Source organism: Novosphingobium terrae (genome assembly GCF_017163935.1).
GTDB lineage: Bacteria > Pseudomonadota > Alphaproteobacteria > Sphingomonadales > Sphingomonadaceae > Novosphingobium > Novosphingobium terrae.
Window position 1 is genome coordinate 1,152,810 of sequence record NZ_JABVZR010000002.1, and the last position, 461,373, is coordinate 1,614,182.

At 62.1% G+C, this 461,373-nt stretch carries 357 protein-coding genes and 3 pseudogenes (1 of these 360 cut by a window edge); 192 read left to right on the forward strand and 168 right to left on the reverse strand.

Translation table 11 applies throughout. The features are described 5' to 3' along the window. The first annotated feature begins 104 nt into the window (after window positions 1–104). From HGK27_RS23335 to HGK27_RS23355, 5 genes are all read left to right on the forward strand, one after another. Window positions 105–1,517: an MFS transporter gene (locus HGK27_RS23335; RefSeq protein ID WP_206245275.1), complete on the forward strand. Its 1,413-nt coding sequence runs from the start codon at window positions 105–107 to the stop codon at window positions 1,515–1,517. Between the two features lie 38 nt (window positions 1,518–1,555). After that, window positions 1,556–2,320 carry a nuclear transport factor 2 family protein gene (locus HGK27_RS23340; protein ID WP_206245276.1) on the forward strand — a complete coding sequence of 255 codons (765 nt, stop codon included), beginning with the start codon at window positions 1,556–1,558 and terminating at the stop codon, window positions 2,318–2,320. Window positions 2,321–2,388: 68 nt separating this feature from the next. Further along, complete coding sequence (locus tag HGK27_RS23345) at window positions 2,389–3,819, forward strand: NAD-dependent succinate-semialdehyde dehydrogenase (RefSeq protein ID WP_206245277.1); 1,431 nt, start codon at window positions 2,389–2,391, stop codon at window positions 3,817–3,819. Window positions 3,820–3,824: 5 nt separating this feature from the next. Further along, entirely contained in the window at window positions 3,825–4,895 is a 1,071-nt protein-coding gene (locus HGK27_RS23350; protein WP_206245278.1) for an amidohydrolase family protein, read from the forward strand. Then, window positions 4,892–6,505 (forward strand): MFS transporter, encoded by a 1,614-nt coding sequence (locus tag HGK27_RS23355; protein WP_241127789.1) that lies wholly within the window; start codon window positions 4,892–4,894, stop codon window positions 6,503–6,505. The genes HGK27_RS23350 and HGK27_RS23355 overlap by 4 nt, the downstream gene beginning before the upstream one ends. Here the strand turns inward: HGK27_RS23355 and HGK27_RS23360 are convergent. Then, window positions 6,502–7,971 carry a carotenoid oxygenase family protein gene (locus tag HGK27_RS23360; protein ID WP_206245279.1) on the reverse strand — a complete coding sequence of 490 codons (1,470 nt, stop codon included), beginning with the start codon at window positions 7,969–7,971 and terminating at the stop codon, window positions 6,502–6,504. The two genes, HGK27_RS23355 and HGK27_RS23360, sit on opposite strands and share 4 nt — an antisense overlap. 106 nt (window positions 7,972–8,077) lie before the next feature. Here HGK27_RS23360 and HGK27_RS23365 point away from each other — a divergent pair, with 106 nt between their 5' ends. After that, entirely contained in the window at window positions 8,078–8,545 is a 468-nt protein-coding gene (locus tag HGK27_RS23365; RefSeq protein ID WP_206245280.1) for a MarR family winged helix-turn-helix transcriptional regulator, read from the forward strand. A 16-nt stretch (window positions 8,546–8,561) separates the two neighbouring features. Here the strand turns inward: HGK27_RS23365 and HGK27_RS23370 are convergent, their stop codons facing one another. From HGK27_RS23370 to HGK27_RS23390, 5 genes are all read right to left on the reverse strand, one after another. Beyond that, window positions 8,562–10,253, reverse strand: a complete 1,692-nt coding sequence (locus tag HGK27_RS23370; protein ID WP_206245281.1) for an acyl-CoA dehydrogenase — start codon at window positions 10,251–10,253, stop codon at window positions 8,562–8,564. A gap of 24 nt (window positions 10,254–10,277) precedes the next feature. Next, the gene (locus HGK27_RS23375) at window positions 10,278–10,997 is read right to left on the reverse strand and encodes a nuclear transport factor 2 family protein (RefSeq protein ID WP_206245282.1); all 720 of its coding nucleotides are present in this window, start codon (window positions 10,995–10,997) and stop codon (window positions 10,278–10,280) included. Window positions 10,998–11,060: 63 nt separating this feature from the next. After that, a complete protein-coding gene (locus HGK27_RS23380) occupies window positions 11,061–12,497 on the reverse strand; it encodes an aldehyde dehydrogenase family protein (protein WP_206245283.1) in 1,437 nt (478 codons plus the stop codon). Window positions 12,498–12,533: 36 nt separating this feature from the next. Next, a complete protein-coding gene (locus tag HGK27_RS23385; protein WP_241127791.1) occupies window positions 12,534–13,355 on the reverse strand; it encodes a glutathione S-transferase family protein in 822 nt (273 codons plus the stop codon). A gap of 25 nt (window positions 13,356–13,380) precedes the next feature. Next, window positions 13,381–14,133 carry a glutathione S-transferase family protein gene (locus HGK27_RS23390; protein WP_206245284.1) on the reverse strand — a complete coding sequence of 251 codons (753 nt, stop codon included), beginning with the start codon at window positions 14,131–14,133 and terminating at the stop codon, window positions 13,381–13,383. A 263-nt stretch (window positions 14,134–14,396) separates the two neighbouring features. On the opposite strand from HGK27_RS23390, the gene HGK27_RS23395 reads away from it, so the two are divergent. The 4 genes from HGK27_RS23395 to HGK27_RS23410 are packed head-to-tail and all read left to right on the forward strand — an operon-like array spanning window position 14,397 to window position 17,877. Continuing rightward, the gene (locus HGK27_RS23395; protein ID WP_206245285.1) at window positions 14,397–15,065 is read left to right on the forward strand and encodes a glutathione S-transferase family protein; all 669 of its coding nucleotides are present in this window, start codon (window positions 14,397–14,399) and stop codon (window positions 15,063–15,065) included. Between the two features lie 3 nt (window positions 15,066–15,068). After that, on the forward strand, window positions 15,069–15,491 hold the full coding sequence (locus HGK27_RS23400) for an acyl-CoA thioesterase (protein WP_206245286.1): 423 nt from the start codon (window positions 15,069–15,071) through the stop codon (window positions 15,489–15,491). Between the two features lie 50 nt (window positions 15,492–15,541). Next, window positions 15,542–16,411 carry a CmcJ/NvfI family oxidoreductase gene (locus HGK27_RS23405; protein WP_206245287.1) on the forward strand — a complete coding sequence of 290 codons (870 nt, stop codon included), beginning with the start codon at window positions 15,542–15,544 and terminating at the stop codon, window positions 16,409–16,411. Further along, on the forward strand, window positions 16,408–17,877 hold the full coding sequence (locus HGK27_RS23410; protein WP_206245288.1) for an MFS transporter: 1,470 nt from the start codon (window positions 16,408–16,410) through the stop codon (window positions 17,875–17,877). Before HGK27_RS23405 ends, HGK27_RS23410 begins: the two co-directional genes overlap by 4 nt. Here the strand turns inward: HGK27_RS23410 and HGK27_RS23415 are convergent. Beyond that, complete coding sequence (locus HGK27_RS23415) at window positions 17,837–18,691, reverse strand: helix-turn-helix transcriptional regulator (protein ID WP_206245289.1); 855 nt, start codon at window positions 18,689–18,691, stop codon at window positions 17,837–17,839. The genes HGK27_RS23410 and HGK27_RS23415 overlap by 41 nt on opposite strands. Window positions 18,692–18,818: 127 nt before the next feature. Here HGK27_RS23415 and HGK27_RS23420 point away from each other — a divergent pair, with 127 nt between their 5' ends. Genes HGK27_RS23420 through HGK27_RS23430 form a run of 3 tightly spaced genes read left to right on the forward strand, consistent with a single transcriptional unit; the run spans window position 18,819 to window position 21,097 of the window. Further along, window positions 18,819–19,712: a BKACE family enzyme gene (locus HGK27_RS23420; RefSeq protein WP_241127793.1), complete on the forward strand. Its 894-nt coding sequence runs from the start codon at window positions 18,819–18,821 to the stop codon at window positions 19,710–19,712. A gap of 57 nt (window positions 19,713–19,769) precedes the next feature. Beyond that, entirely contained in the window at window positions 19,770–20,663 is an 894-nt protein-coding gene (locus HGK27_RS23425) for an SDR family NAD(P)-dependent oxidoreductase (protein ID WP_206245291.1), read from the forward strand. Beyond that, entirely contained in the window at window positions 20,660–21,097 is a 438-nt protein-coding gene (locus tag HGK27_RS23430; RefSeq protein ID WP_241127795.1) for a VOC family protein, read from the forward strand. Before HGK27_RS23425 ends, HGK27_RS23430 begins: the two co-directional genes overlap by 4 nt. A 30-nt stretch (window positions 21,098–21,127) precedes the next feature. Here HGK27_RS23430 and HGK27_RS23435 read toward each other — a convergent pair whose 3' ends face one another. The 6 genes from HGK27_RS23435 to HGK27_RS23460 form a co-directional block, all read right to left on the reverse strand. After that, window positions 21,128–21,877, reverse strand: coding sequence for an SDR family NAD(P)-dependent oxidoreductase (locus HGK27_RS23435; RefSeq protein WP_206245292.1), 750 nt, complete (start codon window positions 21,875–21,877; stop codon window positions 21,128–21,130). Further along, the gene (locus HGK27_RS23440; RefSeq protein WP_274617194.1) at window positions 21,874–22,749 is read right to left on the reverse strand and encodes an amidohydrolase family protein; all 876 of its coding nucleotides are present in this window, start codon (window positions 22,747–22,749) and stop codon (window positions 21,874–21,876) included. Before HGK27_RS23440 ends, HGK27_RS23435 begins: the two co-directional genes overlap by 4 nt. Next, window positions 22,746–24,911: a PQQ-dependent dehydrogenase, methanol/ethanol family gene (locus tag HGK27_RS23445; RefSeq protein WP_407674701.1), complete on the reverse strand. Its 2,166-nt coding sequence runs from the start codon at window positions 24,909–24,911 to the stop codon at window positions 22,746–22,748. The genes HGK27_RS23440 and HGK27_RS23445 overlap by 4 nt, the downstream gene beginning before the upstream one ends. Before the next feature lie 67 nt (window positions 24,912–24,978). Further along, window positions 24,979–25,761 (reverse strand): glutathione S-transferase family protein, encoded by a 783-nt coding sequence (locus HGK27_RS23450; RefSeq protein WP_206245293.1) that lies wholly within the window; start codon window positions 25,759–25,761, stop codon window positions 24,979–24,981. Further along, window positions 25,761–26,528, reverse strand: a complete 768-nt coding sequence (locus HGK27_RS23455; RefSeq protein ID WP_206245294.1) for a glutathione S-transferase family protein — start codon at window positions 26,526–26,528, stop codon at window positions 25,761–25,763. The genes HGK27_RS23450 and HGK27_RS23455 overlap by 1 nt, the downstream gene beginning before the upstream one ends. A gap of 76 nt (window positions 26,529–26,604) precedes the next feature. Continuing rightward, window positions 26,605–29,022 (reverse strand): TonB-dependent receptor, encoded by a 2,418-nt coding sequence (locus HGK27_RS23460; RefSeq protein WP_206245295.1) that lies wholly within the window; start codon window positions 29,020–29,022, stop codon window positions 26,605–26,607. Window positions 29,023–29,260: 238 nt separating this feature from the next. Between HGK27_RS23460 and HGK27_RS23465 the strand changes: the two genes are divergently transcribed. From HGK27_RS23465 to HGK27_RS23480, 4 genes are all read left to right on the forward strand, one after another. Then, entirely contained in the window at window positions 29,261–30,052 is a 792-nt protein-coding gene (locus HGK27_RS23465; protein ID WP_206245296.1) for a CmcJ/NvfI family oxidoreductase, read from the forward strand. A gap of 183 nt (window positions 30,053–30,235) precedes the next feature. Continuing rightward, window positions 30,236–31,777: an FAD-binding oxidoreductase gene (locus tag HGK27_RS23470; protein ID WP_206245297.1), complete on the forward strand. Its 1,542-nt coding sequence runs from the start codon at window positions 30,236–30,238 to the stop codon at window positions 31,775–31,777. After that, the gene (locus HGK27_RS23475) at window positions 31,774–32,157 is read left to right on the forward strand and encodes a c-type cytochrome (protein ID WP_206245298.1); all 384 of its coding nucleotides are present in this window, start codon (window positions 31,774–31,776) and stop codon (window positions 32,155–32,157) included. The genes HGK27_RS23470 and HGK27_RS23475 overlap by 4 nt, the downstream gene beginning before the upstream one ends. After that, window positions 32,154–32,672: a hypothetical protein gene (locus tag HGK27_RS23480; RefSeq protein ID WP_206245299.1), complete on the forward strand. Its 519-nt coding sequence runs from the start codon at window positions 32,154–32,156 to the stop codon at window positions 32,670–32,672. The genes HGK27_RS23475 and HGK27_RS23480 overlap by 4 nt, the downstream gene beginning before the upstream one ends. 35 nt (window positions 32,673–32,707) lie before the next feature. Here the strand turns inward: HGK27_RS23480 and HGK27_RS23485 are convergent, their stop codons facing one another. After that, the gene (locus HGK27_RS23485) at window positions 32,708–33,208 is read right to left on the reverse strand and encodes a nuclear transport factor 2 family protein (RefSeq protein ID WP_206245300.1); all 501 of its coding nucleotides are present in this window, start codon (window positions 33,206–33,208) and stop codon (window positions 32,708–32,710) included. Window positions 33,209–33,303: 95 nt separating this feature from the next. On the opposite strand from HGK27_RS23485, the gene HGK27_RS23490 reads away from it, so the two are divergent. The 7 genes from HGK27_RS23490 (at window position 33,304) to HGK27_RS23520 (ending at window position 44,085) form a co-directional block, all read left to right on the forward strand. After that, window positions 33,304–34,218, forward strand: coding sequence for an NAD(P)H-binding protein (locus tag HGK27_RS23490; RefSeq protein ID WP_206245301.1), 915 nt, complete (start codon window positions 33,304–33,306; stop codon window positions 34,216–34,218). Further along, entirely contained in the window at window positions 34,215–36,404 is a 2,190-nt protein-coding gene (locus HGK27_RS23495) for a PQQ-dependent dehydrogenase, methanol/ethanol family (protein WP_206245302.1), read from the forward strand. The genes HGK27_RS23490 and HGK27_RS23495 overlap by 4 nt, the downstream gene beginning before the upstream one ends. 11 nt (window positions 36,405–36,415) lie before the next feature. Then, window positions 36,416–38,017: a GMC family oxidoreductase gene (locus HGK27_RS23500; RefSeq protein WP_206245303.1), complete on the forward strand. Its 1,602-nt coding sequence runs from the start codon at window positions 36,416–36,418 to the stop codon at window positions 38,015–38,017. A 27-nt stretch (window positions 38,018–38,044) separates the two neighbouring features. Further along, window positions 38,045–39,499: a carotenoid oxygenase family protein gene (locus HGK27_RS23505; RefSeq protein ID WP_206245304.1), complete on the forward strand. Its 1,455-nt coding sequence runs from the start codon at window positions 38,045–38,047 to the stop codon at window positions 39,497–39,499. Window positions 39,500–39,759: 260 nt separating this feature from the next. Next, window positions 39,760–42,090 (forward strand): TonB-dependent receptor, encoded by a 2,331-nt coding sequence (locus HGK27_RS23510; RefSeq protein WP_241127797.1) that lies wholly within the window; start codon window positions 39,760–39,762, stop codon window positions 42,088–42,090. A 20-nt stretch (window positions 42,091–42,110) separates the two neighbouring features. Further along, window positions 42,111–42,536, forward strand: coding sequence for a hypothetical protein (locus tag HGK27_RS23515; protein ID WP_206245306.1), 426 nt, complete (start codon window positions 42,111–42,113; stop codon window positions 42,534–42,536). A 79-nt stretch (window positions 42,537–42,615) separates the two neighbouring features. After that, the gene (locus HGK27_RS23520; RefSeq protein ID WP_206245307.1) at window positions 42,616–44,085 is read left to right on the forward strand and encodes an aldehyde dehydrogenase; all 1,470 of its coding nucleotides are present in this window, start codon (window positions 42,616–42,618) and stop codon (window positions 44,083–44,085) included. Window positions 44,086–44,122: 37 nt separating this feature from the next. On the opposite strand, the gene HGK27_RS23525 is transcribed toward HGK27_RS23520, so the two are convergent. Genes HGK27_RS23525 through HGK27_RS23535 form a run of 3 tightly spaced genes read right to left on the reverse strand, consistent with a single transcriptional unit; the run spans window position 44,123 to window position 45,831 of the window. Then, on the reverse strand, window positions 44,123–44,629 hold the full coding sequence (locus HGK27_RS23525; RefSeq protein ID WP_206245308.1) for a DUF3237 domain-containing protein: 507 nt from the start codon (window positions 44,627–44,629) through the stop codon (window positions 44,123–44,125). A 13-nt stretch (window positions 44,630–44,642) separates the two neighbouring features. Further along, on the reverse strand, window positions 44,643–45,392 hold the full coding sequence (locus HGK27_RS23530) for an SDR family NAD(P)-dependent oxidoreductase (protein ID WP_206245309.1): 750 nt from the start codon (window positions 45,390–45,392) through the stop codon (window positions 44,643–44,645). A gap of 13 nt (window positions 45,393–45,405) precedes the next feature. Then, on the reverse strand, window positions 45,406–45,831 hold the full coding sequence (locus tag HGK27_RS23535; protein ID WP_206245310.1) for a nuclear transport factor 2 family protein: 426 nt from the start codon (window positions 45,829–45,831) through the stop codon (window positions 45,406–45,408). A 310-nt stretch (window positions 45,832–46,141) separates the two neighbouring features. On the opposite strand from HGK27_RS23535, the gene HGK27_RS23540 reads away from it, so the two are divergent. Both HGK27_RS23540 and HGK27_RS23545 read left to right on the forward strand, forming a co-directional pair. Beyond that, window positions 46,142–46,627, forward strand: coding sequence for a MarR family winged helix-turn-helix transcriptional regulator (locus HGK27_RS23540; protein ID WP_241127799.1), 486 nt, complete (start codon window positions 46,142–46,144; stop codon window positions 46,625–46,627). Window positions 46,628–46,732: 105 nt separating this feature from the next. Then, window positions 46,733–47,953 carry a multidrug effflux MFS transporter gene (locus HGK27_RS23545; protein WP_206245312.1) on the forward strand — a complete coding sequence of 407 codons (1,221 nt, stop codon included), beginning with the start codon at window positions 46,733–46,735 and terminating at the stop codon, window positions 47,951–47,953. Window positions 47,954–48,105: 152 nt separating this feature from the next. Here HGK27_RS23545 and HGK27_RS23550 read toward each other — a convergent pair whose 3' ends face one another. Beyond that, on the reverse strand, window positions 48,106–48,555 hold the full coding sequence (locus HGK27_RS23550; protein WP_206245313.1) for a MarR family winged helix-turn-helix transcriptional regulator: 450 nt from the start codon (window positions 48,553–48,555) through the stop codon (window positions 48,106–48,108). A 134-nt stretch (window positions 48,556–48,689) separates the two neighbouring features. Here HGK27_RS23550 and HGK27_RS23555 point away from each other — a divergent pair, with 134 nt between their 5' ends. The 3 genes from HGK27_RS23555 to HGK27_RS23565 all read left to right on the forward strand — a co-directional run bounded on the left by HGK27_RS23555 (window position 48,690) and on the right by HGK27_RS23565 (window position 52,429). After that, window positions 48,690–50,105, forward strand: coding sequence for an aldehyde dehydrogenase family protein (locus tag HGK27_RS23555; RefSeq protein WP_206245314.1), 1,416 nt, complete (start codon window positions 48,690–48,692; stop codon window positions 50,103–50,105). 24 nt (window positions 50,106–50,129) lie between these two features. Then, on the forward strand, window positions 50,130–51,320 hold the full coding sequence (gene fdhA / locus HGK27_RS23560; protein WP_206245315.1) for a formaldehyde dehydrogenase, glutathione-independent: 1,191 nt from the start codon (window positions 50,130–50,132) through the stop codon (window positions 51,318–51,320). Between the two features lie 254 nt (window positions 51,321–51,574). Continuing rightward, window positions 51,575–52,429, forward strand: coding sequence for a MarR family transcriptional regulator (locus HGK27_RS23565; protein ID WP_206245316.1), 855 nt, complete (start codon window positions 51,575–51,577; stop codon window positions 52,427–52,429). A gap of 238 nt (window positions 52,430–52,667) precedes the next feature. Here HGK27_RS23565 and HGK27_RS23570 read toward each other — a convergent pair whose 3' ends face one another. Both HGK27_RS23570 and HGK27_RS23575 read right to left on the reverse strand, forming a co-directional pair. Then, window positions 52,668–53,675: a ParB/RepB/Spo0J family partition protein gene (locus HGK27_RS23570; RefSeq protein ID WP_206245317.1), complete on the reverse strand. Its 1,008-nt coding sequence runs from the start codon at window positions 53,673–53,675 to the stop codon at window positions 52,668–52,670. 46 nt (window positions 53,676–53,721) lie between these two features. Beyond that, window positions 53,722–54,924, reverse strand: a complete 1,203-nt coding sequence (locus HGK27_RS23575) for an AAA family ATPase (RefSeq protein WP_206245318.1) — start codon at window positions 54,922–54,924, stop codon at window positions 53,722–53,724. 375 nt (window positions 54,925–55,299) lie between these two features. Here HGK27_RS23575 and HGK27_RS23580 point away from each other — a divergent pair, with 375 nt between their 5' ends. Next, a complete protein-coding gene (locus HGK27_RS23580) occupies window positions 55,300–55,611 on the forward strand; it encodes a hypothetical protein (protein ID WP_206245319.1) in 312 nt (103 codons plus the stop codon). 421 nt (window positions 55,612–56,032) lie between these two features. Here HGK27_RS23580 and HGK27_RS23585 read toward each other — a convergent pair whose 3' ends face one another. The 4 genes from HGK27_RS23585 to HGK27_RS23600 all read right to left on the reverse strand — a co-directional run bounded on the left by HGK27_RS23585 (window position 56,033) and on the right by HGK27_RS23600 (window position 61,205). Further along, window positions 56,033–57,271, reverse strand: coding sequence for a replication initiator protein A (locus HGK27_RS23585; RefSeq protein WP_206245320.1), 1,239 nt, complete (start codon window positions 57,269–57,271; stop codon window positions 56,033–56,035). Between the two features lie 1,016 nt (window positions 57,272–58,287). Next, the gene (locus HGK27_RS23590) at window positions 58,288–59,370 is read right to left on the reverse strand and encodes a ParB/RepB/Spo0J family partition protein (protein WP_206245321.1); all 1,083 of its coding nucleotides are present in this window, start codon (window positions 59,368–59,370) and stop codon (window positions 58,288–58,290) included. 89 nt (window positions 59,371–59,459) lie between these two features. Next, entirely contained in the window at window positions 59,460–60,689 is a 1,230-nt protein-coding gene (locus tag HGK27_RS23595; RefSeq protein WP_206245518.1) for an AAA family ATPase, read from the reverse strand. A 183-nt stretch (window positions 60,690–60,872) separates the two neighbouring features. Beyond that, window positions 60,873–61,205: a hypothetical protein gene (locus HGK27_RS23600; RefSeq protein ID WP_241127802.1), complete on the reverse strand. Its 333-nt coding sequence runs from the start codon at window positions 61,203–61,205 to the stop codon at window positions 60,873–60,875. A gap of 106 nt (window positions 61,206–61,311) precedes the next feature. Between HGK27_RS23600 and HGK27_RS23605 the strand changes: the two genes are divergently transcribed. Next, entirely contained in the window at window positions 61,312–61,725 is a 414-nt protein-coding gene (locus HGK27_RS23605; RefSeq protein WP_206245323.1) for a lysozyme inhibitor LprI family protein, read from the forward strand. Between the two features lie 5 nt (window positions 61,726–61,730). On the opposite strand, the gene HGK27_RS23610 is transcribed toward HGK27_RS23605, so the two are convergent. Both HGK27_RS23610 and HGK27_RS23615 read right to left on the reverse strand, forming a co-directional pair. Next, window positions 61,731–63,035, reverse strand: a complete 1,305-nt coding sequence (locus tag HGK27_RS23610; protein WP_206245324.1) for a PQQ-dependent sugar dehydrogenase — start codon at window positions 63,033–63,035, stop codon at window positions 61,731–61,733. Continuing rightward, window positions 63,032–63,469, reverse strand: a complete 438-nt coding sequence (locus HGK27_RS23615) for a DUF2231 domain-containing protein (protein ID WP_241127804.1) — start codon at window positions 63,467–63,469, stop codon at window positions 63,032–63,034. Before HGK27_RS23615 ends, HGK27_RS23610 begins: the two co-directional genes overlap by 4 nt. 355 nt (window positions 63,470–63,824) lie before the next feature. On the opposite strand from HGK27_RS23615, the gene HGK27_RS23620 reads away from it, so the two are divergent. The 3 genes from HGK27_RS23620 to HGK27_RS23630 are packed head-to-tail and all read left to right on the forward strand — an operon-like array spanning window position 63,825 to window position 68,010. Beyond that, window positions 63,825–64,937: an HlyD family secretion protein gene (locus tag HGK27_RS23620; RefSeq protein WP_241127805.1), complete on the forward strand. Its 1,113-nt coding sequence runs from the start codon at window positions 63,825–63,827 to the stop codon at window positions 64,935–64,937. After that, window positions 64,937–66,517 (forward strand): DHA2 family efflux MFS transporter permease subunit, encoded by a 1,581-nt coding sequence (locus HGK27_RS23625; RefSeq protein WP_206245327.1) that lies wholly within the window; start codon window positions 64,937–64,939, stop codon window positions 66,515–66,517. The genes HGK27_RS23620 and HGK27_RS23625 overlap by 1 nt, the downstream gene beginning before the upstream one ends. Continuing rightward, on the forward strand, window positions 66,514–68,010 hold the full coding sequence (locus tag HGK27_RS23630; protein ID WP_206245328.1) for an efflux transporter outer membrane subunit: 1,497 nt from the start codon (window positions 66,514–66,516) through the stop codon (window positions 68,008–68,010). Before HGK27_RS23625 ends, HGK27_RS23630 begins: the two co-directional genes overlap by 4 nt. Before the next feature lie 26 nt (window positions 68,011–68,036). On the opposite strand, the gene HGK27_RS23635 is transcribed toward HGK27_RS23630, so the two are convergent. The 4 genes from HGK27_RS23635 to HGK27_RS23650 are packed head-to-tail and all read right to left on the reverse strand — an operon-like array spanning window position 68,037 to window position 71,140. Then, complete coding sequence (locus tag HGK27_RS23635; RefSeq protein WP_206245329.1) at window positions 68,037–68,402, reverse strand: Rieske (2Fe-2S) protein; 366 nt, start codon at window positions 68,400–68,402, stop codon at window positions 68,037–68,039. Then, window positions 68,399–69,040: a maleylacetoacetate isomerase gene (gene maiA / locus HGK27_RS23640; protein WP_206245330.1), complete on the reverse strand. Its 642-nt coding sequence runs from the start codon at window positions 69,038–69,040 to the stop codon at window positions 68,399–68,401. Before maiA ends, HGK27_RS23635 begins: the two co-directional genes overlap by 4 nt. 34 nt (window positions 69,041–69,074) lie before the next feature. After that, entirely contained in the window at window positions 69,075–69,779 is a 705-nt protein-coding gene (gene hutC, locus HGK27_RS23645; protein WP_206245331.1) for a histidine utilization repressor, read from the reverse strand. Beyond that, the gene (locus tag HGK27_RS23650; protein ID WP_206245332.1) at window positions 69,776–71,140 is read right to left on the reverse strand and encodes a formimidoylglutamate deiminase; all 1,365 of its coding nucleotides are present in this window, start codon (window positions 71,138–71,140) and stop codon (window positions 69,776–69,778) included. The genes hutC and HGK27_RS23650 overlap by 4 nt, the downstream gene beginning before the upstream one ends. An 88-nt stretch (window positions 71,141–71,228) precedes the next feature. Between HGK27_RS23650 and hutI the strand changes: the two genes are divergently transcribed. Genes hutI through HGK27_RS23675 form a run of 5 tightly spaced genes read left to right on the forward strand, consistent with a single transcriptional unit; the run spans window position 71,229 to window position 77,077 of the window. Then, on the forward strand, window positions 71,229–72,458 hold the full coding sequence (gene hutI, locus HGK27_RS23655; protein ID WP_206245333.1) for an imidazolonepropionase: 1,230 nt from the start codon (window positions 71,229–71,231) through the stop codon (window positions 72,456–72,458). Next, complete coding sequence (gene hutH, locus HGK27_RS23660; protein ID WP_206245334.1) at window positions 72,455–74,014, forward strand: histidine ammonia-lyase; 1,560 nt, start codon at window positions 72,455–72,457, stop codon at window positions 74,012–74,014. The genes hutI and hutH overlap by 4 nt, the downstream gene beginning before the upstream one ends. Beyond that, complete coding sequence (gene hutG / locus HGK27_RS23665) at window positions 74,011–74,820, forward strand: N-formylglutamate deformylase (RefSeq protein ID WP_206245335.1); 810 nt, start codon at window positions 74,011–74,013, stop codon at window positions 74,818–74,820. Before hutH ends, hutG begins: the two co-directional genes overlap by 4 nt. Continuing rightward, complete coding sequence (gene hutU / locus HGK27_RS23670) at window positions 74,817–76,484, forward strand: urocanate hydratase (protein WP_206245336.1); 1,668 nt, start codon at window positions 74,817–74,819, stop codon at window positions 76,482–76,484. The genes hutG and hutU overlap by 4 nt, the downstream gene beginning before the upstream one ends. Beyond that, the gene (locus tag HGK27_RS23675; RefSeq protein ID WP_206245337.1) at window positions 76,481–77,077 is read left to right on the forward strand and encodes a HutD/Ves family protein; all 597 of its coding nucleotides are present in this window, start codon (window positions 76,481–76,483) and stop codon (window positions 77,075–77,077) included. The genes hutU and HGK27_RS23675 overlap by 4 nt, the downstream gene beginning before the upstream one ends. 10 nt (window positions 77,078–77,087) lie before the next feature. On the opposite strand, the gene HGK27_RS23680 is transcribed toward HGK27_RS23675, so the two are convergent. The 6 genes from HGK27_RS23680 to phhA are packed head-to-tail and all read right to left on the reverse strand — an operon-like array spanning window position 77,088 to window position 82,669. Next, a complete protein-coding gene (locus HGK27_RS23680) occupies window positions 77,088–77,375 on the reverse strand; it encodes a 4a-hydroxytetrahydrobiopterin dehydratase (protein ID WP_206245338.1) in 288 nt (95 codons plus the stop codon). 5 nt (window positions 77,376–77,380) lie between these two features. After that, complete coding sequence (locus HGK27_RS23685) at window positions 77,381–78,052, reverse strand: SDR family NAD(P)-dependent oxidoreductase (protein WP_206245339.1); 672 nt, start codon at window positions 78,050–78,052, stop codon at window positions 77,381–77,383. A 16-nt stretch (window positions 78,053–78,068) separates the two neighbouring features. Next, window positions 78,069–79,367: a fumarylacetoacetase gene (fahA, locus tag HGK27_RS23690; RefSeq protein ID WP_206245340.1), complete on the reverse strand. Its 1,299-nt coding sequence runs from the start codon at window positions 79,365–79,367 to the stop codon at window positions 78,069–78,071. Next, window positions 79,367–80,638 carry a homogentisate 1,2-dioxygenase gene (gene hmgA / locus HGK27_RS23695; protein WP_206245519.1) on the reverse strand — a complete coding sequence of 424 codons (1,272 nt, stop codon included), beginning with the start codon at window positions 80,636–80,638 and terminating at the stop codon, window positions 79,367–79,369. The genes fahA and hmgA overlap by 1 nt, the downstream gene beginning before the upstream one ends. Window positions 80,639–80,698: 60 nt before the next feature. Continuing rightward, the gene (gene hppD / locus HGK27_RS23700) at window positions 80,699–81,745 is read right to left on the reverse strand and encodes a 4-hydroxyphenylpyruvate dioxygenase (RefSeq protein WP_206245341.1); all 1,047 of its coding nucleotides are present in this window, start codon (window positions 81,743–81,745) and stop codon (window positions 80,699–80,701) included. A gap of 51 nt (window positions 81,746–81,796) precedes the next feature. Beyond that, entirely contained in the window at window positions 81,797–82,669 is an 873-nt protein-coding gene (gene phhA, locus HGK27_RS23705; RefSeq protein WP_206245342.1) for a phenylalanine 4-monooxygenase, read from the reverse strand. A gap of 94 nt (window positions 82,670–82,763) precedes the next feature. Between phhA and HGK27_RS23710 the strand changes: the two genes are divergently transcribed. Then, window positions 82,764–83,237 (forward strand): Lrp/AsnC family transcriptional regulator, encoded by a 474-nt coding sequence (locus HGK27_RS23710; protein ID WP_206245343.1) that lies wholly within the window; start codon window positions 82,764–82,766, stop codon window positions 83,235–83,237. A gap of 70 nt (window positions 83,238–83,307) precedes the next feature. Continuing rightward, window positions 83,308–83,775: a DUF2867 domain-containing protein gene (locus tag HGK27_RS23715; protein ID WP_241127807.1), complete on the forward strand. Its 468-nt coding sequence runs from the start codon at window positions 83,308–83,310 to the stop codon at window positions 83,773–83,775. Here the strand turns inward: HGK27_RS23715 and HGK27_RS23720 are convergent. From HGK27_RS23720 to HGK27_RS23735, 4 genes are all read right to left on the reverse strand, one after another. Then, the gene (locus HGK27_RS23720) at window positions 83,772–84,170 is read right to left on the reverse strand and encodes a carboxymuconolactone decarboxylase family protein (protein WP_206245344.1); all 399 of its coding nucleotides are present in this window, start codon (window positions 84,168–84,170) and stop codon (window positions 83,772–83,774) included. The genes HGK27_RS23715 and HGK27_RS23720 overlap by 4 nt on opposite strands. Window positions 84,171–84,278: 108 nt before the next feature. Then, on the reverse strand, window positions 84,279–85,154 hold the full coding sequence (locus HGK27_RS23725) for a LysR family transcriptional regulator (protein ID WP_206245345.1): 876 nt from the start codon (window positions 85,152–85,154) through the stop codon (window positions 84,279–84,281). Between the two features lie 21 nt (window positions 85,155–85,175). Then, a complete protein-coding gene (locus HGK27_RS23730) occupies window positions 85,176–85,994 on the reverse strand; it encodes a protein phosphatase 2C domain-containing protein (protein WP_206245346.1) in 819 nt (272 codons plus the stop codon). 137 nt (window positions 85,995–86,131) lie between these two features. Next, on the reverse strand, window positions 86,132–86,974 hold the full coding sequence (locus HGK27_RS23735) for an oxidoreductase (protein ID WP_206245347.1): 843 nt from the start codon (window positions 86,972–86,974) through the stop codon (window positions 86,132–86,134). 49 nt (window positions 86,975–87,023) lie between these two features. On the opposite strand from HGK27_RS23735, the gene HGK27_RS23740 reads away from it, so the two are divergent. From HGK27_RS23740 to HGK27_RS23750, 3 genes are all read left to right on the forward strand, one after another. Beyond that, on the forward strand, window positions 87,024–87,659 hold the full coding sequence (locus tag HGK27_RS23740; RefSeq protein ID WP_206245348.1) for a TetR/AcrR family transcriptional regulator: 636 nt from the start codon (window positions 87,024–87,026) through the stop codon (window positions 87,657–87,659). Beyond that, a complete protein-coding gene (locus HGK27_RS23745; RefSeq protein ID WP_206245349.1) occupies window positions 87,656–88,657 on the forward strand; it encodes a homoserine dehydrogenase in 1,002 nt (333 codons plus the stop codon). Before HGK27_RS23740 ends, HGK27_RS23745 begins: the two co-directional genes overlap by 4 nt. A gap of 85 nt (window positions 88,658–88,742) precedes the next feature. Continuing rightward, window positions 88,743–88,991: a hypothetical protein gene (locus HGK27_RS23750; protein WP_206245350.1), complete on the forward strand. Its 249-nt coding sequence runs from the start codon at window positions 88,743–88,745 to the stop codon at window positions 88,989–88,991. An 11-nt stretch (window positions 88,992–89,002) separates the two neighbouring features. Here HGK27_RS23750 and HGK27_RS23755 read toward each other — a convergent pair whose 3' ends face one another. The 4 genes from HGK27_RS23755 to HGK27_RS23770 form a co-directional block, all read right to left on the reverse strand. Further along, on the reverse strand, window positions 89,003–90,334 hold the full coding sequence (locus HGK27_RS23755; protein WP_206245351.1) for a DUF3422 domain-containing protein: 1,332 nt from the start codon (window positions 90,332–90,334) through the stop codon (window positions 89,003–89,005). 113 nt (window positions 90,335–90,447) lie between these two features. Beyond that, window positions 90,448–91,293 (reverse strand): sigma-70 family RNA polymerase sigma factor, encoded by an 846-nt coding sequence (locus HGK27_RS23760; protein ID WP_206245352.1) that lies wholly within the window; start codon window positions 91,291–91,293, stop codon window positions 90,448–90,450. A 10-nt stretch (window positions 91,294–91,303) separates the two neighbouring features. Continuing rightward, a complete protein-coding gene (locus HGK27_RS23765) occupies window positions 91,304–91,756 on the reverse strand; it encodes a carboxymuconolactone decarboxylase family protein (protein ID WP_206245353.1) in 453 nt (150 codons plus the stop codon). Between the two features lie 78 nt (window positions 91,757–91,834). After that, window positions 91,835–93,958: a M3 family metallopeptidase gene (locus HGK27_RS23770; RefSeq protein ID WP_206245354.1), complete on the reverse strand. Its 2,124-nt coding sequence runs from the start codon at window positions 93,956–93,958 to the stop codon at window positions 91,835–91,837. A 241-nt stretch (window positions 93,959–94,199) separates the two neighbouring features. On the opposite strand from HGK27_RS23770, the gene HGK27_RS23775 reads away from it, so the two are divergent. Together HGK27_RS23775 and HGK27_RS23780 are read left to right on the forward strand one after the other, a co-directional pair. Next, entirely contained in the window at window positions 94,200–94,757 is a 558-nt protein-coding gene (locus HGK27_RS23775) for a DsbA family protein (protein ID WP_206245355.1), read from the forward strand. Between the two features lie 67 nt (window positions 94,758–94,824). After that, on the forward strand, window positions 94,825–96,168 hold the full coding sequence (locus tag HGK27_RS23780; protein WP_206245521.1) for an MFS transporter: 1,344 nt from the start codon (window positions 94,825–94,827) through the stop codon (window positions 96,166–96,168). Window positions 96,169–96,239: 71 nt separating this feature from the next. Here the strand turns inward: HGK27_RS23780 and HGK27_RS23785 are convergent, their stop codons facing one another. Beyond that, window positions 96,240–97,415, reverse strand: a complete 1,176-nt coding sequence (locus tag HGK27_RS23785) for an AAA family ATPase (protein ID WP_206245356.1) — start codon at window positions 97,413–97,415, stop codon at window positions 96,240–96,242. 148 nt (window positions 97,416–97,563) lie between these two features. Here HGK27_RS23785 and HGK27_RS23790 point away from each other — a divergent pair, with 148 nt between their 5' ends. Then, window positions 97,564–98,460 (forward strand): hypothetical protein, encoded by an 897-nt coding sequence (locus HGK27_RS23790; protein ID WP_206245357.1) that lies wholly within the window; start codon window positions 97,564–97,566, stop codon window positions 98,458–98,460. 16 nt (window positions 98,461–98,476) lie between these two features. On the opposite strand, the gene madM is transcribed toward HGK27_RS23790, so the two are convergent. From madM to HGK27_RS23805, 3 genes and pseudogenes are all read right to left on the reverse strand, one after another. Further along, on the reverse strand, window positions 98,477–99,238 hold the full coding sequence (gene madM / locus HGK27_RS23795; protein ID WP_241127811.1) for a malonate transporter subunit MadM: 762 nt from the start codon (window positions 99,236–99,238) through the stop codon (window positions 98,477–98,479). Beyond that, window positions 99,237–99,590, reverse strand: a pseudogene (gene madL / locus HGK27_RS23800) (malonate transporter subunit MadL); the annotation flags it as partial. The pseudogene madL and the gene madM, both read right to left, overlap by 2 nt. Window positions 99,591–99,635: 45 nt before the next feature. Continuing rightward, window positions 99,636–100,322, reverse strand: a complete 687-nt coding sequence (locus HGK27_RS23805) for a GntR family transcriptional regulator (protein WP_206245360.1) — start codon at window positions 100,320–100,322, stop codon at window positions 99,636–99,638. 129 nt (window positions 100,323–100,451) lie between these two features. Between HGK27_RS23805 and HGK27_RS23810 the strand changes: the two genes are divergently transcribed. Together HGK27_RS23810 and HGK27_RS23815 are read left to right on the forward strand one after the other, a co-directional pair. Beyond that, window positions 100,452–101,978: a malonate--CoA ligase gene (locus HGK27_RS23810; RefSeq protein WP_206245361.1), complete on the forward strand. Its 1,527-nt coding sequence runs from the start codon at window positions 100,452–100,454 to the stop codon at window positions 101,976–101,978. After that, window positions 101,978–103,501, forward strand: coding sequence for a carboxylesterase/lipase family protein (locus HGK27_RS23815; RefSeq protein ID WP_206245362.1), 1,524 nt, complete (start codon window positions 101,978–101,980; stop codon window positions 103,499–103,501). The genes HGK27_RS23810 and HGK27_RS23815 overlap by 1 nt, the downstream gene beginning before the upstream one ends. A gap of 9 nt (window positions 103,502–103,510) precedes the next feature. Here the strand turns inward: HGK27_RS23815 and HGK27_RS23820 are convergent, their stop codons facing one another. The 6 genes from HGK27_RS23820 to HGK27_RS23845 all read right to left on the reverse strand — a co-directional run bounded on the left by HGK27_RS23820 (window position 103,511) and on the right by HGK27_RS23845 (window position 114,433). After that, entirely contained in the window at window positions 103,511–104,812 is a 1,302-nt protein-coding gene (locus HGK27_RS23820) for a malonyl-CoA decarboxylase domain-containing protein (RefSeq protein WP_241127813.1), read from the reverse strand. Between the two features lie 219 nt (window positions 104,813–105,031). Further along, entirely contained in the window at window positions 105,032–106,999 is a 1,968-nt protein-coding gene (locus HGK27_RS23825) for a glycoside hydrolase family 3 protein (protein ID WP_241127815.1), read from the reverse strand. Between the two features lie 84 nt (window positions 107,000–107,083). Then, window positions 107,084–108,124, reverse strand: coding sequence for a nucleoside hydrolase (locus HGK27_RS23830; protein WP_241127817.1), 1,041 nt, complete (start codon window positions 108,122–108,124; stop codon window positions 107,084–107,086). Window positions 108,125–108,206: 82 nt separating this feature from the next. After that, the gene (locus HGK27_RS23835; protein WP_206245363.1) at window positions 108,207–109,691 is read right to left on the reverse strand and encodes a glycoside hydrolase family 30 protein; all 1,485 of its coding nucleotides are present in this window, start codon (window positions 109,689–109,691) and stop codon (window positions 108,207–108,209) included. Between the two features lie 60 nt (window positions 109,692–109,751). Further along, the gene (locus HGK27_RS23840) at window positions 109,752–111,992 is read right to left on the reverse strand and encodes a beta-glucosidase family protein (protein ID WP_241127819.1); all 2,241 of its coding nucleotides are present in this window, start codon (window positions 111,990–111,992) and stop codon (window positions 109,752–109,754) included. A gap of 101 nt (window positions 111,993–112,093) precedes the next feature. Next, window positions 112,094–114,433: a TonB-dependent receptor gene (locus HGK27_RS23845; RefSeq protein ID WP_206245364.1), complete on the reverse strand. Its 2,340-nt coding sequence runs from the start codon at window positions 114,431–114,433 to the stop codon at window positions 112,094–112,096. Between the two features lie 179 nt (window positions 114,434–114,612). Between HGK27_RS23845 and HGK27_RS23850 the strand changes: the two genes are divergently transcribed. Next, a complete protein-coding gene (locus HGK27_RS23850; RefSeq protein WP_206245365.1) occupies window positions 114,613–115,659 on the forward strand; it encodes a LacI family DNA-binding transcriptional regulator in 1,047 nt (348 codons plus the stop codon). Between the two features lie 66 nt (window positions 115,660–115,725). Here HGK27_RS23850 and HGK27_RS23855 read toward each other — a convergent pair whose 3' ends face one another. The 5 genes from HGK27_RS23855 to HGK27_RS23875 form a co-directional block, all read right to left on the reverse strand. Then, entirely contained in the window at window positions 115,726–116,301 is a 576-nt protein-coding gene (locus HGK27_RS23855; protein WP_206245366.1) for a DUF3237 domain-containing protein, read from the reverse strand. 50 nt (window positions 116,302–116,351) lie between these two features. Then, a complete protein-coding gene (locus tag HGK27_RS23860; protein WP_206245367.1) occupies window positions 116,352–118,208 on the reverse strand; it encodes a CocE/NonD family hydrolase in 1,857 nt (618 codons plus the stop codon). Beyond that, the gene (locus HGK27_RS23865) at window positions 118,205–119,485 is read right to left on the reverse strand and encodes a serine hydrolase domain-containing protein (protein WP_206245368.1); all 1,281 of its coding nucleotides are present in this window, start codon (window positions 119,483–119,485) and stop codon (window positions 118,205–118,207) included. The genes HGK27_RS23860 and HGK27_RS23865 overlap by 4 nt, the downstream gene beginning before the upstream one ends. A 24-nt stretch (window positions 119,486–119,509) precedes the next feature. Beyond that, window positions 119,510–121,801, reverse strand: coding sequence for a TonB-dependent receptor (locus tag HGK27_RS23870; RefSeq protein ID WP_206245369.1), 2,292 nt, complete (start codon window positions 121,799–121,801; stop codon window positions 119,510–119,512). 149 nt (window positions 121,802–121,950) lie between these two features. After that, window positions 121,951–123,081 carry a helix-turn-helix transcriptional regulator gene (locus HGK27_RS23875; RefSeq protein WP_206245370.1) on the reverse strand — a complete coding sequence of 377 codons (1,131 nt, stop codon included), beginning with the start codon at window positions 123,079–123,081 and terminating at the stop codon, window positions 121,951–121,953. Window positions 123,082–123,205: 124 nt separating this feature from the next. Here HGK27_RS23875 and HGK27_RS23880 point away from each other — a divergent pair, with 124 nt between their 5' ends. Further along, on the forward strand, window positions 123,206–126,214 hold the full coding sequence (locus tag HGK27_RS23880) for a glycosyl hydrolase 115 family protein (protein WP_206245371.1): 3,009 nt from the start codon (window positions 123,206–123,208) through the stop codon (window positions 126,212–126,214). A 333-nt stretch (window positions 126,215–126,547) separates the two neighbouring features. Here the strand turns inward: HGK27_RS23880 and HGK27_RS23885 are convergent, their stop codons facing one another. Then, window positions 126,548–127,369, reverse strand: coding sequence for an alpha/beta hydrolase (locus tag HGK27_RS23885; RefSeq protein WP_206245372.1), 822 nt, complete (start codon window positions 127,367–127,369; stop codon window positions 126,548–126,550). A 124-nt stretch (window positions 127,370–127,493) separates the two neighbouring features. Here HGK27_RS23885 and HGK27_RS23890 point away from each other — a divergent pair, with 124 nt between their 5' ends. From HGK27_RS23890 to HGK27_RS23905, 4 genes are read left to right on the forward strand one after another with little or no spacing between them, the layout of a single operon-like run. Beyond that, on the forward strand, window positions 127,494–128,015 hold the full coding sequence (locus tag HGK27_RS23890) for an RNA polymerase sigma factor (RefSeq protein WP_206245373.1): 522 nt from the start codon (window positions 127,494–127,496) through the stop codon (window positions 128,013–128,015). Then, a complete protein-coding gene (locus tag HGK27_RS23895; RefSeq protein ID WP_206245374.1) occupies window positions 128,012–129,067 on the forward strand; it encodes a FecR family protein in 1,056 nt (351 codons plus the stop codon). The genes HGK27_RS23890 and HGK27_RS23895 overlap by 4 nt, the downstream gene beginning before the upstream one ends. Before the next feature lie 60 nt (window positions 129,068–129,127). Continuing rightward, window positions 129,128–132,244, forward strand: a complete 3,117-nt coding sequence (locus HGK27_RS23900) for a TonB-dependent receptor (protein ID WP_206245375.1) — start codon at window positions 129,128–129,130, stop codon at window positions 132,242–132,244. A 14-nt stretch (window positions 132,245–132,258) separates the two neighbouring features. Beyond that, on the forward strand, window positions 132,259–133,842 hold the full coding sequence (locus tag HGK27_RS23905; RefSeq protein ID WP_206245376.1) for a sulfatase family protein: 1,584 nt from the start codon (window positions 132,259–132,261) through the stop codon (window positions 133,840–133,842). Between the two features lie 48 nt (window positions 133,843–133,890). On the opposite strand, the gene HGK27_RS23910 is transcribed toward HGK27_RS23905, so the two are convergent. The 3 genes from HGK27_RS23910 to HGK27_RS23920 form a co-directional block, all read right to left on the reverse strand. Beyond that, entirely contained in the window at window positions 133,891–134,319 is a 429-nt protein-coding gene (locus HGK27_RS23910) for an NUDIX hydrolase (protein WP_206245377.1), read from the reverse strand. A gap of 8 nt (window positions 134,320–134,327) precedes the next feature. Continuing rightward, window positions 134,328–134,747: a hypothetical protein gene (locus HGK27_RS23915; RefSeq protein WP_206245378.1), complete on the reverse strand. Its 420-nt coding sequence runs from the start codon at window positions 134,745–134,747 to the stop codon at window positions 134,328–134,330. A gap of 382 nt (window positions 134,748–135,129) precedes the next feature. Further along, window positions 135,130–135,882: an IclR family transcriptional regulator gene (locus HGK27_RS23920; protein ID WP_206245379.1), complete on the reverse strand. Its 753-nt coding sequence runs from the start codon at window positions 135,880–135,882 to the stop codon at window positions 135,130–135,132. Window positions 135,883–136,191: 309 nt separating this feature from the next. On the opposite strand from HGK27_RS23920, the gene HGK27_RS23925 reads away from it, so the two are divergent. From HGK27_RS23925 to HGK27_RS23935, 3 genes are all read left to right on the forward strand, one after another. Continuing rightward, window positions 136,192–138,921: a TonB-dependent receptor gene (locus tag HGK27_RS23925; protein WP_206245380.1), complete on the forward strand. Its 2,730-nt coding sequence runs from the start codon at window positions 136,192–136,194 to the stop codon at window positions 138,919–138,921. Window positions 138,922–139,015: 94 nt separating this feature from the next. Continuing rightward, the gene (locus HGK27_RS23930) at window positions 139,016–139,372 is read left to right on the forward strand and encodes an L-rhamnose mutarotase (RefSeq protein WP_206245381.1); all 357 of its coding nucleotides are present in this window, start codon (window positions 139,016–139,018) and stop codon (window positions 139,370–139,372) included. Window positions 139,373–139,382: 10 nt separating this feature from the next. Next, window positions 139,383–140,390 carry an alpha/beta hydrolase gene (locus HGK27_RS23935; RefSeq protein WP_206245382.1) on the forward strand — a complete coding sequence of 336 codons (1,008 nt, stop codon included), beginning with the start codon at window positions 139,383–139,385 and terminating at the stop codon, window positions 140,388–140,390. 60 nt (window positions 140,391–140,450) lie between these two features. On the opposite strand, the gene HGK27_RS23940 is transcribed toward HGK27_RS23935, so the two are convergent. Continuing rightward, the gene (locus tag HGK27_RS23940) at window positions 140,451–141,548 is read right to left on the reverse strand and encodes an aromatic ring-hydroxylating oxygenase subunit alpha (RefSeq protein WP_206245526.1); all 1,098 of its coding nucleotides are present in this window, start codon (window positions 141,546–141,548) and stop codon (window positions 140,451–140,453) included. Window positions 141,549–141,741: 193 nt separating this feature from the next. On the opposite strand from HGK27_RS23940, the gene HGK27_RS23945 reads away from it, so the two are divergent. From HGK27_RS23945 to HGK27_RS23965, 5 genes are all read left to right on the forward strand, one after another. After that, window positions 141,742–142,701: a LysR family transcriptional regulator gene (locus HGK27_RS23945; protein ID WP_241127849.1), complete on the forward strand. Its 960-nt coding sequence runs from the start codon at window positions 141,742–141,744 to the stop codon at window positions 142,699–142,701. Window positions 142,702–142,961: 260 nt separating this feature from the next. Continuing rightward, window positions 142,962–144,296, forward strand: coding sequence for an MFS transporter (locus tag HGK27_RS23950; protein ID WP_206245527.1), 1,335 nt, complete (start codon window positions 142,962–142,964; stop codon window positions 144,294–144,296). After that, window positions 144,293–146,344, forward strand: a complete 2,052-nt coding sequence (locus tag HGK27_RS23955; RefSeq protein WP_206245384.1) for an alpha-galactosidase — start codon at window positions 144,293–144,295, stop codon at window positions 146,342–146,344. Before HGK27_RS23950 ends, HGK27_RS23955 begins: the two co-directional genes overlap by 4 nt. 119 nt (window positions 146,345–146,463) lie before the next feature. Next, a complete protein-coding gene (locus HGK27_RS23960) occupies window positions 146,464–147,648 on the forward strand; it encodes a glycoside hydrolase family 68 protein (protein ID WP_206245385.1) in 1,185 nt (394 codons plus the stop codon). Next, the gene (locus HGK27_RS23965) at window positions 147,648–148,520 is read left to right on the forward strand and encodes an ROK family protein (RefSeq protein WP_206245386.1); all 873 of its coding nucleotides are present in this window, start codon (window positions 147,648–147,650) and stop codon (window positions 148,518–148,520) included. Before HGK27_RS23960 ends, HGK27_RS23965 begins: the two co-directional genes overlap by 1 nt. Window positions 148,521–148,827: 307 nt before the next feature. Here the strand turns inward: HGK27_RS23965 and HGK27_RS23970 are convergent, their stop codons facing one another. The 3 genes from HGK27_RS23970 to HGK27_RS23980 form a co-directional block, all read right to left on the reverse strand. Then, entirely contained in the window at window positions 148,828–149,832 is a 1,005-nt protein-coding gene (locus tag HGK27_RS23970) for a LacI family DNA-binding transcriptional regulator (RefSeq protein ID WP_206245387.1), read from the reverse strand. An 81-nt stretch (window positions 149,833–149,913) separates the two neighbouring features. Next, a complete protein-coding gene (locus HGK27_RS23975) occupies window positions 149,914–151,422 on the reverse strand; it encodes a tryptophan halogenase family protein (RefSeq protein WP_206245388.1) in 1,509 nt (502 codons plus the stop codon). A 166-nt stretch (window positions 151,423–151,588) separates the two neighbouring features. Then, a complete protein-coding gene (locus HGK27_RS23980) occupies window positions 151,589–154,051 on the reverse strand; it encodes a TonB-dependent receptor domain-containing protein (protein ID WP_206245389.1) in 2,463 nt (820 codons plus the stop codon). A 454-nt stretch (window positions 154,052–154,505) separates the two neighbouring features. Between HGK27_RS23980 and HGK27_RS23985 the strand changes: the two genes are divergently transcribed. From HGK27_RS23985 to HGK27_RS24000, 4 genes are all read left to right on the forward strand, one after another. Beyond that, window positions 154,506–155,579, forward strand: a complete 1,074-nt coding sequence (locus HGK27_RS23985) for a bifunctional transcriptional activator/DNA repair enzyme AdaA (RefSeq protein WP_206245390.1) — start codon at window positions 154,506–154,508, stop codon at window positions 155,577–155,579. Then, window positions 155,576–156,328: an isocitrate lyase/PEP mutase family protein gene (locus tag HGK27_RS23990; RefSeq protein WP_206245391.1), complete on the forward strand. Its 753-nt coding sequence runs from the start codon at window positions 155,576–155,578 to the stop codon at window positions 156,326–156,328. The genes HGK27_RS23985 and HGK27_RS23990 overlap by 4 nt, the downstream gene beginning before the upstream one ends. Before the next feature lie 136 nt (window positions 156,329–156,464). After that, a complete protein-coding gene (locus HGK27_RS23995) occupies window positions 156,465–157,976 on the forward strand; it encodes a DUF1800 domain-containing protein (RefSeq protein ID WP_206245392.1) in 1,512 nt (503 codons plus the stop codon). An 11-nt stretch (window positions 157,977–157,987) separates the two neighbouring features. Beyond that, window positions 157,988–159,199, forward strand: coding sequence for a DUF1501 domain-containing protein (locus tag HGK27_RS24000; RefSeq protein ID WP_206245393.1), 1,212 nt, complete (start codon window positions 157,988–157,990; stop codon window positions 159,197–159,199). A 93-nt stretch (window positions 159,200–159,292) separates the two neighbouring features. On the opposite strand, the gene HGK27_RS24005 is transcribed toward HGK27_RS24000, so the two are convergent. Next, window positions 159,293–160,558 carry a YXWGXW repeat-containing protein gene (locus HGK27_RS24005; protein WP_206245394.1) on the reverse strand — a complete coding sequence of 422 codons (1,266 nt, stop codon included), beginning with the start codon at window positions 160,556–160,558 and terminating at the stop codon, window positions 159,293–159,295. A 265-nt stretch (window positions 160,559–160,823) separates the two neighbouring features. Here HGK27_RS24005 and HGK27_RS24010 point away from each other — a divergent pair, with 265 nt between their 5' ends. Both HGK27_RS24010 and HGK27_RS24015 read left to right on the forward strand, forming a co-directional pair. Further along, window positions 160,824–161,462, forward strand: coding sequence for a MarC family protein (locus HGK27_RS24010; RefSeq protein WP_206245395.1), 639 nt, complete (start codon window positions 160,824–160,826; stop codon window positions 161,460–161,462). Window positions 161,463–161,474: 12 nt separating this feature from the next. Next, window positions 161,475–162,467: a L,D-transpeptidase family protein gene (locus HGK27_RS24015; protein WP_241127821.1), complete on the forward strand. Its 993-nt coding sequence runs from the start codon at window positions 161,475–161,477 to the stop codon at window positions 162,465–162,467. A 295-nt stretch (window positions 162,468–162,762) separates the two neighbouring features. Here the strand turns inward: HGK27_RS24015 and HGK27_RS24020 are convergent, their stop codons facing one another. Together HGK27_RS24020 and HGK27_RS24025 are read right to left on the reverse strand one after the other, a co-directional pair. After that, the gene (locus tag HGK27_RS24020; protein ID WP_206245397.1) at window positions 162,763–164,082 is read right to left on the reverse strand and encodes an Nramp family divalent metal transporter; all 1,320 of its coding nucleotides are present in this window, start codon (window positions 164,080–164,082) and stop codon (window positions 162,763–162,765) included. Between the two features lie 177 nt (window positions 164,083–164,259). Beyond that, a complete protein-coding gene (locus HGK27_RS24025) occupies window positions 164,260–164,784 on the reverse strand; it encodes a gluconokinase (protein WP_206245528.1) in 525 nt (174 codons plus the stop codon). 296 nt (window positions 164,785–165,080) lie between these two features. On the opposite strand from HGK27_RS24025, the gene HGK27_RS24030 reads away from it, so the two are divergent. After that, window positions 165,081–168,083, forward strand: a complete 3,003-nt coding sequence (locus HGK27_RS24030) for a glycosyl hydrolase family 28-related protein (RefSeq protein ID WP_206245398.1) — start codon at window positions 165,081–165,083, stop codon at window positions 168,081–168,083. A 49-nt stretch (window positions 168,084–168,132) separates the two neighbouring features. Continuing rightward, window positions 168,133–171,114, forward strand: a complete 2,982-nt coding sequence (locus HGK27_RS24035) for a TonB-dependent receptor plug domain-containing protein (RefSeq protein WP_241127822.1) — start codon at window positions 168,133–168,135, stop codon at window positions 171,112–171,114. A gap of 118 nt (window positions 171,115–171,232) precedes the next feature. On the opposite strand, the gene HGK27_RS24040 is transcribed toward HGK27_RS24035, so the two are convergent. The 3 genes from HGK27_RS24040 to HGK27_RS24050 form a co-directional block, all read right to left on the reverse strand. Beyond that, entirely contained in the window at window positions 171,233–174,208 is a 2,976-nt protein-coding gene (locus HGK27_RS24040) for a glycosyl hydrolase family 28-related protein (protein ID WP_206245530.1), read from the reverse strand. A 167-nt stretch (window positions 174,209–174,375) separates the two neighbouring features. Next, window positions 174,376–175,053 carry a FadR/GntR family transcriptional regulator gene (locus HGK27_RS24045; RefSeq protein ID WP_206245399.1) on the reverse strand — a complete coding sequence of 226 codons (678 nt, stop codon included), beginning with the start codon at window positions 175,051–175,053 and terminating at the stop codon, window positions 174,376–174,378. Window positions 175,054–175,067: 14 nt separating this feature from the next. Beyond that, complete coding sequence (locus tag HGK27_RS24050) at window positions 175,068–176,411, reverse strand: GntT/GntP/DsdX family permease (RefSeq protein WP_206245400.1); 1,344 nt, start codon at window positions 176,409–176,411, stop codon at window positions 175,068–175,070. A gap of 321 nt (window positions 176,412–176,732) precedes the next feature. Here HGK27_RS24050 and HGK27_RS24055 point away from each other — a divergent pair, with 321 nt between their 5' ends. The 8 genes from HGK27_RS24055 to HGK27_RS24090 all read left to right on the forward strand — a co-directional run bounded on the left by HGK27_RS24055 (window position 176,733) and on the right by HGK27_RS24090 (window position 187,280). Then, a complete protein-coding gene (locus tag HGK27_RS24055; RefSeq protein WP_206245531.1) occupies window positions 176,733–176,978 on the forward strand; it encodes a helix-turn-helix domain-containing protein in 246 nt (81 codons plus the stop codon). A gap of 295 nt (window positions 176,979–177,273) precedes the next feature. Beyond that, on the forward strand, window positions 177,274–177,615 hold the full coding sequence (locus HGK27_RS24060) for an ArsR/SmtB family transcription factor (protein ID WP_206245401.1): 342 nt from the start codon (window positions 177,274–177,276) through the stop codon (window positions 177,613–177,615). Window position 177,616: 1 nt separating this feature from the next. Beyond that, window positions 177,617–178,129, forward strand: a complete 513-nt coding sequence (locus HGK27_RS24065; RefSeq protein ID WP_206245402.1) for an SRPBCC domain-containing protein — start codon at window positions 177,617–177,619, stop codon at window positions 178,127–178,129. Window positions 178,130–178,326: 197 nt separating this feature from the next. Beyond that, window positions 178,327–179,955, forward strand: coding sequence for an alpha-L-fucosidase (locus tag HGK27_RS24070; RefSeq protein ID WP_206245403.1), 1,629 nt, complete (start codon window positions 178,327–178,329; stop codon window positions 179,953–179,955). Window positions 179,956–180,205: 250 nt separating this feature from the next. Next, window positions 180,206–182,509: a glycoside hydrolase family 31 protein gene (locus HGK27_RS24075; protein WP_206245532.1), complete on the forward strand. Its 2,304-nt coding sequence runs from the start codon at window positions 180,206–180,208 to the stop codon at window positions 182,507–182,509. A 31-nt stretch (window positions 182,510–182,540) separates the two neighbouring features. Continuing rightward, the gene (locus HGK27_RS24080; RefSeq protein ID WP_206245404.1) at window positions 182,541–184,004 is read left to right on the forward strand and encodes a GH1 family beta-glucosidase; all 1,464 of its coding nucleotides are present in this window, start codon (window positions 182,541–182,543) and stop codon (window positions 184,002–184,004) included. Window positions 184,005–184,066: 62 nt separating this feature from the next. Then, on the forward strand, window positions 184,067–185,635 hold the full coding sequence (locus HGK27_RS24085) for a GH39 family glycosyl hydrolase (protein WP_407674702.1): 1,569 nt from the start codon (window positions 184,067–184,069) through the stop codon (window positions 185,633–185,635). A gap of 10 nt (window positions 185,636–185,645) precedes the next feature. Next, entirely contained in the window at window positions 185,646–187,280 is a 1,635-nt protein-coding gene (locus HGK27_RS24090; protein WP_206245405.1) for a family 43 glycosylhydrolase, read from the forward strand. A gap of 51 nt (window positions 187,281–187,331) precedes the next feature. On the opposite strand, the gene HGK27_RS24095 is transcribed toward HGK27_RS24090, so the two are convergent. Continuing rightward, entirely contained in the window at window positions 187,332–188,099 is a 768-nt protein-coding gene (locus HGK27_RS24095; RefSeq protein ID WP_206245406.1) for a ThuA domain-containing protein, read from the reverse strand. A 33-nt stretch (window positions 188,100–188,132) separates the two neighbouring features. After that, entirely contained in the window at window positions 188,133–189,128 is a 996-nt protein-coding gene (locus tag HGK27_RS24100; protein WP_206245407.1) for an alpha/beta hydrolase, read from the reverse strand. Between the two features lie 258 nt (window positions 189,129–189,386). On the opposite strand from HGK27_RS24100, the gene HGK27_RS24105 reads away from it, so the two are divergent. After that, window positions 189,387–191,018 (forward strand): DUF5597 domain-containing protein, encoded by a 1,632-nt coding sequence (locus tag HGK27_RS24105; RefSeq protein ID WP_206245408.1) that lies wholly within the window; start codon window positions 189,387–189,389, stop codon window positions 191,016–191,018. Between the two features lie 389 nt (window positions 191,019–191,407). Here the strand turns inward: HGK27_RS24105 and HGK27_RS24110 are convergent, their stop codons facing one another. Continuing rightward, window positions 191,408–191,830 carry a hypothetical protein gene (locus tag HGK27_RS24110; protein ID WP_206245409.1) on the reverse strand — a complete coding sequence of 141 codons (423 nt, stop codon included), beginning with the start codon at window positions 191,828–191,830 and terminating at the stop codon, window positions 191,408–191,410. A gap of 1,889 nt (window positions 191,831–193,719) precedes the next feature. On the opposite strand from HGK27_RS24110, the gene HGK27_RS24115 reads away from it, so the two are divergent. From HGK27_RS24115 to HGK27_RS24125, 4 genes are all read left to right on the forward strand, one after another. Then, complete coding sequence (locus HGK27_RS24115; RefSeq protein WP_241127824.1) at window positions 193,720–194,874, forward strand: site-specific integrase; 1,155 nt, start codon at window positions 193,720–193,722, stop codon at window positions 194,872–194,874. Window positions 194,875–194,891: 17 nt separating this feature from the next. Continuing rightward, window positions 194,892–195,023 carry a hypothetical protein gene (locus HGK27_RS31320; protein WP_274617195.1) on the forward strand — a complete coding sequence of 44 codons (132 nt, stop codon included), beginning with the start codon at window positions 194,892–194,894 and terminating at the stop codon, window positions 195,021–195,023. Between the two features lie 134 nt (window positions 195,024–195,157). Further along, a complete protein-coding gene (locus tag HGK27_RS24120; protein ID WP_206245411.1) occupies window positions 195,158–195,838 on the forward strand; it encodes a hypothetical protein in 681 nt (226 codons plus the stop codon). Between the two features lie 297 nt (window positions 195,839–196,135). Next, on the forward strand, window positions 196,136–197,584 hold the full coding sequence (locus HGK27_RS24125) for a competence protein CoiA family protein (RefSeq protein ID WP_206245412.1): 1,449 nt from the start codon (window positions 196,136–196,138) through the stop codon (window positions 197,582–197,584). A gap of 361 nt (window positions 197,585–197,945) precedes the next feature. Here HGK27_RS24125 and HGK27_RS24130 read toward each other — a convergent pair whose 3' ends face one another. The 4 genes from HGK27_RS24130 to HGK27_RS24145 form a co-directional block, all read right to left on the reverse strand. Next, window positions 197,946–198,257 (reverse strand): hypothetical protein, encoded by a 312-nt coding sequence (locus HGK27_RS24130; protein ID WP_206245413.1) that lies wholly within the window; start codon window positions 198,255–198,257, stop codon window positions 197,946–197,948. Between the two features lie 406 nt (window positions 198,258–198,663). After that, window positions 198,664–199,560, reverse strand: coding sequence for a nucleotidyl transferase AbiEii/AbiGii toxin family protein (locus HGK27_RS24135; RefSeq protein WP_206245414.1), 897 nt, complete (start codon window positions 199,558–199,560; stop codon window positions 198,664–198,666). Beyond that, window positions 199,553–200,431 carry a hypothetical protein gene (locus HGK27_RS24140; protein WP_206245415.1) on the reverse strand — a complete coding sequence of 293 codons (879 nt, stop codon included), beginning with the start codon at window positions 200,429–200,431 and terminating at the stop codon, window positions 199,553–199,555. The genes HGK27_RS24135 and HGK27_RS24140 overlap by 8 nt, the downstream gene beginning before the upstream one ends. A 576-nt stretch (window positions 200,432–201,007) precedes the next feature. Then, on the reverse strand, window positions 201,008–201,490 hold the full coding sequence (locus tag HGK27_RS24145) for a hypothetical protein (protein WP_206245416.1): 483 nt from the start codon (window positions 201,488–201,490) through the stop codon (window positions 201,008–201,010). A 191-nt stretch (window positions 201,491–201,681) separates the two neighbouring features. On the opposite strand from HGK27_RS24145, the gene HGK27_RS24150 reads away from it, so the two are divergent. Continuing rightward, complete coding sequence (locus HGK27_RS24150; RefSeq protein WP_206245417.1) at window positions 201,682–202,482, forward strand: hypothetical protein; 801 nt, start codon at window positions 201,682–201,684, stop codon at window positions 202,480–202,482. A 105-nt stretch (window positions 202,483–202,587) separates the two neighbouring features. Here the strand turns inward: HGK27_RS24150 and HGK27_RS24155 are convergent, their stop codons facing one another. The 4 genes from HGK27_RS24155 to HGK27_RS24170 form a co-directional block, all read right to left on the reverse strand. Continuing rightward, window positions 202,588–206,295 carry an AAA family ATPase gene (locus tag HGK27_RS24155; protein WP_206245418.1) on the reverse strand — a complete coding sequence of 1,236 codons (3,708 nt, stop codon included), beginning with the start codon at window positions 206,293–206,295 and terminating at the stop codon, window positions 202,588–202,590. Beyond that, the gene (locus tag HGK27_RS24160) at window positions 206,295–207,521 is read right to left on the reverse strand and encodes an exonuclease SbcCD subunit D C-terminal domain-containing protein (RefSeq protein WP_206243389.1); all 1,227 of its coding nucleotides are present in this window, start codon (window positions 207,519–207,521) and stop codon (window positions 206,295–206,297) included. Before HGK27_RS24160 ends, HGK27_RS24155 begins: the two co-directional genes overlap by 1 nt. 484 nt (window positions 207,522–208,005) lie before the next feature. Next, window positions 208,006–210,627 carry an AAA family ATPase gene (locus HGK27_RS24165; protein ID WP_206243391.1) on the reverse strand — a complete coding sequence of 874 codons (2,622 nt, stop codon included), beginning with the start codon at window positions 210,625–210,627 and terminating at the stop codon, window positions 208,006–208,008. 668 nt (window positions 210,628–211,295) lie between these two features. Continuing rightward, window positions 211,296–212,333, reverse strand: a complete 1,038-nt coding sequence (locus HGK27_RS24170; RefSeq protein ID WP_206239818.1) for an IS110 family RNA-guided transposase — start codon at window positions 212,331–212,333, stop codon at window positions 211,296–211,298. Between the two features lie 691 nt (window positions 212,334–213,024). Between HGK27_RS24170 and HGK27_RS24175 the strand changes: the two genes are divergently transcribed. From HGK27_RS24175 to HGK27_RS24220, 10 genes and pseudogenes are all read left to right on the forward strand, one after another. Continuing rightward, window positions 213,025–214,131 (forward strand): helix-turn-helix transcriptional regulator, encoded by a 1,107-nt coding sequence (locus tag HGK27_RS24175; protein WP_206243392.1) that lies wholly within the window; start codon window positions 213,025–213,027, stop codon window positions 214,129–214,131. Window positions 214,132–214,323: 192 nt separating this feature from the next. After that, the gene (locus HGK27_RS24180; RefSeq protein ID WP_206243393.1) at window positions 214,324–215,361 is read left to right on the forward strand and encodes a hypothetical protein; all 1,038 of its coding nucleotides are present in this window, start codon (window positions 214,324–214,326) and stop codon (window positions 215,359–215,361) included. A gap of 89 nt (window positions 215,362–215,450) precedes the next feature. Beyond that, entirely contained in the window at window positions 215,451–216,458 is a 1,008-nt protein-coding gene (locus HGK27_RS24185) for a patatin-like phospholipase family protein (RefSeq protein ID WP_206243394.1), read from the forward strand. Window positions 216,459–216,611: 153 nt separating this feature from the next. Next, the gene (locus HGK27_RS24190) at window positions 216,612–217,244 is read left to right on the forward strand and encodes a hypothetical protein (protein WP_206243395.1); all 633 of its coding nucleotides are present in this window, start codon (window positions 216,612–216,614) and stop codon (window positions 217,242–217,244) included. A 52-nt stretch (window positions 217,245–217,296) separates the two neighbouring features. Further along, a complete protein-coding gene (locus HGK27_RS24195) occupies window positions 217,297–217,890 on the forward strand; it encodes a hypothetical protein (protein ID WP_206243396.1) in 594 nt (197 codons plus the stop codon). 764 nt (window positions 217,891–218,654) lie between these two features. Continuing rightward, window positions 218,655–220,181, forward strand: coding sequence for a peptidoglycan-binding domain-containing protein (locus HGK27_RS24200; protein ID WP_206243397.1), 1,527 nt, complete (start codon window positions 218,655–218,657; stop codon window positions 220,179–220,181). Next, window positions 220,178–220,804, forward strand: coding sequence for a hypothetical protein (locus HGK27_RS24205; protein ID WP_206243398.1), 627 nt, complete (start codon window positions 220,178–220,180; stop codon window positions 220,802–220,804). The genes HGK27_RS24200 and HGK27_RS24205 overlap by 4 nt, the downstream gene beginning before the upstream one ends. Next, the gene (locus HGK27_RS24210) at window positions 220,786–221,202 is read left to right on the forward strand and encodes a hypothetical protein (RefSeq protein WP_206243399.1); all 417 of its coding nucleotides are present in this window, start codon (window positions 220,786–220,788) and stop codon (window positions 221,200–221,202) included. The genes HGK27_RS24205 and HGK27_RS24210 overlap by 19 nt, the downstream gene beginning before the upstream one ends. A 63-nt stretch (window positions 221,203–221,265) precedes the next feature. Further along, window positions 221,266–221,647 (forward strand): annotated as a pseudogene (locus HGK27_RS24215) (transposase); the annotation flags it as partial. Between the two features lie 351 nt (window positions 221,648–221,998). Further along, window positions 221,999–222,499, forward strand: a complete 501-nt coding sequence (locus HGK27_RS24220; protein ID WP_206243400.1) for a hypothetical protein — start codon at window positions 221,999–222,001, stop codon at window positions 222,497–222,499. Window positions 222,500–222,584: 85 nt separating this feature from the next. Here the strand turns inward: HGK27_RS24220 and HGK27_RS24225 are convergent, their stop codons facing one another. Together HGK27_RS24225 and HGK27_RS24230 are read right to left on the reverse strand one after the other, a co-directional pair. After that, window positions 222,585–224,237: a hypothetical protein gene (locus HGK27_RS24225; RefSeq protein ID WP_206243401.1), complete on the reverse strand. Its 1,653-nt coding sequence runs from the start codon at window positions 224,235–224,237 to the stop codon at window positions 222,585–222,587. Further along, window positions 224,237–225,403, reverse strand: a complete 1,167-nt coding sequence (locus HGK27_RS24230; RefSeq protein ID WP_206243402.1) for a hypothetical protein — start codon at window positions 225,401–225,403, stop codon at window positions 224,237–224,239. Before HGK27_RS24230 ends, HGK27_RS24225 begins: the two co-directional genes overlap by 1 nt. 411 nt (window positions 225,404–225,814) lie before the next feature. Between HGK27_RS24230 and HGK27_RS24235 the strand changes: the two genes are divergently transcribed. After that, window positions 225,815–226,339: a hypothetical protein gene (locus HGK27_RS24235; protein WP_206243403.1), complete on the forward strand. Its 525-nt coding sequence runs from the start codon at window positions 225,815–225,817 to the stop codon at window positions 226,337–226,339. Window positions 226,340–226,658: 319 nt separating this feature from the next. Here the strand turns inward: HGK27_RS24235 and HGK27_RS24240 are convergent, their stop codons facing one another. From HGK27_RS24240 to HGK27_RS24265, 6 genes and pseudogenes are all read right to left on the reverse strand, one after another. Beyond that, window positions 226,659–227,048 (reverse strand): SRPBCC family protein, encoded by a 390-nt coding sequence (locus HGK27_RS24240; RefSeq protein ID WP_206243404.1) that lies wholly within the window; start codon window positions 227,046–227,048, stop codon window positions 226,659–226,661. Window positions 227,049–227,206: 158 nt separating this feature from the next. Beyond that, on the reverse strand, window positions 227,207–228,292 hold the full coding sequence (locus HGK27_RS24245) for a YncE family protein (RefSeq protein WP_206243405.1): 1,086 nt from the start codon (window positions 228,290–228,292) through the stop codon (window positions 227,207–227,209). 156 nt (window positions 228,293–228,448) lie between these two features. Continuing rightward, window positions 228,449–229,534 carry a YncE family protein gene (locus HGK27_RS24250; RefSeq protein WP_241127435.1) on the reverse strand — a complete coding sequence of 362 codons (1,086 nt, stop codon included), beginning with the start codon at window positions 229,532–229,534 and terminating at the stop codon, window positions 228,449–228,451. A 96-nt stretch (window positions 229,535–229,630) separates the two neighbouring features. Further along, window positions 229,631–229,810, reverse strand: a pseudogene (locus HGK27_RS31175) (IS6 family transposase); the annotation flags it as partial. Window positions 229,811–229,926: 116 nt separating this feature from the next. Further along, window positions 229,927–232,554, reverse strand: a complete 2,628-nt coding sequence (locus tag HGK27_RS24260) for a TonB-dependent receptor domain-containing protein (RefSeq protein WP_206243406.1) — start codon at window positions 232,552–232,554, stop codon at window positions 229,927–229,929. A gap of 87 nt (window positions 232,555–232,641) precedes the next feature. Further along, window positions 232,642–232,875 carry a hypothetical protein gene (locus tag HGK27_RS24265; RefSeq protein ID WP_206243407.1) on the reverse strand — a complete coding sequence of 78 codons (234 nt, stop codon included), beginning with the start codon at window positions 232,873–232,875 and terminating at the stop codon, window positions 232,642–232,644. 178 nt (window positions 232,876–233,053) lie between these two features. On the opposite strand from HGK27_RS24265, the gene HGK27_RS24270 reads away from it, so the two are divergent. The 4 genes from HGK27_RS24270 (at window position 233,054) to HGK27_RS24285 (ending at window position 238,494) form a co-directional block, all read left to right on the forward strand. Beyond that, window positions 233,054–234,211, forward strand: a complete 1,158-nt coding sequence (locus HGK27_RS24270; protein WP_206243408.1) for an MFS transporter — start codon at window positions 233,054–233,056, stop codon at window positions 234,209–234,211. A 60-nt stretch (window positions 234,212–234,271) separates the two neighbouring features. Continuing rightward, complete coding sequence (locus HGK27_RS24275) at window positions 234,272–235,300, forward strand: LacI family DNA-binding transcriptional regulator (RefSeq protein WP_206243409.1); 1,029 nt, start codon at window positions 234,272–234,274, stop codon at window positions 235,298–235,300. Window positions 235,301–235,495: 195 nt separating this feature from the next. Beyond that, a complete protein-coding gene (locus HGK27_RS24280) occupies window positions 235,496–237,181 on the forward strand; it encodes a phospholipase C (RefSeq protein WP_206243410.1) in 1,686 nt (561 codons plus the stop codon). Continuing rightward, window positions 237,178–238,494 carry a cytochrome-c peroxidase gene (locus tag HGK27_RS24285; RefSeq protein ID WP_206243411.1) on the forward strand — a complete coding sequence of 439 codons (1,317 nt, stop codon included), beginning with the start codon at window positions 237,178–237,180 and terminating at the stop codon, window positions 238,492–238,494. Before HGK27_RS24280 ends, HGK27_RS24285 begins: the two co-directional genes overlap by 4 nt. Window positions 238,495–239,000: 506 nt before the next feature. On the opposite strand, the gene HGK27_RS24290 is transcribed toward HGK27_RS24285, so the two are convergent. From HGK27_RS24290 to HGK27_RS24305, 4 genes are all read right to left on the reverse strand, one after another. Beyond that, on the reverse strand, window positions 239,001–241,463 hold the full coding sequence (locus HGK27_RS24290) for a TonB-dependent receptor (RefSeq protein WP_206243412.1): 2,463 nt from the start codon (window positions 241,461–241,463) through the stop codon (window positions 239,001–239,003). A 146-nt stretch (window positions 241,464–241,609) separates the two neighbouring features. After that, a complete protein-coding gene (locus tag HGK27_RS24295) occupies window positions 241,610–242,587 on the reverse strand; it encodes a FecR family protein (protein WP_206243413.1) in 978 nt (325 codons plus the stop codon). A gap of 125 nt (window positions 242,588–242,712) precedes the next feature. Continuing rightward, window positions 242,713–243,234, reverse strand: a complete 522-nt coding sequence (locus HGK27_RS24300; protein WP_206243414.1) for an RNA polymerase sigma factor — start codon at window positions 243,232–243,234, stop codon at window positions 242,713–242,715. Window positions 243,235–243,258: 24 nt separating this feature from the next. Further along, window positions 243,259–245,355, reverse strand: a complete 2,097-nt coding sequence (locus tag HGK27_RS24305) for a TonB-dependent receptor (protein WP_206243415.1) — start codon at window positions 245,353–245,355, stop codon at window positions 243,259–243,261. 565 nt (window positions 245,356–245,920) lie between these two features. Here HGK27_RS24305 and HGK27_RS24310 point away from each other — a divergent pair. Beyond that, window positions 245,921–246,601 (forward strand): response regulator transcription factor, encoded by a 681-nt coding sequence (locus HGK27_RS24310; protein ID WP_206243416.1) that lies wholly within the window; start codon window positions 245,921–245,923, stop codon window positions 246,599–246,601. Between the two features lie 59 nt (window positions 246,602–246,660). Here the strand turns inward: HGK27_RS24310 and HGK27_RS24315 are convergent, their stop codons facing one another. The 3 genes from HGK27_RS24315 to HGK27_RS24325 all read right to left on the reverse strand — a co-directional run bounded on the left by HGK27_RS24315 (window position 246,661) and on the right by HGK27_RS24325 (window position 253,316). Next, the gene (locus tag HGK27_RS24315) at window positions 246,661–249,255 is read right to left on the reverse strand and encodes a TonB-dependent receptor (protein ID WP_206243417.1); all 2,595 of its coding nucleotides are present in this window, start codon (window positions 249,253–249,255) and stop codon (window positions 246,661–246,663) included. A 398-nt stretch (window positions 249,256–249,653) separates the two neighbouring features. Beyond that, entirely contained in the window at window positions 249,654–250,652 is a 999-nt protein-coding gene (locus HGK27_RS24320) for a YncE family protein (protein ID WP_206243418.1), read from the reverse strand. A gap of 15 nt (window positions 250,653–250,667) precedes the next feature. Beyond that, window positions 250,668–253,316, reverse strand: coding sequence for a TonB-dependent receptor (locus HGK27_RS24325; protein WP_206243419.1), 2,649 nt, complete (start codon window positions 253,314–253,316; stop codon window positions 250,668–250,670). Window positions 253,317–253,553: 237 nt separating this feature from the next. On the opposite strand from HGK27_RS24325, the gene HGK27_RS24330 reads away from it, so the two are divergent. The 4 genes from HGK27_RS24330 (at window position 253,554) to HGK27_RS24345 (ending at window position 257,612) form a co-directional block, all read left to right on the forward strand. Then, window positions 253,554–254,222, forward strand: coding sequence for a response regulator transcription factor (locus HGK27_RS24330; protein ID WP_206243420.1), 669 nt, complete (start codon window positions 253,554–253,556; stop codon window positions 254,220–254,222). Between the two features lie 23 nt (window positions 254,223–254,245). Continuing rightward, entirely contained in the window at window positions 254,246–255,580 is a 1,335-nt protein-coding gene (locus HGK27_RS24335) for an ATP-binding protein (protein ID WP_206243421.1), read from the forward strand. Between the two features lie 210 nt (window positions 255,581–255,790). Further along, window positions 255,791–256,468, forward strand: coding sequence for a response regulator transcription factor (locus HGK27_RS24340; RefSeq protein WP_206243422.1), 678 nt, complete (start codon window positions 255,791–255,793; stop codon window positions 256,466–256,468). A 109-nt stretch (window positions 256,469–256,577) separates the two neighbouring features. Beyond that, window positions 256,578–257,612, forward strand: a complete 1,035-nt coding sequence (locus tag HGK27_RS24345) for a sulfite exporter TauE/SafE family protein (protein ID WP_206243423.1) — start codon at window positions 256,578–256,580, stop codon at window positions 257,610–257,612. Between the two features lie 461 nt (window positions 257,613–258,073). Here the strand turns inward: HGK27_RS24345 and HGK27_RS24350 are convergent, their stop codons facing one another. Continuing rightward, complete coding sequence (locus HGK27_RS24350; RefSeq protein ID WP_206243424.1) at window positions 258,074–259,432, reverse strand: sensor histidine kinase; 1,359 nt, start codon at window positions 259,430–259,432, stop codon at window positions 258,074–258,076. Continuing rightward, the gene (locus HGK27_RS24355; protein WP_206243425.1) at window positions 259,419–260,096 is read right to left on the reverse strand and encodes a response regulator transcription factor; all 678 of its coding nucleotides are present in this window, start codon (window positions 260,094–260,096) and stop codon (window positions 259,419–259,421) included. The genes HGK27_RS24350 and HGK27_RS24355 overlap by 14 nt, the downstream gene beginning before the upstream one ends. A 247-nt stretch (window positions 260,097–260,343) precedes the next feature. Here HGK27_RS24355 and HGK27_RS24360 point away from each other — a divergent pair, with 247 nt between their 5' ends. The 4 genes from HGK27_RS24360 (at window position 260,344) to HGK27_RS24375 (ending at window position 266,250) form a co-directional block, all read left to right on the forward strand. Further along, window positions 260,344–261,681, forward strand: a complete 1,338-nt coding sequence (locus HGK27_RS24360; RefSeq protein WP_206243426.1) for a TolC family protein — start codon at window positions 260,344–260,346, stop codon at window positions 261,679–261,681. Continuing rightward, window positions 261,678–262,703: an efflux RND transporter periplasmic adaptor subunit gene (locus HGK27_RS24365; RefSeq protein ID WP_206243427.1), complete on the forward strand. Its 1,026-nt coding sequence runs from the start codon at window positions 261,678–261,680 to the stop codon at window positions 262,701–262,703. Before HGK27_RS24360 ends, HGK27_RS24365 begins: the two co-directional genes overlap by 4 nt. A 4-nt stretch (window positions 262,704–262,707) precedes the next feature. Further along, window positions 262,708–265,752: an efflux RND transporter permease subunit gene (locus HGK27_RS24370; protein WP_206243428.1), complete on the forward strand. Its 3,045-nt coding sequence runs from the start codon at window positions 262,708–262,710 to the stop codon at window positions 265,750–265,752. Between the two features lie 180 nt (window positions 265,753–265,932). Then, window positions 265,933–266,250 carry an ATP-binding protein gene (locus HGK27_RS24375; protein ID WP_206243429.1) on the forward strand — a complete coding sequence of 106 codons (318 nt, stop codon included), beginning with the start codon at window positions 265,933–265,935 and terminating at the stop codon, window positions 266,248–266,250. Here HGK27_RS24375 and HGK27_RS24380 read toward each other — a convergent pair. The 6 genes from HGK27_RS24380 to HGK27_RS24405 form a co-directional block, all read right to left on the reverse strand. Next, the gene (locus HGK27_RS24380; RefSeq protein WP_206243430.1) at window positions 266,247–267,122 is read right to left on the reverse strand and encodes a protein-L-isoaspartate O-methyltransferase family protein; all 876 of its coding nucleotides are present in this window, start codon (window positions 267,120–267,122) and stop codon (window positions 266,247–266,249) included. The genes HGK27_RS24375 and HGK27_RS24380 overlap by 4 nt on opposite strands. A 37-nt stretch (window positions 267,123–267,159) precedes the next feature. Then, the gene (locus tag HGK27_RS24385) at window positions 267,160–267,651 is read right to left on the reverse strand and encodes a hypothetical protein (RefSeq protein WP_206243431.1); all 492 of its coding nucleotides are present in this window, start codon (window positions 267,649–267,651) and stop codon (window positions 267,160–267,162) included. Window positions 267,652–267,742: 91 nt separating this feature from the next. Continuing rightward, on the reverse strand, window positions 267,743–268,762 hold the full coding sequence (locus tag HGK27_RS24390; RefSeq protein WP_206243432.1) for a YncE family protein: 1,020 nt from the start codon (window positions 268,760–268,762) through the stop codon (window positions 267,743–267,745). A 17-nt stretch (window positions 268,763–268,779) separates the two neighbouring features. Next, window positions 268,780–271,281, reverse strand: coding sequence for a TonB-dependent receptor (locus HGK27_RS24395; protein WP_241127437.1), 2,502 nt, complete (start codon window positions 271,279–271,281; stop codon window positions 268,780–268,782). A gap of 924 nt (window positions 271,282–272,205) precedes the next feature. After that, complete coding sequence (locus tag HGK27_RS24400) at window positions 272,206–272,544, reverse strand: hypothetical protein (protein WP_206243433.1); 339 nt, start codon at window positions 272,542–272,544, stop codon at window positions 272,206–272,208. Window positions 272,545–272,581: 37 nt separating this feature from the next. After that, complete coding sequence (locus tag HGK27_RS24405) at window positions 272,582–274,768, reverse strand: outer membrane beta-barrel family protein (RefSeq protein ID WP_206243434.1); 2,187 nt, start codon at window positions 274,766–274,768, stop codon at window positions 272,582–272,584. A gap of 151 nt (window positions 274,769–274,919) precedes the next feature. On the opposite strand from HGK27_RS24405, the gene HGK27_RS24410 reads away from it, so the two are divergent. After that, window positions 274,920–275,633, forward strand: coding sequence for a response regulator (locus HGK27_RS24410; protein WP_206243435.1), 714 nt, complete (start codon window positions 274,920–274,922; stop codon window positions 275,631–275,633). Between the two features lie 11 nt (window positions 275,634–275,644). Further along, on the forward strand, window positions 275,645–277,018 hold the full coding sequence (locus HGK27_RS24415) for an ATP-binding protein (RefSeq protein ID WP_206243436.1): 1,374 nt from the start codon (window positions 275,645–275,647) through the stop codon (window positions 277,016–277,018). 29 nt (window positions 277,019–277,047) lie between these two features. Here the strand turns inward: HGK27_RS24415 and HGK27_RS24420 are convergent, their stop codons facing one another. The 4 genes from HGK27_RS24420 to HGK27_RS24435 all read right to left on the reverse strand — a co-directional run bounded on the left by HGK27_RS24420 (window position 277,048) and on the right by HGK27_RS24435 (window position 281,411). Next, the gene (locus HGK27_RS24420) at window positions 277,048–277,347 is read right to left on the reverse strand and encodes a PepSY domain-containing protein (protein WP_206243437.1); all 300 of its coding nucleotides are present in this window, start codon (window positions 277,345–277,347) and stop codon (window positions 277,048–277,050) included. 133 nt (window positions 277,348–277,480) lie between these two features. Next, on the reverse strand, window positions 277,481–278,758 hold the full coding sequence (efeB, locus tag HGK27_RS24425; RefSeq protein WP_206243438.1) for an iron uptake transporter deferrochelatase/peroxidase subunit: 1,278 nt from the start codon (window positions 278,756–278,758) through the stop codon (window positions 277,481–277,483). Then, window positions 278,758–279,888, reverse strand: coding sequence for an NHL repeat-containing protein (locus HGK27_RS24430; protein ID WP_206243439.1), 1,131 nt, complete (start codon window positions 279,886–279,888; stop codon window positions 278,758–278,760). Before HGK27_RS24430 ends, efeB begins: the two co-directional genes overlap by 1 nt. An 11-nt stretch (window positions 279,889–279,899) precedes the next feature. Further along, entirely contained in the window at window positions 279,900–281,411 is a 1,512-nt protein-coding gene (locus HGK27_RS24435; RefSeq protein ID WP_241127439.1) for a carbohydrate porin, read from the reverse strand. A gap of 306 nt (window positions 281,412–281,717) precedes the next feature. Here HGK27_RS24435 and HGK27_RS24440 point away from each other — a divergent pair, with 306 nt between their 5' ends. The 3 genes from HGK27_RS24440 (at window position 281,718) to HGK27_RS24450 (ending at window position 285,792) form a co-directional block, all read left to right on the forward strand. Next, window positions 281,718–282,263, forward strand: coding sequence for a sigma-70 family RNA polymerase sigma factor (locus tag HGK27_RS24440; protein WP_241127441.1), 546 nt, complete (start codon window positions 281,718–281,720; stop codon window positions 282,261–282,263). Beyond that, window positions 282,264–283,217 carry a FecR family protein gene (locus HGK27_RS24445; RefSeq protein WP_206243440.1) on the forward strand — a complete coding sequence of 318 codons (954 nt, stop codon included), beginning with the start codon at window positions 282,264–282,266 and terminating at the stop codon, window positions 283,215–283,217. Between the two features lie 181 nt (window positions 283,218–283,398). Next, a complete protein-coding gene (locus tag HGK27_RS24450; protein WP_206243441.1) occupies window positions 283,399–285,792 on the forward strand; it encodes a TonB-dependent siderophore receptor in 2,394 nt (797 codons plus the stop codon). Window positions 285,793–286,102: 310 nt separating this feature from the next. Here HGK27_RS24450 and HGK27_RS24455 read toward each other — a convergent pair whose 3' ends face one another. Next, the gene (locus tag HGK27_RS24455; RefSeq protein WP_206243442.1) at window positions 286,103–287,308 is read right to left on the reverse strand and encodes an MFS transporter; all 1,206 of its coding nucleotides are present in this window, start codon (window positions 287,306–287,308) and stop codon (window positions 286,103–286,105) included. 135 nt (window positions 287,309–287,443) lie between these two features. Here HGK27_RS24455 and HGK27_RS24460 point away from each other — a divergent pair, with 135 nt between their 5' ends. The 6 genes from HGK27_RS24460 to HGK27_RS24485 all read left to right on the forward strand — a co-directional run bounded on the left by HGK27_RS24460 (window position 287,444) and on the right by HGK27_RS24485 (window position 293,593). Continuing rightward, window positions 287,444–288,100 carry a TetR family transcriptional regulator gene (locus HGK27_RS24460; protein WP_206243443.1) on the forward strand — a complete coding sequence of 219 codons (657 nt, stop codon included), beginning with the start codon at window positions 287,444–287,446 and terminating at the stop codon, window positions 288,098–288,100. A gap of 67 nt (window positions 288,101–288,167) precedes the next feature. Next, window positions 288,168–289,319 carry a Gfo/Idh/MocA family protein gene (locus tag HGK27_RS24465; RefSeq protein ID WP_206243444.1) on the forward strand — a complete coding sequence of 384 codons (1,152 nt, stop codon included), beginning with the start codon at window positions 288,168–288,170 and terminating at the stop codon, window positions 289,317–289,319. 3 nt (window positions 289,320–289,322) lie between these two features. Then, entirely contained in the window at window positions 289,323–290,501 is a 1,179-nt protein-coding gene (locus tag HGK27_RS24470; RefSeq protein ID WP_206243445.1) for a dihydrodipicolinate synthase family protein, read from the forward strand. After that, window positions 290,498–291,322: a sugar phosphate isomerase/epimerase family protein gene (locus HGK27_RS24475; RefSeq protein WP_206243446.1), complete on the forward strand. Its 825-nt coding sequence runs from the start codon at window positions 290,498–290,500 to the stop codon at window positions 291,320–291,322. The genes HGK27_RS24470 and HGK27_RS24475 overlap by 4 nt, the downstream gene beginning before the upstream one ends. Window positions 291,323–291,345: 23 nt before the next feature. Beyond that, window positions 291,346–292,611 (forward strand): glycerate kinase type-2 family protein, encoded by a 1,266-nt coding sequence (locus HGK27_RS24480; protein WP_206243447.1) that lies wholly within the window; start codon window positions 291,346–291,348, stop codon window positions 292,609–292,611. A 43-nt stretch (window positions 292,612–292,654) separates the two neighbouring features. Continuing rightward, window positions 292,655–293,593 carry a SphA family protein gene (locus HGK27_RS24485; protein WP_206243448.1) on the forward strand — a complete coding sequence of 313 codons (939 nt, stop codon included), beginning with the start codon at window positions 292,655–292,657 and terminating at the stop codon, window positions 293,591–293,593. A gap of 335 nt (window positions 293,594–293,928) precedes the next feature. On the opposite strand, the gene HGK27_RS24490 is transcribed toward HGK27_RS24485, so the two are convergent. From HGK27_RS24490 to HGK27_RS24500, 3 genes are all read right to left on the reverse strand, one after another. Next, a complete protein-coding gene (locus HGK27_RS24490) occupies window positions 293,929–294,120 on the reverse strand; it encodes a carboxylesterase family protein (RefSeq protein WP_206243449.1) in 192 nt (63 codons plus the stop codon). Window positions 294,121–294,150: 30 nt separating this feature from the next. After that, window positions 294,151–294,474 carry a hypothetical protein gene (locus HGK27_RS24495; protein WP_206243450.1) on the reverse strand — a complete coding sequence of 108 codons (324 nt, stop codon included), beginning with the start codon at window positions 294,472–294,474 and terminating at the stop codon, window positions 294,151–294,153. 146 nt (window positions 294,475–294,620) lie between these two features. Continuing rightward, window positions 294,621–295,247: an RNA polymerase sigma factor gene (locus HGK27_RS24500; RefSeq protein ID WP_206243451.1), complete on the reverse strand. Its 627-nt coding sequence runs from the start codon at window positions 295,245–295,247 to the stop codon at window positions 294,621–294,623. Window positions 295,248–295,896: 649 nt separating this feature from the next. Between HGK27_RS24500 and HGK27_RS24505 the strand changes: the two genes are divergently transcribed. The 4 genes from HGK27_RS24505 to HGK27_RS24520 all read left to right on the forward strand — a co-directional run bounded on the left by HGK27_RS24505 (window position 295,897) and on the right by HGK27_RS24520 (window position 301,331). Beyond that, window positions 295,897–296,538 carry an RNA polymerase sigma factor gene (locus HGK27_RS24505; RefSeq protein ID WP_206243452.1) on the forward strand — a complete coding sequence of 214 codons (642 nt, stop codon included), beginning with the start codon at window positions 295,897–295,899 and terminating at the stop codon, window positions 296,536–296,538. Continuing rightward, window positions 296,447–297,505, forward strand: a complete 1,059-nt coding sequence (locus tag HGK27_RS24510) for a FecR family protein (protein ID WP_206243453.1) — start codon at window positions 296,447–296,449, stop codon at window positions 297,503–297,505. The genes HGK27_RS24505 and HGK27_RS24510 overlap by 92 nt, the downstream gene beginning before the upstream one ends. A gap of 120 nt (window positions 297,506–297,625) precedes the next feature. Next, complete coding sequence (locus tag HGK27_RS24515; RefSeq protein ID WP_206243454.1) at window positions 297,626–300,811, forward strand: TonB-dependent receptor; 3,186 nt, start codon at window positions 297,626–297,628, stop codon at window positions 300,809–300,811. A gap of 43 nt (window positions 300,812–300,854) precedes the next feature. Continuing rightward, window positions 300,855–301,331: a nuclear transport factor 2 family protein gene (locus tag HGK27_RS24520; RefSeq protein WP_206243455.1), complete on the forward strand. Its 477-nt coding sequence runs from the start codon at window positions 300,855–300,857 to the stop codon at window positions 301,329–301,331. Window positions 301,332–301,348: 17 nt separating this feature from the next. Here HGK27_RS24520 and HGK27_RS24525 read toward each other — a convergent pair whose 3' ends face one another. From HGK27_RS24525 to HGK27_RS24560, 8 genes are all read right to left on the reverse strand, one after another. Further along, window positions 301,349–302,665 (reverse strand): hypothetical protein, encoded by a 1,317-nt coding sequence (locus tag HGK27_RS24525; protein WP_206243456.1) that lies wholly within the window; start codon window positions 302,663–302,665, stop codon window positions 301,349–301,351. A 16-nt stretch (window positions 302,666–302,681) separates the two neighbouring features. Beyond that, window positions 302,682–303,992: an MFS transporter gene (locus HGK27_RS24530; protein WP_206243457.1), complete on the reverse strand. Its 1,311-nt coding sequence runs from the start codon at window positions 303,990–303,992 to the stop codon at window positions 302,682–302,684. Window positions 303,993–304,044: 52 nt separating this feature from the next. Then, on the reverse strand, window positions 304,045–304,887 hold the full coding sequence (locus HGK27_RS24535; RefSeq protein WP_206243458.1) for a class III extradiol dioxygenase family protein: 843 nt from the start codon (window positions 304,885–304,887) through the stop codon (window positions 304,045–304,047). Between the two features lie 3 nt (window positions 304,888–304,890). Continuing rightward, window positions 304,891–305,157, reverse strand: a complete 267-nt coding sequence (locus tag HGK27_RS24540; RefSeq protein ID WP_206243459.1) for a hypothetical protein — start codon at window positions 305,155–305,157, stop codon at window positions 304,891–304,893. Between the two features lie 4 nt (window positions 305,158–305,161). Beyond that, window positions 305,162–306,475, reverse strand: a complete 1,314-nt coding sequence (locus HGK27_RS24545; RefSeq protein WP_206243460.1) for a hypothetical protein — start codon at window positions 306,473–306,475, stop codon at window positions 305,162–305,164. Then, window positions 306,475–309,354 (reverse strand): TonB-dependent receptor domain-containing protein, encoded by a 2,880-nt coding sequence (locus HGK27_RS24550; RefSeq protein ID WP_206243461.1) that lies wholly within the window; start codon window positions 309,352–309,354, stop codon window positions 306,475–306,477. The genes HGK27_RS24545 and HGK27_RS24550 overlap by 1 nt, the downstream gene beginning before the upstream one ends. Before the next feature lie 677 nt (window positions 309,355–310,031). Continuing rightward, window positions 310,032–310,331 carry a hypothetical protein gene (locus tag HGK27_RS24555; RefSeq protein WP_206243462.1) on the reverse strand — a complete coding sequence of 100 codons (300 nt, stop codon included), beginning with the start codon at window positions 310,329–310,331 and terminating at the stop codon, window positions 310,032–310,034. 638 nt (window positions 310,332–310,969) lie between these two features. Next, complete coding sequence (locus HGK27_RS24560; protein WP_206243463.1) at window positions 310,970–311,284, reverse strand: hypothetical protein; 315 nt, start codon at window positions 311,282–311,284, stop codon at window positions 310,970–310,972. A 560-nt stretch (window positions 311,285–311,844) separates the two neighbouring features. Here HGK27_RS24560 and HGK27_RS24565 point away from each other — a divergent pair. Together HGK27_RS24565 and HGK27_RS24570 are read left to right on the forward strand one after the other, a co-directional pair. Next, window positions 311,845–312,435, forward strand: a complete 591-nt coding sequence (locus tag HGK27_RS24565) for a hypothetical protein (protein WP_206243464.1) — start codon at window positions 311,845–311,847, stop codon at window positions 312,433–312,435. Window positions 312,436–312,643: 208 nt separating this feature from the next. After that, window positions 312,644–312,874 (forward strand): hypothetical protein, encoded by a 231-nt coding sequence (locus tag HGK27_RS24570; RefSeq protein WP_206243465.1) that lies wholly within the window; start codon window positions 312,644–312,646, stop codon window positions 312,872–312,874. A gap of 151 nt (window positions 312,875–313,025) precedes the next feature. On the opposite strand, the gene HGK27_RS24575 is transcribed toward HGK27_RS24570, so the two are convergent. From HGK27_RS24575 to HGK27_RS24595, 5 genes are all read right to left on the reverse strand, one after another. Next, a complete protein-coding gene (locus HGK27_RS24575; RefSeq protein WP_206243466.1) occupies window positions 313,026–313,631 on the reverse strand; it encodes a hypothetical protein in 606 nt (201 codons plus the stop codon). Window positions 313,632–313,781: 150 nt separating this feature from the next. Continuing rightward, window positions 313,782–314,237 (reverse strand): ExbD/TolR family protein, encoded by a 456-nt coding sequence (locus HGK27_RS24580; RefSeq protein WP_206243467.1) that lies wholly within the window; start codon window positions 314,235–314,237, stop codon window positions 313,782–313,784. A 248-nt stretch (window positions 314,238–314,485) separates the two neighbouring features. Then, window positions 314,486–316,831: a TonB-dependent siderophore receptor gene (locus HGK27_RS24585; protein ID WP_206243468.1), complete on the reverse strand. Its 2,346-nt coding sequence runs from the start codon at window positions 316,829–316,831 to the stop codon at window positions 314,486–314,488. Between the two features lie 77 nt (window positions 316,832–316,908). After that, the gene (locus tag HGK27_RS24590; protein WP_206243469.1) at window positions 316,909–317,880 is read right to left on the reverse strand and encodes a FecR family protein; all 972 of its coding nucleotides are present in this window, start codon (window positions 317,878–317,880) and stop codon (window positions 316,909–316,911) included. A gap of 1 nt (window position 317,881) precedes the next feature. Further along, complete coding sequence (locus HGK27_RS24595; RefSeq protein ID WP_206243470.1) at window positions 317,882–318,403, reverse strand: sigma-70 family RNA polymerase sigma factor; 522 nt, start codon at window positions 318,401–318,403, stop codon at window positions 317,882–317,884. 293 nt (window positions 318,404–318,696) lie between these two features. Here HGK27_RS24595 and HGK27_RS24600 point away from each other — a divergent pair, with 293 nt between their 5' ends. Further along, on the forward strand, window positions 318,697–318,972 hold the full coding sequence (locus HGK27_RS24600) for a hypothetical protein (RefSeq protein ID WP_206243471.1): 276 nt from the start codon (window positions 318,697–318,699) through the stop codon (window positions 318,970–318,972). Window positions 318,973–319,238: 266 nt separating this feature from the next. After that, a complete protein-coding gene (locus tag HGK27_RS24605) occupies window positions 319,239–320,561 on the forward strand; it encodes an NAD(P)/FAD-dependent oxidoreductase (protein WP_241127851.1) in 1,323 nt (440 codons plus the stop codon). 230 nt (window positions 320,562–320,791) lie between these two features. Here HGK27_RS24605 and HGK27_RS24610 read toward each other — a convergent pair whose 3' ends face one another. From HGK27_RS24610 to HGK27_RS24645, 8 genes are all read right to left on the reverse strand, one after another. Further along, window positions 320,792–323,212 (reverse strand): TonB-dependent receptor, encoded by a 2,421-nt coding sequence (locus HGK27_RS24610; protein WP_206243473.1) that lies wholly within the window; start codon window positions 323,210–323,212, stop codon window positions 320,792–320,794. Between the two features lie 143 nt (window positions 323,213–323,355). Continuing rightward, window positions 323,356–324,324: a FecR family protein gene (locus HGK27_RS24615; protein ID WP_206243474.1), complete on the reverse strand. Its 969-nt coding sequence runs from the start codon at window positions 324,322–324,324 to the stop codon at window positions 323,356–323,358. A gap of 96 nt (window positions 324,325–324,420) precedes the next feature. Next, window positions 324,421–324,930, reverse strand: coding sequence for a sigma-70 family RNA polymerase sigma factor (locus HGK27_RS24620; protein ID WP_206243475.1), 510 nt, complete (start codon window positions 324,928–324,930; stop codon window positions 324,421–324,423). A 196-nt stretch (window positions 324,931–325,126) separates the two neighbouring features. After that, window positions 325,127–325,414 carry a FecR/PupR family sigma factor regulator gene (locus HGK27_RS24625; RefSeq protein WP_206243476.1) on the reverse strand — a complete coding sequence of 96 codons (288 nt, stop codon included), beginning with the start codon at window positions 325,412–325,414 and terminating at the stop codon, window positions 325,127–325,129. Continuing rightward, window positions 325,411–326,901, reverse strand: a complete 1,491-nt coding sequence (locus HGK27_RS24630; protein ID WP_206243477.1) for an alpha/beta hydrolase-fold protein — start codon at window positions 326,899–326,901, stop codon at window positions 325,411–325,413. The genes HGK27_RS24625 and HGK27_RS24630 overlap by 4 nt, the downstream gene beginning before the upstream one ends. A gap of 151 nt (window positions 326,902–327,052) precedes the next feature. Continuing rightward, window positions 327,053–327,682 (reverse strand): hypothetical protein, encoded by a 630-nt coding sequence (locus tag HGK27_RS24635; protein ID WP_206243478.1) that lies wholly within the window; start codon window positions 327,680–327,682, stop codon window positions 327,053–327,055. Window positions 327,683–327,740: 58 nt separating this feature from the next. Next, on the reverse strand, window positions 327,741–329,090 hold the full coding sequence (locus tag HGK27_RS24640; RefSeq protein WP_206243479.1) for a sensor histidine kinase: 1,350 nt from the start codon (window positions 329,088–329,090) through the stop codon (window positions 327,741–327,743). 38 nt (window positions 329,091–329,128) lie between these two features. Beyond that, a complete protein-coding gene (locus HGK27_RS24645; RefSeq protein WP_206243480.1) occupies window positions 329,129–329,845 on the reverse strand; it encodes a response regulator in 717 nt (238 codons plus the stop codon). Window positions 329,846–330,398: 553 nt separating this feature from the next. Here HGK27_RS24645 and HGK27_RS24650 point away from each other — a divergent pair. The 4 genes from HGK27_RS24650 to HGK27_RS24665 all read left to right on the forward strand — a co-directional run bounded on the left by HGK27_RS24650 (window position 330,399) and on the right by HGK27_RS24665 (window position 337,040). Then, window positions 330,399–332,816 carry a TonB-dependent receptor gene (locus HGK27_RS24650; RefSeq protein ID WP_241127443.1) on the forward strand — a complete coding sequence of 806 codons (2,418 nt, stop codon included), beginning with the start codon at window positions 330,399–330,401 and terminating at the stop codon, window positions 332,814–332,816. 92 nt (window positions 332,817–332,908) lie between these two features. Further along, window positions 332,909–333,604 carry a tetratricopeptide repeat protein gene (locus tag HGK27_RS24655; RefSeq protein WP_407674709.1) on the forward strand — a complete coding sequence of 232 codons (696 nt, stop codon included), beginning with the start codon at window positions 332,909–332,911 and terminating at the stop codon, window positions 333,602–333,604. After that, window positions 333,601–334,272, forward strand: a complete 672-nt coding sequence (locus HGK27_RS24660) for a PepSY-associated TM helix domain-containing protein (protein WP_206243481.1) — start codon at window positions 333,601–333,603, stop codon at window positions 334,270–334,272. Before HGK27_RS24655 ends, HGK27_RS24660 begins: the two co-directional genes overlap by 4 nt. Window positions 334,273–334,979: 707 nt before the next feature. Beyond that, the gene (locus HGK27_RS24665) at window positions 334,980–337,040 is read left to right on the forward strand and encodes a TonB-dependent receptor (protein ID WP_206243482.1); all 2,061 of its coding nucleotides are present in this window, start codon (window positions 334,980–334,982) and stop codon (window positions 337,038–337,040) included. A 211-nt stretch (window positions 337,041–337,251) separates the two neighbouring features. On the opposite strand, the gene HGK27_RS24670 is transcribed toward HGK27_RS24665, so the two are convergent. From HGK27_RS24670 to HGK27_RS24695, 6 genes are all read right to left on the reverse strand, one after another. Further along, window positions 337,252–339,060 carry a bifunctional sugar phosphate isomerase/epimerase/4-hydroxyphenylpyruvate dioxygenase family protein gene (locus tag HGK27_RS24670; RefSeq protein WP_322099051.1) on the reverse strand — a complete coding sequence of 603 codons (1,809 nt, stop codon included), beginning with the start codon at window positions 339,058–339,060 and terminating at the stop codon, window positions 337,252–337,254. Window positions 339,061–339,237: 177 nt separating this feature from the next. Further along, window positions 339,238–340,062, reverse strand: a complete 825-nt coding sequence (aroE, locus tag HGK27_RS24675) for a shikimate dehydrogenase (protein WP_206243484.1) — start codon at window positions 340,060–340,062, stop codon at window positions 339,238–339,240. Further along, window positions 340,059–341,273, reverse strand: a complete 1,215-nt coding sequence (locus tag HGK27_RS24680) for a CaiB/BaiF CoA transferase family protein (protein WP_206243485.1) — start codon at window positions 341,271–341,273, stop codon at window positions 340,059–340,061. The genes aroE and HGK27_RS24680 overlap by 4 nt, the downstream gene beginning before the upstream one ends. Further along, window positions 341,270–341,737 carry a MaoC family dehydratase gene (locus HGK27_RS24685; protein WP_206243486.1) on the reverse strand — a complete coding sequence of 156 codons (468 nt, stop codon included), beginning with the start codon at window positions 341,735–341,737 and terminating at the stop codon, window positions 341,270–341,272. The genes HGK27_RS24680 and HGK27_RS24685 overlap by 4 nt, the downstream gene beginning before the upstream one ends. Window position 341,738: 1 nt before the next feature. Continuing rightward, complete coding sequence (locus HGK27_RS24690) at window positions 341,739–342,137, reverse strand: VOC family protein (RefSeq protein WP_206243487.1); 399 nt, start codon at window positions 342,135–342,137, stop codon at window positions 341,739–341,741. Next, window positions 342,134–343,105 carry a ketopantoate reductase family protein gene (locus tag HGK27_RS24695; protein WP_206243488.1) on the reverse strand — a complete coding sequence of 324 codons (972 nt, stop codon included), beginning with the start codon at window positions 343,103–343,105 and terminating at the stop codon, window positions 342,134–342,136. The genes HGK27_RS24690 and HGK27_RS24695 overlap by 4 nt, the downstream gene beginning before the upstream one ends. A gap of 70 nt (window positions 343,106–343,175) precedes the next feature. Here HGK27_RS24695 and HGK27_RS24700 point away from each other — a divergent pair, with 70 nt between their 5' ends. The 5 genes from HGK27_RS24700 (at window position 343,176) to HGK27_RS24720 (ending at window position 350,755) form a co-directional block, all read left to right on the forward strand. Then, the gene (locus HGK27_RS24700; RefSeq protein ID WP_206243489.1) at window positions 343,176–344,093 is read left to right on the forward strand and encodes a LysR family transcriptional regulator; all 918 of its coding nucleotides are present in this window, start codon (window positions 343,176–343,178) and stop codon (window positions 344,091–344,093) included. A 515-nt stretch (window positions 344,094–344,608) separates the two neighbouring features. Then, window positions 344,609–346,021 (forward strand): MFS transporter, encoded by a 1,413-nt coding sequence (locus HGK27_RS24705; RefSeq protein ID WP_241127448.1) that lies wholly within the window; start codon window positions 344,609–344,611, stop codon window positions 346,019–346,021. A 32-nt stretch (window positions 346,022–346,053) separates the two neighbouring features. Further along, window positions 346,054–346,503 (forward strand): type II 3-dehydroquinate dehydratase, encoded by a 450-nt coding sequence (aroQ, locus tag HGK27_RS24710; RefSeq protein WP_206243490.1) that lies wholly within the window; start codon window positions 346,054–346,056, stop codon window positions 346,501–346,503. A gap of 71 nt (window positions 346,504–346,574) precedes the next feature. After that, a complete protein-coding gene (locus HGK27_RS24715; RefSeq protein ID WP_407674710.1) occupies window positions 346,575–347,561 on the forward strand; it encodes a Gfo/Idh/MocA family protein in 987 nt (328 codons plus the stop codon). 191 nt (window positions 347,562–347,752) lie between these two features. Further along, the gene (locus tag HGK27_RS24720; protein ID WP_206243491.1) at window positions 347,753–350,755 is read left to right on the forward strand and encodes a TonB-dependent receptor plug domain-containing protein; all 3,003 of its coding nucleotides are present in this window, start codon (window positions 347,753–347,755) and stop codon (window positions 350,753–350,755) included. A 95-nt stretch (window positions 350,756–350,850) separates the two neighbouring features. Here HGK27_RS24720 and HGK27_RS24725 read toward each other — a convergent pair whose 3' ends face one another. From HGK27_RS24725 to HGK27_RS24740, 4 genes are all read right to left on the reverse strand, one after another. Beyond that, entirely contained in the window at window positions 350,851–351,492 is a 642-nt protein-coding gene (locus HGK27_RS24725; RefSeq protein WP_206243492.1) for a TetR/AcrR family transcriptional regulator, read from the reverse strand. 541 nt (window positions 351,493–352,033) lie between these two features. Next, the gene (locus HGK27_RS24730; protein WP_241127452.1) at window positions 352,034–352,666 is read right to left on the reverse strand and encodes a GntR family transcriptional regulator; all 633 of its coding nucleotides are present in this window, start codon (window positions 352,664–352,666) and stop codon (window positions 352,034–352,036) included. A gap of 178 nt (window positions 352,667–352,844) precedes the next feature. Continuing rightward, window positions 352,845–353,540 (reverse strand): TetR family transcriptional regulator, encoded by a 696-nt coding sequence (locus HGK27_RS24735; RefSeq protein ID WP_407674648.1) that lies wholly within the window; start codon window positions 353,538–353,540, stop codon window positions 352,845–352,847. Window positions 353,541–353,685: 145 nt separating this feature from the next. Then, on the reverse strand, window positions 353,686–356,169 hold the full coding sequence (locus tag HGK27_RS24740; protein ID WP_206243494.1) for a TonB-dependent receptor: 2,484 nt from the start codon (window positions 356,167–356,169) through the stop codon (window positions 353,686–353,688). A 384-nt stretch (window positions 356,170–356,553) separates the two neighbouring features. Between HGK27_RS24740 and HGK27_RS24745 the strand changes: the two genes are divergently transcribed. Beyond that, window positions 356,554–357,882, forward strand: a complete 1,329-nt coding sequence (locus tag HGK27_RS24745) for a methyl-accepting chemotaxis protein (protein ID WP_206243495.1) — start codon at window positions 356,554–356,556, stop codon at window positions 357,880–357,882. A gap of 156 nt (window positions 357,883–358,038) precedes the next feature. Here the strand turns inward: HGK27_RS24745 and HGK27_RS24750 are convergent, their stop codons facing one another. Together HGK27_RS24750 and HGK27_RS24755 are read right to left on the reverse strand one after the other, a co-directional pair. Next, window positions 358,039–359,034: a Gfo/Idh/MocA family protein gene (locus HGK27_RS24750; protein ID WP_206243496.1), complete on the reverse strand. Its 996-nt coding sequence runs from the start codon at window positions 359,032–359,034 to the stop codon at window positions 358,039–358,041. A gap of 14 nt (window positions 359,035–359,048) precedes the next feature. Continuing rightward, on the reverse strand, window positions 359,049–359,858 hold the full coding sequence (locus tag HGK27_RS24755) for a sugar phosphate isomerase/epimerase family protein (RefSeq protein WP_206243497.1): 810 nt from the start codon (window positions 359,856–359,858) through the stop codon (window positions 359,049–359,051). 390 nt (window positions 359,859–360,248) lie between these two features. On the opposite strand from HGK27_RS24755, the gene HGK27_RS24760 reads away from it, so the two are divergent. Next, the gene (locus HGK27_RS24760) at window positions 360,249–360,473 is read left to right on the forward strand and encodes a hypothetical protein (protein ID WP_206243498.1); all 225 of its coding nucleotides are present in this window, start codon (window positions 360,249–360,251) and stop codon (window positions 360,471–360,473) included. 197 nt (window positions 360,474–360,670) lie between these two features. On the opposite strand, the gene HGK27_RS24765 is transcribed toward HGK27_RS24760, so the two are convergent. Genes HGK27_RS24765 through HGK27_RS24775 form a run of 3 tightly spaced genes read right to left on the reverse strand, consistent with a single transcriptional unit; the run spans window position 360,671 to window position 364,378 of the window. Beyond that, entirely contained in the window at window positions 360,671–362,125 is a 1,455-nt protein-coding gene (locus tag HGK27_RS24765) for a cytochrome c (protein ID WP_206243499.1), read from the reverse strand. Further along, complete coding sequence (locus HGK27_RS24770) at window positions 362,125–363,717, reverse strand: GMC family oxidoreductase (protein WP_206243500.1); 1,593 nt, start codon at window positions 363,715–363,717, stop codon at window positions 362,125–362,127. Before HGK27_RS24770 ends, HGK27_RS24765 begins: the two co-directional genes overlap by 1 nt. A 16-nt stretch (window positions 363,718–363,733) precedes the next feature. Continuing rightward, on the reverse strand, window positions 363,734–364,378 hold the full coding sequence (locus HGK27_RS24775) for a sugar dehydrogenase complex small subunit (RefSeq protein WP_206243501.1): 645 nt from the start codon (window positions 364,376–364,378) through the stop codon (window positions 363,734–363,736). Window positions 364,379–364,991: 613 nt separating this feature from the next. Between HGK27_RS24775 and HGK27_RS24780 the strand changes: the two genes are divergently transcribed. Both HGK27_RS24780 and HGK27_RS24785 read left to right on the forward strand, forming a co-directional pair. Next, a complete protein-coding gene (locus tag HGK27_RS24780) occupies window positions 364,992–366,341 on the forward strand; it encodes an MFS transporter (RefSeq protein WP_206243502.1) in 1,350 nt (449 codons plus the stop codon). A gap of 29 nt (window positions 366,342–366,370) precedes the next feature. Then, complete coding sequence (locus HGK27_RS24785; protein WP_206243503.1) at window positions 366,371–367,783, forward strand: carbohydrate porin; 1,413 nt, start codon at window positions 366,371–366,373, stop codon at window positions 367,781–367,783. Between the two features lie 334 nt (window positions 367,784–368,117). On the opposite strand, the gene HGK27_RS24790 is transcribed toward HGK27_RS24785, so the two are convergent. The 3 genes from HGK27_RS24790 to HGK27_RS24800 form a co-directional block, all read right to left on the reverse strand. Continuing rightward, a complete protein-coding gene (locus tag HGK27_RS24790; RefSeq protein WP_206243504.1) occupies window positions 368,118–368,330 on the reverse strand; it encodes a hypothetical protein in 213 nt (70 codons plus the stop codon). A 395-nt stretch (window positions 368,331–368,725) separates the two neighbouring features. Further along, the gene (locus tag HGK27_RS24795) at window positions 368,726–370,249 is read right to left on the reverse strand and encodes a S10 family serine carboxypeptidase-like protein (protein WP_206243505.1); all 1,524 of its coding nucleotides are present in this window, start codon (window positions 370,247–370,249) and stop codon (window positions 368,726–368,728) included. Between the two features lie 24 nt (window positions 370,250–370,273). After that, on the reverse strand, window positions 370,274–371,878 hold the full coding sequence (locus HGK27_RS24800; RefSeq protein WP_206243506.1) for a S10 family serine carboxypeptidase-like protein: 1,605 nt from the start codon (window positions 371,876–371,878) through the stop codon (window positions 370,274–370,276). A gap of 414 nt (window positions 371,879–372,292) precedes the next feature. Here HGK27_RS24800 and HGK27_RS24805 point away from each other — a divergent pair, with 414 nt between their 5' ends. Together HGK27_RS24805 and HGK27_RS24810 are read left to right on the forward strand one after the other, a co-directional pair. Further along, window positions 372,293–373,201 carry an ornithine cyclodeaminase family protein gene (locus tag HGK27_RS24805; protein ID WP_322099052.1) on the forward strand — a complete coding sequence of 303 codons (909 nt, stop codon included), beginning with the start codon at window positions 372,293–372,295 and terminating at the stop codon, window positions 373,199–373,201. Window positions 373,202–373,387: 186 nt separating this feature from the next. Further along, window positions 373,388–374,944 carry a M61 metallopeptidase family protein gene (locus HGK27_RS24810; protein WP_206243508.1) on the forward strand — a complete coding sequence of 519 codons (1,557 nt, stop codon included), beginning with the start codon at window positions 373,388–373,390 and terminating at the stop codon, window positions 374,942–374,944. A gap of 47 nt (window positions 374,945–374,991) precedes the next feature. Here the strand turns inward: HGK27_RS24810 and HGK27_RS24815 are convergent, their stop codons facing one another. Then, window positions 374,992–376,185: an aminotransferase class V-fold PLP-dependent enzyme gene (locus HGK27_RS24815; RefSeq protein WP_241127454.1), complete on the reverse strand. Its 1,194-nt coding sequence runs from the start codon at window positions 376,183–376,185 to the stop codon at window positions 374,992–374,994. Here HGK27_RS24815 and HGK27_RS31180 point away from each other — a divergent pair. From HGK27_RS31180 to HGK27_RS24845, 7 genes are all read left to right on the forward strand, one after another. Next, window positions 376,091–376,297, forward strand: coding sequence for a hypothetical protein (locus HGK27_RS31180; RefSeq protein ID WP_241127895.1), 207 nt, complete (start codon window positions 376,091–376,093; stop codon window positions 376,295–376,297). The two genes, HGK27_RS24815 and HGK27_RS31180, sit on opposite strands and share 95 nt — an antisense overlap. A gap of 126 nt (window positions 376,298–376,423) precedes the next feature. Further along, window positions 376,424–377,878, forward strand: a complete 1,455-nt coding sequence (locus tag HGK27_RS24820; protein WP_206243510.1) for a S10 family serine carboxypeptidase-like protein — start codon at window positions 376,424–376,426, stop codon at window positions 377,876–377,878. Between the two features lie 78 nt (window positions 377,879–377,956). After that, the gene (locus HGK27_RS24825; protein ID WP_206243511.1) at window positions 377,957–378,439 is read left to right on the forward strand and encodes an Lrp/AsnC family transcriptional regulator; all 483 of its coding nucleotides are present in this window, start codon (window positions 377,957–377,959) and stop codon (window positions 378,437–378,439) included. 241 nt (window positions 378,440–378,680) lie between these two features. After that, window positions 378,681–380,765 carry an amidohydrolase family protein gene (locus HGK27_RS24830; protein ID WP_206243512.1) on the forward strand — a complete coding sequence of 695 codons (2,085 nt, stop codon included), beginning with the start codon at window positions 378,681–378,683 and terminating at the stop codon, window positions 380,763–380,765. A 42-nt stretch (window positions 380,766–380,807) separates the two neighbouring features. Further along, window positions 380,808–382,130, forward strand: a complete 1,323-nt coding sequence (locus HGK27_RS24835; protein WP_206243513.1) for an APC family permease — start codon at window positions 380,808–380,810, stop codon at window positions 382,128–382,130. Between the two features lie 239 nt (window positions 382,131–382,369). Then, window positions 382,370–384,583 (forward strand): TonB-dependent receptor, encoded by a 2,214-nt coding sequence (locus tag HGK27_RS24840; protein WP_206243514.1) that lies wholly within the window; start codon window positions 382,370–382,372, stop codon window positions 384,581–384,583. A 261-nt stretch (window positions 384,584–384,844) separates the two neighbouring features. Continuing rightward, window positions 384,845–385,951, forward strand: a complete 1,107-nt coding sequence (locus HGK27_RS24845) for a pyridoxal phosphate-dependent aminotransferase (RefSeq protein ID WP_241127456.1) — start codon at window positions 384,845–384,847, stop codon at window positions 385,949–385,951. A 351-nt stretch (window positions 385,952–386,302) separates the two neighbouring features. Here HGK27_RS24845 and HGK27_RS24850 read toward each other — a convergent pair whose 3' ends face one another. The 8 genes from HGK27_RS24850 to HGK27_RS24885 all read right to left on the reverse strand — a co-directional run bounded on the left by HGK27_RS24850 (window position 386,303) and on the right by HGK27_RS24885 (window position 397,533). After that, the gene (locus tag HGK27_RS24850; protein WP_206243515.1) at window positions 386,303–388,528 is read right to left on the reverse strand and encodes a carboxylesterase family protein; all 2,226 of its coding nucleotides are present in this window, start codon (window positions 388,526–388,528) and stop codon (window positions 386,303–386,305) included. A gap of 75 nt (window positions 388,529–388,603) precedes the next feature. Next, complete coding sequence (locus HGK27_RS24855) at window positions 388,604–389,821, reverse strand: PepSY-associated TM helix domain-containing protein (protein ID WP_206243516.1); 1,218 nt, start codon at window positions 389,819–389,821, stop codon at window positions 388,604–388,606. Between the two features lie 57 nt (window positions 389,822–389,878). Then, complete coding sequence (locus tag HGK27_RS24860) at window positions 389,879–393,055, reverse strand: TonB-dependent receptor (RefSeq protein WP_206243517.1); 3,177 nt, start codon at window positions 393,053–393,055, stop codon at window positions 389,879–389,881. A gap of 86 nt (window positions 393,056–393,141) precedes the next feature. After that, the gene (locus HGK27_RS24865; protein ID WP_206243518.1) at window positions 393,142–394,146 is read right to left on the reverse strand and encodes a FecR family protein; all 1,005 of its coding nucleotides are present in this window, start codon (window positions 394,144–394,146) and stop codon (window positions 393,142–393,144) included. Beyond that, complete coding sequence (locus tag HGK27_RS24870; protein ID WP_241127458.1) at window positions 394,115–394,807, reverse strand: RNA polymerase sigma factor; 693 nt, start codon at window positions 394,805–394,807, stop codon at window positions 394,115–394,117. Before HGK27_RS24870 ends, HGK27_RS24865 begins: the two co-directional genes overlap by 32 nt. Window positions 394,808–395,200: 393 nt before the next feature. Further along, window positions 395,201–396,328, reverse strand: a complete 1,128-nt coding sequence (locus HGK27_RS24875) for an FAD-dependent monooxygenase (protein ID WP_206243519.1) — start codon at window positions 396,326–396,328, stop codon at window positions 395,201–395,203. Between the two features lie 27 nt (window positions 396,329–396,355). Then, window positions 396,356–396,796 carry an ester cyclase gene (locus HGK27_RS24880; RefSeq protein WP_206243520.1) on the reverse strand — a complete coding sequence of 147 codons (441 nt, stop codon included), beginning with the start codon at window positions 396,794–396,796 and terminating at the stop codon, window positions 396,356–396,358. Further along, complete coding sequence (locus tag HGK27_RS24885; protein ID WP_206243521.1) at window positions 396,796–397,533, reverse strand: EthD domain-containing protein; 738 nt, start codon at window positions 397,531–397,533, stop codon at window positions 396,796–396,798. The genes HGK27_RS24880 and HGK27_RS24885 overlap by 1 nt, the downstream gene beginning before the upstream one ends. Window positions 397,534–397,700: 167 nt before the next feature. Between HGK27_RS24885 and HGK27_RS24890 the strand changes: the two genes are divergently transcribed. From HGK27_RS24890 to HGK27_RS24925, 8 genes are all read left to right on the forward strand, one after another. Then, complete coding sequence (locus tag HGK27_RS24890) at window positions 397,701–398,861, forward strand: serine hydrolase domain-containing protein (RefSeq protein WP_206243522.1); 1,161 nt, start codon at window positions 397,701–397,703, stop codon at window positions 398,859–398,861. A gap of 81 nt (window positions 398,862–398,942) precedes the next feature. Next, complete coding sequence (locus HGK27_RS24895) at window positions 398,943–401,105, forward strand: TonB-dependent receptor (protein WP_206243523.1); 2,163 nt, start codon at window positions 398,943–398,945, stop codon at window positions 401,103–401,105. A gap of 40 nt (window positions 401,106–401,145) precedes the next feature. Continuing rightward, on the forward strand, window positions 401,146–402,240 hold the full coding sequence (locus HGK27_RS24900) for an MBL fold metallo-hydrolase (RefSeq protein ID WP_241127460.1): 1,095 nt from the start codon (window positions 401,146–401,148) through the stop codon (window positions 402,238–402,240). Beyond that, window positions 402,237–403,289 carry an aromatic ring-hydroxylating dioxygenase subunit alpha gene (locus tag HGK27_RS24905; RefSeq protein WP_206243524.1) on the forward strand — a complete coding sequence of 351 codons (1,053 nt, stop codon included), beginning with the start codon at window positions 402,237–402,239 and terminating at the stop codon, window positions 403,287–403,289. The genes HGK27_RS24900 and HGK27_RS24905 overlap by 4 nt, the downstream gene beginning before the upstream one ends. A gap of 458 nt (window positions 403,290–403,747) precedes the next feature. After that, window positions 403,748–404,581: an enoyl-CoA hydratase/isomerase family protein gene (locus tag HGK27_RS24910; RefSeq protein WP_206243525.1), complete on the forward strand. Its 834-nt coding sequence runs from the start codon at window positions 403,748–403,750 to the stop codon at window positions 404,579–404,581. Window positions 404,582–404,896: 315 nt separating this feature from the next. Continuing rightward, on the forward strand, window positions 404,897–406,063 hold the full coding sequence (locus HGK27_RS24915) for a thiolase domain-containing protein (RefSeq protein WP_206243526.1): 1,167 nt from the start codon (window positions 404,897–404,899) through the stop codon (window positions 406,061–406,063). 10 nt (window positions 406,064–406,073) lie between these two features. Continuing rightward, complete coding sequence (locus HGK27_RS24920) at window positions 406,074–406,781, forward strand: CoA transferase subunit A (protein ID WP_206243527.1); 708 nt, start codon at window positions 406,074–406,076, stop codon at window positions 406,779–406,781. Between the two features lie 2 nt (window positions 406,782–406,783). Further along, window positions 406,784–407,422 carry a 3-oxoacid CoA-transferase subunit B gene (locus HGK27_RS24925; protein ID WP_206243528.1) on the forward strand — a complete coding sequence of 213 codons (639 nt, stop codon included), beginning with the start codon at window positions 406,784–406,786 and terminating at the stop codon, window positions 407,420–407,422. Window positions 407,423–408,018: 596 nt separating this feature from the next. Here HGK27_RS24925 and HGK27_RS24930 read toward each other — a convergent pair. The 4 genes from HGK27_RS24930 to HGK27_RS24945 are packed head-to-tail and all read right to left on the reverse strand — an operon-like array spanning window position 408,019 to window position 411,391. Continuing rightward, window positions 408,019–408,828, reverse strand: a complete 810-nt coding sequence (locus tag HGK27_RS24930) for an SDR family NAD(P)-dependent oxidoreductase (protein WP_206243529.1) — start codon at window positions 408,826–408,828, stop codon at window positions 408,019–408,021. A 42-nt stretch (window positions 408,829–408,870) separates the two neighbouring features. Beyond that, window positions 408,871–410,013, reverse strand: a complete 1,143-nt coding sequence (gene lldD, locus HGK27_RS24935; protein WP_206243530.1) for an FMN-dependent L-lactate dehydrogenase LldD — start codon at window positions 410,011–410,013, stop codon at window positions 408,871–408,873. Beyond that, complete coding sequence (locus HGK27_RS24940; protein WP_206243531.1) at window positions 410,010–411,050, reverse strand: fumarylacetoacetate hydrolase family protein; 1,041 nt, start codon at window positions 411,048–411,050, stop codon at window positions 410,010–410,012. Before HGK27_RS24940 ends, lldD begins: the two co-directional genes overlap by 4 nt. After that, window positions 411,050–411,391: a putative quinol monooxygenase gene (locus HGK27_RS24945; RefSeq protein ID WP_206243532.1), complete on the reverse strand. Its 342-nt coding sequence runs from the start codon at window positions 411,389–411,391 to the stop codon at window positions 411,050–411,052. The genes HGK27_RS24940 and HGK27_RS24945 overlap by 1 nt, the downstream gene beginning before the upstream one ends. 84 nt (window positions 411,392–411,475) lie before the next feature. Here HGK27_RS24945 and HGK27_RS24950 point away from each other — a divergent pair, with 84 nt between their 5' ends. The 23 genes from HGK27_RS24950 to HGK27_RS25060 all read left to right on the forward strand — a co-directional run bounded on the left by HGK27_RS24950 (window position 411,476) and on the right by HGK27_RS25060 (window position 441,284). Beyond that, window positions 411,476–412,753: an MFS transporter gene (locus tag HGK27_RS24950; RefSeq protein WP_206243533.1), complete on the forward strand. Its 1,278-nt coding sequence runs from the start codon at window positions 411,476–411,478 to the stop codon at window positions 412,751–412,753. A gap of 13 nt (window positions 412,754–412,766) precedes the next feature. Next, window positions 412,767–413,984, forward strand: a complete 1,218-nt coding sequence (locus HGK27_RS24955; protein WP_206243534.1) for an MFS transporter — start codon at window positions 412,767–412,769, stop codon at window positions 413,982–413,984. A gap of 75 nt (window positions 413,985–414,059) precedes the next feature. Further along, on the forward strand, window positions 414,060–414,827 hold the full coding sequence (locus tag HGK27_RS24960) for a glutathione S-transferase family protein (RefSeq protein WP_206243535.1): 768 nt from the start codon (window positions 414,060–414,062) through the stop codon (window positions 414,825–414,827). Window positions 414,828–414,911: 84 nt separating this feature from the next. Next, window positions 414,912–415,718 carry a FadR/GntR family transcriptional regulator gene (locus HGK27_RS24965; RefSeq protein WP_206243536.1) on the forward strand — a complete coding sequence of 269 codons (807 nt, stop codon included), beginning with the start codon at window positions 414,912–414,914 and terminating at the stop codon, window positions 415,716–415,718. 71 nt (window positions 415,719–415,789) lie between these two features. Further along, window positions 415,790–416,470, forward strand: coding sequence for a TetR/AcrR family transcriptional regulator (locus tag HGK27_RS24970; RefSeq protein WP_206243537.1), 681 nt, complete (start codon window positions 415,790–415,792; stop codon window positions 416,468–416,470). A 579-nt stretch (window positions 416,471–417,049) separates the two neighbouring features. Further along, complete coding sequence (locus tag HGK27_RS24975; protein WP_206243538.1) at window positions 417,050–418,423, forward strand: hypothetical protein; 1,374 nt, start codon at window positions 417,050–417,052, stop codon at window positions 418,421–418,423. Window positions 418,424–418,515: 92 nt separating this feature from the next. Further along, complete coding sequence (locus tag HGK27_RS24980; protein ID WP_206243539.1) at window positions 418,516–419,181, forward strand: response regulator transcription factor; 666 nt, start codon at window positions 418,516–418,518, stop codon at window positions 419,179–419,181. Continuing rightward, window positions 419,178–420,497 (forward strand): sensor histidine kinase, encoded by a 1,320-nt coding sequence (locus tag HGK27_RS24985; protein WP_206243540.1) that lies wholly within the window; start codon window positions 419,178–419,180, stop codon window positions 420,495–420,497. Before HGK27_RS24980 ends, HGK27_RS24985 begins: the two co-directional genes overlap by 4 nt. Window positions 420,498–420,803: 306 nt before the next feature. After that, window positions 420,804–423,050 carry a TonB-dependent receptor gene (locus HGK27_RS24990; protein WP_206243541.1) on the forward strand — a complete coding sequence of 749 codons (2,247 nt, stop codon included), beginning with the start codon at window positions 420,804–420,806 and terminating at the stop codon, window positions 423,048–423,050. Between the two features lie 71 nt (window positions 423,051–423,121). Next, complete coding sequence (locus HGK27_RS24995) at window positions 423,122–423,583, forward strand: nuclear transport factor 2 family protein (RefSeq protein WP_206243542.1); 462 nt, start codon at window positions 423,122–423,124, stop codon at window positions 423,581–423,583. 36 nt (window positions 423,584–423,619) lie between these two features. Further along, a complete protein-coding gene (locus HGK27_RS25000) occupies window positions 423,620–424,069 on the forward strand; it encodes a DoxX family protein (protein ID WP_206243543.1) in 450 nt (149 codons plus the stop codon). A gap of 7 nt (window positions 424,070–424,076) precedes the next feature. After that, window positions 424,077–425,273, forward strand: a complete 1,197-nt coding sequence (locus tag HGK27_RS25005; protein WP_206243544.1) for a PepSY-associated TM helix domain-containing protein — start codon at window positions 424,077–424,079, stop codon at window positions 425,271–425,273. 422 nt (window positions 425,274–425,695) lie between these two features. Next, window positions 425,696–426,847 (forward strand): alpha/beta hydrolase-fold protein, encoded by a 1,152-nt coding sequence (locus HGK27_RS25010; protein ID WP_407674658.1) that lies wholly within the window; start codon window positions 425,696–425,698, stop codon window positions 426,845–426,847. A 487-nt stretch (window positions 426,848–427,334) separates the two neighbouring features. After that, complete coding sequence (locus tag HGK27_RS25015; protein WP_206243545.1) at window positions 427,335–427,598, forward strand: hypothetical protein; 264 nt, start codon at window positions 427,335–427,337, stop codon at window positions 427,596–427,598. Further along, the gene (locus HGK27_RS25020; RefSeq protein ID WP_206243546.1) at window positions 427,582–430,341 is read left to right on the forward strand and encodes a TonB-dependent receptor domain-containing protein; all 2,760 of its coding nucleotides are present in this window, start codon (window positions 427,582–427,584) and stop codon (window positions 430,339–430,341) included. The genes HGK27_RS25015 and HGK27_RS25020 overlap by 17 nt, the downstream gene beginning before the upstream one ends. A 72-nt stretch (window positions 430,342–430,413) precedes the next feature. Then, window positions 430,414–431,607 carry a PepSY-associated TM helix domain-containing protein gene (locus tag HGK27_RS25025; RefSeq protein WP_206243547.1) on the forward strand — a complete coding sequence of 398 codons (1,194 nt, stop codon included), beginning with the start codon at window positions 430,414–430,416 and terminating at the stop codon, window positions 431,605–431,607. 48 nt (window positions 431,608–431,655) lie between these two features. Next, complete coding sequence (locus tag HGK27_RS25030; RefSeq protein WP_206243548.1) at window positions 431,656–432,462, forward strand: 3-keto-disaccharide hydrolase; 807 nt, start codon at window positions 431,656–431,658, stop codon at window positions 432,460–432,462. 78 nt (window positions 432,463–432,540) lie between these two features. After that, window positions 432,541–433,206 (forward strand): response regulator, encoded by a 666-nt coding sequence (locus HGK27_RS25035; protein WP_206243549.1) that lies wholly within the window; start codon window positions 432,541–432,543, stop codon window positions 433,204–433,206. A 38-nt stretch (window positions 433,207–433,244) separates the two neighbouring features. After that, on the forward strand, window positions 433,245–434,531 hold the full coding sequence (locus tag HGK27_RS25040; protein WP_206243550.1) for a sensor histidine kinase: 1,287 nt from the start codon (window positions 433,245–433,247) through the stop codon (window positions 434,529–434,531). A gap of 50 nt (window positions 434,532–434,581) precedes the next feature. Beyond that, on the forward strand, window positions 434,582–435,958 hold the full coding sequence (locus HGK27_RS25045; RefSeq protein WP_206243551.1) for a PepSY-associated TM helix domain-containing protein: 1,377 nt from the start codon (window positions 434,582–434,584) through the stop codon (window positions 435,956–435,958). Window positions 435,959–436,237: 279 nt separating this feature from the next. Beyond that, on the forward strand, window positions 436,238–439,072 hold the full coding sequence (locus HGK27_RS25050) for a TonB-dependent receptor domain-containing protein (protein ID WP_206243552.1): 2,835 nt from the start codon (window positions 436,238–436,240) through the stop codon (window positions 439,070–439,072). Between the two features lie 342 nt (window positions 439,073–439,414). Further along, a protein-coding gene (locus HGK27_RS25055) for an IS5 family transposase (protein ID WP_206243553.1) occupies window positions 439,415–440,172 on the forward strand; the annotation gives its coding sequence in 2 pieces (ribosomal slippage) (window positions 439,415–439,748 and window positions 439,748–440,172; 759 coding nt in all). Window positions 440,173–440,258: 86 nt separating this feature from the next. Further along, complete coding sequence (locus HGK27_RS25060) at window positions 440,259–441,284, forward strand: IS110 family RNA-guided transposase (protein ID WP_206243554.1); 1,026 nt, start codon at window positions 440,259–440,261, stop codon at window positions 441,282–441,284. 479 nt (window positions 441,285–441,763) lie between these two features. Here the strand turns inward: HGK27_RS25060 and HGK27_RS25065 are convergent, their stop codons facing one another. After that, window positions 441,764–442,744: an IS110 family RNA-guided transposase gene (locus tag HGK27_RS25065; protein ID WP_241127853.1), complete on the reverse strand. Its 981-nt coding sequence runs from the start codon at window positions 442,742–442,744 to the stop codon at window positions 441,764–441,766. Here HGK27_RS25065 and HGK27_RS31185 point away from each other — a divergent pair. From HGK27_RS31185 to HGK27_RS25115, 11 genes are all read left to right on the forward strand, one after another. Beyond that, entirely contained in the window at window positions 442,671–443,105 is a 435-nt protein-coding gene (locus HGK27_RS31185) for a hypothetical protein (RefSeq protein WP_241127896.1), read from the forward strand. The two genes, HGK27_RS25065 and HGK27_RS31185, sit on opposite strands and share 74 nt — an antisense overlap. A 398-nt stretch (window positions 443,106–443,503) precedes the next feature. Next, entirely contained in the window at window positions 443,504–446,347 is a 2,844-nt protein-coding gene (locus HGK27_RS25070; RefSeq protein WP_206243556.1) for a TonB-dependent receptor domain-containing protein, read from the forward strand. Window positions 446,348–446,564: 217 nt separating this feature from the next. Next, window positions 446,565–448,196, forward strand: a complete 1,632-nt coding sequence (locus HGK27_RS25075; RefSeq protein ID WP_206243557.1) for a GH39 family glycosyl hydrolase — start codon at window positions 446,565–446,567, stop codon at window positions 448,194–448,196. 591 nt (window positions 448,197–448,787) lie between these two features. Continuing rightward, the gene (locus HGK27_RS25080; protein WP_206243558.1) at window positions 448,788–449,552 is read left to right on the forward strand and encodes a FadR/GntR family transcriptional regulator; all 765 of its coding nucleotides are present in this window, start codon (window positions 448,788–448,790) and stop codon (window positions 449,550–449,552) included. Beyond that, window positions 449,552–450,421 (forward strand): SDR family oxidoreductase, encoded by an 870-nt coding sequence (locus tag HGK27_RS25085; protein WP_206243559.1) that lies wholly within the window; start codon window positions 449,552–449,554, stop codon window positions 450,419–450,421. The genes HGK27_RS25080 and HGK27_RS25085 overlap by 1 nt, the downstream gene beginning before the upstream one ends. A gap of 785 nt (window positions 450,422–451,206) precedes the next feature. Continuing rightward, window positions 451,207–452,679 carry a neutral/alkaline non-lysosomal ceramidase N-terminal domain-containing protein gene (locus HGK27_RS25090; RefSeq protein WP_206243560.1) on the forward strand — a complete coding sequence of 491 codons (1,473 nt, stop codon included), beginning with the start codon at window positions 451,207–451,209 and terminating at the stop codon, window positions 452,677–452,679. 644 nt (window positions 452,680–453,323) lie between these two features. Continuing rightward, window positions 453,324–454,856 (forward strand): GH39 family glycosyl hydrolase, encoded by a 1,533-nt coding sequence (locus tag HGK27_RS25095; protein WP_206243561.1) that lies wholly within the window; start codon window positions 453,324–453,326, stop codon window positions 454,854–454,856. Window positions 454,857–455,787: 931 nt separating this feature from the next. Beyond that, window positions 455,788–456,237, forward strand: coding sequence for an RNA polymerase sigma factor (locus HGK27_RS25100; protein ID WP_241127855.1), 450 nt, complete (start codon window positions 455,788–455,790; stop codon window positions 456,235–456,237). Next, on the forward strand, window positions 456,227–457,270 hold the full coding sequence (locus tag HGK27_RS25105) for a FecR family protein (RefSeq protein ID WP_206243563.1): 1,044 nt from the start codon (window positions 456,227–456,229) through the stop codon (window positions 457,268–457,270). The genes HGK27_RS25100 and HGK27_RS25105 overlap by 11 nt, the downstream gene beginning before the upstream one ends. 136 nt (window positions 457,271–457,406) lie before the next feature. Beyond that, the gene (locus HGK27_RS25110; protein ID WP_206243564.1) at window positions 457,407–459,923 is read left to right on the forward strand and encodes a TonB-dependent receptor; all 2,517 of its coding nucleotides are present in this window, start codon (window positions 457,407–457,409) and stop codon (window positions 459,921–459,923) included. A 23-nt stretch (window positions 459,924–459,946) separates the two neighbouring features. Continuing rightward, window positions 459,947–461,373 carry the 5' portion of an Atxe2 family lasso peptide isopeptidase gene (locus HGK27_RS25115; protein WP_206243565.1) on the forward strand. The gene runs 721 nt beyond the window's last position, so the window shows 1,427 of its 2,148 coding nt (coding positions 1–1,427); its start codon is at window positions 459,947–459,949; the stop codon falls past the right edge of the window.

Genomic DNA, 461,373 nt, shown 5'->3' on the forward strand with positions numbered 1-461,373 from the left:
TCTCTTCCCTTTTGTTCACCATCGAGAGATTGTATGCAAGGCTAACAATAACAAATGTGCCTATGCCGAAAACCGGCAGGGCCCGGAAAGGGATGGGACAGGATATGGCAGTCGCCGCAGCCAGCATCATGCCAGTGGAGGAAGAGGGGCGGATCGCCCCCGCAGAGGGCGCGGAAGAGCGCAACTGGCCGAGTTCAGCCTCGGCCTACTGGGCCCTGACGGTCATTGTGCTGGCCACTTTCCTGACCTTTTTCGATCAGGTGGTGTTCGGCATGCTGGCCGAACGGATCAAGATCGACTTCGGCCTGACCGATTCGCAACTGGGCTTTCTGGCCGGCCCGGCCAGCATCATCTGCTATCTCTTCGTCGGCATCCCGCTGGCCCGGCTCGCGGACATCTGGCCGCGCAAATATGTGCTGGCAGGCGGCGTATCGGCGATCGGGCTGGTGACCATTCTGGGCGGCATCGCGCAGACCTTCACACAATTCGTGGGCAGCCGCGTGTTTCTGGCGGCGGGCGGCTCGGCCCATGCCCCTTCCTCCTATTCGCTGATCGCGGACATGTTTCCGCCCCGGAAGATCACGCGCGCCTTTGCCATACTGCAATTCGGCTTCATCGGTGGCTCCACACTGGGGCCCTTCGCCGGGGGGCAGATGATCGCCATGACCAGCCATTGGGCGCCCACCCTGCTGGGCCCCCTGCGCATTCTGGGCTGGCAATGGATTCTGGTGTGGACCGGCCTGCCCGCCTTTCTGCTGGCCCTGCTGTTCCTGACCGTGCGCGAGCCGCAGCGCCTGCCGCGCCAAACCGGCGCCGAGATACCGCATCATGGCTCGCTGCTGCGCCGCGCCCTCACCTTCACCGGGCTCGATGCCGCCAAGGCGATCCGCGCCAACCGGCGGGTCTATTATCCGCTGTTCATCGGCCTGGCGCTCAGCGCGCTGGAAAGCTTCGGCCTTGCCTTCTGGCGCGTGCCGTTCCTGATCCGCACCTATGGCTGGACCGAGGCGCAGATCGGCACGGTCACCTCGCTGACCGTGCTGGTGTCCTCGCTGCTGGGGCTGCTGGTGGGCGGAACCTTCGTCGAATGGCTGGCCAAGCGGCACAAGGATGCCAATGTGCGCGCCGCCTTCATCTGCTTTGCGGTGGTGACGGTGTGCTCGATCCTCTCGCCGCTGATGCCCACGGCGATCGGCTCGATCCTGGTGATGGGCTTTGGCGCGATGTTCGGCATTGCCGGCGCCGTTCCGCAAAACGCGGCGATCCAGCGCGTGGCGCCCCATGCGATGCGCGGGCAGGTCACGGCGATCTACCTGTTCATGTTCACCTTTTTCGGCGCGATGGGCAGCTTCGTCATCGGGGTGGTGGCGCAATATCTGGTGGTGGACCCGGCCAAATTGTGGATCGCGCTGGAGATCACCGCCGTCACCCTGCTGCCGCTGGCCACGCTGTGCATGTACCGCGCCATCCGCCCCTATCGCGAGGAAATCGAGCGGCTCGAAGCGCTCGACCTCTGACCACCCCAAAAAAACCAACAACCAAGGAGAGACCTGACATGGCTGACACCGACCGGATCACCGCGCTTGAAACCCAAGTCGCAGACCTCACCCGCCGCCTGACCGTGCGCGAGGATGAGCTGGATGTGCGCAAGCTCCAGCACCTCTACGGCTATCTGATCGACAAATGCATGTACAATGAGGTGATCGACCTGTTCACCGATGATGGCGAGGTTCGCTTCTTCGGCGGCGTGTGGAACGGCAAGGAAGGCGTGCGCCGCCTCTATGTCGAACGCTTCCAGAAGCGCTTCACCCATGGCAACAACGGCCCGATCGACGGCTTCCTGCTGGATCACCCCCAGTTGCAGGACATCGTCACCATCGCGCCCGATGGCGTCACCGCCCATGCCCGCGCCCGCTCGATGATGCAGGCCGGGCGCCACAAGGACTATCTCGACACCTCCAACCCGATGACCGCCAACATCCGCCAGTGGTGGGAAGGCGGCATCTATGAGAACACCTACAAGAAGGTGGACGGTGTCTGGCGCATCCATGTGCTGAATTATTTCCCGCACTGGCACGCCGATTTCGACAAGGGCTGGGCCTATACGGATGCGCAATATGTGCCCTTCCCCAAGGTGCTCTACCCCGAGGACCCCAGCGGCCCCGATGCGCTGATCGAGGACCACTGGCTCTGGCCGACGCACAAGCTGCTGCCCTTCCATCTGCCCCATCCGGTGACCGGCAAGGAGATGGTGGCGGAACGCTGGCAGGGCGACATCGATCGCGAAACCGCACAGCAGACCGCCGTTCCCGCCGAGTAACGGCCCTTGCGGCCTGCCAGCCCCTTTGCCGGGCGGGCAGGCCGTCCTTCCCTTGTGTCAGGTGAGGCATGATCCACTATCCCGATCTGTACATGATGATTGATGGCGAGCGCGTCTCGGGCGGCGCAAGGCGCAGCCATGCCGTTCTGAACCCCGCCAATGGCGAAACACTGGGCCAGCTGCCGCTGGCCGATGCGCAGGATCTCGACCGCGCGCTGGCCGCCGCCGCCAGGGGCTTTGCGCTATGGCGCAATTCCACGCCGCAGCAACGCGCCGAGGTGCTTCAGGGCGCCGCCCGCCTGATGCGCGAACGCAGCGAGGAGATCGCCCGGATCGCCGTGCTGGAACAGGGCAAGACGCTGGCCGAGGCGCGCATGGAGGTCGGCATGAATGTCGGCCTTTTCGAGTTCTACGCGGGCGAATGTTACCGCCTCTATGGCCGGGTGCTGGTCCGCCCCGCCGGCATGCGCTCGACGGTGCAGCATGAGCCGGTCGGCCCGGTCGCCGCCTTTGCGCCCTGGAACTTCCCCATCGGCAATCCCGGGCGCAAGCTGGGCGCGCCTATTGCGGCGGGTTGCTCGGTGATCCTGAAAGCGGCGGAGGAAACGCCCGCCTCGGCGCTGGCGGTGCTGCAATGTCTGCTCGATGCGGGCCTGCCGCCCGGCGTGGCGCAGGCGGTGTTCGGCGTGCCCGATGAGGTGAGCCGCCATCTGCTTGCCAGCCCGGTCATCCGCAAACTGTCTTTCACAGGCTCGACCACGGTGGGGCGCCATCTGCTCGGGCTGGCCGCACAGGATTTCAAGCGCACCACGATGGAGCTGGGCGGCCATGGCCCGGTGCTGGTCTTTGCCGACGCCGATCTCGACCGCACGCTCGATACGGTGGTGGCGCATAAATACCGCAATGCGGGGCAGGTCTGCGTCTCGCCCACGCGCTTCATCGTGGAAGACAGCCTGTTCGAGGCCTTTCGCGATGGCTTTGCCGCGCGGGCATCTGCCTTGCGGGTGGGCGATGGCCTTGCCCCGGATACGCAGGTCGGCCCCCTGGCCAATCCACGCCGGGTCGAGGCGATCGATGCCCTGATCCACGAAGCCATCGCCGATGGCGCGCGACTGGACACCGGCGGCCAGCGCATCGGCAATCGTGGTTTCTTCTACGCCCCGACGGTCCTCTCCGATGTTCCGCTCAGCGCGCGGGTGATGAATGAGGAACCCTTCGGCCCCCTCGCCCTGATCAACCGCTTTGCCGATGAGGCCGCGATGATCGCGGAGGCCAATCGCCTGCCCTATGGTCTGGCCGCCTATGGCTGGACCCGCGACGCGGCGCGCCAGAAGCGGCTCGCCGCCCAGCTCGAAACCGGCATGCTGGGGCTCAACACCACGATGATCGGCGGGGCGGATGCGCCCTTTGGCGGGGTCAAATGGTCCGGCCACGGCCATGAGGACGGGCCAGAGGGGATCATGGCCTGCCTTGTCACCAAAACTGTCCACGAAGGCTGAAACAGATGACACAGCACGACACAGACCACGCCCTGAAAACGGGCGGAGAGCAAGGCTATCTGCGCATCGCCACCGAGGAGGCCTTTGCCACGCGCGAGCAGATCGACGTCTATCTGCGCATGGTGCGCGACGGCACGGCGGATCGGGGCATGACCTCGCTCTGGGGCTTTTACGCGCAAAGCCCCAGTGAGCGCGCCATGCAGATCATCGAACGCCTGCTCGATCTGGGCGAGCGGCGCATCGCCGATATGGATGCGACAGGCATAGACAAGGCGATTCTGGCGCTGACCTCGCCGGGGGTGCAGCCGTTCAGCGACACGCATGAGGCCCAGCGCATCGCGCGCTCCGCGAACGACTTGCTGGCCGAGCGCTGCGCGGCCCATCCCGACCGCTTTATCGGCATGACCGCCGTGGCGCCGCAGGACCCGCAATGGTCCGCCGAGGAAATCCGCCGGGGCGCGCATGATCTCGGCTTCAAGGGGGTGCAGATCAACAGCCACACACAGGGCCGCTATCTGGACGAACCCTTCTTCGATCCGATCTTCCGCGCCCTCTCCGATACCGGCCAGCCGCTCTACATCCATCCCGGCACGCCGCCCGATGCGATGATCGGCCCGCTGCTCGATGCCGGGCTGGATGGCGCGATCTATGGCTTTGGCGTGGAAACCGGCATGCATCTGCTGCGCCTCATCACCATCGGCATCTTCGACCGCTATCCCGACCTGCAGATCATGGTCGGCCATATGGGCGAGGCGCTGCCCTACTGGCTCTACCGGCTGGATTACATGCATCAGGCGGGCATCCGCAGCGCGCGCTATGAGCGGATGAAGCCGCTCAAAAAGACCATCGCCGACTATTTCCGCAGCAATGTGCTGGTGACCTGCAGCGGCATGGCATGGGAACCGGCGATCCGCTTTGCCCAGCAGGTGATGGGCGAGGACCGGGTGATGTATGCCATGGACTATCCCTATCAGTATGAGGCCCATGAGGTCCGCGCGCTGGACGCCATGGAGCTGACGCCCGAGGTGAAGCGCCAGTTCTTCCAGACCAACGCCGAACGCTGGTTCAAACTGTGAAGGCGAATGTCACGCCGCCGCCCGGCCCCGCCCGCCATATCGCGCGCGGGGGCTGGTATGCGCTGGTGCTGGTGGCGCTGACCAATGCGATGAGCCTGCTCGACCGGCAGATTCTGGCCATTCTGGCCCCGGCCATCAAGCATGATCTGGGCGTGGGCGATGCCGAAATGGGGCTGCTCTTCGGCACGGTCTTCGCGCTGTTCTATGCGCTCTTCTCGCTGCCGGTGGGGCGACTGGCCGATGGCTGGCTGCGCGGACGGCTGCTGGCCGTCAGCATCCTGTTCTGGTCGGCCTCGACGGCGCTGGCGGGCATGACCTCCAGCTTTGCCATGCTGGCCGCCTCGCGCCTTTGCGTGGGCATCGGCGAGGCCGCAACCCAGCCGGCGGGCACCTCCCTCATCTATGACTATTGGCCGCGCCACCGCCGGGGTTTTGTGATGGCGGTGATGGCCTCGGCCATCGCGGTAGGGCTGGGCGGATCGCTGGTGCTGGGTGGGCTGGCCGCGCAGATGTGGGCCAACGCCTTTGCGCCGGGCACGGCGCCTTTCGGCCTGAGGGGATGGCAATTCGCCTTCCTGGTTGCCGCCGCGCCGGGGTTTGTCCTCTCGCTGTTCCTGTGGCGTCTGCGTGAGCCCGAGCGGGGCGCGATGGACGGCATCGCCACGCCGCCCGATCCCCGCCCCTTCCGCGCCAGCCTTGCCCTGCTGGGCACGGTGACGCCCGGCCTGCACTGGCTGGCCATGCTCCGCCGCCGCGCGAGCATGCGCAGTCTGGGCATCAATCTTGCCGCGCTGATCGTGATCGCCGGAGGCATGGCGATGCTGGCCCGCTTCGGCATGGCGCAATCGCCACGGCCACCGCTGGGCTTCGGCATGGTGGCGGTCGATCCGCATGTGCTGCAATGGCTGGTGATCGGGCTGGGCCTGTTCGTTCTGGTCAATCTGCTGCAGGGGGTGCGCTCCAGTGATCCTCAGGCCTTTCGCGTGATCGCTGGCTCGCCCACGCTGATCATGGCGATGGCGGTGGGCACGCTGCAATCGGCGATCAACTATGGGATGATGGCCTTCAACCCCAGCTTTCTGATGCGCAGCTATCACCTCTCCATGGCCGACACCGCGCTGCAGTTCGGCTTGCTCTCCGCCGCGACGGGGATTGCCGGGCCGCTGGTGTGGGGTGTGCTGTCAGACCGGCTGCATCTGCGCTTTCCCGCAGGCGGGCGGGCCATGGTGGCGCTGGTCTCGATGGGGCTGTCGCCGCTGCTCTCCTTCTGGGTCTATACCGCGCCTGTGCCCGGCGCTTTCTACCTGCGCTTCGTGGTCTACAGCCTGCTGCTGACCGGCTGGATGCCGCCGCTTTACGCCATCCTCTACGATCAGGTGCTGCCGCGCATGCGCGGGCTGACCGCCAGCCTCTATCTGCTGGTGATGACCATTCTGGGCATGGGCGTGGGGCCCTATGCCATCGGCCTGATCTCGGATGCGACCGGGGATCTGCGCGCGGCGATGCTGGGCATCAATGTCGTGGCCATTCCCATCGTCATCCTGCTGCTGCTGATCGCGCGGCGGTCGGCGCGCGATGAGGCTGCCCTCACCGCGCGCGCCAGGCTTTAGGCCGCCAGCCCGATCGTCCCTGCATCGGCCCAATTGCCATGCAGGCCAAAGCGCAGGCGGATCGGCACATGGATCGTGGCGACGGGCCCCTTTTCGATGTCGAGCGCCTCGAAGATCAGCAGGTCGCTGCGATGCTCCTCCAGCCGGTTGCAGACCTGCACGATCCAGCCATCGCCCTCGGGCGCATCGGGTGAGCGGGGCACGAAGCACGGCTCCTGAAGGCTGGAGACGGGGCCGCACCACCAATGCTGTTCGCGCCCCGTCTCAAGGTCTTTGAGGAACAGGCAGTTCATCAGCAGCCCGCCCGCGCTGCCGCCCTTCAGCTCGACCGGGCGGCGCATGTCCATCTCCAGCATCCAGCCATAGCGCGTCTTGAGCCCGGTGAAGCGGTCATCGATGCGCGGGAATTCCGCTGCCGTATCGGTCAGGCGGGTGATCGCCTCGAAGCTGTCGCCATTGGCCTCCATATCGACGGTCCAGTCGGTCAGATAGCTCATCGCCTCACGGCCGTTGAACGGGGCGCCATGCACATCGGGGAAGAAGGGGAACATGTTGTTCTTCGCCTCGGCGGTGAGGAAATGGATCTTCGATCCCTCCTGCCAGGCGTTGAGCACATGGCTGGCAAAGCAATTGTCACGCCGGAACCAGCGGATGTCATCGCCGGTAACGCCTTCGCGGCGCGGCAAGACGCCCAGATAGACCGGCATGGTGGTGTCGAAGCCAAAGTGGGGCAGGCCCTCCTCCAGCCGCTCCCAGCTGCCGATCGAGGGCACGATATGGATCACCAGATAGTCCGGCGTGATTGCGAAGTCATGCATCATGCAGTAATAGGGCGCCTTGAACCACACTTCGCGCAACAGCTGGCCCTGCGCGCCGACCTCGTAATAGGCTACATCGTCACTGCACAGGCCCGAGGCGGCATAGCCGATCCCCACCATATTGCCCGTGGCGGGATCAAGTTTGGGATGAGCGGTGAAGGTCTGGCCGCGCATCGCGCCGCCAAAGGTTTCGAAGCCCAGCGTTTCCATGGTGGCCGGATCGACCAGCAGGGCCGGGCTGTCTTCCTTCATCGCCCACAGCTTGCCCGCATGGATCCAGACATTGGTGTTGGCCGTGGAGCGATAGCGCCCCGCCACCGAGGGATCATCGGTCAGCGGATTGCGATAGGCGCCGAACAGCGCCTTGCCCGCCTGCGCTTCCAGCTTCCATTTGTCGGTCTGGGCCCAGCGCTGGCGCAGATCGCACTGGCCATCATGGATATGGAAGCGGGTGATCATCCCATCGCCATTGAAGGCAATGTCATCGCCCAGACGCGGCGGGAACTGCGGATCGGGCTGAACCCGGAAAAACGCCCCGTTGAGTTCGGGCGGAATCGTGCCCTGATGGGCAAGGTCGGCGATGTCGGCCTCGATGCGGGACGGGGTGTTGAAGCCGGTAAAACTGGGCGTTTCCGGGAAATGGGACATGGGCCTCTCCAGTGGCTTGATTGTCGTTGCAATATTGTATGCCTTACAAACTATTATTTTCCAAGCATGGCTTGACGATTCCCGCAAACGCTCGCAACAGAGCCATATGAAAGACTCTGAAACATTCGCAGGACTGACAGCCAGCCGCACGCTGGAGCATGTTCTGGACCTTCACCTGCGGCTGGCGCAGAGCACCACGCAAAAGCGTTTTGCCGAAATCTTCAGCGATCTTGGCATCACGCAGACGCAGCTGACGGCGATGCTGCTGATCGCCGAATCGCCCGGCACATCGCAGGCCGATATTGGCCGCACGCTGCAGATGGACCGCGCGACGGTGATGGGCGTCATCAACCGTCTGGAAGGGCGCGGGCTGATCGTGCGCGGCCAGTCAGCGGAGGATCGCCGCCGCCAGACGCTGGAGATCACCGATGACGGGCTGGCCATGCTGGCCGCCGCGCATGAACGCAGCGGCGAGCTGGGCCAATGGCTGCGCGAACGCTTTTCCGAGGCCGAATTCCACATGCTGGCCGCCTTGCTCAAGCGCATCCACGAGGTGGATATCGGCGGCTTCTGAGGCAGCTTCCGGCGCATCAGTCGAGGCAGGCTGCAAAGCCGTCCAGACGCGCGGCACCCAGCGTGGCGAGCCCGGCCAGCGCCTGCGCCCGGACCGGCAATTCGGTCAGATAGAAGCGCGCCGCCGCCTGCATGCGCAGCCCCACCGGATCACCGCCCGCGCGCTGCACAATCCGCAAGGCCATCCAGCCCTGCGCCACAGATCCGCACAGATCGAGAAAGGCCCCCGCGCCCGCTTCGGCATCGCGCGCGGCGCCCTGCATCGCCGCCAGCGCCTCTGCCGTCTGCTCCAGCAGAGCGACGGCTTGGGCCAGAGCCTGTGACCGGGCATCCCCGCCGATCTCGGCCCGAACCACAGCGATAAAACCCGCCAGACCCTCGCCCTTCTCGCGCCAGAGCCGTCGGTGCAGCATATCGATGGCCTGAATGCCGCTGGTGCCTTCGAACACCGCAAAGACGCGGGCATCACGCAGCCGCTGCTCCACCGGCCATTCGCGGGTGTAACCCGCCCCGCCCAACACCTGCAGCGCCTCGCTCGACACATCGAAGGCCAGCCGCGCGGCACCATCCTTGACGATGGGAAGCAGAAACTGGGCCAGCGCCAGCCAGCCGCCCTGTCCCTCGCCTGACCGGCCGCCAAGCTCCAGCACCGTCGCGCAGGTCAGCGCCAGAGCGCGCATGGTCTCGATCCGGCCCGCCATGCCCAGCAGCATGCGCTGCACATCGGCATGGGCAGCAATCGCCACGGGCGGCGCATCGGGCGCTCCGCCCTGTCGCCGCTCCTGCGCATAGCGCAGCGCTGTCGCATAGGCCCCGGCGGCCACGCCGATGCCCTGCGGACCGCAGGACAACCGCATCTGCAGCATCATCGGGAACAGCGTCTGGAGCCCCCGGCCTTCCTGACCGATCAGATGCCCGCGCGCCTCCTCGAAACCCAGCACGCAGGTCGGCGAGCCATGCAGGCCCAGCTTCTCCTCGATCCGGCGCAGCACCACGCCATGGCGCTGGCCCTGCCCGTCACCGTCGGGCACCAGAAACAGGCTGAGCCCGCGCAAGCCGCTCTCCTCGCCCGAACGCGCCAGCATGAGATGGCCGATGCGCCCGGTGAGGTCATGGTCGCCATAGGAGATCCAGCATTTCTCGCCGCTGATGCGCCATGCGCCATCATCGCCCCGGCGCGCGCGGGTGCGAATGCGGCCCACATCCGATCCGGCATCGGGCTCGGAAATGCAGATCGTCGCGCCCCATGCGCCCGAGAGCAGCTGCGGCACCCATGCCTCGGCCAGATCCGGGGCCGCGCTGGTCCTCAGCACATCCGCCGCCGTGCGGCCCGGCGTTGCCAGCATGGCAAAGGCCGGGGAGGCACGGTTGAACAGCTCCTCACAGGCGCCTTGCAGCACCAGCGGCAGCCCCATGCCCCCCACGGCTTCGGGCAGCGGCAGGCCCAGCCAGCCGTCTTGCGTGAACTGCGCCCATGCCGCGCGGTGCCCGGGTGCGGTCCTCACCCGCCCGTCACAGACCCGCGCGCCCTCTCGGTCGAGCACCGGGTCCAGCGGCGCGATCAGCGCTTCGGCGACACGCCCGGCCTGCTCGACCACCTGCGCCCAGACATCGCGATCGACACCGGCCCCCTCTCGCGACAAATCGTCCAGAAACGGGGTGATCTCCAGATGCCGGACAAGAGCATCGGCATGCGCCTGATAATCCAATGACTCCTCCCCTTCAGCGCGGCCCTATTCGGCAGCGTCCGCCGCTTCCCGCGCCGCCAGCACCGCGCCGAAACGCGGATGGGCAAAATGCATTGGCACATCATGGCGCCAGGGCCAGACCGGGCGATGCACGCTGGGCGGCAACAGGCGATCCGGCCCCACGGGGTCTTCGGGCCAAGTGCGGGTGGCGGGCTGCAGATGAGAGGTGGTGTGCGCCCAGCCCTCCTCATAATTGCCCTGCCACTGCATCATGTAATCCAGCCGTTTGATCTTCCACACGCCATCTTCGCGCACATAATCGTTCTCATAGATGCCGGCCTCCATGAACTGCTGGGGCATGGCTTCCTCGCGCGTCTGCTGAAAATCATCGTGCCAGCCGCCCAGCAGCATGCCGCGAAAGCGCCCCTTGGCGCTCTGGCGGTCGGGGGCGACGGTGATGATGTCCTGCATCTGGAAGTGGTCGAGCAGCAAGCCGTGAACCGGCCCCGGGCGTCCACCCGTAAAGCGTTGCTGAATCCAGTCGCCATAGAGGCGCTTGACCCCCGCATGGCCGACATATTCGCCCGAGAGGAACACCACCACGCCATCCTCGGCGAAGAGCTGCGCCACCTCATCGGGCAGGTTGAAATCGATGTAATAGCCATAGGCCCAGTGCAGGCGGCGGATGGCGTTCACATCCTCCAGCGTGCCGACCCGATCTTCAAGGGCGCCAAGGCGCTGCGACAGAGCTGCTTCATCGGGCATCGCGATCTCTCCTTGCCTGATGGTTCCGCCCGGCATGGCTCAGGCCATGCCGGGCAGCCCCCCTTATGCCTCGACCGGCTGATACTGGCCGATGACCGACTTGATTTCGAGGAACTCCTCGATGCCGAACTTGCCGAATTCACGGCCATTGCCCGATTGCTTGTAACCGCCAAAGGGCATGTCAAAGGCCAGCCCGCCCGCATTCACGAAGACCGCCCCGGCGCGCAATTTGCCCACCAGCCTGCCCGCTTTGACCGGATCGCCCGCGATATAGGCGCCCAGACCATAGGGCGTGTCATTGGCGATGCGCAGCGCATCGGCCTCATCCTCATAGGGCATGATCACCAGCACCGGCCCGAAGATTTCCTCCTGAGCGATGGTCATCTCCGGCGTCACATCGGCAAAGACGGTGGGGCGCACATAATAGCCCTGCTCCAGCCCCTCCGGCCTGCCGAGGCCCCCGGTTACCAGCGTGGCGCCTTCCTCGATGCCCTTTGCGATCAGGCCCTGGATCTTGTCATACTGCGCCTTGTTGACCACCGGGCCGATATGCGGCCCCTCGGTCAGCGGATCGCCGACGGGCTTGGCGGCGAACATCGCGCCCACCTTCTGCGCCGCCTCATCATGCTGCGAGCGATGGACCAGCATGCGCGTGGGCGCCACGCAGCTCTGCCCCGAATTGAGCAGCACACCGCCCACCCCGCCCGGCAAAGCCACATCGAGCGGCGTGCCTTCAAGGATGATGTTGGGCGATTTGCCGCCCAGCTCCTGCGACACGCGCTTCACGGTATCGGCGGCATTCTTGGCGACCATGATGCCCGCCCGCGTCGATCCGGTGAAGCTGATCATGTCGATGCCGGGATGCCGCGCCAGAGCGGTGCCGACATCGGCGCCATCGCCCTGCACCAGATTGAACACGCCCGCGGGCACGCCTGCCGCTTCCATCACCTCGGCAAAGATCGCGGCAGAGCCGGGCGCTTCCTCGCTGGGTTTCAGGATCATGGTGCAACCGGCGGCAAGGCACGGTCCCACCTTGGCGACGATCTGGTTCATCGGCCAGTTCCACGGCGTGATCAGCGCGACGACGCCGATGGGCTCGCGCACCACGGTGTTGGCGCCGATCTTCTCGGCAAACTCGAACTGCGCCAGCGAGGCCAGCGCCTGCCCCAGATGCGCCACGCCCGATCCGGCCTGCGCCGTGGACGCCGTGGAGATGGGGCAGCCCATTTCGGTGGCGATGGCCTCGGCAATGTCGGGGATGCGGGCCTTATAGGCCTCGATCACACGCTCGATCAGCGCCATGCGCTCCTGCTTGCTGGTCTGCGAGAAGGTCTCGAAGGCGCGGCGCGCGGCCTCCACGGCCAGATCGACATCAGCGGCGGTGCCCAGCACGATCTCGCTGGCGACGCCCTCGGTGGCCGGGTTGATCACCGCATGGCGCCGGCCGCCCTTGCTGTCGATCCATTGGCCATCGATGTAGTTCTGCGGATAGCTTTTCATGATCCTGGCTCCTGTTGGAGATGATGGTCGTCGTTCTCAGGCCGTGATCAGGCCCAGTTGCGCATCGCTGGCGGGGGTGCCCCATTTGTCGCGCGGAGGCATGGGGCGGGTGGTCCAGGCCGGGTCCAGCGTGAAGCTCGACACCTGCCGCCCTTCGGGCAGGCGTCCGTTGCCGCCGCCCTGCGTGTAATCGTAATAGAGGGTCATCAGTTCGCGGTGGCCATGGTGGCGCTGCGCCACCGGATGCGTCACGCAGGCCTCGCGCCAGCGCAGCACCCGGGTGAGATGCTGAGGCACCACGTAATCCTCGTAATACTCAAGGAACCACAGGCGCTTGAACATCGGCGCGAAGGCCACCTCGGCCCAGCCGAAGCGGTCGAAGAGATAAGCGCCATCAGGCGCATAATGCCTCAGGAAATCATCGAGGCGGGCATATTGCGCATCGATCTCCGCCCGGTGCTCCTCGCGTTTGGCCGCATCGCGGTTGAGGATCATGCGATAGCCCGCCCCGGTGAACTGCCCGTCCGTGGCGCAGAGCATCGCCTCCACCGCATGTTCGAAAGGATCTCTCCGCGCCACGGGCACCTCGGGAAAGCGATCCTCGACATAGCGCAGGATCACCATGCTTTCCTTCAGCGTCTCACCGTTTTCCAGCTCCAGCGCGGGCAGCGCGGTGGTGCCGCGCGTCCTGGCCAGCAGCCAGTCGGGCCGGGGCTTCGAGATGTCAATCTCATGATCGGCCATCAGCCCCGACAGGCCCTTGAGATCGAGCAGCAGCTCCACCCTTTCGGAAAAGGGGCAGCCCGGTATGTGATACATCCGCAGCGCGCCGCCCTGCGGTTCATCGTTCCATGCCATCGCCGACACTCCGCTCTCAGCCCGTTTACGCCGTGGCCTTCTGGCCGCGATCGGCAAATTCGCTCTTGGACTGCGCGAACATCGCCTGACAGGCCGGGCGGGCGTTGATCCGCTCGATCCACGCCACCAGATGCGGTGTCGCCTCGCGGTTCACGATCTCGGCAAAGCCGTTCTGCATGCCATTGGCGATGGCGAAGTTGCAGACATCGGCCAGCGTAAAGCTCTCCCCCGCCAGCCAGAGGCTCTGCGACAGGCGTGTTTCGAGGCGGTCGACCGACACGCGGATCTTGCGCATCTCTTCTTCCAGCACATCCTTGGGGAAACCGGCGCGGGCGCTGCGCCATTTGGTGCGCTGCTCGGGGATGGGGATGCGGGCAACCTTGGCCTCGAACTCCTCATCGGACAGCGCGCGCGCCATCGGGCCGATCATGCGCTCCCAGCCGATGGTCGAGACGCACCAGCAGAAATATTCATCGACCCATTTGGTCCAGACGCGCATCTCGGCGATCTCGACCGGATCGCTGGGGCGCAGCCGGGGCGCATCGGGGAAGGCATCCTCCAGATATTCGCAGATCACGGTCGATTCGGTGATGACATGGCCGTCATGATCAAGCGCCGGGACCTGCCCGCGCGGATTGATCTTCTTGAACCATTCCTCATGATGCTCGAAGCGCGTGGGGTCGACGAAGCGGGGCGTGAACTCCAGCCCCTTTTCATAAAGCGCAAGCAGCGGCTTGAGCGAATTGGCCCCCGGGCCAAAGCTGTAGAGCGTCAACATCTTTCGGCTATCCCTCTTGCGTTTGTCCTTGCGGATCTGGCGTCCTTGCGGATCTGGAGCGCAGACTGCGTCGGAAAAATCGCGCGGGAAAGCCCAGCATCAATACTATTACTTTCGCCAACTGGTTAAGCCGGATGGGGCCGGCCCAATTCTGCCTGTCACTCCCAATACTACTGTTTCCGCTCGTCTGGCTGGAATGGCCGCGCTCTGCTCAGCTCCCGCCACAAGCGCGTCGAATCGCGTGACCAACCCGGGAGGCAGGCTTGCTCGAATTGCTGACATCCGAAACGCCCAATGGCTGGAAAACCACCATCCTGCTGGAGGAGCTGGGCGTGCCTTACACGGTCCGGCCGATCTCGCTTACCAACCGTGAGCAGAAGGAGGCGTGGTATCTGCGCCTCAACCCCAACGGGCGCATCCCGACGCTGATCGACCATGATGCAGGTGATTTCGCGGTGTTCGAATCCGGCGCGATCCTGATTTATCTGGCCGAGAAATTCGGCCGCTTCCTGCCTGCGGATGCTGCGGGGCGCAGCCGCGTCATCCAGTGGTTGATGTGGCAGATGTCCGGCCTGGGGCCGATGATGGGGCAGGCCACGGTGTTCAACCGCTATTTCGAGGAAAAGCTGCCCGCCGTCATCGATCGCTACACACGCGAAAGCCGCCGCCTGTTCGAGGTGATGGATGCGCAGCTCGCCCATGGCGACTATCTGGCAGGTGACTATTCCATCGCCGACATCGCCTGCTTTCCCTGGGTGCGCGGGCATGACTGGGCCTGCATCGACATGAGCGGCCTGCCCCATCTCCAGCGCTGGTTCGAAACGGTCGGTGCCCGGCCCGCCGTGCAGCGCGGGTTGCTGATCCCTCAGCCGCCCACTGCCGAAGAGATGGCCGAAAAGACGACCCGTCAGGGCAAGAACATTCTGGCCTGAGCGATGGCAGCCTTCCTCACCCGCACCCATCGCATCGAATGGGGCCAGTGCGATCCGGCGGGGATCGTCTTTGCGCCCCGCTTCATCGACATGTTCGCCGAAAGCAGCATCCTGCTCTTCGAAGCCGCCGGCCTGCCGCGCAAGCGCGACATGCTGGCGCAGCTGGGAGTGGCGGGCTTCCCGCTGGTGGATCTGCAGGTGCGCTTCGGCTTTCCGGCCAGCTATGGCGATGTCGTCACCATCGAGGCCGACGCGCCCGTCTTCGGCAACAGCAGCTTCACCATTGCCCATCGCATCACCTTGGGTGACCGCATCTGCGTCGAGGGCACGGAAAAGCGCGTCTGGACCGTGGCCGCGCCTGACCGGCCGGGCGGCCTGCAGGCCATGCGCGTCCCCGAGGCCGTGCGCGCCCGGTTTATCCGCTGAACACAACCGCACCGGAGCAAAACCGGGCGGCGCATCATGGGAGAGAGAGCATGACCGACACTGCCACACGCAGCCGCCCCGGCGCGCAGATCGACACCACCATCGATTACCTTGTGCCCACATCGCGCATCAACCGGCGCTTCTGGGCGCCGGGCAAGGAGTTCAACACCGGCATCTATCAGCCCTATCCGGTGACGATCCGCAACGCCCGTCTGGCAGAGCGCCCCTTCACCCTCGATGAGCATGGCTTCTGCATCGCGCAGCACGCCAGCGCCGTGCAGGATTTCGCCGATCCCGCGCAGATTGCCGCCTATCCGCAGGAGGTGGCCGAGGTCGCCAGAATGCTGACTGGCTGCGACTATGTCTTCTGCATGAGCGGGCAGTTGCGCTCTCCGGTGATCGCGGGCGAAGGCTATCAGCCACCCGCCGCCGAGGCCCATGTCGATTTCAATTCGCGCACCGCCCGCAAGGTCGCCGCCGCGCTTTATGACAAGGGCCGCCCCGAAGGGCCGGGCTATGACCGCTTCATCGCTTTCAGCTTGTGGCGCACCTTCTCGCCCCCGCCTCAGGACTGGCCGCTGGCCCTGTGCGAGGGGCCTTCGGTGGGCGAAGAGGACAGTGTCGCCAATGTGAAGATCGATGTCGATGAGATCCCCACGGGCGACGCGCTTTACGCGCCCATCGAGGGCGAGGAAGACATGGTCGCCGCCACCATCTTCAAGCACAGCCCCGCCCATCGCTGGTGGTATTTCCCCGACATGACGCGCGATGAGGTCATCTTCATCAAATTCCATGACAGCGATCACGCCCGCGCCTGGCGCGCGCCGCACACCGCCTTCCACGACACCTCCCGCCCCGACGCCCATATCCGCGAGAGCTACGAATTCCGCGCCATCGCCTATTTCGAAAAACCGCGATGAGCGAAGGCGCTCCGCCGGTCTGGCTGACGGGCGCATCCGGGGAAGAGGTTCAGGACAGTGCAGAGACCACCGATCCGCGCAAAGTGGCGCTGATCGTGGCTTTTGTGATGTTCCTCTCGATCCTGGAGGCGACGGTGATCGCCACCGCCCTGCCCCCCATGGCGCATGATTTCGGCGTGCTGCCCAGCGCGCTGGGCACCGGCATCACCGTCTATCTGCTGGTCTCCACCACCTTTCTGCCCCTTAGCAGCTGGGCCGCCCAGCGGTTGGGTCCGCGAAGGGTGCTGGCCGGATCGCTGCTGGGCTTTGGACTGGCCTCGCTGCTGTGCTCCTTCAGCACCAGCCTTGGCATGTTCATCGCCACCAGAGCGCTGCAGGCCCTGTGCTCCAGCCTGATGACGCCGGTGGGCAATCTGGTGCTGCTGCGCGTCACGCCCCGCCACCGGCTGGTCGAGATGCTGGCGATCAGCACGACTCCGGCGCTGATCGCCCCGGTCATCGGGCCACCTCTGGGCGGTTTCCTGACTCAGGCCTTTGGCTGGCAATCGATCTTCTTCATCAACCTGCCGCTGGCCATTCTTGGTTCCGCGCTGGTGCTGCGCCTGATCCCGTCGATCCCGCCCCGACCGGCGCCGTTCGATCCCGCAGGCTTTGTGCTGATCGCCGCCGCCATCACCCTGCTGATCTATGGGCTGGACCGGCTCGGCGCGCATCCGCAGCAGGCCCTCACGCCCGGCGTGGCGATTGCTTGCGGCGCGGGTCTCAGCCTGTGGGCCTATCGCTATCTTGCGGCGCGGCCCGCCGGTTTTCTGCCGCTGGCCGCCTTGCGCCATCGCACCTTCCGCTCGATCGCCTTCGGGGCGGGCATGGCCATGCGCATCCCCTTTATGGGGCAGGCGCTGGTCTTGCCGCTGTTCTTCCAGCTGGCCTTTGGCCTCTCGCCCGGCAGCACCGGACTGCTGCTGCTCGCCAACAATCTGGGCGATCTCGCGCTCAAGCCCTTTGTGGCCAGAGTGATCCGCGCAGCAGGCTTTCGCATGGCGCTGACGTTGGGCTCGGCCATGATGATGGGATCGCTGGCAGCGCTGGCCGGGCTGGGCACGAATCTGCCGTTCTGGGCCATGGCGCTGGCCATGATGCTGGTGGGCATGGCCCGCTCCGTGCCGTTCACCGGCATGGTCTCGCTGGCCTTTGCCGATGTGGCGCAGGACGAACTGCCCGGCGCCATCGTGCTCAACAGCATCGGCAATGCCCTGTCCTCGGCCATCGGCATCTCGCTGGGGGCGCTGTGCCTGAACCTGCCCTCCCTTGCCGGGCCCGCCGATGGCGCGGGGCCCTACCGCCTCGCGCTGCTGGTGCTGGCGATGATCGGCCTGTGCGCCGTGCCGCTGTTTGCGCGCCTGCCTGCCACGGCCGGCGCACGCATCACGGGGCTGCGGGTTCGAGGGGAGGCTGGCTCAGCCTGATCCGGCTGCGCAGGCGGTCCAGCAGCATGGCATCCCGCTCCTCATTGGGGGCGAAGATGATCAGCCGCTGGCTGGGCACCTCTTCCACCGCATAGGAGGTGTGGCGGAACCAGATTTCGCCGATTTCCGGGAAGAAGCTGGAGTTGATCCCCTCGAAATGCGAGCGGATGTCGCTGCGCGCCCAGCTTTCGCGGAACAGGGCGCAGCGCTCGGTCAGCTCCTCGATGATGGCGTCGAAGATCTTGGGCTGGGCGGTCTGGCTGTAATCCCATTTGAAGCGCGCGGTCAGGCGCTGGCCCATCTCGCGGTAGAATTCGGGATCGCTCTGATAGCGCTCGTTGAGCATCAGGATCTTGAAGAGATTGCGCTCGCTGCGCTCCATCTGGCCGTAATCGCGGAAGGCGGTGGAAACCAGGCTGTTCCAGCCCACCACCGTCCAGTCCTCCACGATCACCAGCGCGGGAACCGTCAGACTGTCCAGCAGATGCCGCGTGCCGGGGCGAATCTCCTCATCGGGGCGCGAGACCAGCGGCGGCGGGCGATGCTGGGCCAGAGCGAAAAGATACTCCCGCTCCGTGTCGGACAAGCGCAGGGTGCGCCCCAGCCGCTCGATCATCGGCGCGGAGAGCTGGATTTCGCGCCCCTGCTCGAACCATGTGTACCAGGTGACGCTCATCCCGGCGAGCGCGGCCACCTCCTCGCGGCGCAAGCCCTTGGCGCGGCGGCGCTCGCCATTGGGCAGGCCCAGCGCCACGGGCGCCAGCCGTCCCCGGGCCGCTTTGAGAAAGCGCGAGAGTTCTTCGCGGTGTGACATCGTTTCTCCACTCCCCCTCTCACGCCCTGAACCAGTTACCTGACGTGATAGGATAGACGCTGGCCTGTTCCGACCTTCGCGAATTTGCAAGTTTGCCCAAATTGCCAAAACGAGCAAGGCGAGGAGAGTGAAATTGGCGCAGAAAGTTTACATCACTTGCGCGGTGACGGGCAGTTCACCCATGCCCAACCATCCCAACTTCCCGTTCCGCCCCGATCACGTCGCGCAGGAAGCGCTGGCGGCCGCTCAGGCCGGGGCCTCGATCATCCACCTCCATGTGCGTGACCGTGAAACCGGCAAGCCCTCGCAGGCGCTGGCGGATTATCAGGAGGTCGTCGGGCTGATTCGCGAAAAGAACCGCGATGTCATCCTCAACGTCACCACCGGCCCCGGCTGCACCTGGATGCAGAGCGATGAAGATCCCGCCGTCTGCGCCGAAGGCACGCTGATGTTCACCGCCGAGCGGCGCCTTGAACATATCCTCGATCTCAAGCCCGACATGTGCACGCTCGACATCTGCACCATGCAGCTGTGGGGCGGCGTGGCGATCAACCTCGATCCGATGATCACCCGCATGGGCCACATGATCCAGGAGGCGGGCGTGCTGCCCGAAATCGAGTGCTTCGAGGCGGGCGATTTCGTCTTTGCCGATGATCTGATGGCCAAGGGCGCCATTCCCGGGAACGCGCCCTTTTCCTTCGTGCTGGGCACCAAATACGGCCTGCCCGCCACACCCGAGGCGATGATCTATTCGGCCAATCAGATCCCGCGCGGCGCGGCCTTCACCGGCTTTGGCGTCAGCCGCCATTCCTATCCCATGGCGGCGCAATCGGTGCTGCTGGGCGGGCATGTGCGCGTCGGCTTCGAGGACACGATCTTCCTGCGCAAGGGCCGCATGGCGCCCGACAATGCCGCCCATGTCAACTGGGCCGTGGAGCTGATCGAACGCATGGGCGCCGAAGTCTCCAGCGCGGGGGAAACGCGCGACCTGCTGGGGCTGGAGAACCACGCCTACGCATAAAAATCTGCGCATGACCTACGGATACACGTGAAAACACGCGATCGAGGGAGAGAGACAATGACAGAGGTAGCAGGACGCACCGCCTTTATCACCGGTGGCGGATCAGGCGTGGCGCTGGGGCAGGCGAAGGTCTTTGCCCGCGCCGGCTGCAAGGTGGCCATCGCCGACATCAGGCAGGACCATCTCGACGAGGCCATGGCCCATTTCGCGGGCACGGGCGCGCAGGTGATGCCCATCCACCTCGACATCACCGACCGCGATGCTTACGCCCGCGCCGCCGATGCGGTGGAAGCGCAGCTGGGCCCGGTCGATCTGCTGTTCAACACGGCGGGCGTCTCGCATTTCGGCGCCATTCAGGACGCCACCTTTGATGATTGGGACTGGCAGATCGATGTCAATCTGCGCGGTGTCATCAACGGCATCCGCACCTTCCTGCCGCGCATGATCCAGCGCGGCAAGGGCGGCCATATCATCAACACCGCCTCCATGTCGGCCTTTGTCGCGCTGAAAGGCACGGGCATCTATTGCACCACCAAGATGGCCGTGCGCGGCCTGACCGAAACGCTGGCGCAGGATCTGCAGGGCACCGGCATCGGCGTGTCCCTGCTCTGCCCCGGCGCGGTCAACACCAACATCCATGAGGCGCTGCTGACCCGCCCCGCCCATCTGGCAGACACCGGCTATTATCAGGCCGGGCCAGAGATGTTCGGCCATCTCAAAAAGGTGATCGAGGTGGGCATGGAGCCCGAAACGTTGGCCGAACATGTGCTGAAAGGCGTGCGCGACAACCAGCTCTACATCCTGCCCTATGCCGAATTCCGGGGCACGCTGGAGGAGATCCACGCCCGCGTCATGGCCTCTGTGGCCCATCCGCAGGACGATCCCGACTATGACCGCCGCGTCGCCCATGGCGTGCCGGGCGGCGAAACCCGCAAGGAGGCCGTGGCATGAACAGCATCTGCATGGATTACGACACGCGGGTTCGCGCCCGCGTCGTCGCCCTCGACCATTATGATGTGGTGGTGGCCGATCTGGACCGCAGCGAGGCTTTCTACCGCGATGTGCTGTCGCTTGAGAGCTATGCGCCGCCGCCGCCCCTCTGCCGGGACACCACGCGCTGGGTCTATGACGATGCCGAGCGGCCCATCCTCCACCTCAACACAAGCGATACGCCGCATGTGGTCACCCGCCGCCTGCGCCCGGGGCCGACCGGGGCGCTGCATCACATCGCCCTGCGCTGCGAGGGCTTCGACGACATCCGCGAAAGGATCGAGAAACGCGGCTTGCCCTATGAAACCACGCTGATCCACTCGATCGGCCTGAGGCAGATCTTCGTGCATGATCCGGATGGCGTGCTGCTGGAGCTGAACTTCTTCGACGATTGAACGGGCGGCACGGCACCCGCCGAACCGCGCCTAAACCGTCAGCGTGCCCAGCAGGCCGCCATCCACCGCGATGCTCTGTCCGGTGACATGCGAGGCCGCGTCCGACAGCAGAAAGGCGGCCACGGCAGCCAGCTCCTGCGCGCTGCCGGTGCGGCCTTGCGGCACCTTGGCGGCCAGCTGCTGCAAGGCGTCGTGGGGCAGGCCCGACAGCATCTCGGTCTCGATAAAGCCGGGCACCACGCAGTTGCAGCGCACGCCAAAGGGCGCCGCTTCCAGCGCGATGGCGCGCGCCAGCCCCAGCACGGCATGTTTGGAGGCCACATAGGCGACATTGTTGGCCATGCCCCGCTCGCTGGCGAGGCTGCCGGTCACCAGGATCGCCCCGCGCCGCCGCGCCTTCATCACGGGCAGCACCCGCGCCACGGCATGGAAAGGCGCGAGCAGATTCACCGCCAGCACCCGTGCGAAAGCATCGGGCGGATAGGCCTCGGCAGGGGCGAAGGTGCCCCCGGTCCCGGCGTTGAGGAACAGGCCGTCGATGGGACCGGCCTGCGCGACAGCAGCGTCAAGCGCCGCGCCAAGCGCATCCTCATCGGCCACATCCACCGCCTGCCACTGCGCAGGCGCGCCCAGCCGCGCGGCCAGAGCCTCCAGCCGGTCCGCGCGGCGCGCCAGCAGCGTGACCCTCGCGCCCAAGGCGGCGACATGTTCGGCGGTGGCCTCGCCAATGCCGCTCGATGCGCCGGTGATCACGATATGATGGCCGGTGAACTCCATCATGACGCCAGCCCCAGCACGCGCGCGGCATTGTCCTTCATGATGCGGGGCAGCACGGTTTCCTTGAAGCCGATGGTGCGGGCCGCCTCGATCCAGGCATCGGGGCGGATCAGGGGGAAATCGGAGCCGAACATCATCTTGTGCGCCAGCTGGCCATTGGCATAGCGCACGATCTGCGGCGGGAAATAGCGCGGGCTCCAGCCCGAGAGGTCGATGAAGACATTCTCCTTGTGGAGCGCCATCGACAGGCTTTCATCCACCCATGGCCAGCCGGGATGGGCAAGGATGACCTTCATCTCGGGAAAATCCACCGCCACATCGTCGATCAGCATCGGCTGCCCATATTTGAGCCGCATGCCCCCGCCCCCGCGCATCCCCGTGCCCATCCCCGAATGGCCGGTGTGAAAGATCGCGGGCAGGCCATGCTCGGCAATGACCTCATAGATGGGATAGCCCACACGGTCGGCGGGGTGGCAGTCCTGCGCGATATGGTGGAATTTGAAGCCGCGCACCCCGTGGTTTTCCACCAGATCGCGGGCCTCACGCGCACCCAGCCGGCCCTTGCGCGGATCGATCGAGGCGAAGGGCAGGCAGATGTCGGCATGGGCGGCGGCGAAATCGGCCACCTCGTAATTGGAGATGCGCCGGGCGCCCATCCCGCTCTCGGCATCGACGGTGAAGAGGCAGAAGGCGATGTTCTGCGCGCGGTAGATCTCCGCGATCTCCGGCATTTTGGGCCGGGCGCGCGGCGCCTTGAAATAGGCCGAGGCAGCATCGAAAAACTGGCCCATCACCGGGTCCTCCGGATCATGGCACGACACTTCGGCATGCACATGCATGTCGATGGCCGTCAGGGCGGCAAGATCGATCGTCACCTGCCGCCCGCCTTGTCCGATGTCTTCTCCGGCGCCTTCTCCAGAGCCTTGTCCTCATTGGCGCGATGGATGATGTATTGGCGCACCGCCTCGATCTCCTGCGCCGACATCACGTCAGCCCAGCCGACCATGCCATTGCTTTTCAGAGCACCGTCATGGACCACCGTCTGGAAGGCGGCCTTGTCCCCGATCAGGGCCGAGCGGCGCAGATCGGGCAGCAACCCGCCGCCCACCGCCGCATCGCCATGGCAGGTGCCGCAATAGCGCCCATAGCGATAGGCCCCCGCGCTCAGCTGCTGCGGCGTGCCGGTGAAGGCGGGCGGATCGAGCGGCAGCTGCGCCAGCTGCGGCGCGGGCGGCAGTTTGGCGGTGCCGCCCAGCTTGAAGACCAGCAGGCGGCTGATGTTGCGCACCGGCCCGCCCGATTGCGAGATCACGCCGCCGGGCGCCAGCGCCCAGATACCGCCCCAGCCCGCCACCACGGCGAGATATTGCGTGCCGCCCACCTTATAGGTGATCGGCGGGGCGACGACACCGGTCTGCACCGGATAGGACCAGAGTTTCTGGCCCGTATCCGTGGCATAGGCCGCCATCTCGCTGCGCATGTTGCCCTGAAACACCAGCCCGCCATCGGAGGCCAGCAAACCGCCATTGTTGGCGCTGGGGAAGGTGACCCGCCAGCGCTCTTTCTGCGCAACGGGGTCCCAGGCGATCAGCGCGCCCTTGGTGGCCTGCGCCGCCGCCGCGCGCACCTTGGCATCGGCGGGCATGGAGCCTGCCGACATGTCGACACCGGTGTTGAAGCCCTTGGCCTCATGCTTCCAGTTCTTGTCCGGGAAATAGGGGAAAGCGGCGAGCTGGGCCGGGATGAAGACCAGCTTCTCCTTGGGGTCCCACGCCATCGGGTGCCATGAATGCGCGCCCCCCGCGCCGGGCGACCCGATGAAGGGCTTGCCGGTCTTGTAATAGCGGGCTTCCGGGTTTTCGTTCGGGCGGCCGGTCTTCGGGTCCAGCCCGGTGGCCCAATTGGCGGGCACGAAATTCTTGCCCGAAATGAACTCGCCGGTCTTGCGGTCGATCACGTAGAAAAAGCCATTCTTGGGCGCCTGCATCAACACCTTGCGCACCTTGCCGTTGATGGTCAGGTCGGCCAGAATGATGTGCTGGGTGGCGGTGAAATCCCAGGTTTCGCCCGGCGTCGTCTGGAAATGCCAGACATATTCGCCGGTCCTGGGCCGGATCGCCACGATCGAGGACAGATACAGATTGTCACCCTTGCCTTCCGAGCGGATGCCCTGATTCCACGGGCTGCCATTGCCGACGCCGATGTAGAGCAGGTCCAGCTCCGGATCATAGGCCATGGAATCCCAGACGGTGCCGCCCCCGCCCTGCTTCCACCATTGCCCGGCCCAGGTCTTTTCCGCATCCTTCAGGTATTTGGCCGAATTGTTGCCCGGCTGATCGGGCACGGTGTAAAAGCGCCAGTCCTGCTTGCCGGTCTGCGCATCATAGGCGGTGATATAGCCGCGCACGCCCATCTCCGCGCCGCCATTGCCGATGATCACCTTGCCATCGATCACGCGCGGCGCGCCGGTGATGGTATAGGGTTTGGACTGGTCGACCGTCACCACGCTCCACGCCACCTTGCCGGTCTTGCGGTCAAGCGCAATCAGCCGACCATCGAAAGTGCCGAGGAACACCTTGTCCCCCCAGGCACCCAGCCCGCGGTTGACCACATCGCAGCAGCCCTTCACCCCGCTGTCACCGGGAACATGCGGGTCAAAACTCCACTGCTCCTTGCCCGTCACGGCATCATAGGCGCGCACCTTGGACCAGGCGGTGGTGATGTAGATCGTGCTGTCGATCACCAGCGGCGTGGATTCCTGACCTCTGGCCGTGTCGAGGTCGGAATACCACGCCAGCCCCAGATCCTTGACGTTCTGGCGGTTGATGTCGGTCAGCGGGGAATGGCGCTGTTCGTCATAGGTGCGGCCGTTCGACAGCCAGTCGCTGTCCGTGCCCTGAGCAATCAGCTGGCCGGTCACACCCTGCGCCGCCCCGGCCCCGGGCTTCTCCGCAGATCCGCCACCGCACCCTGCCAGCATCAGGCAGCCGCCCGCCATCAACGCCAGCCAGACATTCGAACGCCTCGCGATCATCATTCTCTTCCCGAACATCGGCCTCGCAGCGGGCCGGTTGCTGTCTGGTGTAGGGCCTAAAAAAGCCGTGTCATCCCCAGCGGTTGATTTCCGGCCCCGGTGCCCAGACGCCGCGCGGATCGCCCTGATGCTGCGCCAGAGCCTCCGAAACGCTGGGCCGCGCACGGACCCGGGCCAGCCAGGCCGCCGTCAGCGGCTTGCCCGCGAAGGCTTCGGGCAGGATCGGCTCCATCCCGGCCAGCCAGGCATAGGTTTCGAAATCGGCGATCGTCAGCGCGCCCATCAGCCAGTCGCGGCCATCGGCCAGCTTGGTCTCGCAGCGCTCGACCGCCTGGGCGACCTTGACGCGGCTGTCCTCGACCTGTGCGGCATCGACCGCGCCATCGCGCAGCACCTGCCAGCGGGCGCGCAGATCGGCGCTGGCGATGCGGTCCGTCATCGCGTCAAACGCCCCATCATCCATTGCTGCCAACACCGGGCGCGAAGTGTCCAGATTGCCGAGCAGCGCCGCCGCCGGCGACAGGCGCTCGGTGATCTGACGGCACCACATCATCATTTCCCAGTGCTGGTAAGGGTCACTGGGCTGAAGCGAGGAAACATCCGACAGCTCATCGAGGAACTGGGCGAGGAAGACCGATTCCGTCATCGCCTCGCCGTCCACCACCAGCACGGGGCCCTCGCCCTCGATCCCCATGTCGCGCGCCAGCGGCTCGCTCACGCCGGGCAGGCCATGGCGCTCACCCGCGAGCAGGTCGATCGGGCGGCGCTCCGCGGCGATCCCCGTTTCGCCCAGAGCCGCCAACACCGCCAGCGACGGCCCATTGGGCGCGCCGTGATACAACACCATCGCCATCAGATCCGCTCCTGCTCAAGAATGGAGACACGTTTCACCATATCGGTGCGGCCCAGCGCCCAGCAGGCCTTGACCGCCGGACGGGCATAGATCGCCCGCAACCAGCGCAGCAGGTTCGGGGTCTTCTGATCGTTGGACAGATGCGGCTGCGACAGCGGAATGGCATAGGCCAGATTGAACCCGTTGATATCGGCCAGGCTGTAGTCATCGCTGCCCAGCCATTCGCGCTTGCCCAGCTCCGCCTCCAGCAGTTCGATGCCCAGCGCCACACGGCGCTGGCTTTCGGCCATTTCCGCCTCGGAGAAGGTGCCATGGATCGCCTTGCGCCATGATACGCGCCGTTCGGGCAGGGGAATGCGCTCGATGGCGGCTTCCAGCTCCGCCGGATCGCGCTGGCGCACCATCGGGCCGACAAAGACGCTCCAGCCGATCATGGAGAAGCTGGGGGCCAGCCACTGGTCCATGAATTTCATCCACCAGCGCACCCGCCAGCGATCACGGGCATCCTCGGGCATCAGGGCCGGGCCGCTGAATTCCTCATTCACATATTCCATGATCGCCGTGCTTTCGACCAGCACCCGGCTGCCATGAGTCATCGCCGGGATGGTGCCCTGCGGGTTGATCGCCAGATACTCCGGGCGATGCTGGTCGAAGCGGAGCATGTCGATGTAATGGCTGTCGAAGGCGACGCCCTTTTCCATCAGCGCCAGCATCGGTTTTCCCGAATTGGCGTTGGGCTCCCAGTGGTAAAGTGTCACATCAGCCATCCGGCCTGTCTCCCTTCGAATGGTCGGTTCCGCCTGTCGGCCCCGGTCGTTGGACCGGCACCGACAGCATGACGGATCAGAAGTGCTTCTGGATGCTCAAAGCCACCTCGCGCGGGCGGCCCACGGTGCTGTATCCCGTCCCTGCGGAGGCATAGACAGCGGTGAAGCGCAGCGGCAGCAGATAGTATTTGTTGAAAAGATTCTGCACCTCGAAGGAAATCGCCAGATCCTGCTTCTGGTTCTTCCAGGTCAGGCGGGCATTTCCCAGCGCATAGGGCGGGTTGTAGTCGACCGGCGATGTGGCGGTCAGGCGCCCGATGTTCTGCTTGTCGACATAGGACATATCGAAGCGCGGTGTGATCGAGCCATTGGACCCCAGATCGGCGCGATACTGGATGCCGAAGCTGCCTCGCCAGTTGGGCGTGGTGATCGGGTCGCCGATCTGGATGCTGCCGCCCACCACATTGCTGATGCGATCCCAGGCACCGCTGATCCAGCTGAGCGAACCATCGATGTCGAGGCCACGCACCGGGGTGGCGCTCAGCTCTGCTTCAAGCCCGTACATATGGCCGTCGCCGGCATTCTGCACCGCCGCGCAGGTGTTGGTGTCCGTGCCGACCGGCACCTGATCCAGGACCGAGCAATCCGCGATGGGAAGCTGGATGTTCTTGTAATCATTGTAGAAGCTTGACAGGTTCAGGCGCATCTTGCGGTCGAACAGATTGGTCTTCAGACCCACCTCATAAGCGGTCAGCGTTTCGGGGCCGAAGGCGCCGTTGATCGCCTGCAGGGCGGTGAAGGGGCGGGCCACCACGCCGCCGCCCTTGAAGCCGGTGCTGACCGTGGCATAGGCCATGACCGCCGGGCTGAAGCGGTAATCCGCAGACACGCGCCAGTCCACACGCTGGCCGTTGTAGACCGCCTCCACGCCATTGAGCTTGCCCACGCCAAAGGCATCGTTGAGCACGCCGCCGGTCAGGTTCTGGCGCACAAAGGTGTAATCCTTGTGCTCGCTGGTGTAGCGCAGGCCGCCCGTCAGCGTCAGCGCCGGAGCCGGGTGGAGGATGACCGTGCCGAAGCCCGCCTTGCTGTTGGCATTGACCGGATCATTGCCCTGGAACTGCAGATCGCAGACGCCAAAGCCGCCGCAATAGGCATAGTCGATGTAGCGAATATCCTGCCGCGTGAAGTACAGCGTCTTCTGCGTGCTGAAGAAGCCGCCCACCGTCCATTCCGCAAAGCTGCCGATCTTGCCCGACAGGCGCGTTTCCTGGCTGAAGAAGCGGAAATGGATGTCATTGTAGCCCGCGCCGACAATATTCGGGTCCGGCGTGAAGTCATCATCGGTGCCGAAGGTCTGGTGATACTTGCGATAGGCGGTGATCGACTGGAACGACAGCGACGGGCTGAGGGTGTAGTTCAGATTGCTCGACACGCCCCAGCCGGTGAACAGCGTCTTGTTGGGCATATAGTAGGGCTGCGCGACCTGGCCGCCAGCCGGCACGTAGAAGTTCGCATAGGTGCAATAGCGCCCGCAGATGAAGTTGATGCCATTGGTCTTGGCCGTGTTGTCGATGGTCAGGACGTTGGCGGCATTGGTCTGATGTTCGCGCGTGCTGTCACCGATGACCACCCAGTCGAGCTTGTCATTGGGTTGATAGCGGATCGAACCGCGCACGCCGGTGTAGTTTTTCTCGCCCAGCTTGTCAGTGACGCAGTTGGAGGGCGTCGAGGGATTGGCGGTGATGCCCAGGCTGTTGCCGGGATGGGCACAGCCATAATCGACCTGGTTGATGTAACCGTCCTGCTGCTTGTGAACCGCGGCGATGCGGACATAGAGATTGTCGGTCAGCGCAAAATTCGCGCTGCCGCGCAGATCGATGCGGTTGCGCGAGCCATAGGCGACCTCAAGCGAGCCGCTGTCCTGCGGCTGCGGCTTGACCGAGAACAGCTTGATCGCGCCGCCGATCGAGTTGCGCCCCGTCAGCGTGCCTTGCGGGCCGCGCAGCACCTCCACGCGGTCGAGATCGAGCAGATCCATGATCGAGCCGGTCAGGCTGGCGTAATAGACATCATCCACATACATGCCCACGCCCGGTTCATAGGCCGGGTTGAAGTCATACTGGCCGATGCCGCGGATGTAGACGGCCATCGAGGAGCCGAAGGCGCCGCCCATCTGGGTCAGCTGCACATTGGGCGCCTGCGCGGCGATCTGCGAGATATCGGTCTGATTGCGCGAGGTCAGCAGCTTGGAATCGATCGCGGTGATCGCCAGCGGCGTGTCCTGCAGCTTCTGGTTGCGGAACTGCGCCGTCACGATGATGTCGCGATCCGTTGGCCCCTGTTCGGCCTTGGCATCCTGCGGCGCTTCCCCCTGAGCGGACGGGGCCGGCGCGGCCTGATCCTGTGCCATGGCCGGCGTGGCCAGCACGATGGCAAGGCATGAAGCGGAAAAAAGCGCGCCACGCAGGCGTGCGGTTTTGGTGATGCGCATCTCGGCCCTCTCCTGAACCTGCGCCGGCACATTGTTCTGCCTGACGCTTCCCGATCGCCGTGACCAGCGATGATTTTGTTTGTATGGCATACAATATTGCGATGACAAGAGCGTTGTAACATCTGATAGCGAATTTCGTGAAAGCCTGGGGGAAACGCCTTGCCTGGCGCTCATGCCCGTTCCGGTTTTCCTGCCACCAAAAGGCCATCATCATTCTGATAAAATAAAGGAAAATAGCATGGACGTCGAAATCGCCTATGTGGCGCGCACCGGACAGCCGATGGCCTATCGCGCGAATGATTCGTCGCGCGATACGATCGCTCTCGCCGCCCGGACGATGCCGATCACCGATATGCGCGGGGTACAAACCAGTCTGGATTCGCAAGGCTTCGAGCTGACACCCCACACCAGCGCGATCAGAGATTTCGGCATGATTTCAGATGTTCAGGATCAGCATCGCGCGGAGATCACCGCCCTGATCACCGGGCTGACTCAGGCCGATCTGGTGGTGGTGACCGGGCAAGGCGTTCGCCGATTCGCGGAACGCTCGCAACTGTCGGGCCAGCTCGACAATTCGCGCCCGGCCCGCTTTGCCCATGTCGATGTGTCGAGTCGCACCGCGCTGGACTTCAGCCACCGGTCGGCACCGGCAGACCGGCCCTCCCCGCGTCGAAGCGCGCATTATAATGTATGGCGTGCAACGTCCGGCATGCCTCAGGATGTCCCCCTCGCCCTGTGCGATGCAAGGTCCGTCTCCCCCGACGACCTGCTGCCCGCCCAGGCGATTTTCGACCGCGACGGCGTCGATCTGTGGTCCTTCGAGGGGTTGGTGCTGGCCCATTCACCGCGCCATCGCTGGCACTGGTTCAGCGATATGACGCCAGACGAAGTCATCGTGTTCAAGACCCATGACAGCGACCCCGAACGCGCCTGCTGCGTGCCGCATGTCGCCTTTGACAACCCGCTGGCCCCGCCCGGAACGCCGCCGCGCGCCTCGATCGAAATGCGCGCCATCGCCTACTGGTTCTGAAACGGCAGCGGGCGCCATGGTGCAGCATTGACAAGCGCCCCATCAGCTGAAATCATAACGATCGTTATTAATTATAGACCTCACAGCGAGGCGGCGGAGCGAGATGGACTTGGAAGGCAGAAACAGCGTCGCCCTTTCCGATGCAGCGCCCATGGGGCGCCGTGGCAGGGAAAGGCAACAGCCATGACCCCATCGCGCCCGCAACCGGCCGTGCAGGCCAGGCGCCAGTTCGAGGCCGCCCTCGGCGCGGCCAATGTCTTCTTCGACGACACGGATATCGCGGCCTATCAGGACAAATTCGCCATCGATGACGAGGCGCATCACCCCGCCGGCGCCGTCGCCCCCGCCACGGTGGAGGAGATTCAGGCGGTGGTGCGCATTGCGCGCGAACATGGCATCGCGCTCTGGCCGATCAGCCGGGGCAAGAATCTGGGCTATGGCGGCAGCGCGCCGCTGCTGGCCGGTTCGGTCGTGCTGGACCTCTCACGCATGAAGAAGATCGACTATGACGAGGCCAATGGCACCGTCCTGCTCGAACCCGGCGTGGGCTTTTATGACCTCTACGATTTCCTGCAACAGCGCGGCCTGAAACACTGGCTTTCCACCCCGGGCAATTCCTGGGGCTCGGTGGTCGGCAATGCGCTGGATCGCGGCGTCGGCTATACGCCCTATGGCGAAAACACCAGCAAGATCTGCGGGATGGAGGTGGTGCTGGCCGATGGCACGCTGGTGCGCACCGGCATGGGGGCGCTTTCCGGATCGCCCACATGGCAGCTCTATCGCTATGGCTTTGGCCCGTGCTGGGATCAGCTTTTCGTGCAGTCCAACTTCGGCATCGTCACCAAGATGGGCCTGTGGCTGATGCCCGAGCCGGAATCGCTGATGGGCATGGATGTGGAGTTCGACCATCCCGACGATCTGGGCCCGCTGATCGATGCCATTGCCCCCCTGCGCCGCGAGGGGCTGCTCCAGCAATCGCCGACCATCGGCAACTGGCTGCGCGCCGCCGCCGTGCTGACGACGCGCGACCAATGGACAAAGGAGCCCGGCGCTTTGAGCGACAGCGTGATCAAGGCGATCCGCGACAAATACAAGGTTGGCTGGTGGGGCGTGAGCCTGCGGCTCTATGGGCGCGAAAGCGTCAACAAGGCAGCCTATGCCGTGCTGGAAGAGGCCATGAACCGCCTCAAGCCGATGAGCCTGCGCCCCACCGTCTGGAAGCGCGGCGAGCCGCTGGAATATTCGGGCTGGACGGGCACGCCCATCACCTTCCCGATGCAGAACGCCAACTGGCACGGCGGGCGCGGCGGGCATATCGGCTTCTCGCCGGTGCTGCCCCAATCCGGCAGCGCGGCGATGGCGCAGTTCAAGCGCACTTATGAACGCTATCGCGAATATGGCATGGATTATCAGGCCAGCTTCGCCTTTGGCGAGCGCCATCTCATCAACGTCAACGCCGTTCTGCTGAACAAGGACGATCCCGCGATGATGAAAAAGGTCGATCCCTTCCTTCACGCTCTGGTGGCCGATGCCAAAGCCCATGGCTATGGCGAGTATCGCACCCATCTCGACTATATGGATCTGGTCGCCTCGACCTATGATTTCAACGATCATGCGCTGCGCAAACTCAATGAGCGGGTGAAGACCGCGCTCGACCCGACAGGCGTGATCGCGCCGGGCAAGAGCGGCATCTGGCCCGCCTCCGCGCGGCGGGGTGCAGCATGAGGCGCGGCAGAATCGCGCTGGTCGGCGCGCTGGCGCTGATGGCGATCTGCGGCGGCGCGCGCAGCGAGCCGCCCCATGGCCCGCCACCCGCTCCACCCCCGGTGACGCAGGCCTCGCGCCCGCATGCCGGACCCGGCGAAAGGCTTTTCGTGGAGAAATGCGCGATGTGCCATGGCCCCAACGGCATGGGCACAGGCCTGCTGGCGCGGCGCACGGAGCAGCCCCTGCTGGAAAAGCGCCAGGATCTGACGGCGGATTTCGTGACACAGGCCGCAAGGGCGGGCATCGGCAACATGCCCGCCATACCGCGCGGCGAAGTCAGCGATGCGCAGATGGCGGCGATCGCCGCCTATCTGGCCAAACCCGCGGGGCAGCCATGACGGCGCTCACCCGCCGCCGCCTGATGGCTGTCGCTGCCGGTTCGGCGCCGCTGATCGCGCTGGGCAACCCTGCCAAAGCCTTGGCGGCAAAGGGCAATGTCCTGCTGGTGCATGATGACACGCTGCCCGCCGCCCGGCGCTTTGCCATGCGGGCCCGGCTGCTGGGCCTGCCCTCGCAGGCGCTGGAGGGGGATCGCGTGCCTCTTTTCCGCCGCTGGCTGGCGCCGCGCCCGGCGCTGGTCTTCGGCATGACCCGCCACGCCGACCGCCTGCTGCTGGCCGAAATCGCGCGCGAGATGGGCTATGAGGATCTGGCCGCGATCCAGCATCGCAAGGGACGGGATACGCTGATGCAAGGCAACCGCGCCCTTGCCTCGCTGAGCGAGACGGCCGGCCCATGCTGGCCCGAGGCTTTCGCGCAATGGGCAACCGGAGCCGGCAGCAAAACCGTGCCCCCTGCCCTCCACGCTCAGGCCGAACCGGGTTTCAGCTGGGTGCTGCGGAACAAGGCATGACGGGCCGGGCGCAACAACGCCCGGCACCACCTCATTCAGCGCCTGATGATCAAGGATTCCGGGCGCTTGCGCGGCACCCATTCGCCCTTGCCGGGAAAGTTCTTCAACACCTCGCCATCCCACAGCCGCACCGTGCGCCGCTGGAACCGCCAGCGCCCATCGCCACCCTTGACGGCGTGATCGTCATACCAGCCGGTGAAGCGCAACACATAGGGCGGCTCGCCCTCGCATTCGGTGACGAAGGCAAAGGCGCGCATCTTGACCGAGCCATCCTTCTGCGGGCGATACTGGATCTGGGTGACATGGTGCTGGCGGCCGGGAAAGCCGGGGGCATTGCGATAATGCTCGGCGATGCCCCGGATGCCCTCATGGCCCTCCCAGATGTCGGGGTCCTCGAAGACCTCCTCCACCATGCGGGCATCGGGCGTGAAGCACGCCACCAGCCCTTCGACATCGCCGGTATCAAGGGCCCAGCTGTAATCGGCGATAAGGTCCTGCAGCGCGAGACGGTCTTCGATGGACAGCGGCAAGGTCATACTCTCCTGTTTGCTTCTCTTGACCTGATCATAACATTCGTTACTGTTATCGACAAGCCATCCGACAAGAATCGAACGGCAAGAAGAGAGGGATTGTGGGCAAGATCATCGTCACCGGCGCATCGGGCGCCTTTGGAAGTGCCGCGGCACACTTGCTGCTTCAACGCTGCGCGCCGCAGGATCTGATTTTCCTGACCCGCATGCCAGAGAAGCTCAAGCACCTCTCTCAGGCGGGCGCCGATGTCCGCGCCGCAGACTTCGACGATCCCGCCTCGCTGCGCATGGCCATGGCGGGCGGCGAAAGGATGCTGCTGATCAGCACCGCGCGCGTGGGCACCCGCGTCGGCCAACATCGCCATGCGGTGGAGGCGGCAGTGGCGGCGGGCCTGCGCCATATCGTCTACACCTCGCTGATCGCCGCCGATGCGCCCGACAACCCCGCCATCGTTAAACATGACCATCGCGCCACCGAACAGATCATCGAAGCCTCCGGTCTGCAATGGACTCATTTGCGTGACAGCCAATATGCCGAGGCCATCGCGCTGGCCATGGTGATCCCCGCGCTGGCCAGCGGCCACAAGCCCGACAATTGCGCCAACGGCAAGGTGGCCTTCGTCAGCCGTGACGATTGCGTGGCCTCGGCGGTGGCGGTGCTCACGCAGGAAGGGCACGGCGGCAAGGCCTATACGCTCACCGGCCCGGATCTGATCTCGGTGCCCGAAGCGCTGGCCATGGCCAGCGCCATCGCGGGCAAGCCGATCAGGGTCGAACAGGTCGATGACGACGCCATGTTCGCCTATTTCGATTCCCTGGGCGTTCCCCGCCACGCCTCGGACATCGTGCCGGACGGGCCGATCCCCTGGTCCAGCGACGATATGGTCACCTTCGGCACCGCAATCCGCGAGGGCTTCTTCGCCTGCCGCACCGATCACGTCGAGCGCCTGACCGGCGTGCCGCCCCGCGCCCTGCGCGATGTCATGACCCAATATGCCGGAGCCTGGCCGCAATGAGCCGCAAAACCCACGCCAGCGCGCTGCTCCTCGCCCTGCTTGCCGGCTGCACCAGCCACAAACCAGCAGAAGGCACCGGCGACAACTGGCCCTCCCCCAAGGGCAACGCCGATGCGACGCATTTCTCCGCCCTGACCGACATCGACAAGACCAATGTCGCGCGCCTCGGCGTGGCCTGGACCTATGATCTGGGCACGGCCCGGGTGCAGGAAGCCACGCCTGTGGTGATCGACGGGGTGATGTACACCAGCGGCAATCTGGGGCGCGTCTATGCGCTGGATGCGGCCAGCGGCAAACCGCTGTGGACCTTCGAGCCGCCGGTGGACATGCAGGCCAACCGCTCGGCCTGCTGCGATCAGGCCAACCGGGGCGTCGCCGTCGCCGGGGGCAAGGTGCTGGTGGGCACGCTCGATGGCTGGCTCTATGCGCTGGACGCCAGGACCGGCAAGGTGGCGTGGAAGGTCGATACGATCACCGATCACTCGCGCGGCTACACCATCACCGGCGCGCCCGAAGTGGCGGGCGATCTGGCCATCATCGGCAATGCCGGGGCCGAATATGACACGCGCGGCTATGTCACCGCCTATGATCTGGCGAGCGGACGGCAGGTCTGGCGCTTCTTCACCATTCCGCATGATCCCAAACTCGGCCCGCAGGAAACCCCCGAGCTGGAACAGGCCGCCAGGACCTGGGCGCCCGACAGCCGCTGGGACATCGGCGGCGGCGGCACGGCGTGGGACGCCATCAACTATGATCCGCGTTTCGACACGGTCATCATCGGCGTGGGCAATGGCGGCCCCTACAACATCATGCGTCGCTCACCGGGCGGCGGGGACAATCTGTACCTGTCCTCGCTGGTCGCGGTGGACCGCAAGACGGGCCGCGTCAAATGGCACTATCAGGAAACGCCGGGCGACGCCTGGGACTTCACCGCGACCCAGCCCATGCTCTTCACCGATCTGGAGGTGAACGGCCAGCGGCGCCCGGTGCTGATCCACGCGCCCAAGAACGGCTTCCTTTTCGTGATCGACCGGGAAACCGGCAAGCCGCTGGCCATCAACGCCCTGGTCCGCACCAGCTGGGCCAGGGGCTATGATGCCAAAACCGGGCGCGCGCAGAAGACGCCCGCAGGCTCGGCCTATTGGGAGGGGCCCAAGATCGTCTTCCCCGCCTCGCCCGGCGCGCGCAACTGGTATCCGGCGGCTTACGATCCGGATCGCAAGCTCTACACCGCCTCGGTGCTGGACATGGGCAATCTGATGTTCGCCACCCCGCCGCTCGACAAGGGCGACGGGCGGCGGCCCAAGGCGCTCAATGTGAATACGACGATGCTGTTCACCTCTGATTTGAACGCCGCTTTGCCCACGCTGCCCAAGCCGATGCAGGATCTGGTGAAAGCGCTGCCTGAGTGGAAGTGGGTGCAGAAACAGCCCTACTCTTCGCAAATTCGCGCCATGGACCCGCTGACCGGCAAGGCACGCTGGGCCGTCGACATGCAGGGCTGGCAGGATCGGCCCGGCGTGCTGGCCACGAAAACGGGGCTGATCTTCCACGGCACGCTGGGCGGCCAGTTCGTGGCGCGCGATGCCGACACCGGCAAGGTGCTCAAGTCCATCGACACCGGCAGCTCGATGCTGGCCGCGCCCATGACCTATCGCGTCAAGGGTGTGCAATATCTGGCCGTGGCGACGGGCTTTGGCGGCGGTGGCTGGGGCTATGTGCCGCGCTATTCGGCGGCTTACACCTATGGCAATGCCAACCGCCTGCTGGTCTTCAAGCTGGATGGCGCCCCGGCGAAAAAGCCCGATCCGCTGCCCCCGCTGGAGGTCGCCCCGGCGCCGCCCGCGCAGGCCGCCGGCGTCACCCCCGCCACATTGGCGCGCGGGCAGGCGGTGTTCTTCGCCAATTGCTCGATCTGCCATTCCAACCAGCCACGCGCGCCTCTGCCGGATTTGCGGCGCATGGCGCCCGGAACGCATGAAATGTTCGACAAGATCGTGCTGGAAGGCCTGTTTCTGCCTGCGGGCATGCCGCGCTGGAACGATGTGATCTCCGCGCAGGATGCCCATGCGGTCCACGCCTATCTGATCGACCAGCAGGCCAGGGTGCGCGCACGAGAACTCAAGCTGAAGGCGGCGGGCCAGCCGCTGGATGCGCCCAGCCTTGCCATCCTGTCGAACTATTGAGGAGACGCGGGATGGAGAACACAGACATCATCGTCGTGGGCGGCGGCTCGGCAGGGGCGGCCATGGCCGCCAGGCTGGCCGAAGGCGGGCTGACCGTCACGCTGCTGGAAGCGGGATGCAGCGACCGCATGCTGAAATCGCGCGTGCCCGCGCTGACCAGTTCCATCGTGCAGAACCCGCAGTTCGACTGGCGCTACACCGTCGAGCCTGATCCCTCGCTGGGCGGGCGGGCCGATGTCTGGCCGGCGGGCAAGCTGCTGGGCGGCGGCAGTTCGCTCAATGGCATGATGTTCATCCGTGGCCATCGCACGGATTATGACCAATGGGCCGAGCTTGGCGCAACAGGCTGGGATTACGCCAGCGTGCTGCCCTATTTCCGCCGCATGGAGGACAATGAGCGCGGCGCAGATGCATGGCGTGGCACCGGCGGCCCCATCGCCGTCAGCGAGAACCGCGCGCGCTACCCCATCACCGACAGCTGGATCGAGGCCGCGCAGCAGGCGGGCATCCTCCGCTCGCCCGACCTCAACGGCAAGGATGCCGAAGGGGTGGATTATGTGCAGGTCTCGCAGCGCGGCGGCCAGCGCTGCTCGACATCGCGCGGCTATCTGGAAGGCCGCGACTATGATGGCAGGCTGCGCGTGGAGCTGGAATGCCAGGTGCTGCGCGTGCTGGTCGAGGAGGGACGCGCCACCGGCGTCGTGCTGCAACAGGGCGGGCAGGAGCGGGTGCTGCGCGCGCGCCGGGGCGTGGTCCTCAGCGCGGGATCGATGAACACGCCGCGCCTGCTGATGCTCTCGGGCATCGGCCCGGCCGGGCATCTGCGCGCCATGGGCCTTCCGGTGGTGGCCGATCTGCCCGGCGTGGGCAGCAATCTTCAGGACCATGTCGGCACGCATCTGGTCAACACCGTCTCTTCGGCCACGCTCAACACCGATGCGCAGGGGCTGCGCGGCGCCTGGCAGGTGCTGCGCTATGCGCTGAGCCGACAGGGCGCGCTGACCACCGCGATCGGCCATGCGCAGGCCTTCGTCAAAAGCCGCCGGGGCCTGATCGCGCCCAATCTGCAGATTTCCTTCGCCGCCTTCGCCTTTGATTTCGACGAGATGGGGCGGCTGATGCTGCGCAAGGATTCCGCCGTCTCGACACTGATCGGGCTGATGCGCCCCAGCCATCGCGGCAGGATCACGCTGCGCTCGCCCGATCCGCTGGCCCCGCCGGTGATCGAGCACCGCCTGCTGGGCAGCGATGACGACATCGAGCAGATCGTGGAGGGCATCGCCATCGCCCGGCGCATCATGGCCGCAGCCGCCCTTGCCGGCACCGTCACCGGGGAGGTGCGCCCCGGCACCATGCTGGAGAGCCCCGAGGATCTGCGCGCCTATGTGAGGATGGCCTCCATCCCGCTGTACCATCCGGTCGGCACCGCCCGGATGGGGCGCGTGGACGATCCGCTGGCCGTGGTCGATCCCGATCTGGCCGTGCGCGGGCCCTCCGGCCTGTGGGTGGCAGACGCCTCGATCTTCCCCACACTGCCGGCGGGCAACACCAATGCCACCGCCATCATGGTCGGCGACAAGGGGGCCGATCACATCCTGCGCAGCCTCCGATAATCATGCTCCGGTCAAAGGATCGATCCCATGACACGCTTTCCCGACACCATCCATTTCACAGGCCTCAACACCCCCGTGGGCATCGAATGGTCCGCCCGCAATCTGGAGGTGATCGGCGAGATTCCTCCCGAGATCGACGGCGCCTTCTTCCGCGCCGTGCCCGATCCGGCCCATGCGCCGATGTTCGAGGATGACATCGCTCTTTCGGGCGACGGCATGATCGGCAAATTCACCATACAGGCGGGCAAGGTGGATTACGCCATCCGCTATGTCGAAACCGCGCGCTATCTGGCCGAACGCACGGCCCGGCGCGCCCTGTTCGGCCAGTATCGCAATCCCTTCACCGATGATGCCAGCGTTGCCGGGCAGGATCGCACCGTCGCCAACACCACGCCGGTCTGGCATGCGGGCCGCCTGTTCATGACCAAGGAGGACGGACTCGCCTATGAGATCGATCCCGACACGCTGGATACGCGGGGTCGCTGGGACTTTTACGGCGCGCTGAAATCGGAAACCTTCACCGCCCATCCCAGGATCGATCCCGAAACCGGCGAGATGTTCTTCTTCGGCTATGAGGCAGGCGGGCTGTGTTCGACCGATGTGGCCTATGCCATCGCCGATCGCGAGGGCAATCTGGTTTCCGAACAATGGTTCCAGCAGCCCTATTGCTCGACCATCCATGATTTCACGATCACCCAGCATTACGCCATCTTCCCGATCTTCCCCACCACCGCCGATCTCGACCGGCTCAAGGCCGGGGGCCCGCATTGGGCGCATCAGCAGGATCTGGAAAGCTGGGTGGGGATCATGCCGCGTTACGGCAAGGTCGAGGAGATGCGCTGGTTCAAGGGCCCCCGGGGCGTCTCCGCCTTCCATTTCATGAACGCCTTTGAAGAAGGCGAGCTGGTCCATCTCGACATCTGCCTGAGCGACACCAATGCTTTCGGCTTCATGCGCGAGGCAGGCGGCATCCAGCGCGCCCAGCACGAGATTCAGGGCGGGCTGACCCGCTGGACCTTCGACATGAGCCAGCCGGGCGAGGCGTTCGAATCCCGCGTCATCGGCCCTCCGGGCGATATGCCGCGCCTACGCGATGCCGATCAGGGGCGGATGTATCGCGCGGGCTGGTATCTCACGATCAATCCGCAGGGCGGCCCTCCGCTGCCCGGCGGTCCGGTGGGCGTGGCCTTCAACATGCTGATGCGGATCGAACCCGGCAATGGCCGGATCGATGCCCTGCCGCTGGGCCCCAGCATGGCGATCAACGAGCCCGTGCATGTCCCCGCCGCCGATGGGGAAGGTTGGCTGCTGGCAGTGGTCGATCAGCGCAGCGGCGAGGACAGCTTTGCCTCGGAACTCTGGGTGATCGATGCGGGTGACATCGCGCGGGGCGCCGTGGCCCGCGTGCCCATGCCGCTGCCGATGCGCGCACAGGTTCACGGCACCTGGGTTTCGGCGGCGGAGCTGGCCAAAGCCGGTTGACTCTATCGTAACGAACGTTACTATTTGACGTGACAGACAGCGCGGGGACAGGCTGTTCCAGCTCGCCGCGCGCCGGGTCTGTTCGCGCATGGCGCCCGCCGCCGGGCGGGCGCGACACAACAAGGCTGAACCGGGGACACGGGCCGCATGGATCGCGCTGCGGCCACAACAACAGTCCCGGCGGCACAGGGGGAGGACACAGGATGGCCAAGGTCCGTTCAAACAGACATCGCAAAGCATGTGCCGCAGGGTTGAGCGCCATGGCGGCGCTGGCTGCAACGCTGGCGCAGGCGCAATCCGCGCCGCCCGAGAGCGCGCCAACCGCGCCATCGGCGCCTGACATCATCGTCACCGCGCAATTCCGCGCCCAGCGGCTGCAGGACACGCCGATCGCGATCACCGCCACCACCGGCGCCCAGCTCGCCAGCAAGAATGTCCTGAGCGTGACCGACCTCACCGCCATCGCGCCCAACGTCAACCTCTCCGCCGCGACGGGCCTCAACGGCAGCGCCGTTCAGGCCTATATCCGCGGCATCGGCCAGAGCGATTCCAGCTTCGCGCTGGAGCCCGGCGTGGGCATCTACATCGACGATGTCTATTACGGCACCACCTTCGGGGCCATTCTGGACCTCAACGATCTCGACCGCGTGGAGGTGCTGCGCGGCCCGCAGGGCACGCTGTCCGGCAAGAATTCGATCGGCGGATCGGTCAAGCTGTTCAGCCGCAAGCCCGATGGCAATGGCGGCGGTTTTCTGGAAGCCACCACAGGTCGTTTCAGCCGTCTGGATTTTCGCGGCAGCGCCGATTTCACTCTGGCAGACGGGCTTTACGCGCGCGTTTCGGGCGTTTCGAAGCACACCGATGGCTATTTCACCCTCTATGACTATGGCTGCCTGTTCCCCCAATCCGGCATCGCCGCCACGACGTCGGGCGGCAATTGCAAGACCGGGACCGAAGGCGGAATCGATGTGAAAGGCGCCCGTCTGGCGCTGCGCTATGCCCCCGCCGGCTCCGCCATCGAGGTCAATCTGGTGGGCGACTATGCGCTCAACACCTCCGAGCAGGTGGCGACCAAGCTGCTCTATGCCAACAACCCGGGCGTGCGCAGCTATGTCGCGGGCAATCCGGCGGGCGGCGTGCCTTTCGACAGCCGCTTCCTGACCGCGCCGAACGCCTATTCCAGCTATGCCAACTATGCGGCGGGCGGCAATTACACCACCGCCTTTGGCACCAACTATCAGGTCGTGCCGGGCAGCTTCAACACCAGCCCGCAGAGCACCGCCCGCAGCTGGGGCCTCTCCGGCACGCTGGACTGGCAGCTTTCCGGCCATCTCAGCCTCAAATCGATCACCGCCTATCGCAAGGCCACCGGCAGCACCGGCATCGATCTGGACGGGTCGCCGCTCTCGATCCTGGTGCAGGCCTTCGATTACGGGCATCGCCAGTTCACGCAGGAACTGCGCCTGTCAGGCAAGGTCGGCACGCTGGTCGATTACACGGTGGGCGGCTATTACTACAACGCCAATGACAGCATTGCCGGCCATGTGCTGATCCCCAGCGTGCTGTTCAACTTTCTGGAGCGGGACCCGGTCACCAACCGCAGCGTCTCGGCCTTTGCCCATACCGAATTTCACCTGAGCCCCGAGCTCAATGTGATTGCCGGGCTGCGCTACACCAATGATAAAAAGACCTATGAATTCCATCGCAGCAATGTCGATGGCAGCCAGCCGAGCGGGGCCTTTCTCACCGAGAATTTCCTGCTGGTGGGGCTGGACGGGAAGGTGGGCTCCTTTCAGGGCGATCGCCTCGATTATCGTTTGGGCGTGAACTATCGCTTCAGCCCGGCGCTGATGGCCTATGCGCAGGTGGCGACGGGCTACAAGGGCGGTGGCATCAACCCGCGCCCCTACACGCCGGACCAGATCGTCTCCTTCAAGCCCGAGACGCTCACCACCTATGAGGCGGGCTTCAAATCCGATCTGCTGGACCGCCATCTGCGCTTCAACGGCACAGTTTTCTACAATGATTACAAAGATATTCAGATCAACCGCTATGTCTGCCCGGAAAGCGCCAGCTCCACCTGTTCGGAGCCGGCCAATGCCGGGGACGCGCATGTCTGGGGCATGGAGGCCGAAGTTTTCGCCAAGCCGACCAACCGCCTCACCATCGACGGCTCGCTGGGTTATCTGCATTTCGAATACACACGCGTCGATGCCAGCACGCTGGTGCTCAAGGATTTCAAGGCGCCCTTCAACCCCTCATGGCAGGCCAGCGCGGGCATCCAGTATGCCCTGCCGCTCGGTAAGGCGTTGGGCACGCTGACACCGCGCCTCGACTGGAACTACCAGTCCTCCTTCTATTTCAACTCGACCAACAACGCCTACAATCTGGTGGATGCGCGCAGCCTGTTCAACCTGCGGGTCAGCTATGATTCCGCCGACAAGGTCTGGCAGCTGAGCGCGGGCGTGACCAATCTGTTCGACCGATTCTACTACACCGGAAAGAGCGAAAACGTCGCCAATTACGGCGTGAACTCCGGCTCTGTGGGGCGCCCGCGCGAGTGGTTCGTTTCCCTGCGCCGCACCTTCTGATCCGCCGGGGAGAACGCTCCATGCGCGCCTTCTATCACCTGAGCCGCCTGATTTTCGGGCTGTGGTATCTGTTCTCGGGCGTGGAGTTCTTCACGCCCTTCAACCTGCAACCGCTGGGCCACACGCCGCTGGGGCAGGAGTTCACGCTGGCCCTGATCCACAGCGGGATCTTCGCATGGATCAAGGTGCTGGAGATCATCATCGCCCTGCTGGTTCTGGCCGACCGGCTGATGCCGCTGGTGGCAGCGGCAGCCGTGCCGCTGACGGCGGTGATCGCCTACTGGAATTTTGCGCTGGAATGGGGCGTCATCGAGGTGATTTTCGGCGCTTTGACGGTGATCTTCAACGCCGCGCTGCTCTGGCCCTATCGCGCCTTTTACCTGCCGGTCCTGACCGCGTGGAAAGGCCATCGCGACTTCAGCCTGAGCCTGTCAGAGCTTCGTTGAATTTCTAACGAATGTTATCATAATACGCTGCAAACCGCGATGCCAGAGCCATGGCACGCAAGGCAAGAGGATCACACGAATGACACCCCAAGGCGTGCAGATACGGCATCCCGACAAGCTCTACATCGGCGGGGCATGGGTCGAACCGGCCAGCGACCGGAGGATCGAGATCACCTCGCCCAACAGCGAGGAGGTCGTCGCCACCGTGGCTGAAGCCGTGGCCGTCGATATGGACCGCGCGGTGGCCGCCGCACGCGCCGCCTTTGACCAAGGCCCATGGCCCCGGCTTTCCGGCGCCGAGCGCGGGCGGCTTCTGATGCGCTGGGCGCTGGAGCTGGAAAAGCGCGAGCCCGAATTGTGCCGCGCCTGGACCGCGCAGGTCGGCGGTCTGGCCAGCTTTGCGCCGATCATGCATGGCGGCGCGACGGCGACGCTCAAATTCATCGCCGCGCTGGGCGACAGCTTCGAATTCGTGACGCGGCGGCCCAGTTCGCAGGTCGATACCGCGCTGGTGGCCTATGAGCCGGTGGGCGTCGCTGTCGCCATCGCGCCCTGGAACGCGCCCTATGGCATCCTGTCCAGCAAGGTGGCCTATGCGCTGTTCGCCGGATGCACCGTGATCATGAAGCCCTCGCCCGAAACGCCGCTGGAGGCCTATATCATGGCCGAGGCCGCCGAAGCGGCGGGTCTTCCGGCGGGCGTGATCAATCTGGTCTGCGGTGACCGCGAGGCCTCTGACCATCTGGTCAGCAACCCGGATGTGGACAAGGTCAGCTTCACCGGCTCGACCATCGCGGGCAAGCGGATCGGCGAGGTCTGCGCCGGGCGCGTCGCACGCTGCACGCTGGAGCTGGGCGGAAAATCCGCCGCCATCATCCGCGACGACTTCCCCACCGAGGCCGCCGCGGCGATCCTTGGCAACACGATCACCATCATGAGCGGGCAGGTCTGCGCCATGCTCAGCCGCGCCATCGTGCCCCGCCACCGCCATGACGAGCTGGCCGAGGCCATCGCCCGCGCGATGCAGGGCGTGAAGATCGGCCACAGCGATGCGCCTGACACGCAGCTGGGCCCGCTGGCCATGAAGCGCCAGCTGGAGCGGGTCGAAAGCTATGTCAAGATCGGGCGGCAAAGCGCCGATCTCGTCACCGGCGGCCAGCGCGCGCCGGGCCTCAACAAGGGCTATTTCTTCGAGCCGACGCTGTTCGCCAATGTCGACAATGCCAGCCGCATCGCTCAGGAGGAAATCTTCGGCCCCGTGCTGTGCCTGATCCCCGCCGAGGATGAAGACCATGCCATCCATCTGGCCAATGAAAGCCAGTTCGGCCTCAACGGATCGGTCTTCACCCATGATGTCGATGCCGCCTATCGCATCGGGCGCAAGGTGCGTGCCGGCGGCTTTGGCCAGAACGGCATGCGGCTGGAATTCGGCCTGCCTTTCGGCGGTTTCAAGCAATCGGGGATCGGCCGCGAAGGCGGGATCGAAGGGCTGCATTCCTTCCTGGAAACCAAGACCATGCTGCTCGACGGCATGCCCTCTCAACTGTAGGCGCGGTGTGGGGGCTCCGGGCCCCCACACCCTCCCCTTACGTCAAAGCATAATAGCGCAGCACATTGCCATCGGCGCGGCGCTCGCCCACACCGATGAAGACATGTTTGGTCAGCCAGTCATGCTTGCCGACCGCGCATTCGAAAGAGGGATTGCCGCGCAGATAATACTCCTGCTGCTCGACCGGCGCGCCGCCCTGAAAGGCCCAGTCACGCAGGCGCTGCATGGTATCGGGCTTGCGCCCCCACAAAAAGCCCCGGTTGTTGAGCAGGATCAGCGTGCCATCCTCCTCCTCCAGCATGTAGCGCGCATCGAACACCGCAACATCGTCGGGCCTGAAATAGGCGTAATCCCCGCCCGAGCCCGGCACCGCCTTGCCCCTGATGCGCGGCCCTTCAAACGTGCCGCCATCGACATAGACGGCGCTGCGGTTGCCGCCCATCGGCGTGTTGACGATGGTCTGCACGCGGGGAAAGGTCAGGCGCACCTCCATCGCGAAATCGAGCCGCGGGTTGTCGAGGGTGGAGAACAGGGTTTCGCTCATGGCGGGGTCTTCCTCATCCGATGTCCAGAGTGCCGCCATCCACCATCAGATTGGCGGCGGTGATAAAACTCGCTTCCGCAGAGGCCAGGAACAGCACGGCGGCGGCCACCTCCTCGGGGCGGCCCATGCGCTGCATCGGCACGGCGGCAATCATCTGTTCGCGCAGCGCCGCCACATCGGCCTCGCTCATGCCGGGGTTGCGGTGAAGCAGCGGCGTTTCAACCGGGCCGGGGCTGACCATATTGACCCTTATGCCCCGCGACACATACTCGCCCGCGAACTGCCGCATCGCCAGCGCCAGCCCCGCCTTGGCCGCGCCATAGGCCAGATTGCCCGGGATGAAGGCATGGCCGCCGATCGAGCCTGTCACCACGATGGCCCCGCCCTTCCCCATCAACCGCCCCGCCTTCTGCATCGCGAAAACGCAGCCGCGCAGGTTGATGGCATGCACCGCATCCCAATAGTCTGGCTCAAGCTGATCGACGGGCGCGAAGCCGCCCACCCCCGCATTGACCACCAGCACATCGATGCCGCCCTCGCTGGCGGCAACATCGGCATAGAACGCCTCCATGGCGGCAAGATCGGCGATGTCCACGCTATGGCCTTGCGCGCCGGCGATTCCCGCTGCCGCCGCTTCGACGGTGACAGGATCCCGGCCCGTCAGGCGCACACGGGCCCCCTCGCGCGCCAGCGCCTGGGCGCAGGCCAGACCGATGCCGCTGTTGCCGCCAAGAACCACCGCCCGGCTGCCCGAAAAGCGCATGCCCCGCTCCATGTCAGAAAGGCCCGATGGGGTTGGGGCTGCTTTCCGGCAGATCCTGCACCACGTCCCAATGTTCCACGATCATGCCCTCATGCAGGCGGAAGATGTCCACCACCGCCCAGCCCCTGTCCCGGGGCCAGCGCCGGACGTGGTAATGGACGATCACATGGTCGCCATCGGCAAAGATCCGCTTCACATCATGCACGGCCTCGGGCGTCTCGGCGCGGATGTGGCGCAGCAGCGCCTTGAGCGGTTCCCGGCCCTGCCCGACGCCCTGATTGTGCTGGATATAGTCGGGGGCGATGAAGCGATCCACCGCATCAGCATCGAGCGGGCCCAGCACCTGCTCGAACAGGCCTGTGACATGCGCCAGATTGCGCTGCTCCAGCGGCGTGTGGCGCGCGGCTTGAGCCGGATTGTCCTGCGCAGGATGGTGCATCGCCATCATCTCTCCCCTCGCGCGCCGCTCTATGCGGTCCTTCGAGGCATATCGTAACGATCGTTATTGACTTGCGCAAGGGAGTGACGCAGGGTGAGCGCGAAGAGACGGAAACAGATGACACGGGGGATGACCAGCTGCCGATGCCCATCATCGCGAGACGCATGGCAAGACCGGCCATCACATCCTCCCCGCTCATAACATCCGTGATGATCTTGAGGCACCCGCCCCCTTGCGCTAGGGAGGACTGCCGGGGACAACAAGATGATCGAACACCATGGACCACGAAGCTGACACCTCGGAGATTCCCGTGAGCGCCCGTTCGGAAACGCTCCACCGGCTGCTCAAGCTGTCGAACCGGCTGATGGCGCCCTTCTCGGTCCATCTGGAGCATCGCTACAAGATCAGCCTGAACGAGTTTCGCCTGCTGATGCTGATCGGCCGCTTTCCGCAATCGGCCAGTCACGAGCTGGCCGAGATGACCGGCGTGAACGCCATGAGCATCTCTCGCGCGGTCTCCGCGCTGGAGCGCAACGGGCGCCTCAAGGTCGAGCGTGACAAGGACAACCGGCGGCGCAAGCAGCTGACCCTGACCGAGGAAGGCAAGCGCCTCTACCGGATCATGCGCCCGCAGACCGAACTTGTCGCCGATTACCTGCTTTCCGACCTGCATGAGCATGAGATCGCCATGTTCGATCATATCCTCAAGACGCTGATCGACACGCTGGAAGCGACCGATGAGCAGGGCCGCTCGCGCTTCCTTGAACACACCAAGCCGGACGAAGACGAAAGCTGACCGGCACCAGCGCAAAGGCGCTTGCATCGAGGTCCCACTATTAATAACATTCGTTATGATGATTCTGGATCGAAGCCCGGTCGCCCCGCTCCATGGCGCAAGCGCATGAGCGCCTCCTCCACCCCCACTCCAACCGCCGAGCAAGCCCCAAGGCTGGGCTTCGGCATCGCGCTCGGCTTCCTGTCGGCGCTGGGGCCCTGCGCCATCGATCTCTATCTTCCGGCCATGCCCGAGATGGCCGGCGCGCTCTCTGCCAGCGATGCCGGGGTGCAGCGCACGCTCTCCGCCTTCTTCCTTGGCCTTGCCGCGGCGCAGATCCCGATCGGCTCGCTGGCCGACAGATTCGGGCGGCGACGGCCCTTGCTGGGCGGGCTGTGCCTGTTCATCGCCGCCTCGCTGGCCTGCGCCTTTGCCGCCACGCTGGAGCAGCTGGTGCTGCTGCGCTTTCTGCAAGGCATGGGGGCTTGTGCCGGCACCTCCAGCGCGCGGGCGATCATCCGCGATCTGCATCGCGGGCATCACGCCGCGCGCCTGATGGCCTTCACCTTTCTGATCATCGGCATCTCGCCGATGCTGGCCCCCTTGCTGGGGAGCAGCCTGCTGCGCCTCGTGTCATGGCACGGGCTTTTCGTGCTGCTGGCGGCGGCGGGCGGGATTGCGGCGCTCTGCGTCACCCTGTTCCTGCCCGAAACCCTGCCGCCCGAGCGGCGCGCCGCCAACTGGCACGCCCTGCCTCAGGCCTATGGCCGCCTGCTGCGGACGCCGCGCTTTCTGGGCTGGTCCATCGTAGCGGGCCTTGGCACGACGATCCCCTTCGCTTTCGTGACGGCGGCGCCCTTCATCTATGCCGGGCTCTACCGGCTCCAGCCCATGTGGTTCAGCCTGCTGCTGGCGCTGAATGCGGCGATGTCGATCATCGCCACGCAAGCCGCGCCCCGCTTGCTTCAGCGCTTCGGCGCGACCCGCCTGGCCGGTACAGCGGCGAGCCTGGCCCTGGCCGCCACGGCGCTGGTTGCCCTGGCCGGACATGGCACGGTGCCGCTGGTGCTGTTTCAGATCTTTTCCGGCCTGCTGTTCGTGATCGCGGGGCTGATTCTGACCCCGGCGGCCACCAGCGCGCTGGATTCGGTGGGCACCGGCATCGGCGCGGCGGCCGGACTGCTCGGAACGATCCAGCTGGCGGTGACGGCGCTGGCCAGCGCGGCGGTTTCGCTCTGGCCGCCCACGTCGCTGATGCCGCTGACCTCGGTCCTGGGGGGCGCCTTTGTGGCCATGGTGGCGATCGTCGCATGTCTGAGCCGACTGGCCCCGGAACAGCCCGGCTAAGGCTGGGCCGCCCTTGACCATAACGACTGTTATTTTATGCTATGAAGCAGAGCAACAGCTTGAACGATCAGCATCGCGGCCTCCATTATGGTCAGCTGCGGGGCGGAATTTTGTATTCGGCACATATGATTTTTCGCGAGAACCGATAGGGCTCACCCCGCCCTTTTCTTGCGGCGCAAACGCAGCAGCAGAGAGAGCAGCATCGCGCGTTCGGCCTCACTGAGGGCACCGAAGAACCGGCGCTCATGCCGCGCCAGCACGGCATCCACCTCCTCGGCCAAAGCCGCGCCTGCCTCGGTCAGCTCCAGCGCATGGGCGCGCGGATCGCTGCTGGGCGCGCGATGAACCACCCCGCGCGTCTGCAAAATATCCACGATTTTCATGGCGCTTGAGCGGTTGACATGCAGCGCCTCACCCAGCGCTGTCTGGGTACAACCGGGATTGGCGCGCACCAGCAGCAGCGCCGAGGCGCGGGCGGGGGTGATGTCCAGATGATCCAGCGCCAGACGCGCCGATTCGTAGGCCTCCGATTGCAGCATCAGGATCTGGAACCCGATCTGCCCGGAAAGCTCCTTGCCCTCATCCATATTTTGGCTTTTCATCTGCTGGCTGAACTCTTGTTATTTTTGTATCCCAAGCGTACAAATCTGCGCATGGCGATGCAAGGCCTGCCTCGACTCCGCCGACAAGAGCGAAACGCCCCCGGATGTGTCGAGGCCAATCAAGGAGAGGATTCGTGAAAAACGACTTCAAACTGCTGGTCGATGGTGAGTTGATCGACGGCGTGAACAGCTTCGACGTCATCAACCCGGCCACAGAAGAAGCCTTCGCCCGGGCCCCCCGCGCCGATGCGGCGATTCTGAACCGGGCTGTCGCCGCGGCCAAAGCCGCGCTGCCCGCATGGTCGGCCCTGTCGGTCGAGGAACGCGCGACCTATCTCAGCCGTCTGGCCGATGCGATGGAAGCGCGGATCGAGGATTTCGCCCGCCTGCTCACCGCCGAGCAGGGCAAGCCGCTTGATCAGGCCAGCTATGAAATCGGCGGCAGCATCTACACTTTGCGCGCCTTTGCCGCGATGCGCCTGCCCGAACAGACCTTGCGGGACGACAAGGGCAATCTCGTGATCGAACACCGCACGCCGCTGGGCGTCTGCGCCGCGATCACGCCCTGGAACTTCCCGATCATCCTGCTGGCCAACAAGCTGGGCCCCTGCCTGGTGATGGGCAACACCATGGTGGCCAAGCCCGCCCCCACCACGCCGCTTACCACGCTGCTGCTGGGCGAAGTGGCGGCCAGCATCCTGCCCCCCGGCGTGTTCAACGTGGTCTGCGACCAGAATGAACTCGGCCCGCTGATCACCGGCCATCCGGACATCGCCAAGGTCGCCTTCACCGGCTCGACGGCCACCGGCAAGAAGGTCATGGCCTCGGCAGCCGGCAGCGTGAAACGCGTGACGCTGGAGCTGGGCGGCAATGATGCCGCCATTGTCCTCGATGATGTGCCCGCGCGGATTGCGGCGCAAAAGGTCTATGCCGGGGCCATGGCCAATGCCGGGCAGATCTGCGTTGCCATCAAGCGCGCCTATGTCCCCAGCGCCATCTATGCCGAGTTCTGCGAGGAAATCGCCACGCTGGCCGGGCAAGCCGTGCTGGACGATGGCGCCAAGCAAGGCGCCACCATCGGCCCGGTGCAGAACCGCGCGCAATATGACAAGGTGCGCAGCCTGATCGAGGATGCCAAATCCCGCGGCACCGTGATCGCGGGTGGCGATCTGCCTGATCGCAAAGGCTTCTTCATCCCGCCCACGGTGATCGCCGATCTGGATGAAGATGCCCCGCTGGTGCGTGAGGAGCAGTTTGGCCCGGTGCTGCCGGTGCTCAGATATGACGATATCGACGATGTGATCGCCCGCGCCAATGACTCGCCCTATGGTCTGGGCGGCACCGTCTGGGGCGCGGATCAGTCACGCGCGATGGAGGTTGCACGGCGCATCGATGCCGGAACGGTGTGGGTCAACCAGCATCTGGCGATCGATCCCAACATTCCGTTTCGCGGTTCCAAACAGTCGGGTCTGGGCACGGAGCACGGGCTGGCCGGGCTGATGGAATACACGCAGGCGCACATCATCAATGCGGTGCCGCTCGAAGCCTGAAAAACCAGAAGAGAGGATGATAAGATGAGTGACAACAAAGGTGTCGTCTATCTTGGGCCCGGCAAGGTCGAAGTCCAGTCCATCGCGGATCCGAAGCTTCATGCGCCTGACGGTCGCAAGATCGAACATGGGGTGATCCTGAAGGTCATCACCACCAACATTTGCGGATCGGACCAGCATATGGTGCGCGGACGCACCACAGCCCCCGCCGGCCTTGTGCTCGGCCATGAGATCACCGGCGAAGTGATCGAAAAGGGCAGCGATGTCGAAATGCTGGAGATCGGCGACATCGTCTCGGTGCCCTTCAACGTGGCCTGCGGACGGTGCCGCACCTGCAAATCGCAGGACACCGGCGTGTGCCTTACCGTCAATCCCTCCCGCGCGGGCGGGGCTTACGGTTATGTCGATATGGGGGGCTGGATCGGCGGTCAGGCGCGCTACGTCATGGTACCCTATGCCGATTTCAACCTGCTGAAGATCGCCAACCGCGATCTGGCGATGGAGCGCATCCGCGACATCACCATGCTCTCCGACATTCTGCCCACCGGCTTCCATGGCGCCATGATGGCCGGGGTCGGGGTCGGCTCGATCGTCTATGTGGCGGGCGCCGGGCCCGTCGGTCTGGCGGCGGCGGCCTCGGCGCGCATTCTGGGCGCGGCTGTGGTGATGGTCGGTGATTTCAACAAGGAACGCCTGCAGCATGCCGCCAAGGTCGGCTTCGAGGCTGTCGACCTGTCGCAGAGCGACCGTCTCGGCGATCTGATCGCCCAGATCACCGGCAGCAATGAGGTGGATGCGGCCATCGACGCCGTGGGCTTTGAGGCGCGCGGCCACACCGGCGGCGAGCAACCGGCCATCGTGCTCAACCAGATGATGGAGATCACGCGGGCCGCCGGGTCGATCGGCATTCCGGGCCTCTATGTCACCGAAGATCCCGGCGCGGTGGACAGTGCCGCCAAACAGGGCAGCCTGTCGCTGCGTTTCGGCCTTGGCTGGGCGAAGGCGCAGTCGTTCCACACGGGGCAGACGCCGGTTCTCAAATACAACCGCCAGTTGCTGATGGCGATCCTGCATGGGCGGCTGCCGATTGCCGATATCGTCAACGCCAAGGTCATTTCGCTGGAGGAGGCGCCTCAGGGTTACGAGACCTTCGATCATGGCGCGGCTCAGAAATTCGTGCTCGATCCGCATGGGTTGGTGTCGCGCGCGGCTTGATGTAACAGGGCGGAGGGCGGTCTTGCGGGCTGCCCTCCGTTTCGCCGTTTGAGGCGCAGATATGGGCCTTGCAGGGTGCCTTCGTCACACGCACCTTAAGCCGCATTTAGATTGACACTCATGGCATAATTACCTGATATTATGGCATGGAACTCCGATTCTCTCACGAGCTTGTGGAGGGTTTTGGCAGCGCCTGCGAAGGTTTGGCGCGCGCCCGTGAGCGATTCGCTCTTTTCCCTGAACCCTCCCTCCTGATGGCCCATATTCGCGCCCGTGAAATGGAAGCGCTGGCCTGGCTTGAAGGCGAAAGTTTCATCCCAGATCAGCTGGCCATCAATTATGGTTCGTCCCCCCGGGCCTGGCGGCACTGGCCCTTTGCCTTTGTTCAGGCCTTTGATCGCCCCGATAGCTGGCATGCCATGCCGACAGCAGCCACGGTCCGGACATGGCTGGAAGCGGATCACCCCGAGGAGGAGGCGTGGTCCCCTCCCCCCGCGCCGGACATCGCTGACAGCCGCCTCGATGGCTGGGCGCGCGGTGTGGCGCGGCTTTCGGCCCTGCCCCGGCTGATCGCCAGCGCGGATATCGCGGCCAGCTTCGCCCGCTCCAGCCCGCTGGCCCATGGCAACATCGTGATCGGCGCGATGCTAGGCGACGGCTTTGCAAATTGCGGCGATCGGCTCTCCGCCGGTGGGCTCGCCGCTATGGGCCTTTACCAGAATCATACCCCATGGCGTTCGCTGCTGACGGGCGCGACGCAGGACGATCTCGACGAACTCTCGCTACGCGCGCGGGACGAACGGTGCCGCCTCGCCTGGCTGAGCGGGATTGCCGCCGGCGCCATGGCGGTGGTCGGGCTCGATCAGCGGCTGCGGCTGTGGCTTGCGAAACTTGAGGCTACATGCGCGAGCCGTCGCAAATCATCGCATCTTCGTCCCCTTGCCCTGCTTGCCGGAGCCGGCCCTGCCCTCACCGTGGCGCGCGCCGCCGAGGCCTTGGGCCTGTCCCGGCAGGCGACCACGCGGCTTGTCGCTGAAGCCTGCGCGGCGAACCTCCTGCGCGACGTCACTCACGGCAATGCGTTCCGGCGTTATGTGATCACCGCCTGAGCCAGCAGAGGCGTGGTGGCAGGTCGTCAGGCGCAAAAACCGCGAAAATTTCCTTCCCGGAAACAGCCCTTACAGCGCGAAAAGGGGTACATCGCGATACAAAGTACATCCGGGCCAGAAAATCGCTGTACGGGGCTCTGAGGGCAAATTTCGTGACCAGAGTCGGCGTTGGCCATCGCAGAGGCGCTTTTAGCGGCTTACGCGCCCCAAACCCGAGGGCAGATCGCAGCCGCGCTGATCAAGACCAGTGCTGATCCAGAATCTGCCTGATCGCGGCCTCTGCTTCTTCCCGTGTCGCCCCACCCTTGTGAAGCAAGGTCAGGCGAAGGCCTTTGCGGTCCGCGCCCTCGATACGCAGGATCGGCTTGCCGGACTCGCCGGTCACCGTTTCCGCGCCGGACGTCTTGCGTGGGGCCACCTTCCTCGGCGGCGTGGCCGCTGCCGTCAGCGCGCGGATGATCTCCAGCACGGGCATCGGCTGCCCCGCCACCAACTGCGCTTGCGCCAGCGAGGCTGCTTCCTGAAAGATCAGCGCCCGCGTGTCCTCGGCTTTCAGAAACGGCTTGAGCGCGATCACATTGCGAATGGTCAGCGCCTGCGGCTCGCGAAAGGCCACCATCACTTCGGCGGGCAGACGGGCCAGATCGAGGTAGCGCGTCAGCCAGCTTTCGCTGACCTTGATACGCTCGGCCATGGTCTTCTGGCGGCCATCGTAATAGGCATGCAGCGCGCGCAGATAATCACGGGCGCGTTCGAAATCGCTGAGGTCATCGCGCGCGCGGTTTTCGATATCGGCGATGCGGAAGGCTTCCTCATCGCCCATCTCGCGCACATCGACGAGGAATTTGAAATCAGGATAGTTGTGCGCCCGCAGCCAGCTGACCGACCAGTGGCGACGCGCACCGCAGATCACCTCGAAGTCGAATTGGGGATCGCCCGAAACGCGGCGCACGATAGCGGGGATTTCCTGACGGCCCTGCGCCTTGATGCTCTCGATCAGATCCTCGCAGCGCTGATGGTCGAGCAGCGCATAATCGCGGTTGTGCCCTTCCCACATGCGGCAGCGCGCCGGATCGACCAGCTCATGCGTGCGCGTCACCACCGCGCCCGAAGCCAGCTCGGCAATGCGGTTGCTGCGCCCGGTCAGCACATTAGACGCCATGCCGCTGCGACGGGGTGCGGCATCAGCATTCAGGTCGATGCCTGCGGTCAGATCGGCGGCAAATCCACTGTTCTTCCGGCTCATCTCAAGCCCCTGTTTTTGCAAATTGCACGCGTGCAATTGTCAGCCATCACGCCAGCGCTTCCTGACGCAACCGGGCGCGATGGCTCGGCCACATCGAGCGGATGTCCACCTCGATCTCCTGGTTCACGCCTTCGAGATAGGCGAGGCACCGGTTGCGCACCGCAGAGCTGGTGGCCGGGCCGTCCAGCTCATAGACGGTCATCAGCCGTGCGGTGGCATTGTCGATCTCGGCGGAATCTTTCAGCGGCGTGCGCACCATGGCATGGCCAAAGAGCGTGCGCATCAGATTGAGCAGCTCCTTCTGCATCGACTTGGTCTCATCCACCTTCGATCCCACGAAGCGCAGGAATTGCAGCTCAGGCGCCATATCGAGTTCCGCCAATTGCTCGATGGTTTCATCCAGCATGGCGAGGAAGGCCGCCGTGGAGGAGAAGTCCATCACCGTGGGCGGCACCGGCACGATCAGCGCATTGGCCGCGCGCAGCACTGAAAGCGAGATGGCGCCCAGCGCGGGCGGCGGGTCCATCACGATCACATCGAAGCGATCCGCGATGCTGTCGATCCCCTGCTTGATGCGGTTGAGCAGCCCCCCTCCCCCACGCGCCATGCGCGCAGCCAGCTCATATTCGGACTGGAACAGGCGCAGGTTCGCCGGGATCAGTTCGAGGCCATCGAAATGCGTCTTGCGCAAAGCATAGCCGAGCGAGGAGCGCTCCTCCTCACGCAGGAAGGGGTAGAGCGTATCCTCTTCGCTGAGATCGAGATCCGGGACATAGCCGAAGAGCGTGGTGGCCGAGGCCTGGCTGTCGCAATCGATCAGGGCAACGCGATAGCCCTTGATCGCCAGATATTGCGCCAGATGGACCGAGAGGGTGGACTTGCCCACCCCGCCCTTGAAGTTCTGCACCGCGACCACGCAGCACGGGTCTTCCGGGCTGCGATGGGGTTTGGTGCCAAAGACGGCACGCATGGCGTTGATCTGGGCCAGCGTGTAACGCTCACGCCGGTTGTTCGCGCCGCGCACGGGTTCGGGCAGGCGGCCATCCTTCTCGGCATCGCGAATCGCGGCCGGGGTGCGCCCCACCAGTTCGGCGGCCTTGCCGATGGTGAAGGTGGGCTCACGGCGGTCGCCAGCACGGGCGCTGCGGGCCGAATCGCGCAGCCTTTCCAGCACGGATGAGGTGCGCGCCGCCAGCGTGGCGACCGAAACCAGATCCTGCGTACCTTCTATGCCTAACTCTGCGGACACGATTCTGCCTTTTAAAATTCAGACTATCCTGCGCTGTCTTGCGCTTTTTTGTCAAGATTTGGTCAAATTTCGAAAGGTGAACGTTGGGTGATGCGTGAAAGGCTTGCTGGTGCCAGATGCGGGGGTGAGCAGCAGCGTGTATCTGCGGTGGCGTTGCTCTTTCATAGCTATGCCGAAATTTGGCTGCGAGTGATCTCAGCAGAATGCCCACAGACATGCTCAACGAGGCAGATGCCTATGTTAGAGCCGCCCGTGATCGCCTGCTGGGCCGTCGTGGGATGATTGGCGATCCTTTGAGCTGCCTGACCCCCGGGGCTTTGTGCTTCGTCTCCGGGATATGTTGCTCGGGAACGCTGGTCCGGATCTCGCGCCTGATTGGCCGGGCCCATCGGCGTTAAAAGTCAGCTTGTCGATTTCGGATGCCTGAGCGTCGGCCTCTTCGGTCTGGCTGTGGAAGCAGGCTATCCAGCTGGCGCTGAACCGGCCTTGCGCCTCCATCTCGCCTTTCAACCTGCAATCGAGGCTTACAGTCAAGCTATGGCGTTGGCGCTGCTCTATAACTGTCCGGTGGTTGTCAAAGCAGGATGCCGGCCTGAAGGCGCGATCTGGCCTGATCCGCTTCGCTTTGTGCCTGAAACAGGGGTTTGCGGCATCGGCCCCTTATCCCCTTCATCCATTCCCAAATGAAACCATCAGCGGGGTTAGATGGGTTAAATCTGAAGTTAAAGAAGTTAAGCGCCCCGGCAATGCCCGTGACTCGCGGATTCCTGCGTGAGTCGCTGCAAACCCGGTTCCTGATGTGTCGAAAGAGTGTTCCTGAAGGATCGAAGCCCTGTTCCCGAAAGATCGAACGCCCGTTCCCAAAGGATCGAAGGTCACGTTTTGCCCGTTCCCGGAGTGTCGAAGCACCCGATTGAAGGGCGATGAAACGGCGCGAGTTGAATCAGTTTGCATCGCATCGTCACGAACAAGCTTCAAACTTTCGGAGAGCGGGTGGAGAAGGCTGAACGGGGCCTAACAAATTTCCGGGCCGGTGCGGGATTTTTCACAAGGCCCCCAATCCGGCCCGACACTTCGGGAACGCCCTCCCCGCCAGAGGGCGCTCCGCTCAGCGCAGCTGATGCTTGTGCTTCTCGTGATACTGCTTCACCCAACCGATGAAGGCCTTCTGCCAGTTGACGGGCGACCGCGTTGCATCGGCGGCGATGTAGCTCTCGAACTCGGCGTGCAGCGTATAGAGGTCCCAGCCCGGGCAGGTCCGGCGCAGGTAATCCATGGTCTCATCGGTCATGAAGCCGCGCGTGGCTGCATCCGAGAGGCCCGCGACCGCCTGACGCACCAGCGCCTTGGCATCGATCAGCGGCTCGGCAGGCTCTTCCTTCTTGCGGCGCGGCGCCTTGGCCTCGGACGCGACGGCGGCGGGCTGCTCTGCCCCGCCCTGCTCCACGATCTGTTCGATGACCTGTTGGCTGGAACCCGGATCGATATCCTTCATCCGGTCCGCGCCATCCTTGCCATCGACACGGCGCATGCGCAGCATCGGCTCACCCTCGCGGCTCGTTTCGACCGACAGCGCATAGCCGGGCAGATCGTTCTTCTCGGCCAGCTTGAGCATCTCGAACTTGAAGCGGCGATACTGCCCCTCCGCGCCAGACTTCTCGTAAAGCACCGGCATGGAGATGGCGAAGCCCGCATCCCCTGCCCCGCCCGCATGCTTGCGCGCCACCTTGTAGAGCCAGCGCTCACGCCCGCCGGTGATGGCGAAATAGGCGCGGTCGATCGACAGCACCCCGCCCTTCATCATCACCCCTTCCCAGAACCAGTTCGACAGCTCGATGGTCATGCCGCGCGAACGCTCGGTCCTTTCATCGACCAGCTGCGTCCAGCCATCCAGCCAGCTGAAGGTCGCCTCGCGGCGGTTCTCGGCGCGGATGTTGGTCTTGATGGTGGTGGCCACAAGCCTGTCCAGCGCCTGGCCCAGCAGCTCATAGGCGCGGCCCGTGGTGGGGCGGCCGATGGCACGCAGCAGGTCATAGGGCATGATGTTGAGCTTGCGCGGCACATCATTGGCGCCGCGCCGCGCCATATCGGCCAGCACGCTGGCGCAATAGATCAGAATGTCCGCGTCCCAGATCGTGGCCATGCCATAGTCGGCATTGGCCGAGACATGGACCCACAGCTTGCCATCGGGGCTGGTGTAATCGATCGGGTTGGAGCGCTTCGACTTGGCCAGGCTGAAGAAGGGGCGCTCCATCATCTCGCGCTGGTCGCGCAGCGCCAGGTCGGCGATATAGGGCAGGAACAGGTCGAACTGGTCTGTCGTCGGCGGTTTGCTGGCGCGAGTCACGGGCGGTCCTTGGCGAAGTCTGAGCGGGTTGAGCGCTTTGCCTTTGGTTTGTTTCCCCGGGGAAACCAGCCGTAGGTCCGTTCAACGTGGTTGGGCAAGCCGCAGGCGAGTTCAACGCAGTTAAACATGGGGCAGTCGCGCTCAGCCCGCTCAAGCGTGCCTCGGGCGCGGGGCTTTATGCCTGTCACGCCTTTGGCTGAATTCTATGCCGCCAGATCAGCCGAATGCGAATCTGGCAGCCTTCAAACGCCGCCAGCGAATCCGGCGACGTCAACCATGATGCCGCGAAAACCGTTTTGGAGAAACCCGCTGGGCCGATGTTTCCCCGGGGAAACGAGCAGGAAGGCAGATCAGCGCAGTTAAATGAGCCGCAGGCGAGTTCAGCGCAGTAAAGGAGCCACCTGTCAGATCTGCTCAGTTGAGCTTGGACATGGCGATTCAGCGCGGTCAGCTTTCTTCGACTGTCTCACAAGGGCTGGGAGGATGGATGAAGGGGGAAGGAAGGAAGAGAAGATGCGAGGGTCATAACCCTCGCGCTCCCTTGAATGTCTGCCTTGTGCCTCGGGTTCGGCCGCAGAGCTGATGTCGCAGCGTTGAAGCCGAGAAAACTGCCTGCGGCGCCTTGGGTATTGCTGGTGAGGAGAGGGGGCGTGCAGCGGCCTTTACGGGTGCGGGCGGAATATGTTTCCCCGGGGAAACACACCGGACGTGGAGCACGCACAGGGCACGCAAGCGAAGCCAAATCTTCCCGCAGCGATATGGAATAAAGGGGAGGGTGCTCTGGCGAATAGCACGAGGGACAAGGTGCAGCGTTCAAGCGCAGAGCCATCCAAACCAACGGATAAATCTGGCGAGAATCTGCAAGCATGGCGTGGTGCCCATTCTGCCATGCCTTTGCGAAAATACGCTTTGGGCAAAACAAAGGACGGTGTTTCCCCGGGGAAACACCGTCCTGATGACCTTCAGCATTGTTTAGACCGCAAGCCCCAAAACAGAGCTTGGGGGCAGTTCCGCCGTTAAGGCCGCACGCCCTTGCCCTGCTCTTCCAGCGCGACCAGCGCCTCACGAAAAGCATCGACCAGCTCTTCGATGCGCGCGCCCGATCCGGCATGCACGCGCACTGTCGCGCCCTGCCGATTGGCCGAGACCACCGACAGGCCCGTCCGCCCATGATCCGAGATCCAGCTGAACATCGATGCTGCCGGCGCCTCATCCGCACGTGGCGCCGCCAGCAGCCGCGCCAGCACCTCAGCGGCGGGCAGGGCAGGGGAGCCCGTCTTCGCCCGGCTTGCCTGCTCGGTCGCCAGGGCTTTGGCGGCGCGAAGGATCGCCGGAGCGGCCAGCTTATCATCCATTGCCTGCGCCAGCGGATAGGCCGGCTTCAACTGCACCTCGGCGGGCGAGGCGAAGGCCGCCACCACCGCATCGGGCAGGCTCGCCACCTTGAGCATCTTCGAGAGCCAGCCCTTGGAGAGCTTCAGCCGCTCAGCCATGCGGCTCTGGTGATTGCCGTAATGCGATTTGAGCGCGGCGGCATAATTGCGCGCCCGCTCCAGATCGGAGACATCCTTGCGCGCCCGGTTCTCCAGATCGGCAAGGCGGAAGGCCGCTTCGTCATCAAGCTGCGCCACCTGCGCAACGAACATCATCTCCGGATAGGAGTGCGCCCGCAGCCAGCTGATCGACCAATGGCGCCGCGTGCCCGCGATCACCTCATAATCGTAATCCGGATCGCCCTCGATGCGCCGCACCACGGCGGGCACCTTCTGGCCGCCCTCGGCGACGATGGAATCGATCAGCTCCTGGCACGAGGCTTCGGAGAGATGCTCATAGGATCGCGCATTGCCAGCCCACACCCGCACCTTGGCCGGATCGAGCAGCAATTGCGTGACCTGCCGCACCTCGCCGCTGGCCACCCGGGCCAGAGCGCTTTCCCGCCCCAGCAGCGTGGTGCCGCGCGCGCGCTGCATGCGCGGATCGGGGGCAGGGGCGGGCGCCGGAGCTTGCGGCGCGACAGCTGCCGACACTTCGGGAACGCTCTCTTCCTCGACATCGTCGGCCAAAAGGGCGGCAAGATAATCGGATTGTTTGCGCGCCATATCAGCTCCGATTCACAAAAGAGGTTGAGAACATATCGAAAACGCCTGCCTGTAGGCAAGCAGGTCCGAAATCGTCGGGCCCCGAAGCGTCAGACCGCGGCATGAAGCACATCCTCCTCACGCGCGGGGGCCACGCGGCCCCAGCCCTGACGGATCAGCTGCTCGATCTGGGCCAGCGACTCATCGAGGTTCGCCTTGCAGCGCTTGTGGGTCTTGGCGGTGCCGATCGGCTTCTCCAGCTCATAGACGGTCATCATGCGCAAAGCCGCGTGGCTGATCTCGGCGCTTTCCAGAATGGGCACCGGCAGCAGAGCGGGCCCAAAAGCCTGCTCCATGATCGAGCGGACCATCGCATGGCTGGGATCATTGCCGTCAAACTTGGAACAGAGCAGGCGGACGAACTGGTAATCCACGGTGATCCCGGCAGACACCAGCTGGCCGATCACCTGATCCATCATCGAGAGGAACTGCACTGTCGAGCAGAAGTCCGGCGTGGTCGCCGCCAGCGGCACCAGCAGCGCATTGGCCGCCTGCATCACCGCCAGCGAGATCGTGCCCAGCGCCGGCGGCGGATCAAGCAGCACCACATCATAGTTGCGCGCCAGATCCAGCAGACCCTGCTTCAGCTTGCGGAAACGCGCGGCCAGCACCGATTGCCCATCGGAACCGGCGGCGGCGAGCTCATACTCCACATCGAAGAGTTCCAGATTCGACGGGATCAGATCGACATTGGGCCAGGACGTCGGCTTCACCGCATAAAGCAGATCGGTCTGGGTCGGATCGATCGAGAGATAGGGGTACAGCGTCTCTTCCCGCGTGATGTTGAAATGCGGGTTGAAGCCGAACAGCGTGGTGGTTGTGGCCTGGCTGTCGCAATCGACGACCAGCACGCGATAGCCCTGCACCGCGAAATAATGCGCCAGATGGGTGGTGACGGTGGACTTGCCCACGCCGCCCTTGAAGTTCTGCACCGCGATCATCGCGGGCACGTCCAGCGGTGCGCGCGCGGGCGAGGCGCCCAGCACATCGCGCATCTTGAGCATATCTTCCACCGAATAGCCGATTCGGCGGCCATTCTCACCCGCCGGGGCAGGGGGCAGGCGGCCATCGTCTTCGGCCATGCGGATGCGGTTGGTGGAGCAACCCAGCAGCTGCGCCGCCTCGGCAATGCCGAAACGGACGTTGAGCGCCTTGCGACTATCGGGCAGAAAAGCCTTGCGGCGCAGGCGTTCGATCATCTTTTCACCGGCGGCAGCCAGATCGCCGATCTGATCGACAACGGGATGCAGCGCAGAAGGGTAAGCCGCTCCCGGCTTCATCGCAGAGGACTCATCGATCATTGAATGCACTTCCCGAAGCTGTTTAGGGATTGAACGTTTACAGCCGTCATTTCGCAGAAATGAATTCAATTGGCAATGATCGATTGTAGAGCAACGGATGTGTTGTCTGACGACAAGTCAGGGCCGCCGTGCTTTTCGCTCTTCAGCGGTTCCTATGCTTGGTCATGCGGCGCGCGATCTCCGCATAAGCACGCCGCCGAAGATCGAAAGCGCCGCCCCCAGCCCGATCAGCAGCATCGAGAGGGCATAGCTGCCGACCTCGCTGTTGTTGGCCGCACTGATCGACCGCGCCGCGTCCTGGGCATCGGTGGCGGTGACGGTGGTGGCGAAGGCTTTCTCGCCGCATTGCGCGATCATGGCCGTATCCGCGCCGCGTGCTTTCATGACAGTCTGGCATTGCTGAGTCAGCGCGGGTTCCGCCGCAGGAGCGCCCGCGCTAAGCTGCATCCAGACCCCGGCGGCCAGACTCAGCAGGCCCGCCACAAGCATGATCATGGGTGTTTTCATGGGGATGGTCGAACCTTCTCAGGAGCAAAAGGGAGCAGGCGGCGTTGTGTTCTCAAATTCGCGCCAAACCGGGGAGGGATGTGTGGCGAAACGCATGAGTCGGCATTTGGTGGCCGTGGCAGTTCTGACCCTGCTGGCCCGCCCGGCTCAGGCGGCAGACAGGACCGCCGCTGCCTTGCAGCATTGCCTCGCCCTGGCCGAGCATGCCTCGACCGGCGGCCAGACCGCCTGCGAAGCCACCGCGCAGCATGATTACGATGGGCGGATCAAGGCCGCCTACACGCTGCTGATGCGGACGCTGCCCACAGAGGCGCGGGTCAGGCTGCAGCAGGCCCAGCGCAGCTGGCTGGCGTTTCGTACCGCCGAAGCAGCCTCGCGCGATGCCCTTTATGCCACGCGGCGCGGCACGCTCTATGTGCCGATGCAGGCTTCCTCGGCCACGCAGGTGATCCGCGACCGGGCCCTGCAGCTGGAAGCCGGTGCCCGCGTTCTAGCCATCGAGCCCTGAATGCGTCAGGGCGCGGCGGCGCTCACCCGCCAGACAGTGTTGCCGACATCATCGGCCACCAGCAGCGCCCCGCGTCCATCCATCGCCACGCCGACCGGGCGACCATGCACCGTGCCGTCCCCGGCGAGGAAGCCGGTCAGCACATCCACCGGCTTGCCGCTGGGGCGCCCGTTGGCGAAGGGGATGAAAACCACGCGGTAGCCGTTGAAGGGATCGCGGTCCCAACTGCCATGCTCGCCCACGAAGGCGCCATTGCGCAATGGCTGGGGCAGAGCGCCGCCATTGTTGGCAAACACCATCCCCAGGGGCGCGACATGCGAGCCCAGCGCATAATCGGGCACGATGGCGCGGGCCACCAGATCGGGGCGCCGGGGCCGCACGCGCGGGTCCACATGGTTGCCGTAATAGCTGTAGGGCCAGCCATAGAAGCCGCCCGGCCGCACCGAGGTGAGATAGTCAGGCACCAGATCGGGGCCAAGTTCGTCACGTTCATTCACCACGGTCCAGAGGGCGTGGCTTTGCGGTTCGAAATTCAACCCGTTGGGATTGCGCAGGCCCTGCGCGAACAGCCGCCACATGCCGGTGGCGCGGTCCACCTCCCAGATGGCGGCGCGGTCCATTTCCGCGCCGATACCGTTCTCGGTGATGTTGCTGTTCGATCCGACGCCGACATAGAGTTTGCTGCCATCCGGGCTGGCGACAAGGCTCTTGGTCCAGTGGTGATCGATCGGGCCGCCGGGCAGATCGACCAGTCTTTGCCCCGGCGCGGTGATCCGCGTGTCGCCCGTTACGTAAGGATAGCGGACGATCGCATCGGTGTTGGCGACATAGAGGTCATTGCCCACCAGCGCCACGCCGAAGGGCGAGTTCAGATTGTCCAGAAAGACGCTGCGCACTTCGGGCTTGCCGTCACCATCGGCGTCGCGCAGCAGGGTGATGCGGTTGGCGCTTTTCGCCTTGGCCCCCGCCGAGCCCTGCACCCAGCCCATGATGATTTCCTTGGGCCGGAAGACGGGGGCTGGTGGACCGTTGCTTTCCACCACCAGCACATCGCCATTGGGCAGCGTGTAGATCGAGCGCGGATGCTCGAAGCCGCTGGCCAGAGCGGCCACGCGCAAGCCTGCGCCGGGCGTGGGCATGGTGTTGCCCCATGGCGTGACCTTGCCCACCTTCATCGGCGGCATCAGATATTGCTGCTGATCCGGCAATTGCGGGTTGGGGCCGGTCTGCGCGCCGGGATCGACAGGCTTCTGCCCGCAGGCCGCCAGCGCCAGCAGCGGGGCAAGGAACAGGGGCGAGAGGCGGTTCATCGCGCCACCTCCCCGTCCAGCTCAACCCAGTGGGCGAGCATCGTCTGGCGCGTGCCGAGCCAGCTTGTCACCAGCACCAGCACGGCCACCACGGCGGAGAGAAAAATGCCCAGCGGCATCACCGATGTATAGGCATCGCGGCTGTGCACAAAGGCGTTGAGCAGCGCCAGCAGCATCACCAGCCCATTGCCCAACCCATGCAGCCACCCCGCACGCGGGCGCCGCACCCGCCGGTTGGCGATAAAGTCGATCAGCCCGGCGATCCCCGCCAGCACGCCCATCACCAGCCCGGCCACGATCAGCCATGCCGAAAAATTGGCCCATTGCATCTGCGTGCTGGCCACATAGGCCCAGTCGGTCAGAAAGGCGCCGGTGAAGCAGGCGATGGGATAGGCCGAAAGGATCACATGCAGCGGGTAGATGGCAGGCAACACGCCCCGGGCCCGGGGAGAGGCATATGGTCGGCTTGGCGGACTATTGCTGGCAGCGCTGGCCATGCTCGCTCTCCTGTCGGGCGTTGGCGGGGGCCGTGAACGGCATCATGGGGTTTACTATCGTTTGCCGGGGCCGATGTTCCGGCGGCGGGGTGCAAGGAACAATTCCGCCCGCATTCCTTTCCTGCTCCTGAGGTTCGGCTCTTGTCGAACCGAACCTCAGGCCTTCTTTCGTGATTGTTCGAGCCGCCGGATGAATCCCGCCCGGCCTGATGTCACGCTGGACCTGCGCAGCTTCGCGGAAAGGATAACGCCTTGACCCGACGATCCCTTTCCCATGCAGCAGCACCATAGCATGGCGGACGACAAGGAGCCGGAGCAGGACGCTCCCGATACGGCTGACAAGCAGGCCCCCAGGGATGAGGACCAGCACGAGACTCCGCTGCTCAAGCGCCCGATGTTCTGGATCGTGGGCGGCGGCGTGGCGACGGTGGTGCTGATCGGCGGCTTTCTGTGGTGGCTCGATGCGCGCCATTACGAGGACACGGACGATGCCTTTGTCGACGCGCATATCGTGCGTCTGGCGGCGCAAACCACGGGGCGGCTGACCGCCGTTTATGCCGCGGACAACCGCCATGTTCACAAGGGCGACCTGCTGGCCACCATCGAGCCGGAAACGCCCGCCGCCACCTTTCAGGAGGCGAAATCCAACGTCGCTCAGGCCGATGCCGCCATCGCGCAGGCGCAAGCGAAAGTGCTGTCCGCCATCGCCGCGCAGCGGCAAGCGCGGGCCGATGCTCTGGGCCCCGCTGCCAATGCGGCCAAGGCTCAGGCCGACTATCATCGCTATCTCGATCTGCAGGCGCGCGACCATATGGCCGTGGCGCCCACGCAGATCGATGCCGCCCGCGCCCAGGCCGAGGCCAGCGCGGCGCAAGCCCTTGCCGCGCGCCGCCAGATCGACAGCGCCGCCGCCAATGTGCTGGCCGCCCGCAAGGAGGTGCAGTCGGCCCAGGCCAACCGGCAGGCCGCGCAGGCCCGGCAAAATCAGGCCAATGTGACGGTCTCCTACACCACGATCCGCGCGCCCATCGACGGGCAGGTGGTGAACCGCTCGGTCAATGTCGGCAGCTATGTGGCGCCGGGCCAGCAATTGCTGGCCATCGTGCCCGACGATCTGTGGGTCACCGCCAATTTCAAGGAAACCCAGCTCGATCATATGCGGCCCGGCCAGCCCGTGCGCATCCGCATCGATGCCTATCCCGGCGTGGATTTCCCCGGCCATGTCGATTCGATCCAGCGCGGCGCGGGGCAGGCCTTTGCCGTGCTGCCGCCGCAGAATGCCACAGGCAATTATGTGAAGGTGGTGCAGCGCGTGCCGGTGCGTATCCTGTTCAACAACCGGCCCGATCCGGCCTATGTCATCGGCCCGGGCATGTCGGTCGTGCCGCGCGTGACCGTGCGCTGATGCCGGCCTCCACCGCCACGCAATGGACCGATGAGCGCTCCGCCGCGGGCAAGCGCAATCCATGGCTGATCGTGGGCATCATCTCCATGGCGACCTTCATGGAGGTGCTGGATACCTCGATCGCCAATGTCTCGCTCACCCATATTGCGGGCAGCCTTTCGGCCAGCACCGATGAATCGACATGGGTGCTCACCAGCTATCTGGTGGCCAATGCGGTGGTGATCCCGCTCTCGGGCTGGCTGTCGGATGTGATCGGGCGCAAGCGCTATTACATGATCTCGGTGGGGCTTTTCGGCATTTCCTCACTGTGCTGCGGTTTCGCGCCCAATCTGGCGATGCTGATCGCGGCGCGGATCTTTCAGGGCATGGGCGGGGGAGGGCTGGCCCCTTCCGAACAATCCATTCTGGCCGATACCTTCCCGCCCGAAAAACGCGGACAGGCCTTTGCCGCCTATGGCATCGTGGTGGTGGTGGGGCCGGTGCTGGGGCCCACGCTGGGCGGCTGGATCACCGACAATTTCAGCTGGCACTGGATCTTCCTGATTAACGTGCCGGTCTCGATCCTCTCGCTGTTCCTCGTGCATTTTATCGTCAGCGAGCCCGAGGTGCTGGAAAAGGAACGGCGCGAGCGCTGGAAGGGCGGCCTTAGCGTCGATTACGTTGGCTTCATTCTGGTGGTGCTGGGCCTCGGCTGCCTTGAGATCACACTGGATCGCGGCGAAACCGACAACTGGTTTGCCAGCACCTTCATCTGCAGCACCGCGATCATCAGCGGCACCTCATTGGTGGGTTTGATCTTCTGGGAGCTGAACCACAAGGAGCCGATCCTCGACCTGCGTCTGCTGGGCAACCGCAACTTCGCCGTCACCACCACCTTTATGCTGACCACCGGCGCGGTGCTGTTCGGCACCACCGCCATCCTGCCGCAGATGCTGCAGCAGGTCTTTGGCTATGACGCCAGCACGGCGGGCATGGCGATGACCACCGGAGGCCTCGCCACGCTGGTCGCCATGGTGATCGTGGGAAGGCTGGCGGGCAAGGTCGATACGCGGCTGCTGTTGATCCCGGCGCTCGCCAGCCAGGCGGCGGCGCTGTGGTATATGACCGGCTGGAACACGCAGATCAGCTTTCACGATGCCTCGATGGGGCGGCTGATCTCGGCGGCGGGGCTGCCTTTCCTGTTTATCCCGATCCAGACGGCGGCCTATGTGGGTCTGAAGCCGGAAAGCACCAATGATGCCTCCTCGATCCTCAATGTGGCGCGCAATCTGGGGGGCAGCTTCGGCATTGCGATCACCCAGGCCGCGCTGATCGAGCGCGGGCAGTTCCATCAGTCGCGCATCGTCGAGACATTGAGCCCGCTGAACCCCAATTATACCGAGGCGCTGTCGCAGGCCGGCCCCGCGCTGGGGCTGAGCGATCCGGATGGCGGCATGGCGGTGATCTACCGGCAGGTGCAGCAGCAGGCCGAGATGCTCTCCTACATCGATGTCTTTCATGGCTTTATGATCTTCGTGCTGCTGGTGCTGCCGCTGGGGCTGCTGATCCGGCAGGGCAAAAGCGCGGGAGGCCACGCATGAAGATGCGGCTCTCCCTGTTTGCATTGCTGGCGCTGGCGGGCTGCACCGTCGGCCCGAATTACAGCGAGCCCAAACCGCCAACGCCCGCTGTCTTTGCGGAGGCTGATGGCCCGCAGACCACGCCCGATCTGCAAGGCTGGTGGCAGGCCTATCATGATCCCGAACTCGAACGGCTGATCGCCATGGGGCTGGCCGACAATCCGGACCTCAAATCCGCCGCCGCCCGCATTCGCGAGGCAAGGGCGCAGGTGAAGGTGGCGCGTTCGGCCTATTTCCCGCAGGTCAACGCCAGCGCGGGCAGCAATTATGAGCGCTTCAGCAAGAACGCCGGATTGTCCTCACTGGCCAGCCTGCTGGGCGGGGGGAGTGGCGGCTCCAGCAGCGGCGGCGGTTCCTCCGGCACGCCCGGCGGCATCGCTTTGCCCGGCGATTCCATCACCGTCTATTCGGCCGGCTTTGACGCCAGTTGGGAACTGGACCTCTTCGGCGGCACGCGCCGCAGCGTGGAGGGCGCCCGCGCCCGCGCCGAAGCCGCCGTGTGGAACGCGCGCGATGCGCAACTTTCGCTGATCGCCGAAATCGTCGACAGCTATCTGCAACTGCGCACCCTGCAGGCCCGCGAGCAGGTCGCGCGCGAGGAGGTGGAGCGGCAGGAAAAACGCCTCGCCATCCTCGACCATACCGCGCAATCGGGCCTGACGCCTCAGGGCGACTTTATCCGCCAGCGCGCGCAACTGGCGCAGGCGCAGGCCGCCGTCGCCCCCATCGTCGCGGAGGGCAAGGCGCAGATGCATGGGCTCGGTACGCTGGTGGGCCGCACGCCCGATATGCTGATCGCCGAGCTTGCCACTGTGCCGCCGCCGCTGCCCGCGCCGCCTGTCGTTCCTGCCGGGCTGCCCTCCGATCTGCTGCGCCGCCGCCCCGATGTGCGGATGGCCGAAAGGCAGTTGGCGGCCGCCACAGCCGATGTCGGCGTCGCCGTGGCCGATCTCTATCCGCGCTTCACGCTGACGGGGGCATCGCAACTGATCTCCACTGCGCTGGGCAACCTCTTCACCGGAGACAGTCTGCAGCTGACGGGCGCGGCGCAGGCCATGTTCCCCATCCTCGACTGGGGCAAGCGCAAGGGGCAGGTCGCCCAGCGCAAGGCTCAGGCGGATGAGGCCTATTACACCTATCAGAAGACCGTGCTCACCGCCCTGCGCGATGTGGAAGACGCGCTGATCCGCATCCGCAGCGAGCAGGACCGCAACCGCGCCCTGCAAGGCGGCCTTGCCGATGCCAGTCGCGCGACTCAGGTGGTGGAGGCGCGCTATGCCTCGGGGCTGGTCGATTATGGCGCGGTGCTCGATGCACGGGCCTCGGACATCACCGCCCATGACGCCCTGATCCAGAGCGATGGCGCCCTGCGCCGCGACACGCTGGCCCTGACCAAGGCGCTGGGCGGCGGCTGGGAAGGCCTGCCTTTGCCTGAGGCCGCGCCGCGTCTGTAAACGCAGTCAGGCGTTCCGGTCCGCCATCACGCAGCCGTGACCAGCATGCCGTCCTGCACGGCAACAGGCCATGCGCTCAGGGACTGGCCGGCGCAGGGCCCGCCCATGCACAGCCCATCCGTGATCCGGAACAAGGCGCCATGCCACTGGCAGGCGATCATCGTGCCATCGGGCGTCAGATAATCGTCCAGCACCTGAGTCAGCGGCAGCCCGGCATGCGGGCAGCGGTCGACATAGCCGAAGGCCTCGCCGCCCTGCCGCACGATAAAGCCGTGAAACCGGCCCGCCCTCAGCTGGATCACCACATTGCGGGCTTTCCCGTCCTCAATGGTGTCAAGCGCACCGAGGCTGATCCCCGCCGGTGTCGCGAAAAGACGTGTTTCCTCGCTCACGGGCGCACCGCATCGGGCTGATTGTCGGGATGGGCATCGGCAAAGGGCTGGAGCGCGCGCGCCGCTTCGGCGGCAGCCACAAGCCGGGGCCAGGCGCTGCAATCGACCCCGAACCGCTCGGCGGAATAGAGTTGGGGCACCAGATAGCAATCGGCCAGCGTGGGGCGATCGCCATAGGCGAAGCCTTTGCCATGCTGCGCGATCATCGCCTCCACGGCGGTGAAACCCTCGCCGATCCAGCGGGCGATCCAGCGCTGCTCCTGATCGGGTGTGGCCGTGAAATCGGTGCGCAACGCCTCCAGCACGCGCAGATTGTTGAGCGGATGGATATCGCAGCCGATCGCCGCGGCCATGGCGCGCACATGGGCGCGGCCTTCCGGATCGGCGGGCAGCAGCGGGGGCTGGGGATGGCACTCCTCAAGCCATTCGAGGATGGCCGGGCTCTGGGTCAGCACGGCGTCCTCCAGCCTGAGGGCGGGCACCAGCCTTTGGGGATTGAGCTGCTCGAAAGCGGCATGCCTCTGTTCGCCCGCGCGCAGATTCACCGGCAGCTGGGTGTACGCCACCCCCTTGATGTTGAGCGCGATCCTGGTGCGATAGGATGTGCCCGAACGCCAATAGCCATAAAGAGTCAGCATCGATTGTCCTCACGCAGGATGGGTTGGCGGTGCGTCAGTTGCCCTTGGGGCCGAAGCGCGCGACCAGATCATAGGCCGCGCCGATAAACAACTGGCGGACATGGGTGATATGCTCCTCGCCGCGCCAGGTGCGCCGCTCCAGCGCCAGACAGGCGGTGCCTGCTTCCACGCCCAGATGCTCGGCCTCATGCGGTGTGGCGCCGATGGCGGAGATCCGGTTTTCCGCCTCGGTCCAGGGCACATGATGCAGCAGCCAGCTGCCCGGAGGCTCCACCGTGAAATCGGCATCGGCCATATCCGGCGCGGCGGCCAGCGCCACAAGGCGGCGCTCCAGCGCCAGCGGCGTGCCATCGGCCAGATGCAGCCCTTCCAGCGTCAGCACCCTGCCGCTGCCCGCCAGAGCCCGTTCCTCCATGCTGGCAGGCGCCTTGATCTTGCGGGAGAGCAGGCGATAGGCATAGCTCTGGCCCTTGCCGATGATTTCGGCGGCCAGATCGGGAATGTCGAGCACCATCGCATGCACTTTGGGCCGGGCGACGAAGGACCCGGCACGCTTGCGGCGCTCGATCAGCCCGGCGGTGGCCAGAGCGCTCAGCGCCTTGTTCACCGTCATGCGCGAACAGCCGTGGATGTCCATCAGCTCATGCTCGAAAGGCAGGCGGTCACCCGGGCTCAGCGTGCCCGAGATGATCTCGGCCTCGATCCCGGCCCGGATGCGTTCATGCAGCGCGATGTTCATGCCAGCAGCTTGGCCAGCGTGCTGCGGTAGCTTGCGGTGATGGTGTCCCGCTGCACATGGCGGCCATCGGCCACCACCATGCGGCCCCGGCGCCAGACGCAATCGACCGCCTCGCGCCCGGCGGAAAAGATCAGCCCGTCAAGCAGCGCATCGCCCGATCGCGCGGTAAGCGAGGGATGGTCGCCCTTCAGGCTCACGATGTCGGCGCTGAGCCCGACCGCCAGACCGGCCTCCACCCCAAGCGCCTGCCCGCCGCCCCGCAGCGAGGCGTTATAGAGCGCGGCCCCCGTCGAGGCGCCGGCCTCACGGGCCAGCAGATTGCGGCCCTGTCGGCTCAGGCGCTGGCCATATTCCAGCAGGCGCAGCTCCTCGGTCGCATCGATCCTGACGTTGGAATCCGAACCGATCCCATAGTGGCCCCCGGCGGCAAGATAGTCTTCCATCGGGAACAGGCCATCGCCCAGATTGGCTTCGGTGATCGGGCAAAGGCCTGCAATGGCGCCGGTTTGCGCCATGTGGTGCGTCTCGTTCAGAGTCATATGCGTAGCGTGGACCAGACACCAGCGCCGATCAACCGGCATATGGTCAAGCAGCCATGCGACGGGGCGCTGGCCGCTCCAGCTCAGGCAATCCTCCACCTCGCGCTGCTGTTCGGCGATATGGATATGGATCGGCGCTTCGCCCGCCAGCGGCAGCAGATGGCCCAGCTCCTTGGGCGTGACGGCGCGCAGCGAATGCGGGGCGATGCCCACCACCGCATCGCCCAGCGGCGCCACCGCACCGCGTGCCGCCTCATGCAGCACGGCATATTGATCGGGCGAGCAAAGGAAGCGGCGCTGCCCCTCGCCGGGGGCCTGCCCGCCGAAACCGGCATGGGCATAGAACACCGGCAACAAGGTCAGCCCCAGACCGGTGTCCTGAGCGGCGGCGGCCAGCCTTGCGCTCATTTCGGCCGGGTCGGCATAGGCACGGCCATCGGGGGCATGGTGCAGATAATGGAACTCGCCGACGCGGGTAAAACCGGCCTCCAGCATCTCCATATAGGCCAGGGCGGCGATGGCCTGCATCTCATCGGGGCCCATTCTGGCGAGGAAGCGGTACATCACCTCGCGCCAGGTCCAGAAGCTGTCACCGCTGGGGCCGCGCGTTTCGGCCAGACCGGCCATGCCGCGCTGAAAAGCATGGGAATGCAGATTGGGCAGGCCGGGCAGGGCGATGCTGTGGCGCTGCGCTGCCGCCGTGGGGCTGGCACCGCGTTCCAGCCGCGCGATCAGGCCATCCGCGATGTCGATCCGCACATCGCTGGCCCAGCCATCGGGCAGCAGCGCAAGGTCGAAATGGAGGGAGGCGCTGTGCGGCATCGCGTTTTCCTTCTGGACAGTGAAGATATGTCTATACATAATGGCGCGGCAAGGCAACAGCAGTCCAGACCCGCGAAAGGCCCGTTTCATGCAGTGCGATACGCTCTGGACCGATGTCCGACTCGCGACGATGGCAGCCCCCTCGCATGGTAAGGACAAGGACAAGGGCGAGGGCGTGGCCGTGATCGAACGCGGCATGCTGGCGGCGCGCGATGGCATGATCCTTTTTGCGGGGCCGCAGGATGATGCCCCGGCCTTTGCGCCAGGCCGCCAGATCAAGGGCGAGGGGCGGCTGATCACCCCCGGCCTGATCGATTGCCACACCCATCTGGTCCATGGCGGCAGCCGGGCGGGCGAATGGCAGGCGCGTCTGGCCGGTGCCAGCTATGAGGAGATCGCCCGCGCCGGCGGCGGCATCGTCTCCACCATGAATGCCACGCGGCAGGCCAGCGAGGATGAGCTGGTCGCCTCGGCCCTGACCCGCCTCGATGCCCTGATCGCCGAGGGCGTGACGAGCATCGAGATCAAATCGGGCTACGGCCTTTCGCTGGAGGCGGAACGGCGGATGCTGCGCGCCGCGCGGCAACTGGCGCGGCAGCGCAGGATCACGGTTCGCACCACCTTTCTGGGCGCCCATGCCCTGCCACCCGAATTCTCCGGCCATGCCGATGGCTATATCGATCTGGTCGCCGATGTGATGATCCCCGCACTGGCCGAGGAAGGGCTGATCGATGCGGTGGATGCCTTTTGCGAGGGCATCGGCTTCACCCTTGCCCAGACCGAGCGCGTCTTCACCGCCGCCAAGCGCCATGGCCTGCCCGTAAAACTCCATGCCGAGCAGCTTTCCAACCTGCATGGCGCGCAGATGGCTGCCGGTTATGGCGCGCTGTCCGCCGATCATCTCGAACATCTCGATGCGGCGGGCGTCGCGGCCATGGCGGCCAGCGGCACCGTCGCCACGCTGCTGCCCGGCGCTTTCTATTTTACGCGCGAAACCGTGCTGCCGCCTGTCGATCTGCTGCGCGCCGCCGGTGTGCCCATCGCGCTGGCGACGGACTGCAATCCCGGCACCTCGCCGCTCACCTCGCTGCTGCTGACCATGAACATGGGCGCCACGCTGTTTCGCCTGACCGTGGAGGAATGCCTCGCGGGTGTCACCATCAACGCGGCGCGCGCGCTGGGGCTGGCCGGAGAGACCGGCTCGCTGGAGCCCGGCAAGCGCTGCGACCTTGCCATCTGGGATGTCGAACATCCCGCCGAACTTGTCTATCGCATGGGGTTCAACCCGCTCCATGCCCGTATCTGGAGTGGATCATGAACGAGATCGTCCTCACCCCCGGCGATGTGCCGCTGGCGGACTGGCGTGCCATCTATCGCGGCGCGCCCGCGCGGCTCGATCCGGCCAGCGCCCCGGCGATTGCGGCCAGCGCGGCGGCCATTGCGCGCATTCTGGCCAAGGGCGTGCCCGTCTATGGCATCAACACCGGCTTCGGCAAGCTGGCCAGCGTGAAGATCGCCGATGACGAGCTGGCCACGCTTCAGCGCAACATCGTGCTCAGCCATGCGGCGGGCACGGGCGCGCCCAGCCCGGTGCCGGTGGTGCGGCTGATGATGGCGCTGAAACTGGCCAGTCTGGGGCAGGGCGCCAGCGGCGTTCGGCCCGAGACGGTGGCGCTGCTCGATGCCATGCTGGCGCGCGGGTTGACGCCCGTGGTGCCTTCGCAGGGTTCGGTGGGGGCCAGCGGCGATCTGGCGCCGCTCTCGCATATGACCGCGACGATGATCGGCGTGGGCGAGATCGAGATTGAAGGCGTGGTGCTGCCCGCCGTGGAGGCTCTGGCCAAGGCCGGTCTGGCGCCTGTCGAGCTGGGGCCCAAGGAAGGTCTGGCGCTGCTCAACGGCACGCAATTCTCCACCGCCAATGCGCTGGCCGGGCTCTTCGAGGCCGAGGTGCTGTTCCAGTCGGCGCTGGTCACCGGCGCGCTCTCGACCGAGGCGGCCAAGGGCACCGATGCGCCCTTCGATCCGCGCATCCATCGGCTGCGCCGCCATCCCGGGCAGGTCGCGGTGGGTGAGGCGCTGCGCAGCCTGATGGCGGGCTCGGCCATCCGCGCCTCGCATCGCGAGGATGATCCGCGCGTGCAGGACCCCTATTGCCTGCGTTGCCAGCCTCAGGTGATGGGCGCCGCGCTCGATGTGCTGCGTCAGGCGGCCACCACGCTGACCACCGAGGCCAATGGCGTCTCCGACAACCCGCTGATCTTCCCCGAGACCGACGAGGCGCTCTCCGGCGGCAATTTCCATGCCGAGCCGGTGGCCTTCGCCGCAGATATGATCGCCATGGCCATCTGCGAGATCGGCTCCATCGCCGAGCGCCGCGTGGCGATGCTGGTCGATCCGGCGCTGTCGGGCCTGCCCGCTTTCCTCACGCCGCGCCCCGGTCTCAACTCGGGCTTCATGATCCCGCAGGTCACCGCCGCCGCGCTGGTGAGCGAGAACAAGCAGCGCGCCTATCCGGCCAGCGTCGATTCCATCCCCACCAGCGCCAATCAGGAGGACCATGTCTCCATGGCCGCTCATGGCGCGCGCCGCCTGATGGAGATGGCCGCCAATGCCACCGCCGTGCTGGGCATCGAGCTGCTGGCCGCCTGTCAGGGGGTGGACTTTCACGCCCCGCTGACCTCCAGCACCGCGCTGGAGGCCGTGCGCGCCGCCACCCGCCATGAGATCCCCGCGCTGGAGGATGACCGCCATTTCTATCCCGATATGGAAGCGGCCAATCGCCTGATCCGCTCGGGCGCGATTGTGGCGGCGGCGGCGCTGCCTCTGCCGGGCATCTCAACGCCGGACCTTTCAATGGACGCAGGTGCATGACCGACTGGCTGGAGATCCATCGCGGGGAGGCGCCGCTGGTGGTGGCCTTCCCGCACACCGGCACGCAGATTCCGCCCGAACTGGAGGCGCGCTTTGCCTCGCCATGGCTGGCGCGCAAGGATGCGGATTGGTGGATCGACCAGCTTTACGCCTTCGCGCGTGATCTGGGTGCCACCACGGTGCGCACCCGCCTGTCGCGCAGCGTGATCGACTGCAACCGCGATCCTTCGGGTGCCTCGCTCTATCCGGGCCAGGCGACCACGGGCCTGTGCCCCACCGAAAGCTTCGATGGCGAGCCGCTCTATCGCGGCGAAGGCCCGGATCAGGCCGAGATCGAACAGCGGCGGATCGCCTGGTTCGATCCCTATCACGCCGCCATCACTGCCGAACTGGCCCGGCTGCGCGCAATCCACCCGCATGTCGTACTCTATGACGCGCATTCGATCCGCAGCCATATCCCCCGCTTGTTCGAGGGCGAGCTGCCGCAGTTCAACATCGGCACCAATGGCGGCGCGACCTGTGATCCCGCGCTGGCGCAAGCCGTGCAGAGTGCCTGCGCCGCCAGCGGGCTCACCCATGTGCTGGATGGCCGCTTCCGGGGCGGCTGGACCACGCGCCACTATGGAGAGCCCCAAAACGGCATCCACGCCATCCAGATGGAGCTGGCGGTCCGTGGCTATATGGCCGAGCCCGCAGACCCCACCCCCGACAGCTGGCCGACAGAACTGGACGCCCAGCCCGCCATTCTTCCCATCCTGCGGCAGGTGATCACCGCCTGCCTCGCCTTCGCGAAAGGGCATGTATGAACCGTCTCGACAACAGCCGCATCATCAAGGCCCCCACCGGCACCGAGCTGTCCGCCAAAAGCTGGCTGACCGAGGCGCCCTTGCGCATGCTGATGAACAACCTCCACCCCGATGTCGCCGAGAACCCTGAGGAGCTGGTGGTCTATGGCGGCATCGGCCGCGCCGCGCGCAATTGGGAGAGCTTCGACCGTATCGTCGAAACGCTGCGCGTTCTGGAGGATGACCAGACCCTGCTGGTGCAGTCGGGCAAGCCGGTGGGTGTGTTCCGCACCCATAAGGATGCGCCGCGCGTGCTGATCGCCAACTCCAATCTGGTGCCCAAATGGGCCAATTGGGAGCATTTCAACGAGCTCGATAAGAAGGGTCTGGCGATGTACGGCCAGATGACGGCGGGCTCGTGGATCTACATCGGCACGCAAGGCATCGTGCAGGGCACCTATGAGACCTTCGTGGAAATGGGCCGCCAGCATTATGACGGCGATCTCTCGGGCAAGTGGCTGCTGACGGCGGGGCTTGGCGGCATGGGCGGGGCTCAGCCGCTGGCCGCCGTGATGGCGGGGGCGAGCTGCCTTGCCATTGAGTGCCAGCGCAGCCGGATCGAAATGCGCCTGCGCACCGGCTATCTCGACCGCATGGCCGAAACGCTCGACGAGGCCATGGCGATCATCGAGGAAGCCAGAGCCAGCAAGCAGCCGGTCTCGGTCGGTCTGCTGGGCAATGCGGCGGAGGTTCTGCCCCAGATGCTGGAACGCGGCATCCTGCCCGATCTGCTGACCGACCAGACCAGCGCGCACGATCCCATTAACGGCTATCTGCCCGCAGGCTGGACCGTCGCCGAATGGCTCGACAAGCGCGAGCGCGATCCTGCCGCCGTGGCCAAGGCCGCCAAGGCCAGCATGGCCACCCATGTGCGCGCCATGCTGGAATTCCAGAAGCGCGGCGTGCCCACCACCGACTATGGCAACAACATCCGTCAGGTCGCCTTCGATGAGGGTGTGGAGGATGCCTTCGCCTTCCCCGGCTTTGTGCCCGCCTATATCCGCCCGCTGTTCTGCCGGGGCATCGGGCCCTTCCGCTGGGCCGCGCTTTCGGGCGATCCCGAGGACATCTACAAGACCGACCAGAAGGTGAAGGAGCTGCTGCCCGACAACAAGCATCTCCACCGCTGGCTGGATATGGCGCGCGAGAAGATCCATTTTCAGGGCCTGCCTGCGCGCATCTGCTGGGTCGGTCTGGGTGACCGGCACCGGCTGGGTCTGGCCTTCAACGAAATGGTGGCCAGCGGCGAGCTGAAAGCCCCGGTGGTGATCGGGCGCGACCATCTCGACAGCGGCTCGGTCGCCAGCCCCAACCGTGAGACCGAGGCGATGCGCGATGGCTCCGATGCCGTCAGCGACTGGCCGCTGCTCAATGCCTTGCTCAACACGGCCTCGGGCGCGACATGGGTCTCGCTGCATCATGGCGGCGGCGTGGGCATGGGCTATTCGCAGCATTCGGGCATGGTGATCGTGGCCGATGGCACGCCGGAGGCCGCCGCAAGGCTGGAGCGCGTGCTGTGGAATGACCCGGCCACCGGCGTGATGCGCCATGCCGATGCGGGCTATGACATCGCGCTGGATTGCGCGCGTGAGAAAGGGCTCAACCTGCCCGGCATTCTGGGATGAGCGGTTTCACCCTCCTGAGGGCGGCGGATCGTTGCCCTCAGCCCTGGAAGAATGGCGGGGGGATCACCAGCGACGTGCTGGTCCATCCCCCCGGCGCCGACATGGAAAGCTTCGACTGGCGGATCAGCCTTGCCGAAGTCGGGCAGCAGGGGCCTTTCTCGGCCTTTCCCGGTGTCGATCGCATTCTGACGGTGATCGAGGGCACGCTTGAGCTGGAGATCGATGGCGCGCGCTGCCGGATCGATCATGGTTCGCCGCCACATCCCTTTTCGGGCGATGCATCCGCCTATGGCTGGCCGGGGGATGGTCTGGTGCGCGATGTGAATGTCATGGTGCGCCGCGCAGCCGGCCGGGCGGCGGTGGCGCGTGAGGCCGTTGCGGCGCGCGCTGTGCTGGATGTGGCGCCGCAGACGGTGCTGGTGGTGATGGCCCTTGATGCCTTGTCGGCCAGCGTGGCCGGGGAGGATCTTGCCCTTCAGCCGCTCGATGCGCTGTTGATGCCCGAGCCCGGCACCTTGCATCTGCAGGCACCGGGCACCGCGCGCTTTTTATCGGTGCGGTTGATGGCTGCGGAAACCGGCAAGGCGAGCTGAAGCCCGCCGATCAGATCAGCCGATCGATCACCCCGGCCAGTTCCACATCGCGGGTGGAGACGCCATCGGCATCATGGGTGGTCAGCCAGATATCGAGCTTGTTGTAGACATTGGCCCATTCGGGATGATGGTCGCGCTTTTCGGCTTCGACGCCGATCCGCACCATCAGCCCGAGAGCCTGCCCGAAATCACGCAGCACGATGCGGCGGTGGATGGCCTTGCGGGGCTCATCATAGGTCCAGTCGGGCAGGCTTGCGAGGGCCTGTTGCAGGGCTTCCTGAGTCAGCGGTGCGATCATCGGGCTCAATCCTTGCTGGCGTTGGTCACGGGGATGCCGGCGCCGTTGATCGCGCGCGATTGCGGTCCGGCCAGAAACTGCACCACCGCGGCGATGGCGTCCGGGCTGGTCCAGTCGGCGGGATCGGCATCGGGCATGTCGCGGCGGTTCTGCGGCGTATCGATGATGCGGGGCAGGACGATATTGGCCCGGATGCCGCGCGGGCGCATCTCTTCGGCCGTGGCCTCGATTAGCCGGGCGACGGCGGATTTCGCCGCCGCATAGGCCGCCATGCCCGCACCGGCGGGCTGGGCCGAGGCCGCGCCGATGGCAACAATCGCCGCGCCATCCTTGAGCAGCGGCAGGCTGGCCCGCACCGGAACGACGGTGGTCAGCACATTGGCCGCGAACATTTTCTGCCACAGTTCGGGCGAGCTTTCGGCCAGTTCGGCCCAGGCGAAGGCGCCCGCCACCAGCACCAGCGCATCGATATCGCCCAGCCATGCCTTGGCCGAAGCCAGCGCGGGCTCAACCTCGGAGGGGTTGGAGAGATCGGCGCAGCGGAGCCAGTGCAGGCCGTCTCGTTCGGCGGGGGCCTCATGGCGGTCGATGGCGGCCACGCGGTGTCCGGCCTGAAGGAAGCTGTCGAGGATGGCCCGGCCCAGATGGCCGCTCGCGCCGGTGATGATCACATGCATGGGGTCGGCTTTCAGGTCAGGCGATAGCGGGCAGGATGGTGGCGCGGTTTTGCCCGAAGCCGATCGAGGCGAAGCCGTCGCGATGGGCATGGGCGGTAAGGATGATTTCGTCGCCATCCTCGACAAAGCTGCGCTTTTCGCCATTGGGTAAAGTGATGGGTTCGGCGCCGCCCTGAGTCAGCTCCAGCAGGCTGCCGAAGGCGTCGCGCGTGGCGCCGGAAATGGTGCCGGAGCCCAGCAGATCGCCCGTCCGCAGATCGCAGCCGTTGGAGCTGTGATGCGCCACCAGCTGGGCCACCGTCCAATACATATCGCTGGCGTTGCTGGCGCTCAGCGCCGCGGCGGGGGTGCCCTCCTCGCGCATGGTGCGGGTCCTGATCGCCACCTCCAGCGCGAGGGAGAACTGGCCCGCGCTCTGGTCCTTGTCGTCCCAAAGATAGGGCAAGGGGGCCGGATCGCCCTCGGGGCGCGGCGGCTGGGCGATGCGGAAGGGGGCCAGAGCCTCGGCGGTGACCACCCAGGGCGAGATGGTGGAGTGGAAGTTCTTGGCGAGGAAAGGCCCGAGCGGCTGATACTCCCAGGCCTGAAAATCGCGCGCCGACCAGTCGTTGAGCAGGCAGAAGCCCGCGATATGCGCGGCGGCCTCACCGATGGGGATCGGCTGGCCCAGCGCATTGCCCTGCCCGATCCACACGCCCAGCTCCAGCTCGTAATCGAGGCGGGCGGTGGGGCCGAAGATCGGCCCCGGCGCGTCGGGCAGCTTGCGCTGGCCCCGGGGGCGCAGAACATCCACATCCGAGGGGCGGATCGAGGAGGCGCGCCCGTGATAGCCGATCGGCACATGCTTGTAATTGGGCAGCAGCGGATTGTCGGGCCGGAACAGCTTGCCCACATTGGTGGCGTGGTGGATGCCGACATAGAAATCGGTGTAATCGCCGATGGTGAAGGGCAGATGGAGCGTGCAATCCGCCATCGGGCACAGCGCCGGCTCGATCCGGGCGCGATGCGCGGGATCGGACAGCAAACGCGACAGCGCCTGACGCAGGGCGCGCCGCACCGCCTCATCCAGCGCGAAAAGCGCGTTGAGATCGCCGGCCTGCAGGGCATCATGGGTCTGCGGGGGCAGCAGATCGGCAATGGCCGCCAGGTCCAGCACATGGTCCCCGATGGCGACAGCCGGGCGCGGCTGCTGGCCAGCGCGCGCGGCGATGCCGAAAGGCAGGTTCTGGATCGGAAACTCGCTGTGGCCGTTTGCGCTTTCGACCCAGCTCTGGCGTTGCGGATCGTGGGTTTCGTCGATGGAGAAGATGCTCATCAGGGAAGTTTCGCCTTTTCAAAGCCCGACCAGGCTTCGTCATAATCACTCTGGAGGAGATCGCTGTCCATGGCCCAGCGCGTGGGCCGGATCACATGGCGGCTCTCGAACATGAAGGCCATGGTGTTCTCGAGCCTGTGCGGCTTGAGATCGGCGGAGACCGCCTTCTCATAGCTCGCCTTGTCGGGCCCGTGGCCGTTCATGCAATTGTGCAGCGAGGCGCCGCCCGGGGCGAAACCGCCCTCCTTGGCGTCATAGGCGCCTTCGATCAGCCCCATGAACTCGCTCATCACATTGCGGTGGAACCAGGGCGGGCGGAAGGTGTCCTCGGCCACCATCCAGCGCGGCGGGAAGATCACGACATCGATGTTGGCGGTGCCCGGCGTGTCGGAGGGGCTGGTCAGCACGGTGAAGATCGAGGGATCGGGATGGTCGAAGCTGACCGTATTGATGGTGTTGAAGCGGCGCAGATCATAGCGGCAGGGCGCCAGATTGCCGTGCCAGGCCACTACATCGAAGGGGGAGTGGTCGAGCGTGGTGGCCCAGAGCGCGCCCTGAAATTTCTGGATCACCTCATGCGGCTCATCGCGATCCTCGAACCATGCCGTGGGTGTTTCGAAATCGCGCGGATTGGCAAGGCCATTGGCGCCGATGGGCCCCAGATCCGGCAGGCGGAACAGGGCGCCGTAATTCTCGCAGACGTAACCGTGCGAGGGGCCGTCCAGCTCGACGCGGAACCGCACGCCGCGCGGGATCAGCGCCATCTGCAGCGGGGCCACCACCATCACGCCCAGTTCGGTGACGATGCGCAACGCGCCCTGCCGAGGCAGGATCAGCATCTCGCCATCCGCCGAGAAGAAGGCGCGCCGCTCCATCGAGCGGTTGGCCGCATAGAGATGGATGCCGCAGCCCGCGCCCGCCGCCACATCGCCATTGCCGCCATAGGTGGTGAGGCCGTCGACAAAGTCGGTCGGCCGGGCGGGAGGCGGCATCGGGTCCCAGCGCAGGCGGTTGGGGCTGACCCGCCCCTCGCCAAAGGGGCCGGAGCGCAGCAGCGGCGCCCCTTCATAGGGCACGAAGGGCCTGTGCTGGGCCGCCGGGCGCAGGCGATAGAGCCATGACCGGCGGTTCTCGGCGCGGGGCGCGGTGAAGGCCGTGCCCGAAAGCTGCTCGGCATAGAGGCCGTAGGGCACCTTTTGCGGCGAGTTGCGGCCCACCGGCAGCGCGCCGGCCACCGCTTCACTGGCGACGTGATTGCCGAAGCCTGTCATATAAAGCGGGCCGTTGTCCGGCTCTTGCTGGGCCATGATCTGCTCTCTCCCATGCCCTCCTTACAGATCGACCGTGATAACACCGCGCCGGATCTGATCCAGCTCGATCGACTCATACAGGGCCTGGAAATTGCCGTTGCCGAAGCCTTCATTGCCCTTGCGCTGGATGATCTCGAAGAAGATCGGGCCGAACATGTTCTCGGTGAAGATCTGCAGCAGAATGCCTTCCTCACCCACATCGCCGTCGATCAGGATGCGGTTCTTCTTCAGCCGTTCCAGATCCTCGCCATGGCCGGGCACGCGCTTGTCGACCAGCTCGTAATAGGTCTCGATCGTGTCCTGCAGGCGCACACCGCGCGCGCGCAGCTTCTCGACGGTCTCGTAGATGTCCGGCGTGGTGAGGGCCAGATGCTGGATGCCTTCGCCATTGTAATCGCGGATGAATTCCTCGATCTGGCTCTTGTCGTCCTGGCTTTCGTTCAGCGGGATGCGGATGGCCTTATCGGGCGCGATCATCGCCTGGCTGAACAGGCCGGTGGCCTTGCCCTTGATGTCGAAATACTTCTGCTCCTCAAAGCCGAAGAGCTTGGCGTAGAACTGCGACCACACCCGCATCTGCCCGCGCCGCACATTATGCGTCAGGTGATCGAGCAGATCGAGGCCGACATTGTTCGCCTCGGCCTGCTCCTGCCAGCCCGGCACCACCTGCCAGTCGGCGAAGGGATCGGCATCGACCAGATAGAGCAGCGAGCCGCCAATGCCTTCCAGCGCCTTGGCGCCGGGCAGGGCCGAACCCGAGGTGTCGGCATCGGTCGCGCCGCGCTCCAGCGCCAGCTTGTGGGCCAGAGCGGCATCGGCCACGCGGAAGCCCATACCATTGGCCGAGGGGCCGTGCAGCTTGCGGAAATCCGCAGCCTGACCTTCGGGCAAGGCGTTCAGGATAAAGGCGATGCGGCCCTGGCGGAACAGCTGAAGCGCGCCATCCTGCGTATGAGCCGCCAGTGTGAAGCCCAGCTGTTGCAGCTGCGCGCCCATGGTGGCCGGTTCGGGCGAAGTGAATTCGCAGAAGGCGAAGCCATCGAGGCCAAGGGGATTTTGATCGTTCATCACAGAAGTCCGTTGCCTGGTGGGTTTTTGGGTGGGTTTTTGAAGATGGGTTCAGATCGGGTGGCGCGCGGCTCTGGCGCGGGCGTAATCCTGCGTGCCGCGATGATCGATGCGGTCGCTTTCCAGCACGGTGGCGACATCGAGGTCATCCGTGCCTTCCAGCTCGCGGTAGAGCGGGGCGAAATCACTCTCGATGGTCTGGCGCAGCAGATCCTCGAAACTGTCGATCACGAAATAGGTCTGCTGGAAATCGTCGATGCGATAGCGCGTGCGCATCAGCCGCTTGAGGTCGAAGCCGATGCGGTTGGGCGAGGGATCGTCCAGCGCGAAGATCGACTCGCTGAAGGAGGAGACGATGCCCGCGCCGTAGATCTGCAGACCCTCAGGCGCGCGCAGCAGACCGAATTCCACCGTATACCAGTAGAGGCGGGCCAGCCTGTCGATCGCGCCCAGCTCCACCGCGCGCTGGCCGCCCCTTCCATAGGCCTCCATGTAATCGGCAAAGACCGGATTGGCGAGCAGCGGGACATGGCCGAAGACATCGTGAAAGATGTCGGGCTCTTCCAGATAGTCGATCTGCTCGGGCGTGCGGATAAAGCGCCCGGCCACAAAGCGGCGATGGGCCAGATGGTCGAAAAACAGCGCGTCCGGCACCAGACCGGGCACGGCCACCACCTGCCAGCCCGTGGCATCCATCAGCCGGGCGTTCAGCTCGGCAAAGTCCGGAATGCCCGGTTTGGACAGGCGCAGCACATCGAGCCCGTCGAGAAAGGCGGGCGCCACGCGGCCGGGCAGCAGGCGCGCCTGCCGTTCGAACAGCTGATCCCACATCGCATGTTCACCGTCGCTGTAACGCGCCCAGTCCTGAGGAATGGTCCAATCGTCCGCAGCTTCCGGCGGCTTTGCAAGGGTGCTGTCTGCCATGGCGAAACTATCTCACAGATCAGGCTTGAATGGGTTTCAAAAACCCGTCACTTTCCGGGAATTCTGAAACGGAATTCAAATTTTATGGTGATCTGTGAAACAGCAATCGCGCCTTGATCCGATCGATCTGCGAATCATCGATGCCCTGCAACAGGATGCTTCGCTCAGCCATGCCGAATTGGGGGACCGGGTGGGTGCCTCGGCGGCCTCCTGCTGGCGCCGGATCAAGGCGCTGGAGGCAGAGGGCATCCTCACCGCCACCGTCAGGCTGGTCGATCCCGAGAAGATCGGGCGCGGGGTCAATGTCTTCTGCAACATCCGCGTGCGCCATCACGCGCAGGAGGTGCGCAAGCCCTTCGAGGATTTCCTGCGCGAGCGCCCGGAGGTGATCGAGTGCTTTTCCATGTCGGGCGAGTGGGATTATCTGCTGCGGATCGTGGTTGCCGACGTGGCCGATTACGAGAAGTTCCTGATGCGCACCCTGCTGGAGCATCCGGCAGTGGGGGCGGCGGCCTCTCATTTCGCGCTGTCGACGACGAAATACACCACGGCCCTTCCGATCGGCTGAGGCTTCGCGAATTCGATACGCACATCCATGACATGCCGGTATGATGCCGGTGAAGCATGCAGGGCAGCCCATGAACGCCAGTGATCTGATCGCCTCTCGTGAACGTCTGGCCTATTATGACAGCCAGTCGATCGAATTGCCCCGCGCCCTTACGCCGCTGGAGGCGTGGAATCTGATGATGGCGCAGCCTCAGCCCATTCTGAGATGGGCCTTTCGGGTGCGTGATGCGATTTCCGCGCGCTTTGGCGTGAAGCGGATCGGCGGGTTCAGCGGCCGCCGCCGGGATGGGGTGCAGGTGGGGGATCGCCTCGATTTCTTTCTGGTCGAAGGGGTGAGCCCCGATGCCCTGCTGCTGACCGAGCGCGACCGCCATCTCGATGTCATGACGGCCATCCGCACCGAGGGGGCGCGGCTGACCATCACCTCCTCGGTCGTGGTGCATAATGCTTTCGGGCGGGCCTATATGCTGCCGGTCGGCCCGGCGCATCGGGTGATCGTGCGCGGCATGCTGGCCCGCCTGCGCAAGAGCCTGCGCTAGTCCTGCCCGATGCCGAAGACCTCGGCGGCCACGCCCAGCGCATTGTTGGCCGAGGCCCCGCCCGCATAGAACTGCGTCTGCACGATCACCTCGACGATCTGGTCCTGCGTGGCGCCTGCCACCAGCGCCGCCTCGATATGGGCTTTGAGCTGCGGCAGAAGCCCGCGCGCCACGCAGCAGGCGATGATCACGAATTCGCGCGTCGCCAGATCCAGCCCCGGGCGGTCGAGCACGCCTGCGAAGGACCATTCCATCGTCATGGTCAGGAAATCGGGGCAGAGATCGTCGCGTGAGCGGGCCAGATCGGCGCCGCTATGGCCGCCATGGAGCTGCTCGAACAGGGTGAGGCCCCGGGCATAGGCCGGCGTTTCGCGCGATAGAACCTTGATTGTCATGGCTGTCTCCTTGCTGTGTTGCCCCGGAGACTGGCCGATGGCATTCAGCAGAAACAGCCCGATAGGGTGCGATCACTCCGCACTCCGGTTCCGCAATCGCGCCGGGTGCTAGGCCGGCCCGGCAAAATGATCGAGCGCGAAGGCGATAAAGGCGCGCAGCTTGGCCGGGGCGGCGCGATCGCGGGGATAGACCAGAAACAGCTCCCGCCCTCGGGCTTCACAGGCGGTTAGCACCTGCTGCAACTGGCCCTTGGCCAGCGCCTCACCCACCAGAGCATAGGGCTGCAGGATGATCCCCGCGCCTGCGATGGCGGCCTCGCGCAGTGCCAGCCCGCTGTCGATCCGCAGGCTGTAGTGGATCGGCACGAGGATGTCCCGCTCGCCGTCCAGAAAGCGCCAGTCATGCCGCAGGCCCCAGCGCGTATGGCCAAGGCAATCATGCGCGGACAAATCCTCGGGCCGCTGAGGCACACCGTGCCGCGCCAGATAATCCGGCGCCGCGCAGACGATCATGCGGTAAAAGGGCATCAGCGGCCTTGCCACCAGCCCGCTGTCGGCCAGCGGACCGATGCGGAAGGCGACATCCACATTGTCACCGCCGGGATCGACCGGCGCATCGGTGAGCGCCAGTTCGATCTCCACGCCGGGATGCGCCTTGCGAAACGCCGCCATGGCCGGGGCCAGCCTGGTCACGCCAAAGGAGGTCGGCGCGGACACACGCAGCAGGCCCGAAGCCGCGCCGCGCAGGCCGATGGCATCATCCTGTGCCGCATCGACCTGCCGCAGGATCTCGCGGCAGCGTTCGAGAAACAGCTCGCCCGCCTCGGTCAGCTTCTGGCGGCGGGTGGTGCGTTCCAGCAGCCGCAGCTGCAGGCGGTCCTCCAGCGCGCGGAGATGCTTGCCCACCATGCTGGGCGACAGGCCGCGCCGTTCCGCCGCTGCCGCCAGACTGCCGGTGGCGACCACATCGACAAAGACAGCCATGCTTTCAAGGCGATCCACGCCCTAGCCGACCCTCAACCAGATCGCGGAGGCATCGTCGCTCGGTTTGAAACGCGGAAAGCGTGAGGAGCCGGCATCATGACGCTCGATGGCGCGCAATTCCTCGATCAGCCCGGCCAGACCGCGCGAGGGCAAGGCGGCGAACAAAGTGTCCGGATCATAGAGTTCATAGGTGTCCAGCAGGGCCGAAAAGCCATCGGACATCAGCAGCAGCTCATCGCCCTTGCGCACCGGTACGCTGTGGAAGCGGGTCGAGGCGCGCGAGGCCTCCGCATCCACCCCCAGCACGCGCCGCTGCGGTCTGCCGCGCTGCGCGCGCTGATCGGCCAGCACAGTGGGCGAGCGCAGGCCGCCCGTGGCAGCGCCCACACCGAGCGCCAGAGCCGCCGCCTGCTCACGCTGGCGATTCGGTGCGGGTGTCACAAAGGACACCTCGGCGCCGCTGCGCAGCAGGACGGAGCAATCCGCAGCATGAGCGCAGCCAAGCCTCTCGCCTTCAAGCGCCACCGCCGCGAAGGCCGCGCTGGGGATCTCCCATGCGCCGAAAGGTTCGCGCTGTTTCTCGTGCCGATAGGCCTGCGCCACGGCATCGAACACGCTGCCGCACAGATCGTCCAGAGGGCCCGAGGCTTGCGCGAAGGCGCGATCCGCTGCCGCTGCCAGCCAGGCCGCGCCGCCTCGGCCACCCAGCAGGCCGGGGTCGCCCAGATCGGTGGCCCCGTCGATCACCCAGGCGTGGCGGTCCGCGCAGCCGAGTCGATCATCATTCGCCACCTCGGCTTTGCCTGCCACGCTGGCCATCTGGATGAGGTCTAGATGCAAGGTGCCATCCCATCGTCACTGCCGTTCGATGCGGGCTTGGTAACAGAGTGATGGCATCCTTTCATCACTTTAGAGCATCGTGCGAAAAAGTGGGCACCGGTTTTTCGCGAGGACGATGCGGCAACAGACACCGCGTTCTAGCCGGGAAAAGAGGTGGAGCGTGAGAGGTCTTCCCATGTGGCGATCTCGCGCTTCATGCCCGCCAGCTTCTGGTCGACCAGCGCCAGCGCATCCTCGCCAAGGAACAGCCGCGAGGGCGGATTTTCAGCCTCGATCAGCGCCAGCAGGGCCTGAGCGGCCCGCGCCGGATCGCCGGGCTGGTTGCCGCTCTTGGCCTGACGCGCGGCGCGGATCGGGTCCATCACCTTGTCATAGTCACCGATGCTGCGCGGCGTGCGGTCCATCGAGCGCCCCGCCCAATCGGTGCGGAACTGGCCCGGCGCCAGCGCCGTGACGCGGATGCCCAGACCCGCAACCTCCTTGCCGAGCGATTCCGAAATGCCTTCCAGCGCGAATTTGCTGCCGCAGTAAAAGCTGATCCCCGGCATGGTGATAAAGCCGCCCATCGAGGTGACATTGACGATATGGCCGCGCCGCCGTGCCCGCATGCCCGGCAGCACCGCCTTGATCATTGCCACCGGCCCATAGACATTGGCCGCGAACTGACGCTGCAGATCCTCCATCGAGGATTCCTCCAGCACGCCCTCATGGCCATAGCCCGCATTGTTCACCAGCACATCGATGGGGCCGCTCTGCGCTTCGGCGGCAGCGACGGCTTCGGGGATGGCCGCGAAATCGGTGACATCGAGCAGCAGCGGCATGGCGCGATCCGGGGCCAGAGCGGCAAAAGCCTGCGCATCCTCCTGCTTGCGCACGGTGCCGATCACGCGATGCCCGGCTTGCAGGGCACCTTGCGCAAAGGCGCGACCCAGACCGGAACTGACGCCGGTGATCAGAAAAATCCTGGAAAGGGCAGTCATGTCTCACTCCATGCTGGTGTATAAACTATATCATGATATAGATAAGCTCATGGCATCCGACAAGACCCCCACCACTGCCATCCGTGGCGAACCTCTGCGCCAACGCGTTCTCGACGCCGCTGAAAACCTGCTGCGGCAAGGCAAAGCGGAATTCTCGATGCGCGAACTGGCCGCCGAGGCCGGGGTGAGTTTTGCCACGCCGTTCAACCAGTTCGGCAGCAAGGCGGCGATCATGCAGGCGCTTTCAACGCGGCGGATCGACCGGATGGAGGCGCTTTACAGCGCTGCGTCCCCGGCCCCCGATGCGCTGAGCCGTGTGCTGCTGGCCACGGCCACCGCCTCGGCGGTGATGCTGGAAGAGCCTTTGGTGAACCGCGTGGTGATGGGCTGGTTGGGGGCTGGCAGCCAGACGCCGGGGCAGGTTCTGGCGCGTTCGACGGCGCTCTGGGCTCTGGCCTTGGGGGCAGGGGAGGGGTTGCGCCCCGGCCTGCGCGAACAGGCTCTGGCCTGCCTGCCGGGGCAACTGGCCTTTGCCTTTCGCGGCGTGCTCTCCTTCTGGACCGCCGGGGAACTGGCCGATGAAGCGCTGGCAACCAGCGCCGGAGAGGTGGCCCAAAGCCTGCTGCTTGGCTTTATCGAACATGAGGATAGAACTGGCCCCTCAGCTTCGGGACCACGATCATGACACAACACTACCGTATCGCTCTGGCAGGATTGGGCGGCGTGGGGCGGGCGACAGCCTCGCTGCTGCTCGCCCGGCGCGAGCATTACCGGCAGCATTATGGCGTGGAGGTGCGGCTGGTTGCGGCCTGTGGATCGCGCGCGGGGGTGATGGATGCCGAGGGGCTGGAGCTGGACCGGCTCGATCATCTGGAGGAGGGCCTGACCGGCCCGGATTTTATCGCCGCCAGCCAGGCCGACGCGCTGATCGAGGCGGGCCCCAGCGATTTTCGCACCGGCGGCCCCGGCCTGCCCTATCTGCGCGCGGCGCTGACGGCGAGGCGCGATGCCATCGTCATCTCCAAAGGCGCGCTGGTCCATGACGGGCGGGCGCTGCGCGATCTGGCCCAAGCATCGGGATCGCTGCTCAAGCTGAGCGGCGCCACTGCCGCAGCCTTGCCCACCATCGATCTGCTGCATTACAATCTGCTCGGCTGCCGGGTGTTGGGCATCGAGGGCATTCTCAATGCCACCACCAATTTTCTGCTCGATGCGATGATCCATCGCGGCATCAGCTTTGCCGAGGCGCTGCAGGAGGCTCAGGCCGCCGGTTTTGCCGAAAGCGATCCGCGCAACGATGTCGAGGGTTGGGACACCGCCTGCAAGCTGCTGATCCTCGCCAATTTCGGGCTGGGTGCCGATCTCGGCATCGCGGATATGGCGGTGTCGGGCATCGATCATCTGGGCGAGGATCAGTTGCGGGGCTGGCGCGACCAGGGTCTGGTGCCCAAGCTTGTCGGGCGGCTGTGGCGCGAGGGGGAGGCCTTCAAAGCCAGTGTCGGCGTTCAGGCCTATCCGGCCAGCGATCCTTTCGCTCTGGTGGCGGGGAAGAACAAGGCGGTGCGGATCACCACCGATCTGATGGGCGAGATCACGGCGATGGGCGGCGGATCGGAACCCAGGGCGACAGCGGCAGCCGCGCTGAAGGATCTGGAGCATATTCTGGCGATCCGGAGCCGGTAGCTTTCTCTCACCGGGAAAAGCTTCTACAGGGCCCCTTTATGCAACCCATGAGACAGCGCCCGGATATGGGCGCCAAGAGGACACAATGACCGCATCCCTGCAGGATCAGCAAGATCACTTCGCCCATTGCATTCAGGTGTTTGGCGGGATCGCGGCCTCGTCGCGGCGGCTGGGCATCGATGAGCGGGCGCTGCGCCGCTTTATCAATGGTGAGCGTCCCCTCAGCGCCACCCTGCTGGAAGACACCGCCAAGGCCCTGCGCACCGTGATTGCCGAGGCGACTTCGGCGGAAGCCCGGCTCAGCGCTGTTCTGGCTGACCTGCCGGAGGCGTAAACCGGGGCGCCTTAATGGTCGGCCCCGGGATCGCGCTTGGTCTTTTTCAGATGGTGGACGCTGCGCCACACCACAAAGATCACCACCGGGATCAGCAGTGCATCGGTCAGCCCCGGCAGATGCAGGCCCAGATGGCTCAGCGCCTCCTCCATATGATGGAGCAGGTTGAGCGCGTAATAGCTGATCGCGAAGACCGAGAGGCCCTCCACCGTATGCTGCAGCCGCAATTGCAGCCCGGTGCGCCGGTCCATCGAGGCCAGCAGATCGCGGTTGCGCCGCGCCAGCGCCGTATCGACGCGGGTGCGCAGCAGATCGCTGGCCCATGCCGCCTGTCGCGAGAGATCGTCGATGCGGCGGCTGAAGGCCTCGCAGCTGCGCATGGCGGGCAGCAGGCGCCTTTCGGTGAAATCGTCGAAGGAGCGATAGCCCTCCACCGGTGACACGGCCAGACGGCGCATGCGGTCGATACAGATTTCGGAATAGGCGCGTGTGGCGCTCATGCGATAGCGCGTCGAGGCGGCGATCTGGGCGAGCGAGGCGCTGAGCGCCGTCAGCTGATCCAGGATCTGGCCGTCGTCGGTATCGGCCTGCGCCACCTGCACGGTGATGGCGGTCAGTTCCTTCTCCAGCGCGGTGATGACCGGCGTGGCGGCCTGCGCTTCCGGCAGGCCCAGCAGCGCCATCTTGCGGTAATTGCCCAGTTCCAGCACGCGCTGCAGCAATTGCGAGGCATCGATGCCGCTCATCCCGCGATCATGGATCAGCAGGCGGCCGAAGCCGTCCGGGTGCAGGCGGAAATCGCTCCACAGGCGCGCCTTGCCATGCGCCGCATCCGAGATGATCAGATCGTCCGAGGCGAAATTTTCGCGGATCACCGCGGCGGAGGGTTCCTGCGCGATCAGGCTGATATGGCTGGAGCGGATGATGCGCCCCGGCAAGGCATTGGCCCAATCCGCCACCCCGGCAAAGGGGGCCAGATCGAAGAGTTCGCCCTCATGCCCCGGGGCGATGAAGGTGTAGGTCATGAATTCCGCATGGCGTTCCCAAGCGAAACTCAAGGTGCCCAGAGGGCGGGTCAGAAAGCGGATATCCTCGGCCAGCGGCGGGCCATCTGCCGCAAAACGCTGGCCCAGTTGCGCCAGACTGGCCTGCACGTCCTGCGGGCCGGTCAGCATCACCAGCTGCAGGATGCGCGCCGGGGCCACCATATGCGGCATCTTGCGCACATGCATCTCGGTGGAGAGCGAGGCACGCAGGGGATGGTCCCGCTCGGGATGCAGGAAGGAGAAAGCCGGGCCTTCGGGCAGCAGCGGGACGGTTGCCGGAGTGGACCCTTCAGACATGATCGGTGGGCTCGCCTTGCATGGACAGAGTGAAGAAAACTGGGCGTTTCGCGCCGATAGCACAGTCTTCACCAGAGCCGGAAGGTTACAAAATGTCCAAGGCGGCGGGCGCGCTATTCGAGATGTTTCAGCTTGTCCGGATTGCGCGTGACATAGATGGCGCGAATCTGCCCTTCCTCGATCTTGAGGGCGGTGGTCTGCAGCAATCCGTCGGGCTCGCGGGTGATAAAGCCGGGCAGGCCGTTGACCAGACCGTAGCGGATCAGGCGCGAGGGAACAGGCCGCAGCCGCGCCAGAGCGGTCTGGGCGCGCAGGAACTCCCGCGCTCCTTCCAGCACCCGCGAGACCGAGGGCCGCTTGCCGCCGCCATCGGAATAGAAGCGCACATCCTCGGCCAGCAGCGCGCCCAGATGGGTGAGATCGCCCTGACTGGAGGCCTCGAAAAAGGCCGAGGCGATGGCCATGCCGCGCTGGCGGTCGAGCGGGAAGCGCGGGCGCTCGGCCCGCACATGCTCGCGGGCGCGGGTGGCCAGCTTGCGGCAGGCGGCAGCATCGCGGTCCAGCACCTGCGCGATGTCGTCAAAGCTTTCGCCGAACAGGTCGTGAAGCAGGAAGGCCGCGCGTTCGAGCGGTGACAGCCGCTCCAGCGCCAGCAGCAGGGGCAGGGTGACATCCTCATCCACCCAATCATCCTCCACCACCGGTTCGGGCAGCCATGGGCCGGTGTAGCTTTCGCGCAAAACCCGCGCCGATTTCAGATGATCGAGGCAGAGTCGCGTCACGATCCGGCGCAGAAAGGCGCCGGGCACCTCCACCTGCGCATGGTCCACCCCGCGCCAGCGCAGAAAAGCATCCTGCACGATATCCTCGGCATCGGCCATCGAGCCCAGCATGCGATAGGCGACGCGCAGCAGGGCAGGCCGCTGCGCGTCGAAGATCTGGGTCGCCCCCCCGTTCATGACTGACTCGTCATTGCCAGCCCATTTCCGGCGCATAGACATTGAACCCCACCGCCAGACGGTTCCAGCCGTTGATCACATTGATCGCCAGCGTCAGCTCCACCTGCTCTGCGGGGGTGAACTGCGCGGCCAGCGCGGCATAGGCGGCATCGGGCGCGCGCTTGGTGGCGATATCGGTCATATGGTCGGTCCAGTCGAGCGCGGCGCGTTCGCGTTCGCTGTAACAGGGGGCTTCGTGCCAGGCGGCCAGCAGATGCAGGCGCTGCTCGGTCTCACCGGCGCGTCGGGCCTCGGCGGTGTGCATGTTGAGGCAATTGGCGCAGCCGTTGATCTGGGATGAGCGGATCTTCACCAGTTCCAGCAGCGAGGGCTCCAGCCCGCAGGCGGCCAGTTTCTGCGACAGTGCATACCAGGCTTTGAACACCTCGGGCGAGGCTTTGTAGATATCGGCACGGGGGGTCATGAAAACATCCTTTCGTGTTGCAGATGCCGTCATGACGAGATGCCCCGTGCCGAATGTGACATGGTCCTCGAAAAAATTTCAGGGCCTGGCGGGCAGGCCGTGTTCTTCCAGCATCGGGCCGACCTCGGGGTCCTTGCCGTAGAAGGCCTTGAACATGGCGCCGTAATCCTGCGTGTAGCCCCGGCTCAGGATCATGTCGCGGAAGCGCTGGCCGTTGGCGCGGGTCATGCCGCCATGGTCGCGGAACCAGTGATAGGCGTCATGCTCCAGCATCTGGGTCCAGAGATAGGCGTAATAGCCCGCCGAATAGCCATTGGCCCAGATATGCAGGAAATAGCTGGAGCGATAGCGCGGCGGCACATCGGCAATATCCAGCCCGGTGCCGGCCAGCGCCTTCTGCTCAAAGGCATCGACATCCTGCGTGCCGGCGGAGGCGGGCAGGCTGTGCCAGTCCATATCCAGCATGGCGGCGGCAATCACCTCACCCAGCGCATAGCCCTGATTGAACTGGCTGGCCTTGCGGATCTTCTCGACCAGGGGCTTCGGGATGGGGGCGCCGCTGCGATAGTCCTTGGCGTAATGGGCCAGCACCTCGGGATCGAAGGCCCAGTGCTCGTTGAACTGCGAGGGGAACTCCACCCAGTCACGCGCGGTGTTGGTGCCCGAGACGGTGGGATAGGTCTGATCGGCAAACAGCCCGTGCAGCGCATGGCCGAATTCATGGAACATCGTCACCACATCGTCGGAGGTGATGAGGGCAGGCTGCCCGGCGGCGGGCTTGGTGAAATTGCCGACATTGTAGATCACCGGCTTGGTCTTGAGCAGCTTCGACTGGCCGACGAAGTTGGACATCCAGGCGCCGCCATTCTTGTTGTCGCGCTTGAAATAGTCGAAATACATCAGGCCCAGCTCGCTGCCGTCCTTGTCATGGACGGTGTAGACCATCACGTCGGGCTGATAGACGGGCAGATCGGTGCGGCGGGTGAAGGTCAGGCCATAGAGCCGGTTGGCGGCATAGAAGACGCCATCTTCCAGCACGCGGTTCAGCTCGAAATAGGGCTTCACCTGATCCTGATCGAGATCGTATTTCGCCTTGCGGATCTGGGCGGCGTAATGGTCCCAGTCCCATGGTTTCAGCTGAAATTTGTCGCCATCCTTGTCGATCTGGGCCTGAATTTCGGCGGCTTCGCGCTTTTGTTCCGGCGCGGTGGCGGTGGCCAGCTGCTGCATAAAGGCCGAGGCGGCCTGAGGCGTCTTGGCCATCTGATCGTACAGCACATAGGCGGCCCAGTTGGGATAGCCCAGCAGCTGTGCCTTTTGTGCGCGCAGGGTTGCCAGCTGCTGGATCACCGGGCGGGTGTCATTGGCGTCACCCTTTTCGGCGCGGGTCCAGCCATTGGTGAACAGAGCCTCGCGGGTGGCGCGGTCGGTCAGATTTTCCAGCGCGGGCTGCTGGGTGGTGTTCTGCAAGGGCAGCAGCCATTGGCCATCCAGCCCGCGCGCCTTGGCGTCCTGCGCCGCCGCGGCGATGGCGCCATCGTCCATCCCGGCCAGTTTGGCCTTATCGGTCACAGCCAGCGCCCCGGCCTTCGCGGCGGCGAGCAGCTTCTGCTGATAGCTGGTTTCCAGACCCGCCAGTTGCGTGTTGAGCGCTTTCAGCTTCCCCTGATCCTCGGCGCCAAGCTGGGCACCGGCATGCACGAAGCTGCGGTAATAGATGGTGAGAACCTGCGTCTGCTCGGGCGTCAGCTTCAGGCTGGCGCGGCGCTCCCACAGGGTCTTGATGCGGGCGAAGAGCTTGGGATCGAGGTTGATGGCATCCTGATGCTCCGCCAGTTTCGGCGAGACATCGGCCTGCACCTTGTCCAGCACATCATTGGTGTTGGCCTGCACCACGCCGAAAAACGCCAGATTGACCCGGTCCAGCATCCGGCCGGAGGCTTCCAGCGCGCCGATCGTGTTGTCGAAGGTCGGCGCTGCGGGGTTGTCGGCGATCTTGCGGACCTCGGCCAGATGCTGGGCCATGGCGGTCTCGAACGCGGGGGCATAGTCGCTGTCGTGGATCAGGTTGAAGGGCGGGGCCTGAAAGGGCAGCGTGCTGGGCGCGTCAAAGGGATTGGCGGCGGCCAGTGCGGGAACCGCGAAACTGGCCAGAGCCGCTCCGGCCAGTAGTGCTGCGGTACGGAAAGAAAGATGTGCCATGGGGGAAGGCCTTCTGTCTGGGATGCAGGGCCCGAACCGGATCGGCGAGCCCCGATGATGGCGACAGTTGAGCAAAAGCCGCCGGCGAACACAAGGCGCCCCGCCGCCGACGCGGGGGAGAAGCGGAACATTCTTCGCTTTTTGCGAAAGGTGATTGTCCGCCAAAGGAGATTGTCTGGCGCGGCGAGATGGTTATGCCTGTTTCCGGAATGGCATGCCCTGCCCCAAGGAGATGTGAACCATGGCCGATCCCGCCCGCCACGCCGATCCGCTGCTGTGGGGGCAGGGCCCGCGCCTGTTCGAGATGTTCCTTGAACCCACCTGCCCCTATTCGGTGCGCGCTTTCGGCAAGATCGAGGCGCTGCTGGAAACCGCCGGGCCGGAGCGCGTCACTTTGCGCATCTGGCTGCATTCCCAGCCATGGCATATGTTTTCCGGCGTGATTGTCCGCAGCATTCTGGCAGCCTCGATGCTGCCGGGCGGGCGCGGGAATGCGTGGCAAGTGCTGGCCGAAGTGGGCGCGCGCCGCGAGGAATTCGAGTTCGAAAAGCACTGCCGCGGCCCCAATATGGACGCCACCCCGCGCGAGATCATCGCCCGGATCGAAGGCTGCACCGGGCTCCGGCTGGCCGAGGCCTTCGAATGCCCCGAGCTGGAGGCCGAGATCAAGCGCCACACCCGCTATGCCCGCCAGAACGGCATCCATGTCTCGCCCACCTTCATGATCGACGGGCTGATCCAGCCCGATCTGGGCAGCGGCGATCCGGTCGAGGACTGGGCGCGCAGGCTGGTCGGGTAAGGAGGCTGTCTTGAAGGATCAGGTCAACCGCAAGGCGCTGGCGCTGCTCGTGGCGGGCACGTTTTTCATGGAAAACCTCGATGCCACGGTGATCACCCCGGCGGTGCCCGCTATGGCGAAAAGCTTCGGCACCGCGCCGGTCGATCTTTCGACCGGGGTTTCGGCCTATATGCTGGCGCTGGGGGTGTTTATCCCGGTCAGCGGCTGGGCGGCAGAGCGTTTTGGCGCGCGGCGGATCTTCTCGCTGGCCATCCTGATCTTCACCCTGACCTCGGTGCTGTGCGGCGCGGCGCAGAACCTGCCCGAATTCGTCGCGGCGCGGATTGTGCAGGGGCTGGGCGGGGCGATGATGGTTCCCGTTGGGCGCCTTGTGGTGCTGAAGGAAACGCCCAAGGAGGGGCTGGTCAGGGCCATCGCCGTGCTGACCTGGCCCGCGCTGGTGGCGCCGGTGCTGGGGCCGCCTTTCGGCGGGCTGATCGTCGACCATGGCGACTGGCGCTGGATTTTCTGGCTCAACCTGCCGCTGGGCGTGATGGCGCTGCTGGGCGCGCTGCGGCTGGTGCCCGCGCATCAGCCCTCGCAGCGCAGCTTCGACTGGCCGGGCTTCCTGCTGATGGGCGGCGCGCTGTTCTTCCTGATGCTGGTGACGGAAATCCTTGCCCGCCCCCATCCCGCGCTGCTGGCTGCAGCGGGTGCTCTGGCGGCGGGGCTGGCGCTGCTGGTGCCGGGCGTGCGGCACCTCAAACGCACAGAACACCCGATGCTGAGCCTTGCCGCCATGGACAAGCCGAGCTTTGCCGTGGTGGTCTGGGGCGGATCGCTGTTCCGCATGGGCGTCAGCGCGGTGCCCTTTCTGCTGCCGGTGATGTTCCAGATCGGCTTTGGCTACACCTCGTTCCAGTCGGGCAGCCTGCTGATGGCGGTCTTTGCGGGCAATCTGATGATGAAGCCTTTCACCACCGCCGTGATGAAGCGCTTCGGTATGCGGCGCGTGCTGATCGTCAATGGCGCGCTCAATGCCTCGTCCATCGCCGCCTGCGCGCTCTTCGCCCTGAGCATGCCGCTGTGGCTGACCTGCGCGATCCTGTTTGTCGGCGGCATGACGCGATCGATGCAGTTCACCGCGCTCAACACCATCGCCTTTGCCGATATTCCGGGTGCGGGCATGGCGGATGCCAACACGCTGTTCTCCACCGCCTTTCAGCTGGCGATGGGCATGGGCGTGTCGCTGGGCGCGGTGGCCTGGCAGATCGGCAATGTCTGGGCCCAAAGCTGGCAGGGTGGCGCAGACGCCGCCACGCCCTTCCGCATCGCCTTCCTGCTGGTGGCGGCGGTCTCGGCCATCGGCCTGCTCGACAGTTTCAAACTGGCGCGGGATGCGGGCAGCAGCGTGCTACGCGCCCGGGCCTAGAGCATGCTCTATGTTTTTGTTGTCGCATCGTTTTAAGCGAAAAACCGGTTCCTGCTTTTTCGCACGATGCTCTAGGCCTCCGGCATCACCCGCCGCATAAAGGCATCGAACAGCGGCACGGTGAAGGCCGTGTCGCCATGGGCCGGGCTGTAGAGCATGCCCTTGGTGATCAGGCTGTTGCGCGTGGGCGCCACGCTGGAGACCTTCACCCCCAGCGCCTCGGCTATATCGCCCGAGCGGTGCGGCCCCGCGCCAAGGCTGGCCATGGCCCGCAGATAGCGCTTTTCCGCAGGCGTCAGCCGGTCGAAGCGGACGCGGAAGAAGCTGGCATCCAGCTCGGCCAGAGCGCTGCGGGTGGCCAGCTCGACATGGTCAACCGTGATCGGCGAGGCTTCGGCAGTGTCCCAGCTGTGCTTGCCCCATTCCTGAAGGAAATAGGGGTAGCCCCGGGTCTGTTCGAACACCGCATCCAGCGCTGCCGGTTCGATGGCTTCGTCCTCGCGCTCGATGGGGATGCGGATGGCGGTTCTGGCCGCCTCGGCATCCAGCGGATCGACCTGAATGAATTCGAACAATCGCTCGGCATAGGATTTGGCGCGGCCCATCTGCCCCAGCAATTGCGGCAGGCCCGCCGCCAGCATGGTGACGGGAAGCTGCTTCTGATTGGCCCGGTGCAGCGCGCTGATCAGCGCGGCCAGCTGCTCCTCGGGCACATATTGCAGCTCGTCGATCACCAGCACGATGGCGCTGCCGCGTTCACGCGCCGCCTCGCCGATGGCCACCATCAGATCGGCCAGATCGCTGTCCAGATCGCCGCTGTCGGCCAGCCCCGGCTCGGGCTTGAAATCCAGCGCCACCTCCAGATCGGTGTATTTGACCTTGAGCTTGGCGAAGCCCGCCAGCGCGCGCAGCGCCCGGCTGACCCCGGCGCTGGCCTGCTTCAGCCGGTCCAGCCGCAGCAGCGCGGCGCGCAGCGAAGGCACCAGAATGCCGGGCAGCGAGCGGTTCTCCGGCGCCTCGATGGCCACGATGGTAAAGCCGTCGCCCTCCGCCGCATCGCGCATGCGCGAGAGCAGCACGGTCTTGCCCACGCCGCGCAGACCGTAGAGAATGCTGGGCCGCGCCGCCTTGCCCGCGCGTATGCGATCCAGCGCGACGGCATTGCGTTCCAGCAGATCCTCACGGCCCGCGAGTTCGGGCGGCGGTGTCCCTGCACCGGGAGCGAAGGGGTTGCGACGGGCATCCATAGCAAGTTTATGCCAGTTTATCGAATTTCTGTAAACCGCACTAAACTTGCTTGAAAGGCAGGTGGCCGCAGCTTGCCATCCATTCCAAATATGGCGATAAGTGCTTGATCCATATCGCCAGGCGACAGACTTGCCCCGAGAGATGCCGATGATTCCCAAGCGCCTTGCCCCCGCTGCCCTGCTGCTTCTGGCCCTTTCCTGTGGCAGCGCGGCGGCACAGCCTGTGCCCTCGGCCTGCACCACGCTGGCGCAGGGCTTCCTCAAGGGGGCGATCACCGATCCGGGGCAGGTGCATGCCACGGATCAGGGCTGCCAGTTCAGCAACATTCAGGTCAAGCTGAGCCGCTATCAAAGCTGGACGGTGGACCAGCTGACCATCTCCGGCCTTGAAAACTGGGACCGCAAGGCCTCGCCGCTGCCGCCGCATCTGCTGGTGAGCGCCAGGGGCGTCCGCTTCGCACCGACGGTGGATGACTCCCATATGCGCTATCAGATGCGCCTTACGCAGCGCCCCTTCGATGCGCGGCTCGATGCCGGTTTCGATGCGGCCAGCCAGCAGTTGAGCATCCATGAACTGGCCATCGAAAGCCCGTGGATCGGCCATATCGGGCTGGGCATCGATGCTGTCTACCGTGTCGAGCAGGACAAGCATGCGGGCCATGAGCTGCCCGATCTGCCCGCCTTGCAGCTCTCCCACACAAGGCTGGTGCTGGACAACAAGACCCTGTTCGAGGGCATGCTGATGCCGGCGATCATCGCCTTCGTGCCTGCGGATCAGGACCCTGCCGTGGCCTTCCCGCGCTGGCAGAAGAAGACCGAGGCGCAATTGCGCGAGCTGCCCAACAGCCTGCTCGATCATGACAGCCGTGAGGCGCTGATCCGTTTTATCCGCGATTTTCCGCATCCCACCGGCCATTTCGCGGTGGATGTAAGCTTTGTTCACCCGATCAGCCCGGGGGCGATCAAGGCGGGGAAGGATCATGTGTCCTTCCTCAAGGATACGAAGATCAGCGTGGTCTATCAGCCTGTGCCCGCACAGCCATAGCGGCCGCTTTGACCGATCAGGCCAGAGCCCGCACCGCCAGAAACAGCACGGAGGGGCAGACCAGACAGCCGATCCCGGTGTGGAAGGTTGCCGTCAGCGCGCCATAGGGCACCAGCCGCTCATCGGTGGCGGCCAGGCCCCCGCTCACCCCGCTGACCGTGCCCATCAAGCCGCCGAAGACCATGGCGCTGCGCGGATTGTCCAGCCCGATCAGCCGGGCGACAAAGGGCGTGGCGATCATCACCAGCACCGCCTTGAAAACCCCCGTGGCGATCGACAGCGCGATCACCGGAGAGGACGCGCCCAGCGCCGCCCCCGTCACCGGGCCCACGATATAGGTCACCGTTCCGGCGCCCAGTGTGGTCAGCGAGACGGCATCGCGATAGCCAAAGCCCCAGGCGATCCCCACGCCCAGCACGAAAGGCACCAGCGTGCCCAGCGCCAGCGCCATCACGCCGAGCCATCCGGCCTTGCGCGCCTCTGCCACATCGACCTCGAAAGCGGTGGCGACGATGGCGAAATCGCGCAGCATCGCCCCGCCCAGCAGCGCCAGACCGCCAAACCCGGACACATCGGCCAGCCCCTTCTTGCCGCCGGTCAGTTCCCCGCCCAGCCATGCCAGCGCCAGCGCGCCCAGAATGGCGATGGCGCTGGCATGGATGCGCCCGCGCGTCAGCCCGCGCGAGATCAGCAGGGACACGCCCATGATCGCGCCCACCGCCACAAAGGCCAGGATCAGCGCCTGATCGCTGGCCAGCCGGTTCCAGATCTCAAGCACGGCGCGCCAGCCTCCCCAACAGGCCGACCAGCGCAAAGCAGAGCGCCACCGCGCTGACCCCGGCCAGCACCACCATCGGCCCGCCGCTGAGCGCCGCGCGCACATTCTGCTGCGCCGCCATGGCCACCACGATGGGGATGTAGAGGAACGCCCAGAACTCCACGCCCAGCCGCACCTTCGGCTTCAGCAATCCCCGCCGCGCCAGCGCCTGTCGTGCCGCCAGCAACAGCAGCATCGCCAGACCCACTCCGCCGACATTGGCCTTCACATGCAGCAGCATGCCCAGCGCTTCTCCCAGCGCCACACCCAGCACCGTGCACAGCGCCAGCAGCGCTGTTCCGAATATCGGCATCGCTCATCCTCTCTTCTGGCCCCGCCTGTGGTCGGTGGCCGCGTTTTATGCGTTGGCGTCGCGCTCCTCGCGCATGGTGGCCACCAGCCGCTCCATCGCGCTGGAGGCGTTGAACATATGGGCGCGCATCTGCTTGGCGGCTTCCTCGCCATCGCCGCGCATGATCGCATCGAGCAGGGCGCCATGCTCCGCGCGGGAGCGTTCCGGGCGGCCATCCTCGCGCAATTGGGTGCGGCGGAAGGCGGCCATGCGGTCACGCAGTTCGGTGGCCTGCTGGGCGATGAAGCTGTTGTGCGTGCCCTCGTAAATGGCGCGGTGAAAGCGCCAGTTGAGCTGGTCATAGGCGTCGATATCGCCCGCCGCCACCATCGCCTCGGACTCCTCATGCAGGCGGCGCAACTGGCTGCGCTCGATGGGGTTCATGCGATAGGTGGCGAGGCGCACGCACATCGCCTCCATCTCGGCGGACATCTCGAACATGTCGACGATGCGCTCGGGCGTCATGGCGGCGACGATGGCGCCGCGCCGGGGCCGCATCTCGATCAGCCCGGCCGAGGCCAGCTGCCGGAACGCCTCACGCACCGGCGTGCGCGAGGCGCCGAAACGGTCACCGATCTGCTGTTCGTCCAGCGAGAGGCCGGGGGCGAGCAGGCCGGTGGTGATCTCGTCGGCCAGCGCGACACGGATGCGTTCGGAGAGGAGCAGGGTGCTGGGCGCACCGGCTTCGGTCATGGGCAAGGCTCTCGCATGCAGTATTTTTCTCTGGACAGCTTCTTGCATACACCGGAAACAGGATCAACCGCGCAGTGACGGGCGAGTGAGTCCATGCCTGCCGCGTGAACAGCATGGAGAGGAAGCCCGATGCGGCAGGATATGTTTTCCCGGTTTCAGGCCCGCGCGGGTGAGGCTCCCGACGCGCCGTTCCTGATCCTGCCCGATGGCGCCGTGCTGACCTATGCCGCCGCGCTGGCGCGCAGCGGGCAGATCGCGGGGCTGTTCCGCGCCAAGGGCGTGCAGCCGGGCGACCGCATTGCGGTGCAGGTGGAGAAGAGCGCCACCGCATTGCTGACCTATCTGGCGGCCTTGCGCATCGGGGCGGTCTATCTGCCGCTCAACACCGGCTATACGTCCGGCGAATTGCGCTTTTTCCTGAGCGATGCCGAGCCTGCCCTGCTGATCCACCGCCCCGAGGATGACGCCGCCATGGCCGCCCTCTGCGCCGAAATCGGCGTGCCCGCGCGGCTGATGCTGGATGCCGGAGGCGGCGGAGACCTCTCCGATCTGGCCGATCAGCAGGCCGCCGATACGCCGGTCCATCGCGTGCAGGATGATGATCTGGCCGCCATCCTGTATACATCGGGCACCACAGGGCGCTCGAAGGGGGCGATGCTCAGTCAGGGCAATCTGGCCTCCAATGCGGAGACCTTGCGGGCATACTGGCATTATGCGCCAGAGGACCGCCTGCTGCATGCCCTGCCGATCTTTCACACGCACGGTCTGTTTGTGGCCACCAATGTCACCATCGCAGCGGGGGCGGCAATCATCCTGCTGCCCAAATTCGACGTAAAGGAGCTGGTGCGGCTGATGCCCCAAGCCACTGTGCTGATGGGCGTGCCCACCTTCTATTCGCGCCTGCTGGGCGAGCCCGGCTTCACCCGCGATCTGGCGAGCCATATGCGCCTGTTCGTCTCGGGCTCCGCGCCGCTTTCGGCAGAGGTTCACAAGGAATTTTCCGCGCTCACCGGCCATGCCATCCTTGAACGCTATGGCATGACCGAAACCAATATGAACACCTCCAACCCGTATGACGATGACCGCGTGCCGGGCAGCGTGGGCTTTCCCCTGCCGGGCGTGGAGCTGCGCATCACCGATCCGGAAACGGGAAAGGTGCTGCCTCAGGGCGAGGTCGGCGGGATCGAGGTGCGCGGGCCCAACGTCTTCAAGGGCTATTGGCGCCTGCCCGAAAAGACGGCGGAGGAACTGCGTGCCGACGGTTTCTTCATCACCGGCGATCTGGGCGTGGTGGATGCGCGCGGCTATGTCTCCATCGTGGGGCGGGCCAAGGATCTCATCATCTGCGGCGGCTTCAACGTCTATCCCGCCGAGGTCGAGGCGCTGATCGACGCCATCCCCGGCGTTGCCGAAAGCGCGGTGATCGGCATCCCCCATCCCGATATGGGCGAGGGCGTGGTGGCCGTGGTCCAGTCGCGCAGCCCCGATCTGGATGAGGCGCAGGTGATCGCGGCTTTGTCTGGCGAATTGGCGCGGTTCAAGCAGCCGCGCCGGGTGGTCTTCGTGCCTGAATTGCCGCGCAACACCATGGGCAAGATCCAGAAGAAGCAGCTGCGCGAAACTTATGGCGACCTCTTCGCGAAAGCCGGGGCCTGATGATCGACCGCCGGGGCACGCTGGCGCTGCTGGGCGCGGCGCCGCTTTTCTCCGCTGCGCCCACACTGGCCACGCCCGCCCGTGCCGATCCGCAGGCGCTGACCATCGCCACCACCCTTGGCCGGGTGCAAGGGGCAGCGCAGGGCGATATTCGCCTTTTCACCGGCATCCCTTTTGGCCGCGCCGCGCGCTTTGCCGCGCCCCGGCCTGCCCCGCGCTGGCAGGGCGTGCTGGCCGCCACCGAACCCGCCCATGTCGCGCCCCAGTCGGCCAATCCATCGATGACGGGCACGATGTCGGAAGACTGCCTGCAACTCAACATCTGGGCGCCATCGACGCCGGGCCCGCATCCCGTGCTGGTCTATATCCATGGCGGCGGCAATGAAGGCGGCTGGAGCGGCGAGGCGCCCACCGCAGGCGACCGCTTTGCCCGCGATGGCGTGGTCTGCGTCACGGTGAATTATCGGCTGGGCGCGCTGGGCTTTCTGGAAACGGGCGCCTTGCTGGGCCCGGCCTATCGCGGCAGCGGCAACAATGGCCTGCGCGATCAGCTGCTCGCCCTGCGCTGGGTGCAGGCCAACATCGCGGCTTTCGGCGGCGATCCGCGCCGTGTGACCATCGCGGGGGAGTCGGCAGGGGGCAAGAATGTCGGCTCGCTGATGGGTCTTCCGGCGGCCGACGGGCTCTATGCGCAGGCCGCGATGTTCAGCGGCGGCGGAGAGACCGTCCACACCATGGCGGAGGCCGAGGCTTTTGCCCGGGTCTATGCCGAAAAGCTGGGTGGCCAGAACCGCCTGCTGACCGCTTCCATGGCGGAGATTCTGGCGGCTCAGCATCAGGCCCGCACAAGCTGGCCGCGCAATTTTCCCTTTCGCCCGGTGGTCGATGGCGCGCTGATGCCGATGGTGCCGCTGGAGCGGATGCGCTCGGGCAAAGCACCGGGCGTGCCGTTGCTCATCGGCAGCAATGCCGATGAGGGGCGGATGTTCCTGCCCGCCGACCGCGCCGATCAGCCGCTGTCGCCTCAGGCCATCTCCAACGCCGCGATGGCGCAGATCGCCGATCTGGACCGAGGCTATGCTCAGGCCTTTCCCGATCTGTCAGCCGCGCAGCGGCACTGGCGCCTGCTGACCGCCGAGGAATATGGCATGCCCTGCCTGCGCATCGCTCTGGCCCATGCGGGGCGCGGGGCCAGCGTGTTCCGTTATCGCCTGACCTATCCGGCGCCCGGCGGTCCTTTCAAAGGATACACGCCCCATGTGCTGGATGTGCCCTTCACCTTCGACCATGTGACGGTGCCCGCCTTCGCCCGGTTTTTCGGCACAAGCGCGGCGGATCAGCCCATGGCCGACCGCATGCATGCCGCCATGGTCTCCTTCGTGGCGCAAGGGCGCCCGGTGGCGGCGGGCCTGCCGGATTGGGGGCGCTTCGATACGGCGGGGCGGGCGACCATGGTGCTCGATCACCAGAGCGCGCTGGTCGCCGATCCCGACCGGGCCGAAAGGCTGCTCTGGGGCCTTTAGGCCTGCTCCTCAAGCGGGGGCTGGCTCGCGCAGCAGCTTGTGAAGCGCCGGATTGGCGATCACCGTACCCTCGCGTGAGAAAGCCTCGTGATTGGCCTCCAGCGTGGCGAGGTCATAGAGGTAATTGACCATCAGCCCGCCCGATTGCGCCATGCCCTTGGCCGATGTGTCGCCCATCCAGCACAGGCGCTCCACCCGCGCGCCATTGCCCAGATGGAAGCGTGCCACGGGATCGAGCGGGCGGCCCTTGCGATCCCTGGCCTGAAGAAAATAGCGCGCAGCCAGCGCCATGCGCTCTTTGGCTTGCGGGTGATCGGCGGGCAGGTCTTTGGGCAGGTCCCCGTCTTCGTGTTCGGCGGCCAGCCAGCGGCGAAAGCCCGGCACCGGGGAGAGGGTGACAAAGCTGTTCAAGCCGGGAAACTCGCGTGAGAGATCCTCCACCACCTGCTTGATCAGGAACTGGCCGAAGGAAATCCCGGCCAGCCCCGCCTGACAGTTCGAGATCGAATAGAACACCGCGACCCGCGCCTGATCGGCGGGCAGTTCATCGCGATCGGGCGCCAGCAGCGTCTGGATCGAGCCGGGGATCTGCGCGCAGAGCGCCACCTCGACAAAGATCAGCGGCTCATCGGGCATGGCCGGGTGGACGAAGGCATAGCAGCGCCGGTCCTGAGGCAGCAGGCGGTCGCGCAATTCGGCCCATGTGCCGATGGAATGCACCGCCTCGTAACGGATGATGCGCTCAAGGAAATCGGCGGGGCTGGCCCAGTCGATGCGGCGCAGTACCAGAAAGCCCCGGTTGAACCATGAGCGCAGCAGATGCACCAGATCGGCCTCCAGCGGGGCCAGATCGGGGTGATCGGGCAACAGGTCCAGCAGATCGGCGCGCAGCCGCACCAGATCGGCGGTGGCCGAGGGCGCCTGATTGAGGCGGCGCAGCACCTCCTGACGCGGCGGCTCGGCGGCTTTGGTCACGCCGGCCAGCGTGAGCGGGCCGGGTCTGGCCTGATAGATGCTCCATGCCGCGGCGATCTCTGCGGGCGCGGGGGCAAAATCATGGGCCAGCCCGGTGAAGAAGGCGTGTTTCTCGTCGGGCGCCAGCGTGGCATAATCGGCCAGAATACGCCTGGCGATGCCCACGCCGGAGGACTGGCTGCGCTCCCCCAGCAGATCGCGCGCCATGGCCAGCAGCCCGGCGGCGCTGGCCTCTGCCGATGTGGAGGCCGGGCGCGCCCGCCATGGCGGGCGGATCGTGCGGGCACGTTCGAACACGGTGTCGAGCAGGGCACTCATGCGTTGGGCACGCAACATCGAGACTCTCCTGAAAGGCGATTCGATGAATGCAGGATACATTAAATTTCCACGCTGCGTATGCATGAAAGGGATATGGGCGCTATTCCGCACGCTTTGAGAGACGAGGCGCTGGCCTGCCGTCAGGATGCGGCCGGTTGCCCCGCTTGCCACGCAAAAAGGGCGGAATGGAGATCCATTCCGCCCATGGCCCTTTACTATCAGGCGTGATGGCGACGGCTATTTCAGAACGATGCCAAAGCCGCGCTTGAAGAGCGGTTGCGCGCTGTCATCGGGCACGGCGGGGTCCTGTGCTTCCACCGCTTTCATGGAGGAGGGCAGTTCGAAGGGCAGATGGCCCCGGGCCGTGGCCTTGCCCAGCACCACATCGATCACGGCGGCATCGTCAGCGCCGAAATTGGCGAGGATGGCCCCGGTCTTGTCCTGCACATTGGTCAGGATTGCAGGCCGGTCGAGGAAGATCGACAGCACGGCGGGCACATGGGCGGCCCTGGCCTTTTTCAACGCTTCATAGGCGGCATCGCCGTCGCGGAAGTCCAGACGGCCCTCCTTCTGGCGGCTGCCGAAGAAGCTGTCGGGATGGAGCATTTCCGAGGGCGTTTCGGCGCGGATCAGCGCGAAATCGGCGCCTTCGGGCGTGTCCGTCACGGTCAGACCGGCGGCCTGCGCCACCTTGGGATCGACGCCGACCAGCCAGACCTTTTTGCCCTTTGCGGGCAGCAGACCATGGTTGGTCAGCAGCACCTGCGCCTCACGCTGGGTCTGCGCGCCCAGCGCATGGTTGGCGGGGGTGGCGATCAGCGCTTCGGCCCTGGCGGGATCGACATAGGGGTCGTCGAAAAGCCCCTGTTCGAATTTGGCGATCAGCACGCGGCGCACCGATTCATCGATGCGGCTGGTGGTGATCAGCCCGGCGTGGATCGCGCTCAGCAGCGGCCCGGTATCTTCCGTGCCGCCGAACTGGTCGATGCCCGCGGCAATGCCCAGCGCATAGCGCTGCTGCACCGTCAGATCATTGACGCCCCAGTCGGTGGAGATGTCCTGCGGGCGCTGCGGGGCCTGCGCGGTGGGGGCGCTGCAGCGCGTGTCGCAATCCAGCGTGATCGCCCAGTCGGAAAGGATGATCCCCTTATAGCCCAGCTTGCCGCGCAGCAGATCATGCAGCAGCACCTTGCTGTAGCCTGCCCCCACCGGCTCCACCGGCTTGCCATCGATCACCGGGCCGGAGATGATCGGATAGGTGGGCATGATCCCCGCCGATCCGGCGTCCAGCGCGCCCTTGAAGGCGGCGATATGCATCTGCAATTGCGCGGTGGTCAGTTTCGCCACGCGACCATAATAATTGTGGCTGTCAAAGCCGTTGGGCAGGGCGCCATAGCCCACCCAATGCTTCACCACCGTCATCACACCATCGCGCGTCAGCCCATGATCGCCGCCCTGAAAGCCCGAGACATAGGCGCCGCCCATCACGCTGGCCAAAGCCGGATCGGCGCCGAAGGTGCCGGTGATCCGGCTCCAGCGCGGCTCGCTGGCCAGATCGACCTGCGGGCTCAGCGCTTCCTGAATGCCCACGGCGCGATATTCGGCGCTGGCGATGCGCGCGAACGTCCGCACCCGCGCCACATCGCCCAGCGCGCCGAAACCGATCAGCTCGGGCCAGATCGAGACGCCGCGCGCTGACTCTGCCGCGCCCAGCACATGGTCGAAATGGTTGCGCGGATCGGCGCTGATCGTCACGGGAATGCCGAGGCGCCCCTGCTCGGCCATGGCCTGCACGGCATTGGATTGCTCGGCCATTACGGCAGGCTTCACCGACAGGCGGGTGATGTAGCTGGAGATATGCTTGTCCCGCAGCATCGGGCCGACAGCGTCGAGATCATAGCCATCGCCCTGGCCCAGCGCGCCGCCCTTGCCGGGCAGGGTGCCATGCATCATCTGCCCGGCCTTTTCCTCGATGGTCATGCGGGCGAGCAGATCGTCGGCGCGGGCCTCGGGCGAGAGGCGCCAGTCCTCATAGGGGGTGAGCTTGCCGTCGCCGTCCAGATCGCGGAACTGCAACCCGTCAACGGTGAGGATCGCCTTCGAACGCGCCTCGACAGGCACCTGCGTGGCGGCCTGCGCAGAGAGCGGCATGGCCACCGCCGCGCCAGCCATCAGGGTGCGCCGCCAGAAGGTGTGATGTGTCATCGGATCTCTCCCTTGAGTGGTGGCCTGCCGGTGCGCCGGGGCCGATTGTCGTCGCGAGGTTCTGATGCCCCGTTCTGCGTGAAACTATGCTGCTGCCTTGCTGCGGGCGAGTTTGGCGAACATGTCGGCAAAGGTCAGGCGGGTGTCGATGCTGCGATAGACGCGCATGGGCCGCCCGCCCGAACCCGGCACATAAGCGCCCTTGTCATCGATCGAGGGTGTGGGCTTCACCACATAATCGCTGGAGGAGCTGTCCGCCTCGAAGGAGGATTGCAGCGCCGTCAGCGTCACCAGCGGGCTGTCGCCCAGAATATAGGTCTCCCCGATGTTGAGCCCCGCCCCGCCTGCCAGCGTGCCGATCCGGTCCACCTGCGCCAGCAGAAAGGCGCCCAGCCTGCCTGCGGGGGCCAGCCCCTGTTCCAGCTCGGCATGGGAGATCAGCACGCGGCGATAGGTGTCACGCGGCACCTGCCAGATCTCGATGTCGCTTTCGTTGAAGATGTAGCGGGCGGCGGTGATATCGATGGTGGTGTTGTATTCGGGATCGGTGCGTGCGGGCACGCCGGGGTTCAGCTCGGGATGCTCCATGCCGCCGATCCACGCCAGCTTCAGCAGCTTGCCGATGCGCGGATCGAGACGATGCGCGGCGGCCAGCTCGGTCAGGCTGGCCCCGGCGGCGTAGAACAGGGGGCGATGGCTGTCGGCCTTCAATGCTTCGGCGACGATGCGCTGGCTGGCCGGGCTGGTCCAGCCAGCACGATCCGGCCCCAGCGCTTTTTCGCGCCCGGCGACGATCGGCGGCACATGGTCAAGCCGCATCAGACCGGCCAGCTCCTGCGCGCGTTCTGCCGCATGCTGCGCCTGTTGGGCGGAGCCATCGAAAGGCTCCTTCTCATGCAGATGCGAGCCGACGATCAGGGCAATCTCCACCGAGGGCGAGGCGAGGTGATGCGCCAGCTGGAACAGCCCGTCAGGATCGCCGCCCAGATCATTGTCGATGATGATGCGCTGGCGCGGCGTGATGGCGGCCAGCGCGGCCTGTTGCCAGGGGGCAAGGGCGGCCCCGCAGGTCAGGCCCAAACCGCCGAGGACCCGGCGCCGGGCCCAGTTTTGCATGAGAGGCATGGCTTTCCCTCCTGTGTCGCTGGACTGTCGTGGTCGCATCGCGCGAAAGGCCGGGTTCCGGTTTTCGCGCGATGCTCTGGGCTCAAGAGAGCAGATTTGCCGGGATATACAAGGTGTTGAAGCTATCGGGGGGCAGATTGGGGGTGATCTGGCGGTTGCCGATCATCATCCCCACGCTCAGCGGCTCGGCCATTTCATTGTTCAGCACCAGCACCAGACTGCCATCGGGATTGCGGAAGGCCATCTGGTTTTCGTAACCGACAAAGCTGCTGGTGGGCAGATAGCGGGCGCCGGGCTTCACAAAGGCCGAGAGATGGCGCAGCAGCCAGTAATCGGGGGTGAGCGTGTAGTTCTGCCCATCGGGCGCCACCGCCACCAGCGCATTCTGCGGCCAGCCCCAGCCCGAGGAACCGCCCGCCGTCAGCGCCAGATTCCAATAGTCCCAGGTCCTTGCCCCGGCGGCGAAATAGCGCTTCAGCGTGGTCCAGCCATAGCGGGCATAGTGCCAGTCATTGGTGCCCACGCCGCATTCCTGCTCGCTGCCCCAGATCGGCAGGGAGGGCCAGCGGCGCCTGATGTCTTCCAGCGCGCCCTTGCCGGCCCATTGCACGCCCACGCCCTTGATCCAGCGGGCGGCCTCGGGTGAGGCCATGGCGGGGGCGAGCAGATCGGCATTGCCGCGCTCCAGCGTGCCGAAGAACAGCTCCACCCCGTGGCGGCCCATTTCGGTGCCGAGATAGGGGATGAAGCGGGCCAGCCCCTCGCCCGTCCAGCAGCAGCTGGGGAAGGGCTGGGCGGAGTTGAATTCGTTTTGCGGCATGACCATGCCGATCTTCACGCCCTCTTGCGCATAGGCGGCGACATAGCGGCCGAAATAGCGGGCATAGGCCTCGAAATAGCGCGGTTCCTGGATGAAGCTGTCCGTGCCTTCATGGCCCAGCTGGTCGGGGCGGATGCCATTGTCGGGCTGGCCGGGCCAGGCGGGGCCCTGCGCGTAATGGCCGCCCTTCTTCATCCATGTCGGCGGTGACCATGGCGAGGCCCAGAGCCGCAGATCGGGCCGGATCGCCTGCGCCGCCTTGATAAAGGGCAGCAGCGCCTGCCGGTCCTGAGCGATGGAGAAGCGTGCCATGGCGAAATCGCCTGGCGTTTCGTCATAGGAATACCATGCTCGCGCGAGATCATTGGCGCCGATGGGCGTGCGGCACAGGTTGAGCGCCGCGCCATCCTCGGCAAACAGCGCGGAGAGTGCCTGAGCGCGCAGCGCCGGGCTCAGCCGCCCCAGCGCATCCCAGCCCCGCTCGCTGAAGGCGCCGCCGAAGCCCTCGATCGGCTGGGCGGGGGTATCAAGGTGAATCTCGACATGGCGGGCAAAAGCATTGGCGGCGGGCGCGTCCAGCGATGGTGCGGCCAGCGCTTCCCATGCTCTGGCCCTTGTGGTGGCGTGCCAGCTTATGCCGCCGTCCGCACCCGCAGTGCGGGGGGAGGCCGCCTGAGCCATCACCCGGCCCGAAGAGGCCATGGCCAGACCCGTGCCTGCCAGCTTCAACATGTCACGCCTGTCCATAAAGCTCCTCTTGCAAAAAGACGGGCGCCCGAACGAAACGGGCGCCCGCAGGGTGGACTGTCAATCCTTCCAGCTTTTCCCGGTCAGTCTGGTGCTGACGGCAGGCCCCAGATGCTGGGCATCCGTGCCCAGCGCGAAGCTGTAGTCGCCGCCGGCAATGCGCCAGCCCGAGGGCGTCCAGTCGGCCAGCAGACGGGGATCGATGCTGAGATCCACGCTCTGGCTGGCGCCGGGGGCCAGATTGACCCGGGCAAAGCCCACCAGACGCTGCTTGGCCGCGCCATTGCGCGACACGAGATAGAGCTGGGCCACATCGGCGCCTTCGCGCGTGCCGGTGTTGTGCAGGGTGAAGCTGGCCTTGAGCCCGTCCACCTTCAGCCCATCCTCGGCAAAGCTGGTGTAGCTCAGGCCATAACCGAAGGGAAACAGCGGCTTGGCGCCGGTGCGGGCATACCAGCGATAGCCGACATCGGAGCCTTCCACATCGTAATTGGCCGAGAGTTTCGCATTGGGCGTGGGCGGGTTGCCCATGAAATCGGGCTCCAGATCGGCATAGCCGTCCAGCACCGGGCGCGGCAACTGGCTGACGCTGGCCGGGAAGGTGATCGGCAGGCGGCCCGAAGGGTTGGTCTGGCCCATCAGCACGCTGGCGATGGCCTCGCCGCCGCGCGCGCCCGGATACCAGGCCTCAAGCACGGCGGGCACATTGCCCAGCCATGGCATTGCCACCGGATTGCCGGTTTCCAGCACCACGATGGTGTGCGGATTGGCCGCCGCCACCGCCGCGATCAGCGCATCCTGCCCGTCCGGCAGGGTGAGGTCGGCCTGATCCAGCCCTTCGCTCGCCCATTTGGTGGCGAAGACGATGGCCACATCGGCCTTCTTGGCCTGATTGACCGCATCGGCCAGATTGTCGCCACCCCGGAAGGTGACGGTGGCCTGAGGCGCCAGCTTGCGGATCGCCGCCAGCGGAGCCGAGCCATTGTAGGCCTGCGAGAAGAAGGCGGCAAAGGGGCTGTCCACACCCACCGAGACCTTGGCCAGCGGCCCGCCTTCGCCAGCCACCTGACTCGATCCGCCGCCCGAAAGCATGCCCAGATTGGCCAGCCCGCCGATCACCGCGATGCGCTGGGCATGGGCGGCCAGCGGCAGGATGGCGCCTTCATTCTTCAGCAGCACGATGCCTTGCTTTGCGGCGTCTTCGGCCACGGCGGCATCGGCGGCCATATCGATCTTGCCGCCGGGGCTGACCGGATGCTTGTCGAGTCCGGCGGCATAGATGGCCGTGATCACGCGGGTGTTCATATCGTCCAGACGGGCGGACCATACCTTGTCGGCCTTGGCCTTTTCGGCCAGTTCGGCGCCAAAGAACACCTTGGGGTCAAGCTGCACGCCCGATTGCTGGTCGAGCCCGTGGATCGCCGTATCGAGCGAGGGCACCGCGCCCCAGTCCGACATGACAAAGCCCTTCCAGCCCCAATCCTTCTTGAGCACCGTGTTGAGCAGCCAGTCATTGTCACAGGCATGGGCGCCGTTCACAATGTTGTAGGCGCACATCACGCTGAGCGGTTGGCCCTTTTCGATGCCGATCTGGAAGGCCAGCAGGTCGCTTTCGCGCGCGGCGGCCTCGCCGATGCGGATGTCGACGAATTTGCGGCCCGTCTCCTGACCGTTCAGGGCGAAATGCTTGATGGTGGAGATGATATGGTTGCTCTGCACGCCGCGAATGGCCGCGCCCACCAGCGTGCCCGCCAGCAGCGGGTCCTCGGCCAGATATTCGAAGGTGCGCCCGTTGCGCGGGTCGCGCGTTAAGTTGACGCCGCCGGAGAGCAGCACGTTGAAGCCCTTGGCGCGGGCCTCTCCGCCGATCATGCGGCCCCCGGCATAGAGCACATCCGGGTTCCAGCTGGCGGCCTGAGCCAGGCCGCTGGGCAGGGCTGTGGCGCCATCATGACGCAGCCCGCCGATCCAGGCGACGCCCAGCGAGGCATCGGATTCGGTCAGAGCGGGCAGGCCCAGACGCGGCAGACCCGCCACATAGCCTGCGCCCGGCACTGCCTCGGGCGGCGGGGGCGGACTGTCGGGCGAGAGTTGCATGGCCATGATGCCATGGGTCATCACAGTGCGTTCGGCGGGCTGCATGCTGCGCACGCTGGCCACGGCGCGGGCATGGGCCGCGGCGATGTCCGAAGGGGTGATCGTGGTGTCCTGAGCCTGTGCCGTGCCGCTGGTGGCCAGAGCCAGCATGGCGATCCCTGCCGACATGGCAGCCTTGCTTTTAACGCCCCTGTTCTTGCGCATGGGAGTCTCCCTCTCCTTGAGGATGTTGTGCGGGCTGGAAAGCCATCATGCAAGCGGTGCGAAGAAGCGTTGTCCTCTTCGCACCGTTGCCACGTGTCAGATCAGAATTTGAAACCGGCGCGCGCCCCGAAGGTGCGGGGATCGCCAAAAGCGGTGACATTGCCAAAGGTGCTGACACCATTGACGGTGATGAAATTCTCCAGATTCTTGGCAAAGCCCTGAATGTACCAGCGGTCTCCCGGCGCGTGATAGGTGACGCTCACATCCGTGGTGGTGTGCGAAGGCGTCACGAATTGCAGGGGATAGGCGTAGAAGCCGGTGACATAGTATTTCGAGGACATCTGCGTGCCGACGGTGGCCTCCACGCGGCCCTCATTGCGCATGGGGATGGTCAGCGCATAGGCGGCGCGCACCACGGTGGAGGGCGAACGGTCGAGCCGGTTGCCCGCCCAATTGTCATCGCAGGCGCCAGAGGTGGTCTGATGCGGGCAATATTGGGTGTAATGCGCATCCAGCAGGTCCAGCCCGAAGGTCAGGCGGTTGTAGCGGTTGGGCGAAAGAATGCCCTCCAGCTCCAGACCCTTGATGCTGGCCTTGCCCGCATTGGTGGTGACCGTGGAGGGCGCGCCCGCCACGCTCACAATGCCGCTGAGCTGCAGATTCTTGTAATCATAGTAGAAGACATCGGCGTTGATGCGCAGCACATTGCCGACCTTGCCCTTATAGCCGATTTCATAGGCGGTGAGCGTTTCGGGCTTGTAATAGATCGCCTGAGGCTGGCTGGAGGAATAGACGCAGGCCTCTCCCTGCGACGTCACCTGCGATTGCCCGGCGCCGCCCGTGGAGCAGCCATCGCCGAAACCGCCCGCCTTGTAGCCGGTGGCCACGCTGGCATAGGCCAGACCGCCGGGCACATCGGCATCGATCCCCGCGCGCCAGGTGAGCTTCTGCGACTTGATCGACGCATCGTTCACATAGCCGCTCGACTGGCTGATCGGCTGATTGACCGAAGAGAGAATGACGGTGTGGCCATAGCGATACTTGTAGTCATCGGTATAGCGCAGACCGGCGGTGATGCGGACGGCGGGAATGGGCTTGAAGACGGCTTGCGTGAAGCCCGCAACGGTGCGGTTGATCACCGGGCTCTGCGGGAAACCATAGACGTAACCCGGGGCGCCCGGCGTGGGGTTCAGAAGACCGAAGAGATAGAGCGCGATGTCTTCTCGCTCGCGGAAGTAATAGAGGCCAGCCTGCACCTTGAGCGGGCCATCACCATTGGTGGAGACGCGCAGTTCGTTGGAAACCTGATGATAGGTGCCGTTGAAGCTGGTGGGCAGATCATAGGGAAGTCCCAGATCGCTGGTGCCCGTTTCAGCGCGCGCGAAGTGACGATAGGAGGCGATGTCGGTGAGGGTGACAAGGCCAAGGTTCCAATTGGCTTCGCCCTCGAACGAATAGGCTTCGTTGCTTTCGCCCACCTTGGTGGTGCCATTGCCCAGCACGCCCGGCTCCGTGGGGACGGGGTTGGTGCGGGTGAGGGCGGCAGCGGTCGAGGGGTTGGTCCACAAGGCCGTGGCCTGGCCCGTGGCGGGATTGCCCGAAATGGTGTAGAAGTTGGACTGGCGCAGGCTGGTCAAACCGGCCTGCGTGCCGGTCAGCTTGGCGTATTCGCTGCGCAGCAACAGGTTGAAACTGTCCGATGGTTCGATCAGCAGCTGCACGCGGCTGGCGAAATTGCTGCGCTGCGGGCCGATCTTGGTGGTGTCGCCAGGTGCCAGCTTGAGATAATTGTCATGGCGGTCGTAATCGAGCGCGACTCGGGCCGCCATGATGCTGCTGATCGGCACATTGACCGCCAGATCGCCGCTATAGGCATTGTAATTGCCCGCCGAAGCATTGCCGATGACTTCATATTTGCCCAGCTTGGGCTTGTTGCTGATGACATTGACCACGCCCGCCGTGGTGTTCTTGCCATAAAGCGTGCCCTGTGGGCCGCGCAGCACTTCCACGCGCTCCACATCGTAGAAGCTGACGTCAGCCTCCTGCGTGCGGGCGATGTAGACGCCATCGGTCATGAAAGCGGCGGATGGATCGCCCTTTTCGGTCTGATCGGTGCTGGTGACGCCGCGAATGGTGATCTGAAGGCCATCGGTATGGTCGATCGAGATGCTTGGCGCCAGATCCTTGAGCCCGCTCGGGCCGACGACACCGGCGGAGCGCAGCGTGTCCCCGGTGACCGCCGTCAGCGCGACGGGGGTCTTGGACAGCAGCGATTTATCACGTGTGGCGGTGACGACGATATCGGCATTGCCCGGTGTGTCGGGGGCTGCTGCGGATGGCGATGTGGCGGTGGTTGGTGTGGCCGTGGTCTGCGCCATGGCGTGATGTGACGAGAACGCAAGAATCGCGCCGGCACCTGCCAGCAAGGCATGCTTGTTCATTTTTCCCTCTCCCAGCTTTTGGTTTGTAATCTTATTTTTCGGTTCGTTATAATTTTGTTGCAAGCTGCTCGCAGTTGTTAGCGCTGTCAAGACTGCGCTGTCATTTTTCCGCTGGCCGAATTCGTATGAACATGCCACTGTTGCAAAAATGATATAGTTCGATGGGAACGAGGATTCTAATGCCCCAGAACGCCGCGCCACCAATGTCTGCGACCATGGGGGACGTTGCCCAGAAAGCGGGAGTTTCGCTCAAGAGCGTATCGCGCGTCATCAACAATGAGCCGCATGTTTCGGCCAAGCTGCGCGCGCGCGTGCAGGCGGCCATCGACGCGCTGGACTATGTGCCCGATACGGCGGCGCGATCGCTGGCAGGTGGCCGCAATTTCATCATCAGCGTGATGTTCGACAATCCCAGCCCGAATTATATCATCAAGGTCCTGTCGGGAACCTATCGTGCCTGCGTCGAGCATCAATATCATTTGCGCATCGATCAGTTCGACGGCGCGACCGGAACGGTCTGCATTCTGGCACAATTGGAGCAGGTCTTGCGCCACAGCCGCGTCGACGGCTTCGTGCTGACCCCGCCGCTATGCGATGACCGGCGAATACTCGACAGGCTGGATGCGCAGGGGCTGCGCTATGTGCGCGTGGCGCCCACGGTGGACCCGGGCCGCTCCGCCGCGGTGCAGATTGACGATGCCGCTGCTGCCGCCACTGTCGCCGACATGTTCTGGCGCCATGGGCATCGGCATATCGGGCTGATCAACGGTCCGGAATTGCATGGTGCGGCGGGGCGGCGGCGACAGGGTTTTCTGGAGCGATTGCATACGCTTGCCCCCGATCTGGAGGTCAGCGAGGCGGAAGGCGCTTTCACCTTCGAAGGCGGCATGTCCGCGGGGGGAGACCTGCTCGACCGCGTTCCGGGGCTGACCGCCATCTTCGCCGCCAATGATGATTCCGCAGCGGGCGCCATGACGGCATGCCGGCAGCGCGGGCTTGATGTGCCGGGGCAGATTTCCGTCTGCGGCTTTGACGACAGTCCGGTGGCCAGTTCCGTCTGGCCTTATCTGACCACCGTCTATCAGCCGATTGAAGAAATGGCATATACGGCGGTCAATCTGCTGCTTGCGCGTGGTGATGCCGATGCACTGGCGCAATCAACGCTGGATTATCGTCTTATCGAACGCCAGTCAGTGGCTTTGGCAAGTCATGATGAGCAGGCATAAAAACCGATAATCTTCGGGCTATGCAAGGTGAAATAATACAATGGCAATCTCCACCTTGCACCGAGCCTATATCAGGCGGAACACCTGAATCAGGCGGCCATTGGCTTTCGGCCCCAGATCGGGCGCTTTGATCTCCGGCGGGACGGGATAGGTCAAGGTGGCGATGAAGGCGGATTCACGCAGCCATGCGTATTTTTTGCCGGATACGTTGAAGGTCGGCAGAAGTCGGTATTTGCTTTCGCTGTAACCAAGGCCCTTGTTGTGGATGATGATTTCATAACCATCATCCGTCTTGAGCCGATACAGCGCATCGACAATAACCACACCATCGGGGCGCACCACGGGAAAGTCTCCACCACCGGGGATGACTGTGCCTTGAAGGCCGCGTCCCCGGAAGGTGCCGCCGATGATGGGCCAGACTTCATGGCGATCGCCGTCGGCGGCGGTCTGGTCTTCCCTGGGGCCCATCAATTCGGGCTCGGTGCAGAAGGGCAGGATGTCCATCACCCATTCCAATCCCACGGCATCGTAGATTTTGGGCGCGCCGCCAGCAGGCAGGGCGGGCACGGTTGGTTCATGGTCCAGCGGAGGCGCGGCGCTCAAGCGGCTGGATGTGGCCAGCGGCACGGCGGCACCGATCAAACCCAGAGCGGTTCGGCGGGAGAGGGTCATGTCTGGTGTCTCCTTGCGCATTATTGTGCCTGCCGCAGCGGGTCCGGGCGGCAGGGCTGGTGGAGAATGGTGCCGCAAACCGGCCATGCGGCGGGCACCGCAACGCCGGGCACCGTGCCGATCATCAGGCGGGAGGGATGCTGCGCATCATGCAGCACCGCGACCCGGCCCGGCACCGATTGGGGGGCGAAAAGAAAGCCGCCATACTGGCTGGGCGTGTCGATCCACAGCCTCAGGCGCGATCCCTTGCGGAAGGCATGGGCGAATTTCTGCACCTCGATCCGGGCCAGAGCGGGGGCGCCCGGCACCATCGCCGCCATGCTCTCCGGGCGGTCCAGCGGCCATGGGCGCAGCGGCGTGGATTTTGCCGGGTCCTGCGCGCGGTCCGACAGGCGCAGCCAGCCACGCTGGAGAAACATCTCCTGCCCATCGGGGCGCAACTCGGTCAGCGTCACTTGCAGATCGGCATCGGCGGTGGTGGTGGTCACCCAGAGATCGGCGCTGGCCGGGCCATAGGCCACCACATCATGGTCGAAAGCGGCGCTGGTGTAGGCCAGCGTGCCGCGCTGCCAGTCCGGCTTCAGCGGCTCCCAACTGTCCCTGCCGAATTCGTGATTCACGGCGGGTCCGCGCAGAGGATAGTCGAAACCATCGGGCTGGCCCTCGCCATGGTCCGTCACCAGCCTGCCATCGGCGGAAAGGTTGAAGGCCAGCGGCGTCACCGGCATCGGGAAGGTCGGATGGGAAAGAGTAAGCCCCGGCGTGAAGGTTTCAAAGGCACCCTCGCCGGGGCCTTTCAGCGCGCCTTCGATCCAGACCTGCACATGGGGCGTGGCCTCGAAACCATTGGCCTTGCCCTTCACGAAATGGTCGAAAAAGCGGATCAACTGCGTGCGAAACCGCGTTGAGGCATAGAGATCATGCGCGCCATTGGTTTGCAGAGACCACAGGCGCGAGGGATCGAGCGTCTCCTGAAAATAGCCCATGCGGGAGATCACCGCCTCATCCTGAAACACCTCCATCGAGAAGACCGGCACCGTGATCCGATTCGTGCGCGCGGCCAGATTGCGGATCTCGATATAAGCATCGCGCAGCGGATGGCGGATCAGCACCGAGGGCAGGCGGTTGCTTTCGGCGGTTTGTTCGTTGCGGGCGATTTGCGCCAGACAGCGCTGGTCACCCTCGGCCTGAGCGCTGGCCTTGGCCGAATTCCAGCGCGCATGGAGGTAATTCCACCAGCCATCGACAAAGCCCGGTGCGGGCACGCCGCCCGGATACCAGCTGTCCAGCCGTGCATCGCCCAGCGGCATGCCCGGCGCGATGGCCTTGAGATGCGGCGGCTGCTCGGCGGCGGTGGCCAGCTGCGACATGCCCGCCCATGACCAGTTGGCCATGCCCACCGCGCCATTCGACCATGGCTGGGCGGCGATCCATTCCACCGCATCGCGCCCATCCTCGCCATAGGAGCGGGCGAGGAATTCGAACTGCCCTTCCGAGCAGCCCGTGCCCCGCGCATTGATGCCCACCACCGCATAGCCCTCAGCCACCAGGGCGCGGTCGAGATTGACCGACATGGCGGTGTTGTCATCCAGATAGGCCGCGCCGCCGATCGCCCCCGGATCATAGCCCGAATAGTTGACGATCACCGGAAACGGCCCCTTGCCCCTGGGCAGCAGCACGCTGTAGCGCAGCTGCGTGCCATCGCGCGTGGGCAGATAGCCGGTCAGGCGGCGGGCGAAGAACACCGGCTGATGCTTGACCGGCGGGTTCATTTCATCGGGCGGGGTGGTGGCCTGATGGACCGGCACCGGGGCCTGAGCCTGCGCTGCCGTGGCGATGGCCAGCGCGGCCAAAGCCACGGATCGGAGGATGATCACTGGTCTTTCCATGCGGTCAGGGTGCGGAAATAGGCCAGCGTGTCTTCCAGCGCGGCATCGCTTTTGGGCGAGCCTTCCTCGGGGAAGAAGCTGAGCTTGACGATCACCGTGCGCGTCGCGGGATGGACATAGATAAACTGCCCCTGCAGCCCCAGCGCGGTGAAGGCGCCGGTGTCGTCCAGCTTCCAGATCTGATAGCCATAGCCGGACCGGGCGAAGGGATTGGTCACGCTGGCGGGCGGCGGCGGGGTTCCGGGATCGGCATTGGGCGTCATGGTGGTGGCCTGCTTCATCCAGTCAGCCGGCACGATCTGCCGCCCGTTGAAGCGCCCCTGATCCAGCATCATCTGCCCGAAGCGGGCAAAATCACGCAGGGTAGCATTATAGGCCATGCCGTTGAGTTCACGGCCCACGCCCGGCCCGCCATCGGCCAGCCAGAAGCCATGCGATTCCGTGCCCAAAGGCTGCCAGAGATCGTGGGCGGTGAAATCGGCCAGCGGGCGCTTGGTGGCGCGTTCCAGCACCCAGCCCAGCACCGAGGTGTCCAGCGTGGAATAGTTGAAATGGCTGCCCGGCGCGACTTTGCGCTTCATGCGCGGGGCCATATCGGCAAAGCGCTCCTTGTTGGCGACGATGGCGTTGAGGAAGATTTGCGCGGCAATGCTGGGCGTCGCGCCGAAATCATAGCGCTCCTCATAATCGGTGCCGGAGCGCATCTGCAGCAGCTGGCGGATGGTCACGCCATCATAGCCCGACCCTTTCAGCTCCGGCACATAGAGCGTCGCCGGATCGTCCACCGAATGGATCGCGCCTTGCGCCACGGCGATGCCCACCAGCATCGAGGTGAAGGTTTTCGCCATCGAGAAGGAGATGAAATGGGTCCGCTCATCGGTGTTGTTGCGATAGCTTTCATGCAGGATCTTGCCATCGCGCATCACCAGAAAGGCGGAGGTGTAGGTCAGATCCTCCCAGGCATCCTCGCTCATGGTCTGGCCGCGAATGGTGGCCTTGGGCAGGGCGGTATCGGCATGGGCCAGCGGGGCAATCGGGCCGGAGCGGGGCACCACGCGGGTCTGGAACAGCTGGTCCATGTTGTGGAAGGTCAGCATGTTCTCGGGCGCTTCGAGCATATGCATGCGCGCTGCGGCCAGCGCGGGGGGCACGGTGCCATCGGGCAGCACATGGCTGGGCGCGGTCTGGGCCTGGAGCGGCGCGATGGGCGACAGCGCCAGGGCAAGAGCCAGCACGCGCGTGAGGGGGAAGCGGGAAAAAGACATGGATCATCCTTGTTGGGAAGAGGTTTATTTGCGCAGCAGCATGGTCAGGCCGAAGGTGCGCGGACGCGATGTGATCGATTGATAGGAGCCCACCCCCACCACCCCGATCGAGCGGGACAGCACCGCGTGATCATTGGTGAGATTGTCGATAAAGGCCGAGACATCGACCGCCCCATGCCGCCAACCCAGACGCAGGCTGGCGAAATGGAAGGCCGCGGTGCGTAGCGCGCCCGGATCGTAGGAGTTGGTGGCCGGATCGGTGGTGGCGGTTTCCGGGCCGGGGCTCTTGTACTGGTAATCGCCGCGCAGATAGAGCGAACCGATGGCGATCGGCCTTTCGTAACTGCCGCCGATGCTGGCGGTCCAGGGATGGGTTTCGAGATGGTCGGCGGTGGTGGCCAGCGCGCCGCCCGCCACATTCTGCGTGAAATGCGCCGAGGTGTAGCTGAGCGTACCGTCCAGCGAGAGCCCCCTGGCGACCCGCACCGTTGCCTGCAGATCGAAGCCGGTGCTGCGCGCCTGCCCCAGATTGGCGGTGAAATGCGCCCCGCAATGCTGGAGATAGACATCCTGCTGAATGTCGCTCCAGTCGACGCGGAAGGCGCTGGCGGCAAAGGTGACGGCGCGCCCGACCCGGCCCTTCGCCCCGGCCTCATAGCTCCACAGGCTGTCCGACTTGTAGGTGCCCGGCACGGAGGTGAAGCCGTAACCCGCCAGATCGGCGCCGCAGACCGCTTGCGGCACCGGCGCATTGGTGCCGCCGATGCGATAGCCCTTGGCCGCGCTGACATAGAGCATCACGGCGGGGCTGGCCTGCCAGTCGAGGCCGAATTTGGGGGTCACCGGGCTTTCGCTGACCGATTGCGTGGGCTGCAGCTGATAGCCCGAGACCGGCCCCTGAAACAGCGAATTGCCGCTGAATTTGGTATGGGCGACACGCAAGCCGGCGCTGGCTTTCAGCTTGGGCGTGATGGCAAAGGTGCCGTCGGCGAAACCGGCGATCTGCTCATCGGCGCCGCGCCCCGCGCCTGCCAGCGAGGAGGTGCCATTCACCAGAGGCGTGCCCAGCACCAGTTCGGGCGGGATGCCGCCGAAGATATCGGCGAAATAGGGGTCCTGAACATCCTCGGAAAAATGCTGGACCGATTTGGCATAGAACACGCCCAGCACCCATGACAGGCGGGCATCTTTCTGAGTCGATTGCGCGCGCAATTCCTGAGTGAAGGTGCGCTGGTCATTGGCCATATGCGCCAGCGCATTGTAGCGCGCCGAAACCCATGGCGTGCCATCGAACACGGCGGGCCAGATGGTGGAATAATCGATCTGCGCGCTTTGATCGCGGATGTAATAGGAGGTGTTGTTGATGATCTGCACCCCGCCCAGATCGCCGGTGATGTTGAGCGCGGGCAGCAGGAAGCGGTCCCGGTCGGGCGAGGCATTGGGCTGGCCGCTCAGGAACTGGCCCTGCGACGGGTTGGAGAGGCTTTCCCAATAGGTGCTGCTGTCGTGGAGGATGCGGCGCTGATAGAACAGCGAGGGCGTGATGGTCAGCGCGTCGCTCGCCGCCCATTTCAGCGCGAAACGCCCGACCAGCGTGTCGCCCGAATTGACGTTATGCAGCACCGGTTGCCCGCTCAGCAGCGGATTGGTGTTCTGGCGGTCCACCCATCCGCCGTCATGGCGATACCACAGCGTGGCGGCCAGCCCGAGCTTGTCGCGCACCAGTGGCCCGGTCACCGAGGCGCCGATTTCGCCGGAGATGGCGCCGCCCTGCGTTGCGGAGGTTTCGCCGCGGGCATAGATATGGATGTCGTTCAGGCTGGGCTGGGTGGTGATGAAGCGCACCGTGCCGCCCTCCGACCCCGCGCCGAACAGCGTGCCCTGCGGCCCGCGCAGCACCTCGACACGGGCCAGATCGAAGACGGCGGGAAAGGCATTGGTGGAGGAATAGCCGACGACGCGGCTCTGGATCGGCGTGTCATCGATGTAGACGCCGGTGGTGGCCGCGCCCACCGTCGAGCTGACGCCGCGAATGGCGATGTTGGTCTGGTTGCCAAAGCCGTTGGGATCGAACTGGATGCCCGGCGTCTGGCGCACCAGACCGGAAATGTCCTTGATCCCGCGATTGTCCAGCGCCGCCTGCCCCAAAGCGGTGACCGAGAGCGGCACCTTGCTCAGCGCCTCGGCGCGGCGGGTGGCGGTGACGATGATCTCGCCCTGGCTGGGCGTGTCAGCCTGTCTGGCCTCCTGCGCCATGGCGGCGGTTGACAAGGCCAGCGCTGAAATCGCCGACAGATGGATGATGGCTTGCTTCATGGTTCCCTCCCGCATGCCGCCGTTGGGGCGGTCGTTCCGTCGGGAGGTCCGGGCGAGGGGCTTGCGCCTTTCGCGTCGATCCCGACGTGATGGCGCAAGCAATGCAGGAAGCGGGGGAGGGGCGCGTCCCCCGAATGGTATATGCTATATCACAAAACAATCTGCCCATCGGCCACCGAGCGGCAGATGCGCCGCACCAGCTCCGATTGGCGCCCGGTGCCGGTCTTGGCCAGCACGCGTTTGAGGTGCAGGCGGGCCGTGCCCTCGGCGATCCCGCGCGCCACCGCAAAATCGCTGACGCTGCCCCCGGCGGCCAGGCTGGCGGCCAGCGCGGCCTCGGTCATGGTCAGGCCGAAAAGCATGGCCAGGTCGGCCGGGGCATAGCGCACCGCCAGGTCTGGCCTTGTCATCACCAGCAGCACCAGATCGCGCGTCAGGGCAGGATGCTCCGGCAGGGTCTGCGCCGGGCGGGCGCGGATATGCAGCGCGGGGCGGTCGATCCCGCCCATGGCCATGACGGTGCGATCGTAGCGGCCCTGAACCAGCGCCAGCAATCGCTCATGATCGGTGCGGCAGGGGGCGGAGAGATGGTCATCACGCAGGTGAAGCATGTCTGGCGCGGCGAACATCGCCCTGGCATCGGCATTGCTCCAATGGACGCGCAGTTGGCGGTCGCAGGCGACCATCGCGGTCATCATCGCATCATTGGCCTGTTGCACCAGCCCGGCCTGCATCTCCAGCGTGGTCAGGCGCGTTTGCAGCCGCAGGGCCTGACGGATATGCGGCGCCAGCAGGGTCAGCAGGCTTTCATCATGCGCGCCCATATCGCGCCGGTCGTCTGCCACGCGGTGGAAGATCAGCGTGAAGGTGTGGCCGTCATCGAGCCGCTGGCTCAGCCAGAAGGCGGGCCCCAGACCGCAGCGCGCCAGCCCGTCGGAGAGCATGCGGCGATCCTGCGCGGAATAATCGCGGCATCGTTGATCGCTGTCGATGTCCAGCGCCGGTGGCGGGGAGAGCGGGCGGCGAAAACGGGGATTGGCCGGGCTGTTGGCCCATGAATCGTGCAGCATGCCATTGCGCTCGGAATGGCTGTCGCGTCTGGTCCAGAGCGGCAGCAGCAGATCCTGCGATGGGACCAGCAGCTGCGCTGCCACGCTTTCCACGCCCATATGCTGGCGCAGCAGGTCCATCAGGCCGATCCAGCGCCCCGGATCATCAATTGCCCCGTAAAGCGCCCCGATCACCTGATCGTTGAGTGTGGCCATCGTGTTGCCCCCCATGATCGTCTCCCCGGGCGGCAGGATAGCGCCTCGCGACTGAACGGCAAGTTGCAGCGGATGCGGGATTGCATGATGGTAGCGCTAACTGTAGCGTGGTGATCATAACAACAAAGGGAGAGCCATCATGATTCTCATGATGAACACGCATGCCGTGCGCCACACCAATGCGTTCAAGACGGCCTCCCTGCCTCTGTTCCTCACACGCCTTCTTGTCCTTCTGGGTTGCGCTCTGATGCTGCCCGCAGCCGCCACAGCTGCGCAACCTGCCACGCTGGCGCTTTATGACGGGCGCGCTGTCGCCACGGTGGTCTATGACGGGGACGCAGGCACGCCCCTGCGCAAGGCGGCGGACCTGCTGGCGGGCGATCTGGCACGGCTGAGCGGGCAATCGCCTGCCGTGGTCTCGCAGATGGGGCAGGCGCGGGGGACGGGGGTGATCGTCGGGCTGGCCTCCTCGCCGGGGATCGCGGCGTTGCTGCGGGCCAACCACCTCTCCACCGCCGCCATCGACGGCAAATGGGAGGTCTATGGCCGGGCGATGATCCCCGCGCCGTGGGACCCGCATGCCAGAGCGATCCTGATCTTCGGTTCGGACCAGCGCGGCGCCATCTGGGGCGTGGTGGATCTGACGCGGGAGATGGGCGTCTCGGCCTGGGAATGGTGGGCCGATGTGACGACGCGCCGTGTCAGCCGCATCGCCGTTTCGGCTGCCCTTGCCTATTCGAGGGAGCCCAGCGTCAAATACCGCGGCTTCTTCATCAATGCCGACAATCTGAAACTATGGGCCGCCAAGACCTATGAGCCCTCCGCAGGCGGCATCGGCCCGGCAACCTACACAAGAGTGTTTGAGCTGATGTGGCGGCTCAAGGCCAATATGCTGTGGCCCGCGATGAATGGCGGCGATCCACCCTTCAACGCCCGTCCCGAGAACTACAGGCTCGCTCAGGATTACGCGATCGTGCGGGGCACCTCGCATGTCGAGATGCTGCTGCGCAACAATGCGCTGGAATGGGACCCCAAGCTGATGGGGCCCTACAATTGGGTGAAAAACCGGGACCGGCTGATCGCATACTGGCGCGGCGCGGTGCAGACATGGGGCGCTTACGACAATCTCTACACCATCGGCATGCGCGGCGCCGATGATTTCCCCATGGAGGGCGCCGATTCCGCCGAGAAGATGGGCGATATCCTGCATGATGTCGTCACGCAGCAGCGCAAGATCCTGAGCGAGACGCTGGGCAAGCCCGCCGACCGGATTCCGCAGGTCTTCACCCCCTATAAGGAGGTCGGCGCGGCCTATAACACGGGCCGCATCCAGCTGCCCGATGATGTGACCATCGTCTGGCCGGACGACAATTACGGCTATATGGCCCAGCTCGACACTGCGCGCGAAAGGCAGCGCCCGGGCGGGTCAGGGGTCTATTACCATACCACCTTCTGGGGCGCGCCGGGCAATTACCTGTTCCTCGGCTCCACCGACCCCAATCTGATGTGGGAGGAGATGCGGCGCTCCTATCATTTCGGCGCGCGCAAGGTCTGGATGCTGAATGTCGGCAACATCAAGCCGGTGGAATATCTCACGGATTTCTTTCTGGCGATGGCCTTCGATATGGATGCCTTCGCCAAGCCGGGGTCGGCGCGTGACTATATGCGCGCCTGGGCGATAAAGACCTTCGGCCCGGCACAGGGCGAGCAAACCGCCGAGGTCATGTGGCGCTATTACAAGCTGGCCTTTGACCGGAACCCGGAATTCATGGGCTTCAACACCACCTTCCCGGAAACGCCGGTGCAGCAGACGCGCTTCAACCTCAGCGATTTCGGCGATGAGAATGCCCGCCGTGCCGGGGCGTATCAGGCGATCATGGCGCAGTCGAAAAGCCTGATGGCGGCCCTGCCTGCCGACCGCAAAGCGGCGTTTTTCGAGCTGGTCGATTACACCGTCAACACAGGCGGCAGCATGAACCTGCAACAGCTCGCGCTCGACAAGTCGATCGCCTATGGGCTGCAGCGCAGGGCCAGCGCCAATGCCTATGGGCAGGAAGCGCAGCGCGCGCATCAGGCGATTGTCGAGAATGTCCGCCGTTACAATCAGGACAATGCGGGCGGCAAATGGAACGGCATCGCCACGGATTATCCGCAATCCCTGCCCAATTACCTGCCGCCCGCGATTCCCCAATGGACCAGCCCGGGCGGCGAAGCACGCTGCGGCGTGCAGGTGGAGGGCGGAGGCTTCTTCGACGATGTGGGCTGGTGGTTTGCCACCATGCCCGGCTTCCATCGCGAATTGGGCGACCGCAGCGCTTTTCTCGACATCTTCACCGAACAGCCGGGCGATGCCGACTGGAGCGCCACCCCCATGGCGCCATGGATCAGGCTGGACCGCAGCGCGGGCCATTTCTCCTCCGCCACCAGCGAGCAGCGCCTGCATGTCTCGATCGACTGGGCCAGGGCGCCGCAGGGTGAGGCCGAAGGGCTGATCCATGTCACCTGCAGCGCGGGCCGCAAGCCGATCGATGTGCATGTGCGCCTCGCGCCCCGGCAGGCCGATCCGGCGGCCTCCTTCATCGACAGTCAGGGTGTGGTCGCGATCCACGCCGCCCATGCCGACCGCCAGAGCGGCGCATGGACAAGGCTGGAAGGCGTTGGCCATGCAGAGGCGGATATGCAGGCCGATCTCGATATGGTGCCGGTCGATGTGCATGATGCTGCGGCCATGGCGACGGCACCCCGCCTGCTCTACCGCTTTGCCACGCAGCGGCCTGATCGGGATTACAGCTTCCCCAACATCGTCATCGATGAGCTGGCCAGTCTGCGCGCCGTGGCGCTGCCCTTGCCGCCCGCCAATGTGGGGGGCAGGCAGCGTATCGCCGTGGCGATCGATGGGGGAGAGCCCCGGGTGCTTGACTTCACCGCACCCTATTACGGCGCGGTCTGGCGCCAGAATGTGCTGGACAATGCCGCCAGCGCCCAGCTTGCCGATCTGCCGCTCAAGCCGGGCAGTCATACGCTGGAGGTCTATGCGCTGGACCCGGGGGTGACGCTGGACCGGTTCGAGATCAGCTTCGCGGGCGCCGCCCAGGCCTATGCCCCAATCCCCGAGACAAGGGTGGTGAGCGCATCAGCGCCGCATTGATCGTGCTGGTCAGCCGGTGATCACAGAATGCCGGACCACCACAGCCCGAGCAGCAGGATCGCCAGGGCGGGAACGCCCATGCAGATGGCGGCGGCATCGGAGCAGGTGCAGGCCACCGGATGTTTTGCATCAATCGTTCGCGACGCATATCTGCGACTGTGAACTCTGTTCATAGGCCTCTCCCAAGGTCCTGTTGCGCTGCTTTTTGCGGCTGCGTGCAATGTAGCACGTTTGATACAAACGTACCCAACACATAATTGTTGCATGTTTTTGTGCGTTTATGAGCGCAGCATAACCGGATGGGTCGTGCGGCTTCGCCAGAGGCAGGCGGTGCTACGCCAGAAAGCCCACCTGCCGCAGCCAGGCCTCGCACAGGACCGGCCAGACCGACACCGGCAGATCCTTCGTATCGAGCGCAAAGCCATGCGGCGCATCGGCAAAGATATGCAACTCGGCCAAACCGCCCGCCGCGATCCAGGCCTTCTGCAGCCGATGGGCATTCTCCACCGGCACGACCGGATCATTGCCCGCATAGACGATAAAACCGGGCGGCGGCGCGGGCAGCAGCTGCGCGTCGGGCTGGAGCCGGTCATACATCGCCTGTTTCTCGGCTGGCGGCAGCGGCGGTTTGTTCGCCACGATGGTGCGGCCCCTGGCATTGGTCGAGATCGGCGCATAGCCGATCACCGCCACATCCGGGCGCGCGGCATGGGATCGGGGCGTCCACTCCTGCGGATAGGCGGCCAACAGACAGGCCGCCAGATGGCCGCCCGAGGACAGGCCGACCACCCCCACGCCCGCGAAACCCGGATCGCTGGCGCGGATCAGGCGCATGGCCTCGATCGCATCATCAAGCGGCGCGGCGACGCCATGGGCGGCGTTGGGGAAACGGTGCAGCAGCACGAAAGCGTGATAGCCCAGCGCGGTCAGCCATTGCGCGACCTGCACGCCTTCCCGCCCCGCCATCAGCGCGACATAGCCGCCCCCGCCCAGCACCAGCATGGCGCGTCCATTGGGTCTGGCCGGGTGGAAGCCCAGCAGAACCGGCTGCTCGACCGCCGTGACCACCGCCGTCTTGGGCGCTCCGTCGGGGTTCTCGAAGGTGACGGCAGGCGTCTCGCTCCAGAGGGGCCAGATGACATCAGATCCCAGCATGCGTTCCCTCCGCCTCATGTGTCGGGAGAAGGGTAGAGCAACCTGTCGGCGGGACAGCAAGCCATCGCAGCTGATTGTGTCCGATCTGCTGTGGATTTGGCCTGCTCATGCGTATGCTGGTGATATGCATGAGAATGCCTCCCCCTATCCCGCCGCCTGGCTGATGGATCTCGACCGGCAATACCGCCCCTCGCTGCTGGCCTTTTTCCGCCGCCGCACCGGCAATCCTGCCGAGGCCGAGGATATGGTGCAGGAGGTTTTCGCCCGCATCTATGCCACCGCCGGGCTGGAGCGCGAGACGGCGGGGGCCTATATCTTTCGCGCGGCGGCCAATCTGCTGCATGACCGGGCCCGGCGTGAGGGCGTGCGCGCCGCCTGGCGCGAGGAGGCGATCACCCAAGGTGAAGGCGCGGTGGAGAGCCGCGATCCCGAAAGGGTGTTGGCCGGGCAGCAGGCGCTTGGCGCCATCCAGCGGGCGCTCGGCAGCCTGCCGGAGCGGACGCGGGTGATCTTCATCCTCTATCGGCTGGAAGGCATGGCCCGCAAGGATATCGCCGAGAGCTTCGGCCTCTCGGTCAGCGCGGTGGAGAAGCATATCGCCAAGGCCATGAAGCTGCTGATGGCCCTGAGGGAGGATTGGCAATGACGCCCGTCGCCCCCGATCCGGAAGAGATCGCCATCGGCTGGGCCCTGCGCCATGTCGAGGGTGAGATGGATTTTGAGGCGATCGAGGCCTTCGCCGACTGGCTGCAGCAAAGCCCTGCGCATGGTGAGGCCTTTGACCGTGCCATGGCCAGCTGGGCGATGCTGGAAGGCCCGCGTTTCGAGCCGGAAATCCTCTCCCTGCGCAGCGAGGCGCTCGATGCACTGCATGCGGTGCAGAGCAAGCGCTGGCGCGCGCGCTGGCGGCTGCCTGCGGTGAAGCATATGGCTTTGGCGGCGGCGGGGCTTGCGCTGGTGGTCGGCGCGGGGCTCTATTTTTGGCTCAAGCCTGATCATTATGAAACCGGCACCGGCGAAAGACGCGTGGTGGCGCTCTCCGATGGCTCGCTGCTGGCGATGGATGCGCAGAGCAGTGTCACCGTCGATTACCGCGCCGACGGGCGGCATCTGGTGCTGGAGAAGGGAAGGGCCACCTTCACCGTCGCCAAGGACCCGCTGCATCCTTTTTCCGTCGCCAGCCATGGCAGTCTGGTGGTGGCCACGGGCACGCAATTCGGCATGGAATGGCTGGGCGGGCAGACCCGTGTGGTGCTGTACGAGGGCCATGTCGCCATCCTGCGCCATCAGGGCGACCGTCTGGTGCCCGGCCTGCTGGAGGGTCGCCAGCATGGCATCGCCGCCGACACCATGCTGACCCCCGGCCGTGAGGCGGTGGTGCCCGAAGGCCCGGCACCGGTCAGCGTGCATGATCTGGCCGATCCGCGCAGCGAAAGGGCGTGGGAGCAGGGCCAGATCGATGTCTCCGATGAGCCGCTGGGCGTGGTGGCGGCGCGCATGAACCGCTATCTGCCCGGGCCGCATCTGCTGGTGGCGCAGGAGGCCGCTCCGATCCGCATCAGCGGCCTGTTCAACGCCGGAGACCTTGAGGCTTTCGTCAGCGGCGTGACGCATGTGGCCCCGGTGGTGGCCGAAAGGCAGGCGGATGGAAGTTTCTGTTTGCGAACCCCAAGCAACTCTACTGCGCCCTGCCGCTGAGGCTTTGATCGGGTGACGCGTATTCCCTAGCAGTTCGGTAGACTTCAGGGGAAGATGGACGTGACGACAGGGATGAAGCCGGGGATCAGGGCTGGGTTGAGGCTGGCAGGCTGCATGGCGGTGCTGGCCGCGGCGCATGTCTATGCGGTGGCTCCGGCGATGGCGCAGGCTGCCAGTGCGAGTTATGATTTCGATCTTCCGGCGCAGGGATTGGGTCAGGCTCTGCGCAGCTACGGGCGGATCACCCGCCAGCAGATGGTGTTCGATGCCGGGCAGGTGGGGAAGGTGGAAAGCCAGGCGCTGAAAGGCCGCTTCACCGCCGAAGCGGCCCTGTCCCGGCTGTTGCAGGGCAGCCATCTCGGTGCCCGGCGCGGCGCCAATGGCATCATCATCATCGGCCCGCAGCAGGCCGAAGCAACGCCAACCCCGACAACGGGAGTGGGTGACGATATCGTGGTGACCGGCACCCGCATCAAGGGCGCGGCGGGCGGGCCCAGCCCGGTGCGGCGTGTCTCCAGTCAGGAGCTGGCCGATCTTTCGCCGGAAAGCCTGCCGGCCGGGCTGGCCAAAATTCCCGTCTTCTCACCGATCAAGAGCAGCGACAGCGCCTCTGACGGCGGTTATCAGCCTACCGGCAATTACCTCGATCTGTGGGGCCTCGGGCCGATCCGCACGCTGGTGCTGGAAGACGGCCACCGCGTGCCGCCGACCTATTATGACGGCACGACCGACATCAACACCCTGCCGCAATTGCTGGTCAAGCGCGTGGAGGTCGTTACCGGGGGCGCCTCGGCGGTCTATGGTTCGGATGCTGTTTCGGGCGTGGTGAACTTCATCCTCGACAAGGACTTCAACGGCATCAAGGGGCAGGTGCAGGACGGCATCTCGACCTATGGCGACGGGCGCTCGATCCGGGGCAGCATCGCCAACGGCTTCAGGATCGGGGATCGCGCCCACTTCGAATGGAGCGCGGAATATTTCCATCGCGATGGCATTTCGGCCATGCCGCGTCCGTTTGGCAATTCCGCCGTCTCCATTGTGGGCAGCGGCACGGCGGCCAGCCCTCTGGCGCAGGTGGCGGGCACGAGGCTGAACACCTCGACCTTCGGCGGGCTGGTAACCAATGGGCCTTTCGCCGGGCAGCAGTTCCTGCCTGACGGCACGCTGGCGGCGTTCGACAAGGGCACACCAACCAACACCTCGGGTGTGTCGGTGGGGGGCGATGGCTCCTATCGCCGCGATACCAACCTGCTGCCCTCGCTCACCACGGCGCAGTTCTTCGGGCGCTTCGACTATGACGTGAGTGACCGCACCAAATTCTATGTGCAGGCGAGCTATGCCAACACCGCCACCTCCTCGCATGAGCAGAATCTGATCAGCACGGCCAGCTCCACGCCGATCACCATCTACAGCGGCAATGCCTATCTGCTGCCGCAATATCAGGCGCAGCTGACGGCCACCAACACCGGGAGCTTCAACCTTGCCCGCTACAATGAGGATTTCGGCAACATCCTTGGCCTGCATGACCGCACCACCGCCTTTTCGGTGCGCGCGGGGCTGACGGGCACGGTGTTCAAAAATTTTGACTGGGAACTCTACTATACCTATGGGGTTGGGCGCACCTCTCAGCTGACCACCGGCAATGTGAACACAGAACGGCTCTATGCCGCGCTGGATGCGGTGAAGGATGCCTCGGGCAACATTGTTTGCCGCTCCAGCATCGTCTCGCCGGGGGCTTTTCCGGGCTGCGTGCCGCTCAATGTGCTGGGCAATGGCAATGCCTCCGCAGCGGCGATCAACTATATCACCGGCAACACATATTGGGCCGCCACCAACACCATGCATGATCTTGGCGGCAGCCTGAGCGGCACGCTGGCGCAGGGTTGGGCCGGGCCGATCAAGCTGGCGGCAGGGGGCGAATACCGCCACCAGATCCTGCGCGAGGTCTCGACCGTCACCGACAACACATTCGATCCCACCGGCCTGCGTGTGGGGGCCAATGGCAGCACCGTGGCGGTGGGGACGCAGCTGTGGACCAAGAATATCTCGGCGCCCGCCTATGGCACGCAATCGGTTTATGAGGGCAATCTGGAGCTGAGCGTGCCTCTGCTGCGCGATCTGCCGCTGGTGCGTTCGCTGACAGCCAGCGCGGCAGGGCGCTACACCCATTACAGCACCAGCGGTTCTGCCGAGACATGGCGTCTGGGGCTGGAGTGGAGCCCCGCGCCGGGGCTCAACATTCATGCCACGCGCTCGCGTGATATTCGCGCGCCCACGCTTTATGAACTCTATCAGGGGCAGACGGCGACGATCTCGGGCTACACCGATTATCTGACCGGGGCGAATGGCCAGATTCTCAACATCAGCCAGGGCAATGCCGATCTGAAGCCCGAAGTGGCGCGCAATCTGACCATCGGCGGCAGCTACAGCCCTCCGGCGATCCGGGGGCTTTCGCTCTCCTTCGACTATTACGACATCAAGATCAGCAATGCGATCAGCTCGCTGTCAGGCCTGACGACATCGGTGGAGAAGATCTGCATCGCCTCGGGTGGGTCTTCGCCGCTCTGTTCGCTGGTGGCGCGCCCGTTGGGTGCTACGAACACCAGCGCTGCCAATGCGCCGACCGCCAATTACAAGGAGAATGAGAACATCGCTCAGGTCTTCTCGCGCGGCTTTGTGGTGGGTTTCGATTACGGCTTCGATCTGGAGCACCTGTCCTCGGGCCTTGGCGGGCGGGCCGGCCTCAATGTGCAATGGACGCATGAGCCGGTCCTGAAAACCCAGAGCCTGCCCGGCGCTGTCATCACCAACACGGCGGGCACGGCGCTGGCGCCGGTGGATCGCATCACAGCCGTGCTGCGCTATGGCGTGAACAGGACCAATGCCGCGCTGACTTTGCGCTATTTCTCGCCCTTCCATTACAGCGCCGATCCTACGCTGATCGTGGCCGATGCGCCCTCGAAAGCCTATGTGCAGACCGATCTGAACCTCTCGCAGGGGCTGTCCATCGGCAACTATCCGGTGACGGCCTTCTTCAACATCAACAACCTCTTCAATGTGACGGGCGGCTATTACGAGGCCAGCTCCTCCAACCCCGGCCTGATCTATCCGGCGGCGCCCTTTGCCGACCAGATCGGGCGCTATTTCTCCATCGGCCTGCGTTTCGGCCATTTCTGAAAGGAGCATGCCTGATGAGAAGCATGATCAAGCGCGGATTGTCTGCTCTGGCGCTGATGGGTGTGGCGCTGCCGGGGGCAGGGTATGCCGCCGCGCCGCCGCCCGCGCTGGAGGTGGCCCAGAGCGCGCCGCCCAACATCATCCTGATCCTTTCGGACGACAACAGCGCGCCGCATGATGGCTGCCACGCCGATGCCGATATGAAGCGCAACAGCATCACCCCGAATTTCGAAGCCTTTGCCGCGCAGAGCATGTGTTTCGATCGCGCCTATGACACCAGCCCGCAATGCGCCCCATCACGCGGGGCGATCTTTGCCGGTCGCAATCCGGTCGATATCGGCATCACCCGCTTTGGCGAGCCGGCTGGCCTCGATGTGCGCTATTTCTCCGATATTCTGCGCAATGGCGGCTATTGGGTCGGTCTGGAGGGGCGCATTCACCATCTGGGCGGGCGTGAAGGCGATCCACCGCATGTGAAGAAAGCCCTGCTCGACAGCGGCATCACCCGCCTGTCGGACCGGTTCGATTATGTGAACACCTTTGGCACCAAGGGCAATCCGCCCGAGCAGATCGTCGAGCGGCTGAACAGGACTTTCGACCATATTCCGCAAGGCAAGCCCTTCTTCCTCTATTTCGGCTTCAACCAGACGCATCGGCCTTTCATCACCGATCACCGCGACATCGATTCCGGCAAGCTGGCGATCCCGAAAGACTGGCCCGATCTGCCCGAAGTGCGTGAGGATTACGCCAACCTCCTCTCCGACCTGCGCAATATGGACCGCCAGTTCGGCGCGATCATGGCGATGTTGAAAACGCGCGGCCTGGACCGGAACACCATCATCGTCTTTATGGGCGACAATGGCGAGTCCATGTATCGCGGCAAGGGCACGCTCTATGAGCGTGGCAACCATGTGCCGCTGATCATCCGCTGGCCGGGCGTGGTAAAGCCGGGATCGCGCAGCGACGCGCTGGTCAGCAACATCGATCTGGCCGAGACCTTCGTGGAGGCCGCTCATCTCAAGCCCGACGCCCGCATGGAGGGCATCAGCCTGGTGCCGATCCTGCGTGGCGCCAATCTGCCCGGCCATGATTATGTCTTTACCGAAAGAGGGGTGCATCCCGGCTCGCTGACCGTGTCGGAAGGCGTGGATTACCAGCGCGCGATCACCGGGCGGCGTTACAAGCTGATCTACAATGCGCAGCCCGGCCAGCCCTATTCGCCCGTCGATCAGGGCGGGCGTTTTCTCGATCCCGCGCAGGACACCAGCGAGATCGGCAAGCATGAGGTGCTGCCCGCCATCGCCCGCAAGGATGAGGAACGCGCGTTGGGCCCATGGAAAGCCATTGTGCAGGCGCATCAGGCCGGGAAGCTGCCCGCGCTGTATGAAAGGCTCTATTTCCAGCGCCCAAGGCCGATTTTCGAACTCTATGACCTCCAGAACGATCCTTATGAGCTGACCAATCTGGCCGGAAAGCCCGATTACAAAGCCGTGGAGATCGAGCTGCGCGAGAGGCTCGATACATGGATGGTGCTGAGCCATGACTATCTGCCGATGGCCACCGACGCCTTCCGCGAAACGCCCGATCCGGCACGTTGAGACAAGCGAGGCGCGGCATGGTCTGCGCCTCCACCGGGCGGATGGGGCTCAGGCCAGCGGCATCATATGGGCGGCAAAGATTTCCAGCGCCTGTTTTTCGTAAGCTTTCCGGATGGTACGCATGGCCTGCCGCAGGCTGACCCATCGGCGTTTGCGTTGAAACATCTCCGGCCAGGTGATGGCCAGCCTGTCCACTTGCAGCGTGAAGATCTGCATCGGAGCATGGCTGCCGCGTGGATCACGCGCGGCAGCATGCAGGGTCTGATGGATGGAGCCGCAAGCTCCGGCCTCCTCATAGACCTCTTCCTGAGCCGAGATGGCGGCACTCTTGCCCGGTTTCACATGGCCCTTGGGCAGAATCCAGTGTCCCTTCCCGCGTGAGGTGACGAGCAGGACCTCAACCCGGCCATCCTGAGTCATCCGATAGGGGATCGCCGCGCATTGCGCCCTTTGCCTGTCCCTCACACCATCCATCATGCACGCAATCATGTGATGTCCTTGGCCCTGTTGAGCAAGGCTGCCTGACGGGCCCGCATCACTAGAAAGGTCGCCATCGAGGCCCGCGCGCCTGCAAACGCCATGGCATGAACCGCATCGGCCATGATGCGGCGATGCTCAGCTTCGGGATCGAGCGGTTTGGCAGGGGATGAGGCAAAGCGTTCACGCCGCCTTGCAGCCTGCTGGCCATCATGCTTCCAGCCATCGCGCAGGCGGCATCCGCCGATCAGCAACAGCAGGCCCAGACTCCCCAGAAAGAAGGTCAGCATGCCCAGAGCGCCCTCCAGCACCGTCGCCGGGCCGGAGGCATGTGCTCGCCAGACATCGCGATGGATCAGGGTGCTGGCACAGGCCCCGGCCATAAAGGCAGCGCCCACCAGCCGGTGCTTAAGATCGCGGCGGTTCATGGCACTGTCCTTTCAGCGGAGCCGGCCTGCTTTCATCCCTTGCGGTGCGCGCGAGCGATGATGGGCATGGCGCCGATAATAGGCACTCAGCAGAGCGGCCCAGAGGGCGATGGTCAGGACCAGCCCCAGCATCACGCGGCTCCCTTGGGCCGGGGGCAGGTGGCGGGGATCACGCAGGATATCCGGGAAATTGTCACGGGGGCACGTCCATCTGCCGGGGCGCCATGGCCGGCGCCGGGGACGACCTATCTAGGTGAGAGTGCCATAGAGTCTCCAGCCGACAAAAGGCGCTGAAGCGTTGAATCTCCATAGCATGCCTGCCCGCCGGGGAGGTTGCTCCCCGGCAAGTCCAGCGCTGCAGGATGCGGAAAGTCTGCCCGCCTCAAACGGGGTCTGAAACCGCCTGCGAAATTGCATGGACGCAGCGGATCAGCGCGGCGGTGGTCTCCTCCATGCTGACTGTCGCGCCCGGCCCGTCGACGAAGGGAATGGTCAGCGCCGCCAGCGCCTTGCCATTGCGCAGGATCGGCGCGGACACATCGGTGATGGCGGTCAGCATCGGGCTGGGCATGGTGATGGTGCCCTGCGCGCGCACCGCGTCGAGCCGGGCGAGCAGCTCCTTGCGGCTGAAGGGCAGATGGGCCGTCTCGGTGGCGCGCATGCTGTCCTCGCGCATCGTGTCGGACTGGAAGGCCATCAGCATATGGCCCGATGCCGAATGGATCAGCGGCCGCCGATAGCCCATCCGCACGGCAAAGCCCAGCAGGCCGGGCGCCTCGACATTGGCCACCACCACCATCTCGGCGCCCGAGGCCATGGCCAGATGGCAGCTCTGGCGGGTGAAATTGGCCAGCTCATGCATGGCGGGCACGGCCTGGCTCAGCAGATCGCGGATCGGCGGCTGCGCCATGCCCAGCGCGAAGAGCCGGTTGGTCACCCGATAGCCCTCGCCTGAGCGGCAGATATAGCCATGGTCTTCCAGCACCTGAATCATGCGGAAGATCTCGCTGATCGAGCGGCCCAGCGCTGCCGAAATCTCCGAAGTGGCCATGGGGACAGCAGAAGGCGCCAGCAGTTCCAGGATTTCCAGCCCCTTTTCCAGGGCCGGGGCGCGATATTTCTTCTCTTCCGACATGTCCGCCTTTCTGCGCCTCCCGCGTGGGGTCTGCACCTCCCGTGTGGGGGCCGCGTGGGGTTTCGCCTGTCTGGGTAGGGGGCTTTGGCGGGGGATTCAAGGAATCAGGAAAATTGTATCTGAACATCACTTTTAAATTTGATAATTGTCTTACTAATGATAAGGGGTCGCCAAGCCCGAGGTAAGAATGGGGTGGGTTCAGGGTAAAGGGGGGCGGAGCCGATGCGGCCATGCCTTCCGTCTGTGCTGCAACCTCTGCCTTGGGGCGAGGCGCCTGTCTGGGCGTCGATCGGGTGAAGGAAGGCAACCATGATTTCGTATCGCTATGTGCTGGGCTGCTCGCTTGGCGTTCTGGCCGCCGGTATCGCGCCGGCTCTGGCGCAGCAGGCCGCTGCACCTGCGGGAGAAGGACAGGCTCAGACCGCGTCGGCCTCTTCTGGCAGCGCGGCTGACATCGTTGTCACAGGTGTGCGCTCCAGTCTCCGTTCGGCGGAAACCATCAAACGCATGGCGCCGCAGATCATCGATTCGATCGTGGCGGAAGACATCGGCAAGCTGCCCGATCACAACATCGCCGAAGCGCTTCAGCGCATTCCCGGCATTCAGGTGCAGCGCAATTACGGCGAAGGCAGCACGGTGGCGATCCGCGGCCTGACTCAGGCCCGCACCGAGCTGAATGGCCGCGATATCTTCACCGCGGGCACCTCCACCGGCGTGGCGGGCACGCTCAGCCTTGAGGATGTGCCCTCCGAGCTGCTGGCCGGGGTTGACGTCTACAAGAACCCCTCGGCGGATCTGATCGAGAACCAGCTGAGCGGCACCATCAATCTGCGCACGCGCAAGCCCTTCGATTTCAAGGGCTTCAAATTCGCTGCCACGGCGACCGGCTCCTATTACGACCTCACCAGAACTGCGGAGCCTTCGGGTTCCGTGATGATCAGCGACCGCTGGGACACCGGCATTGGCGAGATCGGCATTCTGGCCAGCGTCTCCTATCAGCGCACGGCCTTCCGTCAGGACACGATCTCGACCGAGCCTTTCTACACGCTCGATCCGACCAGCGCCACCGATGCCGCCACGCTGGCCGCGCTGGGCCGCACCGGCCAGACCACCACGCTGCCCCATGGTGCGGGCATCGGCGAGGTCTATGGCGACCGCAAGCGCTTCGGCACGGACATCTCGATTCAGTGGCGCCCCAGCCCCACGCTGGAGCTGACCGGCGAGCTGTTCCGCAACGACTACAAGTTCCGTTTCGACGATTACAGCTTCTTTGCCTACACCAGCGGCGCCTCGATCACGCCGCTGCCGGGCGCGCCCTTCAGCTTCGCCTCGAACGGCGATTTCGTGAGCGGCGCATTCCAGAATGTGCCGATCGGCGCCAACACCAGCCTTGATACGCGCCATTCGCGCACCACGGATTACTCGCTGAACGCGAAGTGGTCGGTGACCCCGAGGCTGACGGTGATTGGCGACTTCCAATATGTTTCGGCCCGGACCGACGATCTGCGCTCGATCGTGGGGCTGAACGGCACGGCCACCACGCTGACCCAGAATCTCTCGGGCAATCTGCCTTCGATCCAGATCCAGTCGGCAGCCGGGCTGACCAATGCCGCGACCTACAGCAACGGCTATTATCTCGACGATCTGAACTATGCGACTGCTTCTGAAAAAGCGGCGCGCATCGATGCGGAATACAAGTTTGACGATGGATTCCTGAAGTCGATCAAGGGCGGTTTCCGCTTCTCCGACCAGAACAATTACGGCAATGACACCGGCTATCGCTATTTCGGCCTGACGGGGAACCCCACCGATCTCGGTACGGTCGACCTCAGCAACTTCTTCCGTGGCCAGGCCAATCTTTTCGGCAATGCGCAGTTCTTCTCGCGCTCGACGATCCTTGATTACAACGCCACGCGGAACGAGCTGGGCATCACCTCGGCGCCCAGCTACAGCCCCTATGGTGCGAACGGCCAGAGCCAGAAGACCTATGCGGGCTACATCACTGCCTTCTTCAACTTCGACAAGCTGCCGCTGCCCGTGGACGGCAACATCGGCCTGCGCGTGGTGAACACGCGGGAATCGGTGTTTGGCGCCTATCAGCAGACCAATCTGACCACCGCTTCGGATGGCACGCAGGCCACGGGTGACACCAGCTACAGCATGATCTCCTATGGCAACAGCTACACTTCGGTGCTGCCAAGCCTCAATCTGCGCGCGCATCTCAATGATAAGGTGCAGCTGCGTTTCGCGGCCTCGCAGAACATCTTCCGTCCGACCTTCGATCAGCTCAATCCCAGCCTGTCGATCACCGAGCCGGGCACGGCCCAGATCAATCAGGAGCATGATACCACCGGCGGCAATCCTTATCTCAAGCCGATGAAGTCCACCAATCTGGACCTCTCGCTTGAATGGTATTTCTCGCATACCGGTTCGCTGTCGGTCGCGGGCTTCTACAAGCACATCAAGGACTATGTGCAGACCGGCATCAGCGAGCGCAATGTGACCTTCGCCGATGGCGTGAATGCCACCTACAATGTCACCTCCTACAGCAATGTCGGCAACGCCAATGTGGAAGGTATGGAGGTTGCCTATCAGCAGTTCTTCGACTTCCTGCCGGGCCTGTTGAGCGGCCTTGGCATGCAGGCGAATTTCACGCTGGTGTCTTCGCAGGCGCCCGGGCCGGCGGTCAGCGGTCCGGCGATCCAGGTGCCGCTGGAGCTGCTCTCCAAGTATAATTACAATCTTGTCGGCATTTACGAGAAGGGCAAGATTTCCGCCCGCGTCGCCTATAACTGGCGCAGCAAGTATCTGGTGACCACTGCAGGCAATGGCACCGGCAATCTGCCGATCTTCGACAAGCCTTATGGCCAGCTTGATGCGTCCATTACCTACAATGTGACGCCGCATGTCTCGCTGACCGTCAATGCGGTGAATCTGTCGGACTCGCTGCGCCAGACCTATGCGGGCATCACCACGCGCCCGCGTGACTCGATCCTGGCCGACCGTCAGATCAGCGGCATCCTCAAGGTCGCCTTCTGATCGGTGATGCTTCCCCCGCGCACTCAGGCTCAAGACTTGGGTCGCGGGGGAAAGCGGGCCATAAGGTCTCGCAGGATGATGGAGATGAGCACCGATGGCTGACACGCAGCGTCATATCCTGCTGCTCGATCTGGTGGATGACCCCGAAGCCATCGCGCGTTATGAGGCGTGGCATGCCGCAGATGCCCTGCCACCCGCCATCGCGCGCAGCATCCGGGCGGCGGATATCACCGCCATGGAAATCTACCGCAGCGGCACAAGGCTGGTGATGCTGATGGAAACCGGGCCGGGCTTCGATCCCCTGGCCAAGGCGCAGGCCGATGCCGCCGATCCCGATGTGCAGGCATGGGAAGCCCTGATGGGCACCATGCAGCGCCCCATCCCCTCGGCGGCGGCGGGCGAGAAATGGACCGAGGCGCAGCGGATCTTCGCGCTGGCCGAGCAGCCGTGAAAGGATGACCATGACGACCAGTCGACGTGACGTGCTGACCCTTGCGGCGGGCGCGCTGGCAGCACCCGCTCTGGCGAGCCCGGCGCTGGCGGCCTCCGCTTCGGCTCATGATGGGCCCCATGATGCTGGAGCCCCGGAGGAGCTGAGGCTCTGGCCCGGCACGCCGCCGGGCGGCCCGGCCCCCGCCCCGCTGGTCGAGAAAGCGGCGGATCAGTCGAAAGACCCGGCGCATCCCGATCGCTTCATCACGGGCATCACTCAGCCCCGGCTGATCGTCTACCGTCCGCAACGCCCCAATGGCAGCGCGGTGCTGCTGATGCCGGGTGGCGGCTATCAATTCCTGTCCTATGACAATGAGGGTGTGAGCCAGGCCCGCTGGCTCAACGCGCGGGGCATCACCGCTTTCATCCTGCTCTACCGCCTGCCGGGCGAGGGCTGGGCGAAGCGCGAGGATGTGCCGTTGCAGGATGCCCAGCGCGCCATGCGGCTGATCCGCGCTCAGGCAGAGCATTTCGGCATTCAGCCCAATCGCGTTGCGATCATCGGCTTTTCGGCGGGCGGACATCTGGCCGGATCGCTGGCGACGCGCCACGCCGAGCAGGTCTATGCGCCGGTGGACGAGGCCGACCGTCAATCCGCGCGGCCCGATCTGGCCGGGCTGGTCTACCCGGTGATCAGCCTGTCGGCGCCTTTCACCCATGCCGGTTCACGCGATGCGCTGCTGGGTCCTGATTCCGCGGAGGCGCTGCGCCGTCAATATTCCGTCGACCAGCGGGTGGACGCCCGGACACCGCCCTGTTTCTTCGTGCATGCCGGGGATGACGGGCTGGTGCCGCCGGCCAACAGCATTAGCTGCTACAGCGCGCTTCAGGCGCTGCAACGCCCGGCGGAGCTGCATATTTTCTCGGCAGGCGGCCATGGTTTCGGCGTGCGGCTTCCGGCCAGCATGACCGCTTCGGCCTGGCCTCAGCTCTTCACCGGTTTCGCGGTCAGTCAGGGCATCGTGCCTGCAGCATAAGCCTTCAGGCGGCGCGGCGTGGAAGCGCGGCGCCGCCTGAGCTTGGGGCCCTGCGTGGCGCTATTCGGCAGGCACCGCCGCGCCCTGCTCCTCGGCTATGGCGCGGTTGATCACCAGCCGCGAGCGCGCCCCCCCGGCATCGATGTTCAGCTTGAGCAGCTGGCGCTCGGGATAATCCAGCAGATTCTGCTGCTGGCGCTCCAGCATATCGAGGTCCTCGCCGAAGATCTTGCCCTGACCTTCACGGATCGTGTCGGTCAGCGCGGCATCCTCCACCGCGAACTGGCGCGCCATGCCCCAGAAATAGTGATGCGAGGTCTCGGTTTCCGGGGTGATGAAATCGACCACGATGCTCGACGCCTTCTGCGAGCGGTCCGCCTCGTAACCGCCCTTGCCTTCCAGCGCCACGCCCACCTCGATCATCACATGGCTGGGCAGGTTGAAGCGGCAGATCTGCCAGCGGTCCACCGTGGCATCCTCGGGCAGGCCGGCGCCTTTCAGCGCCATGCGCCAGAAGGGCGGGGCCTTGATCCCGTCCATCATGCGGCTGGTGATGACCTCCTGCCCCTCGACGCGGGTCTTGACCGGCGCCTCGTCGATCTCCTTCTGCCCGATGCTGGAGGCATGGACATAGGTTTCATGGGTGAGGTCCATCAGATTGTCGACCATCAGCCGATAGTCGCATTGGATATGATAACGGCCGCCGCCATAGGCCCATTCGTCGCTGTCGGCCCATTCGAGGTGATGGAGCTTCTCGGGCGAGGCCTGCTCGGGATCGCCCGGCCACACCCAGATGAAGCCATAGCGTTCGATGACCGGAAACTGGCGCACCGCGGGGAAATTCTGCACGCGCTGGCCGGGCATGTTGTCGGCCTTGCCCCGGCAACCCACCGCAAGGCCGTGGTAGCCGCAGACCAGCGTATCGCCGCGCAGAAAACCAAGCGACAGCGGCGCGCCCCGGTGAGGGCAGAAATCCTCAAGCGCCACAACCCCGCCCGACTCGGGACGGAAGAAGACCATGCGATGCCCGCAGATCTTCCGCCCGAGCGGCTTGTCGGCCACCTCGTCGGGCGTTGCTGCCACATACCAGGCGTTGCGCGGCCAGGGGGCGGGGGCTGGCGAAGCCTCGGTTTTCGCGCCGGTGGGTTGGGCGCCAATGGTCTGGGCGCCAATGTTCTGGACGGTGGTGGTCACGTCTCATCTCCCGATCAGGCCGTTGTGGCCCTGATTGCCTCGTGCTGGCTGCGGACCCTTCAGGTCTGGGCATGGTCCCGCAGCTCTGCCGTGGCCGCAGAATAACAGCGGCAAGCATTATAATCATCGCGCTATCTTTTTATGATCTGTATAAGTGATGGAAATGATGCTCGACCTCAATCTGCTGCGCGTGCTGGACGCCATCTTTGCCGAGGGTTCCGTCTCCGGCGCCGCGCGGGTGCTTGGGCTGAGCCAGCCCGGGGTCAGCCTCGCGCTGCGTCGCCTGCGCGAGCATTTCGGGGATGAGCTGTTTTTCCGGCAAGGCGGCGCCATGGTGCCCACCGCGCTGGCCGAGCAATTGCGTGCCCCCGTTCAGCAGATGATGGGCACGCTGCGCAAGGATATCGTGTCTGCCGGGCACTTCGATCCCGCGCTGTCCGAGCGCTGTTTCGTGATCAACATGTCCGATCTGGGCGGCCTGTCCTTCATGCCGGATCTGGTGGCCTCTTGTGCGGCATTGGCGCCGGGCGTTTCGCTGCAATCGGTCGATCTGGGGCCAGATGAGCTGCTGCGGGCGCTGACGGCGGGCACCATCGACCTTGCGATCGGCCATCTGATCGACATCGATACCACCAGCCTGTTCGAGCAGACGCTGTTCGATCACGAATTTGTCTGCCTCGTGCGCGATGGCCACCCCACCATCGGCGATGGCCTGACGCTGGATCAATATCTCGCCGCCGATCACATCGTGGTGCGGCAACCGGGGCGCAGTCAGGAGCGTTTCGAACACCGCATTCAGGAGCTGGGCTATCAGCGCCGCATCCGCTTGCAATCGCCCCATTTCATGAGCGTGCCGCTGCTGGTGGCCCAGTCCGACATGATCGCCGTGGTGCCGCGCTCGGTGGGGACGATCTATGCCAAGGTGCTGAAGCTGAAGATCCTGCCGCTGCCGTTCCATGTCGCTCCTGTGGAGCTCAAGCAGTTCTGGCACCGGCGGGGGCACGCCGATCCTGCGGTGATCTGGCTGCGCAAGCAGGTGGCGGACCTGTTTCGCGGCAGAAATCCCACGGAAAGCCGCCTCTCACCTTTCTGGTCGCACTTTCTCGGATCGGATTAGGGCAGAAGGGGGATCGTAGCCGCCACCTCCTCGACAGTCATGGTTATGCAATCGATTGTTGCATTCTCGCCTTGAGCCGATTACAGAGGCTCTTCACGGCGACGGAAAACGCAGGCACGCATTGTAACGCAAGTGCCCGGGCTGACGCGGGGAGAGAGAAAACCATGGGCCAAACCATTTCTGCCGGCGATCTGTCTGTCATTCTGCACGCCACCGCAGCACCCACCAAGCCGCGCCTGTCCCTACTGCGCATCATCGAGATGAATCTGGGTTTCCTTGGCCTGCAGTTCAGCTTCGGCCTGCAGCAGGGCAATATGGTGCCGATCTACTCCTGGCTCGGCGCGGATGAATCGACCCTGCCCGTGCTGCAACTGGCCGGGCCGATGACCGGCCTGCTGATCCAGCCGCTGATCGGCGCCCTGTCAGACCGCACCTCGACACGGCTCGGGCGGCGTACACCCTATTTCCTGATCGGTGCGGTGATGTGCTCGCTCGGCCTGTTTGCCATGCCGCATTCGACCAGCATCCTGATGGCGGCCAGCCTGCTGTGGCTGCTGGATGCGGGCAACAACATCACCATGGAGCCCTATCGCGCCTATGTTTCGGACCGTCTGAACGGCGACCAGCATGCCATCGGCTTCCTCAGCCAGAGCGCCTTTACCGGGCTGGCGCAATGCCTCGCCTTTCTCACGCCCTCCATTCTGGTCTATTGGCTGGGCTTCGACCGCAATGCGGTGGATGCGCATAACATTCCCACCATCACCCATGTCAGCTTCATCATCGGCGCGGTGCTGTCGATCAGCACCATCCTGTGGTCGGTGCTGCGCGTGCCCGAACTGCCGATCACCCAGGAGGAGCAGGCGCGCATCGCCGCCGCCCCCCGCTCCGCCGCTGCGACGCTGGCGGAAATCCGGGATGCGATCCTCACCATGCCGCGCGCCATGCGCCAGATGGCCTGGATGAGCCTGTTCCAGTGGTATGCTTTCGCGATTTACTGGGCCTATGGCGCGCTCTCCATCGGGCGCACCGCCTTTGCCACCTCTGACAAGACCAGCGGCGCCTTCCGAGACGCCGTGCTCACCACCCAGCAGCTGGGCGCCTTCTACAATCTGATCGGCTTTGTCGCGGCCTTTGCCATGGTGCCGGTGGCCCGCAGGCTGGGGGCGGCAAGGGTGCATATGGGCTGCCTTGCACTGTGCGGGCTCAGCCTTATGTGCCTGCCTCAGGTTGGCCCGGCACAGGGGGCGGCGCCAGCCCTGTTCCATGCGCTGGCCATGCCGGAACTGGGGCAGCATCTGGCGCTGATGATCCCCGCTTTCGGGCTGGGGCTGGGCTGGGCCAGCATCATGGGCAACCCCTATGTCATTCTGGCCGGATCGATCCCGCCCGAGCGCACCGGCGTCTATATGGGCATTTTCAACATGATGATCGTGCTGCCGATGATCCTTAATGCCTTGAGCTTCGGCTGGATCTACCACCATCTGCTGGGTGGAGACCCGCGCCTTGCCATTGATGCTGCCGGTGTGCTGCTGCTCTGCGCGGCGGTGACCATGCTGCGCGTCAAAAGCCCGCGCGAGGGGATCATCCCGGCATGAGCAGCACCTGGGCCATTCTGCATTCGCCTGCCTGCACCGCCATCTGGGAAGTCCGTGTCCATGAGGCTCCGCTCTGGCGCTATTGGGGCCCGCGCCTGCCCGATGGCGTGGTGCCGCCTGCCCCGCTGCGTCATGAGCGGCCCGAGCCCAGCTTCTCGCTGCATCACGATGTGCCGCTCAGCCTGTTTCCGGGCGTGGGCATGGGGTGGTTTGGCGCGCCCGCTCTGGCCGCGCATCGCGCCGGGCTGGACTGGACCCATGCCGCGACCCGCTGCAGCATCGAGACTCTGGCGCAGGACACGCTGCGCTTCGAGCTGATCGATGCCGTGGCCGATCTGGCCATTGCCATCACGGCGCGGCTCGATCCGGAAAGCGATGTGCTGACCCTCTCCACCACGCTGACCAACACGGGCAAGGCGGTGCTGGATGTCAGCTGGCTGGCCTCCGCCTGCCTGCCTTTGCCGCCCGAGGCACACAGCGTGCTCTCCTACACCGGGCGGCACAACAGCGAATTCGTGGGTGTGGAAGACACACTCTCCCGCTCCGGCTGGCGGCGGGAGAACCGGCGGGGGCTCACCAGCCATGACAGCTTTCCCGGAGCGCTCGTCCAATGCGCCGATGGCACCGCCTATGGCGCGCAGCTGGCGTGGAGTGGCAATCACATCCAGTCGATCGACTGGCTCGACGATGGCCGCCGCCAATGGCTGCTGGGCGAGGGGCTCGCTCCCGGGGAACTGCGCCTGAACCCGGGCGACAGCATCACCACGCCCGAGGTTCTGGCCACCGTTTCGGCGCAGGGGATGGATGGCGTCAGTCAGGCTTTCCATCGCGCGATCCGCACCCGCATCCTCTGGCCGGGCGGCGCCATGAGCCCGCGTAAGGTGCATCTCAACACCTGGGAAGGCTTCTATTTCGACCATGATCTCGATGCCCTGAAAGAGCTGGCCGATGCCGCCGCCGATCTGGGGATCGAGCGCTTCGTGCTGGACGATGGCTGGTTCGCGGGGCGCGATGACGACACCTCCAGCCTGGGTGACTGGTGGCCCGATCCGGTGAAATATCCGCAGGGGCTGGCGCCTCTGGCCCATCACGTCACAGGGCTGGGCATGGAGTTCGGGCTCTGGGTCGAGCCGGAAATGGTCAATCCGGACAGCGGCCTCTATCGCGCGCATCCCGAATGGGCGTTGCATGTCGATGGCCGCCCCCTGCTCACGGCGCGCAACCAGCTGGTGCTGGATATGAGCCTGCCTCAGGTGCGGACCTATCTCTTCGGCGCCATCGCCCTGCTGCTGCGCGAACTGCCCATCGCCTATCTGAAATGGGATCATAACCGCGATCTGACTCACGCGGGCAACCGTGCCTCCTATCGCGCGCAGGTGCTGGGCACCTATGAGCTGATGGCCTGGCTGCGCGCCGCCTTTCCGGCGGTGGAGATCGAAAGCTGCGCGGGCGGTGGCGGGCGGATCGACGCCGGGATCGTCGCGCAGAGCCATCGTTTCTGGACCAGCGACTGCATCGATGCCGTCAGCCGGGTGAGCATCCAGCGCGGCTTTCTGCGCTTTATGCCGCCCGAGTTGATGGGCAGCCATGTCGGTGCCTGCCCCGCCCATTCCACCGGGCGGATGCAGGCGATGGACTTTCGCAGCGGCGTGGCCTTGCCCGGTCATTTCGGCGTCGAACTGGATGTGCGCCAGCTGGATCAGGCCGATCGCGAGGAGCTGGCCGAAGCCATTGCGCGCTACAAGAGGCTGCGTGGGCAGTTCCATCAGGGCCATGTGTGGCAGGGCGAGGCCGGTGACCATGTGCTGTGGCAGGCCCATGGCGGGTGGCACGATCTGCTGCTGCATGTCACCCGCACCGCGCCGACCAGCTGGCGCCATGCGCCGCATCTGCGCCTGCCGATGCTCGACCCCGCACAGACCTATCGCGTGGAGCCCGAACAGGGCGAGGCGCGGGAGATTGCCGGAAGCTGGCTGATCCGCAGCGGCCTGCCTCTGCCGCCGATGAAAGGCGAGGCCGTGCTGATCTATCGCCTGACCGCAGTCTGAAAAGCCGGGGCGGCTTGTAAAAATCTTCCAATGCAATCAATGATTGCAAACGATTGTTGCAATCTCTTTTCTTCACGTTTAGCGTCATGACCACAAGACTATTTCCGGGAGCAGATTTCGTGACACAGACGGTCCAGAGCGCGCAGACTTCACCATGGCGTGCCGACCATGTCGCGGCGATCGATGCGCTGCCGCAGGCGCAAAAAGCCCGCCTGACCATCCCCGCCATCGATCCGGCCAGCCTGCCTGCGGCTCTGCCCGGCATCGATCTGTGGGATCTGTGGCCGCTGCAGAATGCGGATGGTTCCACCGCCCTGTTCGATGGCTGGTCGGTGTGGTTTGTGCTTTCCGCGCCCGCCTTGCCCGATCCGGAAGAGCGCCATCACATCGCCCGCATCCGCCTGATGACGCATCGTGACGGCACATGGCAGGATTGCGGCCATGCCCTGCCTGACGGCCTGAACCCCGGCAGCCGCGAATGGGCGGGCAGCGCGCTGTGGCATCCCGAAAGCGGGCAGGTCACGCTGTTCTACACCGTGGCGGGCTGGCCGGGGGAAGCCCGGCCCAGCTTTGCCCAGCGCCTGTTCCAGACCACCGGCGCGCTGTCCTGCGACAATGGCCATGCCGCCATCGCCGACTGGTCCACCCCGCGCGAAAGCTTCGCCTCGGACGACCACCATTACATGCTGGTCGATCAGCGTGAGGGCAAGCCCGGCTTCATCAAGGGTTTTCGCGATCCCGCCCATGTCCGCGACCCGCGTGACGGCGCGACCTACATCCTGTTCACCGGCTCGCTCAAGCAATCGGATGAGGCCTTCAACGCCTGCATCGGCATCGCCCGCGCCGGGAACGAGGCGCTGACGCAATGGACCATCCTGCCCCCGCTGGTCAGCGCCGACGGGCTGAACAATGAGCAGGAACGCCCGCTGCTGCTCCCGCGCGACGGGCGCTATTACCTGTTCTGGTCGACCCAGCGCAAAGTCTTCGCGCCTGACGGCCCCAGCGGCCCCAACGGCATCTATGGCATGGTGGCCGACGACATTCTGGGCCCCTATCAGCCGCTCAACGGCACAGGGCTGGTCGCGGCCAACCCCGAAAGCACGCCCTATCAGGCCTACAGCTGGTGGATCGATGAGGCGCTGACGGCCTCCGGTTTCGCCGATCTGCCCGGCGTTGCCCCCGGCGGGCAGGTGGACGATGCCGCATGGCGCCGCGCCCATTTTGCCGGGCGACCCGCACCGCTGTTCCGCATCGCGCTGGATGGCACCAGCGCGTGGGTCGAGCAAGCGGTCGAGCAGGCCTGATGGCGCAGTTTGGCCTGATCGAGGCGGGCGGCACGAAATTCGTGCTGGGCATCGCCGATGAAACGCGCGCCATCTCGGCGCGCCATCAGGTGCCCACCACCACCCCTCAGGAAACGCTTGAGGCTTGCCTCGCCTGGTTCCGCGCGCAGGGTCTGCATGAGCCTCAGGCTATCGGCATCGCCAGCTTCGGCCCGCTCGATCTGAATCGCGCTTCGCCCACATGGGGCCATATCACCCGCACGCCCAAGCCGCACTGGTCCGGCGCCGATCTGGTGACACCCTTCGCGCAGGCCTTCAACTGCCCGGTGGCCATCGATACCGATGTGAATGGCGCGGCCCTTTCCGAACACCGCTGGGGCGCGGGCATCGAGCATGACTCGCTGCTCTATCTAACCATCGGCACCGGGGTCGGCGGCGGTTTCGTCGGCGCGGGCGGTGCCTTGCTGCACGGCCTGTCCCATCCGGAAATGGGCCATATCCGTATGAAGCGTCATCCGCAGGACAGCACTTACGCCGGCTACTGCAGCTTCCACGGCGATTGCTTCGAAGGGCTGGTGGCCGGGCCGGCGATCAAGGACCGCTGGGGCGCCTCCCTCTCCGAGCTGCCTGCCGACCACCCGGCCTCCACGATCATCGCCTGGTACATCGGGCAGGCGATCTGCAGTTTTCAGGCGATCATGGACCCGGCGCGCATCGTGCTGGGCGGCGGGGTGATGCATGCGCCCGGCATCCTCGACAAGATCCGCGCCGCGGCCAGCGAACTGGGCGCGGGCTATTTCGTCGGCAATCCGCAGGAGGTGGTGGTGCGGCCTGCTCTGGGGGACAATGCCGGGTTGTTGGGGGCTTTGGCGTTGGTTTTGAAGAAGGTCTAGGAAGGAAAGGGAAATGCGAGGGTGGCGTCCTTGTTGGTCGCATTTCTCAAGAGAAATGCTCCGGGCCCTCGCGCTCCCGGGTTTTGTCGGCGTGGCGCCTCGGGTTCGGCCATAGAGCAACGTCGCCGCGCCGCAGGCTTTGAATTCCATGACTAGCGCCTTGCTATAGGATGACTGCCTGCGGCGCCTTAGGCTGAGCAGGTGAAGAGGCGGGGCACACTCGTTTCGCAACCACTGCCCCTGCGTCGGGAGACGTCATGGGAGCGCGAGGGGGTAACCCCCTCGCTTTATCTTCCTTGCTCCCCCTTCAACCAGACATTCTGACGATCAACCTTGGCTTCATCACCACGCTCTGGGTTTCCTCGCCCGCGATCCGGCGCAGCAGCATATCGACCAGATGGCTCGCCCCCTGGGTCAGGTCCTGGCTGACCGTGGTGAGGCGCGGTACGGTCTGCTCGCTCATGGCCAGACCGTCATAGCCGATCACCCGCACGTCTTCCGGCACGGACAGGCCTTGCTCGGCCAGCACGCGCAGGGCGCTCATGGCGATCACGTCCGAGGCGGCCACGATGCCTTGAGGACGCTGCCCGGCGTGGCCCAGAAAGCGGGCGATGTCGGGATGGGCAGCCTCGGCGACCAGATGGGCGGGCAGCACGGTCAGCTCGTCCTGCAGGCCGGCGCGGGCCATGGCATCGCGGCAACCGTCGAGGCGCTGGGCGATTTCCTGCGCTCTGGGATCGCCGAAGAAGGCGATGCGCCTGCAGCCCTGAGCGATCAGATGGCTGGCCGCCAGATCGCCGCCGAGCCGGTTGTCCGATCCCACCGAGCAATGCAGCTGGCCCCGGCTGTAACCGCCCCAGACCACCAGCGGGCGGTATTGCGCGGCGACCGCATCGATGGTGGCGGACTGGTCCGACTGGCCGATGACGATCACCCCGTCGACCCGGCCCGAGGAGGTCATCCGCTCCAGCCAGAGATCGTCGGTGGGGATGACGCGGCTGAGGAGCAGGTCATAGCCGCGCTCGGTCAGGGCATCGGCCAGCAGGCCCAGCATGGTGATGAAGAAGGGGTCGGACATCGGCTGCCCGGCCTCATGCCCCAGCGGGATCAGCACGCCGATGGCGCCGCTGCGCTGGGTGCGCAGGTTGCGGGCGAGGGCATTGGGGCGGAAACTATGCTCGTCGGCCAGGGCCTGGATGCGCTTGCGGGTCTTCAGGCTGATCAGCTCCGACCCGGCCAGCGCGCGGGAGACCGTGCCTGTCGACACGCCGGCCAGCTCGGCCAGTTCCTTTATGTTGCGGATCTTGGCCATGATGCGCCGCGATGCAATGGATTGCCCCTGCCGTTGATGGTGGTTGTTTTCGGCGCGATGGGGAGAATTGCAAGGTAATTCTCAGGCGCGGCAATGGCGCTCGATCACCTGGCTGTGCGTGGGGGCGCGGGCGGCTTCCTGCGCCATGGCGGCGCGCAGCCGGGCCAGCCAGCTCCGCGCATCGACACTGCGGTGATCGAGCAGCGGATCAAGGCCGACAGGATCGTTGAACTGGCCGATATGCACCGAGAGCCAGCTGGGCGGGGCGAAGAGGTCCATCTCGCGGGCAATCAGGCGGCCATGGCGGCGGAAATGGTCGATCTTCATGGAGAGTGTGTCGGGGATGTCCATCGCCGCGCAGTAACGCCACAGTTCGGTGTCCTCGCGCCCAGCTCTCTTGGTGTTCAGCTTGTAATGCAGGATGATGAAGTCGCGGATGCGCTCCATTTCGGTGGTGGCGATGCGGTTGAATTCGTCGCGCGTGGCGGGGTCGAAATTGCGGTCCGGGAAGAGGGCGATCAGCTTGGCGATGTTGGCCTGAATGAGGTGGATCGAGGTCGATTCCAGAGGCTCCAGAAAGCCCGAGGACAGGCCGACCGCCACGACATTGCGGTTCCAGTGCAGTTTTCGCCGCCCGGTGGTGAAGCGCAAGGCGCGCGGATCGCCCAGCGCCTTGCCGTCCAGCCTTTGGGTCAGCAGATCGGCGGCGCGCGTTTCATCGAGATGCTGGCTGCAGAAGACATAGCCATTGCCGGTGCGATGCTGCAGCGGAATGCGCCATTGCCACCCGGCCTCCTGCGCGGTGGAGCGCGTGTAGGGCGTGGGTTCTCCCACATTCTCGCAGGGCATGGCCACGGCGCGATCGCAGGGCAGCCAATGCGTCCAGTCCTCATAGCCGGTGCCGAGCGCCTGCTCGATCAGCAGCCCGCGAAAGCCCGAGCAATCGATGAAGAGGTCGGCCTCGAAACTGCGGCCATCCTCCATCCCCACGGCGGCGACGAAGCCATCCTCGCCGCGCAGGCGGGCGCCAGCGATCTTGCCTTCGATGCGGTGCACGCCCTTGGCTTCGGCGTAATTGCGCAGGAAGCGCGCATAGAGCCCGGCATCGAAATGATAGGCATAGTCGAAGGTGGAGAGCACCGAGCGCGGATCGGGCGAGGGATGGGTGAACTTGTTTTCGCGCGCCAGCGCCCATGCCATGGCATGGTCATCGAGCGAGGCGGTTTCGCCCTCGGCACGCGCCTTCAGCCAATGCTGATGCAGCGGTACCATATCGAAATCGCGCCCATGCGGGCCGAAGGGGTGGAAATAGCGATGCCCCTGCCGCCCCCAGTTCACGAATTCGATGCCCAGCTTGAAGGTGCCCTGCGTGGCCTTCATGAAGTCCCGCTCGTCCACGCCCAGCGTCTGGTTGAACAGGCGGATGGGGGGGATGGTCGCCTCGCCCACGCCGACGGTGCCGATCTCCTCGGACTCGATCAGCGTGATGGTGCAATCGCGTTGCAGGGCGTGGGAGAGCATCGCCGCGCTCATCCAGCCTGCGGTGCCGCCGCCCACGATCAGCACCGAACGGATTGAACTGTCCTGCATCGCTTTCCCCCTCTCACACCTGTGGCATCAGTGCGTGGTCGCATCGCTTTTGCGAAAAACCGGTTCCCACGTTTTCGCGCGCTGCTCCAGTACGAAAAAGGCGGGCCGGAAGTTGCCCCTCCGTGCCCGCCCAAATTCCTGCGCTGCGACCCGCAGGGCCGATCGATCAGAAGCGGTATTTGATCGAGGCGGTCATCGTGCGGCCCAGCATCGCCGAATTGTCGAAGATGGCCTGATTGGCCGCCAGACCCGGCACCGGCCCGGTCACGGCAAGGCTGCCGTTGTTGGCGCGGAAGCCGAGCGTGTTGAGCAGATTGTTGACGTTGAAGCCGATCTCCAGCCGCTCGACCGGGCGCACCTTCACGAAGGCATTGACGAAGGTGGAGCCGGGGGCCTGCGTTACCATATCGCCCAGATAGAAGCTGGACTGGCCGCTGACGCTGGCGCCGATGGCGGCAAAACCCGCATCATAGGTGGGCGAGACCAGCCATGTCCATTTGGGCATGGCAAAGGCGGTCTTGTGCGAGACGACATCCTTGGCATCGGTATAGACGACATAGCCGTTCATGCTGAACTTGCCCCAGCCCATCGTGCCCGACAGTTCGACGCCGCTGGCGTGATAGACGGTGTCGATAAAGGGATTCTGGCCACGGCTGGGCGCGGTGAAATCGTAGTTCGATTCCTTGACCTGCGCGCGATAGAGCGTCGCCTCGCCATGCACGCGCACCTCGCCCAGATGGCCGGTGTGCTTCACGCCCAGTTCCTGCTGGGTGACGGTGTTGACCGAAAGGTGGTCGCCGCCCGCCGTCAGCTTGCCGTCGCTGGTGAAGTTGTTGTCATTGTAGAGCAGGCGGTCGGCGTTGAAGCGCCCGCCGCTGCTGACGCGGACAAAGACATTGGTGGTGTTGGTCAGCTTGTAAAGCGCGCCCACCGACCAGCTGGCATAGGACTTGGTGTAGTTCAGGCGCTCGGACGGGGTGGAGGCGGTGTTGTAGGTCGGCACGCTGGCGCTGCCCAGCGCGTCGCTGATGGTGATGTTGGCGCCCGCCACCGGAGCATAGGCATAGCCGCCCGCATGGACGATATCGACGCGCACCGAACCATCGACATTCAGGCGACCGATGTCCGATTCCAGCTCGAAGTAGGGGGCGTCATCGGTGTAGTTGACGTTGTAGCTGCGCCCGCCGCAGCAGCCGCCCCACTGGTTGTTGAAGCCGGTCAACCCGCTGGCCGACAGCTGCGTGCCGGTCGAGGAGAAGAGATCGAGCGGCACCGGATTGCCCGTGCTGTTGAGCGACTGGGTGACGTTGTTGATCCGCCAGTCCTGAGCGATGGTCTGACGCATATGGAACCAGCCGGCGCGGGCGTTGACCTTGGCCATACCGCCCATATCGAACTTGCTGGCCAGCGTCAGATCATTGGCCAGGCTGCCCATGTCGCTCATGGTGACATAGGCCTGCGCGCTGTTGGACACGAAGGGGCTGGTGTAGATCTGGCCCTTGAGCGGCCCATCGGCATAGCGCAGCGTGCCGGTGCCGGCGATGGCGGAGGTCGAGGCTTCACCCGTCCACTGGTTGCTGAAGGTGCCGCTCATGTCGGTCCAGCGCAGCTTGTCGGTGACGGTGATGTTATGCGCGAATTCATAGTGGAACTCGCCGCCCACCGAGGTGACGACCGGATGGATGCCCTGCATCTGCACCTGCTGCAGCGTGCCATTGGCGGCCAGCACGCGGAAGGTCTGGTTGTAGAGGCCGGTGGAGGCATATTGGCGCGGATCGATGCCGGGGATCATCGAGAAACCGGTGACCTTGTTGCCCGACATGGTGGCCAGCGCGGGCATGGAGGTGAAGGTCGGCTCCTGATCGTCCATCCGCTTGAAGTTCAGGCGGATGTAGCCCTTGCCATCGGCGAAGTCCTTGGTGATGTTGGCCTTGATCTGATAGCCTTTTTCGGCGGTGTAGGGCAGATGCGTCGGGCCGCTGCCGTCGACGGCATAGCCGCCGATGTGGAAGCGCACGCTGTCCGAGAGATGGCCGCCGTAATCGAAATCGACGCGGGTTTCGCGGTAGTTGATCGCCTTGGAGAGGCCCACCGAGCCGCCATCCTGCGTGCCGGTCTTGCTGACATAGTTGATCACCGCACCGGGCGCCTGGCTGGCAAAGGTGGAGGCGCTGCCGCCGCGCACGGCTTCGACGCGGTCGACATTGTTGTCGAAGCGGATCCAGTAGTCATTGTTGCCGAAGGAAATATCGCCGAACAGCGTGACCGGCAGGCCATCCTCCTGCAGGGCGACATATTCCGAACCGCCGGTGCTGACGGGAATGCCGCGCACGCCGATGTTCGAATTGCCGCCCGGGCCCGCGGTGTCCTGAATGTTGAGGCCGGGAATGCTGCGCAGGGCTTCGGCCTGCGAGCGGGGCGTGAAGTTGAGAATGGCGTCCTGGCTGACCTGCGTGACCGAGATCGAGCTGTTCTGTGCCGTCTTGCCCGCCGAAGAGGCGGTGACGACGATGTCTTTCACATCGGTATCGCCGGAAGGCTTCGCATCCTGCGCAAAGGCGGGTGCGGAGAGCAGCGACAGGCTGATGGCGGCAAAAGATGCGCAGGGCGCGAGCAGAGACTGCTTCATAATATCCTCCCCCGATAGATCGGACCGCTCCTTCATGTTCTGGAGTCGGCTTGGCATCCTCTCTACTCCAAAAACAATCGATTGCAATCTCCTTTTGCAATCAATTGCAATTTGGCTTGGATGTGGAGTGGATTCTGAATTTTATGACTGTAAATCATATGTTTGATTTCATTCTTTGGAGAGGTTTTCGTCCATCTCACGCGAGTTGGCGTCGGCCATCAAGCCTGTCGCAGCCAGATCCCTGCGTGGTGATGAATTTTTGCAACAGCGCAGAATGACCAAGGCCAGTGCCAAAGCAGAGCCAGAAGAAACGGGGATTTCGGGGTGATATGAAGGCTGCGATGCCGTTTCTCTTCAGATCACCCCCGACGGATGGCTCACGCGGAACGCCCTGAGAAAAATACACGCCCGAAAATCGGCGGCGCCAGCGATCAGACGCATGTAAAGACGCGCCATGCTGTTTGACCTTCCCGACCGGGACACCCTTTACGCCGCCCTCCTTGCCCGCGACGACCGTTATGACGGGCAGGCCTTCGTCTGCGTCTCCTCGACCGGCGTCTTTTGCCGCCTGACCTGCCCGGCCCGCAAACCGAAGCTGGAAAACTGCACCTTCTTCCCCTCCATCGGCGAATGCATCGATGCGGGCTTCAGGGCCTGCAGGCGCTGCCATCCGCTGCAGGCTGCCGCGCAGGCCGATCCGGCGATCGGCGCATTGCTGCAGGCCCTGGATGAGCGCCCCGACCTGCGCTGGACCGAGCAGCATGTCGCACGGCTGGGCTATGATCTTTCCACCGTGCGGCGCAGCTTCAAACGCCATTTCGGCATGACCTTCCTTGAGATGGCCCGCCAGAGGCGCATGCGCGAAGGCTTCGAGGCGCTGGCTTCGGGCGGCAAGGTGATCACGGCGCAGCATGAGGCCAGCTTCGACTCCCCCAGCGCCTTCCGCGCCGCTTTTGCGCGGCTGCTGGGCTGCGCTCCGGCGGATCTGCAAGCGGGCAGCCTGCTGAGGGCAACCTGGATACCCACGCCTCTGGGCGATATGATCGCGGTGGGCAGCCACAGCCATCTGCACCTGCTGGAATTCCTCGACCGCAAGGCGCTGCCCGCCGAATTGAAGCGCCTCCAGACCGCGTCGAAAGAAGGGATCGGCATCGGCGGATCGCTGCCCTGCGAACAGGCGGCGCATGAACTGGCCGACTATTTCGCGGCCCGCAGCGGCACCTTCACCACCCCGCTGGCCCCGGGCGGCAGTGCCTTCACCCGTCAGGTCTGGGATGAGCTGCGCGCCATTCCGGCAGGCGAAACCCGCAGCTATGGCGAGATCGCGCGCCAGATCGGTCGCCCATCGGCAACCCGCGCCGTGGCCCGCGCCAATGGCGCCAATCCGATTGCCCTGATGATCCCCTGCCACCGCGTGATCGGCGCGGATGGTTCGCTGACCGGCTACGGCGGCGGCCTGTGGCGCAAGCAGCGGCTGATCGAAATCGAACGACAGCTCAAAACCACTCCTCAGGAGAAGGCCCCATGACCACCCAAGCCGACAAGGCCCGCCAGTTTCGCCAGCTTCATGGTCCGGGCGATCCGCTGGTGCTGTGCAATGTGTGGGACGCGGGCAGTGCGGCGGCAGTCGAGCGCGCAGGCGCCAAAGCGATTGCGACGAGCAGCTGGGCGGTCGCGGCGGCGCAGGGGTATGAGGATGGCGAGAATATGCCTTTCGATGCCATGCTCGCCGTTCTCGAAAGGATCGTGAAGGGCACGCAGCTTCCGGTCACGGCGGATTTCGAAGGCGGTTATGCTGCCGACATCCCCCGGATCGCGGAGCATGCGCGTAAGCTGCTGGGCCTCGGCGTGATCGGGTTCAACTTTGAGGATCAGGTCATGAAGGGCCCCGGCCTTCTGCCCATGGCCGAACAGGTCGCGCGGCTTCGCGCTCTGCGCCGGACCTGTGACGATCTGGGCATTCCGGCCTTTATCAACGCCCGCACGGATGTGTTCCTCAAGGCTTCGTCCGCCGCCGAGTCGTCCGCTTTGCTTGCCGAGACACTGGCGCGCGGCGCCGCCTATCGCGATGCCGGGGCGGACGGCTTGTTCGTGCCCGGCCTCACCGATCCCGCGCCAATCCGCAGCCTCTGTGAGGCAATGCCGCTGCCGGTGAACATCATGATCACCGACAGGCACGCATCGCTCGCCCCCTTCGCGCAGCTTGGGGTGGCACGGATCAGCTTCGGACCGGCGCCCTACATCGGCCTGATGGCGGAGTTGGAACGCAGCGCCTGAGCCCACCCGCCAGATGAACAAATTTCGCGCCGCAGGGGCCGAGTTATGCTTCGGTTAAGGCGTGGAGGCGCAGATGCATGCCCCATGGCCTCGGGCGGACCAGTGTGGACGCCCGTGGTTTGGGGATAGGACATCGATGCTCAAGCCTTCGCATAAACGGCTGGTTTGTGGGTGCTTTGCTTTGCTGGCAAGCGGTTCGGCGCATGCCGCCGCGCCTGCGCCCACGGCCTTTCTCGATCGCGTCACCTGGGGTGTGAACGAGGCGGTCGTTCGCGACGTCACAGCCAGGGGGCAGCGCGATTGGCTGGAGCAGCAGCTGCGGGCCCCCGCCGCGCCCCTGCCGCCTGACGCACAGGCCCAGTCCGACGCCATGCGGATCAGCCGCGAGCCGATGACCCAGCTGGTGGTCGAGATGGATGCGCAAAACCGCGCCGCCAACGCCTTGACCGATCCCGACCAGCGCAAGACCGCGCGCGATGCCTACAACAAGGATATGGCCGAGCTGCTGCGCGAGGCGCAATCCCGCTCGCTGCTGCGTGATCTCTATGCGCCCGGGCAATTGCGCGAGCAGATGACATGGTTCTGGTTCAACCATTTCAACGTGCAGGCGGGCAAGCGCGATATCCGCACCATGGTCGGCGATTATGAGGATCAGGCGCTCCGCCCGCGCGCATTGGGCCGCTTCCGTGATCTGCTGGAGGCGACATTGCGCCATCCCGCTATGCTGCGTTATCTCGACAATGACCAGAATGCCGTCGGCCATATCAACGAGAATTATGCGCGTGAAATCATGGAGCTGCACTCCATGGGCGTCGGCTCGGGCTACAGCCAGAAGGATGTGCAGGAGCTGGCGCGCATCCTGACCGGGGTGGGTGTCGATCTGAAACCCGATGCGCCCAGGCTGAAGCCGCAATGGCAGCCGCTTTACGTGCGTTCCGGGCTCTTCGAGTTCAACCCGGCCCGGCATGATTTCGGCGACAAGCAGTTTCTGGGCCACACCATCAAGGGCAGCGGTTTCAAAGAGGTGGAGGAGGCGCTGGATCTGATCGCCGCCTCGCCCGCCACGGCGCATCACATCGCCCTGCAACTGGCCACCTATTTCACCGGCGACAACCCGCCCCAAGCGCTGGTGGACCGTATGGCCGCCACCTTCCACCGCAGCGATGGTGACATTGCGGCCGTGCTGCGCGTGCTGCTGCGCTCGCCCGAATTCGAGGCCTCGCTGGGCAAACAGTTCAAGGACCCGGTGCATTATGCCGTCTCGGCGGTGCGGCTGGCCTATGGCAACCGGGTGGTGCTGAACACCGATCCGCTCAATTACTGGCTGCAACGCATGGGCGAGGGGCTCTATGCCCATGAAACGCCCGATGGTTTCGCCATGGACGCTGCCGCCTGGACCGGCCCGGGCCAGATGGAGACCCGTTTCGAGATCGCGCGCTCTATCGGCAGCGGCTCGGCGGGGCTGTTCAAGCCGCGCGGCGGCGCTCTGCCCGAGCAGCCGGCCTTTCCGCAGATCCAGAACGCCCTGTTCTACCAATCGCTGATGCAGCGCCTGAGCCCCAACACCGCTACGGTGCTGACGCAGGCCCGCTCGCCTCAGGAATGGAATGTGCTGTATCTGTCGTCACCCGAATTCATGCATCGCTGAGGAGATGTGTCATGCATCGTCGTGATCTGCTGAAAGCTGCCGGGGCGCTGGCGCCTCTTGTTTTTGCCGGGCGGGCCTTTGCCGCGCCCGCGGCGGGATCGAGCCGCCTGTTGCTGGTGTTTCTGCGCGGGGCCTATGATGCGGCCAACATCGTCGCCCCGGTGGGCAGCGATTTCTACCATCAGGCGCGCCCCAGCCTTGCGCTGGCCAAGCCCAATCCGGCGGATCCGCATGCCGCTTTGCCTCTGGACGGTGACTGGGGTCTGCATCCGGCATTGAAGGACAGCATCTATCCGCTGTGGCAGGCCAAACAGGTCGCCTTTGTGCCTTTCGCGGGCACGGATGACATGAGCCGCAGCCATTTCGAAACGCAGGACACGATCGAACTGGGCCAGCCCATCGGCGGCTCGCGCAATTTCCGCTCGGGCTTTATGGCGCGGCTGGCCGATGCCTTGGGGCAGGATCGCCCCATCGCCTTTTCCGACCGCGTGCCGCTGTGCTTTCAGGGCAGCGACCATCTGCCGGTGCCCAACATCGCGCTGGCCGGTAACCTCAGCGGCGGCATCGATCCGCATCAGGCCCAGCTGATTCAGGCGATGTATCAGGACGGCAAGATCGACAAGAACCTCTCGCAAGCGGTGGCGCAGGGCTTTGCGGTGCGCAGCACCGTGGCCAAATCGCTGGCCGACGAGATGGTGCAGGCCAATCGCGGCGCCGTGCTGCCCAAGGGCTTCGAACTTTCCGCCCGCCGCATCGGCCATCTGATGCGCGATCAGTACAATCTGGCCTTTGTCGATGTCGGCGGCTGGGACACGCATGTCAACCAGGGCGGTGCGCAAGGCTATCTGGCCGACCGCATCGGCGAGCTGGGCCGGGGTCTGGCCGGTTTCGTGCAGGAAATCGGGCCCGAGGCATGGCGCAGCACGACGGTGGTGGTGGTCTCCGAATTTGGCCGCACCTTCCGTGAGAACGGCGACAAGGGCACCGACCACGGCCATGGCAGCGTCTATTGGGTGATGGGCGGCAGCGTGCGGGGCGGGCGTATGGTCGGCCCGCAGGTGCGCGTTGCGGCAGAGACGCTCAACCAGAACCGGGATCTGCCGGTGCTGACCGATTATCGCGGGCTGGTCGGCGGTCTGGTGCAGCGGCAATTCGCTCTGGGCGGGGACCGGCTGAACATGGTTTTCCCGACGGCCAAGCCGGTGGGGCTCGATTTGATCTAGCGGATTGCGGCGCCGGGGCCGCAGCAGGCAGCCTCGGTATCGCCCCGATCCTGTCCTCCCGACCGGTCCTGGGCCGGTCGGGAGGCGTCAGCTTTAGCGATGCTCCTCATGATGTGGCGGAGCAGGGGGATGCCCTCCCTGCGGACGCGGCGCCGCCGGGCGAGGCGGCTGCGGCATGGGATGCGGCATCGGGTGAGGCGGCATGGCATGGGGCATCTGCGGTGGCCTTGGCGGCGTCGGCGCATGGGCAGGCTGCGGCACGGGGCGCGGCGTGGCCGGCATGCTGTCCGGCCTCTCCATCCGCACGGGCGCTGCGTGAGGCTGATAGGGCATCTGTGAGCCCTGATCATAGCGCACCGCGCCCTGCGGCATGGGCTTCTGCGGAACCTCGCGATACTCAGGCACAGCAGCATTGGGGCGTGGCGTGGCGCCATACTGGGGATTGCGCGGCGCGCGCGGCCCGGCTGTCGGCGCAAAGCCCGCTGGCGGATGGCTCATGCCGGGCGAGGGTGGCGCACTCATCGCCGATGGGCGCACCGGGTTACCGGGCGTTGCGGGATGCGGCATCATGCCCGGCGCTCCGGGGCGAGGTCCCCCGGCTTGCGCGGGCGGCTGGGCAGGGTGATAGGGCTGGGCCTGACGGGGGCGAACGATCCCCGGCCCGCCAAACTGGCCCGGCCTCGCCGCGGCGGCGACCGGCGGGCTGCCGTGGTTGCTCGTGGCGAAGAACTGCCGGTTGCTGCGTGCGGCCTGCACATGCTGCTGCTGGATCATCGTCGGGGCGATATGCTGCTCGCGCATGGCCGCCTGCTCGACCATCGATGGCCGCGCCTGTATCCCGCCCGGCCCGCCATTGTAGCTGACATTGGTGATCCGGTTCACAATGACCGTTTTGTTGTAGACATTGGTCACATGAACATTGGTGATGTTGGTGACCGAGCGGTTGTAGAACACATGGCCGCCGTTCCAATAGGCCCCCTGATAGCCCGAACCCGTATAGCCGAAGCCATAGGCCACGCCGCCATAGAAGCCGACATGCGGGCCCCAATAGCCGGGATGGTACAGATAGGCACCATCCTGCCAGCCCCACCAGGAGGGCGTCCACAGCAGGCCGGGTCTTGGTGCCAGAACCCATGTGCCGGGAATCCAGTAATAGTCCTGAACATAGTCGTCCCAGGCCCATGTGCCCGGAATCCAGATATAATCAGGCCCCGGAATGGGCGGCTGGTCATAGACGGGCAGCGCCGGGGGCATAAGGTTGACGCTGATGTTGAAAGAAACCTGCGCCATAGCGGGCGATGCCATGCCCGCCGAGCCACAGGCAAGGCCGAGCGCGGCCAGTGCCAAGATCCGTTTCATCTCGATCCTCCATCCCATGCCCTTGCGAGCGGGTCAGGTGGCCCCTATCCCTATGGCGCCATAGCCGCACAGGGCGCCTTTGCGGCTGAATGGGGACTGAAATGAAATAAGGCCAAACAGACAGCTTCGGATCGGCCGCAGCCCACTATCGTGCAAGAACAGGCACCAAGAACAAGCAGGGCGATGGGGCGTTTGACGATGGCGTGGCAGGGGCCTTGTGTCGCAAGGCTTTCGGCCCGAAGCATTCAGGAGTATCGCGAGGATTATGGATCAGGCAGAACTTGCAAAGGCCTTCGGCGCGTTTTTCGCAGTCATGAACCCCTTTATCAACCTGCCGATCTTTCTGGCGCTCACCGCCAGCCGCACCCCTGCCGAGCAGCGGGCGCTGGCGCTCAAGGTCACGGTTTTCGCGGCGGTGATGAGTGTGGTCATCATGCTGTCGGGCAGCGCGATCATCGCCTTTTTCGGGATCACCGTCGATCAGTTCCGCATCGCTGGCGGTGCGGTGCTGGCGCATATCGCCTGGTCGATGCTGGATGGCACCGGCATGTCCTCGCACCATGGCAGCGATCAGGAGCGGGGGCATATGGGTGATCTTTCCGCCATGGCCTTCTATCCGCTGACCTTTCCCATGGTGGTGGGGCCGGGCACGATCACCACGCTGATCCTCTATGCCGCCCATGCCCAGACCACGCGCGACATGCTGGAGGTCTGGGCGATCGTCGGCAGCATTCTGCTGCTGCTCTTTGTGGTGCTGTTCTTTTCCGCGCAGATCGGCAGGCTGATGAGCGAGACGATGCGGGTGATCACCACCCGTTTGATGGGGCTCATTTTGCTGGCGATTTCGGTGGGTATGATCGTGGCGGGGGTGAGCGCGGTGTTTCCGCGACTGGTCGCCGGTTGAGGGAGAATGCGAATGAAGGGCAGGCTGGCATTATGCGCGCTGATGGCGGTGGTCTGGGGCGGCCCGGCGATGGCGCAGGGGGAAAAGGTCAGTTCCGTGCCGGAGCTGGCGCGCGCCGCCGATCAGCTGAAACCGGGGCAATGGGTCTGGGCCTCGCGGATTGCGCCCTCCGGGCCGATCCTGATCTATGTCGATCTCTCGCGCCAGCGCGCCACCGTCTATCGCAACGGGGTGCGGATCGGGATCAGCACCATCTCCTCCGGCAAGGAGGGGCATGAGACGCCGACCGGCGTGTTCACCATCCTGCAAAAGGACGCCAAGCACCGCTCCAGCACCTACAACAATGCCGCCATGCCCTATCAGGAGCGGCTGACCTGGGACGGGGTGGCGCTGCATGCCGGGGGCCTGCCGGGCTATCCCGAGAGCCATGGCTGCGTCCATCTGCCCTATGGCTTCTCTCAGGAGCTTTTCGCGATCACCAGGCTCGGCGTGACGGTGGTGGTGCAGGGCGATGCCATCAACCATGAGCGCACCAGCGATTCTAGCCTGCTGGCGCCGATGGATCTGGCGGGCAAGCCGCTGCCGCAGCAGATGCTGGATGCCGGTGATTTCGTCTGGCAGCCCCAACTGGCGCCGAGCGGGCCTTTGACGATCATCGTCTCCAAGCTGGACCAGCGGGTGGTGGTGCTGCGCAACGGCATCGAGATCGGGCGCAGCGTAGCGCAGATCAACGATGATGATCCCGGCTCGCATGTGGTGACGCTGACGATGGTCGGCGGCAAGCCGCGCTGGATCTATGTGGGCCTGCCGGGCCATGATGAGGATGCCGGGCGCGCGCTGGATGAGGCGACGATCAACCGGCTGAAACTGCCGCGCCCCTTCTATGAGGCGGTGAAGGCGGAATTGCACACCGGCTCGACGATCCTGATCACCCAATCGAGCGTGGGAGATGATGGTCGCGGCCGCCAGCTGACGATCCTGGATAGCGTGAACCCGACCCCATAGGCGGGGCTATGCGCCGTGAGAAAAATGGCCGGGCGGTTGGGATGGGGGGACACCGCCCGGCCAGGTTTGGACCACATGCATAATGCTCTGGGGTCTGTCGGCCCGGGGGGGAGGGCCGACGCTATCGACGGGGTATCGATGAGCCCTGTGTGCCACCGGGCGCCTGAGTCGACAATTATATGAAAGTATGGGGTGGGTCTTATGGACCCGATGATGGTCTTACAAAGCATCCAAAGCATCGCGCGAAAAGCGATGCGACAACGGACATATGCATCGCGCAGAAACGATGCGCTACCTACAGCGCCCATTCCATCACAAACCACAGATTGGCCATGGCGATCAGGGCAAACAGTGCCCATGCCGCAGCCTTCACCGCCCAGCCATTGGCAAAGACCCCCATGATCGCGCGATCGCTGGTGAAGCGGATCAGCGGATAGATCGCGAAGGGCAGCTGCAGCGACAGCACCACCTGCGTCAGCACCAGCAGGCGGCCCACAGCATGCTCGCCCAGCCACAGCAGGCCGATCAGCGCCGGAATGATCGCCAGCACACGCGTGATCACCCGGCGCTGCCAGCAGGGAATGGTCAGCTTGAGAAAGCCTTCCAGCACCACCTGCCCGGCCACCGTCCCGGTGAAAGTGGCGCTCTGGCCCGAGGCGAAGAGGGCGATGCCGAACAGCAGGGCAGCCCCGCTCGCGCCGGTGATCGGCTCCAGCAGATGGTAGGCATCCTCGATCTCGGCCACCTGCGCAAAGCCATGGGCATGGAAGGAGGCCGCCGCCAGGATCAGGATCGCGCCATTGACCAGCGTGGCCAGCAGCAAAGCGATCACAATGTCCAGCGTCGCAAAGCGCAGCCCCTCGCGCATGGAGGCTGCATCGGATCGCGACTGGCGGGTCTGCACCACCGAGCTGTGCAGATAGAGGTTATGCGGCATCACCGTCGCGCCCAGAATGCCGATGGCCAGATAAAGCGCATGCGGCTGATGCAGCACCGAGAGGCGGGGCACCGCGCCATGCAGGATGGCGGCGGCGCTGGGCTGAACCATCACCAGCTCCACGGCAAAGCAGGCGGCGATGGTGGTGATCAACCCCAGCACAATGGCTTCCAGCTGCCGGAAGCCGTGTCCCTTCAGCCCCAGCACGATCAGCATATCCAGCGCCGTGAGCAGCACGCCGACCCACAGCGGCACGCCCAGCAGCAGGTTGAAGGCCAGAGCCGAGCCCAGCACCTCGGCAATATCGGTAGCGATGATCGCCAGCTCCGCCATCAGCCACAGGGCGAGGCAGACGGGCCGATTGTAATGCTCGCGCGCCATCTGGGCCAGATCGCGCCGCCCCACGATGCCAAGGCGCATGGACAGCCATTGCAGCAGCATCGCCCCCAAACCGCACAGCAGCACCACGAAAAGCAGCCCGTAACCGAGGCGAGAGCCTGCCTCGATGTCGGTCGCCCAATTGCCCGGGTCCATATAGCCGACGGCCACCAGCAGGCCCGGTCCGGCAGAGACCAGCGCCTTGCGCCACCAGGGCAGGCCGCCGGGCACAGGCACGGTGCCTTGCGTCTCGGTGGGGCAGAAAGGCGCGGTGGCGGTACGGGGCAGGCTGAAGGACATGAAGGAAACCGGGCGAAGTCCTGTGCTGTGGCGTGGAGCCGGGGAGGGGCGGCAACCTCACCACGGGATAGCCTCAGGCGCAATGCTTCAATCGGTTTCGCAGCAACATAGCAGCCCAAGCAACAGGCTTCGGGTGCGGATCGTGTACAAAGCGATCCGATGACCGGAGGCCAGTGCTTATGGCAAAAGCCGTCCCGGGCCCGATGTGTCGGCCTTTTGACAAGACGTCAGCCATGCCATCACCTGACGGCTCAGATCGTCGGGCGCGGTATTGGCGTCGAGGATGAGCGCCTTTTCATCCGCCTCGGGCACTTCCAGCGTGGCCAATTGGCTGCTGAGCAGGCTTGGCGGCATATAATGGCCGGGGCGGTTTTCCAGCCGTCGCGTCAGCTCGGCCGCCGTGGTGTTCAGCAGAATGAAGACCATCGGCTGGTGCGAACTGGCCGCCAGCCTTTCGCGATAGGCGCGCCGCAAGGCCGAACAGGCCGCCACAACCAGCCCCTGCCGATCAACCTCCTCATGCATGGCCGCCCCCAGATGGTCCAGCCAGGGCCAGCGATCGGCATCCGTCAAAGGGGTGCCATGGCGCATCTTCTCCACATTCTGCGCGGAGTGAAAACTGTCGCCTTCCAGAAAGGCGCAGCCCAGCTGCCGGGCCAGCAAGGCGCCGAGCGTCGATTTGCCGCTGCCGCTCACCCCCATCACGGAGATGGCCAGCGGCGGCACAAGGCCTGTCTCAAGATTGCCCCGCACCTGTTGTCTTCCCTTCAACTCAAGCCTGCGATCGCTGCGGCCCCTTCGCCGGGGCGCAACATGCCATGATGCGATCAGATTCCATGGTTTTACCGCTCCCTTGCAGCGGCCAACTACTGGGACCTTGGTCCCTGCTGTTGTGCCCGGCAGACTCCCCTAACATCGCCTCTCTCAACGAGCGGACCTTGATGGTATCGCTCACATAAAAAGGGCTGGGCATGCACAGGGGCTGGTTGGCACTCACGATGATCTGTGTTTGTGGCGCGCAGCCTGCCTGGGCCGCCGCGGCGCCTTCGGCATGGAGCAGCGCTCCGCAGGACCCCCGCGCCGTCACCGTGAAAGGCGCGGGCGACGGCAAGGCCGACGACACCGCCGCCATCCAGCAGGCCATTGCCGCATCGCGCGGGGCAACGGGCGAGGGGATCGTGTTCCTGCCCTCGGGCCGTTATCGCCTGACGCGCTCGATCCTGGTGCCGCAGGGTGTGCGCATCTTCGGCGTGGGCGCCACCCGCCCGGTGCTGGTGCTGGGCGACAACACGCCCGGTTTCCAGCAGGGCGTGGGCACGATGGTCGTCTTCACGGGCGGCGACCAGTATGATGTCGGCAAGGTCCCCGAGCCGGTGCCCAGCGCGGTGCCCTTCAGCGACAAGGTGCGCGACGCCAATTCCGCGACCTTCTATTCGGCGATGAGCAACATCGACATCGAGATCGGCGCGGGCAATCCGGCGGCGGCGGGCGTGCGCTTCCGCGTGGCGCAGCATGCGTTTCTTTCGCATATGGATTTCCACATCGGCTCGGGTTTTGCGGGCATCTATCAGGCCGGGAATGAGTGCGAGGATCTGCGCTTTTTCGGCGGGCGCTATGGCATCGTTTCGGAAAAGACCTCGCCCGCCTGGCAGTTCACCTTGCTCGATTCCAGCTTCAGCGGCCAGCGTGACGCCGCCATTCGCGAGCATGAGGCGGGGCTGACTCTGGTCAATGTCTCCATGCGCGACGTGCCGGTGGGGATCGACATTGATCAGGGCTATGGCGACTGGCTGTGGGGCAAGGATGTCCGGTTCGAGAATGTCTCGAAAGCGGGGGTGGTGATCTCCAACGAAGACAATGCCTACACCCAGATCGGCTTCGAGAATGCCTTGGCCAGCGGCACGCCGACCTTCGCCCGCTTCCGTGACAGCGGCAAGGCGGTTGCGGGCGCTGGTCCGGCCTATCGGGTAAAGGAGTTCACTTACGGCCTGACTCTGGCCGGGCAGGGCGCCATGGGCACCTATCAGACGCGGATGGATCAGGCGCGCATCGCGGCCCTGCCGCCGCGCCGGGCTCCGGCCATCCGTGCGCTGCCCGCAACGAAGGAATGGGTCGATGTCCGCAGGCTGGGCGTGAAGGGCGACGGCAAGAGCGACGACACCGCCGCTCTGCAGCGCGCCATTGACGGCCATCGCGTGCTTTATTTTCCGGTCGGCTTCTACATGATTAGCAACACGCTGCATCTGAAGCCCGATACGGTGCTGATCGGCCTGCATCCCAGCCTGACCCAGATCGCCTTGCCTGACAATGCACCCAACTATGCCGGGCTTGGCGGGCCGCTGCCGATGGTTGAGGCGCCCAAGGGCGGCGATAACATGCTCTTCGGCCTTGGTATTTTTGGCGGCAGGGTCAATCCGCGTGTGACGCCGGTGCTGTGGAAGGCCGGAGCCAGTTCCCAGATCGACGATGTGAAAATTCAGGGCGGTGGCGGCACCTTCATCGCCGATGGCAAGCCGCTGGACTTTTACAGCCGCCCGGGCGGCGATCCGGTGGCGAGCAATCATTGGGACGCGCAATATCCCGGCCTGTGGGTCACCGATGGTGGCGGCGGCACCTTCGCCGCGATCTGGGCGCCCAACACGCAGGCGCAGAACGGGCTCTATGTCTCGAACACGAAGACGCCCGGCCATGTCTATGAATTTTCCAACGAACATCATGTGCGCAATGAAATCGTGCTGGACGGCGTGGAAAACTGGGAGTTTCTGGCCCCGCAGACCGAGCAGGAAGTGGGCGAGGGCGGCGATGCCGTCTCGCTGGAAATCCGCAATTCGCGGCAGATCCTCGTCGCCAATTACCACGCCTATCGTGTGACGCGCAATTTCAAGCCCGCGCCCATGGCGGTGAAGCTCTACAATTCGGCAGACATCCGCTTCCGCAATGTGCATGTGAACGCCGAAAGCGGCTATGCCACCTGCGACAGCAATGGCTGCGGCACCTATCTGCGCGCCAGCAAATTCCCCTTCGAAAACAGCATCGTCGATACGACTCACAAGATCGAAACGCGCGAAAGGGAATTCGCGGTGCTCGATGTGCCCGCCGATCCGGCGCGGCCCTTATCCTCCAGCTTCCCAACCGGCGCGAAGGTGGAGAAGCTGGAAGACGGCTTCTGGTCGATTTCGGGCGCGGCGGTGGCTGCTGATGGCACGCTTTATTTCGTCGATCACCGTTTTCAGCGGATTTACAGCTGGGCCGAAAAAGCCGGACTGGGCGTGGTGCGGGACAATCCCGTCGACCCGGTTAATCTGGCAGTCGCCCGGAATGGCGATCTGATGGTGCTCTCCTCGCTGGGAGCCGAGGCGGGGGTCTACAGCTTCCGTCCCGGTACGCAGGATGGCGCGATCAAACTGATCGCATCGACGCCCGCCGCCGCTCATCCCGATGCGCAAACGCTGCTGCCGGTCAACCTCTGGAACAATGGCGAGTTCAAGGATCAATATGATCCCGCCAACGACCATTTCACCACGCTGGCCGAAATGTTCAAACGCGACATGGCCGCGCCCAAGGCGCGGGAGTATGTCTCGCCCGATGGCAGCCTGGTGCTGCCCGCCTTCCGCGTCTTCCAGCAAGGCTCGCCCGATCATCTGGGCTGGCGTTTTTCCGATACGCTCGATGCCCATGGCCTTGTCACGGCACGGGCCGGAGAACGGGTGTTCCTGACCAATGAGTCCGAGGACAAGACCTATTCCGGTCTGGTGGGTTCAGGCGGCAGCGTCACCGATCTCAAGCCCTTTGCCAATCGCGGCGGGGAAAGCGTGGCGGTGGATGCTCAGGGCCGGGTCTATGTTGCCAATGGGCAAGTCTTCGTCTTCGACCGTGACGGCAAGGATCTGGGCCGCATCGATGTGCCCGAACGCCCGCTGCAGATCCTGTTTGGCGGTGAAGGCAACCACACGCTTTTTATCCTGACACATCACGCGCTTTACGCCGTGAAGGGCCAATAAACTGACGCTCAAAATCAAACGGGCAAAACCATAAGTGGGGGAATACAACATGACGATCCGGAGATATCACACAACCCATGGCCTGCGGTGTCGCGCCATGCTGGCGACGGGCGGGGCGCTGATCGCGCTGATGCTGGCCACTCCGGCGCTGGCACAGAACACCGATGCGCCGCCGGTTCAGGCGCCGGACACGCCCGCGCCCGCTGCCGCCCCATCCTCGCCAGCCGATATCATCGTGACGGGTTCGCGCATCACCAGCAGCGGCTTCAGCGCGCCCACGCCCACGCAGGTGCTCAGTTCGGCAGCCATCGCCAAGAATGCGCAGCCCAACGTCTTCACCACCATCGCGCAATTGCCCTCCTTGCAGGGCAGCACCGGCGCCACCGTGGGCACCAACAGCACGTCGAGCGGCACGCAGGGCCTCAGCTCCTTTAGCCTGCGCGGCCTGGGTACCATCCGCACGCTGACGCTGATTGACGGCCAGCGCGTGGTGGGCGCCAATGTGACGGGCGTGCCCGATGTCAGCCTGTTCCCGCAATTGCTGATCGAGCGCGTCGATGTGGTGACGGGCGGCGCTTCGGCCTCCTATGGCTCGGACGCGGTGGGCGGCGTGGTGAACTTCATCACCAAGACCCATTTCGAAGGCTTCAAGGCCAATGTGCAGGGCGGTCTCACCACCTATGGCGACGATGGCAATTACACCTTCCAGGCCGCGGCGGGCAAAAGCTTCCTCGATGGGCGCCTGCATGTGGTGGTCAGCGGCGAATACAGCCATGAGGACGGCATCCCTGCCGCAGGCTTTGGCGATTCAGGCCCCGACGGGCGCAACTGGTATCGCTCCGACACGCTGATCAACCGGGGCGTCACCAATGACGGCTCGCCGCAATATCTCTATCGCCAGCATGTTCAGGCCTATCAATACACCAAATATGGTCTGATCTCGGCGGGGCCGCTGCAGGGCATCGCCTTTGACAAGAATGGCAATCCCTTCAACTTCAACTATGGCTCGGGCGGGGTTCCGGCGAAGAATGCGGCGGGCAATGTCTCGGGCTGCTACAGCGGCTTCTGCGTGGGTGGCGATCTGTCGGGCAATGTCGGCATTGGCACCAGCCTGCAGTCGGAGATCACGCGCTGGGACGGCTATGGCCGGATCGGTTTCGACGTGGATTCGAACAATGAGATCTATGGCACGTTGAACGTTTCACGCGTCGCCTCCAACAACACGCCCAACCCGGGCGCGGCCAAGACCGGCCTGACGATGCAATGCTCCAACCCCTTCGTGCCCGCCTCGGTGCAGACGATGTGTGCGAATGCCGGCATCACCAGCTTCAGCTACGGGTTGAGCAATGCGGTGCTGCCGGACTTCATCAACGTCAATCCGGTGCGCCGCCAGATCCGCGGTGTGGTCGGTGCCAAGGGCAAGCTGGATGTGCTGGGGACCAACTGGTCCTATGACGGCTATTACGAGCATGGCGAGAACATCACCGACATCCACGTCAGCAACATGACGCTGACCAACCGCTACAATGCCGCGATCCAGGCGGTGCGTCAGCCCGATGGCACGATCACCTGTGCCAGCGCGGTGGCGGTGGCCGCCGGATGCCAGCCGCTCAACATCTTTGGCGGGGCGACGCCCAGTGCGGCCACGCTGGCCTATATCACGCCAGCCAATGGGCCCTATCAACACACGCGCCAGACCCAGGATGTGGTCAGCCTTGCCATCAATGGCCAGCCCTTCTCGCTGCCGGCGGGCCCGGTGTCGATCGCTTTCGGTGGTGAATACCGGCACGAATATTACAAGGTCAACGGCGACCCCTATGGCAATGGCGTTACCGCAGACGATCCCAATACCTCGGCCTATCCTGCCGATCCGCTGCTGAATACGGCGGGCAACAATTGGTATGCGGGCAATTATCACAATGGCACCGGAAAATATGACGTTTACGAGGGCTTCCTCGAAGTCAACGCGCCGCTGTTCGACAGTGCCAAGCTGGGCAAGGCCAACCTGAATCTGGCCGGGCGCGGCACGCATTACAGCACTTCGGGTACGGTCTACACCTGGAAGATCGGCGGCACCTGGCAAACGCCGATCGACGGCATCCGCCTGCGTGCCGTGACATCGCGCGATGTGCGCGCACCCAACCTCAGCGAACTCTATGCCGCGCCGATCACTGTGACGGTGCCCGGCGTCACCAATCCGGCCAACAATCAGGCGGTGACGATCCAGCAGAACACCATCGGCAACACGGCGCTGAAGCCGGAAATCGCGCGCAACACTGAAGCGGGCATCGTGCTGTCGCGCCCGCATTGGGCGCCGGGGCTCAACCTGTCGTTCGATTACTATCGTATCAAGATGACCGGGGTGATCTCCTCCCTGACCGCGCAGCAGGAGATCAACTATTGCTCGGCGGGGGTGACGCAATTGTGCAGCGCCTTCAACCTCAACGCCGCCACGCCTTATGCCAATGTGCAGTCCTTCAATCTGGCCTCGATCTTCACGGACGGCTTCGACATCGAGGCGAGCTATCGCTTCAATCTCGATAGTGTGAAGGTGCCGGGCAGCCTGACCTTGCGCGCGCTGGGCACCAATGTGCGCAATTTCATCACGGATACCGGCCTGCCGGGCACGATCCCGACGCAAGGCGCCGGGGTGAATGCGGGCGCCACGCCGCATTGGAAGGTGCTGGCCACGGAAAGCTGGGACACGGACAAGTTCAGCCTGACCCTGACCCAGCGCTGGTTCAGCGCGGGTGTGTTCAACAATGAATACATCGTCTGCCAGACCAATTGCCCGGTTTCCACGGTCAATCATCCGACGGTCGATTACAACCGCATGCCCGGTGCGCTCTACATCGATATTGGCGGCACCTACAATATCACCAAGAAGCTGACGGCCTATGTGAAGGTGGACAATCTGTTCAACCATGATCCCGCCGGATCGCCGCAGACGAACACCGGCGTCGACGTCAATCCGCAGCTCTATGATGTGATCGGGCGCATGTATCGCTTTGGCGTGCGTTATAATTTCTGACGTCAAAAGGTGATCGCTTCCTTGCGGGGAAGCGGTTACTGTCAGGCGCGTTTGACAAGAAAAGGGCGTTTCCACCGTGAAGTGGAAACGCCCTTTTTGGTGCCTGAAAACTGCTGTGTCAGATTTTCGTCGAATAGAGCGAATGCTGGGTCAGGATGTAAAGCGTGCGGTGATCGGCCCCACCCAGCAGAAGTTGCAGCGGGCGCTCCGGCACATCGATACGGCTTTGCTCCTTGCCATCATGATCATAGACGAAGACTTGCCCATTGGCGACATAGACCCGGCCCTGAGCATCCACTGCCACACTTTCTCCGCCGCGATTGGCAAAGGGCTTGAGATCGGTCACGCTGCCGCCCGCGCCCACCAGACCGGAATAGGTCTTGTCCTCGGATTCATTGCTCAGGAACACGCGTTTTCCGGCCCGCGCGGTGACGAAGCCGTAAGCATCCATCGTATCGCCAAAGCGCCAGCCGCGATGATCGGACGGCCCCTGCTGGAACATGCGGAAGGCGGGCAACACCAGGCTGCCATCGGGCGAGACATACTCCTGCGCCTTGGGCGCGGCCATATCGCGCGCGAACATGTCGGCCAAAGTGGTGAAATGGTCGGTGGCCGGATCGTACTGATCCTTGAACTCGCCGTTGTTCCAGAGGTTGACCGGCAGGGCGGTCACCGCGCCGTCATGCGGCGCGGTGGGCGTGGGCGGGATCACCGTCAACTCCGTGTCAGGCGTCCCCGGCTTGAAGGCATAGACCGTGCCATTGCGCCCATAGGAGGACAGCACGATCAGATTGCCCGCCCGGTCGATGGTCAGATTCACCGGGTCGAGCGGGTCATCGCGCTCGACAGTCAGGCCCTCGGCCTCGCTCCAGCCATGAATGCGGTGGCTGTGGTGATCGACGAAATAGAGCTTGCCCCGCGCATCCACCACCCCGCCCGCCGCCGCGTAGAAATCGCCAGCCAGCCTGGTCACGCTGGTGGAGGTTGCGGGCGCAGCGGGATTGGCGGGCACATCCAGCACGGCAAATTCGCGCTCGCGCATCTCCAGCCGATGCGTCACGTCGACAATCGCATTCTCGAAGGGGAACTTGCTGGCGCGCAGCCTTGTGGCGCAGCCGTTCTCATCGCAGGTGCCCAGCCCGCTCTCGGCATTCACATGCACATTGCGGAAGCGGATGTTGCCTGAATTTTGCAGACGCACCGCCGTCAGCGCGGGCCTGACCGTGCGTGTCACGCGATAGGCGTGCAGATTGGCGATCAGAATATCATGGGCGTTGCGAATGTCGAAGGATACGGCCTCCTGACTTTCGCCGCTTTCTTCCTCGGTCTGGGGGGCAAGGAACTCCCAATTGGCGACATTGTTCAGCGCGAATTCGGTCTGAACGTGATGCTCGCTCGACATTTCATAGACATGGCCGGGCGTCTGCGTGTCCGAGACATACATGCCCGCGCGGGCATAGGTGTCCGGCGTCCAGAGGTCGCTGAAGGTGCCGCCGCCGCCATCGGTGACCCACAGGCTGGGATATTGTCCGCCCCAGCGTTTGCGCGGGTCCGGGTCGGCGCTATGCGTGGCGTCATAGGGATCGAAGCGTGAGCCATCCGCTAGCCGCGTGCCATGGCCGCCCTGGAATTTCACATCCTCGACCAGCGATCCGGCACCCGCCTTCCACAGCAGGGCAGTGGCGCGCATGTTGATCCCGCCGGTGAACAGGCCAAGGCCGGTGATCACGGCCTCGCCGCCCTTGGCGCTCTCGATCAACGCGCGGGGCGTGCCAATGCCCTGAAAACCTGCCGTGCCATCGGGCAGCACGATCTGGGTGAGGTCGGGATGCAGGCCGATCAGCACCGTATCGGGCTTGAGATGCAGCGTGTCCGTCACGGCATAGCGCCCGGTTGGCAGATAGAGCACGCGATGCGTATCAATGGCGCGTTGCAGAGCGGCGGTGTCGTCGCTGGTGCCATCGCCTTTCACGCCCAGCGAGCGGACATCGACCCACTCTTTCGCTGCGGGCAAAGCGCGGATGGCTGGAGCCCGGCGCGGCGGCAGGGCAGCAATGCGCGCCTGATCCATCCGCGTCTGATAGGTGCCCATCGTGCCCAGCCCGGCCAGAGTCAGGCCGTAGGTGAACTCTTTCACCCGATAGGCCGGGCCAGCGCCTGCCACGGCCTTGCCACTGTCGCGGAAGCGCGCGAAGGTCGGCGTGCCGCTGGCCAAGGCATTGTCGAAGCCGATCTGGGTGTAGGCGTTGTCCTCGTTGGAGATCAGTACGCCCGCCTTCGAGACATTCTCGAAGCGCACATCCTTGCCCCACAGCCAGTCGCCATAGCCCTTGTCGATGTCGATCCCGATGGGCACGTCGCGCATCGCCACATTGACCAGCGTCAGGCTGGCCTCATGCTCGCGGATGGCGGCATCGCGTTGGCCGCTGAAGCTGGAGTCCAGCAAGGTGAACTGCCATGCGGGCGAGGGCTTCTCGGTCAGAATGCCATAGCGCCCGCCGAAGAAGCGCAAATCCTGACAGCTGTTGGCCACCTGATAGAGCCCTGCCAGTCCCGAGCCCACATGGAAGTCCATATGCCGCAGATAGGCATGCTGCGCCGCGTGAAAGCGCACGCCCACCGCGGCCGGATTGCCCGCACCGATGGCGATATCGATGCCCTCCATCGCCGAATAGAAGGTGCCGGGGTTGGCATCGGCGATGGCAGGGTTGAACGGCACGGCATCGGGCGGCGGGAAGGGCACCTTGCCTGCCGGGCCTTGTGGTGCCTTGGGCTCGCGCCCGGCGAAGATGACCATGGTGGCGACGCCCTTCTGGAAGCCGGGCGTGTTGTCGGCCAGCACCAGTTCGGGGCGCCGCTCACCGGTGCCGAACAGGCGCAGGCCCGGCCAGACAAACAGCGAGCGGGTGATGCGATAGCGCCCCGCTGGCAGGAAGACGATGCCTTCGCCTTTCTGAGCAGCGGTATCGAGCGCCTGCTGGATCGCGGCGGTGTCATCCGCCTTGCCGTCGCCCACGCCCCGCACGGTGATCGTGGCAGGGTCGGCGGGCGCCACGGCCAGCATCGGCCTGTCTGCCGCTGCCGTCGCGGCCATGGCGGTCAAGGGGCATGCCAGCAGGCCGAGGCCCGATCCCAGCAGCAGGGCATGTCTGAACCTCACGCATCATCTCCTATGGCTATGCGCCGTTGATAGGCGAGGTCTGAGGGCAGAACATGCGGGACCAAGGTCCCGGATTTTCGTCCCGGATTTTCGGCCCGATTTCAGGGCATCAGCCGCTTGCGCCCCTGCGACAGATGCCAGCGCATCGCCAGCGCGGCGCCATCGCCATCCTGCACCTTGATCGCCTCGACGATCATCTCATGCTCGCTGAGCATGGCGCCGATCGCATCCGTCGCGCGGGAGCGGGAGATGTCGACGCCCGCGCGCATGATGCGGTCCACCTCCTCATGCATATGATCGAAGCAGGAGAGGAACACCGGATTGGCTGTGGCCAGCACGATGGAGCGATGCAGCAGCATGTCCTCGATATGGGCCGGGCCGGTGGAGATCAGCGCCGCGCGCAGATTGTCCATGGCGCGCTGGATGGCGCTCATCTGCTCGACCGAGCGGCGCATCGCGGCCAGCCGCGCCGCTTCCGCCTCCAGCACGAAGCGCACCTCGTAACTGCCCATGGTGGCCGACAGGTCCATCATCTGCATATGCGAACCCAGCCGCATCGAGGGCCGCCGCTTGACGAAGGAGCCCGCGCCGCGCCGCGCCTCGGTGATGCCGTCAGAGGCCAGTCTTACCAGCGCTTCGCGCACCATGGTGCGCGAAATGCCGAACATCTCGGCCAGCCGCGCCTCTGAGGGCAAGCGGTTGCCGATCTCCAGATCCTCGGCATTGATGATTTCGATGATGCCTGCATAGGCCCGATCGGCCAATCGACCTTCCTGCATTGTTCCCTCCCGGATCACAGCAGATAGCTGCCTGCCAGAACGAAAGCCAGTGCGACAACCGAGACGACCGTTTCCATGGCGGACCAGCTGCGAAATGTATCGGGTGTGCTGGTGCCCAGATAGCTGCGCACCAGCCAGAAGCCCGGATCGTTGACATGGGAAAAGAAGATCGACCCGGCGCCGATCGCCAGCACCGTCCATTCCGGCGAGGCGCCCGTGGCGGTGACCACGGCAGGCATGATGCCGGCGGCGGTGATGGTGGCCACGGTGGCCGAACCGGTTGCGAGGCGGATGCAGACGGCGGTCATCCAGGCCATCGGAATGGCGGGGATGCCGCCTTGCGAGGCCAGATGGGCGAGGAAATCGGCAAGCCCGGCCGTCACCAGCACCTGCTTCAGCGCGCCGCCCGCGCCAATCGCCAGAATGATGGCGCCGGCCGGTTTCATCGCTTCGGTCCAGATGGCGCCCTGCACGGGCGCCTCGCACATGCGCCGCCCGAACAGCAGCGGCATGGCCGCCAGATTGGCCAGCACCAGCGCGAAGACGGGGTTGCTGACCAGCCCTGTCCAGCCCAGATGCGTTGCCATGGCGGGGGGCACCAGCGCCTTGACCTGACCCAGCGCGATCAGCACCACCGGCAGCAGCACGGCGATCAGCGAGGCGCTGAGGCCCGGCGCCTGCACCAGAGGTTCGGCCTTGCCGATCACCGGGGCTGTGGGGCGCACATGCCGTGCGATGATGCTGGCCAGCAGCGGCCCCGCGACAATCGCCGTGGGCAGGCCGACCAGCAGGCCGTAGAACATCGTCAGCCCGAGATTGGCATGCAGCGCGGTAACGGCCAGCAAGGGGCCGGGGTGAGGGGGCACCAGCGCATGCAGCGTCGAGAGGCCGGCCAGCGCGGGCAGCATCAGGCGCATGCGCATGTCGGACGCGTCCTTGCCGCCGCGCAGCCCGTCAGCGGCGGCGGCCACGATCGGCAGCAGCAGCACCAGCCCGGTTTCGAAGAACAGCGGCAGACCAAGCAGCAGGGCCACGGCCATGCTCATCCATGGCGCGGCGCGCGGTCCGCTCAGCCGCAGACCGGCCTGCGCCACGGCCTCTGCGCCGTTGGAGAGTTGCAGCATGGCGCCCAGCGACAGGCCCAGCGCCACGACCAGCCCTGTGCCGCCCAGCACATCGCCCGCGCCCTTCTCCACCGCATGGGCCAGATCGCCCGGCGCCAGCCCCGTCAGCAGGCCGATCAGAAAGGCGCCGCACAGCAGCGCCAGAAAGGGATGAAAGCGCGCCTTGACGATCAGCGTGATGGCCGCGGCAATGCCCAGCACCGCCGACAGGATCAGTCGCATATCCTCACTCATCGCCGGGTCTCCCGCGATGGAGGTCGGCCCTGCCCGGGCGCCGATGATGGCTGGCTGGCGATCACAGTTCTGTCCTCTTCCCGGTGCGCTTTTGCGTCACCCCTGGTTTTATCGTCTCAAAAACCTGTATAACAGATGATAGGGCTAACAAAACAAAAAACAACCGTTGACGCCGGAACTGCGTCGGAATATTCAAGATCTGTCCAACTGCCTTATGCACTCTTGCCCGATGATTCATGGCCGGGCGGGGCCTGCATGGCGTGAAAAGAAGGGCTTGCCGGAAAACCGGGCGAGCGGACATGATAACAGGAGGGTAGAGTGATGCAGCAAGTGAGCGGTGAGGGCACAAGTGGCGGCTCCGCGTCTCCTGTCCGGTTGACGCCCACGCAGATGAAGGTGATGCAGGGGGTGCGGTCCGGGCTGCTGAACAAGCAGATCGCTTTCGATCTGGGAATCGCCGAAAAGACCGTGAAGGCGCATATGACCTTGCTGATGCGCAAGCTGAATGTGCGTAATCGCACGCAGGTTGCGCTGGCTGCCCAGAGCTTTTTGAAGACTGTGGCCTGACTTTCCGGCAGGTTTTTCAGATTTTGACAATCGTCATGAACGGTCTGTTCGATGGCGATGTGGTGGTGCGTCGCGTTTGAACAGCGCAGCCGTTCGATATGAAGATCCATCACCCCGGATGACCTGAATTCATTGGCTGATGGCGGATGAATGTCTTCGCTTACAGGATATCTTTCTTGCGGAAGGAGGCGGCGCTCAACGTTTCTGGACCATCCCTTGTCCCATAGGTCCGTGGTCTGCCGGTCTTGAAAGCCTCCCTTGCGAATCTCTGGTGAGTGGCGCTATACTGAACTTGATGGTTCAGTATAGCGCCACTCACCTCGATGCCTCCTTTGCCGCCCTTTCGGACGCGACAAGGCGTGGCATTCTCGAACGACTCGGGCAGGCAGACGCCTCGATTTCCACCCTTGCCGAGGGGTTTCAGATGACCCTCACCGGCATGAAAAAGCACGTCAGCGTGCTGGAGCAGGCGGGTCTTGTCATGACCGAGAAGGTCGGGCGGGTGCGTATGTGCAAGCTGGGCCGCTACACGCTGGAGGCCGAGGCGGCGTGGATGCAGCAGCAGCGGGCGCTGTGGGAGGCCCGTTTCTCGGCACTGGACAGGCTGGTCGAAGACTTACAGCGCAAGGAGGCATAGAATGGCACTGAATGAGAGCAACACCACCGGCGTGACGGTGGAGCGGGTGTCTGACTGCGAGCTGGTCGTGACGCGCAAGGTCAAGGGGCCATCGCGGCTGGTCTTCAAGGCCTGGGCCGATCCGGCGCTGTTCCCGAAATGGTGGGCCCCGGCGTCCTTTTGCGTGACCATCATCTCCTATGAGGCCGATGTCCGCACCGGCGGCACCTATCGCCTGGTGATGGGGCATGCCTCATCGGATCAACCCATGGCGTTCTTTGGCCGCTATATTGAGGTCGTTCCCGGCGCCCGTATCGTGTGGACCAATGATGAAGGGGATGAAGAGGGCGCTGTCACCACCGTCACCTTTGAAGATCAGGATGGTGAGACGCTGGTTGTCGTGCGTGATCTCTATCCCTCGAAAGAAGCGCTCGATGAGGCGATTGCTTCGGGCAGCACCGGCGGTTGGGGAGAGCAACTCGAACAGTTGGAAAAGCTTGTGCAGGACTCGGGATCAGGCGTGGCAGAGTCGTAAATTCACGCCGCCAATATTGGCAGCGGACTATCATGGTGCAGGCGGAGGTTGGCGCTCGATCTCCGCCTGTCGCGCAGGTTTGGCAAGGATAAATCGTAGCGCTAACATTCACTAGTGAAATCTTCTATCATAGGTGATACGAGGCCCCGGCCCGGGCACGCCATTGCAGGCAGGCCGGTAAAGGAGAGGATGCAGCCATGTTCGACCGCCGCGGATTGATGGGCTCGGCCGCTGCCGCCGCGACCGCGCTGGTGGCCTCGCATGCCGGGGCTGCCGGTGCCATGCGCAAGGTGCAGCCCAGCTGGGCCTCTCTGGCCGCCTCATGGCGCATGCCGGACTGGTTCCGCGATGCCAAATTCGGCATCTGGGCGCATTGGGGCGCTCAGGCCGTGCCCGAATTCGGCGACTGGTACGGGCGCCTGATGTATGTGCAGGGCGATCCTTTCTACGAACATCACCTCAAGCATTACGGCCATCCCACGCGCGCCGGCTTTATGGAGATCGAGAATCTCTGGAAGGCGCAGGCCTGGGAGCCCGAGACGCTGATCGATCTCTACAAGAAGGCGGGCGCGCGCTATTTCATGGCGCTGGCCTGCCATCACGACAATCTCGACACCTTCGACAGCGCGCATCACGCGTGGAACACGCTGCGTGTCGGCCCCCGCCGCGATATTGTCGGCGGCTGGGAGAAGGCCGCGCGCGGTGCGGGTTTGCGGTTTGGCGTCTCCAACCACGCCTCGCACAGCTGGCACTGGTGGCAGACCGCCTATGGCTATGATGCCGAGGGCCCCATGCAGGGCCAGCGCTATGACGCCTGGCATCTGCGCAAGGAGCATGGTGCGGGCACATGGTGGGAAGGCCTCGACCCGCAGGAGCTGTACAACGGCCCATGGTATGCCGCGCCCGATGGCCTCACCTCGATCAAGGCGATGAATGACTGGCACACCGCGCATGATGGCGTGTGGAGCGAAGCTGTGCCGCCAGGGTCGCGCGGGGCGGCCTATGCCGCGAAATGGCTGGCGCGGCAGCAGGATCTGGTGGCCAAATACCGGCCCGATCTCGTCTATTTTGACGATTACAACCTGCCGCTGGGGCAGGCGGGAATCGCCGCTGCCGCCGACTATTACAACCGCGCTATCAGCTGGCATGGCTCGCCCGATGTGGTGCTGACCGGCAAGCAGCTCACGCCGTTCCAGCGGCAGGGCATTACTGAGGATGTGGAGCGCGGCTTTGCCGATGCCATCCGCCCCCAGCCTTGGCAGACCGACACCTGCATCGGCAGCTGGTTCTACGACCGCCCGCTGGCCGAGCGCAAAGGTTATAAAAGCGCCAAGCAGGTGCTGCAGCGTCTGTGCGATGTGGTGGCCAAGAACGGCTGTCTGCTGCTCTCCGTGCCGCTGCGGGCCAATGGCACGCATGACGAGCAGGAGATGGGCATTCTCGCCGATCTCGGGCGCTGGTTCGCGGTCAATGGCGCGGGCATTTATGGCACGCGGCCATGGCGTGTGTTCGGCGAGGGCCCCAATGTGCCGCCCAAGGGCATGCAGAGCGAGGCGGAGATGAAGCCCTACACCGCTCAGGATATCCGCATCACGGCGAGCGGCGGCGGGCTGAACCTCTTCCTGCTGGACTGGCCCGAGGGTGAGGCACGCATCGCCTGCCTCGGTCGCCGTGCGAGCGGCGGTGTGATCGAGCATGTGACGCTGAACGGCGGCGGCCCGCTGCGCTTTGTGCAGGACGAGGATGGACTGCGCCTGACCCTGCCTGCGGGCGGGAACGGCCTGCCGGTGCCGGGCCTGCGGATCGAGGGGCGTGGGCTGGTCTGAGGGTGCGAAGACCCGGGACTTTAGCCCTTCTTGCCTCGACAGAGATATTTGATAGCGATACCAATAGACCGACTAATAGCTCTTGCTGATCGAAACCCGAGTTTCGGCGCGACTATCACTACATTGCAGAGGATGCTTCTTGGTGGATCACTCATTCGACGCCGTTGTGCCTGCTTCTTGGGCGCCAGCCCGTCCGGCAAAATTCGGTGGCCTGGCGCGCAAGGGCCTTCTTGCTCTGGGCCTGTCATGGATGGCGCTGAGCGCGACCAACGCTCTGGCCGAGCCGATGGCGCTGCTCGACCGCAACGGCAGCCGCGTCGCGGTGGAGCCCTATGCGCCCAACATCGTGCGCGTGACCATCGCGCTCGATCCCGCGCTGGCCAGCGCTGCGCCCGGTGAGGGCCCCAATGCCAAACCTGACGCTGCCGGTTGGACGCATCATGCGGATGCCTCGGGCGATGTCTTTGCTTCCTCCGGGCTGACGCTGACGGTCGATGCCAAGCCCTATCCCCCCGCGCCCACCATGATGGAGCGCTATTTCGCGCCCTCGCTGCCGCCGGTCAGCCTCTCGATCAAGGGCGCGGATGGCGGCCTGCTGGCGCGCATGAGCGGCTGGGAGATGGCCCCCGTCACCGTCAATGGCGAGAAGACCTTCAAGGTCGGCGCCAGCTTCGATGCCGCCCCGGGCGAGCATTACTACGGTCTGGGCCAGAATCAGGAGGGCATCTTCGACCTCAAGGGCCGCCAGATCGATTGCGCCCATAATTACGACGCCCCCGCGGGCGAGACCGTCTGCGTGCCCTTCATGATTACGAACAAGGGCGACGGCAAGGTCTGGGGCATCGTGTGGGACAATCCGGCGCGCACGCTGGTGACGCCGGGCCTGCATGGAGCCACGCATTTCCAGTCGCAGGTGGGTGAGCGGGTTTCGTTTTTCGTCATCACCGGCAACAGCAGCGACGATCTCTACGCCGGCTATGCGAAGCTCACCGGCACCACGCCGCTGCCGCCCAAGGCCGCCTTCGGCCTGATCCAGAGCAAGGCGCGCTACGAGACGCAGAAGGAGCTGCTCGACATTGCGCAGGGCTATCGCCAGCGCAAGCTGCCGCTCGATGTGATGGTGCTCGACTGGTTTTACTGGTCGCGCATGGGCCAGCTGGATATCGACCGCACCTATTTCCCCGATCCCAAGGGCATGAACGATCAGCTCAAAGCGATGGGCATGCGCTCGATCATCAGCGTCTGGCCGCGTTTCGAGCGGGAATCGCGCTATTTCGATATGCTTTCGGCCAAGGGCTGGCTGCTCAAGGACAAGGACGGCCATGCGGTGGACGGCCTGCCCGTCCGCGCCGACCGCGCCGGGGCGCTGATCGACAGCACCAACCCGGAGGCCCGCAACTGGTTCTGGGGCGAGCTGCGCGACAACATCGCCAGCCAGGGCTTCGACTGGTTCTGGCTGGACGAGACCGAGCCCGATCTGGTGCCCGATGGCTCCTTCTATTCCATCGGCTCGGGCGACCGCTATCACAACCTCTTCCCGCTACTGCATACCGAGGGCGTGGCCAAGGGTTCGGCGCATGACCGGCCCGATTTCCGTAATCTGATCCTGTCGCGCGCGGCCTATCTCGGCTCGCAGCGCACCGGCGGGCTGTTCTGGTCGTCCGACGTTCATTCGACGTGGGAGGCGCTCAAGCGTCAGGTGCCTGCCGGTCTGAACTTCACCGCCTCGGGTCTGGCCTATTGGGGCAGCGATATCGGTGGCTGGCAGTGGCCCAGCGGCCCCAAGGCCGAGCATCCGCTGCTGGTCGACCCGGCGGGCGCGACGGCGATGGCGGCGGATTACACCGACTATCCCGAGCTGTTCGTGCGCTGGTTCGAATACAGCGTTTTTTCGCCCACGCTGCGCATCCACGGCCAGCGCCCCGGCACGGCCCTGTGGCAATATGGCAAGGCCGCCGAGCCGATCCTCGCTGACAATCTGCGCTTGCGCTATGCGCTGATCCCTTATCTCTATGCGCAGGGCCGCCAGACCTATGAAAGCGGCGCGCCCTTCATGCGCGCGCTCTTCATGGATTTCCCCAAGGACCCCAAGGCGGCCACCGTGGGCGACCAATATATGCTGGGCAAGGCCTTCCTGGTGGCGCCCGTCACCGAGCAGGGGCAGACGAAGAAGTCGGTCTATCTGCCCGCCGGTACGGCCTGGTACGATTACTGGACCAACCGCCGCTATGAAGGCGGCCAGACCATCGAGGCCGACGCGCCGATCGAGCATATTCCGGTCTTCGTGCGCGCCGGTTCCATCGTGCCCATCGGCGTGCAGGTGGACAGCACCGCCAGCAAGCAGGCGCTGGACAGCATCCGCGTCTACCCCGGCGCCAATGCGACGTTCACGCTCTATGACGACGATGGCACCACCAATGGCTATCGCGCCGGCAAGGACGGCCGCAAGGCCGAGCTGGTGTGGGACGATGCAACGGCCAAGCTGACCAGCCGCCAGCCCTTGCCCAGCGGGCAGGCGCTTGCAGACCTCATCAAGATCATGGGCGGCCAGTAAGCCGCGCCGCCACTTTACAGAGGACTTCTCAATGACTGGAATCAATCGCCGCCAGCTCGGTATGGGGCTTGGCGCGGCGGCGCTGGGCTCGGCGCTCGGTGGGCGCCTTGATGCGGCGCAGGTCGGCGCGCAGGCGGGCGGGGCTGCGGCGCCGCAGGCCGGGCTGGCCTTTCCGGAAGGCTTCCTCTGGGGCTGCGCCACGGCGGCCTATCAGATCGAGGGCGCCGTCAGGGAAGACGGGCGTGGGCAGACCAATTGGGATGTGTTCTCGCACACGCCGGGCAAGACCAGCGACGGCGGCACCGGCGATGTCGCGTGCGACAGCTATCACCGTTATGCCGAGGATATTGCGCTGCTGAAAGCTCTGGGCGTCAAGGCCTATCGCTTCTCGATCGCCTGGTCGCGCATCTTCCCCGATGGGCGCGGCAAGCCCAACCAGAAGGGGCTCGATTACTACAACCGCCTGATCGACGGCCTGCTGGCCGCAGGCATCGAGCCGCATGTCACCCTGTTTCACTGGGATCTGCCGACGGGGCTAGCCGGTGGCTGGCAGTCGCGTGACACGTCTTACGCCTTCGCCGATTACGCGGGCTATATGGCGGGCAAGATCACTGACCGCGTCAAGCATCTGATGACGGTCAACGAGCTGCGCTGCTTCACCGACCTGTCCTATATGACCGGCGGCAAGGCGCCCGGCCTCAAGCTGCCCATGGGCGAGGTCAATCAGGTGCGCCACCATGGCGTTCTGGCGCATGGCCTTGGCGTGCAGGCGATCCGTGCCTCGGCCAAGCCGGGCACGCAGGTCGGTCTCGCCGACAATGCGACGATCTTCGTCCCCGTCATCGAGACGCAGGAGCATATCGCTGCCACCATGAAGGCCATGCGCGAGGAGAACGCCATGTTCCTCACCGCGATCATGGAGGGGCGCTATCTCGACAGCTATCTCGCCGCGCAGGGCAAGGATGCGCCGAAGGTAAAGGACGGCGACATGAAGGCGATCGGCAGCGCGCTCGATTTCGTCTCGCTTAATGTCTACACGCCCAACTATGTGCGCGCGGCGGACAATGCTGCGGGTTACGAGATCCTGCCGCATCTGCCCCAGTCGCCACGCATGGCCTCGCCCTGGCTCTATGTCGGGCCCGAGGCGCTCTATTGGAGCGTGCGCACCGTCAACGATCTGTGGAAGCCCAAGGCGCTCTACATTTCGGAGAACGGCTGTTCGGCGGATGATCCGGTGGCGGCGGACGGCAAGGTCTATGATGCCGACCGCATCATGTATCTGCGCAACTACCTCACCCATTTGCAGCGCGCCGCGCGTGAGAATTATCCTATCAAGGGCTATTTCCTCTGGAGCCTGATGGACAATTTCGAGTGGGAGGATGGCTACACCAAGCTTTTCGGCATCCACCATGTCGATTTCAAGACCGGCAAGCGCACGCCCAAGCTGAGCGCGGACTGGTATCGCGAGCTGGTGCGCACCAACCGGTTGGTGTGACCGCTGCCCTGCCCCGGGGCAGGGTGTCACCCGAGGATAGCAAGCAGGACGGGGATGGGGATATGAGCAGGATTGCGCTTCTGGCCGCTTTGGCGGTCACCGTCTCGGCACGGATGGCTCAGGCGCAGGCGCCGCTGCCTGCGCGCGATATCCGCATCGATGCCGAAGCGCCCGGTGCGCCTGTCGATCGCTTCTTCGATCTTTCGGTCGGTTCCGACTATCCCGGCACGCTGATCCGGGAAGACAGTCAGGCGCAGTTGAAGCAGGCGGTCGATGAACTCGGCTTCCGCTACATCCGCTTCCACGACATTTTCCACGATGTGCTGGGCACGGTGCGCAAGGTTGACGGCCATATCGCCTATGACTGGACCGGCATCGACAAGCTCTATGACGGCCTGCTCGCCAAGGGCATCCGCCCCTTCGTGGAACTGGGCTGGACCCCGGCGGCGCTGCGCACCTCCGACCAGCAGCTGTTCTACTGGAAGGGCAACACCTCGCATCCCGATCCGGCGATGTGGCGCGATCTGGTCGCCGCTTTCGTCAACCATATGCGCCAGCGTTACGGCGAGGCCGAGGTGCGAAGCTGGTATTTCGAGCTTTGGAACGAGCCCAACCTCGACGGTTTCTGGGAAAAGGCCGATCAGGCGGCCTATTTCAGCCTCTATGCCGATACCGTCCGCACCATCAAGGCGATCGACCCGCAGCTGCGCATCGGCGGCCCGGCCACGGCTGGCGCAGCATGGGTGCCGCAGTTCCTGAGCTATGCCGCCGAGCACAAGCTGCCCGTCGATTTTGTGGCGACGCATACCTACGGCGTGAGCGGCGGTTTTCTGGACGAAGACGGCAAGCAGGACACCAAGCTCTCGCCTTCGCCCGACGCCATCCTGGGCGATGTACGCAAGGTGAGGGGGGAGATCGCCACCTCGGCCTATCCGAACATCCCGCTGTTCTTCACCGAATGGAGCACCAGCTACACGCCCCGCGATTTCGTTCACGACAGCTATATCAGCGCGCCCTACATCCTCAGCAAGCTGAAGGGCACGCAGGGTCTGGCGCAGGGCATGAGCTACTGGACCTACACAGACCTGTTCGAGGAACCCGGCCCGCCGCCGACGCCCTTCCATGGCGGCTTCGGCCTGATGAACCGTGAAGGCATCCGCAAACCGGCGTGGTTCGCTTACAAATATCTGCATGCAGTACGCGGGCAGGCGCTGCCCACCGGTGACGATCAGGCGATAGTGGCCCGGGATGGCGGCAAGGTCTCCGCGCTGCTCTGGGATTTCCAGCAGCCCGACCAGAAGGTCAGCAACAAGCCCTTCTACACGCGACAGGTTCCCGCGACGCCAAGCCGTCCGGTGGTGCTGACCCTCTCGCGTCTCAAGGCAGGCAGCTATCGCTTGCAGATCCATCGGACGGGCTATCGCGTAAACGATCCGCTCTCGGCCTACATCGATATGGGCATGCCCAAAGCGCTCAGCCCGCAGCAACTGGCACAGTTGCAGCAGCAGACCGCCGACCGCCCCGAGCAGGACAAGCTGCTGCGCATCGGCCCCGATGGCCATGCCACGATGACCGTGACGATGCGCAGCAATGACATCGCCCTGGTGACGCTCGAACCTGCCACCAAGTGAGACACCAGCCATGACCATCAACCGCCGCACACTGTTTCAGGGCGCCCTTGCCGGAGCCGCGGTGCCTGCTCTGGCCCGCGTTGCCGGCACTGGAGCGCCTGCTGCAGCCGCCGCTCCGACGGAAGCGCCGCAATGGGGCATGGGCGCCGATGGCCAGCGCAAGGCCGATCTGGGCAATGGCTTCTACCGCAATCCGATCGTCTCGGGCGATCATCCCGATCCCACGATCCTGAAGGATGGCGACGTCTATTACATGACGTTCTCCTCCTTCGATTCCTATCCGGCGCTGGTGATCTGGCGCTCCACCGATCTGGTCAACTGGGCGCCGGTCGGCCCGGCGCTGCATCGCAATCTCGGCACGATCTGGGCGGTTGATCTGGTCAAGCATGACGGGCGCTATTTCATCTACATCCCCGCCGATCCCAAGGGCGAGGGTTGGTCGATCTTCGTGATCTGGGCCGATGATATCGCCGGGCCGTGGAGCGAGCCGGTGGATCTCAAGATCAGCGGCTGCATCGATCCGGGCCATGTCGTGGGGGAGGATGGCAAGCGCTATCTCTTCACCAATGGCATCCGCATGATCCGCCTGACCGATGACGGGCTGGCCACGGATGGCCCGCTGGTGAAGGCCTATAACCCCTGGCGCTATCCCGATGACTGGGTGGTGGAGAATTTCGCGCCCGAAGGCCCCAAGCTGCTGCGGCGGGGCGGTTGGTTCTATCTGGTCACGGCCATCGGCGGCACCGCGGGGCCGGTGACGGGGCATATGGTGATCGCGGCGCGCTCCCGGTCGATCCACGGGCCCTGGGAGCATTGCCCGCATAATCCGCTGGTGCGCACCGTCAGCACGGCTGAGCCATGGTGGTCGCGCGGCCATGCCACGCTGGTCGAGGGGCCTGCCGGGGACTGGTGGATGGTCTATCACGGCTATGAGAACGGCATGCGCACGCTGGGCCGCCAGACGCTGCTGGAGCCGATCGAATGGACCGGCGACGGCTGGTTTCGCGCCAAGGGTGGCGATCTTTCGCAGCCCTTGCGCAAGCCGCGGGGCGGCAAGCCCAGCGCCTCGGCGCCGGGCCTCTCGGATGATTTCGCCAGGGACCGCATGGGCGTGCAATGGAGCTTCCATGCGCCCAAACACGGCGAGGGGCAGCGGGCGACCTATGGCCTCGGCGGGCTGACGATTGCGGCGAGTGGCACTTCTCCGGCGGATTCCTCGCCGCTGACCTGCCTTGTGGGCGATCGTGGCTATGAGGCCGAGGTGTCGATCGATCTGACAGGCAAGGCCGAGGCGGGCTTGCTTTTGTTCTACAATTACAAGGCCTTTGTGGGCGTGGGTTTCACGCCGGAAAAGCTGAAAATCTACGAATATTCCGAGGAACTGCCTTGGGCGGCGGTGCCGCATCAGGCGCGCAGCCTGCGTCTGCGGGTCACCAATGACGAGAATGTGGTGACCTGGCACTATTCCCATGACGAAGGGCAAAGCTGGCAGCGCCACGGCACCCGCATGGAGGTCTCGGGCATCCATCACAATGTTTTCGGTGGTTTCCTCAGCCTTCGTCTGGGGCTGTATGTCGCGGGCGAGGGGGAGGCAAAGCTGCGCGATTTCCGGTATCGGGCGCTCGGCACGGCGCGGAACGTTTGAAGGCTGCTGATCGGGGCGCACTGTCTTCAAAAGCCAGTGCGCCTCCGGCGGTTATTTCTTCTGCCCCAACCCTGTTGCGGCCCAATAGATTCCGCCCATCAGGTGAGAAAGATACTGCGGATCGCGGTACATTTCCACATTATGCCCCAGCGTTGTCACGAAGACGCGGCCCTTTTCCCAGTTGTGATACCAGGCAATCGGATGGTCACGCCCCATCGGACGGGCAACCTGCCCCGGCCAGATGCGGGTGGGATCATAGCTGCTTTCATCAATACCCAGCACCGTATGGATCGGGACGGCATAGGGATTGGCGGTGACATAGAATTCATCGCTCCAGATCCAGCGGGCAGGCAGGGCGAAACTGGCGGGAAAACTGCTGTCTTCCACCGTCACCACGCCGGTTTGCAGCATGGGATGCGTCACAAAGCTGCGGCCCACCATCTTTTCATACCATGGCCAGTCACGCTTGGGCATGATCAGCGCGCGATGCACCACAATGACATTGCCGCCGCCGCGCATATAGTCTTCGAACGCGGCGCGCTGCTTGTCATTAAGCTCCTCGCCGGGCGTGTTCAGAAACATCACGGCGGCATATTGTTTGAGATCACCCTCGAAAGCGGACGGTTGATTGGTCCAGACCATGCTGAACTCATGCAGCTTGGCCAGATGCTCCAGACTGTCCCGCGCGACGGGGATATATTCATAGTGGTATTTGTTCGGGATCGCCACCACCAGAATGCGATATTGCGATTCGGCCCGGGCGTGGGCAGGCGATATCGCGACGAAGATTGCCGTGAGCATGAGGATGATACGAGTCATAGGCACCTCAATGAATAAGTCTTCGCAAACCCGTCAGCCCCGATAGATGCTCTGACGGCGGCCATAGCTGTAGAACAGATCCGGCCAGGCGGAGGCGGGCACATCCTTGGGTAAGCGCACCCCGAAACCGTGGCCGCCCTTGTCGAAACCATGGAATTCAGCCGGGCGCGCCCTGGCCAGCAGCGCGCCATACATCGCCACGCTGTTGGCGATGGGGACAAGGCCGTCGTCGCTCGCGGCTGTCAGGAAGACGGGCGGCGTGGCCTCGGTCACACGGTTCTCCACCGAGGCCGTCTTGCTTTCGGCGATGCCCGAGCCGGGGCCAAGCAGCGCATCGCGCGATCCGGCATGAACGAAAGGCTGCGCCAGCGTCACCACCGGATAGATCATGCCGACCAGATCGGGCCGGGCCGAGAGGCGGTCCGCCGCATCGACGGGCTCATAGGTGGTTTCGGCAAAGCGCGTGGCGATGCTACCGGCCAGATGGCCGCCTGCCGAGAAGCCCAGCACTGAAACCCGCGCCGGATCGATGCCGAAGTCCGTCGCCCGCGCACGGATCAGGCGCATGGCGCGCTGCGCATCCTGCAAGGGCACCGTCTGCCGGTTGGCCCAGCCTTCGCCGGGGAGGCGGTAGCAGAGGATGAAGCAGGTGACGCCGCGCTGGGTCAGCCAGCGGGCCTGTTCCTCGCCCTCATTGTCGATGGCCAGGAAGCCATAACCGCCGCCAGGCATGATCAGCACCGCCGAGCTATCCTGAAAGGCGGGGCGGCGCACTTCGATCGTGGGCTGGCCGATGCCGGTCAGCCAGCGATCGTCGAAACCGCTGTCGGTGGAGCGTTGCTCGAAGGCGCGCATGGGCAGTTTGGCGGGCGCACCCGGCGCCGCGCCCGGCCACAGCGGGATCGACGGGCCGGAGGCGGTGATGGCACGCGTGCCGGCGCTGGCCCTGGTGGCCACTGTCGATGCGGCGATCCCCGCCAGCGTCAGGCCGCTCAGCATGGTGCGGCGCGAGGTGATGGTTGTGGTCATGCCTGCTTCTCTCCAGAGCCTTGCGCGTGGCTTCGTTGTTGCGCGATGTTTGCGCTATCCTTGCCGGATTGTATTTTTTTTCCATGACGGACATCGTCCCGGACCGCAATCTGTTTGCATCATAAACTGGTAGCGCTATTCATTCCAGCGATCCGGCAGACACGAAGGTCGAGGGCTGGGGAGCCTGCGCATCCGCATGGTTTCCGGCGTTGCGGCCAAAGGGTCGGCGAAGTGGCCGGCCAGGGGAGAGTGACAAGAATGCTGACGAAACTTGCGCCGCTGGCGCTGGCCTGTGCCCTTGCGGCGCAAACCGCCGCCGCCCAGACGGCCACCCCGCTCCCCCGGCTGGAAAGCCGTGACGGGCATCATGCGCTGATCGTCGATGGCGCGCCCTTTGTGATGCTGGGCGGGCAGGTCAACAACTCCAGCAATTATGCCGAGCCGCTTAAGACCGCATGGCCGGTGCTGGATGCCATGCATGCCAACACGGTGGAGGTGCCCATCGCCTGGGAGCAGGTGGAGCCGGTGGAGGGCCACTATGACCTCTCCTTCCTGCAGGAGCTGCTCGATCAGGCGCGCGCGCATGACAAGCGCGTGGTGCTGCTGTGGTTCGGCACCTGGAAGAACACCAACCCTTCCTATGCCCCGGCCTGGGTGAAGCTGAACAATGCCCGCTTCCCCCGCATGAAGGACCCGCAGGGCAAGGACCATGGCGTGCTGACCCCTTTGTCTTCAGCGACGATGGAGGCCGATCGCCGCGCCTTTGTGAAGGTGATGGAATATCTGCGCGATCATGACCGGCAGAACACCGTCATCATGGTGCAGCCCGAGAATGAGACCGGCTCCTACCGCGTGCCGCGCGATTTCTCCGCCGAGGGCAACCGACTGTTTGCGCAGCCCATCCCGGCGGTGCTGGCGCGCAAGACGGGCAAGTCCGGCACATGGACTCAGGCCTTTGGCGCGCAGGCGCCGCGTGCCTTCAACACATGGTATGTCGCCAGCTATGTCAATGCGGTGGCGCAGGCGGGCAAGGCGGTGAAAGCGCTGCCGATGTATGTCAACGCCGCGCTGGCCGGGCCGTCCAACGTGCCCGATCCCACGGGTGTGGCCAGCGGCGGGCCGCAGTGGGATGTGCTGGAGATCTGGAAGGCGGCGGCCCCCGCCATCGATCTTGCCGCGCCCGACATCTATGATCGCGCCAGCGGCAATGTGATCCAGTATCTCGACAAATATGCCCGGCCCGACAACGCTCTGATGGTGCCCGAGATCGGCAATGCCAAGGAATTCGCGCGCTTCTTCTGGCCCACCATCGGGCGGGGTGGCATCGGCTTCTCGCCCTTCGGCATGGATGCCAGCGGTTACTTCAACTATCCGCTGGGCGCCCGCGTGCTGGATCACAAGGAACTGGACGCTTTCGCGCTGCCCTATGCCACGGTGAGCGGCATCATGCGCGACTGGGCGAAAATCGCCGCCACGCGCCCGACATGGGGCGCGGCCAAGCCCGACAATGGCAGCGACCAGTCGGTGACGCTGGGCCCGTGGACCATCACCGCCAGCTGGGGCCAGTGGCAGTTCGGCATGAAGGACTGGACCTGGATCAAGGCCGATCCGGCGCCCTGGGCCAGCGAGCCTGTCGGCGGCATGGCCGTGGCTCAGCTTTCCGACCATGAGTATCTGGTGATGGGTGACCATGTGCGCGTCAGCTTCTCGCCAGCGGACAAGCGTGATGACGGCATGATCGTCTCGGTGGAGGAGGGCACGTTCCGTGATGGGAAGTGGGTCACCTCGCGGGTGTGGAACGGGGATCAGACCGATTACGGCCTGAATCTGATCGACCGTCCGCAGGTGCTGAAGGTCACCACCGGCTTCTATTCCGGCAAGCCGCGTTAAGAGAAGGCGTGGCAGGCGATCGCGCGCCTGCTTTTGGCGCTGTTGGCCTTTGTTTCCCCGGCTCCGGCCGGGGGAGGGGGCGCCCTATGTTCTTCAGAAACAGGGACGCCATGCGCTGATCGTTGATCGGGCGCCGCTTGTTATGCGCGGGGCGCAGGTCAACAATGTCAGCGCATGGCCCGGTGCCTTGCCGCGCATCTTGCCGTCCATGAGGCGCTGGACATCGACCCGATGAACATGCGCGCAGGCCGGAGTGGATGAAGAAAACGCGCTTGTGAAAGGCTGCCGCTTGATCGCAGCGCGCATGATTGAGTCGAACGCCATCACAACGTCAATGACGTTTGCCTCTCTCATGGAGATATGGCGCAGGTGATCCTGCCCTGTATGATTTACCAGCCGGTTGTTTCGATCTGGGGATGAGCCGCCTTGAAGGCCGCTGCTGCTTTCTTGCCATCCGGATTGTCGGGCAATTGAATGTCGAAGACCCAGAATTCGTCGCCATCTTCCGCCACGTCGAGGTCCCAGATGCTTTCCGGCCAGGTGGCTTCGTCGGTGAACAGTTTGAAATTCGGATCGTTCTGGAACGCCTGGGCGAGGTGGTCGCTCACCAGCCCGGCCAGCTCATCGATATGGCTGACCAGATGCGTGACGGGCAGCATGTTGTCCGTCACCTCATCGACAAAGGTCTCGTACAATTTGGCGTAGGCGGCATTGAGTTCGCCGTCCTCATGGATGTCGGCCTCGGCCACCACCACGCGAAACTGCAGGGGATCATTGGCGTTCTGATAGATCTCATGAGCGGGCAGTGTCATGGCATATCCCCTGGCGGTGGTTGCAGGTTGAAGCGACAATATGCCTGCATCCGATGTGTCAGCAGACCTATGATATCAAAACCTTCTCTGGTCTGGCGCTTTCTAGGGCCTCCATGCCTCCATGGCTAGAGCCAATGGCACCTCCCTATGCCCAAAAGCGGTGAGTTGGCGTGCCCGCCGGACGATCCATGGGGAAGGGTTCCGGATATTCGGTGGAGGCAGGGCGAGCCACTCCATCGGCATGCGCCTTGACTTTTCCGCAGTACAAGGCCATATAGCGCTTTGCTAACGTCGTCTGCGACGGAATTTGACGCCGAAAAAGGCTCTCCTTCCTTACCCACGCCACCAGCTCTGTCTGCATTGCTGCAGATGGGTGTTGGTCTTGTGACAGGAAGCATGATGCTGATCGGTACCGTCAAATTTTCAACACCGACAAAGGCTATGCTTCACCTCGGCTGATCGCCGGGGAAAGCAGCCCTCTGTTCATCTTGCTGCTGCTTGAAGTGACGGTTGTTGGGGGCACAAGCTGCCTCCATCGCGCCATTGTATCAGGATGATTCATGGTCATGGGCTAGGCTTGGCACTTCAACGTAGCACCACGCTGAAAATTTTTTTCATTCATACAACTATCTGTGAGTTTAAATTACATAATGTTCAGTCAATATTTGAAATTTCATCTTCCTATCTATCCCATCTCTCCGCGCTCTGATCGTATGATCGCCCATCCGCCTGGCACGCTGTCGACAGAAGAACTGCGGCGTATCGTTGCCGATATGGTTGATTGATCAGCTGCTTTCGATCAGGCCCGTTGGCGAGGCCAGAGCGTGAACTGACGCATCGGGTTTGACGATATGGCTGTGTCGGGCACCAGTTCCCCGATCGCATTGCCGCCAGCCTGTTTGTCATAGCGGTGGAGGGCATTGTCGACTATGGAGGGATCCGCAGGCTGCTGATGTCTCATGACAGGCCCGGCCATGCTTGAACACTCGGCACGTTTCGCGAAGCTTCGTGGACCAACCCGCGTCCATGTCGGAGGTTTGTGAATTTTGACCGCCCTTTCACGCTTTACGGCATTTGTGCAGCCGGCCCGCGATAATGTCGCTCGCCGTGGCGCGCCGACACTGTGACATCGCTCCAGATCCTGGTCGATGCCGACGCCTGCCCTGTGAAGGACGAGATTATAGGGTTTAGAGTTCTATAATATAGTTTGAAAATAATGATATATGGAATTTTCCAGGCTACCTGTCAATTAACCGTCAAATAACCTGTATCGCACACCGGCGAATGCAAGCGCACGCTGGCGATCTGTTGATTGCCACTGGGATGTGACTCGGGAGGCGTTAATGGAGCGGTAGGGGCACCGGAAGCGCGAGCCTTTGTGCCCTTCGTTAGGCTTGCCCGCGCACTTCACGCCGAAGCTGGTGATCATGGTGGAATATGTGTAGCTGCGCAGGCCGTCCAGTTCGTCACAGGCTAGAGGGATGAGGGTGATCTCGAGGATGATACGGTCGATCCGCGCCTCGCGCTGGCCACAGCTCATCGTTCGGCGGTGAGAAGTAGAATTTCGTTCCCGTTTGTAAAGTTGGTAGGCAAGATCTCTATATAGTGTCAACCGGCACCTAACGTGGCGTCGTGACCCGCGAAAATCATGGCAACTTTGAGGAAATGAAAGCGTCCAATCCGTTGTTGGTTCAGGATCCTCAAAGTACTATCGATAATGGAATCTTATCGATAGTGACATAGAGGAAAGCCGGCGCTAAACCGGTAAAATGACCCGCCCGAAGGCTCCGAACCGTCCCACTCTGCCTGCTGCGAGTGAGATCCTCACCGTACTGTCGGCGGGCGAGGGCCCTGTGCCCAAGCGGCGCGGCGGCCAGGCCCGCGACCGCGTGCTTCAGCTGACCCAGCTGATTGCCACATTGCTGCGCGCGGGTGCTACGGTTGACGAACTGGCCTACCGCAAGAGCCTCGAGGCCCGGGCCCCGGCGAGCGTCAAAGCGCTGGCGAACGATCTGGCCTGCTATGCCGACTTTTGCGCTCGTATGCCGGGCCTCGGGCTCCCCGCCGCCGCACCGCGGATCGTCGCCTATCTTGAGGACTGCGAGGCGCGGGGGCTCAAGCCGGCCTCGGTCGAGCGGCGGCTTGCCTCACTGGCCGCCGTTCATGGCCTGCTCGACGTGCCGAGCCCGACGCGGGCGTCGGTGGTGCGGGATGGACTGCGCGGATTCCGCCGGCGGGTGACGGTGATCCAGCGCCAGGCTGGGCCGCTGCGCTTCGGCGAGGGGATCGGCGCGGTCCCGGCGGGGGGCTTTACCTTGAGCGTGTTGCTCCAGGCTTGCCCGCCAGATCTGGCTGGTCTGCGCGACGCGGCCCTGCTCAGCCTGGCCTATGACAGCGGGACGCGTGTGTCCGAACAGGTGCGGGTCGACTGCGAACACATCGCCCCGGCCGAGGATGGTTCGGCGGTGCTCACCATTCCGGGCTCGAAAACCGATCAGGAAGGGCAGGGGGCCTTTGCCTGGCTCTCGCCCGACACCATGCGGCGGGTCCGGGCGTGGCAGGAAGCGGCCGGGGTGGTAAGCGGACCGCTGTTTCGCCGCATACATGTCGTGCGGACCAAAGCACGCGAAGCTACACCGATCACCGCGCTCCCCGCGCCACCGGGCTATGTCTGGCGGTTGCCCGCTGGCATACAGAGCGAAGCTGCGGCGCAGCCCGTGCCTGCGACCAGCACACTCATGGTCGGAGAGACGGAGCTAACCCCAACTGCGGTGCGGCTGATCATCAAGCGCACTGCGCGTCGCGCCGCCAAAGAGCATTTGGTCATGCTGGCTGGTGCTGAGCTTGACGCGGCCATCGCCGCGCTCAGCACGCATTCGTTGCGCGTCGGTCTGACCCAGGACCTGTTCGCCAGCGGCGAGGATGCCGGACCGATCGCTCAGGCTTTGCGCTGGACCTCGACGTCTACGGCGCTGCGTTACGGGCGTAAGTTAGCGCCAGCTTCGAATGCTACGGCTCGGATGTTGCGGCGGGTGAGAGGATAGGGGGAAACCTGTCAGTCATGGTGCAGGCCAATGTGCCAATGCTTTCCAAGGCAATGAAGGCGCTCGCCGGCGGTGAAGCGGTGCTTGAGCGACAAATCTCTGAAATTTGTGATTATCTGTGTCGTGAGTTGCAGCAATTTGGTGCATGATTGCTTCACCGATTTATTCACTCCTGCTGCCGCGTACCAGCATAACGTCCTTCATAAATCGGCCGCCTCTCCACCGGCTCCGAGCAATCGACATGTGCGCGTTTCAATCCATCGAAAGACCTGAGGCCTATTCAATGACCAATGCCGATCACGAAATCTGGATGCGTTGCCAAAACATCAGATGGGAGGCGGACAAGCGCAAATTTGGGATTGGGGGGCCGGAAGCTGCATTTCGCGCAGCGGCTGACGCGCTTGAACTATACACTCGATATGCTGCGAAAGATGCTGCGAGGGCTGAGGGTAAGAAGACTTCCAGAATTTCGAGCGGCGACATCGGGTCTTCTGGTGTGGTGGTCATGGATGCCATCCTCGATTTTGCAGATGCTCCAATTAATGTCGCACTTTTGGCGCGATATTGCGATCGCGACGAAAAGTGGGTGTCTGCCGCCATTCGCAAGTTGCGATCGGCTGAGCTCATAGCGCCAACCAGCTTTGCCGTGCGCTGGGAACGCTTTCAGCTTGACCACTATAACGGGGAATTGGAAAGGCGGATCAATGACCTGCTTGAGGTTAGAGATAGCACCTCCAAACCACTTTCCTGGTGCTTACCCGCTATGGCCTGGCTCACCTTTTTGCGCGCGGGCGCCTTCGGAAGCCCCACTCTTACCTCAATGAATTTCATGCTGATATGCGGCGAGGGCCATGACACCTATCGTGAATTGGGTTGGCTGCGCTGGACCGGCCTTGTGAAGCAGGAGACGATTGAGGTCGATCTTGAAGGCCTCGACCGGTTCGAGCGAATGATGAAAGAATAGTCAGCCAAGGCCCCGACGGATCATCGTCGGCACGTGTGGCGGGGCTTGCGACTATCCCTCGGGCAAAGCCAGGAGGCGTTGTCCTGTCTCCACCTTAGGGTGCAGGCTGTGACTCCAGGGAGGCCGCGCCCCGCGGCCCGCTCGAGTACTCCGATTGAAAAGCCTCTCCGTCCATGAAGCTGGTCTGATCTTTGCGTTGATCCGGCGGCAACCTATTCGCGGCTGTGGCAAGTTCAGTGCAGCCGCTTGTCGTTTCTGAAGCCGTCGGGCACCTTCCGAATTCCTACGGGAGGCCCGATGTTAAACGATCAGTCCAGCTTTATCCGGCGCAAACGATCCATTCGCATTGCAGACTTCGAATTGCCGCGTGGCGAGGTGAAGATCGAAGCGCTCATGGGCATGCCGCGTGAAGCGTGGGATCACCTGCGCGCCGAGATCAACAGACGGCGCACAAGTGAGCCGGATCGACCGCTTGCCCGCTGCCGGCTCTGCAAGCAGGGTGTCTATATCCGCTCTGAGCCGGCGAGGGTCGGGCATAGCCCGCTCTATGCTCATTTCCCCGGAAGCAATGAGGACTGCCCATGGTTCGATGGGGGTAGCATAACACCGGACGATGCCCGAGCCGCGCAATATCAGGGACACCAGGAATCAGCGGCCCACCGCCGTATGTGCGACCGCATTGCCGAAATCCTGCAACTGGATGAGCGGTGCGGTAAAGCGGATGTGGACACCTACCGACGCCCGGAAATCCATAAGCGCGGGCGGTGGCCCGATATTTATGCCGAGGTGGAGACCTTGGGGCGCTTTACTCTGGAAGTGCAGTTGTCCAAGCCTTTTGCGCCCGAGATCAGCGCCCGCCATCTCCATTACGAGCGCGAGGGCGTAAGCCTGATCTGGATTTTTTCCGAGTTGGCCGTGCCCTTGCCACAGGGATTTCATGACGTCATCACCATGCAGCGTGGAAACGCCTTCCTTTTTGACGCGACCGCGGAGGAGGAGGCTGTCAAGCGCAGCACGCTGGTTCTCAGCTGCTACCTCGAGGATGGAAAGGGCGGCTTTCAGCCTCCGCGCCTGGTCACCCTGGATGACCTCAATCTGTCGGCGGGACGCAGCGTTTTTCTTGAAGACTGCCGCAGCCAGCGCTTGCTTGCCCGATGCAAGGCGACGAAAGCTGGTTGGTGGGGCGCCCTGATGTTGGCCAGGAAAGAGAGCCCGGATGATCCATATTACCATGAGGCTTTTAAACGGCCCTGGTCAGCGGTCCGAGATCATTTCGCCTATTTCCGCGAGAACATGGAAGATACAGCAAGCGGTGGCGATGGTCGCGACAGAGCCCGCATCGCCTCACTTTTCGGAATCTTATGTTCGATCGCCCATAGCGCGGCTGAGGGCAAGGACGTCCTCTACATTACCAAGCATAAAGCTGAGGGTCGTCTTCTAGCGATGCTCAACAGCAAACTGGCCAGCACCATTTTCCAGCCTTATGCCGATCTGATCGAGACGTTTCTGACGCGCACTGCCTGTCGTGACCTGCTGGAGAGGGAATCCCTTCGCAAGGCCTTGGGCAGGGCTAAGGTGGACAGTGCGCAGGCATCACCAGGGCATCCCGGGTGGGATACCATGCAGGATATCTTCCCCGAAGTTCTCGATGGCATTGTGCGAAGCGAACTTGCCGATCTGGGCAGCCTGCCGGCGTGGGCGAGCGAAGCAGAGGAGCGAGCCAAGCAGATTGCGGAGCCACGATGATCTGGCGAGGGCAATGAGCAACCTATGGGTGTCTCGAATATCGATGCCAGCTTGAACGGCATCAAGCCGGATGAACGGGAATTCGTCACCGCGATCCGTTGAGGGGCGCTGGCTCCCCCATCGATCAGCCCCCTCGATTGCTGCCGGGGCATTGGTGAACCGGCGGAGAGCCTGGAAAAGCGGGAAGGGTAGGGCGGGGCGGGACCGCAATCTTGGCGCGGGCATCGAGGACGATCTGGCGGGCAAAGCTCGTAAGATGGATATCAAGATTTGAAATTTCCGAATTTGCCTCCGACATGGCGAGAGGCCAGCGCCCCCCGGCGCCGGCCTCTCTTTTGACAGCGGGAATTCTCAACCGCCATCAAATCTGATTGAGTGGGCTCTTACCTGCAATATTCTCCATCGCAACGGTCTTCATGGCGACGACCCCAAGGGCGGTGATCGCGCCAATGATCGCCATGGCGATGGTCATCGTAATGGCGATCATACCTATTGTGCGGCCCAGGACCCTGAGCGCTGGCGGAAGAATCCATACCAGGCGATCCGGCCGGCGCGGCAGCCATCCGTGCTGCTGAGAGCAAATTACGCATGAACTGCTTACTTCGGCATCATGCGAGTCTTTCAAACGCCCTTGTTTGAAAGAGGCGTGGTTCGCCTGATCTTCAATGCTCATCTAATCTGATCTACACCGGATATGGTGTGTGTTTGACGTATTTCAAGGGACATCTTCGGAGTCGATGCCGCAGGCACCTGGTTTATGTGTAACCTTTGCTTGACCTACCGGCCCGGTGAATGCAGTTTCGTTCTTGCCGGGTCGGGTTTCATAAACCCACGCTGCTGAGAACGCGTCCGAGGGACCCGGCACCATCCACTGCCAGCCAAATCTGAAAATCGACGGTTCTCTCGCATTTCTAGCGCGCCTAGGATTTTGCTCTCAGCGATTTTCTTATTCAAACCAAAGCTGCATTTCCTGTGTTGGCTGACGAAATTATCCGAGAAGCGGGCCTCGGCTAAACCGGCGCCGTGTCTCGCTGGCATTGCGCCCGATCAAGATGGAGACATGCCAAGGTGGCAAAAAATTAGGCCCACGGGAGTGATCGATAAAACGTATCGACGATCTCGAAACATTCATCGAAGTCTGGAAGTTCGCCGACTTCGAGCTCAAGCGTTTTCCAATCGGCAAGCGCTCGGCCCCTCACTTGAGGCAAAGCCAACGAGTCGGGCTCCGGTGTGGGGCAATTCATGGTCCTGGCTGCGCATTTGGCGAGAAGAAGATGATGAAGGCGAGCCTTCTCCTCGTCATCGAAAGCGAAGCGTCTGAGCAAAGATGCGATATCATAGAAATCTTGCCGTCGATTGCGATTTCGCTGTTCCTGTTGGAGGAGGGCTCGAATTTTTTCGGTAATGAGGTCATGCAAGGAATAGGCGCTCACATGAATGTCGTCGGTAAGCTGAACAATCTGGATCGCACCCACCGGTTCCTTGAATGATATGTCGACCTCAAGAATGCTGGAAGCCTTGCCTCTTTCAAAGGCTTTCTCCTGCAGGGATCCCCGCGAGGCGTAGCCGACTTTTACCTTGAGTGCAGGTCCTGTGGCCTTCGCAAATTTCTCCATGGAAGGAAGATATTTGCATGACTGGACAGCACATCGCAGGTCGGGATAACCCAATCGGGCTGCGGCGCGAGGGAATATCTGGTTGAGTGCCTCACGCAGTTCATCGGCGATCGCCGGTTCAGGCTCGCTGATGGCCGTGAAGTCGATGTCTCCGGTTTGCCGGGGACTCTCGTAGACGACACCCATAAGGATGCCTCCTTTGAGGAAGATCTGCTTGGAAAACCTTTCCGCCATACCAAGCGAGGCCAAAAAAACTTCTGTCGCTTGCCGCTCGAGGTAGGCGACAGGGTCCTTTCTGGCTTTGCCAACCCATTCTTCGATGTTCACCTTGACGGTTGTTTCGACGGGCACATCAGGCATTTAAAGATAGCATCCATTTCTCGGAGAAGCTTGAACCGAACGGCTTGTTGGGATCGAGTACCCGGCTTGAGCCACGTTGGGCAAACGATGCCCATTGGTCAATTCGGGGATCGCTGATGTTGAGGAATTCCTCCAGAACATAGCCGGCTCGAACCTTCAAAATCTGCTTCTCCGTTGTATCAACGATCTCGATGATATCCTGAAGGTATGTGGTCGCATGTTCGCGCCAAACGTCCAGAACGTGCGTCATGCCTCCACATCGATCGGGCAGATCAATCATGTCAAGGAATGTCTGGCCGATGGTTGCAAGGCGCACAAAGCTCCCACGAAGGGGAACCCAGGAGCCAAAATATTTTGTGGCGTGGAATGATATGGGACGTCCACGAACCGTAGCGGGATGGCTTGTGGCCTTCGCTCGTTCAACGTCTTCGTGATCCAGTTCGTGATAGCTCTGCCCGAGATCCATCTCCATCACTGTGTCGAGCATCTTTCGACGCAGTGGAGGCGCTGGTTGTGTGAGCAACAGGGCCTCGGGCCTCCTGTTTGTCAAGCCGTATCTCTGCATGGCTGAAAGGTGGCTGACATAACAAAGAGGATCAACGCTGCACACAAGGTCATCTGGCGAAAAATCCGCTTTTGCGATGATTCGCCAATGCGTGGTATAGTCCTCGTCGAGCGTGATATGGCCTAGCGTCCGCAGGATATCTCGTGGTCGCCGAAAGCTCTGCCTCGTGGGATGGTCACCGCGTAGGTAGGGAACGTTTCTGCGCTGATAGAAGCCCCACACGATCCGGAACAGATCGTAGTTGCTGAGCACGGGTTTGTCTTGGGACTCCAGGTCGCCGAGGAGGGCCGCCGCCAGCTTGGTCATGCGGACGCCATGGGGAGCGGGATTATAAGTGGAATCTTCAACTGAGATCGGCAAGGCGAGGCTACCCTATGTCCTAAGGACATAGGGTAGCCTCGCCTTGGTTATTTTGTCAAGAGCCTAACGTCGGTGAGGTAGGGGTTGACTTTTTCCGGTGATGGCATACCCTCTTCGTCCTCAGGACGAAGAGGGTATGCCATCATGGCAATCTTCGGCAATTGCTCACAGGGATATGGTTGTCAGGCGCTACAGCCGAGCTGCTATGAGCAGTTTTTCTCTGGGCGGCGATTCCTGTAGATTGAGGGGAGAGCGAAGCGCAATGGAGGGTTACCAGCTGAACGGGTGCGATGGTGCGGTCATGACGGCCTCGATCGCGATCTGCTCGACAAACTCCCCGCAGTTAGATTGTGTGTGCACGGGACGAGAGTCGTCACGACGAGCGATGCGAGCGAGAAGCTGACGTTCATGCCCGGCGAGGCTATGAAGGCCAACCTCAATTGTTGATGGCTCGGTGCGACCTGTTGTCTGGCGGGGCACCTTTTATAAGATCTGGCACTGGTGCCGGACGTTCAAGCGTATTCAACCATTGCCCTGAAGAAACCATGAGAATTTTATCCCAGGCTTCGGGCTCAAAGCCTCCAAAGCTGCAATTTCTTCGCGGACGCAGTCAATGAAGGCGGATTTGAGGGAAAACAGATCCCCATTCGGTTTTGCACCGATCGCATGGGCATCCAGAATCTGGCTTAGAAGTTTCTTGCCTGACACCCGGACCTCTCTGGCCGCAACAAGCTCAATTTCTGCCCACTTCGCGACCACCAGGTTAAACTCGGTGGCATCCTTGGCCTTCCCCTCGATGCTCAGAAGCGTAAGCCTTTCGGTCTCGGCCAGAAAGTCGGTATAAAGGCGTTGGCGCAAAGCGATCTTCTCGCGCCGCAGAGCCAGATGCCATTCCTGATTTTTCATACCTCTGCCGGCAGCGTAGCTTATGCCCCCTGTCATAAAGGCAACGAGTGCGGTGGAAGCGAAATTCAAAAGGGTTTGAGAGAAATCGGCCGTGATCATTCGATCAGGATACCGGATTGGCTTTAGTCTTGCAAAGGCGAGAACTTCAGGCAAAGGAAGAGGTGTGGTTAGGCACCCTCGACCTGTCGCCGGGTCAAACGCCGAGAATTATGCTTTCTTCTCATGCATCGCCCTTCCACGGGCATGTTGTGTAATCGGCGAACTGCATGCCCTTATGGTTGGAGATGCCTATGTTTGCACTTTCGATTGCCCTGACGCTTGACCGCCTCGAAGCCATCAAGTCTTGTCTGCTCAAAGCATTGCCTGACGTCAAAAGTTCGCATCGCTGTGAGGCTTTGGGACGTGGATTGGGCTTTAGCAGCTATGCTGCGGCTCGTGCATCCGCCAGCGGGCAGGAGGGGCCAGTTGTTACCGTCGATGGTGAAGCTTTTGTCAGATATCTGGCGCGACATGAGTTTCACGTCCAGGCGAGGTCGCTTTATTTTGCTGTCGCCAAGGTAGCTATTCACGCTGTTGCTGAAGCCAATCCTCAATTGACGTCCATTGGCATCGGCATTGGGCGGCCAACGCGGATAGGCCGGCGTTGGCAGACGACCGAAGAACGAATTGCCGAGTTTCGAGACGGGCGATCACATCTGCTCGGCGACGACACTCTTGATGGGTTCCTGGCTTCGCTGGCCTTTTTGGCGCGTGTCACTCCCACGAAGACCATTCGGCAAGGCACGAGCAGCTACTGGCTCAAGCATATCGCTGAAAATTACGTCTGCACTTACCCTGAAGGAGATAGGCTCGGGCCGGTTTACGTGCCTAACGGGATTCTGATTGCGGCTGCGCTTCATTCCGGCTTCAGAATGAAGACTGCCGTGGACGAGGGTGGATGGCCAGAACTCAACGTCAGCTTCAACATGTCGACGCAAGGGCTCAACGATCTCGACTGCGAGATTCGTCCGGATGGCGCCCGGGCGCAAGATCGGCGCTGGCGAGAAGATCAACGCCGAACGCGCGGCCGATACGGCTCCGTTCACGCCTGAATTCTCTGTTTAAATTGCAAAGGAGTGCCTCTGCCCGACAGGGGCCGAAGCACTCCTTTGTGGATCGTTGGATCCTGCGGATCACTTCCGCCCTATTCGATCTTCCTAGCCCGCGATGACCTCGATCTGACTCGTGCCGCGCCCTGTCGGCCTGACTTCGATCTTGACGGCGATGCGTTCCTTTAACTCTTCTACATGACTGATAACGCCCACACGTCTGCCGGATGCGTGCAGATGCTCCAGAAGCGCCAATGCCTGGCCGAGGCTGGAAGGATCGAGGGCTCCGAAACCCTCGTCAATGAACAGACTCTCGATCTTGACGCCGCGGGCGGTGGACATCGCAGCCAGGCCCAGCGCCAAGGCAAGGCTGATGAGAAAGCGCTCTCCGCCAGACAGGTTATGGAGGCCGCGTACCCTCCCGCCCATGTCGTTATCGATCACCTGGATCAGCATGTCGCCACCCATGCCGCGCTCCAGAGCGAAGCGGGGTTTGAGTTGCACCAGGCTGGCGTTGGCCTGTTCCAGCAAACGGTCCAGCGTAAGTCCTTGCGCGAAGCGCCGGAATTTCCGGCCTTCGCTGTCGCCAATCAACTGGGAGAGCTGGAGCCAGACGTGTGCCTTCGCACTGGCCGCTTCCAGTTGGGCCCGCAAGGCTGCCGTGCGCTCGCGCACGAGATCGTCCTGACGGATCGCCACCCTCGCTTCCTCAACCATACGGCTTGCCGTTTCCAGCGCATTACGCGCATCAGCCAGAGCTGCAGCGAAGGCATCCTCCGAAATGGGTTCCGCTGTGGCGGACGTGTCCTGATGGCGGGCAAGGTCCTGACGGCATTTATCAAACACGGCTTGGGCTTCACGCACAGCGCCTTCGATGCTGGTCAGGGTCTGTGCTTCGATATCAAGGGCATCTGGAGCAAGTGCGGCAACCCGCATCAAATCGGCGACCGTCAGCCTTCCGTCGTCCAGCGCCTGTGCCAAGGCTGCAGTGGTGTTATCCAGTGTGGTTCGGGCATGGACCAGATGTTCGTCAGCTTCAGCCATAGCTGCCCTGTGACCAGCGAGCGCCTGGGCAGCCTCTTCGCGCTGCTGACGTGCAGCCTCACTGGCCATCCGTGCAGCATTGGTCGCTTGAGTGACTTCGCGTTCGACATCCTGAGCAGCACGACCATCCAACAAACCAGCGCGCTGGGCCTGCAAGGTAGCGGCTTCGTCGTCACGCTGGTGCGCGGACTCGTCAGCGGCTTTGTATTGCGATGCGGAGACGTCCCGAGCGCTCACCGCTTCATTCAGTGTCTGGGTTAAGGCAGGCAGAGCTTGGACGGCGTCGGCCAGTTCGGCAGCGTGGTCGCGCCACGATTGTGCCTTGCTGCGCAACCATGAAGCGGCGTCGGAAAGGCTGCGCCAATCGACGATTGGGGCGAGCGCGCTTTCCAAAGCGACTGCGTGGTGAGACTGCGTTTCTTCCAGCTTGGCCAGGACCGTTTTAACCGCGGCGACGGCATCGCTCTGCTTTCGCAATACCTCACCGGCCACCTGCTCGGCCAGACGAGCTTCCTCCAGTGCAATGCGGGTGGCATCTTCCGCACGGCGGTAACGATCAGCGGCAGCTTGGGCGGCAAGCAATTCGTCGCGCTGCCGACGGACGGATTGCCGCAGGGTCGAAAGGCTTTCGTTTGTGTCTGAACCTGGCTCGATCCCCAGCGCTTCGGTGGCCCGCTGGAGCGAAGTCTGTGCCTCCTGGTTTGCTGTTGTCAGTCGAGATAACGCAGTTACCTGGCCCTTTTCCTCGGTTTCCAGCACGGAGCCCTGTTGTGTCAGGCTCTCCTTTTCCCGCAGCAAAGCCTGATTATCCCCGCGCAGCCGGGTGAGTTCGTCTTCCAGCGCTGTGCTTTGCGCGCGGTTTTCTTCCAGATGTTTGCCCAGCAGGGTCTCAAGTGCGGAGAGCGGGTGCTCTGCCGAGCCGCAAACCGGGCAGGGCTCATCATCGACCAGCTGGCTTCGCAATGCTTCAGCCGCCTTGTCCGACGCGGCAATTGACTGGTTCAGCACACGCCGCGCTTGTCTGAGGCGAGTGTCTAGATCGACCAGCGACACTGCTTGGTCAGCCAGCGTCCTATCAATTTCTCCCACACGCATCGTGCATGCGCTGCGGCGGGTACGGGTCGTTTCCAATTCGGTTGCGCCCCGTTCTGCTTCCCGCAGTGCTTGAGTTGCTTCAGAGGCGCCGATCTGTGCTGCCCCGATCAGATCGAGCTGAGCAGACAGCTCCGTCAGAGCGCCATCCGGCGGAAGGGCAATTTCGGCCTGCTGTCGTAAGGAGGCGGCAGTCTTGGCGGCGTCTTCAGCTGCCCGAAAGGCATCGCCCGCAGCCATGTGATCGACGACCGCCTTGCGTTCGGCGTCCTCTCGCTCGGCCAAGGTAGCTTCACCCTCGCGGTAACGGTCCTGAGTGGCGGCATAGTCCGCGATTAGCGTGCCGAGTTCCATCTCTCGGTCGCTTAGCCCACGCAGCGCGGCGTTGGCTTCGAGCCAGTTTTCGGCCGCCGTCTGGCGGGCCAGCGCCGTATCGTGACGACCACGTGCCAGCGCAGCAGCTTCGCTCGCAAGCGAGGCGGCCTCTTGCGTGCGAGACACGTGTTGCCTGGCTCTCTCGAGATGGCTCAACGCTTCGGTGATCTGGCGATCAAGTGCGCGAGCAGCGTCGAGCGCTGGAGCCAGGTTGCGGACCGTTTCCTCTTGGGCAGCAAACTTCGTCGCGGCGAGTTGGGCCTCTGTTGACGATGATTGCTCACGTTGCAGCGATGTCTCTACTGCTTCACGCCGATCCGCCAATCTGGCGTTCGCGGAGGTCAAATCCTGCTGAGCAGACGTCTGCGCAACCTGTAATGGCAACAGCCGCGACGCCTTTCGATCTATGATGAGTGCTTCCCGGCGGGGCAGCGCGTTTTCATGGGCATGCTGCGCTTGGCTCAACGCGTGCTGGGCTTGCTCGACTTGCGCCAAAAGCTCGCGGCCGCGAGCCTGCCGCCGCTGCTCCGCTTCAAGTGCTTCCTTGTGGCCCAGTGCACGCGTATGGGCTTTCGCGGATTCCTCCAACGCAGTCTCGGCCAAGACGCGGGCTTCATCGTCCAGACCGTGCTGTGCCGCAATCTGCTGCCGCAGCGCGTCGAGCCCGGCTTTCATGTCATTGGCCTTGGACCAGGCACGCTGGCCGATAAGGGTGTAGATCTGTGAGCCGGTCAACCGCTCCAGCAAAGCTGCCCGCTCATTGGCATCAGCACGGATGAAGGCTTCGAAATCGCCCTGCGCCAGAAGCACCGCGCGGGTGAACTGGTCGGCGGTAAGGCCGATCACATCTGCAATGATATTGCGCGTCTCGGTGTTGGTACCGCCCATGCGCTCGCCAGTGTCGAGCCGTTCGAAGGCATGGCTGTGGCTTTGTAGAGTACCGTCCGCTTTTCCCCGCGCGCGGCGCACGTCCCAGCGAGCTCGATAATGGCCGCCACCGGGCATGGCGAAGTCGACCTCGGCATGACCCTGACCGGCCCCGTGGCGAAGGATCGAGCGAGCATCCTTCGCGCCGATGCCATTGTCTTGTGTACCCACGCTTGCGCCGGTTGGGGCGGCGCGTAGGCGCGGGATTTCGGCAAACAGTGCCAGGCACACAGCATCAAGCAGGGTTGATTTGCCGGCCCCGGTGGGACCGGTAATGGCGAAGATCCCCGAGGACGACAGCGGCTCGGTGGTGAAATCGACCTCGAAGTCACCGGCAAGGCTGGCAAGATTGCTGCCGCGAATGGCCAGAATGCGCATCAGCGATCCTCCTCAGCGGTTTCGGCTTCCACCAACAACTGGGCAAAGGCAGCGGCCAGGTCCTCGGGTGGAGCTTCGCCGCCATAGTCTCTACGGAATATGGCGGCAAAGACGTCATGAGGGGCCAGCTCTGCAAGGTTTGCGCCGGTCATTGGGTCAAGCGTCGCTTCGCTCGCCTCCCGCCGAACCGACAAAATTCGGACGAGACGTACCGGCTTGGCCTCCAGCGCGGCGAGGATGCGTGATTGCAGATGGGGTTCTGGACCATCGATCCGTACCGCGATCTCGATGAAAGGCCATCGCTCGATCGGCACGGCGGGGTCGAGTTGAAGCGCCTCGATGGCGGTAACAGCATCATCCAGCGGAAATGGACCAATCGATAAGAAGGCGACCGGACGGGGGATGGGCACCAGATCGACCTCACATCCTTCCGGCTTGAGCCGGACCACGGCTATCGAATGGCGATAATCTCGCTCGGTGGAGGACAGAGGAAAGGGCGATCCGGCATAGCGGACCGTGGTGGCCGCGGTGACGGCCTGCGGGCGATGCAGGTGCCCCAGGGCCACATAAGCTGGGCGGGCATCGAACAGGCTGGCGGCTTGCGCTTCCTCGCCCCCCACCACGATGCGCCTTTCCGAGAGTTCGGAGACATCGCCTCCGGCAACATGGAGATGACCGGTCAAGATAAGGGGGAGGCCGTCGGCCTTCGTCATGCCCGCATCCGTCACTTCTGCATATAAAGTGGGCAGGCTGTATATCCCCAGATCACCAGGCCGGCAGAACGGCACAGCCGCCAGCCATCCGGCGAGTTGTGCCGAGCAATCGTGCAATGGGATTAGCACGCGGTTCATATCGAGCAGGCCATCGCGACGGGGCAGAGAACCGATGAAATGGACGCGGCCATCGCCAAGTAAGGCAGACGGAAGATCGATTCGCCCGGCGCTGTCGTGGTTGCCACCAAGAATGACAACTTGCAGACCGGGGATGCGAGCGGTGGCGGCATTGAGGAAGCGAAACAGGCGCCGCATGGCGGAGACCGGTGGATTGGCAACATCGTAAATATCGCCGGTGACCAACAGCACATGGGCGGCTTGGGTTTCGATCTGTTCCAGCAGCCAGTTGAGAAACACATCGTGCTCAATCTGCCGATCGTGCCCGTTCAACTCATGGCCGAGATGCCAGTCAGAGGTGTGAATCACGGTGAGGGCGGGAGAGCTGTCGGTCATGCTTCTCATTGCCACGCCGCATAATGGATGCAAGAATCGAAACAGCGGTCTTTCCACGCTTTCGAAACCTGGTAGTCGAGATCTGCCCTGCGTTCATGACACCATGACCATTGCTCCGTTTGACCGGCTCGCGCATCTCGATGGATGTTCGCCGGAGGGTGACAATACCGCAATCCGTTTCCGTAACGTGGCGTGACATCCATCCTCGAAAGGGTGATCTATGTCCAGGAGAGACGCACCCCACCTCAACTCGACCGCTGGTTCTCCGCTGAATAAAGATGGGTTTCTGGCCAAACCGTGCTCGAATGGCACCGTGAAGTTCTGGAAGGGAAGGGGCTGGCACGCACACACGAGATCGGCGTGCAACATCGCCAACCCCGGGGGAGGCGTTGGAGAATGAGCCTAACTTGCTCTGAGCAAATCGATGTCCTTCTTCAATGCCCGGGTCCAAGCGGCTCTGATGCCCAGTTCGGTGTTGCCCGGCTCAGCTACGTTCCGGTTTGGCCTTCGCAATCACGGCATCCACGCGGTCGATCAACCTCTCCAGATCGTCCACATCCGGCATTTCAGCTGCGAATTCGTCCGAATTGGAATGACCTTCCAGGAGGCGAGAGGTGTCGTCCTGCAGGGCAACAATCTCGTCTGCCAGGTCGTTTGACCAACTGATTTTGGTCAATGCGCCCAACCTGACCTGTTCGTCCCATCGACGCACAGTATCTTTGAACAGGTGGAGCATGACCACCTCTTCAACCGTGCGCCGCAGTGCCCCTGCGCCACTCCGGACCAAATCGACGCGATTCCCGCCTGTGCTCTGCTTGGCCTGCTGCAAAAACTCCTTCGCCTTGGTGGTCTTGCGATAGGCTCTGCCGTTAGCCGGCGTGTCTTCGATTCTTACATGCCCAGGGACACCTTCCAGGCATTGAATCCAGTGGCTCGTGACCTTGCAGCCTATAGCTTCGGCTTTGTCGGAGAGTAGCGTGAGGAATACGAGGTCGTGCGTAAAGACAATCACCTGTCGCGCCGATGCCTCCTCGGCAAGCCGCTTGGCGATGGCGCGTTTGCGTTGATGATCGAGAGAGGTGACAGGGTCATCGAGCACGATGGCAGCGCTGGTCGGATTGAGATTCACCTCGGTGAGAAAATCGGCCAGGGACAGGGCGCGCTGTTCGCCTTCACTGAAGATATCATCAGCCTTGTGGCCGCCCTTGGCCTTCAGGCCTCGAAGGGTTTTTCCGGCGCTGCCGCGTGCTTTGAACTCAAACGGCAAAGCGCAGTCGAGCTTGGCGCACTCCTTTTTCAGGCGCTCCTTGTAGTTGCCTTCGATCAACTTCTCGAAAACGGCCTTCTGCCGATCGGTGACAAAACGGGTCTTCGGGCGAGACGCGCCAGCCTTTTCGATCCAGACGAGATCCTGGATGAAAGCAACCACATCATCGATGTTTTTGGTCACCACCTGCCGCTGCCGGAGAGTGATGTGTTCCGCCTTCAAGTTCGCCAGAATTTCGTCAAACTTACCTTCACGCAGGGCTGCGTCCTGCGCCTGAATATCCGCCAGTGCTGCGTCAAGGGCTGCTTGTGGAATGGTAAGGTCGCCAGCAGGGATGAGAGCGGTTGCACCTTTTTCAACAGCAGCGACAAGCGCGTTGCGCCTCTCGTCAAACGCCCCGGCGACGGCATCGATCTCGCCGACCAGGGCCGGATTGATCTTGGAAAGGTCTGCGCGAATGCGGCTTTCGGCAGGCAGCAAGGCACAATCGAACCCCTTGAGTGCTGACACGTAGCGATTGAGTTCCTCGTCCGCGACGACGGCTGCCTTTCGAGCTTCATGGTCAAGATAACCCCATATGCGGCTAATGAGCGAAGCCGACGGAGCATCAAGCGGGCGATGGCAGAGCAAACAGGGATCGCCCTCAGCCGGATAGGTTTCTGCCTCGGCTCGTCCCAGCTTTCGGCTTGCAAGCACGAAATTGTCCCATTCAACTGAGCCTGTCTGTTTCAGTTTGGGATTCGAGACCGTCTCGCTTCCTGCCCTTATGGCATCCAAAAGCGCCGTCTTATGAGCGGCCAGGATTCCAGTTGCTTTCTTGCATGCTGCGTTGCCAAGGGCAGAATTGAACTCCCCGAGCTTCTTTTGAAGGGTCTCGACATCGACTTTTGCGGTCGCAAGGGCTTTGAGTGTGTCAACGGGCGACTTGGTGAGAAGCTCCTGCTCTTGCCGCGCCACTTCATCCAAACGTTCCTTCTCGGCATCCCCGAAGGTCGCAAGCGAACGAATCTCCTCGATGTCTGACTTCGAATTCAACGACCCAATTTTGTCAGCAACGAGCCCTGGGTCGGCGAAGAGTTGGTCAAACTTATTCGGCCGCGTTTTGGCCTGAATGTCGGCTTCGAGCTGTTGCGTAACGAGGCCGATGGCACGGATCATCTCATCAAAGACATCGAAGCCGGCGGGCTGAAAGCCGAGTTCGTTCTCTTTGGCTAGGTGAATGCGGGCGACGAAAGAGTCGAAGACGCTGATCCGCTTGAGATCGTTATGTTCATCCCCTTTGGTGAACGCGATATCCTCGTCAAAGCCGTTTCCACGATCAACGACGAACTGGGCAGTCGCAGGCCCATTTGATACACCAGTATCGTAAATGTTACGAATAATCTCAGGATTGGAGCGACTGAAGCAGGCAGAAGAAAGCAGGCGTGCAAAGCCGCTCTTTCCGGCGCCGTTATGGCCATAGATGATGGTCAATTGCGGGCCGAACGTGAGGTGCGACAACTCGGGGATAGCATTGACATTTTTCGGTGATTTGACGGCGTGAAGCGTGAGGAGCTTTCCCTCAGCCACCTCGCGGCCGGTAACCGACTCCGGTACGACTGGGAGCTCTTCGTCACCATGATCGAGCTTCCTGTCCCGCAGAAACAACCGATACGCCTCTTTGATGCGGTCATCCGTGAGCGTACCGTCGCGCACTGCGTGCGAAACTATGTAGCGCTGCCAGTCTGCAATGGAATTACCCCAGGTGTTCAATTCATCCCAGATCGTAGGTTGCCGACTTTCCTCGACAGTGACGTCCAGTGCAGCCAAATCGCCATCCTCGATCTGAAATTCATCCATCGCGTGAAACCCCAAAAATCCTGATCTGTGGCGAGATGCCGAATTTCATGCCACAGATTGTCTGGTAAGAAATTATAGACTTGGGATCGCAATGGGCAAGATGGAGTCTATCGTCGCGGAGAATCATAGCTGGGGAAATGTGCAATCAAGAAGACAAAACGAGCAATGGTGATTGCAAAAATATTCTTAAAATTGAAACTTTTTCGTAATGTGATCGATTCGCTCACTCGGATCCAATTAAACGATCCGAGGGTGGATCCCCGACTAACTCCGCTAAGGCGGCGAGCGGGAATTGGCGAAATCGTTGAAATGTCGGCATTCTCGAATTTAACATATTGCACGTTGCCAGAGCCTAACTGGTCCTTGGACCGAATGACCGGAACGTCGTGGTCTCCGGAATGTCGTCTGTGGATGGCTCCCGCGTTGCAAGCACTTTTTGAAATTCTGACGATCGGTCGGGTGCAGTCGTCTGTCCGGCCTGTTGATGCAGTCGTTTCGGACTGCTGGCCCTGATGGGGTCCGAAAAACAGAGTTCCTATCGCCTTCACAGGCTGTTGCGCCTAAGACTTTCCACGGGTTGTCCCTGTTCCCGGTCTGACCGGTGTCGCCATCATTTCTCTTTGCGCTCACAACTCCGTTCGGCCGATCACCTCAGCCGGATTGCGTACTCATGCGGCCAATCCGGGCACATGGTGTGATTGATAGACCTGACCGCGTGTCATGACCGCCCACGCGATCCGCGCTATCTTGTTGGCCATGGCGACGCTGGCCACGCGGGCAGATTTTCTAGCCAGTATCCCAACGAGAAACGGGTGAACCGTTGCAGGGCCCTCCTTGGCGCGGCGTAGCAGGGAGGTCGCCCCGATGACCAACAGCTGCCGTAGATATTTATCGCCCATCTTGGTGATCCGGCCAAGGCGCTCCTTGCCGCCACTCGACTGCTGACGCGGTGTCAGGCCAAGCCATGCGGCAAACTGGCGGCCAGACCTGAACTGGTGCGGGTCGGTAACCGATGCTGCCAGCGCGGTTGCGCCAATCGAACCAATGCCCGGGATCGTCGCCAACCGACGCGCCATGTCATCGCTTCGCCGGAGAGCTTCCAGGCGCAAATCAAGTTCATGAAGCCGGGCATGAAGCTTGAGCACCAGCTCGCACAGCATGCCGATCACCTGCGCCGCTTGTGGTGGCAGATCAATCGCGGCCTCGCCATCTTCGATCTGTTGCGCCAGATGCAGCGCCCGCCCAAGTCCGATCGGAATGGCGATACCAAACTCTGCTAACTGGCAGCGCATCATGTTGACCAACTGTGTACGTTGACCAGTCAAAAGAGAGCGCACCCGGTGAAGTGACAGGGCCGCCTGCTGCTCACGAGACTTGATCGCCACGAACCGCATCGTCGGACGTGTCACCGCCTCGCAGATGGCCTCGGCATCAGCAGCATCGTTCTTGCCGCGTTTTACATAGGGCTTCACGTAGCATGGCGGCATCAGTCGCACCTCGTGACCAAGGTTTTGCAGTTCCCGCGCCCAATGATGCGATGTCCCGCAAGCCTCGATGCCGACAAGGCAGGGCGATAGCCTTGCAAAGAAGGGCAACATTTGCGCTCGGCGCAACGCCTTGCGCACAATGACGGTGCCCTCTTTGTCGACACCGTGAACCTGGAAGACATTTTTGGCCAGATCGAGGCCGATCGTGCTAATTTCCATGGCGGATGGCTCCTTGCGTGGGTTTGCCTGACGGCAACCTCATCATGACATTCAAATGTCGTGAGCGGGAGCCATCCACCTCATCCCCTTCCGGTCGCTGTCGGACTTCTAGCTGTCCTTCGTTCATTGGGGCGCGTGGCTAGCTTGCGCGCGCGGGACGGGGGGCAGACGTAGGAAAAGCAGGCCTTGGCCAGTGCCAAATTCTGCTCTTTTATCGGGAAGAATTATGGTACCCCAGATCTGATCAATGCGTCAGCTCGCTCTTCAAAGAGAGCGATCCTTTCAAGATATCTGTCGGTATTGAATGAGAGGTTTTTTCACTACAGTCCTGTGTATGTGGGTTGCATATTTTTGATTTTACCAGATTATTACTGATGATATTGTGACGATATACTCATAAAATCCAAAGAAGTTGAGGTGGCGGAGTGACTTGCGAAGAGCGAAAATGCATCTGCAATATAAGGGCATAATCCAAGAAGGTCTCGTGGAATGCGAGATAGATCATGACCTACATCCTCTAAATTCGTCAACTGACGGAAATAGCATAAATTAGCGGATATGCACCACCTCTAGGCATGTGGTAAAAGTATGGCATACTTGAGAATCATTTGGTGCTTTTCACATCGGCGGGCGATTTCTCTATTTTTCACAAGTCATGTGAATTGGCAGTTCGTAACGCATTGGAGATGGCATGAGCGGTCCAGACCTCGCTCGCCTCATCGACGGGGCATATGCAGCGGCGTTGCAAGAGGATCTTTGGGAACAATGGTCCTTGGATCTTATAAAGAAACTCGGGGGCTCTGGCGGCCTGTTCTGGATTGTGAACACGCAAGAACATCGTGTAGAACGCTCCATTGCAGAGTGGGGCCCTGCCCGGGCATTCGAAGAGTACAAAGAAGAGCAGCATCGCTACGATCCGCAACTCAGGCTGGCCGCGACGATGGAGGGAACCAACGTCTTTGTGGGCCTTCCCGGCATCGATCTTGAGGCGGAGCATGTCCGCAACTACATGCGGTGGCAGCAATCAATCGTGCATAACGTTTATCACCAGACGGCCGTGACCCGGCTCGGTGACGGTCTTTTGCAGGCCGGCATATCCATCCATCGCCATGGTGGCCTGGGTCCGGTCGAACGTGCCGATTACGAGCGGATGCAAAGCATCTGGCCGGAATTGAAGCGCGCGATTACGCTTGGCTATCGTCACGGCGCACTGCTGCAAAATGCCTTTTGGGACGGCGTTGTTGCCGGGCGCGGCGATCAGCGGGCCTTGCTTGTCGATGAAAGGGGGCGTGTCGTCCGCCTGACGCATGCCGCCGAGCTCCTCATCGCTGCGAACGCGGAGCTCTCTTTGTGCCATGGACATCTCCGCTGTATGTTGCAAAGCGAGCAACATTGTCTCGATCATCTCATAGCGCGAGCAATCCGGCGGGAAGGCCCTCGATCGGGCGCAATGAGGGTTTCCCGGCACTCTGGCCGGCCATCGCTGGTGCTGACCAGCTATCCTCTGCAACGCTCGTCGCACGTCATGGCGCCGGCCGACGCCGTCGCGCTGATCACCATCGTGGATCCGGGTCGCCAGGCGTCGCACAGGCGCGGCCTTTACCGGGAGGCATTCGGGCTGACGGAACGCGAAGCGGATCTGGCGGTTCGATTGATGGAAGGCCATTCTGTCGATTCTGCCGCTGCTATCCTGGATATGGCTGTTCCGACCGCGAGAACGCATATGCGGCGCCTTTACGAAAAGACCGGCGCGACCGGGTTGCCAGCCATGGTGCAACTGCTGACCAGATTCGGTTGATGGCAAGCTGCGCAATCATCAACGTCGATGATGTTCTGGACCGCTTCGCTGCATAAGATATCAAAGTCGATCAACTGACATTTCATTCGGGAACAGTGGTGCCAGAGGCGCGCATCGCGCCTGGGTTGGTGCGTCTCGTTGCTTTTAGACGGCCGCGATGCACCCGAAGCAGACGATGCAGGGAGTGAGCCAATGCATGTCACACGCCGAGGCTGGAAAGCAAAATGGGTTGGTGTGATCCCTTTCACCCTGCTGGCGGTTATTGCGCTCTCAGGGTGCGCCTCGACGCTTCCTGAAAGCCATGCGCGCCAGATTGCCGTTCCGCACAGTGGGCAAGCTCTGTTGCTGCCGGCCGGAGATGGGCATCTGTTCCTGACCTTACCCGACCCAGATGCTGACAAGAACGCTCCTGGGGCCAGTGGGGATCGCCCGGTAGTCTATTGCTCGGAACCGGCCCCCGATTTCGCCTCCAGCCTGAGCCTGCAACATGCTTTGAGTGGCGGTGTGGCCTTGCCGAATGGCACGTCCGCCAATGCAACAGTCAGCGCAGCAGCCGCTTCGACCATTGTTGAACTGGCCGGGCGCTCCTCAGGAGTTCTGGCCCTGCGTGACGGCCTGTACAACGCGTGCCTTGCTTATGCGAGCGGACTGATCACGCGCACCCATTATACGCTGATCCTAAGCCAGTACGGCGATCTGATGGTTTCGTTGATTGCTGCTGGAAGCAGTGCATCTTCCAGCTCCTCCTCGTCGGGCAGCAATCAACCCGTGACCGTGGCTGTCGCCGGTTCCGGTTCGACCACGGCCTCCACCGGTTCAGCGAGCACCAAGAGCTCGTCAGGCGGAAGCGGTGCGGTTGCGGCGGCAACGGATACGATAAAGACCAGTTCGTCCGACAGCGGAGCTGTCAATGAAAAGGCGCTGCACTATGCCAATGGTCATCTATTGGCTCTGATGACAATTTGCCTGACCTCCTATGATCGTAACTCGCCGCTCGACGCGGGTAAGATGCAGGCTCAGGACGACCCTCTGAAGGCGGCCTGCAAGGCATTGCTGAAAGCGGATTCCGATCCGGCAATGCCGATGGCAGGCCTGTTCAGCAAGGACCACGTCCTGTTCAGCGATGCAGTGCCCATTTCCCAAGCCAAAAAAGCTGCGTCTGTGGCTGTGAAGAAGAAACGGCAGCCAGCGGTCAAGGTGAAACCGAAGAGGACGGGATCTCCAACGTGAACCAGCCAAGGGCTACCGCAAACACAATCAGCTTGGCGGCATTCGCTTGATGGGGACCGCCATCAGGGAATCGAGAAGGAGGCAGTTTCATGGTGAAGCGTATCTTGTGCATCGATGGAGGCGGCATTCGCGGTCTCATTCCGGCCATGATCCTGGCGGAACTAGAGACGCGGATCGCAACAGTGGCAGGCAATCCCAAACCGCTGCATGCCTGCTTTGACATGATTGCGGGCACCTCGACCGGCGGCATCATTGCGGCCGGTCTTACCGCTTCGTCCGGCCCGGTGCATGCCCCCCAGGCGGCATGCACCGCCCAGGCGCTGGTCGATCTTTATGTGAACCAGGGTGAAACAATCTTTCCTCAGGACATCTTCCAAAAGGTTCACCTGCTCACCGGCGCCAAATATGACGCGGGTCCGCTGGAGGGCCTTCTTCTCAAGGCCCTGGGCGAAGCAACCACAGGCACGGCACTGACGAATGTGGTCATGCCAGCGTATGACATCTATAACAGGCAGGCTGTCTTTCTCGCTGGCGGCCCCGCTTATGCCGTGCGCAATCCGGCTGAAGCTGTGTATTACATGCGTGATTGCGCGCGTGCGACATCGGCCGCCCCAACCTATTTCGAGCCAGCTCACACCCCAGTTGTCGGTACGCAGAATTATCTTTCACTGATCGACGGAGGTGTTTTCGCCAATGATCCGGCGATGTGTGCCCTGATCGAAGGGATGAAACTTGGATGGACGATTGACCAAATCGAAATGCTATCGATCGGGACAGGCAGCCAAAACAGGCATTATCCCTATTATGAGGCCAGGCACTGGAATGTGATCGATTGGATCAGCCCGGCCAAAGGCTCTCCGATCCTCTCCATCTTGATGCAGGGTGCATCCAGCACCACGGCCTATCAACTCAAACATATGCTCAATGGAGGGGAGGATGCCGGGCGCTACACGCGTATTGATGGCGACATCGAGCATGCGAATGACGAAATGGACGATGCTTCGCCGGACAATATCGAAATGCTGAAGAATCTTGCGACAGGCTGGATTAAAACAAATAGCGGGGACATAGATGCGTGGTCGGAAAAATTAAAATAGACAATTGCAGATAGAAATTTCTCTATAATCGAAGAATTTTATTCAGGCTATGGATTTTTTCACTTACGTGGCCCCCTGTCATGATGCAGGCTGCACTCATGGCATGACAGGGAAAGAGAAGCGAAACCGGCAAAGCAAACGTGGCGGAGGCTTATGATGCAAAAGATCAGCATGATTGCCGTGATTTCTGCAGCCTTCATTAGCTCGATTGGCGATATCAGGGCAGCAGTTCCTCCCGTTGTCAACGCATGCAACTCTGAAATCAAAGATCATTGTGTCGCGAGCGGAGCAGGAAGAAATGGACGTTCAGAGAATATAACGAAAGATGCAGAGCCTGGCGTGTTGGGCCAAGCTGAGGGCCGAAATGATGTCGTAAATGATAAGAATTATGGCGCAATTATTGTTGATGAGTCCGTAAAGGCATTGGGCACCGCCTATCAAAAGGCGAAATCGATCATCACTGATTCCTCGGTTCAGCCAGACGAGGAGCGATCGTCGCCATCAACCCTTGGCGGAAGGGCCGATATAGCCGATAGCTCACTGTCTGCTCCGGCCTATGCGCTCTCTTCATCGAATGCTTCCGGGGATCCTGTGGCTGAAACGAGTGCTTCGCCCGAAAATGAGCCGGTGATCGCGGCAAATCCTGTGCAGGCATTTGCCGATATGGTGCGCAGCGTTTCATCCGGTGCGCCTGCCATGTATCAAGGCAGGGACAACAATCTTCAGAAAAGAACAGCGCCAGTATCGCGAGGGACCCAAAAATGCACGCATGACGTGGGTTGCTAAGTTTCTGGTCATCCTTCAGCGAGTGTAGACTTAAAGACAACATGAGGGAAGTATGAACAATAGCAGGGCTTCGCTTTTGACAACAATCGCTGTCTGCATGATGGCGCTTCCATCGTTCGCGCATGCGGACCCTTCCAGTAACCAGCGGCTTGGCTCTGGGCCCAGCATCGACGAAACTTCCAACTATATTTCAAATCAAATTAAAATTCAGGGGATCATACAGTCATTCGCGCAATTTTCCTACAGCGGTGGTGATGGCGCCGGGGTGCTTAACTACCGATATAAGGAGGATTACAATCCCACACCGAATGGGTGCAAGTTCAACCTTTACAACCGGGAAAATAATCAATATATTAATATTGACTTTTCTCAACTGCAAAGGGTCGACATCATTTCTGGTCAGGAACTGGCTTATAATTCTGTGGCGAAAGACAATCATAATGTGATGATCAAGCCTCTATCACCGCTAACGCCTGCACTCTTTATCGTCAGGGCAAATTTTGTTTCAAATATGCTTTCGGCTCAAGGGGCGAGTCAGAGCTCACTCGATATAGCGTTCCAGGATCACGATACTGCTTTGCGAGTTTCGAAAGCGATCGTGCACGCCAATGACCTTTGTGGCGGTCGAAAGGATCAGCCTTTTTGAATATATGTGGCAAAAGACATTCAGAGCGTTTTGCGAAAATATTGGATTCAAAATCGCATCATCTGAGATGATATATTACTACAGTTCGATGAGTTGGAAGGCGTCAACGATTTTTTCTGCTAAAGATTTTATAGTACGCGCTGCTGGCGTGTTTTGATCCCCGCCGCTGCTGTGAAGGGTTTGACTCCTTACCGGCGGATGAACTTCCAGAAAAGCCGTTTCGATACGGATAGTAGTCGGACCATCCGGCAAAGATGCAGGGGAGGCTGTGATCGCCTCCGAAGGCTTCGCAGGCGCGGCCGCATTCACTTGCGAAAGCACCATGTATTCGGATGCAATATTAGCAAGGTAGGCGGAACATGAAATCCCGGTACCGCTCCCAATCCCGTAGCAGCGACGCGGTACGGCAACGCCCCGGTCCCTCGCGCACACCCAAGAATAGCCAAAAATGAGGACTGCACTCGCAATCCAGATCATTCCAAATAGGTTAATGCATGCCTTCAAGAACATGCCGAAATGTCGACCTTCTCGAAGGAAAGAATAATAGTAATAGCCAATCTCTCAGACTTTATCTGTGAAGGTCGATTGATGACCAAACCATCTTGAAAAATCTGTACTGCACAATATATATTTCCAAAATAGATTATGGTTCGATTCGCAAAAAATTTTTGCCGAAAGCTCCTTATGCCTTCGAAGGCGATCTAGAATATCCAAAAATTCCATATGAAAATCAATATTCGCTGATGCTTTAAAGGGGGGCGTAGGTGATGTGGATCAAACAGATTGTGAGGCATGCCTTGCATCTTTTTGCATTGCTCGCACTGGCTGCAATTGGCATAGCAAGCCCGGTTCAAGCTGCAGCCCAGCGAATGGGAATAGGCGCAGGCACATATCGCCTCTCGCCCCACGGCTCAACAACGGTGCCTGCGTTCTGCTTCGACTACACGCGCGAAAGTCCCTCGACCGGGAATAGCCTGGATACGGTGCTCACTGACACCAATTCAGCCATCGCAACGGTTGGCGATCGTCGTATGCCGCTCCAAGAAGCGATCGCGAAAGGCCTGGTCCGTGTTAACGGTACTCAAGGTACCCTCGCCGATCTCATACACGCCGTTGGGCATGCAGCCAGCAGCTCCAGAATGCCCCTGGACCAACGTTTGGAAGCACAGCGCATAAAGGCCAAGTGGGATCACCTGACCGCCTCCCAGCGCGCAGGCATGGAAGCGGAATTCGCGCTGCGAAACCCCCAGCTTGGCAGTCACACGCGCCTTAATTTTTCGAGCAACAGTGACCAACCGGTGGCAATTACCTTCGCTAATACTGCAATCTTGGGCACGGCCGCTGATCGTAAACTAGCGGTTCCTGACTTGCAGGTAACGAGCACCCGCTCCCATGATGCCGAACAGGAGCATATTTGGACTGAGATGAACCAGCGCAATCTGAGCTTGCTTTCTCAGGCCGGATACGGGAGCGGCGCAGCAGACTTAAAGGCGATTGACCCACATGCCTTAGCCGCAGTTTTTCAGCGCGATCATAACCTTCCCGTGACCGGGCAGTTCGACCCCCTCACCGAGAAGGTGCTTGTTGAGGAGGGGCGACAGGGAGCAGCCCTGAAACGCATCAATTCGCGGGCCGACCGGCGCTATTCGGTGCTTTACGTTTCGCCAAATCGCAGGGGAGTTGACGGTGGTTACAGAGTTTCAAGTGGCTTCGGTCTCCCAAGGCCAACCACGACCATAGATGAGATGATGCGGGTGATGCACGGCCAGTTGCCCGTCTCGACTGAGCGGGTCTATCTCGTTCCGCGCGGCATGTCCGATGAGGAGATTGGCCGCTTGGCAGCGTCGGCACAAATATATTCGCGGTTCGGCACCGAAACACGGCCGACTGTTGGCGTATTGAAAGTCGCAGGCGCTGCCGATGAAGTCATGTTCAAGCCTATCGCTGATATTGCTATACCCGATGAGATCATCCAGCGAGGCACTGATGCCGCAATCACGCATGAAATCCTTCTCACCGTCAAGACAACCGATGGCGGATCACGCAAAATCAAGGTGGTATCAAAAATCCGAAATTTGCTCGAACGGTTCATTGCCAATCTGCAGGCGCTGATGTCCCATCGCACGTATCAGGCATCCAGTCCCACTCCAGCGCAGATCCTCGCCCTTGCGCTAGAGCAGACCCGCCGCGAAGCGCATATGACTCATCAACAGATGGCTGACAGTTTAAGTCTGGAGACTGCCAACGTACAATTTGGTGTCGCGATAGGATATCGGGTACCACAGGGATGAACAGACCTGTCATTACCCGTCCGCATGATTGGATATTCGCCATTGCGCTACCCGAAAGCGAGGCAGAGTACCGAACGCAATTTGGAGCTCCGGAGCGGTTCGACTTCATTCACCGGATACCGGGTGGCTGGCGCGTGTATGAACGGTCACTGCTTCGCCAAATACGGGATTCTGTCGCATATTACCGATCGCTAGGCGTCATCGTCGAACTCAATTTTACATTCGCCGCCTTCAAGGAACTGGCATGGCAGAGCGGGCCTAACAAGGCCGTCACACTGGTAGCCCATTGGACCTCAGCAGGTGTGGAATTTGTAGATGGAATTGCCCCATTCGATGCAATCGCCAAAGCCGTGCCGGAAACATACAACGGGATAATCGATCTCTGCGTATGCCACCCAGCACCGTTGGTAGTTGCACTCCGCCAGGAGCGGCCAGCAATTCGCGCCATTCGTTTCATTGATGCACCGGCATCACTGCTGCTCTGGCTTCGGCTCTACAAGGCACTGTTTGCGACGCTCGCGACAGAAGAACTAGATGCTTATGGAGCGTTGCAAGGATGGTCATCAGCTATAGTGGACCGCGTTACAAAGGGAAAGGGAAGGGAATGGGCCGTCAAATCGTAAGTAAGGATGACGTCGCTGTCGCTGCGTCCATGGGCACACCATCCGCCATTATCAGGACGCCTGACACATATATCGACCGCCTCATGAAATACATACCACCAGAGGTAGTCGCGGTTTACGCCACGCTGGAGAGCATGATCGGGGCGAATTCAAAAGGCGACGATCTTGTAAGGCTTTCCTGGTTGGTTTTCGCAGTCGTGCTGGTCGCCTGCCCACTTTATTTGAGGCGTTTGGGTGGTGTCAGCAAAAAATTGCAGCTGACCCTATCGACCTTCGCCTTCTTCGTTTGGGCCTTCGCCTATGGTGGACCACCCTTTTCCCTGCTGCAGATTGCACCAATCTATGGAGCTATATTGCTGACGCTCACGACCTTTCTCATGCCAATTATCGAAGCCTAAGAGGCTGTTTGGAAAATCGGCCTATGGAGTGCCAACGGGGTATCAGTTTGATTCAGGCTCTGGATGTTGACGCAGCAGAGCCGGTTTCGGATGCCCCAGATTGCCGAGCAGACGAAGCGCTATCCCAGCGACCTGACTGACGGAATGGGAGTGGATGGTCGCGCTGATGCCCCAGCGGGGGCGTCAGCGCGAGGTCGATTTCCGCGAGGTGATCAATGCTGTGCGCGATCTTGTGCGGTCCGGTTGTGGCTGGCGCATGTTGCCGAGCCATTTCGGTGCGTGGCAGACCGTCTATGGCTGGTTCCGTGCGCTGGCGCACAGGTTTCTGTTCCAGACGATCCATGACATCGAACTGATGCTGGACCGTGAGCGCCAAGGGCGCGAAGCCAGTCCGAGCGCAGTGGTGACGGCGCCCGAAACCTTCGACATTCCGGAGCCCACAACAAATCAGGTATCGCTGATCGCCAGCAAGGTTGGCTGGGGAACGGCCGGTTTGACGTTCGGCGAAGGTTTGCTGAACGCCTGCAAAGTCCCAATGCCGGTCCTTTAGGACTTTCAGAGTCGAAGTGAATGACCGGCAGGTTTTGACGTCGCCATTTTCCTCCGGGGATGACCGGTTTGTCAGCGATATCAATGCATCAATGGAATCCGCCTGCCGAATCGATTAAGCACGTTTATAGCGGGCAAAATTGCCAGAAGACATTGGACGAACATACTCAGCATAGATACTATATCGCAAATTTGAACTGGCTTAGCATATCCTGATATCATCGCTCATTAATATCGGGGCAATGACATGGTCAAATTGATTGGGAAGCTATCAAAACCGCTTTATTTGTGGGGCATTGGCTTGACGGCAGTTTGTTGCGCCATAATGCCAAGTGTGGCCGGAGTGTTGTCAGGAACGTTCTTCGCAATGATTGGGCAAGGTTACTATGTAAATTATGGAGATTACTCACGGATTTCAGGGATGTATCCAGGAACGAAATGCCTAATGTACGCTCCTGGAGAATATATGACGGTCGATGATACACTCCCAACTATGGCGAGTATGTGGTCACAATCCTACGCAGAAGGTTTCAACAAGACCCTCCAATTCGCCTTTCCTCTATTGCTAAAAACCGAATGCGGCGTCGCGCATAACCCTGACTCGCCATTGGCCGAATGCATCCAGATAGCGAAAATGGGTGCGCAGACGCAAGATGAGGCTGACCGAGAAGAGCGCAAGTGTCGAAAAATACATCAAGACTTATTGCGTGCATATTATGCAAGCAACGTCAGCGGAATTCCAAGATAACAGGTCTTTGGCCCAAGGTCAGCTTTGGACGGCCGGATGACGCCGGTTGAAAGGCCGCTTTGTTGCCTACATGAAGATTCGCTCTTCAAGGCATTTGGGCAGCTATACGGTTCATATCTTTGAGGTTCCATTGTGTGCCGTCGGAAAATTCTATGAGTTGAATTCCTCCGCCACTTAAGGTTCCATCGACAATCACGATGCTCGAGGCCTTGCCGATGCTAAGGTTGAAATCGCCATAGCCTTTGGTCAGTTTGACCATGCGCGGCAAGATCGGTGCCTCCAGTTTCAGCACGTTTTTCCTGCCCGGCAGCTTGATGGAATCATGGATCGTTACCTTCCCAACGATGGGACGATAAACAATCACATCGCCGAACCCAGTGCCCGTCACATCACGCACCCCGGTATCAATGATGAACCGACGGCCCATACCCTCGGGGGAAGTTGTGGGCAGGGAAATGTTGGCCTCGATGGCTTTTTGGCGAATGGTAGCCTTGTTCCAAACAGTTCCATCGGCGAATCGCACGAATTGAACGCCCATCTCGCGGCCAGAAATCTCACCAAGCTGTCCAACCAAATCAACGCCATCTCGACCAAAGACCAGGAGACGGAGACTTTGCCCGTAATCAGTTTGCCAGATGACAAATTTTACATCACCAGGCGCGACACCAGGCGGCATTTGTAGAGTGTTATGAGCATGGCCGGAAATATCTTCCTCAACCACGCACATTTCGCCAAAGCCGTCACGATACACAATCGTATCCCCGCCACCATATCCGCGTACAGTTACGCCTAGGCCGACTGCGTCCTCCGGGCGAGGCTTTCGGCCAGTTCCAAGATCGAGCAGCCTGCCCTCCCGATCGTCCATCAGGCTGCCCAATCCGGGCCTGGCAGAGTCGTGCCTGCTCCTCTGAAATAAAGTGTCGCGCGTCCAGACAGTACCATCGGCAAACCGAAAACTCTGTGGGCCATATGTGATGCCCTTACGGCCGGCTCTCATCATAGGGAGATTTATGCTGGAAGCCCGATCAACGACCAGGGCATAACCATCTTCTCGTTCCCACACCTTGACGGTTGAGGGGCGAAATGAGGCAGGCAGGACAACCATGTTATTCGCTATTTCTGAACGCGATGCCATGATGACTGTCGTTTCCTGCCGTCCTTCGGGCACAGTGACGACGTCGTGATCTCCGCTTCCGAACATCGCGATATTGCCGTTGTCACGAATGAAGGCTTGTGTGCCGGGAATGGGGGTGAGCGTAGGCGCGTGGTTAGGCTTCTTTGCCCTGCGTCTTAGCTCGGCCCGTGTCCAGCTGACGCCGCTTATAAAGACAAGCCGCTGGATGCCGAACTGATGGCCGGAAAGATCGATGAACTGCCAAGCGACCTTTACAAAAACATGCGGGGCCATAACTTCCATATCCCCATCAATCGTTTCATAGATGATGACGTCGGAAGGGGATACTGAGGCAGGCAGAACCAAACTGTTGTCGGGGTGGGGGGCTGTCGAATCCTCAACAATCCGTCCCCCCTGATTGAGAAATATGTCATTGTCGGAATTGCCTGGGAGATAGTCTGGGACGACATTGCCCGGTTGGAAGGCAACAGAAGCCGGTGTGCTATTTTCAGCGTCGGATACAGCACTTGAGACGACCGAGCCGGCACCACCTTGCGAGTTACATCCGCTCAGAAGAATCAACAAAACAAGCAGCAGCCCGCTGGTGAAATTGCCAACCCTCACTATTTTTTGTCCTGCTGAATGCGAGTCACCAGTTTCAATTCATCTTGAGACAAGACAGTGCCGGGCGCAGTCGTGTCCTCACCCTGGTCGGTCCATTGCCGTACTGCCCGGAATATGCCGTCAGACCCTGGCTGCCATATTTCCAGCCCTCGTCCCATCTGAAAAGAAGGATCTGTTCCGGCTATGAAGGTGTATTCGAAGATGAAACCAGATCCTAAAGGCCTGATCGCAAGTGGCCTCTCACGACTGTTTGGCCACGCCGATCGGAAGGATTGTGGCAGGGTAGACCAGTTATAAATGGCCTGTCCAGCTGGCGCCCAATCCTGAGTAAGACTGCGAAGATAGGCGTTGTAAGCAAGCTCGGTTCTCCTATTCAACAAGGCGCTGCAGTCACCCTTTTCCCCGAAAACTGTCTGTCGCAGGGCGAGGTCCGCCGCCTTTCTTTGCGCAAGCTTGCCAATGGACAAAAAGAATACTGTTCTTTCTGGGCTTTCATGCAGTAATACGCCGTCCGGCTTCAAGGGTTGTTCAGCCTTCTGGCAATTTTCCGGCTGAGCATCGCAAGACATCTCCTTGCCAATAACGCCTGAAGGTCCTGACCCACGGATGCGCAACAGGGCACCTAAGCGAGCAAGCAAAGCCGCTGCGCCCTTGTCATGCGGATCGATGCTAACACCGATCTCCGAAACACGGGCAATACCACCATCATCGACGAAGGAGAGATAATTGAGTTGGGGATTGCCGGGCTTGAATGGAAGGGTGACCCCGACGGGGATGAGGCGATATTGCGGGCCACGGGCATCGTTGTGGCGTTCCCGGCACCCTTCTTTTGCGAGGCCGGCACGGGCAGCACCTTGCCCGGGGAAATTTCTGGCAAGCACGGCCTCCACCTGATCGCTGGTCATGCCCAATGCGAAGGGGGCTACAACGCCTTGGCTCGGCGCGCTGTGATAAACGTCGCCCAACTCTGCCACCAGCGGCGAGTCCCTCGTATCGACGGTGAGATCAAGATCCGGTGGTAACGGGCGCTCAAAGCTGAACTGACCCTTCGTGGGCCAACCATCAGCCACGAGCTGCGCTTCATTTTTTGGGGGTTGCTCAGCCTCATGACGGCTTGGTTCGTGGCATTGCGTGGCGAGCAGTAGAACTGCCGGAAGGGCACTCATTGGACGCAACATCGAGGGCATGGTCACAACATCGAGCAAAGCGGAACGGAAAAGCGATTATCGGTTGCGACGAATCACGGTCTCGCACAAAATCTCTTTTCTCTCCATAGGCTAAATTCGATAGGGTTGTTCTCACCTATCCGCTGCGCACCTCAAATTTATTTCACTTCGACTTTGGCCCTGAATGTTACTGTCAGCGCTTCGGCGGCAGGCTGAAACCACGATGTGAACCGTACCGCTTTCACCGGTGGTTTCAGCTTCGGAGTGCCGGATGAACGAAGGCCCGCTTTCGGCGCTCATGAATGGAGGTGTGAAGGTCTGCTATGTCAGCGGTTCAGTCTGTCTTCAAAGGCCGGAACGTCAGGGGTTTTTTAATGAGGATGTAAGAAGCGGAGGAAAGGAGTTTGCCCTATGAAGATCGTCCCGCTCACCGTTATGTTGCTGCTTATCGGCGCGGGTTCCTCTGCGATGGCAGACACGACAAAAGATCAATCGAGATCCAGCTCACATATTCCGGCAATGAGGCTCGAGCGACCGGATTGGCAGCCTCTGACCAATGAACAGGTACAGTCCCTGTTTTCCGATCGAAAGCTTGAATTCGATGAGCGTTACGAGCCGTTCCCTGGTGCCAAAGTGAGCGTCAGATATATTGGCGGTTGCCCCCCAATCGAGAGCTTCTTTGCAGATGGCACGTGGCAAATGTATTTTTGTTCGCGTGGGCCAATGACGTTCCACGGACGTTGGACGGTGGAGCCGCACGGGCAGATTGGGTGGCTCTGTGTCCAGTCCGCTGAACGGCCGACCGACTGTCGCGTTGTATGGCAGGGTTCAGCGGTAAACGAGGTCATCATGCAACTCAAAGTTCCAGGTGCTGAACGAATTTGGGGAAGCGATGGCGCTTACAATCCATATCGGCTTGTTTCCGCTGCTAGGTGAAGGCTGCAGACAGATGATGGCGACTTGGTCCGCTTGAAGTATACTCAAAAGAGACTCGCCAAAGTGATGTGGCAGTCAGATCGGCCATCCAAGCGGTCGCAGCCATATGAACGAGCAGCGGCTTTCAGGGATGTGCTTTCGACAGGTGTATGTCGGCTCTGTCAGCGGTTCCCGGCGAAAGACCGGATGGCGCTTCAACCGGCAAGCCTCGACCAACTACGGTCAGACATCTGGAAAAGTTGAATGTCGGGTTGAGCCAGAACCCGACATTCGCCATCGGCTGAGCCAAAGGGCGGTCAGCGCTCATCTGACCGGCACGTCAACTGCCGACGTTCTCGGCCATCCATCGCAGGGTCGCCAGCCACAGGTCGTGGCCACGATGCATCAGGCTCTGGTCGGTGTTGCGCAGATGCGTCGGGCCCTTGCCTTTGCCGACTTCCTCCATCACGTTCATGCAGCCACCTTGGACAGGTTTGAGCAGCCAGGTGTGGTAGAAGGCGGGCGGTTGCCCCGGTGCATAGCCATACCAATCGATCCGGCGCCCTGGCTCGAACTCGTGGACCTGGCTTTCGCTGTCCAGCCCGAAGGTGGTCCAGCGGAAACGCGTGGCCACGCCTAGTTGCGTCTGGCCGCCCAAAAGGCTGCCATTGCTGGAGTTTGCATACCACTTCGGCCAACTCGTCGCATCGACAGTACGGGAGAAAACCATAGAGCGTCGTGGTGCGCTGTTCCGGCGGTTGTGGCTTGCCGTTGGCCAGTCGCCATATCGTCGGGCCTCTAAAAAACGTCCCGCCGGCAGCGATGCCGGCAGGACGCTGACGGATCGGACCCAGGGGGGGACTGATCCGGACGCGCAGCGCTGCGGCTTCAGCGCGCGACGCGGAAAACCAGCAGGCCGGCGCCATCGAGCGCGTTCTTCGGATGGACGGCGTAATATTGCTTGAACTGCGGCACGTAGAGCCCGGTCTTGGCACCGTTGACCGGGGTGCGCAGCAGTTCGACATAGCGGTCCCTGCTTTCCTGCTGGAAGACCGACAGGCCCTGCGCGCCCACGACATAGAGGCGCTTGAGCTCGGGATCCCAGGTCATCGAATCGGTCATGTCGGCGCACGGCACCTGCGCGACGACCGCGCCGGTCGTCGCATCGAGGGCGGTCAGGAGGCCCGGTGCGCGGCTGCCGACGAAGACGAGATTGTTGGCCGCATCGAAGGCCAGCGCGGTGTTGCGGTTCAGGCCGACATCCCAGGTCGCGACGACCGCGTTCTGCTTGAGATCGACCACGCCGATCTGCTTCTTGTCGCGGATGTTGACGAACAGGCGGTTCGTCGCCTCGTCGATCGCCATGGCTTCGAGGTTGTCGCCCTCGACGCGAATGGTGCCGACGATCTTGTGCGTATCGACGTTGATCTTGGCGATTTCGGAATAGGGCAGGTTCGCCGACTTGCCGCCATTGCCGACGTAAAAGATGCGCCGCTTGGCGTCATAGATTCCCGCGTCCGGCGAGTCGGTCTTGCCAGTGACGGAACCGTCGATCAGCGGAACGCGGTCGATCCGGTGCAGATCGTCGGCCGACAGGAACTGCACCGACGAATCGCCGCCGTCGGCAACGGCCAGTTCGTTCTTTTCGGCGATGTAAGCGAGCGTGTGCGGCGTCTTGACCCCGGCGACCGACCTCAGATGCTCGCCCGTGCTGGCCTTGAACATCTCGACCGAATGATGCTCCTCGGCGGCGATGAACAGGCGATCGTGCTTCGGATCGACCGCGAGGAAATCGAAATCGCCTTCGATGTCGGGCAGCGAGGTCATACGGACGAGCTGAACCGGCGCGCGGTCCTTCATGGTGATCGTGACGCTCGGCGCCGGGGCGGCAGGTGTCGCTGTCTGCGCATCGGCGGTTCCGGTCGCGACCGATGCCATCGCAAGCGCGAAAATGGCGATATTCGTCGATTTCATGAATGTGTCTTTCTCGATGGGGTAGATCGAAACTACGTGGCGGGTCGGATCAGGGGACGCATTGGCCCTGCGTCCGGGGACCCCCTGCATTCGCTCGGTACGCGCGGTTGCAGGGGATCGAAGACGCGCCACGGTGTCGCGAGCGTGGGTCTGTGCTCAGCGTGGGACGCGGTAGACCAGCAGGCCGGCGTCATCCAACGCAGTCTTCACATGGGCCACGTAATATTGCTTCAGCTGCGGGATATAGACGGCGGTCTTGGCGCCATTGTTCGGCGTGCGCAGCACCTCGACGTAATGGTCGCGGCTTTCCTGCTGGAAGACCGAAATCCCCTGAAGACCCGAGATATAGACGCGCTTGGCGACCGGATCCCAGATCAGCGAGCCGGTCATGTCGACGCACGGCAGCTGCGCGACGACCGCGCCGGTTGTGCCGTCCAGCACGGTGAACAAGCCCGGCTGACGGCTGCCCACGAACACGACATTGTTGGCCGCATCATAGCCCAGCGCGGTGTTGCGGTTCAGGCCGACATCCCAGGTCGCGACGACCTTGCGCTGGTTCAGGTCGATCACGCCGACCTGCTTCTTGTCGCGGATGTTGACGAACATGCGGCCGTTCGCCTCGTCGATCGCCATCCCCTCGAGGTTGTTGCCTTCGACGCGGGTGCGAGCGCCGATCTTGTGGGTATCGACGTTGAGTTCCGCGATTTCCGAATAGGGCAGGTTCGCCGACTTGCCGCCATCGCCGATGTAGAGAGTGCGACGCTTGGCATCATAGATCGCATCGTCGGGCGAATCCGTTGTGCCGGTGACGGCGCCGTCGGTCATCGGGATGCGCTCGATCTGGTGCATGTCGTCGGCAGAGAAGATTCGCGTAGAGGAATCGCCGCCATCGGTGACGATCAGCTCGTTCGATTCCGGGATGTAAATGATACCGTGCGCCGTCTTCACCCCGCCCACTGAGCGCAGATGCTCGCCGGTGCTGGCCTTGAAGATCTCGATCGTGTGATGCATCTCGGCCGGCACGAACAGGCGATCGTGCTTGAGGTCGACCGCGAAAAATTCGAAATCGCCGTCGATGCCTGGCAGCGACGTGGAGCGCACGAGTTGCAGCGCGGCGGGGTCCTTCATGGTGATCGTGACACTCGACGCAGACGCGGCAGATACCGCAGTCTGGGCGCTGGCGGTGCCCGCAGCAACCGATGCCATCAGCAGCGCGACAAGGGTAAGGTTCGTGGATTTCACGGGGACTTCTTTCGTTTGAGTGTGATGAGGGAGGACGTCGGCGGGTTCTGTCGGAAATTTCCGGAGGTGGTGGAATTTGCTCTTTGCCATCGTTGCTTATGCGGCGAGGCAGTCGAATTGACGGGCGAAGGACGGATTTCGCCCCTCGACGTCTGTTATCTCCATCTGGCCATTGCGTATCATATGAACAAGTTCGATGCCTTCCAGGATGATTGTGGTGCTGGCCATCGGCTTGAGGCCCCGCATCGGACGGGTTCGGCGCTTGATACGCCGATGCCCGCCAGCAGCAGCTTGCGTGAGATGATCGTCACGGGCCAGGAGTGTCCGTTATGGGAATGGGTGACCGGGCAGGTGCAGGGGCTCGGGCACCTGCCCGGTCGGAACGGCGGCGATCACATCTTGAGATCGACACCGAAGAGGTAGGAGGAGCCGAAATACTGCAGCTCGGTGAAGCGCGCCGAGCTCTTGCCCTCGGTCGCCACTTGGTTTTCCTTGGTGATGTTGCGGCCCTGGAAGAAGACCGTGACATGCTTGTTGATGGCGTAGCGCGCGTCGAGATCGAAGTTCAGATAGGGCTGGACATAATTGTCAAGCTCGGGCGTGGAGCCCAGCGAGGTCATCGTCAGACCCTGATAGTTGCCGAAGAGCTGCAGCGACAGCGGGCCACGCTTGTAGAAGGCCTCGACGTTGAAGGTGCGCGGCGTGGTGTAGGCCAGCGTCTCGCGATAGCCGTTGCGGTCGGCACCATGCGAGTCGACATAGGTGAAGTTGCCGCCGATGCCGAAGCCGGACAGCAGGCCGGGCAGGAAGGTGAACTGCTGATGATAGTTCAACTCGAAACCGCGCGCCGAGGCATGGGGGATGTTGCCATAGGTCGAGAAGGTGGCGTTGCCCGCAATGCCTGTGAAGGTGCCGTTGACGGTGGTGGCCACGACGTAATTGCTGAATTCCTTGTCGAACACACCGGCCGAGACGATGCCGCCCAGCGGCAGGTAATATTCCAGGGTGGCATCGAAGTTGTTGCCGGTGGTGGCTTTCAGATCCGGATTGCCCTGGGTGATCGCGGCCGTGCCATAGTTGACGGTCTGGGTGGCGGTCAGCTGGCTGAAGCCGGGGCGGCCGATGGCGGTGGACCAGTTGGCGCGGGCGATCAGATCGTCCGTGATGTTGTAGCGCAGCTGGACCGTGGGGAAGAAATTGCTGTAGCTGCGCGACACCGTGCGCGGGGTGAGGGTGGTGACACCCGAGGCAACGCTGGTCGAGGTGCCGCGATAGATCCCGTCGGTCTCCTCGAAGCGGATGCCGGCCAGCACGCCAAGCTTGTTCCAGCTGGCGGCATACTGGATGTAGCCGTTGTAGACGTTCTCATTGTCGTTGAGGCGGGCCTGCTGGTTGGTGATCGCGTCGGCAGCGGTGTTCTCGGTGATCGAACCGCCGGTGATCAGCTGGCGAATGGCCGCGCCCGACAGCGCCGTGCCGATGTTGTAGGCGCCGTCGAAGATCGTGTAGCTGTTGGTCCCGGCCAGCTGAGCGCCGGTCAGCGAGGGTACGCCGGAATAAGTGTAGGTCCGGTCGTCATGCGTGACCTTTTCCAGGCGCAGTCCGCCGCCCACGCTCAAGGTGCCCTTGACGGCCCCGAAGTCGAGCGGTGCGGACAGGCCGACATGACCCGACCACTGGCCATCGCGATCGTCCTGATAGGCGTTGCTGAGCGAGGTCAGATTGTAGGCCGCGTAATTAGTGACGAGGGCGCCATTGGCTGCCGTCATGGTGGGTAGCTGGGGCGAGGTGACGTTGTCGACATAAACCTGGGTCGAGGTCGGGTTGGTAAGCGTCGCGCTGTAGGAATAGGGCGAATAGAGGCGGTTGCTGGCGTAGGCGCCGAAGTAGTCCAGCGTGATCTTGCCGAGATGGCTCAGGCCGCCGAACTTGTAGAGACGCTCGTCATCATGGATGAGATTGTCATTATACCCCTGCGACAGGCTGGTTGCCGCGTTGAAGGTGCCCGGGGTTGCGGTGTTGAAGGTCTGGTTCGAGAAGGTGTAGAGCAGCTGGTTCTTGACCGGGTGGAAGTCGATGCCCGAGGCGAAGCCCTTGAAATAGAGCGTGGTGTTCTTGTCCACGTCCCAGGAAAAGGTGCCGCCATAGCCGCGACGGTTCTTGGTCTGGGCATATTCCAGCTGCTGGCCTTTGCTCAGCGTGTTGCTGGGCAGCGTGCTCTTGTCGGCGAAGCTCTGCTGGATGTCGTCGAGCTTCATCGAATCGCGCATGTCGGTGACGAAGAAGGTCAGCGCGAAGGGCTGGTCGGCGGTGTTGTTGCGATCGAAGGGATTGCTGTCGAGGCCGAAGCGGATGCCCGCGTTCAGCGTACCCTGGAAGATCCCCATCGGATGCGGCTGATGAAGGCCGCCGGCAACCGTGATGTTGAGGTAAGGGGCCTCACCTGGCGCGATATCGTGCGAGAGCAGGTTGATCTGTCCGCCCAGCGCGACGGCTTCCTGCGCCGGCGTGTTGGTCTTGATCAGCTCCACGCCGCCCACCAGCGGCGCGGGCAGCGCGTCGAAAGGCACGGCGCGGCCCGTCGAGTTGATCGAACCCGATGGCAGCAGCACGCCCTCATAGGTCACGCCGTTCAGATTGGGGTCGATGCCGCGGATCTGGATCGAGCGCGATTCACCGCTCTTGTTGATGACCGAGGCGCCGGGCATGCGGCGGATGGCATCGCCCAACACGAAGTTGGGCATCTGCTTGATCTCGTCCTGAGAGGCGACATTGACCAGATTGGGGGCCTGCTTCTGGATCTTGCGGGCTTCTTCGGGGGTCTGGGCCTGATGGCGAAGCGCCGCGCCAGTCACCAGAATGGCCGAGGAGGTGTCGCTGTCGGCATCCGTGACGGCGGGCGCGACAGTCGCGGCGACGGGCGTCGCGGCCATCGCGGGAAGGGCATAGCCTGAGAGAAGCGCGGTCGAGAGCAGCAGCAGGGGTTTACGCGGCAGGGCGAAGAGCATGGGCAAAGGCATGGAATGTCTCGCTGATGTCGGTGGGTTCCGGGCGCGGCGCAGGAACCCGGCATGGCGCCAGGTGCTGTGCCGACGAGGAAGGATCGATTAAGGCTGGCCAGGCTTGGCTTGGGCGGCGGCAAACTGGTCGCAGCCGCCGTTTTCGTTGTGGGGCAAGGGGGGCGTCTTGAGGGGCGTGACGACAGGCACTGCGCCCATTGCAGGCACGGCGCCGGGCATCAGGGCCAGCGCACAGGCGTTCAGGACTGTCCAGGAGGTGATCACGAAAAGGTCTCCAGAAATCGGCGGCGACTGGCTGTCCACGACCAGCCCGAATGTCACGGGGATGGATCGCGTCGGCTATGGAAAGGGATGATGTGCCGGACCGCATGTGGCCTCTTGCACAGCTGTGCAAATAGGAGCGAGTCGTGACGGCAGTGTTACAGGCTGAACGGGGGCTGTAATTTTCCGGAACTAACTAGCGCCTGTGCCCGCCATCGCTCGCCCCGCCCTGTTTTCCATGTCCCGGGTTCCCCCGAGGCTGCACCAGATCAATCTGGCGACAGCCCTGCTGCGCAGCGGCTTTATGCCCTTTCTGTCGATGTTTCTCTATGAGCGCGGGCTTGGGCCCGCCTCGATCGGCATGGTGATGGGTTTCGGCAGCGTGGTGCAACTTCTGGCCACGATCCCGGGCGGCCTGCTGATCGACCATACGCGCGGGAAGCCCGTCTGGCTGCCGATTGTCGCGGCGCTGATCGTGGCGGCCTCAGTCTGCCTGATCCAGGCGCATGGCGTGACGGCGCTGCTCTGCGCGGTGGCCATGATGTCGCTGGCCGAGGCGGTGGTGGTGCCGGCCATACTGGTGCTCAACTTGGAAGGTATGGCGCCTCAGGGCTTGACCGAAAGGGTCGCGCAATCCCAGGCGCTCGGCCATATAGGACGGGCGGCGGGGCTGATGCTTTCTGGCGTGATCGGGAGTCACTTCGGCTTTTCCGCCCTGATCGGCTTTGAGGCGATCTACCTCCTGATGCTCCTGGGATTGGTGTGGCGCACCCCGCTGGCGGCGCCGCCAGCCAACCCGGTTTCGCCGTCGCCTGTGAATCCGGGCGCCAACCTGCTTCTCCTTGGTGTGGCGCTGGGCCTGTTCCAGATCGGCAATGCGGTGCTCCATGTGCTGCTGAGTCTGGAACTGGTGGAAAAGCGCCAGCTGAGCGGACCAATGCTGGCCTCGCATGTCGCGATGATCGCCCAGATCGCCATGGTCGTCTGCTCGCTGCTGGCGGCGCGGGCCCTGCGCCGATGGGGAGCCTGGACAGTTCTAGCCGCCAGCTTCGCCATTCTTCCCATCCGATGCGTTTGTGCGCTTTTTCTGCCGGCGCCCTGGGCCATTGTGCCGGTCGAAGTGCTTCATGGCGCCAGCGAGGCGCTGCAGATGGTGACGATTGCCGGCATCATCGGCAACCTCTACGCCGCCTCCGGCCGTGCCGGGTCGCGCTTCAGCTGGGTCATGCTGCTTCAAGGCATTGGCACGGCGGCCAGCCCGCTGGTGGGCGGGTATATCGCCCAGCATTGGGACTGGCCGACTGCCTTCGAACTACTGGGCATTTTCGGGCTTTCCTCGCTGGCGTTTTGGGTTGTCAGCCGCCCCTTTCTACAAAAATTGACGTCGGCCGACTGATTTTTCTAGCATTACGAAGAATCAATGTTATTTGCACAGCTGTGCATACCGAGGTTCCCCATGAGTAAGAAGCGCTATGTCAGCGCCCGTGAAGTCGCCGAGCATGCCGGTGTCTCCCGTTCGGCCGTGTCGCGCGCCCTGACCGACGGGGCGAGCATTTCGCCCGATCTGAAGGCGCGTGTTTTGGCGTCCGCGCATGAACTTGGCTATGAAATCAACATGCTGGCGAGAGGCTTGCTTGATGATCGCAGCATGATCGTGTCGCTGGTCTCGGCCTCTTTGGGCAGCCCTTTCATGGGTATGATGCTTCCGGCCATCACCGATCGGCTGATCGCCAAGGGCTATGCGCCGTTGCTGATCAACATCGGCACGACCCCGGCCATTGCCGAGGAATCGCTGCGCCAGGTGGTTCGCCTGCGTTCGAGCGCCGTCGTCATTCTTTCCGGCTCTCCGCCGGCCAGCTTTGTCGAGGCAACCCAGCGGACGGGTATTCCGATCATCGCCTTCAATCGCGATGAACACGGGATGGATCTGATCTGCGCTGACAATCACGAGGCCGGGCGCATCGCCTATGGCCGGCTGGCGCAGGTCAGCCGCAGCATTTGCGCCGTCTCACCCGCGCGCGAGACCTTCAGCATGCGCGCGCGCATCTCCGGTTTTCTTGCCGAGGCCGAGGTGATGGGCCATGCCCCGCCCCGCATCGTCAAGGCCATGCCGCCGCTGCGTAGCAGTGGCTATGCCGACTATGAAGGTGGCTATGCGCTGGGTGCCGAGCTGGTGGGGGCCGATGGTATCGCTGACGGGTTGTTCTGCCTCAACGATCATATCGCTTTTGGCGTGATTGATGCGGCCCGGCGTTCGAGGCGCATGGTGGCCGGGCGGGATTTTTCGGTGATCGGTTTCGATGACGTGCCGATGGCGGCGTGGGACGCCTATCGCCTGACGACCTTTCGCCAGAATCCCGACACCTATGCCGATGAAGTTCTCGACCTGCTTGCGCGCAGGCTGGGAGAGCAGGGGCAGGATGCCATGGTGCGGCGTATTCCTGCGCAGATCGTTGAAAGAGAGTCGATGAAGGTCGATGAATAGGTTGCCATAAAACAATATTTCTGAATTCAGTATGTCATAAACCCGATGTATCGGAATGCTGGAAGTAAGATATTCTTTCTATGAAATGAATATCCTTATTTATCAATCAATGTTCTTCAACATCATCATGGCTTTTGCGCTCTTGCCTTAGCGGGGCTTTCCCGAAGGCGCACCAGCCTGTCTCCCGAGGATATCATGCTGAACAAGACTCGCCTGGCCGCGGCCACTTGCCTGACCTTGCTGTTTGCTCCCTGCCTTGGCGATCTGGCTCAAGCCGCTCCGGCGCCGTATAGGGGCGTCTCCGTGCAGAACGCCTTGCCGACCGCCACGCCGATCAAGCATCTGGTCGTCATCTTTGGTGAGAACCAGTCGTTCGACCATTATTTCGGCACCTATCCCAAGGCCGCCAATCCCGCCGGAGAACCGGCCTTCATCGCGCAAGCCGTCACGCCGCAGGTCAATGGCTATCTGCGCAATCCCGCTCTGCTCACCGCCAATCCCAACACCACCAATGCCGACAACTTGGCGAGCGGCATCGCGGCATCGCTGATGAACCCCTTCCGCATCGACCGCGCCCAGTTCGACACGGCCGGGCAGAACCATTCCTATACGCCTGAGCAGCGCGCCTCAAACGGCGGGCGCATGGATGCCTTTGTCGCCAACACCGGCCATGGTTCCAAGGCGGGCGCGGGATCGTTCGGCACAGCCGCTCAGGTGATGGGCTATTTCGACGGCAACACCGTCACTGCGCTGTGGAACTATGCCCAGCATTTCGCGATGAGCGACAATGCCTTTACCGACAGTTTCGGGCCCTCGACCCCGGGCGCGTTGAATGTCGTGGCGGGCACCACCAATGGCGCCTCCAATGCTTCGGGCAATGGTTCGATCCCCGACGGGCAGGGGGGCTTCACCATGATCGCCGACCCTGATCCCAAGGGCGATGTCTGCACCAAGGGGCAAGACCCTGTGCTGATGGCGGGTCGCAACATTGGCGATCTGCTGAACGTCGCCGGGATCACCTGGGGCGGCTTTATGGGCGGCTTCGACACCAGCCTGACCAACCCCAATGGGACGACGGGTTGTGTGCGCAGCACTGTCTCGCCCAACACCAACCGCACGGTGCGCGACTATACGCCGCATCACGCCTGGTTCCAGTATTACGCCTCGACGCAGAACCCCCAGCACACACGCCCCAGCGCGCCGGAGATGATCGGGCGCACCGAACCGGTGCTGGATGCGCAAGGGTCGGCCACGCCGGTGCACCACCAGTATGACTATAAGGATTTCGTCGCGGCGGTGGCGGCGGGCAATTTCCCCTCGGTCAGCTACATCAAGGCGCCCGCCTTTCAGGACGGCCATCCGGGCAATTCGAACCCGCTGGACGAGCAGGCCTTCTATGCCAGCACGATCAATTTCCTCCAGCAGCAGCCCGACTGGAAAAACACCGCCATCCTCGTGCTTTATGACGATTCCGATGGCTGGTACGATCATCAGGCGCCCACCGTCACCACCTCATCCGCCGATGCGACCTTCGACCAGTTGAACGGGCCCGGCCATTGCGAAGGCCCCGGCGCCAGGCCGGGCGTCGGCTTGAACGGCAAGCCTGTGAACGGGCGCTGCGGACCGGGGTCGCGCACGCCATTTCTGGTGATCTCGCCCTATGCCAAGGCCAATTTCGTCGACAGCACGCCGATCACGCAAGCCTCGGTCGTCCGCTTTATCGAGGACAACTGGCTGAGCGGTCAGCGGATCGGCGGAGGATCGGCCGATGCCACGGCGGGCAACATCATGACCATGTTCGACTTCAAGGCGCCGCCGCGTTTGAAGCCAGTGTTTCTCGACCCGCAGCAGGGAACGGTGGTGGCCCGCGCCCCGGCATGAAGGGGTTAGGCCTGCTGGCGGGTTTGCTGCTGCTGGGCACCTGCCTGTCAGGCACCCGGGCTGAAGACGACGGGGTGGGCCTCAACCCCCATCCCGTCGTCCTGCGGCGCCCAGCGGCACAAGGACTGAGCGCGCTGGCGCTGATTGGTCGGCGCATCTTTCATGATCCGCGCCTGTCGGCCTCTGGGCGCCAGTCCTGCGCCTCTTGCCACAGCCCGGCCCATGCCTTTGGCCCGCCCGATGGCAGGCTGATGCCGCGCGGCGGCATCAGGATGAGCGTGGAGGGCACACGCGCCGTCCCCTCTCTGGCCTATCTCTACCGGCAGGAGGCCTTTGCCATCGGCCCGGCGGGCAGTGATGATGTGCCCGTCGCGCTCGATGTGCTGGCGCAGCAGGCGCAGGGGCAGGCACGGTCGACCAAATCTGCAGGTGTGGCGCCCGCCGCGAATGCGCTGGTGCCCAGCGGCGGCCTGTTCTGGGATGGGCGGGCGGATTCCTTGATGGACCAGGCCATGGGCCCCATGATGAACCCGGCGGAAATGGCCAATGCCAACGTCGCCGATGCCGCCGCCCGGCTGGTGCGGGCGGGCTATCCTGCTATGCTGCGCTCGCTGTTTGGCGATGGGCTGGCCACCAATCCCGAACTGCTGTTCGCCGAGGCCATGTCGGCGGTGTCGCGCTATCAGATTGAGGACCGCGCCTTTCACCGTTTTGACAGCCGCTACGACCATTGGCTGGAAGGCAAGGCGCGGCTGACGGCGGCGCAGATGCGCGGGCTGCGCCTGTTCAACGACCCGGCCAAGGGCAATTGCGCCGCCTGCCACATCAGCGCGCCGGGGCAAGATGGCGCGCCGCCCCTGTTCACTGACACGGAATATGAGGCGCTGGCCGTGCCGCGCAACCGCCATCTGGGCGCCAACCGCAATCCGCATCATATGGATCTTGGCCTGTGCGGCCCGGTGCGTGCCGATCTGGCCGGGCAGACGCAATATTGCGGCATGTTTCTCACCCCCACCTTGCGCAATGCGGCGCGGCGCGGGGTCTATTTTCACAATGGCGTCTATCACACGCTGCGCAAGGTGCTCGATTTCTACAATCTGCGCGATACCGATCCGGCCCGCATCTATCCGCGCGATGGCAAGGGGCGATTGATGGTGCATGATGATCTGCCCATGCGGTACCGTGCCAACATCGACATGACTGACGCCCCTTTTGGCCGAAAGCAGGGGCAGGCCCACCCGCTCAGTGAGCGCGACATCGAGGACATCATTGCTTTTATTGGCACGCTGGAGGATGGAGATGTTCCGGCATGAGTGGCTGGTGCCCGACATTGCTGCCCATCAAGGCTTGTGCCGGCGCAAAGATGAACAGTCCCTTGTTCTGCCTGAAGTATGCACAAACAAGATTATGCACACGGTGATCGTCCTTGAAAGACCGCTTACGATCAAAACCGTCGTTCGGACAGGCTTGCCTGAAAGGCGGTAATGTCCCAAGGTCAGTCGATCAGAAACCTCCATGACGAGGTGAACAACCGGCAGCTTTTGGCGAGGTAAATCCGTGCCGCGAACGATGACTTTGTCAGCAAAAAAGTCCAAAGGAGGCATTGGTAGGAGAACAAACTTAACGGTTTATCGTAGGGATGTTCAAGATCATCTCCGGATATTCTAATACCACTGTTTTATTTGGTGATGTTCTTGACAAGCAAAACGCGCAAAGTTGCAACGGAAACCAGAGGGCTGCTGAATTTCCAGCATCGCTATGATCGGCCGGCCTGTCGCCATGGGCATCAGCCGGCCGATTCAGCATACTTTGTTCTGGATCAGAAATCGACAGAGGCCGAGAGCCAGAAGGTACGCGGCATGCCGCTGATCAGATAGCCGCTGGGATTGGCCCACCAATAGCTCCGGTTGAACAGATTGGTCACATTTGCCCGCAAGGTCACCGGGCGATGCGCCACATCGACCTTATAGCGCCCGCCCAGATCGAAGCGCGTCCAGTCGGGAACGCGCTGGAGATTGTCGGCGCTGACATAGGTTCTGCCGGTGTGGATCACCCGCCCGGTCAGGGTGAAGCCGGGGATGAAGGGTGTGTCCCACTCGGCCCCCAGATTGGCCTGTACCGAAGGAACCCCAATGGCGTTTTTGCCGTCGGTGAGGCCGCCTTGCGTGCGGCGCTGTTTGGCGTCCAGCAGGGTCACCCCGCCGACGATCCGCACCTGCCGCCCCAGCTCGCCAAAGCCGGAGAGTTCCAGTCCCCGGTTGCGCTGCTGCCCGTTGAGGCTGTAAATCTTGGTGACGGCATCCACGATCCCGCTCGGCTGATCGATCTGGAACAGGCCCAGCGTGGCGCCGAAGCGGCCCAGATCGAGCTTCGTGCCCAACTCGACCTGCTTGGAGCGATAGGGCGCGAAGACCTGATTCGGATTGGCGCTGTCGGCGGGGGGCGACGCGCCGGGCGTCAGCGCCTCGATATAATTGGCGTAAAGCGACAGATGTTGCGCCGGCCTGACCACCAGCGCTGCCGAAGGGGTGGTCGCGCCCCGGTCGTAACGGGCGGTGACGGCGCCGGAACTGCCGTAATTGCTGGTCTCGACTTGCTGGCGGCGCAGGCCGAGCGTCAGCTGCACCAGCCCGTCGGAGACCGAAAGCGTATCGGCCACCGCGATGCCGCTCAGCGTCTGCCCGCTGTCCTTGGTCTGCGGCGACACCGAAGTCGGCGTGCCGGGGCCGGTCAGACGCGTGGGGACGTAAATGTTGGTGGCGTAATTGGCGTAAGTCGTCTGCCCGAACCATGTCGTCTGGCGCAGCACATTGCCGCTGACCACCAGCTGATGGGCGATCGGGCCGGTGGAGAGTTTCGCCCGCACCCCGGCCTCGGCGGAAAGCGCATGCGAAAGCCCCTGCTGATATTTCGAGGTTGAGGTGGCGTCGCCCCGCGCATCGGTGATCGTCGCGCCGGGGGCCTCGCGCTTGTCATAGCCGAAATGATTGCCGCCCAGCGCCGCGAACAGCGTGACATCGGGCGCCAGATCGAATTCGGCACGTCCCATGGCCGTGAGGCTGCGGGAATTGGCATAGTCGAAGGCCTGCGCCAGATTGATCCGTGGATCGGGCGCCGTGGGCAGGGCAATTCCCGAGACCGGCGTATACCCGCGCGAGGCCGCGACAAAATGATCGCCCTGATAGATCACATCGGCGGACAGGCGCAGGCGGTCGCCGCGATAGTCGAAACCGGCAGACAGGGCGGTGTTGCGCCGCGATTGTTCGTCGATGGTGGTGCCGCCGTCGCGATAGGCGGCGTTGATGCGGACACCGAAAGCGCCATCGGCCCCGAAACGGCGGCCCACATCGGCATGCCCCCCGAACCATGACTTCGACATATATTCGGCGGTGAGGCGGGTGAGCGGCGTGTCCTCGGCGCGCTTGGTCACCACATTCACGCTGCCGCCCACGCTGCCCCATGGCGGCATGCCGTTGAGCAGCGCGCCCGGCCCTTTGAGAATGTCGATGCGCTCGACCGGATCGGGGCCGACGCGGTAATCGGGCACCAGGCCGTATAGGCCGTTCAGCGCCATTTCGTCATTTTCCACGCGAAAGCCGCGGATCGTCAGCGCGTCATAGCGGTTGCCGCTGTCGATTGCCGCGCGGACCGAGGCGTCGGTGGTGGTCAGCAATTCGGCGATGCTGGTGGATTGCTCGTCGCGGATCAGCTTTTCGGTGTAGCTGGTGATGCTGAAAGGCGTGTCGAGATAGTCGCGGTTGCCGAGCAGGCCCGCCTTCGCGCCGCGCGCCACCTGATTGCCCGCGTAGGCGGGCGGCAGCGTGCCGATCTCGGCGTGGGACGAGGTTCCGGCGCGGGGGGCGTCCTGCCCTTGCACCTGAACCGCGCCGAGCTGGATCGCGCCGCCGGTGTCGAGTCGCTTTTCGACCACCACAGTGCCCGCCTCGCGATAGCGCCAACTCAGGCCGGTGCCGGTCAGCGCGCGGGACAGCGCCTGCTCCACCGGCATCCGCCCGGAAATAGCAGGGCTGCGGCGGCCCGCCAGCAGGTCCGAGGGGAAGAAGATGTGAATGCCGCCCTGATCCGCGATGCTGGTCAGGGCGGAATCCAGATCCTGCGCGGGGACATTGAAAGAGGCCACGGGCGAGGGGGTTTGCACGGCTTCCGGCGCGCTTTGACCTTTAGCGCTGGGAGAGAGGGCCAGCGCGCTCAGCACAGTGGAAAGCGCAAGAGTGTTGCGCAGCCGCTTCCCGCCCTTCGGCGTGAAAACCCGGTCGTTCATGATGGTGATCCCTCTTCAGTCTTGCGGGCATGTCTCGCATCGCCGTGCCGCACGGCTTTGCAAATGCCTCGCAATACCTTTGACGAAGCCATATTGGCCGACTTGCAGCGCTGGCCTGAAAATTTTCGCGCCGGGGAACTCGCGCCTCAACCGATCAAGGTCAGCCATGGATAATGGCGCACGGGCACTTGCGCCGTTTCCGACACCGCGCGGAGCAGGGCGGCGGGATCGTCCAGATCGAACACACCGGTCACCCGCAAGGCCTTGAGGCTTTCGCTGCGCAGGATCACCTTACCATATTGATAGCGTTCCAGCTCGGCGGCGACCTCGCTCAGCGGGCGGTGGTTGAAGATCAGCTTGCCCCGTGCCCAGGCCGTCGCGGCGCCACTGTCCACCTGCCGGACCGCGCTGATGATGTTCTGCCCATAGGAGACCTGCTGACCTGCGCCGACATGCACCGTCTGCGATCCGCTGCGCACGGCGACCAGCCCATCGCTCACGGTCACGTCCTGAGTTTCGCCGTGCCGCCGCACGGCATAGACCGTGCCCAGCGCCTGCGCTTCGCCCGCGCCAGCATGCACGACAAAGGGGCGCGCAGGGTCGCGTCTGACCTGAAACAGCGCCTCGCCGGCATGGAGGATGATGTTGCGCGAGGCCTGCCTATAGTCCACCGACAGTGCCGAGGCTGTGTTAAGCCAGATCACCGAACCATCCGCCAGGTCGACACGCTTGCGCCCGCCGATGGCCGTCGCATAGTCCGACCACAGGGCCGACCCGGGCCCCAGTATGCCGCTGGCTACCACACCGGCCACGGTGGCCGCCACGACCCCACCGGCCAGCATCCCGCGACGGTCAAGCATGCGGTGGGGGCGATAACGCATCGCCGCGCCGATCTCCCGGTGATCCGCGGCGGCCTGCGTTCCTGCGATGTCGTGCAGGATGGAGGCGGCTTCTGAGGCGGCATGGGCGTGAGCGGGCGAACGGTTGCGCCATGCCTCGAAGGCGGCGCGTTCCGCTGCGTCGGGCTCGCCAGAGGTCAGGCGCGCGACCCAGTCGATAGCCTCATCGCTCAAGCTTCGATTGCGTGGGGCGAGCGGATCGACCTTGGGGGGCTCCTCGCTCATGGCGCGGGCCGCCGGGGCAGGATTGGCTGGGCACCAGAACTCAAGAGGATGCTCCGAATCGAGATGAGAGGCCCTTCATAACAATGACGCATGCTGCAGAGCGGGTTTGCAGTGAAGGCCCGATTTTATTTTCCATCCAGGGCCCAGAGGTGGTCGCGGCAATGCCGCAAGGCTTGAGCAAGATATTTGGCGACCATGCTTTCTGACACGCCCAGCCGCGCGGCGATCTGCGCATGGGAGAGGCCATCCACTCGGAACAGCATCAACGCCAGCCGGGGCTTGGGCGGCAAGGCCTCCAGCGCGATCTCCAGCTGGCGGAGCCGGTCATGCGCGATGGCGCTGCGTTCGGGGGAGGGCGCGGGATCGGCGATGGTGTCGTCCGGTTCGCCGCCGCTGAGCCAGTCGGCTTCGCGAATGCGGCGCCTTTGATGGTCGATGGCAAGATTGCCCGCCACGCGGTAGATATAGGCGCGCTGATGGGTGATGCTGCGATCCTCTTCCCGGATCGCAGCCAGCTTGCACCAGGTGTCCTGAGCGATATCCTCGGCACGCTGAACATCGCCCGTGCGGCGGATCAGGAAGCGCAGCACATCCTGATAATGCTGCTGAAAGGTTGCCAGAAGGCCGGTTTTAGGGCTGCGCTTCATGCTCATTCCGTTTCGATGGAAGGGCTACAGCTTCGCGTCGAGTGTGACGCGCCAGCTTCTGGGCGCTCCGGGCGTGGTCCAGACATTGGCGTAGCTGCTGGCGGCGTAATGCTTGTCGAAGAGGTTATCGAGATCGACCCGCAGATCGAGATGACGGTTCACCCGCATCGTTGCATTGGCGCGCGCGATCACATAGCCGGGTAGCATATAGCCCGAGGCATAGGGATCGCCGTTGCGCTGCCCCACATAGGTCACCCCGCTGCCCAACGTGATGCGCCCCACATCCTGCGCGGCATAGATCGACCCCATATGGTTGGGCACATTGGACAGCCGCGTGCCGATCAGCGCAGTGTTCTTGTCATTTTCAACCTTTGCGTCGAGATAGGTGTAGGTTGCGGTGACGAACAGGCCCGAGCGCAGGTTGAGCGTGGCCTCGGTCTCCACCCCGCGCGAACGCTGGCGCCCGATCTGCGTCTTCACGAAAGGATCGGAGGCATTGGGGTTGAGCACATTGCGCTTGGTCATGTCGAAGAGCGAGGTCTGGCCGGTCAGTGCCTTGCCAAACAGGCTGTATTTCAGGCCGATCTCTTTGGACTCGCTCTTTTCCGGATCGAAGGTGCTGATGCCATCGGACGGGTTTAGGCGGATCGAGCGGCCCCAGCTGGTGTAAAGCGCCAGCCCGGGCGTCGCATTCCATGTAAGTGCGGCGCGGGGCGTGAAACCCCTGTTGCGCGTGTCGAGATGCAGATCGCCGCTCAGATGGTTGATGAGGTTTTCGCGGAAGCTGTTCCAGCGCCCGCCCAGCAGCAGGGTGAAATCGCCGCGCGTCAGCAGATCCTGCGCATAGACGCTCTCGCTGGCGAAGCCATCGCGGAAGTTCTGAAGTGTGGGCATCGCACTGGTGGTCTTGCCATACACCGGATCGAGCGCATCGATGGTCAGGATCGGCGCGGCGGCGGTGCCGCGTGCCTGAAGCATCAGCTGGCTTTGCCCATGGCGGACCCGGTCGGCGCCGACACGCACATCGTTGGCCACGCCCAGCAGGGTGAACTTGGCGGTCAGTTCGGCGCGGGCGGTCAGATTGTTCCAGTGGAAATCGTGGTAGCGCCGGGTGCGCCCGATGGTGCGGCCATCGGGTTGAAGTCCGCGCGCGCCAAAATCGGCCTGCGTGGAAAAGCCCTGAAGGCTGCCCTGCCGCTGCGACAGGCCCAGCTCCAGCGAGACCGCATCGCTGAGGGCGGCAAACATGCTGCCCTGCTGCCAGAAGCTCTTCTGGTCGATGCGGCCGTCGCCGGGCTCGCCCAGAAAGGTGCGCCGGTCCATCGCCAGCGCATTGCCGTTCAGCGCCACCACACCGCGGTCGAGCGGCGTGCGATTGTGCATATATTCAGCCTGATAAAGGAAGCGCAGCTGCTCGCTGGGTTTGAACGCGAGAGAGGGCGCGATCAGCTCGCGGTTCGAATGGACAGTGTTGCGAAAACTGTCCTTCGCCTCGCTGACGCCGATCAGCCTTGCGCTGATGGTGTCGGTCAGCGCCCCGCCGACATCGCCTGTCAGGCGGCGGTTATGCCAGCTGCCATAGCTGAGCGAGGCCTGCGCCTCGGTCTTGCTCGGCGGAGCCTTGGTGACGATGTTGAGCGAACCGCCCGGCTCCCCCCGGCCCGATAGCGCGGCAGCAGCACCCTTCAGGAACTCGAAACGCTCGACGGTGGCGGTGTCGATGGGCGCGTTGTAGCCGAAATTGTTGCTGAAGCGGTTGACCATGATGTCGGGACCGCTGTTCTCGTCACCGGCAAAGCCGCGCACCGAATATTTGTCCCACAGACCGCCGAAATCATTCTGCCGCGCCACGCCGCCCGCCAGATCGAGCGCGTTGTCCAGACGCGTGGCGCCCAGCTTTTCCAGCATCTGGGCATTCATCACGGTCACGCTTTGCGGATAGCGCAGCGGTGAGACGTGGCTACCGGTGATGCTGGCGCTTGCCTCGCGCAGGCCGGTCACCACGATGCCGGTTTCATGATCGCCTGGGGCCTCAGACGTGGTTTCCCCGGCCCACGCGGATTGGCTCAACAGGCCCATCGGCGTCAGGGCCATGCCCAGACACCAGAACAGACGCTTCATTCTTTACTCCTTGCCCCCGCCCGGATCCGGGCTCTCGGCGAGGTCTAATAATGCGTCGCAATAGCCTGACAAGCCGGGAGATGGCTTTTATACATTACGATTTCCCAATGTTTCGCGCGAAGCCCAAGCCTATCACGACATAGGGGAGACGAACGTTTAAAGCATGTTGGTGGCCAAGGCATGGAACTCTTCCGTCGGGTAGCGCAGTCTCGTTGCTGACCGTAGTGAAGGCCCTTGACGCCCAATCAGGCAAAGGGTGCTACCGAGACTGATCGCCAGAAGTGACGATAACACTCAAGGATTTAACCTGATAGATGAATGTTCTGACCAAATCGTCACCGAGGTCGAGTTTTCTCGACCAAGAATTTGGATTTGTCAGGATAGAGGCACGATCTTCGGCGATCGTCCAGGCGACATAAAAAAGAGGAAGCTGGATGATTTCGATCGCAGAAGGTTAACTTTTCCCAACTTGGCTCGCGGCGATTGGCTGGCGTAATGATCCTGATGCCATTCTCATCAAGCGCATCAGGAATGGCCCGTCTTGGGCGCGAGAGGGCCTATTGTAATGAAAATCCTCTTCCTCGAAGATGATGACGTTCTTCTGAAAGACCTTGTTCAGGCTTTGGAAGAGGCCAAACATTCCGTCACCACCTGCAAGTCCGGGCAGGCTGCCATCTATTTGGCAGGATCGCGTGACTATCACGTGCTGATTTTTGACCGAATGGTGGATGGCATCGATGGGCTGAACGCGCTCAGAATTTTGCGCAGCAAGGGCGTGCGAACACCTGCCCTGTTCCTCACGGCGATGACCGGCGTCGACGATCGTGTTGATGGACTAGAGGCCGGGGCGGATGATTATCTCGCCAAGCCTTTCGCCGTGCGCGAATTGCTGGCTCGCGTGATGGCTTTGGGGCGCCGCGGGCAATATGGCGAGGCGTCGGCCAGTCTGGTCGTCGGCGATATCGAGATCGACCGTCTGAAAAGATCGGTCACACGCGCTGGCATTCCGGTTCTTCTGCAGGTGCAAGAATTCAAGCTGCTGGAATATCTCATGCTGCATGCCGGGCAGGTGGTCACACGCAGCATGCTGCTTGAAGGGGTGTGGTCCTATCATTTCGATGTGCGGACCAACATTGTGGAGAGCCATATGAGCCGCCTGCGCGCCAAGCTTTGCGCAAATGGCAGCCCCGACCCCATCCAGACCCTACGCCGGATCGGCTATCGTTTCGAAACCGGCCAGCCCTGATGAAGGGCTGAAAAAAGGGGCCGGTCCGCCATGAAGCGGACCGGCAGGATGGATCGCTCTCAGAACTTGATGTTGAAACCGGCCAGCAGCGAAGAGCCGAACATTTCGCGCTGGATCACGCGGCTGGATGCGCCTTCGGTCAGGGTATGGGCGGTGTTGAGCAGATTGCGCCCCGCCGCATAGATCGACACCTTGTCGGTGAAGGCGTAGCTGACGCTGACATCGGCGGAGAGACGCGCTTCGGTATACTGGTCCAGCGCCCGGCTGGTGCTGACATAAAGCAGGCTACGCCCGACATAGGTCACCGCGCCGCGCATATTGAATTTTCCATCGTCCCAATAGAGCGCGGCATTGTAATTGTTCTTTGAGGTGGAGGGCAGCATGGCATCCTCACCTGCGCGGATCTGCGCCTTGGAGTCGACATAGGTGTAGTTTGCCGACACACCGAAATGGCCCAGCGGCCCGGGCAGGAAGCTCAGGTGCTGATCGTAGTTCAGCTCGAAACCGCGCGCATGGGCGTGCGAGATGTTGCTGTAGGTCACCACCTGCGTGGGCGTGCTTTGCGGCCCCAGTGCGTTCAGCACCACCGGATCGGTGATGCCGCCATAGACGGTGCGCCCGAAGATGTAGTTCGACAGCTCCTTGTCGAACAGGCCCAGCGAGATGATGCCGCCCTGAGGCAGATATTGCTCCACCGAGAGGTCGAAATTCTGCGAGGTGATGGGCTTCAGATTGGGGTTGCCCGAGGTGACGATGTTGTTCGCCGTATCGATGGTGGCCGCCGGATCGACCTGGTTGAAGCCGGGCCGGGCGATGGTGCTGGAATAGGAGGCGCGCAGCACCAGATCCTTCTTCACCTCGAAACGCGCCTGAACCGAGGGGAACAGATTGGTATAGCTGGCCTTCGACGTCACCGGGATCAGTGTCGAGCCATTGTAGGTGGCCGTCTGCCCGCCGCGATCGGTGGTGGCGCTTGTCGAGTTGGTGGGCACGGTGGTGTTGCCGCTGTAGACGGCATCGGTATGCTCCACGCGCAGGCCTGCGATCAGGCCAAGGCGGCCCAGCTTCACCTGCCCCTGCACATAACCGGCATAGACATCCTCGCGGTTGTCCTGCTGCACAGCCAGACCGCCGAAGCTGTTGGCCGCCGCATTGGTGGCAAAACCGGTGCCCGTGCCATTGGCCCACAGGGCGCGCACGGCGGGGATGCTGATGTTGGGTCCATCGGGATAATGGTTCTGATAGTAATAGGTCTGCCCCGGCTCGACATAGGAGGACAGCGCCGCGCCCGGCACGGCGGTGGAGGTGTAGGGGTTGTAGACATGGGTGTTGGTGCGGCGGCGGAAAGCGACGCCCGCCTTCAGCTCTTCATGCTTGTCGCCGCCAAGGAAATGCGTGGGAAGCGTGGCGTCGAGGCCGCCTGCCCATTCACGCGTGCGGTAAAGCTGGGTGTTGTTGGTCACGCCCGAGAGGGCATAACCGCTGGTGTCCGCCGGATTGGCGCCAGAGGTTGACCAGGTGGGATAGTTGTAATTGCACTGATTGTAGGTGAAGCTGGCGCCCGTGGGTTTGGAGGTGAAGGTGGTGATCGTGTCATAGGGGCGATAGTCGCGGCCCTGCGCGTAAGACCCGTGATAATCCAGCCGCAGATCGCCGATCCTGTTGTGTCCGCCCGCCGTGAAGACATCGAGGCTGACCTGCTCCAGCATGTCGCGCACGCTTTTGTCGAACTGCTTGACCGAAGAGGTGATGCTGCCATCGGCGCTTTGCGTGGCGGTGCCGGTGGTCTTGATCACCAGACGGTCGCGGTCGACCTGCTCGTCATAGCCGGTGCGCAGATAGCGGACGAAAAGATGGGTGTCGGGGTTGGGATCATAGGCCGCCTCGACCGCGCCGCCCTTGGTGGTGCGATGGAAGCGGTAATAGCCCTGCGTGTAGCTCGACCAGGCCAGATTGGGCTGGCTGGCGGAATCGGCGAAGCTGGCGCGGCGGTCGTCATTGCCCAGCGCGTCCTTGTAATAGGTCAGGCTGGCGACCACCGAGAAGGGCTTGTCGTCGCCAGAGCCGCCGAAGCGGAAACCGCCGCTGGCCGACAGGTCGACGATGCCGGTGCCGCGCGAGAATTGTACGCCCGAACCCAGATGCAGATCGAAGAAATGGTTGCGTCCCGCGGGGATCGCCATGGGAGTGATCTCGATGGTGCCGCCCAGCGCCTCGGCGTCCTGATCGGGACGGTTGGTCTTGGTGATCGTCATCGCGCCGATCATGCCGGTGGGAAAGGCGTCGAAGGCGAAAGCGCGCCCGCCGTTCTGCGGCGTCACCGGATTGGTCGGGGGCAAGTGAATGCCGCCATAGGTGGTGGTGGTGAGGTCCGCGTCAAGCCCGCGAATGTTGACCCAGCGGCCTTGCCCCGTATCCACCGCCAGCGAGGCGCCGGGCAGACGGGCGATGGCTTCACCCGCGTTGAGATCGGGCAGGCGGCGCGCCTCACCCTGCGTGATCGACTGGATCAGATTGGGGGCGTCCTGCTGCACCTCACGCGAGGGGCTCTCGGCATGTTTGCCCGAGACGATGATCGCCTGCGCGGGATCGGCTTCCGTGGCCGCTTCCGCCGCCGAGGCCATTGCAAGGCCGGGCAGGGCGGGAATGGTCATCGCCAAAGCCAGGGTGAACAAGGATGTATTGCGGTATGGCCAAGTCTTCCAAAGTTTTTGCACAAAGTCCTCCATCTTTTACTGCATTCACATTCAGGAGGGAGGCTTGTTGTCTTGCCCCGCGACCCCGAGGCGGGCGCTTAAAGAGGAAGAATTATGCGAAGATTATAGGAATCGGCGGCATACTTGGTAATGTTGTTAAATGTTTTCAACAATGATTTGTAACATATTTGACTTGGAGTACGCCTATTCACCCCAGCCTTTCGCGAAAGGGGCAAATGATGAAGCCCGAACGCAACAAGCCCCATGCGAACATAGGGCTTGCTTGTATCTCAGTCTTTTAGCGGCAGGCGCTGGCGGGTATGGCCCGGACCGGGGCCATGGACTCGGGCGATGCCTTAGCGCGTTTCGAAAATCTGCAGCGCCGCCACCTGATCGCCCTTCTTCGGGCGCATCACATAGAGGCGGTGCAGCTTGCCGACATAGAGCGAGCTTTTCCCGACCAGCGCCGGATCGGTCTCCAGCAGAGTCGCCGTGCCATCGGCGGCCAGCTGGTAACGGCTCATGCCGGTGTCGCCCGAGAAGTAGAGGATACGCTTCTCGTGATCGAAGGAGGCGCTGTCGGCGGTTTCTGTCGCGGGCAGCGATTGCAATGTGCTGCCGTTGCGCGCGTCGATCACCGTCAGGCGGCCCGGTTCGCGCGATCCGGCATAGAGGCGCTGGCTGGCGGCATCGAAGGCCAGCGGCACGCTCTTCTTCAGCCCTTCCGGCTTCCACACGCTGACCGCGCCGCTGTTCAGTTCAACAACGCCAATCGCATCCTTGTCGCGCATGCTGACGAACAGGCGCTTGCCCGCCTTGTCCATCGTCAGGCCCTTCAGCACCATGGCGGGCAGCTTGAAGGTCTGCACCACCTCCAGCGTGTCGAGCGAGATGGCGCTGATGCGCGAGCCCGTGGCGCTGGCATCGCCATCACGGCTGCTGACATAGAAGATCCGTGCCGCGCTATCGAGGATGCCGGTGTCAGGCTTGGCGCCGACCGGGATGGTCTTGACCGGCGCCAGATCGGTGGTCAGCACCTCGACCGTGCCATCCTTGCCATTGGCGAAGAGCAGATGCCCCCTGGCCTTGTCCAGCGCCACCTTGTGCGGTGAGTTGGCCGGGACGCTCTTGAGCAGGGCGCCTGTGGTCAGGTCGAACATGTCTATGGCGTCGCCGTCCTCGGCGGAGACATACAGGCGGTTGGTGGCGATGTCGGCCACCAGCTGGTCCCAGTCGCCCTCGGGCATGGCGGCGACCGGCGTGGTCGAGAGCAGACGATAGGGCGAGGGCGCCGCCATGGCGGGCGCGCCCTGAACCAGCGCCATACCCAGCGAGAGAAGGAGAAGTTTTTTCATGGATTTGACCTCTTATCAGAACTTGAAGTTGAAGCCGCCAAGGAAGGCCGCGCCCGAAAGCTGGTCCTGCACGATGCGCGCCTGCGACCCCTCGCTCTTGATCTTGGGCGTGTTGAGCAGATTGCGCGCCGCCGCATAGATCGAGATGTTGTTGGTGATCGCGTAATTGGCGCCGATATCCAGCGAGAGGCGCTTTTCCAGATATTGGTCAGTGGCTTTCGTCGTGCCCACCGTCAACAGGCTGGCGCCGTTGAAGGCCAGCGCGCCGCGCAGGCTGAACTGGCCATCGTCCCAATAGGCGGCGATGTTGTAGATATGCTTGGAGGTGCCCGGCAGGCTGCCGCGCTCACCGGCGCGGATTTCGCCTGAGGAGTCGATGTAGGAGTAGTTGGCCGACACGCCCAGATTGGCCAGCGGCCCGGGCAGGAAGGTGAGATGCTGGTCATAGTTCAGCTCGATGCCGCGTGCCCATGCGTGCGCGGCATTGGCATAGGTCGTCACCTGCGTGGCCGTGGCCTGCGAGCCCAGCGTGGCCAGAATGACCGGATCGGTGATGCCGCCGAACTGCGTGCGGCTGAAGATGTAGTTCGACAGCTCCTTGTCGAAGACGCCCACCGAGATGATGCCGCCGCGCGGCAGATAATGTTCGAAGGAGAGGTCGAAGCTGTTGGCGGTGATTGGCTTCAGGTTCGGATTGCCGGTGGAGACCACATTGTTGGCCACATCGATGGTGGCGGCAGGATCGATCTGGTTGAAGCCGGGGCGCGCGATGGTGCTGGAATAGGAGGCGCGCAGCACGGTGTCGGGCGCCAGCGTGTAGCACGCCTGCACCGAGGGGAAGAGGTTGGTGTACTCCTTGGTGGAGGACACCGGCACCAGCGTGGAGCCATTGTAGGTCGTCGTGCCTGCCGAGGCCGCCGAAGAGGTGACCGGCACGCTGGTGTTGCCCTGATAGCGCGCCGATGTGTGCTCGACCCTCAGGCCCGCCAGCAGGTGGAGCTTGCCGAAGCTGGTCTGCCCCTGCACGTAACCGGCATAGACATCCTCGCGGTTGTCCTGCTGCACCAGCCCGCTGGCATAGGCATTGGCGGTGGCGTTGGTGGCAAAGCCCGCGCCCGAACCGTTCTGCCACAGAGTGTTGACATAGCCCATGTCGATGTTGGGGCCGTTGGCGTAGTGGTTCTGATCGTAATAGATGTTCTGACCATTCGCGGCGGCGGCCAGATTGGCGCTGGGCACGGCGGTGGAGGAATAGGAATTGTAGATATGGGTGTTGGTGCGGTGGCGCGCGGCCACGCCGAACTTGATCTGCTCGTCCCTGCTGCCGGTCAGATGCGTGGCCAGCGTGCCGTCAAGCCCGCCCGACCATTCGCGGGTGCGATAGGTCTGGTTGTTGTTGGTAACGCCCGACAGCGTGTAGTTCGACGGATTGTAGGCATCGGTGCCCATGAACGAATAGGTCGGGAAGGCGGCGCCCGCATGGGCATAGGTGATGCTGGCGTTGGATGGCTTGGCGCTGAACGTGGCAACCGTGTCATAGGGGCGGTAGTCCTGCCCCTGCGCGTAGGAGGCGTGATAGGCCAGCGCCAGATCGCCGATCTTGTTGTGGCCGCCCACTTCGGTCAAATGCAGGCTGACGCGCTGCATCATGTCGCGCACTGATTTGTCGAGCTGCTTGACCGATGAGGTGATCGAGCCATCGGCATTGGCGGTGCCATTGTTGCCCATCTTGATGGCGAACTGGTTGCGCACCACCTCTTCCTGATAGCCGGTGTTGAGGTAGCGGACATAGAGGCGGGTGTCGGCATTGGGTTCATAGCCCAGCTCGATCGAGCCGCCGCGTGTCTTGCGGTGGAACTGGTAATAGGCCTGGGTCACGCCCGACCAGGCAAGATTGGGCGAACCGGCCTTGTCGACATAGGAGACGCGGCGGTCATCGGTGCCCAGCGCATCGCGGTAATAGTTGACCGAGCCGACCAGGGTGAAAGGGCGGTTGCCCTTTTCCCCGCCGAAGCGGATGCCCGCACTGGCCGAAAGATCGACCACATTGGTGCTGCGCGAGAATTGCATGCCCGAACCCACCCGGCCTTCGATGAAGAAATCGCGGTCCTTGGGCATGGTCTTGGGGGTGATTTCGATGGTGCCGCCCAGCGCCTCAGCGTCCTGATCGGGGCGGTTGGTCTTGGTGATGGTCATGGCGCCGACCAGGCCGATGGGGAAGGCGTCGAAGGTGAAGGCGCGCCCGCCGCCCTGCGGGGTGACGGGGCTCGGCGGGGGCAGATGGGTGCCGCCATAGGTGGTGCTGGTGAGATCCGCGTCAAGCCCGCGGATGTTGATCCAGTGGCCCACGCCGCTGTCCGCCGAAATGGTGACGCTGGGCATGCGCGAGATGATCTCGCCCGCATTGAGATCGGGCAGGCGGCGCGCTTCGGCCTGAGAGATGGTCTGGATGATGTTGGGCGCGGCTTCCTGACGCTCGCGGCTGCTGGTGGCGGCATGGCCGGTGACGACGATGTCATTGGCGGTCTGCTGGTCGCCCGCAGCGGCCACGGCATTGTCCGTCGCTGCTGCCGCCACGGCTGGCGCCGCGACGCCGCACAGCAAGCCGGCGACGATCAGCATCCGGCCGGCGGATGTAGAAGGTTGATTGCGATAACTGGTCATGAGCCCACCCTTTTTGCAAGGCGGGCGGTGGGTTGCTTGCCTGTTTCGCAGCTTCCCATCGGCCCGCGGTCGATGTTCAGGGGGCTCGATAGGTCTTGATGATTATGCCGGAATTAGGTGTTAATGTTGGTAATAAACAACAATTTTATGTGACGAAATCGCGGTTATTGTCAAAAAATCGACATTTTGTGCAAGCACAGGCCAGAACATCTTCCAGTTTACCGGACATTGAACATCATGCGCCTCTGTCTTGTCGAAGATGATCTTGCAATCGGCACCAGTCTGCAGTCGGGCTTGCGCAATTGTGGCTTCACCGTGGACTGGGTTCAGGATGGCGAGGCGGCCGAGGATACGCTGCGTGTCACCGATTATACCACCGTGCTGCTGGACATCGGCCTGCCGGGAAAATCGGGGCTCGATGTGCTCAATGCGCTGCGCGTCCGGGGCAATGACACGCCGGTGATCATCCTTTCGGCGCGGGACAGGGTGGCCGATCGCATCACGGGCCTCGATTGCGGCGCCGATGACTATCTGCCCAAACCCTTCGATCTCGACGAGCTGACCGCGCGCATCCGGGCGCTGCGCCGCCGCCGCGAGGGACGCACCAGCACGGTGATCCGCCATGGCCGGATCGTGTTCGATCCCGCGCGGCAGGCGGTCAGCTATCGCGGCGCCCTTGTCTCCCTGCGCAGCCGCGAACTGGCCTTTCTGGCCGCGCTGATGGAGGAGCCGGGCAAGGTGCTGTCACGCAGCCAGCTGATCGACCGCGTCTATGGCTGGGACACCGAGATCGAAAGCAATGCGGTGGAATTCCATATCCACGCCCTGCGCCAGAAGCTGTCTTCGGGGGCGATCCGTAACATGCGCGGTGTCGGCTATTTCCTTGCCGATGAGGCCCATGATTGAGGGGCAGGGCGCAACATCGGGTGATGTCGATCCGGCGGCGCCTGCTGCTGTGGCTGCTGGCCTGCCTGCTGGGGGTGAGCTGTGTCTTCATCGCGGCAACCTATCTGATCGAGCGCGTGGGCATCGAGCATCATCAGGACCAACGCTTGCGCAGGATCGCGCAGGACATCCCCGACAGCCTCAAGCCGGACGATCTGCGCTCATTCAACGTCAAACTGTTCCACGGGCGAGACGACTTCCTGCTGCAGATCTGGCAGGGCGACCGCGAGATCTATCGTTCCACCGTCGATCGGGAGTTGCCGCGCGGGCTGCAGCCGGGTTTCGGCCTGCGCACGGTACGGGGTGAGGTCTGGAAGGTCTTCGTCCGGCAAACGGGGCTCTACACGATCCAGGTGGCGCAATCGCTGGATGAGCGCAATGCGCTGGCGCAGGAACGGGCGCTGCATCTGATCGTGCCGCTGATCCTGCTGATCGGCGCCATTGCGCTCTGCACGCCGATCGGGGTGAATGCGGGGCTGCGCTCGCTGCGCCGCATTTCCTCCGAGCTTGAGACGCGCAATCTGGACCGCCTGATCCCGCTTAACCCCAGGGACGAGCCGGAGGAAATCCTGCCGGTGATCGAGGCCATCAACACCCTTCTGGAACGGCTTGGCCGGGCGGCGGTGTCGCAGCAGCAGTTTCTGGCCGATGCCTCGCATGAATTGCGCACGCCGCTGGCCGGGCTGCAATTGCAGGTGAAGATGGTCGAACAGGCGCCGGATCAACCCGCCCGCCATGAGGCGCTGGCCGCGGTGACCGCCAGTGTGAAAAGGGCGGGGCGGCTTGTCGATCAATTGCTCACGACCTCGCGGCTCGATGCCGATCTGCCCGTGGAGCGGCGTGAAACCGTGTCGCTCAACCTTGTCGCCCGCGAGGCGGTGATGCGACTGGCGCCAATCGCGGAAGTGCGGCGGATCGATCTGGGGCTGGTCCATGATCTGTCGGCGGTGGTTTCTGGCACGCATCACGAACTGATGTTGCTGACCGTCAATCTGATCGACAATGCCATCCGCTATACGCCGGAAGGAGGGCAGATCGATGTCGCCGTTCTGACGCAAGGGGCTGAGGCGCGGCTGGTGATCGAGGATTCCGGCCCGGGCATCCCGCTTGCCGAGCGTGATCGCGCGTTCGACCGTTTTTATCGCGGGCGCGGCGTTGCGGCGGCGGGAAGCGGGCTGGGGCTGGCCATCGTCAAGCGCATTGCGGATCGCCATGCCGCGTCGGTCAGTCTGGGGGACAGCGCGTCGCTCGGCGGGCTGAAGGTTGATGTCGCCTTTGCGCCGGGAGAAGTTTGCGGGATGCCCCCCTGCATCGTCTGAGACATGCAGGGGGGCCCTTTCGGATCAGAGCGGGGGATAGTGCCGTGATCCGGAAACTGCGGGGCCAAGGGTCTGGCCGCCATATCCGCTGAACCTCATCATAGGCGCCTCTCTGTTGCGTGACGCTCTCCTGACTGTTGGAAATTTCCAACTTGTTCCCGGCGGGTTTGGCGCGCTTGTCTGCTGGCGACCTGGCCTGCGAGGTGCCTCTTGAAACTCCTGCTTCTGGACGATGACCCGGAGATCACCGACTATGCCGCGCGTCTGCTGCGCGCCGATGGGCATCACGTCGATGTGGCATCGCTGGGGTGCGATGCCCTGTTTCTGGGCAAATGCACCAGCTATGACGCGATGATCTTCGACCGCCAATTGCCCGACGGCGACGGCATCGACATTTTGCGCGAATTGCGCCGGGTCGGTGTGCGGACCCCGGCGATGATCCTGTCATCCCTTGGCGGCCATGAGGATCGCGCCGAGGCTTTCGCGGCCGGGGTGAAGGACTATCTGCTCAAGCCTTTCACAGGGTCGGAATTTCTGGCGCGAGTGCAGTCTCTTGCCCTTTCCCGATCCCCCTTTGCTGTCGATGCCCCGCTTATGGTGGCAGGCCTTGAAATCGACTGCCGGGCCGGTGAGGTCAGGCGTTTCGGCCTGAGCATCGCCCTGTCGCGTCAGGAATACCGCATTCTGGAATATCTGGCGAAGCATGCCGGGCAGGTCGTGACCAAATCGATGATTCTGGAAAGAATTTTCGGGATCTATTTTGCCCCGGGATCCAATGTCGTCGAAAGCTATGTCAGGCGTCTGCGCGCGAAGATCGAAGTGGATATGAGAAATCCTGTTATCCGATCCATCCGCAACATCGGATACAGTATAGAGGCCTTGCCATGATTGCGCAGGAACCATGATGCCCGTCGCGTTCGGTCGGGCGAGATTGGGAATAATCAATAAATCTCTCGTTGCAAGGCTTCACGGCTCTGCAGCATGATATGGCGTGCTTGTGATATGTCTCTTTTTTCTGGCGATCCTCGCCTTTGCGGTCAGCACCGTGTCGGGTGGTGGCGCCGGGCTGATGCTGATGCCGGTGCTGGCCCTGTTGCTGCCCGGCGCGCAGGTGCCCGCCGCGCTGTCGATTGGTACGGCGGTCAGTTCGCTGTCGCGGATCGCGCTGTTCTGGCGGTCGATCCGCTGGCGCGTGGTGGGCTGGTTTCTGCCGGCAGCCTTGCCCGCCGCGGCGCTGGGTGCGTGGTTGCTGTCGCGCTTCGAACCCATCTATGTGAAGCTGATCCTGGGGCTGTTCCTCACCGCGAATTTGCCTCTGCTGTTCCTGCGCCCCCGCCCGGCCCCGGCCCGCGATCAGGCAGCGATCAGGCCTGTCTTCCTGCTGCTGCTTGGAGCAGGCGTGGGCCTGCTCTCCGGCTTTACCGGCGCCGTGGGGGTGGCCTTCAACCGCTTCTATCTGCGCCTTAATCTGCAAAAATCCGAGATCGTGGCGACGCGGGCGTTCAACGAGGTGTTCCTGCATCTGCTCAAGATCGTGCTGTATGGCATGTTCGGCCTGCTTACCGACCGCAGCATCATGGCCGGCGCCATCGTGGCCGTGGCGGCGGTGGTGGCGTCCTGGATCATGCGGCATCTGATCCATCATGTGGCCGATCACCATTTCCGCCATGCCAGCACCATCGCGATGGTGGGCGCCGGCGTGGTGATGCTGGCCACGGCGGTTCCGGCGGTGTTGACGCGCCACGATGCCGGTCTGCGCTTCGTCAATGAGGAGCAGGAACGCGAGATGCAGGCCTATTGGGGCCTGCATGCCGTGGCCATGGCCTGGAATGCGCGAAGCGGTTTCGTGTTGGAAAAGCGGCTCGACCCCGCGCATCTCAAGCTGCGCTATCAGCGCATGCTTCCGCCGACACCAGCCGGCGCCACGATTTCAAGCATCGAGAAGTTCGAGCGGATCGACCGCGAAGGGCTGGAAATTCACTATATCCAGGGCCACCGGCAATGGTCGCAGCAGGTGATGGCCGAGGATTGAGGGCTTGTGATCACGACATGTGCTTTGCCCGATTGTCGTGAAACTGGCCTCCTCGGTGCTCTGGAAGGTGAGGGGGCGTTCCGGGGGGAACGTCCCCTCCCGATCGATTTAGTCGCCAGGGTCAAGAAAGCGCGGGCAACTGACAGGGAACTCTGGTGCAGTCGGAGATACCCGGCAAGGCAGGCAGTTCGCGCAATGGCCCGCCGGACAGCGCCGGATGACCAGAACTACACAATCATTCTCGACCAGGCGCCGGGCCGGGAGCTTCGACAGGCAGGCCGTTTCGGAAACCGGCGGGAGATGTCGTTCCTCCGGGCCCAGGACACCGGCGATATCCAGCCACCGCTGGGGCAGAAGCTCAGTTGCAGGCGGGGGGAAGCATGAGGATGCGTTGCAGGATCGGGATCGGTCTGATCATGGCAGACCCGATTTCAGTGGCTCTGGCGTCAGGCTTGCCAATGCTACGGCAGGCTGACGATGACGCGCAAGCCCGGAGCGGCGTCCTCTAGCTCGATTGCGCCCTCATGAAGCTGCACGATGGCCGAGACCAACGCCAGCCCCAGCCCGGAGCCCGGCGTGGTGCGGCTGCGCTCGCCACGGAAGAAGCGGCGGAAAACCTTGGCACGATCCTCTTGCGGAATGCCGGGGCCATTGTCCTCGATCACGATGCGCGTTGTATGGCCATGATCCGGCCCCAATAGGTCCAGTTTTACCTCGCTGCCCATAGGGGTATGCCGCGCGGCGTTTTCGAGCAGATTGGTGACGGCCTGCGCGATCAGATCCCGGTCGCCCTGAACCTCGACATTCGGGGCAATGGAGACAGTCAGACGGCGCCCACCGTCCTCGATGGCGGGGGTGAACGCCGCCCCCAGTCTGCCCAGCAAGCCGGAGAGATCGACCGTTTCAAAATTGGCGCGTGCCTTGCCGTTCTCCAGGGTTGCGATGCGCAGGAGCGAGGCAAAAATGCGGATAATGTCATCAATTTGATCGACGCATCCCTCGACACGGGCCTCGATTTCCTCAGGGGAGGCATCGTACCGGATGGCTTCCAGCCGGTGCCGCAGCCGGGTGAGCGGGGTGCGCAGATCATGCGCGACATCGGTGGAAACCTGTCGCAAGCCTTCCATCAGCACCTCGATGCGCTCCAGCATCCGGTTGAGGTTGTCGGTCAGATCATCGAATTCGGGGCTGAGGCCAAAGCGCGGCAGACGTTCGGAGAAATGGCCGTGAATGATACGATGGATCGAGCGGTTGGTCTCATCAAGGCGCCTCAGGAACAGGCTGCCCACGCCCAGCCCGCCGATCAGCGCCAGCAGGCTGATCAAGATGCCGGCCAGAGCGGTGAAACGGCGCAATTGCCATGCCAACTCACGCGAATCCTGGAGATCTCCCGCGACCACCAGGAGCCAGCCATTGGACAGGCTGGTACCCTTGGCCAGCAGTGAAACGGAATGATCTCCCTGTTCATCATGTGCCGTTACCGTGATGCGGTGCCATCCGGACACGCCGGACGACACCGGCAGGCTGCCCGTCAGGGCCTGGCGTTTCCCATCGAGCAGCAGATAGCGGAATGATGTATCGCGCACCGCCCTGGCGTGGCGTTCGATAGCATGGACCAGCTCGGCCTGGCCCAGTTCGCTCTGTTCGCCTTTAAGTATATCGGTCTCGGTCTCCACGCCGTCGGTCAGTTCCTCGGTGATATACTGCTCGATCAGATGGTTGACGGTCAGCAGCAGGCCCATGCTGCCCAGTGCGAAGCAACTGGCGAGCAGGAAGGCGAAGCGAAAGGCGCCGCTGGAAAAGGGCCTAGACGGGTGCATCGAGCCGATAACCTACGCCGCGCACGGTGCGGATCAGTTCGACATCGAAATCGCGGTCGATCTTGCCGCGCAACCGGCTGATATGGCTGGTGATCAGATTGGTGCCCGGATCGAAATGGAAATCCCACACATGCTCCAGCAGCATGGTGCGCGTCACCACCTGCCCGACATGGCGCGCCATATACTCCAGCAGCTTGAACTCCTGCTGCTGCAGATCGATGCGGCGCCCGGCCCGCGTGACCGCGCGCTTGAGCAGGTCGATGTCCAGATCGCCGATGGTGATGAAGCCGGAGGTCTCGACCACCGGCCTGCGTCGCCCCAGGGCGGCGATACGCGCCACCAGTTCCGAGGCGGCGAAGGGCTTGACCAGATAGTCGTCGCCCCCGGCGTTTAGCCCCTCCACCCGGTCGCTGATTTCGCCCAGCGCGGTCAGGAACAGCGCCGGTGCCTGAACCCCGGCCGCCCGCAAGCCGCGCAGCACGGCCAGCCCGTCGACAGCGGGCACCATGCGATCCAGCACCAGCACATCATATTTGTTGCTGGCGCCCAGAAAGATCGCATCCGGCCCGGTCTGGGCGATGTCCACCACATGGCCTTCGCCGCGCAGCGCCTTTGCCAGATAGTTTGCGGTTTCCTCGTCGTCTTCGAGCAGAAGCAGCTTCATGATGCACACCTCGTGACCATCGGTTGTCGAAAGCCGCAGCCGGGCTCCGACGCAAGTTGGGAATTACCAACATGATTGCCGTTTCGGGATGGTTTACGCCCCGCCCCGCATGAGTTCGCACCAATGTGCGCAATTCCCAACCTTGGGGTGAGGTTCGGCGCAAGGTTGGGCTGCTAAGGCATCAGGAAACCCGCGCAGGATGAGATGTGAAGCCTATGGTCCGGTCATGAAACAGAGTGAGACGTCAATGAAGAAAGCTCCACGCCGGGCGGTGCTGCTTGCCGGCCTGTGCGGATGCCTGTCTGCCTGCGCCCATTACACGCCCTTGCCCTTGCCGCGCGAGGCGGCGCTGGCGCCCACCGTTGCGGCGCTGCCTGCCCCGCAAGCGGAGGCGGCGCCGCTGGGCGTCGATCAGGTGGTGGCGCTGGCGCTGGCGAACAATCCTGAGCTGCAGGCGATCCGGGCTCGGCATGCCATTGCCCGGGGCGATCTCAAGCAGGCGGGGCTGCTGCCCAATCCCAGCCTGACCGGTGCTTTCCTGCCGCTGCTCTCGGGCGTCGGCACGGTTCCGGCGTGGAACATCGGCCTGTCGCAGAACATTCGCTCACTGATCGTCTACAGCTCGAAGAAGCGCGCGGCGGGCTTTGCTGCAAGGCAGGTCGATGCCGATATCGTCTGGCAGGAATGGCAGGTGGCGGGGCAGGCGCGCCAGCTGGCGGTGGATCTGATCGTCGGCCAGAAGAGCCGGGCCAGCTATGAGGCCGCATGGCGCCTGCTGCGCGACCGCAACGCCAAGGCCGAGGCGGCGCTGGCCGCCGGAAACCTCACGCTGGTGGTCGTTGCCCCCGGCCGGGTGGCGCTGCAGACGGCGCGCGCGGCGCTCAACACGCTGGACCAGAAGCTGCTGAGCCAGCGCCATCAGCTCAACGCCCTGCTGGGCCTCTCCGCCGACGCCACCATCCCCCTGAGCGATCAGGCGCAGCTGCCTCCCATCGATCCGGCAGCGATCCGCGCGGGTCTGGCCAGCCTGGCCGACCGCCGCCCCGACCTGCTGGCGCTGCGCATGGGCTATGGTCAGGCCGACGAACAGGTACGTCAGGCGATCCTCTCGCAATTCCCCGATCTGGTGCTGGGCGGCGGCATCGCCAGCGACAATTCCCGCGTGATCAACGCGGGGCCCAACGTTGCCGTTCCGCTGCCGGTGTTCGACCGGGGGCAGGGCACCATCGCCATCGCCCGCGCCACCCGCGCCCAGCTTCACGCCGATTACGCCGCGCGCCTGAAAGCCGCGACCGGTCAGGTCGAGGCCATGCTGGCCGAGATGGCCCAGCTGGCGCAGCAACTGGCGGCGGTGCGGCGCGATCTGCCCGCCGCCCGTATCGCCGCAGACCGTGCCGCCAAGGCCTTCGGCGCCTCCACACTGGATGAGCGGGCCTACATCGACCTGCTCTCGAACCGCTATACCAAGGAACAGGACGTCATGACGCTGGAACTCGCCCTGCTCGACCGGCAGGTCGCTTTGCAAACGCTGGTGGGCATCGGCCTGCCCGCCGTGAACGCCGCGCCGCAGGGGGCGGGCCAATGAGCCGCCTTCTTCTTCTGCCGCTCGGTTGCCTGATGCTGGCCGGTTGCGGCAGCAGCGCGTCCACCAATGATCCGGCCCCCTCGGTCTTGGTCACCACCCAGCCCGCGCAGCAGGGCACGGCGCCCACCATGCTGGCCGCCTATGGCAGCGCCCGCCCCTCGACGGACGGCGCGCAGACCATGAGTTCCGCCCAGCCCGGGCAGGTGACCGCCATCGCCGTCACGCCGGGCGCGGCGGTCCATGCGGGCCAAACGCTGCTGACCTTCACGCTGGCCCCCACGGCGCGCACCACCTACGAGCAGGCCGCCCATGCGCTGGCCGCCGCGCAGAAGCAGCGCGCCAGCACGGCGCAGCTCTTCAGCCAGCAACTGGCGACGCGCGACCAGCTGGTGCAGGCCGAAAAGGCGGTCAGCGATGCACAGATCGCGCTGGATGGTCTGGCCCGCGAGGGGGCCGGGCAGAGCGTCAAGACCTTCACCGCGCCCTTCGACGGCATCGTCACCGCCATCACCGTGGCGCAGGGCGACCGCACCGCCGCCGATGCCCCGCTGATTACGGTGGCCCGCACGCGAGACATCGTCATCACTGTGGGCGTCCAGCCCGAGGATCGCGCCAAGGTCCGCGCCGGGCAGGAGGCGCATCTGCAGCGCCTTTCGGGCGGCGAGACGATCACCGGCCATGTGCTGCGCGTTGCCAGCGCGCTCAACGTCAAGACGCGCATGATGGATGCCGATATCGCCATCCCCGCCAACGCCCTGCTGCCCGGCGAGGGCCTGCGCGCCGACATTCACACCGGTGACGTTCAGGGCTGGCTGGTGCCGCATAAAGCGGTGGTCACCGCCAATGGCCCCGCGCATGTCTTCCAGTTGGAGGGCGGCAAGGCCAAGGCGGTGGAGGTGCAGCTGCTGCAATCCTCATCTGCCGGCGATGTGGTGCAAGGTCCGCTGAACCCGCATGCGCCGCTGATCGTCGATGGCGCTTTCCAGGTTGATGACGGCGCCGCCGTGCGGACGGGGCGCTGAGACCATGCTTGAGAAATTCATGGCCAGCCAGTCGCGCGCTCTGGTCTTCATTGCGCTGGCTCTGGCGCTTGCGGGCATCGTTGCCGCCATGTCGCTGCCCATCGGGCTGTTCCCGCAGGTGTCTTTCCCGCGCGTGGTGGTCGATGTCGATTCCGGCAGCCGCCCCGCCGACCAGACCGCCCTGCTGGTGACGCGCCCCATTGAGGATGCCATTCGCGCCATCCCCGGCGTCAACAATGTCCGTTCGGAATCGACGCGCGGCTCGGCCCAGATCTCGATCGACTTCGGCTGGGGGCGCGACATGGTGGCCAGCACGCTGCTGGTCGATGCGGCGCTGTCGCGCACGCTGCCCTCGCTGCCGCCCGGCACGGTCTACAATGTGCGGCGGATGGACCCCACGGTCTTCCCGATCATCTCCTATGCGCTGGTGTCTGACACGGCCAATCCGGTGGCCCTGCAGGACATTGCCAAATACCAGATCACCCCGCTGCTTTCGGGCATTTCCGGGCTGGCCCGCGTCGGCGTGCAGGGCGGTGAGACCGCCGAGGTGCAGGTGCTGGCCGACCCTTATCGTCTGGCCGACCATAATCTGGCGATCAGCGATCTGGTAACGGCGATCCGCAACGGCAATGTGCTGTCCTCCTCGGGCCAGATTCAGGATCGCGGGCGGCTCTCGCTGGTGATTGCCGACCGCATGGCGGTCAATGCCGCTGACGTTGGCAACATCGTGCTGCTGTCGGATGCTGCGGGCGTGGTGCGGGTGCGCGATGTGGCCACGGTACAGGATGGGGTGATGCCGCAATGGCAGCGCATCGTCGAGGATGGCCGCCCTGCCGTGCTCTTCAACATCTATGAGCAGCCTGACGGCAACGCCGTGCAGATCGCCCAGACCACCGCCGCCAAGCTGGCCGGCTTCAAACTGCCGCCCGGCGTCAAGCTGGTCAACTGGTACGATCAGAGCGAGCTGGTGACGCAATCGGTCTCCAGCGTGCGCGATGCCGTGATGATCGGTCTGGTGCTGGCGGCGCTGGTGCTGCTGTTCTTCCTGCGCAGCTGGCGCGTCACGCTGATCGCGGTGATCGCGGTGCCCGCCACGCTGGCCGCCACGGTGCTGATCCTTTCGATGCTGGGCATGAGCTTCAACATCATGACCCTGGGCGGGATCGCGGCGGCAGTCGGCCTGCTGATCGACGATGTGATCGTGATGGTCGAGCATATTGCCCGCCGCGCGGGTGGCGATGGCGCCGATGGCCAGCCCGTGGGCAATGCGGCGGTGATCCCGGCTGCCCGCGAGTTCCTGATGCCGCTGACCGGGTCGAGCATGGCGACGTTGATCGTCTTCCTGCCGCTCTCCTTCCTGACGGGGGTGACGGGGGCCTTTTCCAAGGCGCTGTCCGTCACCATGGCGGCGGCGCTGGCGCTGTCCTGGGCGATGACGGCCTTTGTGGTGCCGCTGCTGGCGCGCTGGCTGGTCGATTTCGGCACCTGGCGGGATCCGGGCAAGCCGGGCGAAGGCATGCTGGCGCGGCGCCACGAGGGCCTGCTCGACCGGCTGATGGCCCGGCCCTGGCTGCTGGCGGTGGCGGCAGTGCCGCTGCTGGTGGTGGGCTATATCGGCTATGTGCAGGTGCCAACGGGTTTCATGCCCAAGGTGGATGAAGGCGGCTTCATCATGGATTATTTCACGCCGCCGGGCACCTCGCTGGAGGAAACCTCGCGCGTGATCGGCCAGATCGATGCCATGCTGCATGCCAATCCGGAGGTGGAGACCTTTTCCCGCCGCCTTGGTACCGGCCTGGGCGGCGATCTGGGGCAGAGCTATCACGGTGACTATTTCGTGCGCCTGAAAGCCAACCACAGCACGCCGACCGAGGAACTGGCCGCGAAGGTTGCCGCGGATGTGGGGGCGCAGGTTCCCGGCGTGCAGGTCGAGACGGCGCAGCTGATGGAGGATCTGATCGGCGACCTTACCGCCGTGCCTCAGCCCATCGAGGTCAAGCTCTACTCGGCGGATAACAGCCTGCTCAAGCCGCAGGCGCTCAAGGTGGCGGCACTGATCAGCAAGATCGACGGCGTGGTGGAAGTGAAGGACGGTGTGCGCCTCGCCGGTGACGCGCTGGATGTGCAGGTCGATCCGGTGCGTGCGGGCCTTGAAGGCGTGACGCCCGGCGATGTCGAGGCGGCGCTGACCGGCAGTTTGGGAGGCACGATCGCCACCTCGCTGCCTCAGCCGACCAAGGCGGTGGATGTGCGGGTGCGCCTGCCCGGCGCCATGCAGATGTCCGAAGAGGGGCTGGCCCATCTGCCGATCCGCGCGCCCGATGGCCATGTCTTCCCGCTTTCGCGCGTGGCCAGCCTGCATCGCGTGACGGGGCAGCCGCAGCTCAGCCGCGAGAATCTCGAACCCATGGTGGCGGTGACGGGCCGCATTCAGGGGCGCGGCATGGGCGCTGCCATTGCCGATGTCACCAAGGCGCTGGATGCTCCCGGCGTGCTGGCCCCCGGCGTGCGCTATGAGCTGGGCGGGCTCTATCAGCAGCAGCAGATCGCCTTTGCCGGCCTGACCCGCGTGTTCGGTGCTGCGCTGGTGGCGGAGTTCATCCTGCTGTTGCTGCTCTATCGGCGCTTCTGGCTGCCGGTAATCATCATCGGCTGTTCGCTGCTCTCCACAACGGCGGTGTTCACCGCGCTGTGGCTGACAGGGGTGGACCTCAACATCACCGCGCTGATGGGGATGACGATGATCATCGGCATCGGCACCGAAATGGCGATCTTCTATGTCTCGGAATTCGAGGAGCTGGCGCATCAGATGCCCGCGCGGGAGGCCACGCGCGAGGCCAGCCGCAACCGTCTGAGACCGATCACCATGACCACCCTGACGGCGATCCTGACGCTGATGCCGCTGGCGCTGGCGATCGGCCAGGGATCGGGCATTCAGCAGCCACTGGCGATTGCCATCATCGGCGGATTGCTCCTGCAGTTCCCGCTGGTGCTGGTGGCCATGCCGGTGCTGGTTCGCCTGACGCTGCCGCGCGAAGCGGTGGCTTGACGGGGGAGGGCCGGAGGGAGCGCCTTCCGGTCCTTACAAATTGGCATGGAGCCGCCGCAGGTCGTGATAGACGCCTCTCAGTCTGGAATTAGGCGAAAATTTGTGCGAGCAGGGCGCAGATATCACGCTGCGCGATGAAGTGCGGCTCCACCCTGGGGCTTTGCCCATAGTCTGCCCCGGTTGTCTCAGAACCTTGCCGAAAATGCGCTGCGCTATGCCGGTCTGGCGCGGATCGTGGTGGAGGGTACGCCGGAGGCTTCGTGCATTGGTGTGAACGATCGGGGCTCTGGCACTCCGGAGGATCAGCGTGAGCAGGTCTTCGTTCCCTTCGTCAGGCGTGAGGAGGCAAGAAATCTCGCCTTAGGCTGGAAGGGGTTGAGGCTGAGTATCGTGCGGACCGTAGTGCTGTTTCACGGTGGCGCGCTGACGCTGGAGAACCGACCGGGCGGCGGGCTGACGGCCCAGGTGGTGTTTTGGCGCCGCCAGAGCGGAGGCTAGGAATCCAGGCTGTCTTCAGAGCCCGAGGAAGGCGTTATTCCAGGCAAGGTCGAGGCGATCATTGCTGGCCATTCTTCCGGCGTGCCGCTGTTATGGCGCATGCCTTCCCCGGTTAACGGTACAAAGCGGACGGGGCGCAGCAATGTATGTCGATAGATGTCGGGAGAAAGGCGTTCCAGCAGGACCATCTGTTCCTCATCCTGCGAGCGGCCGATCGGCATCACCAGCCTGCCGCCTGGTTTCAAGGCTGCCTTCAGTCCTTCGGGAATGGTGGCGGCCCCGGCTGCAATCACGATGGTGTCGAAGGTTTCGGGCGGGAACTGGCCTGTCGCCCCTGCATCGCCGATCAGGACCTCGATGTTCGAATAGCCCAAACCGGTCAGACGCTCTCGGGCGCTGCGGGCGTGATCCTTGACGATCTCCATGGAGGTGACATGGCTGGCCATGCCCGCCATCACCGCGGCCTGATAGCCCGATCCCGTGCCGACATCGAGCACTGTGCCATCTTTTGGGTCGCCGGCAGCGGCCAGCAGGGCGACCATCTCGGGATGAGAGATCGTCTGCTCCAGGCCGATATCATGAACCATGGGCAGATAAGCCAGATCGTCGATCAGCGGCGGTATGAAGCATTCACGCGGCACGCTCATCATGGCGGCCATGGCGCGGTCTATGGCATCGGCAGAGATCGCTTCCATGGTTCCGATCATGCGCTTGCGCAAGGCCGCGATCATATGGCTGCGTTGCTCCGCAAAGGCATCCGGAACGCTGACCAGCCATTCGGCCAGAGTCGTTTCATGCCACAGCGCAACAGGCACGGCGCCCTGCGTTCGTGCACGGCGCGCCGCCGAAATGGCTTCGGCTAGATATCCCATGGAAGCGTTTCCGGATGATCCTGGTGATGATGCTTTTCTAGCGGGGCGCGGTGAACAGGGCGGGGAGGGCCGTGATCCGTTGCGCCATCAGGTCGCGAATATCGATGGCGCGGGCCAGTGCGGCTTTTTGGCTGTCCCCCTGTTTCCAGCGCGACATGATGCCGACGGCGCCGATTGGCCGGTGCTGCGCATCGCGCAACTGCAGCAGCACGCCGATCCGCACGCCGTCTTTCTGCACCTCCACCAGAGGCTTGCCGGTGCGCGCCACACCCAGATCGTCCTCGCCTGAGACTTCCCCCAGATCCTTGGGCAGATGGGCGGCGATCACGATGTTGCGGCTCTCTCCCGGCGGGGTGACATGCAGCAGAACGTCGAGCAACTCCGGATTTTCGGCCACCACCTCATCGACCAATGCTTGTGCGGGGGCTGCCTTGGCATTGGTCTGCGCGTCTGCATGATGCGCGGCGGCGCATAGCATCACGGGCAGCAGCATGGTCTGGACGAGGCGGCGCGTCGAGCGGGCTGTCATGGTCAACTCCTTGCGATTAAGGCTATTGTGGGGTGTGGGGAGACTTGACGTTCCCCTGCGCAAGGCAAATTGCGCAGGGGAACGTTCCGGATCAGCGCGGGGATAGCGCAAGGATCCGGAAGTTTCCGGAGACAACCGTCTTGGGTTGCCCCTTGATCACGGGGTTCAGCCGGGCCGAGGGCAGGTAAAGCCGCCCTGTCGCCGGATCGAGCGCGGCGGTGCGGGCATTGGGCCCGGTTGCCACGGCGGGCAGCACATGCGGTCCGGCCTTGTCCATCGCGATGATCGAGAGCGAGCCGCTTTCGCCGCAAGGGACCAGGAAGCGGTGATGGGCCGCATCCCAGATCACAGTGTCCGGCCCCATGCCGATGGGCAGCATGCGCACCACCTTGCGATGGGCGATGTCGACCAGCGCGGCCTTGCCATTGGCGCAGGCGCTCAGCGCCAGACCGTTCGGGCCGATGGCCAGACCTGTGGGGCCTTCACAGCCGGGCAGCGGAATGGTACCGGCGGGCTTGTTGGTGGCAAGGTCCACCAGTTCGATCTCGTTGAAATCCTCGGTGTTCACCGCCAGCAGGGTGGGGCTGGCCAGCACCGCCACCTCAAGCCCGGTCTTGAGCGGGATGCGACCGGTCTCCACCATGCTGTCGAGATCGACCACCGAGATCGTCCCGGCTTTGGCCGCCATCACATAGGCCTTGTGGCCATCGGCGCTCAGCACAGTGGCGTCGGGATCCTTGGCGACGGCGATGCGGTTCACTTCGGCGCCGCTGGAGCCATCGAGAATGCGCACGCTGTCATCGAACTTGCTGGTCACCAGAATGCGGTCATGGCCGGGCAGGGGCAGCACCGCATGGGCATACTGGATCTGGCCGATGGAACGCACCGCGCGGGTGGCCGGATCGACCACCAGCACGTCCTTGCCGTGGGCGACCAGCAGGCGGTGATGCTCGCCATCCCACTGGGCGAAATCCCAGAGGTCGTCGGGGACCTGAATGGCCGGCATTTGCGTAAAGGCCGCAGCGGCGGACGCGGCCATTGCGGCGGGCGCGGCCAGCACGCTCAGCAGCGCGCTGGTGGACGCCAGCAGGGAACGGAAGGGGGGGAGCATAGAGGTTCCTTTCTGCATCAGAATTTCAGCTTCACGCCGGTCTCGATGGTGACATCGTAGAACTCGCGCTGGATCGGGCGATTGGGCGAACCCTCGTAAAAGCGCAGCGGCGCATTGGTGAGGTTCTTGACGTTGAGATAGAGCTGCGCGCGGCGCGTCAGATCGTAGCTGCCGTTCAGATCCAGCGTGTACCGGCTGTCCTGAAAGACATCGGTGGCGCGGCTGGAGCCCACACCGAACAGCACAGAGCTTTCGAACTGCGAAGCGAGGCGGACCTTGGCCTTGCCGCGCTCATAGAACAGCGCCGCGTTCCACGATGTGCCGAAGGTGCCGGGTAGGGTGACATTGCCCTCGCCCGCGCGCAGGGCTACGCCGCTGTCCACATGGGTGAAGTTGGCGTCGATGCCGAAGCCGCTCAGCAGGCCGGGCAGAGCGGTGAACTTGTCGACGAAATTGAGTTCGAAGCCGCGCGCATGGGCGTGATGGGCGTTCTCATAGGTCGAGACCAGGAAGATGCCGGCATTGCCCTGATAGCCATTCACCCGGTTGGTGCGGGTGACGACATAATCCAGCAGTTCCTTGTCGAAGCCGGTGATCGAGATCACCCCGGCATCAGGCAGGTAATATTCCAGCGAGGCATCGAAATTATGGCTGTAGGTCGGCAGCAGATTGGGATTGCCGGTGCTGACCGTCAGCCCGCCGAAATCGACGCTGGTGGACTGCTGCGTCTGATAGAAACCGGGCCGCGCGATACCGGTGGAATAGGTGGCGCGGGCGACCAGCTTCGGGCTGGCCTGATAGCGCAGCTGCAGCGTGGGGAAGACATTGTCGTAATTGCGCGCGGTGGAGAGCGGGGTCAGCGTGGTGTTGCCATTGGCATCGGTGCTGCTGCCGATGCCGCGATAGACTGCATGGGTATGCTCGAAACGCAGGCCCGCCAGCACGCCCAGCTTGCCGAAGGTGCCCTGATATTGCGCGAAGCCGGCGGCGATGTTCTCGGTATCGTCGAAATAGCCGCCCGGGTTGAGCACCAGTCCCGAATTGTTCTGCGCATAGAGCGAACGCAGCGCCGGGCCGTTGATGACCGGGCCGATGTCATAACCGGCGTGGTAGAAATCGGTGACCGAGCCGCCCACGGCGTCCTGCGTGAGCGAGCGCGTGCCGGAAAGGTTGGCGCTGGCCGTATAGGGGCGGGCCACCTTGTCGCGGAAGCGCAGCTTGGCGCCGAATTTGATCTCATCGTTCGGCGTCAGACCGATGGGCAAAGACAGGCTGCCCGCGCCCGACCATTCCTGATCGACATCATGCTCGGTCTGGTTGCCGATGCCGCTCAGCGTGTAATTGGCGGGGTTCGTCAGGCCGGTGCCCTGCGTGACGCTGTAGCGCGGCAGGTCGGGGTTGGTGATGTTGTCATAGGCGATGGTGTAGCTGTTGGTGTTGTCATAGGTCGAATTGTAGTCGTAATGCTTGTTGTAGCTGGCGCGCGAATAGGCACCCCAATATTCGAGATGCGCGTCGCCTAGATGATTGTCGCCGCCCAGCTGCACCACGATGTTGCGATGGGTTTCATCGTAATCGCGCAAGGTCTTTTGGGCTGATCCAGTGTCAGTCAGCGTGTTGCCGCTGGTAGTGGGATTACCGTCGAAGTTGAGGATCATGCGGTTGCGATAGGCATGTTCATTGTAACCGGCCATGCTGGCGCGCAGATAATAGCGTTGGCCTTCGGCAGGAACATAATCCATCTCGCCCGAATAACCGAAGCGCTGGCGGTAATAATCATATTTGCGCAGTTCCAGCGCAGCAAAAGCCTTGTCGGGCGTGCCTGCGGCATCGACATAACCCGCTTCCATATCGTGGAAGCTGCGATGATCATTGTAGAGGAACTGGCTGACCACGAAGGAGACCGGCGAATCTTCACCACCGATGGGGCCGCCTAGCACAACCTCGTCGCGATAGAGCCCCTTGCCCGCGAAGGTCTCCACGCCGCCGCCCAGCGTGACATCGGCGAAGAGGCGATGCGCGCCGATGGCGGTGCGCGGCGTCAGTTCAACCGACCCGCCGATGCCTTCGGCATCATGATCGGGCAGGCCGGTCTTGATGATTGACATGCGGTCGACCGCACCGATGGGCACGGTGTCGAACTCCACCGCGCGGCCCGCTGCGTTGAAATAGGTGCCGCCCGGCTGGGTGTTGAGCAACACCACGCCGCCCATGGTCGAGCCGTTGAAATTGCCGTCGAGGCCGCGAATGTTGATGAAGCGGCCTTCGCCCGTGTCGATTGACAGGGCGACGCCGGGCATACGGCTGAGCGCTTCGGCGGCGTTGACATCGGGATATTTGGCGATGGCCTCGGCCGACTGCACGTCGATGAGGTTGGGCGCGGCCTTCTGCTCTTCACGGGCCGTGTGCGCGAGCCGGGCCGAAACGACAATACCGCCCTGATCCGTCGTGTCATTGGCGGGGGCAGCAGTGTCGGCCATGGCTGCGGTTGGCAGCAGGGCAAAGGCGAGAGCAGTCAAGGAAATGGATCGAATGTGCATGGGGGTCCCCGGCTTTTATGAAAATTTATGCCGGCTCATTCAGTCCAGAATGTTACATTTATTGTGTTCCACAAAGTTGTTTATTCCCAATAATTGAAACATTAAATAAAAATAACATTTGTTCAGAAATAATAATAAGTTGAATACGCTTCAATGTGGTAATTTGGGTTGATAAGGAGTGAGGAGTTGTTGCTTTGATTCAAATATTGCTTTCGATTTTGACGATCTACTTGCGATAATCTTGGATTAAATGGGTGATTTTTACAGAAATATCCTTTGTTATCGGATCTTGTTTGGTGGAAGGATTTGTCGTTTTTGATCGTGGCTGGTGATTGCGGCCCGATGGTCGCGGATTGATAAGGATCCATGCTTGCAAGCGTGCCCGCTTCGCCTCGCCCTGAACAGGCGACCGGCCGAAGACCATAGGTCGGAAACTTAAATCGCCTTGCTCCTTCCCAACAAGAAGCCCGCAGCGCAGGCCTCAGCAGGGGCCAACAACCCCCACGCCGATGCCATCGCGACTCTCGTAGCGTTGCCTGCCCACATTCATCACATCGAGGCGCAGGGGCACGCCCGGCCCCTCCTTTGGGCTAGCGTATAGGTTGAACTGCACGGAGCCGGACAGCTGCGCGCCATGGGGGGCGTCGAGCCATCAGGCAGTTGCAGATATGCGCACAAGCCAGAACCTGCCGTTCCAGGCGCGATTGCCGTGCGGCCGGGCGAAGCAGATGAAACGCCATGCCCGATGGAGAGATGTTGCCACGCAACATGGCTTCTCGAGCAATGGGCTCTCTTGTGTTGGTGAGATCAAGGGTCGGGACTGTTGTGTTCTTGCTCTTGAGTGCCCGAGTCCCAGGAATCATCAACGATCACAAAGGACAGGCGTTCGAGCAGCACCAGTTTTCAGGGGGTTTCAGCATAAGACGGGCGGCGGATGTCAGTCGCGTGCCCTCCTGACGACGAAACCGCCATTGATCGGTTAAAAGCGCAATGCGCGCCAGCATATACAGTCAGCGGATTGCCCGCAGTGCCTATGCTTGATCCTGACGTGGCACAATAGCGCTTCTTGGTGATGCTTGCGGCATGTATCGGCACCACGGCCTTCCTGCCCGCCAACCTCGTGGCATAGCTGCTGCCCAGATCGAAAGTGGAATAGTTGGCGACAAATTCATGATTGAGCGCTTTTACGGCGCGAGGGATCACGCGGAAGGTGCCACCGGTCAGCTTCAAATCCTTCATCATCGGCGGCCTGTATTTGAGATGAGCAAATCTTTATCGACTATTTCTCATAATCGAATTTTTCAGCGGCTTTTTTCTTCGCACCCGCCAATGTCCATGACAGGCCGATTGACGCCACCAGCCCGCTCTGGCGGCGCAGCGTCACCTCCTGCAGGGTTGGCGTATCGACGATCAGGCCATCGTGACGGCTGGAGAAGACATCGGACACCGTGGCGGTCAGCGCCAGATTTTTGCGCAACTGATGGCGATACCCGAGATCCATGACCACATAGCCCCGGCGATAGCCTTGCGGGGTGAGCCGCTTGCCCGCTGTCGCCAGATTGATCTGGAGCGTGTCGGCCGCCGTCATATGCCAGTTGAGCGCGCCCTTCGCTTCATAGCCGAAGGTCGAGCGCGTGCCGGTAAAGCCCAGATTGGCCGCGTCGATCTGGTTGTAGAAGATGTTGCCGCTCAGCGTGTAGTCGAGCCCTTTCATCACCTTGCCCGCCGTCGCCACCTCAAGCCCGCCCGACAGGCTCTTGCCGAGGTTCTGCTCGGTGATCAGCACCACCGTCGGGCTGACCGGGGTGCTGGTGATGGTGAAGGCGTTGCGGGCGCTGCGCAGATAGAGGGTGGCGCTGCGCGATGTCGCGCCCTTGTCATAGCTCCACCCCGCCTCGAAGGACTGGATTTCCTGGGGCCTCAACCCGGGATTGCCCTGCCGCAGCGTGTAGGGGTCCTGCTGCACGAGATAGGGGTTGAGATCCTCGGGATCGGGCCGGATGACGCGCTTCCCGTAGCTCAGGCTCAGCGTCTGATGGGGGGACAGCTTGTCGGTGAGATGCAGGTTGGGATAGGCGCGGAAAAAGCCATAACCGCCGCGCTGCCCGCTGGTGATCTGGTGGGTGGTGATGTCGGCCTGTTCGAGGCGGACGCCCGCGAGCAGCGTCCAGGCACCGATGGGGCGCTCATACGAGCCATAGAAGGCATGGATCGTCTGGCCATAGCGGAAGATGTTGGTGAAATTTGTGTCCGGCAGCGCGGCTGCGCCCGCGGCGGCGGGCAGCGTCTGGCCATTGTCGAACAGCGTGTCATCACGCTGCAGGTTGTAGCCCGCGATCAGCTTGGCCGAGCCCGGCAGGCTGCCGACATATTCCGCGCTGATCTCCCGCGTGACCTGATTGCGATAGAGGTTCTGGTTCTGGAAGGTCGGGTCGGCAAAAGGCAGGATGGTGCTGTTGGTGATCGCGAAGCGCTGGCGCTCCCAGGTCTGCGCGCGCTGGGCGATCAGCGTGATGCCGTTGCGATTCGCTTCGGTGTCGTGATGATAGCGCAGCATGGCCGAGTTGGAGATTTCCTGCTCGCGTCCGGGCCGGTCTCGACCCGATTGGGACAGGCCGCTGTTCAGCCCCTCCGTGGCCGTCTCGGCGAAGGTCGAATGATCGGAGCGGGCGTTGTAGCTGCCTTCCGCGCTGATCCTGTCGACGTTGCTCAGATCGAGGTCGGCGCCCAGCGTGGCGATCTTGGCCAGCCGACTGTCGCTGGCGTTGCCCACAATGTGGCTGGTGGATTGCACGGCGCCGGTGGTGGCATCGGTCACCGTGCGATCATCGCTGAAATGGCGGACGCGCAGATCACGGCGCAGGGTCAGACCGCCATGCAGGCCCAGCTTGCCGATCTGCACGCTGCCGGTGCCGCTGAGGTTGAACCGCCCGCTGCTGCCCACGTTTGATTGCAGGCTGGCCGCATGGCTGCCGTTGCGGCGCTTGGTAATGATGTTGATGACGCCCGCCGATCCGTCCGGCTTGAAATTGGCGGGGGGATTGGTCAGCACCTCGATCCGTTCGATGCCATTGGCGCCCAGCGCCTCGAGCGCGGCGGCCCGGTTGGCATTGTTGAACTGCGGCGAAGGGCGGCCATCGACCAGGATCTGCACATTGCTGTCGCCGCGCAGGCTCAGATTGCCATCGACATCGACGCTGACGGAGGGAACATTGCGAAGCACATCGGCGACCGAGCCGGTGGTGGCCTGAAGATCGCGGGCGACGGCATAGGATTTGCGGTCGATCCCGGTTTCGACATTTGGCTGCTGCGCGCTCACCACAATGTCGGGCGCCATGGTGCCCGGGGATTGGTGAGCGGGCGATGTCGCCGTCTGGGCCAGCGCCGGGCTGTAACACGAAAAACCGCTCGTGCCGATCAGCAACCCGAGCGTTGAGACAAGGCGGGGGGAGGGGAGGAAGGCCATGGCTCGCTGCTAGCGCAGGAGGGCCGCGAAGGTGGTGTCGCAACATGTCGAGCCGGAGGAACTTTGTGTCCCAATGTGTCAAACCGCAGGCCGACATGATGTGACACCAAATAGTCTTCCGGTCCGCCCGGCAAACGGGCAGAGGGGGAGGGTGGACACTCAGGCACATCTCCTTGTCGTCGATGACGACCCCGAACTTCGCGCGCTGCTGGCGGTCGAATTGCGCAACGCCGGTTTCACCGTGGCCGCGGCAGCGGACGGGCCGACGATGCGCCGCGAACTCGATCGCACCAGCTTCGATCTCATCATCCTCGATCTCAACCTGCCCGGCGAAAGCGGCCTGACCCTGTGCCGCGATCTTCGCGCCACCAGCCAGATACCCATCGTGATGCTCACCGCGCGGGGCGAGCCGATCGACCGGGTGCTGGGGCTGGAAATGGGCGCCGATGATTATCTGGCCAAGCCCTTCGAGCCGCGCGAACTGCTGGCGCGCATCCGCAATGTGCTGCGCCGCTTGCGCACCATGCCCGTCAATCTGGAGCCGCTCTCGGCCAGCCGCGCGGCCTTCGCCGGCTGGACGCTGGACTTCGAACACCGTCAGCTCAGCGATGCGGATGGCCGTGTGACCATGCTTTCCGGCATGGAGTTCCGCCTGCTGCGCCTGTTCATCGATTATGCCAACCGCGTGCTTTCGCGTGAGCAATTGCTCAATCTGGGGGCGGTGCCTCAGGGCGATGCCAATGACCGGGCCATCGATCTGCAGGTCAGCCGGTTGCGCGCGCGCTTCGGGGCGCAGGGCGCGGAGTTGATCCGTACCGTGCGCTATGAGGGCTATGTGCTGGCCGCGGCGGTCACCCTCTCATGAGACTCTCGGCCTTGTTCGACAGCATGACCAGCCGGATTTTCGTGATCCTGCTGGTTGGCATCGCGGTGGCCGGAACGCTGGGCGTGGTCCTTTCTGAAACGCGGCGGGTGGCCGAGGTGCGGCACATTCAGGCCATCCGCGCCATCGAGCGCACCGGGCGCCTGTTGACCGAACTGGAAAGCACCTCGGTGGCCCGCCGGAGCCATGAGATGCGCGAAGCGCGGCGATTTGCCCGCATCGCCGGGGCGCAGGATGGCCCTGGGCAGGGCGACGCCGAGCTGACGGCGCTGCTGGCCGGGCAGCTTCCGCCGGGCGTTCAAGGTACGGTCGCCAGCATCCCGCTCGCACGATGTGACATTGCCCAGGATGGCGATCAGGACGAGGAGCATCACCGCGCCGACCGCCCGGTCAATCCGGTCGTGGCGCGGCAATGGAAAGAGGCCGTCACCGCCACCGATTGCTGGCGGATCGAGACACGCTTCTCCGACGGCAGCCGCTGGAGCCTGGTGACCGGGCCGCCCTCGCTGCTGCGTGCTTCCTACGGGCCCGATCCGGCCTTTCTGGCGGTGATCGCGGTGGCGGCAGCCTTGCTGGCCTTTGTGGTGGCGCGCACCGCCGGCGCACCCGTCCGCCGCCTGACCCGCGCGGCGGCCGATGTGCGGCCCGGGCCGGGCATGCCGATGCTGGCCGAAAGCGGACCGAGCGATGTGCGCAGCGCGATCCGGGCCTTCAACGGGATGCAGCAGCGCCTCTCCCACTATGCTGTGGAACAGACCTATATGATCGCGGCGATCACGCATGATCTGCAAACGCCGATGACCCGCCTTCGCCTCAAGCTGGAGCAGATGGAGGATGCGGTTTTGCAGAAGCGCCTGCTCAGCGATTGGCAGGCGATGCGCGCGGTGGTCGATGAAGGGCTGGAGCTGGCACGCAGCACCGGGCGCGATGAGAACATCGTCCTGCTCGACATCGATTCCCTGATCCACAGCATCGTGGAGGATGAGCGCGAGGCCGGGCATGTCGCCAGCTTCGATGAGGCGGCAGGGTGCGACTGGCGCTGCCAGCCGCAGATGCTGCGCCGCTGCATCCAGAATCTGGTCGACAATGCGGTGTATTATGGCGGCGGCGCGCATCTCTCCACTCATCGCGATCAGGGCGGGCTGGTCATTCTGGTGCGTGACGATGGGCCGGGCATTCCGGAGGAGCATCTGGAAACGGTGTTCGAACCGATGGTGCGGCTGGAGGACTCGCGGTCCCGCAGCACCGGGGGGACCGGGCTGGGGCTGACCATCGCGCGCAATCTGGCGCAAAGGATCGGTGCGGTTCTCACCCTCTCCAATGCGCCCGAGGGCGGGCTGGTGTGCAAGCTGCGCTTTGCCGCTTGATCCAGATGCTGCGGGTTTTGGCGAGCGCCTCAGTCGGGACGCTTGCCCTCCACGGCGTTTTCCAGAACAGTCCCGGTTTTGGCATCGACACCTACCTCATAGGTCTTGCCGCCGTTGGCGATGTCGAAAGAGTAGCGCAGGCCTGAGCCTCCCTTCTCCAGCTCAAGCTCCTCGTCAGTGATCTTGCCCGGTCGTGCCTTGAGCGCCGTAGCGCGGGCGATGGAGAGGCTCACCTTGGCACGGTGAGCCAGCTGTTCGCCCTTCATCGCAGCATGAGCACCAGTGGCAAGCAGACATCCGGCCGTGAGAGCGATGATGATCTTCCGCATTGTCCTTCTCCAGAGGCGGAATGCCTCGCGGAGTGTTTTACGCCCTGCCATATGCGCAGAAGCTGGCCCCAATGTTCGAAATTGCCAACCTGCAACCTCCACATCGGCGAGGATGAGGGAGCATCTCGCCGTATCAGGCAAACAATGTTTCTCCCACATATCCGCCTGCCCGCGCCCCCGGCGGGCACGCGAACAGCCCGCTGCCGATATGGGTGACGAACTGGTTCATCATGTCGAACTTGGCCATGTTCTCGAAGATTTTGACGAAGCCGGTGCGGGGATCGCGCTGCCAGGCCAGAAACATCAGTCCGGCATCCATCATTACGCCCTGACGCCATGGTGGCCAGCGCTCGGCGATATGGGCCACGCCATTGTCATAGGCATAGGCCCGGCGCAGAATCTGCGCGCCATCGTTGACTTGTGGAGCGCCCAGACGCGTATGGCTGTTTTCGGGGATCACCGGATTGCCATCGGCATCGACCGCATCCAGCCTGAGCGGCTCGAACTCATGGCTGCCACCCAGCGGCGCGCCTGACCGCTTGTGCCGCCCGACGACCTGCTCCTGAAAACCCAGCTTCATCCGGTCCCAATGTTCAAGTGCGATACGGATCGGGCGTGCCACCAGATAGGAACCGCCCTTCATCCAGCCGCCTTCATCACCCACCCACACGAACCTCCCCATGGCGGTGGCATCGCGCGTGTCCGGGTTCATCGTGCCGTCCTTGAAGCCCATCAGATTACGCGGCGTCTCGCCCGGCTTACCGCCGGCGCCAAAGCCCGTTTGAACCCAGCGTGGTTGCACCAGACCGTAACCCAGGCGGATCAGCTGCCGAACGGCATGCATGGCCACGGTGGCATTGTCAGCGCAGGCCTGGATGCACAGGTCGCCGCCGGTTTTTTCGGCCAGCAACTGGTCGCCGTTGAAACGTGGCAGGTCAATCAGTGCTTCCGGGCGGCGCGCGGCAAGGCCGAAACGATCGGTGCCATCCCTGGTGAACAGGCCTGCGCCGAAACCAAACGTCAGCGTCAGACGGGCAGGGCCGAGACCCTCGGCTTCCAGCGAATTGGCGGGGGGCTGATCGGCGGTGGCATCCCCCTCCACGTCCAGTCCGACGGTGAGGCGGGCGGCGGCCTGTGTCCAGCGGCGCAGCAGGTCGATCACCTCTTCGCGCTTCTCGGCGGTGACATCGAGCGCTGCGAAATAGAGATATTGCTGCGTGGGCGTGATGATCCCGGCCTGATAGCGGCCATAGAAGGGTTCGGAATGACCTTTGATCAATCCCGGTCCATGCATGATGCGTGGTGGCGTGGCCTGCGCGGCGGCGCCACCCGCCAGCGCAGCCACGCCGCCCAACAAACCCTGACCCAGAAACCCCCGGCGCGACGCACCGGATCCAGCTTTGTTCACCATCACCGCGAGGCCTTGACGAGCGTGTTCATGTCATCCTCCACATAGTAGAAGCCCGAGCCATCGGGCAGCAGCGCCAGCCCGAAGAGATCGCCATTGCCCGGGGGCGATTGTGCCTGATCATTGTCGATCCACTGCGCGTAGATCTGCTTGCCCGCCTTGGGATCGACCTCGACCACCTGCCCGTTCTTGCCATTGGTGACCAGCAGATGCTTTTCCGGCGTCCAGGCGATGGCCAGCGGCCACGCGAGCAAGCCGCCCTGCGTGACGACCCGGCCCGTGCCGCCGCTGTCACCCCGGGTGGAGGCGTGATCGATGGCGATGATCGTGTTCTCCTGCCCGTTGGTGGCATAGAGCGTGTCATCCTCGCCCAGTGCAAGGCCGGTGGGGCCGAAGAGGAAATTGTCGAGATCGGCGCGCTGGGCCAGACCGCTGGCCACCACCGTCTGGCTGGTGAGCACCGGCGGCTTGCCCTCGGGAATGGTCAGCTCGAGCCGCAGAACGGTGGCCTTGTGAAGCACCACGGGATAATGCGTCGCCGGGTCGAGCACATGGGGGCCGGGCACGTCGAAGCCGGCCATCGAGATGAACAGCGTGGCGCTGTCGCCCTTGTCGACCACCGCCATGTTGCCCCAAGGGCCGCTGATTGTCGGGCCCGACCAGGTGGCGACCAGTTTGCCATTGGGGTCGAGCACCAGCAGGCAGCCTTCGCCGCGCGTGGCGGTGGTGCCATCTTTCGAGGGCAGAGAGCCGACAATGACCCAGCCCGATTTCAGCATGGTCATCGCCGTGGTCAGCCCCACGCCGCCCGGGCATTGCGCCGTGTCACGCGGGATCTGGGCGAAAAGCGTGGTCTTCTTCGTGGCCGGATTGTAATCGACGATGGTGGTGCCAAGCCCTTGCAGATTAGCGATGTTGTTGAAATTATCGATCAGCACATCGTCCTTCTGGATCTTGCCTGCCGAGACGGGGGCAATGACCACGGCGTAAGGATTGACGTCGCCATTGTCAGGCGTAGTCAGCGCCAGCGTGGTGTGGCGATGCACCGTTTCCAGATAGCCCTGATGTTGGGCCAGCGCCGGGGTGGCAGTCAGGCCAAGACCGGCTGCCAACGTGAGAATGAGTTTGCGCATGGGGCGGCCTTTCACAGCAGGATGTTGGTGCGGATACCGACTACCACCTCGTTGCCGATGCGCGCGGTGCCTGCATCATTGGCCACGCCGCCGCCGGGGTTGAACACATATTGGATGTCGGGCTGGAGCTGCAGCCAGGGTGTGATCTGCCGCTGATAGGTCGCCTCGATATAGGTTTCGCTGGTGCGGCGCGGGTTGTAGCTGGCCGTGAAGAAGGCGGTGTCGCTGTCGAACTGGCTCAGGCTGGGGCTGACGCGGGCAAAGCCCATGCCGATGCCGATGGAGTCGTCGGTGCGATAGGGCAGGGGGTCTTTCAGGACGAAGCCGAGATTGGCGCTGTAGCTGATGGTGTTGCGGTCGGCGAAAGGCGTGCCCATGGCGCGGCCAAAGACGCTGAGCGTGCGATTGGGGTCCCTGGAAGAGCGCCAGATCATGCGGTCCATCACGCCATAGATGCCCAGATTGCCGCGATGCAGGCGTTGACTGCCGTCGCTGTTCGGATCGGCCAGAAGCAGGCCGTCGCCGCCGTAGCGGACATCGGCGAATTGCTCGCTGTCATACCAGACGCCGAGGCGGTAGGTGGCCGACAGCTTGGGCTTGGCATCTGGCGAGACCATGCCGCCGAGCGCCGGGGTGGTGTATTGCAACTCGCCCATCAACAGCGTGCCGTGCTTGAAGAAGGGAAAGCTGGTGCCCGAGGGATTCAATTGCTGCGCGTCGGCGCCCAGTGCCTGGGCTTGTGCGTTGCTCATATTGAACGGGCTGGAGCTGAAGGCGCCCAACTGGATCGCCAGCGCATTGACCGGGCGGTAACGCACTCGAATGCCCGGAGCCGAAAGCGGATAGGCGGGGCCACCGCCCGGCATATTGGCCGAGGGTAGCATCGGCCAGCCGAACATGGTGTTCACGAACATCAGCGCATTGGTCGAGACCATCCATTCCTGATCGAGGCTCTGCTGGCCCACGCGGATGTCGAGCCGGTCCTCGGGCAGCAGCTTCTGGTCGTACCACAGTTCCCACAGGCGGGTGGCGCGGTCGGACTCGATGCCGCTGGCGGTCTGCAGCGTGCCCAGATTGCGGGCCGACAGGTTGAGCCCGTGAAGCTGCAGTGCCGAGACGTTGAAGGTGCCGCCGTAATAGCCGAAAGCACGCTGCGAATTGACCTGCACGATTGCCTGGGTCAGTCCGTCGTAATCGAGGCTCTTATGCGTGCCGCCCGTCAGATTGCCCAGCGCCTCGCTGGTTTCCTGCACGGCGAAGGTGACGCCATGCTGTGCCAGAGCCTCGCGCAGGCCCCACATGTCGCCAAGCGCTCCCTGCTCACGCCGCCAGTTGTGGACGAAGGCAAGGGGATCACTGTCATGCTTGCCGTCAGCGTCCTCATTCACGGTGGTCATGATCGGCGGCGGCGCGGCATGGGCGCAAGAAGTCCAGAGTGAGGCCAGCGCGGTGCCTGCGGCGATGGCCGCAGACCATCGTCCCGCGCGGCAAGCCTGCCCGCGGACCAGAAGCCCTTGTTTCACGAATGTCTCCTACAATCCCTATGCGTTTTTTATATCGACTGATAGTCAGTCGCAATAGCACTGAGATATGTTGGGAAAATATAATGTTTGGACGGTGCTGTTCCGAATGCCGATCGGGCGAGCTGGAGTGAGCAAAGCCATGTCCCGATGCTCCAGACCCTGCAATGTGTGGCGCCAAACTTGGTAGCAAGAGAAGGGCCAGATGGGTGCCGGATCGTGTGGAGCCTGGATGCAAAAGAGTTGCAGATGGATTGCTAGTGATTATCAATACTCCTATCGCCTTCAGGATTCTTCCCCCGGTGGACTATGCTGTCTGCCGAAATGCCGATGGAAGCGTTGCAAGTGTCAGGTCTAAACCCGGTTGTTGATGTTGGCGTTCTTTATGAGGCGCATGGCCGATGGCTGCAGGGATGGCTTAGGGCCAAGACACGCTGTTCCAGCCGGGCCGCCGATCTCGCCCAGGATACTTTCTGCCGCCTTCTCGAGACGCCGCAAAACGTGGCTTTGCGCGAACCGCGAAACTATCTGGCCACACTGGCCCGGCGCATCCTGATTGACGACATTCGCCGCCGGGACATCGAGCGGGCCTATCTGGCAGCTTATGCGCTCGATCACGAAGGGAGCGATCCGATAACGCCGGAACGCATTGTCGAGGCGGTTCAACTGCTTGATGCCATCATGCGCTTGCTGGAAAAACTGCCCGAGAAAGCGAGAATCGCCTTCATGATGGTGCGCTTTGACGGGGAACGTTATGATGCCGTCGCCGCGCATCTGGGCGTTTCCGTGCGCATGGCCAAGCGCTATGTCGCCCAGGCGTATGTGCATTGCTACAAGCTCGCCTTTCCCGATTAAATGACACAGTCTCCGGCCCCTGATGTTATTGCCCGGGCAGCTGTCTGGGCCGCAGAATTGGCAACCGACGAGGCGACACCTGCCGATCGCGAGGCTTGTGACGCCTGGTGTCGGGAGCATCCGACCCATCGTCTTGCCATGGAGCGCATGCTCAAGCTCGACCTGGACATCGAAAGGCCGGATCGCGCCCAGCGCGGGGCTATGGATGTGCTTTTCAAACGCAAGTCGGTGCGCGCGCGCGGGATCGGCATTCTGGCGATGGGCGCCTGCCTGCTTGGTTGCGGGTGGTATGCCTCCGGGTCCATGGCGGTGCGCGCTCTCTTCCCGGATTATGTGACCGGTGCCGGTGAGCTACGCGCTGTCAGGCTTGCTGATGGCAGCACCCTCAATCTCGACACGAAAACCTCAATCGGGCTCAGCCGCCTTGGCGGCAAGCGGGGAGTGTTTCTTTTCGATGGGCGACTGCTTGCCCATGTTGCGAAGGATGCTTCTCATCCCTTTGTCGTCAAAACGCGCGATGGCACGGCGACGGCCTTGGGTACGGCCTTTACCGTCGAACGTCGTGACGATGCGACCTTGATCGTGGTCCTTGAGTCCAGAGTCCGCGCTTGCGCAGAGGGCTCCGGTTCGGACGCTTGCGTGGATCTTGTCCCGGGAGACCGCGCCAGTCTGAGAGGCGGTAAGGTTGTACGCCTCGGGCATGTGGAGCCGGAAGCGGCCGGACTTTGGGCCGAGGGTTGGCTTGCCGTTGACGATCGCCCGGTGAGCGAGGTGCTGGTTGAACTCAATCGCTACCGGGATGTGCCGGTTGCCTTTGATCGGGTTAGCATGTCGGGCGTGCGCGTTTCGGGAAGTTTCCCGCTTACCGATCCCGATCGTGCTCTGGATGGCATTCTGCGCTCGACGGGATTGCGAGCAAAACAGTCCGGCGGCCATATCGAGGTACTTCGCTAAAAAATTGTCGGTCCTAGGTTCCCGATTTCCGATCTCGTCCGTCCCCCCTGCAAAACCATCTCGAAACAGGGGTACAGACATGACAAGGGTTAGGGCGGCCTGCGGGTTCGCGGTTGCTGCCATGCTTTCAACCATGATGCCGGGGCAGGCAGTACAGGCACAAGGCACGGAGGGAATCCTCATGCTGGATCTTCCTGCCGGAACGCTGGGGCAGACGATTGCGCAGTTGGGGCGCAAGGCAGGTGTGATGATCGTCTTCGATCCGGCGCTGTTGCGCGGCCGGAACAGCGCGGGCCTGCACGGCGCCTATACGATGCGTGAGGCTCTGAGCCATCTTCTAGCCGGCACCCTTGTGGAGGCGCGCAGCGATGGTCATGGGGGCTATGTGTTGACGGCGGCTCCCGCGCCCGAAGCTCCACGCCGCCCAAAGCAGGTCGAGCATCATCGCAAGATTGCCATAGCACCCGGCCAGTCCGTGGCCCGGCCGCCGATGGAAGGCAGTGACGATATTCTGGTCATCGCGCAGCGCAGCAGTGCGACGATCGTGGCATCCGGGCACCAGATCTCGCTGCTCGATCGCGATCAGGTGGCAACGCAGAGGACAGCATCGGATACGCTTTCGACGATCCTTGCCAAGACGATCCCCGGCCTCTCCGATTCCTCGCATACCATCACCGATTACGGGCAGACCCTGCGTGGCCGCGGCGTGCTGGTGCTGGTTGATGGCGTGCCCTACAACACCAATCGTGAAAGCGCGCGTACGCTTGCCAGCGTGGATCCCGGCACGATCGATCGCGTGGAGGTGTTGCGCGGCGGTAGCGCGATCTATGGCAGCGGCGCCACGGGTGGCATCATCGCCATTGCCACGCGTCCGGCGGGCGGCCCTTTGCGCATCGAGACCGAAGTTGCGGCGACTTCGGCCCTGTCGCGCCTATCCGGCAGCGGGCTGGGCGGTCGCACACAGACCTTTGTCACCGGCTCGGTTGGCCGGGTCGATCTAGCGGTGAACGGAGGCTTCCAGAGAATTAGCGGCAGCTTCGATGGCGATGGCAATCGTCGTGCGCCGGAGCCCAGTCAGGGCGATCTTTATGACAGCAATGTCTGGAATCTGGGGGCCAAAATCGGCTGGCATCTTGGCAGCCAGCGCTATCTTCAGCTGTCCGGGACGCTTTATCGCGCGGATCAGCATACCGATTATGCCGCAGACCCTGCGCAGGGACGTCTGACCCCCGGAACGGCCATCGGTCATGCGCTGGGAGGCCTTGTGCTTGCCGATCAGAACCAGTTGCACAGTTCAACCGCCACCATCAACTATTCCGACCGCGACCTGCTGGGGAGCCGCCTGTCCCTGTTGGGCTATTATCGTGTGCTGTTCACGCGTTTCACGCCTTTCGATGCGCGTGCTGTCTCAACGCGCGGCAACAATGTCGATCAGGTGATGCAGAACAGTCGGGTGCTGGGCGCGCGTGCAACGATCGAGACGCTGCTGGGAACACGAACCTCGTTGACCTGGGGCGGGGACGTCAATCGCGAAAACAGCCATATGCCGGATGATATCTTCGATCCTGCCGCTTACGATCGGAGCGGTGGGCTGGTGTTCAACAGAACCGGGACGCTGATGTATATGCCGCCGCTCACCACGCTGACTTATGGCGGATTCCTGCAGATGCAGCATCGCCTTGCCCCGTGGCTGGCGGTGGATGGTGGCTTACGCTACGATAGGGCAAGTATCTCCTTCGACAGCTTTGTACCCTTGTCGCAATATCGCGCTGCGGTCCCTCAGACCATTCAGGGCGGATCGACATCCTATGGCGCCTGGACCTTCAATGGGAGCGCGACGCTCACGCCGGCAAAAGGGCATGACCTCTACGCCTCCTTCAGCCAGGGCTTTCAGCTTCCTGATGTCGGCTTGCAGTTGCGTAATGCAACGCCGGGTTTTTCGATCAACAACTCCGACCTGCAACCCGTCAAGATCGACAATTATGAGATCGGCTACCGCAGCGTAATGGGGAAGACCCGTGCTGGTCTTGCGCTCTTTCGCACTACCTCGCAATTGGGTGACGTCCAGAGCTTCAACAATGGCCTGACCCTGCTGCGTACCGCTGAGCGCATCAAGGGGATCGAGACGAGCATCGATGTCGGGCAGCCCAGCGATCCGGTCCGGGTTGGTGGCAGCGCGACCTATATGGTGGGCCGCGAGAGGGCGAGTGGCGCAACGAACTGGCAGGCTATGACCGGTTACCGGATTCCACCCTTTAAGCTCACCCTCTACATGGAGGTTGCGGCAAGCCAGCGGCTCGATCTGCGGCTTCAGGGACTGTTCGTGGGGGATCGGGACTATCGCCTCAATGGTGTGGCCAGTTACGGAAGGCGGGATGTCACGGGCTATGCGACTCTTGATGCAGTAGCGACGTACCGCCTTGACGAGAGGAATAAGCTCACTCTGGGGGTGGAAAATCTGCTCAATCGCCAATATCTGCCGCTCTACAGCCAGTTGCTGCGTAACAACCTCAACACCAGCCGCGTACCGGCGGCGGGCGCCACAGCGACGTTAAGCCTCAGGCACCGCTGGTAGACGGGCAGGGGTGGAATGTATTTGCTCACTCGTACTGGTGCTTTGTCGTGGTATCCGAAAAGTCCGCTCTCAATGCCGAGATGTGGCGTAGCCGACCATTGTTCATGGTCCCTTGGCGCGCAGTGGTGGACTCATTTGGGTTCGCCTTCGCCTTGCCAAGGTGCCAGTGGGGGCCAGCACGGTCTAAGATCCGTGCCGTCATGTCTCACCAAGAAGCCTGACAAACGGCAGATTGGAGCGCCGTGGCGAGGAAGGTCAGAAAATCCCCTTGCAAAGCTGGGGGGCATCCACACAGGCTCGCTATCGGCGCTCAGGCTGGAGCCACCAGACTCTTTTCACGTGCTTCTTGACCAACGGCCGCCAGCAGCGCCAGAAGAAGGGCACCGGCGGCCACCACAATTGCCATCGCCGAGCCGTAATGCCCATGCATATAACGCTCGGCAAGCCAAGCCTGAAGCGTGGCGTTGCCGGCGGTCAGCAGATTGCCCAGCTGATAAACCACGCCGGTAAAGGTGCTGCGCACATTGGCGGGCGCGATTTCGTTGAGATGGGCAGGCAGCACGCCAAAGGTGCTCTGGACGAGAAACTGCATGGCAAAGGCCATGGCGCCGATGGCGACAGGTCCGTTGACGGTGGCCCAGAAGGGCAGCAGCGCCAGCGCCGCCAGCGAGGCCACGATCAGCTGGCGCCGCCGCCCTATGATCTGCGACAGGCTGCCACCCAGCAGGCTGCCAAAGATCGCGCCGAGATTGTAAACCACCGCGATGGCCGAGATGGTGGTGATCGGCAGGCCATGCTGCACCCGCAGATAGGTGGGATAGAGATCCTGCGTGCCATGGCTGAAGGTGGAGGCCGCCGCCATCAGCAGGGTTGCCATCACGATCAGCCCGGCATGCTGGCGCAAGGTTGCGATCAGACCGATCTCCGCCGGGGCCGAAACCGTGCCCTTCTCCCAGGCCGGGCTTTCGGGCACGGAGCGGCGGATGTAGAAGATCAACGCCGCCGGGATCATCGTGATCATGAAGAGGCCACGCCAGCCCAGCCAGTGGAAGCCCAGCCCATAGGCCAGCGCCGCCAGCAGATAGCCCACAGGATAGCCGGCTTGAAGCAGGCCCGACACCATGCCGCGCCATTTGGCATCGATGCTCTCCATCGCCAGCGAGGTGCCGATGCCCCATTCGCCGCCCATCGCCACGCCGTAAAGCGAGCGCAGGGTCAGGAACATCCACAGGCTGTTGGCGAACCCGGAGGCAAAGGACAGCGCGGAAAACAGCAGCACATTGACCAGCAAGGTCGGGCGGCGGCCGAAGCGATCCGCCAAACGCCCGAAGATGTAGGCGCCCACCACCCGCAGGCCGAGCGTGAGCGTCAGCGCCCAGGTGATGCCGGTGATCGTGGTGCCGAATTCGCGGGCGATATCGGCCATGACGAAAATCAGGATGAAGAAATCGAAGGCGTCCAGGGCCCAGCCCAGGAAACATGCGATCACGGTATGCCGCTGCTGGGCAGGCGTCATGGCTATCCTCTCTCTGTCTTATCTTGGCCGGCAGGCTGACACGTCTCGGGGCGCTTGCCAACCAAAAAATAACTGAATGGTTATGCTATGACGAGATGCGTTGCATGCCGCCGCCGCTTGGCTAGAATGATGCACATGACAGCGCACACCATCCCTCCGAGCAGCACCTCATCCTCCCCTTCCGACCGGGAAGCGGCGGCGCGCGAAAGAATCCTCACGGCCGCCCTGCAGGAATTCGCCGAGCATGGCTGGGGCGGCGCGCGAGTTGATCGTATCGCGGAACGTGCTGATATCAATAAAAGAATGCTTTACGCTTATGTTGGCAACAAGCAGGCGCTGTGGGTGGCGGTGCTCGAACGGGTCTATGAAAGGATGCGGCAGGGGGAGCATCTGCTTCATCTCGAAGCGGCCTCCCCGGTGGATGGCATGCGCATGTTGATACGGTTCAACTTCCGCTTCCACCAGGATCATCCTGAATTTCTCTCAATGTTGAATGAGGAAAACCGGCAGAAGGCGGAGAATCTGAAAAATTCACGAAATGTCACGGAAATATACAATCCCCTGATTGTCGCTATCAAGGATTTGCTTGATCGCGGGCGCCAATGCGGCGACTTCAGGGGCAATGTCAGCCCTATTCAACTGTATATCTCCATTGCATCGCTCAGTTATTTCTATTTCTCGAATCGCCATACGCTTTCCACCATTTTCAATACCGATCTGGGTTCGGTCATGGCGACGATCGAGCGTGAAGATCATGTGGTGGAGGTGGTGATGGGCTATCTACGCCCCTGATCCTTGACAGGCTCAAAACCGAGAAGTAACCAGTCAGTTATTCCATAAGCACGGAAGAGGAACTGACATGGCACAAACGCGTCTTGGCATCATCATGCACGGCATCACCGGGCGCATGGGGTACAACCAGCATCTGGTCCGCTCGATCTGCGCGATTCGCGATTCCGGCGGCGTGGTGCTCCCCAATGGCGACACCGTGATGCCCGACCCGATCCTCGTCGGCCGCAATCTGGAGAAGGTGAAGGCCATCGCCGACAAGCATGGCATCGCCCGCTATGGCGCCGATGTCGATGCCGCGCTGGCCAACCCCGAGGACACGATCTTCTTCGACGCCGGTTCGACCAAGATGCGCGTCGAACTGCTGTCCAAGGCCATTGCGGCGGGCAAGCACATCTATTCCGAAAAGCCCATCGCCGAAACGCTGGACGAGGCGCTGCATCTGGCAAAACTGGCCCGCGAGGCTGGCGTGAAAAACGGCGCGGTGCAGGACAAGCTCTATCTGCCCGGCCTGCAGAAGTTGAAAATGCTCAAGGATTCTGGCTTCTTCGGCGAGATCCTCTCGGTGCGCGGCGAGTTCGGCTATTGGGTGTTCGAGGGCGACTGGCAGGCGGCGCAGCGCCCCAGCTGGAACTACCGCAAGGCCGATGGCGGCGGCATGATCCTCGATATGCTGCCGCACTGGCGCTATGTGGTAGACAATCTGTTCGGCAAAATCATCTCCTTGAGCTGCCTTGGCGTCACCCATATCCCCGCCCGCGTCGATGAGGCTGGCCAGCCCTACAAGGCCGATGCCGACGATGCCGCCTATGCCACCTTCGAGCTGGACAATGGCGTGGTGGTGCAGATGAACTCTTCCTGGGCCACCCGCGTGAAGCGCGACGATCTGGTGACCTTCCATGTCGACGGCACGCTGGGCTCGGCGGTGGCGGGTCTCACCCGCTGCGTCACGCAGCATCGCGTCAACACGCCGCGCCCGGTGTGGAACCCGGACCAGCCCCAGATCATGGCCTTCGAAACGCAGTGGGAAGAGGTGCCCGACAACGCCACCTACGACAATGGCTTCAAGCTGCAGTGGGAGGATTTCATCCGCCACGTGGTGGCCGACACGCCGTGGAAATTCGACCTGCTGGAAAGCGCCAAGGGCGTGCAGCTGGCCGAGCTGGGCTATCAAAGCTCGGCCGAGCGCCGCTGGATTGACGTACCGGCGCTGGAGATCTGAGCCATGGGGCGTATTATCCTGCCCAATGCGGACGGCAGCCTGTCCGCTTTCAGCACCAGCGTGCCCCGGGCCTTTGCGCCCCCCACGCAGCCCTTCAACCGCATCGCTTTTTCCGCCGGCCATGTCGTGGCCCAGCCTCTGGTCGAGCAGGACCCTTGGGTCGATGCGAAAATCGACTGGGATCGCACCATCGCCTTTCGACAGCACCTGTGGGGGCTGGGGCTGGGCGTCGCCGAAGCCATGGACACCGCCCAGCGCGGCATGGGGCTCGACTGGGCAACCTCGCTCGAACTGATCCGCCGCTCGGTCGATGCTGCGCAGCATTCGCCCGGCGCGCTGATCGCCAGCGGCGCGGGCACCGACCATCTGATGCCGTCGCCGGGCGTCACGCTCGACACGGTAATCGGCGCCTATGAGGAGCAATGCGAGGCGATCGAGGCGCTGGGCGGGCGCATCATCCTGATGGCCTCGCGCGCGCTGGTTCAGGCGGCCAAGTCGCCCGAGGATTACGCCAGGGTCTATGATCGGATCCTGTCGGGCGTGCGTCAGCCGGTTATCCTGCACTGGCTGGGCGAGATGTTCGATCCCGCGTTGGAAGGCTATTGGGGCGCAAGCGATCACATTGCGGCGATGGACATTGCGGTGGACATCATCACCCGCAATGCCGCCAAGGTGGATGGCATCAAGATCTCCCTGCTCGACAAGGACAAGGAAATCGCGATGCGTCGTCGCCTGCCGCCCGGCGTGCGGATGTATACCGGCGATGATTTCAACTATGCCGAGCTGATCGCCGGGGATGGCGTGGGCGAAGAGAACCATGGCAAGTCCGACGCGCTGCTGGGGATTTTCGACGCCATCGCCCCGGCGGCCAGCGCCGCCCTGAGCGCGTTGACCAGCGGCGACCTGGCAAGCTTCCATAATATTCTGGGCCCGACGGTTCCGCTTTCGCGCCATATCTTCAAGGCGCCCACGCGCTTCTACAAGACAGGTGTGGTGTTCATGGCCTATCTTAACGGCCATCAGGACCATTTTACCATGATCGGCGGCCAGCAATCGGCCCGTTCCGTGCTGCATCTGGCCGAGCTGTTCCGTCTGGCCGATGATGCCGGGCTGCTGATGGACCCCGATTTGGCCATTGCCCGCATGAAGCCGGTGCTGGCAGCGCAGGGAATTTCTGCATGAGTGCGGCCCCTCAACCCGGGCTGTCGCTCAACACCGCGACCGTGCGCGAGGCCTGGTCGCTGGAGCAATGCATCGACGGCTGCGCCCGCCACGCCATTCCCGGCATCTCGCCATGGCGTGACAAGCTTCACGAGATGGGGGTGGCCAGGGCGGCCATCGCCATCCGCGATGCGGGGCTTCAGGTCTCGGGCCTGTGCCGGGGCGGCATGTTCCCCGCTGCTGACGCGGCGGACCGCCTTGCCGCCATCGAGGACAACCGCCGGGCCATCGAGGAGGCCCACGCTTTGGGCGCCCGCTGTCTGGTCATGGTCTGCGGGGGCCTGCCGCAGGGCTCGCGCGATCTGCCCGGCGCGCGGGCCATGGTGCGCGACGGCCTCGCCGCCATCATTGAGGACGCGCGCGCGGCGGGCGTCACCATCGCGCTCGAACCGCTGCATCCCATGACCTGCGCCGACCGCTCGGTGCTCAGCACGCTGGGGCAGGCGCTGGATCTGTGCGACGAGATCGGGCCCGGCATGGGCGTTGCGGTCGATGTCTATCACGTCTGGTGGGACCCGCAGGTGGAAGCGCAGATCGCCCGCGCGGGCCAGCGCATCGCCGCCTTCCACACCTGCGACTGGCTGGTGCCCACCACCGATCTGCTGCTCGACCGTGGCATGCCCGGCGATGGCGTGATTGACATTCGCGGGTTGCGCGAAAAGGCGCAGGCGGCGGGCTTCGACGGCCTGCTGGAGATGGAAATCCTCTCCACCGCCTGGTGGCAGCGCGACCCCGACGAGGTCTTGGCCCTGTGCAAGGAGCGCCACGCGGCTTTTTGCTGAAGCCCTCTCATAAGGAGGTTCGCATGAACACAGGTTCTAATCCCGACGCTCTGCTGAGGGGCATGTTCGGCGCGGCAGTCGAGGCCGCGCTGCCCGTCGCGGGCATGGCGCGGGTGCTGCCCGCGCATGACGGGCCCATTCTGGTGCTGGGCGCGGGCAAGGCGGCGGCCTCGATGGCCGCAGCGCTGGAAGCGAGCCTGCCCGATGCCGATCTGACCGGTCTGGTGGTGACGCGCTATGGCCATAAGGTGCCGACCAGCAGGATCGACGTGGTCGAAGCCTCGCATCCGGTGCCCGATGCAGCGGGCGAGGCGGCGGCACAGCGCATTCTCGATCTGGCCAAGGGCGCCACGGTCGAAACGCTGGTGGTGTTTCTGATCTCGGGCGGGGCCTCCGCGCTGCTGTCGCTGCCCGCGCCGGGGCTGACGCTGGCCGACAAGCAAGCGGTCAATGTGGCGCTGCTGAAATCGGGCGCCCCCATTTCGGCGATGAACGGGGTGCGCAAGCATCTCTCGGCAATCAAGGGCGGGCAGCTGGCGGCCGCCGCCTTCCCCGCCAGATCGGTGACTCTGGTGATTTCCGATGTGCCGGGGGACGATCCCTCCGAAATCGGCTCCGGCCCCACGGTGGCCGACCCGACCACCTTCGCCGATGCGCTGGCCACCATCGAGCGCTACAACCTCAACCTGCCGCCCTGCGTCATCCGCCAGCTCTCGAAGACCTGGCCCGAAACCCCCAAGCCGGGTGACGAACGCCTGCGCGAGAGCGAAGTCCATATCGTCGCCTCGCCGCAGATGGCGCTGGAAGCGGCGGCGGGCTTTGCGCGGGACCATGGCATCGAACCGGTCATTCTGGGCGACGCCATCGAGGGCGAGGCCAGCGAGGTTGCGGTGGAGATGGCGCGCGATGCCCTGTCGCGCCGCCCGGCAAAACCGCTGGTGCTGCTCTCGGGCGGCGAAACCACGGTGACAATCCGGGGCGAGAGCCATGGGCGCGGCGGGCGCAACAGCGAGTTTCTGCTGGCGCTCGGCCTGGCCCTCGATGGCGCGCCGCATATCCATGCCATCGCCTGCGACACCGACGGCATAGACGGCAGCGAGGACAATGCCGGGGCGATCATCGGCCCGGACTTCCTCGCCCGCTGCCGCGACAGAGGCGTGGACCCGCAGGCCAGCCTTCAGCGCAACGATGCCTATGGCGTGTTCGAAGCGCTGGGCGATCTGGTGATGACCGGGCCGACGTTGACCAATGTGAACGATTTTCGCGCGATCCTGATTTTACCCGACTGATAAAATACAAAATTCAAAAATAATCATACGAGGAGAGGATATCATGATGCTTGGAAGGGCAGCCTTGCGGCTGGGCGCGTTCTGTGTGAGCGCCATCGCCATACATGTTTCACCGGCTTTCGCGGGCGAAGGCGCCACGCCTTATCTGCCGGGCGCCACCATCGGCATCCCCAAGGGCCTGCCGCCCGCCGATGGCATCACCATCTCGACCAAGGTGCTGTTTCGCCCCAACAAGATCTATGACGGCAACGGGCATGACACCGGCGCCCGCGCCGACCTTATCCTCAACACGCCGACGATCATGTGGGCGCCGGGGGTCAAGCTGCTGGGGGGCACCTATTCGGTCTATGCCATCCAGCCGCTGTCCTACCGTGTGGTGACCAGCGGCGGGGTGCAGCATCAGGCCGCAGGCGCCTTCAACACCGAGATTTCGCCCTTCAATCTTGCCTGGAATGCCACCAAATCGCTGGGCATTTCGACCGGCGTGCTGGTTTTCCTCAACGATTCCGCCTTCAAGCGCGACGGGCCGGTGCATATCGGCAACAATTACTGGACCGTCGAACCCTCGATCGGCGCCACTTTCCACAAAAAGGGCTGGATGGTCTCGGTGTTCAGCGTGGTGGACATCAACACCACCAACAACGACTATGTCGGCGCTCTGAACACCATGGGCAAGCATTACCATTCGGGCACATCGGTCTATGTCGATTACACCATCGCGAAAAAGCACAAGAATCTGACCTATGGCGTCGCGGGCTATTGGGGGCATCAGCTGGCCGATGACACGGTCGATGGCGTGGCCGTACCTGCCACCGCGACGCGCGCTCAGGGCAACCGGCTGGAGCAGTTCGCCGTCGGCCCGGTGCTGGGGCTGGATGTGGGCAAGCTGAATTTCGCGGCCTATTACACCCATGACGTGGTGCATCAGCAGGCGATTGCGGGCGATGCCTTCTGGTTTAGAATTTCCGCCAAGATCAAATAGCGCTACAAAAGCTCAACGCTGATCGGCGACCAACACGCCGATCCGGAGCAGCGACAAGACTCCCAACGAAAAGAATCTCAGAGTCTAGCTAGGTCATTTGACCCACGAGCGCCTTCTTTGTCAGCGGGGAAGGGGGGCTCCCTTTGTGCAGAGGGACATCTCAACCACCAAGCGGTCGTGATCGGATGACGCCCCTTGAACCTTGAACCGCGCCGGTTTTGCTGGAGGGGGCAATCCTTAAGTGCTGAATGAATGGAAGGCCGCTTTGGGCGATCCCATCTGAGAGCTTGTATGTCGGCTTAGTTAGCGCATGCAGCGAGAGAACTCCTCGCTAGTTACCATGCATTCTGCGTATCGTAGAATTTCTTCCAGAACGCGATTTTGGCCGGATCTGCAATCGGGATTGTGCCGAAATGGTCGCCCAATTCCATCACCTGCGGTTTGTCCGCACTCCACGCCGGCCATGTAGGAAGTCCCGGCCCGTTTGGGTTACCGTTGGTGATGATGTTAGCCCAATAGGAGGACATCGTTTCCGCAATACGGTGATCCTCTTGGGTTCAGGGAGCCTTTACAGCATCGAGGCTATTGAAGGCATAGGGAATTTCGGAGCCGTGAAAGGCTCCGCGGATATCGTGCCCGGGGCCGGGAATGGCATGGGTCCAAAAATAGGTATGTAAGGGCAGTGGATCGCCCTTGCGCCAAAGCGTGCCCCACAGCCAGGTCGAGATCCGTGAATTGTCGCGCGCCGAAGCATTGTTTTGCAAGGCAGCTTCATCGTCATTCCCAGCTGGGTAGAGGCGCAGGAATTCATCGGCGAGGTTGCCGAATTTACGCCTTGCTCCTGCCTGGAACTGCGACAGTGTTACGGCGACCTGGGGCATTCCGCCCCTCGGCGGTTCAGTTCGGGAACGCAATATACTGAAAGCAGTTTCGGGGACAGCACCAGTTTCATCCTTGTTGTTGCCAGTCACAAATGTGACCTGGTTCTGCGCACCAGCCTGATAAGTGTCCCAATATGTCTTTGGTATCACCCAGCCGTCCACCACCGGGCGAAACAGGGGAGGCTTTGCTGTCGGGGGAGTTTTGAGATATCATGATCAAGGGCCGCTGGCATTGGGGTTGACAGGTCGGATGTGGTCAGGCGCTCAAGGACGGCCTTGAGGCCCCGTGAGGCCTCGTTTTCCACTACATTGATGGAAACTCCAAGGTGCTCGGCGATCTCCCTTTGAGAAAGGCCATAAATCTTGCGCATTTCTACAATCTGACGTGCGCGGGGCGGCAGATCCGCGATCAGTGACAGGATGCGTTCCAGTTCGCTGCGCGCAGTGACGATTCTTTCCGACGACGGAACGTCACTGGCCAAGTCAAGTTCGTCGATTTCGGCCATGGTATCGATACGGACGATCTTGGCGCGTCTCATCTCCTGCAGAACGCAGTTTCTTGCCACCGCGAAAAAATAGGACAGGGGAGACCTGATGGATGCGACGTCCTCAATTTCTCCCATCCGACAATAGCATTCCTGGATGATGTCCTCGACATCGCCGGGATTACGCATCCGCCGGCGGAGCCAGGCACGCAACGCCCCCTCATGAGGCAAGACTTCTCGCCCGATCCATACTGCGAACGTCTCGCTTCTGGATGTCACCGTCAGCATACTCCCCCATCATGATGCCCGGCGTGGACGTTTCCGTCTGGCTCGAAATTTTTTTGGCATCAGGATTTTTGGGGCGTCACGTATCGCCCCGTAGAGCCAGCATGTCATATCGTGGTCGCGAGCAGGCTATTCAAACCGTTCATCAAGTGCTCGGACTAGCGTTGCCGGTGAGGTGACAATTCAGCCAGGGCCATCGCAATTGCAGGAGATTAATGGTCTTCTTCGGGTGGTGGGGGCGGCGAGAAAAGAGTAACTTCGATCGAAGAAGCGTATCCAGCATGACGCTTCATTTCTCTGCGGCAACGCCAAAGCCTGTCCTTATAGCCTTTCAGGCCGCAGAGGAAGAACAGGCGGTTCTGTATCAGTTTGTGGCCAATGCGTTCGGGAACCTGAGCCAACGTCCCCCCTAAGGACTAGATTCGAAACCGGGAGTATCGGGTTTGTTGACGACTGGGGTTCTGTTTCAGTTGGACGTTAGCGTTTTACGGTCTTAAATTGAAGCAGGTCCAGCGCAGCAGGGATTTCATAACGCCATCACCTTTCGCTTCAAGGCGCCCAAAAAGCTTGCACTCTGGCGAACGAACCTATTGGTGTTCAGTGCCTGGTTTGAGCGATGGTTGGGCCAGAAAACGATAAGATGGAGAGCCCTGTGCCCGGCGAGATGGACACGCAGCAGCGGCAATGGTTGCGCGAGCAGGTGCTGCCGCTCGAACCCATGCTGTTGTCTTTCGCGGTCCGCCTCTGCACGGGCAGCCATCACGATGCCGAGGATTTGGTGCATGAAACCTTTGCGCGGCTGATGGCCTATGAAGGCTGGCGCGAGATCGACAACGTCGCCGCCTTTGCCTCGCGCATCCTCAAGAATCTGGTCATTCAGGAAGCGCGACGCCGCAAGATCATGCCGATCCATATGATGGCCGATCTGGAGATGCTGGAGCTGGCCGATGATGATCCCGGCACGCATCGTGTGGTTGAGGCGCGGGACGAACTGGCCACGCTGGTCACGTTGATTGACGAGCTGCCGCCGCAATGCGGCAAGGTCATGAAGCTTTGCAAAATTTACGGGCTTTCCTATGCGCAGATAGCGGTCGAGCTTGGCTTGAGCGTCTCAACAGTAGAAAAGCATGTTATGAAAGGTCTGCGCATCTGCGCAGAGCGGCTGGCCGGAACTCCAGGCCCGGCAATGGATCGAGGACACAGTGGAACCGAGCAGCCAGACGATCGCGCGGCAAAGAGCCAGAGAGGAGGCGGCAGAATGGGTCGTTCGCCTTTCCGGCTCCCCTGGCGCTGAAGATCGCGCGGCCTTCGAGGCATGGCGCGGCGCGAGCCTTGACCATGAGATCGCCTTCGCCCGCGCCGAAACGGCCTGGAACCGTCTGGATCGTCTGAGCGCCTTGCGCGATCCGACCCTGACGGCGCAGCAGGCAACCTCCACACCGTCACGCAACGCCAATGAGGATGATGCCGGGGCGTTTTCCGCAGGCCGGCATGGTCATGGCTGGCGCCAATGGGCCGGTCTGGCGGCAAGTCTATTGTTGATCGTCTCGATCCTCTCGGTTGCGGCCTTCTTTCTGGGTGTCGCTCCGGCGCCGGCCTATGCCACGGGGATCGGCGAGCGCCGGGTGGTGATGCTGGCCGACGGCACGCGGGTGGAACTCAACACCAATTCCAGCATCACGGTCCATTATGCCTCGGGCCATCGCACCATCGATCTGGAACGCGGCGAGGCGGTGTTCCGTATCGCACGCGATCCCCGGCCTTTCGAGGTTCAGGCCGGGCAGATCCATCTGCACGCAGCGCAGGCTGAGCTTGGTGTGCGGCTGCTGGATCAGGGAGCGAAGGTCACAGTCACGCAGGGGCAGGTGCAGGCGCAGGATTTCGCACAGGGTGCCCGCAGCGCCATGCATAATCTTTCTGCGGGATCGAGCGCACTGATCGATGCGTCGCTGTTCCACATCGCGCCACTGTCGGATGACGAGATCCGTCGCGGTCTGGCCTGGCGGCAAGGTGCCATCGCTCTGAGTGGCGAGACGCTGGCCGAGGCTGCCGAGGAGTTCAACCGTTACAACCGCCGTCAGATCCATGTGGCGGACCCGGAAGCGGGGGGCCTGCATGTTGGCGGTTATTTCGAGACATCCGACCTCGACGGTTTCCTGCGCGCGATCACGCGAACTTTTCCCGTCAAAACCGCCACGAATGCCGCAGGCGATGTGACGGTTGACAGCGATCGCGGCAAGATCGAGGCCGCCGCCAACTGATCCGTGGCCCTCGGGCATCATGGGAAGTTTTTTGGGTCGGAGATGGAGGTCGCCCCGCCACCGGGCGTCGTAAGATCAAAACATGCGCCGCAAAGAGCGCGATGAGGAAGAGGATCGTTGGTGAAACGCAAGAGCCCGGGGGGCGTGCTTGCCCTGCAGCCCTTGCTGCTGGCGGCTGTCGTAGGATTGGTCGTGCCTGCCGCCGCGCATGCCGGGGACACGGCGCACACCTTCGACATTCCAGCCGGGCCGGCGGCCTCCGCCTTGCAGAGCTTCGCGCGGCAGGCGGGGCGGCAAGTGATGTTCCCTTACGACGCCGTGCGCGATAAGATGGCGCCCGCAATGACGGGCAGGATGCCCGATGACGAGGTGCTGCGCAGGCTGGCAGCGGCGGCGGGGCTGGTGGTTGTGTCCGACGATGGCCATACCATTCTCTTGCAGAAGGCCAGCGCCCGCAGGTCCGGCTTGCCATCCCGTCCTCGCGATGCGCCACCCCGCACAAGGCCTCCTGCCGAGGCAAGGCGCGGTGAGAACCCCGAGCCGCCGCTGCTTCGGGAGGCGCCGCCTACGTTGGCGCCCAGCGATATTCTGGTCACCGGATCGCGCGTGATCGCCAATGGCAACAACAGCCCGACGCCCGTTACCGTGATGAGCACGCGCGAACTGCAGGAGATCCAGCCCGGATCGCTGGTGGTGGCCTTGCAGAACCTGCCGGTGTTTCAGGGCTCGCTGGGGCAGGGCACTGGCACCGGGGGGAGCACGGGCGGGCCCAATGGCGCATCCAATGCGGTCAATCTGCGCAATCTGGGCCTGTTCCGCACGCTGGTGCTGTTCGATGGCAATCGGGTGCAGCCCACCGCCAACACCGGCCTCGTCACGCTCGATATCCTGCCGCAGATTCTGATGAGCCGGGTGGATGTGGTGACGGGCGGTGTCTCGGCGGTCTATGGTTCGGATGCCATCAGCGGCGTGGTCAATTTCATCACCGATCATCATTTCAATGGGGTCAAGCTGAAGGCGCAGATCGGCGTTTCGCAACTGGGTGACGACCGCATCGTGGATACCGGCATCGCGCTGGGCTCGCGCCTGCTGGACGGGCGCGGGCATATCGAGGCGAGCCTGGAATATTTCGACGATCCGGGCATTTTCGACACCGGCAGCCGCGCGCTGGGCCAAGGATGGGCGATCGAGGGGGCGGGCACCGCAGCCAATCCCTATCGGCTCTATTCGGGCGTGCGTGTTGCCACCACCAGTGCGGGCGGGCTGATCCGCAGCGGGCCGCTGGCAGGGCTCAATTTCAGGCAGAATGGCGTGCTGTCGCCTTTCGCCCATGGCGCGGCCACCGCGACGCCCGGTTTCGAAGTGGGCGGCGATGGCGGCTATTACGGCAACACCTCGCTCAAGGCGGCGCTGCGGACGCGGCGCGCTTTTGCCCGCTTCGATCTGGATGCCACGGACAGCACCCATCTGTTCCTTGAAGGTTTCGGCGCGCTCAACACCAACCGCTATGCCAATCAGAGCCTGTCCTTCACCAATGTGGCGATAAGCGCCCAAAATGCCTTTCTGCCTGCGGCCTATCGCTATGCCACGGCGGACACGAACTTTGCCCTGAGCGAGATCCCGCAGAACATCGGCCCGCATGTCAGCATCTTTGACAATCATGCCTATTGGCTCAATGCCGGGGCGCAGGGGAAGCTGGGGCTGGGCTGGGCATGGCAGATCGGCGGCACGCACGGCATGTCGCAGCAGATCTGGACCACGCTGCGCAACATCAATTACGCCAAACTCTCCGCCGCGCTCGATGCTGTGAGTGACCCTGCCACAGGCCAGGTGGTCTGCCGGGTTACGCTGACCAATCCGGGCCTTTATCCCGGCTGTGCCCCGCTCAATCTGTTCGGCCCGACGGCAGCTTCGGCGCAGGCGCTGGCCTATGTCACCGATACGACGCGCTCGGTGGCCACCACCTCGCTCGATGAAGCAAGCGGATCCTTGACGGGCACGCCTTTTTCCACATGGGCCGGGCCGGTGCATGCGGCTGTGTCGGGCGAATGGCGCCAGACCCGTTTCAGCGCCGCCAGCCCGATCTCTCCGGGCGATTATGCCGATTGCACGGGTCTGCGCTTCAACTGCGTGGCTGGCGCTACAAGGCTGCATCAGGTGACCTTCGCGCCCGTGGCCCCGGTGCATCAGGCGGTGTGGGAACTGGCGCTGGAAGGCGATCTGCCGCTGTTGAAGGACGCACCGCTTGCCCGCGCGCTCAACCTCAATCTGGCGGCGCGCTATGCCGATTACGACAGCTTCGGCGGCGCCTGGACCTGGAAGGCGGGGCTCGACTGGACGATCAGCGAGGAATGGCGGCTGCGGGCGACACGCTCGCGCGATTTCCGGGCGCCCAATCTTAACGATCTCTATGCCGCCCAGACGATCAGCCGGACCAATGTGGTCGATACGCTGACCGGCGCCACTCTGGTCAATGCGCCCTCCTCGCTGGCGGGCAATGCCGGGCTGAAGCCCGAGGTCGGCAACACGCTGACCGGCGGCGTGGTCTACACGCCGCGCTGGCTGCCGCATGCCAGCCTCTCGGTCGATGCCTATGACATCCGCATCGCCAATGCCATCGTCACACTCAATGGATCGACGGCCACGATCCAGAACATCTGCAACGCCAGCGGCGGCACAGCCTCGCTCTGTTCGCTGGTGGTGCGGCCCTATGATTATGCGAATAGCACCACGGCCAACAATGCCACGCTGTTCTACAACATTCCGCTCAATGCCGCATGGCTGCACACGCGCGGGCTGGATGTTGAGGCGAATTACGCCGCCCGCCCGCTGGGCCGCCCCTTGTCCTTGCGGGTGATGGCCACCTGGCAGCCGGTGTTGCGCCAGACGACACCAGGGCTGGGCGCGGATCTCAATCTGTCGGGCTATGCCTATTCACCGATCGCGGGGGTGGGGAGCACGCCGGCATGGCGCGCAACGGGCGTGCTTTCCGTCAGCCCTGCCGACAAGTTCCGGGTCACGCTGACGCAGCGCTGGCGCTCCGGGCTGAAATGGAATGCGGATACCTCGCTGGTCTATGCCATCCCCGACATTCCTTCTTTCGGCTGGACCAATCTCAACCTGTCATGGACCCCCAAAGGCGTCATGCGGGAGAGCGAGTTCTATCTCAACATCCAGAACCTGTTCAACGCCGCGCCGCCGGTGGCCACCAATTCGCAGGCCAATCCCGGCGTCTTCGGCGCCTATGTCAGCAGCGACGATTATGTCGGGCGCTACATCACCGCCGGGGTGCGGCTGACGTTCTGATCCCGACCTGCCGGGGCCTTCCATCCAACCAGAGGAGATATCCATGTTCCGTCAACGCCTGATCCCGCCGCTAGCCGCTCTGGCCCTTTGCGGCATCGCCGCGCCTGCACTGGCCCAGACTGCTGCTCCGAGTGCTGCCAGTGCGGCACTGATCGCGCTGGAGGATGCCCGCTTCAAGGCGCAGGTCGATCAGAACCTGCCCGCTCTGACGAAAGCCATCGCGCCGGGCGCGCTCTACATCCATGCCAATGGCGTGCTGCAGAGCGGTGAGCAGTATCTCCATGATGTGCAGACGGGCGCCTCCCGCTATCGCGCCATCGAGGCCAGCGAGCGTTCCGCCGAGATCATCGGCAACATCGCAATCACTCACGCGCTGGTGAAGCTGCATGTCGGCGCAGATGCAGTGGCCGACAAGACCATCACCGCACGCACCACCGGGGTCTATGTGAAGCAGGGCGGGGCATGGCTGGTGAAGAGCTGGCAGTCGACCGTGGTGCCGCCTGCCGCTCCGGCAAAGTAACAGGGGGAGCGCCGGGCCTAGCGGCCCGGCGCTGTTCCGCCGATCATCGTCAGCGCCTTGTCGACATAGCCTGTCGCCGCGCAGCCGCGTTTCGCCGTGGTGGCGGTCGCTTCATAGGTGTTGAGCGGATAGTCGCTGTCATCCACCACATAATGCATCGGGCCATAGCTGGTGGCGATGATGAAGGTGTCGGCCAGCGGCGAGGCCTTCTGCAGCCGCAGCCCGACCTGACCGCTGATGTCGGAATCTGACGAGATCAGCGCGACTGGGCCCAGCTTCATCAGCCCCATGCGCAGGGTGACGGGCGGCGCATCGGCATCGTGGAAATCGCAGCGCGGCAGGCTGCCGCCGGGCGTATCCGAACAGCGCTCGGGCAGGTTGAGCGGGCTGGTAGCCTTGCCGGGGCAGTCCAGATCGGTCAGCAGCGTGCTGATCGGCACGTGGTCGCTGTGCTGGCTGGCGGTGCGAGCCACCGCGATGGCTTCTTCCCCCAGCACGGTGCCCATGGCGTCGATCAGTGCGCGGGGATTGGCGACCTGCCAACTGCTGCCCGCCTGATCGCCGGGCCGATAGAGCGGATTGCCCGCCGAGCCGATGGTAAAGAGCGCCACCATCCCATCGCCGCCACGCTGCTCCACATAACGTTCCGCCGCGCCGGGCACATCCCCGCTGATCTGGCCCTTCAATGCCATGGCGATCACCGGATTGATGGCATAATTCATCACTATGGCGATGGGCTTGCCCGCTGGCGTCTCGAAGCTGAGGACGCCCAGCGCCTTGCTGACCTTCGCCTCGTCCGAGCGGTCGATCTGCTCGATCCAGCGGCCAAGCGTGGGGCTCCAGCTGTTCTTGCCGCCCACCAGCCACGCCTTGCCCTTGCCCACGCTCATGCGCGCGGGTTGTAGCCTGCCTTCTGCCTGAGCGGCGGCCTCAACGGCAGCGGCCTTCACGTGCTCGACATAGGCGGGGGAGCCGGGCAGCAGGATGCCGCCCACCTTGCGATCCACCCGCAGGCTATTGTGCGCGTGCGTGGAGGCCAGCAACACATGGTCGGGCGCGAGATGCGCGGCTTTGGCGGCAGCGGCGGTGATCTCCGCCGAGGCGTCGGGCGAGATCATCGGCACATCGGCCACAATGATCATGCCACGGGTGTTGTCGCTGTCGATCAGCACCGCGCGCAGGAAAAGGTCGTCAGCGACCTTGGGGAACACCGCCTGCCGGTCGGCCCGAGCGGGCACGATGTTCACTTTGGCCGCGCCCACACGCAGCGCGGGAGTGGCGGCCTGCGCGGCCAGAGGCAGCGCGGCAAGGGTGAGGGCCATCGTCAAACGCATCGGTTACTCTCCAGCATCAGGCGTCTTGCGCCACTTTGGGCGACCATTCCGGGCGCAGCAGGATCGCCGCCGCCGCCGCGCCTAGCCCCAGGAACAGCACGATCACTTTCATTGGCGCGTCATAGCTGCCCGTTACATGCAGCAACCATCCCGAAAGGCTGGCGGCGACGCCTCCGGAAAGGCCTGCCGCCACATGCTGCACCCCCACCACCAGACCGATGGCCGGGGGTGGGATCAGCGTCACCTTGGTCAGTGCCAGATTGTTCGAACTGGCCAACCCAAGGCAGGAGAGCGAGAAGATGTTCCAGAAAAGGGCCCAGTCCAGACTGTTGCTGTAGGCGCCCAGCACTACCGTGCAGCCGCCCGCGAAGCCGGCCACCACAAAGGCCTTGCGCGTGGCGACCGGATCGCCGCCGCGCTCGATGATACGGTCGGCGGCCCAGCCCGCCACCAGTGTCACCACCGCGATGCCGGCAAAGCTGAAGAAGGTGTAGAGCCCCGACTGGCCCAGAGACAGGCCGCGTTGCTCGACCAGATAGGAGGGCATCCATGTCACGCAGTAAAAGGTGAAATAGCTGTAGCAGAAGTTCACCACGATCCCGCCCCACACCACCGGCGAGAGGATGATGTTGCGAAACGGCACCGAAGAGGCACGTTTGCGTGCCTCTGGCATGTCATGGCTTTTTGGCAGGTCGTTCTTCACCAGCAACAGCCAGGGCACCAGCCAGATCAGGCCCAGCGCGCCGGTCACCACGAACATCAGCCGCCAGTCATAGGCCACGATCAGCCATGCCGCCAAAGGCGCGCCGATGGCGGTGCCGATCTTGTTGCCCATGGTGAAAATGCCGATGGCGGTTCCAATATGCCGTTCCGACAGGTTGTAACGCATCCAGCGATAGCTGGCAGGCATCACCACCGCCTCCATCGCGCCGACGATCAGGCGGGTAAGGAACAGGGCGGCAAAGGCGGTCATCGCGCCGGCCAGCGCCGTGGCCGCGCACCACAGGGCGAAGGCGATAGCATAGGGCACCTTCACGCCATAACGGTCGACGATCCACCCCATCGGGATCTGCGCCAACGCATAGGACCAGAAGAAGGCCGATCCCAACCAGCCGCGCCCCGCTGCCGTCATGGCGAAATGGCGGTTGAATTCATGGTTGGCGATGGCCGAAGACAGGCTGGCGCGATCGGCATAGGCGATCAGCACGCCAAGGCTGAGAAGCACCAGAATCCCCCAGCTGCGGGCGCTGGTTCGCGTGTTAGGGGCGGGAATGGCGGTGTCGGGCGGCGCGATGCTCTGCGCCGGCCCTGAAGTCGCTTGGGTCATGTCTTTCTCCCGGGGGCGGGGTCTTGCGCCTCGCCCGTCCTGGGATCGGCCCTCAGGCGGGCTGATCCTCAAGCAGCATCACCGCGCCGCCCGTATGCGAGATCGGTGCGTGATAGAGGCTGGCCGCCACGCGCGGGCTGGCGCTTTGCAGCGCGCCGCGCATCACCAGCCAGGTCATCAACTCCACCCCCTGAGCGCCCGCCAGATCGACGATCTGATCATTGGTATGGGCGGTCAAAACCTCGGGCTCGGCAACGATCTTCTCCATGCAATGGCGATCGAAATCCTCATTGATCTTGCCGAATTCCCCCAGCTCATGGGACAGGCCGCCGCTGCCGATCACCAGCACCCGCGCATCCCCCGCATGCGAGCGCACCGCCCGCCCGATTGCCTGCCCGAAGGCAAGGCAGCGCGATGGTTTAGGGAAGGGGGGCTGCACCGCATTGATCACCACCGGAATGATCGCCACCGGCGGCACGCTGCCCGCGCCCCAGATCAGATCAAGCGCGGTGGTGCAGGCATGGTCCAGCTTCATCGCGCGGCAGGCGGAGATGTCGAACTCATCCTCGATCAGGCTACCCGCGATATGCCAGCCCAGCTCCGGCGCGCCGGTAAAGACGCGGGGCCTGGGGGGGCCGAAGCCTTCATCGGCGGGCTGGTATTCGCTGGCCAGACCGATGGCGAAGGTGGGCATGTTGTCGAGGAAGAAGTTCAGCCCATGATCGTTGTAGATAACGATGGCAACGGTGGGCCTTTGCTCATCGGCCCACGCCTTGATCTCGTGAAACTTGTCGAAGAAGGGCTTGAAGGCGACCTCTTCCTGACGCCCGGCGTTCAGCGTGCGGCCAATGATGGGCACATGGGATGTGCCCATGCCGGCGAGAAGCGTGCTCATGGTTCAACCCTCCTTGGGGGCACGGAAGGCCCGGTCGAGCTTGGCGAAGAAATACATGTTGCCGCCTGCATTCAGCAGCCTGGTCTTGTCACGGCTGAGCGCGGCCTCGCGTTCCTCCTGCGAGAGCCCGTAGCGGTCGCAATAGGCACCCGGATCGGCGGCATAGGCGGCGCGGTTCTCCGCCGCGTTGAGCGAATAGCACATGGCGTTGAGGGCATAGCCCTTCTGGGCCGCGGCCATGTGAAACTTGCCGACTTCGACGTCTTTCATCGGATCATCCTTCCTTGCCTGCCTGTTTGATCAGCGCCTGTGTGGTGTCGATAAAGCCCTGCGCCGCGCAGCCGCGCTGCGCCATGGTGGCGGTGACGCGGTAGCTGTTCGAAGGATAGGCGACATCCTCCACCACATAATGCATCGGCCCATAGAGCAAGGAGACCAGAGCGACCTCGTTCCCCACCCCGCTCGCCTTGCGGAAGGCCTGCCACACCGGCTTGGTGATGTTGGCATCGGCCTGCACCAGATCGAGGCTGCCCAGTCGCACCACGCCAAGCCGCAGCGGCACCGGGCCGGTGGGCTTGTCCGTGAAGACGCAGCGCGGCAGGTTGGAGCCCGGCGCGTCCGAGCATTTGTCGGGCAGGTTGAGCGGGGTTGTCTCCTTGCCCGGGCACATCAGGATTTTGGCCGAGGCGCCCATCTCGATCACGGGCTCCGTCTTGGCCAGAGCGGAGGTCTCGATGATCTCCTCGCCCAGCAGCGTGCCGGTGGCGGCGATCAGCGCGCGCAGATCGGCCTGAGGCAGGCCCTGGCGCGGGCGTGCCGAATAGGGCAGGTTTTCTGCCGAACCCACCGTGTAAAGCACCACCGCCTTGTCGTCATAGCGCTGCTCGACATAGCGTTCCGCCGCGCCCGCCAGATCGGCATTGACCTGCGTGAGGTCGGAAAGGGCCAGCACCGGCTCGATCGGGGCATTGACCAGCAGGGCGATCAGATGACCATCCGTGCCTTCCACCTTCAAGACGCCGATATGGCGATCGATGGGGCCGTCATTCTCGGGCTGGCCCTGCCGCTGGGGGTGGGGGCGGGGGCCTCGCTCGGCCAGCAGATTGGTCTGGCCCAGCGCATAACCGGCGCGGGCGGGCTGCAGATCGGCGGTGGCCTGTTTCACCGTGCCAAGAAGCGTGGCGATGGTCTTCTGCGTGATCACCGCCGAGCCCGGCAGCATGATCCCCACCGGATTGGGATCGATCCGCACCGCATTGTGCATATGGGTGACGGCCAGAATGACATGGTCAGCGGTGGTGCCGCCTGCTTGCGCCACCTGTTCGACGAGCTTGCCGTAGATGCCGTTGCCGATGGTGGGCAGATCTCCCACCACGATGACCGTGCGCTCCTTCCCATTGTCCAGAACCAGAGCCCGCACATGGATCGGTGTTGCGATGGTTTTGAAGGGGGCGGGCAGCTCGCCCACCGCCGGGGTGATATCGGCCCGTGCTGCCCCTGCCCGCAAGGGAGCAGGGGCGGCCATGGCACTGGAGGCTCCGCAGAGCATCAGCGCCATGGCGGCGGTCTGGAGTGTGGAGCGCCGCATCAGAACTTCATCCGCGCGCCGACGGTGAAGTACCGGCCGACATAATCGTCGGTCGAGACATAGGCTCCGAAAACGCCCGGATTGGCCTGTGAGCTGGTGAAGATCGGTGCTGTCTGGTTGAACAGATTGGTGACGTTGACGTAGAATTCGGTCTCGGTCGTCTTCGGCTTCCAGCTCAGATTGAGGTTGGTCCAGCCAAAGGCCGGGATCTTGGGGATGGCATAGACCAGCGTGGGATCGGCATTCCACTTGAGCGAGGAACGCCAACGCTGGATGATCGTGGCGGTGAAGGTGTCGGTGGGGCTGAAGTTGAGGAAGCCGGTCACGCGCCATTCGGGCGTCGCGCCGATGCCGATCGAGGAATAGGCCGCGCCCGAAACGTCCATGTCCGACAGGCCCGGCGTCACCTGCCGCAGCACCGGCTGCCATGTCGCCATGGCGCGCAGCGAGATCGGGCGGTTGGCGATGGTGGTGGCGTAATTTGCCTCGAAATCGATGCCCTTGGTCTTGAGCGAGGAGGCATTGACCGGCAAATTGTAGAAGAATGTGGCATTCTGCGTAACGCCATTGACCGCCGCCGGGCGCACGATCAGCGAGCACAGGCTGGAGGTGCCGCCGCTGGCATTGCACTGCTGCTGCACGCTGGCGCTGGTGCCGTTGATGGCAGTGATCGCATTGCTGATCTTGATGTCATAGGCATCGGCGGAGAAGCTGAAATGCGGCAGCCAGTGCGGGGTATAGACCAGACCCAGCGTCAGCGTGTTGCCCACCTCCGGCTTGAGGTTTGGATTGCCCGCCGTGGAATATTGCTGGTTGATCAGCGTGGCACCTGTCAGTTGATCGACCACATTGCTGCGGCTGATCGTTTGCCCGGCATAGAGATCGTTGAGGTTGGGGGCACGGAAATCGCGCGAGCGTGTGGCGCGAAGGCGCAGATCGTCCGAGACATGCCAGTCCACGCCTATCTTCCAGGTCCAGGCACCGCCGAAGGTGTTGTAATTGGCATAACGCGCGGCAAGGTTCAGATCGAGCGACTTGAGGAAATGCACATCGCGGGCCAGGGGCACATCGCCTTCCAGCGCCACTTCGCCCACCACCTGATGCACATGCGGCACGTTGGCGAAGGTGACCTGATGCAGGCGGGTGGGGTTGGCGGCGCTGCCACAGTTGAAGCGCAGCCCGGTGCAGTTCACGAAATCAGTGGGCGGCACCTGCGTGTTGGCGTCGAAACCGGTCTTCCGGTACTCGCCCGAGAGTGCCATGTTCACCGGGCCGGCCCAGGTGCTGAAGGGCGCGGCATTGAGCGAGCCGGTCAGCTCGTCCAGCGTGGTGGTGGCCCAGCTGGTGGTGGTGTCCGTCACATAGGAGAGCGCCTGTGCGGAAGCCGCGCTGGGGCCGAACAGGTTGAGCGGGGCGCAGCCGGGATAGAGGCCCGGATTGGTCAGCGTGACGTTGCAAACGACCTGACCCGTCGAAGGATCTTTCACTGCATCGAGCGCGGCGGAGAGCTTGGCATAGTTGATGTTGCGCAGCGTGGTCCATTTCTGCTGCGAATAGCCGTGGCTGGCGCCCACCTGCCATTTGATGCCGCTTCCCAGATCGCCGCTCAGACCGCCGTTGAGCCAGTAGCTGGTGGTGTCGAACCGGCTGACATGCGGCCCGATGTTCAACGGGATCTGACTCATGTTGAAGGTCGTGGCCGCGGTGCCATATTGATATTGCGCGGGGAGGAAGGCGTTCTGGGCGCTGATCGCAACATTGCTGAAGCCCAGCGACTGGTTGGCGTAGCTGTTGGTGTTGAAGGCTCCAAAGCCTTCCAGCCAGAATTTGGTGCTGTCGGTTACATCATAATCGAAGCGGCTGTAGACCCGCTTGGAGCGTAGCGAGCCCTTGAGCGAGGTGTTCCCATAATAGCCGCCGTCGCCGCCGGTCTGGAAGCCCGCTGTACCGGTGGCGCCACCCGCCTGAAAGGGGGAGAGCACACCGTTCTGGGTGAAATTCTGCCCGGCAAGCGGTCCGCTGTTGATCAGGCCGCCAAACGTGGTGCTGGCGACCCGGGTGCCCGAATAGAGCTTGTAGGGATTGGCCGCAGTGCCTGCGCCCTGAATGGTCCAGGCATTGCCATTAGCGCGTTGGCTAGTGTCGAAAATGCCGGGGTCATTGAAATATTCGAAGCTGGCCTCGAAGTGGCCGCGTCCATCGAACAATTTCTTGCCCACCGCGATGCCGGTATCCAACGTGGGATCATCGCCGATCTGCGAGATGCCATATTGCGCCTTCAGTTTGATGCCATTGAATTTCTTGTCAGTGACAAAATTGACCACGCCGCTGATCGCATCCGAACCATAGACCGCCGAAACGCCGCCCGTCACCACATCGACGCGCTGCAGCAGCATCTGCGGGATCATGTCGATGGTGACCAGACCGGTGTTGGCCGAGGGCTGCACGCGCTGCCCGTCGAACAGCACCAGAGTGCGAAACAGGCCCAGATTGCGCAGATTGACCGCGTTGGCCGCGCCATTGGGGCCGCCGGTGCTACCGCCCGTGCCGGTGCCCTGCCCCAGCGAGCCCTGGAACACCGGCAGGTTCTGCAAAGCGGAGGCCACCGTGCCGGGCTGGGCTTTCAGCAGGTCATTGGCGCTGATGATGGTGGTGGGTGTGGGGCTGTTGTTGCCGTTGGAAATCACGCGCGATCCGGTGACGATGATCTCATTGTCTGTGGGTTTCGCCGCGGCAGGCGTTTCGGGAGCGACAACCGGTGTCGTTTCGCCTTGTTGCGCGGCAATGCCTGCAGCATGGGCGCTGGCGGGCAGCAACGAACTGGCCATCAGTGCCCAAAGCGCTGGGCTCAGGGCAAGGGTCTGTTTTCTGGAAAGCACGTGTATCCTCCTCCGGACGCCTTTTGGCGTTGACTTGTTGCTCCCTCGACGCGCGGGGAACCGGAGAACCTCCATTCGGTGCGATAATAAATTTTCAGAGGGGCGATGATGCGAACTAGGCACATTGGTTCAAATGGCAGCAAGCGTAGCCTATGGGTTGCGGGCAAGGGGGAATATGTCGTGGTCTCCGGTCAGGCAGCTATCAGGCCCGGATGCCGCACAGCGGCCTTTCGTTCAGGTTGGCGCGGCATGGCAGCACCTGGCGAAATTGCTAAAAATCTGGCCGTTCCGGTCCCGACAACGTTGCGGACATAGATGGGCCATGGGAAGAAGTGAAATGAGTGATCGACTTTTCTTCGCCTTGAGCGCCATTTTTTTCCTTGTGATGCTGACTTGGGGCCTCTGGTCGAGCCAGATTTCAGTGACGTGGAGCACATATCGCCGTGACAAGAGCCCCGTGATGTTTTGGTTCACGGCTACTATGATTTCGTTGGCCGCTGTTATCTCGGTACTGGCGATGATCGCCCCAAGGTAATGTCCGCTCCCCCCAACTTTCTTGCCACTGGCTAGGCCTTTCACCTCGCCTGAAAGCCACCATCAGGCCATCTTTGTCGCGCACGGCAGCTATCCGAATCTCAGGCGGGAAAAGAAGCCCTTCCGGAAAGACAACAAAGCTGTCATTTTAATTTGGATGGCGGCCAGTCGATGACTGCCCAGCCATTCTGTTCGACTGCAAAATAGGTGCTATAACGCAACCATTTTTCGCCCACCTTCTGTGCCCAGCGGCATTCAAATTCCGTGGGCTCTTCAGCGAAACCTTCACATTTCATCGGGCGAACACCTGCGGGAGAAACAGGTTTTTTTGTCTGTTTTGCAAGCGCTTCTGCCAATTCAGAAGCGGTTGGCATTGGTTCTTTTGTCATGGAAGCGGTAGCACTCATCAGCACGATGGCGACAACAGAAAAATATAGCTTCATAGGCAAATGCTATATCAACTCATCCATACGGAAAATGTCCGCTCCCCCTAACTTCCTGCCATTGGCCGCGAAGGCCCTTGGTTTTGAAAGTGGGCCTTCGGTCATATGTGTCGCCAAGGGCAGGTATCCCGCCAGTTAGGCAGAAAAGCGGACTGTCACGACACGACAACAAAGCGGTCATAGAATGGCTTTTAAAAATGCTGGAATTTCATCGCCCGCCGCCATAGGTGGATTATGAGCATATTTACCGCAGCAATTGGCTATCTTTGGAGCGCAGTCTGGCTCGTTGGATGGCTATATATGACCGCCATGACGATAGTCGCTCTATGGACTGGAAAATTCTGGTTTTGGCGAAAGACAGCCAGCGGAAAACGATGGCCGCCGACGCGTTCGGAAGCTCCCGGCAAATTCTGGTTATACTGGGTTGGCTTAGCGTGGGTCACGATTGTGCCATTGATCTTCATCTGCACAGGCTTTGCGCTATCTATGTTTCAAAAATAATGTCCGCTCCCCCTAACTTTCCTGTCATGGGCCATCCCATGCTCCCAGCCCATTAGCAGGCCAGTGGTCCATGTTTGTCGCGGAAGGCAGCTATCCGCCTGTTGGATGGGAAAATCTGCCTTTCCGGTGACGACAACTTAGCGGTCGCTCGCTGCCTCGCCTTCTTCCGCAATGCGACTGGCCACATTATTGAAATGCTCTTCGTTGGCCAAGCCACGCCCTTCATCGTAAAGGAAGAGGGTAACAGGACAGCGTTGACCACTTGCCCATACAACAGCTTCCTGAACTGATACCGCTTCAAGCGACGCGTAATCGACGGTTAGCATCGGATCGCTTTCAGGAGCTTGATCGGCATCGGCACAGCTATTGTCATGCTCTACTGCTTCCACAATAGCATTGACTTTCTGCCAACGGTAAGGCCGCTCTCGCTTATCGATGATGTTCCAGATCATAGCTTTTCATACGAGTTGCGCACGACTTTGCAACGTCCGCTTCCCTTAACTCTCCTGCCATGGGCAAGGTCATGCCCGCAGCCTGTTAGCTGTCGGTGGGTCAGATTTGTCGCGGAGAGCGGCTATCGGCCCCTTGGGCAGAAAAGTTGCCGTTCCGGTCCCGACAACAAACCTGCCATTTAGCAGCCATTGCATCCGCCAAATTTTCCGATCATGTTGCGTGTATGCATCTGGCTGAATGGATATTGTTCGCAGCTTTTGAAGCTTGCAGCGCTTGGTCGCTTTGGCGGGCTTACAAGTATGGGCGGATTGCCTACGCGCATTTCTTTGGCAAACAATTCTACGCCGAACGTTCGATCCGACCTCGCCTGTTTTGGGCAGTGGTTGGTCTTCACATAGTCGGGGCCGTTAGCATATTGCCCGCAATGTTCATCCAAAACCTGTGAGGGGTACGGCAGATAAGCTGCGGTGTGTTAAAAATTTCCGCCTGTCAGGACGCAACAACTTAGCGGACGTTCGCCGCTCTTGCTGGAGAGCACGAAAGGAGCCATATTAACTAGATGTTCGTTCCGATGCTTCTAATCTCCGTTGCCCTGCTATCGGCGGGAGCGCCCGATGCATTTGACCGTATTTCGCCTCAAGCTGCTGCAAAGCGCGTGGCTGCTTGCGGTGTAGGTGCCGTAACCGTGCGGTCTGATGTAGAACCGAATAGCGACGTATTACTAGTCATGGCGACAACGGTTTCCGATGCACAACTGAACTGTATCGACAGAGCATCTAGCTTCTATGACGTGGTGCTATCGCCATCTGTGCAGCCGCGCTTTGATGCTATCAGGGATGCGCGCTTCGCGGCATTGGCCACTGCCGAGAATCGTAAATGGCTTACGACTCACAATATCCTCAACCGATTGCCTAAGTACGAGTCTGGGGTGACTGACGACAAGGCATTTGCCCGTGAAATCGAAAAGCTGTGCGACGCAGATGGGGCTTTTCAATCTCAATATGGACCAAACGCGCTTAGCCCCGAATGGGTAATGCAGCATGCTGCAAACGGTGATCCTGATGGTGGGCCAATGGCCTGCCTTATGAATGTGACATACGCAACAGGCTTCAAGATGGGTTTTATAGGCAATGAGCGCGTTGCTCCATAAGAACGACTGCATATCTTTCGTCAGCTCTGCAATCTGGTAGTCCGCTTCCCCCAACTTTCCTGCCATAGGCAAGGTCATGCCCGCAGCCTGTTAGCTGTCGGTGGGTCAGATTTGTCGCGGAGGGCGGCTATCGGCCCCTTGGGCAGAAAAGTTGCCGTTCCGGTCCCGACAACATTGCGGACGTTGGTTCAGGTGCTACATTCGAGGCATGTTCCGCCCGTTGCGCATCTTCTGGTTTGGTCTGGCATTATTTGCTCTCGCTGTCGTGCGAGGGTTCGCTTTCCCGTTCATTGACCCAGCCAACAAAGAGGAGCCGGGCTTTTGGTGGGAGGTGTACAATTTTTCGATATTGCTTTGGATACCCGCAATTGCAGTGATCGGATTTGCGGTGCTGCTTCAACTAAGCTTGTCGTTCATCAAATGGATGAAGCGGGGCTGACGTCCGCTCCCCCTGACTTTCCTGCCATGGGCAAGGTCATGCCCGCAGTTTGTTAGCTGTCGGTGGGTCAGATTTGTCGCGGCGGGCGGCTATCGGTATCTCAGACGGAGAAAAACGACGTTCCGGAGCCGACAACAAAGCAGCCAATCGTTTAATCGATGCGGCCAGACTTGTCTTTCATATGCCATTTTCCATCCAAGCCCCGGCTGTAAGTCACCTCGAATCGCCCTCCTTCGAAATTTGTGATTTCGGCTACATTCAGCCTCGCGATTGTGCCATCATCCGATATAACAGGAACGGAAATCGCTAAAATCCCTTTTGAAAGTGGCTTCCATTCTTCAGAATTCCGAGGTGGAATAGAACCGACAATGCGCCTTATCTCTTCATCATCATGGATTGCGCTGTGTTCTTTCCACCATTCATGCAGTACAGAGCATTGCTGAATGACCGAGATTTTGGAAAATTTCTCTGACTTTTTGATCAGTTCTATGTCTAACTGCGCGTCTTGTCTTTTTTTCCATTCAGGGTTCTCCCGCAGAAATTGATCAATCGATACTTTATTCGCAGTACCGAGGTCTTCGCTCGTTGGGGCAAAAAAGACAGCAACAGGGGACTCAGCTTTAGCCCCGAATTCCTTCACATACGACAGGGCAACTTCACAAGATTGTGAAGGCACGTGAAACGACTTTGGGTCAGATTGGCACGAAACGCACAGGGCCGTGGCCAATATACAAATGCTTCGCCGTCCCTTTGTCATGCGCAATTCCATCAATCTGACATTAATATGCAACGTCCGCTCCCCTTTACAAAGCCGCCTATGCTTCATGTTTGTCGCTGAGGGCGGCTATCCGAATCTCAGGCGGGAAAAGAGGCCCTTCCGGAAACGACAACAAAGCTGCCGCTCTCATCAAGGTCTTTCCGCCGACTTGGGCGCAGCCTCAGGATCGTAGGGCTGAGGATTTCTGCCAACGTCACCGATGAGCCACCAATGACCTTCCCCCTCGGCGCACTGGCCATGTTGGCAATCAAGAGTTTGAGACATCATTTTCCGAATCTCTGAGACCGCTTTGCAGTCCGTAGCCGGATCGAATTTCGCCTGTACAATGACGGTAGGTTCAAGGTTCCTTGCCAGCTTCATATTGGCCTGAAGCTCACTCCTTGAGACACCAGTACCATTGAACTTTGATGCACCATCGGCTGAGACCGAGATTGCAATCACTTCATTCCAGATACTGCGCCCTTGACGGGGGGTAATCCAACCTGCCGGGCGAGCGCCGCATCCTTGACTGTAGGTCTTGGTTTTCGCTTCACTCCCGCTCGCGCATAGCATCAAGCACAATAAAAAGGCGTTGATCCGTCTCATGGTGTTCTGATGGCACCATTTCGCCACCCTCGCCAGTGTCCGCTCTCCCTAACATTTCTGCCAGAGATTGTCGTTCTCGACGGCTCTGAAAGCAGCCGTCTCCTATCGACCAAAGCCCGATGAACCGACGACGGCTTTTGACGGGGCCAATCGGACCCGCGAACGACGGCAATGTCAGCGGAAGGCATCAGATAGGCGCGTGGCCGACAGCTGCGCGCCCTCCAGATGTCGGTGCCCCAGCCGCCCCTTCAAAAGCGCAACGACGCGCTGGCATTGACCGTCATCGGATTGCCTGTGGCGACAAGGCTTGATCCTGTCGCGGCCCAATAGCGCTTGTTGGTGACGTTCGCGGCATAGATCCGCAGCACGGCCTTCCGGCCCGCCAGCGTGGTGGCATAGCTGCCGCCCAGATCGAAGGTGGAATAGCCCGCGACAAAGGCCTGATTGAGCGCATTCACCGCGCGCGGCCCCACGCGGAAGATGCCGCCGGTAACGCTCAGCCCCTTCACCATCGGCAACTTGTATTCCACAAAGGCCGAGCCTGAAAACTTCGCGCTGTTCTCGATCTGCTTGCCCACCACGGTGGGATCGCCGGAGCGTTGCTTGGCGTCGAGAAACACCCCGCTCATCGAGAGGGAGAGGTTGCGGGTGATCTCGCCCGTACCGCTGAACTCGAAGCCCTGATAGCGCGCGCGGCCATCCTGCACGAAATATTGCGCGGCGTTGATGTAGGTCGAGGCGCGGTCCACGCTGAACCACGCGCCGGTCAGCAGCAAGCCGCGCAGGGGCTCCACCTTCACGCCCAGCTCGCGCTGCTTGCTCAGCGATGCGGGCAGCTGCTCCCCGGCATTCTTGGCGATCTGGATCGCGATGCCGCCGCTTTCCAGCCCTTCGATGTAATTGCCATAGACGCTTGCCCAGCGCGCGGGCTTCACCATCAGGCCATAGGACCATGTGCCGGGGCTGGTCTTGTAATAGCTGGTGAGGCTCTGGTCGCTGTATTCGGTCTTGCGATAGCCCACCGTGGCCTGCAGCCATTGGTGGAAGCTGAGCCTGTCGAACACATAAAGCCCCGCATCCCGGATATGATCGCGTGAGGCCACCACATGGGCGGCCAGCGCCTGCTCGGGAATCTCGACCGGCGCATAGAGGTTTTGCGCAAAGCTGCTGCGTGAGGCCGTGGGCGTGACCACATCGCGCGTGTTGAGCGAGGCGCCCAGCTGAAGCTGATGCTCGATGGGGCCGGTCGCGAACACGCCGGTCACATCGCCGCGATAGATGATGTTGCGGTAATTGCTGTTGTTGGTGGTGGCGACGGTCAGCGTGCCGTTCCCCGTGGCCAGATCATAGCCGCTGAAGGAGGAATAGCGCCGGTTGCGCTGCATATAGGATTGCCCGACCGCAAAGGAGGCGCTCCATGCGGAGGAGATCGCATATTGGGCGCGACCCAGCAGATTGGTCTCCCAGCCGTCGCCCTGCATCCATTCGCCGCCCAGATTTTTCGAGGCGCGGGGCACGGGCATCACCGTGATCTTGCCATTGACGGCGGCGGGCAGCACATATTCGGTGGGCTCGGTGATCGTCTTGTAGATATAGCCTGCATCGAGCTGGATCGTCAGCCGCTCGACAGGCTTCCAGTCGAAGGCGCCCGAGACGAAGGCGCGGTGCCCGGCGGTGCGCTTGATGCCGGTCTCCAGCGAGGCCGCCCCGGCATTGATGCGCAGCCCGGCCTTGCCCAGCGGGCGGCTGATGTCGATGTCGCCGCCCAGCGTGCCATGGCTGTCGCTGAACAGCTCCACCCCGGCCAGCGGTTTGGCCTCGGGCCGCTTGCTCACCAGATTGACGATGCCCGAGGGGCTGGCGAAGCCGTAATAGAGCCCCGCCGCGCCTTTCAGCACCTCGACCCGGTCCTTGTCCTCGATGGGAATGTCGAGAAAGGTGATGATCGGCAGCACGCCGTTCAGGCGGAAGTTGGTGGTGTTGTCCACCGGAATGCCGCGGATCGACAGGTTGCTGTAGATGGTGGTGTTGATCTGCGCCTGCGTGACGCCCGCCGTGTTGCGCACCGCCCCGAAGATCGAGCGCGCCTGTTGCGCATCGAGCAGGGTGCGGGGCACGACGGTGACGGTCAGCGGCGTGTCGATCTGGCGCGCATCGTGAAAGGTGCCGGCCTGCATATAGTCGGCGCCGAAGCTGTCGCGGCGGTCGGCGGTGACGACGATCTCTTCCAGCCGGGGTTGTTCATGGGCGGGGGAGGGGGCTGTAACCGCCGCGCCCGCAAGGATCACGAAGCCGCCCGAGCCGTCGCTTTGATGGCGCAGCTCGGTGCCGCTCAGCAGCTGATCGAGCGCCTGCGCGGGGGCAAAGGCGCCATGCAGGCCTTTCGTGCGCTTGCCGCTGACCAGCGCGGGATCATAGGACAAGGGCACATGCGCCGCGCGCCCGAACCGGTTGAGCGCGGCCCCCAAAGGCCCGGCGGCAATATCATAGGTCTGGCTGGCATTGGCCGTCTGGGCCAGCGCCGGGGCGGCGATGACGGGGCCCACCGCCCCCAGCAAGGATGCCACGCCCGCGACCACATAGGTTCTACGCAAGATTTCGAACTCCCCTTCACAATGCTCTCATCGATGGGACGGATGAGATGCGCGGCGGGACAGTGCGGTCGGAAAATTTATTGGCTCTGTGCTGGCCGACGCCGAATGCGGATGGCCTGCGGATCGGAACGATCGACAAGGATCGGCTGGCTGAGGACCAGATTGCCCAGCGCCCGGTCGGTATCGCGCAGCGGGAAGATGCCCGAGACCCTGAGCCCCGCCAGATCGGCCCGATCAAAGCGCAGCGGGCTGGTGCGCCAGCGATTGAAGTCGCCCAGCACATCGGCCAGCGGTCGATCCTCGACGGGGAGCCAGCCCTCGCTCCACGCCGCCGCATCGCCGGGCGCGACATCGCCCAGACGCGTGGCCCGGCCATTGGCAAGCCTCACACTTTGGCCGGGGGCGAGGATCAGGCAGGCGCTGGGCTCGGCCCCTGTTGGGCAGGCGCGCACATGCGAGCGGATCACCGTCACCTGCGTGCCCTCGGCGCTTTTGCTGACGGTGAATTGCGTGCCCATCGCCTCGGCGGTGCCGTCGCTGGTCACCACCACGAAGGGGGCGTGGCGCTGTTCGGTCACCACCGCGAGGACTTCGCCCTGCAGCAGGCGGATGCGGCGTTGATCGTGCCGCTCGTCCACATCCACCGCGCTGTCGGTCGAGAGGGTGATGCGGCTGTTGTCGGCCAGAGGCACGCTGCGCGTCACGCCGACCGGCGTGCGGTGATCGGCCAGCCATAGCTCGTGGGGCAGGGCATGCCATGCCAGCAGGCCGGTGCCCGCCAGAAGGCACAGGCCAAGCAGCGTGCCGCCAAGCTGCCGTTTGGGGCGCAGGAACATCTGCCGCAGCGTCTCGCGCGCGACGGGCTTGTGGCTGTCGAGGCGGGCGGCAAAGCCGCTCATGCGCCGGATCGCCAGAGCATGGGCCGGATGGGCATCATGCCAAACCTGATAGTCGGTCTGGTCTGCCGGGCTTGCCTCGCCGGACTCCAGATGGGCAAGCCATTGCGCGGCCTGCTCGACCATCTGCGGTGTGGGTTCGGGGTTGGGCATGTCAGGGCCGGATGCCGGGCGGTCCATAGGCTGCCGCATAGCAGCAGGCATAGGCCTTTGCGATATACTGCTTCACCATGCTCTTGGAGACACCCAATTCGGCGGCGATAGCGGCATGGCCCCAGCCGTCGAGCCGGGCCAGCAGATAGGCCCGCCGGGCTCGCGCTGGCAGCGTATCGAGCGCCGCGGTGATGGTGAGCAGTTCGTCGACCGCCTCGGCGATCCGGTCCGGGCCCGGTTCGGCCATGTCCTGCATGATGGTGGCATGGGCCTGAAGGAAGGCGACCTCCACCCGCGCCCGGCGGGCATCGTCGATGATCAGCCGCCGCGCGATGGTCGCCAGATAGAAGCGTCCATCGCGGATCGGCGCCAATCTGCTGCTTTCGAGCAGGCGGCAGAAGGTATCCTGAGTCAGATCTGCTGCGCGCTGCGAGCACTGCGTCCGGCGCAGCAGCCAGCCGCGCAGCCACTCACTGTATGATGCGTAAAGCGTGGCGACATCGCTGGTCGCAGCGGTGGGCACGGATATCCTCTCACTTCTGGGGGAACGAGGTTTTGGTCGCCATAACGGAGATGCGATTAACTCGCAATAGCGTCATCAATTCTATCTGAAGCCGCGAGGGCGATCTAGCTGATATGATAGTCCGAATGCCGTGCTTGCTGGCTGTGTTCGGCGGGTGAACCAGAAATTCAATGCAGAGGCGTGTCGAGCGAAAGCTGCACTATCGGTTTTAGCCCAAATCGGTCAATCGGCAGGCGGCCGTGAGGCAAAAGAAAGGCCGGCTAGGAAGCCGGCCTTTAGAAGTTGTGGAGAGGATGCCCGAAAGGCGCGCCACCATTCTTCCAATGGCGAAAGCATTGCAAGAAAAAAATAACATGGATGATGAACTGTTTGGGTCTTTCCCGTTAACGCTCCACCAAGCTGGCCTCGCAGCGCATGAGCGACCATTCTTCAGTGATTATCCGATTGCTGCAGTCATCGGAGACACGTTTGGAAGGGAGAAGAATTCTTTGCTGTTTAGGAAAAAAAGAAGGAAAAACAGATATATAGAGATGTATATGCCCATGCTCCCAAAATTCCTTTTGACTTGATGTCTACAAAAGGTAGACATCAGCCATGCCCGCAGTGCACCGCCTCTGCGGGGCTGAAATTGCGCCCTTCAGAGAAATTCCCCCCATTCTTTGAAAGAGAATTTCGATGAAGAGGAGTTTGTAGAAAATATCGGGATTGTAAAATCATGGGTCTTTCAAGAAGAAATGCGCTGATCGGCGCAGGGTCTGTTGTGGGCGCGGGTGTCGTTGGCACCGCTGGCGCCAATGCGATCTTGTCGGATGGTCTGCCGAAATACCCCGAAAACGTGTTGCCGATCGACGCGCTCCCTCAGGACGACCCGACGCCGGGCTGGTTCCACACGAGCCAGAAGCGCACCCCCAAACCGCCGCTTCAGGGCAATGCCTCGGCCCGTTTCGCGGTGATCGGTGGTGGTTTCACCGGTCTGGCTGCTGCCCGTCAGCTGGCGCAAAACTTCCCCAATGACACGGTGATCCTGATCGAGGGTCAGCAGGTCGGCTTCGGCACCTCAGGCCGCAATGCGGGCTTCCTGATCGATGTACCGCATGACATCAGCTCGCCCGACTACATCGGCGATCCGAAGATCGCCAAGCAGATCCTCGAGCTGAACCAGACCGGCCAGAAGATCCTCTTCGATCTCGTCCAGCAGCACAACATCGTCGACGCGCAGCTGCGCCATGTCGGCAAGTATCAGGCCGCCGTCGAGGATGAGGGTGTGCGCGTACTGGAAGCCTATCGTGGCGGCCTCGAAAAGCTGGGCCAGCCTGCCGAGCTGATCGACGGCAAGGATCTGCCCGGCATCGTGGGCAGCCATTTCTACAAGAAGGCGCTCCACACGCCGGGAACGATGCTGGTTCAGCCCTCGGGTCTGGTCAAGGGTCTGGCCGACAGCCTGCCCGCCAATGTCCAGCTGTTCGAGGACATGCCGATCACCGCCATCGAATATGGCGCCAAGACCGTGCTGCATCACGCTTCGGGCACCGTTACGGCGGACACGCTGGTACTGGCCAACAACCATTTCGGCACGCATTTCGGCTTCATGCATCAGCGCATCCTGCCGATGTTCACCTATGGCAGCCTTACCCGGCCCCTGACCGCCGAGGAGCAGGCACGCATCGGCGGCAAGGATTTCTGGGGCATCATCCCGGCTGATCCCTTCGGCACCACCAGCCGCCGCACGCATGATAACCGCATCCTGATCCGCAACAGCTTCACCTTCAACGCCGATGGCCGCTTCAAGGAAGGCGCCACCGAGCGCTTCCGCAAGGCGCACCGTCTGTCCTTCGAGCGCCGCTTCCCCGACATCAAGGACGTGCCCTTCGAATACACCTGGGGCGGCGGTCTGGGCATGACCCGCAACGGCAACAGCTTCTTCGGCGAACTGCGCCCCAACGTCTATGGCGCGCTGGGCTGCAACGGTCTGGGTACGGTGCGCGGCACCGCCATGGGTACGCTGCTGGCTGATCTGATCGCTGGCAAGCGCCATCCGTTGAGCGATTTCCTGCTCTCGGTGGAGAAGCCCAACATGAACCCGCCCGAGCCCTTCCTGTCGATCGGTGTAAACTTCACCCTGCGTCGCGGTATGGCCAATGCCGGGATGGAGGCCTGAGGACCAAAGCTGGACCCCGTCTATTCTGACCGGGTTCGGGCATTGCGAATCGCGGGCCACAGGTACGGTGGTGGCCTGACAGCCCGCGATTGCCTGGCGGGCACCGGGGGCGGTGCCTTGCCGGGTGTCAGGGCGGATGCCGGGCTTTCAAGCGCGGCATCCGCCCTGTCCGTGGAGATGACCGTCGCGGCCTCATCTTCGCCCCGCCATCAGGGAGCCGGCGCGCGCGATCAGAAATCGGCCGAGATCGACAGCCACAGGGTGCGTGGCGCCCCCACGATCAGATAACCGCTGGGATTGCTTTCCCAATAACGGTGGTTGAAGGCATTGGTCAGATTGGCCTGCAGGGTCAGCGGTATGTTTGCGGCCTTTAGTTCGTAGCGCGTGGTGAAATCGAAACGGGTCCACGCAGGCACACGATAGGCATTGGCAGCGTCCAGCCAGCTCTTGCCGGTGTGGATGACCCTGCCGCCCACCGTCAGCCCATGCACGAAAGCGGGATCCCATTCCGCCGCCATATTAGCCTGCACGTCGGGTACGCCCAACGCATTATGGCCGTCGTTGATGCCGCCTTGCGTGCGGGTCAACTTGCCCTGCTGGAAGGTGGCGCCTCCCAGCAGGCGCAATCCCCGCGTGATGGTGCCGAAGGCTTGCAGTTCGATGCCCCGGTTGCGCTGCTCGCCATTGAGCGCATAGATCTTGGTCACCGGATCGGTGATGCCATTGGGCACCTTGATCTGGAAGGCGGCCAGTGTGGCCCCGAAGACCCCCAGATCGAGCTTGGCGCCGACCTCAAGCTGCTTCGACTTGTATGGCGCGAAGACATCGCCGCTGTTGATCGCCCCGGTGGGCACCGAAGGCCCGGGGGTCAGCGCCTGAATGTAATTGCCATAGAAGGAAAGGGCCTTGCTTGGCCTCACCAGCAGGCCGACCATCGGCGTGGTGGCGTCGCTCTCGTAATGGCGGGTGACTGCGCCGGTCGCACTGGAATAGCTGTTGGTGGTCACGCCCTGAAGCCGCACACCCGCCGTCAGCTGCACCAGATTCTGCGCGACGCTCAGCGTGTCGGCAAGAGCCACGCTGCGCAGGGCCAGATCACTGGCCGGGCGCATGCTGTAGGCCGAGAGCGGCGCCAGCGTCTCGGGCAAGCGGACAGGATTGTAGATGTTGGTGGTGTAGGTGGCATAGGTGACCTGTCCCAGCTGATAGGCCTGATACAACCGGCTAGCGCTGATGGACAGCTTATGATCCACCGGGCCGGTGGCCAGCTGGGCGCGCAGCCCCACCTCCTGCGTGTTGGTGCGATAATGGCCGGTCTGGATGTTGGTGTCCGCCGTGGCGTCGCCATTGGCGTTGAAAATGGTGGGTCCATTGGCCTCGCGCTTGGCGAAGTTGAAACCATTGGCCCCCGCCGTCGCATAAAGCGTGACTTTGCTGGCCAGATCGTATTCAGCGCGGCCCAGACCGGTCAGGCTTTTGCTGTCGCCGTAATCGAAGGACTGGCTCATGTTGATGCGCGGGTCGGGTACGGAGGGCATCACCGTTCCAGCGGCGATCGTCGGGCCGCGTTCAGGGGCGCGCAGCCAGTCGGCCTGATAGATCAGGTCAAGCGAAAGGCGCAGATTATCGCGGCGATAGTCGAGATTGACCGATCCGGCGCTGCTGTGGCCCGTCTGGCCATCATAAGGCGTCTGGCCCCCCCGGATCGCGCCATTGATGCGGATGCCGAAGGCCTGATCCGCGCCGAAGCGGCGGCCCATATCGACATGGCCACCGAAATGGGCGTCGGATTCATATTCGGCGGTCACGCGGCTCAGCGGTGTGTCCCCGGCCTGCTTGCTCACCACATTGACCCCGCCGCCGATGCTGCCGCCCGGCGCCATGCCGTTGAGCAGCGCCCCGGGGCCCTTGAGCAGTTCTACCCGTTCGACTGCATCGGGTCCGACGCGCCAGTTGGGCAGCAGGCCGTACACGCCATTGAGAGCGATGTCGCTGTTGGGCACGCGCAGACCCCGGATGGTCAGCGCGTCATAGCGGTTGCTGCTGCCGATCGAGGCGCGCACCGACGGATCATTGACGAAGAGGACTTCGGCCACGCTGGAGGCCTGCTGATCGCGGATGGTTTTCTCGCTGTAGCTCACCATGCTGAGCGGCGTGTCCATGTAATCGTGATTGCCCAGCAGGCCTGCGCGGCCGCCGCGCGCGACTTTGCCGCCGGCATAGGGGGAGGGCAGGGGGGTACCTGTAGGCGTGTTCAGCGCGGTGGCCTCGACCTGCACTGTGCCCAGCTGGACCGCGTGATCGTCGCTGGGGGGCGCCGCTTCGATCCGCACGGTGTTGGCGCCGATGAAGCGGAAGGTGAGGCCGGTTGCGGTCAGCATGGTGCTCAGCCCCTCGGCTAAACCAAATGTGCCGCGTAGCGCCGAATTGCGGCGCCCCGCGACCAGCGCATCTGAGGCGGTGACCTGAATCCCGGCCTGCTGGCCAAAAAGCGCGATGGCATCGGCGAGTGATCCGGCGGGAATGTCGAAGCTCTTGCGGGCGGTGGCTTCTTGCGCCTGAGCGGCGAGCGGCGCAATGATGGTGCTGCAGCCTGCGAGCAGCAGCATCGCCTTCAACGCGTGGCCGCCTGTGAAATTCCCCCGATTCATGTCGATCTCCAATATCCTGCGAGAGGTTTGGTGATTGCGTCTGTGTCGCAATAGCACCTTCCCCATCAAGGACGCGGGAGGCTCCGGGCTTTCCAAAAATTTTTGTGTCACGCCGAGAAAAAAGATCAGGCTTTTGAAAAAGCCTATTTCCCGACGATCAGCACCCACGGAGTAACTCTGGTGACCCACCCGCCATCCGGGTTGACCAAAGCCGTCAGCGCGGCGTGAGGATCGGAGAGGCGATAGATGCCCGACACGCGCTGCTGGCCAAGCGCCTTGCTGGTCAGCACAATCCGGCCGGCGTACCACGGGCGGATCTCCTCGATGACCTCGCTGATGGTGCGCCCTCTGGCCACCACCATCCCCTGGCGCCAGGCGCCGATCAGCTGCGGATTGACCAGTCCCGCTTCGGCGCGGTGATCGCTGCCCATGTGGAGCCATTGCCCGGCCCCAAGATCATGCGGCGCGGTTGAAACATGCGCCTGATCGGTGACGCGTACCGCGCCATGCTGCACATCCACCGCCGTGACGGCGCCTAACATCCGCACATCGAAGGCCGTGCCCAGATCGGTGGCGGTGACATCGCCGGCCACGACCTGAAACGGCCGGGCTGCATCGTGCTTCACCTCGAACCATGCCTGACCCGAGAGCAGGCGCAGCTTGCGCTGCTGCCCTATCAGGTCCACCGCGATGGCGCTGTCAGGGCCGAGCGTGACGCGGCTGCCATCGGCCAGCGCGAGGCCGGTGGTTTGCCCCGAGCCGGTGCGATAATCCGCGCTGAGCCACAGATGAAGCGCCGGGAACAGGGCCAGCACCACAGCAGCGGCGGTCGCCGTGGCCGCCATGGCCCAGCCCTGACGCCACAGCCGGCGCCATGGCGGCAGGCGGTTATGGCCTTGCCGCTGCAGGGGCGACGGAGGCAGGTCTGGTATCGGCGGCGGGGGCGCGATGGCGGCGAAAGTGTCCTGCACCTGCCGAAAGGCCTCGTCATGCCGTGGATCAACCGAGCGCCATTGTTCGAACGCCGCCGAAAGTGCGGGATCCTCAGGCTCTTCGCGCAGTTGAACGAGCCAGGAGGCGGCGTCCCTCAAAAGCTGGAGATTCCCGCTCATCTGGCTTCTCTCGCGCGTTGCCCGCCCGCATCAGTGCGGACCCTTCCGTTGCAGGGACGCTGGCCCCGGCGGTTTTTCCAAATTTTGCGCATCTGTTTAATCCGCCTTGGCGCGATGGGCGGTGCAGATTGCCAGCCCGTCCACGATCAACAACTGGGCCAGCGATGTGGATATGCCAAGCCTTTCGCCCACTTCCCGCAATTTGAGCCCTTCGAAGCGATAGAGTTCGATGGCCCGGCGCTGGCGTTCGGGCAGGGAGGCCAGCGCCTCCAGCACGGACTCCAGTTCCGAACGGGCGATGGCGGCGGTTTCGGCGGAGGGGTTGTCGTCCGCCACCGTCAGTTCCGCCGTCTCGATCTCGCCATGCAGTGAATCCTCGCGCTTGTGGCGGCGCAGGCTGTCGATGGCGAGATTGCGAACGATGACATAAATCAGCGTCTTGGGCTTGCCGACGGCCTGCGTCTTGGCGACCTGCGCCAGACGCATCCAGGCATCCTGCACGATGTCTTCGGCGCGCGCGGCATCATGCACGATGCTGTTGGCCAGACGGACCAGCGCGCCGCGATGGGCTATGAACATGGCGATCGTATCCTGATCCTCAGGCACGATGGATAGCCCTTCCTCTTGCGTGACGCTGCGATCGTTCCGGAGGGATTTATTGCGAATCGATCTCAGTCGCGCCTAACTTTCACCGCCCGATCTGGCAAGATCGGATGAGGTCGGATTTCCTTCGCCGATCTGGCGGCGGAGCATCCGAAGCTGTCCAAAATAATCTATACAGAGAAAAGGATCTTCATTGAGCTCACGTGCAGGAAACTCTATCCCAAAGGGACCATACGGTGTTAAGTCGAACAAATGCCTGCCGATTTTGAGGCTTTGAAAACCAGATGGTAAAGGTAGTCATGTCTTCCAATGACAAGGCGCCCGCATCGAGCCGAACGATCCACTCGGCAGCCTTGCTATCTAACGAGTTGAAGGGCTTGTCCGAGAGCGCAACTGCGCCATCTTCATCCTTCTGAATGATGTCGTGCCCTCTAGAAATTTGGATGCGCTGTCGCTGACCGCGACGGCTCATATTCTTGCTCGTCATCCCTTCACCTGCCGGAACAGCCAGTCTCGCGCGGCCTTGATGTAGAAGAATTTGCGCGCCGAACCCATATGATCCACGCCCTGAAAGGTCAGGAAGGTGATGTTCCCGCCCTTGCCCAGATAGCCATCGACCTGCGCCGTCAGTGCCTGCTGCCGCTCGACCGGGAAGATCAGCGCGGGATCGAGCTTTTCAGCCGGGCGCGTCACCTTTGCGCCATGCTGCTGCCAGACGGGCACGCATTTTTCGTTCCACGGGGTGGCCTTGCCGTCCTCGGTGCCGGTGATGATCAGCAGCTTCTGATCGGCCAGCGTGGCGACATCCTCGGGCCGCTGCTGCCCGGCGATGATCAGGCCTGCGGCAAAGGTTCCGGCATGCTTCGCCATCAGCCACAGCGAGGTCATCGCCCCCATCGACCAGCCGGTGCAATAGACCCGGCCGGGATCGATCTTCAGCACCTTGTTCGCGCGATCCGGCAGGTTGGGATTGCCATAGTTCCATGTGTTGGAGAGCAGCTTTTCGACCAGCCGGTAGGTGTTCTCGACGTCGGCGGTATGCTCCCAATAGTCGTTCATCGTGGTGCGTTCATAGCGCGGGGTGATGATGACGCATTCATGGCGCTCCTGCTCCTCGGGCAGGCTCCAGATGCTGGCGATGCATTGCTCGGTCAGCGTCTGGGCGCAGGTGCCGTCATAGCTGGTGCCCGAATGGGTGATGGCCAGCACCAGCGGATAGGCCTTGTTTTCGCCGCCGGGCTTGACGAAGCTTTTGGGCAGATAGATGCTGTATTCCAGCCAGGCCGAGCGCGTATCGTCCCACCACCAGTGGTTCTGCTCCCAGGCATCGACGCCGCGGATGACCACGCTGTTGCCGCGCCGCCCGACATTGCTCCACACCTTGTCGCTGGCGGCATAGGTGGCTCCGCTGGCGGTTTTCACTGCCTTGTTCTGCGAGAGGGCAACCTTGTCGCTGTCGGTGGTGGGCAGGCTGAGATCGGCCTCATGCGCGAATTCGAGGATGACATGGCGCCCGGCCACGCTTTTGCGGTCGGCGCGCAGGGCGGGCTCGGCGCTGGTGTAGATCGCCGCGATGGCGCGGGGCTGGGGCGCTTCGCTGGTGGCGTTCTTGTCGGGCGCCTGAGGCATGCCGGGGAAATAGCCCCTGGCGGCGGGCACGACCCCGGCGGCGAAGCTCTCCGGCGTCAGGCTGGCCGGATCGATGGCGGCATCATAGCTGACCGCGATGCCATAGACCTTCTCGCCGCCGCCGGTCACCTCGCAAAGCGCGGAGATACCCTGAAGGCCCGGGGCCATGGGTTTTTGCGCGCCCGGACCATTGCCGTCAGCTCCCGGACCGCCGGGCGCGCCGGAGGCCACATTGAAGCCGCCCGGTTGCGCCTGTGCGGAAACACTGCCCAAGCCCGATGCAGAAGCGATGGCGGTTAAAGCTGTGCTCGTTGCGACGAACTGCCGTCTCGATACAGGGTTCATATGTCGGCACTCCAGTGACAATGGATGATAGGCTTTTAAGGGATCACTATGCGACATCGCGCCATCTGTGGACCATTTGGCACGCGCGTCGATATCTCCAACGTCGTTTCCGGTCCAGGCCTCCGCCATTTTCGTAAATCTGGTCCTGGGATCAAGGAGCAATCCCGCGCAGCACGCGGAGCCTTTGTCGCTTCGCGGCCATACGATCGATGCGCGCCTGCTCTACTGCCGGGTCCGTTTTCACATTGAATTTGCAGTTCAGGATTTTCAGGAGATTGGCAAATCTCTGACTGTTTTCCCCATTCAGGCATGAGATGGCGTCAATTATTTCATCGTGGGTAATGTCGAGATATTCCGAAACGGTTTCTGAGATCTGGTTTGACGACATGAGCTTGAGGGAATCTCTAAACGTTGACGCGTCACCATGATTGAGATTGAAAATAATGAAATTACGAACCTCGTCGAGACTCCCGACAAAATTTTCAAAATCCCAGTCGACAAAGCTGTTGTTGCGGGGGGCCAGGATCAAGCGATGTCGTCTGGATCGCGTCAGCTTGGTGAACACGAGAACCTCGGTGCGTTCATCCCTGGTGACCAGTTCGATCCGTTGAGACGGGCCCACAACCGATCTTGCATGACTCAGCGCTTGCGCAACCTCTTCCTGATCATCGCCGGCAATTCGAGCCAACCTGTTCAGGACAAAGATAGTGTTGTATTTGACCGTTCGCGACTGCAGCGTTGAAAGCCAGTCGAGGAACGGGAGGCTGCATTTGACCAGCACTGCCTATGCTCCAAGTCTTTCATGTGGGTGGTTTGGCGGGGTCACAGTCGTCTGGTCCTCAGTCGATTGCCGGAAAGATGAGCAAAGCGCGCAGGCCGCCCTGGGGTTCTGATTGCAGTATCAGTGAGCCGTTATGGCTCTGTGCAATGCTGCGCGCGATGGGGAGGCCGAGTCCGCTTCCGCCTTTCTCCTGAGCCCTGGACGGGTCGCGGCGGTAGAATGGGGTCATGACGGCTTCCAACTCTCCTGCCGGTATGCCCTGACCTTGATCGGACACGGAGAGTTCGATCAGGGTACCCCGCCGCGCGATCTCGACCTTCGCACTTTGGCCGTAGGTCACGGCGTTTTCGATGAGATTATAGAGCGCGCGGCGCAATTGCTCGGGGTGACCCTGTACCAGATGGCGCGGCGCATCGGACATGGAGACGGGCCTACCAAGCTGGATCTGATCCTCAACCACGGCCTCGGCCAAGGCTCCCAGATCGATTTTCTCCGGGGCGGAGCGGGATCTGCCGGTGCGAGCAAGCGTCAGAATATCATCCAGCGTGTCGGCGATCTGCTCGATCTTGCCGATGGCGGCTTCGCGGTCCTCGGGTGGTTGCATCTGTTCAAGACGCAGGCGCAGCGATGCCAGTGGCGTGCGCAGATCATGACCGATGGCGCCAAGCATGCGGTCCTTGTCATCGAGCAGAGCGATCACCCGGTTGCTCATGGCATTGAAGGCCTCCATGGCGCGGGCAATGTCATGCGGGCCACCGGGCACAAGCAGAGGTGGATTGCCCTGACCCTGGAAGGTTTCTGCGGCACGGGTGAGGGCGCGCAGCGAACGGGTGATGCGCGAGGCGATCAACAGGCTGGGCGCCAGCACCAGACCATAGAGAATGATGGTCGCGGCCAGCAGGCGCAGCGTCAGATAAGGATCGCGGCGAGGGGCAAAGATCCGCGCCGTGACCCATCGTCCATCCTGGCGTTCCAGCGCGAAACGCAGCACTTGCTCATCGGCATGTCGATCTGGGCCGCGCGTGTCGGGATCATGCGGATTGGACGTTTCGGGCCGCTTATCGCCTCTGGGCATGCCCTTATAGGGGATCTGGCTGGCGACGTGCAGTTCGCGCCAGCTTGCACCCGCCGCGCTCAAGGCGTCGGCGGTTTGGTGCAGAAGGTGCGGATCGTCGGGGATTGCGACATCGTTCTTGTCGGTGAGATCGAAATACGTGCCTCGATGTGATCGATCTTCGAGGAAGGCGTTCAGCGTGGCGCTGCGCGCGCGCTGGGCATCTGCAGCGGTTGCGGCGAAGCGGGCGATGGCGGGCGCCTCATTTCTGGCGAGGCTCAACTTCTGGCGTTCGTTCAGAATCAGGCCAAAATTCACCGCCTGTGCGATCAGGAGGGTGATGCCCAGGAGCAAGGCTAGCTGTATAGTGACATTGGGCTTTGTGGGCATTGTCATAGCACGCAGACGTCGCAGGCGAAGATATAACCGCTGCCCCATAACGTCCTGATCAGTTCGGGGCTCCCTTGGGGCCCTTCCAGCTTGCGGCGCAGGCGGCTGATCTTGTTGTCGATGCTGCGGTCGAACAGCACCGCGTCGGGGCCTTCGCTCAGCGTCAGCAACTGGTCCCGTGTCAGTACCTGATGAGGATGGGTGACGAGAGCATGCAGCAGATTATATTCGCTTTTGGGTAAGGGGGTGACTACCGCCTCGGCATCAACCAGTTCGCGCCGCCCGGTCCGCAACACCCAGCTTCCGAAGCCATAAGCGCTCGCTTCCCCGCCTCTGATGAGCTTGTTGTCCCCCGTGCGACGCAGGACCGCACGGATGCGGGCATGGAGTTCTGCCGGGGAAAAAGGTTTGGTGACATAATCGTCACCGCCGGCATTGAGGCCAAGGATGCGGTCGCTCTCCTCGGTTCTGGCCGTGACCAGAATGACGGGGATCGCGGAGGTGGAACGGATAAATTCGGCCAGGGAAATGCCGTCCTCACCCGGCAGCATCACATCGAGCAGCACCAGGCTGATGGCCTGTACGACAAGCAATTGCCGCGCCTGAGCGGCATCGGCGGCCTGGAAGACCCGGCATCCCGCATGGGTGAGGTAGGCTGCCAGCATCTCGCGAATGTCGCGATCATCGTCGACGATGAGAATATGCGGAGAGAGGCTCATCGCGCACGGTGTCTCACATGATCCGCAGGACAAGAGCGATGCTTTCCTAAGGAGGTTGGCAGCAATTGTCCCTGAAGGGCCACTACGGCAATCATTCCATGAGTCCGGTGTTGAGTTGATAACGCGACGCAAGGCCGACCTGGTCGCAGCTCTGGATAGAGGGCAATTGTCGTCAAAATTTACCCACAGTCGGGAAAATTTGTAAGCGATCGTATCAGATAGGACAGAGATTCGATCGCATCTTTCATTTATTCGATCAAAAAATTGATTGAGATTGGAGGCTCCGGCCATACCCTGGGGCCCTGTGGTGCCCCTCTATGCCGAAAATTCAGTGCATTGGAAGATATGTCGACGTTCATTGGGAAAAATCAATATTTGTAACAAAAGCGGATACATTTTCGATGAGTGTAGAATGTTATTTGTATCTACTTTGGATGCAATGTTGCTTCATAACAACAATCGAGATCAAATTTTTTACTGTATTGACCTATTGAGAGCCATTTGCAAAACGGCGCCGCGCTAAGATTGCAACTCACTCTCAATAGGGGATTCCATGCCAAGCAACCCTCAACGCAGCATCGCCAGCGGCGCCAGCTCTCTGGCCATCGGCTGCATCGGCCTGTTCAGCTCGGCGCTACCCGTGATGGCTCAAGGCACGGATTCGACCAGCCATGCCGCAGATCAAGGACAGAACCTTGGCGGAGTGACCGTGACCGACACGGCCGTTGATGAGGGCAGCTATCGCGTCGAGCGCCAGGCTTCGGCCAAGGCCACCGCGCCGCTGCTCGATACGCCGCGTTCGATCACGGTTGTCTCGCGTCAAGTCCTTGAGGATACCAATTCCACCACTCTGGCCGAAGCACTGCGCACCGTGCCGGGCATCACCATGGGCGCGGGCGAAGCCGGCACAGCTGCTCTGGGAGACCGCCCCTATATCCGCGGCGCAGACAGCTCGAACTCGATCTATATCGACGGCATTCACGACATCGCGACGCAAACCCGCGAAACCTTCGCGGTCGATTCGATCGAGGTGGTCAAGGGTTCTGACAGCGTCACCAATGGCTCGACCAATGCCGGCGGTTCGGTGAACATGATTTCCAAGACGCCCAAGGACAAGCGTTTCGTCCAGGTTGATGCCAATTACGGCAGCGCCGATTACAAGCGCTTCACGCTGGACGTAAACCAGCCGCTCAGCGAGTTCGTCGGGGTGCGGCTCAGCGCGATGTATCATGATCAGGGCATCGCCGGGCGCGATTACACCTGGCAGAAGCGCTGGGGCATCGCACCCTCGATCAAGTTTGGCCTGAACGGTCCGACCAGCCTGGAACTCGACTGGTATCACGTGCATACCAACGAGCTGCCGGATCAGGGCATTCCTTATCAATATGTCATCGCCAATCAGCCCTCGGCCAATTACCAGACCGCACCGGTAGGGACCGATCTGCGTTCGCGCGGCACCTTCTACGGCCTGACCGACCGCGATTTCCGCACCACCAACACCGACTCCGTCTCGGCCCGCTTCGAGCACACCACCGACGGTGGTTTGAAAATCCGCAACACCGCGCGCTACACCAACGCGACGCAGGAGTATGTCTGGACCCAGCCCGACGATTCCAAGGGCAATGTCGCCACTTATGGCACCGTCACCCGTCGTGCCAATTCGCGCTATTCGACGGTCAACGGCTACGTCGATCAGCTTGACTTCTCGGGCAAGTTTGCGACAGGCGCACTCAAGCACAGCTTCGCTCTGGCGGCCGAATACAACTGGCAGAAGGCGGGCTACGGGAGCTTCTACGCCAATTCCGCCTATACGGCCCTGCCGACCTCGATCGCCTGTCCCACGGCGACCTCGGGCACCAATTACAACTGCACCACCGTTGGCAATCCCAATCCCAACGATCCTTATGTCGGCACCATCGTCCGTGGGCCGGCCAATTCGATGACGCTGGCGACCTCCACGAACTGGGCGCTGTCGGCCTTCGACACCATCACGATCAACGACAAGTTCATCGTCAATCTGGGCGGTCGCTACGACTACTTCAACACCAATGCCAGCGCCGCGCTGGCGGCGCCTTTCACCGGAACCCGCACGTGGTACGGCAAGGCGGACAACATCTTCACCTATCAGGCGGGTCTGGCCTATAAACCGCGCCCCAACGGCAACATCTACCTTTCGACCTCAAGCGCCGCCATCGCGCCCGGCTCCTTCATCGCCCAGGGCGCCGAGGACAACAGCGTCAACGGCACCAACACGGTTACGGGTGCTGTCATCAGCGCAAATGACCTGAAGGTGCAGCGCACCACGTCCTATGAGCTGGGCACCAAGTGGAATCTGTTCCAGGACAATCTGACCTTGTCCTTCGACGTTTTCCAGACCCGCACCACCAATGCGCGCACCACCGATCCCACCACCGGCGGCGTGGTTTATGTCGGCACCAAGCGGGTGCGGGGCATTGAACTGGGCTTTTCCGGCAATGTGACGCCCAAGTGGAACATCTTCGGCGGCTACAGCTACATGCCCTCCAAGGTGACGAATGCGGGCACCACTGCCACAGTGGGCACCGATGCCACCGGCAAGGCCGCGACGGTCTATATGCCCGCCGCAACCCTGGGCAAGGCCTTCCCCAACACGCCCCAGAACAGCTTCACGCTCTTCACCAATTACAAGGTCACGCCCAAATTCACGCTGGGCGGCGGGGCGATCTTCATGGACACCGTCTATGGCGGCTTCTCCGACACGCGCCAATATGTGAACGGGGTCTTCTCGATCCTCAAGACCCGCGCGACCTATGTGCCCAGCTACTGGCGTTTCGATGCCAACGCCTCCTACAAGATCAACGACATGCTCAGCCTTCGGGTCAATGCGCTCAACCTGACCAACAAGCTGTACTATGATCAGGCCTATCCCACTCACTACGCGCATCAGGCCGCAGGCCGCACGGTCATCGGCACGGTGAGCTTCAAGTACTGATGATGACCGGGTCCTTGACCAATGATCAGGACGGGAGGGCTGACAGCCCTCCCGTCTGCACGCCTGCACAGGAGCGCAGCGCTCAGGAATGGGTGGAGCTGCTGTCCGGTCCGTTGGAACACGCTGCCAAAGCCCTGCAAGGCGCTGCTGAAGCAGGGCTGGGGCTGGCGCAGCTTTATTACGGCCAATGCCTTCTCGACGGCCGGGGCGTGGCGCGGGATGCGCGCGTCGCCCTGACATGGTTCCATCGGGCAGCGCAAGCGGGTCTGCCCATGGCGATGAACATGGTCGGGCGCTGCTTCGATCAGGGCTGGGGTGTTCGGGAAGACCCCGCTCAGGCTGCCCCATGGTTTCGTGCAGCAGCTGATCAGGGTCTCGATTGGGGGTTGTACAATCTGGCGGGTCTGTTGAGCACAGGGCGTGGCATCCCCGAAGATCGTGCCGAGGCGCTCGATCTCTTTCGCCGGGCGGCTGCCATGGGCCACACGAAATCCATCAACATGGTCGGCAGTTTCTACGAAGACGGCTGGGCCGTGCCTCGCAATTTGACGATCGCGGCCTATCACTACGCCCGCGCGGCGGAGGGCGGCGATTTTTGCGGCGCTTTCAATCACGCCCGCATGCTGATCGATGCTGGGCAGATGGCCGAAGCGCTGCCATGGCTGGAAAGCGCGCGCGCCGGGGGGCATGCGCGTTTTGGGGATCAGATGGCGGCATGGCTGGCCGCGCGCGAGGAAGAGCCTCTGCGCGCACTGGCGCTGCAATGGGGTGAACAGGGTCGGGCATGAGTACGGTTGTGAAGCAGAAGCCGGTGCTGACGCCTGCCGAAAGGGACAGGCTGGCGAAACGCAAGAAGGCCAAGCAGTTCTGGCTGAAGCAGCTGCACAGCTGGCACTGGATCAGCGCGGCGCTTTCCATGGTCGGCATGCTGGCTTTCGCGATCACCGGCATCACGCTCAACCATGCCGAGGCGATCCATACCGAGCCCAAGGTGGTCTCGCGCAGCGGTCAGCTGCCTGCCGCGATGATCAAGGAACTGGCCGCGCCCGCCAAGCCGAATGCGCCGCTGCCTGCCGATGTTGCCGCGCAGGTGAAGGCGCAGGTGGGCATCGATGTGGCGGGCCGCCCGGCGGAATGGGCCAGCGATATCGTGACGGTCAACATGCCGCGCCCGGGTGGCGACGGCTGGGTAACGGTCGATCCGGCGAGCGGCGCCATCGCATCGGAAGTGACGGATCGCGGCTGGCTCTCGCTGGTCAATGATCTGCACAAGGGCCGCAATTCCGGTGGCGCGTGGAGCTGGTTTATCGACCTGTTTGCCGCGGCCTGCGTGATCTTTACTCTCACCGGGCTGTTGCTGCTTCAGCTGCACAGCAAGCATCGGCCCAGCACCTGGCCGATCGTCGGGCTGGGGCTGCTGATTCCGATCCTGCTGATCCATTTCCTTGTCCCTTGAAGCGTCGCCGTGAGCCGCCTTGTCGTCAAGGCCTTCGATGTTACAAAAGCCCTTCGAGCCCCGTGATCTGCGATGTGTTTGATACTGATGTTGGTTTCGCGCTCACGCTAGGCGAAGAATTTGCCTGACGTGAGCACGTAATCGGCGGACCCGAACGGGCTACCAAGTTGGTCACGTTGTTGAAGTATCGGTTGTTTGTCTTGAGCGGGTGTCAACGTTGGCGAGGTGTCGCTGCAGACGGTGAGGATAGGGGGCTTGTTCGCTCCCGTGTGATGGTAAGGGCCGGGCGCGGAGGAGCATCACCTTTTCCGTCAAGATTCTTAGGGCAGCTAAGCTACCTGGGTAGCATCCGCTGAGCTGCATCGGCATTGCTGGTCGCGAGACACGGCAAGCGGGCGCATTGTCGTAAGATTACCCAAAAATTGGCAAAATTTAATAAACTCCTTTGAAGCCCGGAGTCCTGTCGTTTTCAGGGCTGGCATTGATTTCGCCAACCAGAAATGACTTATAAGTGAAATATAAAACCCATAGTCGCTCTCTCAACAACAGCTCAGGGAGCATCAGCGATTATGTTGAGTCATCTTTCGTGTGGGGTTTGCCCCGCACATATCGCTCTGCGCGCGTCGTTCATCGGGGCCAACCTTGTCCCGCTGATGCTTTTGGCCCCGACAGTGGCTTGGGCACAGACGGTTCCGCAGGAAACCATCGTGGTCAACGGGCATAATGATGCCGACAGTGTCACCCCTGGCACGACTCCACTGACCGCCGTGCAGCCGACATCGGTGATCTCCGCTGATTTCATCGCCAGAAATCTGCCCGCTTCGGGCAATTATGACGAGGCGATCAAGTTCAGCCCGTCGGTGTTCGATACGGCGCCCAACGGGCCGGGTTTGGCAGAAAGCCAGAACATCTCGATCCGCGGTTTCCAGGACGGCCAGTTCAACGTGACTTTCGATGGCATTCCCTGGGGGGATTCCAACGATTTCACGCATCACACCACCAGCTATTTCATGGCCCATGATCTGGGCCAGATCACCGTCGATCGCGGCCCGGGCACGGCGGCCACGATTGGCAACGCCACTTTCGGCGGTACGGTCTACACCCTTTCCAAGGCGCCGGAAGACGCGTTCAGCGTCAGCCCCTATGCCTCCTATGGCAGTTTCAACACCTTCGACGCGGGCATCGAACTCAACACCGGCAAGCTCAACAGTTCGGGCACGCGCGTCTTCGTCGATGCCGAGACGCTCCGCTCGGATGGTTATCTCACCTTTGAACATCAGCGCCGCCAGAACATCTATGGCAAGCTGGTTCAGCCCATCGGCGCCGATTTCACCTTCACCGTCGTCGGCATGTACGATCATGTCCACCAGAACATCTCGCTCGGCACGACACAGGCGGAAATGGCGCAATATGGCCGTAACTACGGACTTTCGAACAATCCGCTGATTCAGAATTATTATGGATACAATGCCGATTTCATCAACACCAACTTCGAATATGGCGATCTGGCGGGAAGCTGGGGCGATGGCTGGTCGGTCGACAGCAAGATCTATTCCTATGCCTATATCCATACCGGCCTCAACGGCGAGGACCCCAACGGCGAATATCCCAATCAGGTGATGACGAGCCCGGGAGGCGCGCTGAGCGCAGGCGTGCCGGGGCAGTTGCTGACCAATGACTATCGCTCGATCGGCACGATCACGCGCCTGACCAAAACGATGCCGTTTGGCGATATCCAGACCGGCCTGTGGTACGATCACCAGACCAACTATCGCCACCTGACCGAGGTGGTGATGTCGAACAATCTGATCACCAATTATGACGACGCCGACACCGGCGCGATTAATGGTGTGGACCGCGATCTGCACCAGACAATGCAGACCTTGCAGCCCTATCTGCAGGTCAGCGTGAAGCCGGTGGCCGGGCTGACGCTCACGCCGGGCGTGCGCTATTCCTGGTTCCAGCGCGACGTGAACGCCATCGTCAACGTCAAATATCCCGCTGCCGCCAATTACAGCAACACCTTCCATTCCTGGCTGCCGAGCCTGGAAGGGCGCTATGAGATCAACCCTCATTGGTCGGCCTATGCTCAGGTTGCCAAGGGTTTCCTGGCGCCTAATGAGAACTATTTCAACTATGCCAACCCGTCATCGACCTCCTATCAGCCCGAGACGACATGGAATTACCAGATCGGCACCACGTGGAAGAAGGGCGGCCTTTCGCTGGCGGTCGATGCCTACCTAATCGATTTCTCGAACCTCATCGCCTCGATCGGCAGTGTCGGCGGGCTGCCGCTCTACGGCAATCTGGGCGGAGTGCATTATCGTGGTCTCGAAGGCGAGGCGACGGTGCCTCTGGGCAAAGGCTTTAGCGTCTATGCCAATGGCTCGGTGAATTCCGCGCTGAGCACTGCGACCAATTCCTGGGTGCCCAATGCTCCCAAGGGGACGGCGGCTGGTGGCCTGATCTACAGCCACAATGCGCTCTATGCTTCGTTTCTGGCGAAATGGATCGGCCCGCGTTACGGCGATACGGGCGATACGCAGCATCTGGGCGCCTACGCCACCGCCGATATCTCGTTTGGCGTCGATCTCGACCGGATCGTCCGCAATGCCTATGGTGCCAAGCTGAAGCTGAACATCCAGAACGTCACCAAAAATACCAAGATTATCAACCTCGCCGGTTATACGGTTGGAGCCGGTACGCCGCTTTATTGGGCTAACGCCGGGCGCAGTGTGTTTGCCACGATCGAATTCAAGATAAAGTGACCTCCTGGACCACGCCAATAGGCTGACTTGTTGCCCTGCCTTGCGATGTTTGACTTTCATATCTCGAAGTCATTGCCGCGAGATGTAACGCTCGAGCCAGCTTCGTGAAGAAAGCGTTTAACCGATCCGAGACACCCTGCTTGCAGCCTATTTTAAAAATCTTTACATAATTGTTAGATTTTATTTCTGCACAGCGGGTTATCTACATCAATTAAATTTCATCGGAACTGCGATGCACCGCCTGTGCGTTTAGTCTCACCGTGGCATTTGTGGCGCCGTAAGCGTCATAAGTTCGCCGCTCTACGACCTCGAAGAAGATGCGTTTGGCGATAGCGCGGCTGTAAAACTGGAAGTATTCTCCATCACCGTCGCGGTCATAGAGGATATTGTACTCGGCCATGCGCGCCACCAGATCAGGCGAAAGATCGAAACGCGCCTCGAGATCGGCATAATAATTGGGGCCCAGCGCCAGAAAGGGCAGGCCAGCCTCCTTCGCGTGAGCAGCCGTCGCGAAAATATCCCGGCTCTGGAAAGCGATATGCTGCACCCCTGCGCCGAAGTAATGATGCAGGAAACGCGTGGATAGGGCATTGGCGGCCAGGGATCCGTTCAGGGTGAAGCGCAGGGCGCGCCGCCCCTGTTCATCGGGTCGGCTTTCTACGGCCTGACTGTAGACAATGCCCATCGGATCAGCGATTTCCAGCAGCGGCGTCTTGGACACGTCCAGGAGACTGGTATAAAAGAGCAGCCAGCTCAGAAATTCCTCATAATGCATGGTCTGGGCGACATGGTCGATGGCGACCAGATCGTCACGTCCCGCGGCATGTTCGCTGAGCCCACCCGTCGGCGGGGCTGGGAATTCCTGCTCCCACATCGTTTCGCGCGTGGCTGCGTCGACCAAATAGAGAAGCGATCCTCCAATACCGCGTAGCGCTGGGATCTGCCATTCGTCAGGCGCGATCGGCTGAGTGAAACGTTCGATGTCAAGCGCTTCGGCCCGTGCGATGGCGCTCGTCTGATCGTCCACCGCCAGGCCCAGTGCGCAGACCGAGCCTCCGTGGACGATGTCGAAACTGTGGGCCAACCCCTCTGGTTCGGAGTTGATGACCAAATTGATGTCACCTTGCCTCCACCGCACGACATCCTTGTTGCGGTGCCGGCCCGCAGGGGCGAAGCCCAGCGCGTGGAAGATGCGCTCGAAATCCCGCGCCTCGGCATGGCTGGCAGCGAATTCGATGAATTCCACCCCCACCGGGTCGATCGGAACGGGCAGCTCGCCACGCTTGCCCAGGACTATACCGGCACGATCATGGAGTGTCCGTAGCGAGCGGAGGCCGTCGCGCGCAATCTGGTTTGCCGACCCCGCGCGAAACCGGTCATTGAAAATCTCCAGGCTCCAATAACCGTCATAACCGATGCGGCGCAGCTGTGCGCCATAGGTCGTCAGATCGAAATCGCCTTGACCCGGCATGCATCGGAAATGGCGGCTCCAATTGAGCGGGTCCATCTGAAGGATCGGCGCATCCGCCCATTGCACGATGAACAGCTTGTCCGCACGAACGTCCGCAATGCTTGCGCTTGGGATGGAGCGTGCCAGCGAATGGAAACTATCGAGTGCCAGCCCCAGAGCGGGGTGATCGACATCGCGCACCAGCGCCCAGGCATCGCGATGGTCATGGACATGGAGGCCCCAGGCAAGCCCCTCATAGGCGATGCGCTTGCCATGCTCGCCCGCGACCCTGCCGATGTGGGCCAGATCCTCCAGCAGTTGCTCACGCTGGCCGGAGGAATGGGGAGAACAGTTCGAGCACAGCAGGATCAGGTCGGTATCAAGATCCTCCATCACCTGGAATTTCCGGCGCATCCGCTCCTCTGCCTTATCGCGCAGGTCCCTGGGCAGGCCCTCGTAATCACGGAAAGGCTGGAACATCGAAATCGCAAGACCGAGGTCCTTGCAGATCGCACCGATCTCCTTGGCCGACTGCTGGGCGCACAGAAGATCGTTCTCGAAGATTTCCACCGCGTTGAAGCCACACCCTGCGATGGCGGACAGCTTTTCCACCAGCGATCCGCTGATCGAGATTGTTGCGATGGAGGAGCGGAAAGGCTGGGTCATTAGGTATGGTCTCCTGGCGATCCTTGGGCCTCCGCGATCCGCTGCTTGAGGTAAGCAAGCAGCAGATCGCGAACGCCGTAATCAGCTCAGCGGGATGGTGATGGCGGCGATCACCGCGGCCGTGTCAGGGCGAACGCCGCGCCACCAGGCAAAGGCTTCGGCCGCCTGCTCGGCAAGCATGCCCACGCCATCGGCGATCGCGATCTGCGGGGCGCCTTCGCGCGCAATGCGCAGAAAGGGCGTAAGGCCTTTGCCGTAAGCCAATTCATAAGCCAGCGTGGCCCCCCCAAAGGCATCCGCGCTGATCGGCGGAGCATCGCCCGTCAGGCTGGCGGAGGTGGCGTTGATCACCAGATCATAGGCGCCCGCTTCGACGGTATCATAGCCGCCAGCCGAGACATTACCATGGCTGGCGCCAATGCGGGCCAGTTCCTCGGCCTTGCCGACTGTGCGGTTGACGATGTGCAGGACTGCTGGTTGCTGCTCCAGGAAAGGCAGGAGCGCGCCCCTTGCGGCGCCGCCCGCACCCAGCATGAGCACCCGCCGCCCGGTCATCGCCTGCTGCAGATTGACGGTGATGTCGCGCACCAGCCCGACGCCATCGAAATTCTCGCCCTCGACGCCCTCGACGCCAAAGCGCAAGGCGTTGACGGCGCCAGCAAGCTGGGCGCTGGGGCTGGTCTTATCGGCATAGGCATAGGCATCGAGCTTGCACGGCGCGGTGATGTTGAGCCCCTTGCCGCCCGCTGCCCGGAAATCATCGGCGACCGAAGCGAAACCACCCTGCGGGACGAGGATCTTGTCATAGACGATGTCCTGCCCGGCGGCCTTGGCAAACATGCCATGGATCAGCGGGGATTTGGAATGATCGATGGGATTGCCCACCACGGCATAGCGGTCTGTCATCGTACAGCCTCCTCTTCATACAGCACGCCATCGGCGCGCATGGCCGCGATCGCATCGGCGTCGTAACCCAGTTCGGCGGCGATGGCGGCATTGTCCTGACCCAGCAGCGGGGCCGAGCGGGTGGGCCGCGTATCGGCATCGCGGAAGCGATAGGGCAAGTTGCAGGCTTTGATCGGCCCCAGCACGGGGTCGTCGAGATCCACGATCATCTCCCGCGCGACGATCTGCGGGTCGTTGATGACCTGATCGATGGTCTGGACCGGGGCGCTGGGAATGCCGGCGGCTTCCAGCGCGGCAATGGCGGCATGCTGCCCCGGCTGCGCCGCGACCCAGGCGCTGACCAGCGGCAGGATCTCCAGCCGATGGGCGTTGCGCCCGGCTGTGGTGTGGAAGCGGGTGTCGCCGGCGAGGGCCTCGCCGCCGATCAACAGCGCCAGCCTGCGCCAGGCATCGTCAACCTGCGCCGCAATCACCAGATGCCCATCCCGCGCGGAAAAAACACCGTAGACGGTGGAATTGGGCATATCCGATCCGGTCTGCTGCGGCATCACCGCACCGTTCGACATCAGATACTCCTGCACCGCGTAATCGTGAATCGAGACGGTGCAGTCATAGAGCGAGAGATCGATATGCGTGCCCTTGCCGGTCTGCGTGCGGCCATACAATGCGGCGCAGACGGCGGCCACACCGTGAGTCCCGGCATAGAGGTCGGCGATCGACACGCGCAGCAGCGGGGGCGGAGCGCCCGGCACGCCGAGTTGCGCGAGCAGGCCGCTCTTGGCCTCGGCGATCAGGCCGAAGCCTGCCTTTGCCGCATCGGGTCCGGTGTGACCATAGGCCGAGACCGAGCAATAGATCAGGCCCGGATTTTTTGCCGACAGTTCCTCATAGCCTAGGCCCAGTTTGGCCAAGGCGCCGGGGCGATAGTTCTCGACGAAGACATCGGCGCCCGCGATCAGGCGCTGCATCAGCTCGGCGCCGCGCGGGTCTTTCATATCGACCGCGAGACCGCGCTTGCCCATGTTCTGCTGGATGAAATAGCCGCTGCGCCCGTCGCGGATAAAGGCGTGGCTGCGCCCGGCATCACCCGCACCGGGGCGCTCGACCTTGATGACATCGGCGCCCATCGCCGCCAGGCTGCGCGACAGATGCGGCCCGGCAAGGAAATGCGAGTAATCGATGACGCGGATGCCCGCGAGGGGGAGGCTCATCGTGCGTTCTCCTGGGGGCGCAGCGGGATCATCAGGCGATGTTCGCCCGCCTGGACGACCTCACCATGCTGGTTCACCAGCTCGCTGGGCAGAATGACGATGCCCCAGCCCGGGCGACTGCTCGACTGGCGCTTCGAACCGACGTGGAAGCGCACGCGCACCCGGTCGCCCAGCTTGATCGGCAGGATGAACTTCCATTCCCAGCCCAGCGACATACCGGGCACGAAGCGCATGTCGGCCTGGGTCTTGAGGCCGTCGGCAATCGACAGGCCGAACAGCCCGTGTGCCACCCGCGTGCCGAAAGGCGTGGTCCGGGCGTAATCCTCGTCGGTGTGCACCGGCGTGTGGTCGCCGGTCAGGTCGGCATAGGCCAGCACCCTGGCCTCGGTCACTTCATAATCATGCGTTTCGCAGGCATCGCCCACGGCGCACTCGTCCCAGTAGAGTTCATTGATCGTCGTCATGTCAGCCATCCATTCCCAGGCGCGGATCGACCGCCCGAACCGCAGCAACGGCGCCGGGGGCTGCCTGGATCAGTTCCAGTTCGAGATTGTCGGGCAAGAGGATCCAGTTGCGGCCATGCGGCAGCGTGGTGACGCCGTAAGCCGCCGCCCGTTCGAGCGCCGCATCGAGATCATCGACCATGATGCCCAGATGCAGAAAGCGGCCTTCGGGCCCCTTGAAATCGGGTGCGGCACGCAGCTGCATCCCCCCGAGTGTCCAATACTGCTCGGGTTCCTCGAGCGTGCCCTGCACCTCGCGAAAGGTCATGTTGAGCACGTCTTCAAAGAAACGGATGTGCCAGTGGATGTCGGCGACCAGGATCGCGACATGCTCGACATAGCCTGTGGGGCGGGCACTCATGCGTGGGTCCTTCCGTCGATGGAGGCAAAGATACCGCTCGCCTCGATGCCCTTGATGCAGGCGACCAGCGCGGCATTGACCGGCGTGGGCACGCCATTGCGCTGGCCCCGCGCAACGATCGCGCCGTTGATGAAGTCGATTTCGCTGCGCCCGCCCTTGAGAATGGTGGAAAGCATCGAGGTGCGGAAATTATCGGGTAGTCCGGCGCTCGCCATCCTCCATGCCTCCATCGGCTCGGAAATGGTGAGGGCAATGCCTTCCGACCGGGCAACCGCCATGGCTTCGGCAACGGCGGCGCAGGCGGTGCGCTCGATCTCGGGCTGAGCATAAAGCTCGCCATAGGGCATGCGGGTGATCGTCGAGAGCGCGCCGGTTGCCGCATTGATCAGAAGCTTGTCCCAGATCGCAGAACGAATGTCCGCCGGCATCTCGGTCGGCACGCCATGGTCGCTCATCAGCCGGGCGATCTGCGCCGCGCGTTCCGATGGCTGTCCATTGAGTTCGCCGATCAGCGTGCGCTTGCCCTGCACCGTGGCCTGCACCTTGCCCGGGGCCAGCATCAATCCGCCAACATAGGTCTTGCCGCCGATGATCCTGCCTCGGCCCAGGATCTCGCTCAGGACATCTTCCTGGCCCAGCCCGTTCTGAAGCGAGAAGACCGTGCTGTCCGGACGCAGGATGGAGGCGGCGTCAAGCGCAGCCTGCTCGGTACCAGCCGAATGGGTGAGGACGATTGCGACATCGAATGTCTCGCCGATGGCGGAGCAATTCGCATAGGCGGAAACGGGTACGGGAGTCGCAGAGCCGTCCGGGGCTGCCAGCAAGAGTCCCCGGCTGTTGACAGCGTCGCGATGCTGCGGGTTGCGTGTGACCAATGCCACGCGGGCGCCGTGGGCAGCCAATGTACCCCCGATCGCGCTCCCGAGCGCCCCTGCGCCGATGATGGCTACTGAAAATGACTGTTCCATGGCTGCGATCGTATCGAACCGTGGTGATTGGTCTATGCAATGCCTCCAATACCATGTATTGTGAAACACAATGATGGCGGATCCGCACCTTCTGGCCAGCTTCCTGGCGATTTATCGCCACGCCACGGTGACGGCAGCAGCAGAATCACTCGGACTGCAACAACCCACTGTTTCGCTTCATCTGCGCGCGCTGCGCGATCTGTTTGATGACCCGCTTTTCGTGCGGCAGGCGGGCCGGATGCTCCCTACCCCTCGGGCCGACGCATTGGCTGGGCCGGCGAGTGATGTTCTTGACCGCCTATCACAGCTCACAGCACCTCTTCCCATCTTCGACGCCCAGGCGAGCAAGCGCACCTTCCGCCTAGCGATGACCGATGCTAGCCAGGTCACCTTGCTTCCGGCTGTTCTCGACCACTTCACAGATCACGCGCCGGGGCTCTCGGTGGTTGTTCGCCTTATCGACGACGCGCTGCCTGCGGCGCTGATCGGTGGAGAGGTGGATCTGGCGCTTGGCCATATCCCATGGCTGGAAGATTGTCGGCAACAAGCGCTCTACACCCAGAACTGGGTCTGCCTGCGCCGGCGAAGCGACGCCAGATTGGACCGCGCCGCTTATGAAGCGGCCGATCATGTCACGGTCGCCTCCGGCACCGGGGCGCATCTGCTGGATGAGTCCCTGAAGAACGCGGGCATAACCCGCCGCATTCGTCTGGTCGTTCCGGGCTTCCTCGGACTTGCACCGATCATTGGCAGCAGAACGTATCTGGCGACGATCCCGCGGCATTCCGGCATGACGCTGGCAGCCCTCGATCCACGCACCCAGGTTTGTGAATTACCTTTCGAAGCGCAAAGCTTCAGGGTCTCGCAATATTGGCATGAAAGATACGAACGAGATCCTGGCCTGATCTGGCTGCGAAAAACCATGCTAACTCTCTTTAGCAAGGCCGCCAACGCCGACACCCTGCAACGGGATCAGAGCAGCCCTTAGATCGCTGACCGCGGGATACCTGGTTTTCAGGGTGACATCCATGCGATTAATCTTTCTTGATCTACGGACTGGCTCATTGGAAGGCCGAGAAAAATCGCAACTTCGGTGGAATCTTGCATCCTCAGATTAAAATTACATGGGCTCACCTCATCGTGGGCTAATGTTCATTTGCCAGCCGCCTCAGGATTGAGAAGCCGTCAGCAATGAGGTCAGTGTCGCGGGTTTCGGCATCCTGCTGCCGGCACGAGGCATCGCTTGAATGCGATTCGCGATCTCCGCATCGTGCCAAAACGACCACCCCACTTCTTTGCTTCCGGATGCTGGCGCCCGGCTGCCAGCCATAAGTGATTAATCAGAAGACAAATTCGCTACCTGTCGGTCGCGCTAGATAAAATTTGCGGCCAGGCATCGCATGTGTTGACAGAACGCACCGTCCGGGGCATTCATGCTGCACCAAACGGTGCATTTCAGGCGACGGCAACCGAAGTCGCGATGGATGTCTATCGATCCAGAGAATGGACGACCTTCGGGAGAACATGATGCAGAACCGGCACCTGCCGGATGCCGTAGTTGGAATCGGCTCCGACCGCAGTCAGTTTCCTTTTGAGCACGTTCACAAGATGGACGAGGCGAATGTTGCTGCCCATGAAGTGAAGTTGAAGGCCGATCATCCTACAAAGCGCCGGTTTGCGATGCTTGGGCTCATCGCTGCTACAACGATGATCAACTATCTCGACCGAACGGTTCTTGGTGTCGCGGCTCCATTGATGTCGAAGGACCTCAAGATAGGAGCAGCCGAAATGGGGCTGGTCTTCTCTGCATTCGCATGGACATATGTTGCAGCTCAGCTGCCAGGCGGAGCGTTTCTCGATCGCTTCGGATCTCGCCTGACCTATTTTCTTTCCATCACACTCTGGTCATTTTTGACCATTGTGCAGGGGTTTTGCACGAGTACCGCAGCGCTGGTGGCTGCACGCCTCGGACTCGGTGTGGCTGAGGCCCCATGTTTCCCCGGCGCTAGCCGAATGGTGGCCGCTTGGTTTCCGCAGAACGAACGCGCTCGGGCCACCAGCATCTACACCGTAGGGGAATATGTTGGCCTTGCGCTAGTTAGTCCTCTTCTCTTTTGGCTGATGCCAAAGTTGGGGTGGCGCCTCCCGTTCGCGATATTGGGCGGCATCGGCATTTTGTTCGGCCTGTTTTGGTGGAGAACCTACAGGGACCCTCACGACGACCGGAAGGCCAACAAAGCTGAAATCGACCTTATCCAGACTGGCGGAGGAATGGCTGGCAAGCCTTCGACGGTACGTTACGAATGGAAAACGATAAAGAAGCTCTTGGCTCAACGGCAGATCTGGGGGGCTGGTATCGGTCAGTTTGCCGGTAACTCTGCATTGGTGTTCTTTCTCACTTGGTTTCCGACATATTTGGCTACTGAGCGTGGAATGAACTTCAAGCAGATGGCGTTCTTCTCGATATTTCCTTACATCGCGGCCGCCGTTGGGATTGTAACAGGCGGCTATGTTTCGGACCTGCTGATCCGACGGACTGGCTCGGTCAATCTTGGGCGCAAGCTTCCCATTGTCACCGGCCTTCTTTTGATCAGCAGCATGGCAACAGCCAATTTTGTCAGCAGCAACGTCGCAGTTATCGCTATCATGGCGGTCGCTTTCTTCGGGCAAGGAATGGTCGGAATCGGGTGGACAGTGATCTCCGATATCGCTCCGGCGGGCTATCAAGGTTTGACGGGCGGTATTTTCAACGTCGTGACCAATAGCTCGGGAATTATAACGCCCCTCGGGATTGGATTTATTTTTTCACAGACGGGATCATTTACTGTCGCTTTGGCCATCATGTCGGCCATCGGCGTGATGGGTGCCGCCGCCTATATCTTTATTCTTGGTGATGTCCGTCGCCTCGAGATCTGAGCCACAGCAATCAACATAAGGAATGTGTGAAGATGAGTAAGCTCGTCTATATTTTGAACGGACCCAATCTCAATCTGCTCGGCAAGCGCCAGCCCGCGATTTACGGCTATGAGACGCTTGCGGATGTCGAGGGCGCATGCACGACATTGGCGGCCGAACTTGGACTCGAGTTGCGTTTCCACCAGAGCAATGCCGAGTATGCGATCATCGACTGGATCCATGAAGCGCGCGAAAATGCTGCGGGCATCATCATCAATCCGGCCGCCTTCACACATACGTCGGTGGCAATTCTCGATGCGCTCAACACGTTCGAGTCGCCGGTCATCGAGGTTCACATTTCCAACGTCCACAAGCGCGAGAGCTTCCGCCATCACAGCTATGTGTCGTTGCGCGCCGATGGCGTGATCGCCGGCTTCGGCACTCAGGGCTACACGCTCGCGCTGCGCCGCATCGCGACGCTCGTGGCGGAGAAGGCCAAGTGAGCTCCGTGAAGCCTGTTCGCCTCGCGGTTCTCGGTGCCGGGCTGATCGGCAAGCGCCACATCGAGCATGTGATGGCCTGCCCGGAAGCGGAACTGGCGGCCATCGTCGATCCTTCCGATGTCGGGCGCGATATGGCGGCGGCCCTTGGCGTGGCCTGGCAGCCCAGCTTCGCGGCCTTGATGGAGGTTGATCGCCCCGACGGCATCATGATTTCCACCCCGAACCAGATGCATGCCCAAAATGCCATCGAGGGCATCGAGGCAGGTGTCGCGGTGCTGGTCGAAAAGCCCCTGGCCGATAACGTCCCGGACGCGATCCGTATCGTGGAGGCCGGCGAGCGTCTTGGTGTGCCGGTTCTGACCGGGCATCATCGTCGCCACAATCGCATGATCCAGCGCGCGAAGGCGGTGATCGATTCCGGTCGGCTCGGAACCGTGGTTGCCGCACACGGCTCGTGCTGGTTCTTCAAGCCGGACGACTATTTTGACATTCCCTGGCGGCGCCAGGTGGGGGCAGGGCCCGTTTTCCTGAACCTCATCCATGACGTCGACAATCTGCGTTACTTCTTCGGCGACGTCGAGAGCGTGCAGGCCTTTGAGTCGAACGCGGTGCGTGGCAATCCTGTCGAAGAAACCTCGGTCATCCTGCTTCGCTTTGCCAATGGTGTTCTGGCGACGATCACGGTGTCCGACACCATCGTGGCACCTTGGAGCTGGGAACTGACGACGGGCGAGAACCCGGTTTATCATGAAACCAGTGAGAATTGCTACACGATCGGCGGCACCCATGGGTCGCTGACGGTGCCCCGCCTGACTCATTGGTCCAACCCGGACAAGCGTAGTTGGTGGGAGCCGGTCAATCAGGAGCAGCTTGAGCATGAAGGGGGCGACCCCCTGCAGTTCCAGATCCTCAATTTCTGCGAGGTGATCCGGGGGCAGGCCGCCCCGGTGTGCTCTGGTCGTGAGGGACTGGAGACGTTGCGGGTCATCGAGGCGGTGAAGACCGCCGCCCGTACCGGCGCTTTGGTCAAACTCGATAGCACGGCCGTGCTGGCCTGACGCAAATCTTGCGCGCGCTGGTGCAGTGTATGATTGGACTGCACCAGCTTTCCTTGAAGTTTTACTTGCTTAGACACCGGCGGCAAGCGCCGAAATGATATAATAATTTAAACAAAATCACTAATATTTCAAACAGATAAAATACTTTGGGGCAAGGTGGCAAGCAGTCACCAAATATAAGGGGGAGATGTATGAAGGACCGTTTTATCGGTGTGTCCGTCGTGGCCATGATGTGCGCGACGACTGCTCAAGCACAAACCGCCGAACCTTCGGTGGGCGCCACGCCGCCAGCTGCCATCACGCAAGCGCAAGATACGCCAGCTCAATCGACCGTGGACCAGACAGCTGATGCTCCGGGCAGCAGCAGCGCTGGCACTTCGGCCAGCCCGTCTGCCTCCGACATCATCGTGACCGGTTCGCGTATCGCGCGCAAGGACTATCAGTCCGCCAGCCCGATCCTGACGACGAACCAGGAAGCGCTCAAGGCGTCCGGCTCCGTGAATATCGAGGGGTCGCTCAACCAATTGCCGCAATTCGTCCCGGGCACAGGATCGCAGGCCGGTGGCGGCACGGCGGCGGCGACGGGTGGGCGGGCCACGCTCAACCTGCGAGGGCTGGGCGACCGGCGCAATCTCGTTCTGCTCGACGGGCGCCGTCTGCCGCCCTCCAACATGTTCAATGTGGTCGACGTGAACGTCGTGCCCATGTCCCTGATCGAGAGCGTCGAGACAATCACGGGCGGCGCCTCGGCGGTCTATGGCTCCGATGCTGTCTCCGGCGTGGTCAATTTCCGCACCCGTCGCAAGATGCATGGCGTGGAGTTCGACGGGCAGATCGGCAACACCTTCCTCGGCGATCGCAAGACCGTCGATCTCTCGGCGACGGGCGGCTTCTCGGCGATCGACGGCCGGCTCAACGTCATCGGCAGTGTGTCCTACACCCAGCGCGACGAATTGCTCGCACCGCAGCGCTCGTTCTTCGATCAGGCCTCATTGTCGGGGTACATCGGTCAGGGGTTATATGTGCCGGCCGGTGACAATCTGCCCTCTCAGGCTGCGGTCAACGCCGCCTTCGCCAATCAGGCTCCGGGCACCGTTGCGCGCACCAATTCGCTGGGCTTCAACAACAATGGCTCGCTCTTCAGTCAATTGGGAGCGACCAATTTTCAGGGCGCCGTGCCGCCGAATTACACGACGGTCGGCGGCTCGTTCCGCCAGATTTCGTCGCAGCAGCAGACCTTCGATCGGCCGCTGGAGCGCGAGACCGGCTTTATGCGGGCCGAGTTCGAGATCAACGACGCGCTCACCCTGTATGGGCAGGGGCTTTATTCCCACACCGACACCAATGTGAGCGCGGGCAACAGCCTGACCCAGTTCATTACCGCGAGCGTCTCGCCCAACAATCCCTTCATTCCTGCCAGCCTGGCGTCGATTCTGGCTTCGCGGCCCAACCCGACGGCCAATTTCACGCTTAACAAGCGCTTCGTCGAACTGCCCTGGCGCCGGGTGTACACCCAGTTCGATACGAGCCAGATCATCGCCGGCCTGCGCGGCAAGTTCGGTATCGGTGACTGGACCTTTGACCTCTATGGCAGCCGGGACCGCAACATCGTCAACACCAGCATCCCTTATGGCGTGCTCGGGGACCGGGTGAACAAGCTGCTTCAAGCCTCCGACGGCGGCGCATCGCTGTGCACGGGGGGATACAATCCCTTTGGCCTGGCCAATGTCACCGCCATCTCGCCTTCCTGCGTGGCCTATATGACGGCGAACATCCGCAGCCGTGAAAGCATACAGCAGAACACGGTCGAGGGCAGCGCCCAGGGCAGCCTGTTCAAGCTGCCCGCAGGTGATGCGAAGCTGTCGGTGGTGGCGACGTATCGCGACAACAAATACAGCTTCGCACCCGATGCCCAGCTCGTGGCGGGAAATGTCTTCGCCACCAACCAGACCAACCCCACCAGCGGCAGCACCTCGGTCAAGGAGATCGCGGGTGAGCTGTTCGTACCGATCCTGGTCGACAAGCCGTTCGTCCGTGCGCTGAACCTCACCGGCGGTTTGCGTCGCTCGCAATACAACATCACGGGCGGGGTCACGACCTGGAAGGGTGAACTCGAATGGTCGCCGGCCCGCGCGATCCTCTTCCGGGGCGGCTACCAGCGCGCCATCCGCGCGCCCAACATCGGCGAGCTGTTCAGCTCGGCCACAGGCAGCCAGGTGCAGTTTGGCAATCCGCCCACTGCAGGCGATCCGTGCGATGTGCGCGGTTCGGCGCGTAGCGGCGCCAATGCGGCCAAGTTGCGAGCGCTTTGCGTCGCGACCGGCGTTCCCGACGGTCTGGCTGACAGCTACACCTATGCGACCAATGCCATCGCCTCGATCACCACGGGCTCGACGGCGCTGAAGCCTGAAAAGGCCTCGACGCTCACGGCTGGCGTGGTGCTTCGTCCTCGGTTCAATTCGCCAGCACTCGCGAATGTCTCGTTTTCGGTCGATTTCTACGACATCCGCATCACCGATGTCATCTCCACGGTGGCCGGCAACACCGCCCTGTCCAAATGCTACAATCTGGATGGGTCGAACCCGACCTACAGCGCAAGCAACCCGTTCTGCGCGCTGGTCAAGCGCGATGCGACAGGGGGCATCTCCAGCGTCAACCTGCCCTATCAGAATCTGGGTGGATTGCGGACCCGTGGTGTCGACTTCCAGCTTGATTGGACGGCGCGCCTTGGCAATTGGGGCAAGCTGGGCAAAGCGAACTTCGCGCTGAATTCGGTGATCAGCTATCTCGACAGCTACAAGATCGAGAATCTGCCCGGACAAGGTTTTCAGGAGTTTGCCGGCACCATCGATTACACCAACGGGCTGCCGCTGCCCCGCTGGCGCTACACGACCACGGGCAATCTCTCGCTCGGCAAGGTCGGCGTGGGCCTGCGTTGGCGGCATCTCGACGGAATGCGCGATGTCTCGAGCGTGATCTCACCCAGCGCTGTCGCCCCCGGTGTGCCCGCCTACGACATCTTTGATCTGACCGGTCAGGTGAGTGTCAATGAGCGTTTACAGATCCGCTTCGGCGTCACCAATCTTGCCAACAAGCAGCCGCCTGTTGTCGGTGGCGTGCTGGGGCAGACCTTGCCGGGCACGTATGACATCATCGGCCGCTCGTTCTACATGGGAGCCAAGGTGCATTTCTGACGATTTGGAGCGAGGCAGGAAGGGGTCGCCTTTGGCGGCCCCTTTTTCTGTCTGCCGTAACCAAGGGCGCGCAGGTTCCTTGGGGCAGGCCGTGCTTATCTGGCCCCGACCAGCGCCAGAATGGCGTCGACAGCCATCGCCCTATGACGGTTGCTGATCTCAGTCCCGCGGATATCCTTGCCCACGACATTGCTGAATGTATAGCGGTTGCGAATGCGGAAGACGCAAAGTGCAGAAATCGCATAATGGAGATCGATCGGGTCGATAGGAATGGTGAATGCCCCGGTTTCGAGCCCTCGGTCGATGAGGCGCTTGAGTGAGGGAACGGTGTTGGCATTGGCCGCCTTTATCGCCTCCGATGCCTCCATATTGTCACCTTGATGGATATTCTCAAGCCCAACGAGCTGGCTGTATGTGAGATTTTGATCGTGGTGGTCGAAAGTTTCCTGCACCAGCAGGGTCAATGCCTCGCGAGGCGGCATGTTGTCGAGATTCAGGGCAGCCTCGCGCGATCGAATCGCGCGGTAGGCCTGCTCGAGAACGGCGACGTAAAGGTTCTGCTTGCTTCCGAAATAGTGGAAGATCATGCGCTTGGACTTTTTGGTCCGTGCGGCGATCGCATCGATGGTAGCGCCCGCGAGCCCCATCAGAGCGAATTCCTCTGTCGCGGCCTCCAAGATGCTGGCGCGGGTCCGATCTGATTTCGCAAGGTTGGACATTTCACCACGAATTCGCATTGCGACGCCTCGGCGCCAGGAGTGAGGTTTGTTGTACTCCATTGCGAGAATGCATCAAATGATGCATTATATAATGCAAGGGGTAGCATATTACATATGACTTAGTGGTCTTACTCCGCTTAGTTTGTGATCACTGCCAGTCACGAATCTAGAAATTCAGTAGTCTATTGATTTTTAGCCTTTCTTCAGTAACCATTGGCTCGAAATGGCGGCGGATAACCCTGTGAGAGCAGCGTTCGTGATGCATTCGTATTTTTCGCACCAAGCAGTGCATTTATGGCTTGTGAAGTCCACCGTATGGTGCGAAAGAGAACTCGCCTTTCAGGCATCCTCTCCCAACTTTCATAAGCCGGCGTTCGCGCCGGCTTTTTTTGGAAGTGAATGACCCCCAAGCTGGGCTTGACCGAACTGCACCGCCTCAAACTCACGGAAAGGGGAGCGCGGCTTCCCATCTTGCGGACCTGCTAAGGTGTATTAAAGCTGCGATCATCCGGGCAATACCTTACTTCTGACGGATAAATGATTAGTCATAAGTGCTACGCTATGTAGCTGCGATCCCCGAAGCCGGTTGCTCGTCCTCCAGCTCGGCTATTTCCTTAGAGACATTCGTTCCTGTTCGTTTGATGTGTGCTTTGAGAAGGTTGACGGCCTCCTCGCTGTTCTTTTCGAGCGCAGCTTTTAGGATGGCGGCATGTTCATCAACGACTTTGCGATCTTTCGGTTGCCTGCTCAAGAAAACGCGACGATACCGGTCGGACCGATCATGGAGCCCGTTGCAGGTAGCTAAAAGGAGCGGCATATCCGCGCCAGCGATCAAGGCATCATGAAAGGCCCGATGCGCGATCTCCCATTCCTCCACCCGGAAATGGCGCGATCGTTCCTGGCGCAGCAGGGCCTCATGGGCCGCGCTGATCCCCTCAAGCCACGCCTTATCCCTCCGGGATATGGACTCGCGCAAAGCTAGACCTTCGAGCTCCTGCCGCATGGCGATGACCTCGTTGAGATTGCGCAGTGACAGGCGCGTTACCCGATAGCCTCGCTGATCGATCGCTTCGATCAAGCCTTCGGCAGCCAGGCGTGACAAAGCCTCGCGCAGCGGGCTCAAACTGACGGCGAATTGCTCTCGGAGCGCCCTGATGTTCAGCTTGGTGCCCGGCGCAATATCGCCACGCATGATCGTCTCGCGTAAATAAGCGCATAGTTCCGTGGCCAAAGTGGGCCGACTGGTTTGATCGTCGGGGCTGCGGCTGTGAGATGTGGGCAAGGGAAGGGGGCGGGCAGTCATCCATGCTGACTAGCATGGTGATCGCAATTGCCAACTGACAGATGCGACATGGCCTTGCCCCATCGCGTCAGCTCGGCGATGTCGCACCGACGGTATCGAGCACGGCGCGGACGATCATGGACCGCTGGCGCGCTCGGAGTTCGGGCTCGTACAGATCGTGGCCAACGACAGCGCTAAACGTATGGAGGTGTCCGACGCGGAACACGCAGAGCGCACTGATCATGTAATGCAGGTCGATAGGATGGATTTTTCGCTGGAATACACCCTCCTTATACCCCCGCTCGAGAATTCCGGCCACCAGAGGCACCGCCGTCGCATTCGCTTTCGTGATCGCGGACGATCGACGGATATGTTCGCCATAGTGAATATTCTCGATGGCAACCAGGCGGACGAAGTTGGGAGCAGACTCGTGATAGTCGAACGTCTCTTCCACAAGTCGGCTCAGGGCGTCCGCAGGGGGCATATCCTGCAATCCAAGGCTCTCTTCCCTGATGCGAAACATCTGGTAGGCATGTTCCAGAACAGCCGCGTAGAGCTTTTCCTTGCTACCGAAATAATGATATATCATTCTTTTTGAGTTCGTCGAGCGCGCCGCGATCGCCTCGACCCTTGCGCCGCTCAATCCCATTTGGGAAAATTCTTCCGTTGCCGCCTCGAGGATTCGAGCGCGGGTCTTGTCTGATTTTGGAATGGTTGCCATCAGCATCCTCGGTGTGTCTGCATTCTCGACGTTACCGTAGCGCTTCGGTTGCTCAAAACGCAAGTTTGGTCATGTCGTGCAAGCCGGGAAGGCAGGCGAGCGGCGGCGCGTCATCGCGCCCGACGCTGGGCTATCGTCAGACGGGGAGCCATGGAGGCCCTTCACTCGGGCTCTGTCGCGACGAGCAGCGGCGCCCGGCGACGGGCTTTCAGAATGTCAGGCCAAATCGGGCATACCATTCCGCGGGGCGGTTGTAGGTGCCGAAGACCAGCCCTGCCGTTGGGCTGGCGCCCCCTATCACCAGATAGCGGCTGTTGGTGAGGTTGGTGCCCCCCAGCGTGACCTCATGGCGCCCGCCCGGTGCCTTCCATGTCACGCTGGCGTTGAGCAGATCGGCGGCGGCGCGGTTCAGCGTGTAGGTGCCTTCCGTATCGTTGCGCATGCTGGTTGTGTGCGTGAAACTGCCCTGCAGCAGCAACTTTCCCTGACCGACCGGCGTTTCATAGCGCGGCGAGAGGCTGATCTTCCAGTGTGGCGCCTTGGGCAGAGCTGCGCCAGCATAGACCCCTTGCTGCAAAATGCTGGGTGCCACCTGCGCTCCCGGCAGAACCGAGGTGTAAAAGGCATCGAGATAGCTCAGCGCCGCCAACAAAGTCAGCCCTCGCGCGGGGGCTGCGATTGTTTCCAGTTCCGCGCCATTGATCCGCGCATCGCCGGCATTCTGGATGGTGGGTGAGAGTCCTTCCTGAAAGGTCAGCTGGATGTCTCGATAACGGGTGGTGAAGCCTGTCACATTCACCTGTAGCCGACGGCCCAGCCAGCTCGATTTCAGTCCCAGCTCGAAGGTTTCGGCATGTTCGGGCCCGAAGGTGGGAGCCACCTTCAGCGGTGCGCTCAACCGCGTTGTCCAGCTACCGGTTTCATAGCCGCGCGACCACGAGCCATAGAACATCACGTCGGCCATGGGGTGGATCTGCACCCCGACCTTGGGGCTGAAATTGTCGAAACGCTGGCTGCCGGGCGTGGCGGGGTAATAGAGCAGGGGCTGCGACGGGTCGGGAAAGCCCAGAGCGGCGGCGCAGGCAGCGTTGGGAGCGGCAGGCGCGCAATTAGCCAGCTTGTAGGTCAGCCCGTTGTCGTCGGTCTGATAACCGCGATAGCTCTTGTCCTCATGGGTGAAGCGCCCGCCCAGCGTCAGCCCGATCAGCGGGCTGGGGCGATAGTCGATCTGGCCATAGGTGGCGTAATTGGTGGTGGCGATATGTCCCGGCCCATCGACCTGCAGCAGCCCCTCGCCGAAATTGACATAGTCATGCAGCCTCCCTGTCTCGCGGAAGGCATAGGCGCCCAGCATATAGGTGAGCTTGCCATCGAGCAGATCGCCGCTCCAATGCAGCTCTTGGCTCAGCTGGCGCTGGTCGATGGTGAAGCTGAGCACCAGCAGCTGCACCGGCGATCCCGACTGATCGGTTCCGGCGGCGAAATGCATGCCGCGGAGCGAGGAGATCGACTTGAGTCGCATATGAGGCCCGAGATCGCCCTCCAACGTCAGCGCCGCACCGCCCTGATTCAGCTGCGAAAAGTTGAGGCCACTGGCATAGGTCGTATCGATGTTGCCCGTGGCATTCACCCAGCGGCCATCCCATGACAGGCGGCCTGCGCTGGTGGCCGACAGGCCCGGCAAGGCGTTGTAGCCCGCCGCGCCGCTGCGCGCGCCGCATAAGGGACCCAGCCCGATCCCGGTCAGCACAGCAGGAGGCAGGCCGATGCAGGCGTTATAGGCCCCGGCCACGCCGTTGGGATAGTTCTCGGTGGTCTGCAGCACGGTGTTGGGCACGGCATCCTGATCGACATGGGTATAATCGGCCGAGAGCGTGGCCTTCAGTCCCGGTCCGGGCAGCCATTTCAGCTTGCCGCGCAGGCTGAAGCTGTTGTCGCCCCCCTGCCTGCCATCGCCCGTGCCGTAACCGGCGGAGGCGAAGCTAGTGGCCGGATCAATCGTGACCGCACCGGGATAGGGGATGCGCTTTTGATAGCCCTGCCGGTTCAGCACGCCGAAGGAGAGCGACGAGAACAGCCTGTCGGTGATCGGCAAATCCACCGTGCCGCGCGCCTGCAGCCGCGCGTAGCTGCCGGTGGTGAGGTCGGCGGTGAAACGCATGCGCGGGCCCGGATCATGGGTGACGATGCTGATTGCCCCGCCAATGGTGTTGCGGCCGAACAACGTGCCCTGCGGGCCCTTGAGCACCTCGATCCGCTCGACATCAAGGAGCTCCTGATTGGCGCCGATCGAGCGGGCCAGATAGACCCCGTCGAGATAGACCCCCACCGCCGGATCGATGTTGAAGGCGAAATCGGCCTCGCCGATCCCCCGGATCGAGGCGCCCAGCACGGCGGTGGAGCCCGAGAACGGCGTGGACGCATCCAGAGTGACATTGGTGGCCAGCGCCGAAAGGCCCGCCACATCGCTTACCGCGTTCTCCTTCAGCGCATCGGCGGTGAAGGCGGAGATGGCGATCGGGACGTTCTGCGAACTTTCGCTGCGCTTCTGTGCTGTTACCACGATATCGGCAATGGCGCCGGGCGCTGCTGGAGGGGCCTGTCCGGCCCACGATCCGGTCTGGGCGGCGGCTAGGGTCGGCCACATGGCACAAGCCAGCAGCCAGACATTCTTGCGTTGAAAAACCGCCATAGCCCCCTGAACATCCCATGCCGCATGCTCGCCCAACGACCTAGAGCCAATTGCCTAAAACCCCCGCTCACGGTTGCTCTGGGGGGAATACCCAGAGAGGCCTGGGGCATGGCAACGATTTCCTTAAGCAAAGGGACGCTTTGCTCATACGCGAAAGCTAGTTTTGGAAACAGGAGCTTGCACACATCGGCGGGCCGCCTACTGAGCCTTATCCCGATGCCGCAGAGGCTTGCCGGGTGATGCGTCTTGGAAAACCCCTAGGGACATGGCGGGGCGATCTTATGCCGGCGCAACTATTGCGCGGAAGGATCGGTCAGTCAGTGAGTGATGACTATGTTCAGGCGTCGGATTTCTGTTTCCCTCGAAACGCGCATGGCGGAGGCCGTGTTCGACAAATCGCCCGATGGCATGCTGCTGGCGCAAAAGGGCGTGTTCGTCGCATGCAACAAGGCCTGCGAGGAGATATACGGCCGCTCGCGCGAGGAGATTATCGGCTTTGGTCCGGGGCGCTTTGCCGCGCGCGTCCAGCCCGATGGCCGCCCCTCCGAACTGCATGTGCCCGAGAGGCTAAAGGAGGCGCAAGAGAAAGGATCGTCTCGTTTCGAATGGTTGTCGATCACCCCGGATGGCAAGGATCTGCGGGTGCTCCTCACCCTGATACCGGTGCGTTTCGAAGGCGATGACGAAGTGTTGGTGCTGGTTCAGTCGCTGGCCGAAACCGCAGAGGTGATCGAGGATCTGCGCCATGGGCTCGACGAATTGTCACGCGGTAATCTGGCCTGCCATATCAAGGCGCCGTTTCGGGAAGAGTATGAGGGACTACGCGAAAGTTTCAACAGCACGGTAGACGCCTTTGCCGCCTCGATGGGCGCGGTGTCGGAGACGGCGCAACACGTCGCCTCCGGGGCCGAGGAGATTGAGGAGGCCGCACAGGATCTGGCGATGCGCAGCGCCGAACAATCCCGCACGGTGGAGACGACCGTAACCGCGCTGCATCAGATCGGCAGCGCCATGTCGCAATCGGCACAGGCCGCCACCCAAGCCAATACGCTGGTCGCCGATACCCGCCTGCGCGCCGAGGAATCCGGCGCGGTGTTGGCCCGCACGGTGGAGGCCATGGCGGGCATCGAAACCTCCTCGCGCGAGATTTCCGACATTGTCAGCGTAATCGATGGCATTGCATTCCAGACCAATCTTCTGGCGCTGAACGCGGGGGTGGAAGCAGCCCGCGCGGGGGAGGCGGGACGCGGCTTCGCGGTGGTCGCCCATGAGGTGAGGGCGCTGGCGCAACGGAGCGCGGAAGCGGCGCGCGACATCAAAGGGCGGATACACGTTTCGGCCCGGCAAGTGGCGGGCGGCGTCGCCCTTGTTACCGAGACGGCGACCACGCTGGCGCGTATCGCCACCGGGGTTCGCGAGGTGAGCGAAGTGATGAACCGCATCGCTCAGGATGCCACCAGCCATGCCGCGCGCCTGGGTCAGGCCAATGGCGCGGTGCGCGAGATCGACACGATCACCCAAAGCAATGCGGCCATGGCGCAGCAGGTCAGCGCGGCAGCGCAGGGCCTGACCCGTCAGTCGGCATCGCTGATGGCCGAACTCAAGAGATTCCACTCGCGCGAGGTGCTCTCCAGCAAGATGAGCGATTCTACGTCTTTTGAATGGATCCGACGCCCGACCGCTCTGAAACGACAGGTCGTGTTGCGCGCCTGATCGCAGGTTCCCGCCTTACCAAACAGGCCCCCAGGCTGGTATTGGCAGCGTTCTTAACTGCCTCTGCAATTGGGCGCCGAGATTCTTAAGGTCTGAACGCGAAAGCACAAATTATCGCTGATCTACCACGGGAGGGATAGCGCTAGACGATATGATCTAAAAGCAAACCAACGCTCCGCTCCGTGCGCTTTCAGAGATTGCATCAAGCGTCGATGCCACATCGATTGAAAATGTCTCATTCGCACCAACCCATTGACCAGGATTAAGGACGGCCTGAGCGAAGTTTTCGGCCTCGGCTCGAAATCCACCTTCCCCTTTACACTCGACGAGATCCGGTTCTGCGGCCAACGTGCTGCCCCGCCAGATGCGGATGGGATCCATATTGCCGTCAGAGCCATGATTGCGAAAGGTCGTGAATATACTTCCTGCTGTACCATGTATGACCGCCGAACGATGATATTCGGATGTGAAGGCGCAATTGAAGGTTCCGGAAACGAGACCACCTGGAAATTGCAGGCTCGCGGCCACTGATCGGTCTACACCGTTCTCCGCACATTCGACCAATGCCACGACTTTGTTGGGGCGGCATCTCGCAACAAATCTCATCAGGCTCACGCAATAGGCACCTAGGTCGAGCAAGGCCCCGCTCCCCGGATTGGGGCGTAATCTAATGTTGGCGGTGTCGTTAAGCGGAGAATTGAAGTGGACCGAAATCTGCCGGATTTCGCCAATCGCGCCGTCATCGATAAGACGTAGCATCTGGTGCGCTTGCGGCTGCGCGAGCCAAGGGTATCCTTCGCGTAATATTTTTCCCGTGGCACGTGCGACAGCAAGCATCTCACGTGCTTGCTGCGCAGAAAGAGCGAGCGGCTTTTCGCACAGCACATGCTTTCCTGCATTCAAGGCACGAATGCTCCATTCGGCATGAAGGTGATTGGGCAATGGAAGGTAAACTGCGTCGATGCTTGGGTCGTTCAACACATGCTCATAGCAGTCATAGGAGTTAGCTATCCCGCACTCCAGAGCAAACGCACGCGCGTTTTCCAACGTGCGGCTTGCCACCGCCCCGACCCGAACTGCGCTCGATCCCGCGAGATCTTTGCAGAACTGCCGCGCGATCGCTGCCGTCCCCATAATTCCAAAAGTCAGCATGTCCGCCCTTTTGTTTATTTTTTGGAAAGTGACCGGATATATGCAAGCCCCGCCTCGGCCTCGCCCATTCCCTCGCCCACACTTTGATATTCGTGAATGAGGTACCCATCATGGCCTATGTCATCGAGAGCCGAGAGGAAACTCGGGAAATCAAAGCGACTGCCATCGGGCGTGCGCCGTTCCACATCGGAGATGTCGACCTGTTCGATCATTGGTGCCGCACGTCGGAGAGCACCGGGCCAGTCGACCTCCTCCAAGGCAATGTGGTGCGTGTCGATATGGAGCCGCAGATGAGCCGAGTTGAATTCTTCTAGAAATGCAATATTTTCATCTATGGTTCGAAGGACGTCGCTGTCTGTTCGTCCAATTGCTTCATGAACCAGGACTATTCCAGATCTGATGGCGTGATCCAAAACGTGATTCAAGCTCTCACGATAGTGGCCCATATAATCCTGCTTGCTTGGGCTATCACTGAAGCGCCCCCGGATCAGGCCAATCACCACATTGGCACCATCGAGTTGGTAGGCAAGGTCAATGTGCTGCCGCATGCGCTCGACTGCTGCCCTTCGTCTGTCTAGATCTCCATGACCCAAACTTATCCCATCGATGGGATATGCGCTTCCGGTCGCGATCGACGTCACCGTCAAGCCAGTCTCACGAAGCGCCTTCCTTGCCGCGACCAAATCGAATTCGCCTGGCCGGTTGATTGTGGGCTGGATGGCGTCGTAGCCTATCTTCGCCGCGCGCTGTATTGTATCGCCAATCTCCCCCTTCAGGGGCGCAGGCGCCGACACCGCTGTTGCCGGAGCAACCACCACGCTCATTGTCCGCATCATTTTCTCCCGACGAATGTGCTCTGGTCATGATCGTTTCAATGACAGGAGCAGTGAATATAAAATATCAGCAGAAGTCTTTTATTATTTTCAAGATCTAATTATTAATTTAGCAAAATCAACCTTCATAATTATTGTAATGTCTGTTCTGCCTACGGGCAGTCAATCCAAGCTGGCTGCGCCAACGTTCGGCTATGTTGCGCCGCAGCAGTGCGCGAGTTCGGCATTTCGACAGCCTCGCATCAACACAGAACGCCTCGGTCTCGAGCCAACCTTTCGTGCCTGCCGATTGCGGAAATTGCACCAATCGTGGCGCTAGTTGCGATTGCAATGCTGCGCTGCAACAACTAGGCGCCGCCTGTATTCCAATCGGGGGTCGTCATGCGTACCGTCATTTTTACTTTCGCCATTGCGGCATTCGCACCGTTTGCCTTCTCCTTCGGTCATGCAGGTGCAAATCACGAGAGCCACCCCCTTGTGGATGGGACGTTTGAGAACATCGGGCGAGCTGTCATCATCCAAGGGCAGACTGTGCAGTCGCTCTATGTAGGCAACGCCAGCGGACGCGGCTCCAGCCCGAAGGACACCTCGCGCGTCTCCGCTTAAATCGAAGCAGTCCATCGAAAGAGCCGTCTCGCTTGCGCAATTAAACGGTGTGAAACCTGTATCCCTCCGCCCAATTCTTGAGCGGAGGGACGGTCGGCACAGCTTGCCCATCAAACAGCGGGAGCGCCCATGTAGCCGCAGACGACGCGAGGGCGTCGAAGGGCGATAACTTGCCGAAACGCTGAGATATAAGCGGGTCAAGCAGTCGTGCCCTCAACTGCGCGTTTGCGCTTCCTCCGTTGCCAAATTGCGCCAATCCCGAGGGCAATGACCGCTGCCATTGCTGTCCAGGTGACAAACGGAATGCTGGCGATGAGCCATCCCTTCTCGTTCTTTGCGTGGTAGATCCGCTCGACATCATCGGGCGTAACATGATGATTGGGGTTGCCGAAGGCCGTGGCAACATAATCCGCCACCTTGGCCACCTGTGCCGCATTAAACTGGGGTCCAAATTCGGTATGCTGTGGGCCGAAGGCCGGCATCAAGGTGCGTTGGCCATCGACGGTACGATCGATGCCCTGAGTAATCGTCATGACGAGGTTGGAGGGATCTGCCGAACCGACGGCGGATGAGCCGACCAGCGGCGGCAGTACGTGATCGACCGAACCTCGACCATTGTGACCATGGCAGCTCGCACATGCGCTTTCATACAGCGCCGCGCCTGACACGCGGTCCACGTCGATGAAGGATTTCACATCCTTCCTGTCCATCGGATGCTCAAGCTGATCGGCCCTGAGAGGAGCTGAATCCCGCCAGCCAGAACGCTCTCCCTCAAACTTGTCTCGGGCTCCAGGGACGGATCGCACATAGGCCGCGATGTCTTGCAGATCCCCATCCGTCAGCTTCGAGAAGGAGTTCTGGACCGCGGTTCCCATTTCACCTCCGGCAATGGCCTTGCCATGCAGCGCGCCGGTCTTGAGATAGCGTACCAGATCTGCCTGGCTCCATCTGCCGATGCCAGCGTCAGGATCGGAGGTGATGTTGGGTGCGGTCCAGGAGCCAACCTTTCCGCCTGTGAGAAAGCGATCGCTCTTTTCGCCCATCAGGCTGTCCCGGGGCGTATGGCAGGTTGAGCAATGCCCGAGCGTTTCGACCAGATATCGTCCCCGCGCCACCCCCGATACAGGCGTGGCACGGGCCGGCTGCGACCGGCTGTAAAGCAGGTTCCAGCCGATCATCGAAGCCCGGACGCTGAAGGGAAAGGCCAGCCTGGTCTCCGGTGGCGTGTGATCGACCGGTGCCACGCCGAGCATGAAATAGGAATAGAGCGCCTTGACGTCGGCATCGGACAATCCGGCGAATGCCGTGTATGGCATTGCAGGATAAAGGTAATGGCCGCCGGGGGCCTGGCCCTTGCGGACCGCGTCGCTGAATTGGGCGAGGCTCCACGCACCGATACCCGCGCTTCGCGATGGCGTGATGTTGGAGCCGTAAATGGTGCCCAGCGGGGATTCGACGCCATAACCACCGGCAAAAGGATTGCCTGTCTTGGGATCGTTATGGCAGGCGGCGCAATCGCCCGCCGTGGCGAGGTAACGTCCTTGCGCAACCAGGGAGGAATCGGCATCCGATGTGGGCGCCGCCTCTAATGCGGCTCCTCCAAGTACCAGAACGGTTGCGACTGCGATGGAGGCAGTGAGCGTCCTGAGCATCACACGTCCTTCGCAATGATATGAGCCGCGCGGATGGACAGCGCGATGCCGGTCAGGGTGGGATTCACCGTCGCCGAGGAGGGCATCACACCGGTTGTGCAGAGGAAGAGATTGGGATGGTCGTGGCTGCGGCAATCGGCGTCGACGACTGAATTGGTGCGGTCACTGCCCATGATGACCGTGCCCATGATGTGAAACTGGTTCCGCCACCCGACCGGAGCTTCGAGGACCTCGCCTTCGAAAGCCTGAAGGATGTTGGCGAAATCATGCTGCACGACATCGCGCATGCCCCGAACGTAATCATTGAGACGATAGGAGACCTTCAGGCCAGGCAGGCCGAGGGAATCCTTGTAGCCGGGGTTCGGGACGACACGATTGGTCGGCTCGGGCAGGGTCTCGCTCATGGTGGCGATGTTGACGAGGCGTGACGACTGGTCGCGAATCGCGTCTTCCAGTGCTTTCCCCATCAGCCCGCGCTTGAGCAAGCCGGGCGTCACATCGACGTTCGGCACATGGTTATGGAAGGAGTAGCGGATTGCCGAGCGGACATTCCGGCTCGGTTCGTCCCGCCGGTTGACCATGCAGCCATGTTGGACCGAACCTCGCCCGCTCCACAAAGGCTCGTTGGCGAGGAATGTCAGATTCATGCCGGTATGGTCCATCAGGTTGCGGCCGACCTGATCCGAGCTGTTCGCCAGATTGTTCATCAAGAGCAGCTTGGGAACCTCCAGGGCATGGCATGCGAGGACAAAGACTTTGGCCGTCAACATATGATCGGAGCCGTCGGGCTTGCGATAATGCACTGCGGTGATTTCGTTCTTGGGGCCCTTGTCGAGACCGAAGGCAACGCATTCAGGCATTAGCTTTACGCCCCGGTCCACCGCCTTGACGACATGCATGTCGCCCGAATACATCGCGCCAATCGGGCACACCGGCTCGCACATATTGTTCCCAACACAGGCCGGACGCCCTTCATACGGGCGCGAGGCGCGGCAATGCGGCTCGTGCGACACCTGATAACCCAGGGGCCCCAGTTTCGACTGGATGCGCTGCAGGAGATAAGGCTTCCCCTCTGGAGGAAGAGGGTAGGGCGCGGACCGAGGCGGATATTGACCACGCCCCTGGCCGCTCTGATCCTCTTCATGCGTGCCCACCACGCCGAGTTCCTTTTCGGCGATGTCGTACCAAGGTTCGAGGTCGTCGTAGGAAATCGGCCAGTCACGTCCGACGCCGTAGGTCGATTTCAGCTTGAAGTCGTTTGGCAAGAGCCGCCAGCAGGCGCCTCCCCAGTGACGCGTGGTGCCGCCGACCACGCGCAGATAGCTGGTGACATATTCAAAATCCGGATCGGACTCTGCCTGAATATAGCCATCGGTGTAGGAGTTGGGTGCCCAGGGAACATTGGGATAGGGCGCGCACCAGTTCCGCTTGCTGGCGGCGTTATGATAATTCTCAATGGCCTTCCAGCGCGGCACAACTGGCCCCGCCTCCAGCATAATGACCGATTTGCCCAGCCCAGCAAGCTGGTAGGCGGCATTGGCGCCAAGCGCGCCCGAACCGATGATCACGACATCGGCGTCATAGTCTGACATGATTGCGGCCTTGCTTTCAGGAGTGCGCATTGGCGGCCAGCCAGGCGGCGGCCTCGGTGGCGGTCTTGGCCCGGCCCTGCGACATGGCGAGGTAGCGGGGGTCGGGCGTGGCATAGCGGGGTGCTGCCTTGGGGTTGCGCGCCCCCCATTCGGCAATGTCGGCCGGCATGGCAGGCGCCACCACGCCTTCGGGCACCGCCGTCCAATAGTCCCGCCCGCCGCGGGCATAGCTCGGCCGGATCGTCACGTCGGTCGTGCATTCATACATCAGCGCATCAAGGAATGTGACGAACTTGGCGTTGTCATGGTCCTTGGCGGTCTGCGGCGTGCCTGTGTAGCCAAGATAGAGTGGAGCGATCAGCTGGAGGGCCGTTGCCTGATCCTCGCCGCTCAAGTGAGCGATCACCGCCTCCCGGTCTTTCAATCCGCCCGCCGCGATGTTGGCGGCCAGACGCGAAAGCCTGGCTGGGAAGGTCGGGTCAAGTTCTGTTTGAAAGGTTTGCGCACGCGCGATGACCGCTTCGGGCAAGTCCGCCCGATCGGTAAGCAGTCGGGCGATGCCGATGGACTGGGGGCCAGCGCCGGTGGCGCCAGCAGAGGACATGATGGCATCGGCGAACGGGATCACGGCAAGGGCGGAGAGAATTTGTCGTCTGTTCAAAGCGGATTCCAATATGAATGAAGTGGGCCCCCCCGAGCCTGCGGTGACGGCCAATCGGGCTCTGCCAGCAGGTCACGGCGCCTCGACCTTGGCCGGGGAGCCGTGTTGCCGCAGCGATTGGCACACGAATATATAATCGATTATCTGAAAAGGAGATTGGCTGTCGATGCTTCCGGCGGACCTCCCGACGTCTCCTGATGAAGCATTTCAGGCAGGTCGGCGTGGCACAGGTCAATGGGCGTACGCGCGGAACCTATCGAGCATCTGCCATATTCATGGGGCCGATTTGACTGCCGCGATGCGCCTGGGCAGCGATGCGTATTTCATAACAGATCCTCACAATCATGCCTAAAATCGGTGTGATGGCCCGGCCAGACGGGCTCACGCTGCGCAGTCTCGATGCGGCGGGAACTCCAGCGTCTCTCCCGCTGCAATCACAGATAATCGATTATCGAATGCATGCTGCTTGACCGAATCCACCGAACGGTGCATCTCACGACTCGAATGCCCCATATGGTGCATTTTGGGTGATCAAGTCAACGTCGGGACGGCAAAAGGTCCTGATCGACAGATCCGCGCAAGGCGGACGGCAGCGAAGGATGATGGAAGGGTTATGCATGAACCGATCAGTAGCGACGACTTCGTCCACCAGCGCGACCAGGCAGTCGCAAAGTTGACAAACGGCCCGATCAGCACCGCCGAGCGGCCAACCCGCCGCCGCTTTGTCATGCTCAGCCTCATCGCCGGCACGACGCTCATCAATTATCTCGATCGCACGATCATTGGCGTCGCCGCACCCTTGATGATCAAGGATCTTGGCATCGGCATGGCGGAAATGGGCTTGGTGTTCTCAGCCTTTGCCTGGACCTATGTGGTGGCCCAGCTGCCGGGCGGTGCGCTTCTCGACAGGATCGGCTCGCGGCTGACCTATTTCTTGTCGATCACCATTTGGTCTTTGCTGACAGGGTTGCAGGGTCTGTGTTCCGGGGTCGTCTCGCTGGTTGCCGTGCGGTTTGGTCTGGGCATCGCTGAGGCACCATGTTTTCCCGGTGCCAGCCGCATGGTCTCGGCCTGGTTTCCGCAGAATGAGCGCGCGCGCGCAACGGGCATCTACACGGTGGGCGAACATGTGGGGCTCGCGTTGGTCAGTCCGCTCCTGTATTTGATGATGCCGGTCCTGGGCTGGCGCATCCCCTTCCTGATCCTGAGCGCGATCGGTGTCGTGTTCGGCATTGTCTGGTACCGGATGTACCGTGACCCAAGCGATTGCCGGAAGGTCAATCAGGCCGAACTCGACCACATTCGCGCTGGCGGCGGCATCACCCACAAGGCGTCCCGGCCTCATTATGACTGGGCGACGATCCGGCGCCTCCTGTCGTTCCGGCAGGTCTGGGGTGCGGGGCTTGGCCAGTTTGCGGGCAATGCGGCGCTGGTCTTCTTTCTCACCTGGTTTCCGACCTACCTGTCCAAGGAACGCCACATCAACTTCAAGGATCTCGCCTACTTTGCCACCCTTCCCTATGTCGCGGCGGCAATTGGCGTGATGATTGGCGGCTACGTCTCCGATTATCTCATCCGCAAGACGGGTTCGGTCAATCTCGGGCGCAAGCTTCCCATCATCACCGGCCTGTTGCTGATCAGCTGCATGGCCGCGGCCAATTACGTCAAAAGCACGGAGGCCGTCGTTGCCATCATGGCAGTCGCCTTCTTCGGCCAGGGGCTTGTCGGGATCGGCTGGACGGTGATCTCCGATATCGCGCCGGACGGTTATCAGGGGCTGACCGGAGGGCTCTTCAACGTCGTCTCGAATGCATCGGGGATCATCGCCCCCCTCGCGATCGGCTTCATTCTCGCCGCCACGGGGTCTTTCACCCTTGCCTTGGTGATGATGTCCGCAATCGGGCTGGTCGGAGCCTTGGCCTACATTTTCGTCCTTGGAGACATCAAGCGCCTGACGCTCTGAACGGAACGAAACGACCTGAGAAAGCGAAAATGATTTTTCCCATTATTGCCGTCGCGGTTTCTTTGGAAGCGGCCTCCAATACGGACGCAGCCGGGGATATGCAAAGCGCGTCAAGGCTGGTGCAGGCCGAGACCCCGGTTGCAGATCCTTCCACGATAGGCCCGCAAGCATCGCCGGATGCAGGGGGGAGGACGCCGCTCGTGCTCGATCAGCCAACTGCAGCTGCGGCACCCAAGGCCAGCGATTTCGATCAGACGATCTCTGGTCGTTGGGGCGGATTGCGCACCAGGCTCCTTGACGCGGGGATCAACACCCGCGGCGATTTTGTCGCCGAACCTTTCGCTTCCGTGCGGGGCGGGCAGGCGAGGGGCACGAGCTATGCCCAGCAACTGCGTCTTGGGGCGGATTTCGACATGCACAAGATTGCGGGCTGGTCCGGAGGGATATTCCACCTCACCCTGAACGATCGCAAGGGCGGGAATATTTCGACGGATCTGGTGGGTAATCGTCTTCCCATCCAGGAATCTGCCGGCGGCGATTTCACGCGACTGAGTGAATTGAGTTTCGAGGATGATTTATTCAACCATCGCATGACGGTCAAAGTCGGTTTCTATTCGATGGGCAATGACCTGGGCGGAATGAGCATCCTATGCAGTTTTGTAAACGCCGCCTTTTGTGCGCACCCTCTTTCTGAGTCTGGGAACAGTGGATGGACCAATTATCCAAATTCGCGTTGGGGTGCGGAAATAAAATACCGCATCAATGGCGAGGTCATCGTCCGAACGGGTGTTTACCAGGTCAATCAATCTTACAACGAGCCCAAATATGGCTTTGACCTATTTGCTCCGGGCACGAGTGGCGCGATCTTTCCGCTCGAACTGGAATATGATCCCAATAACCAGCCCGGATCGAAGGGATTGCGTGGCCAGTATAAATTTGGCGTCTTCTACGATACGGTGACGGTCAACCGGCAAGGCGTGCCAGGGACCGTTGGCGGCCGTTACGGACTGTATTTGCTCGCCAATCAAATGATCTATCGCGAGGCCGGGAGCGGGATGCGCGGATTGACGGTGTTCGGAGAGTTCACGGCCAATCCGAGAGCAAGTGCACAAATCACGCGATGGTATGGTGCGGGGCTGCTCTATCGCGGAGCCCTGCGCAATCGACCAGATGATGTGATCAGCTTCGGAGTTGTTACCGCACGCGTCAATCCGCAATTGCTTGAAGCGCATGAAAAGCCGGTGAACCCATCAGAAAGTAACTTTATGAGCGCATCTCTTGCGGGCGGAGAGACTGCGATCGAAATAAGCTACGGCCTTTCGCTAAAGCGCGGGATCTCGCTACGACCGGACTTTCAGTATATCATCAATCCTGGAGCATTCTCATTCCAAAGGAATGAAAACAATGTCTCGCTTGGCATGCAGATCAAGATGCAGCTTTGATGCTTGCCCGCGCCGGGTTCGCCGGAGGCTCCAACTTCTGAGAAAGTGGAGTTCCGACGACGCCGACAGCAGGATCCTTGTCTGCGCGACTGACGACCAGACACGCGCGGTTGACTTAGCGCCGGCGTACTCCCTGACTCGGCATGTTGCTTCCGGCACCCCATGAAAACGACGTTGTGCGCGGTAGGACAGTCCGAGCGGGGCTCCCTTTTGATAGGCTGTTTTCGCCCTTCCAAGTCTACGCGCCGGGGGGGCAGTGAGGGGCAACGGCCAATCTGCCCGCCAGCCTCTCCTGACAGTGGACGAACAGACCGGCCACCCCCATTCTACTCCGTCAACATCCGGAAGATGATATAGGTTTGCGCATCGATGTCCTGTGCATTGCTTCGGTTTTGACTATTTCAACTTGATTTTGAATATCATCCAAGTTGCTGAGGGCGAGCTGAACCCGCTCAGGAGGCAACTCCGGTAACTCGAGATTCATGCGCTTGATGAAGTAGTAGGCCATCGACAGTCGCACCTCGATGTCGCGCAACCCCTCGGTCATGTCGAAGTCTTGCGCGATGGCGTCTCGCTGTGCTGGCGCAAGGTCCGGATGAGGCTGAAGCCGCAGGACTGTCCGGGTGTACTAGGTTTTTAGCCTGCAGCACGTTCGCGAGAGGGTAGTCGACAATTTGCATAAATCGCATGTTGCGGCAGCTTTTTACACAAGGCCTGAGTCCTCTGTGGGTGATCGCACCAGAGGATACGTTTCAAGGCATGTTGCCAGTGTTAATGTTGTATATTTAAAACAAATATAAATTCCCATAAAAATTATCCGGTATATTTAGATATATGCTAATAACGGTCAATTATTTGGCTAAAAATGATCGTCTTGTGAAAATATAAATTAGTGTGTGGCATCACGATGTTCGGGATCATCTCAATTTCATTCTATTATTATTAATTTTGATTGATCGACCTGCGGATGAAGCGGGCGACATCCAAGGATAATTGCAATCGGGTTTCTGGGACATGGTACATCATGTGCCCACCTTCATAGCAGTGATGCTCAAAGCGCGAGGACAAGGAGGGCTCCAGCTTGGAAGACATAGCTATGTTGCCCTCGCACATGTTGAGCGAGTCATACCGGCCAGCAGCAACGAAGACTTGGAGACGCGGATCGGCACGCATGGCGTTCTGCAACCAGGGCTGCGACAGCGGAGGGCCTCCGCCGGCCTTCATGCGGGCGATTACTTCGGGCGTGATCGTCACATGATTGTAGTCCCAGCGATCGCCGGTGGCCTGGCGCTTCGGGCCGGGCACAGGCATATAGCCATCCTCCAGCCCGGTGTAGGCCAGATCGGTGGCATAACCCAACTCTGCGCGAAGATAGTCGCCAAGGATCGCGCCACGCCCTGCTACCTCGGGCTCGGCTTCCATATCGGTCCCGGTCATGCGCATGTCATAGGTGTTGAGGATTTTCTGGGCGTCTCCCGCGAACAGACCCTTCTTGTAGGCATTGTTCGTCATCACCAGCGTGGCGCGGTCGATCTGGTCGGGACGGACGCCGGTGAAGCGGGCCAGCGCCTGAGCGATCGCCTCGCGCTGAGGCGCTGTCAGCGCGTCGAGGTGCTCCAGCGCTGGGCGATAGGTTGAAACGATCCAGTCATTGACCGCTTTCATTGTCGCGGCCTTGTCGCGCAGCAGGTCGGGTGCCAGCTTCTTCAGTTCGAACGCTGTGGCGGTGCGCGCCGGGACATACATGGCATCCTGGAAGGAGGGGGGCATGAGCGATCCAGGCACACCACCGGAAATCAGCAAGGCACCCGAAACACGGATACCACGTTTTTCCAGCATTTCAGTCGTGCCATTGACGCGCCACGTACCATAGCTTTCGCCGCCCAGGAACAGCGGTTGGCGGCCCGCGTCGAACCGGGCACGATACGCTCTGATGAATTCCGCGGTTTCGGCGAAATCGCCCAGCGTGGTCAGAAACTCCTTGTCGGCGTCCTTGCCCGCACGGCTAAAGCCGGTGCCGACCGGATCGTAGAAGACCAGATCCGAGGTCGTGAGAAGGGTTTCTGCATTGTCCACCATGCCATCGGCGGTCAACCGTCGAGGCCCGAACATCTCGGTGTGAAGCAGCAGCGAATTGGAGGTGGGGCCGCCATTCCACAGGAAGGTCAATGGTCGGGGGCGGCCATCGCGCGGCGTGGCAGCATAGGCGGTGAAATAGATGTAGCCGCGCAGTTCGCCCGTCTCGTCGTTGCGCAGCGCTAGGCGGCCCGCACGCGCCTCATAGCGCAGAACGCCCTCGCGCGTGTGTATCTGGTGATGGGTGACGATAATGGCTTCATCATCGTGAAGGAGCGGGGCGATCACCGTGCGCGCAGTGCGATCATCCTGGGCCAGCGCTGGCGCGCCTCCCATCAGCGCAATGGTAAGCGTGACCGCGCCCAGGCTCCGCCAGTTAATGTTTCGCATGGTCTTAAGCTTGGCCATGGTCTGTCACTTTCCCACTTGTTGGCTGGTCGCGACGGGTGCGGACCGTCCCGCCGAGGCGCGCTGGATGAATTGCCTGAGATCGGCGGCCAGTTTGACGCCCGCCTCGCCGACATAGGCCATATGACCCGACCAATAGGCCTTCTCTTCCACCTGTGCGGGCGGAAGCTGCCTTTGCACGATGCCGAAGTGCGCGCTGCCGACCGCGCCGAACATGTCGAACCAGCCCTGCACAGAAAGGAATTGCATATCCGGGTTGCGCCGCAAGGTCGCCGCAAAATCTGCACCGGTGCTTACATCCTCGCCTGCGCGCATCGAGAATGGGAAGTTGACGTTCACGAAATCGATGACGGTGTAATCATCGTCGATGTCGATACCCAGATCGTCGCGGATATAGCTGTTGAAGGCGCCGATGAAGGCCGGGCTGTATTGCCCCATCGCCGCATCGTCTCCGACCGGATCGTGCAGGCTGTTGGCTGCGGGCAGCACATAGCGCCCATCATAGGTGCCCAACACCTTGTGCTGGTCCACCAGCAGATCATGCTGGAAGTCGGAAGGATCCTCTTTTAGGTTTTTGGCCAGCAGCAGCGCTGCAGGCAGGCCCAGAAAGCCCGCCTCCTTGCGCGCCAGCGCCTCGCGCGATGTGGCATCCAGCGCTTCCCAGCGGTTCATCGCTGGCACCAGCTCACCTTGCGCGAAGCGGTCCGCGGCGGCGATGAAGGCTTCGAAGCCGCTCGCCTCCTTCCTGACTTTGCCATGATACCATGCGGCGGCAGCCATGGTGGTGAAGGTGGTGGCGTGGACCTCATTGCCTTTGGGGGCCGCCAGCCCGCCATTGCCGCCCATCATAATGACGCCGTTGAGCGCAATACCGCGCAACGTGCCCTGGAAGGCGCCGCCGAACAGGCGCCGCGAAACCAGTGCGGCCCGAGTGGTCCCATAGGATTCGCCGAGCAGAAACTTCGGACTGTTCCATCGGTGGTTGGCTCGCAACCAGCTCTGGATAAAATCGACGGTGGCCTTGGCGTCTTCCTCCCTGCCGTAGAAGTCGTCGGGCTTGCCATCTCCCCAATAGCGGCTGAAGCCGGTGCCGATGGGATCGATGAAGACCAGATCCGCAACGGCCAGCAGGCTGTCGGGGTTATTTATGGTGCGATAAGGCGGCACCTGGCTGGGGGCGCCATCGTTGAAGGCGACCTTGCGCGGCCCCAGAATGCCCATCTGGAGCCACAGCGAGGAAGAGCCAGGGCCTCCATTGAAGATGAACACAACAGGGCGCTGGCTGCCGGCAGGAACCTTGGCGACATAGGAAAAGGAGAAGATCGAGCCGATCGGACGCCCGACATTGTCCTTGAGCGCCGTATCACCGGCGATGACGGTGTAAGCCATGGGCTTGCCGGCGAAAGCGCCCTCTCGCTGGCGGATGAAGCGGCGCGGGGCGATGGGTGCGCGGGCCATCCCCGGGGCCGCCTTCCAGACGAGCGCCTCGGGCGGCATGGGAGCGCCGCCCGAAGCGGGATTTTCAGGAGGGGTGGTGGCCTGCGCCGTGCAGAATACACTGGCTGAAAGCAAAAGTCCGGCAATCGACCCACTCGTTTTGCTGGTTCTCACAGAGCCCCCTCACACTGACAGACAAGGACCCTATCGCAATGCTGCCAATCAAAATATGCCCAATCAGCCTGTCACAACAGGGGATGGCGCATTGTTTATGCAACGATCGGGTGTCCAGTGAAGGCCAGCTAGCGACCGGTTGCCCCGTGCAACACTGCGATAGCCGTCTCGACCGGATAAGGGGGCATCACTCATGGGGTGACCGGTGCATAAAATTTTCGCTTGCTGCTTCTTCTCCGGAACGCTCTGCCGGGTTGGTGTCAATTTCAGGCAGAAAATTACGCCATTTTTAACAAATATGATGCGGTGTCAGTCAGGGAGTCGAAACCGGGAATTATGTCTCACACAAGCATCGTATCGTTTGATCCTGCCCATGTCAGGACCTATCTGGACAGGCGGGACTGCATTGCGGCCGTGCGCGAGGCTATGCAGGCCCTGTCCGCAGGCCACACGCGCCAGTTGCTGCGCACGATGCTCTCCATGGGTGAGCGCCGCACCTTCGCCCTGATGCCCGGCGCTCTTGCCGAGGACGACTTTTTCGGGGCCAAACTGATTTCCGTGTTTCCCAATCTTCAGGACACGGGGCGGCGCGCTCATCGCGGGCTGGTGGTGCTGTTCGAGCCGGTTGAAGGGCATCCGGTCTGTGTAGCCGATGCGGAGGAAATTACCCTCATCCGGACCGCGGCGGCCAGCGCGGTGGCCACCGATGCCTTGGCACGGGCTGACGCCAAAGCCCTGGCCGTGTTCGGCGCGGGTGGTCAGGCGTTCGAGCATGTGCGCGCCATCGCGCTGGTGCGCCAGCTCGACCGGGTGATCCTTTGGGGCCGGGATGAAGTCAAGACCAGCGCTTTGGCGCAGCGCCTCGCCCGGGAAACCGGTCTTGCGGTAACGGTCGAGCGTGATGGAGAGCAGGCTGCCGCGCAGGCGGACATCATCTGCACCGTGACGGGAGCCTCGCAACCAATCCTGCTGGGGCGCTGGATCCGTCCCGGCACTCATATCAATCTGGTGGGGTCGAGCGGACCGGGGCCGGTCGAGGTTGACGCTGATCTGGTGGTGAACGCCCGTTTCATCGCCGACAGCCGTGCCTCCGTTCTGGCACAGGGCGCCGAATTCCTGAATGCGAAGGCCGATGGACTGGTGGGCGACGAACATGTTGTCGCCGAAATCGGGGAGGTGCTGAACGGTTCGGTTGCGGGTCGGCGTGGCGACAGCGAGATCACGGTCTACAAATCGCTTGGCCATGCTGTCCAGGATCTGGCCGCCGTTGCCTTGCTTTACCGAAGGCATACAAGAGAAGCCTGTGAGGCAGAGGGAGCCTGACATATGCATTCATTTCGATTTTCCCGCATGCAGGGACTCGTTCGCGGCTGTGGCCTTTTGCCTCTCGTTGCCGCGCTGGCCGGCCCTCCCTGCGCAGCGGCCGATGACACCGTTGCGCCGCCGGCGCTTTTGGTGACCCTGACACCGGTCAGTGGGGCTCAAGGGCTTGATCGTATGGGTGTTTCCATGCGAATTCCGGCACCCCACGCCAAGGCTGGTGACGCCCTGCTCAAGATGCCTAAGGTGCTGGTAGGGCTGCAAACCGCCAGCTACGAGGCTTCGGCCATCGAGGCGAGCGACGACATAGGGCCGGTACCCCTCTCACAGATGGATGAGGCGCCTGGACCGAGCGGCACCTATCGTGATTTTCTGACAAGCCGGCCGACGCAGGGCGATGTCACAGTGCGCTATGCCAGCAATCCGCGCTCTGTCGACAGCGAAACACGTAACGGCCCCCTCTTCGACCTGCGCGCACAAGCGGGCGGCCTGATCGGGGCGGGTGTCTATTTCTTCGCGCTGCCCGCCGATGAGCGGATCTACAACATCCGCCTTCACTGGGATCTGACCAAGGCACCGGCCGGCACGCGCGGCATCTGGAGTTTTGGCGAAGGCGACCAGTCAGTGGTCGGTCCGGCCAGCCAACTGGCCTTTTCCTTCTACGCCGCCGGAGCCGTGAAAAGCGCGGCGCAGGATAACACTTTCGGCTTCTATTGGTTGCAGGAGCCGCCTTTCGATCCGGCGGTGCTGGGCAAAAACACCCATCGCCTCTTCACCTATATGGCGCGCTTCTTCCATGATGCGCCCGGTGTGAGCTACCGGGTTTTCGCTAGGGCCAATCCCTATCCTTCGGGGGGTGGCACATCGCTCGCTCATTCCTTCATGTTCGGATATGGCGCCAAGGGCGAGACCATCGGCGATGGCACCGACATGCTGATCGCCCATGAAATGGCCCATACCTGGCCAGACCTGAGCGAGGAATCCGACGATCATCCCGCCGTGGCCTGGTATTCGGAAGGAACTGCGGAATTCTACTCCGTGCTGCTGTCATTGCGCGCCGGGACGATCGACTTCGACCGCTTCCTCGCCGTCATCAACGCCCATGCACGCGACTACTACACCAATCCGTTTCGTGCGCTGAGCAACGAGGCGGCAGGCAAGCTGTTCTGGAGCGACGCGCGGGCGCAGCGCGTGCCCTATGGGCGAGGCTTCATGTATCTGGCTAAGGTCAATGGTCAGCTCAAGGCCAAAAGCGGGGGCAAACGCTCGGTCGACGATCTGGTGCTCGAAGTGCTGGAGCGCCAGCGCCATGGCGAAAAGGTCGGCGTGCCCCAGTGGATCGCCATGGTGGTGCGCGAACTGGGGCCCGGCTCGCGGCAAGACTATCTCGACATGGTGGAGGGAAAGACCATCGTGCCGAGCGCCGACAGTTTTGGGCCCTGTCTGAAGCTGGTCCGGACAAGCGAACGGCCTTTTGATCTGGGGTTCGATGACATGCGGCTTGGTGTCGTCAAGGATTTGCGGGCCGACTCGGCAGCAGCCGCGGCCGGGCTGCATGAAGGGGACAGCATTGTCTCTCTGACGCCCCGCGCCGAGTTGCAGGCCCATGAGGAAGCCATCGCCACCGCGGTGATCCGTCGTGACGGGCGCGACATGACCTTCCGCTTCAATCCTCGCCGGCCGGCAGTGGAGGGCTGGACGTGGGTGCGTGCGGGCAAGGCTCCGCTCTTATCCTGCGGTTTGTAACATGCGGGATGGAGGCGGGCGGGAAGCCCGCCTCCATGGAGTGACCGTCAGGCGCGGCCGAGCGCCGTCAGAAGCCTGTCAATATCGCTCATGTCGTTGAACACCGAGACGCTGGCGCGGAAGCGGTTGTCGCTCACGGTCATCTCGATACCCGCGGCGTCGAGCCGGGGCTTGAGCGTCTTGCGCGCGCCGGGATAGATGCAGGTCACCATGGGGGAGCGCGCCTCGGCGGGTGTGGCCAGCTTATAGCCCAGCCGGGGCAATTCCTGCTTGAGGTGGCCGACCAACTGCTGGGCATGGGCCTGAATGCGCGCCACCCCGGTGGTAAGGATATAGTCCAACGACCAGGTCAGCGCCGCGACACCCATGTGCGAATATGTGCCGTAGGCGAAATGGCCCATCGCCGTTGGTGCGAAGGCATAGTCGGCCACCGTGTCACCGGGCGGATCGAGCGGATAGGCATGGGACTGGAACTCGGAGATCCCATAATAGCCTTCCTGTGTGCGTTTGAGCGCGGCGAGCCGGTCCCTGCGGGCATAGAGGAAACCGAGCCCGAAGTCGCCCATCAGCCATTTGTAACTGGCACAGGCGGCAAAATCGACGCCCGAGGCGTGCAGGTCGATGGGGATGCAGCCGGCGGCATGGACGATATCGGCATAGACCAGAGCCCCATGGGCATGGGCGATCCGGGTGATGCGGGCGAGATCATGCTCGAAACCGTTGAAGGTCGAGACGGCAGAGACCGCGACGAGCCTTGTGTTCGGTGTCACGGCGCGCTCGATGTCCTCAATCGGAATACGGCCGTCCTTGGGCCGCAGCCAGGTGACCTTGCAACCCAAACGGGTCAATTCCTCATACAGCGGGAAGGAGCCGAAGAAGTGGAGCGTGTCGGTGACGATATGGGCCCCCGGCTCCGGCAGGCCCAGTGCGGCCAGAACCAGCTGCTCACCCATGGTTGTGCTTTGGGTGAAGGCGATCTCGTCAACATCCGCGCCCACCAATGTGGCGAATTTGGCGCGCACGCCGTCCTCGTCGAGTTTGTAGTCGCGCTCGGCCGGATCGAGGGCACGATGGCGCAAATAGCGGTCAATCTCCGCGCGCGCGCCCGTGCTGACCGGATGCGTCGAACCGGAATCGAGATATGTGATGCCAGCTGGGAAAAAAGCTGCTTTGTTCGGAAGCGCGGTGTCAGTTGGGCTTGCCGACAAGCGGGCGGCAAGCGGTGCCATCGCACTGGTCATCAAAATTTCCCGACGCGATAAGCCCATGAACGATCTCCTGAAACAATGTCGTAACGCTACATCTGTTCCTCGGCAAATATCGCGCGATAATGGTTTCATTGAGCAGGATTGAGGTCGGAGAATACGCTTCTCGCGTGCTTTTCCGCATAATTTTTTCGATCCTGCTGTCCACGCGATCGATTTCGGCAACAGTTTTGCCCTGGCCAGGATGCTAGGCAACGAGGCATTGGGAGATGCCATGATGATGTTCAAGACTCTGTCGACTTTCCTGCTGCTGGCAGCGCCGCTGATGGCTCGGGCCGAAGAACCGGTCATCCGGCCGATCGCAACGCATCATGAGGTCACCGTGGCAGGACACCGTCTCGCCTATGAGGCGATCTTTGCCCAGCATATCCTCAAGGACAGCCGCGGTGTCGGACAGGCAACGATTTCGACCATTGCCTACCTGCTTGCCAGCTCGAGAGCGGGGCCCCGTCCAGTGATGTTCGTTTTCAATGGCGGGCCCGGCGCATCCTCCTCACCCTTGCAGTTCGAGGGGTTTGGCCCCCGCCTTCGCATCAAGGCCGCGGATGGTAGCCAGAGCATTTCCGAAAACCCGTATACGTTGTTACCAATGGTCGATCTTGTTTTCATCGACCCGGTCGGCACTGGTCTGAGTCGCGTGCTCCCGGGTGGCAGCGGCAAGCCATATTGGAGTGTGGCAGGGGATGCGGCCTCTGTCCTGGCCACGATGCGTGAATGGCTGCGCGAGCACCATCGGCAGGCTAGCCCGGTCTTCATCGCGGGTGAAAGTTACGGCGGCACCCGTATCGCGCGGATGTGCGCCGATGCCGATGACCTGAAACTTGCGGGGCTGATCTTGATATCGCCCAGCTTCGATGGGAATCCCGAGGGAGAGAGCCAGACACGCAAGGATGGAGAGGCCGTAGCCCGGCTTCCGGCCATGGCCGTGGCGGCGGCTCGGCATGGGAAAGGCGAGGCTGACCGGCCTGCAGCCGAGCTGTTCGATGAAGCCAGTGCATTTGCCGTTCATGACTATGCGGCGGCCCTTGCAGCGGGTGACGCTTTGACGGGCGACCGGCGCCGCGAGATTGCATTGCGCGTATCCCGCTTCATCGGGCTTCCGGTCGAGGATGTGCTTGCTGCCAATTTGCGTGTCGATCCCGAGAATCTGCGCAAGGCCCTGCGCAAGCCGGATGGCCTGGTTGTCGGTTTGCTGGATACGCGTGTTACTGCGCCCATCCCGAAGGTGGAGCCCAATCGTCCCTCCGCCGCGAATGACCCTGCACTGGGACTGGGGGCCAGCAATGTGATCGTGTCGAGCGGGATCACGCGATACATGCATGAGACGCTGAAAGTTCCGGGAACCGAGCCCTATGTTTCCTTGACCCTGGACGTGAACTTTCACTGGGACTGGTCGGCGACGGAGCATGATGCCAAATCCCTTGACCTGGCTGGCAATGTCGCTGGCCTGATGCGTGCGAAACCCCGCCTGCGCGTGATGTTGATCGGGGGCTATTATGACATGTCGGTGCCGCTGCTGGGCCCCAGACTCCAGCTGGCGGCGGCGGGCGCCCCGATGGAGCGGATCAAGGCTGTTGCATTGCCCCAGGGGCATTCGGTGTTCGAGGCGGAGAGCGAGAGAAGGCAAATGTCGGCGCTGTTCGGGAGTTTTTTGAAACATCATCCTTAGGGTATTTGCCCTATTTGCATGGATGTCACTTGATCGGAGGAATATCGCGCATAAACTTGCCGCAAAAAGGGGTGAGGCGTGAGTGACGATCTGACAACTGCCGATATCAAGATTCTGGAACAAATTCAGCGTGATTCATCGCTGTCCACCGCCGAGCTGTCCGACAAGATCGGGCTGTCCCAATCGCCTTGCTGGCGCCGACTCCAGCGTTTGCGGGATGAGGGATATATCAAGCGCCAGGTGGCGTTACTGGATCGAACGAAATTCGGGCAAAGTTTTATTATTTTTGCTCAACTCAAGATGGCGACTTTAACCGAGGATCAGCGCGCGTCTTTTCTTCTGAAGGTTGAAGTAACTCCAGAAATACTTGAATGTCACACGGTGTTCGGGGATAAGGATATTCTTCTAAAAATCCTGGCTTCTTCGCTCGACTGGTATCAGAATTTCATATTCAAGGTGCTTTTGAAGTTTCCCGGCGTTCAGGATGTTCAATCGACAGTGACCTTGGCCGAGTTGAAATATGAAACAGCCATTCCTATTCGCGGCAAGCATGCATCTTGATGTGTGACAAATTTATGCTTCGTTCGGCAATGCTTTCGCATTTTTCGCATAATTTTTGCGTGCCATGCGGGATAGGCTGAAGTTTCAGGAGGGGGCGTTCACGGATTAGGAGTCTGGAGGGTTCGGTGCAACAGGCAGGCCGTCAGCCGTGTCCATGCTCCAGCCTCCGCTCCAATATCGACCTTCTGCAGGTTTACGTGCCCGCCTTGCGGCGGCGCCTCGCTCAAGTCGGGATCCGAGAATGAAGTATTTCGCCTGGATAGCTCTTGCTGCAATCGCGTGGCCAGCTTGCGCGGCAACCACGGAAAAGATGTCCGTTGTTTCGAACGGGGAGACAGTGGGCTCGGTAGTTGCGGTGACGGACGGCAACCATATCGCGGTTGACTACCGTGTCGACGATAATGGTCGCGGTCCGAAGCATCATGAAGATATTGTGCTCGGCCAGGGCGGCATTCCCATCTCGTGGCGCGTCAGCGGAACGTCCATGATGGGCGGACCTGTTCAGGAGACATTTTCTTGGGCGGATGGCACGGCGCATTGGGTCAGCCAGGCGGAGGAGGGCACGCTGGCGGTCGGGAAGTCGACGCTCTACATCGTCAACGACGACAGTCCCTGGGCGCAATATGTCTATGCCCGTGCTGCTTTGGCCGCGCCTGGTCATGCTCTGGATGTGCTGCCGGGCGGTCGACTGACCCTGACTAGACTGTTCAGTCGGGCTTTCGCTGGCGTTCCCGTGACCCTTTACCGGATCGATGGTGTGGATCTGCATCCGGGCTATGTGATGCTGGACAAGGCGAACCGGCTCTTCGCCGCCTTCGGCCAGAAGGGCGTCGCGATCCGGGAGGGTTTCGAGAAACGGGGCGACGAGCTTGCCGCGCTGGGCGCCCAGCTCGATACCGATAGAGTTAAAGCGATCAGCGCACGTGTCGCCCATCGCTTCGACGGGCCGGTGCGGATTCGCAATGTCCATGTCTTTGATCCCCTCACCGGCCAACGCGGACCGCTTTCGACGGTGATCGTCATGCGCGATGTCGTCAGCGCGGTGGTGCCCGGCGATGGAGGCCCGGTGCCCGATGGCGAGACAGCGATCGAAGGCGGCGGCGGTACGCTCTATCCCGGCCTTCACGACATGCATTCGCACACCACGATTGATTCTGGACTATTCTATCTGGCGGCGGGCGTGACCAGCACCCGCGACATGGGCAACAACAACAGCTTCCTGCAAAAGTTACTGCCCCAGCTGGACAGCGGCGAGGTAGCCGGGCCGCGCGTGGTGCCCGACGGTTTTATAGAGGGCCGCAGCCCCTATTCTGCCCGCGACGGTTTTGTCATCGGATCCCTGGACGAGGGGATGAATGCGGTTCACTGGTATGCTGATCGGGGCTACTTTCAGGTCAAATTCTACAACTCCATGAAGCCGGACCTCATCAAGCCGTTGGCCGATGAAGCCAAACGGCTAGGGATGGGGGTCACGGGCCATGTGCCGGCCTTCGACAGCCCGGACCGCGTGATCCAGGAAGGCTATAACACGATCGCCCATATCAACCAGCTGATGCTGGGCTGGCTGCTCGACCCCGAAAAGGACGATACGCGCACGCCTTTGCGTCTGACGGCTATGGTCAAAGCGGCCGACCTCGATCTGGGTAGCGCGCCGGTAAGCCGGACAGTCGGCCTGATGCGGGCCTACGGCGTTTCGCTGGACACGACCACTGTCATTCTTGAAAGACTGATGCTGAGCCGGGCCCGGACTACGCAGGCGGGAGATGCGGATTATCTCGATCACATGCCTATCAGCTATCAGCGCTATCGCAAGCGCACCTTTGTGCCACTAAAGGGCCCCGCTGATGACCAGGCTTATGTGAAGGCCTTCGACAAGGTGCTCGAGACGATGAAGCTGTTGCATGCCAATGGTATTCAGATGTTGCCCGGCACAGACGACACGACAGGTTTTACCCTGCAGCGTGAACTGGAACTCTACACGAAGGGCGGGCTCACGCCTGCAGAGGCGCTCAAAGCCGATACGTTGGACTGCGAGACATATTTGGGCCGCTCCGATCGGATCGGGACGATTGCCAAAGGGAAACTGGCCGATCTCATTCTGGTAGCGGGCGATCCCACGGTCGACATCAATGTTGTGAAGCGCCCCCGGATGGTGATGCGTGGTGGAGCTGTTTATTTTCCGTCCGAGATTCATGCCGCGCTTGGAATCAAGCCCTTTGTATCATCGCCGGAGGTTATACCCGCGCGCCCAGATCCTTTGAAGGGAAGCGCTGCCAAGGGCAGCGGCGCGATGTTTGGCTGGCCGCGGGACGACGACGGCGATTGAGTGCAGCCAAGACCTATGGCCCCCTTCCATCAAGCGGATGACATGACGACGATGATTGAAAAAGCGACAGACCTTCGGCGCGATGTCGGTGTGGGGGGCGTGATCATGTTCGGCGCGGGCACGGCGATTGGCGTATCGATTTTCTCGGTGCTTCAGCCGGCAGCACAGATCGCAGGATCGGGCCTTTTGCTCGCGATGGTGGTGGCGGCCTTGCCGATGGGCCTTTTCTCGATCTCCTATGCCTATCTGGCGTCGACCTATCCGGTTTCGGGTGCGTCCTATGAGTGGCCGCGCCGTTTCCTTCATCCTGGCGTAGGCTTCACCATCGTCTGGTTGCGCATACTTTCCAACATCGGCGCGCTCACCTTGCTGTCCCAGGTGTTGGCCAATTACCTCTCGAAGGTTGTCACGCTTCCAGCAAAACCGCTCATGGCTCTTGCCCTGACTACCGTGTTCGGGCTCAATCTGGTCGGGGTCGGCGTCGCGGCTAGGGCGCAGGCGGTGCTGATGGGCTTTTTGCTGGCAGTCCTGGCTGTTTTTGTCGCGACCGGGGCGCCTCACGCCACCACAGCAGTGATCGGGGATCCACTTGCTTCGGGGCACGGTGCGATCCTCGCCTGCATTCCTTTGATGATCAGCCTGTTTTTGGGCATCGAGGCGGCAGTGGAAATCGGCGACGAGGTACGCAATCCACGCCGTGCCATTCCCTTGGGTATCGTCGGCGCGATCGGACTGACTGTTGTTGTTTATGGTTCTGTCGCAGCGGTGGCCCTCGGCCTTGTCGGGCCTGCAGCGCTCGCTGCAAGCAAGGCGCCGTTGCTGGATGCCGCTCGCACAACGCTGGGCCCGATCGCCGTCCCGCTGATTGTTACCGCAGCGACGGTCTCAATTCTTAAGGCAATGAATGCAAACGCGCTGATCTTCTCGCGAAGCCTTTTCGCTATGGGGCGCACCAAAGTGCTGCCTGATATTTTTGCCCGCATCCATCCACGCTTCGGTACACCTTATACCGCCGTGCTGCTCGCCTATGCCCTTGCTATGACCGGGTTGCTTTTGCCATCCAGCCTCATCTTTCTGCTGCTCACGGTCAATGTTCCCACGATGCTAAAATACGCCGCATGTTCCCTCTCTGCTGAGAGGGTGGCTGCCGCCCATCCGGATCTGCGGGCGAAGGGCCTGCAATTTGCGCCCGGGGTGGTCCGCTGCGTCGGCCTCCTTGGTGCTGCAACGGCTTTGGGCATCATGATCGCGGGAATGAGTGCCGACACCCGGCCATACGAATTGATCGCGGGATGGCTTGGCGCGGGAGCAATTTATTGGTGGGTACGAGCGCGCACCGCTTTTGGAAAAGCCCTGAATGATTGACCGGAATGGTTGTTTCAAAACGGAGGCCGAGGACAGCGATTTCGCATAAATTGTCCGGTTTCCTCCAAAAATCGAACGCAAATTTGCCCCGGCCTTCGCTAACGTCGCCGATGTCATATTCGATATGATCATATGACGCAGGAAGGGAAAGATTGGCAGGTCGCTCATAGCTGCCGTCGATGACGGTAAGAAGACAAGAGGTGCGACCGGGCCGTGCGCGACATTTTATGGGGGTTTCCATGAATAAATTTTATGTTCTTGCGCTTTCCACGGCTCTCTTGACAGGCACCGCTGGTCAAGCGTTGGCAGAGGTGGCCCCTGCGGCGCCTGGCGGTGTTGAACCGCAAGCTTCTGGTGCCGCGCCTGGAAGCACAGAAATCGTGGTGACTGCACAAAAGCGCAATGAGCGCCTGATCGACGTGCCGGTGTCGGTCACACAGCTCGATGCGAGTACCCTGGTTTCGCAGGACCTCACGACGATCCGCGATTTTTATACACGTGTTCCCGGCTTGCAGTATATCGGTGGCGCCGGGCAGACCACTTTGGCTATTCGCGGGGTGAACACCGATGCCGGTGGAAATCCGACGGTGGGGATCACCATCGACGACGTTCCCTTTCCGGTCGGGGGTCAGATTGCACCTGACCTGGACCCCGCGATCCTGCAGAATGTCGAGGTACTGCGTGGACCGCAGGGCACGCTTTATGGCGCCAGCAGCCTTGGCGGCTTGCTCAAGTTCCAGACAGTCACGCCTGACACCAACAAACTCTCCGGCCGTGTCGAGGCGGGGGTCGAGACCGTGACCGGCGGCGGTGTTGGGGCTTCGGGGCGCGCGGCCCTGAACATTCCAGTGATTACCGATAAGGTTGCTCTCAGCCTGAGCGGGTTTTACAAGCGAGCGCCAGGCTATCTCGATTATACTGCGCTTCAGGGCGGAGCACGCGACAATGCGAACACCTCCGACAGTTACGGTGGGCGCGCCGCGCTGCTGATCAAGCCGGTCGATGGCGTCAAGGTCAATCTGGCGTTTCTGGACCAGGAGCTGCGCGGCCAGGGCGGCACCACCGTTGGTCTGACCGACAGCTTCAAGCCCGACGCCGGGCCTACGACGAACAACTTCAGTACGACCCTGCCGATCTACAAGACGCGCGTCCGGCTTTACAGCGCGCGGGTCGATGCCGATGTTGGCTTTGCCACACTGTCGTCAATCACGGGCTACACGCAGAGCCGTTATTCACTTGGCAACGACCTGACGTTCGTTTTTGCGCCGATCCTTTCGGTGATTCAGGATGTCTTTGGCACCCCCATCGCCAATGATCGTGCGCAATTGCTAGAGACTACGTCGACCAACCGCTTCTCGCAGGAGGTACGTCTGGCATCGGCCACCGGTAAGCCGCTAGAATGGCTGGTTGGAGCCTTCTACAATTACGACAAGTCAACTTCGAACCAGACTCTTACCGCCATCAATCCTGCGACCAATGCCACCGATGCACTGGTGTTTGACGCGCCATCACCAAGCACCTATCGCGAGATTTCGGGCTTCGCTGATGCAACTTATCATCTGACCGACCGGTTCAGCTTGCAGGGTGGTCTGCGGTACGCTTCCAACCATCAGCACAGCATTCAGACCAGCAGCGGACTGCTGGCCGAATTGCAAGGAAGCAGCGATTCCGATGTGCGTTCCAGTGACCACAGCTGGACTTGGCTGCTTTCTCCGCAATATAAGATCAATGACAACCTGAACGCCTATGGCCGCTTTGCGACAGGATATCGCCCAGGTGGCCCCAACTCGGCGCTGACGCCTGACCATCTCACCTATGGTCCCGATCGAACAACCAATTATGAGATTGGGCTCAAGGGGAGTGTGCTCGATAAGAAGCTGACCTTTGCGCTTGATGCTTTCTGGATTGACTGGAAAAACATTCAAATCCTCTCGGTCGATGCCGTGACCCAGATCACCTTCACCCAGAACGGCGGTCGTGCCCGCAGCCGGGGCGGCGAAGCCGAAGTCAGCTACAGTCCGTGGAAGGGGACGGTCTTTGCTGCGAACGGTTCCTTCATTGATGCCCGGTTGCGTGATGACCTCATCGGTCAAACCGTGGGGCTGAGCGGCGACCGGCTTCCCTTGTCGTCAAAATGGTCCGGCAATCTGTCTGCTGACCATTCGTTCGCGCTGACCAATGCTGTCAACGCCAATGTCGGCGCTACCTTGAGCTATGTCGGGCCGAAATACGCTGAGTTCCCGACCGAGGGTAATCCGCGCGGCTATTCTCCGGGTTATGTTACGCTTGACCTGCGTGCAGGTTTTGAAACCCATGGCGTTTCCTTCTCGCTATATGCCCGGAATATCACGAATAAGAATGGTATCATCTTTGTCGATACCACCGGAAATCCCTATACGGGGAGCATCATCCAGCCCAGGACGATTGGCGCACTCGTATCTTATAAATATTGATGATGTGAAGCTGTCGTTATGCCATGCGCGGGCGGCAGCTTCCTGCGTTGCCAGTGAGGGTGTGACGACGCGGCAAAGTTATGCGCCAACCGCGCCTCGCGGGAGCAATATGAGATAAATTTATTTCGCGCTTGGCGTTAAACGTCGCGTGAAGGCAGCAACAGGGCACCGATATTCGTGATCACGCAGGATAATGGATCCGGTCAGAGCTATGCTCAATGGATTCGTGCGACGATGAGGCAATCTCGGGCGAAAGGAGAGATGATATCCTTTTTCGATAGTTCGGTTCCCGAACCAACTGATTTGCTGCGCGAAACCATCGCGGAGGCCTTTTCCGATCCGATTAGCTCTCGCTACAGAAGCGCATTCAACGGCGGTAACCCTTACATTCTTGATATGCTTGCGGCCCGCTATAGCCTGCCCCGTGAGCAGGTTCTTTGCACCACCGGCGCGACCGGGGCTCTGGCGCTGATCTATCGCGTTATGTTGCGCGGTGGCGAGCATGTGCTCATAGAGAGGCCTGGCTTCGATCTCTTCACTGATCTAGCCCAGGCGCAGGGTGCTTCGGTGTCCCATTTCGATCGGGTGGCACAGGATGGTTTTGCTATCGATATCCATGCTATCGAGGCTGCGATAAGACCAGAAACGCGACTGATCGTGCTGTCGGATCTGCATAATCCATCCGGGGCCTATGCCAGTGAGGCAACAATCGGGGCACTTGCCAAACTGGCGGAACGCCGCAGCATCCATATCGTCGTGGATGAGGTCTATGGTGATTATGTTGATGTCGATATGCGGCGTCGGGCCGCCGCCAGCATCTCGCCCTATCTGATCAGCATTAGCAGTCTGACCAAGATCTTTGGCCTCAGCACACTGCGTTGCGGGTGGATCGCCGGCTCCGCGCAGGTCATGACAGCAATCCGCGGTGTTAGCGACAGGCTCGAATTCGGCATGTCGAACCTGTCCCATGCTGTAGCTGCGCTTGTGATGGAGCGCGCCGACCAGTTCATACAGCCTGGCCGCGCCTTGTTGAGTGTGGCCCGACCGGTGGTTCGCCAGCGTTTCGCCCAGTGGCATGCGCAGGGCTTGATCGCAGGTGAAGTGCCGGATTTCGGCTGTATCGTCTTTCCTCAACTGGTCGGCGTCGAGGATACCCGCGCATTTTCCGAAAGGTTGTTCAATCGCTTTGGCGTTATTGTCGCGCCGGGCGAGTTTTTTGGGCTGCCGGGCCATGTCCGCATCGGTTTTGCGCGTCCACTGGAGGAATTGCAGCAGGGGTTCGATGCACTGGAAAAGACACTTATGCGCAGCCACTCTGCGTATGACCTTTGTACACCTTCACCTGTCAGACCCGAGGCATCGGATTAAACATCAAGCGGTCGGATATGTGGCCAGCCTCAGGCAATGATTGCAAGCCGCGCCGAAGGAGAGCAGCTTGTTGAGTAGGGTGGCACCGCCTTGCGTCGCATTAAGCATCCTCTAAGAGATCTAAAATTGGAGTTGTGCCGATAGATATGCACTTAATCATATTGCGATGTTAAAGTAATACATAAATACATCTGTGATGTATTTTTGAATCGATTGCGGCTATCATGGCTTTATTCTCGAATGTTAAAAAATTTAAAGAAATTATGGATTTATTGGGTCTTATTTGCGAATTAGAATGATTGCTTTGTTAGGGAATGTGTTCATGACTGCGGTCATTTCTCTCTTTGCCGGTCACCATGCCTTCTGCGTTGCATAAAATTTCTTCCAGAAGGCTATTTTAGCAGGATCTGCAATCGGGATCGTGCCGAAATGGTCGCCCAATTCCATCACCTGCGGATTGTCCGCACTCCACGCCGGCCATATAGGAAGTCCCGGCCCGTTTGGGTTACCGTTGGTGATGATGTTAGACCAATAGGAGGACATCGTTTCCGCAATACGGTGATCCTCTTGGGTCCAGGGAGCCTTTACAGCATCGAGGCTATTGAAGGCATAGGGAATTTCGGAGCCGTGAAAGGCTCCGCGGATATCGTGCCCGGGGCCGGGAATGGCATGGGTCCAAAAATAGGTATGTAAGGGCAGTGGATCGCCCTTGCGCCAAAGCGTGCCCCACAGCCAGGTCGAGATCCGTGAATTGTCGCGCGCCGAAGCATTGTTTTGCAAGGCAGCTTCATCGTCATTCCCAGCTGGGTAGAGGCGCAGGAATTCATCGGCGAGGTTGCCGAATTTACGCCTTGCTCCTGCCTGGAACTGCGACAGTGTTACGGCGACCTGGGGCATTCCGCCCCTCGGCGGTTCAGTTCGGGAACGCAATATACTGAAAGCAGTTTCGGGGACAGCACCAGTTTCATCCTTGTTGTTGCCAGTCACAAATGTGACCTGGTTCTGCGCACCAGCCTGATAAGTGTCCCAATATGTCTTTGGTATCACCCAGCCGTCCACCACCGGGCGAAACAGGGGAGGCTTTCCGTCGCTTCCAGTCTCAACCGAGGGGTCGATTGTGGCGCTGCCTTCGATCAGCTTCTGCCATGGCATTGCGCGCAAGGCTTCAAGCGTTCCTGCGCCATGCGCCGCTGCGTAGGCTACGCCCGCCTTTTCGGCACTGGATAGGGGGCGATAGGATACCGACAGGTAGCGCAGTTCTGTGTCGCGCGGATATCGGGCATGACTTTGCGCAATACTCGCCCGGAATAGCCCCTTCGCCAACGGGGACATCGAGAGAAAGCCGACTGACCCGGCACCAGCCGACTGACCGCCGATCGTTACCTTGGAGGGATCGCCTCCAAAGGAGGCGATGTTGCGCTGGACCCATTTGAGCAGGGCGATGTCGTCGAGCAGCCCATAATTGCCTGACGCAGCATGGCCGGATTCTCGGCTGAGCTCAGGTGTCGACAGGAAACCGAGAACGCCTACGCGATAGTTGAAGGTCACCACGACGACGCCCTTCTTGGCCAGCCCCTCGCCATCGAATTCGGGGCTTGCACCGGTGCCGCCGATAAAGCCGCCGCCATAGATCCAGACATAGACCGGTCGCTTCTCGCTGGTGCCAGGTTTGGCACCGGTCCAGACATTGAGCGTGAGGCAATCTTCGCTTTGGCTCAGACCTGGTGCCATCTCACCGCCGGGCTGAGGGCAGGCATTGCCAAAACTGTCGGCCTTGCGGGTATTCTGCCAAGAGAGCGCTGCGGCGGGGGGGCGCCACCGCAATGCACCAACTGGCGGTGCTGCATAGGGAATTCCCTTGTAGACAGCGACCGAAGGGTCGCGCCCGCTGATTCCGGTGAGCAGGCCGGTTTCGACCCTTACAGGTACCTTTGGCGCCATTTCCCCCGCGCCTTGCGCGAAAAGCGGCTTGCTAGCGAAGCCGACCACTTCGCCCGAGGCAAGAACATGGCCCACCATGGCCTTTTTGAGCTGCGTAAAATCGCTCGTGGCACCCTCTCCGATGCGTGTATCGAGCGCAAACACCTGCATATGATAGGGATGGCGGTCCCCATCATGGGTATGGGGGCCGACGTAGGTGGCCGCAGGGCCGTGTACGTTAGGACCGTAAGCCGCTCCAGCTGGCAGTTGAGAAAGCCCGGAGGCCAAGGAGGCGGTCGCTGGAGGCAGGTTGAAGACCACAAGATGGATGCTGGTCCCGGCAGCAGCATCACCGAGCATGCCCTGCACCACGACAACGTAGGAGCGAGTGCCCCGCGGACCGCCTGACCACGAAAGGCCTGGGAACCTGTTGTCACCATATTGCGTGCTGGCAAGCGGGATATCTCCGCTTTGGGGGAAGCCCGGACTCGAAACCATGAGGCGCGGCACGCCGCGGGCCGGGATCGCATTGATCAGCAAATCCTTATCGTGCCCAATCGTGGTCGGCATCGTGTGAGGCTCGGCCAGAGGCTGCGCCACGGCGGCATTTGCCAGAGCGAGGGCAATGACGCCCGAGATCGCGTGCGACTTACGCATGATGTTTCCTTCACCAAACCTGGATTGCTTTAAAAATTAGAGTGTTTTGCGCCTGACGCCACCCTGGATCTCAGATCACCAGATCAACTCGCTGCGCCCGCTTTTACGCCTTCGTCGCAGAAGCTGAACATACATGATTGCCCCTGAAAGCGAGAGATAGATCAGCGAGAAACCACCGAGCAGGACGAGCCATCGGCCTGTCAACCCGAACATATCCCCACGATGGAAGCGCTTCAGTGCCTGATGCAGCTCCCAACCGCTCGGAAAATTCAGATCCGGATAGCCTGGCTCCCACATTTGCATCACCGCGCCGCTCCGGGCGTTGTAGACATGCTGAGTGGTCTGGGCGTCGGCCCCGACCACCACCCCTTGAGGGTAGCCCACGAAATAGCGAAGGCGCAGGACCTTGATCCCGACCCCGGGTTCCCTCTGATGGAATGTAGTCAGCGTGGTACGGGTCATGGGAGACAACTCGGTGTCGCTGATCGGGCTGGAGAGGTCTCCGTCGAATGCGCGAGAACCTTTCGCGGTCATCAGCAACTGGTGGATCTTGGACCCGACATTGTCGAGCGACAGTGCCAGCCCTCCAACCGTCAGCCAGATCACCAGAATGCTCGCGCTTACAGCAATCCATCGATGCAGCTGACGCCACAGGTCGCCACCTTTCCACCAGGGGGCTGTTCTGCCACCCTTAGCCCGCAATCGGTAAAGCTTGAGGTAATGCGCGAGACCTGTGAAGATCAGTATGGCAAGGGCGATCGAGGCCAGGGCGTTGATCGCGACGCCCCATGGCATGAACTGAAAACGATGCAGGGCTTTGAACGTCGACCGGGTGGAGGCGAAGCCAGGGCCGGGCTGCTGAGGGGGCAACAGGGCGTCGGGCAGCCGCGCTCCGCTGGCCAGATCAAACATCATATGCCGCTCGCCCATCTGTACATGGGCGACGACCTTCCCATCAGCGCCGCGCAACTCAACCAATCGCAGCGGTTGATCAGGACCGGCAGCGCGCCCAAGTTCGGCTGCACGCGCGATGCCCGCTGCATAGTCTGTGTTGTCGGGCAGGGCGGGGGCAGCGTAGTCCGGGGCTGACACCACGGCATAATTAGGCGGCCCATAAATATGTTGCCGCATCATCAGCATGTCCGGATCGGTTTCTGGCGCATGCGTGAGCAGTGCGCGCATATCGGCCAATTGTGCACCGGTTCCCATGATGCCGATCCACAGCAGAAATACTGCCGAGATGGTGGCGCAGATTCGATGCCAGCGCAGCATAATCAACCTTTCGTCGGGCATGGACCGCCACAGGCGGTGCACAGCCCCCGGCCGATAGCCGGAGGCTGCTCGAATACATCAGAGTTTGACGCGGAAACCGGCCGAGAAATAGCGCCCGATCGGATCGTCGCCATAGGCAAAGCCGCCGAATGCGCCCACATTGCCGTTTGCTCCGAGGAAGGCGGCTGGCGGGGGTTGCTTGTTGAACAGGTTCTGGATGTTAAAGAACATCTGGGCGACTGTTCCGGATTTGAGCGGTACATTCACCGCCAGATTGAGATTGGTATAGGCCACCGCAGGCGTGTTGGGCTGGTTGAAAATCTGGGTTGGATCACCGGTCCAGGCCAGCGAGCTACGCCATTTCTCTACCACGCCGATCTGGAAATTGCCCAGCTTGTAATCAGCAAACACCGTCGCACGCCACTTCGGGCTGGCTTGCAGCGAGTTGGAACTGAAGGAAACGCCGGCTACGTCAATCGTATTGATGCCGGGCTGCTCGTAGATGATATGCGGTTGCCAGGTCACCAGGGCGCGCAGGCTGAAAGGATGGCCAAAGAGGGCATGAGCATAGTTCGCCTCATAGTCGAAGCCCCAGGTGCGCACGCGCGCGATGTTGATGACCGTGCTGGTGAACGAGGTGACTGCATTGGCGGCTGTCGTGTTGGTGAAATTGATCGGGCGTGTCTGCAGCGCGCAATATGGCGAAGAACCGCCACTGGCGTAGCAGGCCGCCTGGATCGATGGATTTGTACCTTGAATGTTGGTGATCGCATCGGACACTGTGATCTTGAAATAATCGAGGGACATGCTGAAGCCGGGCATGAAGGCAGGCTTCACCACACCGCCTACCGACAGGGTCTTGCCCACCTCAGGTTTCAGGTTGGGATTGCCCGCCGTATAGACCGCCACGGTCGGGCTCTGCCCGGTCAGAAGATCGGTGAAAGCCCCAGTTCCGGCGGTCTGTGGTTGGTACAGATCGTTGAGATTGGGCGCGCGAATATCGCGTGAGTAGCTGCCACGTAATTTAAAGGCTTTGCTGACATTCCAGTCTAGCCCGGCCTTGTAGGTCCAGGCGCTACCGCTGGTATCGTAGTAGGTATAACGCAGTGCGCCGTTGAAGCTGACATCCCGTGCCAGCGCCACATCATGCAGCAGCGGCAGATCGATTTCGCCCGCGACTTCGCTGACCGACTGGCTGACGGTGGAACGATTGGCCAGTGTGGCGTCGGCCCAGAGTAGTGTCGAACTCGTGCAATTGTAGCGCAGCCCCGTGCAATTGGCATAATCGGTGGGCGACGCGTTGCTGGTCGCTGTATAGCTCAATCGACGCCATTCGCCTGTGAGGGCCACATTGACCGGCCCGGCCCACAGGGTTACGGGCGAGCCGGAAATCGTTCCCTGCACATCGTTGAGTTTCGTGACCGCGCGGAAACCGGTTTGCTGCGTGATATAGGCCGCTGCAGCAGGCGAGATGTTGCCCGAACCGAACAGGTTGATCGGCGTGCAGCCAGGATAGAGGCCAGGATTTGTCAGGGTTACCCGGCATACAACATTGCCGTTGCCGTCGGTAACAGCATCCTCAGCTGCGGCCAGCTTCTGGTTGTTGATGTTGTTGTCATTGAGAGTGCTCAGGATCACCTGGCTGTTGGTATAGGAAGCATCCCATTTGAACTTGCTCCCCAGATTGCCCTTCAGGCCGGCATTGATGAAATACTGATCTGTCTGGCTGACGGTGTCGACCCGGGGCAGATCCGAGAACATGCGGCTGTAGGTGAAGGAGCTTGCACCACCCGCTGCCGTCTGCGCCTGATAGGCAGCAGGCAGATAGGCATTGGTGGCGCTTAGCGTGATGTTGTTGACGAAATTATAGGTACCGTAGTTGGCGGTATGGTTTGAGGTGTAACTGCCCTCGACATAGCCGTGGATGGCATCGGTAAAATCATAATCCAGCCGCGCGAAGGCCTGGTGTGAACGCATCGCCGCACGGATCGAGCTGTTGTAATAGGCGCCATCGCCACCGCTTTGATAGCCGTTTGTTCCCGTCGCAGCGCCGTTGACGAAAGGCGAGAGAGTGCCATTGCTGGCAAACTGGTAACCGGCCAGCGGGCCGCTGCGGATCAGGCCACCGAAGGTGGTCGTCGAGATACGGGTATTGTCAACGAGATGATAGGGATTGGCGGCAGTGCCGCCGCCCTGCACTGTATATTGGTGCGTGCCCCAAGGGCGATCGAGACGTGAAAGCACGCCCGGATCATTGCGATACTGATAGCTCACCTCAAAGTGACCGCGTCCTTCAGCGAAGGGTCTACCATAGGCTATCCCCAGATCGGTCGTCGCATCGTCGCCATAGGTGGAGACGCCTCGGATCGCCTGCAGCTTGAGGCCTTTAAAGGTCGTATCGGTGATGAAGTTCACCACGCCACTGATGGCATCCGAGCCATAGACAGCTGACGCACCGCCGGTCACGATATCAACGCGCTTGAGCAACAACTGCGGGATCATGTCGGTATCGACGAGCCCGTCCTGTGTGGTTGGTGGCAGGCGGTGCCCGTCCCATAAGACCAGCGTGCGAGTATAGCCCAGCGCTCGCAGGTTCTGCACATTGCCTGAATTGTTGGTGACGCCTGTGCCTGGATTGCCGTTCTGTCCGCGCGATCCTGAGAAGATTGGCAGATCATTTATCGCGTCGGAAATGCTGCCCGGATGGGAGTCCAGCAGTTGATCGACCGCCACCACGGTGACTGGCGTGGGGCTGTTGTTCCCATTTTTGATGGTGCGCGAGCCTGTAACGATGATGTCTTTGTCCGGCACGGCAGGAGCATCCGCCTTCGGCGCAGTTGTGTCGCCGGATTGCGTGAGACTTGCCGCCCCAGAATCGACGGGCAATTGCGATACCATTGTCAATGCGACTGGCCGCTTGCTCACAGAAACCGGTTTAGCCGCGGCGGTGGGGCGCAGGATGATCGCTCCACCGGCCACCGCTGAGGGGACGAGGTTGGTGCCACGCAGGAGCTGAGAGAGCGCGACGCCGGTCGGCAGGCTGCCATGGACAGAATTGACCTTGAGATTGGCGACCATCGACTGAGGCACCAGGATCTGGATCTGCGCCTGATGAGCGAAAAGGGGTATCCCCGTTTCGGCACTCTGGCCCTGCACATCGAATTGATGGACATCCTGAGCCGCTGCATGGGCCGACGTCGCGACCGAAAGCGTCGCAACCGCCATAGCCAAGAAGCTTGGCTGAAACCTGTTCATGGTGATCCCTCTCCCTGGACGCTCTCGTCAGCGCCTTCGATGGTAAAGAGCAATGGAATTCGGGCTTCCGTCAAATGCGGTAAAATTTATTTCGCGCTCAGCAGAAGCTCATCACCACTTCGCAATATTTCAAGGTTATAGGTTGCCGCCACCGTTTCAGCAAAATGCTCCGGGTCATTGGTTTGGAACAGCCCGACCAGCTTTTCCCGACCGACGAGCGGGTCATTCACGACAATCTTAAGGCCATTGTAACGGTTAAATTCATCGATGGCCTCAACCAGTGTCTCACCGCGCAGGCTGATTTCACCATCCCGCCATGCCAAAGTTCGCTCGATGCGTTCTGGTGCTGTATCCACTGCGCCGATCAATCCTGAAGCCCCCAGCCGTGCCTGCTCGCCGGCCTTGATAAGCACATGCCCGTCTGATTGCTCCCCCGCCCAGGCCGAAACAACACCTTCGGTCACCGAAACCAGCGCCATTTCATCGCTCTTGCGAACGGAAAAGGCGGTGCCAACGGCGCGAACCTGGATCGGGCCGGCATTCACAACGAAGGGCCTTGCCGGATCCTTGGCAACATCGAACCACGCTTCGCCATGGACGAGATCAATCTTGCGCATATCCTTGGCCAGAGCCACACGGATTGTGGAATCGGTGTTGATGGTGGCTAATGAGCCATCCTGCAGCGGCAGGCGCCTTACTTCGCCAAGCCCCGTGGTTTCAAGATGACGTGCAACAAAACTGGGAAAGAGCAGTCCTGCTGCCGAGGCGGCCAAACCGCCACCTAGAGCACCAAGGACAATGCGTCGGTCAAACTTGCGGAATCGCAGGCGGGGGGGCTCGATAGCCATGTCCGAAATATTGCTATCGTGAGGCAGGCGGCTGGGGAGTTGGCTCCAGTCCGAAGGCTGAACCACGTGTGCGCGGTCGAGCATCGACCATGCGGCAAGCGCACGGATGAGGGCACCGCGATGACGGCGGTCCTGCGCCAGCCAGATTTGCAGCTCCTGCTCGTCTCCGGCCTCCAAGGGATGCCGAACAGCCCAGGCCAGCGCCTGCTCCTCAATGCCGTTGGGGGAGTCTGGAGATATCATGATCAAAGGTCGCTGATGTAGGGGTTGATGGCTCGGTTGTCGTCAGGCGCTCAAGGACGGCCTTGAGGCCGCGCGAGGCCTCGTTTTCCACCACATTGATGGAAACTCCAAGGCGGTCGGCGATCTCCCTTTGAGAAAGGCCATAAATCTTGCGCATTTCTACAATCTGACGCGCGCGGGGTGGCAGGTCTGCGATTAGCGACAAGACGCGTTCCAGTTCGCTGCGTGCCGTTACGATCCTCTCTGACGACGGGACCTCGCTCGCCAAGGCAAGCTCGTCGATATCGGCCATCGTGTCGATACGGACGATCTTGGCACGTCTCATCTCCTGCAGGATGCAGTTTTTCGCGACAGTAAAAAAGTAGGACAGGGGAGACCTGATGGATGCGATGTCTTCAAGTTCTCCCATCCGGCAATAGCATTCCTGAATGATGTCCTCGACATCACCAGGATCGCGCATCCGTCTGCGAAGCCAGGCACGCAAGGCCCCTTCATGAGGCAAGACTTCTCGCCCGATCCATGCTGCGAACGTCTCGCTTCTGGATGTCACGGTCAACATACTCCCCAGCATGATGCCCGGCACGGACTTTTCCGTCTGGCGCGAAAAATAATTGGCATCAGGATATTCGGGGCGGCACGTCCCGTCCCGTCGGGCGACCATGCCATGGAGTGCCGGCGAGGAAGCTATTCAAATCATTTATCGAGTGCACGGACTAGCGCCTTCGGCGGGCTTCTCCTTCAAGCTTGGTCACACAATTAGGCGGGGCGTGGTTCCTGCCCCGTGAGCCTAACAGCCCTTGCACTCTGTGAGATATCGTATTGAAAATACGATCTCAAAGGATGTGAGAGTGGTCTGCCTATTGAGCCGGAATGGATCGGGCAACTCCTGTTATTCCGGCAATCGTGCGCTGTGCGCTCGAACACGCAAGAATTGGGTAAGTTTCACGTTCAAAGCGTCGAACTGTTCAACCTGGCCGAGTTTGCAAGTTTGCGCTTTTGGCCGGCCCGGATACACTGATCCTTGCCGGCCAACCGCTTTGTCAAAAATGCCCGATCAGATTGGTTTTCGCAAGACATCCCAGACGCGCATGATTTCAGCGCCCTGATTGAATCCGGGCGTGGGGTTTTGCTGCCAGCGGCTGATTTTCAGCCCGGTCTCCACCACTGCCCGGCAACGTTCGAAACGACGCTCACCGAACGCTTTGAGGCCGTCGGGGATCGATGAGGCGTGTTTCAGAGAATCTGCTAACGCGACACCGTCTTCCATCGCCAAACCCGCTCCGTAGCCAAGATGTGGCGTCGTCGCGTGGACCGCATCGCCGATCAGGACAACATTGCCACGGTTCCACGGCAGAGGCTGTAAGGTGGTCAGCAGCGGCGCGAAATGGATGTGGCGGATGCCATCGACTTGGTCGCGTGCTTCCCCGAAGACACCGTCGAAATCCGCGAGAGCCTCGTGGACCATGTCTTTATATTCGCTTTTGTCCGGCCGCGGCGGCTGATCATAGGTGACCAGGCAGAAGAGGTAATTCTCGTCTTCGGAAACCGAGATCAAGCCTGGCACGGCCTTGCTGCCGATCGCCGAGTAAAGCACCGCCTCTGTTTGGCGCGGAACGCTGGCACGCCAGACGCATTGTCCAGCATAGGCAGGCTTGGGCGCTTCAGGGAAACGCAAGGCCCGCACGGAGGAGTTCACGCCATCGGCGCCCACGACCAGATCGTAGATATCGCTGCTGCCATCGCTGCGTGTTGCCCGGATGCGACCGTCAGGCTGATCTTCAAGGGCCTGGACGCTCATTTCATGGGTCACGGTCGCACCCAGTTCGATCGCACGGTCATAGAGAGTGCGGTGCAGGACACGTCGACTGATCCCGACGCCAGTGGGGAGGCCCGGGCGGGCCATCTGCTCGAAGGCATGAGTACCCAGGACCTGCCCATTCGCTGCTATGAACGAGGCGCTCTCGACCTTGACGCCGGCGGCGGCGACAGCCTCTGCCACCCCGATCAGGTCGAGGGCCCGCAGGCACGCCGACATGACATGGAGCTCTGAACCCAGCACGCCATGATCGGGAGTGCGTTCCACAACGTCTACTGAAAAGCCGGCGAGTGTCAGTGCGCTGGCAGCGCTCAATCCTCCGGGGCCGGCGCCGACAATGAGGGCGCGTCGAATTTCGTCGGACATAATCTCAATCTCACTTTGTCTAGCGGGTCATTCGGCGACAAACAGGACCTTCTTCAGACCAAGCTGCTTTTGCAGCGTGGCCTGGTCGATCAGACTGAAAATCGATAGCAGCTTGCCTTCCCGGAAGGTCATCATGTTCAAAAAGCGTACTTTGGTAAAGGCGCCGGTCGGCTCCTGCCCCAGAAGCGGTCCGGAATTCGTTCCGGTAACAGTCCCTTGAACGAACACATGGTCACCCTCGGCGACCATGACGTCGGGCCTGTGGATCATGTCCGGGAACCCCTTGTGGTAGCCGTTCATGAGCGCCCAATGGGCATCGCGGTCCATGGGTGTATCGTTGCCGGGATAATCGAGGCTGAAGTCCTTGTGGTAGATTTCATCGAGGGTGGCGCGATCGAGGCGGTCGACGGCACGAAAGAAGGCGTCTGCCAAGTCCTTGTTCGCGGTAGACTGGGCGGTGGCTTCCATCACGCGGTCTCCAGATTGTTGATCTGCTCAATTTCGCGGCATAGGAAGCTGAAGCTGGAAGGCTCGAGGACCTCGGATGATGCTTTAGCGATTGCCGCATGCGCTTCGCTGGAATTCAGGAATGCGGCAAATGCGTTGCGATCGGCAAAATAGATTTCATCGAAAGCGGCGAATTGATTGAACGGCACTTTTTCCCAACGGCTTCCGATGAAAACCTCTGGCGCAACGCTCGCAGTCGGCGAATTGCGGACATAACGCAGTAAGCCGGGTGCTTCCTTCGCGATGCTTACAAACGGCGCCATGGCGGTCGTGAGGGCGGAGGGCGTGACGCCTTCCTTCGTGCGGTAGAATTGAACGAGCTTCAGGGCTTCGTGAGGCAACTCCGTGCTGGCGATCACTTCGGCTTCGGTGAGCATCGAGACGATCACGCTGGGATCGGACAATTGATGCGACCGCACCTTCTCGATGTAGTCTGGATCATCGAACGACGCGATGAAGTCCGTTGCGGTTTCGAAGGTCAGCTGGCTCATCGCATCCCAACCTTCCGGGCCGAGAGGAAGCGGGGGGCGCGGCAGACTGGAATCATGGAGTGCGCGATTCTGAACATATCGACGAAGCAGCCGCAGGAGGCCCGGCGCGTCGCGCATGATGTCCACGTGCTTGCCATGCCATTCGTTGTAAAACCATTCGAGGGTGTCGCTTGGCCGATGCCGAGAAACATTGGACATTCTGATCATTGGGCGCTTCCTCTACCTCTGATTGTCGGAGCGATTGCGATCTCTCGTCACCTTCGTCCCTCATGGTTCGAGTTACTGATAGACTTGACTTGTGTCCAGATCAAAACGTATTAGTCACCAAGTGACCTGCTGACACGGTCGGCCGGCGCAACGATTGGGAGTTGGAAATGGATCTCTTGAACGCAGGGCAGAAAGAGGCCGTGCTGGCGCTCGAGGCGGCAGCTCAGCGCGACATCGACAAGGAGCTTTGCCACGGCGTTGCGATGCGCGTGATGATTGGTGGCGAAACTGTCCACTCGGCCACACTCGGCCATTCGGACAAGGCGGCCGGCCGCGAAACGCGCGAGGATGACGTGTTTCTGGGCATGTCGATCTCAAAAGCGTTCTGCGCGTCGGTTTTCTTGCAGCTCGTTGATCGCGGAGAGGTTCAACTGGATTTGCCGGTCGCTGAATATCTGCCGGAATTTGGAGTTAAGGGGAAGCAGCGCGCCACCGTTCGCCAGCTGTTGACCCATCAGGCTGGAACGTTTGCCGGATTTGTCCTGCCTCCGCCGCTGGACTGGATGAAGGATTCCGGCAATCTCGAAAAATGTGTTGCGGCTGTCTGCGCGCAACCGGCGGCCTATGTCCCGGGCGAAAGAGTGGTCTACAATCCCTGGGCCAGCTTCGCTCTGCTCGCGGAGATCGTTCGACGGGCGGAAGGCGGCACCTCGCGTTTCAGCGATATCGCGAATCGCCGGTTGTTCGCGCCACTCGGCATGAAGGACAGCGGCTACGGGCACGCCCTCGACGATCCTCGCCGCGTTCCCGTCAAGGTGCTGGACCCGTTCACCGGACCGCCTGAGCGCGCCATCACCGAAACTCTGAACCTCACGATCAATGCGGAGTGCGAAATTCCCGCTGGCGGGGCTTTCACAACGTTGAACGATGCGTCGCGCTTCGTGGAAATGCTGCGTCGGGGAGGCACGCTGGATGGTACGCGCATCCTGTCGCCTTCGCTCACGCAATACGCGCTCAAGAACCACACCGGCGCGCTGGAAAACGGCTTCTGGGACTATTCGCGTGAGCAGCGCGGAATTGCATCGTTCCCCGCCCGCTTCACGCTCCTGGGAGGTTATACCCGCGGAGACGGTCCCTGGATTTCGGCCATGGGCCTGACCGCCTCGCCGGGGAGTTATGCGGCGGTCGGCGGCGGTTCGACCATGGTGATGTTCGACCCCGAGAGGGAGTTGAGCTTTGTCTTTCTGGCCGCAGGCTTCCTTGAGGGCCTGGGGCATTTCCAGAGATTGCAGAAGCTTTCGGATCTGGCGCTGGCGATTGCGCCATAGGAGATCAAATGAAGCGATAAAAACAAAAGGGGAGATATGATGAGAGGACTATTTTTAACAACGACATCGATATGTCTGGCTTTGACCGCCGTTGAAGCGAAGGCGCAAGATGCTGCTGCGCCTTCGCCGAAGCCGGCAACGGCTTCATCGTCCGGAGGCAATGCCGATACAGCGGGCGTTGCCGAGATTATTGTCACGGCGCAGAAGCGCTCGGAACGCATGCAGGATGTTCCGATTGCGATCGCGGTGATCGGTGGTGATCACCTCAAGGTGGCCGGTGTCACTCAGGTGACAGACCTTGCCTTCGTCGCACCCAGCGTCACGATCCAGGCTGGCCTCGGTTTCGTGAAGCCATTTATCCGCGGCGTGGGCTCGACCGCGAACGGGGCCGGGATCGAATCACCCGTCGCGATCTATGTCGACAATGTCTATATCGCGGATGGCCCGGGGGGGCTGTTTTCATTCAATAACATAGATCACATTGAAGTCCTTAAAGGCCCCCAGGGAACTCTGTTCGGTCGCAATGCCACCGGCGGTCTGATCAATGTCCTGACGCGTGACCCAACGCACAAGCTCGAGGTGGAAGCCTCCGGGACTTACGCGAACTATGCTGATGTCGAGGGCAACCTCTATGTGGCGGGCGGATTGACCGATCAGCTGGCAGCAGGCGTCGCCGTCCAGATCAAGCATCAGGGCGATGGATGGGGTAAGAATTTCACCACAGGCCGCGATGTCTATACAATTCCACACGACTTTTCGACGCGCGGAAAGCTCGTCTGGCAAAGCGGCGGTACCAGAGTACACCTTTCCGGCGACTATACCGATCGCACGTCGACCATGGACACGCTCGGACCGGCAGCGGGCACCCGGCCGCTGTTTGCGCCTGCGATCATCACCTATGTCCCCACCTATAACGTTAGCCTGGATACCGATGCGACCGACAAATATGTTGGAGGCGGCGGCAGTCTGCGCATCAATCAGGACATCGGGACTCTTGAGCTGGTGAGTACGACTGCCTATCGGCGATCGCGCTTCCTCTATGGCGTGGATTTCGACCAGACGCCTGCTCGCATTCTGACCGTGGATCCCCCGGTCCATCAGAACGATCGCCAGTTCAGTCAGGAGCTTCAGCTCCAGAATGGGGGACATGGACGCCTCCAATGGACTCTGGGCGCCTTCTATTTCAATGCCAAATCCGAATATCTTCAGGATTTGAATTTTGCTGGCCCTTTGCTCGCCGCCGGCGCCAGCGACATCATTACGAATGGTGCGCAGACAACCCGTTCCTACGCCCTGTATGCGCAGGGGACCTATAGCCTGACCGATACCACGCATTTCACTGGTGGCTTCCGCTATACGTGGGATCAGCGTGGCCTTTTCGGAACGCGAACGACCTATCTGGTGGGTGGTGGAACTGTTCCGCTTCCCTTCCTCAATGGTGACAAGACCAATTTTCGCCAGCCGACCTGGCGACTGTCGCTGGATCAGAAGTTGAACTCTGACATTCTTCTGTATGCTTCCTACAATCGCGGTTTCAAGAGCGGGGGCTACAATCTCTCATCGCCGGGTGATCCGGCCTATCTGCCCGAGAAGATCGACGCCTATGAGGTCGGCTTCAAGTCGACACTGCTCGATCGTCGCGTAAGGCTGAATGGCGCGTTCTATTACTATGATTACTCGAACATGCAGGTGTCACGATTCGTGAATGGATCGATCGGCATCTACAATGGCGCGCGGGCAAGACAGAAGGGTGTCGATCTGGACGGCGAATTTGTGGTCAATCACAATTTCTCGCTGACCGGCGGTGTCGCGTTCCTTGACTCCAAATTCCTGAGTTTCCCGAATGCCGTCGTCGTCAATATTCTGCCCAACGGGCTACCCGTGCAGCTGGTCGATCAGAATGTCAGCGGAAACCGCACACCCAATTCCCCCAAATTTACCTCTTCGCTCGGAGGCAAGTTCACCTTCCCGACAAACATCGGCGAATTCGGGGCGAGCCTTGACTGGGCTCACAATTCGGGCTTCTTCACCGAACCTGACAATGTCCAGCGGCAGAATAGCTACGATCTGGTCAATGCCGGAATTTCCTGGCTGTCGCCGTCCAAGATGTACAGCGCCAGGATCTGGGGCAGAAATCTTCTGTCTCAATATGTGATCACGCAAAAGCAGAGCTCGAACTTCGGGGTCGTCGCCAATTATCAGGCGCCCTTGACATATGGCATTACCATTGGGTTCAAGCTGTAAGGCCAAGTTCGAGACATTCCATCAACGGTAAAGAATGGGAGTGACTGCCGGGTTGCGGTCTGCTGGCCTATGCGCGCAACCCGGCGCTCCTTTTCCTGATATTCGGACGAGAGGAAAAACCCGAGTGATGATTCAAGCATGCAAGGCGCGAATGCGTCCCTGGCTTCTGATCGCGGTGCTGGCAATGGCTGGCAATGCGTCGGCGGCTTCGGCCAGCGCTTCGGGCGCTTGCGTGGATTTTCGGTGGATCACGCTGGGGACCGCTGGAGGCCCGGCCGCAACACCGGACCGCGGTGAGCCTTCCAACCTGCTCATTTTCGGCGATCACAGGATATTGGTCGATGCGGGCGATGGCACGGCGGGGCAACTGGCGAAGATCGGTGTCGATCTGGGAAGCGTGGAGGCTGTCTTCATCAGCCATCTTCATCTCGACCATACCGGCGGCCTTGGGGCCGTGATTGGTTTGCGCTGGATGAATCAATACCCCGGTCGCCTTCATATCATCGGGCCGCCGGGCACGCGTGAGATGATCAATGGATTGGTTGCCTCCATGGCGCCCAGTGCAAAGATCGGCATTGGTGTGGGGCCGGCGATGATGCCGCCTGCGCAATCCGTCGAGGTCACGGAGCTTCGCGGCGGCACGGACATGGACTTTGGCGAACTGCATGTTTCAGCGGTGCGCAACACGCATTATGGCGTGGAATCGTCGCCGTCGGCCGATGCCATGCAATCGCTGAGCTACCGCTTTGCGCAGGGGCCGCGCGCTATCGTCTATACCGGCGACACTGGCCCGAGTTCGGCAGTCGAAGGTCTGGCGCGGCATGCCGACCTTCTCGTTGCGGAAGTGATTGAGGCCGACGCTCTGTTGAGCAATCTCGCGAAAACCCGCAAGGAGGTAAGCCCGGCGATGCTGGCGGCTCTGCGGACCCATTTCACGACACACCACCTCACCCCCGATGCCCTTGGCGAACTGGCTCAGGCAGCGGGCGTTTCGCATCTTATGGTGACCCATCTGGCTATCGCCGGATCAACCGCGCAAAGTCAGGACCGAGTCAAACTTCAAATCCTCAACCGCTTTCATGGGCCGGTCGATGTCGCCCATGATCTTCAGGGCATCACGGTTCCGTGCCCGTGAACAATCAGAACTGGAGCGATCTCATGTTTCTCCGAGAGAGTTGGTACGTCGCCGCATGGGGGGTCGATCTTGCTGAAGCAGGGGGCATCCTCGCCAAAACGATCGCCGGCGAACCAATCGTCATCTGGCGGGACGCGGATGGCGGGCTCCATGCGATGGAAGATCGGTGCCCGCACCGCCACGCTCCGCTTTCGCGAGGGCGTGTCGAGGGCAACCGGCTCCGTTGCATGTATCATGGCATGACCTTTAATGCTGATGGGCGCTGCCAGAGCATGCCTTTGTTGGATACGCCACCGAATGTGGCGGTGCGGACCTATCCGGTTGTCGAGAAATACGACTGGCTCTGGATCTGGATGGGGGACGCCTGCAAGGCGGACCAAAGCCTCATTCCCGCTGCGCATGGTATCAGCAATCCTGGCCGGCCGATGCGTCACAACAGCATCGAGTATGAGGCGCACTACCAGTTGGTTCACGACAATCTTTGCGACCTGTCGCATGTCGATTTTCTTCACGCGACAACTCTTCAGCCGGCGACAGGCGCCAACTGGTCCGAGACCGCGCCGAGAATTCAGTCGAAGGATCGCGCCGTGCGCTTCGAGCGCTGGTTCGAAGAAGCTCAGCTGCCTGGCGATCCCACGCAGCGCGTCGATGTATGGAATAGCTACGAGTTCGCGGTTCCGGGCATATTCATCATGTATGGAGCCCGTTTCCCAGCGGGTACGGCTCGGGCATGCAACCGAAAGGAACCCGTCGGGATCGCGCCGATCGTCGAGAATATCGAGCAGCAGGCCGTCACGCCGATTTCCGCCACTCATACGGCCTACCATTATGCGACGGGTCTGGTCGGAAGTACGGATGAGATGACCGCGCGGTTGGCCCAGCGAATGGACGTGATCATGGCTGCTTTCGTCGAGGATCGGGATATGATCGAAGCTCAGCAAAGGATCTGGAATCTGACGCCCGCCAACAAGAAGACCCTCTTCTTGCCGCAGGATAAAGGGCCGTTCATGATGAGGCGGATGATGGAGAAGTTCATCGCATCAGAATGATCGCGGCGTGATGGGCGAGGGGCTTGTTGGTATAACTGCGTCGGCCCCTCTCGAGGGCCGTCGCTGGTATGCTGATCAGCTACGCTTTGCGTGGGCGTTTCTTTCTTCCTTCCCGAACTGAGATCTGCGCAGGGCGGCAGGGCTGTTGAAAGTCATATGAGCCTTTACCATTCACATGGTTCGCTCCGCTCGGAAAAAATCGATGCTGATCGCGGCAACTGAATGGTTCGTGCCACACGGGCTCGCTTAACGCAGCGCCCTTCCCCGTCCATTGGCGCTTTTTTTGCGATAAAAATAACGCAATAACAATGTGATGAAGGAATATTCTATTCCGGGCCGCGCATAACGACGTAAACGATGGAAAATTGTTGCATCAGAAATGTTGGTGCCTTAGTCAGGTGGTCACCAAGTCATTTTTGAGGAGAGTGAGCATGCCGGCACCCTGGAGTCAAAAGAGGATGTATCGCACCTTCCTGGAAGAATATTCCGAGAAGTGGAGCGAGTTTTTCACCATGCGCCGTGAGGATGGAATCCTCGAAGTGCGCATGCATACGAATGGCGATTCGGCTCAGTGGGGCCTGGAAATCCATCGCGCGCTCATCCCTGCGTTCGCCGATATTTCGCACGATCCGGAAACGGAATGCATCATTTTCTCCGGGACTGGATCCTCGTTCCTTTCGTCGATGGATGCGGAAGGTTGGGAGCGGAACGGCTTCAAAGAACCCTATGATTTCCGCAAGGGTTATGAATACTGGTATGTCGACCAGGTGCATGAGCCGTTCGCGCTGCTCAACCTCGAAGTGCCGGTCATCGCCGCCATTAACGGTCCCTTCTTCATCCACCAGGAGCTTGCACTGGTGAATGATATCGTGATCTGCTCGGAGAGCACCACGATGTCCGACGGACACTACACCGGCATGGGCATCGTTCCAGGCGACGGCGTCCAGACGCTTTTCCGTGAGCTGATGGGCATCAACCGCGCCAAGCATTTCCTGCTCACCGGTCAGGTCATGACCGCGCAGGAAATGCTGGCTCTCGGTCTGGTCGGCGAAGTGGTCCCGGACGACAAGCTTCTTGATCGCGCTTGGGAAATCGCCCGCGAGGTGTTTATGAAGCGGTCGCGGTCGCATCGTCGCATGACGCGTTCGCTGCTGGTGCAGCCGTGGCGCGAACTGATGGTTCGCGAGCTGCCGGCCGGCCTTGCGATGGAGTGCTGGGCAACCCATGGCTACTGGCCGCTGGCGGACAAGCAGGATTACGACATGGCCACGCTCAAGGAAGGCGAGGGTTGATTTCCATGGTCGTTGGCACGCGTCTGCTTGCCAACGACCATGCCCGGGCCTGGAGCATGGCGGCAGGGATGCCGTTTGGCACTCTGCTCGGGCCAGGTGTCATTCGAGGTAAGCTGACCGGATGCCGGATGGATGGTGATGCGGGCCGCAGTGGAACGGCACTCCTTTCAAAGGCCTGTGCGCTATGTGCCAGTGGGTGAACAAGGCCGCAGTCCGGGCGGTCGGACTAGGGATTGATCAATAAGTAAGCCGAAGTACGCGTCCTGGCGGTCCGGCAGGACGGGGCGATGCGCGGAAAAAAGGACGGCAATGGTCATGGATGCGTTCATTGTGGGTTGGGGGCATACGGCCTTTGGCAAGCTTGAGGGACTTGGGCTGGAGGATCTCATTCGGCAGGCTGCGCATGCCGCGCTGCTTGACGCTGGGGTCAGCGCAGATGAAGTCGATGGGGTCTGGCTCGGGAATTTCAATTCCGGCCTCGTTCCTGACGGCTTCTGCTCCTCGATGGTGCTGCATACGCACCCCGGCCTTCGCTTCAAGCCTGCGATCCGCTGCGAAAATGCCTGCGCTTCGGGAAGTGCGGCGATCTATTCCGCCATCGACGCCATCAACAGCGGGCGCTGCGAGGTCGCGCTTGTTGTCGGTGCCGAAAAGATGACCTCAAACGACACTGCAGGGGTGACGCGAGCATTGAGTGGTGCGAGCTACCAAGCCGAGGAAAGCGGCGTGAGCTTTCCGCAGATTTTTGCTCGCTTTGCCGAGGCCTATCGCGACAATTTCGGTGATCCGACCGAAGCGATGGCACGGATCGCGGTGAAAAACCATGCCAATGCTATGCGCAATCCGCTTGCTCATATGCGGCGGGAAGTCGACCTTGATTTTTGCATGGCCCCGTCGGACCGTAATCCGGTGATCGCGCCGCCGCTGAAACTCAGTGACTGCTCGCTGATTTCAGATGGCGCAGCCGCTGTGGTCATCGTCAACCGGTCTCGCCTTTCGCAGTTCCGGCGCGCGGTCGGTTTCCGGGCCGCGGAAATGGTTAGTGACCTTTTGCCGCTTTCCGCCAAAAGACCGGAACGTTTTGAGGGGCCCACGCAAGCGCTCCAGCGTGCTTATCGTCGCGCGGGAGTGACCGTCTCGGATATCGGGCTGGCTGAGGTCCATGATTGTTTCACAATTGCCGAACTGCTGGCTGTGGAAGCTATGGGCCTGGCGCCTCAGGGGCAGGGCGGCGCGGTTATCCGCGAGCGTCAGACCGAGCGCGATGGTCGGCTGCCGATCAACCTTTCCGGAGGCCTGAAGGCCAAGGGACACCCGGTTGGAGCGACGGGCGTTTCAATGCATGTTATGGTGGCCAGGCAACTGGTGGGGGAGGCTGAGGACATGCAGCTTGCTGTTCCACCGCAATTGGGCCTCTGCTTTAATATGGGGGGTGGCGCCGTGAACAGTGCTGTCTCAATCCTGGAACCGGTGAAATCCTAGGCTGCCTACCATGAATCGCATATTTCCCAGCGCGCAAAGCGCGCTCGATGGTCTGCTACGTGACGGCATGACCTTATGTGTCGGTGGTTTCGGCCTTTGCGGGATTCCGGAGCGCCTGATCGATGGTCTTCTCGCCTCAGGCGTTCGCGATCTTACGATTGTCTCGAACAATGCCGGGACTGACGGCCTGGGCCTGGGCAAGCTGCTGCGTTCCCGTCAGGTTGGGAAGATGATCGCCTCCTACGTCGGGGAGAACAAGGAATTCGAGCGTCAGTATCTGGCGGGCGAACTGGATCTTGAATTCAACCCGCAAGGGACGCTCGCTGAACGCTGCAGGGCAGGAGGAGCCGGCATCCCCGCTTTCTTCACGAAAACTGGAGTGGGGACGCTTGTCGCTGAAGGCAAGCAGCACATGGATTTCGATGGCGAGACCTATATCATGGAGCGCGCAATCAGGGCCGACCTGTCGCTTGTCAAGGGTTGGAAGGCGGACAGTGCCGGTAACCTGGTCTTCCGTAAAACCGCGCGCAATTTCAATCAGGTGATGGCAACTGCCGCGCCAATCTGCATCGCCGAGGTTGAAGAGATCGTGCCCGAAGGGCACCTCGATCCCGACGGTGTGCATCTGCCAGGCATTTATGTAAAACGGCTGATCAATGGCTCTCCCTACGACAAAGCCATTGAATTCCGGATGACGCGCAAGCGGGGGGGAAGCTGAGGATGGTCTGGACGCGGGATGAGATGGCCGCGCGCGCGGCTAAGGAATTGCGTGACGGCTATTACGTCAATCTGGGTATCGGGATTCCCACCCTTGTCGCCAACAACATTCCGGACGGCATGTCAGTAACTCTCCAATCGGAGAATGGTATGCTGGGAATTGGTCCCTTTCCCTATGAGGGTGAGGAAGATCCCGATCTCATCAATGCCGGCAAGCAGACGATCAGCGAATTACCCAATAGTGTCTATTTCGGGTCGGAGCAAAGCTTTGCGATGATCCGGGGAGGCCATATCGATCTTACCATTCTCGGCGCCATGGAGGTCAGTGAGGATGGAGATTTGGCAAACTGGATGATCCCAGGCAAGATGGTCAAGGGCATGGGCGGTGCCATGGATCTGGTTGCTGGTGTGAAACGGATCATTGTCACGATGGAGCATGTCGCGAGGGACGGCTCGCCCAAGTTTCTGCCAGCGTGTAGCCTGCCGCTAACCGGCCGGGGGGTGGTCGATATGCTGGTCACCGATCTCGGTGTGTTTGAGCGCCAGGCGAAGGGGGCGCCCTTCCGTCTGATTGAAACTGCATTGGGGGTCACAGGAGATGAGGTGAGAGCGAAAACGCTTGCTCGCTACGTCACGGTATAGGCCATTTTACTGTCTGTTGAAGTGGCGTCGGTGGCCTGGGCCTAGCCGTTGTCTGAATCCTTCGGGTTTTCGCCGACGACCGGTCAGTGGTGTCTGTGAGGAGATCGCGTCTCTTCACCTCGCCTGCACGGTTTTGAGGCTTGCTGCTATATGTTGCCTGACCAAGACCCTTCAAGCTCGATTTTGGGTATCCTGTCGGGCGATCTCAAAATCGAACAGTGCGGTGTCGAGCTTCGCACGAAAGTGGCCACTAAGGTTCGGGGTCATTTGGAGCCGCCAGGCAAACGCCATCGTGCCTGCAGCAGGTTCGCAGTCCAGCAGAAGGGATATGATGCCGGTATTGGGTTCGGCAAAGTTGGATCGAGTACACCTGGGTCCGCCCAAGCTGAATGTGACTGAACCACGCACAATCTTTTGAGCTGCACGCACACCTGACCATGCAGTAAGGAAGTCTTACCAGCCAATCGAAACGGCGATCTCTCGGTTGACATTTGTGCCGCACGAAGCGGAGCATTGAACCTAGCCGAATATCGTGCCACGCCGCTCGCGATCGGCTCGGGAGCGTTAATCAGATTATTTTAGACGATGACCAATATTCAAGAAGTTTGATTTCGGTTTATAAACCTGAGCGGGTTCAGTTTGGTCTTGGCAAGTTCAACAATATCGGTTGCGTAATTTGGGTGAGTGCAGATTAAAAACTCATCATCTTTAATCTTCTCGATGAATGTATCGGCAACGCTATCCGCGGTCGCGCCTTGAGCAATAGCGCCTTGTAAATGTGAGAACTTCGTCCCCGCCACTCCCGATATGGCATTCTCCGTTGCGGTTGCGCTGGGGCAAAACGAAATAACGCGAATGGGTTGTTTCGTTGAATTAAACGCGACGCTCATCGCGGTGGCCAGGCCAAAGAGGGCATGTTTAAGCGTCGAGTAGGGAATGTGAATTGGCATCGACCTATCAGGAAGCACTGCCAGTGTCGATGAGGTTATTGTGATCACGCCTTTGCCATTATTTTGCATTCTGGGAATGAAATTTTCCAAAATTCTTATATAGCCGAAGAAATTTACCTCAAACGCGGCCTTCCAGTGGCTGGCGGAAATGTCGGAGATCTCCCCGAGTGTTCGCGAGTAATCCACAACGGTGATGATAAGATGATCCGGGCTGCCATGCGCTTCGAAAATTTCCTCGCAGATATTACGAGTACTCTCGTCACTGCCTACATCCATCTTGTAGCCGGCCACGGTCCCGCCAGATGTTGAAATTTCCTCACAAATTCTTGAAAGGTTAATCTCGGAAATATCACAGACAATGACGGAGGCCCCTTGGGCAGCCACCTTTCTCGCTATCGCGGCACCAATTCCCGCCGCGCCACCGACAATAACGAATGTCTCGTTGCTGAAGTTCATATGGTGTCCGCCCTATCTTTCATGACAGAGAACTCAAGTGGTTCATCTTATGATGTTATTTGTACACAGGTTGTGGACATTGGTTTCACCAGTGAGTGCCATGGCGACCAGCATCTCGCTTCTGATGGTGTCGATCAAATTGGACACGCCTAATTCGCCCCGCGCCGCAAGCGCATAAGCCCAGGCCCTGCCGATCATCACGGCGTCGGCGCCCAGAGCGATCATGCGAACAACATCCAGACCTGAACGGATACCACCGTCAACCATGATCGTCGCCTGACCTGACAATGCTTCTGCGATAGCCGGGAGGGCTTGCGCACTCGATACGACTCCATCGAGCTGGCGACCGCCGTGGTTGGAAACGATGACCCCGTCCGCGCCGGCGTGTATTGCTTCCTTCGCGTCGTCAACATCGAGTATCCCTTTGACGACCAGCGTTCCAGGCCATCGTTCCCTCACCCATTCCAAATCAGACCAACTGGCGGAAGGATCGAAATTGGTGCGCATCCAGGCAAAGAAATCCTCCAAGCCGGTGTTGCGTCCCAGCAATGGGGCAACGTTGCCCAAGGTATGCGGGCGGCCGCGCAAACCGACATCCCAAGCCCATTGTGGTTTCATTGCGGCTTGGAAAAGGCGACGTGCTCTACCAACGATGCCGGGTGCTCCGGCAAGGCCTGACCGGTAATCTCGATACCGCGTTCCCGGAACGGGCATGTCGACCGTAAAAACCAATGTCTTGCAGCGGGCTTCCTGAGCGGTTTCAAGCATCTCCCTCATGAAGCCACGATCGCGAAGCATGTAGAGCTGGAACCAGAACGGTCTGGTCGTTGCGCGTGCCACCTCAGGAAGTGAACATGCCGACACTGTCGAAAGGGTAAAGGGGATGTTCTTCTCTTGTGCGGCACGCACCGCTTGAACCTCGCCCCGCCTCGCATTCATACCAGCGAGACCGACCGGGGCCAAAACCAACGGCAAGTCGATGGTTTGGCCAAAAAGATCTGTGGTCAGGTCGATCGAGGAAACATCGCGCAGAACCCGCTGGTTCAATGATATTTCCTGAAGGTCGGCCATATTGCGCCGTAAAGTCGTCTCGGCGTATGAGCCGCCATCAATGTACTCAAATAAAAATTTTGGCAGTCGGCGTTTCGCTGCGCTCCTGTAATCAAAGACTGACAAGGGAATCATGGTTGAGATCCCTTAGGCGAAGCGCTGCCGTGATCTTCAACCTGCGAAGCAATCACCCTGTTTCTGAGAATGCCGATACGCTCGACCTCAAGCTCGACAAGATCGCCATCCTGCAGAAAGCGATCATGCTCCATGCCGCATCCGTCGCCTACCGTCCCCGAACCGAAGAATTCGCCTGCGTGGAGCGTTTCAGACCTTGAAATATGGGAAATCAGGTCCTCGAATTTCCAGTGCATATCTCGCGTGTTGCCGCGGCCCCATTCCTCGCCGTTGACCCGAACAGCCATCTCCAGATTGTAGGGATCGGGGATCTCGTCCGCGGTCACCAGGCAGGGGCCCATGGCGTTCGCACCATCGAAATCTTTGCCTTTGCCCGGGCCAAGTAGGCCGGGCATGTCCCTCACCTGTTCGTCGCGCGCAGAGAAGTCATTGAAGATGGTGTAGCCGAAAATGTGATCGCGTGCTTTCTCGCGAGCGATGTCCTTGCCGCTCTTGCCGATGTAAATCCCGAACTCCAGCTCGAAATCCATTCTCCGACTGTAAGACGGCCATGTCACTGTCGCCTCCGGACCCGTTACGCTGAAGCGGCTGGGATGGTAAAAGAGCGGGCGCTCATACCATGCGTCAGGAATCTTGAAGATCCCGTCGCGCTCCATCTGGGCCATAGCTGCATCGGGATCGGAGGTCAGTGCGGCACGAAGCCGCCGTGCCTGCTGGAAGCCCTGGTGTAAATGCTTTTCAAAGCACAAGAAGTCGCGCATTTGCGGTGGTTGGGGTATCGGCGCCAGCAGCGTCAGGCCCTGCACGGGCCGCACGCATTTGCCTGTCAGACTGGGGGCCAGCCTAGCCAGTTCATAGGCGTGATCGAGTGCGTCAGCTCCTGCTTCCGCCAACTGTACGACCTGTTGCAGTGCGGCAGGGCAGGGCTCTGCGTAGCGCTCCGTGTGAGCATGGGCAAAATCGAGCACGAAGCCGTCATTGTCGAGCAGGCAGCCGGAGCGTGGACCCTCGGCTGCCAGATAGGTTACCAGTCGCATCAGAGCGGCTTCAGCTCACCATCGACAATTCCGTAGCGTGCCTGATCCCAATAGATCTCGAGGCCGCTCGTCCCTGTCCTGCGATTGTCGGGCGTATCGCGGAATTGAGCCCCCGCGCGCTCGCGCTTGGATTGCTTCTCCCAGTGAGCATCGAACGCGGAGCGGTCGGCCCAATGCTCAAGGACCGCGAAATGATCGGGATTTCGCGTGCTGCGGAAGAGTTCGTACTGGATGCAGCCTTCCTTGGCGTTCATCAGATCGTACTCGGGGGCCCATGCTTCCGCGAATTGATCGCCCGTGCCCGGCTTCACATTGATGTTGATCACGATACGAATAGCCATGTTATCTTCTCCCAAAAAATCACTTGGTGACTTATTGAAATTGTCGAGCTATATGTCAAGCGCAATCAGGAAGAGGTGAGGACGGTGGAGGCTCGCGAAGGCGTCGACTCGAAACGACGGCGAAGTACACTTGCTGCCTGCGCGGTCGGAGCGGCGCTGGGATATGGCACGCTGGGCATTGCCGTCTTCGGTCAATTCGTCGTTCCGCTGAGCGTCAAATTGAAATGCAATCCTGAAGATCTCGAGCTTGCCTTTTCGATCATGGCGGTCGGAAGTGTGCTTGGTCCTCCTGTGGCCGGGGCTTGCATCGATCGATACGGAACCAGGCTTGTCGCCGCGATCTCGGCGGCGCTTATGGGTGTGATGCTCTTTGCCCTGGGCTCTGCGGCAAGTCTGATGCAGGTTTACGTGCTTTACGGTCTGGTGTCGCTGCTTGGGACTGGCACGCTGGTTGTAGGTTACTCGCGCCCGATTGTCGCTGCCTTCGATCGTGATCGGGGAATGGCCCTCGGGCTTATGCTGGCGTCCGTCGGGGCTGCCAGCGCGATACTTCCTCCTGTTATTGCCAATCTGAACGAACGCTATGGCGTTGGGGGTGGTTTTACGCTCCTTGGCGGAATCTCCTGCGGGGTTGCGCTGATTGTGGTTGCGTTCATCCCGACCCGGGGTGGCGGGGGACGTGTCGTCCTCGCTGCAGCACGCTCCCGGGGTGTGACAGCGTCCATTTTCTCCCGGACTGGGATGACGCTACTTGCAATCAGCTTCCTGCTGGGTGTCTTTACCAGCGGGGTGTGGAGTCAGGCTATGCCACTGATGCTGGCCAAAGGCATCGATTCTCACAGCGCCGCGACTGTGATGAGCTACCTTGCAGTCGTCATGACCTTAACACGGATCGGTGCGGGCTGGGCGATGGACCGGATCTTCGCGCCTCGTCTGGGGGCGCTTCTGATTCTTCCTGTCCTCCTTGCTTGGCTGATCTTTGCCGGGGCATCGGACCTGCGGACGGCTATGTTTGCCGTTGCCGTCCTTGGTGTCGGAGTGGGAGTGGAATTTGACCTTCTGTCGTTTCTTGTGAGCAGATACATGGTGCGTGACGTCTATGCCGGCGTTTACGGCATCCTTTACAGTGCCATCTCGCTGGGGCTTGCGGCAAGCCGACCGCTGGTGATGTTTGTGGAGCACATGGCTGGCAGCATGGCGGTTGCGCCCATTGTTTTGGCCGCGGCGACCGGGGCGGCCACCCTCTTGCTCCTTACCCTCCCATCCTATTCCCTTGGCTTTGCCGCGGAGCGAGGCAGCCGCGACCCAGGCAGCGGAACGATGCTGGCAAATGGGAACCTGGTGGTGATCGATGGGCAGTAATGGCAGAAGTTTGATGTCGTCTCGACAGGTGCGGCTGCTTTTCGCCTGCGCCATCGGCATGGCGCTTGGCTATACGACATTGGGGCCCGTGATGTTCGGCCAGTTCGCAGTTGGGCTGACCAAATCGTTGAACCGCTCAGCCGATGAGGTCGGGTTTGCGATCTCTTCGATGTCGATCGTCGCCGTCTTCGCGCCTCCTCTGGCCGGTTGGCTGATCGACCGGCACGGGGCAAGGCGCGTGATTCTATGTTCCGGACTGGGGATGGCTGTGGTTTTTGCCGGGCTTTCCGCGGTACGCACGCTGATCCCGGTTCTTGTCCTCTACGCGTTGCTTGCCGCGGTTGGCGCGGGCACATCGCCCGTGGCCTATGCAAGGACAATTATTGCCAATTTTGATCGTCAACTCGGAACGGCGCTCGGGATCGGGCTGGCTTCGATTGGTGTGGCCACCGCGCTCCTGCCGATTGCCGCGGTCAAGCTAATGGCGATGGCAGGCATCGCGGGCGGGTACTGGTTGCTCTGCCTTGCTGCCATTCTTGGTGTGGCTCCTGCCTATTTTCTGCTGGCGGACGATCGGCCTGCTATGGCGGAGCGCTCCAGACTGACCAGAGCATCGACCAGCGAAGTCTTGGGGCATGCCGTCACGCTGCCCGGATGCACAATGCTTTTTATCGCACTTCTGCTCGGAATCTTTACGGCGAATGTGTGGGGCAATGCCGTGCCCAAACTGATCGCCAAGGGGATGAGCGTGCAGGATGCAGCGCTGACCATGGTCGCTTTGTCGGGGGCGATGACCCTGACCCGCCTGGGGGCTGGATTTGCCCTTGACAGGCTGTTCGCGCCACTCGTCGGGGCCGTGCTTCTGCTCCCCGCGGTAGTGGCCTGGATTATCCTCGCCGTGTCCGACAGCCATTGGATGCTCGTTTGTGGGATGATGGCCTTCGGTCTCGGGCTGGGGGTTGAAATTGACATTTTCTCCTATCTGACGAGCAAGTATTTCCCTCGTGAGATTTATGGGACATTTTATGGACTTATGTTTAGCATGCTCGGTTTGGGCGGTGCCCTGGCCCAGCCCACCATGGTTGTTGCGCGGGCTGTGAGCGGAAGCGCAATGGCGGGTGAATTCACCGTTGCCGCCTTGGTTGTTGTGGCCATCGCGTTGCTCCTGACTCTGCCAGGCTATGATCGCTTCGAGCGTGCCGATGCTGATGGCATTGGGCACGCAGCATAAACTTCCGTGAATTCAAAAGGGATATCCCGTTCGACACTGCGTTTGATTCGCGTATTTCAAAGAGGGGTTCATTCCGTGAAGCTTTTCTATTTGCCAGGTGCCGTCTGTGCGCAAAAGGCGCTGCTGACCGTCGTGATGAAGAAAGTGGATGTCGAGACGATCGCGCTATCGCGTGAAGATCTGGTCAACCCTGAATATTTACTGCTAAACCCCAAAGGTGTCGTTCCGACGCTTGTTGACGACGCTGATAACATCATCGTGGAATCGTCGACAATCATGCGGTTTGTTGATGAGAGCTTTCCTGGCATCTCGCTCCAGCCCGAGGTGCCTTACTTGCGAGCGGTCATGAACAACTGGATGAAGGTGATGGACGAAGACCTGTTTCCCGCCATCGGCTGCTTCACCATGGCCACCCTTCTCAAGGTGATGTTCGATCGGCTGACTGACGAGGAGCTTCTTGAGCGAATGGAGCGGATCGCGGGGCCAGCGGTGGGGGCGATGCGATTTGATGCCGTGCGTCATGGGGTCGAGTCGCGTGCGGTCAACGGGGCAATCTCGACGTGGCGAAAGCACCTTTGCGCAATGAATGTGGATCTTGAGGGGCGGAGCTGGCTGGCGGGGGAGAAAATTTCACTAGGCGATATTGCTCTGGTTCCCGCATTCATCCGACTTGCCGATCTCGGCCTCTCTCCTTGGTGGCAGGATGAGTTTCCAAACGTCGAGAGATGGTGGAAGGCAGTGACAAATCTTGAACCAATAAAAGCCTTTAGTGTGGATTTCCCCAATCCAATGGCAAGCGGCCTTTATGCTTCTGGCGACAGGTTGCGTCAAAAAATCCTCTGATGACACATCAAATCACCCAATGACTTTGTCTATTGAGCGCGGCTGCCCTTTGGACTATCGATGGGTAAAGGAGTCAACAGTTAAATGGTAATCGCATCCACGCGGCCGATCGGAAGCAGGATCAAAGTGGTCGATGAAATCATCGAATCTCTGCGCCAACAGATTGTGTCAGGAAAGCTCGGTAATGGAGCGCGATTGCCAACCGAGAAGGAGCTCGCCCAGCAGTATGCGGTAAGCCAGCCGACAATCCGCGAGGGGATACGCGCGCTCGAAACGCTCGGGCTCGTTGAAGTCCAGCACGGTAGCGGAACATTCGTTCGCAGTCAGGGAGGGTATGCGCTTGCGCTTTCGTTACAGACCCTCCTGCAGCTCGAGGGTGTGAGCATTCTGGAAGTGCTGCAGGTACGCCAGCTCCTGGGGCGCCAATCGATCCAGACAGCCGCTCAAATGGCAACCGATGAGGAAGTGGAGCGCATCAGGCTTTCGCTGCTTGCCCTGGATCGTCTGGAAGAGGTCTCTACCGTAGAAGAGGTATTGCGGCGCGTCATCGATTTTCAGCGGACCATTTCGGTTGCCTGTCGCAACCCCCTGCTGCATACGCTCGAAGTGTTCCTGGTGACACTTCTGCTTGAAGTTCAGGTTATCCCCCCCCGAAAGCGGGGCGTGAAATACTGGCGCGAACGGGCTGTTGCCTTTCAGAATGATCGGCGAAAGATTTTTGAGGGTATTGAAGCGCACAATATCTCGGTTGCCGTTGCTGCGATGGAGTCCTATTTTGAGCACCAGCGGGAGAGATTTGTCGAAGACAAGGCTTTGGGCGCCCTGAATCTTTCAGATCCTCGGCTTATCGAAGGTCTTGCTGAAATGGTTCGTCAGATGAAGACGGCCTGAGTTCGAAGGATGGGTGGAGTTGAATGTGCGATGCGCGGTGTCTGCCGCCTGTAACTCTTTGGGGCGCTGGGGTGAGTAGCCAGATCCATGATCGGAGTGGTCGTTCGATGTCGAAAGTGGCGGCGCTCGCAGGGAGCACCATCGGGCGGCGGGAAAGCCAAAGGCAGAATCGGCGAGAGGCGATCATTGCAGCGGCTCGGAGCGCCTTTTTTGAGGGTGGTTTTGCTGCCGTCTCGATGTCGGATATTGCCGCGTCAATCGGCGGATCGAAAAGCACCCTTTGGTCGTACTTTCCTTCAAAGGATGCTCTTTTTTCAGCCGTCATCGAAAGCGCGGCTGTCGAGCTGCATGGCAAATTGAAAGGGATCTTAAGGTCTGAGCTCTGTAGTTCGGAAAAGCTTCACGAATTTTCCTTGCGTTATATCGAAACGGTCTGTTCCGAGAGGTGCATAAAGCTTCATAGATTGATCATCAGCGAAGCGGAAAGATTTCCCCGAGTCGGGGAGATTTTTTATGAATGTGCGGTCTCGGTTGTTCATGATGAATTGCGAGCCTACTTTCTTGTAGAGATGCTAGAAGGACGGATGAGGCAGGCTGACCCTTCACAGGCCGCGTCCGAATTCGTGAGCCTTTTATGCCGTCCGCAGCATTTCGAGCTCTGGAATATTTCTGCTCTTAAGTCTGGTTCTGACCGGGAAGGGTATGCGTGCAGGGCGATAGACACGTTTAGGCGCGCATATCAGAAGGTGTAGGTGTTCAAATCCGGGCATGGACAAGAACATCAAAGTCGACTTGCCTCGAGATGTTATCGTACCTAACTGCCGTGAGGTCAGGGCGTCGGAATAAGTTGACAGTCAGTTTCGGAGCCGCAGGGTTACCAGCATTGGCACCAGTACGCTGGCACCAAGACTTGGGTGAGGTCGGTTGGTGCTGTCTCCTTCTCAAGCCAAGTTAGCCAATCTATAGGTTAAGGGTTGAGGTTGGTGTGCGAAAGATTTAAAGTTATTACTGTCCTTATCCAGAAATAGTGGGCGTTCCTCTTATCGGAAGCGACTTAAGGGAATTTTGTCGTGGACGTGCCGATGCCCGATTGATTCCACTGGCATCTGGGAAATCCAAGCACTTTACGAGATTGACAATCAATCACTTGGGAGCCTCGACATCCTGTCATATCAAACAGCTTTGCGCCATTGGGCACGTTCAATTCCGAGACGGGGTTTAAGTTCGGTTTCGGTTGGCTGTGATATGAACCGGTCGCGAAAGTGATGGAGTCATATCGGCAAGCCGAAATTTCGGCGGCTGTATGGACCGATAAGCGAGGGGGATGCCTGATGATGCGCAAGGCCGCTGCATGCCTGCTTGCGGGTGTGGCATTTGCTTTTACCAACGGAATGGTGTTGGCAGCAACCTCGAACATCTTTTCGACGGGCGCTGGGCGATCGGATACTCCCTCCTTATCAGCCTCTCTGCACCTGCAGCGTTTCGGGGAGCAACATGATCCCTTGCGTGTGCTGTTGCAAGAAACTGCTGGAAAAAGAGCGGCGCTGGTCGTCCTCGACATGACGTCGCTGTTCGGGCACACGATCCTGGCTGTGCGCCGGGTCGTGCGCGGAAACGCCGGAATCGCGCCGGACGATGTCCTCGTCATTGCCAGCCATACCTTCTCGGCCCCTCACATTTTCCCGCCCTCAGCCTATCTGGAAGGGCCGGATAAAGCGGAGGACGTGACAAGGGGCGAGCGGTTTGCTTCCGCCTTGAACGCCGCGGTCCAGCGCGCAAACGCAGATGCCGTCAAAAGCCTGAGGCCCGCGACGGTCGGGTTCGGGAGCGCGTTTGCAAAGATAGACGTCAGCCGTAACGTTGAAACGGCTCGAGCCCGGTGGCTGGGAGCAAGCGATGCCGGCCCCAGCGACAAGAGCGTTCAGACCTTGCGCTTTGACCACATGGCGCACAATTCCGTTGCGGGTCTGGCCAATTACGCGGTGCAATCCTCGATTACCGATCAGGTTGCCGTCGACGGGCATGACACGGCCATCACTGCTGATCCGGCTGGGGCTGCTATGGACCATGTAGAGCAACAGTTAGGAGAAGGAGCGGTCTGCCTGTTCCTCATCGGCGCGGCGGGTGATCAGGTGCCGTCCTTTACCGCCCGTCAGCACCTGCTGGACGGGCAAGGGGCGGATCGGGTGAGGGGGAGCGGCGCCTATCCGCTGATTGCCCTGCAGGGCGAGCGAATGGGCGAGGCGGTGCTCGCGGCTGAACCACCTCATTCATCATCCCTCGCCGACGTCGATCTCGATGTTCAGAACCGGTCAGTGGACCTCGCCAATCAGGAGCGGCCACGCGATCTCGCGCAGCTCGAACCTACCCGTGCCTATCAATATCAATTTTCAGGGCATTCGCCGGCATCCTATGCGATTCTGGCGATTGGTGATGTCGCGATCGTCGGCGTGCAGGTCAAACGATCCGCATCCACGGGTGTCTGGATCAAGGATCATTCGCCCATCACCCACACGCTTGTCGTTACCATGGTCAATGGAACAGCAAAATATCTGCCGCACTCCGAGAGTGATCGCCGTTTCGCATATGAGGCGATGAATTCATCTTATGTCCCTGGCAGCGTAGAAGTCATGGCCAACAGTGTCGTCGCATCGCTCCAGCAGATGCATGGTGCTCGCCCTGGCGGCAGGTGTCATGGCCGTTAAGGGTGATCCGACGGGGGTGGGGTTCAAGCGGGCTCACCTGAGGGAGAGTGTTGGTTAGACCCGGGCTGTCAAGATCATTTCAGGGGCCGGACATGAAGATACTTCTTGCAGAAGATGATCGAGATCTTGCTACGCGGCTGTCTCGGGCGCTCAACCGTGAGGCCTTTGCCGTCGACTGGGCGCAGGATGGCGAGACCGCACTCTTTCTGGCGCGAACGGGTAGCTATGATTGTGTCATTCTAGACCTTGGCCTGCCCAAGATCGATGGTCTCGCGGTCTTGCGGCAATGGCGCGAAGACGGGTTGAACGTTCCGGTGCTGATCCTGACAGCGCGCTATGCTTGGGCTGACAAATCGGCCGGTTTCGCTGCCGGTGCCGATGATTATCTGACCAAGCCTTTTCTGGGACAAGAACTAATTGTGCGCCTTCGCGCGCTTATTCGCAGAGCAAATGGTCAGAAAGCCGGCTGCGTACGATGTGGACCTCTCACCTATGATCCTATCAGCGGCGCCTTCACTCTTGGTAGCGAAACTCTACGTCTGACAGCATTTGAAGCGCGGATTCTCACCCGACTCGTGCAGTTTCCCGAGGCCGTGGTCGAGCGCGACAAGTTGCTCGACAGCATCTATGAATTTGAAGCCGATGTGCCCAACAATTCCTTCGAGGTTCTGATTGGTCGGCTGCGTCGCAAGATCGGCCACCAGATGATAGAGACTGTCAGGGGACAGGGCTATCGCCTTACGGCGGGTATCAAGTGAAACTACCGCTTTCGCTTCATGCCAGGGTGGGCTTGCTGTCGATCCTCATGGTGATCGCTGTTTTCGCTGCCAATTTCAAGGTAATCACCTTCGCTTTTGAAGGTGTCCTGGCGGACAACATTGATATAAGGCTGGATACCAACATAATTTTGCTACGACAATCCGTAGGCAATGGCGGCCTCCTAAACGTCGGGGGTTTGAGGGCATTTCCTGATCTCGTTAATCTCCCCTCCGGTTGGGGTTGGGATGTGGCCACGCCATCGGGACATTGGCATCGCGGCTTGGCCCCTGGTGACATCAGCTATCCTTTTCCTCGTATCCATGAGGATCGCGGCATTTACAGCGGTCGAGGACATGCCGTCTCAGGCGAGGAAGTCCATGTCCGCCGTCTCGACGAGGCTAGTCCCACTGGTACGATCAGAATCATCATGATGAGCCCCCGCGTGCAGATCGACAATGAGATCCATCGGGTCGGCGTGGAAATGTACACGGTCGGCGCCCAGGTCGTGGCGTTGTTGATCGTCATATCGATCTTACAGATCAGGGTTGGCCTTTACCCGCTGCGAAAGCTGGTTGATGATGTGGCGAAAGTGCATTCGGGAACGGCAGCCTCGCTCCCCGAACGCCAGCCCAGCGATCTTCAGCCACTGGCCACGGAGATCAATGCGTTGATCCTGCGTAACAAGACCGGGCTGGAAACCGCGCGCATCCACGCCGCCAACCTGGCCCATGCTGTCGCCACGCCGCTGGCCTCTCTGATGCTGCAACTGGAGTATGAAGAGGCGAGCCAAGAGGCGCAGGACCTGCTCGCGCATGTCTCGCAGCGCGTCGCCCACCATCTGCATCGCGCCCGGGGAGCGGCCGCAGGGGCGGATGGCCCATGTCATTGCGATGTGAACAAGGTGGTGGAGGACGTACGCGCGACGATGGCCCTGATCCATCGCAGCCATCCTGTCGAGATCGCGACGCAGATTTCGGAAACCTGCACAACGGCGGTCGATGCGGAAGATTTGGGGGAGATGCTCAGTAATCTGGTCGATAATGCTTGCCGCTATGCCAAGACTTGCGTGTCAATTTCGGTGATGACCAGGGGCGCGCGACTCGAGCTGATTGTCGAAGATGACGGAGACGGCGTGCCGGAAGATAAAATATTCAGTATTCTTCAGCCCGGTGTTCGTCTTGACGAAGTTAGTAAGGGCTACGGGCTTGGCTTGGCGATCGTTCGCGAACTGGTTGAACTCTATGGCGGAACATTGAAAATCGACGGTTCAGGCGGGTCGGGCGGTCTGCGGGCGATTGTCGATCTTCCCCGCTGAGTTTTGCATTTGGTTTAAGTTCGATTTCGTAGCGCTGTGCTAAGCAGGTTTTGCTCCCAGGGAAAGCATTCTCATGGCCGCGAATGGAGCGGACTGCTGTCGAGACGTCGGTGAAGGTTCTTCGAAAGGCGGGATGGCTCGCTTTCGAGTTCCGGCGCTCTGGCAAACAGGCCTGCTCTTGAGGCTGCTCGCGCGTGGAACGTGCTTTCGCGCGGCTTGTTACACGCCCGTCGGATCGGATTAAGTTTAGATAACTGTATTTTAATGATAAAATTAATAACGGCATAAATATGGGAGGAGCCAGCCATGGCCTTACATCGTTTCGCATTGACTATGTGGGCAGGCGCTAGCTGTCTGGCCTTGGCGGGTACGGCGCTCGCGCAATCGACCACGCCGCAATCCTCGACAGGTGATCAGAACACTGGAGTCGGCGAGATCATCGTGACCGCCAACCGCATCGCCTCGCTGGCGTCCAAGACGCCGATTACCCTGACGGCCGTCAACGCGGACAAACTGGCATCGCAGGGTGTCACCAATCCCACGCAATTGATGGACGTAGTTCCCAACATAACCATCGATCGAGGCAATGCCAATGGCTTGCAGATCAACATTCGCGGGGTCACCTCGACGGGCACAGCCTCGCAATCGGCTGCCTTCCTGCTCGACGGTATCTATGTGCAGCAGCAGAACGCACAGGAAGTCGCCTTCTACGACCTGAGCCGAGTCGAGGTGCTTCGTGGGCCGCAGGGCACGCTTTATGGCCGCAACACGACGGCGGGCGTGGTCAATGTCATCGCCGCGGAGCCCACGCAGAAGTTCGGCGCCTCAATCGAAGGCGGTTACGGCGTCTACAACGCGCGTAATGTGACCGCGGTCATCAACACGCCGATCACGGAGACACTGGCCGTCCGGCTGGCCGGCAATTATGAGGCGCGTGACTCCTATTATCGCCAGACCGTCGCGCAGCCCTACAAGAACCCGCTCGACAAGGACAACAAGTCGCTGCGGTTCAGCGCCTTGTGGAAGCCGACCGACGCGATCAAATGGCTGGTCAAGGTCGACTATACCTGGCTGAACGGTGCAGGCAGCGGCTTCGGGACTTCGCCGCTGATCTCGAACTTTTATGCCATGCCGCTGCCGGTCCCGCCGGCGGGCCAGCGCTCGCCCGATCCGGCCTACATCAACCCTTCGGCCGATGCGGCGCTGGCCAAGACCTACGCCAATGCCGCGCCCTTCTCGACCAATGACAGCACCTGGAGCGCCACCAGTAACCTTGACTGGCGACTGGGCAAAGACTGGACGCTGACCGTGCTGACCGGCTATCGCGAATTTAGCCGCAACGATACTGGCTCGGTGTTCTGGGGCACTGATTACAGCGGGGCGACGCCGGTCAACACTGTTCAGAGTGCCTTCACAACGCAGTTCTCGCGTTCGAATTCTGAAGAGATCCGGCTGGCCTATGACAATGGCAGGCTCAAGGCGCAGACAGGCTTCTACCATTTCTACAACCACGACACCACCATGCTGGCCTTTGGCAGCTTTGGCCTGCCAGCGCCCAATGTCTGGCAGGATTCGGTCGGCGTTTTCGGTCAGGCAACCTATTCGGTGACCGATCGCTGGCGCCTGACGGGCGGCCTGCGCTATACCCGGGACAGGCTGTTCTCAAACAGTCAGGCTGAATTGTTGCTGCCATTCGGTCCTTTCGTGCTCAGCGACTCCACGGTGGGTGGGCAGAGCAGCAAAGTGACATGGAAGGTGGGCAGCGACTTCGACATCACGTCGCATGTGATGGCCTATCTCACCGTGGCGACCGGTTATAAAGCGATTGGTTTCAATGCCAACTGCAAACCTACGGATCCAGGCTGCGAGTACAAGCCCGAAACTCTGACCAACTATGAGGGTGGCATCAAGGCGCGCTTGCTGTCGAACAAGCTTAATGTGACGGCCGATTATTTCCATTACAACTATAACGATCTGCAGATCAGCCAGATTGTTTCGCAGCTGATCGGTGGCGTTCTGACCCCCGGTTCGTTGACGACCAATGCCGCCAAAGCTAAGGTCGACGGCATCGAGCTGGAAGGAACCTTCGCTCCCACCCAGCGGCACCACTTCGACTTCTCGATTGCCTGGCTCAATGCGCGCTACGGCGCCTATGCCGTCGCGCAAGTCGCCGGATCGGGCAACTACGACAATGACAAGCTGGACCACGCCCCGACTTGGGCGTTGAACGGCGGATACACCTATCGCTATCCGCTGGCGAGCGGTGCCTCGGTCGAGGCTGGGGTCCATACCCGTTACACCACGGCGCAGTACATCATCAACTCCTCGGTCAACGCCCAGTTCGTCCAGCCGGCCTTCACCAAGACCGATTTGCGCTTGCGCTACACGGCGCCGGGCGAGCGCTGGTACGTCGAGGGTTACGCCAAGAACCTCGAGAACACCGTTGATGTCACCTACATCAACACGGCTCCCGGATGGCCCGCGTTGAACAACGGTACGGTCAGCACCGGCGATCCGCGCACCTATGGCGTTCGCGCCGGGCTCAAATTCTGACACCTCCAGCGGTCGGCGGCTCCCATGGCCGTCGGCCCACTTTTATTCGCTGGCCGTAAGGATTCAAGACGATGCAACGTTTCCCGCTGTCAGGCCAGGCTTTGGCGCTGGCATTTCTCATCGCATCTCCAGCCAGTGCCGAGCCGGCTTCTCGAGCGACCGAGCAGAAGCTGCTCGAAGCTGAGGATGCGCTTTTTGCTGCCGACATCCACCACGATGTTGCGGCGATCGAGCGCGGTTTCGCCGATGAGGCTGTCTTCGTCCACGCCAATGGCATGATGCAGACCAAGGCTGACTATATCGAGGCAGCCCGCCATCCCAAATTCTCCCCCAGCGAGATTACGACCGAGAGGCGCACCGTGCGGATTTTCGGTAAGGTTGGCGTGGTGCGCGGGATCAAAAAGCTGACGGCGGGTCCGATGCATCTCTCGGGAAGCTATCTGGCCGTCTATGTGCTACGCGACGGGCGGTGGCAAATGCTCGAGGAGCAGTCGGCCCCTGCGTATGTGCCGCCCGCCGTACCCAATCCCTGATAAACTGCAAGCTCTCATTCAAGTCAGGAACAGCATATGCCTGCCGTCAGCAAATCGTCTGCCCTGTTGCGGCGCCTGTGGGATGGCGAGCCTTCTACTGTTACGGCGGCGCCCTATGCCGCCCTTCTTCTGCGAATCACCCTGGCAGCGTTCTTTCTGGCCCATCTCTACAACAAGTTTTTCACCAAGGACGGGTTCTGGGGATGGTGGGCGGCGTTGACGCGCCTGCACTCCGCTTATGTGCCGATCTATGTCCTCAGCGTGGAGTTCTTCTGCGCGATCCTGTTGCCGCTGGGTTTCAAGACGCGCTGGGTTGCGCTCTATGCCGTTCCGTCCTTCATTGGCATCATCGCATTCTGGATACGCATTGGCGGTTACTGGTTCACCAACCCGGGCGCGGAGTTCCCAGTGATGTGGCTCTGCCTACTGATCCTGCAGGTGGTGCTGGGCGATGGGGCATTCTCCCTCAAGACCGGACGCGGGTGATCCTGCTATGCAAATGCGAGCCATTCATCGTGTCCTCTCCATCCTGGTGGTGGTCTTCACGCTCTATCTCGGTGTAACGGGATCGCTGATCGAGATGATCGATTTCAAGACCATCATTACCGACGCACCGGCAACGGATCCTGACCGAAAGGCGATGCGTGAGGATTTCGCCGGACCGCCCAACTTCCGAGTGCTGGGGGTGACCGATCATGTCGCGCCCGTGCTGCCTCAGGGCTCCGATCTGGCGGTCATGACGGCCAGGATTATCCGCAGGGCCAGAGAGCGGTTCGGCCAGACGCCGCTTAAATTCGTGGAATTGCGCATGGCTGGCCGCACGCCGGTCGGCCAGGTCAGGACCGCGCAGGGCGAGTATCGTTTCGACGCCGAAAGCGGTGCGTTTTTGGGCATGGCGCCTGAAGTCGAGAATGAGAACATGCCGCCGCCCGCCTTGCGCAATACCTTCAAACATCTTCACCGAATGACCACCTTCGGCAACTGGGCACTGTGGATCAACATCATTGTATCCCTTGCTCTGGCGATGCTGATTGTCACCGGGATCGTGATCTACGGGCGGGTCTACGCGATGCGCCGTAAGATCAAGCGCGGCAATCCGTTCTGGAGCGCGGGCGGCACATGGCGCCACCTGCATCGTTCGATTTCGATGGCCGCGGCTCTTTTCCTCACGCTAATGGTCATGAGCGGGGCGTGGCTGGCGGTCGAGAGCCTGATGTTCGGCCTGTATCTCTCCCATTCGCCGGGTGTATTCATGATCGACCCTTCCGCGCCGCTCGACGACAAGGCGCTGCCCACCATGGTCCGCACAACGCTCGATGCCTTTCACAAAGCCGAACCGGGTGAAGGGCTGCGCGTTCTGCGCCTTCGCCACTATGGTACCTGGGACCAGGGCGTTGTCATCACGGCGGGACAGGAAGCACGTCAACTGGTCTTCGATACCGCCAGCGGCCAACCGATGCGGCTGACCGAACCGGGATATCCTCCCACTGGCTTCCCATTTGGATGGCAGGCTCACCAATGGGCAAAGAGCGTCCACCGTGGGGATTTTTTTGGTCTGACGGGGCGTATGACCAACTTCCTGGCCGGGCTCGCTATGATCTATCTCTCTGTTTCCGGCATCGTCATGTACTGGACGATGTGGGCCAAGAGGCGATCGAGCGGCCGGACATCCTTCTTCTGGAAGGGTTAAGGTCAGAGCCTGCGTCCCGGTGAACTTGCCAGGGAGTCCATGACCATCATGATTACGGGGGGCACAAGACGTGATTGATGTTTCGAGACGCGAAGTCGTGGCAGTGGGCGCGATGCTGGCAGAGGCCGCGTCATCAGCAGCAGGGGGTAGGGGCTATGCAGGCCCGCGCACAAGGCGAATTGCAACTGCCTCGGGCACAGTGGATGGTCCGGCAACGGGCGAAAAGGCGTCGGTAACCGCCGATCAGAGTGCCTGGGCAGAAGGGTATCTGCGTCATTGGCGAAGTGCCGGCGGCGGAAGAGGTCCAGGGCATTGCGGTAGAATATGATGTGATGATCGACCCGGCCGGTCTGGGGTCTGACACCTTTGACGCGGGCGTGATGCCAGCGCCATAGTGCTATTTTCCTGGCCTTCCCCTTGCGATGGACAAGAAACTTGCCATCGAAATGGTCTGCCTGCGCGCCATCGCGCTGGTCTTTCCCAATGGCCCGGCAGGCCTGCGGGCCAACCGCAAAAGCGTGGCCGGCCGTTTCGGCATCGTCGAGCTCCAGAATGGGGCCGATCTCAGCCTGCCCACCACCGACAGCGACAAGGTTGCCCTGTCGCAGAACAAGGCAGTGAAGACCGCCAGCGGCGCCACCTATGCCGCCAGCGACAAGGTGTGGAGCAATGTCGGGCGGCGCGGCAACAGCGTGGTCATCCGCGGCGTCGATGCCTGGGAGCAGAACCACTGGTGGTGGGACGATACGCGCTCGGCCTGGCTGGAATACAGCATCTATCTGCCCAAAAGCTTCGTCAAGCCCGGCGGCGAAAACAAGGCCTATCCGCTGGTGCTGGCCATCACCCATTCGGGCACCAGCTATGACGGCACCTGCGCCCAGACGCTGACCGAGCAATGCATCGCCAGCATCTGGAGCCTGCCCGAGGAGCAGGAGCGCCATGAATGCGTCATCATCACCCCGCGCTATGAACGCACCACGATGAACGACTATTGGGAGCATACCGCCGACGTCGAGAACACCTACCGGCTGGTCGAAAAGCTGCTCTCCAACACATGGAACTATGGCAATCCCAACCTGCCGGATCGCGCGAACAAGGTGCTGAAGATCGATCCCGGCCGGGTCTATTGCACCGGCTGGTCGATGGGGGCGATGACCTCGCTGTGGCTGATGGCGAAGCATGCCGGAACCTTTGCCGCAGGCCTGATCATCGCCGGGCAGCAGCGGCCCGAGGATGTCGCCACGCTGGCCGATCAGAAGCTGCTGATCATCACCGGCACCGAGGACGGCAAGGCCACACCCTGGAACGAAAAATGCGTGCCTGTCTGGCAGCAGCATGGCGCGAAGGTGACGCGCCCGGCAGAAAAGCTCGATCCCGCGCTGATCTTCCCGGTGGAGCGGCAGCAGGCGCTGACGGTGCAGGTCGATGGCTATCTGGGCAAGGGCGGGAACATCACCTTCCTGACCTTTCAGGGCGTCGATCATATGGGTTCGGCGCGCAAATTCTTCTACATCAAGGCTGCCCGAGAATGGCTTTCCACCAATAAGGCAGTGATCGCGTGCCGAGCAAGTTGATGGGAGCCAAAAGGCTCCTTGGTGGATACGCTCTGCTTCCCTGGTGCTTATCGGCATCCCGCGCCAAGCGCGCGCAGGATAGGTTCCTTGTACTTCGAATGCTCCGCTTTTCTTGGGGCGGCGAGGTTGCGCCCTGTCGCCGCTAACGTCTCTTACGGAGGTCAGGTCCACTGAACCTTGACCGGAGACTTTGCAAATCTGCTCACTCACGTTGAAATATCTATACCTCCAGGACACCGATTTTTACTTTCGGTTTGGATTGGGCTGTTACCGCTCGCCATCAGACATCAAGGGGGAGAACCCCTGGTATTAGGGGGAGGTGAACAATGGCAAGCTGTTGTTCTCAGAAGGCAAACAGAAGCATGGCGCACAAAATGCCAGCAAGGCGCGGGTTTGGGCGCACCGGGCTGCATTGAGCACTCTCGCGCATTGAGGCGCCTCTGAACGCCTAGACGTTCCAGCCAAAGGAGCATCAGGCTTGTGCCCGATGCTTGGACCGAACGCGCGGCTCGGCCCGGTCTGCCCGCTTCCAAATCATGCGCCTGAACGCTTTGGTATCACCCGCCACGACCCGCGTGCCGGCGCTGCTGCCCCACGCTTCATTTCCAATCGCCAGAACAACATGTTCAAAGGGGAGGGATTTCATGGATATTTGTTCGTCAAAGGCCAGGCTGGTCGCCTCGACGGGGCTCTTGCCGCTGGTCCTGTTGTCGTCGACCGCTTTTGGACAAGACATGAAGGCCGCGGGTAAATCCACCGCCTCCGTCGCTGACATCATCGTAACGGGGTCGCGGGTTGTGACCAATGGCAATGCGAGCCCGCAGCCCGTTACCGTGATGCAGGCGACCGAATTGCTCAAGGCGCAGCCCACCACCCTGTTCGACGGCTTGGCGAACATGCCGATCTTTGCCTCGTCTCGTGGGCAGCTCTCCCAGCCCACCGCGGGGCCATCGGCGGGCGGCGCGGGAGCGGTGAGCGCGCTCAACTTGCGCAACCTTTCACCTCTGCGCAATCTGGTGCTGCTTGATGGCCAGCGCGTGCCGCCCTCCACTTACAACGGTTTTGTTGATATCGACATCATCCCGGAGGCGTTTATCAAGCGGGTTGATACGGTCACCGGCGGCGTCTCGGCGGTCTATGGTTCGGATGCGATCTCGGGCGTCATCAACTTCGTCACCGACAACCACTTCAACGGGGTCAAGGTTGGTGGCCAGTATGGCATCTCGCAATATGGCGACGGGGCCGAGCGCAAGATCAACGTAGCCTGGGGCCACGACCTGTTCGGCGGGCGCGGTCATATCGAGGCAAGCTTCAACCATTACGACGACGCGGGCATTTTGAGCCGTCAGGATCGCCCCTTCAACAACAACGCCTATGGGGGCGCCAATACTGCGGCCAGCCCCTATGTGCTCTACAACAATGTGCGCCAGTCGAACTTCACTTTCGGCGGGCTGATCACCAATGGGCCGCTGGCGGGCAAGACCTTCAACACCAATGGCGTTCTCACACCTTTCGTCAATGGCACGCCCACCGGCAGTGCCAATGCTCAGGTGGGCGGCGACGGCGCCTACAACGATTCCAGCATCAAATCGCCGCTCAACAGCAACCAGTTCTTCGTGCGCTTCGACTATGATGTGAGCGATGACCTCCATTTCCACACGCAGGGCATGGGCGACAGCAAGACGACCCAGCAATACATCAGTTGGAACTCACTCTCGAATGTCACGCTCAGCAGCAGCAACGCCTTTCTGACGCCCGCCCAGCAGGCTTCGCTGGCAGGCGTCTCGACCTTCACGCTGTCCAAGATCCTCAACCAGGCGCCGCGCTATTCGATCGAATCGCATGTCGACCAATATTTCGTCAACACCGGGCTCGACGGCAAGTTCGGTAAGGATACCGACTGGGGGATCGACTTCAATTACGGCAAGACCGTTCTCAACAACACCTATCACAACAACATCAACAATCAGAAGTTGTCCGCCGCGCTGGATGCGGTGAATGTCAGCGGCACAGTGCAATGCTATGCCGCGACACAGGCGGCGACGGCGGCGGCCTACAAGAATTGCGTGCCGCTCAATGTCTTCGGCCCCACGGCGGCCAGCGATGCGGCGCTCGCCTACATCACCGACACGACCCATCTCAACGTCTACACCGCCACCTACGACCTGCGGGCGCATATCGGCACGCGGCTGTTCGACACCTGGGCCGGGCCGGTCAAGGCGGCCTTCTCGGCGGAATGGCGCAAGAATTCGCTGGCCTTCAACTCCGACGCCTTGCCCAGCAGCTATGCCGACTGCACCAACCTGCGCTACAACTGCAACGTCAACACCGCGCTCAACGCCAGCACCAACGCCAATTTGCCCAAGGTCAGCCAGACGGTGAAGGAAGGCGCGGTTGAGGTGCTGGTGCCGCTGCTGCGCGATTCCGCGATCGGGAAAGCGCTGGACTTCACCGGTGCCGCACGGTTCACATCGTACAGCACCAGCGGGCAATACTGGACGTGGAAACTGGGCGCCGACTGGAAGATCAACGACAGCCTGATGCTGCGGGGCACGCAATCGCGCGATATCCGCGCGCCCCAGCTGTCAGACCTTTATCAGCCGACAGCCGTGGTGATGTCGACCTTCAACGATCTGCTCATGAACGGTCCGCCTTATACCAATGGCGTAACCTACGCCAACATCCCCTCCTACAATCAGGGTAATCCCAAGCTGACGGCGGAGAAGGGCAACACGCGCACGTTCGGCGCCGTGTGGAAACCAGGCTTCATCCCCAATTTCAGCATTTCAGTCGATTATTTCTACATCAAGATCACCGATGCCATCCAGCAGTTGCGTGGCTTCGACACTGCGGTGCAACAGGCTTGCTATCAGAGCGGCGGCTCGTCGCCCTATTGCGCGCTCCAGCAGCGCACACTGGGTAATTTCACCGTGAGCCCGGCCAACACCATCATCTCGACCACCGCCAAGAATCTCAACATCGCCGCCATCACCACGCAGGGCATGGATGTGGAGTTGAACTGGCACGGCACGCTGGCCAGCAAGCCTGTGTCGTTGCGCCTGTTCACCACCTACCAACCGCATATCACTTTCGCCGTGCCCGGCACGGTCACGCTCGATCAGGGCGGGGCGGCCATCGGCAACGCCCCCTTCTTCGCCAGCCCGGCATGGCGGGTCAATGGCTCGCTGCACATCGATCCCGCCCCGGCGGTGGGGATCGACATTCGCGAGCGCTGGCGCTCCTCGATGCGCTATGACGGTGTGCCGACCGACTATTTCGCCCAGACCCTGGCAGCCGTCGCCTACACCGATCTCAATCTGGTGTTTCGCATCAAGGATGATCGCCTGAAGCCCGAATTTTACATCAACATCCAGAACCTGTTCAACAAGGCGCCCCCCGCCTTCGCCGGAGGCACGACACCGGGGACCTCCTATGCTTACAGCGACGATCCGGTGGGGCGCTATTTCACCGTCGGCGTGAACACGCGCTTCTAGCCGCTCACCGGCCTTGCGGTCTCCATACCGGACCGCAAGGCCCATCCGGACTTGCTTTCGAGGTCATGTGCTATGCGTCGGTTTCATCGATTTCTTGCCGTCTTCGCCGTCTTCATCGGGCTTTACGTCAGCGTGACGGGCATCGTCCTGCAGGCCATCGACCTCAAGGTTCTGCTCACCCAAGCTCCCGCCAGCGATCCGGACTTGCGTGCCATCCGCGAGGGACGCAACGGACCGCCCAATTTCGTGGTGGCCAAGGACAGCGATGTGTCCGCCGCACCGCTCCCGGCAGACTTCAATTTCGGGCAGGCGCTGGCCAGAACGACCGGTGCGGCGCGAGCGCAGCTGTATGGAGCGCCGCTCAGCCTCGTGGAATTCCGCATGGTCGGGCAGAGGCCGGTGGGGCAGGTGGCGTCACGAGGCGCGATGCTGCGGGTGGATCTGGCGAGCGGCACGGTCGAGCCCCTGCCCAAGCTCGGGCCGCCGCCGCCCGGGCTGCCCTCCCTGCGCAACACGGTGAAGAACATCCACCGAATGCTCGCCTATGGTGACGTAGGCGTGGCGATCTTCTTCGTGCTCGCGCTGGCGATGTGCGCCATGCTCGTCACCGGGTTGACGCTTTATGTCCGCTTGCTGCGGGCCCGGCTGAAACTGGGGCGGCCGAGCCCCTTCTGGTCCGCCGGTAGCGCGTGGCGCAGCCTGCACCGCGCGGTGGCGGTCGCCTCCGCGCTGTTCCTTATCGTGGTGGTGGGCAGCGGCACCTTGCTGGCATTTGGCGACGTAGGCGTCTCGGCCTACCGCCTGGCGCATCACGGCACGCGGCCAGGCACGACGGTGGATGTGTCGGCGCCTTTGTCCGATGCCCAACTGGCGGCCATGTTGCGCGTAACGCTGGCCTCCTGGCGCGCGGATCATCCCGCCGAAGCGATCCGCGTGCTGCGCCTGCGCAGCTTCGCCGGCATGCCGCAAGGCGTGGTGGTGACGGGTGGCGACGACGCGCGGCAGGTTGCCTATGATGCCACCACGGGCGCCGTCGCCAGCCTGTCCGGAGCGCATTACCCAGCGACTGGACAACCCTTCGGCTGGGCCGAGGACCAGTTCGTCAAGGGCATCCATCGCGGCGACGCCTTCGGGATGGTGGGGCGCTGGATCAGTCTTTTCACCGGCTTGTCGCTGCTGTTTCTCTCCATGTCGGGTGGGGTCACCTATTGGGAACTATGGAACCGGCGGCGGATCGCCGGGCGCCGCGGCCTGTTCTGGCCCTGATCCCGGCATGCCCTTCCCTTGTCGTCCCATTCTGAAAGGTTCGTCTCGATGAAGACCATCCTTGCTTCGCTTGGCCTTCTGGCCTGTGCCGCGCCGGCCGGCGCTCAAAAGCCCGTTCCCAACATCCTGCCGCCGCTCGCCGGCCCGCCGCCGCTAGCTCATCTGCCCTATGATTTCGACGACCACGCCGGCTGGCAGTCGATGTTCGATGGCGTGAGCCTGAAGGGCTGGCGAGGCACACCGGGCTGCTGGCATGTCGATCAGGGGGCCATCACCTGTGCCAATCCGGCGGGACCGTCCTGGTTGTTGTGGGAAGGCGGCGATCTCGCCAATTTCGAATTCAAGGCGCGCATCAGGCTGGAAGGCATCGGCGCCAATTCGGGCCTCCAGTTCCGCGCGACCATGCTGGGCAAGACCGACAAGGCGAATTCCGAGTGGGAGTCCTTTGGCTATCAGGCTGACTATGACGACACCAATGGCAAGACCGGCGAACTGGCCGAATGCTGCCGCACGCCCCAGCGCGGCCCTGTTTCGCGCCCCGACAAGGCGGGCCTCGGCACGGTGGTCGAGATGGCGGCGGACGATGCCGCAAAGCCGCGCATCGTCGCCGATCTGGGCGATGCCGAGGCACTGCGCAAGACCATCCGGCTGGGCGAATGGAACGAGTTGCACCTGATCGCGCGCGGCACGACGATCCTGTACATCCTCAATGGCCACGTCCTTTCCATTCTCATCGATACCAATCCGAAGCGGCTTCTGACCTCGGGAAAATTCCTGCTCCAGATGGAATATCTCAACCGGCGCGGCGATGTGAAGGTGTCGTTTCGCGACCTCTGGGTCAAAACCTTGCCGTAGGGCGTATCGTGGCGGCCTCTGGGGATGCCTTTGCTCCGTCCGGCTGCTAAGGAGATTGTTGGGAAAGGAGCGATGGCGATGCGGATTTTGCTGGCCGAGGATGATGCGGTGCTGACGTCGCATTTGCAGCGCATCCTGCATCGCGAGCATTTTGCTGTCGATGTGGCCGCCAGCGGCGTCGATGCGCTGCACATGGGCTATGATGAGGCTTACAACTGCGTTGTACTTGACCTGGGCCTGCCGCTGCTGGATGGCGTTTCGGTACTGCGAGGATGGCGGGACGCAGGACGGAGCTTCCCCGTGCTGATGCTGACCGCTCGCAATGCCTGGAGTGACAAGGCTGCAGCGTTCAAAGCCGGAGCGGATGACTATCTGACCAAGCCCTTCCTGCCCGATGAACTGGTCGCCCGCATTCGCGCGCTGCTGCGCCGGGCTAACGGTGGCAACACCGCGCCAATCCGCTGCGGGGCGCTCAGCTATGAAATGCAGACCGGCGGTTTTTGGCTCGGGGAGCAGCCCCTGTCGCTGACGGCTTTCGAGAGCCGGCTGCTGACCGCGCTCATCATGCGCAAGGAGGCGACCGTCGAGCGTTCGCGCCTGCTCGACAGCATTTACGAAGCGGCCGCCGATATTCCCGCCGGCACCATGGAGGTGCTGATCGGCAGGCTGCGCCGCAAGATCGGTACCGAGATGATCCAGACCGTGCGGGGGCAGGGCTATCGCCTGACGGCAAAGCTCTCATGAGGCCACTCTCGCTGCATGCCCGCATCGGCGTAGGAGCGATGCTGGTGGCGATTCTAGTTCTGATGGCGACCTCCTATTGGCTGACGGAAAATCTCAACACGGCCATTTCTGAAATTATCGATGAGCGCATGGATGTGCAGATCCACGCCATCGAGGTGGCTTTCGGGCCGGATGGCCGTCTTGATCGCTCCCGTCTGTTTCGCCTGCGTGAAGTCGCCGTGCCCAGGACGAGTTGGGGTTGGCAGGCGCAATCGCCCGAGGGCGCATGGCAGGAGGGAGTCCCCATCCTGCGCGCCGGCTTTGCCATGCCGCGCAAGCATGTGATTCGCGGCGTTTACAGCGGCAACGGCTACACACCGAGTGGCGCATGGATGCGCCTGCGACGCAAGGAGATTACCACGCCCGGCGGCATGAGGGTGGTGACGGTTGCCGCGCCTGAGGAATTGCTTAAGCATCCGCTCGCCAACATCGATCTCATCATCCGGCGCCAGATTACGATGCTGGCGATTTTCCTGATCGTCGCTATCGGGCTGTTGCTCAGCCTGGGCCTGCAACCGCTGCGCCTCCTGCGCGATCAGGTCGCACGGCTGCGCAATGGCGAAAGGCAGTCGGTTGCTACATCGCAACCGGCCGAACTGTGGGCGCTGGCTCGCGAGCTCAACGAACTTGTCGAGCGCAACCAAGCCGGCCTGCAATCGGCGCGGGACCATGTCGCCAATCTGGCGCATGCCATCAAGACGCCGCTGGCCAGCCTGGCGTTGCAGCTCGATCTGGAGGAATCGAGCACACTAAGCCGCGCGCTGGTGGCGCAGATCGGCGATTGCATCGCACATCATCTCCACCGGGCGCGCAGCGCGGCGATTGGGCTTGGCGAACGGGCGCGATGCGACCTTGCCGCTATAGGAGAGGACCAGGTGCTCACTATGCAGCGCCTCTTTGCGGATCGTCACATCATCATTGACAACCGCATTCCTGACCCTTGCCTGGTGCAGGTCGATGGCGAGGACATGAACGAGATGTTGGGCAACATTCTCGAAAATGCCTGCCGCTTTGCGCGCTCTCGCGTCGAAATCGCCTGCATCGTCATGGGGCGCGACATTCACCTCTCGATCTGTGATGACGGTCCGGGCATCGCTCCCGAGGCGATTGCCCTTGCGATGCAGCCGGGGCAAAGGCTCGACGAGCAATCAGAAGGATATGGCTTCGGTCTTGTCATCACACGTGAACTGGTGGACCTTTACGGCGGCCAGATCCTGCTCTCGGCCTCCGATGATTTGGGCGGCCTTGCTGTCTCGCTGACGTTACCCCGCCAGATCGCGGTCTGACCGACGATTTTGCGTCTGCAGTTTTATATTCGGTTCTGTTTGGATTGTTAGTGCGCCCCTTCAAGCGGTGGAGCGGCGGGAAGCCATCTCGGCCGCCCTGGGGAGATGACGATGACAAGCACAGTTTCATGTGCACGACAAAGATTCGCGGTCGCGAGCAGGACAGGGATGCCCCGCCCATGATGCTGCGCAGCATACATCGTATCGTGGCGATTTTGATCGTATTGGTCACGCTCTATCTCGGCGTCACGGGGACACTGATCGAAGCGGTCGACCTGCGGACCCTGATGACCGATCCGCAGCCCTTCGATCCCGACCTGATGGCCATGCGCGAGGATTTCGAGGGGCCGCCGAATTTCCGCGTCCTCAAGACCAGCGATCATCTGGCGGGCACGATTCCCGATCAAGCCGATTACGCCGCGCTCCTGGAGCGCGTGGCTAAGGCCGCTCGTGCCGAAAATCCCGGATTGCCGCTACGCTATGCCGAACTGCGCGTGGCGGAAGGCCGGGTCATCGGGCAGGTGAAAATCGGCGAACGAGAACTTCGCTATGACGCGCTGACAGCTGCGCCGCTCGGCGCGCCGCCGCAAGGGCTTGATGGGCCACGTCATCCCCCATCACTGCGCAACACGATCAAGAGCCTGCATCGCATGACCAGCTTCGGCAATTGGGCCTTGTGGATCAATGTGGTGACGGCAGCCGGTCTGATCCTGCTGATCGTGACCGGGGTGATCCTCTACGTCCGGATTTACCGCGTACGCTTGCGCATCAAGCGGCCCAATCCATTCTGGAGCGTGGGTGGCACCTGGCGGGCTCTGCACCGGTCGATTTCGATCGCCTGCGCCCTGTTCCTGACGATCGTGGTTCTGAGCGGTGCATGGCTGGCCTATGAGAGCCTGATCTATGGCATGTACAATGCCGCTCATCGCCCAGCCCAGCCCATGGCGGAGCGGTCGTCCGGCAAAAGCCGCGGACCAGCCACAGGCAACTACGCCGATGTCTCCAGCCCGCTGCGCGATGAGGAATTGGCACCGATGCTGCGTACGACACTCGGCACCTATCACCGCATCATGCCCGATCTAGCAATCCGCGCGGTGCGTCTGCGTTATTTCGCCGGCATGCCGCAAGGGGTGGTCATCACCGACGGCTATCGCGCTCAGCAAATCGATATCGACACCGCCACCGGCAGGCGGGTCAGCCGTACCGAGGCGTCCTATCCAGAAACGGGCTTTCCTTTCGGATGGGAAGCGCATCAAATCGCCAAGGGCGTGCATCGCGGTGATTATTTCGGCGTGGGTGCTCGTGCGATGAGCATCATCGCTGGTGTTGCCATGATCTATCTCTCCGTTTCGGGCATCGCACTTTACGCTGCGATGTGGCGGAAGCGGCGCGAGAGCGGCAGAAAGGCCTTCTTCTGGAAAGGATGATCGCTGCTTTAGATTCGGTTTGGATTGGGGTGATAGAGCCCGGTCCTAGCCAGGGCCAAAGTGTCGAAGCACAACCGTCGGTAGGGTGAACAGGGAGAGGCGGGGGCCTGGTAGGGGCCTTCAGCCCAACCGGTCGGTCGAGCCACACATCGATATGCGGAACAACGCTATGCTCGGGGACCGGCGCCTGCGGCCTGCAATCAGGCTGCTTTGACATGTTCCGCGTCACTGTCGTCGCGCAGCCAATTTCAGACACCAATCAAAAGGAGGGGATTTTTTATGGACAATCGTATGTATCGTTCGTCGCTCAGAGCATCCGCGGGACTGCTTGCTTTCGTCGTTCTGGGCGGCACGGCCCACGCGCAGGATGCCGCCGCGCCTGCCAAGGATCCCGCGCCAGACCATGAGATCATCGTGACTGGATCCAGACTCGCTACCAACGGCAACAGCAGCCCGACGCCGGTGACGGTGGCCGGTGTGGATACGCTGCTCAATGCCCAACCGGCTGGTGTGATCGAGGGCCTCAACAGCCTGCCCGGCCTGATGGGCTCGACCAACCCGACCAGCAATGCCAAAAGTGGCGGCGTCAACGAACTCAACCTGCGTGGCATCGGCTACACGCGCGGGCTGATCCTGATCGACGGACGGCGGGTGGGGCCGACACAAGGCGACGGCTCGGTGGACGTCGATGTGGTGCCACAGGTGCTGCTCAAGCATGTCGATGTGGTGACCGGTGGCGCCTCGGCGGCCTATGGGTCGGATGCAGTGTCGGGCGTGGTCAACTTCGTCACCGACACCAAGTTCAACGGGCTCAAGCTGGACCTGCACAGCGGGATCTCGAACTATGGCGACGACCGCAAGATCGGTGTCAGCGCAGCATGGGGAACCAAGTTCAGCGATGGGCGGGGCCACTTCGAGATCGGCTATGAATATGCCGACAATGCAGGCTTCCTGCGCTCTAGCCGGCCCTTTATGAACAATTATTCCAGCCTGGTGGGATCGGGTACTGCGGCCTCGCCCTACACCACCATCTATGGCGGCAGGCTCAACACCGTGGCCTTTGGCGGCCTGATCAACTCAGGCCCCCTGGCCGGTTTGCAGTTCGCGCAGAACGGCGTGCTGTCGGCTTTCAACAAAGGCACGGTCACGGCGACTCCTTCGGTCAGCACCGGGGGAGACGGCGCCTACTTCATCGGTTCCACGGCGGGCACGCCGCTGGTCAACCATCGGTCGATGGCGCGCCTGGACTATGATGTCACCGACAGCATCTCGGCGCATGTGACCGGGATCTTCAGCAAGTTCAAGCAGAGCTATACCCAGCAAAACCCCTTGTTCAGCGCCATCAGCATTGGCTACAACAACGCCTATCTGGCCAGCGTGCAACCGCAGTATCAAGCGACTATCGCAGCGCAGCCGGTCGGCTCCTCCTTCACCTTTTCCAAGATGGACCTGTCGCTCCCCGCCTATCAGTACAATGTACTCAACAGCTATTACAATGTGGATGCGGGGCTGATTGGCAAGCTGGGCGGCTTCGATTGGGAGGCCGATTACTATCGCTCGGAGAACCATCAGACCACGCGGAACAACAACAATATCAACCTCCAGCATCTGTGGGCTGCGACCAATGCCGTGAGCAGTGGCGGCCAGACCGTTTGCAATGCGGCATTGACCAATCCAAATTACGCCAATTGCGTACCGCTCAATCTGTTCGGGCCGTCTTCGGACCAGACTACGGCGATGTCCTATATCGAACAGGCAACGTCGAGTACGCAGCATTATACCACGGATGATTTCAACGGTAACATCAAAGGCACGTTGTTCCATCTGCCTGCGGGCGATGTGAAAGCGGTGGTGATGGGGGAATGGCGCAAGCTGACATATGAAGTGGGCAGCAACGCCACCCCGACGGATATGATGGATTGCAACGGTATTCAGTTCAACTGTGTTAACAGTCAGAATTCTTTGCGCTATCTGGGCGGACAAGTCGCCATCCGCACACCGGTTAGCCAGACCGTCACTGAGGTCGCCGCCGAAGCCGAGGTGCCGGTGCTGGCAGACAAGCCATTCTTCAAATCGCTCAATCTGAACGGTGCCGTGCGCTATGCCCATTATGACACCAGCGGCGGCGCCTGGACCTGGAAGGGCGGGGTGGTCTGGAATGTCAGCGACGAATTGACCCTGCGCGCAACGCGCTCACGCGATATTCGCGCGCCCAATCTGACCGATCTGTTCGCTCCCGCGGCGCTGACTACGGTCAACTACAACGACCTGCACACCAACACCTCGGGCATCGCTACCCAACTGTCTTCGGGCAATCCCACCCTCAAGCCCGAGAAGGCCGATACGCTGACGCTGGGCTTCGTATTCAAGCCGCATTGGGTGCCCGGCTTTAGCCTGGCGGTCGACTACTACAAGATCAACATCAACCAGGCGCTGGTCAATCTCTCCGGCTTCCAGCCAGCGACGCAAGCGGCCTGCGAGACCTCGGGCGGTACAGCGGCAGTCTGCGCGCTCTATGTCCGTCAACACCCCTTCAGCGACAATACCTCGGACAATTATCCCACGCTTCTGCTCGCCCAGACGCTTAACGTCGCCTCGCTGGCAACCCACGGGATCGACATCGAGGCCAATTATGCCCACCCGATCGCCAATCAACTTCTGACCGCCCGCGCGCTCGTGACCTATCAGCCGGTCCTGCGCTACAACAACGGACCGACCGGCATCGTCGACATGGGCGGCGCGGCCGACGGCGTTGCGGGCCTGCCTCCCATTCCCAAATGGAAGGTGGTCGGCGCTGTAAGTTATGACATCACCCACGCGGTTCATGCCATGGTGCAGGAGCGCTGGCGTGCGAAGCTGAAGCAGAATGGCACGCCCTCACTGGTGTTCGCCACGGGCAATGTGGCATCGGTGGGGTACACCGACGTCAACCTGAGCGTGGATGTGGCGCGCAACTTCACAGCCTATTTTAACATCCAGAACCTGTTCAACACAGCGCCTCCGCTGTTCAACAGCAGCGGCGCGTCGACGCAGCTCAATTATTTCGGGGGATTTGCTCAAGGTGATGATACCGAAGGTCGCTACTTCACGGTGGGTGTGCGCTGGAGGATGTAAAAGCGTTAAGTGTCATGATGGGGCCAATCTGATGACCCACCTTGCGTACGCAGGGTGGGTCATGAGTTCTGGAACATGAGTCTTCCCAATCTCTACACCCTCGGTCGTGCTCCGCTTACTTTTGAAAGCGGCGGAGAGTGACGGAATGGCGATGGCCGAGCCCAGGCAATGCGAGATTAAAATCGCTCATTTGTCGAACTTCGTGGTGGGGAGCGCAATCGTACTCTTGCGCTTCCGGCTGACGATCGATGGGTCAGCAACTTGCTCAGACTTTTGCCCTAGGCTCAGGACCCATTGATTGGTCGGGGAGGATGTGATTCAGGCTCTGTGAGGAGACTGAGCATGAGCGACCTGTATTGGCTGACGGACGAGCAGATGACGCGGCTGTTGCCCTATTTCCCCAAGAGCCACGGCAAGCCCCGAGTTGATGATCGACGGGTGCTGAGCGGGATCATCTTCGTCAACCGCAACGGGCTGCGCTGGCGTGATGCACCCAGAGAATACGGGCCACACAAGACATTGTACAACCGCTGGAAACGTTGGGGCGCGATGGGCGTGTTCACCCGGATGATGGAGGGTCTGTCCGCTCAGAAAGCTGAGCATCAGACTGTCATGATCGATGCGACCTATCTCAAGGCTCACCGCACGGCTTCCAGCCTTGGGGTAAAAAAGGGGATTTTGGACGCCTGATCGGACGAACCAAGGGCGGCATGAACACCAAGCTGCACGCTGTCACCGACGCCAACGGCCGCCCCTTGAGTTTCTTCATCACGGCGGGCCAGATCAGCGATTACACCGGCGCGGCAGCTCTGCTCGATGATCTCCCCAAGGCGCAGTGGATGCTGGCAGACCGGGGCTATGATGCCGAATGGTTTCGCGATGCACTGGAGCAAAAGGGCATCAAGCCCTGCATTCCAGGCCGCAAATCCCGCTCCTTTCCAATCAAATACGACAAGCGCCGGTACAAACGGCGCAATCGCATCGAGATCATGTTCGGCCGCTTGAAGGACTGGCGCCGCGTCGCGACCCGCTACGATCGCTGTCCGACGGTGTTCTTCTCCACCCTTGCTCTGGCAGCTACCGTGCTCTTCTGGCTATGATCAACGAGTCCTGATGGGGTGGACGCCCCCCGACGGCCTTGATGTGTCAAAGTGGAGGTGTTGAACACCACTTGAAGGAGGCGTCCATGGAAGAGGTTACTACGATCGGGCTGGATCTGGCCAAGCAGGTTTTTCAGGCTCACGGTGCAGATAGCTCTGGTGCCGTGGTATTCCGCAAGACATTGCGGCGACATAAGGTGCTGGCATTCTTCTCAGCGCAGCCACCCTGCCTTGTGGCGATGGAAGCGTGCGGAGGGGCGCACTACTGGGCACGCGAGATCGGCAGGCTCGGTCATGCGGTACGGCTGATTGCGCCTACATTTGTGAAGCCGTTCGTGAAGCGGCAAAAGAATGATGCAGCTGATGCCGAGGCGATCTGCGAGGCAGCCCAGAGACCGACGATGCGGTTCGTCGCGGTCAAGAGCGAAACGGCTCAAGCGAGCGCCACGATTTTCCGCACGCGTGATCTGCTGGTGCGGCAGCGAACCCAGGATATCAACGCGCTGCGGGGCCATCTGGCAGAATATGGACTGATTGCCGGGCAAGGCGTTGGGCAAGTCTCCAAGCTGATCGACATGATCGAACGCCCGACATACGAACTGCCCGAGGCGGCCCGATCGATGCTCAAGGTCTTGGCAGGCATGATCGTGGTGCTAGATGAGCAGGTGAAGCTGCTCGATCAGGAAATCGCCAGACGCGCCAGAACTGACGATGTCCCATGCCGGTTGATGACTATCCCCGGTATCGGTCCGATTACGGCAACCGCGCTTGCCGCTCTGGCGCCGCCGCCAGAGGTGTTCCGCAAGGGACGGGATTTCGCGGCGTGGCTCGGGCTGACTCCGGTCCAAAAATCAACCGGCGGCAAACAGAAGCTGGGCGCGACCTCCAAGATGGGGGAACGAACTTTGCGTCGGCTCCTGATCATCGGGGCAAGCTCGGTTGTGTGTCAGGCAACAAGGCGCGGCGCACCGACAGGCTCATGGCTGGCACGGATGCTAGCGCGCAAACCAAGAATGCTGGTGATCACCGCTCTTGCTAACAAGATGGCGCGAACGCTGTGGGCACTGATGGCGAAGAACGATATTTATAGGGCTCCGGTCGTGGCGGCGTAATCCATTACGAGTGCGAGGGTGTCGGCAGATGTAGGAAGGTCAGATGGATAGCATGGCGTAACGGTCGACGAGACGGGATAGGCAAAACCAGATAGGTTCACGGTGCCAACCAAGCACGCAGTCCTGATATGGAGCCGATCCGCGAACTCCCATACGGGCCAGCGGCATCAATAAGGCCGCATCAAAGGCCGGACAGATGTCTGCACCCGACTACACGCTAGGCCTCCAAAAACCGCTTGCATCCTAAGGGGCGTTCTCTAATCGCGGCTCCTTCGTCAACTTATTAGTCGCCTTCCGGGTCATGGTTCTCTTCGCGGTCGGCATTGGCCGCCGCAGCATCTGGTCCGGTCGGAAAAGCGCGGGCGCTGCAAGGTCCACAACGGGCTGACGTCAGATCACGTGCCCATGGCCCCTAGCGCGCAGTCGCCCACACCTCGCCCGAGGCGACACGTACATCCGGCTCGTGCCGGACGATCTGGTTACGCCGCGGAAGCGACCGGCTCCCAGCGGAACGGCTCACCCGAGCGCCACACGCTGTGCAGGATCACCGACAGCTTCCGCGCCAGAGCGACTCTCGCCTTGCCTGGTCCGGCTCGCTCGGCGATCGCCAGCGCCCAGTCCTTCAGGTGCAGCGCTCGTTTCACCCGATGGAGGATCACGATGGCAGCCTCGTACATGAGCGTTCGCGCGAGGACGTCGCCGCATCCAGAAATGCGACCGCTACGGTCGATCTCACCTGACTGGTAGCGCCGCGGCGTCAGGCCGAGATGCGCTCCGACGGATCGCGAGCGAGAGAAACGAGCTGGATCTTCGATGGTGCTGACGAATACGAGTGCCGATAGGGCGCCGATGCCTGGAACTGTCATGAGCAATCTGCAGGTTGCGTCTGCCTTCACCCGGCGCTGAACGGCCGCGTCGAAGACGGCAATCTGCTCGCGAAGCTGTCTCCAGGTGGCAAGAAGCGGTCGCACGATAAACGCGACGTCGGGCGTATCCTCGATCATCGCTTCGACGCGGCGGTCGAACCTGAGCCCGCGGTCAGCACTCAGCAGCATGCCGAATGTCTTGAGCACGCCGCGCACCATGTTGGAGAGGCGCGTCCGCATTCCAACGAGTTGGGCTCGCGCACCGAGAAGGGATCGTGCTTGATGAGCATCCAACGACTTCACGTGGACGGAGCAGTACCAGCCTGTCCGTACCACCTGCGCCAACCCTTCCGCGTCATTTTGGTCGGTCTTGTTCAACCTCATTTGCAATGCTGCCTTCACCCGGCGGGCGTCAAGGACCGCGACATCGAGACCAGCACCACGCAGGCCGTGTACAAGCCACGGTGTCATCGCTCCGGTCTCGACACCCACCTTCGCGTCAGCACCAGCATACCTGCAGATGAGCTTCGAGATCGAACAAGGGTCAGTTGGGCAGCTTCCTCTCCAGATCCGTTGCCCTTCGCTATCGACCACGCAGATCGCCGTGGTCTTCTGTGATACGTCCAAACCTACTGAGTGTGGCATTGAACCCTCCGATGGTGCTTACCCCGGGCCAAGCGCCCGGATCGCAACACTATCAATCATTCGACTCGATGCCGCGATTACCCGAGGTCCACAGATGAGCCTAGCACTCGCGCACGGCAACGCCTTTGCTTATGATCCTACCCCTTGGTGCGAGCATGGTCGTCGCGTGGCACCCGATACGATTGCCGCTTCGCGGACTTCTGGCATTTGCGACATGAGAGCGTCATTGGCGTGCCGCATCCAAATGGATAAATCCCACACCCGCGAATGGCTTCTTTCAGGTACCCAAGATGCTGTCATGGAGCACTGACTTGGAACCGCTTGTGACTGTCTGACCGGCGACTCGCGGGCTCGATCGGGACAAGCGCCGCGCTCAAATGGTTGGCGACGGTCAGAACAATCCGCGCGCCTAGTCGTCCACCTCTATAAATTTCCCATGAATTACAAAGAGATTAGCCTGGTATGGTGACCGTCTGCGAGGCGAGCAGCTCTCATAAAGTAACTTGAAAATGTTAAAGAGACACGGTCATCGGGTGATCTGGTGTCTTTATCATTGACAGTCTCGATGCGTCTCGGCAAATCCCGGCTTGGGGGATCAGGAGCGATCCTCCTGTCAGATCCGCGCGCTACAGCCTCGGGGATGGTGGGCGGCGGAAAACCTAAGAACGAAGCCGGCTCGATCCGGCTCGAAATGGAGAGGGGGAGCTGATGAGAAAATTGCTGTTGTTAGCGACCGTGAGCATGGTCTCTGTCGGTGGAGCGCAAATCGTTCACGCGCAGGACAAGGGGGCTGACGCCGCGAAGACGCCTCCGTCGGATCCGGAGATCATCGTGACCGGTTCGCGAGTCGTGGTGAACGGAAATCAAATGCCGACCCCGGTCACGGTGGTCAATCAAGATGAACTGAGGCAGACGACGCCGACGACGATCGCTGACGCCCTCAACAAGCTTCCCGCAATGACCGCCTCGCGTTCGGCGCAAACCCAAAATAATCCCACCACCAACGCGGTCGGCAATTTCCTGAACCTTAGGGGGTTCGGCATCCAGCGAACCCTGATCCTGCTCGATGGGCACCGTGTTCCAAGCTCGGCGCAGGATGGATCGGTGGATACCAACACCATTCCACAGCTGTTTGTCAGTCGGGTTGACCTCGTGACGGGGGGCGTGTCAGCAGTCTACGGTTCGGATGCAGTGACCGGCGTTGTCAACTATGTCCTCGATCACAAGTTCAAGGGCCTCAAGGGTGAATTTTCGGGCGGCATTTCAAATTACGGGGATGCACCGAGCTACCGGGCAGCAATCGGTTTCGGCAGCCAGATAACGCAGCAGCTTCACGTCGAGGCCAGCTACGAGCACTTCCAGCAAGAGGGCATCTTTAATGCGATGTCCCGACCCACAGCTGCCGCCGTATACTGTCAGATCGGGACGGGCTCGGCCGCCAATCCCTATAGATTGGCCAGTGGGTGCAGATTTCCCTACAATGCCTTCAACGGCCTGATTGTGTCCGGACCGGCGGCCTTTCAGCAATTCACTGGTGTGGGCACGCTCGGCGCGTTCCAGCATGGCGCTTCCACCATCTCCCCTATTACCGAGATCGGCGGGAGCGGCACCTATGTGGCGGGTGGATCGCTGAGTGCCACGGTAAAGCTAGACCAAGCATTTGCACGAGCTGACTATGATTTTGACGGCGGCCCCCACCTCTACCTTCAGGGGTCGCTGACCAAGAGCTATAACTACTATAATTTCCCTGAATACACGACGACAACCGCACCGTTGATCTTCTCTTCCAGCAACGGGTTTTTGCCTGCTGCCACTCAAGCTGCTGTCGGGGCTAATGGCACACCGGTTTTTGCCATGCAGACCAACGATCCGGGCTGGCCGACCCAGGGCGTCGTTGCCAACACCAACAATCTTCTGATTTCTGCTGGCGTCAATGGAAAAATCGGCAAGGGGTTCGAATGGTCCCTCGGGTATAGCTTCGGACGCACAACTCTCCACGAGGTGTCGAAGAACAACATCAATCAGCAGCTCTTTGCAGCCGCGACAGATGCGGTGTCGTCGGGTGGGTCGGTAAAATGCTATGCGGCGACCCAAGCCGCCACGGCGTCTGCCTACGCAAACTGTGTGCCAGTTAATTTGTTTGGTCCCAACTCGTCAGCCCCTGGTACATTCGATTACTTTAGCCAGGACACATACTTCGATCTCAAAAACGACCAGCATCTGGTCGATCTTTCCATTGTGGGCTCTCCGATCGAGCTGCCCGCCGGCCCGGTTCGGACCGCGATCAGTGGGCAGTTCCGGAGTTTCTCGCTGGAGTTGAACAGTCCGTTTTCGCCGCTGGCTCTAGCGAATTGTACCGGGCTTCGTTTCAACTGTACACAAGGTTCGACCACGCTCTGGCTGCAGAATGTTGTGTCCAGTGTGCCCCATGTGAGCGAGCAGGTGGAAGAAATTGCAGGGGAGGTCCAGATCCCCTTGCTGAAAGACCGCGCATTCATTCGTGATCTGAGCACCAATGGCGCGATCCGATATGCTCATTACAGCGTATCGGGCGGGGCAACCACATGGAAGCTCGGGTTGGATTGGGCACCGGTGAGCGGGATCCGGTTCCGCGGGACGCGTTCGAAGGACTTTCGCGCGCCAACGCTTAACGACCTCTTCGCGCCTGTCTCGGTGAACAACGTCGGATTTACCGACGCCTTGACGAATACGAGCGGCTTTGCGCCGCAGCAAAGTCAGGGCAATCCCAATCTCAAGCCGGAAACGAGTTACACGTGGACGGCTGGGGTGGTGTTCACGCCGGCCTTCCTCCCGAATTTTTCCGCCTCGGTCGACTGGTACGACATCCAGGTGCGTGATGCGATCGAAGCCGTGGCGGGCAATGTCGCCATCTACAATCAACTGTGCATCCAGAGCAACGGAACCTCCCCTTACTGCGCGCTTTACTCTCGCCCGTTCGGCTTGGGAAATACATCGGCCGCGAACTATCCTACCAAGCTCTATTCACTACCTCTCAATGTGGGGCGTCTGCGTACATCTGGTGTGGATCTTGACCTGGGCTACAGCCATTCGCTCGGGGCGGGTCGCCTCAGCCTGCGCGGATTGATGTCTTACCAGCCGACACTCGACGTTGATGTTGGTGTGGGGCAAGGTTACCTCAACGGCGCGGGCGCCGCGACGGGCGCAGGCCTATTCGCGCCGAAGTTGAAATTCACGGTACTCGCGAATTTCAAGACCGGTCCATTCACTGTGGGCGGTCAGGTTCGCTGGCGTTCCGCACTCAATGCCAGCGCGCTCGCTGCAACCGCGACAGCCAATAACTACGCATACAACGTGGCTCCCGTCGCTTACACCGATGCCAATATCGGATATGACTTCACTCACGGTTCCGGTGTGATCACGGCGTTTATTTCTGTGCAGAACGTCTTCAACGTCAATCCTCCTGTTTACACGATCGGGTCGGCGGCTTTTGCCAATTTCATCCCTCCGGTCTTTCAGGGTGACAGCATCATGGGGCGCTATTTTACGGGAGGGGTACGCTTCAAGTTTTGATCTCGCTGTCTCGTCTCTCAATTGGGGAGGCGAGGCAGCGTCTGCCTCTCGAGACGTCAAAGCGCAAAGTCGCCATGAGCTTGGCGTGGACGCGCGTGGTCAAGCACATTCCGGATGGAATTTGCATCGACGAGAATTGCGGGTCGAGATGAGAGCAAGGTGGCTAGCCCCCTGGCTTCTTGTCGTGGGCCCGTTTCAAACGTGAAAGGATTGATCAATGAAAGTGAAGGCATTTCGTCTCGATTGGCAGTTTCGCGCGGCAGGCGCGGCCCTGGCCTTGGCTGCAGGGCTAGGCGCCACGACTGGCCACACGCAACCTGCGCCTGCCGCTCAGAGCAGTTCGGAGAGTGGTCAATATCGCGACGTGGTGGTCGATGCGGGCAAGTCAATCGGATCAATCAAGCCGCTGACGGGCTTCACCGGCGGGCGGAAGGGGAGTGCCGCCAAATTGGCCTTGATGCGCCAAATCGGAATTACGACATGGCGAACTCATGATACCGGCGCTTTGGATATCACTGGGACGAGCGAATCCGCGATTTTCCCCGACCTGTCGGCGGATGCCGACAATCCGGCGAACTACCGGTTTGAAGCATCCGACGCCCAGATGCTGCAGATCGTCGAGGAGGGTAGTGTACCTTTCGTCCGTCTCGGCAACGGTCACGACCCGGCGGTTCCGTCCGACTACAAGAAATATGCGAAAGTCCTGGAACACATCCTTCGGCATTACAACCAGGGATGGGACAATGGCTATCACATGAATCTGAAAGTGTTCGAAATTTGGAACGAACCCGATATGTCCAAGGCGTCTACCACTATGGGCGGCAGGTTTTGGACCGGAACACCGCAGCAGTTCTACGAGCTTTATGGTGTCATCGATCAGACAGTCCGGAAGGTTGTGCCAGACGCGGTCGTTGGTGGTCCCGGCCAGGTTGGGAACGGAAGTGACTATCGCTCCGATTTCTTCAAATATCTGAAGCAACACCAGATCAAGCTCGATTTTTACAGCTTCCATTGGTACGATGTTCCGTCGAGCAACCCGAATAACGTCAATCGGATCGCGGCCGACCTCAATAGGGATCTCGAGGCCGCCGGTTTCCGGAACGTCCCTCTTGTCGTCAGTGAGTGGGGGTACGACCTTTTTGACCCGACGGCGAAGCCAACTCAGTTGGCGGCCTACACCAGCGCCATTCTGACCTACATGCAGAGTTCGACAATCGCCCAGCAATATTTGGAAGTCCTGAACATCGGCAAGGGCGGCCACGTCTTCGAGGGCGATGCGCTGTCTCCCGCGGGCTATGCCTATGGTGCGACGACCTCGATGCTCGCCACGCCGGAGCGGCTGGCGGTGACGGGCGACGACAACATCGGGTTTGCCGTACTGGCTGGTGCGGCGACGCCAACCTCGACCGATACGCAGGAAGAAATTCGAGTGCTTATCACCAACTATGAGATTCCTGTCCAGGACCGCGGCCCTATCCCCGATGGCCCCGTCCCTGGTTTGAAAGCTTCCGTGACCAACAACGTTCTTTGCGGTGACCTTCCGGCTTGTTACCATATCCCGCCCCGGATCAGCCCCACCTATGCCCGCAATTCCGGCTACAATCTTACCGTTGCCAATTTGCCGGCATGGGCCGACCGGGGTTATACCGTTACGCGTTACAGGATCGATGGCACCAAGAATCTTGAGCAAGTGAACCAGACGTCCGGTTCAGGCCGGACACTGAAGATTGCAGCCTCGCTGCCAGCTCCCGGGGTTGAACTCGTCGTGATCCGTGGCGCAAAAGCGCCGGCTGCCACTGCGTTGGGCATCTGGAGCCTGCCGCATCATTGGAATGGCTTGGCACGCTGATCTGAAGGGAAGGCTTGCGCCTTTCGGATCAGCAAAGAAGAGAGCTGGTGATCGGCATGATTTTCGATCACCAGCTCTCCCGCTGCAAAATTCGGCTCTACCTAAGTGGCGTTGGAAGAGCCCGCAGAAATTGTCACAATCAGGGATATAGTTCCGTCCGCCTGCCTCGCCCGGTGCCGCGAAATCCCTTCGCAACCAGACATTCCGCGTGGAAAATCATATTTTCCCCAACCAGAATCTTGGGAAAGAACCGTTGGTCTCATGGGCCTGGTGGCACTTCCCTCCCGCTGCTACTGGGAGCAATAACCACGGCCTCGTCGGCTTCGCGCCGACTTGACGGAATGTCATGTCTCGCTTGGAATCTTTTCATGGAATAGCGTCGGGGTAAAGGGCATGCGCTTCCAGAACTATGATAGCGGGCCACACTCGGTCATCCGGCACTGAAGAGCGGGCGTCAAACTTTCGCGAAGAGATCAGTTCACCCAATGACTCTGTCTATTGAGCAAGTGGCTCAGTTGCACTATCCATCGGGGGAAGGAGTGACGAGGAATGGGGCTTGCGACGGTACGACCGCTTGGAATCAGGGTCAAAATGGTTGATGAGATCATCGAATCATTGCGGCAGCAAATCGTCTCGGGAAAGCTTGGCGACGGAGCACGTCTGCCGACCGAGAAGGAGCTCGCGCAGAACTACGCGGTAAGCCAGCCGACCATCCGTGAGGCAATTCGCGCACTGGAGACCCTTGGACTCGTCGAGGTTCAGCATGGCAGCGGTACATTTGTGCGCAGCCAGGGAAGCTATGCGCTTGCACTCTCGCTCCAGACCCTATTGCAGCTGGAAAGTGTGGGTATCTTCGAGGTGCTCGATGTCAGGCAATTACTCGGCCGGCAGTCGGTCAGGGCAACAGCAAAGCTGGCGACCGACGAAGAAATCGAGATGATCGGTCGATCACTTGCTGCGCTCGATCGCTTGGATGAGGTCGACGACGTTGACGAGATTCTTCGCCGGATGATTGACTTCCAGTGTTCGATTTCGGCCCTTTGCCGCAATCCGCTGCTGCACAGGCTCGAGACCTTCCTCGTTACGCTGCTGCTCGAAGTGCAGGTGATACCGATGCGCAAGCGTGGGATGAAGTTCTGGCGCGATCGCGCGGTCGCTTTTCAGGGTGACCGGCGCGAGATTTTCGCTGCAATTCAGGCTCGTGACATTGGGAAGGCTGGTGACGCGATGGAAAATTATCTTGAGCACCAGCGGGCCCGCTTCGTCGAGGACAAGAAGCTCGGTGCGCTCAATCTCTCTGACTCGCGCCTGATCGAAGGGCTTGCCGAGATGGTGCGACAGATGAAGACGGCCTGATGTCCCTAATGGTTGCTCCCATAGTGCGAACGGTGCTGGTCACAGCAGCCAATGGTAGAACCGGTCGTTATGTGATCGAGGCTCTTCGCCGCAAATTGAGTGATGTGAAGATCCGGGCATTTGCCCGATCGAGCGCTGGTCACGCCGACGAAACCGTCATCGGGGATTTCGAGGACCCGCAGGCGAGGCGCAAGGCCGTGGATGGAGTGGACACGGTCATTCATTATGGGCCGCCCATGCATCCGCGAGAGACCGCATACGGCACCGCCATGGTGGACGCGGCGGTTGCCGCTGGGGTGCGAAGATTCGTCTATATCTCGGTGATCAATCCACAAATCGACGATCTCCTCAACCACAAGGCGAAGTTGCAGGTCGAGGCCTATCTGCTCAATTCCGGTCTGACGTGGAGCATTGTGCGGCCGCAGCACTTCATGCAGTCCATTGATGTGGCGAGGGCTGTCCGTGACGGTGCAGTCATGCTTCCCTATGCTGGCGACGTTGCCTTGGGGCATGTTGATCTGAAGGACGTGGCCGAAGCGGTTGTGGCCGTGGTGAGCGAAGACAGTCATGCCTTTGCCGCATACGACCTGTCGAGCAATGAGCTGATGCCGTTTGCCTCACTATGCGAGGTCATCGCCCGTGTCTCTGGAGCTCCTGTCGTTCATCGCACCGTTGACATAGCCGCGACCGTCAAGATGATCAGCGGTTTCTGGCCTGAGCCATTCACCGCCTATACCTCCGAGGGCTTCTACCGGCTTTTTGGCTATTATGGCCGGCACGGTATCAAGGGGAACTCAGCCCATCTTCGCCTATTGCTGGGACGCGAGCCAGGCGACTTCGAGGCTTACGTTCGCCGCTCTCTTTCCTAGCGCCTTTTCGCGCAGCGCGGGGGGATCGTAAGGCTTGGTTCGCAGCATGGTCACGCCCCCCGCTCCGTCGCGTGCAGTGCAGAACAGGGCTTCTCCCGACCGACGGTCGGGGTATTCAAGTTCACGCTGCTGCGAAAATTCCGTTGCGATTTTACCCAAGGTCGCCTAGTCAATGGGTCACCAGAACACTTGAGGGAAAGTTTGTCTGGCCCGACAACATGAAGGACATCCGGAGCCCATCTGAATGAACATCCGGAGACGCAGGGTGTCTATCCCACGTGCAACCTGAGGGCGAGAACTTTCATAGGCGCGTGGAGGTCAACCGATGTTCGGTCATGTGGGATCTGGAACCGCGCTGCAGGTCGGGGGCTCATCAAAGCAGTTCGGGTGGGATGTGGATGTGGGTGTAGGTTTCCAGCCTCGATGGCTATGCCCTTTATGGTAGATGCGGCAAGACCGTGAACTGGCGATGTACTCAGGAAAGTTCAACCTCGGACCCAAACACGTCAGGGTAGCCAATGGTGCGCAATTTCTTAGGGTGCAGTGCGCTGCACCAGAGAAGGTGAAGAGCCGTGACACGATCCATGTCAGCGAAGACGGAATCGACTCTCGTGAGCCTTGATCCAGCCGCTATACCAGCTTTGTTCAGCTGGTTGGGCTGTGTTCAGCCGTTCGATGGCCTGCTGGCGCCGGTGGCGGGATAAGCATGGGCGGTAGCCGGCTATGAATTTGTCCGAGTAATTCTCACCCTACTGATCGATAGCCATGAAGGGGATGCAGTCGCAATGATCAGGAAACAGGTAGGACTTACCGTATTGACGGTAACGGCAGTGGCGATAACGACAGGCGCACTTGCGCAAGGCGTGGCAGCGTCAGACTCGGGCGGCGTTCCGTCGTTGAGCGCGGCCGGGGCGGCTGGCTTCGTTGCCGGTGCTGCCAAAGTCGACATCAGCCCTCCTGCGAATGCCCTGCTGCACGGTGATCGACTGCACGACCCGCTGAATGTTCGCGCAATCTATGTCGGGAGTGGCCCCGCGTGCGCCGTGCTTGTGGGGATGGATCAGGGCAATGCACTCAATCCGGTGGTGGCCACTGCGACCGCGCAGATCACGGCGCGGCTTGGCTGTCCGGCGGAGAACGTCGTTATTTCGGCGACGCACACGCACAGCGGCAACGCGGGCGGCCTTGACGGTGGCAACTCGCCCAATCCCGCGCCACAGCGGGTTGCCGACGCGATCGTCCAGGCCGCGACTGCTGCAAAAGCCGCAGCTCGAGCCGCGCGGGTCGGTTACGGAACTACTCAGGTCAACCTCAACGTCAATCGCGACTTCTATGACGGTAATATGTGGATGCAGGCGCCGAACCGCGTCGCACCGTCTGACAAGACGTTGGCGGTGGTCGAGTTCATCGACGCCCGGGGCATGCCAATCGGCGTCTATATGAATTATGCGATGCATCCGATCAACTTTTATCTGTCTGGGGTTATCAGCGCGGATTTCCCCGGGGCAGCGTCCAACTACATCGAAAAGCGATTTCCCGGTGCCGTCGCGGTCTTCACGCAGGGACCGAGCGGAGACCAAAACCCACTGTTCACCCGCTCGATGCTCAAGCTTTCCGGACTACGCACGCGTTCGCCTTTTGGGGTGGACCAGAGTGTTGAAAGCGAAGATGGATGGGTCGGGTCTGCGCATCAGGCCAATGCCAACACCGCGCAGACGACCGCGATGAACACGCCGATGCGTCCCGATGAGATTCCCGCCTGGGAACAGGCGATTGCCGAAACAACCGAGACGGTGAACATGATGGGAGCACTGATCGGCGAATCAGCGATCGACGTCATGCGTAACCTGACGCCGGAGAGGGCGTCCACCGGTGTGCTGCGCGGTGCGCAGGCCAACTTCACCTGCCCAGGGCGCGACCGGCTCGATCCAACCGCCAGGCAAGGGACGCTCCCCCCATATAAGGATGGCGAGCCGGTAAACTTGAAAGTGGGAGTTCTTCGGATTGGCAACATCTACCTTTCGACCGTGAATGGCGAAGTGTTCAACGAAATCGGTCAGAGGTTGAAGCGCGAGGCCCCGGAAAGTCGATTGATGATGGTGACGTTGGCTAACGGCCGGGCTAATTCAGGCTACATCTATTCGAACGCTGCGGCTGAGCACTTGAGCTTTCAGGTGATCGGCTCCCGCCTCAAGCCGGGTTGCGCCGAGGACAAGATCGTCGATCACGTGCTGACTTTGCTGAGCCGCTCCAGATAAGGAATATCTATGTGGTGTTTTATTTTGCTTCACGGATGATCCTGCGAACCAGATATTGGTACTCTGAAAGCCCTTTGTCTCCACAGTTGCCCTCGACGTTTGCTTTCCAATTTGGGATCCGAAAATAAGGCTGCCCAACTGTTAACCGAGAAGAGGGCGGCGCCAAATCGAATCTCGTCGATTTTACGAGCCGACTGCCGACTGTCCCCGTGCCAGGTTCGTCGATCGGCATGGACGTGTTTGCTTATCGTGCCGACTTCTGCGCGCCTTGTCTCACAAAAATGTAACGCTATGCGATGGGGAGATTGCCGATATTATCGGCAGCCAGCCTAGAGAGCGTTGGTCGCGATACTCCATACAGATCGCTGCCTCGCCCAGATACCCACTTGAATGGGGGGCGATAAATTGCGCATCAAACGCTGCTTTATGACTGCACTGCGACAAACGCCATTCGGCCTTGGCAAGTCTTCCATCTCGGAGGGTGCCTCTCGTACACGAGTATCAAAAGGTCGATTGGCTTTTTTATTGCACCCTCATCGCATTGAGGCGAGCTTTCGATCGGTGATGACGCTTTGTGAATAGTCACGGATATTGGCGATGTGGCAGGTTAGGCCGATGTTTGTGGGTTCAAAGGTCGAAGCAAAATGAAGCGATTCAAATCTATGTTTTTGGTGATGGCGCTGTCGCTCACCGGATCGAGTCTGGCGATGGCCCAGGGTGGGCCGGACTATGCAGCCATTCAGGTTGATGCGGGTGCGACTGTAGGCGAGCTAAAGGCGCTACGCGGCGTCAACGGTGCACCCGACATGACGTACGCCCCCTCAGCTGCGAGCAATGAACGACGACCTCTGGACCTTGCGTCACAGTATCGCGCCGCGGGCATCACGCTGGTCCGCACACATGATTCTGGTGGCGCAGCGGACATCGATCCGACCACAGGCACGTTGCCGGTGATCAAGGCACCTCTGCCGCCCGGCGGGCCTACCGATCCGATGCTCGTCATCTTCCCCGACCTGAATGCCAACCCTGATGACCCCAAAAGCTACCATTTCGAAGCGACCGACAAGCTCATCGCGGGCATACGCTCGATCGGAGCCGACGTGATCTTCCGGCTCGGTCGTGGCGGCGGCACGACGGCGGTCCCGCCCGATCCGGCCCGCTATGGCGCGATCGTCCGCCACATCGTGCTGCACTACAACAAGGGCTGGGATAACGGCTTCACGGGGGCCGTGCGCTATTGGGAATTTTGGAACGAGCCCGATCTCTTTCAAATCTGGTGGCGCGGTACGCCAGAGCAATTTTATGAGCTTTACGGATCGGTCGCGCAATCGGTGAAGGCGGCGGATCCGGCAGCTCAGGTCGGTGGTCCGACCGTGGCCCTCTCTTACGGAAAAGGGCCGTTTCGTGACGGATTTCTGACCTATGTGAGCGAGAAGCGGCTGCCGCTCGATTTCTTCAGCTGGCATTGGTATTCGATTGCCAACGATCCTTACGACTTTGCCCGGATTGGCACGTCGTTGAAGGGCGTCCTTACAGCCCACGGTCTCGTCCATACAAAGCTCGTACTCGACGAGTGGAATGGCAATGTGATGTTTGGCATGAAGGATGACGCCAATCAGGCGGCCTTCATCACGGCAGCGCGCATCTACATGCAGGACGCACCGATCGATCTCGAGGCCTTCTACCGGTCCGACAGCTTCTGGGGCCGCGATGGCAAGACACCGAGCAAGGCGGCGCAGGCGCTGAATGTTTTTGGCATGATCGCTGATGCGCGCACCCGGCTCCGGACCAGCGGTGGTGATACGCAGGGCCTCGCGGTGCAGGCAGGCCGTGCGCCCGACGGCACGATCAAGATCTTGATCGGGAACTATGAACTGCCGGCGGATCAGCGTGGGCCCCGACAGGGGCCGGACGCGCTGAGCATGGGTGGGCTCACGATGGACCTGCCATCGCGGCAAGCACCGAACTACACGCGAAACAAGGGTTACGATCTCAAAGTTGCAGGGTTGAAGCCAGGCGCGCGTTACGTCGTCGAGCGATATCGCATTTCGACCACGAATGATCTTGGCCTGATTGATCGACAGACCTTGACCGGTGCGCAGCTTGCTATGAGCAACGCGCTGCCCGCGCCGGCGGTGGAACTGATCGTCGTGCGTCCCGAAGCGTTGCGACGCTAAGCGCTGGGATGGATCGTTGCGGCTCACTTACCGCGACGATCCCCTACGCCTTGGCACGTATGGGCGCCGCCTTTCGGCGCAGCTGTGTGGGACCCAAGGCCGCCACGCGCCAGCGATGCAGGCGAATGGCAGGCGGTATATGGGAGGCTTTAGGGCTGCTTTGCGAAAGGCAGCCCTAAATTTGCTTGTCACCGAGGTCAGATTTTCCTGTCAAGGGAAAGGCAGATTGCCCGTCTAGGGAAAGTTGATGTGACCATTCGAGCATCCACATCCCTTGCAGAATGCTATGAAGCGAAGCATTATCTCAGTGCCGGGTCGTCGGTGCCATGTCCAAGCCGTTTGCGGTAAAAAGCATCGACCTAGTCCTCAGGCTCGCTCAAAGCCCGGCCCTCGTTTTTAGACAGAAAGTGCCAATCAAAGAAATTCCCCTAGTTGAGGTGCGGCAATTGAGAGACGCCGATGGGGTTTTTAAAGTCTGGGGCATTCGACTGCTTGCACAACTGTCACGAATATGTAGTCTTTGGCTCGCGACGCGAGGGCGCCGCCGAGGCCTGAGAACCTTGATCAAAACCCATTTCCGCTGCACTTGATATGTGCGGCCGGGTGGCCGTTGCTATGTCCAAGCGAGTCGCACTCGCCAAAGGCACCGGCGCGCGTTGATCGTGTTCTCAGCACCCGGTTTAGCAGCCTCTCTCGCTTCGCGAGTGAGGAAAGTGCGTGCCATGCAGGCGTCAATATCGAAGCCCAGTCCCGTGGTTGATGTGCCGTTGTCAGGGCTTAATCCATGAGCCCTCGAAATCAGCCATGTTCTGTATCCGACGATACGACCTCGGAACCGGGGAGCGGCGCGGCTGTCCAAGAACCTTCGCGCTCGTTGAGCAGGAGGGCACTTGAGGCACTCTACCGGTCGCATGCGGGCCGATTGTTGAGAATGTTCAACCGGCGATCCCCGTCGCTTGAAGCGTCCGACCTAGTCCAGGAAACTTTCGTGCGGTATGCTGCCGCCACTCTGGAACGCGACACAGTTCCTGATTCCCCTGAAAATTACCTCACCAAGGTCGCCGTGAATGTCATGCGGGAGAAAGGCAGAAGCCTGTCGCATCGCGTAGCCCTTTCGTCTGTTCCGGTCGACGAACTTGCTCTGGCGGGGCCAGATGAGTTGACGAAACTCGAAGCGAGGGATTTGATTGATCGGATTGATACGATCATGATGCAGCTCAAGCCCCTGACACGTGAAATTTTTATTGCCCGACGACGCCAGCAATTAAGCAGAGCCGAAATCGCAGCGCAGACAGGTCTCAGTATAAAGGCTGTCGACAAGCAGATCGCGCGTGCCGTTGAGCATATCCACCGGCATCTTGGAGAGCATCATGAAGCCTGACCCTTCCGCTGATCACGATAATGACCGGGAAGCACGCGATTGGTGGGTCCGTGTGCAGACTGGTGATGTTTCCGGGCCCGGCGAAACAGCGAGCGGTCGTATGCAAATGCTAAGGGAATTTCAGGAATGGCGGAACGCCGATCCGGCAAATGCCGCTGCCTACGACAGAGTGCAGAGGTCAATGCAACTGTCCAATGCGTGGGTTCAAGATGAGCGTGCCGGTAAGGGGCGCCTAACGCGCGTCCCATTCTACCAGCGGCGCTCATTTCTCGTCAGCGCGATGGCAGCCTGTCTGATTGGGGCGGCGGGTCTCGGATTTTACTGGAGCGGCGAGCGCGGTGGATTACGAGGGGGTGTCTCTCAATCCGTTTTGGCTGATGCTCTCTACGTCACCAGAGTGGGTGAGCGGCGGGAATTCAAGCTGCCTGATGGTTCGAGGATCTATCTCGATGCCGATAGTCAGGTCCGCGTGAGTTATACGGCTGGCGTACGGAATGTGCATCTTGACCACGGGCGGGCGCGATTCACGGTGGCCCACGAGGCTTCGCGGCCATTTGCTGTCGTAGCGGGGGATGGGCGCGTGATCGCCCATGGCACGATTTTCATCGTCGCCGTGTCCTCGCATGGCGTCCATGTGAGCCTGGAGCACGGTTCGATTGAAGTGACCGGGCAACCGCAGCTTGGTGTAAAGCAGGCGTTGGCATCCCGCTATTTGAAGCCGGGTGAGCAGCTTAATTTCAGGACGGCTTACGCTCTTCCTGCACCCAAAGCCGTTGATCCGGGCGAGCTGAGCTGGGTTTCCGGGCGCCTGTCCTTTCTCGATGCACACCTCGGCGATGCAGTCGAAGAGATCAATCGGTACAACACGGTCAAGATCTTGATTGATGATCCGAAACTCACCGAATTGCGGGTTTCCGGGGGCTATGACGCCCAGGCGCCGGAGGCCTTCGCAAGGGCCGTTGCCAAGGCGCTGGGGTTGAAGTTCGTCGTCCGGCCCGACGGAAACATTCTGCTGCAATCTGGGCCTGTTTGAGCGGGGCATGAATTTTTTCTGCGGGGCGGGGTAATTCGTCGGGTCGTTTCATCTTCGGCTTCAAGACGCGAACTGAGATCGCGTCTGGGAGGCCCCGATGCGAGCAAGAGATGTACGATGGTTGACGAGCGGCGTGATGGCAGTCGCCGCGATGGGGGCATGCGGCCCCGCGAATGCGCAGGAAGCGCAGCGCTATGATATAAATCTGCCTGCCGAAACCCTGGGCGCTGCCATGCGCGACCTGGCGGTACTCAGCCATACCAACATTGTTTCCGCCGCGCAAAACACCGATGGCAAGACGATTCCCGGACTTGCAGGTCGCTTCACCGTTGGCGAGGCACTTGATCGTCTCCTTGCACCCAATGGTTTGAAGGCGGACGCAAGCGACGGTGGCTATATCGTAAGCAGGTCGGCAGATGGCGCGCAGGGCGCCCCGGACATCGTGGTGACCGGATCGCGTATCGCCGGTGTCCCGGTCCCGGCGACGGTGATCTCGATCAGCCGGGCCGTCATGGAGGAGCGTGGCTACACCGATCTGGGTGCTGTTGTGCGTGATATCCCGCAAAGCTTTGCCGGGGGACAGAACCCCGGGCTCGGGACGAATGTCCCGGCGATCAAGGGCGTCGATGTCGGCGGTGGCTCCTCGATTGATCTGCGCGGGCTGGGCAGCGATGCCACGCTGACCCTGCTCGACGGGCATCGTGTCGCTTATACCGGGTCGCGCCAGAGCGTCGATGTTTCTGCAATCCCTATCGGTATCGTCGATCACATCGATATCGTGCCCGATGGTGCATCGGCCCTTTATGGCTCCGATGCGGTTGCCGGCGTCGCAAATGTCGTTCTGCGCCAGGACATGAAGGGGCTGGAAACCACGGCTCGCGTGGGCAGCAGCACCGATGGTGGCTATGTCCAGCAGCAGTATGGCGCGGCCGCTGGCGATCGCTGGAAAGATGGCGGCTTCATCGTTGCCTATGACTATGGCTCATCCAGCACTGTATGGGGGCGTCAACGCTCCTATGCCCGCGACCTTGTCCCGAACCTCTCGCTCATGCCGGAACTCTGGCATCACAGCATCGCCTTCAACGGCCATCAGGCGTTGACGGACAATCTGACCCTGACCACCAATGCCTACTATAACATTCGCCGCGAGGAGACGACCTATCCGGCGCAGGTCGGGACGGTGCTCGGCACGAGCAACCTCAAAACCCGCGATCAGGTTTTCGGCGTGGCGCCGACATTGAAGCTCAAGCTGGGGCAGGACTGGCATGTGAATCTTGCCGGAACCATCGGCAAGGAGCGCGTTGATCTCATCAGCTATCAATGTGGCAATGGTGCATGTGCATCCGCGAATGGCGGTAGCGATTACCGGAATCTGGCCCGGTCGATCGAGTTGAATGGTGACGGCAAGCTGATCGATTTGCCCGGCGGGCCTCTGAAACTGGCGATCGGCGCTGGCTACCGCAATGTCAGCTTTACGCGCTGGGGGGGCACCGCGAGTACGACGAACACGCAGCATTCGCAGGACAGCACATACGCTTTTGGTGAGTTGGCGATTCCGGTGGTGGGCCCTTCGCAGGATGTGCCCTTCATCAAAAGCCTCAATGTCAGTGCTGCCGTGCGCTACGAACGCTATCCCGGCATCGGCAATGTGGCGACCCCAAAGCTGGGGTTGATCTATGCCCCGGATGATGATCTCGACATCAAGGCAAGTTGGGGGAAATCGTTTCGCGCGCCGACGCTGTACGAACAGTATCAGCCGCGTTCCGCTTATCTCTACAACGCGACGACCTTCGGCGCTGTCGGTGCTCCGGCCAATGCGACTGCCCTTTATATGACGGGGGGAAGCCCCGCGCTTAAGCCAGAGCGGGCGAACACCTGGTCGGCAGGAATGACCCTCCATCCACGGGCGGTTCCTGGCGCCAGGCTGGAGGTGAGCTACTTCAACATCCACTATCGCGACCGTATCGTGACGCCCATCACGATCGCGTCGCAGGCGCTGAGCAATCCGATCTATCAGTCGCAAATCACCCCTGCGCCTGATGCTGCCGCCCAAGCGGCCGCGATTGCCAGCGCCACCTTTTATCAGAACTTTTCAAGCTACCCGTATGTTACCTCGGGTGTGGTGGCGATCATCGACAATGCCACGGTCAACGCGGGGCACCAATGGGTGCAGGGTGTCGATATCCTTGCAGAATATGGCTTTGACGCCGGGCCGCGTGACCACGTCAATCTGTCGTTGGACACCGTTTACATTCAAAGCAAGCAGCAGGTCAGCACAAGCCAGCCGATCTTGCCGCTGGCCGGGACCATCTTCAATCCGCCCAACTGGCGGGGCCAAGCCAATCTAACCTGGAAGCATGGGGACGCGACCGTCAATGTCTCCGGCCATTACACCGGCAGCATCATCGACAATCGTGCAATCACGCCCGTCCGCCTGTCTAGCCGGGCGACACTGGACCTGACCGCACGCTATGCCCTCCACCGCCTTTTCAGCAAGCTCGAAACCGCTGCGCTCACCTTCTCCGTTCAGAACATCTTCAACACGAAACCGCCCGTCATCTCGATCTCGTCGATCGCCCAGCCACCCTATGATTCGACGAATTACTCACCGATCGGGCGGATGGTCAGCGTGGGAGTGACTACGAAATGGTGAGGTGTGGGCGATCAACATGGCGGATGTCGCTGTCCATCTCCATAGCTTTTGCGGCCTTGATGCTCAGCAGTCAGGCCCGGGCACAATGCAGTGATCTGCTGCCATCGCCGGCTTCGGAGGGCGGATCGGTCAGGCCGCCCAGCCCAAAGGATCTGGCGGAGCTGCGCTATATGGGCAATTCGCCGGAGATCCCGGGGCAAAGCCCCTTGGCGCTGTCGCCCGATGGCAAACAATTGGCCTTGATTCTGGCACGCGGTGAAACCGCTGACGGCTCCGTTTGTCGGGGGGTTGTCGTGGTTCGGCTGGCCGACGGCGCGGCGCGACTGATCGACACCGGCGGTGAGGATATGCTGATGAGAGGGAGCATGCGCGGCTATCTCAATTCAGCGGGCGAGCCTGCGGTTGTCCGCCCGGTCTGGTCGCCCGATGGGGAATGGATCGCATACCTTCGCCGCGATCACGGGATCGCCCAGGTCTGGAGAGCCAGGGCGGATGGCAGCTACGCCGCACCCGTGACGCATCTGGCGGCCGACGTGCAGGACTTGGCATGGAGCAGGGACGGCAGGCGACTGGTTGCGGCGTGGCACCCGAAAGAGGCCGAAGTCGATCAGGCGATAAGCAGCGAGGCTGACAAGGGCTGGCTTTTTGACGCGAGGGTCGTTTCCAATTTTTCTGCGCGCCCCTTGGTGTGGGCCGGATATCCGCGCGCGGTGATCTCGGTTGATCCTTCTGATGGAAAGTCGGAAGAGGCCGGGGCCGATGACATCGCGGCATTGAAGATGCAGACGGAGTCTGATGACAGCTCCAGGCCTGAGGCTCTGGCACCGGACGGCGCGCATGCCTGGGCCCAAAGCAGCGGAACATCTGTGTTTGCGCCCACGGGGCTGCAGATCCGGGACAAAAAGGGGAGCGCCATTCCTTGTCGTTGGGACAGCTGCCGGGGGCCGTTTTGGGGGATGTGGTTTCGGGACGGCTCCAAAACGCTTATCTTCTTGCGCAAGGAAGGGTGGAACAGGGGCAGCTACGCGCTTTATCGCTGGGCGCCAGCCGCTGGAGAGCCCCGTCGCATCCTGCTGACCAATGGCGTGATAAGCGGCTGCCTGATGGCTGCAGACGGGCTGCTCTGCAATGTCGAAGAGGCCCGTGTCCCTCGGCACGTCGTCAGGATCGATCTGCAAACGGGGCGGCAGACCCCGATATTCAATCCAAATCCAGCGTGGGCTCACCTCGCGCTGGGTACGGTGCAAAGGCTGACATGGAAAAACGCCTTCGGTCTCCCGGCGTGGGGCGATCTGGTGCTGCCGCCCGGTTACAAGACAGGGACGAAGTTACCTCTGGTCATAACGCAATATGTCAGCCGGGGCTTTCTGCGCGGGGGTACGGGCAATGAATATCCGATCTTTCCCCTCGCGGCGCAGGGCTTCGCGGTGCTCAGCCTCGATCGCCCGCA

What these genes read in the sequence shown, in the direction of transcription:
- HGK27_RS23335 (WP_206245275.1), top strand. Translation starts at nt 105, where the DNA reads ATGGCAGTCGCCGCAGCCAGCATCATGCCAGTGGAGGAAGAGGGGCGG.
- HGK27_RS23340 (WP_206245276.1), top strand. Translation starts at nt 1,556, where the DNA reads ATGGCTGACACCGACCGGATCACCGCGCTTGAAACCCAAGTCGCAGAC.
- HGK27_RS23345 (WP_206245277.1), top strand. Translation starts at nt 2,389, where the DNA reads ATGATCCACTATCCCGATCTGTACATGATGATTGATGGCGAGCGCGTC.
- HGK27_RS23350 (WP_206245278.1), top strand. Translation starts at nt 3,825, where the DNA reads ATGACACAGCACGACACAGACCACGCCCTGAAAACGGGCGGAGAGCAA.
- HGK27_RS23360 (WP_206245279.1), bottom strand. Translation starts at nt 7,971, where the DNA reads ATGTCCCATTTCCCGGAAACGCCCAGTTTTACCGGCTTCAACACCCCG.
- HGK27_RS23365 (WP_206245280.1), top strand. Translation starts at nt 8,078, where the DNA reads ATGAAAGACTCTGAAACATTCGCAGGACTGACAGCCAGCCGCACGCTG.
- HGK27_RS23375 (WP_206245282.1), bottom strand. Translation starts at nt 10,997, where the DNA reads ATGCCCGATGAAGCAGCTCTGTCGCAGCGCCTTGGCGCCCTTGAAGAT.
- HGK27_RS23380 (WP_206245283.1), bottom strand. Translation starts at nt 12,497, where the DNA reads ATGAAAAGCTATCCGCAGAACTACATCGATGGCCAATGGATCGACAGC.
- HGK27_RS23385 (WP_241127791.1), bottom strand. Translation starts at nt 13,355, where the DNA reads ATGGCATGGAACGATGAACCGCAGGGCGGCGCGCTGCGGATGTATCAC.
- HGK27_RS23390 (WP_206245284.1), bottom strand. Translation starts at nt 14,133, where the DNA reads ATGTTGACGCTCTACAGCTTTGGCCCGGGGGCCAATTCGCTCAAGCCG.
- HGK27_RS23400 (WP_206245286.1), top strand. Translation starts at nt 15,069, where the DNA reads ATGGCAGCCTTCCTCACCCGCACCCATCGCATCGAATGGGGCCAGTGC.
- HGK27_RS23405 (WP_206245287.1), top strand. Translation starts at nt 15,542, where the DNA reads ATGACCGACACTGCCACACGCAGCCGCCCCGGCGCGCAGATCGACACC.
- HGK27_RS23410 (WP_206245288.1), top strand. Translation starts at nt 16,408, where the DNA reads ATGAGCGAAGGCGCTCCGCCGGTCTGGCTGACGGGCGCATCCGGGGAA.
- HGK27_RS23415 (WP_206245289.1), bottom strand. Translation starts at nt 18,691, where the DNA reads ATGTCACACCGCGAAGAACTCTCGCGCTTTCTCAAAGCGGCCCGGGGA.
- HGK27_RS23425 (WP_206245291.1), top strand. Translation starts at nt 19,770, where the DNA reads ATGACAGAGGTAGCAGGACGCACCGCCTTTATCACCGGTGGCGGATCA.
- HGK27_RS23430 (WP_241127795.1), top strand. Translation starts at nt 20,660, where the DNA reads ATGAACAGCATCTGCATGGATTACGACACGCGGGTTCGCGCCCGCGTC.
- HGK27_RS23435 (WP_206245292.1), bottom strand. Translation starts at nt 21,877, where the DNA reads ATGATGGAGTTCACCGGCCATCATATCGTGATCACCGGCGCATCGAGC.
- HGK27_RS23445 (WP_407674701.1), bottom strand. Translation starts at nt 24,911, where the DNA reads ATGATGATCGCGAGGCGTTCGAATGTCTGGCTGGCGTTGATGGCGGGC.
- HGK27_RS23450 (WP_206245293.1), bottom strand. Translation starts at nt 25,761, where the DNA reads ATGGCGATGGTGTTGTATCACGGCGCGCCCAATGGGCCGTCGCTGGCG.
- HGK27_RS23455 (WP_206245294.1), bottom strand. Translation starts at nt 26,528, where the DNA reads ATGGCTGATGTGACACTTTACCACTGGGAGCCCAACGCCAATTCGGGA.
- HGK27_RS23460 (WP_206245295.1), bottom strand. Translation starts at nt 29,022, where the DNA reads ATGCGCATCACCAAAACCGCACGCCTGCGTGGCGCGCTTTTTTCCGCT.
- HGK27_RS23465 (WP_206245296.1), top strand. Translation starts at nt 29,261, where the DNA reads ATGGACGTCGAAATCGCCTATGTGGCGCGCACCGGACAGCCGATGGCC.
- HGK27_RS23470 (WP_206245297.1), top strand. Translation starts at nt 30,236, where the DNA reads ATGACCCCATCGCGCCCGCAACCGGCCGTGCAGGCCAGGCGCCAGTTC.
- HGK27_RS23475 (WP_206245298.1), top strand. Translation starts at nt 31,774, where the DNA reads ATGAGGCGCGGCAGAATCGCGCTGGTCGGCGCGCTGGCGCTGATGGCG.
- HGK27_RS23480 (WP_206245299.1), top strand. Translation starts at nt 32,154, where the DNA reads ATGACGGCGCTCACCCGCCGCCGCCTGATGGCTGTCGCTGCCGGTTCG.
- HGK27_RS23485 (WP_206245300.1), bottom strand. Translation starts at nt 33,208, where the DNA reads ATGACCTTGCCGCTGTCCATCGAAGACCGTCTCGCGCTGCAGGACCTT.
- HGK27_RS23495 (WP_206245302.1), top strand. Translation starts at nt 34,215, where the DNA reads ATGAGCCGCAAAACCCACGCCAGCGCGCTGCTCCTCGCCCTGCTTGCC.
- HGK27_RS23500 (WP_206245303.1), top strand. Translation starts at nt 36,416, where the DNA reads ATGGAGAACACAGACATCATCGTCGTGGGCGGCGGCTCGGCAGGGGCG.
- HGK27_RS23505 (WP_206245304.1), top strand. Translation starts at nt 38,045, where the DNA reads ATGACACGCTTTCCCGACACCATCCATTTCACAGGCCTCAACACCCCC.
- HGK27_RS23510 (WP_241127797.1), top strand. Translation starts at nt 39,760, where the DNA reads ATGGCGGCGCTGGCTGCAACGCTGGCGCAGGCGCAATCCGCGCCGCCC.
- HGK27_RS23515 (WP_206245306.1), top strand. Translation starts at nt 42,111, where the DNA reads ATGCGCGCCTTCTATCACCTGAGCCGCCTGATTTTCGGGCTGTGGTAT.
- HGK27_RS23520 (WP_206245307.1), top strand. Translation starts at nt 42,616, where the DNA reads ATGACACCCCAAGGCGTGCAGATACGGCATCCCGACAAGCTCTACATC.
- HGK27_RS23525 (WP_206245308.1), bottom strand. Translation starts at nt 44,629, where the DNA reads ATGAGCGAAACCCTGTTCTCCACCCTCGACAACCCGCGGCTCGATTTC.
- HGK27_RS23530 (WP_206245309.1), bottom strand. Translation starts at nt 45,392, where the DNA reads ATGCGCTTTTCGGGCAGCCGGGCGGTGGTTCTTGGCGGCAACAGCGGC.
- HGK27_RS23535 (WP_206245310.1), bottom strand. Translation starts at nt 45,831, where the DNA reads ATGCACCATCCTGCGCAGGACAATCCGGCTCAAGCCGCGCGCCACACG.
- HGK27_RS23545 (WP_206245312.1), top strand. Translation starts at nt 46,733, where the DNA reads ATGAGCGCCTCCTCCACCCCCACTCCAACCGCCGAGCAAGCCCCAAGG.
- HGK27_RS23550 (WP_206245313.1), bottom strand. Translation starts at nt 48,555, where the DNA reads ATGAAAAGCCAAAATATGGATGAGGGCAAGGAGCTTTCCGGGCAGATC.
- fdhA (WP_206245315.1), top strand. Translation starts at nt 50,130, where the DNA reads ATGAGTGACAACAAAGGTGTCGTCTATCTTGGGCCCGGCAAGGTCGAA.
- HGK27_RS23565 (WP_206245316.1), top strand. Translation starts at nt 51,575, where the DNA reads ATGGCCCATATTCGCGCCCGTGAAATGGAAGCGCTGGCCTGGCTTGAA.
- HGK27_RS23570 (WP_206245317.1), bottom strand. Translation starts at nt 53,675, where the DNA reads ATGAGCCGGAAGAACAGTGGATTTGCCGCCGATCTGACCGCAGGCATC.
- HGK27_RS23590 (WP_206245321.1), bottom strand. Translation starts at nt 59,370, where the DNA reads ATGGCGCGCAAACAATCCGATTATCTTGCCGCCCTTTTGGCCGACGAT.
- HGK27_RS23595 (WP_206245518.1), bottom strand. Translation starts at nt 60,689, where the DNA reads ATGAAGCCGGGAGCGGCTTACCCTTCTGCGCTGCATCCCGTTGTCGAT.
- HGK27_RS23600 (WP_241127802.1), bottom strand. Translation starts at nt 61,205, where the DNA reads ATGATCATGCTTGTGGCGGGCCTGCTGAGTCTGGCCGCCGGGGTCTGG.
- HGK27_RS23605 (WP_206245323.1), top strand. Translation starts at nt 61,312, where the DNA reads ATGAGTCGGCATTTGGTGGCCGTGGCAGTTCTGACCCTGCTGGCCCGC.
- HGK27_RS23610 (WP_206245324.1), bottom strand. Translation starts at nt 63,035, where the DNA reads ATGAACCGCCTCTCGCCCCTGTTCCTTGCCCCGCTGCTGGCGCTGGCG.
- HGK27_RS23620 (WP_241127805.1), top strand. Translation starts at nt 63,825, where the DNA reads ATGGCGGACGACAAGGAGCCGGAGCAGGACGCTCCCGATACGGCTGAC.
- HGK27_RS23625 (WP_206245327.1), top strand. Translation starts at nt 64,937, where the DNA reads ATGCCGGCCTCCACCGCCACGCAATGGACCGATGAGCGCTCCGCCGCG.
- HGK27_RS23630 (WP_206245328.1), top strand. Translation starts at nt 66,514, where the DNA reads ATGAAGATGCGGCTCTCCCTGTTTGCATTGCTGGCGCTGGCGGGCTGC.
- maiA (WP_206245330.1), bottom strand. Translation starts at nt 69,040, where the DNA reads ATGCTGACTCTTTATGGCTATTGGCGTTCGGGCACATCCTATCGCACC.
- hutC (WP_206245331.1), bottom strand. Translation starts at nt 69,779, where the DNA reads ATGAACATCGCGCTGCATGAACGCATCCGGGCCGGGATCGAGGCCGAG.
- HGK27_RS23650 (WP_206245332.1), bottom strand. Translation starts at nt 71,140, where the DNA reads ATGCCGCACAGCGCCTCCCTCCATTTCGACCTTGCGCTGCTGCCCGAT.
- hutI (WP_206245333.1), top strand. Translation starts at nt 71,229, where the DNA reads ATGCAGTGCGATACGCTCTGGACCGATGTCCGACTCGCGACGATGGCA.
- hutH (WP_206245334.1), top strand. Translation starts at nt 72,455, where the DNA reads ATGAACGAGATCGTCCTCACCCCCGGCGATGTGCCGCTGGCGGACTGG.
- hutG (WP_206245335.1), top strand. Translation starts at nt 74,011, where the DNA reads ATGACCGACTGGCTGGAGATCCATCGCGGGGAGGCGCCGCTGGTGGTG.
- hutU (WP_206245336.1), top strand. Translation starts at nt 74,817, where the DNA reads ATGAACCGTCTCGACAACAGCCGCATCATCAAGGCCCCCACCGGCACC.
- HGK27_RS23675 (WP_206245337.1), top strand. Translation starts at nt 76,481, where the DNA reads ATGAGCGGTTTCACCCTCCTGAGGGCGGCGGATCGTTGCCCTCAGCCC.
- HGK27_RS23680 (WP_206245338.1), bottom strand. Translation starts at nt 77,375, where the DNA reads ATGATCGCACCGCTGACTCAGGAAGCCCTGCAACAGGCCCTCGCAAGC.
- HGK27_RS23685 (WP_206245339.1), bottom strand. Translation starts at nt 78,052, where the DNA reads ATGCATGTGATCATCACCGGCGCGAGCGGCCATCTGGGCCGGGCCATC.
- fahA (WP_206245340.1), bottom strand. Translation starts at nt 79,367, where the DNA reads ATGAGCATCTTCTCCATCGACGAAACCCACGATCCGCAACGCCAGAGC.
- hmgA (WP_206245519.1), bottom strand. Translation starts at nt 80,638, where the DNA reads ATGACAGGCTTCGGCAATCACGTCGCCAGTGAAGCGGTGGCCGGCGCG.
- hppD (WP_206245341.1), bottom strand. Translation starts at nt 81,745, where the DNA reads ATGAACGATCAAAATCCCCTTGGCCTCGATGGCTTCGCCTTCTGCGAA.
- phhA (WP_206245342.1), bottom strand. Translation starts at nt 82,669, where the DNA reads ATGGCAGACAGCACCCTTGCAAAGCCGCCGGAAGCTGCGGACGATTGG.
- HGK27_RS23715 (WP_241127807.1), top strand. Translation starts at nt 83,308, where the DNA reads ATGAACGCCAGTGATCTGATCGCCTCTCGTGAACGTCTGGCCTATTAT.
- HGK27_RS23720 (WP_206245344.1), bottom strand. Translation starts at nt 84,170, where the DNA reads ATGACAATCAAGGTTCTATCGCGCGAAACGCCGGCCTATGCCCGGGGC.
- HGK27_RS23725 (WP_206245345.1), bottom strand. Translation starts at nt 85,154, where the DNA reads ATGGCTGTCTTTGTCGATGTGGTCGCCACCGGCAGTCTGGCGGCAGCG.
- HGK27_RS23735 (WP_206245347.1), bottom strand. Translation starts at nt 86,974, where the DNA reads ATGACTGCCCTTTCCAGGATTTTTCTGATCACCGGCGTCAGTTCCGGT.
- HGK27_RS23740 (WP_206245348.1), top strand. Translation starts at nt 87,024, where the DNA reads ATGGCATCCGACAAGACCCCCACCACTGCCATCCGTGGCGAACCTCTG.
- HGK27_RS23745 (WP_206245349.1), top strand. Translation starts at nt 87,656, where the DNA reads ATGACACAACACTACCGTATCGCTCTGGCAGGATTGGGCGGCGTGGGG.
- HGK27_RS23750 (WP_206245350.1), top strand. Translation starts at nt 88,743, where the DNA reads ATGACCGCATCCCTGCAGGATCAGCAAGATCACTTCGCCCATTGCATT.
- HGK27_RS23755 (WP_206245351.1), bottom strand. Translation starts at nt 90,334, where the DNA reads ATGTCTGAAGGGTCCACTCCGGCAACCGTCCCGCTGCTGCCCGAAGGC.
- HGK27_RS23760 (WP_206245352.1), bottom strand. Translation starts at nt 91,293, where the DNA reads ATGAACGGGGGGGCGACCCAGATCTTCGACGCGCAGCGGCCTGCCCTG.
- HGK27_RS23765 (WP_206245353.1), bottom strand. Translation starts at nt 91,756, where the DNA reads ATGACCCCCCGTGCCGATATCTACAAAGCCTCGCCCGAGGTGTTCAAA.
- HGK27_RS23770 (WP_206245354.1), bottom strand. Translation starts at nt 93,958, where the DNA reads ATGGCACATCTTTCTTTCCGTACCGCAGCACTACTGGCCGGAGCGGCT.
- HGK27_RS23775 (WP_206245355.1), top strand. Translation starts at nt 94,200, where the DNA reads ATGGCCGATCCCGCCCGCCACGCCGATCCGCTGCTGTGGGGGCAGGGC.
- HGK27_RS23780 (WP_206245521.1), top strand. Translation starts at nt 94,825, where the DNA reads ATGGAAAACCTCGATGCCACGGTGATCACCCCGGCGGTGCCCGCTATG.
- HGK27_RS23785 (WP_206245356.1), bottom strand. Translation starts at nt 97,415, where the DNA reads ATGGATGCCCGTCGCAACCCCTTCGCTCCCGGTGCAGGGACACCGCCG.
- HGK27_RS23790 (WP_206245357.1), top strand. Translation starts at nt 97,564, where the DNA reads ATGATTCCCAAGCGCCTTGCCCCCGCTGCCCTGCTGCTTCTGGCCCTT.
- HGK27_RS23805 (WP_206245360.1), bottom strand. Translation starts at nt 100,322, where the DNA reads ATGACCGAAGCCGGTGCGCCCAGCACCCTGCTCCTCTCCGAACGCATC.
- HGK27_RS23810 (WP_206245361.1), top strand. Translation starts at nt 100,452, where the DNA reads ATGCGGCAGGATATGTTTTCCCGGTTTCAGGCCCGCGCGGGTGAGGCT.
- HGK27_RS23815 (WP_206245362.1), top strand. Translation starts at nt 101,978, where the DNA reads ATGATCGACCGCCGGGGCACGCTGGCGCTGCTGGGCGCGGCGCCGCTT.
- HGK27_RS23820 (WP_241127813.1), bottom strand. Translation starts at nt 104,812, where the DNA reads ATGTTGCGTGCCCAACGCATGAGTGCCCTGCTCGACACCGTGTTCGAA.
- HGK27_RS23825 (WP_241127815.1), bottom strand. Translation starts at nt 106,999, where the DNA reads ATGACACATCACACCTTCTGGCGGCGCACCCTGATGGCTGGCGCGGCG.
- HGK27_RS23830 (WP_241127817.1), bottom strand. Translation starts at nt 108,124, where the DNA reads ATGCCTCTCATGCAAAACTGGGCCCGGCGCCGGGTCCTCGGCGGTTTG.
- HGK27_RS23835 (WP_206245363.1), bottom strand. Translation starts at nt 109,691, where the DNA reads ATGGACAGGCGTGACATGTTGAAGCTGGCAGGCACGGGTCTGGCCATG.
- HGK27_RS23840 (WP_241127819.1), bottom strand. Translation starts at nt 111,992, where the DNA reads ATGCGCAAGAACAGGGGCGTTAAAAGCAAGGCTGCCATGTCGGCAGGG.
- HGK27_RS23845 (WP_206245364.1), bottom strand. Translation starts at nt 114,433, where the DNA reads ATGAACAAGCATGCCTTGCTGGCAGGTGCCGGCGCGATTCTTGCGTTC.
- HGK27_RS23850 (WP_206245365.1), top strand. Translation starts at nt 114,613, where the DNA reads ATGCCCCAGAACGCCGCGCCACCAATGTCTGCGACCATGGGGGACGTT.
- HGK27_RS23865 (WP_206245368.1), bottom strand. Translation starts at nt 119,485, where the DNA reads ATGTCTTTTTCCCGCTTCCCCCTCACGCGCGTGCTGGCTCTTGCCCTG.
- HGK27_RS23870 (WP_206245369.1), bottom strand. Translation starts at nt 121,801, where the DNA reads ATGAAGCAAGCCATCATCCATCTGTCGGCGATTTCAGCGCTGGCCTTG.
- HGK27_RS23875 (WP_206245370.1), bottom strand. Translation starts at nt 123,081, where the DNA reads ATGGGGGGCAACACGATGGCCACACTCAACGATCAGGTGATCGGGGCG.
- HGK27_RS23880 (WP_206245371.1), top strand. Translation starts at nt 123,206, where the DNA reads ATGATTCTCATGATGAACACGCATGCCGTGCGCCACACCAATGCGTTC.
- HGK27_RS23885 (WP_206245372.1), bottom strand. Translation starts at nt 127,369, where the DNA reads ATGCTGGGATCTGATGTCATCTGGCCCCTCTGGAGCGAGACGCCTGCC.
- HGK27_RS23890 (WP_206245373.1), top strand. Translation starts at nt 127,494, where the DNA reads ATGCATGAGAATGCCTCCCCCTATCCCGCCGCCTGGCTGATGGATCTC.
- HGK27_RS23895 (WP_206245374.1), top strand. Translation starts at nt 128,012, where the DNA reads ATGACGCCCGTCGCCCCCGATCCGGAAGAGATCGCCATCGGCTGGGCC.
- HGK27_RS23905 (WP_206245376.1), top strand. Translation starts at nt 132,259, where the DNA reads ATGAGAAGCATGATCAAGCGCGGATTGTCTGCTCTGGCGCTGATGGGT.
- HGK27_RS23910 (WP_206245377.1), bottom strand. Translation starts at nt 134,319, where the DNA reads ATGATGGATGGTGTGAGGGACAGGCAAAGGGCGCAATGCGCGGCGATC.
- HGK27_RS23915 (WP_206245378.1), bottom strand. Translation starts at nt 134,747, where the DNA reads ATGAACCGCCGCGATCTTAAGCACCGGCTGGTGGGCGCTGCCTTTATG.
- HGK27_RS23920 (WP_206245379.1), bottom strand. Translation starts at nt 135,882, where the DNA reads ATGTCGGAAGAGAAGAAATATCGCGCCCCGGCCCTGGAAAAGGGGCTG.
- HGK27_RS23925 (WP_206245380.1), top strand. Translation starts at nt 136,192, where the DNA reads ATGATTTCGTATCGCTATGTGCTGGGCTGCTCGCTTGGCGTTCTGGCC.
- HGK27_RS23930 (WP_206245381.1), top strand. Translation starts at nt 139,016, where the DNA reads ATGGCTGACACGCAGCGTCATATCCTGCTGCTCGATCTGGTGGATGAC.
- HGK27_RS23935 (WP_206245382.1), top strand. Translation starts at nt 139,383, where the DNA reads ATGACGACCAGTCGACGTGACGTGCTGACCCTTGCGGCGGGCGCGCTG.
- HGK27_RS23945 (WP_241127849.1), top strand. Translation starts at nt 141,742, where the DNA reads ATGGAAATGATGCTCGACCTCAATCTGCTGCGCGTGCTGGACGCCATC.
- HGK27_RS23950 (WP_206245527.1), top strand. Translation starts at nt 142,962, where the DNA reads ATGAATCTGGGTTTCCTTGGCCTGCAGTTCAGCTTCGGCCTGCAGCAG.
- HGK27_RS23955 (WP_206245384.1), top strand. Translation starts at nt 144,293, where the DNA reads ATGAGCAGCACCTGGGCCATTCTGCATTCGCCTGCCTGCACCGCCATC.
- HGK27_RS23965 (WP_206245386.1), top strand. Translation starts at nt 147,648, where the DNA reads ATGGCGCAGTTTGGCCTGATCGAGGCGGGCGGCACGAAATTCGTGCTG.
- HGK27_RS23970 (WP_206245387.1), bottom strand. Translation starts at nt 149,832, where the DNA reads ATGGCCAAGATCCGCAACATAAAGGAACTGGCCGAGCTGGCCGGCGTG.
- HGK27_RS23975 (WP_206245388.1), bottom strand. Translation starts at nt 151,422, where the DNA reads ATGCAGGACAGTTCAATCCGTTCGGTGCTGATCGTGGGCGGCGGCACC.
- HGK27_RS23980 (WP_206245389.1), bottom strand. Translation starts at nt 154,051, where the DNA reads ATGAAGCAGTCTCTGCTCGCGCCCTGCGCATCTTTTGCCGCCATCAGC.
- HGK27_RS23985 (WP_206245390.1), top strand. Translation starts at nt 154,506, where the DNA reads ATGCTGTTTGACCTTCCCGACCGGGACACCCTTTACGCCGCCCTCCTT.
- HGK27_RS23990 (WP_206245391.1), top strand. Translation starts at nt 155,576, where the DNA reads ATGACCACCCAAGCCGACAAGGCCCGCCAGTTTCGCCAGCTTCATGGT.
- HGK27_RS23995 (WP_206245392.1), top strand. Translation starts at nt 156,465, where the DNA reads ATGCTCAAGCCTTCGCATAAACGGCTGGTTTGTGGGTGCTTTGCTTTG.
- HGK27_RS24000 (WP_206245393.1), top strand. Translation starts at nt 157,988, where the DNA reads ATGCATCGTCGTGATCTGCTGAAAGCTGCCGGGGCGCTGGCGCCTCTT.
- HGK27_RS24005 (WP_206245394.1), bottom strand. Translation starts at nt 160,558, where the DNA reads ATGAAACGGATCTTGGCACTGGCCGCGCTCGGCCTTGCCTGTGGCTCG.
- HGK27_RS24010 (WP_206245395.1), top strand. Translation starts at nt 160,824, where the DNA reads ATGGATCAGGCAGAACTTGCAAAGGCCTTCGGCGCGTTTTTCGCAGTC.
- HGK27_RS24015 (WP_241127821.1), top strand. Translation starts at nt 161,475, where the DNA reads ATGAAGGGCAGGCTGGCATTATGCGCGCTGATGGCGGTGGTCTGGGGC.
- HGK27_RS24020 (WP_206245397.1), bottom strand. Translation starts at nt 164,082, where the DNA reads ATGTCCTTCAGCCTGCCCCGTACCGCCACCGCGCCTTTCTGCCCCACC.
- HGK27_RS24025 (WP_206245528.1), bottom strand. Translation starts at nt 164,784, where the DNA reads ATGGGGGTGAGCGGCAGCGGCAAATCGACGCTCGGCGCCTTGCTGGCC.
- HGK27_RS24030 (WP_206245398.1), top strand. Translation starts at nt 165,081, where the DNA reads ATGATCTGTGTTTGTGGCGCGCAGCCTGCCTGGGCCGCCGCGGCGCCT.
- HGK27_RS24035 (WP_241127822.1), top strand. Translation starts at nt 168,133, where the DNA reads ATGACGATCCGGAGATATCACACAACCCATGGCCTGCGGTGTCGCGCC.
- HGK27_RS24040 (WP_206245530.1), bottom strand. Translation starts at nt 174,208, where the DNA reads ATGGCCGCGACGGCAGCGGCAGACAGGCCGATGCTGGCCGTGGCGCCC.
- HGK27_RS24045 (WP_206245399.1), bottom strand. Translation starts at nt 175,053, where the DNA reads ATGCAGGAAGGTCGATTGGCCGATCGGGCCTATGCAGGCATCATCGAA.
- HGK27_RS24050 (WP_206245400.1), bottom strand. Translation starts at nt 176,411, where the DNA reads ATGAGTGAGGATATGCGACTGATCCTGTCGGCGGTGCTGGGCATTGCC.
- HGK27_RS24055 (WP_206245531.1), top strand. Translation starts at nt 176,733, where the DNA reads ATGCAGCAAGTGAGCGGTGAGGGCACAAGTGGCGGCTCCGCGTCTCCT.
- HGK27_RS24060 (WP_206245401.1), top strand. Translation starts at nt 177,274, where the DNA reads ATGGTTCAGTATAGCGCCACTCACCTCGATGCCTCCTTTGCCGCCCTT.
- HGK27_RS24065 (WP_206245402.1), top strand. Translation starts at nt 177,617, where the DNA reads ATGGCACTGAATGAGAGCAACACCACCGGCGTGACGGTGGAGCGGGTG.
- HGK27_RS24070 (WP_206245403.1), top strand. Translation starts at nt 178,327, where the DNA reads ATGTTCGACCGCCGCGGATTGATGGGCTCGGCCGCTGCCGCCGCGACC.
- HGK27_RS24075 (WP_206245532.1), top strand. Translation starts at nt 180,206, where the DNA reads ATGGCGCTGAGCGCGACCAACGCTCTGGCCGAGCCGATGGCGCTGCTC.
- HGK27_RS24080 (WP_206245404.1), top strand. Translation starts at nt 182,541, where the DNA reads ATGACTGGAATCAATCGCCGCCAGCTCGGTATGGGGCTTGGCGCGGCG.
- HGK27_RS24085 (WP_407674702.1), top strand. Translation starts at nt 184,067, where the DNA reads ATGAGCAGGATTGCGCTTCTGGCCGCTTTGGCGGTCACCGTCTCGGCA.
- HGK27_RS24090 (WP_206245405.1), top strand. Translation starts at nt 185,646, where the DNA reads ATGACCATCAACCGCCGCACACTGTTTCAGGGCGCCCTTGCCGGAGCC.
- HGK27_RS24095 (WP_206245406.1), bottom strand. Translation starts at nt 188,099, where the DNA reads ATGACTCGTATCATCCTCATGCTCACGGCAATCTTCGTCGCGATATCG.
- HGK27_RS24100 (WP_206245407.1), bottom strand. Translation starts at nt 189,128, where the DNA reads ATGACCACAACCATCACCTCGCGCCGCACCATGCTGAGCGGCCTGACG.
- HGK27_RS24105 (WP_206245408.1), top strand. Translation starts at nt 189,387, where the DNA reads ATGCTGACGAAACTTGCGCCGCTGGCGCTGGCCTGTGCCCTTGCGGCG.
- HGK27_RS24110 (WP_206245409.1), bottom strand. Translation starts at nt 191,830, where the DNA reads ATGACACTGCCCGCTCATGAGATCTATCAGAACGCCAATGATCCCCTG.
- HGK27_RS31320 (WP_274617195.1), top strand. Translation starts at nt 194,892, where the DNA reads ATGGTGCAGGCCAATGTGCCAATGCTTTCCAAGGCAATGAAGGCGCTC.
- HGK27_RS24120 (WP_206245411.1), top strand. Translation starts at nt 195,158, where the DNA reads ATGACCAATGCCGATCACGAAATCTGGATGCGTTGCCAAAACATCAGA.
- HGK27_RS24125 (WP_206245412.1), top strand. Translation starts at nt 196,136, where the DNA reads ATGTTAAACGATCAGTCCAGCTTTATCCGGCGCAAACGATCCATTCGC.
- HGK27_RS24130 (WP_206245413.1), bottom strand. Translation starts at nt 198,257, where the DNA reads ATGAGCATTGAAGATCAGGCGAACCACGCCTCTTTCAAACAAGGGCGT.
- HGK27_RS24135 (WP_206245414.1), bottom strand. Translation starts at nt 199,560, where the DNA reads ATGCCTGATGTGCCCGTCGAAACAACCGTCAAGGTGAACATCGAAGAA.
- HGK27_RS24140 (WP_206245415.1), bottom strand. Translation starts at nt 200,431, where the DNA reads ATGACCAAGCTGGCGGCGGCCCTCCTCGGCGACCTGGAGTCCCAAGAC.
- HGK27_RS24145 (WP_206245416.1), bottom strand. Translation starts at nt 201,490, where the DNA reads ATGATCACGGCCGATTTCTCTCAAACCCTTTTGAATTTCGCTTCCACC.
- HGK27_RS24150 (WP_206245417.1), top strand. Translation starts at nt 201,682, where the DNA reads ATGTTTGCACTTTCGATTGCCCTGACGCTTGACCGCCTCGAAGCCATC.
- HGK27_RS24155 (WP_206245418.1), bottom strand. Translation starts at nt 206,295, where the DNA reads ATGCGCATTCTGGCCATTCGCGGCAGCAATCTTGCCAGCCTTGCCGGT.
- HGK27_RS24160 (WP_206243389.1), bottom strand. Translation starts at nt 207,521, where the DNA reads ATGACCGACAGCTCTCCCGCCCTCACCGTGATTCACACCTCTGACTGG.
- HGK27_RS24165 (WP_206243391.1), bottom strand. Translation starts at nt 210,627, where the DNA reads ATGGATGAATTTCAGATCGAGGATGGCGATTTGGCTGCACTGGACGTC.
- HGK27_RS24170 (WP_206239818.1), bottom strand. Translation starts at nt 212,333, where the DNA reads ATGGAAATTAGCACGATCGGCCTCGATCTGGCCAAAAATGTCTTCCAG.
- HGK27_RS24175 (WP_206243392.1), top strand. Translation starts at nt 213,025, where the DNA reads ATGAGCGGTCCAGACCTCGCTCGCCTCATCGACGGGGCATATGCAGCG.
- HGK27_RS24180 (WP_206243393.1), top strand. Translation starts at nt 214,324, where the DNA reads ATGCATGTCACACGCCGAGGCTGGAAAGCAAAATGGGTTGGTGTGATC.
- HGK27_RS24185 (WP_206243394.1), top strand. Translation starts at nt 215,451, where the DNA reads ATGGTGAAGCGTATCTTGTGCATCGATGGAGGCGGCATTCGCGGTCTC.
- HGK27_RS24190 (WP_206243395.1), top strand. Translation starts at nt 216,612, where the DNA reads ATGATGCAAAAGATCAGCATGATTGCCGTGATTTCTGCAGCCTTCATT.
- HGK27_RS24195 (WP_206243396.1), top strand. Translation starts at nt 217,297, where the DNA reads ATGAACAATAGCAGGGCTTCGCTTTTGACAACAATCGCTGTCTGCATG.
- HGK27_RS24205 (WP_206243398.1), top strand. Translation starts at nt 220,178, where the DNA reads ATGAACAGACCTGTCATTACCCGTCCGCATGATTGGATATTCGCCATT.
- HGK27_RS24210 (WP_206243399.1), top strand. Translation starts at nt 220,786, where the DNA reads ATGGGCCGTCAAATCGTAAGTAAGGATGACGTCGCTGTCGCTGCGTCC.
- HGK27_RS24220 (WP_206243400.1), top strand. Translation starts at nt 221,999, where the DNA reads ATGGTCAAATTGATTGGGAAGCTATCAAAACCGCTTTATTTGTGGGGC.
- HGK27_RS24230 (WP_206243402.1), bottom strand. Translation starts at nt 225,403, where the DNA reads ATGAGTGCCCTTCCGGCAGTTCTACTGCTCGCCACGCAATGCCACGAA.
- HGK27_RS24235 (WP_206243403.1), top strand. Translation starts at nt 225,815, where the DNA reads ATGAAGATCGTCCCGCTCACCGTTATGTTGCTGCTTATCGGCGCGGGT.
- HGK27_RS24240 (WP_206243404.1), bottom strand. Translation starts at nt 227,048, where the DNA reads ATGGTTTTCTCCCGTACTGTCGATGCGACGAGTTGGCCGAAGTGGTAT.
- HGK27_RS24245 (WP_206243405.1), bottom strand. Translation starts at nt 228,292, where the DNA reads ATGAAATCGACGAATATCGCCATTTTCGCGCTTGCGATGGCATCGGTC.
- HGK27_RS24260 (WP_206243406.1), bottom strand. Translation starts at nt 232,554, where the DNA reads ATGCCTTTGCCCATGCTCTTCGCCCTGCCGCGTAAACCCCTGCTGCTG.
- HGK27_RS24270 (WP_206243408.1), top strand. Translation starts at nt 233,054, where the DNA reads ATGTCCCGGGTTCCCCCGAGGCTGCACCAGATCAATCTGGCGACAGCC.
- HGK27_RS24275 (WP_206243409.1), top strand. Translation starts at nt 234,272, where the DNA reads ATGAGTAAGAAGCGCTATGTCAGCGCCCGTGAAGTCGCCGAGCATGCC.
- HGK27_RS24280 (WP_206243410.1), top strand. Translation starts at nt 235,496, where the DNA reads ATGCTGAACAAGACTCGCCTGGCCGCGGCCACTTGCCTGACCTTGCTG.
- HGK27_RS24285 (WP_206243411.1), top strand. Translation starts at nt 237,178, where the DNA reads ATGAAGGGGTTAGGCCTGCTGGCGGGTTTGCTGCTGCTGGGCACCTGC.
- HGK27_RS24290 (WP_206243412.1), bottom strand. Translation starts at nt 241,463, where the DNA reads ATGAACGACCGGGTTTTCACGCCGAAGGGCGGGAAGCGGCTGCGCAAC.
- HGK27_RS24295 (WP_206243413.1), bottom strand. Translation starts at nt 242,587, where the DNA reads ATGAGCGAGGAGCCCCCCAAGGTCGATCCGCTCGCCCCACGCAATCGA.
- HGK27_RS24300 (WP_206243414.1), bottom strand. Translation starts at nt 243,234, where the DNA reads ATGAAGCGCAGCCCTAAAACCGGCCTTCTGGCAACCTTTCAGCAGCAT.
- HGK27_RS24305 (WP_206243415.1), bottom strand. Translation starts at nt 245,355, where the DNA reads ATGAAGCGTCTGTTCTGGTGTCTGGGCATGGCCCTGACGCCGATGGGC.
- HGK27_RS24310 (WP_206243416.1), top strand. Translation starts at nt 245,921, where the DNA reads ATGAAAATCCTCTTCCTCGAAGATGATGACGTTCTTCTGAAAGACCTT.
- HGK27_RS24315 (WP_206243417.1), bottom strand. Translation starts at nt 249,255, where the DNA reads ATGACCATTCCCGCCCTGCCCGGCCTTGCAATGGCCTCGGCGGCGGAA.
- HGK27_RS24320 (WP_206243418.1), bottom strand. Translation starts at nt 250,652, where the DNA reads ATGAAAAAACTTCTCCTTCTCTCGCTGGGTATGGCGCTGGTTCAGGGC.
- HGK27_RS24325 (WP_206243419.1), bottom strand. Translation starts at nt 253,316, where the DNA reads ATGACCAGTTATCGCAATCAACCTTCTACATCCGCCGGCCGGATGCTG.
- HGK27_RS24330 (WP_206243420.1), top strand. Translation starts at nt 253,554, where the DNA reads ATGCGCCTCTGTCTTGTCGAAGATGATCTTGCAATCGGCACCAGTCTG.
- HGK27_RS24335 (WP_206243421.1), top strand. Translation starts at nt 254,246, where the DNA reads ATGTCGATCCGGCGGCGCCTGCTGCTGTGGCTGCTGGCCTGCCTGCTG.
- HGK27_RS24350 (WP_206243424.1), bottom strand. Translation starts at nt 259,432, where the DNA reads ATGCACCCGTCTAGGCCCTTTTCCAGCGGCGCCTTTCGCTTCGCCTTC.
- HGK27_RS24355 (WP_206243425.1), bottom strand. Translation starts at nt 260,096, where the DNA reads ATGAAGCTGCTTCTGCTCGAAGACGACGAGGAAACCGCAAACTATCTG.
- HGK27_RS24360 (WP_206243426.1), top strand. Translation starts at nt 260,344, where the DNA reads ATGAAGAAAGCTCCACGCCGGGCGGTGCTGCTTGCCGGCCTGTGCGGA.
- HGK27_RS24365 (WP_206243427.1), top strand. Translation starts at nt 261,678, where the DNA reads ATGAGCCGCCTTCTTCTTCTGCCGCTCGGTTGCCTGATGCTGGCCGGT.
- HGK27_RS24370 (WP_206243428.1), top strand. Translation starts at nt 262,708, where the DNA reads ATGCTTGAGAAATTCATGGCCAGCCAGTCGCGCGCTCTGGTCTTCATT.
- HGK27_RS24380 (WP_206243430.1), bottom strand. Translation starts at nt 267,122, where the DNA reads ATGGGATATCTAGCCGAAGCCATTTCGGCGGCGCGCCGTGCACGAACG.
- HGK27_RS24385 (WP_206243431.1), bottom strand. Translation starts at nt 267,651, where the DNA reads ATGACAGCCCGCTCGACGCGCCGCCTCGTCCAGACCATGCTGCTGCCC.
- HGK27_RS24390 (WP_206243432.1), bottom strand. Translation starts at nt 268,762, where the DNA reads ATGCTCCCCCCCTTCCGTTCCCTGCTGGCGTCCACCAGCGCGCTGCTG.
- HGK27_RS24400 (WP_206243433.1), bottom strand. Translation starts at nt 272,544, where the DNA reads ATGATGAAGGATTTGAAGCTGACCGGTGGCACCTTCCGCGTGATCCCT.
- HGK27_RS24405 (WP_206243434.1), bottom strand. Translation starts at nt 274,768, where the DNA reads ATGGCCTTCCTCCCCTCCCCCCGCCTTGTCTCAACGCTCGGGTTGCTG.
- HGK27_RS24420 (WP_206243437.1), bottom strand. Translation starts at nt 277,347, where the DNA reads ATGCGGAAGATCATCATCGCTCTCACGGCCGGATGTCTGCTTGCCACT.
- efeB (WP_206243438.1), bottom strand. Translation starts at nt 278,758, where the DNA reads ATGGTGAACAAAGCTGGATCCGGTGCGTCGCGCCGGGGGTTTCTGGGT.
- HGK27_RS24430 (WP_206243439.1), bottom strand. Translation starts at nt 279,888, where the DNA reads ATGCGCAAACTCATTCTCACGTTGGCAGCCGGTCTTGGCCTGACTGCC.
- HGK27_RS24440 (WP_241127441.1), top strand. Translation starts at nt 281,718, where the DNA reads ATGCTGTCTGCCGAAATGCCGATGGAAGCGTTGCAAGTGTCAGGTCTA.
- HGK27_RS24445 (WP_206243440.1), top strand. Translation starts at nt 282,264, where the DNA reads ATGACACAGTCTCCGGCCCCTGATGTTATTGCCCGGGCAGCTGTCTGG.
- HGK27_RS24450 (WP_206243441.1), top strand. Translation starts at nt 283,399, where the DNA reads ATGCTGGATCTTCCTGCCGGAACGCTGGGGCAGACGATTGCGCAGTTG.
- HGK27_RS24455 (WP_206243442.1), bottom strand. Translation starts at nt 287,308, where the DNA reads ATGACGCCTGCCCAGCAGCGGCATACCGTGATCGCATGTTTCCTGGGC.
- HGK27_RS24460 (WP_206243443.1), top strand. Translation starts at nt 287,444, where the DNA reads ATGACAGCGCACACCATCCCTCCGAGCAGCACCTCATCCTCCCCTTCC.
- HGK27_RS24465 (WP_206243444.1), top strand. Translation starts at nt 288,168, where the DNA reads ATGGCACAAACGCGTCTTGGCATCATCATGCACGGCATCACCGGGCGC.
- HGK27_RS24470 (WP_206243445.1), top strand. Translation starts at nt 289,323, where the DNA reads ATGGGGCGTATTATCCTGCCCAATGCGGACGGCAGCCTGTCCGCTTTC.
- HGK27_RS24475 (WP_206243446.1), top strand. Translation starts at nt 290,498, where the DNA reads ATGAGTGCGGCCCCTCAACCCGGGCTGTCGCTCAACACCGCGACCGTG.
- HGK27_RS24480 (WP_206243447.1), top strand. Translation starts at nt 291,346, where the DNA reads ATGAACACAGGTTCTAATCCCGACGCTCTGCTGAGGGGCATGTTCGGC.
- HGK27_RS24485 (WP_206243448.1), top strand. Translation starts at nt 292,655, where the DNA reads ATGATGCTTGGAAGGGCAGCCTTGCGGCTGGGCGCGTTCTGTGTGAGC.
- HGK27_RS24490 (WP_206243449.1), bottom strand. Translation starts at nt 294,120, where the DNA reads ATGTCCTCCTATTGGGCTAACATCATCACCAACGGTAACCCAAACGGG.
- HGK27_RS24495 (WP_206243450.1), bottom strand. Translation starts at nt 294,474, where the DNA reads ATGCCCCAGGTCGCCGTAACACTGTCGCAGTTCCAGGCAGGAGCAAGG.
- HGK27_RS24500 (WP_206243451.1), bottom strand. Translation starts at nt 295,247, where the DNA reads ATGCTGACGGTGACATCCAGAAGCGAGACGTTCGCAGTATGGATCGGG.
- HGK27_RS24520 (WP_206243455.1), top strand. Translation starts at nt 300,855, where the DNA reads ATGTTCCGTCAACGCCTGATCCCGCCGCTAGCCGCTCTGGCCCTTTGC.
- HGK27_RS24525 (WP_206243456.1), bottom strand. Translation starts at nt 302,665, where the DNA reads ATGCGTTTGACGATGGCCCTCACCCTTGCCGCGCTGCCTCTGGCCGCG.
- HGK27_RS24530 (WP_206243457.1), bottom strand. Translation starts at nt 303,992, where the DNA reads ATGACCCAAGCGACTTCAGGGCCGGCGCAGAGCATCGCGCCGCCCGAC.
- HGK27_RS24535 (WP_206243458.1), bottom strand. Translation starts at nt 304,887, where the DNA reads ATGAGCACGCTTCTCGCCGGCATGGGCACATCCCATGTGCCCATCATT.
- HGK27_RS24540 (WP_206243459.1), bottom strand. Translation starts at nt 305,157, where the DNA reads ATGAAAGACGTCGAAGTCGGCAAGTTTCACATGGCCGCGGCCCAGAAG.
- HGK27_RS24545 (WP_206243460.1), bottom strand. Translation starts at nt 306,475, where the DNA reads ATGCGGCGCTCCACACTCCAGACCGCCGCCATGGCGCTGATGCTCTGC.
- HGK27_RS24555 (WP_206243462.1), bottom strand. Translation starts at nt 310,331, where the DNA reads ATGAAGCTATATTTTTCTGTTGTCGCCATCGTGCTGATGAGTGCTACC.
- HGK27_RS24560 (WP_206243463.1), bottom strand. Translation starts at nt 311,284, where the DNA reads ATGATCTGGAACATCATCGATAAGCGAGAGCGGCCTTACCGTTGGCAG.
- HGK27_RS24565 (WP_206243464.1), top strand. Translation starts at nt 311,845, where the DNA reads ATGTTCGTTCCGATGCTTCTAATCTCCGTTGCCCTGCTATCGGCGGGA.
- HGK27_RS24570 (WP_206243465.1), top strand. Translation starts at nt 312,644, where the DNA reads ATGTTCCGCCCGTTGCGCATCTTCTGGTTTGGTCTGGCATTATTTGCT.
- HGK27_RS24575 (WP_206243466.1), bottom strand. Translation starts at nt 313,631, where the DNA reads ATGACAAAGGGACGGCGAAGCATTTGTATATTGGCCACGGCCCTGTGC.
- HGK27_RS24580 (WP_206243467.1), bottom strand. Translation starts at nt 314,237, where the DNA reads ATGAGACGGATCAACGCCTTTTTATTGTGCTTGATGCTATGCGCGAGC.
- HGK27_RS24590 (WP_206243469.1), bottom strand. Translation starts at nt 317,880, where the DNA reads ATGCCCAACCCCGAACCCACACCGCAGATGGTCGAGCAGGCCGCGCAA.
- HGK27_RS24600 (WP_206243471.1), top strand. Translation starts at nt 318,697, where the DNA reads ATGCCCGAAAGGCGCGCCACCATTCTTCCAATGGCGAAAGCATTGCAA.
- HGK27_RS24610 (WP_206243473.1), bottom strand. Translation starts at nt 323,212, where the DNA reads ATGAATCGGGGGAATTTCACAGGCGGCCACGCGTTGAAGGCGATGCTG.
- HGK27_RS24615 (WP_206243474.1), bottom strand. Translation starts at nt 324,324, where the DNA reads ATGAGCGGGAATCTCCAGCTTTTGAGGGACGCCGCCTCCTGGCTCGTT.
- HGK27_RS24625 (WP_206243476.1), bottom strand. Translation starts at nt 325,414, where the DNA reads ATGACGAGCAAGAATATGAGCCGTCGCGGTCAGCGACAGCGCATCCAA.
- HGK27_RS24630 (WP_206243477.1), bottom strand. Translation starts at nt 326,901, where the DNA reads ATGAACCCTGTATCGAGACGGCAGTTCGTCGCAACGAGCACAGCTTTA.
- HGK27_RS24645 (WP_206243480.1), bottom strand. Translation starts at nt 329,845, where the DNA reads ATGAGCCTCTCTCCGCATATTCTCATCGTCGACGATGATCGCGACATT.
- HGK27_RS24650 (WP_241127443.1), top strand. Translation starts at nt 330,399, where the DNA reads ATGCCAAGCAACCCTCAACGCAGCATCGCCAGCGGCGCCAGCTCTCTG.
- HGK27_RS24660 (WP_206243481.1), top strand. Translation starts at nt 333,601, where the DNA reads ATGAGTACGGTTGTGAAGCAGAAGCCGGTGCTGACGCCTGCCGAAAGG.
- aroE (WP_206243484.1), bottom strand. Translation starts at nt 340,062, where the DNA reads ATGACAGACCGCTATGCCGTGGTGGGCAATCCCATCGATCATTCCAAA.
- HGK27_RS24680 (WP_206243485.1), bottom strand. Translation starts at nt 341,273, where the DNA reads ATGAGCCTCCCCCTCGCGGGCATCCGCGTCATCGATTACTCGCATTTC.
- HGK27_RS24685 (WP_206243486.1), bottom strand. Translation starts at nt 341,737, where the DNA reads ATGACGACGATCAATGAACTCTACTGGGACGAGTGCGCCGTGGGCGAT.
- HGK27_RS24690 (WP_206243487.1), bottom strand. Translation starts at nt 342,137, where the DNA reads ATGAGTGCCCGCCCCACAGGCTATGTCGAGCATGTCGCGATCCTGGTC.
- HGK27_RS24695 (WP_206243488.1), bottom strand. Translation starts at nt 343,105, where the DNA reads ATGGAACAGTCATTTTCAGTAGCCATCATCGGCGCAGGGGCGCTCGGG.
- HGK27_RS24700 (WP_206243489.1), top strand. Translation starts at nt 343,176, where the DNA reads ATGATGGCGGATCCGCACCTTCTGGCCAGCTTCCTGGCGATTTATCGC.
- HGK27_RS24705 (WP_241127448.1), top strand. Translation starts at nt 344,609, where the DNA reads ATGGACGACCTTCGGGAGAACATGATGCAGAACCGGCACCTGCCGGAT.
- aroQ (WP_206243490.1), top strand. Translation starts at nt 346,054, where the DNA reads ATGAGTAAGCTCGTCTATATTTTGAACGGACCCAATCTCAATCTGCTC.
- HGK27_RS24715 (WP_407674710.1), top strand. Translation starts at nt 346,575, where the DNA reads ATGGCCTGCCCGGAAGCGGAACTGGCGGCCATCGTCGATCCTTCCGAT.
- HGK27_RS24720 (WP_206243491.1), top strand. Translation starts at nt 347,753, where the DNA reads ATGAAGGACCGTTTTATCGGTGTGTCCGTCGTGGCCATGATGTGCGCG.
- HGK27_RS24725 (WP_206243492.1), bottom strand. Translation starts at nt 351,492, where the DNA reads ATGCGAATTCGTGGTGAAATGTCCAACCTTGCGAAATCAGATCGGACC.
- HGK27_RS24730 (WP_241127452.1), bottom strand. Translation starts at nt 352,666, where the DNA reads ATGCGTGGCGATATTGCGCCGGGCACCAAGCTGAACATCAGGGCGCTC.
- HGK27_RS24740 (WP_206243494.1), bottom strand. Translation starts at nt 356,169, where the DNA reads ATGGCGGTTTTTCAACGCAAGAATGTCTGGCTGCTGGCTTGTGCCATG.
- HGK27_RS24750 (WP_206243496.1), bottom strand. Translation starts at nt 359,034, where the DNA reads ATGCTGACTTTTGGAATTATGGGGACGGCAGCGATCGCGCGGCAGTTC.
- HGK27_RS24755 (WP_206243497.1), bottom strand. Translation starts at nt 359,858, where the DNA reads ATGAGCGTGGTGGTTGCTCCGGCAACAGCGGTGTCGGCGCCTGCGCCC.
- HGK27_RS24760 (WP_206243498.1), top strand. Translation starts at nt 360,249, where the DNA reads ATGCGTACCGTCATTTTTACTTTCGCCATTGCGGCATTCGCACCGTTT.
- HGK27_RS24765 (WP_206243499.1), bottom strand. Translation starts at nt 362,125, where the DNA reads ATGCTCAGGACGCTCACTGCCTCCATCGCAGTCGCAACCGTTCTGGTA.
- HGK27_RS24770 (WP_206243500.1), bottom strand. Translation starts at nt 363,717, where the DNA reads ATGTCAGACTATGACGCCGATGTCGTGATCATCGGTTCGGGCGCGCTT.
- HGK27_RS24780 (WP_206243502.1), top strand. Translation starts at nt 364,992, where the DNA reads ATGCATGAACCGATCAGTAGCGACGACTTCGTCCACCAGCGCGACCAG.
- HGK27_RS24785 (WP_206243503.1), top strand. Translation starts at nt 366,371, where the DNA reads ATGATTTTTCCCATTATTGCCGTCGCGGTTTCTTTGGAAGCGGCCTCC.
- HGK27_RS24790 (WP_206243504.1), bottom strand. Translation starts at nt 368,330, where the DNA reads ATGACCGAGGGGTTGCGCGACATCGAGGTGCGACTGTCGATGGCCTAC.
- HGK27_RS24795 (WP_206243505.1), bottom strand. Translation starts at nt 370,249, where the DNA reads ATGCGAAACATTAACTGGCGGAGCCTGGGCGCGGTCACGCTTACCATT.
- HGK27_RS24810 (WP_206243508.1), top strand. Translation starts at nt 373,388, where the DNA reads ATGCGAATTCCGGCACCCCACGCCAAGGCTGGTGACGCCCTGCTCAAG.
- HGK27_RS31180 (WP_241127895.1), top strand. Translation starts at nt 376,091, where the DNA reads ATGCCAGCTGGGAAAAAAGCTGCTTTGTTCGGAAGCGCGGTGTCAGTT.
- HGK27_RS24815 (WP_241127454.1), bottom strand. Translation starts at nt 376,185, where the DNA reads ATGACCAGTGCGATGGCACCGCTTGCCGCCCGCTTGTCGGCAAGCCCA.
- HGK27_RS24820 (WP_206243510.1), top strand. Translation starts at nt 376,424, where the DNA reads ATGATGATGTTCAAGACTCTGTCGACTTTCCTGCTGCTGGCAGCGCCG.
- HGK27_RS24830 (WP_206243512.1), top strand. Translation starts at nt 378,681, where the DNA reads ATGAAGTATTTCGCCTGGATAGCTCTTGCTGCAATCGCGTGGCCAGCT.
- HGK27_RS24835 (WP_206243513.1), top strand. Translation starts at nt 380,808, where the DNA reads ATGACGACGATGATTGAAAAAGCGACAGACCTTCGGCGCGATGTCGGT.
- HGK27_RS24840 (WP_206243514.1), top strand. Translation starts at nt 382,370, where the DNA reads ATGAATAAATTTTATGTTCTTGCGCTTTCCACGGCTCTCTTGACAGGC.
- HGK27_RS24845 (WP_241127456.1), top strand. Translation starts at nt 384,845, where the DNA reads ATGATATCCTTTTTCGATAGTTCGGTTCCCGAACCAACTGATTTGCTG.
- HGK27_RS24850 (WP_206243515.1), bottom strand. Translation starts at nt 388,528, where the DNA reads ATGCGTAAGTCGCACGCGATCTCGGGCGTCATTGCCCTCGCTCTGGCA.
- HGK27_RS24855 (WP_206243516.1), bottom strand. Translation starts at nt 389,821, where the DNA reads ATGCCCGACGAAAGGTTGATTATGCTGCGCTGGCATCGAATCTGCGCC.
- HGK27_RS24860 (WP_206243517.1), bottom strand. Translation starts at nt 393,055, where the DNA reads ATGAACAGGTTTCAGCCAAGCTTCTTGGCTATGGCGGTTGCGACGCTT.
- HGK27_RS24865 (WP_206243518.1), bottom strand. Translation starts at nt 394,146, where the DNA reads ATGATATCTCCAGACTCCCCCAACGGCATTGAGGAGCAGGCGCTGGCC.
- HGK27_RS24870 (WP_241127458.1), bottom strand. Translation starts at nt 394,807, where the DNA reads ATGGTCGCCCGACGGGACGGGACGTGCCGCCCCGAATATCCTGATGCC.
- HGK27_RS24875 (WP_206243519.1), bottom strand. Translation starts at nt 396,328, where the DNA reads ATGTCCGACGAAATTCGACGCGCCCTCATTGTCGGCGCCGGCCCCGGA.
- HGK27_RS24880 (WP_206243520.1), bottom strand. Translation starts at nt 396,796, where the DNA reads ATGGAAGCCACCGCCCAGTCTACCGCGAACAAGGACTTGGCAGACGCC.
- HGK27_RS24885 (WP_206243521.1), bottom strand. Translation starts at nt 397,533, where the DNA reads ATGATCAGAATGTCCAATGTTTCTCGGCATCGGCCAAGCGACACCCTC.
- HGK27_RS24890 (WP_206243522.1), top strand. Translation starts at nt 397,701, where the DNA reads ATGGATCTCTTGAACGCAGGGCAGAAAGAGGCCGTGCTGGCGCTCGAG.
- HGK27_RS24910 (WP_206243525.1), top strand. Translation starts at nt 403,748, where the DNA reads ATGTATCGCACCTTCCTGGAAGAATATTCCGAGAAGTGGAGCGAGTTT.
- HGK27_RS24915 (WP_206243526.1), top strand. Translation starts at nt 404,897, where the DNA reads ATGGATGCGTTCATTGTGGGTTGGGGGCATACGGCCTTTGGCAAGCTT.
- HGK27_RS24920 (WP_206243527.1), top strand. Translation starts at nt 406,074, where the DNA reads ATGAATCGCATATTTCCCAGCGCGCAAAGCGCGCTCGATGGTCTGCTA.
- HGK27_RS24925 (WP_206243528.1), top strand. Translation starts at nt 406,784, where the DNA reads ATGGTCTGGACGCGGGATGAGATGGCCGCGCGCGCGGCTAAGGAATTG.
- HGK27_RS24930 (WP_206243529.1), bottom strand. Translation starts at nt 408,828, where the DNA reads ATGAACTTCAGCAACGAGACATTCGTTATTGTCGGTGGCGCGGCGGGA.
- lldD (WP_206243530.1), bottom strand. Translation starts at nt 410,013, where the DNA reads ATGATTCCCTTGTCAGTCTTTGATTACAGGAGCGCAGCGAAACGCCGA.
- HGK27_RS24940 (WP_206243531.1), bottom strand. Translation starts at nt 411,050, where the DNA reads ATGCGACTGGTAACCTATCTGGCAGCCGAGGGTCCACGCTCCGGCTGC.
- HGK27_RS24945 (WP_206243532.1), bottom strand. Translation starts at nt 411,391, where the DNA reads ATGGCTATTCGTATCGTGATCAACATCAATGTGAAGCCGGGCACGGGC.
- HGK27_RS24955 (WP_206243534.1), top strand. Translation starts at nt 412,767, where the DNA reads ATGTCGTCTCGACAGGTGCGGCTGCTTTTCGCCTGCGCCATCGGCATG.
- HGK27_RS24965 (WP_206243536.1), top strand. Translation starts at nt 414,912, where the DNA reads ATGGTAATCGCATCCACGCGGCCGATCGGAAGCAGGATCAAAGTGGTC.
- HGK27_RS24975 (WP_206243538.1), top strand. Translation starts at nt 417,050, where the DNA reads ATGATGCGCAAGGCCGCTGCATGCCTGCTTGCGGGTGTGGCATTTGCT.
- HGK27_RS24980 (WP_206243539.1), top strand. Translation starts at nt 418,516, where the DNA reads ATGAAGATACTTCTTGCAGAAGATGATCGAGATCTTGCTACGCGGCTG.
- HGK27_RS24990 (WP_206243541.1), top strand. Translation starts at nt 420,804, where the DNA reads ATGGCCTTACATCGTTTCGCATTGACTATGTGGGCAGGCGCTAGCTGT.
- HGK27_RS24995 (WP_206243542.1), top strand. Translation starts at nt 423,122, where the DNA reads ATGCAACGTTTCCCGCTGTCAGGCCAGGCTTTGGCGCTGGCATTTCTC.
- HGK27_RS25000 (WP_206243543.1), top strand. Translation starts at nt 423,620, where the DNA reads ATGCCTGCCGTCAGCAAATCGTCTGCCCTGTTGCGGCGCCTGTGGGAT.
- HGK27_RS25005 (WP_206243544.1), top strand. Translation starts at nt 424,077, where the DNA reads ATGCAAATGCGAGCCATTCATCGTGTCCTCTCCATCCTGGTGGTGGTC.
- HGK27_RS25010 (WP_407674658.1), top strand. Translation starts at nt 425,696, where the DNA reads ATGGACAAGAAACTTGCCATCGAAATGGTCTGCCTGCGCGCCATCGCG.
- HGK27_RS25015 (WP_206243545.1), top strand. Translation starts at nt 427,335, where the DNA reads ATGCTTGGACCGAACGCGCGGCTCGGCCCGGTCTGCCCGCTTCCAAAT.
- HGK27_RS25020 (WP_206243546.1), top strand. Translation starts at nt 427,582, where the DNA reads ATGAAGGCCGCGGGTAAATCCACCGCCTCCGTCGCTGACATCATCGTA.
- HGK27_RS25025 (WP_206243547.1), top strand. Translation starts at nt 430,414, where the DNA reads ATGCGTCGGTTTCATCGATTTCTTGCCGTCTTCGCCGTCTTCATCGGG.
- HGK27_RS25030 (WP_206243548.1), top strand. Translation starts at nt 431,656, where the DNA reads ATGAAGACCATCCTTGCTTCGCTTGGCCTTCTGGCCTGTGCCGCGCCG.
- HGK27_RS25035 (WP_206243549.1), top strand. Translation starts at nt 432,541, where the DNA reads ATGCGGATTTTGCTGGCCGAGGATGATGCGGTGCTGACGTCGCATTTG.
- HGK27_RS25040 (WP_206243550.1), top strand. Translation starts at nt 433,245, where the DNA reads ATGCTGGTGGCGATTCTAGTTCTGATGGCGACCTCCTATTGGCTGACG.
- HGK27_RS25050 (WP_206243552.1), top strand. Translation starts at nt 436,238, where the DNA reads ATGGACAATCGTATGTATCGTTCGTCGCTCAGAGCATCCGCGGGACTG.
- HGK27_RS25060 (WP_206243554.1), top strand. Translation starts at nt 440,259, where the DNA reads ATGGAAGAGGTTACTACGATCGGGCTGGATCTGGCCAAGCAGGTTTTT.
- HGK27_RS31185 (WP_241127896.1), top strand. Translation starts at nt 442,671, where the DNA reads ATGAGCTTCGAGATCGAACAAGGGTCAGTTGGGCAGCTTCCTCTCCAG.
- HGK27_RS25070 (WP_206243556.1), top strand. Translation starts at nt 443,504, where the DNA reads ATGAGAAAATTGCTGTTGTTAGCGACCGTGAGCATGGTCTCTGTCGGT.
- HGK27_RS25075 (WP_206243557.1), top strand. Translation starts at nt 446,565, where the DNA reads ATGAAAGTGAAGGCATTTCGTCTCGATTGGCAGTTTCGCGCGGCAGGC.
- HGK27_RS25080 (WP_206243558.1), top strand. Translation starts at nt 448,788, where the DNA reads ATGGTTGATGAGATCATCGAATCATTGCGGCAGCAAATCGTCTCGGGA.
- HGK27_RS25085 (WP_206243559.1), top strand. Translation starts at nt 449,552, where the DNA reads ATGTCCCTAATGGTTGCTCCCATAGTGCGAACGGTGCTGGTCACAGCA.
- HGK27_RS25090 (WP_206243560.1), top strand. Translation starts at nt 451,207, where the DNA reads ATGATCAGGAAACAGGTAGGACTTACCGTATTGACGGTAACGGCAGTG.
- HGK27_RS25095 (WP_206243561.1), top strand. Translation starts at nt 453,324, where the DNA reads ATGAAGCGATTCAAATCTATGTTTTTGGTGATGGCGCTGTCGCTCACC.
- HGK27_RS25100 (WP_241127855.1), top strand. Translation starts at nt 455,788, where the DNA reads ATGTTCAACCGGCGATCCCCGTCGCTTGAAGCGTCCGACCTAGTCCAG.
- HGK27_RS25105 (WP_206243563.1), top strand. Translation starts at nt 456,227, where the DNA reads ATGAAGCCTGACCCTTCCGCTGATCACGATAATGACCGGGAAGCACGC.
- HGK27_RS25110 (WP_206243564.1), top strand. Translation starts at nt 457,407, where the DNA reads ATGGCAGTCGCCGCGATGGGGGCATGCGGCCCCGCGAATGCGCAGGAA.